This is a genomic window from Acidimicrobiia bacterium (genome assembly GCA_041394025.1).
Taxonomy (GTDB): Bacteria; Actinomycetota; Acidimicrobiia; order IMCC26256; family JAOSJL01; genus JAOSJL01.
In genome coordinates this window covers 1-453,624 of sequence record JAWKJA010000004.1, presented here as the reverse complement: position 1 = coordinate 453,624, position 453,624 = coordinate 1, and the positions used below count along the sequence as shown (strand labels likewise).

The window sequence follows — 453,624 nt, the reverse complement described above, 5'->3', positions numbered from 1 at the left end:
CACTGCGAGATTCGACGGAGCATCGGCGGGGGCGGGCTTCTCCACCGTGGCGTGGACACGCACGAGGCCGTCCTCGACCGGCTCGGGCGTCGCCGCGCCGTAGGCCGAGATCTCCTCGGGTGTGACCTCCAGGAGCGCGAGGCAGCTCCTCCCGAAGCGCTCGTACACCTCGATCATGGACCTCAGCAGCTCTCCCCCGTCGACCATGAAGTCGTCGCCGAGGAGAACGGCGAACGGCTCGTCGCCCACGTGGTCGCGCGCGACCGACACGGCGTGGCCGAGCCCCAGGGGCTCCTGCTGGCGCACGAAGTGCACACGTGCGAGATGTGCCAGATCCACGACCTCGGTGAGACGGTCGTCCTTGCCCGCGTCGGCGAGGTGAGCCTCCAGCTCGGGCAGGCGGTCGAAGTGGTCCTCGAGAGAGCTCTTGGCGCGGCCCGTGATGATGAGGATGTCGTCGAGGCCTGCGGCGACGGCCTCCTCCACGACGTACTGGATGCTCGGTCGGTCGACGACCGGGAGCATCTCCTTGGGGATCGCCTTCGTGGCGGGCAGGAAACGCGTGCCGAGCCCCGCCGCCGGGATGACGGCCTTGCGGACGGCGCTCACCGGACGGTCCTGGTCATGTCTTCTCCTCGGGGTCGGGTCGGAGGTCGCCTTCCTCGCCGCGGGCGAGGCGCCGGAGGTTGGAAGCGTGCCGCACGACGATCAGCACCGCCAGCACCCCGGTGACGGCGACCTCTGCCCACCCGTAGCCGCGCAGAGCGACGAGGACCGGGAAGGCAACGGTGATGAGAAGAGACGCCACCGACGCCTTCCGGAAGCCGTAGGCGACGATGAGCCACACCGCGGCGAGGCAGAGCGCGATGAGCGGGTAGACGACGAGCATCACGCCGGCGGCCGTCGCCACCCCACGCCCGCCCTTGAAACGGCGCGTGGCGGGGAAGACGTGCCCCACGACCGCCGCGATCCCCAGCGCGAAGGCGCCACCGCGCCCGTCGAGGAGGAGCCCCGCCAGCGCCGGGAGCAGCCCTTTGCCGAGGTCGAGCGCGAACACGAGCAGGCCCGCCCGCCAGCCCAGGATCCGAAAGACGTTGGAGGCTCCCGGGTTGCCCGACCCCTCCGCCGACACGTCGTGACCGGCGCGACGGGCCACGAGCTCGGCGCTGGGGAACGTGCCCAGAAGGTAGGCGGGGAGGGCCAGGGCGGCGATGACGACCGTCACGGGCCCCTATTGGCGCACGGCCACGGCCCGAGGTCAAACCGAAGCGACAGGGGACGGACAGTCACCGGCCCACACGGTCCGCGCGGAATATCCCGGTGATCCCGGGCGCTGGTAGACTTGGCACTCGACCAGGGTGAGTGCCAACCGCCACCCACCCGCCCCCAACCCGTCTGCTCCGGCGACCGGGAGTCCTCATGCCCACCTACGAATACGCCTGCGACAAGTGTGATGAGCACTTCGAGGTGTACCAGTCCTTCAGCGACGAGCCCCTCACGACGCACGACGGCTGCGGCGGCACGCTGTCGAAGGTGTTCGGATCGGTGGGGATCGTCCTGAAGGGCTCGGGCTTCTACAAGACCGACAACGGCTCCCGCTCCAAGGCCAAGAGCCGCTCCACCGGAACCGACGGTTCATCGGACTCCTCGTCCGACACGTCCACCGACGCGAAATCGGCCGGGAAGCCCGATGCCTCCCCCGGTAAGAAGTCGGGAACCGACAGCTCGAAGACCGCGTCCTCCTCCAAGACGGCCTCGAAGGCCGGCGCCGGGACGTGACCGAAGCCCAATCGGCACCGCGCGCCCAACTCGGGGTCTTCGGTGGTTCCGGCTTCTACTCGTTCCTCGACGACGTCTCGACGTTCGAGCTCTCCACGCCCTACGGCGCTCCGAGTGCACCGGTGGCTGTCGGCCGCATCGAGGACCGCTCCGTCGCCTTCATCCCGCGCCACGGCGTCGACCACCAGTTCGTGCCGCACCAGGTCCCCGCGCGCGCCAACCTGTGGGCGATGCACATGCTCGGCGTCGGCCGAATCGTCGGGCCGTGCGCGGCGGGCAGCCTCAAGCCCGAGTTCGCGCCGGGTGACTTCGTCGTGTGCGACCAGCTGGTGGACCGGACCCGGGGTCGCGACGACACGTTCTACGACCGCGGCGACGCTCACCACGTGTCGTTCGCCGACCCGTACTGCGACGACCTGTCGGCTGCTGCGGTCACGGCGGGGCGATCCATCGGCGTGACGGTGCACGACGGCGGAACAGTCGTCGTGGTACCGGGCCCGCGTTTTTCCACCCGGGCCGAGTCCCGCTGGTACCGCGACCAGGGGTGGGAGGTCATCAACATGACCCAGTACCCCGAGGCGTACCTCGCGCGGGAGCTGGGCATGTGCTACGCCAACATCTCGCTCATCACCGACTACGACACGGGCGTCGAGGGTGAGCCCCACGTCGAACCCGTCACCCAGGAACAGGTGTTCCAGTTCTTCGAGGACAACGTCGTGCGGGTGCGTGAGCTCCTTTTCGAACTCCTCCCGACGGTGTCCCTCGAGCGCGACTCGTGCTCGTGCGCCGACGCCCGCGGACCGCTGCCCGACTTCAGCGCCTGACGCTCGCGGCGCTCCTCTTTCCTGTTCCGACGGGCGCTGCTACCGTCGCATCCCGTCGGAGGCAGGCCGTCGGCCGCTCCGTGCACGTCGCCTCCAGCGGCGCTTCCCCCTCCTTCCCTGCCTGACCGCCCGCGCAACCGTGGGCCGGGAACCGGAAGGGAGCACCGTGCTTCGACGTTCACCGCGTTCGGCACTCGCGTGGGTGGGGGCTCTCGTCGTGCTGCTCGCCACCGCGCGCTTCGTGGGGGGAGACCTCGCCGCCATCCACCGCCAGGCCACGTCACTCGGCCCGCGCGTCGACGTCGTGGTCGCCCGGCACGACCTTCCCATGGGCACGACGATCGAGTCTGACGACATCGAGGTCGTCACACGTCACGAGTCCCAGGTGCCCACCGGCGCGCTGCACGACCCCGACGGAGTCGTGGGCCTTGTCATCGCCGTCCCGGTCGTGGCGGAGGCCACGGTCCTCGCCGACCACCTGGCCGATCCCGATCGGAGTGGGCTGGAGGCCGTCGTTCCGCCGGGTATGCGGGCGGTGCGTGTCCCCCTCGATGGCGCCGTCCGACCCGACCGCGGCGACGTCGTCGACGTTCTCGCGACCTTCGATCCCGCGCTCGTCGGCAACAGCGGTGATCCGACGTCGGTGGTCGCCGGCGCGGCGACCGTGGTGGATGTGGAGAGCGACGACTCCGAGATCGCAACCGGGCTCGGGACGACCGCTGTCACCGTGTTGGTGACGGCCGAGGAGGCGGAACAGGTCGCGTTCGCTCTGAGCAGCGGCGTCGTGACCATCGCCGTCGCCCCACCCGAGGAGGCAATCAACCGTCGAAGCGGAAGATCCCCGTGAGGTCCTCGGCAAACCGACGGCGGCCCTTCTCGGCCGCCAGTCGGCTCGCCTGGCGGTACACGGACTCCAGGTCACGCGGCGGCGGTTCCTCGGCGACGACCTGGCGGTAGCTCTCCAGTGACGACTCCTCGTCACCGAGAATGAGCTGGGCGTCGGCGCGGCTGGCCAGGAGCCAGTGGTCCGGCCGGGCACCTTCGGAATGCTCCAGCACCTCGCGGGCGATGTCCTCCGCCCCGATCCGGTCACGCTCGTGCGCCAGGAGGAGGAAGGCCAGGTTCACACCGTGGTACATCGCCTGGTCGGCGTCACCGGCCGCGCCGGCGTCCGCGTAGCCCCGGCGGTAGAGCTCGAGCGCCGCCAAACCGTCGTCGCGACGTCCCTCCGCCAGCCAGTTCCGTTTGTGGCGGCCGGCCAGCACACCGAGCACGTCGGTGCCCTGCGCGGAGTGCTCCGAGAGCACGCTGACGGCCCTGTCCCGCTCCCCGACGGCGTCGAGCGCCAGAGCGAGCTCGACGATGTGACGGTCGTCGAGCTCCGACGCGTGCGGCTCGAGCAGCGACACGGCGCGTCGGAAGTCACGGCTCTCCACAGCGACCCGCGCAGCGTTCCACGGCCCGGCGGGTGCCGCGTCGCCGCGCAGGGACCTGACGAGCGTGCGGACGGAGAGGTCGTCACCCGATGTCGCCTGAACGATCTCCAGGTGGTTGCCCGGGACGATGACGTGGGTGTCGGGAGGGAACGGCCCGAGCGACGATGATGCGGGAACGAACTCGTCGCGGTCGCCGGCCACGGCGTGGAAGGCGAACGGGCGGTCGTCGCCGTAGGAGCTCTCCCACCGTGCGCGCAGGTCGACGAGGAACTCCGAGCCTGCACCCATGTCGCGGATCTGCGACTTCAGGAACCGGGCCCAGGTCGCCTTCGTCAACCCTCCTGACGGCGTGCCGAAGCACACGACGTGTGACGTGCGGGCCGCCAGCTCGGGGTCGTCGACGAGTGCCCTCTGGATGACCAGGCCGCCCATCGAGTGGCCCACGAGGGCGAGTGAACGGTAGCGGTCGAGCGGTGGCACGGAGAGCCGCGACCGGAGGAACGTGGCGAGCCCGGCGATGTCGGGGTCGGCGGCCCACACGCCGCGCACGTCGGGAGCGATCCCGGTGTTGTAGCCGACCGACAGGACGTCCCAGCCCTCGAGCGACGGGTCGTCGGTGAGGACCTGGGGCAGCGCCCCCCAGGTCTTGGACGGGTACCACGAGAAGCCGTGCACGAGGACGACGGCCGCCTCGGCGTCGTCACGGACCCTGTGCGCCACGAGCTCCGCCTGCTCGGTGGCGCCGATCACGCGCAGCGCCCCGCCCCACCCCGGCAGATAGCGCCCGAGTGACGACGACAGGCCCCGGACGACGCCGGTGACGGTGTCGACCACATCCCGGAGCGGCCCGGCGACCGGCCCCAGATACGTCTCCCACACGGCGAACCTCCACGAACGGCCTCTCTTCCGTAGTCTGCCCGCGATGGACGACCCCACGGGACCCGAACCGGTTCCGGATCCTGCGGCGATCCGGGCGCTGCTGGCGGCGGGCGACAGCCTGGCGGCCTTCGACGCTGCCGAGGACGCTCTCGGCGCGGGCCCCGACGGCTCCACCCGCGACATGGAGGTCGGCTACCTGCTCGTCCTGGCTCTTGCGCGCTCGGGCTCCACGGAGCTGGCCGAGCAGCGGTACGCGGAGCTGGGTCTCGACTCCGCCGCCGAAGGGACACACCTTCCGCCCCCTCTGAACGAGGACGTCCCGGCTCTGCATGCCCGCCTGGCGAAGGACCGCGCCTGGGCGGCCACCGGCGAGTCGAGGAGCCGCCATGCGCGCACGGCCGCCGAGCGGTACGCCGCCGTGTTCGACGCCACCGGTGGGCACTTCTCCGCTGTCAACGCCGCCACGATGTTCAGGGTTGCCGGCGACACGGACCGGAGCGCCGCGTTCGCCCGCCGGGCACTCGACGCTGCCGCCCGGGCGGGCGCCGGCTCCTACTGGCGTCACGCCTCGGCCGCGGAGGCCCACCTCCTTCTCGAGGACATCCAAGAGGCGTCGCGTGCCCTGCACGCCGCCGCAACATCACCCGACGACGCTCCCGCCCGACGCGCCACGACACACCGCCAGCTCCGCCGGGTCTGTGAGATCACCGGGGCCGACCCGGAGGTGTTGGCGCCTGTCTCCAACCCTGCGGTGCTCCACGTGTGCGGCCATCGACTTCGCGCGGGGAGCGACGACGAGGAGTTCGTGCGACGTGGCATCGAAGAAGCGCTCGACGGCCTCGAACGCTCCCACGGAGGCGTGGGGTCGGCCTGGGGATCACTGGCGGCGGGAGGCGACATCCTGTGTGCCGAGGCACTGCTCGAGCGGGGCGTCGACTCCAACGTCGTCCTGGCGTGCTCGGTCGACGACTTCATCGCCGCCTCGGTGCGCCCGGCGGGCGACGCATGGGTCCCGCGTTTCGAGCGGTGCCTCGACCATGCGTCGTCGGTCGTCATGGCGACCGATGACGCCTTCCTCGGTCACGACACGCTCTTCGAGTACGCCGGACACCGGGCCATGGGCGAGGCCGTTCTGGAAGCCGACCGGCTCGACGCCCCGGTGGCACAACTCGCCGTGTGGGACGGCTCGGGGGCCGACCAGCGTGTCGGAACCGGCGCCGACGTCGCCACCTGGCGCTCCACCGGGCGAACCACCCACGTCGTCGACCCGGGCGACGCGCGGGTGCGCGGTCCGTCCACCTTCCCGGCGGTGGGTCCCGACCGTGTGGTGCGTGCCATGCTGTTCGGCGACATCAAGGGCTTCTCGCGGCTGTCCGAACCCGACCTCCCGGTGTTCTTCGAACGGGTGATGGGAGCCGTGGCCGGCGTGCTCGACGACTCCGCATCGGTTCTCTACCGCAACAGCTGGGGCGACGGCCTCTACGTCGTCCTCGACAGCGCCGTCGGGGCGGCGCGGGCCGCCCTGGCGATGCAGGACGCCGTCGACTCGATCGACGCGGACGCTCTCGGCCTTCCCGCCGACCTCGGGCTCCGGCTCGGCGGCCACGCCGGACCGGTCTTCGCGGGACACGACCCTGTGCGCGACGAGCCGACGTTCTTCGGTGCCCAGGTGACGCGTACGGCCCGCATCGAGCCGCGCACCCCCGAGGGGGAGGTGTTCGTCACCGACGCCTTCGCGGCGCTCGTGCGCCTCGAGGCACCCGACGACTTCACGTGCGAGTACGTGGGCCACATCGCGACGGCCAAGGACTACGGGGCGTTCCCGATGTACCGGCTTGTAGCCCGGTACTAGCTTCTCTTCCCATCATGCAACCTACGGGTACAGCCGTCGTGACGGGAGCGAGCCGCGGAATCGGGCGCGCTGTCTCCCTCGAGCTGGCCCGTGTCGGCTTCGAGGTCGTGGCCACGATGCGCAACCCCGCCGACGGCGACCCGCTCATGGCGGAAGCCTCCGGGGTTCTCAGCGTTCAGGAACTCGACGTCACGCGCCCGGACACCGTCGATCTCCCCGACGAGATGAGCGTCCTCGTCAACAACGCCGCCGTCGATGTCGCCTACGAGGCGGTCGAGGAGTCGTCCTCCGACCGTTGGCGCACGATGGTCGACACGAACATTCTCGGTACCGTCGAGGTCACACGCCGGGCCATACCCGCCCTTCGCGCGGCCGGCGGGGGCGTGATCTGCTCGATCACGTCGGCGTCGCTGCTGACGCCCGTTCCCTTCTACGGCGCCTACCGTGCCACGAAGGCGGCCGTGTCGGCGCTCGGCGAGACGCTGCGCTCCGAGCTGTCGCCGTTCGGGATCCGGGTCCTCGAGGTCCTCCCCGGGCCCGTCGACACCGACATGCTGGCCATTTCCGACCGGCCCCCCGACCTCGCGGGCGACTCCCCCTATGCAGAAGCGGCGAGCCACTACACGGCTCTGCGACGGGCGTCGGCAGGTGACCCGGTTTCGACTCGGGAGGCGGCACGACGCATCGTGGCGTCGATACTCGACGACGCCGCCCCGTTGCGCGTCGCCTGCGACCCGATGGGGGAGGCGATGCTCGAGGCGTGGCGCTCCCAACCCGACGAGGAGCCGATGCGCGCGATGGTGGAGGTCTTCACACCGGGCAGCGGCGCTGTCGACATCTGGCAGGAGAAGCGATGACGCCCGAGCGGATCGAACGGTGCGTCACGTCGGTGACCTGGATCCCCTCCGAGGCGATCGAGGGCCTTCCGAAGGCACCGTTCTCACTGGGAGCGACACACTACGACGACCCGCCTCCCGACACGATCGACGACGTCGCCTCCCTGGCGGCGACCGACAGGTGCCGCTTCGCGAACGAGCTCCGGGCCTGGATCGACGTCGACGACGGACGGATCATCGGAGCGGGTCACACCGGACGCGGGCACCTCGGCTCCACGACGGTCGCGTTCCTGGGCATGGAGGCCGAGTTCGAGGCCGTGGCCCTCCCCGACCTCCGCAACGAACCGGTCGGCATGGTTGGCTCATCCGGCGCCGTGCGCTTCCAGCAAACGGCCGGCGGGAAGACGGGGATACCTTCACCCCGTTTCGTCCGGCGGGCGCCGTTCGTGCAGCTGCGCGCACCCACAGCGTGGACGACCCTGTCGCTCACGATCCACGCCGACGGCTCGAGCGAGTTCGAGGTCGCGGGCGCCAGCCCGTTCCCCCGGCACTGGATCTACGACCACGACGGTCGCCTGGCCGCCAAGACCGGCGTCATCGACTTCACGACCTGGTACCGCGAGTCGCACGGTACGGCCACCCCCTGGGGCGACGAGGATTCACCGGCACTCGTGGCCGAGGTCGTGACCGCTCTGGAGCGCGAGCTGTCACGAACGATCATGCGCGACGGCGCACGCCCCACGATCGACGAGCTGGATGTGGGCGGTCTGCTCACCGTTCAGGGTGAGCCCGGGCGCGAGATGTTCGTGCTGCTCGACGGTCTGTGCGACGTCGAGGTGGACGGTGAGGTCGTCGCCGACGTCGGGCCCGGAGCCGTCCTGGGCGAGCGGGCGTTGCTCGAGGGTGGTGTGAGGACGTCGACGCTGCGGGCCACGACACCGGTGAAGGTGGCACGCGTCTCCGAGGTCGACATCGACCCCGACCGGCTCACCGAGCTGCGGGAGCACCACCGCCGCGAGGACGCCCCGCGGGGCTGACGACGACGGTCAGCAGACCGGGTCGCGTCCCTCCACATCGAAACGTTGTCGCTCCGTTTCCGTGAGGTTCCGCCCGACGAGCTCGCAGCCTTCCGCGAACCACGAGGCGGGATTCAGGTCCCAGAAGATCACGGAGCCGTCGGCCGAGCCCGACGCGGCCGAGTCACCCGACGGGGAGGGGGCGACGGCGAACACGAGATCGGTGTGGCCCGACAACGGGGTCCCGACCTCCTCGCGGCGGGTGAGCCCCCACAGTCGGACCGTCCCGTCCTCACCCGACGTGAGCAGGCGCGCCCCGTCACCGAGGAACGCCACGTCGTTGATTCCGTCGCGGTGCCCGACCAGGGGCTCCCCCGTCTCCTCGAACGTCTCGAGGTCCCAGAAGTGCACGAGTCCGTCGGCACCCGCGCTCGCCAGAAGCGGCTCTGTCGGGTGGAAGGCGACCTCCCACGTGTTGTCCAGCGTGCCGTCGTCGACCGCCAGGACCCGTGTGCGCTCGTCGGCGTCGGGATCGGCCTCGCGGTCGACGACCACGACGTCTCCGACCTGCCCGATCCCGTACGCCAGGTAACGGCCGTCGGGCGAGAACGCTCCCCCGCGTGAGAACGGTGCCTCGTCGAACGACTCGGCCTCGCTGAGAGTCCCGTCATCGACGTCCCACAGCGTCGCCTCGCTCGAAAGACCTGCCGTCGACAGCAGCTGTGCCCCGTCGGGGGACCACGCCACGTTGATCGTGTCGTCGTCGTGGGCGTCGAGGACCCGCGCATCCGTGGTCTCGGTGTCCCACATGAGGATCCCGCCGTCCTGCACGGCTCCCGCCAACCATCGCCCGGTCGGGTCGAACGCCAGGTCCTGGACGACGAGCCCGGCCTCGACGGACCTGTCCGTGGGCTCGTGCTCCTGAGCGTCCCAGAGTGTGACCCGACCGCTCGGCCCCGACGCGACCGCGAGCGTGGTGCCGTCGGGTGACATGTCGACCGTGGCGACGGGCTCGCCGGCGTCGACGCGCTCGCCCGAGGCGATCCGCGCTTCGTCGGTCTCGAAGTAGGCGGCGACGCGATCGGCACCTGCGGTGACGAAGCTCGAGTCGTCGGCGAAGAACACGTCGTTGACAGCGCCGTTGTGGACGCGGTTGGCGTCCGACAGCGGCGAGAACGTCGTCGGGTCCCAGAAGACCACCTGTCCGTCCTCGCCGGCGGTGGCGACGTACGGGCCGTCGAAGTCCGGGAAGGCGTTGCCGGTGAACGACACGTCCCAGAGCTCACCGACATTCGGCCCCACGGTCCCGCCGTCCGGTCCGAGCGGCGCGCCGGTGGCGACATCCCACAGTTGGAGGCTGCCGCTGGCGCCGACGCTGGCGAGCATGGAGGCGTTCTCGGAGAAGGCGACCGCGTGAACGGCAGGGTTGCTGCCGGGATGGGCGTCGGGTGCTTCCCAGAGGATGTCACCCGTGTCGGCGTCGTGGACCCGTACGACCCCTTCGGCGGTTCCCGTGGCGAGCAGCGAGCCGTCCTCGCTGAAAGCCGCCGCGTAGACGTCGAACTCGTCGAGTCGCAACGCGTAGGCCGCCCGTGACAGGTCGTCGGTGTCGAAGACCGTGAGGAGCCCGTCGATGGATCCGATCGCCAGGCGCTCGCCGGTCGGGTCCACGGTGGCGACCTGGAGGGTGACACCGTCCGTCGGCAGGACCGTCACCTCGGCGTCGATCTCGTCCGGATCGGTGCCAACCTCCGTCAGGTCGAACGAGATGATGCGCCCGGCCGAGTCGAGCGCCCACAGCGTGTCGGGATCCGGGGTCGCGAACCCGATGATCGGGGACCGGTCTTCCTCGCGGATCCCGTCTCCCGGCAGCACAGCCACCGTCTCACCGGTCGTGCGATCCGTCAGGTGCACGATCCCCGACGCCGTACCGGACGCGACCAGGTCGTGGTCGGGCACGGTGATCGCGGACCACACCTCGTCGTCGTGACCACGGATGAAGAGCCGGAGATCAGGGTCGATCTGGAGCGCCGTGAGCATCGCGCCCTCGGCCTGGAGAGTCGGGTCGATGTCGTAGGCCTCTGCCGCAAGGAGGAACGAGAGAGCGGGTCGGTCGGTGTTCTGCTCACTCTGGGCGGCGAGGCGTTGCGAGTCCGACTCCTTGCGGCGCTCCTCGGCCCGGTCGGCGTTCGACTTGGCGAAGATCCCGGCCACGACCGCCGCGATGAGAAGCACGAAGATCGTGATCCCGGTTGTCCACGCCAGACGTACAGCTCCGCGGTGGCGGCGGATGTCCTCACCTTCGAGGTCGTCCTTGGACTTCCCGTGCATTGGCGCGGCGAGTTGCGCCACGGCGTCGCGGAACTTTCCGTGGCGCGCGTTGAGCTGCGTCTCGTCGTGGGCCCAGCGGAGATCGAGGTGCCGTGGCTCGTCGGTGAAGACGTCGAGCAGCGCGTCGGGAACCGCTGTCGACGCCGCCCGGTCGAAGCCACCCGCCGCGGGGTCCCACACCCACTCGCCTCCCGTGACCACGGGGAGAATCCGGTCGACCGAGTGCGTCTCCTTCCAGTGGTCGATCTCCTTGTTCACCCACTCCGAGTCGGCGGCCTCGGGTGAGGTGAGGAGCACGAACCACTCGCTGTCGTCCATGGCCTCGGTGATCGCACCCCAGAGGTGGGGTGCCACGGAGAGGCCTGTGTTGTCGCGGAAGATGTTGAGCGAGCGACGGCGGTACCAGGGCTTGGCGAAGCTCTGGAGTGCCTTCTGGAGCGCCGGGGCCAGACGCCCGTCGGCGGAGTGGGAGTACGAGATGAAGCCGTCGTAGCTCAACGCGCGCTCACCCCGCCCTACGGTCGTTGCGAGGCGTCGTCGGTCAACCGGACGATGCGGTACCCGACGCCGGCGAGGAACTGTGGCATCTCGCGGACCGGGACCCGGTCGTACTCGCGGATCTCCTCGCTGAGATCCTCCCAGCCGACGAGGTGCGGAGTCGTCTTGCGCGCCACGTCGCGTTCGCCCGGAGCGAAGGTCCAGCCGTTGCGTCGGCGTTCGGCCACCCAGCGGTCGTGCTCGAGGATCGCCAGTCGCTCGACCTCGTCGTCGCTGAAGACGTCCTGGTCGTGGCCCTGCTCGCCGTCGTCGCTGATGGGCACGAGCACCCGCCCGACGGCACGGAGCTTGACCCCGATGTGCGCGGCCTGGTCACGGTTCGACTCCTTCAACGCATCGTCGAGCTCGTCCCAGGGGACCGTGGAGGGCTCCGAACCCGCGGCGACGCCCTCGTCCTCTCGCGTTCGGACGTACCGGGCGTGGATCGCGCGCGCCAGCATCTCGTAGGTCCCGCCCAGCACCACGTTCGGTCGGCACGTCTCGTCGAGAACCGCCACGGCGTGTATCTCGCTGCGCCCACGCTCCTCGACCATGTCGTCGCTGTGGTCGAGGAGGTCGGCGAGACCGCCGAAGCGACGCAGTGCCGTCATGACCGGGACGGGGTTCTGGCGCAGCGCCGAGCGGACGGTGAGGGTGTCGGCCACGGCGGTGGCCTCGTCGCGCGGGCACACGTACACGGCATCGACACCCGTGAAGGACGCATCGGCGACCGTCGGAGCGACCGTGATGCTGCCCGCACCGGCGAGGCGCCGACGGGCCTGGAGATCCACCTGACGCGCGAGGGGCCCGTCACCGATGACGAGGACGTCGGGGTCCCGGCCGAGATCCTCGGGAGGCAGGCGCTCGAGGAGCAGACGCGCCCCCGACTCGGGCACGTTGAAGAAGTCGAGCCGTGACGTGGCGTCGGAGCGCGACGACACCGCGTCGAGGCGGAGCAGCGCGCCGAGATCCGCGTCGACGACGTGGACGACACATTCGAGCGCCGCTCCCGTCCGGCTCTCCACCAGGGAGGGGATGCGCGTGGCGATCTCCGCATTGGCGGCGTCGTCGGCCGTGACGGCGATCACGTGGGCGGCCCGCTCCACACCGGCCGAGCGGAGAATCGTACCTTCGGTCCCGTCGCCGATCAGCACGTTCACGCCCATCTCGCGCAGCTCGGGTATGGCCTCGTCGTTGGCGTTCGCCTCGATGCCCACGACCTTCGCACCCTGGGCCACGAAGCCCTCGGCCAGGAGACGCCCCTTCTCGCCCAGGCCGACGATCACGGTGTGGTCTCGGAGAAACCGCCGGCGGACCGCCGCCACCCGGTCGCGGGCGAGCATCGCCACGCCCTTCACAGCGGCGAAGGCCGCCACACCGAAGGCCAGGAACCGGGCGATCTCCAACACCACGGGCATCGGGCCCGGTACGTAGCCGCTCTGGAGGAAGAACAGCTGGACGTCCTGGTACATGATGTCCCAGAAGGACTGCGTGATGTCGGGGCGGGCGTTGTAGTAGTCGCTCCAGCCGATGAATCCGAGCACCAGCGCCAGCACGGCGAAGAGGCCGACGACCGGCCACCGCGCGATCTGCTTCACGGTCGTGCGGAACATGCCGTGGGGCCGGCGGACACTCTCGGTCATCATCGCAGGCAGGCAGCGTAGTGGCGTCGTGTCCGCCTGCGCCCCGCAGGCGGTTCGCCGGATCCGGCCGGAGGGCCACGATGCTCGTTAGCGTGGGCGCTCGGCGGTCGCACCGGGAGGACGCGTGCTTCAGGACATCGTTCTCGGTGTTGTGCAGGGTCTCACCGAGTTCCTCCCCATCTCCTCGAGCGGCCACCTCGTCGTGGTCCCGGCCATGTTCGGCTGGGACCAGCCGTCGCTGACCTTCGACCTCGTCCTGCACCTCGGGACGCTGCTGGCAGTCGTGGTGGCGTTCCGGCGCGACCTCCGGGCGCTCGCCGCCGGGCTGTTCGGCGGTGGCCCCGACCCCCGCCGGGCCCGGATCACCATCGGGCTGCTCGCCCTCGGGAGCGTCCCGGCCGCCCTCGTCGGCATCACCCTGGAGGGCTTCTTCGAGGATCTCTTCGAGCGTCCCGGATGGGCCGTCGGCTTCTGGGTCGTGACGGCCCTGGTCATCCTGGGCGCCGAGCACATCGGCGACCGTCTCGTGGCTGCGGGCAACGCCGGAAGGCCCGTGGACGCACGGCGCTCGATCGGCATCGGGGCCGCACAGGCCGCCGCCATCACGCCGGGGCTCTCCCGGTCGGGACTGACCATATGCGCGGGCCTGGTGTCGGGCGTCACACGCGAGGAGGCGACCCGCTTCTCGTTCCTGCTTGCGATCCCGGCGATCCTGGGAGCGACGGTTCTTCAGATCCCCGACGTGACAGGGGGTGAGTTCGAGCTCACCGCCTCCGTACTCGCCGGCTTCGTGGCGGCGGCCGTCTCGGGATACGTCGCCGTCGTGTACCTGCTCCGGTACGTGCGCACGCACTCGCTGCGGCCGTTCGCCGTCTACCTGCTCGTGGCCGCGCCCGTGTGCGGCACGGTGCTCGCCGTGAACTAGATGTCTCGGGGGATGACGCGGGGCGACCAGGTCCGCGCCCGGTCGAAATGGTGGCCGGTGACGGTCGCCTCGCGCAGTGCGGTCAGGAACCCCTGCGGGCCGTCGAAGTCGGGCATCGTCACGAAGGCGGCGCCCAGCGAGGCGGGATCGTGGGCGTCGGAGCCCGCACCGGCCGCGAGGTCGTGCTCGGCGGCGTAGGACGCCGCACGGTCGTTGAGGCTCCGGAGGCCCACCTTGGCGTTGAAGACCTCGAAGGCGTCGACGAGACCGTCGGCGACGAGCTCGTCGATCGCCTCGGGGTGGAGTGGGCGGCGCATCGGGTCGAAGGGGTGGGGAACGTACACCAGCGCACCCTGATCGCGGATTCTCGTCGCGGCCTCGTGCGGTGTGAGGCCGATGGGAACGTGGTCGTTCAGGAAGAGCCCGATGATCTCACCTTGCGTCGTGCGCAGCTCCTCGCCGATGACGACCCGGCAGCCGACGTCGCGCTCCACCGCCGCGACGGCGCCCTTCACCGAGTTGTGGTCCGTGACGCAGAGGACGTCGATCCCCGCGCTCTCGACACGTTCGGCCACCTCGTCGAGTGTCGTGACCGCGTCGCCCGAGTACATCGTGTGCATGTGCATGTCGACGCGCACCCGGCCCGGGGGGACGGGATCGCCCAGGTGCGGATGGAGGACGACCGCCGGTTCGAGAGTGGCCCGGCCGGCGGGAGGCACCGGTCAGCCGGCGAACTGCTGCTCGGGATCGAAGCCGTGGAGCTCGCCGATTCCCCGGAACACCATGTGCGTTCCCTCGTAGTCGCCGAGCGATGCCAGACCCTGCATCCTGATCCCCCCCTCGACCTCGACCTCGACGCGGTGGTCTCCCGTCGGCTCATGGAGGAACTCGTCGGAGTCGACGCGCACCTCCCACTCGAGATGCTCGGGGCGGTCACCGTCGGGCTGTCGGACGGCGATGTAGAGGTCGGACTTGCCCGGCTTCACCGGGGATCCGTCGATCCAGAAGTGGACAATCTTGAGCTTCGCGGCGGCTGTCATGGCCCTGATCCTAGGAAACCCGATGTCATGGTCCCGAACCCCCGTCGTGACATGTGCCGAGTCCGCTCGCACTGCGTAGCCTGCACGTCGTGCCACCCGAACCCGGCCTCACGGCCACCGTGCGACACACGGTCACGCCCTCCGACACCGCCGAGGCGCTCGGGAGTGGCGACGTGCCGGTACTCGGCACGCCACGGGTGGTCCGCCTGTGCGAGGAGGCCACCGTCGAAGCGCTCCGGGGCCACACCGACGAGGGCACGACGACAGTCGGCCAGAGCGTCCAGATCAACCACCTGGCACCGTCGGCCGTGGGAGCGGCCGTGACGGCCGAAGCGGTCCTCGAGAGCCGCGACGGTCGTCGTCTCAAGTTCCGGGTGGCGGTCACCGACGGCGATCAACTCCTCGCCGCCGGACGCGTGCAGCGCGTGATCGTTCGCCGCGACGAGTTCCTCCGCCGCCTCGAGTCCTCCTAGTCTGTTCTCTACGCCAGGTTCGACGAGCGCGGGTAGGCGTCGGCGGGGTCGGTGAGGACGTTCACGAGCGCCGGGCCGTCGACCGCGAACGCCCGCTCGAGAGCCGGGCCGATCTCGGCGGGCTCCTCCACGAGGTCGCCGTGGGCGCCGAGCGCCTCGGCGACGAGGTCGTAGCGGGTGCCCGGCCGGAGCTCGGCCGCGACGTCGTAGCCGTACACGAGTTGCATCGGGTGCTTCTCGAGCCCCCAGATGCCGTTGTTGCCGACGACGGCCACGACCGGCAGACCGAACCGCACGAGCGTGTCGAAGTCCATGAGCGAGAAGCCCGCGGCCCCGTCGCCGAGGAGGAGGACGACCTGGCGGTCGGGGTGCGCCAGCGCCGCTGCGATGGAGTAGCCGAGCCCCGTCCCCAGGCACCCGTACGGGCCGGGATCGAGGAAGCACCCGGGCTGAAACGTGTCGACGTACTTCCCCGCATACGACACGAAGTCGCCTCCGTCACCGATCACGATCGCATCCCGGTCGAGGTGCTCTCTCAGCTCGCCGAACACACGGAGCGGGTGGATCGGGACGGCGTCGGACCACAGCGCCTCGTCGTCAGCCTCCCGACGCGCCGACTCCTCGGAGCGAAGCGTCGACACCCAGGCGGCATGGTCGATCGTAGGGCCCTCGACGACGGCGGCTGTCAGCCCCTCGAACGTGAGCACCAGGTCGCCCGCCACGGACGCTGCGAGTGTCGCGTGCCCCGCGATGCCGTCGGCCGAGTCGGCCAGGTGCACGACTCGTGCCTCGCCGAAGGAACCGAATCCCAGTCGGAAGTCGAGGGGTGTCCCCGCCACGATCACGAGATCGGCGTCGCCGAGAGCTGCGGATCGCGCACGTGAGAACGCCAGCGGGTCGTCGGCGGGGATGGTTCCACGGCCCAGCCCGTTGACGAGGACGGGGACCTGCGCGGTCTCGGCGAAGTGACGCATCGCCTCTTCGGCGTGCGCCCAGTAGACATCACCACCGACGAGCAGTACCGGCCGCTCCGCCTCGGCCACGAGGGAGGCCACGGTCTCGATCTGCGAGGGGTCGGGCTCACTTCCCGGAGTGATCGCGTGCGGCGGCTCGGGAGGCACGTCGACGTCGGCCTCCGCGAAGAACACGTCGAGCCCGATGTCGAGGAACGTGGGGCCGCGGTGTGGAGTCGTGGCGGCACGGAGCGCCGCGTCGAGGTCACCGGGGATGGACGCGGTCTCGCGGGACGTTCCCGCCCGCTTGGTGATGCTGGTGACCACGGGAACGTGATCCATCTCCTGGAGGGCGCCTGTGCCCCAGCGCGCCTCGGGAGCGCGCCCACCGATGACCGTGACGGGTGAACCGGTGTTGAAGGCGGACGTGATGGCACTCACCCCGTTGGTGACGCCGGGGCCCGCGGTGAGTGCTGCCACGCCGGGGCGCCGTGTGACCTTCGCCCACCCCTCCGCGGCGAACGCGGCGGTCTGCTCGTGGCGTGTGTCCACCAGGTCGATCCCCACCTGCACGCAACCGTCGTAGAGAGGGAACAGGTGACCTCCCGACAAGGTGAAGAGGCAGTCGACGCCCCACCGCTGGAGGACCTCGGCCGCCAGTCGCCCGCCACTGCCCTGCATCGTCGCCCCCGGAGCTCGCCGTCGGTGTGCGGGCCGTGTCTATCACCCGGCCGGCCCGGCGACCGGCGGCCGGAGCGCTGCCATGATCAGGACGGGTCGGGGACCCCGAGATCGGTGAGAAACGCGGACACGGCGTCGAACCACAGGTCCGGCGCCTCGAACTGCGGTGCGTGGCCTGCGCCCGGCAGCGCCACGAACCGGGCGCCACCGATCACGTCGGCCAGGCGGCGCGTGGGCTCGAGGAACTCCCGGTCGTGCTCACCGGCGATGGCGAGAACCGGCAAGCGCAGACCCCGCAGCGCATCGTGGTCGTCGGGTTGCACGGGGAGCTCGCGCAGCATCGCGGCGTACATGGCGGGGCTGAGCGACTCCCATCTCCAGCGGAGGAACTCCCGGTGGGCGGGGCTCTCGTCGTCGAGGAGGTCGAGCGACTGCACGCCCAGCGGGTCGGTGTCGTCCAGGACGGTCTTGAGCGCCGCCATCCCCTCGGTCTCGACGAGCCCGGCGCCGAGCTCGAAGAGGTCGACGTCCATCATCTGCGTGGGGCCGCCACTCGTGTTCATCAGCACGAGCGACTCGAGTCGGTCCGGAAACCGGAGCGCCAGACGTCGAGCCACCATCCCGCCCATCGAGTACCCGAGGAGGTGGAACCGGTCGAGGCCCACGTGGTCGGCAACGCAGAGGACGTCCGTCACGAGGCGGTCGAGGGAGTAGTCGACGCCCGCCGGGCCCTCGCTCCGTCCGTGGCCGCGGTGGTCGAAGGTCACGACCGTGTGGGCCCGGCCGAAGGAGTCCCGGTGGCCGGCAAAGTCCTCGGCGCAGCCACCGAAGCCGTGTACCAGGACGAGTCCCGGGCCGTCACCGCGCACGTCGACATCGAGACCGACGCCGTCGTCCGTGTCGACCCGCACGCCTACCCCCCTCGGCCCCCGGCCCGCGAGGGCCCGAAAGACTCGGAACCCGGCGGGTGCCGCGGCAACCGGTGCCGGGCGCCACGACCGTAACCTGGGGCGATGACGGCGACCGAGCACGCGGACCGACGGTCCGTCTGGGGCCTGTGGCTGCGGATCGGCATCAGCTTCGTCATCCTCGGGATCCTCCTGTCGCGGATCCACCTCGGCAGCGTGCTCCCCGAGGGACGATCCGCGGCCCTGTCCGTCCTCGCCATCATCGTCGGCGTCCTCGCCGCGATCGGGTCGATCGCTCTGGGCGCGTTCCGGTGGAAGCAGGTCTTCACGGCGTTCGGGCTCAGCGTGCGGTACCGGACGCTTCTGAACCACTACTTCGCCGGCCAGTTCCTCGGAAACGTCCTCCCGTCCACCATCGGTGGAGACGTTCTGCGGATCTCCCGCGCCACCGCCACGACGGGATCGAGCGAGATGGCCTTCTCGTCGGTGGTGCTCGAACGGCTCACCGGGTTCATGGCCCTTCCGGTCCTCTCCCTGGCCGGCCTGGTGCTCCGGCCGTCGCTTCTCGACGTCCGCAGCGGCAGGGTGGCTCTTCTCATCGATGTCGTGGTGATCGTGCTCCTGGGCCTGATCCTCTACGCGTCGGGGCACCCGCGCCTCGCCGGCCGCTTCGCCGCGCACGACAACTGGATGCGTTTCATCGGCGCCGTCCACATCGGCGTCGACCGTCTCCGCCGTCGGCCGCGCCACGCCGCCGGGGTGCTGGGCGCGTCACTGCTCTACCAGGCCTCGGCGATGGTCGTGCTGTACGCGGCGGTGCGGATGCTGGAGCTCCCCGTGCCGGCCACCGCCGTCCTCGCCGTCGGCCCCGCAGTGGCCATGCTCCAGGTGCTCCCGATCTCCCTGAGCGGCCTGGGGATCCGGGAAGCGGCGCTGGTCCTGTTCCTCCACCCCTTCGGCGTGACAACCTCCCAGGCCGTGGCACTCGGACTGATCTGGTACGGCCTGCTACTGCTCGCGAGCCTCCTCGGCGCGCCCTCGTTCGCCGTCGGCCACGGCACGAAGACACCCACGAGCTGACGACCCGACCATGACCGTGCGCACGAGACGGAACCTCTTCGCCGGACGCCACCTCCGGGACGGCTCCACGATCTACTGGTGGGTGGAGATCCTGGCGATTCTCGCCTTCTACCTCGTGTACTCCGCCATCCGGAACGCCAACGAGGGTGGGCAGACCGCGGCGCTCCACAACGCCGAGACGCTCATCGAGTTCCAGCGGTCGATGGGGATCTTCGTGGAGGAGACGCTCCAGGACTGGGCCCAGAGCTTCCGTCCGCTCATCATCGCCATGAACTACTTCTACGGCTCGCTGCACTTCGTGGCCACGGCGGGGGTCGGCATCTACCTGTTCCGGCGCTGGAGTGACGACTACCCCCTGTGGCGCAACACGCTCGCCATCACGACATCGATTGCGCTCCTCGGCTTCATCTTCTGGCCGCTCATGCCACCGAGACTGCTCGACACGCTCGGCGGCGCCGACTACGGCTTCGCCGACACCCTGGCCCAGTACCCGACGTTCTGGTCGTTCAACAGCGGCGCCGTCGCCGAGGTGTCCAACCAGTTCGCCGCCATGCCCAGCGTGCACGTGGCGTGGGCATTGTGGTGCGCGGCCGCGATGTTCCCGCGGGTGCAGCGGCGCTGGGTGAGGGCGTTGTTCGTGGCGTATCCCGTGATGACGATCATCGCCATCGTCCTCACGGGCAACCACTACATCCTCGACGCCGTGGGGGGTGCTGTCGTGCTGGCGATCGGCTACGGCGTCGCGCGCCTCATCACGCGTGCGGGACGGCGCCAGCCCGCCGGGGAATCCGATCCGGCCACGGTCGCGGCCCCGACACCCGACGCGTCGACCTGAAGGGGAGGCCTCGGGGCGCCGGGTCAGTCCCGGCCGCGGCGGGTGAGGGTGAAGATCCACCCGATGACGGCGCCAAGCACGGCCGAGCCGACGATCACCCAGATGAGGGGGATCTCGCTGGTGCCGAAGATCCACGACACCGACACCGACTCGGTGTTGATGAGCATGAACCACACGAGGAGAACGGCGAGTATCCCGAAGACCACGAGCTTCGGGCTGATGCCACTCCCGCCAGTACGATCGAGGTCGGCCACGATGTCCTCCTGGTGTCGCGTCCCGCACCCTACGCCGGAGAACCTACCGGCTCACGTGGACGGCGACGACTTCTCTTCCTGTCGGTGCCGATGGAACGACCCGCCGGCGACGCGGGCCACCAGGCGCCGCACCGAGTCACCCACCGCCTGGTCGGCCATGGAGAGGTAGGCGTCACGGGCGGCGACGAGCGCCAGCCGTCGCGGGGGCATGCCGGCGATCCTCACCGCCCGCAGGCCCTCGAGTCGCTCGGGGAGTGCCATCTCGGGCAGGACGGCGGCCCCGCGCTCGGAGCCCACGAGGTCCATGATCAGCCGGATCCCCTCCACCTCGAGGCGGACGTCGAGCGCCAGGCCCATCTCGGAGGCCGCCTTCTCCACTTCGGACCGGAGCGGGTTCTCGACCGGCGGCATGATGAACGGGAGGCCCGCCAGCGCGGCGAGATCGACGGGCTCACCCCCGACGTCGGCGTCGGCAGGGACCACGCCGATGAGGTCCTCGGTCAGGATCGTCTCCACGACGAGGCGCGAATCGTCGACGGGCTCTGTGACGACCGCCTGCGCCAGCTCACGCCCGGCGACGTGGGCCGCCAGCCGCTCCGAGGAGCCCTCGCTCACGCGGAGCCGGACGCCCGGTGCCTCCTCGGCCAGGTCGTCGACGAGGCTCGGCACGAGCCAGCTGCTGATCGTCCCCACGACACCCACGGTGGCGTACCCCGCCTCCAGGCCCTGGAGCATGGAGAGGTCCGCCCGGAGCGCCTCGATCTCCCGTCGCACACGGCGGGCCCGCTCCAGGACCACGACGCCGAACTCGGTGGGCTCGGCACCCCGCCGGTTGCGCACGAGCAGCGGCACGCCGAGCTCCGCCTCGAGTTGGCGGACCTGCTCCGAGACGTTCGACTGCACGGTTCGCAGGGCGTCCGCCGCTGCCGTGAAGGAGCCGTGCTCGTCGATCGCCAGCAGGGCCTCCAGGTGCCGAATTTCCATGAATATCCTTTCTGATCGTATATAGACTGTTATCAACGCCTTGGTATCTGTGTTGTAGATGGACTATATCGCTCAGGATCGTTGGACAGATTGTCATGAGAAATGATTCACTAGGTTCCGGGTCGGAAACCCCCACCACCGGGCCCGACACCGACGAAGACCGCTTCCCCAGAAGCACACAGGAGGACCGCCGTGGCGGCTGAAGCCGTTTCCGACATGATCTTCACCGGGCCGCTCGCCTGGACCGAGGACGCCGAGTGCATCGGGCAGACCGAGCTCTTCTTCGCTCCCCCCGGCGAGCGTCCCGAGGCGCGCGTCGTGCGTGAGGGACGCGCCCGTTCCATCTGCCAGGAGTGCGCGGTCGTCGAGTCGTGCCGCGACTGGGCCCGCGAGAACCGCGAGTACGGCTTCTGGGGTGGCGAGTCCGAAGAGGAGCGCGCAGCAGCGGGCTTTCGCGTCGACATGCCTGTCGGTCGCGTGGCCCGGTACCCACGGGGCAACGGCCGCCCGGTCAAGCCCCGCGAGGCACGCATCGCCTGACCTCCGCGACGCGCCTCGCCTACGCTGCACCGACACGGTGTCGCGTCGCTGACCGGAGGCCGTGGTGGGTCCCGAAGGTGTCGATCTCGAATCCCTGACCGCCTACTTCGGCGCGCACGTCGACGGCGCGTCGGGTAACCGGCCGCTCAGCGCGGAGCTCATCTCCGGCGGGCGCTCCAACCTCACCTACCGAATCACCGACGGGACGAACCGGTGGGTTCTCCGTCGGCCGCCTCTCGGCCACGTACTCCCCACGGCGCACGACATGGCACGTGAGTACCGGGTGATCTCGGCGCTGGCCGACACCGACGTTCCCGTACCCGTCGCCCTCGCCCTCTGCGAGGACGACACCGTGAACGACGCGCCGTTCTACGTCATGGAGGAAGTACGCGGTCGCATCCTCCGGGACCCCGACGACATCGGGCGCCTCAGCGTCGAGGATGCACGCCGCTGCTCCGAGCAGCTCGTCGACGTCCTCGCCCGCATCCACGCCGTCGACTACGACGCAGTGGGTCTCGGCGACTTCGGGAGGCCCGACGGGTACGTCGAGCGCCAACTGCGTCGCTTCGCCAAACAACGCGAAGCCTCCCAGACCCGGGAGCTGCCCGGCCTCGACGATCTCGAACGCCGCCTGAACGCCGCTCTTCCGGTGTCGGGGGCCCCGTCGATCGTCCACGGCGACTACCGCCTCGACAACACGATGCTCGATCCCGACGACGCCGGCACGATCGCAGCGGTTCTCGACTGGGAGATGGCGACCTTGGGCGACCCGCTCGCCGACCTCGGCATGTTCCTCCTCTACTGGGGTGTTCCCGACGCCCAGGTGGTCGCAACCGGCGCCATCCTGTCGTCCGAGGCCGGCTTCCTCACGAGCGACGAGGCCGTCGACCGCTATGCGGCGACCACCGGGCGCGCCGTCGATGATCTCGACTTCTACGTGGCGCTCGGCGCGTACAAGCTCGCTGTCATCGTGGAGGGGATCCACGCACGGTTTCTCCAGGGCAAGACGGTCGGTGAGGGGTTCGAGGCCATGGGTGACCTCGTTCCACAGTTGATCAACGCGGCGCTCGACATCGCGCGCAACTCGTCGATGCCGGCGCTCCGCAACTGACCCCGGGCGTGCAACGACGACAACTCGCTCTCGTCGCGCTCGGAGGGGCGGTCGGGGCGTTTCTCCGCTTCGAGCTGCTCGAGGCCTGGGTCGTCACCCGCGGCGACTTCCCTGCATCGACACTCGCCATCAACCTCACCGGCGCGCTGCTTCTCGGCGTCCTCGTGGAGGTCGTTGCCGGCGCCGCTGACAGAACCTGGCTTCGGCCACTGCTGGGCATCGGACTGCTGGGCGCGCTCACCACGTTCGGGGGCTTTGCCGTCGAGACGGTCCTCATGGTCGATGCCGGCAACGTTGGCGGAGCCGCGGCGTACGTCACACTGACACTCATCGGTGGAGCCCTCGCCGCCACGGCGGGCCTGTTCGTCGCCGGTTGGCGCGGTGGCGCGCCGGTTCCCGACGAGGGGGAGTCATGACGGCCGTCGCTGTGGCCCTGGGCGGCGCGCTCGGTGCTGCCGCCCGCTTCACGCTGGAGCGCGCCGTGACCACCCGGCTCGGGCACGGGTTCCCGTGGGGTACGGCGCTGGTCAACGTCACCGGATCACTGGCGGCGGGCGTCGTCGTGGGTCTCGCCACCGAGCACGGACTGGGCGAATCGGTGGAGTCGGTGGTCGCCGCCGGGTTCCTGGGCGGCTACACGACACTGTCGACCCACGCCGTCGAGACCGTCCGGCTCGTCGAGAACCGACGGGCCGTCCGTGCGGGGGCGTATGCACTCGGCAGCGCTGCTCTCGCCGTTGGTGCCGCTGCGCTGGGCCTGGCGGTCAGCGGTGGGATCTGAGCGCCCCGGTAGCGTCCGGTCCGTGACGACCACCCGGGACCGACCCTCCACGGCTCGCGGAGTCGCCGCCCGCAGTACCTGGGCGGTCGTCGACCAGGGGTTGTCGTCCCTCACGAACTTCGCACTCACCGTGCTCGTGGCGCGCAGCGTGAGCGAGTCGGCCTTCGGGGCCTTCGCCATCGCGATCCTCGTGTACCTCGCCGTCCTCGGCGTGGTTCGGGGAATCGTCGCCGAGCCCTTCGCGGTGCGCTTCAGTGCGGTCGACGAGAGCAGCCGGCGCTCGGCGGCGCGGTGTGCCGCGGGAGCGGGCCTCATTGCCGGAGCTGCGACCGGCCTCGTGCTTCTTCTCATCGGCGCCGCCGACGACGGGGACACGGCGCGCGTGTTCCTCGCTCTCGGGATCTGTATGCCGGGACTGGTGCTTCAGGACATGTGGCGCTTCATCTTCGTCGCCGAGGGACGACCCGAACGCGCCGCCGCCAACGACCTCGTGTGGGCCATCGTCCAACTCGGGGCCGTGTCCGTGCTCGTCGGTGTGGGCGATCCATCGGTCGGGATCCTGATTCTGGCCTGGGGACTGTCCGCCAACATCGCCGCTGTTCTCGGATGTATCCAGGCCGGTGCGGTACCCGAGCTACGGGCCGGTCTCCCGTGGGCACGCCGTCATCTCGACCTGGGCGGACCATTCGCTCTCGACTTCGGGGCGCAGGTGGGCTCCACCTACGTGGCGTTGTTCGTGATCACCGCCATCGTCGGGCTCGACGCCGTTGCCGGGATCCGCGGCGCGCAGGTCCTGCTCGGCCCCGTCAACGTCCTCTATCTCGGGTCGCGTCTCGTCGCAGTACCCGAAGGGGCACGCCTCGCGGCACGTGGAAGCAGAGGGGTCGTGCGGCTCTCCGTCGCGGTGGCGCTCGTCCTCGCCGCAGCTGCCGCCGTGGTCGGTGCGGTGCTCCTGATCATCCCGGATTCGTTCGGTACAGAGCTGCTCGGCGACACCTGGGACGACGCGCGGGGTGTCATGGTGCCCACCATCGCCCTCATGGCGGCCAACGGCGTCGCCATCGCGGCGGTCAACGGCCTCCGCTCCCTCGCCGCCGCGCGCCAGGGTCTGGTGGCACGGATCGCGCTGATTCCCGTGATCGTCGGAGGGAGCGCTGTCGGCGCCGTTCTCGGCGGTGAGGAGGGCGGGGCCGTCGGCCTGGCGGTCGCCTCGGGCCTCGCTGCCGCCGTGTGGTGGGTGAGCTTCCTGCGTGTCGCACGAGGCTTCGAGCCCGGGGATGTGCGGCCACTGGGCCAGGCGGCCCCCGACCCGGCGGTCGAGTGGGTGGAGGACGCCACCGCGACGGACCGCTGACGTTCCCCGCCCCGTAGTCTGGGGCCATGCCATCCGTCCGGTGGGAGAACCGCCCCGAACTGCGCGATCCCGTGCTCGTGGCGGCATTCGGCGGATGGAACGACGCCGCCGACGCCGCCACAGACGCTGTGTCCTGGCTGGCGCGCCGGTTCGACGCCGAGTCGTTCGCCGCGCTCGACCCTGCGTCGTACTACGACTTCCAGGCCGCTCGTCCCGAGGTCCGGCTGCGCGACGGGGTCATGGAGTCCCTGACGTGGCCGACCACGGGCTTCGCCGCAGCACACGTCGACGGCGCGTGCCACGACCTCGTCCTGGCCACCGGGCCGGAACCGAACCTGGTGTGGTCCGACTTCTGCGACGCGGTCCTCGCCGTCGCCCACGACACGGGATCGACGACCGTGATCACGCTCGGCGCTCTCCTCGCCGAGGCACCCCACACGCGGCCTGTGCGCCTCACCGGAGCAGCCCACGACGCCGGGCTGAGCGCCCGCCTTCGCCTCCACACGTCGCACTACGAGGGTCCCACAGGCGTCACCGGCGCGCTGCACCACGCTGCCACCGAAGCCGGCTTCGCCGCGGCGTCGGTGTGGGCCCCCGTTCCGCACTACGTGGCCTCACCGCCGAATCCGCCCTGCACGGTGGCCCTGCTGGATGCCGTCGATGCCGCCGTCGATCTCCACCTCGACACGGGCGACCTGGCCACCGAGGCGGACGGCTGGAGGCGACGGGTGGAGGTGGCCACGAGCTCCGACAGCGAGATCGAGAGCTACATCCGTACGCTCGAGGAGGGATACGACGCCGAGGCGTCGGTCACGGGCACCGCGGGCAGCGAAGCGTCCGATGTCGACATCCCGAGCGGCGACGCCCTGGCCGCCGAGTTCCAGCGCTACCTCCGCGGCGAACGCGACTGAGGCGTGCCGACGGTCCCAGGATCCGGACACACCGAATCAGTGCACGCCTCACCCCCGGAGGGACAGCTACTGAGGCGTGCCGACGGTCCCAGGATCCGGACACACCGAATCAGTGCACGCCTCACCCCCGGAGGGACAGCTACTGAGGCGTGCCGACGACCTCGCGGGCGACGCGCTGCCACAGGTCTGTCGCCAGGGCCAGCGACTCCTGGTCGACCCTCTCGTTGTGACCGTGGAACATCGTGGCGTAGTCGTCGTACTCGAGGCGCTCCGAGAACAGTGAGAAGCCGTAGGCGACACTTCCGGCCCGGCGGAAGAACCGGGCGTCGGTGGCGCCGATCATCAGCATCGGAACCAGCGCCGAGCCCTGCACCATCTCCGACGCGACCGTTTCGAGGTGGTGCCACAGCGGGGTGTCGACGGGTGATTCCGTGGCCGGGTCGTCGTGGTACTCGACCACCTCGACATCGCCGGCCAGCTCACCGAGGGCGTCGTCGAGCATCGCGCGCACCTCGGCCTCGTTGTCGCCCGGAAGAGTGCGGATGTCGAGGCGCAGGTCGACCCGGTCGGGGATCACGTTCGTCTTGGTCCCCCCGTGCATGATGGTGGGTGCGACCGTCGTGTGCGTGGAGGAGTGCGCCATCCGCGCCATCCCCAGAGGGAGAGTGTCGTCGTCGCCGAGCCGGTCGGGGTCCGCGAGGACCTTCGCCGCCTCGTCGGGGAGTTCGATGCCGCGCACGAACTCGCGCCAGATGTCGGTGACCCTCGCGGTGGGCTCGTAGTCGGCGAGCCGCTGGACGACCCGCGAGGCCTTCACGAGAGCGTTGTCGGTACGGAACGGCTGCGATCCGTGCCCGGGGGTCCCGCTGATCCGCAGCGTGCACCAGAACGTCCCCTTCTCGCCGACGAGCACCGGCAGGCGCGGGCCACTCGATGTGGGGAAGCGGAAGCCGCCCGTTTCTGTGATGACGTAGTCGGCTGCTACGGCATCGTGCTCGTGCCGGACGAGATGGTCAGCGCCGTACACACCGCGTGACTCCTCGTCGGCCACCGCGAGGTAGGCGAGTGTGCCCTCCGGGGTGAAGCCCGACGCCGCCAGGCGCTTCATGGCGACCGCCATCGACGCGGTCATGTTGAGCATGTCGACGGCGCCACGGCCCCAGACCATGCCGTCGACGACCTCTCCCCCGAAGGGATCGCGGTCCCACCCCTCGGGGCTCACGGGCACGACGTCGGTGTGGCCCATCAGAAGGAGCGTCGGCGCCTCGGGATTCCGGCCCTCGATGCGGCTCACCAGGCTGGTGCGACCCGGGACGGCCTTGTAGGTCTCCGACTCGAGACCCGCGGCACCCAGATAACCGGTGAGGGTGTCGACGCTGCGCTGCTCCTGCCCCGAGCCCTGCGTGCCGTCGTTGACACACTCGTTGCGGATCAGGGTCTGGAGCAGTTCGGTGACCTCGTCGGTCACGTCGGCTGCCGGATCGGGCCCCACTACTCCCCTTCCCCGTGCGCGCCGGTCATCCGGTACTCGAACCGGCCGTTCACCGTGCTGCGGGCCGCACCGCCGCTGTGAACCAGATGCTCAAGGTGGGCGAAGGTCTCCGACTCCGCCATCACACCCCAGTGCCGCTCGGGGAAGACCTCGCGCGAGAGTGCACGGACCGTGGACGGCCCCAGAGCCTCGCCTGCCTCGGCAAGGGCGGTCATCCGCTCGGCGTGGTGCTCCTTGATCGCCTCGACCCGCCCGGGAACGTCGTCGAACGGATGCCCGTGCGCCGGAAGCCCCACGCCCACACCGGGGAGCTGCGCGACGTGGTCGAGGGTGGCGAGGTAGGCGTCGAGCGTGTCGAAGCCCTCGGCCATACCCGCGATGTGGGGCGTGATCGTGGGGAGGACGTGGTCGCCGGCGAGGAGTGCGCCGCTGTCGGGGTCGAAGAGGCACAGGTGGTCAGGGGTGTGACCGGGCGTGTAGACCGCACGCCACTCGCGCCCTCCGAGAGTCAGGACATCGTCGTGGCGGACGCGGTGGGTGGGCTCGGGGGGCGTCACGAGCCGGCGGAACGCGCGGATGACCGCCCCGCGCAGGCGGGCGCGCAGCGAGGCGTCCTCACCCCACGGTGTGGGGTTCGACCAGGGCCCGGCTGCGGATCCGGCGGTGGGGAGCGAGTCGGCGGCGATCTCGCCGGGGTCGAGGGAGAGGAGGCGCGTGATCGAGGCGACCTCGGCCTCGGCCGCCTCGGCCTCCGACGGGCCGACGGGTGGGGCCGTCACGTCGAACGTCTCGAAGGCGCGGTGCGTGACCAGGCGCGCACCTGTCTTCCTGGCCAGGTAGCCGGCCGCGCCGAAGTGGTCGGGGTGCGAGTGCGTGACGATGATCGTGTGGACGTGGTCGAGCGAGAAACCCGCGGACCGCAACCGTTTTCTGAGGACGGAGACCGACCGTGGGCCGGGAAGCCCCGGATCGACGACGGCGATGCCCTGGTCGTCGATCAGCCCGTACATGTTCACGTGGCCGAGCCCGGGCATCCAGACAGGGAGCTGCATACGGATCACGTCGGCCGCGACCTCGGTGATCTCGTCGGAGGCCTCCTCCTGCTCCTGGCGGGGTGAGCGCGCGGCGATCGGGGAGCCCCCGCCGGTGCTCATGCCGGGTGTGGGGAGCGCTCGTCCGCGACCTTGCGCAGTTCGGCGAAGCCGTCCTCGATACCGGCACTCAGGACCTCGACGTCGGGTGCCGCGTCGCTGTCGGCCCACACACCGATGTCGAGAGCTCCGTCGTAGGAGAGGATGGCGATCCCGATCGTGAGATTCTTCGCGAGCGGGACGATCGGGAACGCCTCGAGCATCCGCGCGCCCAGCATGTAGAGCGGTTGCTGCGGACCGGGGACGTTCGTGACGACGAGGTTGAAGAACGGCTGGTGCTGCACCGCCCGGGCCGCGAGGTTCAGGAGCGTGGGAACGGCGTAGCGGGTGAGGCCCACGAGGAACTCGGCGCCCACCGCCTGGTGGCTCTCCTTGAGGTCGCTCGTCACCTCGCGGACGGCGTCGAGCCGCTCCGCCGGGCCCGGCGTGGATGTGGGTAGGTTCACGAACATCGCGGAGACGCGGTTGCCGAGTTGCAGGTTCTCCTCGTCGGAGCGAACCGACACGGGGATCATCGCCCGGACGTGGTCGGCGGTCTCGCCGCGGCTCTCGAGCAGCCTGTCGAGCCCGGCGCCGACCGCGGCCAGGACCACGTCGTTGACCGTCCCTCCCAGGGCCTCGCGAACGGACTTGGCGTCGGCCAGGGGTACACGAACGACGTCGAACGAGCGGTGGCGCCCGACCGCTTTGTTCAGCGACGTACGGGGCGCAACGGTATCGCGACCGATCATCGTGCCGATCGACCTGGCGAGGCCGAGACCCTGCTCCACCGCGCGGACCGGGGCACGCACGACCGCACCGACCCTTTCGACGAGCTCTTTGGGCTCGGTGATCTGCTCGCGCAGCGAGTCGACGAGAAGGCCCACCGGGGACGGCGCCGCTTCCGGTGCCCACTCGGGCGGGTCGAGATGTACGGGCTCGGGATCGAAGTCGAGTAGCACCGTGGCGACGTCGACACCCGACGCGCCGTCGACCATGGCGTGGTGTGTCTTCTGGATCAGCCCGATCCGGCCGTCCTCGAGGCCTTCGACGAACCAGATCTCCCAGAGCGGACGCGACCTGTCGAGGAGCTGGCTCTGCACCCGCGTCGTCAACGCCGCGAGCTGTTCCCACGTGCCGGGTCGGGGAAGCGCCGTGAGGCGGACGTGGAACGCCACGTCGAACCGGTCGTCATCGACCCAGATCGGGCGCCCGAGCCCGAGGGGGACCTCCATGAGGCGCTTGCGGAACCGTGGGACGAGATGCAGCCGGGACGCGACCGTTTCGCGGGCGTCGGCCAGGCGGAAACGACCGGAGTCGTCGATCAGCGACTCACCGTCGAACACCGACAGCGCACCGACGTGCATCGGCGTGTCGAGGCTCTCGAGCTGAAGGAAGCTGTCGTCGAGCGCCTCCAGCCTGTCGTACTCACCCACCGACCCACACCCTCCGTCGCGCCGGTTGTCCGCAACCGCCCTTCGGGCTGCGGATTCACGGCCAGCGTAGGCCGGACACGGCGTCGGTGCAGCGCCGGGACTACCGGCCCGTGTCGAGTTGCTCCCGCAGGAGCGCCATGATCGACACGTCGCCCCGTGCCTGCTCCCAGGCGTCGCCGACGGATTCGTGATCGACGAGGCCGGCGCCCTCGGGGGCGAGCCCGAGCCGCCGACCCGTCGCGGCGGCGAGCGTGGCGGGCTCGGGGGCGTCGTCGTAGGGGGCGAAGCACTCGAGCCCGTCCCAGAGGGTCGACAGGGCGCGTCGCTCGTCGCCCAGCGAGAGGGCGCCCGGGTCCGCACCGGAGGCCAGCTCCCCGACGACGGCGTCCCAGAGGTCGTGGTGCCCGCAGCCGGCCGGCTGACGGAATCCGGCCACGGGGTGGAGGCGCCATTCCAGCACCGGCTCCGCGTCGGCCTCGTCGGCGGGGGCCAGCCAGGTCTGGGACCCGTTGAGATAGCTGTCGACCGGGAACCCGAGGCGCTCGTCGAGGGCACGGACCAGCTCGGCGGAGATCGGCCACAACGCCACGGCGGCGAGAGCGGGCGGCGTCATCGATCGTCGGGCTCGCCGCGCCACGGCGGTGTGCGCGGTGGGTCGAAGACCGTCGCGCGGCTGTGACCTCCGATGGCGTCGAAGGCGACGTCCAGCCAGTGCTCACCGCCCGCCAGGGGCTGCGGGAGCGAGTCGCGGGCGAAGAAGCCGACGTCGCGGGTCTCCAACGGGTGGGCGGTGAGCTCTCCGCCGATGGCGTCGCAGTGGAACACGAGGGAGTAGAGCGGTATCCGACCGAACCCGAGACGAAGACTGTCGAACACGGCGATGAGCGCCTTCACCTCCACCTCGATCCCGGTCTCCTCGCGTACCTCCTTCACGGCGATCTCGGCGGGCGAGTAGCCGACGTCGGCCCACCCGACCGGGTAGAGCCAGACCGGGAAGTCGGCACGCTGGGTGAGAAGGATCTCGCCGTCGTCGTTCCCGACCACGGCGGCCACGGCGACCTTCGGCGTGACGTAGCCCGCGACACCCTCCCCCACGGTCGTGAGCCAGTCCTCGAAGAGGGCGTCGCCCTCCGCCTCCTCGAGTGCGGCGACTCGGATGTCGGCGGCGATCCGGAGGATCTCCTCGAAGCGCTCCTTCTCGTAGAGGCTCTCGGTGAAGCCGAGACCGGTCCGGGCGATGCCCGACAACGCCTCGGCCCACCGCAGCAGATCCGCACCCGAGACGGCATCGAAGGCGCCACCCGACGACCGCGGACCGGGCGAGGTGTCGTGCGTTCCGGTCATCGCCGGTGAGCGTAGGTCCCGCCGGCCGTGCGGTGCTCCAACACTTCGTGCACACGTTCGAGCATCGACGGATGCGTGAACTTCCCGATCTCGGGATCCACGACGTAGAACGTGTCGACGACCTCCTCGCCGAGCGTGGCCACCTTGGCCACAGTGACGTCGAGGCCGAGGTCGGCCAACGCCGACGTGAGCTCGTAGAGCATCCCGATCCGGTCGGGGACGCGCACCTCGACCACCGTCGCGAAGTCGGAGGCCTCGAGGTCGATGACGATCTGGGCCGGGCTGCCCGTGTCGTCGCCGCTGCCGTAGCGCGCCATGTGCTCGACGACGAGAGCGTCGAGATCGACATCGCCGGTGAGCGCATCGCGTAGCAGATCACGCGCCCTGTCGACACCATTTTCCTCCTCGAAGCGCCCGAAGCGGTCGGCCCCCCGAAACAGTTCCAGAGCCACGCCGTCGGACCGCGTGAAGGCCGACGCCTCCCTGATGTCGAGGCCCGACACGGTCAGAACGCCGGCCACGAGCGACAGCAGCCCCGCCCGGTCGGAGGCCACGACCGAGAACTCGAGAAGGCCGTCGGTGCCCCTCGCGACGTCGACGGCCACCGACTCGCCGGCCATGAGCGCCCGGTGCCGTTCCATGGCGGACGCGTCGAACGCCAGCGAGTAGCTCGACGGCATCGCATCGAGGAACGCTGTGGCGTCGGCCTCCCCGATCCTCTCCGCGAGGGCACGCCGTGCCTCTCCGGCGCGTCCGCTACCGGCCTCGTCGCGAACGATGAGGAGAGCCGACTTCACGAAGAGCTCGCGTACGAGCGACGCCTTGGTGGGCCCCCACGCGGAGGGCCCCGTGGCACGTGAGTCGCCGATCGTGAGGAGGTAGAGGAGTCGGAGCCTGTTCACGGTTCCGGCCAGGTTCGCGACGGTGGCGATCGTGGCCTCCTCGGTGAGGTCGCGTCGCGTCGCGACGTCGGCGAGGAGCAGGTGGTGGAGAACCAGCCAGACGACGGTACCGGTGCCCTCGATGTCGAGTCCGATCCGCCGGCACACCTCCGCGGCCATGTCCGCGCCTCGTTCCGAATGATCGCCCGAGCCGCCCTTGCCGATGTCGTGCAGCAGGGCCGCCAGGAGCAGCAGCTCGGGACGCTGCAGATTCTCGGCGACCCGACGGTCGACGTGGTGGGCGTCCGCACCCGGCTCGAGGAGCTCGGCACACTCCGAGACGGCTTCGAGAAGGTGCCGGTCGATCGTGAAGCGGTGGTACGCGTTGCGCTGGGGTCGCGAGCGCACACGGTTCCACTCGGGGAACAGGGTGACGAGAAGTCCGAAGTGGTCGAGTGCCTCGAACACGTTCAGGGCCGGACGACCCGCTCGTAGTATCCGGATGAAGGCCTCGCGGTCGTCGTCGGACCAGTCGGGCGGGGACGCCCCCTCCAGGTGTTGCAGGGCGTCACGGTCGATGGCCAGCCCACGTTCCGCGGCGACTTCAGCCACGCGCAGCACGAGTGATCCGTCCGCCACGGCATCGGCGCTCAGTGTGACCCGACCGTCACGCACGAGTACGCCCGGCGCCGCCGTCCGATCTCGGCGCCCGAACCGGCCGAGCGGCCCGCGCTGCGCGGATGCGAGCCGATCACGGGCGTCGCTCGTGATCCACACCACGGCACGCGCGGCCTCGGCGAGCTCGGCGATCAGATCGTCGGCGCTGTCGACTCCCACGAGCCCGGCGACGGCGTCCTGGTCCTGGAGCTCGAGGCGGTCACTCGACCCGCCGGTCACGCGGTGCAGCGCGACACGCACGTCGAGGAGCAGCTCGCGTGCTCCCGCCAGCTGTGCAGGGTGGTGCGCCTCGAGGTAGCCACCGGCCACGAGTGCCTCCGTGCCCCCGGGCGCCCCGAGGGTCCAGCCCGACCAGTGCTGCGCCTGGATGTCACGAAGACCACCGAACCCCGACTTCAGGTCGGGAGCGAGCATCTCGGCGACCGGCCCGGGGTCGAGAGCGCGCGCATCCGCACGGTCGGCGAGCTCGGCGAGTACCCGCCGCCGGCGCTTCGTGGCGAGCCCGCGGATGTCGGTGACGAGCCGCTCCGACACGACGGGATCGCCGGCGACGTGACGGCCGTCGAGCATCGCTGTGAGCGAGTCGAGATCCTCATCACCGGCCTGGACGGCCTCACTCACCGAGCGCGTGGAGTGCCCGAGGTCGTAGCCGGCGTCCCAGAACGGATACCAGAGCGCATCCGCAGAGGGCAGGTCGGGCCCGCGACGTTCGTGCAGGAGCATCACGTCGATGTCGGAGCCGGGGCACAGCTCGCGGCGGGCGTAGGACCCGAGCGCCACCACTGCGACACCTGCGCCACCCCCGTCGGCATCCGCTGCGGCCGTGAACAGCCGTGCGAAGCCGTCGTCGACGGCGTGTGAGTAGGCCCAGCCGAACGCGACACCGCGGAGAGAGCCGTCGTCGACGAGCCCTCTCCGCGTCGCCTTGAGTTCCGTAGCGTCGGGTGGAGTGGCCTCAGACTGCGTCGGAGCCCTCTTCGCCTGTCCGGATCCGGACGACGCCGTCGACGGGCACCGACCAGACCTTCCCGTCCCCGATCTTGCCCGTTCGGGCGGACTCCACGAGCGCCCGGGTGACCGACGCGGCGTCGGCGTCGTCGACGAGGACCTCCACACGCACCTTCGGCACGAAGTCGATCGTGTACTCGGCGCCCCGGTAGACCTCGGTGTGGCCACGCTGACGACCGAAACCCTGGACCTCCGAGACGGTCATGCCGTGCACGCCGAGCTCCTTGAGGCCCTCCTTGACGTCGTCGAGCTTGTGCGGCTTCACGATTCCGACCACGAGTTTCACAGCACCCTCCTGTCGACGGGCAGGCTACCTGCGCGGGCCATCACCCACGCTCGCTGAACGAATAGGCGTTCTCGGAGTGCTGGGTCACGTCGAGACCCTGCGACTCGTCGTCGGGACTCACGCGGATCCCTCCGGGCAGGACAGCACGGATCGCCAGGAGGATCACGGCGGTCACAGCGGCCGAGAAGGCCATCACCACCACCACGGCGAGGACCTGTTCGCCGAGGAGGCCCCAGCCCCCGCTCCCGAAGAACACACCGTCGGCACCCCTGGGGTTCACGGCCGCGTCGGCGAAGAAACCGAGCAGCACCGATCCCACGATCCCGCCGACGAGGTGGATCCCCACGACGTCGAGCGAGTCGTCGTAGCCGAACCTGAACTTGATGCTCACAGCGAAGTAGCACAGCGCCCCGGCCAGGAACCCGATGATGATCGGGGAGACCCCGCCGACGAACCCGGCGCACGGGGTGATGGCGACGAGTCCGGCGACGGCGCCCGACATGGCGCCCAGGGTCGTGGCGTGGCCGGTGCGGACCCGCTCGAAGAGCAGCCAGCCGAGCATGGCGGCGGCGGCGGCGAGATGGGTGTTGACGAGTGCCTGGGCGGCGACACCGTCGGCCGCAAGAGCGGACCCGGCGTTGAAGCCGAACCAGCCGAACCACAGGATCCCGGTGCCGATGAGGGTGAGTGGCAGCGAGTGGGGAAGCATCGGCTCCTTGGGCCATCCGTGACGCTTCCCGAGGATGATGACGGCCACGAGTGCCGCGGCTCCGGCGTTGATGTGCACGACGGTGCCACCGGCGAAGTCGAGAGCACCCCGCTCGGCGAGCCATCCGCCGCCGAAGATCCACTTGGCCACGGGGGTGTAGACGAGGACGACCCAGAGGCCCACGAACCACGCCCAGGCACCGAAGCGCATCCTGTCGGCCACGGCTCCCGAGACGAGAGCGGGCGTGATGATCGCGAACGTCATCTGGAAGGCCATGAACGCGAGGAGTGGGATGTCGTCGTACATCCCGCCCTGCATGTCCTTGAGACCCACGAAGTCGAAGTTGCCGATGACGCCCCCACCGGACCCGCCGAAGGCGAGCGAGTAGCAGAACAGCGCCCAGAGAATGCTCACGAGCCCCATGCACCAGACGTTCTGCATGAGCATGCCCAGCGTGTTCTTCGACCGGACCATGCCGCCGTAGAACAGGGCGAGCCCGGGTGTCATGAACACGACGAGTGCTGTGGAGACGAGTACCCAGGCCGTGTTGCCCGCGTCCAGGTCCATGGTCACCTCCCGTTCAGGTTGGGAGCGACTCTGGCGCGGCGCTGTTTCGGAGCTGCTGCCCGACTGTTACGGGCGTGTGAACAGACCCGGAGGCACCCCTGTGCGACTCAGGTGCCTCGCCAGGAGCCCGGGGCCGACCGACGGCGATGGCTGGCCAGGTGGTCGACCGACTCGATGAGAGACGATCCCGGGGGCCGCCACCGGCGACCACGGCCCACGAGGGTCTCGAGGTCTGCCGCCGGCTGCGGCGGGGCGAAGAAGAAGCCTTGCGCGAGGTCGCAGCCGAGGGACAGCAGCTCGGCGAGCTGCTCGCTCGTCTCGACTCCTTCCGCCACGACCTGCATGTCGAGGGCCTCGGCAAGGCTCACCACAGCCGTCACGATCGCGGAGTCCTCGCTGTCGCGGCCGAGCCCCGCCACGAAGGATCGGTCGATCTTCACCAGGCTGACGGGGAGGCGCTTCAGGTAGCCCAACGACGAGTAGCCGGTCCCGAAGTCGTCGACACCGAGAGCCACGCCGAGCGCTTCGAGCTCGGACAGCGTCTGCATCGCGGCGGCCGTGTCGTCCATGAGGACGTCCTCGGTGATCTCGAGAGCGATCCGCGACGGGTCGGCACCGCTGTTGGTCAGAGCCGAGGCGACCTGGTCGACGAGCGCGGCGTTCGAGAGTTGACGTGCCGAGAGGTTCGCCGTCACCACGAAGGGGTCGTCGGCGGGCGCCTGGGCCTGCCACACGGCGGCCTGGCGACACACCTCGTCGAGAACCCATGCACCGAGCCGGACGATGAGCCCGGTCTCCTCCGCCAGGTTGATGAAGTCGACCGGGGACACGAGGCCCCGCTCGGGATGGTGCCAGCGTACGAGCGCCTCGGCCCCTGCGCAGCGGGCGTCGCGAAGGGAGACGATGGGCTGGTAGAAGATCTCGAACTCCTCGCGCTCGATGGCCCGGTGGAGCGCCGTCTCCGTCTCGAGGCGCGCCACCGCGCTCGCCCTCATGGCGTCGTCGAACACGACGTGACGTGCCTTGCCCTCCTCCTTGGCGCGGTACATGGCAGCATCGGCATCCCGTAGAACGCTCCCCGGGCGGTCGTCGGCACGGGCGAGGGAAACCCCGATGCTCGCGGTGAGGTACGCCTCCTCGTTGCCGCTGAGCGGGAACGGCCGGACGATGGCGTCGAGCAGCCGCTCGGCGATCTCGAGTGCCTCACCGCGCTGGTCGACCAGCTCGTCGCACAGGATCGTGAACTCGTCACCGCCGAAGCGCGCCACCGTGTCACCGGGACGGAGGACGGCCTCCAGGCGACGGGCCACGGCGACGAGCAGCTGGTCGCCGGTCTCGTGCCCCAGGCTGTCGTTGATCGTCTTGAAACGGTCGAGGTCGAGGAACAGCACGGCACTCGAGGTACGTGCCCGGCGCGACCTCGCCAGCGACTGGTTGAGCCGGTCCATGAACAGCGCGCGGTTGGGAAGCCCGGTGAGCGGGTCGTGGAGAGCCTGGTGACTCAACTCGGCCTCCGCATGGGCCCGTTCCTCTGCGATGGCCACCAGGTTGGCCACGGTCAACGCGACACGTTCGTCGCTCTCACTCCGGTCGCGCTGCCGGGAGTCGAACACGGCGACTGTGCCCAGGAGCTCCCCATCCTGGGCTGAGCGCACCGGGACCGCCCAGGTGGAGAAGATGCCCGCTGCACGGGCCGAATCGATCGTGTCTGCGGTCGCCACCCGTGCGAAGTCACGCGAAGCGACGATCTCCATGACGCGGAAGAGCTCACGTACCTCATCAGTGATGAGGCGTTGGAAGTCGGCTCGTATGAATCGGATGTACTCCTCCGGCACGCTCGGCGCCACGAACTCCTGAACCTCCGACACGTCAGCGTCGAAGAGGAACACCGCCGCCCGCGCGTCTGGGATGCCCGCCTCGAGCATCCGGCACAGCTCCTCGAAGACCTCTGACTTGTCGTTTCCCCGGGCGATCATCTCCAGGATCCTCGACTGCTGCTCGGCCGAGTGCTCGGCCTTGCGGCGCTCGGTGACATCGAGACCGACCACCTGGTACTCGTGACCTTCGTCGTCGGTGGCGTGGCCACTGATGGCCCGCAACGTCCAGTGGGCCCACCGCCGCGACATGCCGGGTATGTCGAGCGGAGCCTCCTCGGTCCTCGTCTGACCCGGAACCGTGAGTTGTATCCCGCGCCGCAGCGCGAGCTTGGCGTCGCCCGGCGCCAGGTCGAAGATGTTGCGCCCGATGAGCCTCTCGGGAACCGTTCCGAGCGCCCGGGCGAAGGCCAAGTTGGCGAACGTGATCTCGCCCGCCTCGGTCCAGCGGCAGATGAGCTCGGCCTGGTCCTCGACGATCGCGCGGTACCGGGCCTCGCTGTCGCGCAGCGCCTGCTCGGACTCCTCCCGCTCGGTGATGTCGCGGGTCGTCGTGACGACACCACCGATGGCGGGATCGTCACTGTGGTCCTCCGCCATCATCTCGACAACACGCGTCGAGCCGGCGGGTGTCCGGAGCCGGAACTGCAGCGAGCGGAACTTTCCCTCCCTCCGAAGCGCCGTGAACTCAGCGACGACGCGGTCGACGTCATCGGGATGGAGCAGCGCCATGACCTCCGGGGCGCTGGTCGTGTCACCGACGAGCTCACGGGTACTCGGACTGGCGTAGAGAAGGTCGCCGTTGGATGCGATCACAGCGATGGCGTCGCTCGTGTTCTGAACCAGCGCCTTGAACCGCTCCTCACTCTGTCGGAGACTCTCCGCGGCCCGCTTGCGCTCGCTGATGTCGCGGGTCGTGAACACGACGCCACCGATGGACGGGTCGTCGAGGAGATTCAGCCCTATGGTCTCCACGTCGAGGTAGCTGCCGTCCTTCCGGCGGATGCGGTACTCGTTGGGTGGGCCGTGTCCCTCCGCTCCGATCTGCTGCACAAAGGCGGCTTCGGCTCGTTCCCGGTCGTCGGGATGCAAGAGGTCGAAGATGTTCATTCCGACTGACTCGTCGGGTTCGTAGCCAAGGTCCATGGCGTCGGTCTCCGACGTGAAGAGCACGTTGCCGACCCGGTCCACGACCGTGATCAGGTCGGACACGTTCGCCACGAGGGTCCTCAGGCGCTCTTCGCTCTGGCGTAGTCGCTCCTCGGCCCTCTTGCGATCGCTGACGTCGCGCGTCGTGAGAACGATTCCGCCGATTGCCGGATCGTCGAGCAGGTTGACCGCGACCGATTCGATGTCGACCCATTCACCGCTGGCACTCAGCAGACGGTGCTGAGTGCCGGGGCCGATACCACCCTCGCGGAGACGGTTCTCGAATGCCTGGCGAACCCAGGCTCGATCGTCGGGATGGACCAACTCGTGGATGTCCGACCCGATCATCTCATCGGGGTCGTACCCGAAGCTGTTGTCCTTCGAGGTCGTTGTGAACAGCACGCGAGCATCCGCGTCGACGATCGTGATGACGTCGGAGGCGTTCTGGACGAGTGAGCGGAACCGTTGATCCGCAACGCGCACAGCCTCCTCGGCCTTCTTGCGCTCCGTGATGTCGGCCATCAACGCGACCCATGCCGCGGACCGACCAGACTCGTCGACGATGGGTGCCGCGGAAAGCAGGACGTCGACGTCACGGCCGTCACGGCGCCGGCGCCTCGTCTCGAGATTGTCGACGCTCTCACCGTTGGCGAGCCTGAGACGAATCTCGTCGAACTCGGCTTCAAAGCCCTCAGGGAGGCTCGGATCGCGAGCTCCCTCCACCTCGTCGGCGGTCCAACCGAACAACGCCTCGGCAGCCGGGTTCCAGACCTCGACCACACCACTCGGAGCGACGACGGCGATCGGAAGGGGTGACCCGTTGACGATGGCGCTCAGGGTCTTGTTGGTTCTCTGAACGCGCTCGTTGGTGTCGCGCAGACTCTCCAGCGCTTCGACGCGCTCTGTGACATCGAAGGAGTTCGTGACAACCCCCCGCACAGCAGGGTTGTCGAGCTGGTTGGTGATGACGCTCTCGAGCCATCGGAACTCGCCGTCGGCCCTGCGGCTCCGGAACGCGCACCGGGTCGACGCTCCCGGCTCGTCGATGATCCGGGCCATGTCGCCCCAGACGCGTTCGCGGTCGTCGGGATGCACTTGGTCGTCCCCGAGAACCCGGCCGATGACGTCCTTCTCGCGCAGCCCCAGGAACTCGAGGGAACTGGGCGACACGTAGGACACGATCCCCTCTGCATCCACGACGAGGGTCAGATCGCCCGACGCCGCCACGAGAGCCCGGAAACGCTCCTCGCTCTCACGGAGTGCGTCTTCCGCGCGCTTGCGGTCCGTGATGTCGCTGGCGACGACGACGATTGCGGTGATCTCGCCGTCGGGATCGCGTATCGGCGATCCGTGGACGGCGACGTCGATCAAGGACCCGTCCTTGCACCGCCGACGAACATCCTCGACGACGACCTCACCCGTCAGGATCCTCTCGACGCTCCGGTTCCTGGCCGTGACACCGTCGGGAGGAACGTGGGGGCCGGGCGGCCCCACGCCCACGACCTCGTCGGCCGTCCAACCGAGCAGCTCTTCACTCGACTGACTCCAGAACCGGACGACGCCGTCGCGATCGAGCATGCTGATCGATACGGGTGAGCTGGAGACCAGTGAACGAAGCGTCCCGAGCGCGCGCTCCTGCTCGCGTTCTGCCATGCGGCGTTTCGTCACATCGCGACCGTTGTAGAGGATTCCGTGGATCGTGGGGTCATCCAGGAGGTTGGTCAACTCGATCTCGAGGTCGTGCTGTATCCCGGAAGTGTCGGGAAGACGAGCCTCGAACCGAACGACCTCACCCGGTTTTCTCAGGGCCTTCGCCACGGCGGCGTCGTATGCGGCGACACTCGCGGGTTCGGACACCTCCCGGACCCTGCGCTGCGCGATGTCGTCGGCGGTCCACCCGAGCGTGCCCGCCCACGAGGGACTGACGTAGGTCGGTACGCCGTCGGCTCCGATGACGAGGACCATGTCGGCCGCGTGGAGAGCCAGGATGCGGGCCCATTCCTCCCGACGGACGAGCTCCTCCTGCACCTCGCGGATGGCGCTGATGTCGCGGGCAATGACAGAGACGAACTCGGTGACGTCGTCGTCATCGCGGTGGATGACCCCTACGAGAGAGACAGGAAGTTCGCCGCCCTCGCGGTTCACCAGCGTGGTCTCGATCCGGAATCCGCCATGCCCACGGTCCCGGGCTCCCTCGGCATCGACCTCGAGATCGGAAAGAACCTCGGGGAGAACCATGTCACGGGCCGGGACGTCGTCGAGACTCTCGTCGGGTCCCAGCCCGAAGAAGTCACGACCCGCCCTGTTCAGGAACGTCAGGTGCCCGCGTGCGTCGGAGATCCCGGCGATGTCGGGTGTGGCCTCGAGGATCGCGACGAGGCGATCCGTCAAAGCCAGGGCCTCGGCGTGCTCGGTGATGTCCCGTGTCGTGCCGACCCACCCCTGGAACTCGTCGTCCTCGAAGATCGGCGTCGCGTCACTCGCCGTGATGCGCACCGAGCCGTCGGGCCGGAGCACCCGGTGTTGCAACGACATCAGGGTCCTGTTGGCGATGGATCGACGCGCGGCGCGGTGGACTCGTTCGCGGTCGTCGGGATGGACGCCGGCCCTCCATCCCTGACCCTTTCCGAAGGAGTCGGTACCGTTGATCTCGCACCAGTGCCGGTTTGCGTAGATCATGCGACCGGCGCGGTCGAGCCGGTAGACGCCCAGAGGCAACGCCTCGGCGAGAATGCGGAACTGCCTCTCGCTCTCCAGCAGGGAGGCGTCGGGGTCGCTGCTACCGGTCCGCTCGTCGGCCATGGTGTCCCGTGGTGCTGTGATCCTGTGGGCGTCGTGCGCTGCCGGTCCGGCCACCGCGCGGCGAGCGATCACCCAGGGTATTCACTCTCCGCGGCGCTTCGACCACTCTGCCCCATCGGAGCTCTTTCCACAAGGCCCAAACAGGGTTTCCGGAGCTTCTCCACCGGATATCCACAGGATGGAAAGCCCATACGGGCACGTTGAGCGGTTTCGTGACCCCGTCGATCCGGGCGATGCGGGTGCCCGGCCGGTGGGTCGTCAGGTGGCGGGCCGCGTCACCCCTCAACGACGTCGCCCACCACTCCCCCGGTCGGGACGACCTCTCAACCACCCCGCACAACCCGCGGGCGGTCACCCCTCAACGACGTCGCCCTCCATCCGGTTGACGGTGCAGCCGGCGTCGAGGAGCCAGGCGACGGCCGACTCGACGACCTCGACCTCGCCGCTCAGCTCGAGGATCATCCACCCGGAGTGCTCCTCCACGTTGGCGCGGCGGATGTTGGGGACGACGTCGAAGCGCCGGATCATGTCGTGGACCATCGGTCGACCCACGAGGTTCTCGGGGAACGACACGAAGAACCGCTCCGACAGCTCGTGCTCGCTCACGTGAGCCCGACTCTCCCGGCGGCCTCGGCAGGATCGAGCATCAGGCCGACGAAGAAGGGACCGAACTCCGAGTAGCGCGCCGAGACGGGATCGAAACGCATCTCGGACACGATGTCCTTGAGTGCGACGGGATCGTCGGCGACGAGCGTGACGCCCCACTCCCAGTCGTCGAGGCCCGTGCATCCCGTGATCAGCTGGAGCACGCGCCCGGCGTAGGTTCGTCCGACCCGGGCGTGGCCACCCATGAGCCGCTTCCGCTCCTCGAAGCCGAGCTCGTACCAGTTGGCGCCCTGCTCCCGGCGCTTGCTCATGGGGTAGAAGCAGAGGAGCTTCTTCTGCGGCAGGTCGGGGTGGAGGCGGTGTTCGTTGTAGTGCGCGATGCGCTCGCGCCACACGGCGAGCTTCTCCTCGAGGGCGTCGCCGCGAAGGCCCTCCTCGCCCGCCAGGCGTGCCCGTTCGTCGTGCTCGGTGCTCGTGTACTCCGACAGCTCGGTGAGAGACACGAACGACCAGGCCGGCTGGAGAGGCGCGGCGCGTAGCTCCTCCTGGAACGTCTGAAGTCGTGCCAGGTCGGGCCCGTAGGCCATGACACCGAGGTCCGCGCCGGTCCCGAGAATCGGAAAGGTGTGCACCCGGTGGCCGTCGTCGATCAGGCGCTCGACGGCTTCGACGAACCTCTTCGCGCCCCCGGGCTCGGCCGCGGCCAGATCGCGGTCGACGTCGTAGAAGAGGTGGAGGACCCCCCACCCCTCCGAGGGCTCGACAGGCTCGCGGACCTCGGCAGACGCCATGGGCACGAGCCTACGCGCCGAAGCGCGGCCCGCAGCCTGTCGGGCGTCAGTCCTGGATGCCCTCGGGGACCTGGACGATGTCGCCGCCCGAGCCGCCGAGGCCCGGGATGTCGAGACCGCCGAAGGCATCGTCGAAGGAGGTGACCTCGTCGGCCGGCGGTGCCTCGGGGGACACGTCGATGCCGAAGTCGAAGAACTCCATCGTGATGTCGCTCGCGACCGTCTGACCCGAGACGTCGATCGACGAGGTCGCGCTGTAGCGCACGGGGAAGCCGTCGTCGTTGATCCAGACGTCGACGTTCATGTCACCACCGCCCAGGTCCTCGAAGAGGCCCGCGAAGAACGCCATGTCCTCGGCGCCGAGTGTCTCGCCGAGGGCGTCGACACCCTCGTCGAGCAGTGCCTCGAAGTCGAGAACGGCGGTGTAGTGCGTCGTCTCCTGCCCGCGCACCTCCTCGGTGCCGACCTCGGTGACCTCTCCGGCGGCGCGGAGCTGGTCGAGCTGCTCGGTCGGGCTGGGCTGCGCACCGAGCGTGTTCCCGACACCGTCGGTTCCGAACGCCTCACTGACGTCGAGGCTGATCCAACCGCCCGAGAACCCCGGAACGGCACCCAGGCCGGGGATGTCGCCGATGTCCATGTAGACGACACCGTCGACGACCCGCTCCTCCAGAGTGACCTCACCGAAGCCCGGGACCTCGGTGGTGATGCTCATCTCACCGTCGCCGCCGGTGTAGTCGAAGGCACCCTCGGCGTTGATGTCGACAGACGTGCCGGCGACCGTCGACGAGCCCATGAGCTCGAAGGCCGACGATCCGGCGTCCTCTACCTTGGTGGCCGCCGCGGTGACGACCTCGATCGACTGCTTCGGCGGGCCCGGTTCGCCGGTCTCGGCTACGGGCTCCTCCATCTCCTCGTCCTCGTCGTCGCCGGCCGTCGAGTCGTTCTCACACGCTCCTGCGGCAAGGACCATCAGAGCGACGAGTGCCACCAACCAGAGGTACGTCCGTGTGTGTCGCATGCCGACCAACGTTAGCTCCCGGCGAAGATGCCACTGACCGGGGCACGCTCGGCGGCGTGGACCGTCGCCGGGTGCGGCTCTCCCCGTGTCCGTCGCTACGCTGCACGCCATGGCCACACTCGTCCTGCTGCGCCACGGCCAGAGCACGTGGAACGCCGAGAACCGCTTCACCGGGTGGGAGGACGTCCCCCTGTCGGAGAAGGGCAGGGAGGAGGCCCGCGAGGCCGGCCGGCTCCTCGCCGCCGAGGGCCCGTTGCCCGATGTCGTCCACACGTCGTTGCAGAAGCGTGCGATCAGCACCGCCAACCTGGCGTTGGAGGAGATGGACCGGCTCTGGCTACCGGTGCACCGGTCGTGGCGGCTCAACGAGCGTCACTACGGAGCGCTCCAGGGTCTCGACAAGAAGGAGACCGCCGAGGAGCTCGGCCCCGAGAGAATGCAGGAGTTCCGGCGCGGCTATGCCACACCGCCGCCCCCCGTGGAGCCCGACGACCCCCGCCACCCCCGCAACGACCCTCGCTACGCCGATGTGCCCCAGGAGCTCCTCCCGGCTTCGGAGTGCCTGAGGGACGTCCTCGAGCGGATGCTGCCCTACTGGGAGGGGCCGATCAGCGGCGACCTGCGTGCCGGCCGCACCCCCCTGGTCGCCGCGCACGGCAACAGCCTCCGGGCGCTGGTGAAGCACCTCGACGGAATCGGCGACGACGAGATCACCGGGCTCAACATCCCGACGGGCATTCCCCTGATCTACGAGCTCGACGACTCCCTCACGCCGGTGTCGTCGCGCTATCTCGGCGACCCCGAGGCCGCCGCCGCCGCGGCCGCCGCCGTCGCCGACCAGTCCCGCTAGAGGGCACCCAGGTAAGCGAGGAGGCGAGGATCAGCAGCGCAGGTATCCTGCGCTGCCCGAGCCGGGGCCCAGCGGCCCGGCGCCACCCGAGACGAGGACAAGCGGTGTAGGTATCCTGCACCGCCCGAGTCGAGGCGGCCGGAAAGGCGCCAAGAGCGACAGGGTGGAGACGAGCTACCTGGGTGCCTACAAGGCACCCAGGTAAGCGAGGAGGGCTTTCCTCTGGTCCTCGTCGAGAGAGCGGAAGGCGTCGGCCGCGGCCTGACCCTCCCCGCCGTGCCACAGGATCGCCTCGGCCAGGGTTCGGGCCCGGCCGTCGTGGAGGTACGCCTCGCCCCCCGAGGTCGTCGCCCGCAGCCCTATCCCCCACAGCGGCGCCGTCCGCCACTCGGCGCCCGAGGCGTCACCCTCGGGGCGCTCCTCGGCCAGCCCCTCCCCCAGGTCGTGGAGCAGCAGGTCGGTGAACGGGTGGATGGTCTGGTCGGCGAAGGCCGGTGAGTCGGCGTCGCCGGTGTTCTGCGTCGGTGAATGGCACGACGCGCAGCCGATCTCCTCGAAGGTCCTCGCCCCGTCGTCGATCTCGTCGCGGTCGACACCGTCGGCGTCGAAGCGGGCCTCGGGGACACCGAGGAGGCGCACGTAGAGAACGAGCTCGTCGAACAGGTTGTCGACGATCTCCACGTCGGGGCCCTCGCCGTTGTCATCCGAGCCGTCGGGAGTCTCGAGGCAGTCCACCTGCACGACGGGGCAGTTCTGATAGGGGTAGTGGCGCGAGGTGATGCCGTTGTCGAACCACAGGGCCGCGGCGACCTGGTCCTCGGCGTGCGGTTTGACCGCCTTCCATCCGAACCGACCGGGCAGGACCTCACCGTCGGGCATGGCGATCTCCGCGACACGCCCCGAGATGCCGTCGCCGTCCGTGTCGTCGGGATCGGCGGCAGCCTCGAGATCCTCAGCGGGGATGGCCTCGAGGAGCCCGGTGCCCGCCATGTGCGGAGCGATCCGCACGCCGTAGACGGTGTTGTCCTCGAGGTCTCCGAAGTTCGGCTCGATGTCGTAGACGGGACTGCGCAGCGTGTAGGGCGTGCCATCGTCGTAGGTGCCCTCGGTCTCCTCCCAGGTCACGCCGACACTGGCCTCGGGCGGCACGCCGTTGAGCGCGTGGGTCTGGATCTGCTGGTTGTAGCGGGGGTCGATCCCGAACGTGCCGTCGTCGTTCACGAGAGACGGGCGCAGCACGAGCCCGGGGTGGGCGTCTCCGTCGATCTCCGGTCCGGGGGCGGAGCCGTTCTTGATGTGACAGCTCACGCAGTCACGCGCGTTGGACGTGGGGCCGAGGCCGTCACGGACCTCGTTGAAACTCGCCGTCTCCGAGTCGACGTCCCCGCCGTCGAAGTCGGGGGTCCACACGTAGAGGAACACCGAGAGGCCCTCGGCCGCAACGTTCTTCTCCTCGGGTGTTGCTGCGGGTGCGATCGTGCGGAACGCATCGTCACCGGCCTCCTGCACCGTGGCGTCGCCACCGAGACGCGGGTCGGTGCCCTGGACAGACTCGTCGCCGACGATCACCGAGCAGGCGCCCACGACCGCGGCCAACACGGCCGTCCCGAGAACGAGAGCCCAGAAGAGGCGACGATGGTGCGCCGACATGACCAGAGGCTACCGAGGTCGATTCCTCGACTCCGACGCGAAAGGGGCGCCCGAAGGCGCCCCTTTCGAATCTCCAAGTCGTCGCTCGGGCGGGGCAGGATACCTGCCCCACTGATCCTCGACTCCGACGGACAACCCAGGCGAGGCTAGAAGCCCATGCCTCCGCCCATGTCGCCCATGCCGCCCATGTCGGGGGCCGCGGCGGCCTCCTCCTCGGGCTTGTCGGCGACGACGGCCTCGGTGGTGAGGAACAGCGCGGCGATCGAAGCGGCGTTCTGCACCGCCGAGCGGGTCACCTTGGCGGCGTCGATGACGCCGGCCTTGACGAGGTCCTCGTACTCGCCCGTACGGGCGTTGAGGCCGTTGGAGCCCTTGAGGTTGCGGACCTTCTCCACGATGACACCGCCCTCGAGGCCGGCGTTCGCGGCGATCTGCTTGAGGGGCTCCTCCAGCGCCTTGGCGACGATGGCCATGCCCGTCGCTTCGTCGCCCTCGGCGTCCTTCACGGCAGCCTCGGCCTTGGCCTGCGCCCGCAGGAGCGCCACGCCACCGCCGGGCACGACACCCTCCTCGACCGCGGCCTTGGTGGTCTGCACGGCGTCCTCGATGCGGTGCTTCTTCTCCTTGAGCTCCACCTCGGTGGCTGCGCCGACCTTGATGATCCCGACACCACCCGACAGCTTGGCGAGGCGCTCCTGGAGCTTCTCGCGGTCGTAGTCGGAGTCGGTGTCCTCGATCTCCTGGCGGATGCGGTTGATCCGGCCCTGGACGTCGGACTTCGTGCCGGCGCCCTCCACGATGGTGGTCTCGTCCTTGTTGACGATCACCTTGCGGGCGGTGCCGAGCATGTCGAGATCGATGGTCTCCAGCTTGAGGCCGACCTCCTCGGAGACGACCTGCCCACCCGTGAGGATGGCCATGTCCTCGAGCATCGCCTTGCGACGCTCGCCGAAGCCCGGGGCCTTGACGGCGACCGACTTGAAGGTGCCGCGGATCTTGTTGACCACGAGGGTGGCGAGTGCCTCGCCCTCGACGTCCTCGGCGATGATCACCAGCGGCTTGCCCGACTGCATGACCTTCTCGAGCACGGGGAGCACGTCCTTGACCGCCGAGATCTTGCTGGAGACCAGCAGCACGTAGGCGTCGTCGAGGACGGCCTCCATGCTCTCGGAGTCGGTGACGAAGTAGGGCGAGATGAAGCCCTTGTCGAAGCGCATACCCTCGACGAGGTCGAGCTCCATGCCGAAGGTCTGGCTCTCCTCGACGGTGATGACACCGTCGGTGCCGACCTTCTCGAGCGCCTCGGCGATCGACTCACCGATCTCCGAGTCGGCCGCCGAGATGGCCGCCACGTTGGCGATGGCGCCGGCGTCGGACTTCACGCTCTTGGAGCTGGACTTGATGGAGTCGACGGCCACGTCGACCGCTGCCTCGATGCCGCGCTTGAGCGACATCGGGTTGGCACCCGCGGCGACGTTGCGCAGCCCCTCGCGGATCATCGCCCAGGCGAGGACGGTGGCCGTGGTGGTTCCGTCACCGGCGACGTCGTCGGTCTTCTTGGCGACCTCCTTGACGAGCTCGGCGCCGATCTTCTCGTAGGGGTCCTCGAGCTCGATCTCCTTGGCGATGGAGACACCGTCGTTGGTGATCGTGGGGGCTCCCCACTTCTTCTCGAGGACGACGTTGCGGCCCTTGGGCCCGAGCGTGACGCGCACGGCGTCGGCGAGCTGGTTCATGCCGGATTCGAGAGCCCGGCGTCCGGACTCACTGAAGGCGATCTGCTTGGCCATGGGGTACCCCCTGGGCGTCGGTGCCCGGTCGTGGCTGTCTGGTGGATGTTCGGTGTCGCCCTGCTCTACGGGGCGACACCGGCGTTAGCACTCGTGGTCGATGAGTGCTAACGCCGATTTTGGACCCTGCCGGGGCCGCCACGCAAGTCGACATCTCCCGCTCGGGCCCCGGCTCGGGCGGCGCAGGATGCCTGCACCGCCCTGCCTCGCCTTCGGGCTCCTATTCGGTCACGGTGAAGGTCGTGGCCATGCCCTCGGCGAAGTGGGCCTCGACCGTCCCGTCGGGCCCGGTCTCCACGAGGTTGCAGAACAGCACGTAGTCACCCGGGTCCATCGTGAATGTGCCGTCGCAGGCGTCTCCGGACGGGTAGGCCTCCACCTCACCCACGAGTTCCTGATCGGGCGAGAGGGCCTCCTCGTCGACGGCGCCGTCGGCGTCGGTGGGAAGCGAGTCGATGCTGTCGGCCCTGACGACGACCAACTCGTGGGACTCGGCTCCGGTGTTCTCGGTGGCGAAACCGATCGCACCGGCCGCCGCGCTGTCGGTCTCGGGGGTGACCGCCCACTCGCGCAGGTCGGTGGGGATCACCACGTCGGCCGTGGCGATGTCGCCCACGGGAACGCAGAACTCGGTTCCCGTCACCGACTCGGGGCCGGCGTCATCGCCGACGGTGCGGACGTCTCCTCCGTCGTCGTCGCTGCTGCACGCTCCCAGGGCGAGAGCACCGGCGGCACCAACGGCCATGAGGGTCGTGAGTCGTCGTGTTCGGGACATTGCGGGTCTCCTTCGTGTGTCGAGTACCGGGTCTTGGCGTTGCGAGGGGTCGGGCGGGTCCGGCTGACGCTGCGCCATCCGACGACGGCCAGCGCGGCGAGGGCGATCAGGCCGAGGGCGGCGGCTCCGCCGTCGGCGCGGTAGTCGGGGAGCACGACGCCGAGTGCGCGCACGACCGGCTGTGTGGTGCTCTCGAGGTCGACGATGAGCGTGGACGGTCCGGCGATCACCTCGACGAAGACCCACAGCGTCGACACGGCGCCGACAACCAGACCGCCGACAAGAACGGCGCGCATCTCGGGAGACCGGGCGAGCTGTGCCGACCACCACGCCACGGCGAGAACGAGCAGCGGCAGCACCACGACGATCTGGCGGCCCGGCCACGACCAGCCGTGCATCGTGAGCGCCACGAACGTGGCGACGAGCCAGCCCACGACAAGCGGGGCCGCGACAGACGCCCACCCGCGCGGACGGCGGCGGATCAGCGCGGCGACGGCGGGAACGGCGAGGAGGTAGGCCGGCTGCCACGGCACCAGCCCGAAGGAGCGGTCGAGCAGAAGCCCTGACACACGGGCGCTGCGGCCGACGTAGTCGGGGTGACTGCCGACCACCGAAAGCTCACCGCTGCTGAAGTGGAGCCCGCTGGCGTAGGCGGTCCAGCCACCGTAGAGCGCCTGGTGGGCAGCGAGGAACGAAAAGGCTCCGAGGGCGAGCGCACCACCGAGCCACGCGGCGCGGCGTACGTCGCCGGGCTCGGCGCGGCGCACGAGCAACACCACGCCCACGACGGCCAGAGCGACAGCGACAGGCGCGTACTTGGCCGACAACCACGGCAGTCCCAGAACGGCCGTGCCGAGGACGGCAACGGCGCCTCGGCGCATCGGCCCGGTGAGCGCGGCGACCGCGACCGCGACGACGAGTGCCGCCGGGAGCTCCGGGTATATCTGGGTGGCGTAGACCGACAGCGGCGGTGCAAGGCAGAAGGCCGACACGACGAGCGCCGCGAGCGGCGCGGGAACGGCGAAGCGCCGGACGGCTGTCCACACGAGAAGAGCGGCCAGGAGCCCGGCGAGAACGGCCATGGCGACCTTGGCGCCGACCCAGCCGCCAACGAGGACCGGGACCGCGAGGAGCGCCGGGAGCAGCGGGTCGTGGGGGCTGACGCGCGTGCCGTCGTCGCGTACCGCCGACTGCGGGGGCAGGGCCTGCTCGTGGAAGTCGCGGTAGCGGCTCCCGGCGCGCTCGTCGGAGATGTCGAGGTCGGCGTCCTCGCCGATGCTGATCGCCGTCAGGAGGTAGTGCGGCTCATCGCCGGTGACCTGCCCGCCCTCGGACGCCCGTGCAGCGATTCCCGGCGCCGCCCACACCGCCACGAAGAACCCCACAACCCAACACCAGATCCAGAGGCGTCCCTGAGGTCCGGATAGCGAACCCTGTGGACGCATCAAACGAGCAAGTGTCATGAGAGCGTGTCCATGCGGCGGATGACCAGGAGCCAGGTGAGGACGCCCGAGAGGGCGATGAGCACGAGAGCGGCGAGACCGGCCTCGGCGTAGAACAGGCTCTCGGTGCGGTCGAAGATGCGAGTCGACAACGTCTGGAATCCGATGGGCGCCAGCAGCAACGTTGCGGGCAGCTCCTTCATCGTCGACAGGACCACGAGCCCCGTCCCCGCGGCGAGCCCGGACCGCATGAGAGGGAGGTCGATCGAAGCGACCCGACGGGCCCGCCCGGCGCCGAGCGAGCGCGCCGCGTCGTGCAGCCGTTCGGGGACACCCGACACGGCGACCTGACCCGCCCGCAGGGTCTGCGACCCGAAGTTGATGACGTAGGCGATGACCAGGAGGGGGAACGTGAGGTACAGGGAGTCGAGCAACGGGGCGTTCACCACCCAGAACACCATGGCCAGCGCGATGACGAGGCCCGGGAGTGCGAACCCGCTGACGACCATCACGTCGTAGGCGCCCGCAAGGCGCGACCGGTGGCGCGTCGTGAGGTAGGCGAGGGGCAGCACCACCGCCGTCGCCACGACCCCGGCCACGACCGAGATCCAGACGGTGTTCCAGGCCGGCTGGAGCACGTCGCCGACGACCAGGTCGCCGTCGGCGAGCGCGCGCACGACCCGTTGGCCGAGCACGGCGATGGGCGCCACGAGCGCCACGGAGAGAACGCCGACGACGAGGACCAGGGCGGGGTACCTCCACACACCCAGCGGGGCACGCGCCGCGCCCCGGCCGGCCGACACGGCTTCCGTGGCGATTCGGCGTTGCTGCACCCGGCGCTCCGCCGCCACCACGACGAGCGCCATCACCGCCAGAAGCAGGCTCATCGCCAGCGACGCGGGCTGGTCGGCGAGCCGGCTCGAGAAGATCCTCGTGGTGAGGGTGTCGTAGCGGAGCAACGACACCGCCCCGAAGTCGCTCAGGGTGTAGAGGAACACGAGCAGCGCCCCCGCGGCAATGGCGCCGCGGCTCTGCGGGAGCACGACGGTGCGGAACACCGACGCCGGTGACCGGCCGAGCGTGCGCGCGGCCTCTTCGAGGTCGGGGGGGAGGGACGCGAAGCGCGCCGCCGCGAGCAGGTAGACGTAGGGGTACGTGAACAGGGTGAGGACGACGAATGCGCCGGTGAAGCCGACGGGCCGGCCGATACCGAGGTCGAACAGGCCGCCGGGCGCGAAAGCGGACAGCAGCGCCAGGGCGCCGACGAAGCTCGGGACCACGAGGGGAAGCGCCGCCAGGACGCTCAACACCCGGCGGCCCGGGACATCGGAGCGCACGAGCAGCCAGGCGAGCAGTGTGCCGAGGAGTGCCGACGTGAACGCCACCGAGGTGGCGAGGAGCAGCGAGCGACGGGCCGGCGCCCACGCGCCCTCCTCGGACAGGACGTCGACGTAGTCGCCCGCGTTCCCGACGTTCTTCCAGACCAGGTACGCGAGCGGTGCCGCGAAGACCGCGGCGGTGACCGTTCCGGCGACCCACAGCACCAGAGGAGTGCCCGTGGACGGCGACTCCCCGATCGGTGGCGGAGCCGGCAGGCCCGGTTCCTCAGCCGGCGCCGAGACCGCTGTCACTGATCATCTCCCGCGTGGCGGCGAGGTCACCGCCGAGGACGCCCAGAGTGACGGGCGGGGCCTCGATGCCCGAGAGCGGAGGCAGGTCGACGGTGGGCTCGACACCCGCGGCCAACGGGTACTCGTAGGTCTCGGCGGCGAAGAACTGCTGGGCGCCCTCCCCGAGAAGGAACGCCACCAGGTCCTCCGCGTCGTCGGGATGCGGCGCCGTGTCGATGATTCCCGCCCCGGTGACGAGCACGAGCGTCCCGAGGTCGCCACCGGGGAAGAAGTGGTTCTCGGTCGGGGTGTCGGGGTTCTCGGCCCGGGCGCGCTCGTTGTAGTAGTGGTTGACGAGGCCCATGTCGACCTCACCGCGGGCCACGGCCTCCACGATGGCGGTGTTGTTGGCGTAGGTGGGTGACCCGTTGTCGGCCATGCCCTCGAGCCACGCAGCCGTCTCGTCGTCGCCGACGACCTCACGCATCGCAGACACGAAATCCTGGAACGACCCGTTCTCGGGGGCGACACCCACGCGGCCCGCGTACTCCTCGTCGACCAGATCGAACACGGACGCGGGTAGCTCGTCCTCGCCGACCGCGTCGGAGTTGTAGACGAGTACGCGGACGCGACCCGACAGGCCGACCCATTCGCCGTCGGGGTCGCGGTAGTCGGCGTCCACGAGGTCGAGTGTCTCAGCAGACAGTTCCCGGAGCCGGCCCTCGGCCTCCAGGAACCCGAGCGCCCCGGGGCTCTGGGAGATGAAGACGTCGGCGGGCGACTTGTCACCCTCCTGCTCGACGAGCAGCGCCAGGTCGGCCGATTGGCCGTAGCGGACGTCGATGTCGACGCCGGTGTCGTCGGCGTACTGCTCGAGCAGTGGCCCGATGAGGTTCTCCGTTCGGCCGGAGTAGACGGTCAGGGTGTCGCCCGACGAGCCGGTGCACCCTGCGGTGACCAGAGCCAGGGCGAGCACGAGGGCGGGGACGACGGCGAGCGGTCGGCGGCTTGTCATGCGGGGCAGTCTGCTGGCACCCGGCCTTCTTGTCAAGTGAGGCTCACCTAACTGACAGCGCTGGCCTCCGGTGTCGCGGGAACCGGCGACGCTCCCGGGTCGGTCGGGAAGGCCAGGACGTCGCCCGTGATGCTGACCGAGACGCGGTCACCGGGCTCGAACGCGCGCCCCGGGCCCATGCGGGAGCGGATCGACGTCCGGTCGCCGAGTTCGACGTCGACCAGCTGGTCGTGGCCGAAGTAGGTGGCCTGTCGGACGACGCCGCGCCCCGAACCGTCGAGGCGGAGCTTCACCGACTCGGGGCGCACGACGACGTCGACAGCACCCGCCGGGTGCACCGCGGATGGTCGCAGGCTCCCGATGACCGTCGCGACGCGCTCACCGTCGCTCATGCCCGGGAGGACGTCGGCCTCCCCCACGAACGTGGCCACGAACGGGTCGGAGGGGTGTGCGTAGAGATCGACCGGCTCGGCCACCTGGTGGAGCCGACCCGAGCGCATCACGGCCACGCGGTCGGCGACGCTCAATGCCTCCTCCTGGTCGTGCGTGACGATGATCGCCGTCGTACCCGCGTTTCCGAGGATCTCACGCACCTCGGTACGGACGGACACACGCATCGCAGCGTCGAGGTTGGAGAACGGCTCGTCGAGCAGCACGATGGCGGGTGAGGGAGCGAGGGCGCGCCCGAGTGCCACGCGCTGCTGCTGGCCACCCGACAGCTCGTGCGGATGCCGGGCGCCGTATCCTGCCAGCCCCACGAGATCCAGCACCTCGCCGACCCGTCGGCGGGAGGCGGCCCTGCCCTCCCGCCCCCGGGCTCTCAGCCCGTAGGCGATGTTCCGTTCCACGGTCAGGTGCGGGAACAGTGCGTAGTCCTGGAACACCAGGCCGATGCGCCTCTTCTCGGGGGGCACCCACGCCCCCTGCCCCGACACCGTCCGACCGGCGACCGTCACCGCACCGGCGTCGGGGCGTTCCAGCCCCGCGAGGAGTCGGAGCATGGTCGTCTTCCCGCACCCCGAGGGCCCGAGCAGAGCCAGCACCTCACCCGCCACCACGTCGAGATCCACGCCGTCGACGGCCGCCACGGCGCCGAAACGGCGGGTGAGACCGCGGGTCACGACCGCACGGGCGCAGGGCTCCGCACCAGGGGGCCCGACGGGGTCACTCTCCGACATGGAGGTCAGGCTAGCCTTACTTGCTCCCGGAACCTCGTCGACCCACCGACGACACCACCACGAGGACGCGCATGGCCGAGATCCACGATGCCACCGAGCACTACCTGGAGGCGATCCTCGAACTCGAGGAGGAGGGCGTCACTCCCCTGCGGGCGCGTCTGGTCGAGACGCTGGGCCTGTCCGCCGCCGCTGTGTCGGACGGCGTGCAACGGATGGAGGAGCACGACCTCGTCGAGCTCCGCGACGACCGGTCGCTGAGGCTCACGCCGAAGGGCCGCGAGCTCGCCACCTCGGTCGTGCGGCGGCACCGCCTCGCCGAGCGGCTGCTCGTCGACGTGATCGGCCTCGAATGGGAGAAGGTGCACCGTGAGGCCGACCGGTGGGAGCACGCCATCTCGGCCGACGTGGAGGAGAAGCTGGTGGAGCTCCTCGGCGATCCCGCCACCTGCCCGCACGGAAACCCCATCCCGGGGACGTCGCGGCCCGTCGACGACGTGCCGACCGTGCGCCTCGCAGACGCCGGGCCCGGCACCGTCACGGTCACGCGCATCAGCGAGAAGCTCGAGACCAACGACGAGGGCCTGCACCTCCTCGCGGGGGCGCGAATGATGCCGGGGTGTCGCGCCACGGTCGTCGCGACGTCACCCGACGGTGTCGAGGTCGAGACCACGGCGGGAACGACGACGATCCCCGACGACGTGGCGTCGTTGATGTTCGTGTCGGCCTGAGCGACTCAGCCTCCGGCAACGGCCGGGACGATGCTCACCACCTGGCCGTCGCTGACAGGTGTGTCGAGCGAATCGAGGAAGCGGATGTCCTCGTCGGCGACGAACACGTTGACGAAACGCCGGAGCGTCCCGTCGCTCTCGAACAGGCGCTCCCCGAACCCGGGGTGTGCCGTCTCGAGGCCCTTCAGCACCTCGTCGACGGTCGACCCGTCGATCTCGACCTCGGACGCGTCGCCCGAGAGATTGCGGAGCTGGGTCGGAATGCGGACCGTGACGGCCATCGTGTGTGCTCCTCGTTGCTCAGTGGTGCGTCTACTCGTCGGGGGCGAGCTCGGCGTCGAACGCCTCGATCGTCGGCTCGATCGTGGCGGTCGGCCCGACGTGCGGCGAGACGGCCTCGAGTGTCTTCAGTCCGTGACCCGTGACGTAGATCACGACACGCTCGTCGGGTCGGATCACGCCGCGTGTGGCCAGCTTCGAGAGGGTCCCGACCGTGACACCGGCGGCGGTCTCGCCGAATATCCCCTCGGTGCGCGCCAGGAGGCGGATCCCGTCGACGATCTCGTCGTCGCTCACTGCTTCGATCACGCCACCGGTCTGGTGAGCTGTGTCGAGCGCGAAGTAGCCGTCGGCGGGATTCCCGATCGCCAGCGACTTGGCGATCGTGTCGGGCTTCACGGGCTTGATGGTGTCGGAGTCCTCGCGAAACGCCTCGGCCACCGGTGAGCATCCGTCGGCCTGGGCCCCCGTCATCCGGACGTCCGGTGCCTCGTCGGTGAGGCCGACCCGGTGGAGCTCCTCGAAGCCCTTCCGGATCTTCGTGAACTGGGAGCCACTGGCGATCGGCACCACGACGTGGTCGGGGTACTCCCAGCCCAGCTGCTCGACGGTCTCGTACGCGAGGGTCTTCGAGCCCTCGGCGTAGTACGGACGGATGTTGACGTTGACGAACGCCCACTCGTAGGCGCTGGCCAGCTCGGCGCAGAGCCGGTTGACGTCGTCGTAGTTCCCCTTCACCGCCACGAGGTTGCCGCCGTAGACGGCCGTGGTGACGACCTTTCCGGCCTCGAGGTCGGCGGGGATGAACACGTAGCTGCGCAGCCCGGCGTGGGCCGCGTGCGCGGCCACCGAGTTGGCGAGGTTCCCCGTGGACGCGCACGACGCCGTCTTGAACCCGAACTCCAGCGCCTTCGACAGGGCGACGGCCACGACGCGGTCCTTGAACGAGTTGGTGGGGTTGAGCGTGTCGTTCTTGACCCACACCTCACGCAGCCCGAGCTCGGCGGCGAGCCGGTCGGCACGCACGAGCGGTGTGAAACCGGCCCCGAGATCGACAGACGCACCACGGTCGGCCGGGAGCAGGTCGGAGTAGCGCCAGATGCTCGCCGGGCCACATCCGATGCTCTCACGGGTCACCGCGTCGGCGATGGCGTCGTAGTCGTAGGAGACCTCGAGGGGCCCGAAGCACCACTCGCACGTGAAGATCGGTGCGACCTCGAACTCCCGCCCGCACTCACGACATCGCAGTCCGGTCACATGCGCCACGCTCCAGCCTCCCTCTTCCCGGCGGCGTGCCGCCGGTCCCGTGCCGGAGGCTCGTGCCCCCGGTCCTCGACGCGCTCGTGAGCGCCTCGAGCGGGAAGACCGCTCGTGGCGTGCTCATCGTGCAGGCATTGGCACCGGATGTCCCCGAACCGGTGGATCTCACCGGGTCAGGTCACTGGTTGCCGCGGCGTCGTCGGGCCTGTCCCTCAGCCGCTCTCGATGAGCGCGTTGACACAAGTCTGACAGGTGTCCCCCGACGGGGCAAAGTGGCTTCTCAGCCTCTTTCCAATACAGTATTCGGGTGCCGTTCCTGACGAGTGCTGCCGCCGATTTCGACGCGTCGACGCTCGCCGAACGCAGGCGCAACCAGGCTCTCGACGTGTCGGTGTGCCTGCCCGCCCGCAACGAGGACGCCACCGTCGGGACGATCGTGACCGCCCTTCGCCGCGACCTCGTCGACCGGGCCGGTCTGGTCGACGAGGTCGTCGTCGTCGACGACCGCTCCACCGACGACACGGCCGAGGTCGCCCGCAGGGCCGGGGCCGTCGTGGTGGCCGTCGACGACGTCCTCCCCGAGGCGGGGCCCGGCGCCGGGAAGGGCAACGCCCTCTGGGCATCTCTCTTCGCCAGCAGCGGCGACATCGTGTGCTGGGTCGACTCAGACATCCGGAACTTCGACACGCAGTTCGTCGTGGGCCTTCTCGGGCCGCTGCTCACCGACACCGCCACCGAGTTCACGAAGGGCTTCTACCACCGCCCCACCGACGACGGTGCCGGAGGTGGGCGGGTGACCGAGCTCATGGCGCGCCCGGTCATCTCGCGTTTCTTCCCGGCGCTGACCCGGATCGTCCAGCCGCTCGCCGGTGAGTACGCCGGGCGGCGGCGCCTGCTCGAGACGCTCCCGTTCGTGGAGGGATGGGGAGTCGAGTTGGGTCTGCTGATCGACGTGGTCGACCGGGTCGGCATCGGAGCCGTCGCGCAGGTCGACCTCGGGACCCGCGAGCACAAGCGCCGACCGCTGGCGGAGTTGGGACCGCAGGCCACGGCTATCCTCGCCACCGCGCTGCGCCGTGCCGGAATCGACGGCCCGGACCGTGTCACGGCCGAGCTCACCCGCTTCGACGCCGAACACTCCGTCGAGCACGTCGAGGTCAACATCACCGAGCGACCGCCGATCATCGAGATCCCGGCGTACCGGGCCGAGTTCGGCCGTGAACTCTCCGCGTAGACCGCGCTGTGACCACCCGCGTTCTCTACACCGACATCGACGGGACGCTGGTGGGCCCCGGCGGGGACCTCCTCGCCGATGACGACGGGCAGCCGACGACCGCTGCCGTCGACGCGCTGCTCGCGGCCCGGGAGGCGGGCCTGGAGATCGTGGGCCTGTCGGGTCGGGCCCAGCTGCGGATGTTCGAGCTCGGCCGGCTCCTCGGCCTGCGGACGTGGATCTGCGAGCTCGGCGGAGTCCGCGTGTACGACCGTGGAGAGGAGATCGTGCTGGACACCGGCACGCACGACGGAGCGTCTCCCATCGCCGATCAGCTGCGCGAGGCGCTCTCCGTGCTCACCGGGCGCTACGACACGCTGGAGGAGCACGACCCGTGGAACGAGGGACGTGAGGTGTCGGTCATGGCCCGCGGCGACTGCGATGTCACCGAGGCCGGGGCGCTGCTCGACGAAGCGGGCTTCGGAGCCTTCGGCCTCACCGACAACGGCGTGCTTCCCCGCGCTGTTCCGAGCCTGCCCCACGTGGAGACCGTGCGGATCTACCACATCGCTCCCCGGGGCCTCTCGAAGCGCAACGGGATCGTGGCCGACCAGGAGAAGCGGAGGCTCGACCCCGCCGACTGCGCCGTGATCGGCGACGCCAGATCAGACCTCGAGTGCGCGGACGTCGTCGGCCGCTCCTTCGTGGTGGCGAACGCACTGCGCAAGGAACCCGCGCTCGCCGAGATCGTGGACGCCACCGCCAACGCGTCGGTCACCACCCGCGGCCACGGAGCCGGCTTCGCCGAGGCGGTGTTCGACCTGATCGGTGGCGGCTGACCGGTCCCGATCCGTCGGCCACGGCCTCACCGGCCGGCCAGGACGGCCGTGCCGACCTCGAGGGCGGCCTCCTCCGCGAGCAACGCAGCCCGTGTGCGCGAGTCATCGGCGTCCCACGCCCGGTCGAGGAGGGCGAGCGGCGGCCTGCCGTGCGCGACCGCTATCTCCTCGCCCGTCCCGGGGTCGCAGGTGCCGCACACGACGGCACGCGCTCCGACGCCCAGGTCGGCCGCCAGGTCGAGTACCCCGCCCACGACCTTGCCCTGGAGACTGGGCGCGTCGACGGAGCCCTCACCGGTCACGACCATGTCGACGCCGTCCAGTGCATCGGCGAGGCCCACTGTCTCGGAGACGACCTCGAACCCCTCCTCGAGTGCGGCGCCGATCGCCGCCAGGCCGCCCGCCAGCCCTCCGGCCGCCCCGCTTCCGGTGAGCGGGCGGACGTCGACCCCCGTACGGTCGAGGTACTCGTCGGCCAACCTCTCGAGGCGACGGGTCAGGAGGGCCACCTGGGCGGGGGTCGCGCCCTTCTGCGGCGCGAAGACCGCCGCCGCGTCGACGAAGCCGATCGTCACGTCACAGGCGACCGTGACCTCGACGCCGCGCAGGCTCCAGCCGAGTGCCGTGAGCGCCCCGAGGCCCCCATCGGTGGTGGCCGAACCTCCCACGCCGACGACGACACGTCGTGACCCGCGCCCTATCGCCTCGGCGATCAACTCCCCGGTTCCACGCGTGGTCGCCCGCAGGGCGTCGTTGGGCCCGTCGAGGAGAGCGAGACCACTCGCCTGCGCCATCTCGATCACAGCGGTGCCGTCGGCGAGGACACCCCAGACGGCCTCGAGGGGCTCGCCAAGTGGCCCCGTGACCCGCGTGCGGCGCCGCGCGCCTCCACGCGCCAGCAGAGCGTCGAGCGTCCCTTCACCGCCGTCGGCGAGGGGGATCTCCCTCACGTCGTCGAAACCGGCCCGGGCGAGGCCCGCCGCCAGTGCCGATGCCGCTTCGGGGGCGCTCAACGACCCGCGGAACTTGTCAGGACAGACGACGGCGCTGGGCACACGGGTAGATTGACGCGACCGCAGCCCGGTGGCGAACCACAATCGGGGGACCGCCCCGGACGGAGGAGAGACCGACGGTGCTCGAACGTGTCCCCCTGCTCCACAAGGAGCTGGACAGCTACGCCGAGATCGCCGGCGACGACACCATCGACAGGATCCGGGAGCTCGCCGAGCCGCTGCGCGGCGCCCGCGTCCTCCACCTCAACGCCACGGCCTACGGCGGCGGCGTCGCAGAGCTGCTCTCCACGCACGTTCCCCTGCTCGCCGACCTCGGCCTCGACGCCGAGTGGCATGTCATGGAGGGCAGCGACGAGTTCTTCGCCGTCACCAAGGCCATGCACAACGCTCTCCAGGGTGCCGAGATCGAGTGGACCCACGACATGCAGCGCATCTACCTGGAGCGGGTCCTGGCGAACGCCACGGATCTCCCCGACGGCTGGGACTACGTGGTCATCCACGACCCGCAACCGGCTGGCATCCTGAGCTTTCTCGAGGGATCGCCGCTCGCCCGCGAGCTGGAGAGGGCACACTGGATCTGGCGGTGCCACATCGACCTGACGGCGGCGAACGCCGACGTGTGGGACTTTCTCGGGCCGTTCATCGACCACTACAACGCGTCGATCTGGACGATGGACGAGTTCATCCCCGATGACGTCGATCGTTCGAAGGTCACGGTTGCACCGCCCACGATCGACCCCCTGTCGGTGAAGAACCTCGAACTCCAGGACCCGTTCGTCGACGAGATCTGCCGGCAGTACGGGATAGATCCCAAGCGACCCATCGTGTGCCAGATCAGCCGCTACGACCCGTGGAAGGACCCGGTCGGCGTGATCCAGGCGTTCCGGCTGGTGCGCGACCAGATCCCGGAGGCACAGCTCATCCTCGCCGGCTCCATGGCCACCGACGATCCCGAGGGGTTCCACTACTGGCAGCTCACCGAGGAGGCCGCCGACAACGACAAGGACATCTTCCTGCTCTCCAACATCCAGCAGGTCGGTGCCGTGCAGATCAACGCCTTCCAGCGCGCCGCGGGCGTCGTCGTGCAGAAGTCCCTCCGGGAGGGCTTCGGTCTCACCGTGAGCGAGGGCCTCTGGAAGGGCCGGCCCGTCGTCGGCGGTCGCGCGGGGGGCATCAAACTCCAGATCGACGACGGGGAGACGGGATACCTCGTCGACAGCGTGGAGGAGTGCGCCGCCCGCACGATCGAGCTGCTCCAGAATCCCGACGCTGCCGACGGGATGGGTGCCAGCGGCCGCGAGAAGGTCCGCAGCGAGTTCCTCTCGACACGTGAGCTCGAGGACTACCTCACGATCTTCACGGAGCTCGGCTCCCGGCGATGATCATCGTCTCGCACCGCGGGCCTTTCGCCTTTCGCCGGACCGACGACGGGTTCGAGGCGCGACGCGGTGCCGGCGGTGTCGTCAGTGCTCTGGGCCCTCTTCTGCTCGGCGACGACGCACCCGGGCGCCGGTCGGATGAGCAGGTCCGGTGGGTGGCCGCCGCCATCGGCGACGACGACAGGGCAGCGGTGGCCGCCGGCGAGGCGGACGTCGACGAGGTCGATCTCCACCTGCTTGCCCTCGACCGCGCGGAGCACCGGGCGCACTACGACGTGATCTCGAACTCCGTGCTGTGGTTTCTCCTGCACGGGCTGTACGACCTCACGCGCCGACCGCGCTTCGACGAACGGTTCTTCGAGGCGTGGGACGCCTACGAGGCAGTCAACACGGCGTTCGCGCAGTCGGTCTCCGAGTTCGCATCGGAGGATGAGACGGTCCTCGTGCAGGACTACCAGCTGTTCCTGGTACCCGGTCTCCTGCGCGCCGCACGACCCGATCTGAAGGTCGCGTTCTTCTGCCACACACCGTTCTGCGGCCCCAACTCCATCCGTGTCCTTCCCGACGACGTCGCCGCGGCACTCTGCTCCTCGGTGGCGTCGGTTCCCACGGGGTTCCACACCGACCGGTGGGCCCGGGGGTTCACCGCCAGCGTCCGGGAGGTCCTGGGCGACGGCACGTCGCTCACGACGTTCGTCGCCCCCCTCGGGCCCGACCGCGCCGCGCTGGAGGCGGTTGTGTCGTCGGAGCGGTCCAGGGAAGCCCGGGAGGCACTCGACGATCTCGCCGGTGACTGCTCCCTGATCGTGCGCAGCGACCGCATCGAGCCGTCCAAGAACATCGTGCGCGGGTTCCAGACCTACGAGGCCCTCCTCGAGCGCCACCCGAGATGGCAGGGCCGCGTGGTCTTCGTGGCGATGCTGTACGGCTCCCGGGAGGGTCTGCCGGAGTACCTCGCCTACCGCTCCGAGGTGGAGCAGGCCGTCGCTGCCGTCAACCGGCGCTTCGCGACCGACGACTGGGAGCCCGTGCACCTGTTCACCGACGACGACTTCCCGCGCAGCCTCGCCGGCCTCGCCCGTGCCGACGTCCTGTTCGTCAACCCGATCCGCGATGGCCTCAACCTCGTGGCCAAGGAGGGGCCCGTCGTCAACACCCGCGACGCGGTGCTCTGTCTGTCACGCGAGGCGGGCTCGTGGTCGGAACTCGGCGACGCCGCCCTGGCCGTCCATCCGTACGACCTCGTCCACGGCGCCGACACCCTCGACCGCGCCCTTTCCATGAGCGAAGAGGAGCGGTCGGAGCGCGCCGCACGGCTTCGCGCGCTGGCGCAGGCTCGCACACCAGCGGACTGGCTCAGCGACCAGCTCGACGCCGCGCGTTAGACCGTCACCACGGATCAGGCGGCCTCGACGGCGTCGGCGAGCGCGCTCAGCACCGCGGCGAGGCCGTCCGGGCCGTCGACGAGCACGTCCACACGGTCGGCGAGCTCGTCGGGCATCTCGGGGGACCGGACACCCACAGCACACGTGGCACGGAGGGCACCCGATGCGCCGAGCTCGGCCAGCCGGTCGAACGCCGGGAGGTCGCCGGTGTCGTCGCCGGCGAAGCACGCGCTGTCGAACCCCTCCACGAGCGCCTCGACCGCGACGCCCTTGTCGATGGCGACGGGTGGCCGGATCTCCACCGACATGCGGCCGGGCCGGAGATCGTCGAGGCCGTGGCCGGCCGCCACCTCGGCTGCGCAGGCCTCCACCTCCGACCGGCGTGCGGGATCACGGCGCCAGTGGAGCGTCACGGTGAGACCCTTCCGCTCCACGAGCAGGCCCGGGAGCCGCCTGTCGGCCTCGTCGGCGGCGGCCGCTATGGCCCCGCGGAAACCCTCGGCGGCGGGGTCGACGGCATCGACCCCGCCCACCCGGCGCTCCAGGCCGTAGAGGCCCGCCAGCTCGACCGACGGCAGGTCGATCTCGGAAGCCAGGAAGGCCACGGGGCGACCGCTCACGACCCCCACCCGCCCGACACGCCCGACGAGGCGCTCGAGGGCCTGTCGCGCCGCCGGCAGGATGCGCGCGTCCGCCGGCTCGTCGACGATTCGCGCCAGGGAACCGTCGAAGTCGACCAGGACGACCGAACGCGAGGGGTCGGCGACCAGAGCGGAGAGCGGCTCCGGGAGACCGCCGGCCTCAGGCAGCGGGCGCCGCCGTCGTGGCCGTCGCGCCGTCGGTTGCCGCCGGTGGCCCGAGGATGACGATGCAGTTCGCCTCCTCGGCCGCCACGGGCAACGGGTCGAGTGCGTTGTCGACCACGGCGCCACCGCCGACCGCCACGGCGAGCGGCTCGGCGTCGTCGGCGAACTCGGGACTGCAGTACACGACGGTGTTGTCGCGCGGACCCGTGTCGGCGGCCGACAGCGTCTGGTACCCGGCCGAGCGGAGCTCGTCGGTCTTCGTGGCCGCGGCGCCGACGGGGGCCGACGCGTTGTAGACGCGCACCTGGATGGCGCTGGGCGGGTTCGTGGGCGCTGTCGTGGGGTCGGTGGAGTCGGTCGTGTCACCGCCCACCGTCGTGGTCGTGGCCGGTGCCGCGTCGGCGTCGGAGTCCCCGACCGGCCCGCTCGACCCGTCGTCGACCACGTTCAGGAGGATGATCCCGAGGATCACGGCGAGGCCGACGAGGACACCGCCACGCACCGCAGCGTTCGAGCCCGCGCCTCCGTTGCCCATCGGGCTGCGTCGCCCTCCGTCGTCAGGTTCGGTCATCTGATCCCCCGATCAGCGCGGCCTGTGCGTGACGACCCGGCGCGGGTCCATCGCACTCGCAGGGTCTTGGAGGGTGCAAGCATATGCGGTCGGTGACCCGCGGGCGGGGGCGGGGCCGACAGCCGATCGCTCCCGGAGCCGGGTGTCGGGCTCGAACCGACGACCTCCTCTTTACAAGAGAGGTGCTCTGCCAACTGAGCTAACCCGGCGTGGTGCCGTCACGCGGACGGTTCCGACGAGGCTAGTCGTGACGACGCGCACGGGCGACGGCGTAGCCCGCCAGCGCCGTCGCTGCGCTCACGTTCAGCGACTCCAGCGATCCGTACATCGGGATCGACGCCAGCACGTCGCACCGCTCACGTGCGAGCCGTGACAGACCGGAACCCTCCGCTCCGAGCACCAGGGCGACGGGCTCGTCCAGGACGTTGACGTCGGCGATGTCGGTCGCACCCCGCTCGTCGAGGCCCACGACCCAGCACCCGGCCCTGCGGATCCGCTCCAGCGCACCGGGAACACCGCCCACCCGCGCGATCGGGACGTGCTCCACAGCTCCGGCCGCCGCCTTCACGGCTGAAGGCGTGAGTCGTGCTCCGCGATGGCGGGCGATCACCACACCGGTTGCACCGGCGCCGTCCGCGTTGCGCAGCACCGCGCCCAGGTTCCGCGGGTCGGTGACGCCGTCGAGGACGATCAGGAAGGCGCCGTCGGCCCCGGTCAGGGAGGACAGGTCCGCTTCGGCAACCGGTGCAGCGCGCGCGACGACACCCTGAGGCGCGTCGGTACGCGCCTCGTCCGCCAGTTCCCCCGCGTCGACCCGGCGGACCGCGACGCCTGCCTCCTCGGCCGCGGTGACGATCTCCGCAACAAGGCGCGTGTCGTCACTCGGGCCGACGAGGATCGAATGGGTGGGGCGACGCTTGGCTCGCAGTAGCTCCAGGACCGCCCGGCGGCCTTCGACACGGTCACCACCGAGGCCGTCGCGGTCACCACTTCGTCGTGGGCTCTTCCGGCTCACCGGTGCCAGACGGTGCCGTGTGCGGTGTCCTCCAGAGTGACACCGCGCGACGCCAGTTCGTCGCGGATCCTGTCGGCCTCGGCGAAGTCGCGCGTGACGCGTGCCTCGTCGCGGGCGGCGACCAGGGCCTCGATCTCGTCGTCACCGTCCCCGGTCGTCGAACCGTCCTGTGGCCCGACGGTGAGGCCCAGCGCCCCCAGCAGATCGGCCACCGTGGCCAGGGTGACAGCTGCTGCGCCGGTGTCGCCACCGTCGATGGCCTGGTTGGTCGACCGGACGGCGTCGAACACGATGCCCATGGCCCGTGGCGTGTTGAGGTCGTCGTCCATGGCCTCCCGGAATTCACGTACGACCGCGTCGTCGCGGTCCGTCGAGGTGGCCTCGACAGCGGCCGCGGTGGCTCGTCGCCAGAGAGCGTCGAGCCGGTCGAGACCCGCCGCTGCGGCGTCGAGGTCGTCAGGTCCCATCTCCATGGGCTTGCGGTAGTGGGTCTGGAGCACGAGCAGGCGCAGCACCCGTGGGTCGTAGCTGTCGAGGACGTCGCCGAGGGTCGTGAAGTTGCCGAGCGACTTCGACATCTTCTCACCGCCGACCACGACCATTCCCGAGTGCATCCAGTGACGGGCGAAGGGTCGGCCGGCGGCCTCGGCCTGCGCGCGCTCGTTCTCGTGATGAGGAAACATCAGGTCGCCCCCACCGCCGTGAAGGTCGAATCCGTCGCCGAGAAGCCCCAGCGACATGGTCGTGCACTCGATGTGCCATCCGGGCCGACCCGGCCCCCACGGTGACTCCCAGGACGGCTCGCCGGGCTTCGCGGCCTTCCAGAGTGCGAAGTCGAGCGGTGAGCGCTTCTTCTCGTCGACCTCGACGCGGGACCCGGCACCCTCGAGGAGATCGTCGAGGCTGCGGTGCGACAGTTCGCCGTAGCCGCCGTAGGACGGAACGGAGAAGTAGACACCCTCACCGTCCACGAGATAGGCGGCGTCGGCTGCGAGGAGCCGCTCGACGAAGGCCACCATCTCGGGTACCGAATCAGTGGCGTGCGGAACCTCGTCCGGCCGATCGACCCCCAGCTGGGTGAGCTGGCGCCAGTAGACGTCCTCGAACCTGCCCGCAAGCTCGGATTCGCTCGTGCCCGTGGCGGTGGCGCGCTCGATGATCTTGTCGTCGATGTCGGTGACGTTGCTCACGAAGGTGACGTCGATACCGGACCATTCCAGGTAGCGGCGAAGAACGTCGAAGACCAGCGCCGTGCGGGCATGACCGAGGTGTGGGTCGTCGTAGACCGTCGGGCCGCACACGTAGACCGCCAGCCGGCCCGGATCGCGTGGCGCGAGCTCACGCGTCGTACGGGTCCGGGTGTCGTAGAGCTTCATCCTGGGAGGCTACGACCCGACGAGTGCCACGGCCCATGCGGCGATGCCCTCGGCCCGGCCGATCGCACCCAGGCCCTCCGCGTGCTTCGGGGAGATCCTGACCGGTACGGCTCCCTCGGTTGCGGCCGTTGCGACGGCGCCGGCGATGTTGCGTTGCATCGCGTCGACGTGGGGAGCCAGCATCGGCTCCTCCGCTGCGACCGACACGTCGATGTTCACGATCGACCAGCCGTCGGCGGCCACGCGTTCGGCCACCGTCGCGAGGAGGGCCACCGAGGAGGCGCCCGCCCACTCGTCGTCGGAGGCCGGGAACATGGTCCCGAGGTCACCGAGGCCCGCAGCGCCGAGGAGCGCGTCGGCGACGGCGTGGGTGATGACGTCGGCGTCGGAGTGGCCGACGAGCCCGTGGCCGTCGAGTCTCTCCCCACCCAGCACGAGAGGACCGTCGCCCCCGAAGGCGTGAACGTCGAAGCCCAACCCGATGCGGGTGCTCACGACTGCCTGACGAGTGCGTCGGCGACGGCGAGGTCGGATTCCGTCGTCAGCTTGATGTTCGCGGGGTCCCCCGTCACGACGGTCACCACTCCCCCGACAGCCTCGACGAGTGCGGCGTCGTCGGTGGCCCGGGGCTCACCCTCGTGGGCGGCGCGGAGGAGCGCCGCTCGGAACGCCTGGGGGGTCTGGGACAGCACCAGGTCGGAACGGTCGAGCGTCTCGGCCACGACACCGTCGCGAACCCGCTTCACCGTGTCGGCGGGCGTCACACCCGGTACCGCGGCGTCGGCGCCGTTGCGGACCGCGGCGACCACACGGTCGAACAGGACGGGTCGGGCAACCGCGCGGGCCGCGTCGTGAACGACGATCACGTCGGCGTCGGCAGGTACCGCCTCGAGCCCGCACCGGACGGAGTCGGACCGTGTAGCGCCCCCCGGGACCGTGACGGCCACATCGGGGCCGTCCCACGCGCGTCCGTCGGGCAGCACGACCACGACTCCGTCGGCGGCGGTGACGGCGTCGACGGCGCGGTCGACGACGCGGCGCCCCGCCAACTCCAGGAACTGTTTGGCGGAACCGAAGCGGTCACCCCGACCTGCCGCCACGACGATCGCCCAGATCCGCACACTCGTCAGTATGGCTGTCGGGCTCCGGCCGGGCGAAGACGATGTGCCCCATGGACGTCGGGACCACCGACGTGGCCTCGAGAGCGACGGTTCCCGCCCCGACGAGATCCGCCCCGTCGTTGACGACGACCATCGTGCCGTCGTCGAGGTACCCGACACCCTGCCCGGGCTCACGACCCGGGCGGGTGAGCTCGACGTCGAGGCGGTCTCCCGGCATGGCACGGGGTGAGAGGTCGGACGCCAGGCGGCGTAGGTTGCACGTGGGTACGCCCTGGATCTCGGCGTTCCGGGCGAGGGGAGCGTCATTCGTCAGGAGGCGGAGCTGGAGCCTGCCGGCCAGCGCGACCAGCTTGGCGTCGACCTCCTCGATCTCGGGAACCTCGTCGTCGAGCACGTAGACCCGTACGGGCCCTTCCTTGCGGAGGACGTCCAGGCCCTCCATGCCGCGGCGGGCGCGACGCGACTTCTGGGGGTCGGTGGAGTCGGCGAAGCCCTGTATCTCGTCGAGCACGAAACGGGGAACGAGGAGATCGTCACTGAACAGGCCGGTGCGGACGAGGGTGAGCAGCTGCCCGTCCATGACCGCGGACGTGTCGACGAGGTAGCCGTCGCTACTGGCATACGGCGTGGCCCGGATCAGCGGACGCGTCGACAGACCGAGCAGTTGGAAGAGCTCCTCGGACTTGTGGGCGGCCACCCGGAAGGCCGTGTAGCCGAACACCCAGATGAGCAGGCCAGCAATCGGTATCGACAGGCGCGGTTCCACGAGCACGAACACCGGGACCGACGCGACCAGGCCGGCCATGGCGCCCAGGACGCCGCCGGCGGCCCCTGCCAGGAGCCCTGCTGCGGGGAGCCGCTCGACCCGACGTTCGACGACACCGACGCCCTTCTCGAGCAGCCGACCGAGGACCCCACCCGTGACGTAGCCGGCCAGGCAACCCAGCATCCCGCCCAGACCGGCTGCCGTGAGGGACGCGCTCTCGGGGCCGACGTCACGGCCGATCCAGAATCCCGCGGCCGTGGCGAGCACGACGATGAGCAGGCGGACAATCTCGACGAAGACGGTCACGGAACGGGCCTCCCTCTCCCATCCCGTCCATCGGCAGGCCGACGCCGAGTCTTGAAGTGGTTAGGCGAGGGCCTCGTCGAGCTTCTCCTCGGCGGCCTCTTCGTCGACGTTGATCGCGAAGGTCAGCTCGCTCACGAGGATCTGGCGGGCCTTGCCGAGCATCCGCTTCTCGCCCGCCGACAGACCCTTGTCGCGCTCGCGGATCGAGAGGTTCCGTACGACCTCGGCCACCTGGTAGATGTCGCCGCTCTTGAGCTTCTCGACGTGGTTCTTGAAACGACGGGACCAGTTGGTGGGCATCCGGGCCTCCTTCTTGCGGAGAACCGCGAACACCTCCTCGACCTCTTCGTCGTTGATGACGTCGCGCAAGCCGATCTCCTCGGCGTTGTCGGCCGGGACCATGAGCGTGAGGTCGCCGTAGGCGAGGCGGAGGACGAGGTAGTCCTTGCGCTCCCCGAACACGTTCTTGCGCTCACGCTTCTCGATCACCGCCGCGCCGTGGTGCGGGTAGACGACCTTGTCGCCGACGTCGAAGGACATGCAGGGCATTGTCCCACACACCTGCGGTTCTCCCGGCATCCCGACGGCGAATCCGGGCATGGTCGGCGACGCGGCGCAGGGCAGCCACCTAGGCTTCGGGCCGACCGCAACAGGAAGCTCCGATGTCCCCCGTCCCCGGCGACGACCTGTCCACCTCCGAACTGTTCGACAGCGTGCCCGAGGCGACGCGCGCCGAGATCCGGGACCTGGCCGAGGACCGGACGTTCGAGCGCGGTGATCTCGTCTTCTCGCAGGGCGACGCGGCCGGTGAGGTGTTCTTCGTGCGGAGTGGGCTGATCGCCATCGCCGCCCGCGCTCCCGACGGTCGCGAGACCGTCGTGGCCGTGCTGGGCGAGCAGTCACTCTTCGGCGAGTTGGCCCTGTTCGACGGAGCACCACGTTCGGCCGACGCTCGGGCACTCGACGACACCGTCGTCGCAGCGATCCCCTACGACACCCTCCACGCGACGATCGACGACGATCCAGCACTCCTGCGGCTCATCCTCCGGATCCTCGCCCAACGACTGCGCCGCACCGACCAGGCACTCGCCGACAGCATTTTTCTCGACGTCACGGCGCGCACGGCCAAGCGTCTACTCGCCCTGTCGGACGGTCGCGACGAGTTCGACCTCCCCCTCACGCAGGAGGAGCTCGCCGGCCTCGTCGGCGCGTCGCGGGAACGGGTCAACAAGGCCATCGCCACATTCGTTCGCCTCGAGTGGCTCGTGATCGACGGGCGGAACCGCTACCGGATCCTCGACCGCGATGCCATGGACGAGCGCGCCAGTCTCTGAGCCCGCCCGGCGCCACGGCGCGTCGGGTGGCCCTGCACCCTCGGTATCCTCGCTCTGTGGACAACGAGCTCGACGCCGAGGTGGCAGCGCGTCTGCGGGCGGTGGACCAGAGGTTCACGGCCAACCGCCGCGCCGTCGTCGAGGTTCTCGACCGCGCGGAGCACCCCGTGAGCATGGCCCAGATCCTCGATTCCGACCGGACGCTCGCACAGAGCTCCGTGTACCGGAACCTCCTGGTGCTGGAGGAGGCGGGCGCTGTACGCCGGGTCGTCACCGACGGTACCCACGCCCGCTACGAACTGGCCGAGGACCTCACCGACCACCACCATCACCTCGTGTGCCTCGACTGTGGATCGGTGGAGGACGTCCCGGCCACCACCGCGCTCGAGAGCTCCGTGCACCGCGCCGTCGACGACATCGATCAGGCCACGGGCTTCCGTACACACCACCACCGGCTCGACCTCGTGGGTGTGTGCCGGCGCTGCCGCGGCTCCGACGGGCGCGGGTAGGACGGCAGCACCGTCCCGGTCGACGTCTACGACACACCGACGACGATCTCCGACTCGCCGTCGGGATGCAGGGTGCACAGACCCGAGTAGGTCCCGGGGGTGTCGAGGTCCAGTCGGAGAGTCTGGTGGGCGTCGACAGTGAACGGGCCGACGGTGTGGAGAACGGCGTCGTTGTTCTCGATCACGATCTCGTCGCCGACACTCGCCTCGAGACGGCGCGGAAAGAACGACAGGTCGGGGTCCTCCTCGAGTTGCGCCGACGCCCCCGGGGGGACGACGAACGAGTGCGTCGTCGGATTGTCGTCGTCCCGTGCCAACAGCCATGCGCCACCGCCCACGAGGACCAGTGCGAGAACCGTGACGACGGCGATCTGGATCTTCCAGGCGTTCGATGCGGGTTCCTGCGGCACGGTGTCCGCGTCTACGCGGTTCGAACAGTCACGGTGACCGTCTGCGGACCCGTTCGCTCGAAGTCGAGCGTGAGCTCGAACCTCTCACCGTCGGTGAGCGGCTTCGCGAGATCCATCAGCATGACGTGATAGCCGCCCGGCTCGAGCGATGTCGTTCCCGCCGAAACGGGAATGGCGTCTACCTGTTGCATCGCCATGGCTCCGTCGGCGTGGCCGTTCCCCATGCCCTCATCGTCCATGCCCTCGCCGTCCTCCATGGCCCCGGTGACGGTCTCGTGGAGCTCCGCCATGGCCGCGACGTCGCTCGGCACGGACACTCCGACGATCTCGTCGGCCTCGTCGGACTCGACCGTCAGGTACGCGGCCGTCCGCGCAGCATCGTCAGGCGTGCTCCGGGCCCAGGCATCGCTGATCGACGGCCCCTCGGAGGCCTCACCGGCTGTCGTCGTCGCGGCGGAATCCGACGACGTCGAGTCGTCATTGCCACACGCGGCCAACGCGAGGATCGCGACGCCCACGACAGCGATGATGCGTGTGAACTTCCTGGTTGCCATGTCCGTGTTTCTCCTTGTCGTCGTCAATTCGATCGTGCGCTCTCATCTGCGGCCGCCTCATCGGCGAGCAGCGTCTCGATGTCGCGGGCGATTGGTCCGGACTCGGTGCCGAAGGTCCACTCCACCACGACCTCACCGTCCGAGTTGATGGCGAACACCTGCGCCGAGTGGGCCATCTCGTACTCGTCGGGCCCGTCGCCGTACGGCTCCTTCGTGGCGACGACACCCAGCGAGTCGGTGACCTCCTCGAGTCGGGCCGGGTCGTCGGTACGAAGCGCCAGCCGGTTCGGGACACCGTCGAGGAAGTGGTCGACCTGGTCGGCGAGCACCTCGGGCGTGTCACGTTCGGGGTCGACAGAGACCATTGCCACCTCGACACGGTCGAGCTCGTCGTCGCTGACATCGTCGAGCGCGCGGGACAGTGTCGCGAGTGTCGTCGGACAGATGTCGGGGCAGTACGTGTACCCGAAGTAGACGAGCAGGATGTCGCCGGGCTCGGGGATGAGCGACGCCGGTGCGTTGTCGTTCAGAGCGTCGTCGAGTGTCGTGGCACTGACCACGGGCGCGGGCTCCCGGACGGCTCCGGAGAGCTTCCGACCCGCTGCCGAGCCGTCGCCACCGCAGGCCGTGAGGGCGAGCAGGCCCACCATGACCGGCACGATCCACAGTCTCGAACGACGGTCCATCTCCATCACGGTGGTCCTGTCCAGCGGTCGACGCGGGTCCGGGGACCGGGTTCACCCGCCCGGCAGAGGAGCCCCGTGCCGCACCACCGATGAGGCTAGGTGGAGGCCACCGCCGACCTCGCACCGGTGCGCTCGCGACGGCGGGCCCACGCCCGACGGGCACCGGTGCCGGTCAGGACACAGAAGAAGATTCCGACCGACACCAGCGCCATCGTGGCCCCCGTCGCCGTGTCGTGGTGGAAGCTCACGAGCACACCGACGAGGGCCGCGAACGATCCCAGCACGACCGCCGTGGCCATGATGGCCGGGACGCGCCGCACGAGCATCGCCGACGACGCAGGCGGCGCGATGAGGAACGCGAAGACGAGAAGGCTCCCCACAGTCCTGAAGGAGGCGACGATCGCGACGGTCACGAGGGCCAACAGAGCGAGGTGGGTGAGACGGGGTCGCAGGCCGAGCAACGTCGCCAACGTATCGTCGAAGGTCGTCACGACCAGGGCCCGGTGGAACACGACGACCCCGGCGAGGGTGATCAGCGCGGCCAGCGCGAGACCGCGGAGGTCGTCCACACCCACGCCGGCGATGGACCCGAAGAGGAACCGGTTCAGGTCGCCGGAGCTCCCCGCCGGACCCGAGCTCATCACGACCACGGCGAGGGCGAGCATCCCGACGAAGAGGACGCCGATGCTCGTATCGTCGGGAAGCGGCGAGTGGCTCCTGATGAGGCTCACACCGACCACCATGGCGGCTGCCGCCACGACCGCTCCGGCCGTCGTGCTGACGCCCAGGATGAAGGCGATGGCGATGCCCGGGAGCACACCGTGCGCCAGAGCGTCACCGAGGAACGCCATGCCCCGGAGCACGACCCACACACCCACCACCGAGGTGCAGACCGCAACCAGGACGCCGGCCAGCAGGGCACGCACCATGAAGGGGTTGTCGGTGAAGGGCTGGACCCACCACCCCCACGGGTCCGTCAGGATCTCCACGACCTATCCGCCCAGCCCGTCGGCGATGCGTTGCGCGTTCGACCGCATGAGCCCGACGTAGGTGTCGGCACCGGAGCCCTCGTCGCCGAGCGACCCCGCCAGCAGCGTGACGACCTCGACCCCACCGACCTCACCGGCCAGCGCGTCGATGTCGGCGCTCGACAGCTCCGCCTCGGTGAAGACGGCTCGTACTCCGGTGTCGTCGATCGTGTCGGCGAGGCGGGCCATGTCGGCCGGGTTGGTCTCCGCGAGTGACGACGTCGAGGGGATGACGGTGCCGACGATCTCGAAGCCGAAGTGGTCGGCGAGATAGCCGAATGCATCGTGGTTGGTGACGAGGAGCCGCTGGTCGGCCGGGACCGCCTCCAGGATGTCCGACATCTCGGCGTCGAGCGCGTCCAGCTCGGCCGTGTAGCTCTCGACGCACGCGTCGACGGCGTCGCTGTCGAGACCGACATCGTCGACGAGCGTGTCGCCCAGGGCCTCGGCGGCATCGGCGACCCTCGCGGGGTCGAGCCAGATGTGAGGATCTCCGGCAAGCCGGCCGTCGCCCGGATCGACGTGATCGGCTGCGCGGAACACGTGCACCCCATCGGCGCGGACGTCGTCGAACGACGATGCAAGGCCCTGTTCCAGGTCGAGCCCGTTCGCGACGACGAGGTCGGCCTCGCCCAGTCGGCCCCGGTCGGCGAGCGACGGCTCGAACTCGTGCGGGTCGGCGCCCGTCGGCATGAGCGCCGTGACCTCGGCCGGGCCGTCGCAGGCGACGTGGGAGGCGACGTCGGCCCAGATGTCGGTCGTGGCGACGACCGTGGGGCCCCCGCCACCGGTGTCGCCCTCCGGCGAGCAGGCGGTGGCGGGAAGGGTCACCGCGAGCAGTGCCGCGACGAGGATCCGATGTGGGTGCACGGGGGCTCCCGCCTGTCCGCTGTCCGCCCAACTTGAGAATTGTTCTCAATGATAGTAAGAATCATTCCCTGTGAACAGCCGGGGACGTGCTCCGGCGGTGGTGCTCCGGTCGGCGACGGTCGGCCACGACGGGCACCCTGCCCTACGGGACGTGACGCTGACGCTCGCCGGCGGCACCTCCACGGCCCTCGTCGGGGCCAACGGGTCGGGCAAGACGACCCTCCTCGACTCGGTGGCCGGGCTCGTCGAGCCGACGACGGGTGACGTCAGCGTCGACCCGGCGTGCAGGCCCGTGGCCTACGTGCTCCAGCGCCGCCACGAACACCGTTGGATCCCGCTGACGGTGTCGGAGGTCGTGCGCATGGGACGCTACCGGCGCGCCGGCCTGCTCGGGCGCCTCACACGGCACGACCGGCGCCTTGTCCGCGAGGCGTCGGAACGCCTGGGCGTCGGCCACCTGCTGCGACGCGACTACGGGACGCTGTCGGGCGGCGAGCGCCAACGCGTGCTCGTGGCACAGGCACTCGTCCAGGAGCCCTCGACGCTGCTCCTCGACGAGCCCGTCACCGGCCTCGACCCACCGAGCAGGCAGCGCATTCTCGACGTGGTCTCCGACGAGACGACGAGCGGCACGACCGTCGTGTTCTCGACGCACCACCTCGACGAGGCGCGACACGCCGACCGTGTCGCCCTCCTGGCCGGCCGGCTCGTCGCCGAGGGCACCCCCGACGAGGTGCTCACGACCGACAACCTGTCCGCCGCGTTCCACGGCGGGCTCGTGGCGGCCGACACGGCATCCGTCGCCGCGCCGGGAGCGCACGTCTTCGACGAGCACGGCCACGGCACGCACCACGACGACGACGGTCAGAGCGAGCATTCCCGCTAGGGACGAGCGCTGCTCAGGGGTGCAGCCAGGCCAGAGCGCGGCTCCACACGTCAGCGGCGTCGTCGGGACGGTGAGCGTCCCGGTCGGGATCGTGCACGAAGCCGTGCTCGGCACCCTGGTAGACCACGATCTCGTGCCCGCGTTCGGGGGTGAGGACCTCACGCAGGGCCTCGACGTCGTCGGGTGGCGTGTAGGGGTCGGCCGAGCCGATGATGGCCAGGGTCGGGCACGCGTCGGCGAGCATCCCGAGCGGCTCGGCGTGACCGGGTCCCTGCCAGTCGTCGGGCGTGCGGATCATGCCGTAGCAGGAGACCGCCGCGCCGAACCGTCCGGCGGTCGCTGCCTTGTAGGTGTAGTGGCCGCCCATGCAGAAGCCGATGACCCCCACCGGTAACGGGCCGTGCGCGTCGACGAGGAAGTCGGCGGCCCGCGCGAGGTCGCCCACCTGGTTGGAGTCGTCGAGGCCCGACACCCACGCCATGCGGGACTCCACCTCCGCTCCCTCACGTTCGGCGGCCGCGACCCGTGCGAAGGGCTCCGGGGCGCACACGGCGGCCCCGTGTGTGGCGAGGCGCCGGCAGATCTCGTCGAAGAGCGGGCGCACGCCCCCGATGTCGGGATGGACGACGACGCCGAAGGACGGCGGCACCTCCGCCGGCGCCGCGTGGATCGCGTCGACGACGACGTCGGGAGCCGTGAGACCCACCCGTTCCACCGTGGCCGCCGAGCCGCCCTCGGCGCAGAACCCCACTACGCGTACCGCTCCAGGATCGACGACTCGGCCAGGCGCGAGAGCCCGTCCTTGATGGCGCGGGCCCGCGTCTCGCCGACGGCATCGACCTCGACGAGATCCGACACGCTCGCCCGCATCAGCTTCTGGAGGTTGGAGAAGCGGTCGACGACCTTCTCCGCGACACCCTCGGGCAGGCGCGGGATCTTGCTGAGGAGCCGGTAGCCGTGGGGTTGGAGGCTGCTCTCGAGATCGACGTCGGCAGCGAGGTGCAGGACCTCGGCCACCGCGGCGGCGTCGAGGAGCTCCTCGGTGTCGAGGTCGGCGAGCACGGCCGTGACCTTCTCGAGGTCCCAGTCGGCGGACGCCACGAAGTAGTCCTGGGCGACGAGGCGGAGCTCGGCCTCGACGCCGTGGAAGAGCTCCTCGAGCTGGAGCTGGACGAGCCGGCCGTCGGCACCCAGCTCGACGATGTAGTCCTCGATCTCGGCGGCGATGCGCCGCACCATCTCCGCGCGCTGGAGCACGGCCACGACGTCGCGCACGGTGACGAGGTCTTCCACCTCGAGAGCCGACAGCGACTGGTTGACGGTGTCGAGACGCCGCTTGTAACGCTCGAGGATCTGCAGCGCCTGCTCGGCGCGGGCGACGACACGCGGGATGGGTGCGAGCGTGCGCTTTCCCCCGGCCCGGTGGATCGCCACCACCGACATGTCCTCCGACACCGTGAGCACCGGGACGTCGATCTGGCGTGCGACCCGTTCCGCGGTGCGATGGCGCGTTCCCGTCTCGCTGGTGGGGATGTCGGGATCGGGCACCAGGTGGACGTTGGCGCGCGCCACCCGGGACGAGTCGGCGGCGAGGATGATGGCGCCGTCCATCTTGGCCAGCTCACTCAGGCGCTGCGGCGTGAACTCGGCGTCGAGGAGAAAGCCCCCCGAGCAGATGCCGAGCACGTCGGGCCCGTCACCCACGACGATGAGAGCGCCCATGCGGGCCTGGAGGATACGGTCGATGCCGTCGCGCAGCGGCGTACCGGGCGCCACGAGGCGCAGAGCGTCGAGCATCCCCTCGGAGCCCGTGTCCACCACCTGGTCGCCTCCCTCGCGGCCTCTGATGTCGTTGTTCGTGTGCTGTCGGCGTTGCGGTCCGTGACTGTGAAGCTGCTGGGACCCTAGCAAGATGCGCCCGGCCGCGTGACGGGCCGGAGCGGGCCGCAGAGGGGTCAGACCGCTCGGAGATCGGTCGTGGTCAACACGCCCACGATCTCGGCGATCGAGGCGACACCGATGAGCTCGAAACCGTCGAGACGCGGATCCAGGGCCAGCTCCGGTGGAACGGGCGCAGGCACGACCGCCGCCTCGAACCCGTGCCGGACGGCTTCGCGGACGCGTTGCTCGATGCGCGGGACGGGGCGGATCTCGCCGGCGAGGCCCACCTCACCGACCATGACCGTGCGCGGGTCGAGGGGCTTCTCCATCACGGCGCTCGCCAGCGCCATGAGCAGCGCCAGGTCGAACGCCGGGTCGTTCACGCTGATGCCACCGGTGACGGTGGTGAAGACGTCGCTGCCGGCCGCGCTGACACCCTCGAGCTTCTCGAGCACGGCCGTGACGAGCGCCACCCGCGTGGTGTCGAGGCCCGACGAGCGCCGCGTGGGCGGCCCAATGGGGGCAGCCACGAGCGCCTGGGCCTCCACGAGCAGCGGTCGCGACCCGTCGAGCACGGCGGCCGCCACCGACCCGGGAACGCCGAGTGGCCGTCCCTCCAGCAGGCGTGTGGAGGGGTCGGCCAGCGCCACGAGACCACCGGAGCGCATCTCGAAGCATCCCAGCTCGTCGGTGCCGCCGAAGCGGTGCTTGCGGACGCGCAACATCCGCAGCGAGTGGCGACGGTCTCCCTCGAAGTGGAGCACCGTGTCGACGACGTGCTCGAGGGCGCGTGGCCCTGCGACGTCACCGTCCTTGGTGACGTGGCCGACGAGCACGACGGCCACGCCCGTCCGCTTGGCGTACTCGACGAGGACCTGGGCGCACGCGAGGACCTGCGCGGGCGTGCCCGGGGCTCCGGGACTGTCGGCGCAGCGCAGCGTCTGGATCGAGTCGACGGCCAGGAGCGCCACGTCGTGCGCCTCGGCGCGGGCGCACACCGAGTGCACGTCGGTGTCGGCCAGCACCATGAGATTCGTCGTGCACACGGCCAGGCGCTCGGCGCGCCCGCGGACCTGTGCCGGCGACTCCTCCCCGCACTGGAGCAGCGCCGGGTTCCCCGGGGTGCCGGCGTTCCCGAGAACCTCGAGAACGAGTGTGCTCTTGCCCACGCCCGGCTCGCCACCGAGCAGCGTGACCGAGCCCGGCACGAGCCCGCCTCCGAGAACCCGGTCGAGCTCACCGACTCCGGTGGAGAACGGGATCGATGCCGACACGTCGACGTCGTCGAGCATCACGGGCTCGGCGCCGTCAGTGCCCGGGGCCCGACCGCCGGGCGGGGTGTCGGGTGCCGGTGCCGGAACCGGCTCCAGCGTTCCCCACGCCTCGCACCGGGAGCACCGCCCCAGCCACCGGGGCGAGGTTGCCCCGCACTCCGCACACCTGTGGACGTCCCTGCTCTTCGCCATGCCGGGCAGGCTCCCAGCCCGGTGTGACACCCATGCCTGCGGTCCCGTGGGACCGTGGCCTGTGGACAAAGGCGGTTCCGCGGAACCGATCCGCCACGGACTGCGGGTGGATCGACACCCAGCGTGCGAGAACGGTCCCGCTGGACCGTCAGCGGCGGCTGCGGCGGTGGCGGTCGAGGCCGCGGCCCACCACCACGACGACGACGGCCAGGCCCACCAGGCCGGCCGCCACGATGAGCAGCGTGATGCGCTCGGAGTCGGGCACCGACGCCGAGCCCGACAGCTCGACGCGTTCGCCCGGCTCGGCGGCCACCACCTCGGTGGAGCCGTCGGGAAACTCCACCTCGAGCGCCACAGCCAGGTTCTGCTGTGCGGCCGCCGACAGGCTGAGGTCGACGGCCGCCGCATCGGCGCCCGCGGCCTCGAGGGCGGCGGTGAGCTCCTCGTCGGCCGTGACGCCGGCCGTCACCCCTGCCAGGTCGACCACGCCGTCAGCCGTGAACGTCGTCTCCAGCAGCGACTCCGAGCGCTCCAGCGTGAGCTCGGGCACCGGGCCAACGTCACCGTTCAGGCTCTCCACGAGTTCGCCGGCCTCCCCGGGTGTCCCGAAGGCGTGCGCGATCTCGATCCGTGCGGAACCGTCGTCGGAACGCTCCCATCCGCCCACGCTCCATCCGGCGTCGGTGAGATCGGCCAGCCGGAAGCGGTCCTCGAGCGTGCCACCACCCGATTCCGCTGCGGCCACGGCGTCGGCGTCGAGCGCCACGGCGACACGGACGGTGCCGCTGCCGTCGTCGCTCATCTCGACCGACACGACGGCGTCGACACGGCACGCGCCGAGCAGCAACGCGAGCGCGCCGAACGCACAGAGGAGTCGGGGGCGTGAGCGGAGCACGCCCGACAGTGTGGCGGACGGACGGTCAGCTCTCGGAGTCGGTGCCGGCCATCTCGACGGGCGGCGGGAGCTCGATGCCCTCGATGGCGTGGAAGACGATGTCGTCGTCCTCCACGTCGACCACGATGGTCTCGCCGGCGTTGAACTCCTTCCAGAGAATCTTCTCCGACAGCGGGTCCTCCACCATCCGTTGGATCGCACGGCGCAGCGGCCGCGCGCCGAGCTGCGGGTCGTAGCCCTTCTCGGCGAGCAGCTTCTTGGCGGCGTCGCTGAGCTCGAGGCCGAGACCCTGGCTCTGGATCTGCTCCTTGACACGCACGGTGAGGAGATCGACGATCTCCATGATCTCCTCCTGGCTGAGCTCGGAGAACACGATGATCTCGTCGAGGCGGTTGAGGAACTCGGGCCGGAAGTGCGCCTTGAGCTCCTCGGTGACCTTGTCCTTCATCTTCTGGTAGGTGACGGCCTCGTCGGCGGCAGCGAAGCCCACGTTGGCCTTGCGCAGGTCGGCGGTGCCGAGGTTGGACGTCATGATGATGACGGTGTTCTTGAAGTCGACGGTGCGGCCCTGCGCGTCAGTGAGACGGCCGTCCTCCAGGATCTGGAGCAGCGCGTTGAACACGTCGGGGTGGGCCTTCTCGATCTCGTCGAAGAGCACCACCGAGAAGGGCTTGCGGCGCACGGCCTCGGTGAGCTGGCCACCCTCGTCGTAGCCGACGTACCCGGGAGGCGAGCCGACGAGGCGCGACACGGTGTGCTTCTCCATGTACTCGCTCATGTCGAGCTGGATCAGCGATGCCTCGTCACCGAAGAGGAACTCCGCGAGCGTCTTGGCGAGCTCGGTCTTGCCGACACCGGACGGCCCCAGGAAGATGAACGATCCCGACGGTCGCTTGGGGTCCTTCAGGCCGGCCCGGGTGCGACGGATCGACTGGCTCACGGAGTGGACAGCGTCGGACTGGCCGACGATGCGCTTGTGCAGCTCGTCCTCCATCCGCAGCAGCTTGGCGGTCTCCTCCTCGGTGAGCTTGTAGACGGGGATGCCGGTCCACAGTGCCAGGACCTCGGCGATGGACTCCTCGTTGACCTCGTTGAAGAGGTCGACACCCTCGGCCTTCCACTCCTTCTCCTTCTCGGAGCGTGACTCGAGCAGTTCCTTCTCGCGGTCGCGCAGCGACGCGGCACGCTCGAACTGCTGGTCCTCGATGGCGCCCTCCTTGTCGGTGCGCACCTGGGCGATCTCGTCTTCGAGCTCGCGGTAGTCGGGCGGCGCCTCCATGCGGTGGATCCGCAGGCGTGAGCCGGCCTCGTCGATGAGGTCGATGGCCTTGTCGGGGAGGTGACGGTCGGAGATGTAGCGGTCGGCCAGGTTGGCCGACGCCACGATCGCCTGGTCGGTGATGGTGACCCGGTGGTGGCCCTCGTAGCGGTCGCGCAGGCCCTTGAGGATCTCGATGGTGTGCGTGACCGACGGCTCCTCGACCTTGATGGGCTGGAAGCGACGCTCGAGCGCTGCGTCCTTCTCGAGGTGCTTGCGGTACTCGTCGAGCGTGGTGGCACCGATGGTCTGGAGCTCGCCGCGGGCCAGCATCGGCTTGAGGATGCTCGCCGCGTCGATGGCACCTTCGGCCGCGCCGGCACCGACGAGCGTGTGCAGCTCGTCGATGAACAGGATGATGTCGCCGCGGGTCTTGATCTCCTTCAGGACCTTCTTGAGGCGCTCCTCGAAGTCGCCGCGGTAGCGGCTGCCCGCCACGAGCGCTCCGAGGTCGAGGGTGTAGAGCTGCTTGTTCTCGAGTGTCTCGGGGACCTTGCCCTCGACGATGTCGGCCGCGAGGCCCTCCACGATGGCGGTCTTGCCGACGCCGGGCTCGCCGATGAGCACCGGGTTGTTCTTCGTGCGCCGTGACAGCACCTGCATCACGCGCTCGATCTCGTCCTTGCGGCCGATGACGGGGTCGAGCTTGTTCTCGCGGGCGAGCTGGGTCATGTTGCGGCCGAACTGGTCGAGCACGAGCGAGCCCGACTGCTGCTGCTCACCGGAGCCGCCACCGGCCGGTGCGCCCTCCTTGCCGCCTGCGTAGCCCGACAGCAGCTGGATCACCTGCTGGCGCACGCGCGAGAGGTCGGCGCCGAGCTTCACGAGGACCTGCGCGGCGACTCCCTCACCCTCACGTATCAGCCCGAGGAGGATGTGCTCGGTACCGATGTAGTTGTGGCCCAGCTGGAGCGCCTCGCGCAGGGAGAGCTCGAGGACCTTCTTGGCCCGCGGCGTGAAGGGGATGTGGCCCGAGGGGGCGGAGCCGCCGTGGCCGATGATCTCCTCGACCTGGGCGCGCACGGCCTCGAGCGAGATGCCGAGCGACTCGAGCGACTTGGCGGCCACGCCCTCGCCCTCGTGGATGAGACCGAGCAGGATGTGCTCGGTGCCGATGTAGTTGTGGTTGAGCAGCCGCGCCTCTTCCTGCGCGAGTACCACGACCCGTCGGGCCCGATCGGTGAAGCGTTCGAACACCTCTCAACCGCCTCTCGTCGTCGTCTGGTGCTGGCTGTCCCGTGCTGCCGGCCCGCCCAGCCGGCTGTGATGCGCAAACGACCGGGCCGTCGGCTGCGACCCCTCGGGGCCGACCGCACGGACCGGGCGCTGTGCATCCAGTCTACCGGCGTGGCGGGACAGCGACGGGTCGCACTCTGCGACCCGTCGTCACTCATCGGCGGGCGACGACCCGAGTTGACGGCTATGCCGCCGCACAGCCGGAAGAACGTCAACAACCCCGGCTCGACCGTTGTTCCCCACCCTTGGGTATTCTCACGGGATGCAGCTCGCCGAGACGTTGGGTCTCGACCCGCTCGCGGGCGATCTGGTCCGGGTCGAAACGGTCCTTCAGCACAATGTGGCGGCCGACGGGCGCATCCTCGACGACGCCGCCGCTCACCTGGTCACTGCGGGTGGTAAACGGTTGCGGCCGACACTCACTCTCTGCACTGCCTACGCCGCCACGACAGGGCAGGCGGCGGTGTCCGACGACGCTGTGACGGGCGCCACCGCCGTGGAGCTCGTGCACCTCGGGTCGCTCTACCACGACGACGTCATCGACGAGGCGGGCACGCGCCGGGGCGTGGCGAGCGTCAACGCCCGGTGGAGCAATATCGTGGCGATCCTCGCCGGTGACTTCCTCCTCGCGCGGGCCTCCGAGCTGGCGGCGTCACTCGGCGCCGACGTTGCCGGCCTGCTGGCCTCCACCATCGGCGACCTGTGCCGGGGGCAGGTCCTCGAGCTCCAGCACCTCTTCGACGTCGACCGGGAGGAGGAGAGCTACCGGTCATCCATCGACGGGAAGACGGCGTCGCTGATGGCGACGGCGTGTCGGATCGGGGGAATGGTGACCGACCTGCCCGATGACGACCTCGACGCCGTCACCGCGTTCGGGCGTCACGTGGGGATGTGCTTCCAGATCGTCGACGACGTCCTCGACCTCACGGCCACCGACGAGACACTCGGCAAGGCCGCAGGTCAGGATCTCGTCGAGGGCATCTACACGCTTCCGGTGATCTACGCGCTCCGTGACTCGTCTCGACTACGTGACCTCCTCGGCAGGCCGCTCGACGCCGACGATGTTGCCGCTGCACGGGAGATCGTGGCCTCGAACGGCTCCGTCGAGGCGTCCTACGACGTGGCCCGCTCGCACGCCAAGAAGGCCGACGAGGCACTCGGTGAGGCGGGAGCGCTCGATCCCACGGTCAGCGCCGGGCTCCGGCGCCTGGTGGAGGACCTCGTCGATCGCGCGTCGTGACGGAAGCGGGAGCTCAGGACGCAGCGGCCCGGTGCCGCGACGCTGCGTCATCCTCCCCGGTGGCGCGCCGGAGGAAGTCGACGACCGCCCGGTTGTAGGCGGTGGCCGCCTCGGCCATGACGGCGTGACCGGCACCCGAGACCACGTCGAGCTCGGCCGCGGAGATGAGCTCGGCCATCTCCTCGGCGTCGCCCACGGGTGTGAGGGAGTCCTGCGAGCCTGTGATGACGAGCGTGGGCACCCGGATCTCGTGGAGCCGGTCGCGCAGGTCGTCGGACATCGCGAGGATGGCGTCGACCTGTGCCACGAAACCCCGGGGATCGGACTTGAGGATCAGACGTCCGATGAGGTTGAGCCAGAGCCCGAAGCGGCGGTGGACGCGAGGGCCGACGAGCCACCGCAGCCCGTCCCCCGCCAACGCCGACATCCCGCTCGTCGCGACGGCCTCCCGCCACTCACGGAGCAGCTCGATCCTCCACTCGTGGTGACGGCTGGCCGTGCAGGCGAGAACCAGCGAGCGCGTGCGCTCAGGGTGGAGGACCCCGATGATCTGTGAGATCACGCCGCCCATCGACGCCCCCATCACGTGGGCAGACTCGACGCCCTCGGCGTTGAGGACCGTCACGGCGTCGTCGGCCATCTGGAACAGGCTGTAGGGCGGCTCGGCGGCACTCGTCGCCCCGACACCGCGGTTGTGGACGGCGTAGCACCGGAAACGGCGACCCATCGCCAGGCGTTGCATGGTCCAGCCGCGCGCGTCGACGCCCAGGCCCTGGATGAGCAGGAGCGGCTCCCCGTCGCGCCGTCCCCAGACCTCGTATCCGATCGGCGTTCCGTCGGCGGCGCTGATGTGGTGCACGGGCCCGACCGCCTCAGCGACCGTCGATGAGCTCTTGGACGGCCTGGCGGGCGAGCTCCGCCAGCTCGGCGGCGCCCAGCGGGTCGCCGGCGCCGAACACGTCGTCGAGCTCGACGTGCTCGCCGACGATCACTCGCCACGACCGCGCCGGCAGACCCAGCGGCCCCTCCGGAATCACGGCGACCGGGATGACCCGGTAACCCACCACGGCCGTGAGCAGCTCGGTCGGCGGAAGGGCGCCCGCGCGGCACCGCAGGCCTGTGGGGCCGAGCGGCACGGCCGCGAGGTGGCCGGCGCGCAGCACGGCACGCAGGTCGCCGGCGTGTCCCTTGATCATCCCGAGCTTGGTGCCGAGGCGGAAGACACCCGGTAGCTCGGGCATACCGACGACACGCAGACGCCGGGACCGGTCTCGACGGACTCCCACGGAGAGAACCGCCGGCTCGGCCACGCCGAAGCCGCGGTTGGCGATCAGGACGGCGGGGCCCGACGAGGGGATGTTCTCGACGTTCTCGACATCGACCGACACGGCCAACTCCGCGACGGGTACGGCGAAATCCTGGACGAGAGGGTCGCCGCCGAACGGGTCGATGGGGAACTGACCTGTGTAGCGGCGGCGGAGCGCGTCGCGAAGCGGGACACGGTGCCCGACACGGTCGAGGTCGAGGCCGTGGGTGGCGAGACCGACCGGTTCGGACGCCACGGCGTGGACGGGGCTCACGCGACGGCCCTCGTCGGTCGCAGCGCCGTGACGGTCGCCCATTCGTAGAGCTCCGAGCAGATCTGCTGCACGGGCCGTGGGCGCGGGAGGTCGAGCTCGGCCAGGGCGCGGGTCCCGTCGGCGGCACGGCCACGACGGAGCAGGTCGATGACGTGGTTCGGAACGGGAGCGCCGGCCAACTCGGCGACGCGCGCCGCGACCCTCCACCCGGGGCCGGTGACCGGGAAAGGAACCCGGTTCCCGAGACGCGCGACCTGCCACGGGCTCGCGGCACCTGTTCCGACGACGTTGAGGGCACCGTCGTAGCCGGCGAGCAGCGCGGCGACGATCGCACGGGCGGCGTCCTCGGGGTGGACCATCGTGAAAGGCGGGTCGTCGGTGGCGGGCACCGGGACGACCGGTAGGCGGAAGAGGCGTCCGAGTGGGCTCGGCACGTGGGACCCGACCACGGGAGCCAGGCGAACCTGTGCGACCGGGACACCGTGGCGGCGCCCGAGGCCCGCGGCCTGGACCTCCACGGCGAGGCACTCGGCGCCGAAGTGCGTCTGCGGCTCCGGCGGGATCGTCTCGTCGGGCACATCGGCGTGGCCGCGCCCCCGGCCGTAGACGTCGATGCTGCTGCGCAGGGCGATGCGCTCGAGCTCGCCGGTCCGGGCGGCCGCACCCAGGGCGGCCAGCGCGCTCGCCTCGGTGAGCTCCGCCGACGCGCGGGGCCCGCTGCGGGCGTCGGGCTCGTAGACGCCGACGTGGGCGACCGCCTGGGGAGCGAGGTCGGTGACGAAGTCGACGAGGCGCTCGCGGTCGCGGGGGTCGATGCGGTTGAACGTGGACCGGTGGAGACGACGACGCGGGGGGACGAAGTCGACGCCCGCGATGCGGGTGAACTCCTCACGTTCCTCGAGGAGCTGGGCGACACGCGTCCCGAGCTCCCCGCCCATTCCTGTGACGAGGACCCTCATATGTCCCTCAACCTACCGGCTGGCGCCCTCGGTGCCGGACCGGCGGTTCCGCTCGGCCACGACCCGCAGGCCGAAGAGGGTGAGCCAGGGCTCCACGTGCTCGATCGTCGTGGACACGGGTGCGATCAGGTCGGCGAGCCCACCGGTGGCCACGACCGTGGCCTCCCCGAGCTCGCCGATGAAGCGGTTCACGAGCGCATCCACCTGCCCGGTGAAGCCGTAGACGGCTCCCGACTGGACGGCCTCGGTCGTGGACTTGCCGATCACGCTCTTCGGGGGAACGAGCTCGACCCTCCGCAGGAGCGCCGCCCGCCCGAAGAGCGCCTCCATGGAGATCTCGATGCCCGGGAAGATGGCGCCGCCGAGGTACTCACCCCGGGAGCTCACCGCATCAACGGTGTTGGCGGTCCCGAAGTCGACGACGACTGTGGGACCTCCGTAGAACTCGTAGGCCGCCACCGCGTTGGCGATCCGGTCAGCGCCGACCTCCTTGGGATTGTCGTAGAGAATCGGCATGCCCGTGCGGACGCCCGGCTCCAGCACGAGCGCACTGAAGCCGAAGTAGCGCTCGGTCATGTCACGAAGCGACGCCGTGAGCCGTGGGACACCCGACGAGATCGCCACCGAGTCGATCTGGGCGTCGAACGAGAACCCGTGGAACCCGAGGAACTGCTGGATCATGAGCGCCAACTCGTCGGAGGTCCGCTCGGCGGTCGTCGTGATCCGCCAGTGGTCGACGAGATCCGCGTCGTCGAAGAGCCCGACGACGGTCTGGGTGTTCCCGACGTCGATCGCCAGCAGCATCAGCCACCGACCTCCACGTCGAGGCCGATGTCGAGGGCGCGCGCCGAGTGAGTGATGGAACCGACCGCCACGAAGTCCGCCCCCGTGTTGAGGTACTCGCCGAGATTGTCGACATCGACACCCCCGGAGATCTCCACGTAGGCGCTGCCGTCGATCAAGGCCACACATCCAGCAACGTCGGTCGGCGACATGTTGTCGAGCAGGACGATCTCGGCGCCCGCCCGGCGGGCCTCGGCGACCTGCTCGATCGTGTCGCACTCCACCTCGACGGGTCGCCCCGGCCAGCGCGCCCGGACACGGTCGACGGCGGCCTCGAGGGCCATCTGCGTGAGGTGGTTGTCCTTGATCAACACGGCGTCGGAGAGCGACTCCCGGTGGTTGAAGCCACCGCCGGCACGGACCGCCGCCTTCTGGAGGGCACGGAGGCCGGGGAGCGTCTTGCGCGTGTCGCGGAGGCGCACCTTGCCCCGCGCCGTGCGCACGAATCGCCGTGTCGCCGTCGCCACCCCCGAGCAGTGGCACAGGAAGTTCAGGGACGTGCGCTCCCCACCGAGGATCGGGCGCAGCGGTCCCTTCACCGTGCCGAGCACGGTGCCGGGCTCGACCTCGTCGCCGTCGTGGGCCTGCCAGACGACGTCGACGTCGGAGCTGAGCTGGGCGAACACCTCGGCGGCGACGCGTGTTCCCGCGACGACTCCCGCGGAACGGGCGCGAAACGTCGCGCGACCTGCGGCGTGCTCCTCGACCGTGGCGATGGTCGTGATGTCGCCGAGAACGCCGAAGTCCTCGTCGAGGGCCCGCCGCACGACGTCGTGGACGATGCCGGCGGGTGGGTCGAAGTCGTTCATGGGCCACTCCGGGAGGGTCTGGGGGGAGGCGTCGGGGTCGGCGGAAGGGGAACGTACTCGGGATCGCGCCCGGCCGTGACGAACAGCCGCCCGGCCCAGGCGTCGCGGGTCTCGGGGTGGTCGGATCGCTGGTGCGTTCCCCGTGACTCCTCACGCCGCCGGGCCGACGTCACGAGGAGCGACGCGGTCGTCCGCACGTTGGCGAGCTCGGCGTCGTGGCGAACGTCGATCGGCCGGTCGGCTCGTTCCGATCGTGGGACCGTTGCCGCGACGCCCGTCGCGCCCAGGACCTCGGCCACGGCATCGAGGCTCTCCGCGCTGCGCACCACCCCCGCACCACGGGTCATCGCCGAACGGATCGCGTCGAGCTCGGGGCCGCCGGCTCCCGGGTCACCGTCCACGACCGGCCCCGGCATGTGGCGAGGGGCCCCCCGGAGCACGCCGGTCGGCTCCGCGGCGTCCCGACCGGACGCCACGGCCTCGATGCACCGTGCGGAGAAGACGAGCCCGTCGAGGAGCGAGTTCGACGCCAGGCGGTTGGCCCCGTGCACCCCGCTGGCGGCGGCCTCACCGCACGCCCAGAGGCCGGGCAGCGTCGACGCCCCGTCGACGTCGACCGCCACGCCACCACAGTGATAGTGCGCGGCGGGCGCCACGGGCAGCCAGTCGCTCGTCGGATCGAGACCCACCGAGCGGCACGATGCCACGAGCGTGGGGAACCGTCTCTCCACGTCGGGGACCCCGGTGGCGTCGAGCCACAGGTGGTCGACGCCGGCCTCGGCGATCCGGGCGGCGATGGCGGTCGCCACGACGTCGCGGGGGGCGAGGTCGCCGAGCGGGTGCACGTCGTCCATGAGGAACCCACCCGACTCGGTTCGCAGACGCGCGCCCTCACCACGGAGCGCCTCCGACAGGAGCGGCCGCGGCATGACCGGGTGGTGGAGGGCCGTGGGGTGGAACTGCACGAACTCGATGTCGCACAACGTTGCGCCGGCGCGCCACGCCATGGCCAGGCCGTCGCCGGTGGCGAGTGCGGGATTCGTCGTGACGGCGTAGAGCGCGCCGATCCCGCCGGTGGCGAGCAGCGTGTGCCGGGCCCGGATGCGATGTGCCGCACCGTCGGCATCGAGGGCCGCCACGCCGACACATCTGCCGCCGTCGACGAGCAGGTCGGTCGCGAACCACGACTCGCGCACGTCGGCGGAACGGGCCCGGGTGGCGGCCACGAGGGCGCGCTCCACCTCGGCGCCCGTGGCGTCACCGCCGGCGTGGAGAACACGCCGCACCGAGTGGCCGCCTTCACGGCCGCGGTCGAACCCGGTGTCTCCGGGGCTGAGGGGGTCGAACGAGGCTCCGAGGTCGATCAACTCCCGGATCCTCTGCGGCCCCTCGACAGCGAGGATCCTCGTGGCGTCGAGATCGCACAGCCCGGCCCCGGCGCCCACGGTGTCGGCGACGTGGAGCTCCGGCGAGTCGGGCTCCTCCATCGCAGCGCTGATGCCGCCCTGGGCGTAGCGGGTCGTCGACTCGCCCAGGTCCGCCTTGGTGACGAGGATCACCGACAGCCCCGCATCGGCGGCGCGCACGGCGGCGGAGAGCCCGGCGACCCCGCTGCCCAGCACGAGCAGGTCGACGGGCGCGCTCACGTCGTCCACGGTGCCTTCCGACGGCGTCGCGGCGTCAGCCGTGGGTCGTCCTCAACCGGTGAGGTCGTGGAGTTCGCGGTCGAGTGCCTGGAACTCGGGGTCCGTGGGCCGGTTGCGCGAGTCGACGTGCACGATACGGGGCTCGTAGTCCTCGAGCTCCTCGTCGTCGTAGTCGGCGTAGGTGATCACGATCACGCGATCGCCCGTGTGGACGAGTCGTGCGGCCGCGCCGTTGAGGACCACGTCGCCGGCGCCACCCGGGATCGCATAGGTCTCGAAACGCTCACCGTTGTCGATGTCGAGAACATGGACCTGCTCGTTCACCCGGATGTCGGCGAGCTCCATCAGGTGGGGGTCGAGCGTGATCGACCCGACGTAGTTCAGATCGGCACCCACGACGGTTGCCCGGTGGATCTTGGACTTCATCATCGTGCGCAACACAGGTCGCTCCCTGTCGGGTGGTCGGATGGTGTCGAACAACGCGGCGGTGTGTCCAATGGGGCCGCGTGGACGTTGCTTCCGGGCATGTCAAACACCCACCGTCAGCGTCCCGGCGTCGACGACGACGTCGGATCCCCGGAGGTCGACGGTCATGTTGTCGAGCAGGCGGGCACCGCCGAGCTGCGCGGCGCAGGCGATCAGCACGTTGCCCGCGATCCGGTCGATCGGCTCCAGCGTGTCGGTGTCGACGACGGCCGCGTAGTCGAGCTCGGCGCGTGGCTCGCCCGCGATGAGCCTGCCGAGCCGGTCGCGCACGACGGTGGCGTCACGCTCCCCGGCGACGATGTCGTCGGTGACCGAGAGCAGCGAGCGGTAGAGCACGGTGGCCCGCCACCGCTCGTCGGCTCTGAGGTAGGCGTTGCGGCTCGACAGCGCCAGACCGTCGACGTCGCGCACGAGGGGGCACCCCACAACGTCGACCGGCAGGTTCAGGTCGGCGGTGAGTCGCCGTACGACGGCGAGCTGCTGGAAGTCCTTCCGCCCGAAGTAGGCGCGACAGCGCCCGACGATCGCGAACAGCTTCGTGACCACGGTGGCCACACCGTCGAAGAACGTGGGCCGCGAGGCCCCGCACAGGCGGTCGGTGAGTGTGGACACGTGGACCGCGGTCACCGGCTCCACCGGGTACATCTCGGGCGGCGGGGGGACGAAGAGGATGTCGACGCCGTCGTCGGTCGCCATGGCCGTGTCGGCCTCGAGGCTGCGGGGGTAGGTCGAGAGGTCCTCACCCGGGGCGAACTGGAGTGGGTTCACGAAGATGCTGGCCACGACGACATCGGTGTCGCGTCGGGCCGCGCGGAGCAACGACCGGTGCCCGTCGTGGAACGAGCCCATCGTGGGGACGAAGCCCACGACCGAGCCCCCGGCGCGCTCCGCGTCGCAGAGCCCGCGCAGCTCCTCCACCCTCTCGACGACCCTCATGACCCCGTACCCGCCGGGACGCCGCCGGTGCCGCCCGCGGTGTCGGGCGAGGCGGCCACGGCGGCGGGGGTCGGCGCCGCCGCGGAGCCCAGCAGGGCGTCGAGCGCACCCGGCTCGTCGCCGTGTTCGGTGAGCCGCAGCGCCTCGCGCGCCAGCGACCGGTAGGCCGCCACCTCGTCGGCGGGCAGCGCATCGAGATGAGCCGACACCGTGGTGACATCGCCACGAGCGACAGGGCCGGTGAGCGCGTCGGCTGCTCCGACCTCGCCGACCGTGTCGACGGCGTCGCGTACGAGGGGGAGGAACTCGTCGACCGGGAGCCCGGCGGCGTCCGCCACCCGCTCGAGATGACCGAGGAGTGCGACCGCGTGGTTCGAGGCAACGACGGCTGTGGCGTGGTATATCGCACGATCGGCGTCGTCGACGGGGAACGCGGTGGCGCCGAGTGCGGCGACGACATCCACGACGTGATCGTCGCCGGCCACGGCGCACCGGCTTCCGACCAGGCGTCGGCGCCCGGTCGCAACGGTGGGGATCGATATGAGCGGGTGCAGCGCTCCGGCACGGAGGTCGGGGCGGATCGCGAGGGTGTCGTCGAGCACCGAGACGCCGAGTGACCCTGCGAGATGCACCAGGAGAACTCCGGGACCGGCCGAGGGGGCGAGGGCGGAGGCGGCCTCGGCGACGCAACCGTCGGGCGTGGCGATGACGACGACGTCGCAGCGCCGCGCCACGGATGTGACACCGACGGCACGCGCACCCAGGGTGCGTGCCGCGGCACGCACGGAGGGGGAATCGGGCCGGCGCCCGGCGACGTCGGTGCACCGCCAGCCCGCGTCGGTGAGCGCCATGGCGACCGCCATGCCGGCGCGGCCGGGCCCAACGAGGGCGAAGAGGCGCGCCGCGCCGCGGGACGGGGACGTCGACGTCGACCCGGAGGCGGCAGCACCATCCGGCACGTGCCGGGGCGCCGCGGCGTCGCTGCGATCCAACCGAAACCTCTCGTTCCGGCCCACGGTGGGTGCCGGACTCGGGTTCAGAGTGCCCAGTCTACCGCGACCCTCCGGACCCCGTGCCAGCCCGCCTCGGGGGTCTCCACCCGCTCCGGTGCCACGTCGGCGAGGGGTGCCAGCACGAAGTCGCGTTCGAAGATCCGGGGGTGGGGCACGACGAGATCGGGCTCGTCGGTGAGCACGTCGCCCACGAGCAGAACGTCGACGTCGAGTGTCCGGGGACCGAACCGCTCGGCCCGGACCCTCCCGGCGGCGTCCTCGAGCCGTGCGGCAAGGCGGAGGAGGGCCCGGGCGTCGAGGTCGGTGTCGAAGGCGACCACCGCGTTGAGGTAGTCGTCCTGCGGCGGGCCTCCCACCGGTGACGTCTCGTAGAGCGCCGACACGGCCACCTCCGCGGGAGCCACCTGCTCACGGATGGCCTGGACCGCTGCGCGGAGCTGCTCCCGGCGGTCGCCCAGGTTGGACCCCAACCCGAGGACGGCGCGCTCGGTCACCGGCGGACCCGGACCGCCACGTGGTCGGCCATCACCGGGACCGGGGGACGCAGCTTGCGTACCGTGACGGTAGCGGCACCGACCCGGGTGTCGGACCGGCAGACCTCGGCGATCCGCGTCGCGAGGCGCTCCAGGAGTGTGTACCTCTCCGAGCTGACGATCCGGGCCACCGCCTCGCACACGGCGCCGTAGTCGACCGTGTCGTCGAGGTCGTCGGTCTCACCGGCGGTGCTGACGTCGACCTCGAGGTCGACGTCGACCTCGAAGGGCTGCGGGCGGGACTGTTCCTCGGCCAGGACGCCGTGCACTCCCATCGCGCGGATCCCCGAGATCAGGATGTGATCCATCCACGAAGCCTAGATCCGTCGGAGTCGAGGATCAGCGGGGCAGGTACCCTGCCCCGCCCGAGCGACGACTGTCAGAACCGTCGGAGTCGAGGATCAGCGGGGCAGGTACCCTGCCCCGCCCGAGCGACGACTTGCTAGACGACGCGCTTCATCTCCTCGTCGAGGGTGACCGCCACGACCCGGCGTCCCGCGGCACCCAGTTCGCGACCGGTCAGCTTCTCGACGATCGCCACGGCGTGGGGCCCGGTGTCGACGGCTCCCGTGTAGAGGAGGTAGCCGGCGACGGCTCCGAGAACGCGGTCGCCGAGGTCCTCGTGGTGGACGAGGATCCTGGAGTCGGGGACGTCGAGCAGCCGGGCGATCGACTCGTAGACCGGGACGAGGCGCTCGGACTCGTCGTCGGGCTCCCCCAGCGGGACGCGGGCGTACTCGATCTCGGCCTCCTCGTAGGCCGAGAGGTTGTGCGGGGTGTCGAGCAGCGAGAGGACCCGCGTGAACCCCTCACGCTTGAGCCAGATCAGCTCCTCCTCACGCCGGACCTTGCGGTGACTCCGCCCGTAGCCGCCCGGGCGCTCCGAGATCGCCATGCGGTCCTGGACGACCCAGCAGAACATGCGGGGCTCCAGCCCCTGCGCCCAGCGCCCTCTCACGCTGCGCCCCGTTCGGTCCGTTCGGACGCCTCTGCCAGGGCGTCGAGGAGATCGGCGGCGCGACGGGCGGCGCGAGCGTCGTGGACGCGGACCATCGACGCACCCCGCTCCAGCGCCCAGACGACCGTGGCGAGCGTCGGGTCGTCGCGCTCGGCCACCGGGAGGTCGAGAGTGGCACCGATGAACGACTTGCGCGACGGGCCGACGAGGACAGGATGGTCGAGTCGCGCCACGAGCTCGTCGAGTCGCGCGAGCAGCGCCAGGTTGTGGGCGGGGGTCTTTCCGAACCCGATACCAGGGTCGAGGAGGATCCGCTCGCCACCGATCCCTGCCCGCCGGGCGGCATCGGCCCGGGCGCGCAGAGCATCGCCGACGTCGACCACGACGTCGTCGTAGCGCGGGTTCTGCTGCATCGTGGCGGGGCTGCCCTGCATGTGCATGAGGACGATGCCCGCGTCGGCACCGGCCACGACCTCCAGCATGCGCTCGTCGGCGGTTCCGGCCGAGACGTCGTTCACGACGACGGCACCCTCCTCGAGCGCGGCAGCGGCGACGTCGGCCTTCATGGTGTCGACGCTGACAGGAATCGCCTCGGCGACGAGTGCAGCGATCACGGGGAGGACCCTCGCCGACTCGACGTCGGCGGGAACGGGCTCGGCGCCGGGACGCGTCGACTCACCGCCCACATCGACGATGTCGGCACCGTCGGCGTGCAGGGAGCGCCCGTGCTCCACCGCGACCTCGACACGCGAGAACATCCCGCCGTCGGAGAAGGAGTCGGGTGTGACGTTGAGCACACCCATGACCCCCGACAGCGGCACAGCACCCATGCCGGGCATGCTAACGACTGTTGATCTCTCCCCTAATGGGAGGAGCCGGGGGCCCGGATGAGGCTCATGGCCTCGGCACGGGTGGCCGTGTTGGTCTTGAACAGGCCCCGGACCGCCGAGGTGACCGTGAGGGCGCCGGGCTTGCGCACCCCGCGCATCGACATGCACAGGTGCTCGGCCTCGATGAGCACGAAGACGCCCTGCGGGACGAGGACGCGCTGGAGGGCGTCGGCGATCTGGGTGGTGAGGCGCTCCTGCACCTGGGGACGGCGGGCGTAGCCGTCGACCAGGCGGGCGAGCTTGGACAGCCCGGTGATCCGCCCGTCGTCGCCGGGGATGTAGGCAACGTGCGCCCGACCGAGGAACGGGACGAGGTGGTGCTCACAGAGCGAGGCCAGCGGTATGTCGCGCACCATGATCATCTCGTCGTGGTCCGCCTCGAACGTGACCGAGAGGTGCCGTGACGGATCGTCGTGGAGCCCGCTGAAGATCTCCTCGTACATCTCGCTGATCCGCTCGGGTGTCGCCACGAGCCCGTCACGCGTCGGGTCCTCACCGATGGCGACGAGCAACTCCCGGACCGCGGCCTCGACGCGAGGCTTGTCGACGCCCGATGTCTCGTCGACGGCGTGGAGATCGGGGGTGGAACCTGGCTCGCTCATGTCGTCCTCTTCTCGGCTGCTGAGCTGCTGGCCGCGGCGCTGGGGCCCGACCGCGCCACCGACGACGTCCCCTCGGAGAACGGCTCCGCGTCGTCGAGGATCTCGAGGACGGCGTCGGTGTCGAGAGTCTCGTGCTCGATGAGCGCCGCAGCAAGGCGGTCGAGCGTCTCCCGGTTCTGCTCGAGAACCGAGCGCGCGACGTCGTGGGCACTCTCGACGAGCGTGCGGACCTCGCTGTCGATCCGGGCCGCCACCTCGTCGGAGTAGTCACGCGTCGTGTGGAGATCCTTGCCGAGGAACACTTCGTCGTTGTCCCCACCCAGTCGCACGGGGCCGAGAGAGTCGCTCATCCCGTACTCGGTGACCATCCGGCGGGCGACACGTGTCGCCTGCTGGATGTCGTTCTCGGCCCCCGTGGTCGGATCGGCGAAGATCAGCTCTTCAGCCGTTCGGCCACCGAGCAGCATGGCCAGCTCGTCGGTGAGCTCCCGCCGGGTGACGAGGAAGCGGTCCTCGGTGGGGAGGGTGAGCGTGTAACCGAGGGCGCGCCCGCGAGGGATGATCGAGACCTTGTGGACGGGATCCGTGTTCGGGAGCGCGTGGCTCACGAGCGCGTGACCACCCTCGTGGTAGGCGATCACGCGCTTCTCGTGGTCGGAGATGAGGCGGCTTCGTCGCTCGGGCCCGGCCATCACGCGGTCGATGGCCTCTTCGAGCTGGGGAAGCCCGATGCGCTCCAGCGAGGCACGGGCGGTGAGCAGCGCCGCCTCGTTCATGAGGTTGGCGAGGTCCGCACCGGTGAACCCCGGTGTCCGTCGGGCGATGACGTCGAGATCCACACCTTCGGCGAGAGGCTTCTCGCGGCCGTGGACGGACAGGATCGACTTCCTGCCCTCGAGGTCGGGTCGGTCGACGACGACCTGGCGGTCGAAGCGGCCGGGGCGCAGCAACGCGGGGTCGAGGATGTCGGGGCGGTTGGTGGAGGCCAGCAGGATCACGCCCTGCGTGTCGTCGAAGCCGTCCATCTCCACGAGGAGCTGGTTGAGGGTCTGCTCCCGCTCGTCGTGCCCACCCCCCAGCCCCGCGCCGCGGTGCCGGCCGACCGCGTCGATCTCGTCGACGAAGATGATGGCGGGCGCGCTCTCCTTGGCCTGGTCGAACAGGCCGCGGACCCGTGACGCCCCCACACCGACGAACATCTCGACGAACTCCGAGCCGCTGATCGAGAAGAAGGGCACGCCGGCCTCGCCGGCCACCGCGCGGGCCAGGAGGGTCTTGCCCGTACCCGGCGGGCCGTAGAGGAGGACGCCTTTGGGGATCTTGGCACCCATGTCGCGAAATCGGTCGGGCGCCTCCAGGTAGTCGCGGATCTCCCCGAGTTCCTCGACCGCCTCGTCGAGCCCGGCCACGTCGTCGAAGGTGACCTTGGGCTCGTCGGGGTCGATGGGCCGGGCCTTCGAGCGGCCGAAACCCAGGGCGCCGGCCCCGGGGAGCCGCATGAGGAAGAACCCCGCCACCCCCAGGAGGAGAAGCAGCGGGAGGAGGTTGAGTACGTAGTTGACCCACGGGTTCTCTCCCTGGGTGTCGACGTCGAACTCGTCGACATCGGCGTCCACGATGGCGTCGGTGACCGACTCGGTGGAGCGTTCGGGGAAGTCGACCGTGAACTCCTCACCGTCGGTGAAGGTCCCGTCGAGACGGTGGTCGGCGTCGTAGAGCGTGACCTCCTCCACGTCGCCGTCGGCGAGACGGTCCTGGAAGGTGGCGAGGTCGACGTCTTCACGACCGTCGCCGCCGACGACGACGCGCCACGCCACGAACCCGACGGCAGCAGCCGCGAGAAGGGCGATGAGTACGTATCGGCGTGGCTTGGGCACGCGGCCTCGTCGGTCGCGGATGGGACGGTGTCCAGGCTATCCGGGGCCGGTGTGGGCCCCGACGCGTCGAAGGGCTCAGCTGACGTTGACGGGCCCGGCGTAGCGCGCCAGGAACGGCAGGTTGCGGTAGCGCTCGGCCACGTCGAGGCCGTACCCGATCACGAAGTCGGGGGGGATCGTGAACCCCACGTACCTGAGGTCTGTCTCCTCCTTCTGGAGGCCCTCCTTGAGCAGCAGGGTGCACACCTCGATGGAAGCGGGGCCTCGAGCCTTCAGGTTCTTGCGCAGGAAGCTGAGCGTGAGGCCCGAGTCGACGATGTCCTCCACGAGGAGGACATGGCGGTCGGTCAGGTCGATGTCGAGGTCCTTCACGATCCGCACGACACCGCTCGTGCGCGTGGCCGAGCCATACGACGCCACCGCCATGAAGTCGAACTCCACCGGCAGGTCGATCGCACGGGCGAGATCGCTCATGAACATGAACGCGCCCTTCAACACGCCCACGAGGAGCGGTGGCTCGTCGCGGTAGTCGGCGGTGATCTGACGTCCGAGCTCGGCGATCCGGTCCTGGAGCTCCTTCTCGTTGACGACGACCTCGCCGACGTACGGATCATCCATCACGTGTGTGTTGCTCCCCCGGGAACGGTCGGCACGGGTGGGGCCCGGTCATCGGGGACCGGACGCCGTCACGGTAGTCGAGGTGGTCGAGCTGCTCCCCGGTACGTCGAGCAGGTGGAGCCGCCCGGAGCTGCGGCGCACCTCCCGGCCCCCTCCGACGTGCGCAGCGACCGCCGTGCCGCCGGCCACGGCGAGCGCATCGTCGATCCGCGCGGCGTCGGGCGCCGGTGGGCCGATCCAGCGGCGCAGGACCCGTCGGGCGACGGCCCGTGGAGCCGCGGCCACCGTGGCCGCGTCGAGCCAACCGCGCTCGGATCCGGCACCGCGCGCCTCCGGGTCGACGGCCGACTGGAGCACGTCGTCGGCCAGCGCGTCGAGCACGGCGAGCTCGTCACGCGCGATCGCCGCCTGGCGCGCGAGCACCGGCACGAGATCGCGGTCGAACCCCTCGTCGAGGAGGGGCAGCGCCCGCTTGCGCAGCCACACGCGCCGGAAGCCCTCGTCGTCGTTCATCGCGTCGCGCCGCGGCGTGGTTCGGAGGCGCCGGCAGATCTCGAGTGTCTCGGTGCGTCGAAACCCCAGGAGCGGCCGTGAGATCGGGCCGCTCCGAGCCGGCATTCCGGCGAGGCCGCTCAGCGCACCACCCCGCATCATGTTGAGCAGCACGGTCTCGGCCTGATCGTCCATCGTGTGCCCGAGCAGCACGGGGGAAGCGTCGACCCGCTCGGCGGCACCGAGAAGTGCGGCACGCCGCGCGTCGCGTGCGCGCTCTTCGACGTTGGGCCCCGCACCGACATCGGCCGGTACCACCGTCACCGCCACACCCAGGGACGATGCCACGTCGCACACGAAACGGCCGTCGGCGGCGCTCTCGGGCCGCAGACCGTGATCGACGTACACGGCCACGGGGTCGGCTGCGAGCGCCCCGAGCGCCAGGAGCGCCAGGGAGTCGGCTCCGCCACTGCACGCCACGAGTGGGCGCGCGCCACCCGGATCGAAGCGGTGTGCCCACGGCGTCAGGGCCCGTGCCAGGTCGCCGGCCCGGGGAAGGAGGGCAGCACGACCCGAGGTCAGCGCGGGCCACCCGAACGGGATTCGACGAGGCCGCCGCTGCGCAGGACCCCCAGGAGCTCGTCGGTCCCCGTGAAGCCCAGCTTGCGGCTGATCCTGCGCAGGCCGGCGTAGACGTTGCTGCGGCTCATCTCGAGGTGCCGCGCCACGGTCGTGACGGGGCTGCCGCCGGCGAGCGCCTCGAGAAGGAGCAACTGCTTGTCGGTGAGCTCCGACAGGCGTTCGCGGGCAAGCCGCAGCCGTGGCGAGGAGGCGGGCGCGGACGGTGTGTGCTCGAGACGGGTGAGGCGCACGCGCGGTGCTGCGCCGTCGGGTGTGGGCTCACCCTCCTCGGGTACGCCGCTCTCGTGCCGTGCCAGCTCCTCGAGAGCCTCCGTACGCGCCTGGCGCCGGAGCTCCGACTCGGCCGGCGCCCCGGGACCGAGGACGTCGCGGAGAGCGGCAACGAGGTCGGAAGGGTTGAACGGCTTCGTGATGTAGCGCAACGCGCCTTCGATACCGCCCTTGACCCTGTGCTCGACGCCGCGCATGGCCGACACCATGAAGACGGGGATGGCGGAGAAGTCGGCCGACGTCCCGCTCTTGAGCTCCTCGAGAACGGTCCAGCCGTCGACGCCGGGCATCATCACGTCGAGGAAGACCGCGTCGGGTGCCTCCTCCCTGACGGCTTCCAGGGCCTCACGGCCGTTCCCCGCGGTCGACACGCGAAAGCCCGCGCTCTCCAGGTTGATCTGGATCAGCTCGCGGATGTCGGCGTCGTCGTCGACCACGAGGACGAGAGCCATGGCCAAGAGGCTACCGAGATCAGGGAACGGCGACGGCGGGAACCTCGACCCGCCGCAACCAGGCGTCCGGGTCGGCCAACTCCTCCATCGTGGGGACCCATTCCGGGCCGCGCCACGCCACCTCGAGGACGTCGTCGCCCGCGGCCGCGGTGACGGCGTCGATGAAGCGCTCACCCGTCTCGTACTGGCGCATCTTCATCTCGAGACCCAGAAGTCGCTGGAACTGACGGTGCAGCCCACGAGCCTTGCGGCGGGAGTGCAGGACGCGGTCCATACGGGCCGATCCGGGGATCGAGGCGGCTCCCACCCTGTTCATCACCCAGTTCCCGTGGCCCTCGAGCAACGACATGAGCGCCTGCATCCTGCCGAGCAGACCCTGCTGTTCGGGTGTCGCGACGAGAGCGACGAGACCGCCGGAGTCGAGCGGGTTGCGTCCTGCGCGCAGCTCCTCGGAGGCCCGCCCCAGCGCGCGTACCACTCGTTGCGGATCGGGCTCCACGAGCTCGAGCGACCGCTCGATGAGCGAGAGGAAGTACGGACGCAACCACGCGACACCCGTGAACTGCGCTCTGTGCGTGACCTCGTGCACCGCGATCCACAGGCGGAAGTCGCGGGGGCGGAACACGAACCGCTTCTCGAGAGTGAGGATGTTGGGGCCGACGTAGTAGACGGCGTCGGGTGTCTCCGACGACTCCGGAACGAGGAGGTCGTACTGCCCGAGGACCCGCTGGCCCATGTACCCGAGGAGGACACCCATCTCGGCGCCTGCCAGCCGGCGGCCGACGGGGGCGAAGGGGCTGCGCGACATGCGCTCGGCGACCCGGTCGGTGAGGGGCGCCAGCATCCGCTGCATCGACCCGACGTTGGCGGCCACCCAGCCGTGCCGGTCGACGACTCCCGAGCGGACTCCACCGGGTGTGCGAAGTCCCGTGAACTCCGCCACGAGCGACTCGGCCTCCTCGGTGACCTCGGCGAAGTCACGCTCGAGCGACGAGGCCAGGTAGGAGCGCCCGAGCGGATCACGCCCCGCGACGACGCGTGCGACGCGCTCGGCGAGGTCCCAGTCGACAGCGGCCGGCACGGTGTCCGGGCTCATCGTGTCGACCTGTGGGTCATGCAGGTCAGCCCGCCTGCAGCCTCGGGCGGATCGTGAGCCAGTAGTAGCCGAACCCGATGGCGCCGAGGGCGAAGGGCACGCCGGAGGCGAGGAACAACGACACCCAGTAGTGCCACGGCCGTGCGCCCGGTCCCTCGGCCCCACCGGCACCGGGTTGGGAACCGAACGCGCCGAAGGCGTAGACCCACATGAGAACGACGATCACGACGGCCGCGAGGGCCAGGCAGCCCGCCACGGCGGCGGTGATCACGAGTGTGTCGCGGGGCCGGCGCTCGGCGTCGGGCGAAGTGTCCTCGACGGCACCGGGGGCGTCGGCGTCGGTGGTCTGGAGAGCGGTGTCGGCTGCCATCGCCGTCATCGTAGATGGCGACGCCGGGAGGTGTCGTACCGTCGGCGCCGGCACGGCGTGGATCGAGTCACGTGGCCGCGTTCCCCGACGGCCCGGTCGCCTCGCCGAGCGCCTCGGCCACGCGCCGGCGCAGCGACTCGGGGACCTCCTCGTGGCAGTGGGAGACGATGACCTGTCGCAGTTCCACCTCGAACGTGTAGCCGTCGGCACAGGGTGGGCACTCGTCGAGGTGCCGGGCGATGGCCCGGCGCTTCCACATGGTCAGCTCACCGTCGAGATACGAGTAGATCTCCCGCAGCGTCTCGTTGCAATCCATGTCGTCCCCGCTGCCTCCGGCCCGCCGACGCTCAGCTCCCCGACCCCGCGGCCGACCCGGCCACCGTGTCGGGGAGAAGCCCGCGTTCCTCCGCGAAATCCCACAACAACTTCTGGAGCTGCTTCCTTCCCCGGTGGATCCGGCTCATCACGGTTCCGACCGGGACGTCCATGATCTCGGCGATCTCCTTGTAGGAGAAGCCCTCCACATCGGCCAGCATCACGGCCAGCCGGAACTGGTCGGGCAGGGCCTCGAGCGCCTCCTTCACCTCGGCCTCGGGGAGAGCGTCGAGGAACTCGGCTTCGGGCGTACGCTCGGCGTCACTCGCCTCCAGCCCACCGAGTTTCCGGTAGAGCGAGAAGTCCTCGGCCTCGTCGAGGACCTGCTCGTCGGGACGCCTCTTCTTCGCCCGGTACTGGTTGATGTAGGTGTTGGTCAGGATCCGGTAGAGCCACGCCTTGAGGTTGGTGCCCTCGCGGAAGCCACCGAAGCCGCGGTAGGCCCGCAGGTAGGTCTCCTGGACCAGATCCTCGGCGTCCGCGGGGTTCCGGGTCATGCGGAGAGCGGCCGCGTAGAGAGGCGACATGTAGGGCATCGCGAGATCGGCGAACTGCTCCTGGTCGGCCACGGGGCCGAGACTAGCGTCGGGGCGTCCGGGGGCTCGACGACGACAGGAGCGCGGACACGCCACGGCGCTATACATAGGGGCCCTCCGGGCACGTCACGCCCGGTCGGCGCCGACTCCCATGCTGGTCCTCATAGCGCTGCACCTCGTCGCCGCCGTCGCCGCGCCCTTCGTCGCGGGTCGTGCCGGTCGCAGGGTCCTGCTCCTCGGCGCCGCCGTGTCGGCCGCCACCTTCGTGTGGATCCTCACACAGACGGCCTCGGTCGTGGACGGTGACGTCGTCACCGAGAACATCGTGTGGGTCGGTGACATCGGCCTGGAGCTGACGCTGCGTCTCGACGGCTTCGGCCTCATGATGGCGATGCTCGTGTCGGGCATCGGTGTCCTCGTGTTCGTCTACGCCAATGCCTACATGCCGCCGGGGCGGCGCAACGGGCGCTTCTGCGCCTACCTCATCGCCTTCGCGGGCTCGATGCTCGGCCTGGTGTGGTCCGACAACCTCCTCGGCCTCTACGTGTTCTGGGAGTGCACGACCGTCACGTCGTACCTGCTCATCGGCTGGGACGACACCGTCGAGAGCGCGAGGACCGCAGCGTGGCGGGCGCTCACGGTCACCGTCGCCGGCGGTCTGGCGATGCTCGCCGGGTTCATCCTCATCGGTCAGGCCGCGGGCACCTACGAGCTGTCGGCCATCACCGAAGCGCCCCCCGACGGTGTCCTCGTCGCCACAGGCGTCGGGCTCGTCCTTCTCGGCGCCTTCACGAAGTCGGCGCAGTTCCCGTTCCAGGGCTGGCTCCCCGACGCCATGGCGGCGCCGACGCCCGTCAGCGCCTATCTGCACTCCGCCACCATGGTGAAGGCCGGCATCGTGGTGCTGGCGCGCTTCGCCGCACCGTTCGGCGACATCGGCTTCTGGCAGCCCCTCGTGATCGGCATCGGCCTCACCACGATGGTGATCGGCGGCGTGCGGGCTCTCCAGCAGACCGACCTCAAGCGGTTGCTCGCCTGGGGAACCGTGAGCCAGCTGGGGTTCATGACGACGTTGTTCGGCGTGGGAACCCACGAGGCGATCGCAGCCGGCGTGGCCGTGATCTTCGCCCACGCCCTCTTCAAGGCCGCGCTCTTCATGGTCATCGGAGGCGTCGACCACGAAGCGGGGACACGTGATCTCCGCGACCTCACCGGGCTTCGCCACCGGATGCCGCGCACGTTCTGGGTGGCCGTGATCTCCGCCGCGTCGATGTCGGGGATCCCGCCGTTGCTCGGCTTCCTGTCCAAGGAGCTCGCCTACGACGAGCTTCTCCACTCGGGCGACGCAGGCATCGTCGCTCTGGTCGGGATCGTGGTCGGCTCGGCGCTCACGCTCGCCTACAGCGTGCGCTTCGTGTGGGGTGCGTTCTGGGACAAGGCATCCGGCGGCGCCCCCGCACACCCGCCCACGGCGGCACACGAGCCACCGGTCGGGCTCCTCGGCCCCCCACTCGTGCTCGCCGCCCTCACCGTTGTCTTCGGGCTCTGGCCCGCCCCCGCCGAGAACCTCGTCGCAGCGGCGGCCGGCTCGCTCGATCACCTCTCCGAGCTGCACCTCGTCCTGTGGAACGGCTTCACCGTTCCCCTGTTGCTGTCGCTCGTGACCATCGGGGTCGGTGTCGGCATCGTTGTCGCGGGAAGCGCGATCGCGCTCGGTCGACGTGCCTTCGAGCCCCGCCTCGCGCCCGACGCGGGCTACCGCGTCTTCGTGAACTCGCTCGTCTACACGGCACGCACTGTCTCGGGGGCCGTGCAGAACGGCTCCCTCCCCCGATACCTGGGCATCATCCTCATGACCGCCGTGGCGCTGCCCGCCACCTCGCTGCTCGCCACCAAGGGCCTCCACATCGACACGACGCGCGCAGGCTCGGGTATCCAGATCGTCGTGTGCGCCCTGGTCGTCGTGGCGGCCACAGCAGCCACTGTGTCGCGGACGCGTTTCGTGGCCGTGATGATGCTCGGAGCCGTGGGCTTCGGCATCGGCGCGCTCTTCATCATCCAGGGTGGGCCCGACCTCGCGCTCACACAGTTCGTCGTCGAGACGGTCGGGATCATCGGCTTCATGCTGGTGCTCCGACATCTGCCACGGACCTTCCACCGCGTGCGGCACCTGCCGAGCAGGGTGATCCCGGCGGTCATCGCTGCAATTGTCGGTGTGTTCGTGACGCTGTTCGCGCTGGTGGCGTTCACGGCACGCACCGAGGCTCCGATCTCCGACTACTTCATCGAGAACAGCAAGGAGTTCGCGGGCGGAAAGAACATCGTCAACGTCATCGTCGTCGACTTCCGCGGCCTCGACACCCTCGGTGAGATCTCCGTGGTGACGATCGCGGTCCTCGGTATCGCCAGCCTCGTCCTCGCGGTCCGGCGGGGGCGCCGCGACGACGGTGGCGACATCGCAGACGACACCGACGTCGCGGAGGTGTCGACGTGAAGCCGGCCCGTTCGGTCATCCTGGAGCAGGGCCTCCGGGCGACCTTCCACACGATCCTGCTGTTCGCGGTGTTCATCTTCTTCGCGGGGCACAACGCCCCCGGAGGCGGGTTCCCCGCCGGCCTGGTGGCCGGGTCGGCGTTGGTCCTTCGATACGTGACCTACGGGACCGACGGCCTGCCGAGACTCGCACCGGAGTTCCTGTGCGGCTTCGGTCTCGTCCTGTCGGCGGCGACCGGTTTCGGCTCGTGGTTCCTCGGGGGGCAGTTCCTGGAGTCCGACATCCTCGAGTTCCACCTCCCTGCAATCGGTGAGGTCCACATGTCGACGGTCGCGTTCTTCGACCTCGGCGTCTTCTTCATCGTCGTCGGCATCGTGATCGGCATCCTCACGTTTCTCGGCAGGGAACCAGAGGACGCCCGTGCAGAAGGTGAGCCGGGAGCGGCCCCGTGATCCTCGCTCTCTCGCTCACCATCGGGGCCCTCTTCTCGCTCGGCACCTACCTCGTTCTCCAGCGCAATCTCACGCGCATCATCATCGGGCTGGGGCTGATCAGCCACGGCGCCAACCTCCTCCTGCTCGGTGTGGGCGGCAAGGCCGGTGTCGCCCCCGTCGTCGGCAACGACCCCGCCGACATGTCGGATCCCCTCCCGCAGGCGATGGTGCTCACCGCCATCGTCATCTCGTTCTCGGTCACGATGTTCCTGCTGGCCCTCGCCTACCGCAGTTGGACCCTCACCCGCTCCGACGAGGTCGAGGACGACGTCGAGGACCGCCGCATCGCCAGGCTCCAGGTCGGCGACCACGACGAGGAGGAGGCGTGAAGGTCCTCCTCTTCCTCCCGATCGTCCTGCCGATCCTGGCAGCGGGCTTCTCGATGGCCGCCTTCCGCTGGGTGTGGGTGCAGCGCCTGATCGGCCTCGTCGTCCTCACGACGTGCCTCGGAGCGGCGATCGCGGTCCTGGTGACGGTGCACGCCGACGGGCCACGGGCGGTCCAGGCCGGCGATTGGCCGGCACCGTTCGGCATCACGATCGTCGCCGACCTCTTCGCCGCCATCATGCTCGTCGTGTCGGTGACGATGCTGCTGGCGGTGCTCGTCTACGCCATCGGCCAGAGGACGGACACGACGTCGCAGGTCTTCCACCCCGTGTACCTCCTGCTCGCGGCCGGCGTGTCACTCGCGTTCCTCACGGGCGACCTCTTCAACCTCTTCGTGTCGTTCGAGGTGTTGCTCATCGCCAGCTACGTACTCATCACGCTCGGCGGGAACCGCGACCAGGTGCGCTCGGGGATGACCTACATCGTCATCAACCTCGTGGCGTCCGCCCTGTTCGTCGCGGCCATCGCCCTCGTGTACGCGGCCACCGGGACGGTCAACATGGCCGATCTCGTCGCCAAACTCGACACCGTTCCCGGCGGCCTGGCCACGGCCATGGGCCTCCTGCTGCTCGTGGTGTTCGGCGTGAAGGCCGCCATCTTCCCGCTCTTCTTCTGGCTGCCCGACTCGTACCCCACCGCTCCCTCGCCGATCACGGCGGTGTTCGCGGGTCTCCTCACCAAGGTGGGGGTCTACGCCATCATCCGGAGCCAGACCCTGCTGTTCAGCCACGACGGGCCCGACGCGCTGCTCCTCACGCTCGCCGGGCTCACCATGGTCGTGGGAGTGCTCGGGGCGATCGCGCAGAACGACATCAAGCGGATCCTGAGCTTCCACATCGTGAGCCAGATCGGCTACATGATCCTCGGCCTCGGATTCTTCACCGTCGCGGGCCTGGCCGGGGCGATCCTCTACATCATCCACCACATCATCGTGAAGACCTCGCTGTTCCTCGTCGGAGGGATCGTCGAGGAGACCGAGAACACCGGAGCGCTCAGCAGCCTGGGCGGTCTGACACGTCGCACGCCGCTGCTGGCGGTCCTGTTCCTCATTCCCGCGCTGAGCCTCGCCGGCGTACCGCCGTTCTCGGGCTTCGTTGCCAAGCTCTCGATCGCACAGGCAGGCTTCGCCGTCGACCGCTACGTGGTGGTCGGTGTGAGCCTGCTCGTCGGGCTGCTCACGCTCTACTCCATGGCCAAGATCTGGAACGGCGTGTTCTGGGGAACGCCGCCCGACGACGCTCCCGAGAAGCCCGCGTCGACCCCCGTCCTCATGGGTGTCGCCACCGGCGCCGTCGTGGCTCTGAGCCTCGCCGTGGCGTTGTTCGCCGGGCCGCTCTACGACCTCACCGAACAGGCAGCGCGTGAGCTCGCCGACCCGGGCGTCTACGTCGGATCGGTGCTCCGGTGATCCGCCGCTTCCTGCTCCCGTTCGCGTGGCTCCTCCTCGTCTGGGTGCTGCTGTGGGGCGGCCTGAGCGTCGCCAACCTCGTGAGCGGCGTGGTGGTCGTGGCGGGGATCCTCCTCTTCTTCCCACTCGCCGCCGCGGCGCGCCAGGGCCGCCTCCGCCCGGTTCGCGCGATCAGCTTCGTGTTCTTCTTCGTGTGGGAGCTCCTCAAGGCCACGTGGGTGGTCGCCTGGGAGATCGTCACCCCCGGTCGGGGCTACACGCCCGGGATCATCTGCACCGAGGTCCGGGGCGTGTCCGACGCCCTCATCACACTCGTCGCCAACTTCATCACGCTCACGCCCGGAACGATGACCCTCGAGATCCGGCATCGGCCCACGAGGTTGTACATCCACGTGCTCCACCTGCGCGATCCCGAGCAGGCACGGCGCGACGTCCTCCGGCTCGAGGCACGGGCCATCCGCGCGTTCGGCACGCGCGAGGCGATCGCCCTGCTCACCGCCGATGCAACCGAGTCCTCCGCACCCCCACCCGACGAGGGGGGTGGGTCGTGAGCACGGTCGCAGCCGTCGCCACGGCCGGACTGGCGGTCGCCGCCGTCCTCGTGCTCATTCGCCTCCTGCTCGGGCCGACCCTCGCCGACCGCATGGTCGCCCTCGACTCCCTCCTGGTGCTGATCGCCAGCGGAATCGCCGTCAACGCCGCGTCGACCGGATCCGGTGAGTTCCTCGACGTCATGATCGTCGTGTCGCTCATCGGCTTCATCGGGTCCGTCACGGTGGCCCGCTTCATCGAGAAGCGGGGGCCGTGATGGTCCTCACCGTCATCGCGTCCGTGTTCATCCTCTCGGGTGTCGCCCTGGCGATCATCGCCGGTCTCGGGCTGCTGCGGTTCCCGAACGTGTTCGCCCGGATGCAGGCCGCCACGAAGCCGGCTGTTCTGGGACTGATCCTCGTGGCGGTGGGGGCCGCCCTCGAGGTCGGTGGCACCGCCAACGTGACCCGCCTGATCCTCGTGATCGGCTTCCAGATCCTGACGGCACCCATCGCCGCCCACATGGTCGGCCGGGCCGCCCACCGCCGGGGGGTTCCCGTCGGCGGTGACACCGACGAGCTCGCCCGCGATCGCGCGGTGGAGCCCGACCCCACCTGAGCCCGCGCGTCCCGCACTGCCACGTATGGGATGGATCGGGAGGGAGGTCAGACGGTCGTCAGCCGCCAGATCTGGCCGTCGCCGCCATCGTCATCGGTCGTGATGTAGAGGTCGCCGTTGGTGGGGTTGTGCACGACGCTGCGGATCCGTCGGCCGAGCTCCGTGAGCAGCGTGGTCTCTGCCGTCACGTCACCCGCACCGTTCAGGAACAGCACCCGGAGTTGACGTCCCTTCAGGACGGCGACCACGAGCGCGCCGCTCCAGCCCTTCCACTTCGCCCAGCGGAGGAAGTCGCCGCCCGAAGGCGCGATCGTGGGGCTCCGCGACGCCCACACGGGGCCCACGACGTTGCCGGGGAGCGTGACGTCCGTCATCGGGACCGACTCGTTGTAGCCCGGAACGGGATTCCACCCGGCGTTCATACCCTTGACGAGGCGGTTCACCTCGTCGTCGGTGCCGGGCCCGTGCTCCACGCTGTAGGCAACGTTCGTGTTCGGGCGGAAGGCAATGCCCTGGGGGTTGCGGTGCCCGTACGTGTAGATCTCGCCGCGCGCCGACGCGTCGAGCGCCGTGAGGTCGGGATTCCCGGCTGCCGGGGAACCGTTGCGGTCGACGCGCAGCACCTTCCCGCCGAGTGACGTGAGGTCCTGGGGCGTGGTGCCGATCGCCGCGTCGCCCGTGGTGATCCAGAGGTTCCCGTCGGGCCCGAAACGGGGGCGGCACCCCGAGTGACGACCGCTCGAGTAGGGCATGCCGGTGACGATGTCGGTGCGGTCGGTGAGCCCCGAGAACCCGAAGCGCCACCGGACGACACGCACGTCGGCGGCGGCGCCACCTCCCGCGCCGAGCGTCGACGCGAAGCAGGTGTAGAGGTAGGGCATCCCGCTGTGGAACTGCGGGTCGACGGCGAGACCGAGCATCCCGCCCTCGCTGTTGACGCGCACGTCGCCGGGGCGGTGCATGACGCGCTTCTCCCGGTCGACGAGCGCCGAGATGTCGCCGCCGCGCTCGGTGAAGAAGGCGACCCCCTGGCTCGTGAAGGCGATGTCCCACGGCTTGGTGAGGCCGGTCGTGACGATCTCGAGGGCGATGGTCGGCGCCGCGGGCCCCGCCGGCGGCACCGGGTCGTTCACCACGAAACAGCCGCTGAGACCCAGGCCGACTGTGAGAACCAGCGCGGAAAATCGACGCATCACCGGTTCATCGACAGCCGGGGGCGTGAAGCTGAAGCGAGAGCCATCCTCAGTCGGGGAGTGCGTCTTCGATGGCGCTCACCAGCGCCTCGTCGTCGGGTTCGGTCTGCGGGCGGAAACGGGCCACGGTCTCGCCCTCAGGCGACACGAGGAACTTCTCGAAGTTCCAGGTGATGTCGCCGGCCTCGCCGTCGGCGTCGGCCGTGGCGGTGAGCTCCTCGTAGATGGCGTGACGGCCGTCGCCGTTCACCTCGATCTTCTCGTAGAGGGGGAACGTCACGCCGTAGTTGACCGAACAGAACTCTTGGATCTCGTCGGCTGTGCCCGGCTCCTGTTCGAGGAACTGGTTGCACGGAAAGCCGACGACGGTGAAACCACGGTCGGCGTAGGTGTCGTGGAGCTTCTGGAGACCTTCGTACTGCGGCGTGAGCCCGCACTTCGAGGCGACGTTCACGACGAGGACAGCCTTGCCGCTGTGCTCCCCCAGACTCGAGGGGTCTCCCGAGAGGGTGTTGACGGGGATGTCGTGGAGCGTGGGCACGGCGGTGTCCTCCTGTAGATCAGTGGCGGATGCCGGCCCATCATCCCATCCCCCGGTCGGGCGTGCCCGGGCACCCCGTCGCCGAGCGGCGTACCGTGGCGCTGACCGGCGCCGTAGCCCGGAGGGAGAGTCCCCGTGACCGACAAGGGTGAGAAGCAGATCGCCACGTTCGTCGAGCAGGTCCAACCCCACTGCGACGAAACCGTACGGAGCGCCATGCTCGTGACGCCGGCCGGGTCGATGGGAGCCATGGGGCTCAGCGCCGTCAGCCCTCTCGGTGGGATGATCGCCGGCAAACAGGCCAAGAAGCGCTCGGGTGGCCTGTCGAAGATGATGCTGCTCGCCGTGACGGACTCCTCGATCATCGCCTTCGACGCGAAGCCCCGTGGAACGAAGTGGAAGGTCAAAGGGGAGCTCCGGCGATGGGACCGTTCGACGACGCAGATCGGTGCCGAGAAGAAGAAGACGACGCACCTCCTCGTCATGACCGACGAAGCCGGTGAGAGTTCCGAGCTCGAACTCCAGTCCGCCGGCGGCGGGCACGCCATCCCGGTCTTCTTCGAGTCGCTGGGGCTCTCGGCGTCCTGACCGGAGCTGTGCGGCGTCAGAAGTCGAAGACCTCGAAGGTGACGCCGTAGCGAACACCGAGACGCTCCCCCGCCGCCTCGGCTCCCCCGGTGAGCCAGTCCGCGGCGTCGTCAGGTGTCTGACCCAGGCCCTCGAGGTAGGCGCGGTGCTCCCGAAGCGATGCGATGCCGAGGTCGAAGTGGCCCGAGACGTCGACGCCGTGTGTCGGCTCCGGTGACCCGTTGTGGCACACCATACGCACGCCGCCCCACGCGGGCGGTGTGTCGTCGGTGAAGACCCACTCGTTGCCGGCGTCGCGCACACCGTCCTGTACCGCGAGGCCGACGTTGCGGTGGTCGGCCATGTTGAGCACCGACCCGCCCCAGGTGTCGCGGTGGTTGTTCGTGATCACGACCTCGGGGCGGTGACGCCGCACGGCGAGTGCGATGTCGCGTCGAAGCGGAAGCCCGTACTCGACGATCCCATCGGTGTGGTCGAGGAACTCGACCGTGTCGACACCGACCACCGCAGCGCTGCGCCGCTCCTCGTCCTCCCGGAGCGGACCGGCCTCGGCGGGTGACATGCCGGCGATCCCCGCCTCACCGCGGGTGGCGAGCAGGTAGGTGACGGTCTTCCCCTGAGACGTCCAGCGCGCGATGGCGGCGGCGGCCCCGTACTCGAGGTCGTCGGGGTGCGCCACGATCGCGAGAGCACGGTCCCAGTCCTCGGGGAGAGTCTCCAGGCGATCACTCATGCCGGCGTGACAGAGAGGGGAAGGCTCTCGATGTGAAGCGTGACGGTCGTCTCGATCTCGGCTCCGTTGTCGACCGTGAACGATGACCAGGCGTCACACACCGTGTCGAGGATCTCCTGCATCTCCATCCGCGCGAGAGCGGCGCCGAGGCAGTAGTGCCGTCCGACACCGAAGTTCAGCTGCGGACGGGCGTGCTCGCGTCCGATGTCGAAGACCTCGGGGTCGGGGTAGATCGACGGGTCGACGTTGCCGACCACGCTGTGGAAGTGGACCATCGTGTCGGGTGGGATCTCCACCCCGAGCAGTGTCGTGCCGTGCTCCGTGTAGTGCGGGTCGCTCACCACACGCGGGACGAGGCGGAGGCACTCCTCCACAGCCGACGGAATGAGGCTTCGATCCGCGCGCAACCGTTCGTACTCGTCGGGGTGCTCGGCGAGAATCGTCATGGCACCCGCCATGGAGTGGGCCGTGTTGTCGGTCGACGCGCTCAGCATCTCGAACGACAGCGACCTCACGTCGGCCTCGGTGATCTCACCCGCGTCGGATGCCGCGAGGAGCACCGACATCAGCTGCCCGTCCGGCTCGGCCTTCTTCTCCGCCGCGAGCGCCTCCACGAACTCCTGCATCTCGGCGGCCGCGCCGAGCAGCACCTCCGCGTCGTCGAAGTTGCCGTCGAACGCCTTCAGGAGAATCTCCGCCAGACTGAAGAGACGGTCCCCGGCGGCGGGGTCGGCACCCATCATCCAGCAGAAGACCGGTCCCGGGACACGAGCCGACACATCGCGCATGAAGTCGCCACCTCCCGTATCAGTGAGAGGCGCGAGGAGTTCCTCGGTGCGAGCCCTCACGAGCGGCCGCATTCTGTCGACCGCCCGCGGTGTGAACCAGCGCGACACGACACGCCGGAATCTTGCGTGGTCCGGGCCCTCGTTGGTCTGGAGATTCCCTCCGCCGCCGGTCATCATCGACGGGTCGATACCGAGATCTGCCAACTGTTTCGCCACGGCGGACACGAGATCCCGGTTCGAGTAGCCCGCCTCGATCCCGGTGTGGCTGAAGACCTCGTACCCGCGCGCACTACGGGCGACGGTGGCGCCGGACCCGAGTGACCTGTGGGCGGCGCGCGGGTCGGAGGCAACGAGAGCGGCGTCGATCTCCGGCGGCGAAGACGAGCTTGGCGGTGCGATCGGCCGACGTTAGCAACAGATCGTCCTCGTCGCCGGGAAGGCTGCCACGTATCGGAACGACGAAAATGGCAGACTTGGATACGTGACGACTCGATCCAGAATCGCCGCCGCCTGCCTGCCGGTTCTCCTCGCTGTCGTGGCATCGTGCGGCACCGACGACGGCGACAGCGGCGCGACGACCACGACGGCACAAGCGGACGACACGACGACATCTGCTGCAGACGCATCGACGACATCCACCACCGATCCGCCGACGATCACCTCGTCGGCACCCGACGGCACCGGTGAATCGGCAACGATCCGTGTCGAGTCGCCGGTTGCGGGCGAGACCGTGACGAGTCCCCTCACGGTCACCGGTTCGTCGGCGACGTTCGAGGGCAACGTCCTCATCTCGGTCACCGACAGCAGCGGCACCGTGGTCTACGACAGTTTCTTCACGTCGACGGGTGCCAACGACAACTGGGGTCCGTTCGAGGAGACGATCGAGTTCGACGCGGCCCCAGGGCCGGCAACGTTGACCCTCTGGGAGAGCGACGTCGCCTCCGACGATCCCGGAGCGCGACGCAACGTCGTCGAGATCCCGGTCGAGATCGGCTGACGAGGCTAGGGCGCCTGCCCGGGCTCCAGATCCATCACGGCGGACCCATCGAGTTGCTCGAAGGGCCCGGACGACACGTTCTGAGCCACGGGCTCGAGCACATGGGCCACGTGGTCGCCGCACGGGTGGCGGGCGAGGATCCGACCCACGAACCAGTTCTCGCAACCGTCGATCAGCGCGGAGCCCTCGGGGCCCTCGGACCACAGCGTCTCCAGGCGGGTCGACTTGCCGTTGTCGGCATCCCGCTCGCTGGCCGACCCCAGGAGTCGGGCAAGGTCCAGATCCCCCGTTTGCAGGAAGTGCACCGCCACGACAGGGCAGCGCTGCGCGAGCTGGAAGGTCCTGTTCCGCACGGAGAGCCCGACGAGGTAGCGCCACGGCTGGATGCTGATTTGGGTCGAGAACCCGACGAGGCACGCGTCGCGCTCGCCGTCGTCGGATGACGCCGACACCGCGACCATCGGGTACGACAGGTCACCGCAGAGGTCGTCGAGTGTGCGGCTCATCGGCCGTCGCCTTCCATGATGTTCGCGTACCACACCGTCCACCACTCCGCGAAGGTCGTGAGATCGGTCGGTGCCTACACGACCGACGGCTCCCGTCAGTCCGGTCAGCTGATGATGTCGTCGCCTGGCGGCGGTGGGGGCGGTGGTGCGTCACCTCGGGAGCCGCGCGTCATCTCGTCACGCCTGAGGCCCGGGCGAATGGCAGCGACGTAGATCCCCGCCACGATCCAACCCACACCGATGAGCCATCCGACGAGGATGCCGACCCACCAGCCCGTCTGGCCGCGTTGGATGGCGTCGACGAGACCCCAGATCGTCAGGCCGAGGAGGGCGAGGGAGGCGATCAGGAGGGCGGCGATGAGGCTCGCCGAGCCGCCGTCGAGGTAGCCGACCGGGGCTGTCATGTCGGTCCCTCCCGCAGACCGGGGCGGACCAGGATCAGGTAGATCCAGCCGATCAGCCATCCGAGCCCGAAGATCCAGCCGACGAGCACGGCGACCCACCAGCCCGTCTGGCCGCGTTGGATGGCATCGACGAGACCCCAGATGAACCCGACGAGTGCCAGAACGACGAGCGCGATGATCAAGAACTCGGGTGCTCCGAGCATGGCAACAGACAATGGCATGGTGGCGATCTCTCTGTCGTTCGACGGACCGGCTGATCGGAGTGAACGCTATCCGCGGGCACGGATGCCCGTGACGGACTCGGGTAGCGTCGACTGAGTTGACGAGCCGGGAAACGAGCAGGGAGCCGTGATGGGCGAGACCGTGCTGGCGTGTCTGGACGGTTCCGAGCGGTGTCTCGAGGCCGTGGCCGAGGGCATTGCCGTTCTCGCACCGGATACGACGTTCGTGGTCGCCACGGTGATCGGCACGCCCGACCCGTCCCTCGTCACGGGCACCGGCATGGCGGGGGGAACGATGTCGGCCGAGGAGTTCGACCGCACGGAGGCGGAACGCCTCGAGGTGGCGGAGAAGCTCGTCGCTGACGGCAGGGCCGCTCTGGGCCTCGACGCAGCCCGCACCGAGGTGCTGATCGGAGATCCCGGCCGCGCCATCTGCGACTTCGCCGCGAAGGAAGAGGTGGCAGCGGTCGTGATGGGATCGCGTGGTCACGGCGGCTTCAAGCGTGCGGTGCTCGGCTCGGTCTCCGACCACGTCGTGCGCCATGCCCCGTGCCCCGTCGTGGTGACAGGCCAGCACCACGAGTAGCCCTCCTGGCACTCCGACACGTGACGCGCCGGCTGTCGCCGAGCTGCTGCAGCCTTCCCGCGTTTTCCGTCGGGCCTCTACGATCTGCGCACGATGACCAACCCGGGTGGAGGTTGACGCAGCGGTGCGTACCGTGGCCCGCGTCACGCGCGACTACCACTGGCACCTGATCACGGCACTGGCGGTCGTCGCCCTGGTGTTGGGCTACGTCGGGTTCCGTGAGTACTCCGACGCCCAGGGTGCCGGCTGGACCGTCGGAGACGTCCTCTACCGCGACGTGCAGCTCCTGGCGCTCGAGTCGGGGAGTGTCGAGGGTGATGTCCCCTGGGCGCTCGATGTAGCACGGTTCCTCGCCCCCGTCGCCGCCGGGTTCGCCGTCGTGAGCGCGCTGCTGTTCATCTTCCGCGATCAGCTCGAGGCCGTTCGGATCGCGCGCCTTCGAGGACACGTTGTGGTGTGTGGTGCGGGCCGGAAGGGCTCGTTGGCGATCCGCTCGTTGCGCGACAGCGGGTTCCGCGTCGTCGCCGTCGAGCAGAACGCGTCGTGCGCACACATCGAAGCGGCACTCGAGCGTGGAGCCCACGTCGTTCGGGGCGATGCGCGGGATCCGGCCCTTCTCCGCAAGGCCGGTGTCCCGAGGGCCACACACCTGGTGGTCGTATGCGGATCAGACGCCGCGTCCGCCGAGGTCGCCGTCCAGGCACGCGAGCTCCTGACGACGACCTCGGGGGCCACGTTGAGCTGCATCGCCGACATCGCCGATCCACAACTGTGCGCGCTCCTCCGAAGGGAGGAGATCGCGTTGCGACGCGAGATCCCGTTTCGACTGGACTTCTTCAACGCGCAGGAAGCCGGCGCCCGGATTCTCCTTCGCGAGCATCCTCCCGACTCTCGTGGAAACAGCTCAGGAGAAGTGCACATGGTCGTGGTCGGCCTCGGGGATTTCGGTACGAGGCTGGTAGCGCAGGCCGCTCTGTCGATGCATGGAACCGAAAGGCCGATCGCCTCGAAGCTCCGGGTCACGGTCGTCGACCGTGAGGCAGGTCGTAGAGTCGCTCGGCTGCGCGGGCTCCACCCCCGAATCGAGGACGTCTGCGATGTGGTGGCACTCGACATGGACATCGGGTCGGCCGAGTTCCGAAGCGGCGACTTCCTCACCAACGCGGGTGGGCCGGTGACAGCCACGTCGGTCTATGTCTGTCTCGGTAGCGACGCCGACGGACTCTCGACCGCGTTCTCGCTCGCGCCTCAGCTCCGTGACTCCGCCGTCCCGATCGTGGTGCGCACTTCCGAGTCGACCGGCCTCGCGCGGCTCGCCTCCGACGTCGAGAAGCGGTCCGGTCGGTGTGAGCTCGCAGTCTTTCCACTTCTCGACCGGACGTGCAACGTCGAGGCACTGCTCGGCGGGACACGCGAGCAGATCGCGCGGGCGATCCACGACGACTACCTGGAGAATCTGACGGACGACGCCTCGACACGCTCATCGGATCCGGCGGCCGTTGCCTGGGACGAACTCCCTTCGGCCCTCCAGGAGTCCAACCGGGACCAGGCCGATCACCTGGGCGTGAAGATCCGTGCCGTGGGCTGCGATCTCGTGCCGCTGTTTGACGGGGACGCCGTGTCGTTCCGCTTCACCGATGCGGAGATCGAGCGTCTCGCCGAGATGGAGCACACACGCTGGGTCGATGAGCGCCGACGGCACGGATGGACCCACGACGCCCGGCCGAAGGACGCCAGCCGGAGGACGACTCCCCACCTGGTGCCGTGGGACGACCTCGAGGACGACATCCGCGAGCGCGACAGATCGGCGGTCCGCGCGATCCCAGAATTTCTCGCCCGCGCGGGGTATCAGATCGTGCGGCTGTGACGCGCGCCGCGAGGGACGAGCTCGGCTAGATCGACGCCCTCCATTCGACGCCCTCAGAGCCGAGTGCTGCCTGGTCGCCGATGTCGACGACCGGGTAGATGTGGAACTCGAAGTAGGGCCCGAACTTGGCCGAGGCCTCACCAAGACTCGGCGGGTTGTCGGTCTCGATGACGGCGAACCCGCCGGTGCCGTCGAGACGCCCCACGAACTCGTGGAACGTGACGTCATCGGGTGGCGACCACTTCCCGAAGAGCTCGAGCCCCCGTCGAACCGCCTCCGCCGAGGCGGCCCCGTGTTCGCGTGCGGTCCATGTCGTGACGAACTTTCGACGCGGCGGCACTGAGCGAAGACCCGCTCGAGATCTCAGCCGAAGCGGACCGGATCGGACTGGAGGACACCATCCTCTACATCGAATGGCGCGTGGCGCTAGATGATGGCGACGAGGCCGCGGCGGATGCCATCTTCGAGTTGTCCGACCGCCGTTACAGTCCTATCTCGCTGAGGCGCCCGTCGACAGCCGCGGCGTCCCGCTTGCGCCTCCGTTCGACGACCCGAAGTACGACGTTGTCATCACACGCGGCGAGGCGGAGGTCTTGAACGCCGAGTCGAGGGAGCGAAGCGACGGAGTCGTCGCGCGTCCAAGAACGGAGCGCTTTACGGAGGCCTCGGCGTTCTGTTCGCTGCTGTACTTGCTTCGGTGGGCGTCGCCACACGGTTCGAGAACCCTCGGCGTCGGCGCGTCCTGACCGTGACCGCGGCAACTCTCTTCGTCATGGGAATCGCGACTCTCGCGTTCAGCCCGCTGAGCTTCTCCTCCCCCTGAAGACGCCGAACTCGTTCGCCGACAGAAGACGGGAGCGGGGCCGCGCGCGACCGTAAGAGCCGGGAAGGGGACTCGAACCCCTGGCCTGCTCATTACGAGTGAGCTGCTCTACCACTGAGCTATCCCGGCGGGGTCGTCCACTCTACCCGTCGGCTGCCACAGCTCCCGTGGGGAGCGCGAACACGAGCCGCTCCAGCAGCAGTGCCTCGTTGGGGTTGTGCTCGACGAGCGCCTCGCGCGCAACCCGGCAGGCGTCGATCGCCTCGGCGGCGGCGCGGGCGTCGACACGCAGGCGCGGTCGGTCGGGGTTCCGCGGCTGGGCATCGGGAGCGAGGGCGTCGCGGTACACGCTCTCCAGTGTGGTGATGCCCTCGATGAGGGCGTCGACGCGGGAGCGGCGCAACCGACGCCTGTGGTCGTCGGCCAGGCGCTTGCGCATGGCGCCGGCGGTGCGGTCCGGGTAGCCGGAGCGTTCGATCTCGGCGTCCAGCTCGGTGGCCTCCACCTCCAGCTCCGCGGTCAACAACTCCTGGTCGTCGGCCACGGCGGCGGCCATCGACTCTGCTGCACGCAGCACGGCCGCACCGGAGGCGCCCAGATCCACGACGGCGTCGACGAACGCGTTTCGCAGCGGCAGTCTCGGTCCGGCGAACGCGCGTGCCCGGTCGAGCCTCCCACCCGCCAACCGCACCGCTGTCTCCACGACATCGTCGGGGACATCGGCGTCGCGGAGGGCACGGCGTAGCTGATCGTCACCCAGGGCGGAGAAGTCGATCCGCTGACACCGGGACCGAACGGTGATGAGAAGGTCGTTCGGCGCGTCCGTCACGAGGAGCAGGTGCGTGCGCTCCGGCGGCTCCTCGATGGTCTTCAGCAGCGCGTTCTGTGACTCGTCGCGCTGGCCTCTCAGTCTCTCCGCCTCCCAGAGGATCAGGACCCGGTGCTCGGCCTCCACCGGGCTCTGGAAGGCCGTGGGGATGATGCGCCGGCGGATGTCGTCGACCACCGAGTACGACGCTCCCGTCGGTTCGAACTCGACGACGTCGGGATGACGGCCACGACGGACGCGGTCGATTGCGCCCTCGTCGGCGTCGTCGCCGAGAACCAGCGCTCCCGCGAAGGCCCGGGCGGCCTCCTCCACGCCCGAGCCCCGTGGCCCCACGAGGAGGTAGCTGTGCACGGGGTGCCCGGCGGCGCGCTGGAGCAGCGCCACAGCACGGTCCTGGCCGAAGACGTCGTCCCACACGCCGGCGAGCCTAAACCAGTGCGTCACTGAGGTCCGCTCTGCGGACCTCAGTGACGCACTACGGGAGCGACGCAGTCCCAGACGGCGGCAGCCACTGCGTCGCGGTCTCCCGAGCCGTCGACGACCCGCCAGCCGTGCGATGCCGCCAGGTCCCGGTAGGCGGCCCGGACCCCTGCGTGGAAGTCCGACGACTCACGCTCCATCCGGTCGGTCGGATCTCCCAGCCGGGTGGCGGCGGTGGCGGCGTCGACGTCGAGAACGACGACGATGTCGGGGTCGAGCCCACCGGTGGCCCAGGCACTGAGCGCCCCGATCCGCTCGACCCCGAGGTCGCGACCGACACCCTGGTACGCGACCGACGACGGCACGAAGCGGTCCGAGATCACGATCTCACCGCGGCTGAGCGCCGGACGAACGACCTCGGCGACGTGCGCCGCACGGTCGGCGGCCATCAGCAGCGCCTCGGTGCGTGGGTCGATCTCCCCTCCCCCGAGAAGAAGTCTCCGGATCTGCGCGCCGAGCACGGTCGCGCCGGGCTCGAACGTCGTGACGACGTCACGACCGGCGTCACGTAGCCGGTCGGCGAGGAGCCCGACCTGCGTGCTCTTCCCACAGCCCTCGCCCCCCTCGAGCACGATGAACAGCCCGCCGGATCGCTCAACCACCCGACATCTCCTCCGTCTCGTCGTCGGATGCAGGGTCTCCGGATGCAGAGTCGTCGCTCGCCTGCCTGCGGAGCGCGTCCTGGATGTCGTGGCGCGACCAGAGCCCGGCGACCACACAGATCAGCCCGCCCAGCCACAGGGCCAACCGCACACCCGGGAGATGGATCACCTGGCCGCTCACCTCGAAGGCCGAGTCGGTGAAGGCCGCGTCGGAGATGGCGTCGAAGATCCCTGCGAACAGCGGCGAGACGGTGAGCGCGAAGAGCAGGCACACGCGAACGATCGTGTAGAGCGCGGCGAACGTCCGGCCGCGTACGTCGTCGTGTGTGTGCTCCTGGAGAAGTGTGAAGCCTGTGACGTAGCCCGAGCCCGCTCCGGCCCCGACGACCACCGTGATGAGCATGGTGGCGGGGAGTGCGGAGAACGATGCCGCCAGGAAGATGCCCACACCCACCGTGACGGTCGACACCCAGAAGACCTGCTCGCGGGGCAGGCGGCGCTGCACGGAGAGCAGCAGGACGACACCGATGGCCGCACCCAACCCGAGCGAGAACATGAGCAGACCGAAGCCCGACGTCCCCTCACCGAGGACCTCCTGGGAGAACACCGGCCCGAGCGGGATCATCATGCCGCCGCCGAGAAGACCGCCGGCCAGGCCGATCATCACTCCGCGCACGAGCTCGTGGGTCGCGATGTAGCGGATGCCGTCCTTCACGTCTCGCCACGTCTGAACCCAGTCGGCACGCTGGTCGCCCATCCGGCGTTTCCGTGGGATCGGCAGCGACAGCACGATGATCCCCGACGCCAGGTAGCTCAGGGCATCGAGGAAGAGCGCGAGCGCCTCCTGATCGGCAGAGAGCACGCTCAAGGCGTCGAAGTTCCCGAGCCACTCGGCGAGCCCGGCGAGGCTGGCGAAGACGAGCGCTCCGAGGGGGAACGTCCCGAAACTGGCGACCATCGACAACGAGTTGGCCTGGGCCAGGGCGTCGCGCGACACGAGATGCGGAACGGACGCGTCCTTCGCGGGCCCCCAGAACAGTGTGAGGATCTCGAGCGCGAACGACGCCACGACGAGCATGAAGATCGTGTCGACGAACGGGAGCAGGGCGATGATCCCGGCGCGCGACAGGTCGCAGACGAACATGACGCGCTTTCGGTCCCACCGGTCGACCAACGCTCCACAGATCGGGGCGAAGATGAACCCGGGGAGCATCCGGGCCACCATCACCAGGCTCAGTGCAGCGGCGTTCCCGCTCGAGACACGGTTTGCGATCGCGAGGATCGCCAGGAGCCCGATCCAGTCGCCGAGACTGGAGAAGACCTGGGCGATCCAGAGTCGGAAGAAGGCCTTGGAACCGAAGACGCGCCACGGCTCGGGTGGGACGGCGTCCTCGTCAGCGCTGTGCGGGATGAACGGGGCGTCGTCGGATCCGATGTGGCTGACGTGCTCATCGTCGGAGCCGGTCACGAGGGAAGCCTAGGTTCGGTGCGCGACGCGGGCGGCGTCGCTAGCTGTCACCGTCGGGCGCGGCCGGCTCGCCCGCCGCCTTCTTCGCCGGTGCCTTCCGCTTCGCCGTCGGCTTCTTCGCCGGTGCCTTCCGCTTCGCCGTCGGCTTCCTCTTCGCCGGCTTCTTCTTCGCCGCCTTCTTCTTCGCCGCCTTCTTCTTGGTGGCCTTCTTCGTCGTCTTCTTCGCCGGCTTCTTCTTCGCCTTCTTGACCGGGCCCTTGGCGAGGCGGTCGCGGAGCATCTCCACGGCCTCGTTGAGCGTGACCTCCTCGGGGGTGCGACCGCGGGGAATCGACGCGTTGGTGACGCCGTCGGTGGCGTAGGGGCCGTAGCGGCCCTCGAGGATCTTCACCTGCTTGCCGTTGTCGGGGTGCTCGCCCAGCTCGGCCAGCGCCGTCCTCTGACGACCGCGCCGCTTGGGTTGCGCGTAGAGGGCCTCCGCCTCGCCAACGGTGACCGAGAAGATGTGTTCCTCCTCCTCGAGGCTGCGGCTCTCACCGTCGGAGCGTTTCAGGTAGGGGCCGTAGCGGCCGTTCTGCGCGGTGATCTCACGTCCCTCGGAGTCCTCGCCGACGACGCGGGGAAGAGACAGGAGCTTCAGGGCCGTGTCGAGGTCGACGGTCTCGAGGCTCATGGTCTTGAACAGCGACGCCGTCCTGGGCTTCGGGCCGTCGTCGGTGAGCTCACCGACCTGGAGGAACGGGCCGAAGCGCCCGTCCTTGGCGAGGATCTCGTCACCGCTCACCGGATCGATACCGACGACGCGACCGCCGTCCTTGGCCTGCGTGAAGCGCTGCTCGATGTACTCGAGCGTGAGCTCGTCGGGGGGCAGGTCCTCGGGAAGCGATGCCGTCTCGCCGTCGCGGTCGAGGAACGGGCCGTAGCGGCCGCAGCGCACGACGGTCTCAGGGACGTCGTCGCCCGCGTCGAGGTTCAGGTGGATGCAGTTGACCTCGCGGGCGTCGATCCCGGCGATCTGCTCGTCGGTGGTGAGCTCCTTGAGCCCCGGCTGCCCGTTCCCGTTGTAGAACTGGTCGAGCCACTTCTCCGACTCACCCTCGCCACGGGCGATCACGTCGAGGTCCTCCTCCATGCGCGCCGTGAAGCCGTAGTCGATGAGGTGCGTGAAGTGGCGCTCCAGCAGCTGCACCACTGCGAACGCGATGAACGCCGGAACGAGCGCGGAGCCCTTCTTGAAGACGTAGCCGCGCTCGATGATCGTGCCGATCACGCTGGCGTAGGTGGACGGGCGACCGATGCCGCGCTCCTCCAACTCCTTGACGAGGCTGGCCTCGGTGTAGCGAGCGGGTGGCTTGGTCGCATGGCTCGTGGGTTCGAGCTCCTCACAGCCGACCGACTGCCCCTCGGTGAGGGGCGGGAGCGGGCTCTCCTGGTCGTCGAGGCGCGCGTCGGGGTCGTCGGACCCTTCCACGTAGGCGCGCAGGTAGCCGGGGAACTCGATGGTCTTGCCGCTCGCGGCGAACGTACACGTTTCCTGATTGCTGGAGTCGCCGACGATGCGGACCGCGAGATTGTGACCGCGCGACGCCGCCATCTGGCAGGCAACGGTGCGCTTCCACACGAGTTCGTAGACCTTGCGTTCGTCGGCGTCGAGCTCCCCCGACACCGAGTCGGGGACCCGGAACGACTCCCCGGCGGGGCGGATCGCCTCGTGCGCCTCCTGGGCGTTCTTGACCTTGCGCGAGTAGCTGCGCGGCTTCTCGGGAAGGTACTCGGCGCCGTACAGCTCACGGATCTGGGAGCGGGCGGCCGCCACGGCCTGCGAGGAGAGGTTGACCGAGTCGGTGCGCATGTAGGTGATGTAGCCACGCTCGTAGAGGCGCTGGGCGATTGCCATCGTGCGCGATGCCGAGAACCCGAGCTTGCGTCCCGCTTCCTGCTGGAGGGTCGACGTGATGAACGGCGGCTTGGGGTTCGACGTGTAGGGCTTCGACTCCACCGAGGTCACCGAGAAATCGGTGGAGCCGAGACGTTCCCGTAGTGCCTTCGCGTCGTCGCCACCGAGTTGGAGCACGGCCGAGTCGTCGGCGAGCCGGCCGGTGTCGGGATCGAAGTCGCGCCCTGTGGCGATCCGGCGACCGTCGATCTCGAGGAGCCGCGCGTCGACGGTCGCTCCATCGGCGGAGAAGACGGCCTCGAGGTCCCAGTACTCGCCGCTTCGGAACGCCATCCGTGCGCGTTCGCGCTCCACGACGAGTCGAGTGGCCACACTCTGGACGCGCCCGGCCGACAGTCCCTGGCCGACCTTGCGGCGAAGGACCGTGAAGAGGTCCCACCCCACGAGACGGTCGAGGACGCGGCGCCCCTCCTGGGCCTCCACCAGCTTCATGTCGAGCTCTCGGGGGTTGTTCATCGCCTCCTGGAGCGCCTCGGGCGTGATCTCGTGGAAGACCATGCGCTTCACCGGGGTGCTGGCGCTGATCTGCTTGTCGAGGACCTCCCGGACGTGCCAGGAGATGGCCTCACCCTCGCGGTCCTCGTCGGTGGCGAGGTAGAGCTCGTCGGCGTTGCTCATCGCCTTGCGGAGCTCGGCCACCACCTTCTTCTTTCCGGCGGGGATGATGTAGATGGGCCGGAAGTGGTTGTCGATCTCGACGCTGTAGCGACCGGCCTCTGTTCCCCTCCACTTCTCCGGAACCTGTGAAGCGTTGCTGGCCAGATCGCGAACATGCCCCACGCTCGACTTCACGGTGTACTCGCCACCGAGGTACTCCTCGATGGTGCGTGCTTTGGCGGGGGATTCAACGATCACGAGTGGCTTGGCCACGGTGTGTCTCCTGTCAGGACCCTCGGTGGGTCGGTGCGTTTTCCAGTAGTAGCCACGGGAGAACGTGGCGTGTCAAGTGGCGGTCTGCTCGGTGAGTGCCTCGCGACGCCGACCGATCATGCCGAGCACGACCACGGCAGCGGCCGACACGACGGCCAGGAGAACGGCGAGCGGCCATCCCGAGTCGGGCGCCGCGAGCGTTGCGTCCTCCGTGCCGTGCGGCCATGGCCAGAGGACGCGCAACGACCCGATCATGAGCCCGACGAGACCCGCCAGAACGAGGTCGTGGTACCGGCGCAGCATCCAGTCGAGAAAGGACGAGAAGAGGGCCAGTCCGAGAACCGCGCCGGCGGCGAACACGGCGAGAACTCCGATGTCGAGTTCCTTGACCGCGTCGATGACGTAGTCGTAGAGCCCGAGCATGAGAAGGATGAAGGAGCCGCTGATGCCGGGCAGGATCATGGCGCAGATGGCGACGGCGCCCGACAGGAACAGAAACCAGACCGACGGGTCCGAGGTGGCGCCGGACCGGAGACCGAGAAGGAAGAACGCCGCCACGGCGACCACGAGTGCCACGGCGCCGTGCACCGGAGCAGGCTGCCGTATGTAGCTCCAGGCGATGAACACCGATCCGGCCACGAGCCCGAAGAACACGGCGGACGTGCCGATCGGGTGCTCGTCGAGCAGATGGCTGATCACGCGCGCCAGCGTGAGGATGGCGATTCCGATCCCTGCGACGAGGGTGAGGAGGAAGCCCCACTCGATCGCGCGGAACCGCTCGCGGGCGCGCTCGGTGTCGAGGCGCACGGACGCGCCGAGCACGGAGGCGCCGAGGTGCACGTTGTGGACCAGGCGGGCGTAGAAGCCGAGGATCAGCGCGACCGTGCCGCCCGACACGCCCGGCACGATGTCGGCCGACCCCATGGCGAAGCCGCGGAGGGCGTCCCAGGGGTCGAACCGGCGTCGTGCGGGAGTCGGGTGCTCCGGCGGTGTCGCGTTCTCAGGCACCGGTCGATCAGACGAACGCCGACACGAAGACCAGCGACACGATGGTCATGACCTTGATGAGGATGTTCATGGACGGGCCCGACGTGTCCTTGAAGGGGTCGCCGACGGTGTCGCCGATCACGGCCGCCTTGTGGACGTCGGAGCCCTTGCCGCCGAAGTTGCCGGCCTCGACGTACTTCTTGGCGTTGTCCCAGGCACCACCCGAGTTGGCCATGAAGATGGCGAGGGCGAAGCCCGACACGAGAGCACCGGCGAGGAACCCACCGAGGGCGTCCACGCTGATGAAGCCGATCACGAGCGGGACGACGATCGCGAGGAGCCCCGGGATGACCATCTCTCTCAGGGCCGCCGCCGTCGAGATGTCGACACACTTGGCGTACTCGGGCGTGCCGTTCCCCTCGCGGATTCCGGGGATCTCCCGGAACTGGCGGCGCACCTCCTCGATCATCTTGTTGGCGGCGCGTCCGACGGCGTCGATCGTGAGCGCCGCGAACAGGAACGGGAGCATCGCGCCGAGGAAGAGCCCGATGAACACCGAGATCTCACCGACACTGAGGTGGAGGACGGTGTCGCCACCCGAGGAGTCGAACACCGCCTGCTCGAAGGTCTTGAAGAGCGCCAGGGCGGTGACGGCCGCCGAGCCGACGGCGAAGCCCTTGGCGACCGCCGCCGTCGTGTTGCCGAGCGAGTCGAGCGAGTCTGTGACCTCCCGCACCTCGGGTGGGAGCTCGGCCATCTCGGCGATACCGCCCGCGTTGTCGGCGATCGGGCCGTAGGCGTCGACGCTGACCACGACACCCGTCGTGGCCAGCATGCCGATGGCCGACAGTGCGATGCCGTAGATACCCGAGAGGTCGTTGTCGGGAAGGGCGAAGTCGCCCGACCAGTAGGAGATTCCGACGCCGGCGACGATCAGGACGACAGCCGCAGCCACCGACAGCATGCCGGCCGATACGCCACCGAGGATCGTCGTGGCAGGACCGGTCTGCGACTGCTGCGCGATCTTCTTGACAGGCCCGTAGTGGTCGGACGTGAAGTACTCCGACACGAGTCCGATGCCGATCCCGGTCAGGAGCCCGGCCGCCACGGCGATCGAGAAGCCGTACCAGCGCTCCACTCCGGCGACGTCGTCGAAGAAGACGTAACCGAACACGAAGGCCAGCACGATGGTGATCGCTGCGGCGACGTTGGTACCGCGGTGAAGCGACCGCGCCAGGTCGCGTGGCGTGGCGTTGGTGGCCGTCTTGACGAGGAAAGCACCGATCACAGAGGCGATCATCCCGAAGGCGCCGATGGCGAGCGGGAACAGGAGCGCACGCTCCTGGAACGCACCGGTGCCGGCGAAGGCGAACGCCGACAGGGCGATCGGGGCGATGATCGAGCCGCTGTAGCTCTCGAAGAGGTCGGCACCCATCCCGGCGACGTCGCCCACGTTGTCGCCGACGTTGTCGGCGATCGTGGCGGGGTTGCGGGGGTCGTCCTCGGGGATCCCCGCTTCGACCTTGCCGACGAGGTCGGCGCCGACATCGGCGGCCTTGGTGTAGATCCCACCACCGACACGGCTGAACAGAGCGATCGACGAGGCGCCCAGACCGAACGCGGTGACGACCTGGAACGCGTCGTCGACCTCGAGCCACTCCACGTACAGGAGATAGGAGAAGGCGAGGCCGAGCAGGCTGAGCCCCGCCACCGTGAAGCCCATCACGGCGCCGCCGCGAAACGCCAGGGGGAGCGCCTCCTGCGGTCCTGTGCGCGCCGCCTGCGTCGTGCGGGCGTTGGCCATCGTGGCCACCGTCATCCCGACGAATCCCGCCAGGCCCGACAGGACGGCCCCCGAGATGTAGGCGATGGCGCCCCACGGCCGCCCGTAGTCGAGGAAAGCGGCGATGAGCACCGTCATGAGGACGACGAACGCCGCGACCCAGGTGTACTCCCGGCGAAGGAAGGCCCGCGAGCCCTCCTGGATGGCAGCCATGAGCTGCTGCATGCGCTCGTTGCCCGGGTCGGCCTTCTTCACCACGTTGAAGAAGTACGCGGCGAGGACGAGGCCCACGAGGGCGGTGCCGGCTGCGATGTACGGGACGGAGTCCACGGTCAGTCTCCTGTTCTGTTCGTGTGCTTCTGTACGTAGACCTGATGGGCGACGGTGCGCCCGAGCGTGCGGTCGTTGCCGTCGACACGGACCACGAGCGGTCCGTCGAAGGGGTGCTTCTCGAGGACCTCGACGCGCACGCCGGGTCGGAGCCCGAGCTCGTCGAGGAATGCTGCCACCTCGGGGTCCGTCGACCCCGGAACGGCCACGACGGCGTCGTCACCGGGCTCGAGGCTGTAGAGCGGCGGCATGGCCGGGACGTCGCCGGTCTCGGCATCGGGGATGGGGAAGCCGTGGGGACACGTCTCGGGACGGTCGAGCGCCACGTAGATGCGGTCCTCCACCTCCTGGGGCAGGTGGTGCTCGAAGGCGGCCGCCAGGCGGTCGGCCTCGTTCCACGGGTAGCCGAGCATGTCGGCGAGGAAGCGCTCCACGATCCGGTGACGGCGGATGGTGGCCACCGCCGCCGCCCGACCCGTCGCGGTCAGCTCCACCCCCTTGTAGGGCTTGTGGTCGACGAAGCCGGTCTCGGCCATCTTCTTGACCGTCGCCGACACCGTGCCGGGACTGACCCCGAGTCGCTCCGCGAGATCTCCCGTGTGCGCCTCGGATCCGTCGATCGTGAGGCGGTATATGGACTTCAGGGTCTCGCGTTCGGGTCTTGTGAGTTCGTTATCCACAGGTTCAGAGTTTGCGATCCACAGGTTCGAGTTCGGAGAATCTAGGTTTCGACTGTCCGAAAAGTCAACCCGAAGCCATGGAAATCCCCCCCTTCCCGAGCGCGTCGTGCGATCCTGACCCGTCGATGCGCCACCGCCTCCTTCTCCGTCACGTGGCGACCCTCGCCATCGCCCTCCTCACGGTGGTCACGGCGTGCGGCGGCGGCTCCGACGAGGGCGCGGGTGACACCACCTCGACGGCGGCACCCCGGCCCGAGAGCGACGTCGAGGTGATTGTCAACGAGGTGGCCGTCGACAGCGCCGGCACCGCCACGGACATGGCACCCGGCGTCGTCGAGGCGATCCGATCCCGGCTCGACGCCTACGTGCAGCAGGCCATGGTGGCCCCACTCCTCGGCGAGGAGCCCACAGAGCTCGCCGGTCTCTTCACGCCGTTCGCCGCCACACGGCTCGACGGCCCCGACCGGGAGTCCCTGATCGACGCGGGGATCGGTCCGGCCACGGCTGACCTCATGTCGAACGGGGCGGCGGCCAACCTGACCGGCCTCGCCGACAAGGACGGGCGGATCGTCGTGGTCGCCGCCTCCCTGTTCGTCGACATCGAGACGCAGGTGGAGGACGGCCCCGTTCACATCACGCGCAGCGGCGAGGTGGTTCTCGTGCCCGAGGGCTTCGACTGGAAGATCGACTCCTTCGACCTCGCCGTGCAACGCGAGGTTCCCGGTGGCGAGCCCACCGACGCGGGCGGAGAGCCCGGCGGAAGTACAGAGGAGGCGTCATGAGCCGCCGCCCCGACACCACCCCGCGCCGGTGGCTCCGGCGGACCGTCTCCGCTCTCGTGGCGGTCCCCACCGCCGCCGTGATGGTCGCCGTCTTCGTCCTGACGCTGTGGACCCAGGGGGTCTCGGTACCGGGCGCGTCGGGTGCCACCTGGTTCAGCATCCAGAAGACCGGTGAGGCGCACTACACGCCGACACCCGAGAAGCCGACATTCCTCCTCGTCGTGGGCTCCGACGCCCGCCCCGGTGAGGACGGTGGCCGTGGCGACGCCATCCACCTCATCGGCGTCAACGGCGAGGCCGGCAAGGCCACGGTGCTCAACATCCCCCGCGACACCTATGTGCCCATTCCCGGCTACGGGACCGAGAAGATCAACAACGCCTACGCGTACGGCGGTGGGCGACTCATGGCCGACACCGTGAGCCAACTCGTGGGCGTCGACATCCCCTACGTCATCTCCACCGACTTCGCCGGGCTTACGGCGATGGTCGACGAGATGGGGGGCATCGACGTCGACGTGCCGGTACCCCACAACGACTCGGCATCGGGTGCCGTGTTCGACCAGGGCGTGAACCACCTCAGCGGTCCCGAGGCCCTGGCGTTCTCGCGGAACCGCAAGGGCTTCACCGACGGCGACTTCAGCCGCACCCAGAACCAGGGCCTGCTGATCATCTCGGCGCTGGCCCAGCTCCAGGCCGACGACGCCGGGGCCGTGGAGACGATCGAGCACCTGGCGATCCTGGGCCGCCACACGAAGCTGTCGGGTGTCGGGCTCGGCGAGCTCTACAACCTCGGGCGCCTCGGCCTCTCCATCCCCGCCGACCAGATTCGCAACGTCACGATGCCCGGTGTCGCCGGGACCGCCGGCGCAGCCTCGGTCGTGCGGCCGTCCGGAGCCGAGGGCCTCTTCGCCGACTTCGCGGACGACGCCGTCCTCCAGAACCACTAGCCCGGCGGCGTCCCGTCCAGCGACGAGAAGAAGTCCCAGATCGCGGCCGTGGCGTCGAGTTCGCTGCTCGGCGCATCGAGGAAGCGGGCGAGCCTCTCGCCACCGGGCCAGGAGTGCCCACCAGACTCGATCGTGACGAGTTCGACCCTGCTCCCGTCGGCACAGCCGCTCCACGTCTGCGTTGCGACCTCGCCCTCGGCGCTCTCCTCCGGTTGGCCGGCGCAGTCGTCGGCCTCCACGAACACAGCGAGGCCATCGCGCACGGGTGGGCGGTACTGACGCTGGAGCCCCTTCTCGTTCCGGCCCCCTTCGAACGGAACGTTCTCATCGGCGAGCCCGTGGATGTGGAGAACCGACACCGGTTCTGAAGGGGAGCAGTCGTCGATCATGAGCGTCGCCGCCACGGGCGCAATGGCCGAGACCTTCTCCGCGGCCTCACACGCGAGCCGGTAGGCCATCATCCCGCCGTTCGAGATCCCCGTGACGTACACGCGCTCGGGGTCGACGTCGTGATCGGCAACGAGGTCGTCGATCACGGCGACGAGGAAGGCGACATCATCGACCTCGTCCCTCTCGGCGCTGCCACAGCACCCTCCGGCGTTCCATGTGTACCCCGCAACGTCTCCGAGCCGCGACTCCGTGCCCTGCGGGTAGACCGCGAGAAACCCCTCCTCGTCGGCCACGTCGTCGAAACCGGTCTGCTCGACCGTTCCTTCGATCGAGCCCGCTCCCCCGTGCAGGACGATCACGGCGCTGCGATCACCCTCGCCACCGGCATCCGCCGGCGTGAGGACCTCGAACTCCCTGACGTCGCCGTCGACCGTCACCTCCTCCCGGGTCAGGTGGGAGCCGACCGGCTGCTCGGGGCGCTCCTCGTCGCGGAACCACCCGCAGCCCGCCAGGATCACCGTCGACACGACGAGGAGGAGAGGAACACCGCGGTACCGCACGAAACGAGCGTACGCCGGGCACGGTGGTTCTCCGTGAGTGGACGACCCGCGGGACGCCTCCTCGAGGAACGTGTCGGGGTCGTGTCCTACGCTCGGGACCGTGAGCGGCACGACGATCTCCTCGGGCGTCGGCGCGCTCGGACCCCTCACCTCGGATCCGGTTCTCGGTCACCGGATCACCCACGTGGAGCACCTCCCGGCGCGCGCGGCCCGCACGGCGACTCTGGAGCACCCGCTCCATCCCGACGTGGCGGGGCGGCTCGGAGCCCGTGGCGTGACGGAACTCTGGACACACCAGGTCGAGGCCGTCGACGGGCTCCGAGATGGACATCACGTCGTGGTCGCCACCGGCACGTCGTCGGGGAAGTCTCTGTGCTACCAGCTCCCGATCATCGAGTCGGTCGTGGCGGGAACGCGCGACACGGCGCTGCTGCTCTTCCCCACGAAGGCACTCGCCCAGGATCAGCTCCGTTCGCTGCGTTCCTGGCTCGTCCCGGGGCTCCGGGCCGTCACCTACGACGGTGACACCCCGCCCGAGGACCGGACGTGGGCACGCGGCAACGCCAACGTCGTTCTCACGAACCCCGACATGCTCCACGTCGGGATGCTGCCGTTCCACGAGAAGTGGGGAGACTTCTTCGCCCGGCTGCGGTGGGTCGTCGTCGACGAGTTGCACGCGCTGCGCGGGATCTTCGGCAGCCACGTGGCACATATCCTGCGCCGCCTCCGTCGCGTGTGCGCGCACTACGGGTCGAGCCCGTCGTTCTGCTTTTCCAGCGCCACGATCGGGAACCCCGCGGAGCTCGCGGCGTCGCTCAGCGGGCTCGACATCACCGCCGTCACCGCCGACGGGTCGCCGGCGGGCGACCGGTGGTTCGCCACCTGGCAGCGGCCACTCCTCGACGAGGATGAAGGCCCCGAGCGTGTCTCCGCGAACACCGAGACGGCCCTTCTCCTGGCCCGATTCGTGGCCGACGGGCGCCAGACCCTGGCTTTCACCCGCAGTCGCCGCGGCGCCGAGGTCGTGGCGCGCCTCGCCCGAAGCGAGCTCGAGACGCTCGACCCTCCGCGCGTCGACACGGTCGCCACCTACCGGGCGGGCTACCTGCCACGCGAGCGCCGCGAGCTCGAGCAGCAACTGTCCGACGGACGGCTCCTGGGTGTGGCGGCCACGAACGCCCTGGAGCTGGGCATCGACATCGGTGGCCTCGACGCCGTGGTCCTCAACGGGTTCCCGGGGACCCTGGCGTCGATGTGGCAGCAGGCCGGGCGGGCCGGGCGGTCGGGGCGTGACGCAGCGGCGGTGCTCGTGGCGGGCGACGACCAGCTCGACCAGTGGTACCTGCGCAACCCCGACGAGCTCTTCACGCGTCCGCTCGAGCGCGCCGTGGTGAACCCCGACAACCCGTACGTGCTCGGGCCCCAGGTGCGCTGCGCCGCCCACGAGATCCCGCTCACGCCTCACGACGAGGAGTACTTCGGCGACGGTCTCGATGAAGCCGTCCGCGCGCTGGTGCACGACGACCTGCTGAAACCCCGCGGGGGGAGGATGTTCTGGGCCGGCGGCCGGGCGCCAGCCCCTGACGTGGGGCTCCGGTCGGGTTCGGGCTCCGAGGTGCAGCTCGTCGACGCCGAGGGCGAGCTCGTCGGAACCGTCGACGCAGGGAGGGCGATGCGAAGCGCCCACGAGGGTGCCATCTACCTCCACCAGGGGCGTCAGTACCGCGTACGCGTCCTCGACCTCGACGGCGGCTCGGCGCATCTCGACAGCGCCGATGATGTCGACGAGTACACCCAGGTGCGCGTCGACACCGACATCGACGTGATCGAGGAACAGGCCCGCGCGCCGGCCGGGAGGGCCGAGGTCCACCGCGGACGCGTCGAGGTCACCAACACCGTCGTTGCCTACCAACGTCGTCGGTCGACCACCCGCGAGCTCATCGGAACGGTCCCGCTCGACCTCCCGCCCTTGACACTGCACACCACGGCCGTGTGGTACACGGTCGAGCTGCCCACGCTTCTCGACGCGGGTCTCGACCCGTCGCAGGTCCTCGGCAGCGTCCACGCCGCCGAGCACGCCATGATCGGCATGCTCCCGCGTTTCGCCATCTGCGACCGCTGGGACGTCGGTGGGGTCTCGATGGCCGAGCACCCAGCCACCGGAACACCCACGATCTTCATCTACGACGGCTACGACGGCGGTGCCGGGATCGCCGATCTGGCCTTCGCCGCATCCGAGCGCCACGTGGCCGACACGATCCGGCTGGTGAGCAACTGCGAGTGCACGGCCGGGTGCCCGTCGTGCGTCCAGTCGCCCAAGTGCGGGAACTGGAACGAGTACCTCGACAAGGACGGAGCGACGGTGCTCCTGACCGCCGCCGCCGGAGCCGACGGCTCCGCACCCGGCGACGCCACCACCCCCGGATAGGGTCGACGCCCATGGAGGTCACGACGTTTCTCATCGCCGACCACGCCGAAGCCGTCAAGGGCAAGCTCTACGTCACCGGCGGCGGCTGGGACGTGTTGACGTTCTCGAAGCTCCCCGCGCGACGTGCCCACGTGTCGCTCGCCGTCGTGCTGCGTGTCCCGTGGCACGAGACCGACATGAAACACGCACTGTCCATCGACCTGGTCGATGCCGACAACCACTCGCTCCTGAGCAAGGGGCCGGTGGGTGGGAGCTTCTCGGCGGGGCGCCCTCCCCACGCCCGCGTCGGCGACGACCAGCCCGGCCTGTTCGTCATGAACTTCGACAACGTGGGTTTCAAGGAGCCCGGCGACTACCGGTTCCTTCTCAGCGTGAACGACGAGCCCCTCGCCGACGCCCGGTTCAAGGTGGTCCTGAAGGAGCCGAGCGACGGCTGACGCCGAGGGAGTCGATCTCGGCGCTCGCCCGGGCCACGAGCACCCTCCCGGACGCACCGTCGAGCTCGACCTTCACCGTCACGGGCGAGGCGTCGCAGTCGCACGCCGTGAGGCGCGCTCCGTTGACCCGCGCGATGCGGTTCGCGGCCTGTAACGCGTCGATCGGGCCCTCGCCGAGAGCGAGGCTGTCGGCGGCGGCCAGCGCAGCGGCGTCGGCGGCGAGCTCGGCCCGGGCGTCGCCCACGACCGACGTCCCCATCCGGGCCACGGCGGCCACCAGGAGTCCGCCCAGCGCGACGATGAAGACAGTGACCACGAGGGCACCACCGTGCTCACCGTGTCGGCATCCTGCACGGGACGTCACCTCTCCACCCTCATCGTGGCCGACGCGTGCAGGACGGGGTCGGGGAAGAGCCGGCCCACGAGGGGCAGCGTCGTCGCCGACCGGTAGCGCACCTCGACCCGCAGAGGCTCGCCGACAGCGGGGCGGCGGCCCGTGTCGACCTGCGCGCCCGGGACCGTCCGGTGGACCGCCTCATGAGGGGCGCGGGGATCAGGGTCGACGCTCGCGGCCCGGGCACCTTCCCGGGCGGCGTGAACCACCGCCACCTGGTCGCGCACGACGAACGCCACCTGGAGGATCGCCATCACCGTGAACAGCACCAACGGGAGGACGAGCGCGAACTCGACGGTGGACTGACCGCGGCCGCCGCGCGTCCGACGGGACGCGCGGCGACCGACGATCCGGCGTTCGACCGGCACTACTTGGCGAGTTTGGTGACCTGGTCGAGGACGATGTCGAAGAGCTTGCCGATGGCGTCGCTCTTCGTCGCCCAGGTGAGCAGGAGCGCACCCAGGGCCGCGGCCCCCACGATCACCAGCGCGTACTCGGCGGTGGTCTGGCCCACCTCCCCGGTCGCCACCCGTCGGGCTGTGTCCCCCACCGTTGTGGTGACCCGGCCCGTGAAGCGCCGGACAGCACCCACGACACGTTCGAACATCTCGTCTCCTCCTGTTGCTGCGGTATCGGGGAGGTAGGGCCCGTCAGGTGCGGGCGAGCCCGGCAAGAAGCGCCGGGGCGACCGTGAGCAGCCCGAAGGCCGGCAGCACGAGGAACACCAGGGGGAAGAGGAGGCGAACGGGAAGGGCCCGGGCCCGTTGTTCGGCGCGGCGGCGCACATCGGCCCGGGCCTCGGCGCTGATGCGCCCGAGAGCGGGACCGACGGGCGAGCCCAGGCGGTCGGAGGCCACCATCGCGTCGGCGAAGGACCGCAGCGCCGGGATCCGGGTGGCCATGTCGTTGACGGCATCGGAGAACGTGGCTCCCATCTCCCACTGCCGGCCGACAGCCGCGAGTTCCGCCGCTATCCGGCTCGGGGACCACTCGGAGGCGACGCGGACCGCCTCGAACGGTGTGCATCCGGCGCCCACGGCCACCCCGACGAGATCGATCGCCACCGGGATCTCGGCCCGGAGCGTCGCCTCGTCGCGCTGTCGTCGGCGCCGACGGGCCACACCCGACGCCACCCGGCCCACGACCCCCAGCCGACCGCGCAACTCGCGCAGTACACGAAGACGTTGCTGCGGGCGGGCCCGGCGGCCGGTGCCAACCCCGCTCCGAGGCCTCGAAGAGAGGTCGCCGATCCGAACCGCGACCGGAGCGGATCGAGCGCGACAAGCGAGGGGGAGCGCGGCCAGCACACCGCATGCAACAGCGAGCACGCCGATAGCGACGGGCACGCTCACACCTCCACGCGCACGAGCCGGCGCATCCACAGCGCCGCCAGTGCCTCGAGAACGAGACCGCCGACGAGGCAGATCCGGCCGATCGCCGTACCGGTGAGGACGAGTACGGCCTGCGGGTCGACGAGCGCCGACATGACCAGGTAGCCCAGAGGTGCGACGCCGACGACGACCGCCGACAGCCGGGCCTGCGTCGCGAGCGATCGGGCCTCTGCCGTCACCGCGAGACGCTCACGGAGCGACGCGGCAAGGCCCTCCACGGCGTCGGCCGCCTGCCCGCCGAGCGTGGAGGCGACAGCGAGGGCTCCGGCGGTGGCCCGGACACCGTGGAGGTCGGACTCGTCGGTCCAGGCCGCCAGCGACTCGTGGAGAGCCTGACCGAGGTCGGTGCGGGCGCTCACCCGTGCCAGGTCGTCACCGAGCGGCCCGTCGGAGACAGCCAGCGCCACGACCGCGTCGACCACCGTTCCGCCGCCCCGGAGCTCCGCGGACACCTGCTCGAGGGCGTCGGGGAGTGCGGCCTCCGTGCGACGGTCCCGCCGGTGTCGTGCGATGTGGAGCGCGACGACCGCCGTGACGGGTACGGAGAGGGCCGCCGGCAGAGCGAGGGGCGGTGCCACGACCAACACGAGGATCGTGGCGGTGGCCGCCACGCCCGCGGTCAGCTCCACAGCGGCCTCGGGCTCGACGTCGACGGCGGCGGAACGGAGTGCTGCCGCGAGCCGGCGGCGCACCCTCTCGGGGACACGCCATCCACCTGTCGAGGTGAGCTCGTGGAGGCGGCGACGGCCCTGTTCCACGCGGGCGCGCCCAGCGAGCGCGAACGTGACCGTGAGGCCGACCGAGGCCGCCACCAGGGCCCTCACGCCGCAGACACCCCCGGCGCGGTCGTCGGGGCGGCGCGCCGCAGGGGCCGGGTGGGAGTGGCCACGGCACGAAGCTCCCCGCTGCGGGAGCGCTCGAAGAGGGGGGCGGTGACGACGCGCGCCCCTCTGCGACCGACCTCGGCGATCGACTCGATGCGCCGCCGCCCGTGGGTGCGCGACACCTGGACGACCGCGTCGAGCGACGATGCGAGCTGCGCCCGGAGAGCCGCGAGTGGGAGGCCGGCGTCGGCCATGAGTGCCAGGGTCTCCACGCGGGCCAGGGCATCGTCGGGTGACCCGGCGTGGACGGTCGACAGCGATCCGTCGTGACCGGTGTTGAGGGCCTGGAGCATGTCGAGGGCCTCACCGCCACGGACCTCGCCGACCACGATGCGGTCCGGTCTCATCCGCAGCGCCGCACGGACGAGGGTCCGGACCGATACACCACCGACACCTTCGGCGTTGCAGGGACGCGCTTCCAGCCGCACGACGTGGGGGTGCGCGAGCCTCAGCTCTGCAGTCTCCTCGATCGTGACGACGCGCTCCTCGGATCCGATGGAGGCCGCCAGCGCGTTGCACAGCGTGGTCTTGCCGGCACTGGTGCCGCCCGACACGAGGAGGTTCCACCCTCCGGCCACGCGCGAGGTGAGGAACACCTCGGCCGGGCCCGGGTCGAAGGCCGAGAGCGGAACGGGGCGGACCCGGAAGCGGCGGATGGTGACGCACGGCCCGTCGGGTGCGAGCGGCGGGATCACCGCGTGCAGGCGCGACCCGTCGGCCAGCCGGGCCTCGACGAGCGGCGACGAGCGGTCGAGGCGCAGGCCGAGCGGCGCCACGACCCTTTCGACGAGCCGCACGACCTCGGGCCCGTCGAGGTGGAGGTCGACGGGCTCGAGAGCACCATGCCGCTCGACGTAGGCCCCGCCACCCCCGAGGAGCATCACCTCGCTCACCTCGGGGTCGGCCAGCACGCCTTCCAGGGGACCGAGACCCACGATCTCGTCGAGGAGGTCGTCGAGGACACGTCGGGCACGCTCCGCGGGGAGCAGCGGCGCCACGTCGCGGAGGATGTCGCCGATCCGGTGTCGCAGCTCGTCGCCACGCGCCGGGCCCAGGGATTCGGCGTCCCGAAGCACCTGTGCGTGGACACGCCTCTTCACGTCGGCGTCGGTCGCCGTCACGCTGCCGGCGCCCGGTCTTCGTCGACACCCAGGACGCGGAGAACCTCGCGCACAGTGCGGCGGAGCACGTCGGGTGGCCGCGTGACGACCACGCCGGCGTCGACGGCACGGGCGATCGACGAGCGAACAGGGACCTTGACCGACGTACGGAGACCGAGAACGTCGAGAACCTGCGGTGCGGCGAGAGCGCGCCCCGGTTCGTCGACGAGCGCCACCACGTCGACACGTGCCACCGTCGGCATCGCGACGGCACGGCGAAGGGTGAGGTAGCAGGGACGCACGACGAGGACCGAGACGTCGGCCACCTCGAGAAGCGCGTCGGCCACGTCGGGATCGGTTCGGGCGAGGGTGCCGACGTCGGCGACGGTGGGCGACTCCCGGTCGCGCAGTGCCACCCCGAGCGCCGCGCCCGCCTCGGGAAGCGGTGGGCCGTCGGTGCCGAGGTCGCGTCCTCCGGTGGGGAGCAGCTCCAGCCCGGGTGCGACGTCGACCCCGAGCCGGGACAGCGCCTCCGACGGCGCCTCGGGGCCCGCCGCCAGCCAGTCGCGCAGCCCGATGTCGGGGTCGCGCGCCAGGCCGCAGATCGCGGGCTGGTCGCCCTGGAGGTCGGCGAGGGCGGCGCCCCCACGGCGTGACAGCACACCGGCGGTGGCTGCCGCGAGAACAGACGTTCCCGATCCACCCTTGGGTGACCAGAAAGCGATCAGCATCGTCCCTCCTCCTCGCTCGGCGGCACGGCCGCCGGTGTGCGGAACGCGGGCGCGACGCGGCCCGCGGGAGGAAGGACAGAGGGAAGTGTGAGGAACCTAGGAACCCGGCGCGCCGCCTGTCAAGGGGCGCGCCACCCGGGCTCCGGTCTTGCGGTGGATGTTCTAGGCGCTGCGGACCTTCTGCGCGATGGCCACGCCGAGGGCGACGACAACGATGAGCAGCAGGATCTTCTTCACGGTTCCTCCTCGATGGTTCGCCCCGGATGGTAGCCCCCGGGAGCGGCGGGGGGAAACGGCGAGCTCGATCGCCGAGCGGCCGATCTGTAGCCCTCCACGACTTGTTTGCCACGCACCCTCGGTGGGTATACAGGGGGAGGACACCGGACTGAGACTGAGAGGGAACCCATGGCAGAGTACGAACTTCCCGAGCTCCCCTACGACTACAGCGATCTCGAACCGCACTACTCCGCACGGATCCTGGAGCTGCACCACGGCAAGCACCACGCCGCCTATGTGAAGGGTGCGAACACGACCATGGCCGACCTGGCCTCCGCCCGTCAGCGCGACGACTACGGCTCCCTGAACCAGCTCGAGAAGAACCTGGCGTTCCACGTCTCGGGCCACGTCCTCCACACGCTGTTCTGGACGAACATGAGCCCCGACGGCGGCGGGAAGCCCGATGGCGACCTCGACGACGCCATCACCGAGTTCTTCGGGACCTACGAGGGATTCAGGACACAACTGACGGAGGCCGCCCTCGGCATCCAGGGCTCGGGGTGGGGTGCTCTCGCGTGGGAGCCCGTCGGGAAGCGTCTCGTCGTCGAGCAGATCCACGACCACCAGGGGAACATCGGGAACGGTACCCTCCCGCTGCTGGTGCTCGACATGTGGGAGCACGCCTACTACCTGCAGTACGAGAACGTGAAGGCCGACTGGGTCGAGTCGTTCTGGAAGATCGTCAACTGGCCCGACGTCGCCGAACGGTTCGAGCGCACACGGTCGCTCGACCTCATTTGAGGGGCCTGCTCAGGCCGCTCCGTCTTCGTTCAGGATCCAGACACCCGCGGCGATCCCGTCTCCGAGCTCCACCCGGCCGGCGTCGGGCGACCAGGCGACCAGTCTGCTCGTGTCGGTTGCCGCGTCGTACTCGACGAGGAGGAGGCGTCCACCCTCGGTGTTGAGGTCGACGAGGATCGACGCGGGCGGCGTTCCGGGGTCGAGCGAGCTGGTCGCCTCGGTCTCGGCGTCGGTGACCGACAGGAAGCCCGCCGAAATGTCGCAGTTCGAGTTCCTGGTCGTCACGACGTCGTCGCCCGCTGCGACCATGGGCCACTGCTCGCAGCCGTCATCGGCGGGGACGGCGGGAGTGGCATCGGCGAGTGATTCGGCTTCGAAGACGTCGAGGGCTGCCACGACGCGCTCCTGGCACCCCTCGCACGAGGGCTCCGCGACGAGGTCGATGAGAAGCGTCTGCCCGTTGGCGAGCCAGACCGGCTGGTAGACGGGCGTCCGGTCGGGATCGCGAAAGACGCGGTCGGGCTCGTCACCGAGGATGTCGCTGACGACGACCGCCGGTGCCTCGTCGCACGTGCCGTTGGTGATGTACACCAGGTAGCGACCGTCGGGCGACACGGCGGGGCCCAGGCCGTCGACGACGTCGCGTGGCGGGCTGCCGTCGAGCGGGACCCGGGTGATGCGCCCGTTCGTCGGCTCGTACGGTGAGCCTGCGGGGCACGGCTCGGCGCCCTCGTAGGGCCGCGCCACGTACACGGCACTGCCGCTGGGTGCCATCGCCAGCGTGGGCGGTGACCGGAAGCCGGCGAGGCCCTCCGCCCGACGGACCGGGACCGCGTCGGCAGGTGCCTCGAGGACCACCCGTCGGTTCGTGCCGTCCTCGCTCATCGTGACGACGTCACCGTTGTCGAGGAGCGCAACGATGCCATCGGTACTGCGCGTGATCGACTCGTTGAGGACTTCACGCGCCTCCTGGGCTGCGGTCGGCGGTGCGACCGTCTCGCCGCTGTCGCGGGTCACGAACAGGTAGGCGCCCACAGCGGCGGCCGCCGTGAGGACCACAACCGCGATGACGCGAACCGCGACCCGGGCCCGCCGCGCGCGGCGTGCCTGCCGCTCACGTTGCTCGATCTTCTTCTGCGCCTCGGCCTGCGCCTGGAGATTGGCCAGCTCCTCGGGCAGCCGGGGGATGTCGTCCGGCGACAGTGGCATTCGTGGAGTCCGCCCGTTGCTCGTGGGCCCCTGGGGTGGGGGCGACGCTCAGACCGCGAGCAGGTCGCGGGCGCCGGTGTCGGCCGACGGGTGGCGCAGCTTCGACATCGCCCGGGCCTCGATCTGGCGGATCCGCTCACGGGTGAGGTTGAAGTACTCCCCGACCTCCTCGAGAGTGCGCGGCTCCCCGCGGTCGAGCCCGAAGCGCAACGCCAGGATCTGACGCTCCCGCTCGTCGAGTGGGCCGAGCAGCTTGTCGATCTCCTCCGGGAGCAGGGCCGTGGCCGCCACCTCGAAGGGCGATTCCGCGGAGCGGTCCTCGACGATGTCGCCCAGCTCGGCGTCGCCGTCCTCACGCAGCGGCTCGCTGAGCGAGAGGGGCTCGGCCGCGAAGCGCAGCGCCTCGGTGACCTTGTCCTCGGGCATCTCGACCTCGGCGGCCAGCTCGGCCAGCTGCGCCGGGCGGCCCAGCTTCAGCTCGAGACGGCTGCGCGCCTTCTGGAGCCGGGCGAGCGTGTCGCCGGCGTGGACGGGCAGGCGGATCGTGCGGCCCGTGTTGGCGATACCGCGTGTGATGGCCTGACGGATCCACCACGTGGCGTAGGTCGAGAACTTGAAGCCCTTGCGCCAGTCGAACTTCTCGACCGCGTGCATGAGGCCCAGATTGCCCTCCTGGATGAGGTCGAGGAGCGGGAGGCCCGACGCCTGGTACTTCTTGGCGATCGAGACGACCAGGCGGAGGTTGGACTGCACGAAGGTCCGCTGGGCCGTCTCGCCCTGCCGGCCGGTGCGGCGGAGTTCCCGCTTCTTGGCCGGCGTGAGATTCTTCGGCGGGTCCTCCAGGATCTCGCGCGCCTCGTTGCCGGCCTCGATCTGCTGCGCGAGCCGGACCTCGTCGTCCTTGGTGAGCAGCGGGTACTGCCCGATGTCGGTGAGGTAGAGCCGAACGAGGTCTTCCTCGTCCCTCTCGACACGTTCCTTCGCCACAGATGCCTCTCGTTTCCTGTCGTTTTGTGCAGTTCTGCCCGGGGCGCTCTCGCGAGAGACGGGGACCCTCCGGGTGGGGTGCGAACACCGTTACAACGCTCGACCGGGTCCCAGTGTTCCCTGTGGCAGGCTCACCTGCTCCTGTGGGGATGGGTGTGGACGCTCAGGTCGTACGTACACAATACCGGTGGCGTCAAGACCCGACCGCGGGAGTTTGCGGCGATCCCCGGGTTAGCAGGGGTTTACGTCCTGGTCGACCCCGGCGAGGCCTGCCACCAGGACCCGGCGCACCGGGGCGTCGGCCACCGGGCCGGTGCCGGCCAGGATCGACTCGTAGGCGGCCCGGATCAGCGGCCGGAGAGCCCGGCGCGCCTCGGCGACGCGGGACTCCGCCCCGGTGCCGGCCACGGCCGACGCAACGGCGGCGGCGTCGTGCTCGTGGCAGCGGGTGCGGTCGTCGGCGGTCAGCCCCTCGATGAAGGGGATCACGACGGCGAGGGCCTCGGCCCTCTCGCCGGCGTGGCGCGACTCCACCGACGCCGCAAGCTTCGAGCGTGCGTCTGTCGTGGCCGTGACCGCCCCACCCAGGGCGCGGAAGAGCTCGAGTTCGAGCCAGCGGAGGTGGCCCAGCTGTGCGGCCACGTCGTGGATGGTCAACGACACGCCTGTCGATGGCACGGCGGCCTCGCCGATGCTCATCCCGGCCACCGGTTCGTGATCGGCGGTCGCCGGTCCTTGCCGAACGCCTTGCGTGAAACACGCACACCCGGCGGTGCCTGACGTCGCTTGTACTCGTTGCGGTCGACCAGACCGGCCACACGGCGGACCGTCGAGCTGTCGAAGCCCTCGGCCACGAGCTCACCCACCGAGCGGTCGAGCTCCACGTAGGCCTCGAGAATCGGGTCGAGCTCGCCGTAGTCGGGAAGCGAGTCGGAGTCGCGCTGGTCGGGCCGGAGCTCGGCACTCGGGGGCTTGTCGAGCACCTCCTCGGGAACGAGCGCGTGCCCCTCCCGCGTGTTGCGGTCGCGGCACAGCGCGTAGACGAGCGTCTTCGGGACATCCTTGATGACGGCGAAGCCACCCGCCATGTCGCCGTAGAGCGTGGAGTAGCCCGTCGCGAGCTCGCTCTTGTTGCCGGTCGTGAGGACCATGGCGCCGAACTTGTTCGACATCGTCATCAGGACCGTCCCCCGGATTCGGGCCTGGAGGTTCTCCTCAGCGAGGCCCGGCTCCGTTCCCGAGAAGACGTCGGCGAGCATCTCCTCGAAGGCGCCGTGCGCGGGCTCGATGCCGACGGTGTGTGAGCGGATCCCCAGATTCGCCACCAGGGCCTCCGCGTCAGCGACGCTGCCCTCGCTCGAGAAGCGCGACGGCATGAGGACGCCTGTGACGCACTCGGCCCCGAGAGCGTCGGCGGCGATGACCGCCACGAGCGACGAGTCGATCCCCCCCGACAGGCCGATGAGCACCTCGCGGAATCCGTTCTTGGACACGTAGTCACGCGTTCCGAGAACGAGCGCTTCATAGACCTCCCGTACGGGCGGATGGACGTTCTCGACACGCGGCGTCATCGTCCCGGGGAACAGCCGCGCCTCGGACACACGGATCTCCGACAGGCGAGACCCCGAGCCCGGTCGGGGACGTGGGGGGATCTCGATGTCGGTCACGAGGAGGTCCTCGTCGAACTGACGGGCGCGACCGACCACGTCGCCCGACTCGTGGACCACGAGTGATGCACCGTCGAAGACCAGCTCGTCCTGGCCGCCGACGAGGTTGACGTACACGATCGGGACACCGGCCTCGCGTGCACGCTCGGCCAGCATGAGCTCTCTCTCGGGGAGACGCCCGGCGTAGTACGGCGACGCATTGACGTTCACCAGGAGCCGCGCGCCGCCCTCCACCTGCCGTCGGGTCGGCCCGACCGGGTCCCAGATGTCCTCACAGACGCTGACGCCGACGGGAACGTCGCCGACGACGAACAGCGGCCCTGCATCTTCGGCTGGTGTGAAGTAGCGCTGCTCGTCGAACACGGCGTAGTTGGGCAGGCGGTTCTTCCGGTAGACGCCCTTCACCCGGCCCTCGGAGCACACGGCCACGGCGTTCGCCAGGCGACCGGGGTCACCCCCGGTATCCCGCTCGGGGAACCCGACGAGCGCTGCGGTGCGGCCCGTGCGCGCCGCCAGCTTGGTGAGGGCTTCGGCGGCCTGATCGACGAAGGCCGGCCGCAGGAGAAGATCCTCGGGCGGATAGCCGGTGAGGGCCAACTCCGGGAACGCCACGAGATCGGCGCCTTCGTCCTCGGCGGCCTCGTAGGCCGACAGGACCCGCGACGCGTTGCCCTCGAGGTCGCCCACGACCACGTCGATCTGGGCGGCAGCCACCCGCAGCGTCGTCATGGCTCCAGAATACGGCCAAGCCGGCCGGTCCCCCCCCGGCATGGCGGTGTGGACGACACGCTCGGTGTGGTGGTTGACACTCCACGACACGGCGTCGGACACTGCGGCTCCCATGGACACTGCTGCGATGATCACCAGCGAGGCGGTCACGCGTTCACTGGCCCGTGCAGCGGACCCGGCAACGTCACGCGACGTGCTCACCCGGCTCGCGGACGAGCACCCCGAGCTCGTCGACGAGCTCGTCGACGACTCGCTCGTACGCGACGCCGTCATCGCCCTGGCGTCGGCCTCACGCTCCCTGACCACAGCGTTTCTCCACGATCCGTCCCTCCTCGAGCCACTCAGAGACCACTCGGGCTTCGCCATCGAGATCGACGACGCCGTGTTCGGGCGGTCGTGGGACGTTGCACACCGGGAGTTCGACGGGACCGACAGCCTCGCCCTGCGGTGGTGGAAGTCCCGTGAGCTGCTCCGCGTCGCCGCACGCGATCTCCTGGGCGTGGCCGACATGGACTCGGTCGCACGTGAGCTCGCCCGCGTTGCCGCCACGTGCCTGGAGGCCGCGCACGCCATCGCACGCGACGAACTCGGCGACACGGTCGACGATGTACGCATGGCCGTGATCGGGATGGGGAAGCTCGGCGGGCGCGAGCTGAACTACGCCAGTGATGTCGACGTCCTGTTCGTGCACGACGGGCCCACCGAGACGGCGCAACGTCTCGCCCGGGGTGTGCTCGACGTCATGACCGAGCCCGACAACGGGTCGATCGTGTTCCGCACCGACGCCGACCTCCGGCCCGAGGGGCGGTCCGGCCCACTGTCGCGGAGCCTCGAGTCGTACGAGACGTGGTACGAGCGGTGGGCACAGGCCTGGGAGTTCCAGGCGCTGTTGAAGGCGAGACCGGTCGCCGGCGACACCGAGCTCGGACGGTCCTTCTTCGACACGACCCGTCGTTTCGTCTATCCCGACGTTCTCGACGCCGGGGCGATCCGCGAGATCCGGGCCATGAAGGCGCGCGCCGAGGAGGAGCTGCGCCGCAAGGGCCTCACCGACCGGGAGTTGAAGCGTGGCCGGGGAGGGATCCGCGACGTCGAGTTCTCGGTGCAACTACTCCAGCTCGTGCACGGGCGCCACGACCCGGAGGTCCGGTCGCCGACGACGCTCGTCGCGCTGGAGTCACTCGCGGAGGGCGGCTACATCGAGGAGGCGGACACGCGTCGCCTGTCGGGCGCCTACCGCCACCTCCGGACAGTCGAGCACCGCCTCCAGCTGCGCGACGAGCACCAGACACACACGCTTCCCGACGACGCCGGTGACATGGAGCGCCTCGCCCGGGTCCTCGGCTACCGCGACGACGCACGGGCCACAGCGGCGGAACAGTTCCGCCAGGCCCACACGAACCATCAGGCCACGGTGCGGGCCATCCACGAACGCCTCTACTTCGAGCCGCTGCTCGACGCGCTCGCCGGCCACGGCGCTCTCGGCAGTGAGGCCGCCGAGGAGCGCCTGGCGGCGATCGGGTTCACGGATGTCGCCCGCACCCGGGCCGCCCTGCGCGAGCTGACGGCGGGCCTCACCCGCAAGTCTCGTCTCATGAAACAACTCCTGCCGCTGCTCCTGGAATGGTGCTCGGTCACACCCGATCCCGACCTGGCGCTGCTCCAGCTCCGCCGGCTCGCCGAGGGGCCCACGCGCTCGATGGCGCTGGCCGAGACGTTCCGCGACACGCCGTTCGTGGCCGAGCGGGTGTGCCGTATCCTCGGATCGAGCCGGACGACGGGCGACGCACTCCTGCGCTCCCCCGACTTCCTCGACCTCCTCGCCGACGACGACCGGATCGCACTCGAACGTCCGCGCGACGACGTACTCGACGAGGCGCTCGAGATGCTCCAGTGGCGCGACGACGCGGACGCGCGCCGCGATGGCCTCCGGCGCTTCACGCGCCGCGAGCACCTCCGCATCGCCGCCCGCGACCTCCTCGACTACGGAGGCATCGAGAGCACGGGTGGTGAGCTCTCGAACGTGGCCGATGCCGCCGTGGAGGCGGCGCTGCGCTGCATCGACCCCCAGGTTCCGTTCGCGGTGATCGGCATGGGCCGCTACGGAGGGAGTGGTCTGTCGTACGCGTCGGACCTCGACGTGCTCTTCGTCTACGACGGGGACGGGCCTGCCGACTTCGACGAGGCCGAGCGGACGGCGACGTCGCTGATCCGTGAGCTCGCGACGATCACCACCGAGGGGCGCGCCTTCGAGATCGACGCCGACCTGCGACCCGAGGGGAAGCAGGGCCCGCTGACCCGGTCACTGTCGAGCTTCGAGCGCTACTACCGCGAGTTCGCGCTGACGTGGGAGTTCCAGGCCCTCACGCGTGCGCGGCCCGTCGCCGGCGACGCCGAACTCCGTGCGCGTTTCTCCGAACTGATCACGCCCTTCGTGTACCGCGAGGACTTCTCCGACGAGCAGGTCCGGGAGATCCGGCGGATGAAGGTCCGCGTCGAGCAGGAGCGGATTCCCCCGGGGGAGGACCCGGAGTTCCACCTCAAGCTCGGCAAGGGCTCACTGTCCGACGTGGAGTGGACGGTGCAGCTGCTCCAGCTCCTGCACGGTGCTGTCGACCCCTCGTTGCAGGTTCCGTCCACGGTGGGGGCATTGCTGGCGCTGCGCGACAGCGGCCTTCTGGAGGAGGGCGACGCTGAGGCACTCGAGGCCTCGTACCGCTTCTGTGAGCGTGCCCGCAACGCCCGCTTTCTCCTGACAGGAGCCCCCGGGGACTCGCTTGCCCACCGACGCCGCCGTGGCCGAGCGCCTGGGGGCGTCTCCTGGACTACGACCACCGTCCCCAGACGACCCTGCGCGAGGACTACCGCCGCCTCACCCGACGCGCCCGCGCCGTGACCGACCGCCTCTTCTACGGCCACACCGACGATGTGGATTGACGCCACGTCGAACGGGCACCCTGGCCTTCGACCGGAACGCGGAGCTTCACTGTCGGGAAGTAGGGGCTTCTGGAGGACCTCCAGAAGCGTCCGGCCACACCCCACGGAGTTCAGCTTCTCCTGGTCGCGCTCGAGGTTCCGCTCGGAGGGCGCAGCAAGCAGATAGCCGACGAGTGCGGGGACCGCACCCGCCAGGTAGAGCCACGGCTGCCCGGACACGAAAGCCGAAGAGAGGGATCGCGACGAAAAACGCGATCGTGACGGCGCGCAGGTCGCGAAGTGGATTGGATCCCGGACGGGACCGTGACTGCTTCCGGTACCACTCCCACGGCGCGAAGATCTGAGTCATCAGGCCTCCGACATCCCAGCCCGGGTCGTCACCGTTGAACTGTTCGGGCATCGCGAGTCGACGCTCGATCCGCACAGCCCCGGACGCGACGGTGCGCCGGCTCGAGGACCGGGGCATCAGCGCTTCGGCCCGTGACGGGCGTCTGAGACCCTAGATGTCGTAGTACATGTAGAACTCCCACGGGTGCGGGCGGAGGCGCAGGGCGTCCACCTCGTTCTCCCGCTTGTAGGAGATCCACGTGTCGATGACGTCGGGCGTGAACACCCCACCGGCGAGCAGGTACTCGTGGTCGGCCTCGAGCGCGTCGAGGGCGTCCTCCAGCGACGCCGGGACCTGCGGGACCTGCGCCAGCTCCTCGGGCGGCAGGTCGTAGAGGTCACGGTCGACGGGGGTAGGCGGCTCGATGCGGTTCTGGATCCCGTCGATACCGGCCATCAACATCGCCGAGAACGCCAGGTACGGGTTGCACGACGGGTCGGGCACCCGGAACTCGAGACGCTTCGCCTTCGGGCTCTTGGAGTAGAGCGGGATGCGTACGCACGCCGAGCGGTTCCGCTGCGAGTAGACGAGGTTCACCGGCGCCTCGTAGCCCGGCACGAGTCGCTTGAACGAGTTCGTGGTCGGGTTCGTGAACGCGATGAGCGACGACGCGTGCTTCAGCAGTCCGCCGATGTACCAGCGGGCGTTGTCGGAGAGGCCGGCGTAGCCCGACTCGTCGAAGAACGTGGGCTCGCCGCCCTTCCACAGCGACTGGTGCACGTGCATGCCCGAGCCGTTGTCCTGGAAGACGGGCTTGGGCATGAAGGTGACCGTGTAGCCGCGCTCGGCCGCCACGTTCTTGACCGTGTACTTGTAGAGCATGAGCTTGTCGGCCATGCGCAGCATCTCGTCGAAGCGCATGTCGATCTCGGCCTGGCCGGCGGTGCCCACCTCGTGGTGCTGCACCTCGATCTCGACGCCGAGCGCCTCGAGCTGCTTCACCATCTCGGCGCGCAGGTCCTGGAACTTGTCCATGGGAGGGACCGGGAAGTAGCCCTCCTTGTAGCGGGGCTTGTAGCCCTTGTTCGGAGAGCCGTCGAGCTCGCGCTCACGTCCCGAGTTCCACACGCCCTCCACGGAGTCGACCTCGTAGAAGCCCTCGTGCTGGTTCTGGTCGAAGCGCACGGCGTCGAAGATGTAGAACTCGGCCTCGGGACCGAAGTACGCGGTGTCGGCGATGCCCGTTCCCTTGAGGTAGTCCTCCGCCTTCTTGGCGACGTAGCGCGGGTCGCGCGAGTACGCCTCGCCGGTGACCGGATCGCGCACGAAGCAGTTGATGTTGAGCGTGGGGTGCTCGCGGAACGGATCGATGACCGCGGTGTTGGGGTCGGGCATGAGCAGCATGTCCGACTCCTGGATCTCCTGGAAGCCGCGAATGGACGATCCGTCGAATCCGAGTCCGTCCTCGAAGACGTCCTCGCTCATCTCGTGGGCCGGAACGGAGAAATGCTGCATGAGACCCGGGAGGTCGCAGAAGCGGTAGTCGATGACTTCGATGCCTTCGTCGGCGACGAGCTTGACGACGTCGCCGGGTGTGCGCTGCTCCACCGTTGTTCCTCCGTGGTGTGGTGCCTTCGATTCACGGCCTGCAAAGACGAGGCCGCCTGCATCCTCGCAGCGCAACGGACACAGGCCCGTATCCCGATGATGAACACAGTGTTAACACGGGCCCTGAGGCGGCCCTCTGGGCTGCCTCCGAGGGGTCCAACTGCCAGACTTGAGGGCCATGGACCGCCAGACCGAGTACGTGCTGCGCAGCGTCGAGGAGCGGGGAGTCCGGTTCATCCGGCTCTGGTTCAGCGACGTCCTGGGCTTCCTGAAGTCGTTCTCCATCACGCCCGCCGAGCTGGAGGTGGCCCTCGAGGAGGGGATGACCTTCGACGGGTCGGCCATCGAGGGATACAGCCGGGTCCAGGAAGCCGACATGCTCGCCCGGCCCGACCCCAACACGTTCGAGATCATCCCGTGGCGCGGCGACGACGCACCGGTCGCCCGGATGTTCTGCGACATCCACCATTTCTCCGGCGAGCCGTTCGACGGCGACCCGCGACACGTCCTGAAGCGCAACCTCGACAAGGCGCGGGAGAAGGGCTTCACGTTCTTCGCGGGGCCCGAGATGGAGTACTTCTATTTCGAGTCGGCAGAGGGTGAGCCGAAGCCGCTCGACAACTCGGGGTACTTCGACCTCACGCCATCGGAGCAGACGGCGGAGCTGCGCGGCGAGACGATCCTCACGCTCGAGGCGATGGGCATTCCCGTGGAGTACAGCCACCACGAGAACGGACCGTCGCAACAGGAGATCGACCTCCGCTACACCGACGCCCTGTCGATGGCCGACAACGTCCAGACGTTCCGCCTCGTCGTGAAACAGGTCGCCGAGCGGCTCGGTGCGCACGCCACGTTCATGCCCAAGCCCATCGGGGGGATCTGGGGCTCGGGAATGCACACGCACCTGTCGCTCTTCGAGGGCGACGTCAACGCCTTCCACGATCCCGGCGACCCGCACGGCCTCTCCACGGTCGCCAAGGGCTTCATCGCCGGTCTGCTGGCGCACGCCCGCGAGATCACCGCCGTCACGAACCAGTGGGTCAACTCCTACAAGCGGCTCGTGGAGGGCTACGAGGCGCCGGTTCACGTGGGGTGGGCACGCAACAACCGCTCGGCGCTCGTACGTGTCCCGGTCGCCAAGAAGGGAAAGGAGAGCTCCACTCGCATCGAGTTCCGCTCCCCCGACCCGGCCTGCAACCCGTACCTGGCGTTCAGCGTGATGCTGGCCGCCGGGCTCCGGGGGATCAACGAGGGCTACGAGCTTCCCCCCGAGGCCGCCAACAACATCTGGGAGATGACCCCCGAGGAGCGGCACGTCGAGGGGATCGGGTCGCTGCCCGAGTCGCTCGCCGAGGCCGTCGAGGTCATGGAGAGCTCGGAGCTCGTCGCCGAGGCTCTCGGTGAGCACGTGTTCGACTTCTTCATCCGCAACAAGCGCGAGGAGTGGGCCGACTTCAAGTCGTACGTGTCGCCCTACGAGCTCGACCGCTACCTGGGCACTCTCTGATGGCATCCGCAGGATCCGCCGAGCGCCCGTCGGCACCGCTGCTCGTGTTCCCCGACCCGGCACCGGCGCTGCTGGCCCAGACGCTGGATCTGTCGCGTTACAGCTGGAAGGCCGTCGGCAACGCGTCGATCGCCACACAGGACGAGCCCGACGGCGGCTGGGGTGGCGCGCTGGTGGTCGCCGACGAGGACCCCGAGGGTGCCTTCGGGATCTGCCGGGCGCTGCGCAAGCGCGACGTCGCCCTGGAGCCGATCCTGCTCCTCGTGTCGGGCACGCAGCTCGACGAGCTGGAGCTGCGCGAAGACCTCTTCGACGACTTCTGCCTCACGCCGTTCCATCCCCAGGAGCTCGAGGCCCGCCTCCGGCACCTCGTGTGGCATGCGGGGCACGGCACGAACCCGGCGCTCGTGGAGTACGGCGACCTCACGCTCAACATCGAGACCTACCAGGCGTCGGTCGCCGACCGGCCGCTCGACCTCACCTACATGGAGTACGAGCTTCTCAAGTTCTTCGTGACACACGCCAACAAGGTCTGCTCGCGGGAGCAGCTCCTGTCCCGGGTGTGGGGTTACGAGTACTACGGCGGCGCACGCACGGTCGACGTGCACGTGCGGCGGCTGCGGGCGAAGCTCGGCGAGTCACACGCCGGGCTGATCCACACCGTGCGCTCCGTGGGCTACCGCTTCGGAAGCGGCAACTAGCTGATCTCGGCCTTCTCCGTGTCTTCGACGAGGAACCAGCCGAGGAGCGCGCTCCAGATGGCACCGCCGATGAAGATGGCGATGGGCGCCACGATCACCATGCCGATCACGATGAGGATCCCTCCGGGCATGACGCCGATCCTACTTTGATGCGTCCGTGAGGTCCGCTATGCGGACCTCACGGACGCATCAAGGGGGGGCGGGGGCGTGGGCCCAGGCCTCGATCTCGACGCGGGCGCCGGCGGGGAGCGCGGCGACCTGCACGGTGGAACGCACCGGCGTGTGGCCGTCGAGCGCTTCGGCGTAGGCCTCGTTGACCGCGGCGAAGTCGGCGAGGTCCGTCACGAAGATCGTGGTCTTGGCGATGGCCGACATCGGAACACCGACGTCGGCGAGGATCGCCTTCACGTTTGCCATGGCCCGGATCGTCTCTGCCGCGGCCCCTCCTTCAACGAGGGACCCCGTGGATGGGTCGAGACCGAGTTGCCCGGCGAGCACGACCCAGTCGCCGGCTCGGACGGCCGGCACATACGGGCCCAGCACCGGCGGCGCACTCGGGGTGTCCAGGGGCTCGACACTCACGGCAGTCCCTTCGTCGGCTGACTATCGACGGATTGCACGCGCCAGCGCCGTGTCGCGGGCGGGGAACGCGTCGGGCCGGAAGCCTTCAGCCCGGGTGACAGCATTCCATGCGGCGCCGGCGACCGCGGCGAGGACGGCGTCCGACGCCGCCGGCAGTGGCTGTCCGGGATCGTCGAGGATCTCGACGTCGACCGGCGGCATGGAGCGCGCCCGGAGAACGCCAAACGAGCGGATCGTCAGGTTGTGGATCTCGCCTGTGTCGGGGTCGACAGCCAGGCCCTCGGAGAGGACCCACCCGAGCGCCATGTGCGCGGCTCCGATGCAGTAGGAGCGCAGAACCGTCTCGTCGAGTGGGTCGCCGGCGGCGACACGGATCCTCACGCGTTCGATGGACCGGCCGGCGTCGGCGATCTCGACGCTCGCTCCGGCCAGCGCCGCCTGGCCGTCCCCCTCGAGCGGTCCAGCCACGACGGTGTCGAGCAACGCCGATCCGACGCGATCGTCGGAGACGAGACTGCGCCGGTCGGCACCTGCGGCATCGAGAGCGCCTTCCACGAGCACTGCCGTCTCGGCGAGCCCGGTGGCCCGGATGGACGCCGACACCGGGGGGCCCGGCACGACCGACCGCGACCAGTCGGCGTTGACGGCGACGTCGTACGGAACCGACGCCGCCGCGCTGCGGAGGCTTTCGATGATCGTCTCCACGGTTGATGCCCCCGTCACGCACGCGGTCCCCAGGATCAGGATCTCGGAACCGTCGAAGCGGGCTGTGGCCGACACCGGCGGGCGCTTCGGACCGAGACGCACCGTGTCTTCACGCGTGTAGACGACACGAACGGTCGAACCGGTGGCGTCGGCCAGCTCGCGTGCCGCCATCGGCGCAAGACTCTCGACCTTCCCGCCGAACGCTCCGCCGTTGCCGAGGGAAGTCGCAGGTTCACCACCGGGGACACACCGCGATGCGTCGGGCTCCAGGTAGGCGGGCTCCACGAAGCACGTCGCCAGCGCGACACCGCCGTCGGGAGAAACAGGAGCAGCGAGCGGCGGCGTGGGCTCGAGCGTGGTCGCACGACCCTGGGTCTTGTCGGTGGCGCGGCGGGCGTCGGCCAGGGTCGGGCCCGTCACCCATTCGCGTCCCACCGCCTCGACCGTGTCGCCGGCGAAGTCCGGCGGTGCCGGAACGGCCACCAGGATGCCGGCGTCGCGAGGCGACGTGTCGTCGGCGAAGACGCCGGCGCCCAGTGGGATGTCGGCATCCACCCGTTGAGGGACACCGCCTTCCAACTCCGCTCGTCGGGCCGCCGCCTGCAGGTCACGCTCCGGCGGTTCTGCGGAACCGGGACGGTCGGCGGCGGCCGAACCGCCCTGCGCCGCCCGATCGACCGCCTCACCGATCGTCTGCCACCCGGTGCACCTGCACAAGTGTGCGGCGAGCGCCCGGTCGAGCTTCGCCCGGGGGACGGATCCGCCCGACGCTGCTGCGACGAGCGGGACCGAGCGCATGATGATCCCCGGCGTGCAGAACCCACACTGCGAGCCACCGGTGGCACAGAACGCGTCGGCCAGATCCCCGCGAACGGCCTCGTCGAGCCCCTCCACGGTGGTCACGGCCCGCCCGGCAACGCGTGCGACCGGCGTGACGCACGCCACGCGCGGCCTGCCGTCCACGAGGACGGTGCAGCAGCCGCACTGGCCCTGAGGGGCGCAGCCGTCCTTGACCGACGTGAGGCCGAGCTCTTCCCGCAGAGCCGACAGAAGTGACTGGCCGGAGGCGACCGTGACGACCACGGCGTTGCACTCGAACTCGACGCGATCGGACACGGGCACCTCCGGTTGGCAGGATACGGGGATGCCTCCGGCCGCTTCGCACGATCCCGCGCCGTCCCCGACACCCGCGACCTTCGGCTCGCAGCTCTCGCGTCGAGGCTTCTTCGGGCTGACGAGTGGCCTGCTCGTGGCTGCCGCGTGCGGCTCCGACGGTTCATCGGTGAGCAGCGCCTCCACGACAGTGCAGAAATCGAGCGGTGACACCAACCCCGGAGGCCTCGAACCCGGCATCGTGTCGAACGACATGTACGCCACCGAGCGCCCGCAGCGCTTCGCCTTCGCCCTGACCGACATCGACGGGTTCGCATCGGGCCCTCCGGCCACCATCGCCTTCGCGTCGGGCGCCACCGACACCTCGACGAGGGACGCTCCGCTGAACAGTGAGGGGCTCCCGGAGGGTCGCGGTCTCTACGTCGTGGAAGCTCAGTTCCCCGAGGCGGGGATCTTCGATGCTGTCATCACCGTCGATGGCGAAGTACTGGAACCGGTCCCGTACCAGATCCTCGAGGAGGCGACAGCGCTGACCCCCGGGGAAGCGGCTCCGTCGGTTCCGTCGGCGACCGTCGACGACAACCGCGGCGTCGACCCGATCTGCACGCTCGACCCGCCGTGCCCGTTCCACGAGCTCGATCTCGCCGACGTGACCGGCGCAGGAAAGCCCGTGGCGATCGCCTTCTCCACTCCGGCACGGTGCACGAGCCGCTACTGCGGTCCGACGCTGGAGCTGCTCGTCGAACTCGGTCCCGACTTCGCCGACACCCTCGACATCATCCACGTGGAGATCTTCCGCGACCCGACCACCAGCCAGGTGGCGGAGCCCGTCGATGCCTACCAGCTCATCTCGGAGCCGTGGATGTACGCCGTCGACGGCGCGGGGACCATCACGAACCGGATGGGCGGCGCCTGGGACAAGGGCGAACTCCGCAGCTTCCTGGAGTCAGCTGCGGCCTAGCTGCGCCATGGCATCTCTTCCGCTCTTGGCGCCTTTCCCATCGCCTCGACTCGGTCGGCGCAGGGTACCTGCGCCTCTTGTCCTCGTCTCGGGTGGCGCCGGGCCGCTCGGGCCCCGCCTCGGGCGGCGCAGGGTACCTGCGCCGCTGACCCTCGGCTCGGTCAGGAGAAGGACTGGCCGCAGCCGCAGGTGCGCTCGACGTTGGGGTTCGTGACGTGGAACCCGGCGCCCTGGAGCGTGTCCTTGTAGTCGAGGGATGCGCCGCGCACGTGCTCGTTGCTGGCAGGGTCGACGCAAACCTTGATGTCGCCGAACTCGGAAACGAGGTCGTCGTCGGCCTGATCGGCGTCGAAGAACATCTCGTAGCTGAAACCCGAGCACCCGCCGGGGCGGACGGCGACGCGGAGGAACAGCTCGGGGTTCCCCTCGGCCTCGATGAGCTCGGTGACCTTGGCCACGGCGGCGTCGGTGAGCTTGATGCTCTCGAGCTGTGCTGCGTCCTTCACGTCGAACATGTTTCCTGAACGTCCTTTTCTCGGGCTTTCTTCTCGGGGACCGGTTCGGCCCGACGGATTCAGTTTACCGCAGCCCTACCGCGACCCGACACGGCTCGGGGTCGTACAACGCCTGGAAGTCCTCGACGATTCCGCCCCCGGCCTCGTCGACGACGCCTTCGCAGATCCCCCGGTGGAGGCTGCACACCAGCTCGGGGTAGGCCTCGGCCAGATCACGGAACGGGCAGTGCAGGAACGCCACGGTAGCGGTGCCGTCGTCGGGCTCGTCGGCCGCCGGCTCGAAGCCCAGCCGGTCGAGCTCCCCGCCGAGGGCCTCCAGGCACGAGGCCGATTTCGTGCGGGCGGCGGCATCGGCACCCCACGACCGCCCGATCGCCACGGCCTCGTCGGCGTCGGCCCCCGACCGCTCGGCGAGTGCGGCGAGCAGGCCCGCCAGCAGCGCATGGGCGGGAGGGTCGAAACCCAGCCCCGGCGCGCCGGGCGCCAGGGAGTAGACGTGCTGGGGGCGCCCGACGGTGCCACGGTGTACGGCGTGGGCCTCGACGAGCCCTGCATCGCGCAGCCGGTCGAGGTGGAGTCGGACGGTGTTGGCGTGGAGGCCGAGGATGTTGGCCAGGTCGGCGGCCGACAGCGGGGACGGCGACGACGCCAGCTCCTCGTACATGGCGTAGCGCGTCTCGTCTCCGAGCGCCTTCAGCACACCCAGCAGCTCCATCCCCTCAACGCTACCGACCGGCACAGAAATTATCAACGTAGCCGCTGTGTAAAATGGGTCTTCCGGCGCCGGTCCCGCCACCCACCACCTCGACCGGACATTTTCCAACAGCTAGACTGTTTTTATTGTCTCCTATTGTCGTGAAACCGCCACCGGACCACGAGGCCCCTCGAGGAAGAACGATGCCGGACACCCGAGCGACACTTCCCACGCCCGACGACGTGCGCGGCGTACTGGCCGGAGTCATGGACCCCGAGCTCCACGTGAGCATCACGGAGCTGGGCATGGTGCGCGACGTCGTCGTCGACGGCGACGGGACCGTCACCGTGCAGGTCGCCCTGACGACGGCGGGCTGCCCGCTGCGAGCGCAGATCCGCAACGAGGTGGCTTCCAAGGTCCGAGGGCTTCCCGGCGTCACCGACGTGTCGGTCGACTACACGGAGATGACCCAGGAGCAGCGTTCGGCGGTGATGCAGCGGGCCCGCCTCGAGGCCAGCCGCCGCGCACCCGGAACGGAGATCCCGCCCAACGCCCGAATCCTGGCGATCGCCAGCGGCAAGGGCGGTGTCGGCAAGTCGTCGGTCACCGTCAACCTGGCGGCGGCCCTCGCCTCACACGGGTACACGGTGGGGGTCCTCGACGCCGACATCTGGGGGTTCAGCGTCCCGCGCATGCTCGGCGTGGAAGGTCGCCTCGCCGGTCACAAGGACGACGACGGGCGCGGCCTCATCAACCCCGAAATCCGCGAGGTGCCCGGCATCACGCCGCTCGTCGAGGGAGGTTGCGTCAAGGTCGTCTCCATGGGACTGCTCGTCGACGACGAGGACACGGCGCTGATGTGGCGGGGCCTGATCCTCACGAAGGCCTTCGAGCAGTTCCTCACCGACGTTCGGTGGGGTGATCTCGACTACCTCCTCATCGACATGCCACCGGGCACCGGCGACGTGCAGATGGCGCTCGGTCGGCTTCTTCCCTCGGCGGAGCTCCTCGTGGTCACCACGCCGGCGCTCGCTGCGCAGAAGGTGGCGTCACGCGTGGCCGACATGGCACGCCGCAGCTACCTCAAGGTGGCGGGCGTGGTGGAGAACATGAGTGCCTTCGTGGCGCCCGACGGCTCGACCCACGAGATCTTCGGCTCCGGCGGAGGGCAGGCCCTGGCCGACGAGATCGACGCACCCCTGGTCGCCCGGGTCCCGGTGGAGCCGTCGGTGGCGACGGGGGGTGACACCGGAACCCCCGTCGTGCTCGCCGAGCCCGACTCCCCCGCCGCCCGGGAACTCACGGGCCTCGCCACGAGGATCACCGACGACCTGCTCCCGCCCGTCGAGATGGCCGGCTGCACCGCGCGCATCCTCGACATCGCTGCCGAGAACCTGGCCCAGAACAGCTGAGTCGCCCCGCGTGCCGGTTCCTAGACCTCGCCTCGGGACTCACGGTCGAGGTCGGCGACGTGCACGGGATCGAGCGAGCCGTCGGGGGGGTCCTCGTGGTCGTCGTAACCGGGGTCACCCGGGAGCAGGAGCCGTATCCCCGTGGCGTCGGAGATGATCCGCGGCTGGACGGTGGGAACCGATACGACGGACTCGACGGCGGCGAAGAGCTCGTCGGTGGTCGCGAAGCGGCCGATGGCGTCGAGGTTGCGACGCGTGGGGAAGATGATCTCGCGTTCACCGCGCTTCGCACTCGCCACAGCGTCGGCAGGGGTGACCCAGAGCGAGTCGATCGTCTCCGTGTCGTCGTGCAGCGCCGACTGGCCGTCGGGTGCACGCGCGACGAAGAACCACGTGTCGTACCGGCGGGGCATCCCGGCGGGTGTGATCCAGTGGGCGAACATGCGCAGGTCGTCGGTGTCGAGCACGAGGCCTTCCGACTCGAGGAACTGCGGGAGCGTGATCTCCCCCTCGTCGAGTGCCCGGCGCTGCCGCTGAAGGCGCTCGGCCGCGGCACCCGACACGTCGACGGGAGCGCCGTCGCCGTCGCGGGCGAAGAGGATCCGCGCCTCCTCGAAGGTCTCGCGCACTGCCGCCGCCCAGAATCCGAGGCCTCCCGCGTCGCGTCCGAGGAGGGCGCTGGCCCGCGCGTCGTCGAGGCCCCGGGTGCGGCGCGCCAGGGCGTCGCTTCGGTCGGCCGCGTCGACGGCGCCGCCCGGGAACACGTAGGCACCGCCGACGAAGTCGGCGTTGAGGTGCCGGCGCAGCATGAGGACCTCGAGAGCCGGGTTGTCGCGTACGACCATCACGGTGGCCGCATCACGCATGGCCTTCGGGTCGGTCACGAGGTGCGCTCAGACGACCTCTTGGGCGAGGAGGCTCCGCCGCTCGACCTCGGTGAGGCCACCCCAGATGCCGTGAGGCTCCCGGATGCTGAGCGCGTACTCGAGGCACTCCGGTTGCACCGGACACGTGGCGCAGATCTCCTTGGCCTTCTGCTCCCGCCACTCCCGGTCGTCCTTGCGCTCACTCGTGGTCGGCGGGAAGAACAGCGCGGACTCGGGCCCGCGGCAGAGGGCACGCTCCTGCCAGGTGTCCTCCGCTGTCTTCAGATCGGACGCTCGAAGGCTCACGCAACCCCCCCGTGGACAGTGACCGCTCCTCGACGAGCGAACATATCGGGGCTGCGGCCACGAGACAAGGGCGTTTCGCGCCGTTTCGACGCCGCGGCCGGGGACGGGTCGGTTCAGTCGTCGGCCGTGCCCCGGGCGCGGTCCCGGTAGTCGCGGGCGCCACCCTCCTCGGGCTCCACCTCGAGCTCGACTCCCTCGACTGCGACCACACGGACGGGGTCGCCGGCGCCGATGGGCGTGGCCCGGTTGGTGCGCGCCCGCCAGAGGGCGTCGCGGACCCGCACGACCCCGTCGGGGTCTACGTCGACCTCGGCGGTGCCCATCTCACCGATCATGCCCTCACGCCCGACGGTCGGCGTGGAGAAACGTGACCGCACCACGGCGGTCATCGCCGAGAGCATGAACACGATCCCGCCCACCACGACGAAGAGCAGGACCCACCAGGGCGGGTCGAGCAGGGACGACCCGCCGAAGAGGAACCAGGAGCCGATGGCGAGGCACGCCGACCCGATGAAGGTCCACGAGCCCAGCCCGCCGGCCTGGACGTCGATCGAGAGGCCCAGGACACCCACGACGATGAGGGCGGCGGCCCACCACACGACGGGGAGGCTTCCGAACCCGATGATCGAGCCGACCAGGGCGAGGGCCCCGACCAGCCCGGCCAGCCCGATGCCCGCCGTGAAGAACTCGAAGACGATGAGGAGGAGCCCGACGACGAACAGGAGGTAGGCGATCGACGGGCTCGTGAACGTGTGGAGGATCTGGTCGCCGAGACCGAGTCGCTCGAAGCGCACCTCGGGGTCGGGAGTCCGTCGGGCCTGCTCCCCCTCGCCGACAACCCGGGCGGTGGAGAGCCGCACGAGATCACCGTCGACCTCCACGACCTGGCCGTCGAGATCCACGACGAGGCTTCCGACCGTCGGCTCGACACGGTCGACCACGCCGAGTCGTCGCGCCTCGCCGGCGTCGTAGCGCTCGTCCACGAGGGCTGCCACCTGTTCGGGCGGGCGGCCCTGCCGTTCGGCATACGCGCGCAGGAGCTCGTCGGTCTCGGCCGGATCGGGAGTGCCGGGTGTGTCGAGGGCCACAGGGCTCGCCGGCCCGATGTGTGACCCCGGCGCCATCGCCGCCACGTGTGCAGCCTCGGCCAGGAGGACCCCCGCTCCCCGGGCCGACGCTCCGCTCGGTCCGACCCACACCGCCACGGGGACCCGTGACGCGGCGATGTCGTCGGCGAGATCCTGTGCGTCGACGTCGATGCTGCCCGGCGAGGAGAGTTGGAGCACGACGAGCGGCGTTCTGTGGTCGGCCGCCCGGCTGAGGCTGTCGCGGATGAGCTCCGCGTTCGGCGGGTCGATGTAGCCGTCGACCTGGACCACGACGATCCGGCCCTCGTCGCTCTCCGCACCGGTGCCGGGATCCCCGTCGTCGCCACCCGCCCGGGCCGAGGACGCCCCCAGCGGGCCCGCGAGAAGGGCTCCGGCCAGCACGAGCGCGGCGATCAGCCACCGGACCGGCCGGGCCTGCCGGGGAGTGGCCGTCCTAGCATGGCGAAATGGAGCTGGCATCGTTCTGCGCCGCCTCGCGGGTCGTCGTGGTCGCGGGCAAGGGAGGGGTCGGCAAGACCACCGTGACCGCGACACTGGCCCGTGCCGCCACACGCGCCGGACAGAGCGTGCTCATCGTCGAGGTCGAGGGCAAATCCGGCCTCGCCGGCGCCTTCGACCAGCCGCCCCTGGGCTACGAGGAGACCGAGCTCGCCCCCGGGCTGCGGGCACGGACGCTCACCCCCGACGAGGCCCTCGTCGACTACCTCGAGAACGCCGGGCTGCGCCGCATCTCCCGGCGCCTGGCCTCCTCGGGCGCTCTCGACGTGGTGTCCGGCGCGGTGCCGGGCATGAAGGACATCCTCGTGCTCGGCAAGGTCAAACAGCTCGAGCAGGCCGGCGCCGCCGACCTCATCATCATCGACGCCCCCGCGGCGGGCCACGCCCTCACGTTCCTGCTGTCACCGCAGGGTCTGCTCGACGCCGTGCGGGTCGGGCCCATCCGCAAGCAGGCCGAGGACGTCACCGCCATGCTCTCCGACCCCGACCGCTGCCGGGTCCTCCTCGTCACGACACCGGAGGAGACTCCCGTGACCGAGGTGGCCGAGACCGCCTTCTACCTGGAGGACCGGATCGGCGTCGCGCTCGGCCCGGTCGTGGTGAACGGCGTGTACCCGCCGTCACGCGTGCCCGTCGGGATCGACGCTGCCGGAATCCAGAACGAGGCGGCGCTCCTCGACGTGTTCGTGTCGGACCGAGAGGCGGCCGACCTCGCGCGCGCCGCCGACTTCCGGGTCGAGCGGGCACGGGTCCAGGCGACCCAGGTGGAGCGTCTGGAACGGATGCTCCCGCTCCCGCAGATCCACCTGCCCTTCCTCTTCTCGGGCGGCGTCGGGACCGAGGAGCTCGATGAACTCACGTCCGCCTTCACCGAAGGTGTCGACACCCTGGCGGCCGCATGATCGACGACATCATCGAGAACCGCCGGATCGTGATCACGTGCGGCACCGGCGGTGTGGGCAAGACCACCTCCGCCGCCGCGCTCGCACTCGAGGCCGCCCGCCGCGGCCGCAACGTGGCGGTCGTCACGATCGACCCCGCCAAGCGCCTGGCCGGGACTCTCGGGCTCGACGAGCTCACGAACACGCCCCGCGAGATCGACCGGGCACGGTGGGACCCCGCACGGCGCGGCACGCAGCAGGGCCGGCTCTCCGCACTCATGCTCGACACGAAGACGACGTTCGACGAGCTCGTCACCGCCAACGCCGAGGACCCGGAGCAGGCGCAGCGCATTCTCGACAACCGCTTCTACCGCAACATCTCGGGAGCCCTCTCCGGCACCCAGGAGTACATGGCGACCGAGAAGCTCTACGAGCTGCACACCGACGGCGGCTACGACCTCGTCGTGGTCGACACGCCGCCCACCCGGCACGCACTCGACTTCCTCGACGCACCCGAGCGCCTCATGCAGCTCCTCGACAACCCGATCTTCCGTGTCCTCATGGCCCCCACCCGCGCCGGCCTGCGGATCGCCGGCTTCGCGGTCCAGGCCTTCCTCCGGACCGTCGCCCGGGTGGTGGGCCGGGAGGTCATCGAGGACGTCATCGCGTTCCTGCGTGCCTTCGAGGGGATGGAGGAGGGATTTCGAAGCCGCGCCGAGGGCGTGAGAGCGCTTCTCGCCGATCCGGCGACGGCGTTCGTTCTCGTGACCTCACCCCGTCGCGAAGCGGTGGCCGAGGCGGTCTTCTTCGCCGACGAGCTCGAGAAGCACGACCACTCCGTCGATGCCTTGATCGTCAACCGGGTCCACCCGCTCTTCGGGGAGGCGAACGCCGACGGGCTCCGGAAGCGCGCGATGTCGATCGCCGAGCAGGCCACCGGCGACGGGTCCCCACGGGACTCGGCCGCGGTGCGTCTGTCGGCGCTCTACGAGAACCTCTCCGACCTGTCGGGCCTGGCTGCCAAGGAGCGCCGCCAGGTGGCGGGAGCCGCCGAGCGTGTGCGCTCCGGGGAAGTGGCCTACGTGCCGCTGCTGCCCCACGACGTGTGCGACTTCGACAGCCTCCACGAGGTCTGCCGCCGCCTGTTCGACCACGATCACGGCGACGATGTCGCCGCCGACCACGACGATGCCACCGACGCGGGCTTCGAGGCCGGGGGTACGACCGGCGGGCGGTAGCCTGCGCGGACCATGGCGACTCTCCCCGACCAGCTCACCGTTCTCGTGGCGTCCGACGGAGCGTGGATCCGCGACCAGGTGCGCCTGGCCTTCGTCGGGCCCGGCCACGAGGTGATCGAGGCCACGTCCGGCCGGCAGGTGCGCGACATCGTGGCTGGACGGAGCCCCGACCTCGTGATCCTCGACATGCAGATCGGCACCATGGGAGGGGTCGCGGTGGCGCTCGACCTGAACCTGGAGGCCGCGGCGTGGCGACTCGACCCGGCGCCGATCGTGCTCCTTCTCGACCGTGAGGCCGACCGGTTCCTGGCGCGGCGCACGGAGGCGAGTGCGGCGCTCCTCAAGCCCGTCGACGCGATGACGCTGCGCCGAACCGCCGCCGAGGTGCTCGAGGAGTGGGAGCACCCCCACCCCGAGAGCGTGTCGGCCCGGGAGGGCACCGGGGGGTCGACTACGATTTCCTGACCATCGGGACGTGGCGCAGCTTGGCAGCGCGCATCGTTCGGGACGATGAGGTCGCGGGTTCAAATCCCGCCGTCCCGACCAGGAACCTCATCAATGACCGTTCGGCCGGCAGCGGTCGAACGTGTGACGGTGGGCCGGTCGTGACCGTCCGGCCTACGCGCCCACGAGCAGGCGTCGCCGTGGGATGAGCAGGCGGGCGCGCGTCGCGAGCGTCTCGAGGGCGAGTTCGTCATCTTCCAGGCCGGACAGGTCGAAGGGCGCCTCGAGGAGGAGTTCGGTGTTGCGGTCCTCCGCCTTGCCGAGCTTGGCCTGGGGGTCGTCGAACCACTGGTTGGCGGCGAGCTCTCGGGAGATGGAGGCCATTCGCGAGACGGTGTAGTCGGTGCCCTCCGTGGACGGCGGTGCGGCGTGATCGAGGACGATCGTGAAGATCGAGAGTGTGCCGTCCCGGTTGTCGACGACGTCGATCAGCCTCTGCTGCTGCGCGTAGTCGATGCAGCTCGCGGAGTTGATCTCCCAGAAGCCCGCGTTGTTCCCGTGCTTGCTCGTGTGCGGGAGGATCGTGTTGGCGTGGGTGTGGCCGTTCACCCAGGCGATCATGTTCGGGTAGCGGCCGAAGAGCTCCACGAGGTCGTCACCCGTGTAGAGCTTCTGCTCCGGCTTCGAGGGGTCCTGCACGGTGTTGTCCATCGTGAACGACGTGTGGTGGCTGATCACGACGATCAGCCGGTCGTCGGCGTCGGTTCCCTGCTCGGCACCCGACTCGTCGTAGTAGCGCGACGAGTTGGCCGTCAGCTCACCGACGAGCCACTCGTACTGGTCGGCCGGCAGGCTCCCGTTGGCGCCGAAGTAGTGGTTGTTGGTGTCGAGCCCGATGAAGTGGACCATGGGTCCCTGGTCGCGCGACCAGAAGGCCGTCTCGTTGTCGCTGTTCTCCCGGGTGAAGCCGTGCCCTGCGGGGCCGGGGTCGTCGGGCGAGTCGAGGTGGGCGTCGACGAACTCCTTCACGGTGTAGATCCTGCGGGAGTCGTCGGCGGTCACCGTGTGCACCCCGTCACCCTCCGTCAGGTCCCGAAGCTCCTTCTCGGCGATGGGGGAGAGGTCGCTGCCCTCGGGCAGCAGCGACGCCAGCAGCGAGCCGCCGAAGGCGTTGGACTGCGAGAGCTTGAGGTCACCCGTGGAGTAGTCGGCCGTGACGTCGGAGAAGCGGAAGTTGCCCTGCCAGTCGGCGTCGTGGTTGCCCGACACGGCGAGCCACGGCACCGAGAGCCCCGGCGAGTCGACCGCCGTGGACACCGCGGCGGTCAGGAGTCCCTCGTAGGCGGGATACCCGTGCACACCCCAGGCGTCCTCGGAGGGGTCGTCGGGGTGCCACGCGTACGTCGCCTCCTCCCAGGCCTGGACCCCTTCGTACTCCCCCACGGCGCCCGTATTGGGCGTGACCGACTTCCCGTCGAGGACGTCGATGTACCAGCGCAGCTCACTGCCGGCCTTGCCATCGGTGTTGTCGCCGGTGACCACGGCCACGGCCATCGGAGCGCTTGTGACGGGGCTCTCGGGCACGGCGTTCATGGCGCGCACCATCTGGTCGAGCACGGCCACGGTGAGCGTGTCCTGGGCGCGCGTCGCCCCCGTCGGGCTCCCCTTCTCCGGGTCGAAGGTCCACTCCACACGAGCGGGCGTCTGGGCGTCGATCAGGTGCGTGTCGGTGAACTGGCCGAAGAAGAGGATCGACCGGCGGCTGTCGGTCCGCTCGGCGCGGGCCGTGGTGCCCAGATCGTCGCGCACGAGGAACGGCTCACCCGGGCCGCTCACCAGCTTCCGGTAGCCGGTTCCCGCCGAGAGGGCGATCGTCGACAGGAGCGTCGTGGGCAACTCCGCCGGGTCGACCGTCGACTCGTCGTCGAGGCCGTCGTCGATCAGTCGGTAGGTGGGGTACGCCGCGGCGGCGGCCACGACGCCCACGACACCGAGGAACTGGCGACGAGTCAGAGCCATGCGGGGCAGTCTGGCACGCCGTCCCTCACCCGGCGACGCTGTCGCCGTCGAGCACTACGAGGTCTGGTGCGCGACGAGCTGCTCGGCGATCCTCACCGCGTTGAGTGCCGCACCGATGCGGAGGTTGTCGCCGGCCACCCACAGGTTGAGGGCCCCCGGCCGGGACGGGTCGCCGCGCAGACGGCCGACGAGAACGGGGTCGATGCCCGCCGAGTCGAGCGGTGTGGGGGCGGCCTCGCCCTCCTCGACGAAGACGACACCCGGAACGTCGCGGAGGAGCCCGGCCGCCTCGGTCACCTCGACCGGGCGCTCGAACTCCACGTTGGCGGTCATGGCGTGACCGACGAACACGGGGACCCGCACGCAGGTGGCGCTCACGGCGATCTCGTCGTCGCCGAGGATCTTGCGCGTCTCCCGCACGAGCTTCCACTCCTCGGACGTGAAGCCCTCGTTGCCCACCGAGCCCGCCACCGGGATCACGTTGCCCGCGATCGGGCGGTCCCACACGGAACCCGGGTCGAGGGATCCCTCCCGGCCGGCCCGGGCCAGGGCCCCGGTGCCGCCCGCGCCCTTCGACCACTGGTTGTCGAGCTCGTCGACACCGGGCTGCCCGGCGCCCGACACCGACTGGTAGGTGGAGACGATGAGGCGACGGATCCGCGCCGCCCGGTGCAACGGGGCCAGGGCCGCCACCAGCACGGCTGTCGTGCAGTTCGGGCACGACGCGATGCCCTTCGGCATCCTGGACAGGGCATCGTCGTTGACGCCGGCGATCACGAGAGGCACGTCGGGGTCCATCCGGAACGCCGCGGAGTTGTCGATGACACGGGCACCCGCTGCCGCTGCCACGGGGGCCCACTCCTCGGCCAACGGGTCGTCGACGTCGACCACGACCAGATCGAGCCCGTCGAAGCAGCCGTCGCCGAGCGCCACGACCTCGACCTCGCCGCCCCGGAAGGGGAGTCGTCGCCCAACCGAGCGCGGGGACGCGAAGGGACGGAGCTCCGAGACGGGAAACGCTCTGTCGTCGAGGATCCGGAGGATCTCTGTGCCGACGAGGCCCGTGGCGCCGATGACACCGACGCGGAATCCGGCCTCCGTGGGCCCACTGGTGTGGTCGGTCATCGTGCCACCCGGGTGTCAGCTGTCCTGCCGGTCGTCGTCGAGGCCGAACGCCGTGTGCAGTGCCCGCACAGACCGGTGGGCATCGTTTTCGGCCACCACACACGAGATCCGGATCGACGACGTCGAGATCATCTCGATGTTGACACCTTCGGCGGCCAGGGTCTCGAACATTTCGGCGGCGACCCCGGGATTGGTCTTCATGCCGGCACCGATGAGTGAGATGCGGGCAATGGCCTCGTCGTCGTCGACCGAAGACGCGCCCACCTCGGCCTTCACGTCGGCCATGACCTTCCGGGCACGGTCGAGATCGTCGCGGGGGACGGTGAACGAGATGTCGGTCACGCCCCCCGACGACACGTTCTGCTCGATCATGTCGACGTTGACCTCGCCGTCGGCGAGCGACCGGAACACGGTGGCGGCGACTCCCGGCCGGTCGGGAACTCCGGCGATCGTGACCTTGGCCTCGCTCAGGTCGTGGGTGACCCCCGAGATGATGGCCTGCTCCATGGTGGGATCCTCCTTGGCGACCCACGTGCCCGGTCTCCAGCTGAAGCTCGAGCGGACATGGATCGGGACGTCGTGGTTGCGGGCGACCTCGACCGAGCGCAGCGCCAGGACGCGGCTCCCGGTGGCGGCCATGTCGAGCATCTCCTCGTAGGACAGGCGCTCGAGCCGGCGCGCCGAGGGGACGACACGAGGGTCGGCGGTGAACACCCCTTCGACGTCGGTGTAGATCTCCGCGGCCTCCGCGCCGAGTGACGCAGCCAACGCCACAGCCGTCGTGTCGGAGCCCCCGCGACCGAGCGTCGTGATGTCGCGAGACGTCGACACGCCCTGGAAGCCGGCCACGACGACGACGTTTCCCTCGCCGAGTGCCTCCTGGATGCGGTCGTCGCGGATGTCGACGATGCGCGCACGACCGTGCGACGTGTCGGTGACGATGCCTGCCTGCGAGCCCGTGAACGACAACGACGGGGCCCCGCGATCGTGGATCGCCATGCAGAGCAGAGCCATCGAGATCCGCTCACCCGCGGTGAGGAGCATGTCGTACTCGCGGGCATGGGGAATCGGCGACACCTCGTGGGCGAGTGTGACGAGGTCGTCGGTCGTTCCGCCCATGGCCGAGACGACGACGACGACATCGCTGCCGGACTCGCGCGTCCGGACGATGTGATCGGCCACCTCGCGGATGCGGGAGGGGTCCGCGACCGAGGTGCCTCCGTACTTCTGCACCACGAGGCTCACGACGCCCGATTCTACAAGGGTCGCATCGGCGTGCTCCGAGCGTTCCGCGCACCGGGCGGCCGGCCGGCGTTGGTTACGCTCACGCACCATGAGCTCGACTGCCGACAAGCGCGCACGGCAGAAGCAGGGGCACGCAGCAGCCCGTGAGGAGCGCATCGCCATCTACCGGCGGGCGCGGCGACGGCGCATCCTCGTCTGGGCCCTGGTCGTCGCCCTGGTCGTGGGTGCAGGTGTCGTGGGGTTCATGGCGCTCACCGGCGACGACAGCGGCGACGCTGCACGGGCCACGGAGCCCACGTCACTCGACGACCTCCTCGAGAACGACCCCGAGTCGCTGGCGCGCCCCGAGAACTGCGACCTGTCGCGCACGCCCGACACCGAGAACACGGCGAAGACCTACGATGCCGAGCCGCCCATGACGATCGACCCGGCGAAGACCTACACGGCGGTTCTCGACACGACGTGCGGTGAGATCACCCTCGAGCTCGACGCCGCCAGTGCGCCGGTGGCCACGAACAACTTCGTGTTCCTGGCACGCGAGGGCTTCTACGACGGGACGACCTGGCACCGCGTCGTGGACAGCTTCGTGATCCAGGGAGGCGACCCCGAAGGAACCGGTGGTGGCGGTCCGGGCTACGAGGTGGCCGGTGAGGTCCCCACCGACGGCTACCCGGAGGGATCGGTCGCCGCCGCCAAGACGGAAACCACACCGAACGGGTCGTTCGGCTCCCAGTTCTTCATCGTGACTGCCGACGGAGAGGCGCCGCTGCCCAATGAGTACGCCCGCTTCGCGACGGTCACGGAGGGCCTCGACGTGGCACGCGACCTGGAGACGTTCAACAACCCGGCCGACCCGAGCGGAGCGGCGACGGAGCCCCTCTACATCTTCAGCGTGTCGATCACCGAAGCCTGAGCGAAGGTCTGCACGTCTCCCTCGGAGTAGAGGTGGACGGATCCCGCGCCGGCGACCCGCCACGTGCCGAGGGCGTCGCGCAGCAGCGCGGTGCGCCCGTCGACACCGGCGAGGACCGCATCGGGCGGCAGGAGGTCGACGGACCGTTCGACGAGGTGCTCCGGGGCCGTGTCGTGGAACGGCAGGAACGCCATCCCCTCGACCAGACCGAGCCCGACCGTGTAGGCACCCCCGCGCGGGTCGACCATCGGGTCGCACAGCACCCGGCCCCCGGCCCCCGACGCGGCGAGGACGGCACCGCCGTTGTGGGACGTGACGATCGCGTCGTAGAGCGGTGAGTGCATGAGAACCGAGCGGAGATGCATGGGAGAGCCGCTCGTGAGGTAGACGAAAGCCGCATCGCCGACGATCCGGGCGGCTTCGCCGTCGTCGGCGTCTCGACGGTGGAGTACGTCGATTGACCGCACCGATGCCCCCAGACTCTCGAAGTAGGCCGACGCGGCGGCGACCGTGGCGCCGGGGTCCTCGAAGGCGGCCGCGGTGGGGATGACGACCACCTCCCGGGCACCCGAGGTTTCGAGCAGCGCCGCGTCGAACTCGGAGCAGCCGTCCTCCCATTCGTGGCCACCCACGAGCGCGAGCGTTCCGCGGGGGCTCATGACGACACCTCAGTACTGGGCGGTGTCGCAACACCCAGTACGAACGGCTTGAGGAATGCGGGCAGCTTGGACGGACCGAACTCGCGTCGGACCTCGACGGTCCAGCCCTCGGACTCCAACATGCCGACCGTGTCGCGGGTGACGTGACAGCCCAGGGACAGCCACGACCAGAACGGATCGATCCGTTCCTTCCTGCGGATCACCGAGCCATCGTCGCCTCGAACGTGCTCGAGGAAGTACAGCCGGCCGCCGGGACGTAGAACACGCCGTGCCTCGGCGAACACCGCGGACGGGTCGGGAACAGTGCACAGCACGAGTGTCGACACGACGGCGTCGAAGGAGTCATCGGGTGCGTCGATGGCGTCGGCAGGGTTGGCCGACATCTCGACCGGGACGCGCGCGCGACCGAGCTTGTCGCTGAGCCGGGCGCGCATCTCGTCGTCGGGCTCACCGATCACGACCCGGTCGGCGCGGCGGTAGTGGGGGAGGTTGGCGCCCGTCCCACCTCCGATCTCGGCCACGGTCCCGCCGATGTCACCGAGCAGGTCGGCACGTGCGGCCCCGAGCCAGGTGCGCTCGCCCGCCGCCTGCACCGGGTCGTAGATGGCGGCGAAGAGCTTGTGGTGGAGGTTCCCGAACATCGCAGGCGCACTCTAAGCGAATCCGAAGCCGAGGGGCCCGTATGGAGCCGTGCTGTTACCGGCCGGTAGCCTCGGCCCGTTCGCGAGCGGAGGTAGGGGCATGACGGTCAAGCGAGTCGGTGTCGTGGGGTCCGGCATCATGGGATCCGGGATCGTCGAGGTGACCGCCAAGGCGGGCTACGAGGTCGTCCTGCGCAGCCGCGCGCAGGAGACCGCCGACGGCACCGTTGCCAAGCTCGAGAAGTCACTCACCCGCCAGGTCGACAAGGGCAAGCTCGACGACTCCGAGAAATCGGCCGTTCTCGACCGTGTCAGCGCCGTGAGCGACCTCGGCGAGCTCGCCGACTGCGACCTCGTCATCGAGTCGATCGTGGAGGACCTCCCCACGAAACGCCAGCTCTTCGACGACCTCGACCGCGTCTGTCGCGACGACGCCATCCTGGCGACCAACACCTCGACCCTTCCGGTGGTCGAGATGGCCATGCAGACAGGGAACCCCGAGCGCGTCTGTGGAATCCACTTCTTCAACCCGGCGCCGATGATGCCTCTCGTCGAGGTCGTCTCGGCCATCACGACGAGCGAGGAGACGGCGTCGACGGTCCACGAGTTCGCCGAGTCCTGCGGCAAGAGCCCCGTCGCCGTGAAGGACCAGGCGGGTTTCATCGTGAACGCTCTCCTGTTCCCGTACCTGAACAACGCCGTGCAGATGCTCGACAGCGGTCTGGCCAACCGGGACGACATCGACACGGCGATGAAGGGTGGCTGCAACTTCCCGATGGGCCCACTGGAGCTGCTCGACCTGGTCGGTCTCGACACGAGCCTGTCGATCATCGAGGCGCTCTACGACGAGTTCAAGGACCACAACTACGCCCCGGCTCCGCTGCTCAAGCGGATGGTCAGTGCGGAGCGCCTCGGCCGCAAGAGCGGCGAGGGCTTCTACAGCTACAAGAAGTAGCCGCGTCCGGCCGGGTGGGCCGGCCGGCACGCCATGCGGGACAATGGGAACATGACCGAGCGCAAACGCCCCTGGGTGATGCGGACGTACTCGGGCCACACCTCCGCCGAGGCGTCGAACGAGCTCTACCGCACGAACCTCTCGAAGGGCCAGACCGGCCTGTCGGTGGCCTTCGACCTCCCCACCCAGACCGGCTACGACCCCGACGACCCGATGGCACGCGGCGAGGTCGGCAAGGTGGGTGTGCCCGTCCCCGACCTCGGCGAGATGCGTGCTCTCTTCGAGGACCTCCCGCTCGACGAGATGAACACGTCGATGACGATCAACGCCACGGCGATGTGGCTGTTGAGCATGTACGCGGCTTTGGCCGACGAGCGCGGCACGCCCCGCACGGCGCTGGCGGGAACGACACAGAACGACATCATGAAGGAGTACCTGTCGCGGGGAACCCACATCTTCGGGCCCGAGCACTCCCGGCGCCTCACGGTCGACCTCATCACCTACGCGGTCCGCGAGATCCCGCGTTGGAACCCGATCAACGTCTGCTCGTACCACCTCCAGGAGGCCGGGGCCACGCCCGTCCAGGAGATCGCCTTCGCGCTCGCGAACGCCGTCGACGTCCTCGACGCCGTGCGAGACTCCGGGCAGGTGCCTGCCGACCAGTTCCCCACCGTCGTGTCACGCATCTCGTTCTTCGTGAACGCCGGGATCCGCTTCGTCGAGGAGGTCTGCAAGATGCGGGCCTTCACACAGATGTGGGACGACATCACCCGCGACCGCTACGGCGTGGACGACCCGAAGGCCCGGCGATTCCGCTACGGCGTTCAGGTGAACTCCCTCGGGCTCACCGAGGCGCAGCCGGAGAACAACATCCAGCGCATCGTGCTCGAGATGCTCGGCGTCACCCTGTCCAGGGACGCACGCGCACGGGCTATCCAGCTCCCGGCGTGGAACGAGGCCCTGGGTCTGCCCCGCCCGTGGGACCAGCAGTGGTCGCTGCGGATCCAGCAGGTCCTCGCCTACGAGACCGACCTCCTGGAGTACGACGACATCTTCGAGGGCTCCACGGTGATCGAGGACACCACCCGCGACCTCGTCACGAGTGCGCGCTCCGAGCTCGACCGCATCATCGAGGGTGGCGGCGCCTTCGCCATGATCGACCAGCTCAAGGCGGAGCTCGTGGCATCACACGCGCAGCGGGTGCGAAGCATCGAGGCGGGCGACATCGACGTGGTCGGTGTCAACCGGTTCACCGAGACGGCGCCGTCGCCGCTCACCCGGGGCTTCGAGGAGGACCCCGAGGCCGCCCACCTCGTGGTCGACCCGGCCGCCGAGCGTGAGCAGGTCGAGGCCATCGAGAAGTGGCGGGCCGAACGTGACGACTCCGCCGTGGTGAAGGCGATCGACCGTGTGCGAACCGTCGCCGAGACCGACGAGAACCTCTTTCCGGCCTCGATCGACCTGGCACGCGCCGGGGGAACCGTCGGCGAGTGGTCGGCGGCCCTGCGCGAGGTCTTCGGGGAGTACCGCGCCCCGACCGGCGTCGGTGCCGTGTCAGCGAGTGCCGTCGACTCGATCCTCCGGGTCCGCGAGCGCGTCCGTGCCGCCGCAGGCGACCGCGGCGCCCCGGTGCGGATCCTGGTGGGCAAGCCGGGCCTCGACGGCCACAGCAACGGTGCCGAGCAGATCGCCGTGGCGGCCCGCGACGCGGGCATGGAGGTCGTCTACCAGGGGATCCGTCTCTCCCCGGCCCAGATCGCGGCCGCCGCCCGCGACGAGGACGTCGACCTCGTCGGGCTCTCGATCCTGTCGGGATCGCACCTCGACCTCGTTCCCGAGACCCTGCGGCTTCTCCGCGAGGAGGGCGTCGACGCCCCGGTCGTGGTGGGCGGGATCATCCCCGAGGCCGACCAGGTGAAGCTCCGCGAGGCCGGCGTGGCAGCCGTCTACACCCCCAAGGACTTCCGCCTCGGCGACATCGTCGGCGAGATGGCCGAACTGGCGCTCGCCCGCTAGCGCGGGCTCCTGCTCTTTCCTCCCGCTCTCGGCGCCTTCGGCGCCAGGCCGCTCGGGCCCCGGCTCGGGCGACGCAGGACACCTGCGCCGCAATCCCTCGCCTTCGTCTGGTGTTGGCGGGATAGTTCAAGAACGCCTGAGTCGGGCCGAATATCTAGTGTGGATCGGCGTCTGGTCGTCTCTGTCGTGGGCGCGCTCGCGGCCCTCGGGGCCGGTGTCGCCGGGCTCGTCGTCGACGGGTCGCTCCTGGCGATCGCCGCCGGCGTCTGCGGCCTCTTCACCGGCGTGGCGGCCGCTGCCCTGGCCGTGAAGCTGCGGGACAGCGACGACCGCCTGCGGGCCGAGGAGTCGGAGGCGACGCGGCTCCGAGGGGAGGTCGATGCTCTCTCCACGCTCCTGTCGGAGCGCGCCGCCTCCGCCAACGAGCGCGCGAGGCGCGCCGAGCACCCTGGACGGACGGTGGTCGGAGGGTCTCCGGGCTCCCCGTCCCCCAACCATCCCAGCCTCTCGAAGCCCCCACACCCTGAGGTCGCCCCGGCGGCGACCGCCGAGCGGGCCCACGACGGCCCCGGCATCGTGGGCGAGGAGGCGTTCGGAACACTGTTGCATCAGGCGGTGGCATCGGCGCGCAGGACGCTCCACCCGTTGAGTGTCGTCGTGTTCGCATTCGACCGCGACGACACCAGCGACGCGTGGAACCACGCCCGCAGTGACGACGTGCGCAACGGCGACGAGCTCGACGCGCTCTCCGGGGTCGTGCTCGACACGGTTCGGGAGTGCGACACGGTGGCCCGTGTGAACGACCAGATGCTGGCCACGATCCTCAACGGTGCCACAGAGCACGGCGCCGTGTGGGCCGTGGAACGCGTTCGCGCCCGGCTACGTCAGGAGCCGACGGGCCTACCCGCCGACATCGCTGCCGGAGTGGCCTGCTATCCCACGCACGCGCTCGAGCCCGTCGAGCTGGTGTCGGCTGCCGGGCGCGCGCTCCAGTCGGCCAGGACGGCCGGGCACTCGAACACCCAGATCGCCGAGTCCTGACGCAGGCTAGGCAGCGCCTTCCTTCCCCGACCGCTTGGTCGCGGCCTCGATCGCCTCTCGCGCGAACTCGCGCTGGCTTTCGAGGACCTTCTCGGTGAAGTCGAAGGCGGAATCGACGAGCTTCGTCACCTCGGACGTCGCGTCGGGTGCGACCTTCTCGGCGGCATCGGACCCGGCCTTCGCGAGCTTGCGGCCCGCGTCGACGATCGCCTGCTGCGTCTTGCGCACGAGCTCGAGGATCTGCTCGTCGAAACCGCCGCTGGAATCCGTTTCCTGAGGCATGATCACTCCTTGTCCGTTTTCTCGAACGTGGCAGGGACGCTAGCCCCGGGAGCGGAGCGTCACGAATAGAGCGCCTCGATCTCCTCGGCGTACTTCTCGTGGATCCCACGGCGCTTCAGCTTCATCGTGGGCGTGAGCTCCACGGAGTCGGGCATCCACTCCTCGGGGAGGATCGTCCACTTCTTCACACGCTCGGCGTTGTTGAAGTCGGCCATCGCCTCCTGCACGCCGGCCTCCACGGCCGCGAGCACCTCGGGATGAGTGCGCAGCTCGGCAGGATCGGTCGTGTCGAGGCCGTGCTGTGCGGCCCACACCGGCAGGTACTCCTGGTCGAGCACGAGCAGAGCACTCACGAACTTCCGCTGGTCGCCGATGGCACACGCCTGGCCGATGAGGTCGACGGACTTGAGCGCCGCCTCGAGGTTGGCCGGTGAGATGTTCTTCCCGCCGGCGGTGATGATGAGCTCCTTCTTGCGGTCGACGATGCTGAGGTAGCCGTCGTCGTCGAACTCACCGATGTCGCCCGAGTGCAGCCACCCCTCGCTGTCGAGAGTCTCGGCCGTCTTCTCGGGGTCGTTCAGATAGCCGCGGAACACGTTGCCGCCACGGCAGATCACCTCACCGTCGTCGGCCAGCGCCACCTCGCAGCCCGGGATCGCCGGGCCGACCGTGCCGGGCTTCACGCGCCGCGACTCCCATGTCATCGGGCCCGTCGACTCCGACATGCCGTAGAGCTCGGAGATCGGGACGCCGAGGCCGAGGAAGAACTCCAGCGTGTCGACGGTGATCGGCGCTGCCGCGGTGATCCCGGCGACGACCTGGTCGAGACCGAGGAGCTCGCGCACGGGTCGGAGCGCCTGCTCCTCGGCCTGCTCGTAGGCACCGGCCAGATCGGCGGGTAGCTCCTCGCCGTTGGCCCGAGCGAGAGCGGCTTTCAGGCCCACGCCGCGGGACGCCTCGAACCCTGCGGCCTTCTCGGGATCGGCGCCGAGCACGGCGTTCACGCCTGCCTGGAACTTCTCCCAGACACGCGGCACGGCGAAGAAGATCTCGGGGCGAACGTGCGGCATGTACCCCGCGAGGTCGGACGCCACGGGACAGCTCGTGACCTCGTAGCCGAGTTGTACTCCCATGTAGTGGGACACCATCCGCTCAGCGATGTGGGCCATCGGCAGGTACGACACCAGGCGCCGGCCGTCGAAGCGCTCGAGGGGCATCGCCCGCTCCAGGCTCTCGACGGTCCACGCCACGTTGGCGTGGTCGATCATCACGCCCTTGGGCGGGCCGGTCGTGCCCGACGTGTAGATCACCGTCGCGAGGTCGTCGGGCCGCGCGATCCCGGACGACGCGTCGAGATCGACTGCCGACGCGTCGAGCATCGAGTCCCACCGGTGGACCTCGTCGGGAGCAAGGCCGTCGGGGTCGTCGACGACGCCGATGTGCCGGAGCGCCGGCAGGTCGTCGCGCACCTTCGCGAACCGCTCGAGGAACTCCACGTTTTCCACGAGGGCGACACCCGCCTCGCAGTGGGAAACCAGGTACTGGATCTGCTCGGGCGACGACGAGTTGTAGATGGAGACCGGTGTGGCGCCGCACAGGAGGACGGCCATGTCGGCAACGTGGAACTCGGGCCGGTTCGTCAGCATGATGGTGACCCGGTCACCCCGGCCCACGCCGAGCTCACCGAGGGCGGCGGCAACGGCGGTGGCCCTCCGGGCGTAGTCGGACCACGTCCACTCGGCCCATGCGTCGCCGTCCTTCCAGCGCAGTGCCGCACGGTCGCCATGGGAGTCGACCGTCTCGCGGAGCAGGCGTGGGACGGTGCGCCCCTCCACGATCCTGTCCAGGTCTTCACTCGTGACGGTCGGCATCGGGTCCCCTCCGGTCGCAGTTCCCTATGTGTAGCAAGGACGGCCGTGCCGTGCAGAGCGGCGCCGGCTCGCCCGGGGCAGCCGGCGGCCCCACGGGGCCGGGGTTCTCCACAACTTTGTCCACACCCCTGGTGGAAAACCGATGCTGGATCGTGGATAATGGCTGCCGTACGTCCCGAGGGGCCGTTGGGGCCCGGCCGTCAGGCCGGCTCTCTACCCACGCCTGTCGGGACGTGCCGCGTCCGGAGACTGCTCCGGCGGGTCCTCCAGTTCGGCGAGCACCTCCGACGTGTCGGCTCCGAGGGGCCGGCCGGCGTGGCGTATCTCGCCGGGAGTGTCGGACAGCCGGGCCACGGGCGCGGTCATCGGGACCCCGTCGACCTCGACGAGCGCGCGGCGCTCCCGTACGTGAGGGTCCTCCACGAGCTGCGTCATCGTCAGGACGGGAGCGATCGCCGCATGCGCCGCGGTGAACGCCTCCAGGACGGCATCGAGATCACGCTCGCCGATCCACGAGCCCAGCAACTCGTCGAGCTCCTCGCGGTGCTCGACCCTCGAGGCGAAGTCGGCGAAGCGCGGGTCGTCGCCGACGCCGATGAGCGACAATACGCGTCGGGCCACCGACTCGGCCGACGTCGAGACCGCGACCCAACGGCCGTCGGCACAGCGGTACGTGCCCCGCGGGACGGTGTAGAGGATGCCGGACCCGAGACGCTCCTGCTCCAGGCCACGATCGGCGGCTCCCGACGGGAGCGGTCCCATGCACTGGAGGAGGCTCTCGAGCAGGCTCACGTCGATGACCTGTCCGCGACCGGTGTGGTCGCGCGCCCGTAGCGCCGTGAGGACGGAGAACGCGCCCACGAGAGCCGCCACCTCGTCGGCCAGGGCGATGGGCGGGAGAAGCGGCGCGCCGTCGGCCTCACCGCTGATGGCGGCCAGGCCGCTCATCCCTTCGGCCAGCGTGGCGAAGCCCGGGCGCGAGGCGTAGGGGCCGGTCTGGCCGAACCCCGTCACGCGAAGGATCACGAGGCCGGGGTTGGTCTCGTGGAGGAGGTCCGGACCGAGGCCGATGCGATCGAGTGTGCCGGGGCGCATGTTCTCGACGAGGACGTCCGCCGTGTCGACGAGCGCGCGCATCGCGGCGAGGCCGTCGTCGGTCTTCAGGTCGAGGACGACAGCACGCTTGTTGCGGCCGAAGGACTTCCAGAGGTAGCTGTCGGGATCGTCCTCTGGCGCCCACCCGAGCTTGCGCGTGCTGTCGCCCGCGGGCGGCTCCACCTTGATGACATCGGCGCCGTAGTCAGCGAGGTACTTCGCCGCACCCGGCGCCGCCAGCAGCGTCGCCATCTCGACGACCCGGATCCCCTCTAACGCCTGCATCTCTGCGGGACCCTATGAGGGGCCGCTGCTGCCGAGATCGCCGGTCGGACCGAGCTCCGGTGGGTGGTTCACCGGAGGGAGCTTCCGCCAGGCGACAGCAGCGCCGAATGCGACGACGGCGGCGGCGATGAGGAAGCTCACCCCCATGGCATCGGTGAAGGAGTGCCGCGCGGCATCGGCCAGTGGGGCGGCGGCGTCACCGACCCGGGCGGCGACGCCGAGTGCACTCCCCACCGACTCGCGGGCGACGTCGACGGCCTCGGGAGGTGCGCCGGCCGGAACGGTGGCGTCGAAATTCGACGTGTACGCGGCGCTCAGGGCGGAGCCGAGCACCGCGACACCGATCGCACCGCCCACCTCGCGCGAGGTGTCGTTGACGGCGGATCCGACACCAGCCTTGGAGAGAGGCATGGCGGCCATGATCGAGCCCGTGGCCGGAGCCTGCGAAGCACCCATCCCGAGCCCCAGGAAGAAGAGGAGGAGCCCGAGCTCCCAGTACGGCGTCGAGGTCCCGAAGAACGAGAGTGCGACGAGCCCGAGAGCCACCACCACGAGGCCGCCGCCGACGACGCGGTTGGCCCCGAAACTCCGTGCCAGACGATCGCTGTTGGGCGCCGCGATCATGAGCCCCGCCGCGGTCGGGAGAGTACGCACACCCGCTTCGAGCGGTGTGTAGCCGAGGACGAACTGGAGGTACTGCGTCAGGAGGAACATCAACCCGAACATGGCGAAGAACGCCAGCGTCACCGACGAACTGCCGACGCTGAAGCTGCGTTCACGGAAGAGGCGCATCGGGAGCATCGGGTTCTCGACGCGCAGCTCCCACCACACGAACACCACGCCGACGACGAGGGCAACACCGAAGGCGACGAGCGTGCCCGGGTCGGTCCAGCCTCGGACGGGCCCCTCGATGATTCCGTAGAGGAGCCCTCCGAGCGCCACGATCGACAGGACCGCGCCGGTGGGGTCCAGGCGGGTCTGGTGCGGGTCGCGCGAGGTCGGGAGCAGAACGGCACCGACGGCGAGCGCGCCGACGACGACGAGGACGTTCATGAAGAACAGCGATCCCCACCAGAAGTGCTCGAGGAGCCAGCCGCCGACGACGGGGCCCGTCGCACCACCGACGCCCGCGAACGCCGCCCAGATCCCGATGGCCTTCCCGCGCTCGTTCGCGGGGAACACGTTCGTGAGGATCGACAATGTGGCGGGCATCACGAACGCGGCGCCGACACCCATCACCGCGCGCGCGGCGATCAGGTGAGCAGGCTGGTCGGCGACGGTGCCCATGACCGACGCCAGGCCGAAGATGACGAGCCCGATCTGCAGGGCGCCCTTGCGCCCGAAGCGGTCGCCGATCGCCCCTGCCGTCAGCAGCAGGCCACCGAAGACGAGGCCGTACGCGTCGACGATCCACTGGAGCTCGGAGTTGGTGGCGTCGAGGTCGCGCACGAGCGTGGGGAGCGCGACATTCAGGGTCGTGTTCCCGAGCACGACGAGGACCAGGCTCAAACACAGCACGCCGAGGATCACCCACCGGCGATGGTGGACCGTCGGGTCGATCGTGCTCTCCAGGGTCATGGGCCTCTCCGGGTCGGCACCGAGGTTCGCGCGTCGGAGCCCGCCACCCCGAAGAGCCGGCGTCAACGACAGAGGGTCGCCGAACCCTTCGCCGGCGGAGTCTCCGTCAGAACCGTTGCATGAAGCAGCGGTCGTCGAGGGTGCCGAGGGCGTATTCGGGGTAGAGGCCCATGAACATGCCACGCGTCTTCTCCGCCCAGGCGCGGGCGTCGGCGGCCCGGACACGGCGGACGACCTGGGTGTAGCCCCCCTCGTGGATCCGGTACTCGGCCCACGCGCCCGGGTAGTCCTTCACGCACGCCACCTCGACGATCGGGATCTCCCGTGCCTCGGGGAACCGGCGGACGCGGTTGCGGTGGGTGTGGCCGGCGAAGTAGCCGGCGACGGCGCGCCGGCGGCCGAAGAGCGCGACGAGCGCCTCGCTGTCGTCGGGGTTGATGCCGAAGTAGCGGTCCGAGCGCTCGTCGGACGACGGGTCCCACGGGTGGTGGTGACCGAAGACGAGGACCGGCACCGTGCTGTCCGCCACCAGCGCATCCAGCCAGTCGAGCTGTGACGCGTCGAGACGCCCGACGTCGTCGCCGGGCGTCACCGTGTCGAGCACGGCGAGCGTGACCCCCGGGACCTCGACGGCGAACGGGGCGTCGCCTGCGCCCAGGTCGGGGTCGGTCATGGCGTCGTGGTTGCCGCGCACGTGGTGCATCCGCTCACCGAGCACGCCGTACGCGTCGAGAAACGCCCGGTACTCCTCGGGGGTGCCGGCGTTGGTGAGATCGCCCTTGACGACGACCGCGTCGGGGTCGAGCTCGGCGATCTCCGCGATGGCCGCACGGTTCATGACGTCGGGATAGGGCTCCTCACCGGGCTCGCTTCGGAACACCGGGCCCAGCTCGTTCGGGTCCTGGCCGAGGAGGCCCGCCTCGGTCTCGCCGAAGTGGACGTCGTTGGCGGTGGCCACGGTGGAGAGCAGCGCCCCGGGAGGAGTTTCGAGGGTGCGGACGGTCGGGGGGAGGTAGAGGTGGGGCTCGGCGCCCTCGACGCTGAGGCCGTACTCGGCCCCCGGCGTCAGGCCACCGAGCACGGCCGTGTGGAACGGCCCGGTGGTGACGACCTCGTCGTCGCCCACGCGCGTGCGCAGCTCGACGCCGGGGTCCGTCGTGGCCGTGACCGTGACGGTGTCGACGTCGGCGCTCCAGAGCTCGGCGTCGCGGACGCCGCCGTGGGTGACGTTCTCAGGCACGGGAGCGACGGTCGATGCGCCCCGACAACCTCCAGGGGCCCCGCGTCATACCCGCGCCCCGCCCACTGGTCCGCGGGGCCCTCACCCACATGCTCTGCATCTCGGCCTCGCGACTCCTCCTCTCGCGCGACCGCTCCTCGAGAACCAGCGTGAGGGCCGCGGTGATCGCCGCGACCTCGTCGGGCGTGGCGTCGGGCGACACGACCCGCAGCGTCGGCTCGCTCATCGCTACAGCGGGACGTTTCCGTGCTTGCGGGAGGGCAGCTGCTCCTTCTTCGTCCGCAGCATCTCCAGGGAGTGGATGAGGACACGGCGCGTCTCGCGTGGGTCGATCACGTCGTCGACGTACCCGCGCTCCGCCGCGTTGTAGGGGTTGGCGAAACGCTCGCTGTACTCCTCGACGAGCTCCGCCCGCCGCTCCGCCGGGTCCTCGGCGTCGGCCAGTTCGCGGCGGTGGATGATGTTCACCGCCCCGTCGGGCCCCATCACTGCGATCTCCGCCGAGGGCCACGCGAAGGCGAGGTCGGCGCCGATCGACTTGGAGTTCATCACGACGTAGGCACCGCCGTAGGCCTTGCGCGTGATGATCTGCACACGCGGGACCGTCGACTCGCAGTAGGCGTAGAGGAGCTTGGCGCCGTGTCGGATGATGCCGCCGTACTCCTGGTCGGTGCCCGGGAGGAATCCCGGAACGTCGACGAAGGTGACGAGCGGGACGTTGAAAGCGTCGCACGTACGCACGAAGCGGGCGGCCTTCTCCGACGCCTCGATGTCGAGCGTTCCGGCTGCGACCTGGGGCTGGTTGCCGACGATGCCGACCACATGCCCGTCGAGACGGGCGAACCCGCACACGATGTTCATCGCCCAGAACGGTGACACCTCGAAGAAGTCGCCGTCGTCGACGATGTCGGCGATGACCGCTTTCATGTCGTAGGGCTTGTTGGGGGCATCGGGGATGAGGCCCACGACGTTCTCGCAGTCGCGGTCGGGATCGTCGTCGGGAGCGAAGACCGGCGGATCCTCCAGGTTGTTGGACGGCAGGAACGACACGAGGTAGCGCACGTTCTCGAGGCACGACGTCTCGTCGTCGAACACGTTCGTGGCCACGCCCGACTTGGAGGCGTGCGTCATGGCACCACCGAGCTCCTCCTGGGTGACGTCCTCACCGGTGACGGTCTTCACGACGTCGGGTCCGGTGATGAACATGTGGGACGTTCCCTTGACCATGAAGATGAAGTCGGTCATCGCCGGCGAGTAGACAGCACCGCCGGCACACGGGCCGAGAATCACGCTGATCTGCGGCACGACGCCCGACGCCTGCACGTTGCGGTGGAAGATGCCGCCGTAGGACGCGAGCGAGACGACACCTTCCTGGATGCGCGCCCCGGCTCCGTCGTTGAGTCCGATCATCGGAGCACCCACCGACGCGGCGAGGTCCATCACCTTGTGGATCTTCTCGGCGAAGACCTCACCCAGCGCGCCACCGAAGACCGTGAAGTCCTGCGAGAACACGAAGACCTTGCGGCCGTCGATGGTGCCCCAGCCGGTGACGACCCCGTCGGTGAGCGGGCGCGTGTTCTCGATTCCGAACCCGTGTGCCCGGTGGCGGGCGAGCATGTCGAGCTCCACGAACGAGCCGGGGTCGAGCAGGATGTCGAGACGCTCGCGGGCAGTCAGCTTGCCCCGCTCGTGCTGCCGGGCGACGGCGCGATCGCTCCCGGCGTGGAGTGCCTGCTCCCGCATCTCCTCGAGGGCATCGAGGCGCTCCTCGATGGGGTGCAGGACCGGCTCGGCGGGCGCACCCGCCTCGGCGGCCGAGCCCTCCCCGTGAACCTCGTTGTTCTCCTCGTTGTCTTCTGCTGCTGGTTCCTCGACCGCCATGCGGGTGAGGCTAGCCCGATGCCGGTTCACCGGACCCTCCGGACACCCGGGCGTGTGCGCGACACGGCCCCGCATCGTGCGGGGCCGTGTGACTCGCCGGGTGGGGGGACTCGACGGGTCAGGCGTCGATGGCCTGCTTCTCGCTGGAGCCGACGCTGATCTCCACCTTGCGGGCCTTCGCCTGCTCGGCCACGGGGATCTTGACGGTCAGGACCCCGCTGTCGTAGCTGGCCTCGACACCGTCGGCGTCGAGAGCGTCACCGAGCAGCACCTGGCGGGAGAACGAACCTTCCGGACGCTCTCTCGCGAGGACCTCGTCGGTGTCGCGGGCGATGAAGTGACGCTCGGCGCTCACCGTCAGGACGTTGCGCTCGACGGTGAGGTCGATGGAATCGCGGTCGACTCCCGGCATGTCGAGGCTCACTTCGACGTGACCTTCGCGGCGTACGGCGTCCATGGGCATCCACGACGCTCCGCGGCTCCGGTCACCGAAGAAGCGGTCGGTCAGCCTGTCGAAGTCTCCGAAGGGCTCGTAGCGGGTCAGCATGGTGCGACCTCCTCTCCTGTTGGCCATGTCTCTCCTTTGTCGCCCGACCCGAGGCCGGGCTCGTTCTTGGTAGCACAGCCAGTATAAAACATGAGTGTATTGTACGCAAGTCTGAATGTAGGCCATGCACCGTAAGGCTTCTGGAACAGGGCGCGACTGCAAGAGACGCAGCAGGAGGGCGCGTCGAAGCCGGCCGCAGGGGCCGGGGGACTGTGGGGCCGGAGGGCCCCGGTGCTACTCCTCGACGAGCTCGATGAGGGTGCCGAAGGCGGTCTTGGGGTGCACGAAGGCCACCGTGGTGCCGCGGCTGCCCGGCCGGGGCGCCTCGTCGATCACCTCGTGGCCCTGAGCCTTCACGCTCTCCAGAGCAGCGGCGCAGTCGTCGACGCGGTAGCCGATGTGGTGCAGTCCCTCACCCTTGCGCTCGAGGTACTTCGCCACCGGCGAGTCGTCACGCGTCGGAGTGAGGAGCTGCACGTAGCTGTCGGCGACCTTGAGCAGCGCCTCCTCGACGCCGTCGGACTCCACGACCTCGCGGTGGTCCACCTCGGCTCCGAACGTGTCGGCGTACCACGCCACCGCCGCGTCGAGGTCCGACACCGCAATGGCCACGTGGTCTATCTCGGTAAGGAGCATGGTGTCAGGCCTCGTGTCGCTGGAAGAGGGTGATGCCATCGATGTGCTTCTCCCGCATCCCTGTGTCGGTCACGCCGAGCCCCTCGTCGGGTGCCAGCGCGAGCACAGCGAGCTTGCCCTCGTGGAGGTTGTGGTGCACCTGGTACGCGGCCTCACCGGTCTCCTCGAGGGGGTAGGTGGCCGACAGGATCGGGTGCACCTTCCCCTCGCAGATGAGCTTGTTGGCGGCCCACGCCTCGCGGTAGTTGGCGAAGTGTGAGGACTTGATCGACTTGAGGTTCATCCACAGGTACCGGTTGTCGTACTCGATCATGTAGCCCGACGTGGCGGCGCACGTCATGATGAGCCCACCGCGCTTGGCCACGAACACCGACGCGCCCATCGTCTGGCGACCGGGGTGCTCGAACACGATGTCGGGGTCCTCGCCGACGAGCTCACGGATCTTCTTGCCGAACCGGAGCCACTCCTTGGGGTCCTGGCCGCCCTCCTCGTTCCAGAAGGCGTAGCCCTCGGCGCGGCGGTCGATCACGGCCTCGACGCCGAGGTCGTTCAGCAGCTCGGCCTTCTCGGACGACGACACGACGCCGACCGGGGTCCCCCCGCCGTTGAGCACGTACTGGCACGCGTAGCCGCCCAGCCCGCCCGACGCGCCCCAGATGAGAACCGTCTGGCCCTGCGCCATGTCGGCGCCGTTGGGGCTGACGAGCATGCGGTAGCTCGTGGAGTTGCACAGCGCGTTGACCGCCGCCTCCTCCCACGTGAGGTGCGCCGGCTTCGGCATGAGCTGGTTGGCCTTCACAACCGCGATCTCGGCCAGACCGCCGAAGTTCGACTCGAAGCCCCAGATGCGCTGGTTGGCGGCCAGCATCGAGTCGTCGTGGGCGCTGGGGTCCTGGTCGTCGACGTAGTTGCAGTGGATGGTGACGGCGTCGCCGGGATTCCAGTTGCGAACAGCCGATCCGGTCCGCAGGACGACACCTGACCCGTCGCTGCCCATCACGTGGTAGGGCAGGTCGTGGCGGGCACCCCAGTCCGACTCGCGGCCGAGGCGCTTCAGGAATCCGAAGGTCGGGAGCGGCTCGAAGATCGACGTCCAGACCGTGTTGAAATTGATCGAGCTGGCCATGACGGCCACGTAGGCCTCGTCGGGGGCGAGCTCGGGCAGCGGGATCTCGTCGACGTGGACCGACATGCGCGGGTCCTTGTCGGCCGACGCCATGTCGGAGAACATCTCCTGCTCGTCCTCACGCACGACGGCGGCGCGGAAGCTCTCGGGGAGCTCGAGTGACGCGAACGTGTCGGCGTCGGCCCCTTCGAGGACGGCGTTCCTGATGGCGTCGATGGCAGAACTCATGGCGCCGAACGCTACCGGTGCACGGAGCCGACTGACGACTCGCCGCCGCAGTCGACGGTTCCGGTGACCCGCCGGTAACCTCGTGGACGCTTCGCAGACCCGCACCGGAGGATCCTCATGCCCGGCTCCGTCATCGTCTCGACCGCCCGCACCCCCATCGGGAAGCTCTCGGGGGCGTTCGCAACCCTGTCCGCCATGGATCTCGGCGGCCACGCCATCGGGGCCGCCCTCGAGCGCGGGGGCGTGTCGCCCGACGACGTCGACTACGTGCTGATGGGCCACGTCCTCCAGGCCGGCCAGGGCCAGATCACCGCCCGCCAGGCGGCCGACAAGGCCGGCATTCCCATGTCGACACCCGCGATGACGGTCAACAAGGTCTGTCTCTCGGGCCTCAACTCCGTCTACCTCGCCGACCAGATGATCCGAAGCGGCGACGCCGAGGTGGTCGTGGCAGGCGGTATGGAGTCGATGACCCAGGCCCCCTACCTGCTCGACAAGGCGCGTGCGGGCTACCGCATGGGCAACGGCGAGCTGATCGACTCGATGATCCACGACGGTCTGTGGTGCGCGTTCGACGCCGTCCACATGGGTACCGGCACGGAGCGCTACGCCGGCGAGATGGGCGTGAGCCGTGAGGCCCAGGACGAGCTCGCGGCGCAGAGCCACGAGCGCGCCGCGGAGGCCCTCAAGGAGGGTCACTTCGCCGACGAGATCGTGTCGGTCGAGATCCCGCAGCGCAAGGGTGACCCGGTCGTCGTGTCCGAGGACGAGGGTGTGCGCCCGGGAACGACCCCCGACTCGCTCGGCAAGCTCCGCCCTGCGTTCTCCGACGACGGCACGATCACCGCGGGCAACGCCTCGCAGATCAGCGACGGTGCGGGTGCGCTGGTCCTGATGAGCGCCGACAAGGCGAAGGACCTGGGTGTCACGCCGATCGCCGAGCTCGTGTCGTACGGCATGGTGGCGGGGCCCGACCCGTCGCTGCTCACGCAGCCGGCGCGCGCCATCAAGGATGCGCTGGCCAAGGTCGACATGACCGTCGGTGACATCGACCTCTTCGAGCTCAACGAGGCGTTCGCTGCCGTGGGGCTGGCGTCGATGGACGACCTCGGTGTGTCCGACGACATCGTGAACGTCAACGGCGGCGCCATCGCCCTCGGTCACCCCGTCGGCATGTCGGGTGCACGCCTCGCGATGACGATCATCAACGAGCTCCGTCGCCGGGGCGGCGGTGTGGGCGCCGCGGCGCTGTGCGGCGGCGGCGGCCAGGGCGACGCCGCCATCCTGCGCACCCTCTAGCCGCTCTCGGCGCCTCTTCCCCTTCCTCGACTCGGGCGGCGCAGGGTACCTGCGCCGCTTGTCCTCGGCTTGGGTCACCCCACGGTGGAATAGCGTCGGCGTATGACTGGTCCGGATCTTCGTCCGTTGCGGATGGGCGAGATGCTCGACGTCGCCATCAAGGTGACGACGCGCAATCTCTGGACGCTCGTCCGTACGGTCGCTATCGTCGTGGTTCCGCTCCAGATCGTGAGCGTCCTCGTCACGATCTCGGCGACACCGGAGCAGGCAGAGCTCGGAACGTTCGGGGCGACCGGGGCCGAGCCGACGACCGACGAGCTCACGACCTTCCTCGTGGCCCAGATCGTCGTCCTCGTCCTCACCCTGGTGGCGGGGATGCTGGCATCCGGAGCGGCGCTGAAGGCCATCGGCGACGCCTACGTCGGCGAGGAGCCCGAGTGGCGGTCATCGCTGCGCTTCGGCCTGCGACGCCTGCACTCCCTCGTGTGGGTCGGGTTCCTCCGCCTCTTCATACCGTCGCTCCTGTTCGGGCTGGCAGCAGGGATCGCGCTCGGGCTCATCGCCCTCTCCGACGCCGTGATCGTGCTCGCCGTTCCGGCGGGCTTCGGTCTCATGGCCGCGGTGGTCTTCGTCGGGGCCGTCTACTTCCTCCTCGGCCTCACGATCCCCATCCTGCTCATCGACGATGTGAAGGGCGTCAAGGCTGTTCGACGGGCGTTCCGCCTGAGCCGCCGGCGCTTCTGGAGGACGACGACTCCCCTGTTCGTGATGTTCCTGCTCGTGAGCGTGATCCAGCTGATCATCACGGGAATCCCGAGCGTCGCCATCGTGGCGATCGACAACGAGGTGGCGGCGGCGGTTGTGACCACCATCACCGGCATCGCCGGCGCCCTGATCGCCACACCCCTGGAGGCGGCGATCCTCGCCGTCGTGTTCTTCGACCTCCGGGTCCGTCGGGAGGGCCTCGACGTCGCGATGCTCGCCGACACGATCGGCGTCGACCCGACCGGTGCGGGCGTGCCGCTGCTCCCCCCGGCACGCCCGTCGACGAGCCTTCCACCGCCCCCGGTAGCGCCCGGACCACCACCCCCACCCCCGCCGCCGGGAGTGCCCCGACCGCCTGTCGTTCCCCCTGCCCCAGGTCCGGACACGTCGCCACCGGCACCCCGGCCACCTGACGCGGACCCGGCGCCGTGATCACCCCGTGGGCGGGTGGATCGGGCGGGCTCCCGTCACCCGAGGAGGCACGCAGCGAGGCCGAGTCGATCCTCGGGGGGCGCCGCTTCCAGCCGCTCGAGACACCCCGCCCTCTGCGCGGCCTCCTCGAGTGGCTCGGGGACCGCCTGGCGCCGGTCGGCGACTTCCTGTCGGGCATCGCCGACTGGATCGCCGACCGGGGAGGCTCGCCCGTCGGCCTGGTGGTCATCGCCGCGGCCCTGGCGGCCCTCGCGGCGCTGGTCGCCGTGCGCGCCGTCCGCCAACGCAGCACCGCCGTGGAGACGACGCGGACCGACAGCACCGGAGAACCGCTGAGCCCCGGTGCGCTCGAGGACGCTGCCGACGAGGCCGAGCGTGACGGCGACTACGACCGCGCCCTTCGCCTCCGCTTCCGCGCGGGGCTCCTACGCCTCGACACGGTCGGTGCCATCCGGTTCCGCCCGTCGATCACGAGTGGCGAGGTGGCCCGCGCCGTGTCCCAGGACGACTTCCGGGTGCTCGCCGGCGACTTCGACGAGGTGGTCTACGGGGGTCGGCCCGCCGGGCACGACGACGTCGACGCGGCACGGAGGCGCTGGCCGCGCGTCTGGACCACAGCCGGGAAGCGGCACCGCGTCGAGCACGCCGACACACCGGGGCGCGACCGCGACACCGGGGCCGCCGAGGTGCCGCGGTGAGCACGTCGCGGGACGCGCACCGGGGTTTCCGCTCCTGGCCGCTCGGCGGGAGGGTCGCCGTCGTCCTCGTGGCGGCACTGGTCGTCCTCAACGTCCTCGGCTGGGGCCTCGACCGTGCAACGGGGGGAGGCCGGCCCGGGGGCGAACGGTCGTCGACGTACGCCACGGGAGACGACGGCGCGGCGGCGTACGCCGATCTCCTCGAGCGGTTCGGGACGTCGGTGAGCCGCCAGACCGGAGCCCTGGCGGACACCTCCCTCGACACCGGCACCGCCCTGGTTCTGCTCGATCCGGGATTCCTCGTCCCCGACGACACGGCAGCCGTGGCGCGCTTCGTCGACGACGGTGGGCTCCTCGTCGTCGCCGGCGCCGGGGCCGACGAGCTCACCGCCGATCTGCTCGACGATCCACCGGTGCGCGAGGTCACCGGCCCGGACGTGTTCGCGACGCTCGGCACCGACCCGGACTTCGACGAGGTCGACGAGGTCGTGGGAACAGGGAGCGGCTCGTGGTCATCGGCGGGCTCCGCCGTCGCCGTCGTGGGAGCACCCGACGGGGACCTGCTGGTGGAAGCCAAGAAGGGCGACGGCGTGATCCGTGCGCTCGCCGACGCCTCACCGCTCCGGAACGAGCGCCTGGCCGACGCCGACAACGCGCTGTTCGGCCTGGCTCTCACAGCCGGCACCCCGGAGGTCGTGTTCGCCGAAGGCGTGCACGGCGCATCCGACGCGAGTGGGCTCCGTGCGATTCCCACGGCGTGGAAGGTTGCGCTCGGCGCGCTGCTCCTCGCCGTCGCACTCGCCGTGTGGTCACGCGCACGGCGGTTCGGCCCACCGGAGCTCGCCGACCGCCCCCTTCCGCCGCCACGCGCCGCCTACGTCGACGCGCTCGCGGCCGCCCTCGAGCGTTCCGACCGGGATCGGAGAGAGTTGCTGTCGACTCCCGGACGCGCACGGGGCGCCGATCGTGATAGCCAGACCTGACCACCGGGAGCCCCCGGCGGGCCCGGAAACCTGTGAGAAAGGACGAGCGTGAGGGACCTGCGTGACGCCGTGGCCTCCGAGGTGCGCAAGGTCGTCGTCGGACAGGACGACGTCGTCGACCTCCTGCTCGTCGCTGCGTCGGTCGGCGGCCACGCCCTTCTCGAGGGTGTGCCCGGGACCGCCAAGACGCTCACGGCCAACGCCGTCGCCCGTGCCCTCGGGGTCGACTTCCACCGCGTGCAGTTCACACCCGACATGCTGCCGAGCGACCTCACCGGAACCACGGCGCTCGTCGGCGGGATCGGTGGCGAGATGCGGTTCCGCCCGGGCCCCGTGTTCACCAACGTTCTCCTCGCCGACGAGGTGAACCGCACACCCCCCAAGACACAGGCCGCGCTCCTGGAGGCCATGCAGGAACAGCAGGTGTCCGCCGACGGCGTGACGCATCCGCTGCCCGACCCGTTCCTCGTGGTCGCCACCCAGAACCCCATCGAGTACGAAGGCACCTACCCCCTCCCCGAGGCGCAACTCGACCGCTTCCTCGTGAAGATCGACGTGGGCTACCCCGCACCCGCCGACGAGGAGGCGATGCTGCGGCTCGCCCACCGCGGAGTTGCGCCTGCCACGCTCGACGACGTCGTCGCCGTCGGGTCCACCGACGCGCTGCGCGACGCGAGGGCAACGGTCGACGCGACGACCGTCGCCGACGAGATCGTGGGCTATGTCGTGCAGATCGTCGGCGCGACCCGCGCCGTTCCCAGCGTCGAGCTCGGCGCCAGCCCGCGCGCCGCGGTCCACCTGCTCGCCGCCTCGAAGGCGACCGCCCGCCTCGCCGGACGCGAGTTCGTCACCCCCGACGACGTCGCCGCCGTCGCCCCCGCCGTTCTCCGCCACCGGCTTCTCCTCCGGGCGGAGGCCGAGCTCGAGCGGTACCGACCCGACGACGCCGTGGCCGCCGCCCTGGCGGCCGTGCCGGTCCCCCGCTGAACAGCGCCGCACCGTGAGCCCCACCCTTCGTGCCGCCGGCGCCATCGCCGTCGTGGGGGCGGCCGCGCTCCTCGTGTCGCCGGCGCTCGTGGTCGTGGCACTGGCGGTGCTCCTCACGCTCACGGTGCTCGACATGTGGCTCTCGCGACCCCGGCCCACCGGCGAGCGGTCGGTCCCGACCGTCATGGCCCGCGGTGTCGCCGCCGACGTCACGGTCCGCGCCGAGGGCCCGAACGGGGCCACCGTCCGGGTCCGCCAGCCGGCCGTACCCGACCTGGCCGTGGAGACCCCCGAGGGCGACGGCGGGATCGACGGGCGGATCCTCCCCCGCCGACGCGGCCGCCACTCCCTGCCGGCCGTCGCCGTGCGGTCGGTCGGGCCCCTCGGGCTCGGGGCGTGGACCCACACGCTCGGCCGTCCCGTCGACATCGACGTCTATCCCGACCTGCCGGCTGCCCGACGCCTGGCGCTCTCCGTGCGCCGAGGAAGGTTCCGCGCGCCGGGCAAGCGAACCCGGGGACCACTCGGCCTCGGAACGGACTTCGAATCCGTGCGCGACTACGAGCCCGACGACGACATCCGGCAGGTGAACTGGCGTGCCTCGGCACGCGTCGGCCGGCCGATGAGCAACCAGTTCCGTGTCGAGTCGGAACGCGACGTGATCACACTGGTCGACGGCGGCCGTCTCATGGCGGCGCCCCTCGGCGACGCCACCCGCCTCGACGTGGCGCTCGACGCCCTCGCGGCTGTCGCCATGGTCGCCGACGCTGTCGGAGACCGGTGTGGGGTCGTGGCTTTCGACCGTGAGGTGGTGCGGTCCGTGGCGCCGGGTCGCAACACGGGCAACGACGTCATCCACGCCACGCACGATCTCGAACCCCGCCCCGTCGAGGCCGACTACGACCGTGCGTTCCGACGCGTCGCATCCCACAAGCGGGCGTTCGTGCTCGTCCTCACGGACCTCGTCGACGAAGCTGCCGCCCGGTCACTGCTCCGGGCCGTCCCGGTCCTGGTCCGCCGCCACGTCGTCGTGGTGGCCGGAGCGACCGACCCTGACCTCGCCGCCGCCGTCGACCGCACTCCCGCGACTGACCGTGACGTCTACCGGTCCATCGTCGCCCGCGACGTCCTCGATCACCGTGCGCGAGCGGTATCGCTGCTCCGGAGCGCAGGAGCCGAGGTTCTCGAGGCTCCTCCCGGCAGGCTGCCGGCGGCGTGTGTCGCCGCCTACCTCCGGGCGAAGTCACGTCTGCGGCTCTGAGTCGCGACAGATCCACCGCCGGCGTCCGCCGGACCCTCGGCGGGTCGTCCTCGCCAGATCACGAGCACCCAGAACGCCCCCCCGAGCCCGAACCCGACAGCCAGCGCCTGTCCCAGGCTGAGCCCGGTCCCCGTCACGAACCCCTCTACCAGCCCCGCGATCACCAGAAGCGCCGCCGTGCCGAGGACCAGCTCCACGGCGGGACGGGCCTCCTCCCGGAGCGCGTCGGCGCGACGGCGCAGGCCCGGGTCGATGAGCGCCCAGCCGAGGCGCATTCCCGCCACGGCGCTGACCACCATGCACGAGAGCTCCAGGACGCCGTGGGGCGCCACCAACTCGGTGGCGACACGGCCGTTCCCGGCCCAGATCGCCATCCCGAAGACGGTACCGATCAGCACGGCGTTGTAGAGGAGAATCAGAGCGGCCGGAACGGCGAAGAGGATCCCGCCGGCGAACGCGAGAATGGTGACCCTGATGTTGTTCGTGAGGATCTCCCCCGAGAAGCGGGCCTGCTGGTCGGCGGGCAGGCCCACGTCCTGTCCCGCCTCGCGGGGCGCCGTCACCGCCTGGTACTCCGCGGGGACGAGCCCACTCGCCGCCGCGGGATCGCGTGTCGCCCACACGAGCGACAGGCCCGCGGGCACCACGAGCAGCAGGACCGCGACAACGAGCATCAGGGGACGTTCCCGGACGCGCCGCCAGTACCCGGTGCTCACGAACTCGCCGACGCTGAGGCGCCGCGGCTCCGACGAGTACACGAGCGTTCGTGCGCGCCCCACGAGATCCTCCAGGCGCACCACGAACGGCTCCGCCCCGAAGCGTTGGCGGGCGAGCGCCAGATCGGCGGCTGCCTCGCGGTACAGCGAGCCGAGCCGCAGGACGTCCGACGGCGGGAGGCGGGCGGCGCGGCGTCCGGCGGTACCCACGAGGGCCTCGAGGTCGGCCCACGTCGACCGGCGCTCCGCGATGAACTCGTCGGCGGTCACGTGACGTTCGAGGAGCGTCTCAGCATCTCGACCCCCGAGGGGGTCGATGTCGACCTCCCGCTGGCCGGCCTCGGTTCTCGATTCGTGGCAACGACCATCGACGTCCTCATCTGGGTTGTTCCCATCATCGCACTCCTCCTGGCGCTCGGGAGCGTCGACAGCGGCTATGCCGGGGCGGTGGCGGTCGTCGTCGTGTTCCTCACGGTCTTCGGCTACGACCTCGCCTTCGAGACGCTCAACCGGGGTCGGACCCCCGGCAAGGCAGCTCTGGGCCTGCGGGTGACGCGGGTCGACGGCGGGCCGGTGCGCTTCCTCGACAGCGCCGTGCGGAATCTCCTGCGGGTCGTCGACTTCCTGCCGTTCCTCTACGGTGTGGGAGCCACCTCGATCGTGGTGACGGAACGGAACCAGCGCCTCGGCGACCTGGCCGGCGGCACCGTCGTGCGTCGCGACCACGCGCCGGCCACCGTCGCGCCCCTCTCGACGCTCACACCACCGGTCCACGCGTACGCGGCCTCGTGGGACGTGAGCGCCGTGTCCGACGAGGAGATCACGACCGTGCGCCGGTTCCTCGACCGGCGCACCGAGCTGGAAGCCTCGTCACGTGCCCGTCTCGCCACCGAGCTCGCCACGCGCCTCGGCCCGCGCGTCGTCGGCCCGCGTGGCGACGAGTCGCCTGATTTCCTGCTGGAGCAGATCGTGGCGGTGAAGACCGCCCGGCACACGGACGGCCGTACCTCGTGAACGCGACCCCCGAGCCACCCCGACCGCCGTCCGGCCCGGGCAGGCCGATCGACTCCGAGCCACCCACGAACGGCATGGCCATCGCGTCGCTGGCCTGTGGGATCTTCGGCTGGGTGTTCTTCGTCGGGGGCATCCTGGCGATCGTCATGGGCGTCGTCGCCCGGCGGCAGATCCGCGAGAGCCCGGAGCCCCAGGGCGGCGCCGGCCTCGCCCTGGCCGGGATCATCCTCGGAGTCGTCACCGCTGCGATCTCTGCGACGACGATCTACTTCGTGTACATGGCCTGATGCCGCTGCGTACCCTGAGGCGATGACGAACGCACCGCCTCCGGATCCCGCACAGGGATCGACGGTTCCGCCGGTGACCATCGGCTACTCATATCAACCCCGGTGGCGGAACATGGCGGGCCTCACCACCGCGCTCACGATCCTGTTCTGGTGCGCGTTCGGAGTGTCGGTCCTGCTCGTCGGAGCGACGGTCAACCAGCGGGTCCTCCTCGAAGACCTCGTCAGCGGCCGCCGGACAGTGTCGTTCGACGACGCGCAGGCGGCCGACAACTTCGTGGCCGGCACGAGCATCCTCCTCCTGACGCTCATGACCGCCCTTGCCGTTCTCGTGATCGTGTTCCTCTGGCGGGGATCCAAGAACCTCGAGGCGAAAGGCCGCAACGGCGCTCGACTCGGACCGGGATGGTCGATCGGCGCCTGGTTCATCCCGCTCGCCAACCTGGTGATGCCCGTACTCATCGTCCAGGACCAGTGGCGCGGCACGGACCCGGCCGCCGGGGCCGACAACTGGCGTGGGCGCATCAGGGGTTCCGCTCTCGTCGGGTGGTGGTGGGCTTTGTGGGTGGTCGCCTCGGTCTCCAGCGGACTCGGAGGAGGCCTGGGAAGCAACGACACCCTCCAGGAAGCCGTGTCGGATGCCCGCGTCCAGAGCACGGGGAACATCGCCTTCGCCGTGACGATCACCGCCGCCGCCGTGCTCGCCGTCTTCGTGTTTCGGAGGCTCGGGCAGCGCTTCGAGGCGCTGCGCGACCGGCCCGTCGAGCAGCCCCCGCCTCGGGCCCCTGCACCGCCACCACCAGCGACCCCGTAGACCACAACAGCGCCGCAGGTCACGTGCAGCCCTACGCCGGCCGCCCTTCGAGATCCATGACTCGTTCATCGACCCTCCGCCCGCACCGACCAGATGATCCCGCCGATGAGCGAAAGCTCCCAGCGGAGATCTTCGTCGTGACGGCTCCGATTGGTCTACGGTTCGGGCCCATGACACAGGAGCAACCACCCGTTCCGCCGGAACCCCTCCCGCCTCCCCCCGCGCAATCAGGGCAACAGGGACCCAAGAACGGTCTGGCCGTCGCCTCGATGGTGCTCGGCATCATCGGCGTCGTCATGTGGGTCTTCGTGATTCCACAGATCCTGGCGATCATCTTCGGCGGTGTTGCCCTGCGGCAGCTGAATCGTCCCGAGAACATCCGGACGGGCCGCGGCATGGCCATCGCAGGACTCGTACTCGGTATCGTCAGCCTTGTTCTCCTGGTCATTTTCATCATCGCGGCCGACAACACGAACTTCTACTTCGAAGTCAACTAATGAACCTGACCGTCCACCGAACACTGCCGCTGACCGCGCGGTCGCCGCGCACGTAGGGATCGGCGGGGATCCTTTCGGTCAGGCGTCGGTGTCGTCGAGGGAGCGACGGCCCTCCAGCGCGCGGCCGAGAGTGATCTCGTCGGCGTACTCCAGGTCGCCGCCGACGGGCAGGCCACTGGCGATCCGTGTGACCTCGATGCCCAGCGGACGGAGCACCTTCGCCAGGTAGAGCGCCGTGGCCTCACCCTCCACATTCGGGTTCGTGGCCAGGATCACCTCCCGCACGTCGTCGCCGTCGACGCGGCGCAGCAGTTCCTTGACGCGCAGCTGGTCGGGACCGATGCCCTCGATCGGCGAGATCGAGCCCTGGAGGACGTGGTAGCGACCGCGGAACTCGCGTGTCTTCTCGACGGCGACGATGTCGCGGGGCTCCTCGACCACGCAGATGATCGTGGGGTCGCGGCGGTCGTCGGCGCAGTAGGCGCACAGCTCGCCCTCGGCGATGTTGAAGCACCGCCCGCAGAACGACACGCGTTCCTTCGCATCGACGATGACCGTCGCCAGGCGGCGGGCGTCCTCCTCGGGGAGCTTCAGGAGGTGAAAGGCGATGCGCTGTGCCGACTTCGGCCCGACCCCGGGCAGCCGCCCCAACTCGTCGATGAGCGCCTGGACAGGCCCTTCGTAGAGCGACGCCACGCCGGATTGCCTCAGCCCAGGAGGCCGCCGAGGCCACCGAGGTCGACACCGCCGGCGATCGGGCCCATCCGCTCGGCCTGGAGCTCCTGGGCCTTGCGGAGACCGTCGCTGACGGCCGCCACCACGAGATCCTCGAGCATCTCGACGTCGTCGGGGTCGACGACGCCGGCGTCGATGCCGACCTTCCGGAGCTCACCACTGCCCGACACCGTGGCGGTGACGACGCCGCCGCCCGCCGAACCCTCGACGGTCTCCTCCTCGAGAGACTGCTGCGCCGCGGCCATGTCCTCCTGCATCTTCTGCATCTGGCGCATCATCTGGTTCATCTGCTTCTGGTTCGCCATGTGTGTCTCCGTGTCGGGCCGCCCGGTCGGTCCGGGTGACGATCAGGTTGTGCGTGAGCGCTCCTCGACCACCTCGCCACCGAACTCCTGGACGAACTCGTCGACCGCGCCGGCCGGCGCCTCGTCAGTTGGGGCGTCGGTGGTCTCGTCGAGATCGATGACCTCCTCGGCGTCGTCGGCGGCAGACTCCGCGCTCTTCCCGGGCGTCGTGTCGCCGGACGCGTCGTCGGAGGAGGAACCGCGGGTCTCGGGCGGGCTGCCGGTGAACCCCTCATGGGGTACCAGTTTGAACTTGGGCGTGCGCGGCAGACGCTTGCCGAGCTCCTCACGGATGCGGGCGGCTCCCTCGCGGAACCGCTGGTTGATCACGTCGAAGCGCCCCGGTGGGACGCCGAAGACGGCCACGCCCTCGTCGACGTCGATCGGCTGCGCATCCTGCACCGAGCGCCGCAGTCGGGACTCCAGCGAACCGAGAGCGTCCGACCAGGCCATGACCACGTCGTCGAGCGAGAGAGGGATCATCGACGTGGAGCCGGTGGAACCTTCGTCGGAGGTGTTCGCGACGTTGTCGGTGTCGGTCGTCGCTACATCGTCTGCGGACGGCTGCTCGGGTGCCGACGGGGTGTCGCCTGCGCTGTCGGACGGCGGCGCCACTCCACCGAGGGCCATCTTGGAGCGCCCGGCGCTTCCCGTCGGCGCGCTCTCCTCAGAGGGCCGGGTCGCTGCTACGTGCCCGGTGGCGAGGTCGCGCTCTGTCGAAGGTGACACCACCGGGTCGCCGGTGCCCGCGAGCCGCTTCTCGACGCGGTCGAGGCGGTCCGCCAGTGCCTGGAGGGGTGGACCGGTGTCGGTGCGTGCGAGGCGCACCACGGCGATCTCGAGGACGAGCCGGGGATCGGGAGCGGCCGCCGAGCGCATGTCGACGACGGCCTCGCCGAGCGTCTCGAGGCAGCGCACCAGGGCGCTCTTGCCGAGTGCCTCGCCGAGCCGGCCCATCTCCGCTCTCTCGTCGGTCGGGAGGTCGACGGGCGCGTCGTCTCCCGCAACCGTGACAAGGAAGCAGTCGCGCAGCGCCCGGACGAGATCCTCGGCGATCTGGCGTGGCTCGGTGCCGCCCTCGAGCAGCGCCGACACCGCCATCAGCGCACCGGCAGGATCCTCCGCGGCCACGGCGTCGAGCACGGCGACCCGCCCCTCGAGGGGAGTGGAGCCGAAGAGCGACATCACGGTCGCCGTGTCGAGGGAGCCGGCCCCGTGGGCAAGCGCCTGGTCGAGGAACGAGATGGCGTCGCGCACCGATCCCGCACCGCGTCGGGCGATCACCTCGAGCGCCTCGCGGTCGGCCGTGACACCTTCCTTGTCGCACAGGTCCGCGAGGTGGTCGGTGATCTCCTCGGTGGTGAGCAGCCGGAAGGCGTAGTGCTGCGTGCGTGACCGGATCGTGGGAAGCACCTTCTCGGGCTCGGTCGTGGCGAGCACGAACACGACGTGGTCGGGCGGCTCCTCGAGGGTCTTCAGGAGCGCGTTCGTGGCCTGCGGTGTGAGCATGTGGGCCTCGTCGAGGACGTAGACCTTGCGCCCTCCGCCGGCGCTCCGTAGCGCGACTCCGGCGAGGAGATCTCGCATCTCGTCGATCTTGCGGCTCGACGCGGCGTCCTGCTCGATGACGTCGAGCTCCCCGCACCCGAGCTCGGCGGCGAGGATGCGCGCCGTCGTGGTCTTGCCCGTGCCCCGGGGGCCGGAGAACAGGTAGGCGTGCCCGACGGTGTCGTCGTTCAGGGCGTTGCGCAGCGCCGTGACGACGTGCTCCTGGCCGACGAGCTCGTCGAACGTTCGGGGGCGGTACGTGCGGTACAGGGAGGCCACCCGGCGACTGTACCGGGTTCCCCGGGCCGGACAGGCGTGGAAGAGACGAGCCGTGCACCCACCGTCGGCACGTTGCCGGGGCACGCGCTGTTCCGTCCGGGGCTCAGACCAGGCGACCCTGCGGCACACGGGCTGAGCCGCTGAGAGCTGCTTCCTTCCGGACCTGACTCGGTTCACGGTGTCCCGTTGCGCAGGACCCGGCCCTCGACACCTCGGTCGGGACGCGAAATCCCCGGCGATCCGAACCTCGGGTGGGAGTTCAGCCCCCGTGACGTGGATTCGGGGTACAGGGAACCACGAGCTCCCCGCCTAGCACGGCTCGCCTGCTCAGAATAGCCTCCGGAATCCCCGGGAGGGATACGAAAGCGGCCGAATCGGCACGCTTGGAGTGCGTGTGTGGGGCAACCCACCGTGGGTTCGAATCCCACTCCCTCCGCTGGACACCTGGACCGACCTCATGCGCGTCGCGCTCGACGAGGCCGCCGCGGCCGCCGAGCACGACGACGTTCCCGTGGGCGCCGTCGTGGCGCGCGCCGGAACGGGCGAGATCCTGGCCCGCCGCCACAACGAGCGGGAGCTCACCGGCGACCCGACGGCACACGCGGAGATCCTGGCGCTGCGCGACGCCGCGGCGGCCACGGGAACCTGGCGTCTCGACGACTGTGCCCTCGTTGTCACGCTGGAGCCCTGTCCGATGTGTGCCGGCGCCGCCTGGGCGTCCCGGATCACCACCATCGTCTACGGTGCCACCGACCCGAAGGCCGGATCGACCGGGAGCCTCTACAACCTCGCCGCCGACCCCCGCCTGAACCACGAATCCGAGGTGGTGGAAGGGATCGAGGCCGGTGAAGCGTCGGCGCTGCTGCGCGACTTCTTCTCGGCCAGGCGACCGGGCGGGTGAGAAGGGAATTCCGCGGCTCCCTGTCGGCAAGACGACCGATTCGGACGTCTGGAAGATATGAGAAGACTGATATCCTATATCTTCCTTATGTCACGTTTAGCAGGAACCATCGCAGTTGCCGTCACGGTCGTCATTGGAATCGCCCCCGCTCCCGCGACCGCCGGGACGGCCCGGCCCTCGGCCGACTCCACGGCGACGATCGGCCCCGGGGGAGCCGGCTTCTACGAGCCCCCCGACCCCCTTCCGCCCGGGGAGCCCGGTGAGCTGATCTGGTACCGGGAGACCGACGATCCTGTCGCCGGCGCAGGACGGAGCTTCCGGGTGCTCTACCACTCCCGGCGTGAGGACGGTTCCGACACGGCCGTGTCGGGCATCGTCAGCGTGCCCGAGGGCCCGGCCCCACCGGGCGGGTGGCCGGTCGAGAGCTACGGGCACCCGACGACGGGTATCACCGACTGCGACGCGCCGTCGCTCTGGGGTGGGGCCGAACCGTCGATACCCGGCACGATCGACGCCCGGACCGACTACGAGGGGTTGGGAACCCCCGGCGAGCACACCTACCTCGTCGGCGGGGCCCTCGGGCGGAACATGCTCGACATCGCGCGGGCCGCAGGCCAGATCCCCGAGGTCGACGCGTCGAGCCAGGTCGTTCTGCGCGGGTACTCCGAGGGAGGACACGCCGCTCTCTTCGCAGGCGAACAGGCCCGGAGCTACGCACCCGAGCTGGATGTCGTCGGCGTCGTCGCTGCTGCACCCGCCGTGGAACTGCTGGAGCTCCTCCGGACGTCGGCGCGTACCCCGAGCGCGATCGGCTACGCCGGTTATGCCGCGTGGGGGTACTCGCACGCTTACGACCTCCCGCTCGCCGACGTGCTGACCCCGGAGGCGATCGACGCTCTCACGAAGACGGCCGACTGCCTGGGTGACCCACCGGAGCGGAGCATCTGGGACTTCACGGCCGACGAGGCCCTGATCCGCGATCCCTGGGGACTACCGGAGTGGATGCAGCGGATCGACCAGAACACACCTGGACGGCGACCCTCGATACCCGTGTGGATCTTCGCAGGCGGCAAGGACCTCGTCATCCCGCTGAAGGCGGTCAACGGCTTCGTCGAGCGGGCGTGCGAGCAGGGAACGCACGTGACGCTGTTCGTGAATCCCTCCGGAGGCCACGCGGGAATCACGAGCGGTGAGCTCATCGACGGATGGGTCGACGCGCGACGCGCCCACGAGCCACCCGGTGAGTCGACGTGTGATGCCGACGGAGCCCCACCTCCCCCGACGCGATCGTCGGTCGACCACGATGGGGAACAACCTGTCGTGGCGGCCGCGCAGCCGGCGACACCGACCCGGGCGACACCCACGTTCACCGGGTGAACGGATCCCTCCGGCACGCCGGGTAGATTCCGGCGATGCTCACATCGAGATGGCACGTCGCGGGCGCAGCGGTGATCGCCGTCGCCCTGGCCGGTTGCTCGTCGGGTGACGGTTCGTCGGGCGACACCGGGACGACCACGTCCACCACCGCTGGCTCTGCTCCCGCAGAAGATGTCGTCGAGGTCCCGCAGGTGTCTTCCGACACGGCCGGTGACTACGTCGCGGGAACTGATGTGGCCATCGGCCGGACCGCCGACGCCGGTGGCCTGCTGATCACGGTGGAGTCGATCGCCGCCGGAGACGTGGCACCCGAACCCGACGACGGCGCCGGCACGACGATCGACGTCGTCGCCACCCTCGAGAACACGACGGACCTCGACCTGGCCGGGCCCGACGTCTACACGGTGTGCACCGACGACGGCAGGACCGCCACAACACCCGAGACGAGCGACACCTCTCCCCTCGAGACGGTTCCCGCCGGGGAGTCCCGAAACGCCGACTACGTCGTCGGGGTGCCCGACGACTGCACCGAGGTGCTGCTCCAGGCGCGGGTGCTGCCGACCGACGCCGGTGGGGACCACATCGCCCAGTGGACGATTCCATCCGACGCACTGCTCTGACCAATGGCTGGAGAGGACCGAGGCGAGGATTAGCGGCGCAGGTACCCTGCGCCGCCCGAGCCGTGGCCTCGCGGCCCGGCGCCGAAGGCGCAAGAGCGATAGAGAAGCGGAGGGTGTGGGATTCGAACCCACGGTGACCCGAAGAGCCACAGCGATTTTCGAGACCGCCCCATTCGTCCGCTCTGGCAACCCTCCACCTCTCAGGGTAGCGAGGGCTGTCGGCGAGCCCGGAAGTGCAGGCGGAGTCAGGTTCCGACGGGAAGCCCGAGGTTCTCGTAGATCTCCCGGGTCGCCGTGGAGCGGTTGAGCGTGTAGAAGTGCAGCCCCGGCACGCCACCCTCCAGCAGGTCGGCACACAGTGCGGTGGCGTGCTCGACTCCCACAACCCGGAGGGCTTCCTTGTCGTCGCCGGCCCGCTCGAGGCGCTCAGCCACGTCCTCGGGGAACACGACGCCGTTCATCTCCGACATGCGCGGGATGGCGGTGAGGTTCGTGGGCGGCATGATCCCGGGGATCACCGGCGTGGTGACGCCACGGTCATGCATCTCGTCGCGAAAGCGGAAGTAGTCGTCGGCAAAGAACCCGAACTGCGTGATGCCGAAGTCGGCCACCTGGAGCTTGGCGGCCTGATGGGCGCGGTCGTCGTCTCGGTCGGTCGACAGGGGATGGCCCTCCGGGTGCACCGCAACACCCACGGAGAAGTCACCCACCTCGTGGACGAGCTCGACGAGCTGGACGGCGTAGTCGAGATCACCGGCAGGCAGGTTCAGGTCGGCGGGCGGATCACCGTGGAGCGCCAGGATGTTGTCGACGCCGGCCTCGGCGTAGCCACCGAGGATCGTGCGGAGCTCGTCGACGGTGTGCGCCGCGCACGTGAGGTGCGCCATCGGCGTGAGCGACGTGTCGCGCAGTATACCCGTGACGATCTCCTGCGTGCGCTCGCGGGTGGACCCTCCCGCTCCGTAGGTGACCGACACGAAAGTAGGGTCCAGCGCCTCGAGCTCCGTGATGGCGCGCTCGAGCGCCTCCTGGGCCTTGTCGGTCTTGGGGGGGAAGAACTCGAACGAGTAGCTCGTGCCCTGCCCCAGCAGATCGCGGATCTTCGCCACGGGATACCTCGTCGGGGACCGGGGAAGCCTACCGACGCGCGGGCTGTCGGACGCCACCGGGTTCGACCGGACGCGGTGCGCTCGCGGCCGCGGTGTCGTCACGGATTCCCCGGAACCGGCGGAGCCGCAGCGAGTTCGTGACGACGAAGACGCTGGAGAAGGCCATGGCGGCCGCCGCGATGATCGGGCTGAGCAGCCCGAGAGCAGCCAGCGGGACGGCCGCCACGTTGTAGGCGAACGCCCAGAACAGGTTGCCCTTGATGGTGGCCAGGGTGCGCCGACTGAGGGCCACCGCGTCGGCCGCGGCCCGCAGGTCTCCCGACACGAGTGTGAGGTCGCTCGCCTCGATGGCCACGTCGGTACCCGTCCCGATGGCGATCCCGAGGTCGGCCTGGGCGAGCGCCGGGGCGTCGTTCACACCGTCACCGACCACGGCCACCCGGGCGCCGCCTGCCTGGTACTCGCGCACGACATCGACCTTGCCGCCGGGCAGGACGCCGGCCACGACGCGGTCGATCCCCACGTCGTCGGCCACGGCCCGGGCGGCGGCCTCCTGGTCGCCGGTGACCATCACGGTCTCGATGCTCAGGTCGGCGAGCGCCGAGAGCCCCGCACGGGACGTCGGCTTGATCGTGTCGGCGACGACGAACGCCCCGGTGACGGCGCCGTCCCAGGCGGCGAACACGACCGTCCTGCCGAGCCCTTCGGCGGCGACAGCGTCCGACTCGACGTCGTCGGGCACCTCACCCACGAGGTCGCGCCGGCCGACCACGACCGAGTGCCCGTCGACCTCGGCGCGCACGCCCATCCCGGGCTCGTTGGCGAACGAATCCGGAACCAGAAGCACCGTTCCCCGGTCGCGCGCGCCGGCCGCGATCGCCTCGGCCACGGGATGCTCCGAGGCGTCCTCGGCACTCCCCGCCAGGCGGAGCAGGTCGTCCTCGTCGACGCCCTCGGCCGTGATGACACCGACGAGGCGCATCGCCCCCTCGGTGATCGTGCCGGTCTTGTCGAGGACCGCGACCGAGACCCGCCGGGTCTGCTCGAGGACCTCACCCCCCTTGATGACGATCCCCAGCTGCGCGGCACGGCCCGTTCCGACCATGATGGCCGTGGGTGTGGCGAGGCCGAGGGCGCAGGGGCAGGCGATGATGAGCACCGCCACGGCGGCGGTGAAGGCGTCCTGTGCCGGGTAGCCGAGCAGGAGCCACGTGACCAGCGTGCCGAGTGCGATGACGACGACCGTGGGCACGAAGATCCCCGACACGCGGTCGGCGAGGCGCTGGACAGGTGCCTTCGAGCCCTGGGCCTCCTCGACCAGGCGCACGATCTGCGCCAGGGCCGTCTCGCTGCCCACCTGCGTGGCCTCCACGACGAGGCGGCCCGAGGCGTTGACGGTGGCGCCGAACACGTCGTCTCCGACGCCCACCTCCTCGGGAACGGGCTCACCGGTGAGCATCGAGACGTCGACGGCGGACGAACCCTCCACGACACGCCCGTCGGTGGCGATCTTCTCGCCGGGCCGCACGACGAACCGCATGCCGACCGCCAACTCGTCGACGGGGATGTCGGTGCCGTCCTCGAGACGCGCGGTCTTCGCCCCCATCTCGAGCAGCTTCCGCAGCGCCGCACCGGACCGGGCCTTGGCCCGTTCCTCGAACCACCGCCCCAGGAGGATCAGCGTGACGATGACGCCGGCCGTCTCGAAGTAGATCCCCACGTCGCTGTCGTGGGCGGCGTCGAGCGCGACGAGCGCCACGACCGACCAGGTGTAGGCGGCGAAGGTGCCGAGCGACACGAGCGTGTCCATCATCAGGACGCCGTGGGTGAGGTTCCGCCAGGCGCTCACGTGGATCGGCCACGCCGCGTAGAACATGATCGGTGTGGCGAGGGCGAAGGCGACCCACTCGGCGCCGTCGAACATGAGCGGTGGCACCATCGTGATGAGCGCCAGCGGCACAGCCAGCACGACCGACATGACGAGACGCCGTGTGAGCGCCGGGTCGGCCTCGTGGCTCATGTGGTCGTGGCCGGTGGGGTCGTGACCGGCGTGGTCGTGGCCCGCGTCCTGCCCGTCGGTGCCGGTCGGGTCGAGGGCGTCGTAGCCGAGGCCGCGCACGGTGGCGATGAAGTCGTCGACGCCGGTGGACGTGGGGTCGAAGTGAACCGTGGCCTTCCCGGTGGCGAAGTTCACGTTGGCCCCTCCGACCCCGTCGAGGCCCCCGAGGGCACCTTCGATCGAGGCCGCGCAGGACGCGCAACTCATGCCACGGACCGGGAGATCGACGCGCGCGTGCATGCTGTCCCGGGATGTGTCGTTGTCGGTCGTGGGAGTGCCCGGCACCGGAGTCTCCTTCCTGTGTGCCAACACTACGCACCGACCGGCCATTCCGGCGGTGCGATGCGGTCGATCCCGGACCGTCGACGGCCCCGAAAGGCTCCCCGGCAGGCCGAGATGGCAGACTCGACACCGTTCTCACGCGTCGACGAGGAGCCCGATGGCCCCCTGGAAGCTCTCCTGGAAGCACCTCTACGAGGAGGTCGTCACGTCCGGTCTGTGCACGGGATGCGCCGGCTGCGTCATCGCCTGCCCCCACGACGTGCTCGGCTACACCGACACCGACGGTGTGTACAAGCCCTTCCAGACCGAGGACGACTACGGGGGACCGGGCGACTGCTCCCACGGCGACAAGGCCTGCACCATGTGCACGCGGGCCTGCCCGCGCTTTCGGGACTGGGAGCCCGCCATCGACGAGTCGATGTTCGGCCGGCAGCGCAGTCCCGAGGAGGTGGCGGGCATCTCGAAGGACATCGTGCTGGCCCGGGCCACCGACCCCGGCCTTCACGAGGCGGGCCAGGACGGCGGGCTCGTGTCGGCCATCCTCGTGTACGCGCTCGAGAACGACGTCATCGACGCCGCGCTGGTCAGCTACCTGGAGGGCGACGGCTCCACGTGGAAGGCCGTTCCCGGGATCGCCCGCACCCGCGACGACGTCGTGGCCTCCGCCGGGAGCCGCTACACGTACTCGGCCAACACGCTGGCCTACATGGACCTCGACAAGGAGGACCAGCGCATCGCCCTCGTGGGTATGAGCTGCCAGTCGTCGGTGCCGCCGGCGATGCGCGAGCGCAAGGCCGGCAAGGCCGGTCGGCGCCTGTCCCTGAACATCGGGCTGCTCTGCTCCAAGACGTTCGACGACTCGATCTTCGAGGAGCTGCTGGAGGCGAAGTACGACCTGCCACGCACGGTCATCAAGAAGATGAACATCAAGGGGCGCCTCCAGATCTGGACTCACGACGACCGTTACGTCGAGGTGCCCCTCAAAGAGTGCCACGCCTTCACGCGCGAGGGCTGCACGATGTGCCCCGACTTCGCTGCCGAGCACGCCGACATCTCCACCGGCGGCATCGGGGCCTTCGACGACTGGACGCTCACGATCGTGCGCACCGACACCGGCCGGGAGCTGATGGGAAAGCTCGAGGCCGACGGGTGGGTCGAGACCCGCCCCGGTGACGACGACCCCGGCGCCATCGAGCTGATGCACAAGCTGGCGACGAAGCAGCGCAAACGCTGGCCCGACTTCGGAATCCCCGAGCCGTCCGCCGTGGAGAGCGCTCCCACCGGGGCGTAACCCGGGCGGTCTGCCGGCGGTCGAAGCCAGCGTGGACCACCTCATACCTGCCTTCGAGGACGCCGCGGGCCGGAGTGGTGCGGTCACCTTCGTGGGGAGCGCCACGACCGATCCCTCGGGTTCGGAGCGTGTGCCGTGGGCCGAGATGCTCGACGACGCCCGCGCGTACGCGGCCGCGCTGGGAGCACACGGCATCGGGCCCGGGTCGCACGTCTCGCTGCTCGGTCCCACGACGCGGGAGCTGGTGACGGCGATCGAGGCCGTCTGGGTGGCCGGCGCCACCGCTGTCGTGCTGCCGCTCCCGATGCGCCTCGGCTCCGTCGAGGAGTTCGTCGACCAGACCCGCACGCGGATCCGCAACGCCGACAGCTCGTGTGTGATCGCCGACCCGACGCTGGCGGAGTTCCTCGACCCGCGCCCCGGCGACGCTCCCGTTCTCATGCTCGACGCACTGCGTCGCGAGGCGGCCGCTCTCGGCCCGTCTGCGTACGAGCGCCCGCCCCTCGACCCCGAGGCCCTCGCGATCCTCCAGTTCACGAGCGGGTCGACCGCCGACCCCAAGGGCGTGATGCTCCCGCACCGGTGCGTGGTGGCGAACCAGAACGCCATCGCACAGGCGGTTGAGGTCGACCACGACACCGACTGCACTGTGTCGTGGCTTCCCCTCTACCACGACATGGGCCTCATCGGGGCCCTGGGCATCCCGATGGCCACGGGGATCGACCTCGTCCTGGCAGCCCCACAGGACTTCCTCGCCGCACCCGCCGACTGGATGCGGTGGGTGTCCGACTACCGGGAACGTTCACCGCCGGACCCAACTTCGCGTACGCCCTCGCGGCGCGGGCACTCCGCCGCCTCGACGGGCTCGACCTCTCCTCGTGGCGCCTGGCGCTGAACGGTGCCGAGCCGATCGACCCCGACGCCGTCGAGCGGTTCGTCGCCGCCGGCGCGCCCCACAAGCTGTCACCCGACTCGGTCTTCTGCGTGTTCGGAATGGCGGAGGCGACTCTCGCTGTGACGTTCCCGGACCTCTCGAGCGGGATGTCGGTCGACGCCGTGGACCGCCGCGTCCTCGAGACCGACCGCTACGCCGCGCCGGCCGACGATGCCACCGCGGATGTCCGACGTCTGCCGCTGCTCGGCAGGCCCGTGGAGGGCCTCGAGATGCGCATCGTCGACACCGAGACGGGCGAGGCCATGGGCGACAGGGAGGTCGGTGAACTCGAACTGCGCGGCACCTCGGTCACCACCGGGTACTACAAGCGTCCCGACGTGACCGCCGAGACGTTCCACGGTGAATGGCTGCGCACCGGCGACCTCGCCTACACCGTCGACGGCGAGCTCGTGGCCTGCGGCCGCATCAAGGACGTCATCATCGTGGGTGGGCGCAACGTCTTCCCGGAAGACGTGGAGCGTGCCATCGCCGACATCGACGGAGTGCGGGCCGGCAACGTGATCGCCTTCGGCACCGAGGGACGCCGCGGGAGGGAGGCGCTCGTGGTCGTCGCCGAGACGAAGGCCGACGAGCCCCGCGCGGTTGCCGAGACGGTGTCGGCGCGGGTCACCGACGCCGTCGGCATCCCTCCCGAGGAAGTCGTGATGGTCGAGCCCGGGTCGCTCCCCAAGACGTCGTCCGGGAAGCTCCAGCGGTCCCTGTGCCGTGACCGCTACCACCGGGCGGAGCTCCAACCGGCGTGACACGCGAGCTACCGGAGCCCCGGCAGGGCCTCAGCTCCAGCCGTTGATCCAGCCGCCGCCCACGTCGACGAGGCGGCCGTCGCGGCGTTCGAGCATGAGACAGTCGACGTTCGTGAGCTGTGGGTGGTCGTCGGGCGCGTTGGAGCGTGCCATCGACGACGCCATGTAGACCTCCTGCCCGTCGACGTCGGTGAGGTACGCGAGCACGTCGACCGGATCGGGCCCCGTCGCTTCGATGATGTCGGCGATGGTGACGACGCTGCCGAAGCTCCCCTGTGCCCAGCTCGTGGGCGGGAAGTCGCTGTAGCGGGCGAGCGCCTCGTGGAACTCCCGCACCTCGGGGTGGGACGGGTCGTCGTACGGGAGGAACTCGGCGCAGTGGAGCGTTCCATCGGCGGCGTCACCGGCCGGGGTGAACACGGCGTCGTCCTCCATGGCCGTCCCGATGAACGCCAGCGGAACCTCGGAACCGGCGGTCGACGAGGCCTCCATCACGCTCACGGCCTGTGCGCCACCGAGGAACGGCACCACGACGTCGGGTGAGGGCTCGAGAGCGCGCGACAGGGCGGCACCCATGTCGACAGCGTCGAGGGCGACCGGGACCCGACCGACGATCTCGGCGTCGCGGCGGGCGAGCATCGAGGCGAACAGATCCACGGCGTCGTCGGCGGGTGGCAGATCGGGCGACACGACGGAGAAACGTCGCGCCCCGCTGCTCCCCGCGAAGTGACGTGCGAGTGCAGCGAACTCCGCCGGCACACCCCCGATGAGCGGGAAGCTCACCGGGCTCGTGAACTCACGAGGGTTGACGGCGGCACCCATCCAGGGAAGCGACGCATCCTCGAGAATCGGAAGGCCTGCGTCGGCCCACACGACACCCAGGCCGAACACCGCCGACACACCCGCCTCGACGAACGCGCGCGCTGCTTCGGCTGCCCGCCCCGCGTCGGCCCGCTCCTCTTCCACCAGAAGCTCGAACGGGCGGCCCTGCACACCGCCGCGCTCGTTGTTCACGAACTGCACGGCGGCTTCGGCGACCGCGACCTCCTGCGGTCCGGCCGTGCCGGGGAATCCGCCACCGACGGTCAGCAGCCCCAGGGCGACCGGCTCGGTCATGCCGAGTCGATCTCGGACTTCTCCGACGTCGGGGATGCGCCCACCGATGCGAGCAGGAGTCGCATCTCCTCCTCGATACCGTCGGCAATCGACCAGACATTCGGAGTGAGCTCCCGGGTCGCGGTCACTCCGAACTGGAGCCGACCGGCGTAGCTCATCAGCGCGACGACGATCCCGATCGTGTCGAAGAGCATCATCTGGATGTAGAAGCGGTCGAGGCGCGCCCCATTGAAGTACAGAGGGATCGGCGGACCGATCAGGTTCGTGATGCAGAGGTTGTACGGAGCGGGGAGGAGCCCGGCGACACCGCTGGTCGTATAGGCGTGCATGATCACATCGACCACACCCGGGTTCACGACGCCGAACAGGTCCTCGAGCAGGTTCGTGCGTGCGGCCGCACTGGCGGCCTTGGTGTCGCCCGTCGACGCGACGATCTCCTTCAGCCTCTCGACGGGGTCGGCGATCTGGACCGGCAGCTTGGGCGCCATCATGGCGACCTTGTTCTCGTAGGCGCCCGACTCGTCGGCCTCCCGGAGATTGATGGGATTCGCAACGATGAGCGGCTCGTCGGGGAGTTCGTGGCCGTCGTCGAGGTAGCGGTGCAGCGAGCCGCCCACGAGGGCGAGGGCAACGTCGTTCACCGTGGCGCCGTAATCGTTCCGGATCGTCTTCACGTCGTCCATCGAGACCGACATCCACGCCAGGTTCTTGTGGGGCTTGTCGTGCACGATCCTGTTGAACGACACCTTCGGGCCCGAAAAGGCCTTTCCGGCGTGCGAGTCGGCTCTCTGGCGGGCACGGCGCCCCCGAGCCAGCCCACTCGCCAGATTCGTCGAGCTCTTCGCAGCGCGAAGCGGCCACGTGACCACGTTCGGAGCCGCCCGGAGCAGCATCGCCGCGGGCGACGGCACCTCTTCGGGCTCCCATGTGTCGACCGGATCGTCGCGCTCGGGGTCCGGCTCGAGGTCGAACAGGTGCTGCACCATCTCGATGCCGCCCATCCCGTCGATACAGGCGTGGTGCATCTTCAACAGGACGGCGACGCGGCCTCGGGCCAGGCCCTCGATGAACCAGTACTGCCAGAGCGGACGGTTGTCGTCGAGCGGGATGTGGCCGATCTCCGACACGAGCTCCGCCAAGGCCTCGCGGTCGCCCGGCGGGGGCACCGCCACGTGGTGGAAGTGCTCGTCGAGGTCGAAGTTCGGGTCCTCCACCCACACGGGACGGTCGAGGCCGAGCGGCACGCGGACCAGGCGGCGTCGCATGGGTGGAAGATCGGGCAGGCGCCGCCGGAAGTGCTCCTTCATGCTGTCGTAGGTGACAGGCGACGGTGCGGTCGACGGATCGAGGACCATCATCCCGAGCCCGTGCATCGGGTATCGCACGCTGTCGGTTCCGAGGAAGAGCGTGTCGAGCGCCGAGAGTTCCTTCATGGTGTCCTCCGCGTCAGTGCGGACGAATCCACCGTGGCAGCACGCGGCCTCGGAGGCAAGGGGCCTTGGGCCCGCTCACGCGCTGCTTCCCGCATGGTCGAGCATCCCCGTCGATTTCAGGGCCCCGGTCACGAACGCCTCGACCTCGCGGGATCGGGCGAATCCGACGTGGCCCCCGTCGTACCACTGCAATGACGGCTGCCCCCAGTGCTCCCAGAGGGCGTAGGCCTGCTCGACGGGGTCCACGAGCCGGTCGCTCAGTGCGCCGTACACGAACCGGCGGTCGACGGGGACACGCGGCGTGATCTCGAGAGGGGCGACCACACGGTGCAGCGCCCGGCCGCGCTCCAGGAGCGTGGGATGGTCACGGATGAGATCCTTGTCGATGTTCTGCTCGAACATCTTCAGGAACTCGGCCGCCGGAATGCCGGCGATCACGGCCGCCAGGTCGTCCTCGTACGCGGCGTGCAGCGCCACGACGTAGCCGCCGAGCGACACACCGTAGGTGGCGACACGCTCGCCTCCGGTGCTCCGGATCCAGCTGATGAGCCGGCGCAGGTCCCACACCGACTGGGCCAGGGCGTGCACGTTGTCCAGGTGATCGTTGGTGGGGAACCAGATCTGGAAACGCCCTTCGGGGCGCCTCGGGCCCGACAGCGGGAGCACCGGGATGGCGACGTTGAGGCCGAGGTCGCGGTGGAGCCGATCGACACCGAAGGCGGCGAAGTCGGTGCCGCTCCATCCCATGCCGGTTCCATGGACGCACACGACCCACGGGCGGCCCGGGTCGTCGTGCCGGAAGAGCCGCGTGTACGCCAGTACGTTGCGGCGGTACGACGCACCGAACCAGCGGTCGCGACCGGGCTCCTCGAGGTGGATGTCGAAGGCGCTGGGGAAGATCGCCTCCTCGAAGACGCGACCCCGCCGGCGGTGCGTCTCGATCGCCGGATCGTGGAGCACCGGCGGCTCGTCGTGGTACGCGGCGGGGTCCGCCAGCCAACCCTGCCGGTCGAAGAGCTCCAGGGCGCGGTCGGTCTCCGCGCTCACGCGGTCGAGATCCATGCGGTTCATCGGGTGGAGCCAGGTGCCCAGCCGGTGTGCCACCTCGTCGACGGCGGCGTGCGCCCGCAGCCGTAGCAACCGGGCGGTCCGCGCTCGTGAGCGCCCTGCCATTCCGTCGTCGCCGGTTGTGGCTGCTGCGGTGGCCAGGCGCATCCGCAGCTCGTCGCTCGTGACCACTCCACTTCCTTCCCGATGACCGGGGACCAATCATACAAATGATCTGCCCATTTCTGCAGCCGCCAGTGTGAGCTACACGAGAGGCCAGGGAACGCTGTGGTGGCCGGCGTCGGGCACGGGGAAGTGGCCGGCAGCGGCGAGGGCCTCACAGCGCTTCCGCACCGCCCCGATCTCCTCGGCGGTCAGCAGCGGGACCAGCACCGGCTGGACGACCCGGTCGAAGTCGGCGAGCAGGCGGCACACGTCGTCGACCAGGGCCGAGGGTACCTCCTCGGCGGCAAAGTCCCAGATGACCGTTCGGAGCTTGTCGTCGGTGTGGAAGGTCAGCCCGTGGTCGATGCCCCAGATGTGGCCGTCGGGCCCCCGGAGGCAGTGACCGCCCTTGCGGTCGGCGTTGTTGACGATCATGTCGAAGGCGGCGAAGGCCCGGAACCGCTGCGGGCGTGCCTCGAGCAGCGTGAAGTAGTTCTCGTCGGGGTCGTGGTCGACGAAGTCCTGGACCATCCCCGGCCCGTGCGGGCCGTCCCGGATGACCGTGGCGGGCACGATCCCCCATCCCAGCGCCTCCGACACCACGAAGGCGGCCAGCTCGCGACAGTGCAGCGTGCCCGGGGGGAAGTCCCACAGCGGGCGCTCGCCGCGCACGGGCTTGTAGACGACCGTGCGCGGCGGCGATCCCTCGACGGCGATCTCGCCGATGAACGTGGCGTTGGACGACCACGGCACGCGACCGCGTAGCTCGAGGTCGCCGGCCGTGAGATCGGGTCCGGCCACACTGGCTCAGTTCATGCGGGGGCAGACGTGCCCGTCGGGGTCGATCGGCTGGTCGCACAGGTCACACAGTGGCCGCCCCGCGGCCACTGCTGCCGTACCGACCGCCGCCATCGCTCGGACCTGCGGGCGGGTGGCGAAGATCCGGGCCACGAAGCCCTCGTCGTCGACGCCCTGGATCGACGGGTGCCCGGAGCCGGGATCGGGAGGCGGCTCCTCCGCTGCGAACAGGGCGGTGTCGCCGGCTCCGTCGTCCTCGTCGTCGGGGACGTTCTCCCGCAACTCGAGGAGAACGAGGTCGCGCGACGGGTCGAAGCCGAGCCCGATCAGCCGGGCACGGAACAGTGGGGCCGCCTCGACGAGATCGGACCGCGCAGGAGCGGCCGTGTCGGGGTCGGGATCGTCCAGCTCTCGGAAGCGGGGGCTCGTGGCCGGAGGGCTGTCGGGCTCCGGGTACTCGCCGGCGACCCGGTTGAGGAACGACACGACCTCGCGGGCGAGCAACGCCACCTGCTGCTTTTCCACGACGACGGTGATCTCCGCATCGTTCTTGCGGGCCTGGATCAGGAACGTTCGCTCCCCCGGCTGCCCGACCGCGCCGGCTGTGAGTGTGTCGACGGCGTCGAACTCGATGATTCCGCTCACGGCTCGTCCTCCCTACTCGGGCTGCTGCTCTCGCTGTCGGTACCGCGTCCGGACTCGGCGGCGGGATCCAGATCGGTGAGGTCGCCGGTGTCGTTGATGCGCACGATGCACGCACCCCAGGGGGCGAGTGCAACGACACTGATCGATGCCGGCTCCACGATGACGCGCTGGAAGAGGTCCAGAGGCGTACCGGCGAAGTGTGCCAACGCAACCCGGATGGGGTCCGCGTGCGACACGACGACCACGACCTCCCCGGGGTGCCGGGCAGCGACGGTGTCGAGGCCGCTGACGGTGCGCGCCTGCATCTCGAGAATGGACTCCCCGTCCGGGAACCGGAACCGCGAGGGCGCCTTCTGGACGACCGCCCACTCGTCGCGCTCGGCCAACCCTGACAACGTCTCACCCGTCCACGATCCGAAGTCGGCCTCGACGACGTCGTCGAGCGGCACGACCGGCAGACCGTGACGCTCGGCGACGAGCTCGGCCGTCTCCGTGGTCCGTTCGATGGGGCTCGCGTACACGGCCGCCACGCCTGTTCCGGCCAGACGGTCGGCGGTCGCCTTGGCCTGCTCACGACCCCGGTCCGACAGGTGCACGCCCGGGGTCCGGCCCGTCAGGACCTTGCCGGTCTCGGGTGTGACGGCGTGGCGGACGAGAACGAGGCGCGTCGGCGGTGTCGGAGCAACGTCGGGCTCCGCCTGCTTCGTGTCGGTGTCCGGTGACATCGCCACCGATGGTACCGGCGCCCTCCGGCGCACAGTCCGGAGAGGCCGCTCGTCCCGAGCCGACCGGATCCCGTGCTCCGGCGTAGATTGCACCGAACCTCCACGACCCGGTCGGCCGGGCCACGACGGGAGCCGGAATGAAGCGAGCACTGATCACGGGAATCACCGGCCAGGACGGCCGGTACCTGGCCGAGTTCCTGGCGGCGAAGGACTATCAGGTGTTCGGCGTCGTACGGGGCCAGAACAACCCCAAGGCCCAGATGATCCAGGAGGAGAACCCGGCGCTCGAGCTGGTCGAGGGCGACCTCACCGACCTCTCCTCTCTCATCGCGGTCGTGGAGCAGGTCCAGCCCGACGAGGTCTACAACCTCGGTGCCATCAGCTTCGTGCAGCTGTCCTTCCGCCAGCCGGAGCTCACCGCCGACATCACCGGGCTGGGTGTGCTTCGGATGCTCGAGGCGGTGCGCATCGTCGGTGGCGCCGAGAACAACCCCATCCGCTTCTACCAGGCGTCGTCGTCGGAGATGTTCGGCAAGGTGCGTGAGACGCCCCAGACCGAGACGACCGCCTTCCACCCACGCTCGCCGTACGGTGTCGCCAAGGTCTTCGGCCACAACGTCACGGTCAACTACCGCGAGGCCTACGGCCTCCATGCGTCGTCGGGGATCCTGTTCAACCACGAGAGCCCGCGGCGTGGCCTCGAGTTCGTGACCCGCAAGATCACGAACGCGCTGGCCCGCATCAAGCTCGGCCTCCAGGACTCCATCTCTCTCGGCAATCTGGAGTCGGCGCGCGACTGGGGCTTCGCCGGCGACTACGTCGACGCCATGTGGCGGATGCTCCAGCAGGACGCACCCGACGACTACGTCGTCGCCACCGGCGTGACGCACACGATCCGCGACTTCCTCGACGTGGCCTTTCGGATCGCCGGCTACGACGACTGGGAGCCGTACGTGAGCCACGACACGCGCTTCGACCGCCCCGCGGAGGTCGACCTGCTCATGGGCGACGCCTCGAAGGCGGCGGAGAAGCTCGACTGGAAGCCGAAGGTCGGCTTCGAGGAGCTCGTGGCGCGCATGTACGAGCACGACCTCGAATGGGAGAAGGCCAAGGCCGGCGCCGGCTGATCCAGTCTCCCGCTCTCGGCGCCTACGGCCCCAGGCCGCTCGGGCCCCGGCTCGGGCGACGCAGGATACCTGCGCCGCTGATCCTCGCCTTCAGCTCCCCGCCGAGATGGTGCGATTTCCGGGTCATGGAACGGGTTTGCGCACCAACCTGGTGGGGAGATGAAGCGTATGGACACGGCGATCGTCCTGTTCACCTCCGACCTGCGTGTTCACGACCATCCCGCGCTGCGCGAGGCGCTCCGTCGGGCTCGAGACCTCGTACCGCTCTTCGTTCTCGACCAGGCGATCCTGCGGTCATGGTTCGCGACACCGAACCGGGTCGGTTTCCTCGTCGAGGCCCTGCGCGACCTGCGCGACAACCTGAGGTCTCGAGGCGCCGATCTCGTCGTTCGCCGAGGCGACACGGCGCGCGAAGTCGGGAAGCTGGTGCAGGGAGTCGGTGCCGAGGCCGTGTTCGTCTCCGGAGGTGTGACCCGCACCGCGCGCGATCGGGAGGAACGACTGGCCGCCACCCTCGGGCGGCGGTCGCTCGTCGTGTGTGACGGCACGACCATCGTCGCCCCCGACGCTCTCAAGACCTACAAGGTCTTCACGCCCTACTGGAACGCGTGGCGCGAAGCACCTCGCCGACCGGTCGAGCGCGCCCCGGCGACGGTTCGACATGCAACCGGTGTCGACCCCGGAGAGATCCCCGACGCCGCGGTACTCGTCGATGGGCGACCTGCGCCCGAAGTCATTCCCGGCGGAGAGACCGAAGCGCGACGACGCTTCAACTCGTGGGGGCGCGGAATGCTCGGCCGGTACGACGAGATCCACGACGATCTCGCAGCCGACGACACGTCGAAGCTCGGCGCGGCGCTGCACTTCGGGTGTCTGTCGGCCCGGGAGGTCGAGGAGCGCTTCATCGACCGGCCCGGCGGAGAGGCGTTCGTGCGTCAGCTGTGCTGGAGGGACTTCCACCACCAGACTGTCCGGGCCTTCCCGTCCATCACCACCCAGGACTACCGACCACGCGGTCGTCGGCGCTGGAGAGACGACCCCGAGGCGCTCGAGGCGTGGAAGGCGGGCCGTACGGGCCTACCGATCGTCGATGCGGGAATGCGTCAGCTGCTGGCGACCGGGTGGATGCACAACCGGGCGAGGATGATCACCGCGTCGTTCCTCTGCAGGCACCTCGGCGTCGACTGGCGGTGCGGCGGCCGTCACTTCATGGACCACCTCGTCGACGGCGACATCGCCAACAACTACGCCAACTGGCAGTGGATCGCGGGAACGGGCAACGACACACGCCCCAACCGCACGTTCAATCCCGTACGCCAGGCGAAGCGCTTCGACCCCTCCGGAGAGTACGTCCGCCGGTACCTCCCCGAGCTCACGTGACGATGAAGGACGCCGAGCGTCGGAGGGTTTCCTCGGCGTCGGCGACCATCCGGCGCACGATGTCGCCCGCCGGGACGACCTCGTCGATCGCCCCGAGCCCCTGACCGGCGGGGTAGCAGGCCACGTCGGGGTCGATGGGCTGGTCGGCCGGGCCGAGCAGGGGGAACGCCCCCTTCGACGTCGAGTACTCGAGTTGCTCGGGGAAACGCCTGATCTCCTCGGGGTGCTTGTCGTGGTGGTCGGTCCAGGCGTTGCGGACCGCCCGCAGGGTCTTGCCCGTGAACGCCCGGGAGATCACCGTGGCGTCCTCGGCCGAGTCGACGAGTGCCTCCTCGTAGCCGGCCCATGTGCGCGACTCGGGCGTGGCGATGAAACGGGTACCGACCCACACGCCGTCGGCTCCGAGCGTGAGTGCCGCGGCGAGACCACGCCCGTCGACGATGCCACCCGCCGCGACCACCGGAACGCGCTCACCGACCGCGTCGACGACCTGCGGAACGAGCGGCAGGGTCGCGATCCTGCCCGTGTGCCCACCGGCCTCGGTGCCCTGGGCGATGACGATGTCGCACCCCGCGTCGACGGCATTGACGGCGTGTCGGACCTTCCCGCACATGCTCGCCACGAGCACGTTGCTGTCGTGGCACAACCGAACGACCTCGGTGGGCACACCGAGCCCGGCGACGAAGAGCGACATGCCACCGGCGATCGCGCGTTCGGTCTGCGCCTCGAGCTGCCCGGGAATCGCCGTGAGGAGATCGACACCGAAGGGCCTGTCCGTGAGCTCGCGCACGCCGTCGATCTCCGCCACGAGCTCCTCGGTCGACATCGTCGACGCCCCGAGGCAGCCGAAGCCGCCCGCCTCGGAGACGGCAGCGGTGAGCAGGTGGTAGGAGACACCGCCCATGCCGGCCAGCATCACGGGGTGCTCGATGTTCAGGACGTCAGTCAGTCGCGTCGTCAGCATGAGAGCCACGCTAGCGTTGACCGCATGGCGAGCGAATCCCCACTGGTCGGGGTCATCATGGGCAGCGACTCCGACCTGGAGGTCATGCAGGCGGCAATCGACGCTCTCGCCGAGTTCGACGTCGCCCATGAGGTCCGCGTGGTCTCCGCCCACCGGACGCCCGATGTCATGACCGACTACGCCACCACGGCGTCCGAACGCGGCCTGAAGGTGATCATCGCCGGCGCGGGCGGCGCTGCTCACCTCCCCGGCATGACGGCGTCGATGACGACGCTCCCCGTGATCGGCGTCCCCGTGCCGCTCCGCCAACTCGACGGGCTCGACTCCCTGCTCTCGATCGTGCAGATGCCCGCCGGCGTTCCCGTGGCGACGGTCGCCGTCGGCAACGCCCGCAACGCCGGCCTGCTCGCGGTGCAGATCCTCGCCACATCCGACGTGGCTCTTTGCGAACGACTCGAGCGGTTCCGCGCGGACCTGGCCGAGAGCGTCGCCGCCAAGGACCAACGGGTCCGCACCGACACGGCCTGAGCGGCGCCCGGCGAGCAACCGTGGCGGTGTCCTACTCGGTCGTCGTGATCGACTCCATCACGTCGAGCTTCGACGCACGTCGGGCCGGAAAGATCGCTGCGACCACACCGGCCACTGCCGCGACGAGCACGATGAAGGCCAACTGGAGAACGGGAACGGAGAAGACCTCGAATCCTGTGTCTCTGATCGCCTGGAAGATGGCAAAACCGAAGAAGAGGCTCACGACGAGGCCGATCAGCGTTCCCATGATGCTGATGATCACCGACTCCCACCGGATCGTCGTGCGGACCTGTGAACGCGTCATCCCGACGGCCCGGAGAAGCCCGATCTCACGTGTGCGCTCGAAGATCGACAAGGCCAGCGAGTTGGCGATCCCCAGCAGTGCGATGATCACGGCGAGAGCGAGGAGGGCGAAGATCACAATGAGGATCTGGTTGATCTGATCCGTGATCGACTTCTTGAGCTCGGTCTGGTCCTGCACCTCACCGTTGGGAGCGACCTCGAACACGGTCGCCTCGAGTTGCTCCCGCGCCTCCTCCAGATCGACGTCGTCCGCGTAGTTCACATACACCTGGATGTCGACCTGTTGGGACGGATCGAAGTTTTCCTCGAATCCCGAGATGGGAATCGTCCAGGTACCGGCGGGCTCCGGCTCGTCGTAGATCGCGACGATGGTGAGGTCCTGCTCGCCGGTGCGTGCGAAGTTGACCGTCACCGTGTCGCCGAGGTCCCAGCCCTTCTCCTCGGCCTTGTCGCGCAGCACGAAGATGTCGCCGGGCCCGGCCCCCTCGATGGCGCCCTCGGAGACGCCGACATCGAACAGCGAGTTGATGGTGGCAGGATCCACGGCGGTGACCTGAACCGGCGAGTCGTCGATCTCCGCGGCACCCACGCGGATTCCCGAAACGGCCTTCACCTCGTTTCCTGCTCCGTCGTCGACGGTCTCGACCCCGGGAAGTTGCCGGATCTCATCGGCGAGCTCGGGCGGCAGGCCCCCGAACCCGAAGGACCCACTGTCGACGCCGAAGTCGGCGAGAAACGCCTTGTCGATTACAGCTCCGATCGACGCGGTCGCCGAACTGGCGAAGATCGTGATGAACCCGACCAGTCCGACACCGATGATGAGGGCCGCGGCCGTGGCGGAGGTTCGCTTGGGATTCCGCATGGCGTTGGCGCGTGCCAGGGTCCCGGGTGTGCCGCGGAATCGACGTACCGGTGCACCCAGCGCGCTGGAGAGTGGACGCGCCATCAGAGGGCCGAGCACGATGACGCCGAGGAAGACGACCACGGCCCCGACGCCCACGAGTGCGATGGAGTTTCCGGCGTCGGTGAACAGACCGATCGCCAGCGTGAGGGCTCCGAGCACCACGACACCGACACCCCAGGCAACACGTGCGACCGATCGCCCCGACGTGTCGACCGAGACGTCGCGCAACGCAGCGATCGGGGGAACCGCGGCGGCCTTGCGGGCGGGCACGAAGGCCGAGACCAGCGTGATCAACGTGCCGACCACCAACGAAGCGACGATGGTGCGGACGCCGATCACCGTGTTCGTCGATGACAGGTCGAATCCCAACGCCGCCAGAGCACTCTGGAGCACGTCGGCGAGAACGATTCCGGCACCGAGGCCGAGCGCCGACGCGAGGAGCCCGACGATCAGCGCCTCCCCCATGACCGAGAGGAGAACCTGGCGGCGGTCGGCTCCCACGGCCCGCAGCAGCGCCATCTCGCGCGTTCGCTGCGCCACGATGATCGAGAAGGTGTTGTAGATGATGAAGACACCGACGAAGAGCGCCACTCCCGCAAAGACCAGGAGAAAGGTGTTGAAGAACCCGAGCTGATCGGCGATGTCGTTCTGATCCTCCTCGGTGAGCTGCTCGCCGGTGAGGACCTCGAGATCGAGCTTCAGCTCGGCGACACCTTCTGACACCTCCTGACTTCCGAGTTTCCCAGCGACCTTCGATATCCCCGCGACAACACCCGCCCTGACCTCCAAGGAGCGCGAGATGTTGTCGACGAGCTCCTCCTGCGACACACCGTCGTCGGCAACGACTCGCACGTCGAAGTAGCTGTCGCCGTAGCCCATGACCTGCTGTGCCACGTCGGTCGCCCAGGCCGTCATGGAGGAACCGGCCGGGGAGTCGACAGAGCCGAACGTCACGATTCCGACGAGTTCGTAGGTGCCGGTGCCGACGGCTGTGGTGACGATGACGTCGTCACCCACCTTCAGGTCCTCGGCGTCGGCGCTGGCCTTGTCGACGACGATCTCACACCTGTCGCAGTAGGTGTCGACGGGTGTGAGTGGCGCCGAATCGCCGGTTTCGGCGGCAGGGGCTGACGCCGCTTCCGTGGCGGCCGCGGTGTCGGCGTCGAAGCCCTCGCTCGTCGGTGCCTCGCCCTCGACGAGGCGGAGCGGGTTGAGCGCCTCCACCGTCGGCCAGTTGAAGCCGAGTGCGGGTGGTCCATTGCCGCCGCGGCGCCGCCCGAGCCCCCCTTCACCCTCCTCGATCTGCTTCTCGACCTCTTCGGGCGTGCCGATGATCGTGGCGATCCCCGCCACGTTCCCCTCGGCGGTCTTCACGCCGTCGATCGCGGCCATCTCATCGGCAACGGTCGCGGGGATCGGGCTCCGGACCGCCTGACCGAACTGGTCTTCGAACTCCGACTTCTCACGCACGACGGCATCGGTTCCGGCGTTGGCGCTGGCAAAGAGGTCGTCGAAGGCCTGGCCCACGGTGTCGGTCAGAACGAGCGTGCCGGCCATGAACGCAACGCCGAGGAACACGGCGAGCGCCGTGAGCACGAAACGCAGCTTGTGGGCCAGGAGGCCGTTGAGGGTCGTCTTCCACATGGCGGTTGGTCGCGTCGCTCGGAGGCCGGTCGCGTCGGCTGCGGGCTCTCTACTCGCCGAAGCGCTTCATGCGCTCGATGACCCTGTCGGCCGTCGGATCGCTCATCTCGTCGACGATCCGACCGTCCTCGAGGTAGAGGACACGGTCGGCGTGCGCGGCTGCGTTGGGGTCGTGCGTGACCATCACGACGGTCTGATCGAAGTCGTCGACGGCCTGACGCATGAAGCCGAGAACCTGCGCACCCGACTTGGAGTCGAGGTTCCCCGTCGGTTCGTCGGCGAAGACCAGATCGGGGCGGCTGGCCAGCGCGCGGGCGACGGCCACGCGTTGCTGTTGTCCACCGGACAGCTCGGACGGACGGTGTGTGAGACGGTCGGTGAGTCCGACGGTGTCGACGACCGTGTCGACCCACTCCTGGTCGGGCTTTCTGCCCGCCAGCGACATCGGCAGCGTGATGTTCTCGATGGCGTTGAGCGTGGGAACGAGGTTGTAAGCCTGGAACACGAAGCCCAGGCGGTCACGCCGCAGTTTCGTGAGGTCTTTCTCCGACAGGTCGGTGATCTCGACGTCGCCGAGATAGATCGTGCCGCTCGTGAGGTCGTCGAGACCCGCCATGCAGTGCATGAGCGTGGACTTGCCCGAGCCCGACGGCCCCATGATCGCCGTGAATCGTTGTGGCTCGAACTCGACGTCGACACCGTCGAGGGCACGCACCTCGGCCTCTCCGGAACCGTAGACCTTGTGCAGGCCGATCCCGCGAGCGGCGGGAGCGCCGGTCGGTGCGGGCGCGGGTGGAGGAACGGTCGTGGTCATGGGATCTCCCGGCTGAGAGGGTCCCCCGCAGGCTAGCGATCGGGGCCGGGTGCCTGTTGATCCGAGGTGACGTCGTCGATGTCATCTGACCCCTCAGGGCTCGTCGCCTCCTCGAGGTCCTGCTGGTCGCGTGAGCGTCGGCTCAGCGGTGCCGGGTCGTCGAAGTCTCGTGCCGGCGGAAGCCCCTGCTCCAGAGGCGGCGGCTCGACGTCGCGACGCCCGAGCCAGACGAACCACGCGAGAGCGAACACGAACGCACCCATCGACACCAACGCGCTGAGGCGGAGCCCGAAGAACTCGTTGGCCGGGTCGATGCGCAGGTTCTCCCACACGAAGCGCCCGGCGGTGTAGAGGGCGAGCAGTGCTGCCGCCGACTGTCCCCGACGGAACCGGAAGCGTCGCTCTGCCCAGATGACAAAGCCGACGATGATCAGATTCCACAATGCCTCGTAGAGGAACGTCGGGTGGAACGTGGCGTGATCCTGGAAGCCCGCGGGGCGGTGGAACTCGTCGATCTCGAGGCCCCACGGCAGATCGGTCGGGCGGCCGAACAGCTCCTGGTTGAACCAGTTGCCCCACCGGCCGATGGCCTGAGCCACGAAGACGCCGGGAGCGACAGCATCCATCATTCGGAGCGCGTCGAGGCCACGCCGATGAGCCAGCACGATGATCGTGATCGCGCCGGCCAACAGCCAGCCCCAACTCCCCAGACCTCCGTCCCAGATCTTGAAGGCGTCGATGACGCCGTCGAAACCGCGGCCGTTGTAGAGCTGGATGTCGCTGACGACGTGGTAGATGCGAGAGCCAATGACGCCCCACACGACGATCCACACGGCCATGTCGCCGAAGGTCTCGTCGCGCCCTCCCATGCGCCGCCAGCGCCGGTCGGCGATGAAGTAGGCGACGACGACGCCGAGGGCGATCATCAGCCCGTAGGCGTGGAACGGCCCGATGCGGTTCGACGACGGGCTGGGGATAGATGCGATCAGGTCCACTGCCGTACCTCGACGGTTCGGTGTGCGCCCACGACGGCCCCTTGCACGGGCCTGACCCTATCGGTGAGGCCACGGGAACCCTGCGTCGCGCCCTCCACTTCCGTTCAAATTCCGGGGCCCCCGCTGCCGATGGACAGGTCATGGCGGGCGTCAGGGCGGTGCTGATCGTCGTGGGGGTCGGGGCTCTGCTCGGCGTCGGCTGTCTCCCGGAGCCGCCCACCGATCCGCCGCCACCCGCCACCTCGACGACCACCGCGGCGCCGGGGCCCGGGGGGTGGTCACAGAACGGCCCGCTCGGCGACTGCCCCGTGTTCCCTGCCGACAACGCCTGGAACACCCGCGTCGACGACGCACCCGTCCATCCCGACAGTGCCGCGATCCTGGCTTTCATCCGCGGCCACGGCGGCGACCACCTCCACCCCGACTTCGGGGGAGACGGCGCCTACGGGATCCCCTACGTCACGGTGCCCGGAACGCAACCACCCGTTCCCATCACCTTCACGGCCTACGGCGACGAGAGCGACCCGGGCCCGTATCCGGTCCCGCTCGGAGCCCCCGTCGAAGGGGGAAGTGACCGCCACGTCCTCGCCGTCGACCGTGACGGCTGCCGGCTCTACGAGCTCTACCGCTCCTTCCCGACGGCAACGGGCTGGGAGGCCGACTCCGGCGCGACCTGGGATCTCCGCTCGAACGACCTGCGTCCTGCGGGGTGGACATCCGCCGACGCGGCCGGCCTCCCGATCTTCCCCGGACTCGTCCGTTTCGACGAGGTCGCCTCCGGAGAGATCGACCACGCGCTGCGCGTCACGTTCTCGACGACGCGTCGTGCCTACATCGACCCGGCGCGGCACTGGGCGTCGTCGGTGACGGACCCTGCGGCGCCCCCGATGGGGCTTCGGCTGCGCCTTCGTGCCGACTTCGACCGCTCCGGCTACAGCGGCCAGGCCCGCGTGGTTCTCGACGCGCTGGCGACGTACGGGATGCTCGTCGCCGACAACGGCTCGAACTGGTTCGTGACCGGGGCCGCCGACCCACGGTGGGACGACGACGACCTCGCTCAGCTCAAGGCTGTTCCGGGCTCGGCGTTCGAAGTCGTCGATACGGGAGCACCGGTCACCTTCTGACGCCGTGGTGATGCGTCTACTTCACCAGACGGGACATCCGCCGGTCGGCCAGAACCTTCCCGCCGGTCTGGCACGCCGGGCAGTAGGTGACCTCGTGGCTCTCGTAGGAGACGCGCCGGAGCCCCTCGCCGCACGTGGGGCACGGCGTGCCGTAGCGGCCGTGGACGGTGAAGTTCTCGGAGAGCTTCGGTGGCAGGCCGCCCGACCTCGTCCGTTCCGCCTCGAGAGCGGCGTCGATCGTGGCGAGCGTGGCATCGAGGAGGCGTTTCCTCTCGTCGTCGCCGAGCTTGGGGAGTGCCGTGTACGGCGAGAGGCGCGCGCGGTGCAGGATGTCGTCGGACAGACCGCGCCCGATGCCAGCCACCGTTCGCTGGTCGCGCAGCCACGTGTGCACGCGTCGTGTGTCGCCACCACCGAGCACGAACGCCGCGAACTCGTCGGAGCGCGGGTCGGGCCCGAGCTTCTCGAGCGGGCCCGGGTCTCCCTCGGCCAGTACCCACCACCCCGCCTTGCGCTCGGTGCCGTACTCGCGCAACAGGATTCCCGTCGTTGCGCCGAAGACGAGTCGGACGACCGCCGCCTTCGGGCGGGTCCTCTTCGGCGGCTCCTCGAGAACGATCCGACCACCTTGGGAGAGGTGCACGAGGATCCGCCCGCCGTCGAAATCGAAGACGAGGTACTTCCCGGTGCTGCCGACGCTGCGGAGCCCCTTCCCGATGAAGGTGTGGGGGGGTGGCTCGACCGTCTTGAGGCCGCTGAATCCGACCGGGTCGACCGCCGTGAGCTCCTGGCCGCCCAACAGGGTGTCGAGGCGCTCCGAGAGGGCCTGGACCACCGGCAGCTCGGGCATGGCTTGCGACGTTAACCCGTGGAAGCAGCAGTGGCGCCCGGTGGCCGGCGGTGCCGGAAATCCCCCGAATGGGTCAACCCGTGGCCGCATCGTGCCGAAGAAGGTACGGACCCCACACGAGGAGGACCCGTGTTCTCGAGGAAGAAGACTGACAAGCCGGACTCCCCGGACGGCGGAAGGACGGAAGCGACGACGACGAGGTCGTCTCCGTCGAGGAGGTCTTCGCCGAGCACACACCGCAGTCACCCGACGAGTTGTCGGACCGCGTGCCTCGGGGCCGCGCTGCGATTCTCCATCCCGAAGAGGACGCCTGGTCCGCTACCTGAACCACGCCGCGTGCGCGCCAGACTGCACCGGTGGTCGCAACCTCACGTGATTGCCCCGACGCCCTCGTCGTCGGGGCCGGGCCCAACGGGCTCGCGGCTGCGATCGAGCTCGCACGCTCCGGACGGTCTGTTCGCGTTTTCGACAGCGCGTCCGAGCCGGGTGGTGGGACGCGCTCGGCGGAACTGACCCTCCCCGGGTACGTCCACGACGTCTGCTCGGCCGTTCACCCCTTCGGGATCGCGTCACGGTTCTTTCGCAAGCTCCCACTGCATGAGCACGGCCTCGAGTGGGTGCATCCAGACCTGCCCACGGCCCATCCACTCGACGGTGGGCGTGCCGCGGCGGTCGGGCGCTCGCTCCACGACACCGCCGAGGGTTTCGGGGAGGGAGCCGCGTCGTGGCGGAGTGTCGTCGGCCCGACCGTCCGGAACTGGGCGAAGGTCCTGCCTGCGATCACCGCTCCGGTGCTGCGGATCCCGCACAACCCTGTGGCTCTGGCGCGTTTCGGCCTTCCTGCACTACTCCCGGCGTCACGACTCGTCGCGCGCCTCCGCGGTGATGAGGCCCGCGCCGCCTTCGCCGGAATGGCGGCACACGCCGCGGTGCCGCTGGAGAGGCCGCTGACGGCGTCGTTCGGCCTCGCTCTCGCCGCGTCGGCACACACCGAGGGGTGGCCGGTCGTCCGCGGCGGGTCCGGTGCCCTGGCATCTGCGCTCGTGTCGTACCTGGAGTCCCTCGGTGGTGTGGTCGAGACCGACCGGCATGTCGCGAGCCTCGACGACCTGCCCCGGGCACGCGCCGTTCTGCTCGATGTGTCGCCCGCCGGGCTGCTGTCGCTCGCGTCGGACCGGCTTCCGCGCCGGTATGTGAAGAAGCTCGAGAGCGCGCCGTACGGTCCCGGCGTCTGCAAGGTCGACTACGCGCTCACCGGGCCTGTTCCGTGGGATGCAGTCCCCGCCCGCCGGGCCGGCACCGTGCACGTGGGCGGGACCTTCGAGGAGGTCGCTACCGCCGAGGCGGAGGTGGCACTCGGCCGGCACCCGGAACGGCCCTTCGTGCTCGTCGCGCAGCCCAGCGTTTTCGACGACACCCGTGCGCCCACGGGACGGCACACGTTGTGGGCCTACTGCCACGTGCCGAACGGGTCGACGGTCGACATGACGGGCGCCATCGAAGCGCAGATCGAGCGCTTCGCCCCGGGCTTCGGTGACCTCGTGGCGGCCCGGCACACGCGCACCGCCGCCGAGTACGCGCGCTACAACCCGAACTTCGTGGGCGGCGACATCGCCACCGGTTCGAACAGCGGGCTCCGGGCGGTGTTTCGCCCGACCGTGGGTACCGACCCGTACCGCACACCTGCTGAGGGAATCTACCTGTGCTCCGCTGCCACGCCGCCCGGCGGCGGCGCGCACGGCATGTGCGGCTACTGGGCGGCGCGCTCTGCCTTACGGCATTCGCTGTGACTCAGCACCTACCGCCCCAGGGGCCCTTGCCCTGCCACTGGTAGAGGGTCCAGGCCATGTCGTCCTGGTCGTAGGCGGAGGCGTTCGAGGGCAGCACACCGACGAGATCCGGGCGTCCGGCGTGGTTCGCCGCGGCGTTCCACGTGGACGGCAGGAACTGATAGGCGCCGTAGAAGCCGTTGCCGGTGTTGATGGCGTAGTTGCCGCCCGATTCGCGCTGGCGCGTGCACACGAGGAACGGGTGGTTGTGTTGCGGGTGCGTCCCGCCGCCGCCTCCACCACCGCCTCCGCCGCCGACGGCCGGCGGCGTGGGTGCGGGCGCCGGGGTGCTGGCGGGAGCAGGGGCGGAGGTGGTGGGCGGTGCGGCCTCGGCGCGCGAGGTTCGCTCCCGCTCGGCTTCGGCCGCGGCGAGGCGGGCCTGCTCGGCGGCGCGCTCCGACTCGAGGGTGGCGTAGTCGCTCTGGGCCTCGTCGAGCGCGCGCTGGAGGTCGGCTTCCTCGGCTTCGAGGCTCTCCAGGTTCTCGGCGGCCTCGGCCCGTGCGTCCTCGAGATCCTCGCGTCGTCTCTCGAGGTCCTCGGTGACCTCTCGGAGGTCATCGAAGGCGTCCTGGTTGACGTCGTGTGCCGACTCGAGCAGCTCGGCCCGGCGGGCAGCCGTCAGGACACCGTCGCTGTCGACGTCGAAGACCGCATCGGTGCCGGCGCCGCGGTTCGTGTAGGCGGTGGCGGCCCGCTCACGGGCGATGTCGCGGACCTCCTCGGCCTCGGCCTCGGCCGAGGCGATCTCCTCTTCGATCGTGGCGATCTCGGCGTCGAGCTCCTCGCCCCGGTTGAGGGCGTCGAAGTAGCGCTCGGCGACGTCGTCGGCCCGGGCCTGCGCGTCGGCCAGGCGCTGCTCGGCGGCGACGAGGGGATCCTCCTGCGACGACGCCGGTGCGGCGGCCACCAACCCGGCGGCGAGGGCCGCCGAGAGCAGGACGCCGACCAGGCGGCGGTGCCCGCGCGTCTGCGTCCGGAGTGGTGGTGTGTTCGGTCGGCCGTGACGGTCCACCGTGGGGGCTTCCTCCGCGTTCGTCGTTGAACGTGTCGTCGTGTCGATCAGGTTGTCCCGCGCGTCGAACCGAACCTCAATCCCAGGGAAGGTGAGCGGATGTACCGACGTGCGGTGTGCTCAAGTCACGAAGCTAGGAGGGTCGCCTCACGCCGGGCAAACAGTTCGGGCCCCGTGCACCCCGCGACCCTGTGGAAAGAACCGGTTATCCGCCCGTGACCAGCGGTTCCGTGAATCCGAAATTCTTTCCCGAGATTCGACGGTTTGTCCGGTTTCCGGGCCCGACGGGACCCGATCACACGACCACGCCCGAGAGGGCCGCGGCGAACCGTTCCAGTTCCCCGACCATGTCGGGGCCACCCGGCGCGAACAGCACCTCCGTGACGCCACTCGCCCCGGCCGCTTCGGCGCGTGCCGCGACGGCGTCAGATGTTCCCGTCCATGTGAGGTCGGTGATCGCGTCGGCGTCGATGAGTGGCCGGTCGCGTTCGGTCACGGTCACGAGATGGTCCGCATGGAGGTCGAGATGTCGCGTCTCGGCGGGGAGCGCGTCGATCGAGGCCGACCACTCCTCTCCGTTCGGGAACAGAGCCGCCGAGTCGGCTTCGTAGGCGCCGTGGTACAGCGCGACGAAACCCGGACCGACCGCCTCGACGGCACGTTCGGAGTCGGCGGGCTCCTTGTCGGCCAGAACCGTCCCGAACGTGAGCGCGGCGCACCAGTCGAACCCGGGTTGGCCGGCACCGATCGTCATGACGCCGTCGCCGAGCTCCTTCGCGACCTCCAGGCCCTTCGGGCCGTTGGCCGCCACGAGCACGGGAACGTCGGCGGCCGGGGCGGTGAAGCCGTCGGGGTGCATGAGCCGCACCCGGGCGCCGTCGACCTCGGCGGCCCCGCCCGCCAGGAGCGCCCGGAGGGCCCGGACGTACTCCTCGACCTCCCGCCACGGAAGGGCACGCTGCCCGAGCGCCATGCGCCCGGTGAAGCCCGTTCCGACCGCAACGACGGCACGCCCGGGCGCCAGCGTCTCGAGGGTCGCCACCGCGGCGGCCTGCGTGACGACGTGGCGCAGCGACGGCACGAGCACCGCGGGGCCGACGCCGACACGGTGGGTGCTCTCCGCGACCCGGGCCGCCGCGACCCAGACATCGTGGTAGAAGACCGGCGAGTCCGACAGCCAGACGCGCGAGTAGCCCGCCGCCTCGGCCGCCCGGGCCTGTTCCACGATTCCGGGCCCGGGAAGAAGCATGCAGGAGAGGTCCATGGCGCAGCACGCTACCGGCGCACGCTTCGCCGAGGCAGATGCGAGACTGCCCTGTCGATGCTGCTCTTCGTCACCGGCGCAGTGGCCGGGCTCGTGATGGGTTTCGTGCTCGAGCGAGGGCAACTCTGCTTCCACGCCACCTGGTCGGGACTGCTCGCGCACCACTACGGGCTCGCCCGCGCCTGGTTGCTCGGCGTGATGATCGGAGTGGTCGGGCTCGCGACGATCTACTCGCTCGATGCGTGGCCTCAGCTCAACGACGGGCTGGCCTTTCGTCCGGCCCGCAACATCGCGGGCGGCCTCATCATCGGTGTGGGAATGGTCATCGCCGTCACGTGCGCGTCGGGTCTCTTCTTCAAGCTGGGCGCCGGGATGCTCGGCGCGCTGGTCGGTGTGGCCGGGTGGACGCTCGGCGACGGGTGGGTCGGTGCACCCGTGCGCGACACGATCTCCGACACCACGGTGCTCGAGGGAGGATCCGCGGCCACGATCCCGGGGTGGCTCGGCGTGAACCGCTGGTTCGTCGTCGTTCCGGTCGTGGCCGTCGTGATCGGGCTGCTCTTCGGATGGCGCGGGGCGTCGCGCGACCGGCCCGGGCGTGCATCGCAGTTGGCGTGGCCGCCGACGGGCGTGGGTCTGGGCGTCGCACTCGTGGCGGGGTGGGCACTGGCCGGCATCGGCGACGGGGGTTTCGGGCCGAGCACGGTCGGGACCGTCTCGCGCTGGGTCGACGGCAACCCGAGCTGGTGGATCATCGGCTTCGTCGGATTCATCGTGGTCGGGTCGGCCATCGCGGCGGGAACGTCGGGCGCCACCTGGGTGCGCGGCGAGACCCTGCCCCGCTACGCCGGACTCGGGCTGGGGGGACTGCTCCTGGGTGTCGGCGGCCAGGTGGGTGGCGGGTGCAATCTCGGCCACGGGCTGTCGGGTGTGGCACAGCTCAACGTGTCGTCGTGGGTGGTCGTGGCGTCGGTGATCGTGGGGATCGCCGTCACCCGGGCGGTGTGGAAGACCGTCGCCCGCTCCGTGCCGCGACCCGTGGAGTGGGGTCCCGCAGCGTCCTGACGCTTCGCTCCCCGCTCTCGGCGCCTCCGGCGCCAGGCCGCTCGGGCCCCGGCTCGGGCACCGCAGGATACCTGCGGCGCTCATCCTCGCCTTCGCTGACGCTTCGCTCCCCGCTCTCGGCGCCTCCGGCGCCAGGCCGCTCGGGCCCCGGCTCGGGCACCGCAGGATACCTGCGGCGCTCATCCTCGCCTTCGCTGACGCTTCGCTCCCGCTCCGGCGCCTCCGGCGCCAGGCCGCTCGGGCCCCGGCTCGGGCACCGCAGGATACCTGCGGCGCTCATCCTCGCCTTCGGTAGGGTCACGGGCATGACGATCCTGAATCCCGGCACCGAGGACTTCGGGTCCTTCGATGACACGACGCGCCGGTTCCTCAGCGAGACGGTTCGCTTCTTCGAGGACAAGGGCAAGGCCCGGCTCAAGGAGGACGACCGAGAGCGGACCTGGTACGCCGACTTCCTCGACTTCCAGAAGAAGCGCGGCGCTTTCGCCGCCACGCTGACCCCGACCGGCTACGGCGCCGACGACGCACGGTGGGACACGCGTCGCAACAACGCGTTCGCCGAGATCCTCGGCTTCTACGGGCTCGCCTACTGGTACACGTGGCAGGTGTCGGTGCTCGGCCTCGGCCCGATCTGGATGAGTGGGAGCGAGGCGGCGAAGAGCCGGGCGGCGGAACTGCTCGAGGACGGCGCCATCTTCGCGTTCGGGCTGTCGGAGCGCGAGCACGGCGCCGACGTCTACTCCACCGACATGGTTCTCACATCCACCGGCGACGGCACCTACAGCGCGTCGGGCGGCAAGTACTACATCGGCAACGCGAACCAGGCCGCGATGGTGTCGGTGTTCGGGCGCATCGAAGGCACCGATGACTACGTCTTCTTCATCGCCGACTCCCAGCACGAGCGCTTCCGGCTTATCCGCAATGTCTGCAACAGCCAGTCGTACGTCGGCCAGTTCGAGCTCGACGACTACCCCGTGACTGACCACGACATCATCCACCGGGGCGACGACGCGTGGAACGCGGCTCTCAACACCGTCAACATCGGGAAGTTCAACCTCGGGTGGGCGTCGATCGGCATCTGCACGCACGCCTTCTACGAGTCGATCACCCATGCGGCGAACCGGCACCTCTACGGGATGACGGTCACCGACTTCCCACACGTGCAGAGCCTCTTGGTCGACGCCTATGCGCGGCTCGCCGCCATGCGCATGGTGGCGTCGCGTGCCACCGACTACCTGCGGACGGCCTCCGACGACGACCGCCGCTACCTCCTCTACAACCCCATCGTGAAGATGAAGGTCACGACCGAGGGGGAGCGGGTCATCGACGCGTTGTGGGACGTCATCGCCGCCAAGGGGTTCGAGGCCGACATGTACTTCGAGATGGCGGCACGCGACATCCGTGCACTCCCCAAGCTCGAGGGGACCGTGCACGTGAACGTTGCGCTCATCGCCAAGTTCATGAAGAACTACTTCGGCGAGCCCGACGAGTCGCTCCCCGAGATCAGCCCTCAGCACGGCCCCGACAACGACGGCTACCTGTTCCGTCAGGCGCCGACCCGCGGCCTGGGGAAGATCCGGTTCCCCGAGTGGCGGTCGGTGTTCGCCGACTCCAGCCTCCCGACCATGCAGTGCTTCGCCGGCCAAGCGGATGAGCTCGCGTCGCTCCTGGCGACGTGCCCACCCGACGATGCACAGAAGGCCGATCCCGACTTCCTGCTCAGCGTGGGCGAGATCTTCACGCTCGTCGTCTACGGCCGGCTCGTCCTCGAGCAGGCGTCGCTCACGGAGGCGAGCGATGACCTCGTGGGCCAGATCGTCGACGTCCTCGTGCGCGATGTCGCGGCCGCCGCTCTCACGCTCCATCAGAAGCCCGCTGCCACCGAGGCGCAGCAGGACCGCTGCCGGGCGATGATGGTGCGCCCGCCCGTCGACCCGGAGCGCTTCGACCGCGTGTGGGCCGACGTTCTCGCCCTCGACGGCGCCTACGTGATGCCCGACTGATCTGTGGTTTGGTGGTTGGCTTCGGAGAGCGTGACGACGAGACCGTCGCGGTAGGTGACGCTGTTGGTGCGCAGCGACGGGACCCGTGGCCCGGGAGTGAGGATGCCGACCAGGTTGAGCGGATCCGCGCCCGACACGGTGACCTCGGTGCCGTCGCGCTCGCTGCGTCGTACACGGCGGAGGGAGTCGAGCGCCTCGGGGAGCGCGTACTGCTCGCCCACGAAACCGGTGACGAAGCGGCCGCCGCGGATGAGCCCGCGCGCCTCGAGGCGCCGAAAGGCCCACACGATCTCACGCCACGGCACGGCCAGGTGCTCCCGCGCGACGAGGTCGCGGAACACGACACCCCACCGGGCGAGGAGTTGCTCGGCGACGGCCTCGGCCAGGTCGTCGGGATCGTCGACGACACCTGCCGGGGGAAGGAGCGACCAGCGACCCTCGGCACCCGCGTCGCGGGATGCTCCCCGGCGCAGCCCGCGACGCCCGCGGCCGGAGCGCCCACCCCCGCGCTGACGGCGGTTCCACCGCTCCCGGGCCGACAGCAGCGACCGCACGGCGTGGAAACCGTCGGCCGTGATCAGGCCGCGCGCGACTCCGTCCCAGAGCGCCTCCTCGATCTCCACCGGAAGGCGCCCCGTGTGGGCGACGAGCTCGCTGTGGAAGAGAGCGCCGTACTCCCTCAGAGCATCCAGGACCTCGCGGGTCCGTCCCTCCTCGGGGACAAGGGGCTCCGTGTCACCGCGGGCAGCCCGGAGAAGCCACGGGAGGTCGCCACGCAGCACGAAGCTCACCGGCGTGGCACGCGACGGCGTGGCACCGGCACGTCGCGGTTCGTCGGGATCCTCGATACGTGGTGCGAGCCTGCCCCAGGTGAGCTCGCCCGACAGGCAGAGCTCGTCGGTCCAGGCAGGCCGATAGTCGGCGACACGGGTGGACAGGACCGACTCCTCCCAGGCACCGGCGGCCAGCTCGCAACCCTGGAGCTGCTCCATCACCGCGAGCAGGCCACGCCGGCCCTCGCGCTTCGTGTCGGGAGTGGCGTGCTGCCACCGGAACAGGAAACGGAGGAAGTCCTGCGCGGTGACCGGTTCGATCTCGCTGCGTAGGCGCTTGCGCGTGTAGGCGTGGATCCGCGCCAGGAGTCGCCGGGCGCACCACTGCTCCGGAACATCAGCGTCCGGACCAGATGCAGCGGGGGGAGTGAGCGCAGGGTCGAACGAGCCGCGCAACGCGAAACCTTCGTCCTCGAGGACGAGCAGCGCCGCGTCGATCTCTGCCGTACTCAGGCCGGTGGCCTCCGCGAGCCCGCCGACGGTGACCGGCCCGGCGGTGTCGAGCGCGCCGCGCACGATCGCTGCATGCACCTCTCCGGCATCAGGTGCCTCCGACGGGCGCAGCGCACCGGGAACCGGAGCATCAGGATCGAAGACGGGGTCGCTGTAGGCGGCCTCCACCGCCGGGCGTCGTTCGGTGGCGACCCAGAGCGTGCCGGATCCTGCCTCGAGTCGCGTCGCCCGACCGCGCTCGACCAACGCGGTGAAGTGCTCCTCCCACTCGGAGTCGGGACGAAGTGCCACGGCGCCGAGCAGGACGTCGTGGAGCTCGTCGGGATCACGCGGCACGGGTCGAGCCTCGTGGCGCACACGCTCGATGGCGTCGGGGTCCAGCTTGCCGAGCTCCGACGCGTCGACCGGGAGGCCGCGACGCAGCTGCACCGCGCGGGTGCGGCGTTCCTCCAACGGCGCGTCGTCGAGGAAGGTGTAGGGGCGGCCGTTGAGGATCTCGTGGCTGAGCGGCGACGGTTCGGTGACGTCGAGGCAGTGGACGTCGATGTCACCCGAGCGCAGCGCCGCCACGACGTCGCGGAGGCCGTCGACATCCATGGCCTCGTGGAGCGCGTCGTGGACGGTCTGGCGGACGATGGCGTGGTCGGGGATCTCGACGGGGCCGGTGACGTTCTCCTGGCATGCGGCGAGGCGGGGGAAGATCGCCGCCATCAGGTCGTCGGACTCCATGCGTTGGATCGGCGGCGGGTTCCTCCTCCCGCCCTTGAAACGCAGAACCGCCAGCGACCGGTTCAGGTTCCAGCGCCACCGCGCCGTGAACATCGGCGACACCAGGACCGCCTGGGCGAGAACATCCTCCACGGTGTTGGGGTGCAGGAAGTGCGCGACGTCCTCCAGGGGGAAGCTGTGCTGCGGCCCGAGCGACAGCACGACGGCGTCGTCGTTCGCAGCGGCCTGGAGCTCGAAGTCGAACGACGTACAGAAGCGCTTCCGCAGAGCGAGGCCGAGGCCCCGGTTGATGCGCCCTCCGAAGGGCGCGTGCACGACGAGCTGCATGCCTCCGCTGTCGTCGAAGAAACGCTCGAAGACAACCGCGTTCTCGGTGGGGAGCCTTCCGAGCACCGCGCGACTCGTGGCGAGGTACGTGACGATGAGCCTCGCAGCGTCGTCGCCGAGGCCGGCGACATCACACAGCCATGTGCGTGCGCCATCGGAGTCGCCGGCCACGAGCCGCTCCTCCACCCCGGCGCGCAGCGCCGAGACCTCCGACGAGAGCTCCTCGGTGCGGGCGGGTGCCTCACCAAGCCAGAAGGGAACGGTGGGTGGGGCGCCGTGGGCGTCGACGACCCGTACCGTTCCCGGCTCGATGCGCCGGATCCGCCACGACGTGCTGCCCAGGAGGAACACGTCGCCCGCCATGCTCTCTGTCGCCCAGTCCTCGTTGACCGTGCCGACGAAGGTGTCGTCGGGATCGGCGACGACCCGGTAGTCGGCGAGCTCGGGAATCGCCCCTCCCGACGTGAGGGCCGCCAGCCGCGCGCCCCGACGGCCGCGCAGCTCGCCGTTCACCCGGTCGCGATGGACGTAGTGCGCGCGCAGTCCCCGGCCCGTGGGGATGCCCTCGGAGAGGATCTCGAGGATCTCGTCGAAGTCGTCGCGGGTCAGCTCGCCGAACGGAGCCGCCCCCCGGAACAGGTCGAAGAGGTCGTCCTCCCGCCATTCCTCGGCGGCCACCTCGGCCACGATCTGCTGGGCGAGGATGTCGAGGGGCGCCACCGGGGGGTGCAGGGCGTCGAGCCGACCGGCGCGCACCCCCGCGAGCAGTGCTGCGCACTCGACGAGCTCGTCACGCGTCAAGGGATAGAGGCGTCCCTTGGGTGTTCCGCCGCGGCTGTGGCCGGAGCGCCCGACACGTTGGAGGAACGTGGCGAGCGAGCGGGGCGACCCGATCTGGCAGACAAGCTCCACCGGGCCGATGTCGATCCCGAGCTCGAGCGATGCCGTGGCAACGAGTGCCCGGAGGTCGCCCGCCCGGAGGCGGCCCTCCACCCGGGTCCGCCGGTCCTTGGAGAGGCTGCCGTGGTGGGACGCGACCTGCTCCTCTCCGAGGCGTTCGGCAAGGAGGTGCGCGATTCGCTCGGCCATCCGTCGGGTGTTCACGAACACGAGAGTCGTGCGGTGGGCGAGGACGTGCTCGGCGATCGTGTCGAGGATCTCCCCGAGCTGCTCGGCGGCGGCCACCGCCTCGAGCTCCCCCTGGGGGAGCTCGATGGCGAGGTCGAGCGATCGCTGGTGTCCCTCGTCGACCACGGTGCAGCGCGGCGAGCCGTCGGGGTTCGTGCGTTCGGGCCCCGCACCCACGAGGAACCGGGACACGACGCTGAGGGGGCGTTGCGTGGCCGACAGCCCGATCCGCTGAGGCCGATGGCCGCTCACGTGCTCCAGCCGCTCGAGCGTGAGCGCCAGGTGCGACCCGCGCTTGTCGCGTACTACGGCATGGATCTCGTCGACGACGACCGTGTCGACAGAGCGGAGGTTCTCCCGACTGCGCTCGGCCGTGACCATGAGATACAGCGATTCGGGTGTCGTGACGAGAATGGTGGGCGGATTCTTGACCATCGCCGCCCGCTGCGACGGTGTGGTGTCGCCGGTGCGGACGCCCACGGTGATGGGCGCAGGATCGAGACCGAGCTCGCGCGCGACGTCGGCGATCTCGGCGAGGGGCTCTTCGAGGTTCTGATGGATGTCGACCGCCAGCGCCTTGAGCGGGGAGGCGTAGACGACCCGTGTGAGATCGACCGACTCGCCCGAGTCGTGCGCTCGGTAGAGGGCGTCGATGCACACGAGGAAGGCCGCGAGTGTCTTGCCGGATCCCGTGGGTGCCGCGATGAGCGTGTCGCCGCCCCCGGCGATCGCCGGCCACCCGCGCTCCTGCGCACCCGTGGGTCCCTCCGGGAAACGCCGCTCGAACCACGTGCGCACGGCAGGGTGACGGACACCGAGACGTTCGAGATCCTGACGCGGCGCGGCCGCGGTGGTCACCGGCACACGATCTTCTGCATCGGAGGTCCTCGTCGGTACTCGAACGCACGTTCGGTTCGAGGCTACCGTACGATTCCGCGGGTCGACCAGCGCCGGGGGGAGCCCAACCGTGCACCACGACCTCGAGGGGCTCAGCGCGATCGTCACCGGTGCCAGCCAGGGGCTCGGCCGCGAGATCGCAGGCGCCCTGGCCGAGCGGGGTGCACAGGTTGTCCTGGCAGCGCGGCGGCGGGAGCTGCTCGAGACGGCCGTCGACGAGATCGAAAGCAACGGGGGTCGGGCGATCGCCGTACCGGCCGACCTCGCCGACACGGCGGGGATCCGGCTTCTCATCGACGCAGCGACGAGCGCCTACGGCACGGTCGACATCCTGGTCAACAACGCTGCCGACGAAGGCCCGGTGCGGCGTTGAGCGCGCTGACCGAGGACGATCTCCGTTGTTCCCTCGACGTCAACCTGCTGGCCCCCTGGCGTCTGGCCCAAGGGGTCCTGCCGGGCATGACCGAGCGGGAGTACGGCCGGATCATCAACATGATGGGGCCCATTCCCGAGAACCCCGCACCACTCCACTGTGTCGTGGGTGCCACCAAGGGAGCGCTTCTCGGATTCACGCGATCACTCGCTGCCGAGGTCGCCCCGCTCGGAATCACGGTGAACGCACTGTGCGCCGGTGCCATCCACGGAACCGAGATGAGCGACCGGATGCTCGGGAGCTTCGCCGACGTCACTGGTGGCACGACGGATCAGCTCCTCGACGAGATGCGCGCCCGGTCACCACAGCTCCGTCTCCAGGAACTCGACGAGGTGGCGGCGGTCGCAGCGTTTCTCGCCTCGCCGGCGGCAGGTTCGATCACGGCTCAGAGCGTCAAGGCCTGTGGCGGGATGTTCGTCTGACGCCCGGCCGGGCGCTGACGTCACTCGCTCGACTCTTCGCCTGTCAACGCGTCGAGCATTGCCGTACAGCGGCGGACGAAGGCCGCCGGTCGTTCCGCGAAGAGGAAGTGCCCGGCGGCGTCCAGCAGTTCGACGTGGCGGCCGTGGTCCTCCGCGAAAGCCGTCCGCTCGCGCTGGAAGCGACGGAAATGCCCTCCCGCGCCCAGGAGGTAGGCGGCGGGCATCGCCGCGCACTCGGCCGGGGCACCGGCTTCACCGTCGAACCGACGGATGTGGAGCAGCCCGCCGACGCGGTTGTGCCCCTTGCGCAGAGGGGCCGTGTAGCGGTCGAGGATCTCGTCGTCCACCCAGCTCGGATCATCGGCGAGCGTCCGCAGCAGGTAGCGCGCCCCGCGCCGAAGTCCGCGCCGGCCGCCCGCGGCGAGCATCGCCCTCCCGATGCCCGGAAGGCGGGCGACCTTGTGCATCGCAAGACCGGTCCCCATTGCCCGGTACCGGTCGGCCGGAAAGGTCTCTGCCAGGACGGCGGCGCGGAACCGTCCGGGCTCGACCGTCGAGATCGCCTGTAGCTGCGTACCCGCCACGCAGTGGCCCACGGCCAACGCGTCGGAGACGTCGAGATGCTCAACGGTCGCACGCAGCGCGCCGAGGTGAGCGTTCCACCGGTAGTCGAAACCGGGTCCGGCATCCGAGTACCCGAACCCGGGCTGCTCCACGATGACGACCTCGTGCTCCTGCGCGAAGCCTTCGAACGCCTCGGTCCAGAGCTCCAAAGGATCGCCGCAGTCGACGACGACGACGAGCGGCGGCCCGTCACCCGCGCGCCACACACGTACCCGCGCTCCCTGCGCGTCGATGAACTCCTCCGTGGCCTCGGCCGGCGCTCTCGTCGGCATCGTTCTCCTCCCCGCCGGAATCGGAGGAGGCGTCAGCCCCCTCGATCCGTGTGTCGTCCAGCCCGGGTCGTCTCACCAGCCGACCGGTGGAGCCGCTCCACGTCCTCCAGCGTCGGCAACGAGGAGCTCGCTCCCTCCACGGTCACCGCAAGGGCACCCGCCGCAGCGGCGTATTCCAGCGCCGCTCGACGTGTGTCGCCGCGGGCGATACCTGCGGCGAACGCCCCGCAGAATGCGTCTCCGGCCGCCGTGGCGTCGACGGCATCCACGTCGTACGGACGCACCAACTCGGATCGACCGCCGACGTGATAGATCGCGCCCCGGTCCCCGAGAGTGATCACGACCTCCCCGATGCCCCGTCGGGCCAGCGCCAGCGCGGCCTCCTCCGCGTCCGCGACCTCTCGCACACTCGTCGACGTGAGGATCTCTGCCTCCGTCTCGTTGGGCATCACGACGTCGACGTCGAGAAGAAGCTCGTCGGACAGTTGTCGCGCCGGCGCGGGGTTCAGGATGGTCATGGTGCCCGCGCTCGTCGCGATACGCAGTGCGTGAGCCACCGACTCGATCGGGATCTCGAGTTGCACGAGAAGGACGTCGGCGGCGGCGATCACGTCGGCGCACGCGTCGATGTGCGCGGGCGTGAGCTCCGTGTTGGCGAGCGGCACCGCGATGATCGCGTTGTCGCCTGCTCCGTCCACCACGATGTGGGCGACACCTGTTTGTGTCTGCTCGGACCGGAGGATGTGCCCGGTGTCGACCTGATCGGCCCGGAGCGTGTCGAGAACCTGATCGCCGAGCAGGTCGCGTCCGACGCATCCGATCATCGACGTGCGCGCTCCCTGGCGAGCTGCGGCGATCGCCTGGTTCCCACCCTTGCCTCCGGGAACCATCGTGAAGGCGTCACCGACCAGCGTCTCGCCCACACGCGGGAACCGTCCTGCGAACGCCGTGAAGTCCATCGCGAGACTTCCGACGACGGCGACGGCGCCAGCCGGGTCACGTCCCATCGGTGACCCTGCTCTACACGAACGACGTTCCGGCATCCAAACCCATGGCGGGATGGGGGCCGGTCACGATGCTCTGCACGGTCCCCCACCCGTGGCCGCCGCCCACCGGGTCGTCGACCGTCACGACGCAGTCACGGAGCTGGTGGACACGACGCGCCACCTCGGGCAACGAGCAGTCGGCGATGTGCTCGCCGTCGACGTGGAGCAGTCCGCGCTCCTCGCCGTGGTGGTGGCCGTCGAAGCCGAAGTAGAGGCCCGTCCCGAGGTGGAAGCCGGTGTCCGAGGCCGCCTCGATGTGGATGGGGCGCGCACTCCCGTCTGACGTCGTGAACCCGAGCGTGCCACCGAGCAGCCGACGGTTGACCGGGTCGAAGCGCAGGTCGGGCTCCACGCCGGCGAAACCGGTCCGGCTCCCGTCGGCGTGCTCGACCGCTCCCTGGAAGTGCACGCGCTCGAAGCCCGGCATCGAGTACGACCGGAGGTAGTGGTGGATCCCGTAGCGGGCCCCACCGGGCCGCTCCAGGAGCATCGGCGACCACAGGACGAGGACCGACAGGTCGGGAGGAACGTCACCGTCGCCACGGGCCGGCACGCCGATCCCCTGTCGGACACCCCAGGAGTGGTCACGACTCGAGAACCACGAGTGGGCACCGATGTCGTGGCGCTCGCCGTCGAGCTCCACCCATCCATCGGCGACGCCGACCTGGTGGTACCGGACGAGGTCCTCGTCGGGCTGGGACGGAGTGTGGGCCCGGCGGCGCTCGCGTTCCTCCAGGTGAGCCGGAACCTCGGCGCGGAACCTCCAGTCGAAGGCCACGGGCTGGACGCCCGACGGCTCCAGCCGGAACCGCACCTCGCGGAGCGGCTCGACGACGTCGTAGCGGACCGGGCCGACGGCGGTGCGGTGCGGCTCCTCGCCCAGCCGGCGGCTCGCACGCACCGTCCACTGCTGCACGCCGAGCGACACCCCGGCGAAGGCGTCCTGGACCCTCCGGTTCGGGTAACGACCCATTCCGAACTCGAGCTGGAGCGAGCCGTCACGCGCCGCGGCGGTGGCGACGACCTTCTCGGTCCACGACGGCGACAGCCGTGCGTCGGGCACGGAGGGAGGCTCCCCGACGCCGAACGTGTCGACCTGTGGATGGTCGAACGACTCGTCGGCTTCGACGAGCGGGCCGATCGGGTCCTCCATGGTGAGGGTGACACTATCTTTGGCCCGGCGCGAGCGGTGGAGCTCATGGCACGGACCACGAACACGAAAGACCTCGAGGGCCGAATCGCCGACTGGCTGCGCGGCACCCTCGGTCGCGACGACGTCACCGACGTGGACCTCGAAGTCTCGCTCCACGTCCCCGAGCACGGCGGGATGTCGAACGACACGCTCCTCGTCGACGCCACCTGGGCGGAGGGCGGTACACGACGGGAACGGAGCATCGTCCTCAAGATGGAGCCCGGGGAACCGGCGCTGTTCCCGGGCTACGACCTCGAACGTGAGGCGAGCGTCCTGCAGGCCGTCGCCGACCACTCCGACGTGGCGGTCCCGGACGTGCTCGCTGTCGAGCCGGACCCCGGTCCACTGGGGCGCCCGTTCTTCGCCATGGGCACGGCGACCGGCAGGATCCCCGCCGACGATCCTCCCTACTTCCTGTCGGGTTGGCTGCACGACGCCACGCCCGAGCAGCAGGAAACGGCACTCGACAGCGCCCTCGACACGATGGCGGCGATCCACGCACTCGACGCGGAGATCCTGCCGGCTCCCGGGGCCGTCGCCACGCCGGGCGCCGCCGGGATCGACGCCGATGTCCACTACTGGCGTCGGTACCTCGAGTGGCTCGCCACCGACGGCCCGGTCCCCGTCCTCCCGGCCGCACTCGAGTGGTGCGCATCGAACAGGCCGCAACCCTCCGGTCGCGACGTCCTGTGTTGGGGGGACGCCCGCATGGGCAATCTCGTGTTCGGTGACGACTTCGGGGTGTCGTGTGTCCTCGACTGGGAGATGGCGGGGCCAGCGCCCGCCGGGACCGACCTCGGGTGGTTCCTCTTCGCCCACGACACGGCTCTCATGTGGATGGACGACCTACCGGGTTTTCGCGACCGCGAGGGCATGCTCGAGCGCTACACCCGGTCGTCGGGCCGGCAGCCGGACGACCTGCACTGGTACGAGGTGTGGGCGGGGGTGCGCGCCGGGGCCGTCCATCTCCGCCGCTCCCGGATCTCCGGAGACGACCCGCGCGGGGAAACCCCTCTGATGCTCAGCCTCCGTCGGCTCGTCGAGCTCCCCTGAGCCGGGCCCCGACGCGATGGGCGGGCCCTGCTCAGCAGCTGCCACCCCAGTGGGAGGCACCGGCACCACCTGCGTACAGGTGGTTGAAGGCGGCGTCCTGGTCGGCGGGGCTGGCGTTCGAGGCCGGCTGTCCGGCGAGGTCGCCACGGCCCATCGACCGGACCGTGTTGTCCCAGGTGCCCTGGTTGAACTGGTAGGCGCCGTAGTACCCGTTGCCCGTGTTGATGGAGTAGTCCCCTCCACTCTCACGCTGACGGATGCAGGCGGCCGCGCCACCCGCTCCACCACCACCGGTGGCAGGAGCACTACGCGACACGGTCGCGGCCTGCTGCTCGGCGATGCGGGCGGCGTCGGCCTCGGCCCGGCGCTGGGCCTCCTCCTCGAGTGCCCGGATGTAGGCGGCCTCTCGGAAGGCCTGGACGCTCTCGGCGTGCCGGCGGAAGCCCTCGATCTCCCGGGTGCGCTCCCAGGCGGCCAGCACGGCGTCGTGGTCTTCGACGTATGCGGCCGCCGGCCGCGCGGTATGGCTCTCGGGGTCGATGGGTTCCTCGGACATGGCCAGTCCGGCACCGGCTGTCGCCAGCACCACGGCCACGGCTGTGGCGATGAGCAGTGTCTTGCGCATGTGTGGTTCTCCTGGTTGCTTGCCCCGCGTCGGCAGAGACGCCGGAGCGGACCAAAGGGAAAAGCCACCCGAACGGGCGGCTCGAGATGAGACGCTAACATCTGCAAGCACTCCGGAGTCAACACTCACATCCAGATACTGGAAAACGGGATCTGTTCCACGGAACGGCGGGATCTCGGGGATCTCGGGGATCTCGGGGCTCTCGGGCCCCTACGGAGCCGTGGAGCATGTGACAAGGTTCACAAGATTTCGGGGGGTTTTGGGCGGTTTTTCTGTGCCGTCGCACACCCCCGCGAGCCCAAGGGCCGCCTCTAGGATCACCCCGATGAGCGCCGACCCACCCGTCCCGCACCCCCGGTCGGCGCCCCGCCGCCGACGTTGGTTCCGCACACGTGCTCTGGCCGGGGCGCTCGGCCCGGCCGCCTTCGCGACGGCCTGGGTCTTCGGAACCGCACGCCAGCACGGTCGCGACGGCTACACGGTGCAGGTCGAGCAGATCAGCGGGTTGGCCGCGCCCGACGCCCGCCACCCGACGGCGATGACCGCCGGGTTCCTCGTCCACGGGGCGTGCACGTGGGTCTTCGCCTCAGCCCTCGAGGACGCCCTCGGCGGGCCGGGAGCTGCCGGTTGGGCACCGCGCCTCACACGACTCGGCGCCGTGGGCATCGTCGGCGCCGGCCTCCTTCGTCGCGACCGGATGCTCCTCGTCGACCTCGACGGCGGCGAGAACCAGTCACGCCAGAACGACTTCCACGACGCTGCCAGTGCGGTGGCCTTCACCTCTCTCTTCGCGGCGCCCTTCGCCCTGGCGCGCCGCCTCCGGCGCGATCCCGACCTACGAACCTTTGCGACGGCCGAGATCGCTGCCACGATCGTCGCCGCAGGCGTCCTCGTCGTGTTCCAGTCGAAGAGGTACCCGCAGTACAACGGGATCCTCCAACGCCTCGCGGTCACACTCCCGATGCTGCCGTCGGCCGCGCTCGCCCTGCGCCTCGCCCGGCGCCGTTCCCCCTCCTGACAACTCCAGGTTGGTGCAATACAGGGCGCAGGACACCCTCCAACACCTGGCGGGATCAGCGATACGCCGGAATCACCGCGCCTGAGTGTCGACGAGCGCGACGAGCGCGCGGCGCTGCTCCCGGAGGGGGCCGAGGAGGGCCCGGCGCTCGCGCACGCTCTGCCAGGCGCGCCACGACCGCCACACCTGCGCCACGAACTCGAGCATGAAGACCGCCACGAGCCCGAGAATCGGGGCGAGGACGAAGGAGATCACCAGCTCCGCCCACGACGGCCACTCGGCCCACAGGCTCCAGGCGATCCATGACAACGGGAAGACGACGATCGCCGTCAGCAACCGGACCGTCCCCTTCGTCACCGGGACCTCGACCCTCCGGCCGACGAAGGCGACGATCCAGTAGGGGATGATGTTGGCGGCGAGTCCCGCCAGAGCGATCGGTGCGAGGACGACCGCGAGGATCGTGGCGGCGACGGCGTGTCCGAGCAGCGACCGGACGCGCTGGTGCCCGACCACGTCGGGGTCGGTGAGGCCGGCCAGGTCGAGGTCGAGCTGGTAGTGGGCCGTGGCGTCGGCGACGGCATCGCGCTCGGGCCCCGGGCGACCGGCGAGGCGCTGACCGAGCTCCTCACGCTCCACGAGCGGGACCCTCGCGCCACGGCGCATCTCCGGGGTACGGAGGGCGATGTCGGCGGCGCGTCCGAACACGGCCCGCTCGCGCACCGAGTCGTACTCAGGTGCCACGTCGCGCAACCTCTGGTCGATGTCGGCCGTCAGCCTCCGTACCGCGTCGCGGTTCTCCTCGCCCACCTCCCCGCCGGGTCTGACGTAGGTGTCGATGTCGCCGTCGAGGTCGATGGGCGCGCCGACGCGCACGGCCGCCCGCGACCGGAGGGCGAGCTTGTCGTCGAACACCAACCCGACGGGAACGACCATCAGGCCCTCGACACCCGCCGCCGTCGCACCGAGGGCTATGCGGGCCGCACCGGTACGGACCCTGTCGAGGGCCGGTCGGTCGTGCGTGGTCCCCTCCGGGAAGAGGGCCACGACGGCACCCTTTGCGAGCACCTCGTGACAGGTCCGGAACGTGGAGGTGTTCCCCGTCGCGTCGTCGTGGTCCTCGGGGCGGTGTACGGGGATGATCCCCGCCAGCGCCAGGAAGGGCCGGGCCACCACGACCTTCCACAGCGTCGCCTTGGCCAGGAAGCGCGGCAGGCGGTGCAGGCCCCGCACCAGGAGCACCGGGTCGACGAAGCCGTTGAAGTGGTTGGCGACGACCACCATCGGGCGGTGGCGGGGCAGGTTCTCGAGGCCCTCGATCTCGATACTCCGAAACAGGAGGCGCAGCGCCACGCTGGCGACCCCCGCCAGGACCCGGTCCACCGCTCGCCGCAGCACGACGTGGAGGCTACGCACCCCCGACCGGGGCGGTGACGATCCCCACCACGCCGTGAAGGCCTGGGCGCCCGGCGGATCCCCGGGATCGGGCATTCGGTTCTACCTACCGGTCAGTAGGGCGGTACCCTGCCGTCCGACGAGCGCACGCCACCCCAAGCCACCCGGAGACGAGACCCGTGAACGCCACCACCGCCTCCCGTCCGGGCACCGGCGACCCCGGTCCGGACACGACGTCCCCGCCCCCCGAGGGGCCTCCCGAGACACTGCACGGGGCGCGCAGTGTGATCCCCGCGCACTGCTACTCGCGACCGGCGGGTCGCGCCGCGTGGACGATCGTGCGCGCGGTGGCCGTCTACGCCGCCGCCGTCGCCCTCCTCGTGGTCACCGACGCGGTCTGGCTGCTCGTGCCGCTGTGGGCACTCTCCGGGCTCGCCCTGAGCAGCCTCTTCATCCTCGCCCACGACGCCGCCCACGGTGCCCTCTTCGGCAACGACCGGCTGAACGCCACCCTCGGCCGGATCCTGATGCTGCCGCACCTGCACGTGTACTCGGGCTGGGTCGTCGGCCACAACCGGCTCCACCACGGCCACACGGTCCGTGAGACCGCCGACTTCGTCTGGCACCCCGCAACGGTCGACGAGTACCGCGACCTCTCACCGCTCGGAAGGCTCCGTCACCGCATCGAGTGGGGCCCGCTCGGCGCCGGCCTCTACTACACCCGGGTCGTGTGGTGGCAGAAGATGATGACGACCAACGCCCCCGCCAAGCACCGGGCGAAGGTGCGCGCCGACCTGGCGCTCGTGGTCGCCTACGCGCTGGCGACGACGGCGCTGGCCGTCACGCTCGGCGCCCTCGCGGGCGGCTCGCTCACCGCGGGGCTCTGGATGGCGCTGAAGGTCCTCGTGATCCCGTGGGCCGTGTTCATGTTCATCATCGGCTGGACCGTCTACGTGCACCACATCGCCGCCGACATCAAGTGGTGGCCCCGTCCCACCTGGAACGGCTTTCACGGCCAGGTGGAGGGCACCACGATCCTGCACGTCGTCCCTCCCCTGAACGTCTTCTTCCTCAACATCTTCATCCACGTGCCCCACCACGTGGACGCCCGCATCCCCTTCCACGCACTTCCCGACGCGGCCGACGCGATCGTCGACGCGTACGGCGACGCCGTCACCGAGAAGCCGCTGCGGATCCGCGACTACGTCCACAACGTGCGCCGCTGCAAGCTCTACGACTTCGACGACCAGACCTGGCTCCCCTACTCCGCGGCTCGATAGGTCGCTACTCTCCCTCCTGAAGGGAGAAACCATGAACGAAGTGCGGGGGGTCGTGGCGCGTGCCGAGGGTGCGCCGGTCACGATCGAGACGATCCACGTTCCCGACCCGGGCCCCGGTGAGGCACTGGTCCGCCCGCAGGCGTGCGGGGTGTGCCACACCGACCTCCACTACCGCGAGGGCGGGATCAACGACGACTTCCCGTTCCTGCTCGGCCACGAGGCCGCGGGCATCGTGGAGGCGGTGGGTGACGACGTCACCTCGGTGCGCCCGGGTGACTTCGTCATCCTCAACTGGCGCGCCGTGTGCGGCGAGTGCCGGGCCTGCCGCCGCGGGGAGCCGCAGTACTGCTTCGACACCCACAACGCGCATCAGGCCATGACGCTGGCCGGCGGCACCGTCCTCACCCCGGCGCTCGGCATCGGCGCCTTCGCCGACCTCACGCTCGTGGCCGCCGGCCAGTGCACGAAGGTCGACGGGAGAGCCCGACCCGAGGCTGCGGGTCTTCTCGGGTGCGGCGTCATGGCGGGCTTCGGCGCCGCCGTCAACACCGGAGGGGTCGGCCGCGGTGACACCGTCGCCGTGTTCGGGTGCGGGGGCGTGGGCGACGCCGCCATCGCCGGGGCGGCGCTCGCAGGCGCCTCGAAGGTCATCGCTGTCGACCTCGACGAGAAGAAGCTGGAGTGGGCCCGTGGCTTCGGCGCCACCGACACGGTCGACGCCTCGAAGGAGGATCCCGTCGAGGCGGTTCGTGCCATCACCGACGGTGTGGGCGCCGACGTGTGCATCGAGGCGGTCGGGAATCCGGCGGCGCTCGAACAGGCCTTCTACGCGCGTGACCTCGCCGGCACGGTCGTCCAGGTGGGTGTGCCCGACCCCTCGATGACGATCGAGCTCCCGATGATCGACTTCTTCGGCCGTGGCGGGGCGCTCAAACCCTCGTGGTACGGCGACTGCCTCCCGTCGCGCGACTTCCCGATGCTCATCGACCTCTATCTCCAGGGCCGCTTCGACCTCGACGCCTTCGTGTCGGAGACGATCGGTCTCGACGGTGTGGAGGAGGCCTTCGGGCGCATGGAACGCGGCGAGGTGCTCCGGTCCGTCGTCCGGCTCGGGGGCGACGGCCAATGACGGCCGTCGTCCAGCGCGTCCGCACCGACGGCATCTTCACCCTCGACGGCGAGGATTTCGATGTCGAGAACAACATCTGGCTGATCGGTGACGACCGTGAGGTCCTGGTGGTCGACGCCGCCCACGACGCCGAGGCGATCGCCTCCGCCTGTGGCGACAGAGAGGTCGTGGCCATCGCCTGCACGCACGGGCACAACGACCACATCAACGCCGCCGTGGCGCTCTCGCGCCTCACCGGTGACGCACCGGTTCTTCTCCACGACGCCGACCGGATGCTCTGGGACATCGTCTACCCCGATCGTGCACCCGACGGCACGATGGAGCACGGCGACACGTTGCGCGTCGCGGGTGTCGAGCTCACGGTGCTCCACACACCCGGCCACAGCCCCGGTGGTGTGTGCCTGCACGACGCCGTACACGACCGCGTGTTCGGCGGCGACACACTCTTCAAGGGCGGGCCCGGTGCGACGGGCCGCTCGTTCTCCGACTTCGACACCATCATCGGGTCGATCCGCGACCGTCTCCTGGTGCTTCCGCCCGCCACGGTCGTGCACACGGGCCACGGTGACGACACGACCATCGGCGACGAGGCGCCGCACCTCGACGAATGGCTCGCCCGGGGCCACTGAGCACGAGACCGGTCCCTGGGCGCGAGCAGCACCGGCCCGACGTCGGTCAGGGTGTGGCGGCGAGCCGGTCGTCGATCCAGGTGGTGAGCTGAGCGTTGGCGCTGTCCTGCACGAACGCCAGGTGCTCCAGGAGGTCGGAGATCGCCGAGAGCCCCCCGGGGAACTGCGGGATGCCGCTCGTGTCGATCTGCCAGGTCCCCGTGCCGTCGGCCGGCAGCGTCGGGCCGGCGTGCGGAACACCCGGGATCGACCTGAAGACCCTGTCGTACTGCGGGAGCTGTGCGAGGCGGGCGAACGCCTCACTGGCGTAGTTGGGCAGCAGCCCGTCGCCCATGGCGTAGAGATTCAACAAAGGCGTGCCGTTGCCGGGGATCCGCTCGACGAGGTTGACGGCGTCGGCGTCGTCGAGCTCGTGCTGCACCGCCGCGGTCAGCACGGCCGCCTCGCCGGCGGTGGCGCTCGCCGGGAGGAGACCACGGAAGCCGGTGCCCGAGGCGTTGAAGCCGATGTCCCAGAAGACCGACCCGGTGATGATGGACATGACCCCGACGCCCGCGACCTGGAGGGCGGCACCTTCCAGCTCGGGGGCGATCGCCACGAAGGCCGAGCCGACTGCTCCGCCCATGGATGTGCCCTCGTAGAACACGCGCCCGGTGTCGAGGTCGGGCACACCGTCGGCAGCGAGGGGATCCCACAGGTTGAACGGTGCGACGTCGAGATCCGCCAGCTCGGGGATGGCCAGCAGCAGCGACAGATGGTCGAGCGGCGACTGCTCGACCACGCCCGAGACCCGGTCGACCTCGGACGGCTTCGTGAGCTCGAAGATGTAGCCGCCGTCGAGGCCCTGGCGGGATCCGTGGTTCGGCTGGTCGATTCCGATCGTGGCGACGCCGCGCCGCGCGTTCTTGTCGGCCACGACGATCATGGACTCCTTGAAGACGGCGAGGCCGTGACCGTAGATCGCCACGGGTGAGCCGTCCGCGAGGCGCTTCGACGGCACCGTCATCGTGAAGTCGAGCCAGTTGGCCTTCCCGGTGTCGCCCGGCTCGTAGCGCACCTGACCCTCGCCGTTGCGGAAATCGGTGCTCCGCACCTGGCCGGTGACGATGGTCGAGACACCCGGGATCCCGAGGAAGTTGGGTAGCGCCTTGACGTTTCGCACCGGGTGGTCCTGCGCGCGGACCTCGGCGGCCATGGCGTCGATGGCCCCCGTGGCGTCGGCCTCCGAGCGAACGGTGAACGTGGTGAGCGACACGACATCGTCGTCACCGAAACCCTTGCCCGCGAGGAAGCTGCGGCCCGCGGGGTCGCCGCTTCCGGCCGGTGCCGGTGCGTAGGTGCCGCCCGCCTGCTTGCCCAGCTGCGTCGTGACCGCCGCCACGTAGGTGTGGCCCCATTCCCAGTGGGTGCGCGACCAGGCCTGCACGATCGTTCCGTGGCGGCCGCGGTCGTCGGCGTCGGGGGACTCGTTCACGCGGACCTCGGCGCGCTCTCCCGTTGTGAGGTCGTAGACCACCACGGCGTTCCCACCGTCGTCGGGCAACGTCGCCTTCTTCAACGACGTGGGGAGTTCGAAGACGACAGGCCCGGCGGCCGAGAACCCGTCGTCGCCGTTGAACAGCTCGGCGGGCGTGAAGCTCTCGGGGAGCTCGGCCAAGACCTCGTCGGGGATGATCCCGTCGGGAACCGCCAGGCGCACCCCGGTCGACGACGTGGCGTCGGGAACCGTCCACTCGTCGCTCGGGAACGGCAGCGCGCAGGTGCCGATCGACATCGAGTGGCAGGACTCGCCGTCGGGAGGTGGCGGCGGGTCGACGGGCGGTGGGGGCTGCGGGATGCAGGCGGCGGCGACCAGCGCGATGAGTGCGCCGGCGGCGCCGAGACGGCTCCATCGGGTCCGATGGTGTCGGCGTCGGTTTCCCACGAAACGACTCCCTACTCGATTGCTTCTCAGACGGTAATCAAAGCCCCGTAAACCCGCAGAAGGTCCGGGTCTGGATCGGAGCGCCGGGGCGCCGCGACTCGAGCGCCTGCTCAGGGTGTGGCGGCGAGGCGGTCGTCGATCCAGGTGGTGAGCTGCGCGTTGGCCCGGTTCTGCACGAACGACACGTGCTCGAGCAGGTCGGAGATCACCGACAGCCCACCAGGGAACTGCGGGACGTTGCCGGTGTCGATCTGCCAGATCCCCGTGCCGTCGGCGGGCAGCGTCGGGCCGGCGTGGGGAACACCCGGGATCGGCTTCAGAACCCTGTCGTACTGTGGGAGCTGTGCGAGGCGGGCGAACGCCTCGCTCGAGTAGTTGGGCACGAGACCGTCGCCCATGGCGTAGAGGTCGAGCATCGGCGTGCCGTTCTCGGGGATGCGCTCCACGAGGTTGATGGCGTCGGCGTCGTCGAGCTCGTGCTGCACGGATGCCGTCAGCACGGCCGCCTCGCCGGCCGTGGCGCTCCGTGGCACGACGCCCTTGAAGCCGACGCCTGCGGAGTTGATGCCGATCTCCCAGAAGATCGACCCGCTGAGGATCGACGTGATCCCGACACCCGCCACCTGAACGGCAGCACCCTCCAGCTCCGGCGCAATCGACACGAACGCGGTTCCGAGGACTCCTCCCAGTGAGGTCCCCTCGTAGAGAACACGACCGGTTTCGAGGTCGGCGACACCGTCGGCGGCGAGGGGGTCGAACAGGTTGAACGGAGCGACATCGAGGTCGGCCAGCTCAGGAAGGGCCAGCATGAGCGACAGGTGGTCGAGGGGTGACTGCTCGATGATGCCCGTGAGCCGGTCGACCTCGGACGGCCTCGTGAGCTCGAAGATGTAGCCGCCGTCGGGGCCCTGGCGGGATCCGTGGTTCGGCTGGTCGATGGAGATCGTGGCGACACCGCGATGGGCGTTCTGTCCGGCGACCACGATCAGGGACTCCTTGAAGATGCCGAGTCCGTGCCCGTAGATGGCCACGGGCGATCCACCGTCGAGGCGCTTCGACGGCACCGTCATCGTGAAGTCGACCCAGTTGGTCTTCCCGGTGTCTCCCGGCTCGAAGCGAACCTGACCCTCGCTGTTGCGGAAGTCGGTGGTCCGCACCTGTCCGGTGACGACGGTCGAGACGCCCGGGAGCCCGAGGAAGTTGGGCAGCGCCTTGACGCTTCGCACCGGGTGTTCCTGAGCGCGGACCTCGGCCGCCATGGCGTCGATGTCGTCCGTGGCGTCGGCCTCCGAGCGGACGGTGAACGTGGTGAGCGACACGAGATCGTCGGCGTCGAAGCCCTTGCCTGCCAGGAAGCTGCGCCCGGCGGCGTCACCCGACCCGGCCGGAGCGGGATCGAAGGTGCCACCCGCCTGCTTGCCGAGCTGCGTCGTGACCGCCGCCACGTAGGTGTGGCCCCATTCCCAGTGGGTGCGCGACCAGGCCTGCACGATCGTTCCGTGCCTGCCGCGGTTGGCGGCGTCCTGGTACTCGTGCACGCGCACATCGGCGCGCTCACCGGTCGTGAGGTCGTAGACGACGACGGCGTTCCCGCCGTCGTCGGGGAGCGTCGCCCTCTTCAACGAGGTGGGCAGCTCGAACACCACCGGTCCCGCGGCCGAGAAGCCGTCGTCGCTGTTGAAGAGCTCGGTGGGTGTGAAGCTGGCGGGCAGCTCGGCCATCACGGCGTCGGGGACGATCCCGTCGGGAACGGCCAGTCGGATCCTCGTGGGGGACGACGCGTCGGGAACGGTCCACTCGTTGCTCGGAAACGGGAGTGCGCACGTGCCGATGGACATCGAGTGGCAGATGTCGCCCTCGGGTGGCTCCGGCGGCTCGACGGGCGGCGGGGGCTGCGGGATGCAGGCAGCGGCGACCAGCGCGACGAGCGCGCTGCCGACGGCGAGGCGGATCCACCGGGTCTGATGCTTCGGCGTTAGTCGCACGAACGGTCCCCCTTGCCTGATCGGTCCCGAGACCGTACACAACCACTCGCAGCGGCGCAAAAGGTACAGAGGGTGACGGCTACGTCGTGCGCCCGCGCCCACCCCGGCCGAGATGGTGCGTTCATGGTGCGTATGCGAACGGGATCGCACCATCTCGGCGGGGTGGCGGGCCATCTCGGCATGGGGGTGGGTGCTGGTTCGGCGGTCCCGGCGCGGCCGGTAGGCTGGGTCCTTCTGTCACGGTCTGCACCCCGACGCCTCCCGGAGCCACGATGTCGCCACTCGCACCTCCCCGCTGTCACCGCTGTTCCGAGGAGCTCGTCCTCGGCGCCTCGGGAGAGCTGAACCCCTGGTCGTGTCCGAGCGGCCACGGGCTGGGCTTCACCCTGAGCGAGGCCTACGAGCGCCTCCAGGAGGACGAGATCGACGAGCTGTGGCAGGCCGCCCGCACCGCGAAGGCCCACGGCGCGCCATGCCCGTTCTGCTCGCAGCCGATGACTCTCATCACCGTCGACGCCGACGCCGACGAGGCCGGCGAGAACGAGGAGGGCGACACGGAGACGATCTACCGGGCTGAGCTCGACGTCTGCGAGCGCGACCAGTTCATCTGGTTCGACGCCGGCGAGCTCGACGGCATGCCCGAGGACCTGCCCGACCCCGAGCCCACCGCGCAGCAGCAGGCCGACCTCCAGAAGATCCGGCGGAACTTCCGTGACGGCATGAAGGCGGCATGGGAGGAACGTGGCGACGAGCACCTCACCGAGCGCATGTACGACCGTGTCGCCCGGCATCCCCGGCTCCACGGTGTCATGGACAGGGTCGGCGACGTCATCGCCTGACGTCATCGCCTGACATCATCACCTGACGTCATCGCCCGTGGCTGTCGCCCGACGCCGCCCACGTTGTCGGCGGTGCTCGTCGCGGTCCGGAGCGCCTGCTACACAGTGACGGATCGACCAACGACGGGAGAGGTCATGAACACTCGGACGGGATCGACGATCCGGGCGCTCGCGCTCGTGCTGGTTCTCGCGCTCGTGACCGCCTCCTGCGGCAGCGGCGGCTCCGACGACACCGGTGGTGACGACCCCGCGCAGACCGACACGGGCGGGGAGGGCAGCGCACAGATCAACGCGTTGTTCTTCTCCGACGACGGCAGCGGGGAGTTCAGCGGCGGCGCCAACGGCGTCCGGGTGCGCGTGAACGACATCGACGGCGACGAGTTCCGCGTCGGCTTCAGCGAGGACGAGGTGGCAGGCACCGGCGACCAGTGGCGGGCGTCGGGCTGGGAGGCCGCCACCGTCGCCACGATCATCTCGGGTGGGCCCTTGACCGGGCGCGAGGTCACGTACGACATCCAGGGCAAGATCGACGGCCCCAGTGCCGGCGGAGCGCTCACCGTCGCAACCCTCTCGGCGTTCCGGGGCGACGAGCTCGACCCGAACGTCGTGATGACCGGCACCATCAACCCCGACGGCACGATCGGGCCCGTCGGCGGGATCCCCCAGAAGATCTCCGGCGCCGTCGCCGTGGCGAACGGTGACGTGGAACCCATCGGCGGGAACGACTCAGGGTCCGACGGCTCCGGCGACGAGGAGTCGCTCGGTGTCGTGGACGCCGCGCTCAGGCCTGCGGGCGACGACCTCGATACGGGCGACTCCGGCTCCTCGAGCGAGGTCACGATGCTGATCCCCGCCGGCCAGGAGATGTCGGTCGACCTCGCCACCGGTGAGGAGGTGAACGTGATCGACGTCGCCGAGGCCGAGGGTGTGCAGGTGAAGGAGGTCGCCGACATCTACGAGGCCTACGAGGAGTTCACCGGCGTCGAGCTCCCCCGCTTCCGGTTCACCGAGGATTCCGACACGTCCCTCGACGAGGAGGTCAGCAGGCGTGTCCAGGCGGCCACCGAAGGATGGCTCGGGCGCTACGACGAGGCACTCGCGGGCATCGGGGCACTCGGAGCGCAGGGTCAGGAGTTCGCGCTGAGCACCGGGCTCGTGGACGAGGCCGACAGCAAGGCTGCGGACTCGGCCGACCTCACCGACCGGGGCCTCCACGCGGCCGCCTACACGTCGGCGGCCCAGGCGGCCGTGTTCGCCACCGCCGCCCGTTCGGCCGGGGAGAGCTACGAGCTGGGCCTCGACGAGTGGCAGGCGGTGCTCGAGCAGCAGGCCACCGTGTGCACCGAGGTCGACGCCCTCGTCGACACGCTCGGAGGCGTCACACCCGAGACGGTCACCGACGCATCGGGCCTCATCGCCGCCTACACCAACGCCATCGACGGCGTCAGCATCTGCGGAATCGCCGAGAACCTCCGGACACGCCCGGCCGACAGTGAGGATCAGGCGATCAACGACCTGCTCCTGGCCGGCCTCTACTACGAGGTCTCGAGTTACTACATCGTGGCGGCCGAGGACCAGCTCGAGTTCGCCCGCGACCTCGGCGGTGAGAAGCTGGCCGACGTGGAGGTCGCGTCGGTCGCCGACTTCTTCCGGCGGGCCGCCGAGGCCAATCTCAACGCCTTCGACACGGTGGTTCTGGCCGAGGAGGCCAAGTCGGCCGGGGCCAGTGTCGACGTCGTGCGCGAGCAGTTCGCCGAGAACTTCTTCGAGTACGGCCTCGCGACCGCCGAGCTCAACGTGCTGTCGAGCCTGGAGGACTACTTCGGTGACCCCGAGACCGCCGCCTACGCGGAGCTCGGCGGGGCGCTCACCCTCTACACGCTGAGCAGCTCGCTGCTCTCCCAGTTCTACTCGTTCGGTGTCGTGCTCGACGACAACAACAACGTCGTCGACGTCGACAACGACCTGGCGCTGCTCTCGGCGCTGGATCTCGGCGAGGATCAGCTCGGCGGGGCGATCAACACTCTCCGGTCCGAGGGGATCGAGCCGGTGGCGCCCACCGGTGCCTTCGAGACCGCCGAGAACGACCGCGGAGGCAGCGTCGACGACCAGATCTCCGCCCTCGAGACGTTCTGGGCCGGATACGTGAACGGGCGGATCCTCGGCTACCTCGGGGGCTCCGAGACCGCCGGTCTCGAGTGACCTGCACCCGCCGCGTGGTCGTGCCCGTGGCGGTGGCACGGCCCTCGTGAGCCGGCGCGCTCTCCCAGGGCCCACCGAGGCGTCCCGCGTCCTCGACCACATCGAGCCGGGGACCTCGGTGATCGTGCCGCTGGCCGCCGGGGAGCCCGTCAGCATCGTCGACGAGATCGAAACGGCCGCCGGGGATCTCGACCGTGTGACCATCCACCAGATGCACGCGCTCCACGACCGCCCGTCGATGGACGGTGAGTTCGCCGGGCACCTCGACCACGTGTCCTACTTCCTCTCGGCCGTCACGCGCCCCCACTTCCACGCCGGCACCCTCGACCTGGTGCCGTGCCATTTCTCCGAGGTCCCCCGTCTTCTCGAACGGCTCCCTGACCCGAAGCTCGTCGTGGCATGCGTGTCGCCACCCGACCAGCACGGGTACGTCTCGCTCGGGACGAACGCCGACTACACCGCCTCGTTCATCGGGAAGGTCCCGTTCTTCGTCGAGTCCAACCCCCGGATGCCGAGAACCTTCGGGCGCAACCAGCTCCACCTGTCACAGCTGGCGGGATGGTGCGAGACCGACCGGGCGCTTCCCGTCGTGCCACCGCCCGAGCCCGACGACGTCGCCCGTTCGATCGGGGTGCTCGTCGCCGAGCGGGTCCCCGACGGCGCGACCGTCCAGGCCGGGATCGGTCAGGTGCCGAACGCCGCTCTCGAGGCCCTCTCGGACCACCGTGACCTCGGCGTCCACACCGAGCTCCTCGCCGACGGGCTCGTGGACCTGATCGAGGCCGGTGTCGTCACCGGCGTCCACAAGCAACGCCGCCCGGGCAAGGTCGTGACGACGTTCTGCCTCGGGACGCAGCGTGTCTACGACTTCATCGACGAGAACGCCATCGTCGAGCTCCTCCCCGTCGACGTCGTCGCAGACCCCCGCTTCATCGGCGACGACCGCCGGTTCGTCTCCATCAACACGACCACCGAGATCGACCTGCTCGGCCAGTGCGCCTCCGAGACGGTCGCCGGCCGGATGTGGTCGGGATCAGGGGGCCAGGCCGACTTCGCGCGTGGCGCCATGTACTCCGAGAACGGCCAGGGATTCGTCGCCATGCCCTCCACGGCCCGGGACGGCTCGGTGAGCCGGATCACCGCTCAGCTCACCCGTGGGTCGGTCGTGACGACGATCAAGAACACGATCGACCACGTCGTCACGGAGTGGGGCGTGGCCGAGCTACGCGGTCGGTCGATCCGCCAACGTGCCCGGGCTCTGATCGACATCGCGCACCCCGACTTCCGCGACGGCCTCGAGCGCGACGCCCGCGAGCTCGGGCTCCTCTGAACGGGAGCCCGCAACGTTCACGGGTTGCCGTCGGGTCGACAGCTTGCGGCCGCCTGCGAGCACCCTGACGACCGTCAGGAAGACGACAGCCCCGATCGAGGCGACCGAGACCCACCGGTACGCGGGGCTCGTGGCATCGGTACCCGCGAAGGCTCCGTGGAGGCTCGCGAGAAGGAACACGAGGAACGCGCTCTCGTGCACACGCCTCCACCACCGGCGCGGCATACGGCGCATCATGAGTGAGGTCACCTCGACCGCGACGAGCAGGTAGAACGCCAGCACACCGGCGGTGACCGCCAGTGGGCGCCACCCCGAAGCGAAGGGAACGAGTGTCTCGGCCCACCCGAAGTGCACGTAGTTGTCGGCGACGAGGCCGGCGACGTGGACACCGGTGAAGACGACTGCGAGGCCTCCGAGGAAGCGGTGGAGGTCTGTCAGCCAGGCCGGTGTGGGGCGGCCACCGAGCAACCGCGTCGAGAGCAGCAGTCCCCAGACCACCGACAGGGTGAGCAGGACCCACGCCACGATTCCGCCGGCACGCGCGACGTACCACCACCCGTGCGTGCTCATGCCGCCATCTCCTCGAAGGGTGGGTCGACGACCAGGATCCCGTCGCCGGTGATGAAGGAGGCGAACGCTCCGAAGGGCTCGAGCAGGCGACGGCCGTCGTCGACGCCCAGCACGAAGACCGCCTTGGCCAGCATCTCGGCCCACGCGGCGTCCGAGGCCGCCACCGTCACCGACAGCACACTCGACTCGACCGGACGCGCGGTCGCAGGATCGATGAGGTGGTGGACTCTCCGGCCTCCCATCGTCCACGTGTGGTAGGCGGTTGTGCTCGTCGCCACACCTCCGTCGAGCAGGCGAATCCGCGCGACCCCGGGCCCGGGCGCCGAAGGGTGCTCGATACCCACGTCCCAGCCGTCGTTCGTGGGCGAGTCGCCGAGCACCCGGAGGTCGCCGCCGACGTCGACCATCACGCCGTCGGCACCCGACGCCACGAGCTCAGTGGCCACGAGGTCTGCGGCGAGCCCCTTCCCGACACCTCCGGGATCGATCCGCACCCCCACCGGCAGTGTGACCGACGACACGAGCGGGTCCAGCTCGATGTCGTGACATCCCGGGACGGTGGCGACCGACGTGGTCGCCGGTCGGTCCGGCGCCAGAAGGTCGAACGAGACGTCGTAGCCGATGGCTTCGACAGCGTCGAGAACGGTGGGGTCGAAGGCTCCCCCGGTCGAGTCCCAGCCTTCACAGGCGCGCTCGACGAGCCGGTACGTGTCGGCCGAGACGAGAACGGGAACGCCCTGTTCGCTGTTGAGCCGCGAGACCTCACTCCCGGCGACGAACCGGCTCCACCGTCGCTCGAGCTGACGGAGACGGCGGTGGCCGCGGGCTGCGAGCCCGTCGTCACCCCCGACGACGAGGATGCGGGACCGGGAGCCCATCACGCGGAAGTCGAGCTCAGTTGCTGCCACGGCTCTGTGCCACCGGCGCTGTGGTGGATCTGTCACGCGAAGGGGACGGCGCCGGTGCCACGCTCGGTGCGGCGGTTCCGGTTGCCGATTCGGGCGACGTCGAGACCTCGGGCGAGCCCGACCCCGCGGGGACCTGCCGACGGACGACGATCTGCACACGGCGCGGGGACGGCAGCGTGTCGCGCTCGGTCGACGGCTGCGTCCCGCCGGCAGGATTCGTGGGCACCGGCGGTGCCGCAGACGGGCTCCCCGCTCCCGGGGACAGCCCGAGGAACGTGACCAGCCCGACGAGTGTGGCCGCGCTCGCCCCGGCGACCGCGACCCGGGAGCGTCGGGCGGCGTGTCGCCGCCTGCGCGCCGACCCGGCACCGGAGTGCTCGCGGCTCTGCCGTGCGGACGGCTCAGTCGTCATCGTCACGGCCGTCGTGATCGTCGTCGTGATCGTCGTCGTGGTCGTCGTCGTGATCGTCGTCGTCGTGGTGGTCGTCGTCGTCGTGATCGTCGTCGCTGTCGTGGTCGCGCCCGTCGAACCCATCGTCACCCTGGACGGACGTCTCCGGCGCCGGCGGGGTGACCGCCGAATCGGAAGGTTGCGCTGCCGCCGGAGACGTCTCGTCGACGAAGACGGTCTCGGTCTCGACGGGAACCGTCGCACCGGGATCGGTGGTCACGACGGGGCTCAGCTCCCCGACCTCGCTCGAGCCGGCCGAGTCCAGAAGACCGACATTGGCGGCAACGGCCGCCGTACCGGCGAGGATCGTCGCCGTGATCGCTCCGGCCGTCACCAGGATCTTCTTGCGCTCCATCTCCCTCTCCTCGCTCTCGACCGGTGCTCAAAGCACTTCTCGGGCCGTTCTCGAATGGTCGTTGCACACGGTAGAGAGTTCCGGCCCAGGGCCCGGACAGTGCCGGGCAAAGATTCGGACAAGACTGCGACGCCGGCCTCTCCGGTGGGCCACAGTGGGCAGATGCGCCTGTTGCTCGTGGAGGACGACGACACGATCGCCGAGCCTCTGGTCGCCGGCCTGGTCCGCGACGGCTTCGACGTCCGGCGCGTCGCAACGGGATCCGCCGCACTCGCCGTGAGCGACTACGACTTCGTGCTGCTCGATCTCGGCCTGCCGGACCTGGACGGAACCGACGTCTGCCGCAGGATCCGGGAGGAGTCCGACGTCCCGATCATCGTGATCACCGCCCGCGGCGAGGAGTTCGACCGCGTGCTGCTCCTCGAGCTCGGCGCCGACGACTACCTCGTCAAGCCGTTCGGGTTTCGTGAGCTGGCGGCCCGTATCCGCGCCGTGTCGCGCAGAACCGGCTCCCGCACGGGTGGTCCCGTCACGACACGGGTCGGAACGCTCGAGATCGACCGCCGGACCCGACAGGTCACACTCGACGGCGAGGAGCTCTCGCTCACGCCGAAGGAGTTCGACGTCCTCGCACTTCTCGCCGACGACCCGGGCGCCGTGTTCGACCGTGGCCGGATCATGGACGAGGTCTGGGACAGGCACTGGTACGGACCGACCAAGACACTCGACGTCCACGTGGCGTCGCTGCGCAAGAAGCTCGGCGATCCGGCGTGGATCGAGACGCTGCGTGGCGTCGGCTTTCGTCTCACCGAGCCACGATGACCCGTCGGCTGCTCCTCACATACCTGACGATCACGGCCTTCGTGCTGCTCGTCCTCGGCATTCCCCTGGGGATCAACTTCGCCAGCACCGAACGCGAACAGCTCACCACCGATCTCGAGAGGGATGCGACCGTGATCGCCACGCTCGCCGAGGACCGTCTCGAACAGGGTTCGGGTCCCGATCCCGTCCGCGTCGTGACCGAGTACGAGGAGCGCACGAACGGGCGGGTGGTGATCGTCGACGAATCGGGTGTTGCCATCGCCGATTCATCCGACCCCGAGGGTGCGGCACGTGACTTCTCGACCCGGCCCGAGTTCGAGAAGGCCCTGGGAGGTGAACGGAACTCCGGAACACGCTATTCGGAGACGCTCGGCCAACGCCTCACCTTCGTCGCCGTTCCGGTCGCCTCGAGTGGAACCGTCCACGGCGCCGTTCGCATCAGCCACGACACGGCGGAGCTGGATACGAGGATCCGCCGCAACTGGTGGACGCTCGCGCTCATCGGTCTTGTCGTGATGGGGGCGGTCACGATCGTGGGTTTCATCCTCGCCCGGTCCGTGACGCGGCCCGTCCGTGCACTCGCCGTCGCCACCGACAGGCTCGCCGCAGGAGACCTCGGCGCCCGTGCGGAGGTGGACCGTGGCCCACCGGAGGTCCGTTCCCTCGCCGAGCGCTTCAACGACATGGCCGAACGTCTGGAGGAGCTCGTCGGGTCCCAGCGGGCGTTCGTGGCCGACGCCTCCCACCAGCTCAGGACTCCTCTCACCGCTCTGCGCCTGCGCCTGGAGAACCTGGAGTCCGCCGCGCCCGAGGACCTTCAGCCCGATCTTGAGGCCGGCTCGCGGGAAGTCGCCCGGCTCGCTCGTCTCGTGGAGGGGCTCCTCGTCATCGCCCGCACGGAGGGCTCCCGCCCGGAACGGACCGTGATCGACGTCGCAGAGGTCGCCCGGCAGCGCATCGACGCGTGGACGCCCCTGGCCGAGGAGCGGGACATCCGTCTCGTCCTCGACGCGCAGGAGCCTGTGTCGGCCACGGCGGTCGACGGGGCTGTCGATCAGATCCTCGACAACCTCCTCGACAACGCCATGGATGCCGCTCCGACGGACAGCGCGATCACGGTCACGGCCTCGAGCGACGATGGAACCGTCGAGATGCACGTCGTCGACAGCGGCCCGGGAATGACCCCGGCACAGCGGAAGAATGCGTTCAACCGTTTCTGGCGCGGACCTGATGCCGACAGTGCCGGTTCGGGGCTCGGACTGGCCATCGTCCAGCAGCTCGCCACCACGTGCGGTGGCAACGTGGAGCTCGGCGACGCGACCCCGACCGGGCTCGACGTCACGGTCCGGCTACGAGCGGCACAAGACAGCGGCCACGACCCACCCAGCGATCCGAGCTGATGAGCCGACGCCAAACACCTCGGCGTGATCGGCGGTGCGGCTACGGTTCGACCAGCGCCGCGCTCTCGAAGACATCGAGTGCGCCGAGGAACTCCTCGAGCAGGGAGGGATCTCCTGATTCCACGGTGATCGAGCCGTCCTCCACGAGGGACCCGTAGCGGGCGGGCATAGCGGCGACGTCGAGGAGCGTCTGCCTCTCGAGCGCAACGGTGACGTCGGCGTCGGCGGTGGCGCCGTCGGGCACGACCTCGTGGTGGAGGGCGTGGTTCGACACGGCCGCCACGTGAACGTCGCCGGTGGCGCCCGAGTCGGTGAAGCGCCACGCCAGCCGTGCCTCGGGGCGAAACCGCCGGGGGTCGAAGCGGACGCCCAGCATGTCGACGACCTGCTCTCCGGTCATGGCGTGGCCCAGGTGCCACGGCTGCGCCGGGCCGAGATTCACGGAGCCGTTCCGGAGCTCGAAGGCGCCGGTGAGGTAGGCGTTGCGCCAGGTCCCCGACTCGGCCTGGTACCCGAGCTGCTCCATGGCGTCGGCCGAGAGCCGGCGCGCGGCCTCGTTGCCGGGATCCGCGAAGACGAGGTGCTTCAGGAGCTGCACCACCCAGCGGTAGTCGCCTGTGTCGAATGCGGCGCGGGCCCCGTCGAGCACCGCGTCGGCACCACCCATCATCTCGACGTAGCGCCTCCCGGTCTCGACCGGAGGGAGTGGGTGGAGGTTGGCCGGGTTCCCGTCGTACCAGCCGAGGTAGAGGTTGTAGACGGAGCGGACGTTGTGCGACACCGTGCCGTAGTACCCGTGCGTGTGTGAATGCGCCGCGAAACACCCGGGGAGTTCGAGCTCGTCTGCGATCTCGTCGGGCGTGTAGCCCTGGTTGGCGAGCCGTAGCGTCTGGTCGTGCATCCAGCGGTAGACGTCGCGCTGGAGCGCGAGGAACTCCTTCACGTCGGTACGGCCGAAGCGCGGCCAGTGGTGGCTCGCGAACATCGTGTCGGTGTCGTCGCCCCACATCTCCAGTGCCTCGTGGATGTACTTGCTCCACGCGAGCGCGTCGCGCGTCCGGGCACCGCGGATCGGGTACAGGTTGTGGATGTTGTGGGTGCAGTTCTCCGCCATGCACAGCAGCCGGAGGTCGGGGAAGAAGAAGTTCATCTCCGCGGGCGCTTCGGCGCCGGGTGTGTTCTGGAACACGACGCGAATCCCGTCGAGCACCATCTCCGTACCGGTCTCGGTGATGATGTCGGTCGGTGCGATGAGCCCCGATGTGCCGATCGGGATCGCCTGGCCGAGCCCGTTGTCGACGTGCCCGCGCGGGCCGGGCGGGAGCAGCGCCCCGAACTGGTACATGCCCCGCCGCACCATGATCGGACCGGCCAGTCCGTTCTCGCCGACCACCTCGTGCATGAAGCCCTCGGGGGCGACGACCGGGACGTCGCCCGACTCCACGGCCTCGGCCGACGTCACACCGCCGACACCCCCGAAGTGGTCGACGTGGCTGTGCGTGTAGATCACCGCCGTGACCGGGCGTTCCCCGAGCGTGTCGTTGGCCAGCGCCAGGCACGCCGCCGCCGTCTCCTCGGTGGTCAGGGGGTCGACGACGAGCCAGCCGCTCTCGGCGGCCATGAACGTGACGTTCGAGATGTCGTAGCCACGCGCCTGCCACACGCCGTCGGTCACCTCGAAGAGCCCGTGGGTGGCGTTGAGGCGGCCCTGTCGCCACAACCCCGGGTGGACCGTGGCGGGTGCCGGCTCGTCGGTACGGAGGAACTCGTGCGTCGACGTGTCCGAGACCCAGTTCCCCTCCGACCCGATCCGCCCGGTCGGGTGCGCAGCGATGAACCCGCGGCCCGCACGCTCGAAGTCAGCATCGTCGTCGAAGTCGACCACGGCAGCCGACAGAGCCGCCCGTGTCGCGTCGGTGGCGTCACCTGGCGCGAGGTTCCCGGAGTCGTCGCTGTCCGTCGGCATGGGCGCTCCCTCTGTCGATGACCGAGGAAGCGAGTCTCTCAGGAGACCCCGACGTGGTCCACGGCTCTGACGGAACTGCGCCTCGGCTGCACATTGGCGAGCGTCAGGTCCCCGTCGTAGTGCGCGGCGACCCTGTGGTCCATGACACGGCGCCACAGCGGCGGTACGCAGGCCAGGGTGATCATCCACGCGTAGCCCGAGGGAAGCTGCGGCGCGTCGTCGAAGTTTCGCAACGACTGGTAGCGCCGGGTCGGGTTGGCGTGGTGGTCGGAGTGGCGCTCGAGGTGGTACAGAGCGAGGTTCGACGCGAGGTGGTTGCTGTTCCAGCTGTGCTCGGGTTTGCAGCGCTCGTAGCGACCGCTGTCGAGCTTCTGCCGCGCGAGCCCGTAGTGCTCGACGTAGTTCACGACCTCGAGGAGCGAGAAGCCGAAGACGGCCTGGACGACGAGAAACGGAATGACCGACGTGCCGAAGGCGGCGACGAGGCCGACGAAGAGTACGACCGACAGCGCCCAGGCGTTGAGGATGTTGTTGCGCGGTGACCAGACGTGTCGACCCTTGCGGTGAAGCGCCGCCGACTCGATCCCCCAGGCGGAGCACAGGCCGCCCACGACCGTGCGCGGGAGGAACGCCCAGAACGACTGGCCCAGGCGGGCACTCGCCGGGTCCTCGGGCGTCGACACCCGGGCGTGGTGCCCGCGGTTGTGCTCCACGTAGAAGTGCCCGTAGGCGGACTGTGCCAGCGCCACCTTGGAGAGTCGGCGCTCGAACCTGTCGCGCTTGTGCCCGAGCTCGTGTGCGGTGTTGATCGCGACCCCGGCGACGGTTCCGACCGTGAGGGCCAGACCGAGCTGGCTGAACCAGCCGATGTCGGTGGTCGCGACGAACCACGTTGCCCACACGAGCGACGCGTACTGGAGAGGGACGTAGAGGTACGTCGCGACGCGGTAGTAGCGGTCGGACTCGAGCTGCGGAACAGCCCACTCCGGCGGGTTCGAGCCGTCGGTACCGAGGACCGTGTCGAGCGCCGGCATCAGCGCCAGGATCCAGAACGGGCCCATCCACCAGAACACGGCGAGGCCGGTGAGCTCGACGAGCCCGAACGCGGCGAAGGGAAGCAGCGGCACGACCAGCCCGAGGAGCCACAGGTGGCGCTTGGGGTCGTGCCAGGTCTCGGGGCCGGTATCTGTTCGGTCCTCGGCGGCACTCTCGTCGTCGTGGGTGCGGGTCAGGGTCTTCACGGTTCCTCCCCGGGGTGGGTTGCGTGGTGGGGTACTTCGTCGGCGTCAGCGAACCGGCTCGCCAGCAGCCCGGCGACGGAGGAGGCCACGACCTCGGGTGGGTCGTCGGGCGGGGTGAGCGCGTAGCTGACCAGCAGGCGTATGAGGACGTCGGCGAGACGACGGACGTCGAGCTCTGACAGACGCGGGGCACGGCGGGCGATGATCGACTGCGCCGCCTCACGTCCGACGACCATCACGGGTGACGGGTCGGCGACGATCATCGGCACGAGCGTCTCGGGCTCGGTGCGGATCACCCGGTCGAGCAGCGGGTGCTCCCGAACCTCCCGCAGTGCGACGAGGACCGCTGCGTCGAGCGCCTCGGTGGGATCGTCGGTCCCGGTGGCGGCCTCGAGAATGGCGGCTGTGATCCGCGACGTCTCGCGCGCCACGACGGCCCGGACGAGCTCGTCCTTCGAGGAGAACCGCTTGTAGAGCGTCGGGCGTGACATGCCCGCGCGCCGGGCGACATCGCTCATCGAGGTGCGACGCACGCCGTGGACCGTCGCCGCCTCCAACGTGGCGTCGAGGATCCGCTCCACGACCTCGTCGATCGCGCCGGAGTCACCGGGATCGTCGGGCCGGCGCCGCAGCGCGTCGACACCCGCAGGTGCCTGTGGTCCGGTTGCATCTCGCGATGGCATACTGACATCTTAACGACTATCGTAAGTTTGTAAAGATCTTCTGGCTCCCTTCCGGTACATGGCGGTGGGCATCACAGCATCACAGAGCCTCTCTCGGCCGACGGGGCCATGGACCGGGTCGATGCCTGGCTCGCAGCCCCGTCTGCGGTGGTCGTCGAGGCGACCCACGTGTCACCTGACAGCGGAGATGGCCGACCTGCGAGACGGCATCGGCGTGTTCGGCGGGGCCGTCGGAGTCGTGACGGGGCGGCGGGATTGACGTCGGGATTGACACGGTGGCAGACGCGTGCCAGAGATGAGACATGGATGTGTCGCCGGCGCAGGCCTCCACACGGTCGCCCTGGGAGGACCGGGCGCTGGAACGCTCCCTGTCGGCGGCGCGTGACCGGTTCTCGGCCCGTGCCCACCGTCTCGTCGGCGCCGCCCGCGACCTGGCCGCCGAGAGAGGCTCGTCGGAGTTCACCGTTGCCGAGGTGGCGGAACGGGCCGATGTCGCCCTCCGGACGTTCTACCGGAGCTTCGCAGGCCGCGATGAGCTGCTGTTGGCCCTCTTCGAGGAGGAGGCACGCTTCGGAGCCGAGCATCTGCGTGCTGTCGTCGACTCGGCGTCGGAGCCACTGGAGCGGCTGCGCTGCTACGTGACGGAGCTGTGCCACCTGCTGGTCACGGGCTCCGGCTACGCGTCGTTGCTGGTACGCGAGTTCCTACGCCTCGGGGAGACGCACCCCGACGAGCTACGGATGGCCCTGGCACCGATGGTCGACCTGCTCGAGGTCGAGTTGCGCTCGGCCGCAGCGGCTCGTGAGATCCGTCCGGTCGACCACGACGATGCCGTCGTCGTGTTCACCCTGGTTCTGGCGCACGTTCACGCCGCGGTGCTCGTGGCCTCGGACACCGGGAAGGTCGGCGACGGCGCAGTGGACAGTGCAGTGTCGGCCGAGCGGCTGTGGGACTTCTGCCGGTCGGGTCTGTCGACGGGGGGAGAAGCCCTGTGAGGGCAGCCGTGCTCCGGGAGGTCGGTACGCCGCTCTCGGTCGAGGACGTCGAGCTCTCACCACCCGGTCCCGGGATGGTGGCGGTACGAATGGCAGCCACAGGTGTGTGCCACACCGACCTGTCGGTACGTGACGGCTCGATCCCCCAGGAGGTCCCTGCGGTCCTGGGCCACGAAGGCGCCGGAACCGTCACCGAGGTCGGCCCGGATGTGACGACCCTGGGCGTCGGCGATCATGTCGTGCTGTCGTGGGTGGCGCCGTGTCGACGGTGCTTTTTCTGTCTCGCCCGGCGGCCGGAACTGTGCGAGCACGGGATGGACCACGCCTTCGCAGGCCCCTACGGAACAGCGAACGGTGATCCGCTCTGGTGTGGGCTCGGCACCGGAACGCTCGCCGAGACGACGGTGGTCCCGGAGATGGCGGCCGTCCGCATCGAGCCCGACTTCCCCCTCGAACTGGCGGCGCTTCTGGGGTGTGCCGTCGTCACCGGTGTGGGCGCCGTCGTGAACACCGCCGGCGTGTCACCGGGTGAGACGGTCGCTGTCATCGGATGCGGCGGTGTGGGCCTGGCCGCCGTGCAGGGAGCACGGCTCGCCGGGGCCACGGTGATCCTCGCCGTCGACCGCGTCGCCGCCACGCTGGACCTCGCCGTCGCCAACGGCGCCACCCACGCCGTCGACGGATCCGTGTCCGACCCGGTCGCCGCGGCCCAGGAGCTCACGGCCGGGAGGGGCGTCGACCACGCCCTCGAGGTCGTGGGCCTCTCGAGCACGATCGAGCAGGCCTACGCCCTGACCCGCCGCGGAGGCACCGTCACCGTCGTCGGGGCGGGCGCAGCCGACGATCCCGTGTCGATCCCGGCCATGAGCCTGCTGGCCGACGCCAAGCGGGTACAGGGCTCGGTCTACGGCGGCACCGATCCGGCCCGCGACATCCCGCGGGCGGTCACGCTCGCCCGAACCGGGGCACTCGACCTCGAGCGAATCGTGACCCGGCGCGGAACCCTCGACGAGGTCAACGACGCCTTCGACACAATGGCCGCCGGTGTGGGCGCCCGGACCCTGATCGAGTTCCCCTCCTCATCGAACACACCGCCGGAGGCGAGCAGCGTATGAGCGACCTTCCCGACACCGACGCCTCCGGGAGCGACGCAGCCGCTGCCCTGTTCTCACAGGACACCGCCGACGCGCCGCACGCGACCTACCGACGCGCCCACGCCATGTGTCCGGTCGCGCGCTCCGACCTCGGCGACGGGTCCTTCGTCGCCGTCACCCGCTACGACGACGTGTGGTGGGCGCTGCGCCATCCCGACGTCTTCACGTCCGCCGCCAACACCCTGGACCTGGGTGAACAGCCTCTTCTCCCGCTCGAGGTCGACCCACCGGAGCACACCCGGTACCGCCGACTGCTCAACCCCCGGTTCGTACCCCGGGAGATCGAGCGCCTCGAGGCCGAGGTCCGGGCCCGTGTTCGCCGACTCATCGATCGGGTCGGGCCTCGGGGCCGCTGCGAGTTCCACGACGAGATCGCCACCCCGCTGCCATCGGGCGTGTTCCTCGCGCTCATGGGGCTGCCGCGCAGCGACCTCCCGCAGTTTCTCCGGTGGCGCGACGACACGATCCGTCCCGACGTCGCACCCGACGACTTCGAGGGCGCCCAGCGCGTCCGCGCCCGGACCGCCCACGCCATCAGCGACTACTTCCGCTCTGCGATCGAGCGTCTTCGGAGCGAGCCCGACGAGGGTCTGCTGTCGAGTCTGGTCAACGCGCGCATCGACGGGCAGCCACTGAGCGAAGCGGAGCTGCTCGGGATCAGCCACCTGCTCCTCCTCGGTGGCCTCGACACGGTCACCGCGTCGCTCGACTGCATGGTGCACTTCCTCGCCACACACCCTCGGCACCGCCGGGAGCTGATCGACGACCCCGCCCTGATCCCCTCAGCGGTGGAGGAGCTCCTGCGGTGGCTCAGCCCCGTGATGGTCGTGCCGCGCGTCGTCGCCACGGACGTCGAGATGAGCGGGGTACGGCTCCGAAGGGGCGAGGGCGTGATGCTCGCCGTGGGCGCGGCCAACGCCGATGACACGGAGTTCGGCGACAACTCGGTCGACTTCCATCGCGACCCCAACCGCCATGTGGCGTTCGGTGGCGGCCACCACCTCTGTCTCGGAGCACACCTCGCCCGTCTCGAGCTCCGGGTCGTCCTCGAGGAACTGCACGCCCGCATTCCCGACTACAGGATCGTCGACGGGGCCGACGTCCACTTCTCACCCGGCATCCGCCAGGCCGATCACCTTCCCCTGGAGTTCACACCGACATGAACGGCGCGCCGCCCGCTCCGTACCGCATCGTGTCGGTCGACGACCACCTGATCGAGCCGCCCGACCTCTTCGAGGGCCGCGTCCCGTCGGCGTTCGCCGAGATCGCCCCGAGGATCGACACCCTCCCCAACGGCCGCCAGGTGTGGGTCTACGAGGACGGCATCTATCCCAACATCGGGCTCAACGCCGTGATCGGTCGCCCCCGGGACGAGTGGTCGATGGATCCCGCCAACTTCGACGAGATGCGGCGGGGCTGTTGGGACATCGACGCCCGCATCGCCGACATGGACCTCGCCGGCATCGTGGCGTCGGTGTGCTTCCCGTCACTCATCGCGGGCTTCTCCGGCGCGGTCTTCGCCAACTCGGCCGATGCCGCGCTCGGTGAGGCGTGCGTACGGGCGTGGAACGACTGGCACCTCGATGTGTGGGCAGGCACCCACCCCGGGCGCATCATCCCGCTCCAGATCACCTGGCTGCCCGAGCCCGCGATCGCTGCGGCCATGGTGCGGGAGAACGCCGATCGGGGATTCCGGGCACTGAGCTTCCCCGAGTTCCCCTCCAAGCTCGGCCTCCCGTCGCTGCACTCCGACCACTGGGATCCGGTGTTCGACGCATGCCAGGAGACCGGGACCGTTCTGTGCCTCCACACGGGGTCGGGCTCGTGGGCGCCTGTCCCCTGCGACGACCCGCCCTTCGAGCTGTTGCCCACGCTGTTTCCCGGCAACGCCTTCCTCGCCTGCGCCGACTGGCTGTGGTCGGGGGCCTGCACGCGGTTTCCCGACCTGAAGGTGGCGATGTCGGAGGGTGGCATCGGCTGGGTGAACATGCTCGCCGACCGCGTCGACTACGTGGTCGACCACTCGGCGTCGGGCACCGAGAGCCGGGGCTGGGAGGACGACCTCCGGCCCAGCGAGGTCCTGGCGCGCAACTTCTGGTTCTGCATGATCGACGACCCGAGCACCCTGGATGGTGTGCTCGAGCGGTTCGGCCCCGACCACGTCATGGTCGAGGTCGACTACCCCCATGCCGACTCGACCTGGCCCGACACCCAGGAGCTGCTCCACGAACGGTTCGCCGACCTGCCCGAGGACACCGCGGCCAAGCTGACCCACCAGAACGCGGAAAGGTTGTTCCGATGGCCGACACCCTGATCACCGGCGGCCTCGTGGTCGACGGCACGGGCACACCCGGCGTGCGTACCGACGTGGCCGTTTGCGACGGACGCTTCGTCGAGCCCGACGACCTGGGCCCCGATCCGAAGGTGATCGACGCCACCGACACGGTCGTCGCACCCGGCTTCGTCGACATCCACACACACTACGACGCCCAGCTCTCGTGGGACCCGACCGCCAGCCCCTCCCCGCTCCACGGGGTCACCACCGCCATCGGGGGCAACTGCGGGTTCAGCCTCGCACCCGCCGGTGACGACCACGCGCAGTACCTGATGCGGATGATGGCGCGTGTGGAGGGCATGCCGCTGGAAGCCCTCGAGGCGGGCCTGTCCTGGGACTGGACGAGCTTCGAGGACTGGGAGTCGCGCCTGGATCGGAACCTCGGTGTCAACGCGGGTTTCCTTGTCGGGCACTCCGCGGTACGGCGAACCGTGATGGGCGACAACTGCCACGAAGCCGCGAACGAGCAGCAGATCGACGCGATGGCACGTGTCGTCGCCGAGGCCTGCACCGCGGGCGCGCTGGGATTCTCGACCTCCAACGCGGCGACACACAACGACGGAGACGGTGACCCCGTCCCGTCACGCGGCGCCACCGACGAGGAGTTCGTCGCACTGGCGGGTGCCGTACGCGACGTGCCGGGCACGACCCTCGAGTGCATTCTCGCCGGGTCCATCAACGGCTTCACCACCGACGAGAAGGACCTGATGGCCCGTATGTCGGTCGCCGGCCACCGGCCCCTCAACTGGAACGTCCTCGGCGTGTCGGCCCTCAACCCCGACGGGCACGTCCATCAGCTCACCGCCTCCGACCACGCCGCCGCGCAGGGCGGCCGGGTCGTCGCGCTCACGTTGCCACACACGATGAAGATCCGCCTGTCGTTCCTGTCGGGCTTCGTCCTCGACGGGCTACCCGGCTGGAGGCCGGTGCTGTCGCTGCCCGTCGCCGAGCGCATGACGGCGCTGGCCGATCCCGACGTGCGTCGGCGTCTCGCGGCGGGTGCGGCCTCCGACGAGGCCGGGATGCTCCGCGCCCTGGCCGACTGGCGGCGTCTCGAGATCATCGAGACCTTCGCCGAGGTGAACAGCGCCCACGAGGGCCGCACCGTCGGCGACATCGTCGACGAGGTGGGAGGCGAACCCTTCGACGTGCTTCTCGACATCGTTCTCGCCGACGACCTGCGCACCGGCCTGCGCCCGACGGGGATGACCGAGAGTGAGGCCGACTGGAAGATGCGCGCGGAGGTGTGGCGTGACCCCCGTACCGTGGTCGGTGGCTCCGACGCCGGGGCCCACCTCGACATGATGTGCGGGGCCATCTACTCGACGGCGATGCTCGCCCACGGCGTGCGCGAGTTCGATGTGGTCTCCCTGGAGGAGGCGATCCACCAGTTGACCGAGGTCCCCGCCACCCTCTACGGGCTCAGGGGCCGCGGCCGGATCGCCCCGGGCTACGCCGCCGACCTGGTTGTGTTCGACCCCGACCGTGTCGGCTACGAGCAGGAGCGCATGAGGGCCGACCTGCCCGGTGGGGCGTGGCGGCTCTACGCCGGGGCGATGGGCATCCACCACGTGCTCGTGAACGGGGTACCCGTCGTCGACGACGACCGCCTGACGGGCGACACTCCGGGAACGCTGCTGCACTCCGGTCGGGACACCGAGACCGTCACACCGTGAACAGTGCGACGCAGCTCCACGCGGAATTGGCCCGGTCCCGGGTCGTTGTCGTCGGCGCGTCGAGTGGGCTCGGTCGGTGCATCGGTACCGGGCTCGTTCATCGGGGTTACGCGGTCGCGTTCCTCGGGCGGCGCACCGACCGCCTCGACGACGCGGTGGGCGAGGCCGGTGGCGGTGCCGTGGCGCTCACCTGCGACGTACGCGACAGCGCGTCGTGCACCGCCGCCATCGAGGAGGCGTGCGACGTGCTCGGCGGCGTCGACGGTCTCGTCTACAGCGCCGGCGTCGGACCCCTGGTGCCGCTCGTCGACACCGGCCCGGAGCTGTGGCGGGAGGTGTTCGACACCAACGTGATCGGTGCGACCGTCGCGACCGCAGCGGCACTCCCGCATCTTGCAGCGGAGGGAGGGCGCGCGGTCTACCTCTCGTCGGTGTCGGCGTCGATGACCCCACCATGGCCGGGCCTCGGTGCCTACGCTGTGAGCAAGGCCGCTCTCGACAAGCTGGTCGAGGCCTGGCGCGTGGAGCACCCCGAGGTCGGTTTCACACGGCTGGTTCTCGGAAACAGCGCCGGCGGCACAGGCCACGGCGCCACGGAGTTCACCTCGTCGTGGGACGCCGGCCTCGCCTCCGAGTACATCGCGACCTGGATGGAGCACGGTCACATGTCGGGAGCAGTCCTCGACGTCGACGAGATCATCAGCACGGTCGTCGGCCTGTTCGAGTCAGGCGCCGACATTCCGTCGATGACGCTGATGCCGCCGCCACCTTGAGACCATCCATCCCCTCGTAGCCGGCCGTTGTACTCGCGCCGACGTCCGGTCCCGGTCGCGGAGCCCGGACACCCCGGCATGGGCAAGACTGTCGCCATGACACAGATCAACGAGACGCAGCTGCCCGGTGTCGGGGTCCGCCACGACTTCGAGACGATCAGCGGCGACAAGGTCGGGATCATCTCCCACCACTCGGGGCGTCGGGAGATGGTGATCTACGACGACGACGATCCCGACTCCGTCGCCGAGACCGCCTACCTGACACCCGAGGAGGCCCGCACGTTTGCCGACCTCCTCGGCAGCACGAGCATCGTCGAGCACTTCGAGGACCTGCGCCAGCAGATCCAGGGGCTCGCCCTCGACTGGCTGCCGATCGACGCCACGAGCCGCTACGCAGGACGCAAGCTGGGTGACACGGAGCTTCGCGCGAAGACCGGCGTCTCGATCGTCGCCCTCGTTCGCGGCGACAGCGCCATCGCATCACCGGGACCGGAGGAGACGCTCGAAACCGATGATGTCGCAGTCGTCGTGGGGACCTCGGAGGGGATCGACGCGGCGGCGAAGCTCCTCGCGGCGGGCAGTGCATGACCCTCGCTGCCTCCTCGGGCGCGGGGTCGCTCCTCGTCGAACTGGGCGCGGTCCTCCTCGCCCTGGCCGTACTCGGGCGCCTGGCCAACTGGGCCGGGATCCCGTCGATCCCCCTCTACCTGCTGGCCGGCCTCGCCGTGGGCGAGGGCGGGGTCGTGGAGCTCGTCACGGCTCGCGACTTCATCGAGATCGGCGCGCAGATCGGCGTGATCCTGCTCCTGTTGCTCCTCGGCCTGGAGTACAGCGGCTCGGAGTTGACCGATGCGCTGCGGAACCACGCGCCGGCGGGGGCCGTTGACCTGGTCCTCAACTTCACGCCCGGCCTCGTCGTCGGCGTGATCCTGGGATGGGACGTCCGCGCGGCGCTACTCCTCGGCGGCATCACGTACATCTCGTCGTCGGGCATCATCGCCCGGCTCCTCGACGACCTCGGTCACACGGGAAACCGTGAGACGCCCGTCGTGCTGGCGGTCCTCGTGACCGAGGACCTGGTGATGACCGTGTACCTCCCCCTCATGGCGGGCCTGCTCATCGGCGGTGGGGTCATCGACATCGCCGTGGAGATCGTGGTCGCGCTCGTCGCGGTCGCTCTCGCCCTGTTCGCTGCGATCCGTCTGGGTGTGCGATTCAGCCGGCTGGCGTTCCACCTGTCGGAGGAGAACCTCCTGTTGAGCATCCTCGGCGTCGCTCTCCTCGTGGCGGGGATCGCCGAGGAGCTGCAGGCCTCGGCCGCGGTCGGCGCGTTCCTCGTGGGCATCGCCCTGAGCGGCCCGGCCGAGAGCGGCGCGCGCCGGGTACTCAGCCCGCTGCGCGACCTGTTCGCAGCCCTGTTCTTCGTGTTCTTCGGTCTCCAGATCGACCCGGCTGACCTGCCCGGCGCACTCGGGCTCGCCGCCGCTCTGGCACTCGTGACCGCACTCACCAAGGTCGCGACCGGTTGGTGGAGCGCTCGGGCGTCGGGGATCAGCTGGCAGGGCCGGCTCCGTGCCGGAGTCACCCTCGTAGCGCGCGGCGAGTTCTCGATCGTCATCGCGGGAATCGCCGTCGCCGCGGAGATCGAGGGTGACCTCGGCCCGCTGGCGGCGACCTACGTGCTGATCCTCGCCGTGGCCGGGCCGCTCCTGGCCCGGGCAGCCGACCCCACAGCCCGCGCGATCACCAGACGCCGGGCGGAACGTCGGCTGCTCTGACCGGGAGCATCGACAGGCAGCCGGACGCCGACCCCGTCGACCCGATCGGTCCGCCTCTGCCCTCAGGGGGCCGGGGTCGTGAGGCCGGGCGGGACGGTGCGCGGCCGGTCGCTCAGGTCGAGAGCGATCACGGTCGCGACGTCGTCGATGTCGGAGTGAGGAACGTCGACGACGACCTCTCCGTCGGGGTCGTCGAGGAGTTGCTCGATGACCCCCGTACGCACGGTCACATCGAGCTCACGCCCGGTGCCGAGCACCATGGCCCGCGCGACGCGACGCACGGGTACACCGCGAACGGTCACCGACTCGTAGGGCCGCGACAGGCAGAACAGGTACAGCCGGTCGCCCCGACGCGTCGACGGGCCGTAGAACTGCCAGGGCTCCAGCCCCGGCGAGGAGCCGTGCACCGCCTCGGAGTGCCTATCCATCCACGACGTGACGACGTCGAGGCGCTCGACCTGTTCGGGGGGCAGATTGCCGTCGCCCGTGGGGCTCACGTTCAGGAGGAGGTTCCCGCCGCGACCGGCGGTCTCGCAGAGGGCGTGGACGATCGCCCGGCCGCTCTTGTAGTCGGTGTCGGCGGTGTTCCAGCCCCAGCTGCCGTTCATCGTGTAGCAGCTCTCCCAGCGACCCGCGGGCGCCTCGGCCGGAATGAACTGTTCCGGCGTGTCGAAGTCGCCCTGACCCGGAAGCCGGTCGTTGATCAGGATCCCCGGCTGGAGGTCACGCGCCAGGCCCGCGATGTCGTCGGCCCCCCACCACTCGGCCGGGCGTTCCCACTGCCCGTCGAACCACAGAACGTCGATTCGGCCGTACCCGGTCAACAGCTCGCGCAGCTGCCCGAGGAGATAGGCGCGGTAGCGGTCGGCCTCCCTGGCGGGCGGGAGGGGCGGCGAGGTTCCGAGTTCGTAGGGTCGTTCGGCCTCGGTGAAAGCCGGGTAGTCGGGGTGGTGCCAGTCGGAGAGCGAGTAGTAGAGCCCGATCCGGAGCCCTTCGGCGCGGAACGCCTCGACCACCTCGGCGACGATGTCGCGCCCGTAGGGGCTGTTGGTCACCTTGTGCTCGCTGAGAGCCGTGTCCCACATGCAGAAGCCGCTGTGGTGGCGGGTCGTGAAGACGACGTAGCGCATCCCGGCGACACGGGCGCAGCGCGCCAGGTCGCGGGGGTCCCACTGCCGCGGGTCGAAGGTCGCAGCCAGCTCGTGGTACTCGGCCGCTGTCACGTCCTGGCAGTACGGCAGGGTGAAGGTGCCACCGACCATCGGCCACGACACCTCCCAGCCGCGTTGGCTGGCGTGGTCCCAGTGCACGAAGAGTCCGAACCGGGCCTCGTCGAACCAGGCTCCATTCGTCGTGGACTCGGGACCCTCCGTCACGGCCGGGCTACCCGAAGAGTGCCGCGTTCATCTCGGCCTCGGTCAGGAGCTCGTCGGCGTCGGGCCGCAGGAGAAATCCGTCGTTCACGGCCTTCTCGGCTGACGCGGCGAACTCGTCGAGGTACACATCGGCTGATCCGTACAGATCGAGAAGCGTCGCCTGATCGAGCTCGTCCGTCGACCCGAACAGGCGGCACACGCCGGCGTCGGCAGGCTCCGGCGGGTCACCCGTCGTGACGACGACCGGTACGTCGACCAGGGGATTGCGCACACCCCCGAGAGCGATGCCGTTGTCGTCCCGGACGATGGTGGCCTCGTCACCGTCCTCGTCCACCTCGAGGCGTGCCCCCTCCGGTGGTGGCGGCCCACCGGACGCCCACGTCACGAGATGGTTCAGGGCCGCCTGGAAAGTCTCGTGGTGCGGGCCGGTGTTGATCGGGTCGTCGCACTCGATGAGTGACCCCAGGCCGGCGTCGCGGGGACCGCCCACGAACACGCGGAACACGTGGGCGTCGGTGTGTGCCGTTCCCGCGACCTCCCAGGTGTGGATCAGGTCGGCGTCGGGCTGCCGGGCGGTCGCGTAGCCGAGGAGCGTCAGGTCCGATTCGGTCTCGAAGATGAAGACGGGAACATCGAGATCGGTGCGCACGAGTACGCCATCCACCGGAACGGCGGCCTCGTCACCGTCGTCGAGGTCGCTCGCGAACGCTCCGTCGATCGGAGCGACGGATTCACCCCGGCTGTGGATCATGAAGGCGTCGTAGACGTCCACGAGAGGATGCACCGCGTTGACGTAGGTCGTGAGAAACGCCGCTGACTGCGACTGACCGCTGGCGATGACGAGGTCCGGTTCGAGTCCACCCAGCAGCACATCCGAGTCGTCGACGAGCACCCGGCCGACCTGGCTGAAGATGTCGTAGGCGTAGGCGTCACCCGGATGGGTCAGCGTTCCGTAGCGTTCGGGATCGGCGTTCACGAGGCCGTCACGCTCCAGAGCACTGTCTTCTCCGACGTCGGCCGCCGCCTCCTCATTGACCGACACGTCCAGGCGCGCGTCGCCGCCGACGACACCCTGGGCCTGGGCGCTGACCGCCACGTAGGCGTGACCCTCCCGGCCGATCTCCTGAGCGGCGTAGCCCCAGTCGGGGGAAGCCTCGATCGCCGTCACGTTCAACCACTCGACGATCACGGTCCCGCTGAAGTCGTCGGGGCGCTCGGGACGTCGCACGATGACGCGGGTTTCGTAGTCGGCCTCGCCGTCGGGATCGGCGGCCCAGAACCCGTCCTCGGGCGTGTCGCTCGTGTAGCGCGTGGCCGTACCACCGATGAAGAACTCCTCCTCGACGTAGCCGTCGGGAAGCGGCGCTGCGGGTTGCGGCGACACGACGCCGTCGCCACTGGTCACCGGCCCCGAGACCTGCCGGGCCGATAGAGCGTCGTAGCCGGTGCTCATGTCCTCACCGTTCCCATCGGACGACGACGAGTCCCCGCCGGACGACGTACATGCCCCGATCATCAGAGCTGACACAGCGGCAACGAGGACAACGTGCATCGGTCGTGGTCTCACCTGTCGATCCCTTCCACGATCCAGGACGCCGAGAGTACCGTCGGTCCGATGGCACCGTGTACTGCTCACGACTGGGAGGCCGTGATCACGCCGGTCATCGACTTCCTCGTCGCGCGCGACGACGTCGACCCACAACGGGTCGCGCTGCACGGCATCAGCCAGGCCGGTTACTGGGTGCCGCGTGCGGCCGCCTTCGAGCACCGCCTCGCTGCGGTCGTCGCCGACCCCGGCGTCGTCGATGTTGCGGAATCGTGGGAGAAGCACCTGCCCCCCGAGATGGCGCAGCTCCTCGACGACGGCGACAAGGAGAGCTTCGACGCCTTCATGGAGGTGGGGCTCGAGAAGGACCCCGAGGCCCGTGCGGAGCTTCGATGGCGCATGGCCCCCCTACGGAACGGACTCCTACTTCGACGCCTACCAGGCGGCTCGACAGCAGAGGCTCGACGACGAGACGATCGCCGCGATCACGAGCCCGACGCTCGTGACCGATCCCGACGGTGAGCAGTTCTGGCCGGGGCAGTCCCAGGCCCTGTTCGACCGACTTGCCTGCGACAAGGAGATCGTCAGGTTCACAGCGGACGAGGGAGCCGACTGGCATTGCGAGGTCGCCGGCCAGGCAGTCCGCGACGAACGCGTCTTCAACTGGCTCGAAACGGTGCTCTCCTGAGGCCTCTCGCCGACCGTCGTCGCCGCGGGCATCGCGTGCGTGTCCGCACGTGCACCAAGTGGGTCAACTCCACGGCCGCTCTGCCAACAACCGGTCGATTGGGCCTGCAAGCCGGTCAGCGGTCTCGCGAACCGGATCAACACACGGAACTGCGAGTGCATTCTCGAGCCGGGTCCGTTCGCTTCGGTACTCGGCCTCGGTAGACCGACTTGAATCAAGTGAGACCCCGGTGAGGGACATTGGCGCGTCGAGCAGCCCGCCGATCATCTCGTAGGTCTCGGCGACATGCTCCACCGAGGGCATCTGCTGTTCGAATCCGCCGAACCGCTCTTGCCCGAGGCGGTGGCAGATGACCATCATTTCCGGTTTCACCGTATGCAAAAGGGCGAACGCCGTCGGCGAATAACTCGGATGAAACAGCGACCCCTGGCCCTCGACGAGGACTATGTCGTAGCCAGCGCCCACATCCGCGAGCATCGCCTCGAGGTGGCCGGGTACGAAGTCAATCGGTATCGAATCGATCACGCGTCCTGTTCCACGAATGAGAACGCCCGTCTGGCCTGTCGCCAACCAGTCACAGCGAACCCCGCGCCGGCGCAGCGCGGAGTGGACGCAGACGGTCGCAGTCATCTTCCCGATGCTGTGCGACGTCCCCACCGTGAGCAGCGTCGGCGTGGCAAAGGTACGTCCTTGCGCGATGAGATTCTCTTCCGAGTGCAACGAGCGCAGATCGACGATCCGAGGCCCAGGACCGAGAAAGTCGTGAAGGCCGTTTATCACCGATGCGCCAGCGGCGTGAGCGACCATGAGTTCTGAACGCTGGTGCGAAGACAGTCGCCCCCCTACTGGCGCAAAGCCGACGACTACGTCGTCGCCCTTTGCTACACCGGCGTCCGCCATCGCGGCAACGATTGGAACGGCAGGAAAGTCGGGATGGATCTCACGAGCGAGTGCGCATTGGCACTTGGTATCGACGATCGCTCGGACATCCGGTCCACGAAATCGCAAGAGACCGTGCGCTGTCTTCGCCGTCTCAGGGTTCTCGATGCTCTCATCGGTATACAGGACGAACACGCTGTCACTTCTTTCCGGCCGACCCTTGAACTCTGGCGGTCCCTGCAGAGGCGTCAAGCTCGAGGTAGCTGCTCTCCGAAACGACTCGGGTGGCGTTGTGGGTGCGAAGTGCGGTCGAGTTCTTCAGGTCGGCCACGACAGCGACGAGATTTTGGATTCGGACCCAGCGTCTGGCTTCAATCGATATCGTCGAGAGAGCTAGGTCGTCAGTTCCTTCGATGACATCCGGCATGCTCCCGACCTCTTTTCGCGCTCTTTCGCTTCCATGCTGGCGAGATGCTCAGCGAGGTCGAAGTCAGGGACACGTTCCGTAATTTCTGGGTCCACTCTGAATCTGGTGCAGCTCTGATCAACTCAAGCAACGTCGGCCGGCATCTCGCGCCAGCTGCGCACACCCCATCTCTCGCTGGTCGAACTGTACCGCGCGGCCCGGGACCATCCGCCGGAAGACCCCGGCCGCGTACGCGTGCCCACCAGGTCCGGAGGCGGCACGCGCAGCTGGTTGGACGCGCCGCTACCTGCATCTTCTTCAGCGCGCTCGGAGGGAATCGAACACCAACCTTCTGATCCGTCGTGAGAGTCGACGCTTCCGCAGCGGGAGGTGAGCGGGTGGACGTCGCAGTCTCTGACCTCCGAGACTCCTCAGAACGTGCCCCCACCAGCTGTACGCCGACAGGTAGCGGAGCGGCTGAAGGATCGCGCCGCGGAGGACCAGCATCACGGGCGACGTGCCGCCGAGGTGCCTGGCCGCATCGATCGCGAGCAGGAGGGGGGGCATGCCCCGGAGGGACTTTTCCGACAACAGGGACACGGGCTCCCCAGGACGTGTTGAGTTCGTATGAGGTTCCCGACCAGGCTCAACAAACGTGCGAAAGCGCCGATGAGTCACTGAGCCTGGAAGCGACCAGGAATGCTCACGCAAGAGAGTGTCATGCGAGCTCCGTCGAGCGGAGTGTCCGCGCCGCGCAGGAGTGCCACCGCATGGATCGTCGCGCTCCTCGTCGGGCTCTCGGTAGGAGCGTCTCCCATTGCCGAGTCACCGGCCGCGGCGGCCGGTGTTGCGGGATCCCCGACCGCCAGCAACAACGTGACCAAGTGGGCGAACATCGCCAACGCGTACTCCGCGTCTGACGGCGCGGCCGCGGCGAGCTGGAACGCCGCGAGCTCGTGCTGGAACGGCTTCTTCTGGTACACGTGCCCGAGCACGTCGACGGCGAACTTCACGACGTTCGGCTTCGACTCGAGTGTGCCGCCAGGGCTCACGAACCTCTCGGCGACACTCGAGCTCCGCACGGCGCTCACCTACCTCAACCTCTTTGCCTCCGGCTCCATCTCGATGCAAGCCCAGGTGTGGAACGGCAGCAGCTGGGTCAACACGGGCCCGAGCACGTACCGGAGCGGGTACGGAGCCTTCAACACCTACTACACCGACAGTGTCACGGTGACCGGATTGACGAGCTCACAGCTCTCCGACTCGAACTTCCGCGTCGCCGTGAGTGGCTCGTCGAACGGCGTCGGGTTCGGCATGCTCATGGACTACGTACGTGTCACGGTCCAGGACACCACGGCACCCACGGCCGGAGCCGTCAGCGACGGCGCGAGCTCCGACGTGGATTGGCAGACATCGACATCGAGTATCCAGGCGAACTGGTCGGGCTTCAGCGATTCGTGGCCGGGCATCGCCAGCTACGACTACGCGATCGGCACCACCGCCGGCGGCACCCAGGTGAAGAACTGGACCTCCGTCGGCACAGCCACCAGCGTGACAGCGAACTCACTCGCGCTGTCCGACGGGACCACCTACTACGTGTCGGTGCGCGCCACCGACAGCGATGGAAACGTCAGCTCCGTCGCCACGTCCAACGGAGTCACCGTCGACACCACCGCACCCACCCCCGGCACCGTCAACGACGGCATGGCCACCGACACCGACTGGCAGAACTCGACATCGAGCATCCGAGCCAACTGGTCCGGATTCCTCGACGCTGGCAGCGGCATCGCCAGCTACGACTACGCGATCGGCACCACCGCCGGCGGCACCGACGTTCAACCGTGGACATCTGTTGGGGCGACCACCAGCGTGACAGCGAGCTCCCTCGCGCTGTCCGACGGGACCACCTACTACCTGTCGGTTCGCGCCACCGACACCGTCGGAAACGTCGGCTCTGTCGCCACGTCCAACGGAGTCACCGTCGACACCACCGCGCCATCTCCCGGCACCGTGAACGACGGAATGGGCACCGACATCGACTGGCAGACCGCGGCGGAATTCAACGCGAATTGGTCCGGGTTCTCCGACACTGACAGCGGCATCGCCGAGTATCAATACGCGATCGGCACGACCGCCGGCGGCACCGACGTTCAACCGTGGACCTCCGTTGGGGTGGCCACCAGTGCCTCGACCACGTCGGCAACGTTCGTCGTCGGGACCGCGTACTACTTTTCCGTCCGCGCCGTCGACGAGGCAGGGAACGTCAGTGCGCCCTCGACAAGCGACGGCGTGGAAGTGCGGCTCATCGTCACCGATGGAGCGGTCTCGGGCGTGGACATTCGATACCAGGCGTCTACGGAGAGCTTCGCAGCGGACTGGACCGCTCTCGCCGCGGGGCTCGGACCCGACGTTGTCGGTTTCGAGTGGAGGATCGAGACTTCCGGCTACACACCCGTCACCAACTGGCAGGCGGTCGGACTCGTGACTTCCGCGAGTGCCACCGGATTGTCCCTGACTCCCGGACAGACCTACGTCGCACGAGTACGTGCCGTGAACCAAGACACCTCGGTCAGCCCGATCGCGGTTTCCGATGGCGTGACGATCGACCCGTACGCACCCGAGCCCGGCAGCATCACGATCGAGCAACCATCGCTCGATGCGGCCGGTGTGATTCAGTCGCTCGCCGCGTCTTCCGATGCGGAGATCACCGCAACGTGGAGTGGCTTCGTCGATGACATCAGCGGCATTGCCGGATACTCATGGGCGATCGGGACGTCGGCCGGCGCGCATGACATCTCGGACTGGACCGATGTCGGAACGCTGACCCATGCGAGTTTCACTCCTCCGAGCACTCACACATACTTTGTCTCGGTGCGCGCCACCGACAGGGCCGGCAACTCGAGCGTTGCATCGAGTGACCCGATCTCGCAGGGCGCCACAAGAAACCCGAATGACGCAGCCCCGACCGACAGGAATCCGAATGACGCAGGGCCGGCCGACAGCACTTTGCCCTTCACCGGCCTCGACTTCCTCGGTGCGCTGGGCATCGCAGCACTCTTCATCGTCGCCGGCGCGGCGCTGGTGCGTACTCAGCGCGCTCGGAGGGATTCGAACCCCCAACCTTCTGATCCGTAGTCAGATGCTCTATCCGTTGAGCTACGAGCGCCGAACCTCAGAGTCTACGCGGGCACCGCAACGCCGGTCGTAGAGTGATCGCATGGACATCGAGTTCGTGGCCGGCTTCTCCGCCATCGTGAGCGACCGTGACGAGGCGAAGCGCTTCTACGTGGACACACTCGGCCTGCCGCTCGAGGGCGAGCAGTACCTCATGTCAGGTGACGTGGGCGGCGCCAAGCATCTCGGGGCCTGGCGGCTGGAGGACGCCGCGAACGCCTGCTTCGGAACCCCGGACTGGCCCGACGGGTGCCCGGTCCCCCAGGCCACCATCGAGTTCGAGGTCACCGACGTCGCCGCCGCTACCGATGAGCTGACCGACGCCGGCTACGACCTGGTCCACGGCGCCCGCGAGGAGCCCTGGGGCCAGACGGTGGCGCGGCTCCAGACCCCCGACGGGTTGCTCGTCGGCCTGTCACGCACCCCGTGGCTCCACGAGTGAGCCTCCTGCACCGGCTGAGCCGGTGTCGGTCCCGACACCGGTAGAGAGGGCCGATGGAGATCAACCGGCGCCAGTTCGTGATCGGAGCAGGGCTCACGCCGCTGCTGCGCTACGTTCCCGCGTCGATGACCGGTGCTGCGTCCGCTCAGGAACCCCAGGAGAGCTTCCGGTTCTTCGACGAGCACCAGGCTGCGGTCGTGCGGGAGGCGACGGCCCGCCTGATCCCGGGTCCGTCCGACGACCCGGCCGAGGCCGGCCACCCCGGTGCACGAGAGGCGGGCGTCGTGGTGTTCATCGACCTCTTCCTGTCGGCGTTCGACGACGACCCGCCGCGGATCTTCGCCGGGGGGCCGTGGAGCAACCGTCACGGCGGAGCCGAGAACGAGATGCAGGACTTCGTGCCGCTGAGCGCGTACGAGGAGGAGAAGTGGCGCGCGCACATCGACGAGCTCCGGCAGCGCTACGTCACGGGGATCGCGGCCCTCGACGAAGCAGCGGGCGGAGACTTCACAGCCGTCCCGCCCGAGAAGCAGGACGCCGTTCTCGTCGACGACACGCCCGACGGCTTCCGGGGGCTGCTGTTCCAGCACGCCATCGAGGGCACCTACTCCGTCCCCGAGTACGGCGGGAACCGGGCCCTCGTCGGGTGGAGCGAGACCGCCTCCGCCGGTGACGTGGCCCCGATCGGATGGAGCGCCGAGGAGACGTCCGAGTCCGACGGGCCGGACCCCGCGCCACCCGGCGTCGCGTTGCCGTTCCCCGCCGAGGCCGCCGACGCGGCGTCGAAGGGAGAGCAGGTTCTCCCCGAAGGCGGAGAACCCGCCGTCGCGCAGCGGTCGTCGCTCGGTCCGGACGCCGACGAGGTGATCGGGGACCCCGAGACGTTCCTGTCGGCTGCGTTGCCCGGCCTCGGGCGGAGCCGGAACCGCCGGAGGACCCGTGGCTGAGCGTGCGGTCGTGGTCGGCAGCGGGCTCGGAGCGTCGACGGCGGCGATGGTCCTCGCCGGCGCCGGGTGGGACGTCGTCATCCTCGAGAAGGGCCGCAACCTCTTCGCCGGCGAGCTCACCGAGGCGGCTCCCCGGACCCTGTTCTCGAACGACGAGCTCAAGATGCGGCGCGGCTTCGGGGGACCGGACACCGACGGCGAGCCCCGTACGTTCCGGTCGTCGCCCGATGACGTGGACCCGCTGTCGGTGGAGACCTGAACACGCTCCCCACGACGGTCGCCGGTGGCACCGTCCACTGGGACGCCAAGACCCCACGTTTCTGGGACATCGACTTCGAGAAGTTGGCGATGCTGGGGCCGATCGACGGAGCCGACGTCGTCGACTGGCCGTTCGACTACAAGGAGATCGCTCCGTACTACGACGTCGTCGAGCAGCTGATCGGCGTGCAGGGCGACGCCGATGTCCTGGCGGAGGGCCCGGCGGGAGCGCACGCACCCCGGTCGGGACCGTTTCCGATGCCTCCCGGCGCTCCGATGTACGGATCGACGTTGCTCGCCGAGGGGGCACGTGCCCGGGGCCTGCACCCGTACCCGTTCACCCAGGCCATCAACTCGCAGGCCTACGACGGACGCCCGGCGTGCATCGACTGCGGGTTCTGCTCGGGCTTCGGATGCCCGATCCACGACCGGGGCAGTGCCCTCGTCCCCCTGCGCCACGCGCTCCTCACCGGCAATGCCGAGTTGCGCGACGAGGCGATGGTCACCCGCATCGAGCACGACGGGACGCGGGCCACCGGTGTGCGCTGGGTCGACGCCGCCGGCAAGGAGCACAGCGAACCGGCCGACTTCGTGGTGCTCGGGGCGGGAGCGATCGAGAGCCCGCGCCTCGTGCTCCTGTCCGACATCGACGATCCCGACGGCCACATCGGGGCCGGCACGATGTTCCACTGGTTCACCGACGGCTTCGGCATCTGGCTCTCGGAGCGTATCCACGCCGGACGCGGGCGTGACTCGTCGCACGCGATCGACGACTTCTGCGACCCCGACTTTCCCGGTGCACGCGAGGCGGCAGCAGCGGCGGGGCTCCCCTACCTCCGGGGAGGCATCGTCGAGATGGGTGGCACGACCCACCTCATCGACGAGGCCGCCCAGTACGTGGAGCTCATGGAGATCTTCGACGCCGACAAGCCCTTCGGCCGACGCTTCAAGGACCTGATGCGCCTCAGCGCGCTCCGGGACCGCCTCACGGGTGCCGTCATGATCTCGGAGGACCTCCGGCAGCGCTCGAACCGCGTCGGTCTCGATCCAGACGTTCGCGACCGGTACGGCCTCCCGGTCGCCGCCGTCACGTACGCGCCCCACGACCACGAGCTGGTCGCCCAGGAGTTCTACACCCCGCACCTCGTCGGGCTGATCGAGGCGGCCGGCGCCGACGTGGCCGGTGCGACGGCACAGACCGGCACGCCCGCCAGGCCCGCCCCCACCGGGAGCGTCGTACCCGGCGGTGCCCACCTCATGGGAGGCCTCTGCATGAGTACCGACGCCGGCGGCGGCGCCACCGACGGATTCGGGCGCCTCTGGTCGCTCGACAACGTGGGTGTGGCCGACGCGTCGGTGTTCCCGACCAGCGGCGCGCACAATCCGACTCTCACCATCTTCACGACAGCACTGAGGAACGCGCGTGCGTGGGCCGGCCTCGAGGGTCCGCCCTCACTCCCCGCCACCTTCGAGGGCTCCGAGGGCACCGGTGCGGGTGGCTCGACGGGCAGCGGTGACGCTACGGGAGCGGTGATCGCCGCGACGGCAGGGGCGGCGGCACTGGGGGGCGCAGCCGTCGTGTCGGCGCGCCGGGCGAAGCACAGGCGTCAGGCACCTCCCGGGGAGGCGTCGACGTGATCGAGCGGAGGGGGAGGGATTTGAACCCTCGGAGGTTGCCCTCACTCCCTTAGCAGGGGAGCACCTTCGGCCACTCGGTCACCCCTCCGGAACGGCCGAGTATACGGGCGCCATCGGTCGGCTCGGCCTTCTACGCCCCGATGAGCGCGGGTCCCGTGTGGTGGTCATTGCCCCGGTCTGTCAGTATCTCCGCCTTGAAACGCCTCGCTGCCGCTCTTTGTCTGCTTCTCGTGCTCGGGGGATGTGGAATCGGCTACGCAGTTCCCCAGCACCACAATGCGCAGGGTGCACCCACCAAGCGGGTCCTCTTCTTCGGTGACTCGATCATGAAGTCGACAGCGCCGGTGATCGCCGCCCGCATGCAGGCCAAGGGCATGCGGGCCGTCGTGAAGTATGGCGCCGCCAACGCGGGGACGCCTGTCCAGGCGACGTGGGTCGGCACGTCACACTCGCCGCTCCGGGAGCTCCAGTCGCTGCTCGACAGCTTCGACCCCGACATCGTGATCGCCAACTTCGCCGGCCACGAGTTCAGGAGCTGGAAAGCGTGGGACGCCTCCATCGACGCCATGTCGCAGGCGATCCGCGCGTCGGGCGCGACCGTCTACTGGACGATCCCGCCGTTCATCGGCAACACCTACATCGACGGCGACGCGTGGAAGCCCGCCGTCTACTACTTCGCCGGACTCCCGAGCTCCGACCCGCAGGCGGCCGGTCACATGATCGACTGGAACAGGGCGATGCGTCCCGCCAACGACCAGGTGTGGCTCAACGGCAGGCCTCTGCAAGCGAAGTTCGCGTACGATCTCTGGGCTCCCGAGGACCGCACAGGGCACCGGGTGTGGCTACGCGACGAGATCCACCCGAGCCCCGAGGGCAAGGACCGCATCGCCCGGTGGACCACCTACGCCATCCGCAGCGAGTGGGGAATGCCCTAGCCGCCGCCACCCAGCCCGAGATGGTGCGATCCCGTTGCAATAGGCAACACGAACGCACCATCTCGGTGGGAAGGTGGAGGGCGACGGACCAGATAGTTCAGGTGGTGCCCTCGACGTGGTCGGCGAGACGCTCGAGCGTGGCCTCCATCGCCTTCGGGTGCTTGCGCGGGTAGCCCATCTTCTCGATGACCCACGGGGATCGGGCGGTGGAGTAGTCGAACGTCTCGGTGACCCGGGTCCTCGACCCGTCGCCGAGCGGCTCGAGCTCGTAACGCCAGCGGTGCTTCCCGAAGTGCGCCCAGGCGATCCGCTCATTCTCGTCGAACTCCACGACCGTCGAGCTGATCCGGTAGGGGAGCCCGATCTTCATCTTCATCCCGAACTTGGAGCCGAGCTCCAGTCGGTCGGGCCCCGACACAACACCCCGGACACTCCCCGACCCGTCGATCACCGAATGCTGACGCGGATCGGCGAGCACGTCGAAGATCGCCTCCGGCGGTGCGTCGATCTCACGGGACACGGACACCTGCTGCTCGTTCGTCGTCATGAAAAGGACGGTACCGTGCCGGGCATGGAGCCGCTCGACGCACTGGAGCGCATCGCCGGGCTTCTCTCGAGGAGTGGCGCTCCCCGCTACAAGTCGGAGGCCTTCAAGAAGGCGGCAGCGACCGTCGCGCAGCTGTCGGACGGGGATCTCCGCAAGGTCGCCGCGGCGGGGCGCCTGAAGGACCTGCCCGGCATCGGTGCCCGCACGGAACAGGTGGTCATGCAGGCACTCGCCGACCAGGTGCCCGCCTACCTCTACGACCTCGAGGCCGGCGTCGCCGATCCCGACACCTCGCGTGCCGACGAGGTGATGACGAAGCTGCGAGGCGATCTCCACCTGCACTCCGACTGGTCGGACGGTGGAGCGCCGGTGGAGCGCATGGCCGAGCGGGCACGGGACATCGGTCACGAGTACCTCGCACTGACCGACCACTCACCCCGCCTGCGTGTGGCCCGCGGGTTGTCGCCCGAGAGGCTCCGGGAGCAGCTCGACCTGGTGGGGCGGCTGAACGAGGAGTTCGTGCCGCTGCGCATCCTCACGGGCATCGAGGTGGACATCCTCGAGGACGGCTCACTCGACCAGAGTGACGAGTTGCTCGCAGAGCTCGACGTGGTCGTGGCGAGCGTGCACTCGAAGCTGCGGATGGACGAACGCTCCATGACCGCGCGCATGGTGCGCGCCATGGAGAGCCCCCACACCGACATCCTCGGTCACTGCACAGGTCGGATGCTCGTCGGCAAGGGGCGCCCGCCGTCGGACTTCGATGCCGGCGCCGTGTTCGCCACCTGCGCCGAACACGACAAGGCCGTGGAGATCAACTCCCGACCCGAACGGCTCGATCCTCCCACCGATCTGCTCCGGCAGGCAGTTGCCGCCGGTACGAAGATGTCCATCGACTCCGACGCGCACTCGCCGCACCAACTCGAATGGCAGCCCTACGGCGCGCACCGCGCGGCGGTGAACGACGTGCCGGTGGGGCGCATCGTCAACACCTGGCCTGTCGACGAGCTACTCGCCTGGACCGCCTCGCACGCGGCGTAGAACCAACGCGACCCGGCTCGCTTATCCTCGGCTCATCTTCTCCCGCTCCTGGTGCCTCCGGCACCGGGCCGCTCGGGCCACGCCTCGGGCGAACCGGGATACCCGGCTCGCTTATCCTCGGCTCATCTTCTCCCGCTCCTGGTGCCTCCGGCACCGGGCCGCTCGGGCCACGCCTCGGGCGAACCGGGATACCCGGCTCGCTTATCCTCGGCTCTTGGAGGGATGCCGGAGCGGCCGAACGGGGCGGTCTTGAAAACCGCTGAGCGAGAGCTCCGTGGGTTCGAATCCCACTCCCTCCGCTCTCAGGGAACGGAACGCGCGCTCTTCTTCCGGCGCGCCTTCTCCCCCATCGATCGGATGAACCGTGCCAGCAACACGATGAGGGACGACACCAACGTCATCCAGATGCCCCACTGGACGGGGCCCTCGGCAATGATCAAGGCGTCGACCGCGTGGAGCGGCGCCAACGCCGCCGCCCACCCCGCCACCTCGCCCGCACCCTCCTGGCCGCAGATCCGCATGGCGAAGAAGCATCCCAGTGGCCCGAGCCCGAAAACGGCGATGAAATACGTCAGCACGAGGCCAGCGAAGAGCATCCACCCGATCTGACATTCCCGCGACGTGCCGTCCCAGCAGTTGACGTCGCTCGCCACGGGGTTCGCTGCGCTCACCACCATCGCAACAGCCAGCGCGTTGACGATGGGAACGACGATGCCGATCAGGTAGCCGGCCAACGCTGCGAGATATCCGACAGGGGTACCGGCGTGACGACCTCGGCCGGGTCCGGCTTGCACCGGTTGTAGCGGTTGTTCCGCCATGTGGGAATAGTACGAGGCTGCACCTCACCGCGCCCGGGTGCCGACCGCTCCGTCGTGGAGCACCCCGGGCCGACGGGTGTTCAGCGACCGGTGCCCGGGGCGGCGACGGTGTCGAAGCCGGTGAAGGGGCGCAGGACCTCGGGGACGACGAAGGAGCCGTCGGGCTGCTGGCAGTGCTCGAAGAGGAACACCAGGGTCCTCCCGATGGCGCAGGCCGTGCCGTTGAGCGTGTGTACCGGCTCCGTGCCGTCGTCACCGCGCACGCGCGTGGAGAGCCGACGCGCCGAGAAGTCGAGGTAGTTCGAACACGAGGTGAGCTCGCGGTAGCGGCCCTCCGACGGGAGCCACACCTCGATGTCGTACTTCTTGGCCGCGGCCGCTCCGAGATCGCCCGCCGCGATGTTGACGACGCGGTAGGGCAGTCCCAACGCGGCGACGATCTCCTCCTCGATGGTGAGGATGTGCTCGAGCTCGTCCCACGAGTGCTCCGGAGAGGCGAACGAGAACATCTCCACCTTGTCGAACTGGTGCACACGGAAGATCCCCCGCGTGTCCTTCCCGTAGGTTCCCGCCTCACGGCGGAAACACGAGGAGATCCCGGCGTAGCGAAGAGGGAGCGCATCGACATCCAGGATCTCGTCGCGGTGCAGTGCCGAGAGGGGCACCTCGCTCGTTCCCACGAGGAAGAGATCGTCGTCGCCGAGCTCGTAGACCTGGTGGCGGTCGGTCGGGAAGAACCCGGCCTCCTCCATGGTCTGCTCCCGGACGAGGACGGGCGGCACCACCGGGGAGAACCCACGCTCGCCCACGAGACGGGTGACCCACTGCACGAGCGCCAACTCGAACAGCACGGCCTCGCTGCGGAGGTAGGCAAAACGCGCGCCGCTGGCCCCGGCGGCGTGCCCCGTGTCGACCCACCCCATCGCCTCGCCGAACTCGGCGTGGTCGAGCGGGGGCGCATCACGCGTGTCGCCGACCGTGCGGACCACCTCGCCGTCGTCCTCACCCCCGTCGGGAACCGTTCGGTCGGCGGGGTTCGGGACCTGCAACGCCAGGTCCTGGTGGCGCTGCTCGACGTCGGTGAGCTCGGCCTCGGCCGCCTTGAGCTCGTCCTTCAGGGACGCCACCGCCGCGATCTTTGCCTCGCGCTCGTCGGGCTCGGCCCGCCCGATCTCCTTCGACGCGGCGTTCTGTCGCGCCCGGAGCCCATCGACCCGACCACGCACCTCGCGTTCGGCCGCATCGGCGGCGAGGACCTCGTCGAGGAGCCCGTCGCCGACACGCTTGCGCTCGATCCCGGCGCGGTAGTCGGGGTCGTCGCGCAGGCGCTTCCGGTCGATCACCTGCCGTCGCCTCCGTTGACTTCCACGGTGTCGTCGTCGATCGCCGCGCGCAGGTCGCTGACCCAGCGGTCGGCCTGGCGCCACGCCTTTCCCGCCGCGGAGCGGCGGACGACCGCCTCGCCTTCCCCACCGACCGGGTACGAACCGAGGAACTTCACCTCGGCGATCTTGGCGCTCAGGTTGCGAAGTGTGTCGGCCACGACCTCGTCGGCGATGTGACCCTCGAGATCGATGAAGAAGCAGTAGTCGCCGAGACCGGCCTTGGTGGGGCGCGACTCCAGCTTCGTGAGGTTGATGGCCCGGGCCGCGAACTCCTGGAGGATCGACAGCAGAGATCCCGGCCGGTCGCGGCGCTGGAAGCAGACAACCGACGTGCGGTCGTGGCCGGTGGGGGTGGGGATTCCCCTTCCCACGAGGACGAAGCGCGTGGCGTTGTGGGGATGGTCCTCGATGGCAGTGGCGGCCTGCCGGAGCCCGTAGATGTCGGCGGCGAGCGGGTTGGCGATGGCGGCCTGACCGGGCTTTCGCGACCGGGCCACCGTGCGGGCGGCGTCGGCGGTGGAGGTGGCGGGCAGGATCTCGGCCCTCCCGACCTTGGCGTGGAGCCACTCACGGCACTGGGCCGCTGCGATGGGGATCGAGCGGACGATCGTGATGTCGCGCATCGTCGTACCGGGCTTGACGCACAGGCTGAACGAGACGGGCAGGTCGACCTCGCGCCTGATCAGGAGCTCACTGTCGAAGGCCAGCGTGTCGAGCGTGACCGACACCGACCCCTCGAGAGAGTTCTCGATCGGCACGAACGCCGCATCGGCCTCCCCCGACTCGACGGCTGCGACGGCGTCGGGTACCGCCCGGACGGCGTGGAGCTCTCCCGTCGCGAGGTCGTCCTGGGTGTGCAGCGCCTCCTCGGTGAAGGTGCCGGCGGGCCCCAGGTAGCTGATCCTCACGGGGGCCGAGCGTAGCGGGGGGTGCCGTGCAACCCCGCAGCATTGCGGATGGCGCGTCGGCGCATGGCCGGTTCGGCGCGCCGCTCAGCGGAGGAACTCGAGAAGCGACGGCTGCACCGCGCGGGTGGCACCGGGCGCTGCGTCACGGGCGACCCGTTGCAGCTGGAGTTGGAAAACGTTGTCGGGAACACCGGCGAGCGGGGCCTGCTCCGCTCCCTCGAAGCCGGCGTCGGCGTCTCGGGTCCCGGCTCCCCCGGCCTCGGCGACGGCCTCCTGGGTGTCCAGGAGCTCGTGGTTCGCCTCGGCCACGGCGTCGATCTCCTCGGCGAGTGCCACGAGGGCGTCGCGGTGGCGGAGGAGCAGGCGGTTCCACGGCACCGGTGCGGCCTCGGCCATCTCGCGGAGGGTCGCGTCGGGTCCGAGGCCCAGCCAGCGGGCCGCGGGGTTGACCGTGACGGCCCGTTCGAGCTCGACGACGTTGATCTCCTCGAAGACCGTCTCGAGCTCCCGGGTGGCGTGGGCCAGCCACCGGTTCCGCCCGGCCGCCAGGACGAGTTGCTCCTCCTCGAGCTTGAACAACAGCAGCTCGAGCAGTCGACGCTCCCGCCAGAGCATCTCCGAGAGGGCATCGATGGACACAGCGGGCGTCTCCTGGGACCGGGAGTCTCCCCATCGGCCGCGTCCCGCTCCACACAAGGGGTTCCGAGCGGATTTCGCAGGGAACGCCCCCGCCGGGGCACCTCGCCGGCCGTCAATTCCAGAGCTTGTGCACCTTTTGTCATCATCCGCAAGAATGACGAGGGCGCCTGACGAATCATCCCCCCGGCCTATCCAGCACGGAAAGTGAAACCGTCGATGCCCCTTGTGAACAGCACGACCGGGGGAGAAGACCATGTCGGCCACCACCACACGTTCGACCACGCTGACGCACGAGGAACGGGTCGCCGAGGAACGCCTCGTCCGCGAGCACCTTCCGCTCGTCCAGTACGCCGTGAACGAGGTGGCCCACCGGGTCCCCCGCCAGGTGCACCGTGACGACCTCGTGTCGGCCGGGATGCTGGGACTCACCCAGGCGGCACGCTCCTTCGAGGAGGAGAGGGGCATTCCCTTCGACCGCTACGCCTCCCGCCGCATCCACGGTGCCCTCCTCGACGAGTTGCGCAGCCGCGACTGGGCCAGCCGGTCGGTGCGGGCCCGCGCCCGTGAGGTGCGCGAGGTCAGCGAGCAGATGACGACGAGGCTGGGACGCACGCCGACGAGCGAGGAGCTCGGTGAGAGGCTCGACGTCGAGCCGGCGTCGGTCCAGGAGCTCCAGAACGACGTCCACCGCGCGACCGTGCTCAACTACGAGTCGCTCAGCTTCGAGGGGCCGGCCGAGGCGTTCCTCGCCTCGGGCGACGACACGCCCGAGCAGACGATGATCGCCCGGGAGCGTCAGGCCTTCCTCACCGACGCCGTCGCCGCCCTCCCCGCCCGCCTCCGCAAGGTGGTGGTCGAGTACTTCTTCGAGGAACGTCCCATGCAGGACATCGCCGACGAGCTCGGCGTGAGCGAGTCCCGCGTCAGCCAGCTGCGCGCCGAGGCCCTCACCCTCCTGAAGGACGGGATGAACGCCAGCCTCGATCCCGACCAGGTCACGCCCGAGCGCCGTCCGAAGGGCAAGGTCGCCCAGCGCAGGCGCGACTACTACGACAGGGTGGCCGCGAGCTCCGATCCGCTGGACCGTGTGTCGGCGGAGCACCGCGACGTCCACGAGAAGGTCGCCCTCGCCGGCTGACCACGGCGTCGCCACGCCGACGACTCCCCCCACGGGCAGGCCGAGACGCCACACCCGACCGGACGCCGGCGGGCGTCGTCTGGGACAATACGGCCATGCCGTCGGCGACTCGCCCTCCTGACTCGCCGCGTTCGGAGAAGCCGGTGGCCGCATCGGACGGTCCGACACGGCGCGAACGACGCGTTGAACAGCGCTCAGGGTCCGCATCCCCCGCGTCGTCCGTCCCGTTCTGGGTGCGCGCCCTCCAGGTCTTCGGGCTGAGTGCCTTCGCCTTCGCGCAGCCCGTCTTCGACCTCCTCGGCAACAAGGCGACGTTCTTCGTCGCGCACGACTCGGGGCCCGCCCAGATCGTGCAGTTCACGGTGCTGCTGCTGGTCGTTCCCCCGGCGCTGCTGATCGCCGTGGAGGGTGTCGTGTTCCTGGTCTCACGCCCGGCCGCGTGGTTCGTCCACCTCGGGATCGTCGGGCTCCTCGTCGGCATCACGGTGGTTCCGCCCCTGGCCGACGGCATCGGCTTCGGGCTCGTGGTCGCCATTGTCGTACTGCTGCTTCTCGCCGCCGGTGCCGCCTACGGCTACCAACGTTTCGCCGGTGCGCGCACCTTCGCCACGTGGCTGGCGGGAGCACCGATCATCTTCGGCGCTCTCTTCCTGTTCGCGTCCCCGGTGAACCAACTCGTCTTCCCCGACGACGCCCTGGCCTACGCCGCAGAAACCGAGCAGACGCCACCGGTCGTGTGGATGTCGTTCGACGAGCTGCCGCTGGCGAGCCTCCTCGACGCCGACGGGAACATCGATGCCGCCCGCTACCCCAACTTCGCGCGGCTCGCTGCGACGTCGACCTGGTATCCCAACGCCACGACCGTCGCCGGTTTCACACCCGACGCCATCCCCGCGATGGTGAGCGGCCGCCTCCCCGAGGGCGAGTACGTCACCCCGCCCACCACGAGCTTCCACCCCGACACGATCTTCAGCCTCCTGGCCGGCTCCTACGACCTGACGTCGTACGAGGTGATCACCGACCTGTGCTCCACCGAGTACTGCGACCAGCCCGTCGAGGCCCGACCGTCGTACAGCTTCGGCACGCTGCTGAGCGACACGGCCACGGTGTTCCTGCACGGGGCGCTGCCCGACGACGCCGCCGACCGCTGGCTGCCGAGCCTGGAGGGTCGCTGGGCCGGTTTCGGACAGGACGACGGCGGCCTCGGCGACGCTCCCGGGTCGGCACCCGAGGAGACGTCACCGACGCAGACGACGCAGCCGGCGTCGGAGCGGCCGCGCGCGGCGATCAACCTGAACGACGTCGTCGAAGGCGTCCACAACGCCGAGGGGCGCCTCGACACGTTCCTCGAGGACCTCCAGCCCTCCGACGACCCGTCGCTGTGGTTCTTCCACGCCAACCTCCCCCACGAGCCCTGGACGTACCTGCCCGACGGTCGGCGCTACGGAGACATCGGCCTGCTGGCCAACCAGGGTGACTCCGGCATCTGGGACGACAACGAACTGCTCATGCACCTCGTGCGACAACGCCACACCGCCCAGCTGGAGTACGCCGACACCCAGCTCGGCCGGGTGCTCGACCGCCTCGAGGAACAGGGGATGCTCGACGAGACGCTGATCGTCGTCACCGCCGACCACGGCGTCGAGCTGCGCGGAGGGACCTGGCGCCGCCACATCTCCCCCTACTACGACAACCAGGCCGGCGTCCTACCCGTCCCGATGTTCATCAAGGCGCCCGGCCAGACGACGGCGGAGGTCGACGACCGCAACGCCCAGACGATCGACCTGTTGCCGACCGTCGCCGACATGCTCGGCGCCGACCTCCCCTTCGAGGTCGACGGCACATCACTGCTCGGACCTGCCGAGGACGCCCCGACCTCGAAGACATTCGTCGCCGGAGAAGATCCGATCGAGTTCCCGGACACCATCGTCGACATCGGCGACCTGGCCGACGTCATCCTCGCCACCTACGGAACCGCCGAGAACCCCGCCGACATCTACGCCGTCGGCGACCACCGCTCTCTCGTCCATCAACCGGTGTCGGACCTCGACGTCGGCGCCCCGTCGGGGATCAACGGCGCCCTGCACGACCCCGAGACCTACTCCGACGTCGACACGCAGGGCCCGTTCGTCCCGGCGCTGGTGTGGGGCTCGCTCGACCCGGCCACGGCACAGTCGGGGCGGGAGTTCGCCATCGCCCTCAACGGCGTCGTCGCCGGGATCGGCGTGAGCTTCGACGGCGACGGCGGCCTCTACGTCGCCGGCCTCGCCGATCCCGCACACCTCGTCGACGGCGACAACGAGGTGGAGATCTCCCTCATCGAGGCCGACAACACCCTGCACCCCGTCGACCTGGACACCGGCTGAGCCCACCGGGGACCGGGCACACGACCGTGCGTCGCGGCCCCATACTGGTGGTGATGACGACGACGGCACCGTTTTCCGCGACTCCGGTTCCCGACAGGATGAGGGCGATGGTCCTCGACGCTCCCGGCGGACCGCTCGTGGAACGCGAGCTCCCCGTCCCGTCGCCGGGACCGTCCGAGGTCCTCATCCGGGTGAGGGCGTGCGGGGTGTGCCGGACGGATCTCCACATCCTCGACGGGGAGCTCACCGAGGCGAAGCTCCCACTCGTGCCCGGCCACGAGGTCGTGGGTGAGGTCGCCCGACCGGGTACCGGGGTCACCCGCTTCGAGGCCGGCGAGCGGGTCGGGGTCCCGTGGCTCGGCGGCACCGACGGCACCTGCCGTTTCTGCCGCCGGGGCCGCGAGAACCTCTGCGAGAACCCGATCTTCACCGGCTACACCCACGACGGTGGCTACGCCGAGTACTGCACCGCCGACGAGCGCTTCACGTTCCCACTGCCCGACGCCCTCGACGACGACCCCCACGCGGCACCCCTGTTGTGCGCGGGGCTCATCGGGCACCGCACCTACCGCATGGCCGGTGAGGGCCTCGAGCGACTCGGCATCTACGGGTTCGGGGCCGCCGCCCACATCGTGGCGCAGATCGCGTGCCACGAAGGCGTCGCCGTCTACGCCTTCACGTCGCCCGGCGACACCGACGCCCAGGACTTCGCACGCTCCCTCGGCGCCGCGTGGGCGGCCGGCTCCGACGAGACCCCACCGGAACTCCTCGACAGCGCCGTCATCTTCGCCCCCGTCGGCTCGCTCATCCCGACGGCGCTGCGGGCGGTCGACCGGGGTGGCGTCGTCGTCTCGGGCGGGATCCACATGAGCGACATCCCGTCGTTCCCCTACTCCGACCTGTGGGAGGAGCGCGTGATCCGCTCGGTGGCGAACCTCACGCGCTCCGACGGCGAGCAGCTGCTGGATCTCGCTCCCCGCGTCCCCATACGCACCGAGGTCGAGACGTTCGACCTCGGTCAGGCCAACGAGGCCCTCGAACGGCTCCGCTCCGGGATGCTACGAGGCGCCGCCGTCCTGCAGCCCCGAGCGCGAGAGCAGTGACGCCGGCTCAGCGCGGCGCCACCGGGGTGAACTCGGCGGGGAGGTGCTTGATGCCGTGGATGAACGACGACGCCAGGCAGTCGGGCTCGCCGGCGGCGTGGATGTCGGGGAGGCGGGTGAACAGCACGCGGAACATCTCGGTGATCTCGCGCCGCGCCAGGTGCGCCCCCAGGCAGAAGTGCGGACCGGGTCCTCCGAAGCCGACGTGGCGGTTCGGGTCGCGGCGCACGTCGAAGGAGTAGGGGTTGTCGAAGACGTCCTCGTCGCGGTTGGCCGCCAGGTAGAACATCAGGACCTTGTCACCCTCGTCGATCTCCTGACCACCGAGCTCGGTGGGTCTGGTCGTGGTGCGGCGCATGTAGGTGACGGGGCTCGCGACCCGCACGATCTCCTCCACGGCGTTGCGTGCCACTCCGTCGAAGTCGTCCGTCCAGATCCTGCGCTGGTCGGGGTTCTCGGTGAGCAGGTGGAGCCCCCAGCTGATGGCGTTGCGTGTCGTCTCGTTGCCGGCCACCGCCAGGAGGATGAAGAAGCTGGCGATCTCGGCGTGGGTCAGACGCTCGCCGTCGAGCTCGGCGTTGACGAGGATCGACGTGAGGTCGTCGCCGTCAGAACCCGTCTTGGAGCTCGCGACCTCGTCCATGATGTCGGCGAGGCTCTGGCCCGCCACGAGTGCGCCCGTGACGATGTCGACCCCTTCCGGGCGGTACTCGGGATCGGTGATCCCGAGAATGGTGTTGGTGTTGTCGAAGATGTCGCCGTGGTACTCCTCGGGGATCCCCATGAGGTCGCACACGATGCGCAGCGGAAGGCGGGCGGCGACGTCGACGACGAAGTCGCACTCCCCTCGTTCGCACACGGCGTCGATGATGAGGTCGGCCTGCTCGTGGACGCTCCCCATGAGCGACTCGGTCATCTTCGGCGTGAAGCCGGCCGAGACGAGGCGGCGCAGCCTCGTGTGGCGCGGATCGTCCATGGCGATCATGGAGCTGAAGAACTCGTTGTACTCGGGTGGTGTGTCGACGACGACGATCCCCTGGGCCGACGAGTAGATCCCGGGGTTCTTCGACACCTCGTGGATCTGCTCCCAGCGCGTGACGGCCCACGCGCCACGTCCGGCGCCCACCGGGAGGTCGATGAGCGACTCCACCTCGGGCTCGGGATGGAAGGTCGGGGACTTCTGCGCCCGCAGCAGCGCCAGGTCGTCCTCGATCGGCTCCGAGGGACGCACCCAGAACTCGGGGTCGAGGGGGTTGGGCAGGTTGGTCGCTGTCACCTCCTCGACGCTACCGGACGGCCTCGGCCACGTTCCCTGTTGCCGAGCCTCGCACCGTCGGGCTGCCGGAGGTACCGTTCCGGACGCCGAGGCGCCCGGCGGACGCACCCGGTTGCTTTTCGTCCACACACCGATTCGTCGAGACACGGAGGTTCGTAGATGGCTGACGAGTTCCCGGGACCCGTCGATTTCGTCCTGATCGAGTTCCCTGACGACACATCGACCGACGCGACGGGCCGTGCGCTTTCCGATCTGATCGACGGCGGCATCGTGCGGCTGTACGACATCGCCCTGATCTCCAAGAAGTCCGACGGTGCCGTCGACCGCCTCGACGTCGCCGACTCCACGACCGGAGCCGCGTCGGGTTTCTCGGCCTTCGCCGGCGCGCAGTCGGGTCTCTGCTCGAGCGACGACATCGCCGACGCGGGCGACGCCATCGACGCGGGCACGACGGCCGTGATGCTGGCCTACGAGAACGCCTGGGCCTCGCCGTTCGTGACCTCCGCGCACGGTGCCGGCGGCCAGATGATCGCGAGCGAACGGATCCCCGCCCAGGCTCTCGTCGACGCCCTCGAAGCCGCCGAAGCGGCCGACTGACCGACACTCTCCAGGAAGGAAACGCACCATGCCGGGACTACTCAGAGGAGTCGCACGCACGGCCGTCATCGCAGGAACCGCCTCGGCTGTCAACGGTCGGGTGCAGCGTCGCCAGGCCGAGCGCTTCGCCGACCGTGACGCGGCGATCTACGCCGAGCGCCAGCAGGCCTACGCCCAGCAGCAGCCCGTTGCGCAAGCGGCACCCCCACCGCCCGCTGCTCCCAGCGAGTCCGACACGATCCAGCAGCTCAAGGAGCTCGGGGAGCTGAAGTCACAGGGGATCCTCACCGACGACGAGTTCAACGCCCAGAAGGCGAAGATCCTCGGGAGCTGACACAGAGCGCCCGTCTCCGCAATGACCCGAGAGGTATCGGTCTCTCGCGCCGAGACACTTCTACCGGAGTCGGAGCGCCGCCAGGGTTGGCGCGTGCTCCGCGCGTCGGGCCCGGCGTTCTTCGTCACCCACGCGCAACTCCGGCGACCCGACGGCAAGGAGTTCGAGTGGACGTCACGTCGGCACCGCAAGGGCCTCGGGCTCATACCCTCCGGCGCGCGGCGCCGTGCCCACATCTTCCGCCGTTTCCCCCGCGGCGCCAGCATGATGAGCTGGTGGATCGGGGCGCTGTTCATGGTGGGCTCGCTCTGCTTCGCCCTCGGCTCCCTTCCGCTGTACTTCGGCCATGTAGACCCCGACGTCGTCGGCTGGACGTTCTTCGTCGGGTCGATCTTCTTCACCACCGCCGCCTACCTCCAGTTCAAGGAGGTCGTGAGCGCGCCGGAGGGCGTGTCCGCCGACGCTCCGAAGCGGCGGCGGCTGCGGGCTTACGTCGGCTGGACGCCACACCGCATCGACTGGTGGGCCACCGCCGTCCAGCTCCTCGGCACGGTCTTCTTCAACGTCACGACGTTCGCCGCCACGCGCAGCGACCTCAGCCTGGAGCAGGAGCAGCTCCTCATCTGGTCACCGGACATGTTGGGATCCGCGTGTTTCCTGATCGCCAGCTGGCTCGCGTATTCGGAGGTCAACGACCGCGTCCTCCCCCGGTCAGACGGCTCGGTCGGCTGGAAGATCAGCGCGCTCAACATGGGTGGCTCGCTCGCCTTCGGCGCTGCAGCGGTCGGGTCGCGGTACCTGACGACAACCGGTGAGCCCGCCAACATCACCCTCGTGAACCTCGGTACCTTCATCGGTGCCGTCGGCTTCTTCATCGGTGCGGCGCTGCTCCCCGTCGAGTCGGCAGCGGAGTCGACACAGGCATCGCTCTGACTCGCCGGATCAGGCCCTAGGATCGGCTTCACCAACGCACGCCAGGAGGGATTATGAGCAACGAACCGAGTGGAGCTGCGGTCGGTTGGACGTTCTTCGCCGCCATCATGCTGATGGTCGTCGGGGTCTTCCAGGTGATCGCCGGCATCGCCGCCATCGCCGAGGACGACCTCTACGTCAAGGGACCCGACTGGGTGGCGCAGTTCGACGTCACGACCTGGGGGTGGATCCACCTGATCGTCGGCATCGTCCTCGTCGTGTCCGGCTTCGGGATCCTGTCCGGCAATCTCGCCGCCCGCATCGTCGGTGTGATCGTCGCCGCGTTGAGCGCGATCGCCAACTTCGCGTTCCTGCCGTGGTACCCGGTCTGGTCGATCGTGATCATCGCCGTCGACGTGGCGGTCATCTGGGCGCTGACCGCGCACGGCCGAGACATCCAGATGACCGAGTAGCGGAGGAGAGCGCGACTCGGCCTGCGTCCACGGCAGGCCGAGTCGGCTCGCAGGCGGCCCGGCTTCGAGGTTCACGCCCGCCACCGACTCGACAGGAGTCACCCGCCGCCCGCGCCGTGCACTCCGGTGCCATGCGACCCACAGGAGAGACCTGATGGCCGGAACTGCCGACGATCCCTACGCCCCGCTCCACCGGAAGGAGTTCTTCGGCAGGACGATCGACGTCGACGTCTTTCCCGACAACGGCATGCCCGCCGACGCCGCCTACGAGCTCCTCCACACGGGGCTCATGCTGGACGGCCGAGAGACGCTGAACGTCGCGTCGTTCGTCACGACGTGGATGGAGCCCCAGGCCGAGAAGCTCATCCACGAGACGCTGCGCACGAACCACATCGACCACGAGGAGTACCCGGCGGCACAACTCATCGAGGAGATGTGCGTCCGGTGGCTCGGCGATCTCTTCCACGCCCCGGAGGTCGACAACACGGTGGGTGTGGGGACCATCGGGTCCTCCGAGGCGATCATGCTCGGGCTCCTCGCCCACAAGTGGTCGTGGAAGAAGCGCCAGGAGGACGCAGGGAGGCCAACCGACAGGCCCAACATCGTCTTCGGCGCCGAGACCCACATCGTGTGGGACAAGTTCGCCCGCTACTTCGACGTGGAGCTGCGCAAGATCCCGATGCGCGCGGACCGTTTCGTGATGTCGGTCGACGACGTGGAGGAGCGGATCGACGAGAACACGATCGCCGTCGGCGCCGTGCTGGGAACGACGTTCATCGGTGAGTCGAGCCCGATCCGCGAGGTCAACGACCTCCTCGTGTCCGTGAAGAAGGACACGGGCTGGGACATCCCGATGCACGTCGACGGTGCGAGCGGCGGCTTCATCGCCCCCTTCGCGCGCCCCGACGAGGAGTGGGACTTCCGCCTCGAACAGGTGGCCTCCATCAACGTGTCGGGGCACAAGTACGGGCTCGTCTACCCAGGTGTCGGCTGGCTGGTGTTCCGCGACCGCTCCAAGCTGCCCGAAGACCTGATCTTCAGCGTGAACTACCTGGGCGGCGCGCAGCCGACCTACACCTTTAACTTCTCGCGCGGCACGGCGATGATCCAGGCGCAGGCCTACAACTTCGTACGCCTCGGACGGAAGGGATACGCAGAGCTCGTCGAGAACATGCTCGGCAACGCGCAGTACCTGAACGAGCAGCTCGAGGCCATGGGCCGGTTCGTGATCATGAATCCCGGCCTCGCCGAGCCTGTGGTCACGTTCCGGTTGAAGGACGACGCCAACTTCGACGTGTACCACCTGTCGGAGATGCTGCGACAGAAGGGTTGGATCGTCCCGGCCTACTCCCTTCCCCCCGACGCCGACGACATCGATCTCCTGCGCGTCGTCGTGCGCGTCGAGATGAGCCGCCAACTCCTCGAGATCCTCGTTCTCGACATCGACAACGCCTGCAAGGAGCTCGACAAGATCGATCCGAGTCGGCCGGGCAGGAAGAAGGGCGACCTCTGGACCTCAGCGCATCTGGCCGCCGACACCGCCAAGCAGCGCTTCGAGAAGGACTGAGCTCCACCGAACGGGCCGCGTCGGCCTGACCTGAGGCCGGAAGGCCTTCCTCCGCCTCGTTTCGGCGCTCCGGATACCGATCGAGCGGCTGCCGGTGTCAACCGGGTCCCCCCGGGGAGCGTCGGTGGAGGTGATGCTCGGAACCATGACTGTGGAGCCCGTTGCCCGCGCGGCGACGCGTGATCCGGACCAGCTCCTCTCGGAGCTGTACCGGGAGCACTACCACTCGCTGGTGCGCCTCGCCCGGATCCTCCTCGACCGGACCGAACCGGCCGAGGAGGTCGTGCAGGAGGCGTTCATCAAGCTGCACGGGAAGATCCACCGGGTCAGGGACCGGGAACGGATCGACGCGTACCTGCGCTCCATCGTGATGAATCTCGCCCGCTCGCGCATGCGGCGGCGGCAGGTGGCGAAGAGGCATCGGCCCGCACCGCTGCCCGACGAGCCCGGTGCCGACGAGACGGCGTCCCTCAACGAGGGTCAGCAGGAGGTCATCGACGCGTTGAGGACGCTGTCGGACCGTCAACGCGACTGCCTGGTCCTTCGCTACTACGAGCACCTCGATGAGGCGGAGATCGCCGAGACGCTCGGGATCTCCCGCGGATCGGTGAAGACGCACACGAGTCGCGGCATGACCGCGCTCACGAAGATCCTGGAGGCCTCCTCATGAGTGACCGCGAGCACGGCACCGAAGACCGCCTGCGCGACGCACTCCAGGCGAAAGCACAGGCCGACGACATCTCGACCGATGCGTGGGCGAAGATCCGGGGCGGCGTGAACGAGAAGGCCCGCCGGCGCCGCACCGCTGTCTGGACCTCCCTCGGCCTCGCCGGGGCGGCGGCCGCCGTCATCGCGATCGTCAGCTTCGCTGCGCTGAGCGGCGGTGACAACAATCCGACCGTCGCCGAGCGACAGAACGAACTGGAACCGGGCTTCGTGGCGCTGACCGTCGACGGCAAGTTGCGTCGGTTCAGTCCGGCGGGCGACGACCTCGGCCTGATCACCGACACGAGCTGGACGCCCGAAGCCAGTTTCAGCAGGCCGGAGTTCTCCGTAGCGCCCGACGGCACGGTGTTCCTCAGCCGGGCTGTCACCGACGACGAGTGCTCACGCTCCGAACAGTTGGGCGCCGAGATCGTGTCGGTGTCGCTCGAGGGCGGTGAACCCGAGGTGGTCGTGCCCGTGGGAACTGCTCCGTCGGTGAGCCCCGACGGCTCACAGCTCGCGTTCATCACGACTCGAAGTGGCGAACAGTGCGACTCCGGTGTGGGCGCACAAGACGAAAAGCAACCGGCGCCCCGCACGGTCGCACTCCTCGATCTCGAGAGTGGCGAACAGGCTCTCCTGGACATCGCGTACCCGGATCCGATGGCAACGTTCTCGCCGGACCGGGACCCCTCTGGCGGATTCAACCCCGAAGGACCAGTAGCGTGGTCTCCCGACGGCACCGAGCTCGCCACCAACATCCGTTGCACGATCCCGGATTCCGACTGCGACAACCAGGCAGTCCGGATCTCGATGCCGGCCTCGGGAGGAGCAGCAAACCTCCTGGGAATCTGGGGAGAGGGCCAAGGTGGCCCGTCCGTTGCGTTCTCCGACGACACGTCGGTACTCATCGACTACGGAGAGACCATCAACGGCGACTGGATCGGCCTCGTGTCCAGCGCCGGCTGGGATCCGGTCCGCTCGTCGAACTCGAACACGATGATCCCGGAGTTCATCGGCCTCCCGCACAATGCACAGCTGCTGTCGCTTTCGACGCTTCCCGGAGAGAATGCGCCCGGAGTACTGGTGACGACCGCACCCGATCGCGGCGCCCCGACCGGCACGACGGCCATCTACAGCGCGGGCCAGGAGAGCACCCCACGGGTCGTCGCCGAGAACGTCATGGCCGCTGTCTGGGTCCCGGGCACGACGTTCGAGGACCTCGACGCGGAAACATCCACACCTGACGCCGTCGCCGACGAACCGACCGCGGTGGCAGTCGAGGAGATCCCCCTCGACGGGTCCTATCTTCCGGGAATCGGTCGCACCGATCTGATGGCCGCCGACGAGTCGGGGGTGTGGGTCGCTATCGCCGACGACGCTGCCGCTGCCGCAACACGGGTCGTGCACGTCTCTGCAGCCACCGAGACGGTCGACGACGAGGCGGAGACTCCCGACGATGTGCAGGGGCTTCTCCTCGCCGACGGCGATCTCTGGTGGACGAGCCCGACGACGATGGGCCGCTCGGGCTCCACGGGCTTCGAGGCGGCCTCGTCGCAGGGGACGACCTCGTCGCAGGGATTCTCGGGCATCCTCGAAGCCACCGACTCCGCCGTGTGGACCACGACCGCCGACCGGAGGGCGCTCGTGTCCGTAGCGCGGCAGGGGTCGTCGCGCACACCGTCCTCCGACAACGACCTCTCGGTGCATCCGCTCTCTGCTCCGGTTCAACAGATCGTGGCGCTCGGCGACGACCTGTGGGTGGAGACCGACGCCGACCCGAAAGCGCTGTATCGCTTCGACACGGACTCCGGTGAGCTCGTCGACGGCGTCGACCTTCCGGATCGCAACGCCGTGACGTACGCGGTCGCCGACGGCACTATCTGGACGATCGACACCCGCGGAAACCTGGTTCCGCTGGTCGGCAAGCATGCGGGCGAGGATCCACTCGCAACAGGCATCCCGACCGGTCGCTTCGTTCCCACCGACGGGGGCCTCGCGATCAGCGGAGCCGACGATCGCCAACTCCGCCGCTACGACGAGGGCCTGAGCCCGATCGGCAGCATCCTCGAGCTCCCGACCCCCGATCGAGGTGATCTCGACGGCCCGTGGGGCGGCATGGTGATCGCCGGGCCCGACGCCTGGTGGCAGAACGCCGTGGGCCCCTCGATCCTGCGGGTGCACCTCGACGGGTGAGGTGCCCACCACTCCGGAGACGGCTTCGACTCCGGAGACCGTGTTCGTGGGCGAGGGGGGACTCGAACCCCCACGTCCTTGCGGACACAGACACCTGAAGCCTGCGCGTCTACCGGTTCCGCCACTCGCCCGTGGGGTGCCGCAGCGTACCAGCGCCCCCCGCCGACCCCTCCACCCCCAACCCTGCCAGGATGGTGCGATTTCCGGGTCATGGAATGGGTTATCGCACCAACCCGGCGGCGCGGGCGGTGGCCTTCAAACCAAGAATTTCGGGATCGCGTCGGCAGAGTGGCGCCGGTGTGCGTCAGTGAAGCGTGATGATGGGCACCATGGCTCTCGATCCCCCCCGGGAGAAGCCGGGCGGCACGGCCGTGGCTGCCGATCCCGACCGGCTGGTCTCGGAGCTCTTCCAGCGCGAGTACCACGCCCTGGTGCGCCTGGCCGCCCTCGTGCTCGACAGCCGGGAGGCCGCCGAGGAGGTCGTCCAGGACTCCTTCGTGAAGCTGTACCGGAAGTCCGGCCGCATCAAGGAGGTGGGTCGCGCGGATGCCTACCTCCGCTCCATCGTGATGAACGGGGCGCGCTCCCGGCTCCGTCGGCGCAGGACGGCGCGCCGGCACCGGCCCGACCCACTCCCCGACGTCGAGGGCGCCGACCGTCGGGTCGTCATGCACGCCGAGAGCCGTCGCTTCCTCGACGCGATCCGGGCTCTCCCGGCGCGCCAGGCCGACTGCATCATCCTCCGCTTCTACGAGGAGCTCACCGAGGCCGACGTCGCCGAGACGCTCGGTGTCTCCCGTTCGACCGTCAGTACCCACATCGAGCGCGGCCTCGCCGCGTTGGCACCTCTGGTGGAGGACGACGATGCCTGACCACGACCGCACCGCGGAGCGCGCGGCCTCCGTCATGGGTGAGTTCGCCGACCAGATCGACGTGTCCGATGACGCATGGGCGAAGGTGCGCGGCCGGATCGACGACGCCCGCCCGGCACGGTCCCGCCGGTTCTGGGTCGGTCTCGGACTGGCCGGTGCGGCCGCTGCCGCCCTGCTGGTCGTCGTGCTCGCCGTGGTCAACCGGGACGACGAGCCCACGATCGCCGACTCGCAGGACACCGTCACCGACGTCGAGCCCGGCTTCGTGGCGCTGACCGTCGACGGTGAGCTCCGGCGCTTCAGCCCCGAGGGGTACGACGAGGGGCTCATCCTCGACACGGAGTGGGGCTTCGTCGAGGGCGACGACTACCCCGCACCGCCGACGTTCAGCGTGACCCCCGACGGCACCGTGTACGTGAGCCGCCCGACGCAGCCGCCCGACTGTGACACCCAGAGCCTCGACGGCGAGATCCTGGCCGTGCCTCTCGAGGGCGGCGAGCCGGAGGTCGTCGTGACCCACGCCTCCTCACCGACCGTCAGCCCCGACGGCAACAGCCTTGCCTACCTGGCGCTCGACGGGGGCCTGCCGTGCGAGGAGCCCGCGGCTGCCGGCGAGCCCGTCGACGTGAACCTGGAGATCCTCGACCTCACGACGCTGGGCTCCGACTCTCCCCGGGTGACCGATCTCGGCACCGTCCTTGCCAACGGATCGCCTGCGTGGTCTCCGGACGGAACATCCCTGGCGCTCACCGAGACGTGCCTCGAATGCCCTGAAGGCCAGATGAGCGGAGTCACGATCCACCCTGTGGACGGTGGCACGCCCCACCGGGCCGTCGTGGCCACCGACATCAGCGCCGGACCCGACGTCGCCTTCGCCGACCCCACGTCGCTCTATGTCGAACGGCCCTCGGAGAACTGCCCCAACCCCATCCTCGACGTGCTGCCACCCGACACCGACGAGTCCTCGTCGGCCGACGCCGCGCTCCCATCCGAGACCCTCCCGTGTGTGAGGATCGCTCGCGTTCCGACGGACGTCACGACGCCGACGGAGCTCTCCGACGCACCCGTGGTCTTCGATGTCTCCCTGATCGACCAGGTGCAATCGCTGTCCACCCTGGTCGGGCCTGACGCCCCTGGGCTCCTCGCCGTCGTCGAGGGCATCGGCTCGGTGGACGGGACCGGCCACGCGCTGGTCTTCGTGGAGGGAGAATCAGCCCCCGGCGTCCTGACCACCGACGTGGTGGCTGCCGCCTGGATCCCCGGAACACGGAGCGGTGACCTGCCGGACGTCTCGGAGATCCGGGTGTTCATGTCGGTCGAGGCCGGCGCCGAACAGATCGACGAGGTGCGTTCGTCGCTGGAGAACGACCCCGACGTCGCGGAGTTCACCTTCGTCGACAAGGAGGACGCTTTCGAGGAGTTCCGGCGGACGTTCGAGGACGACCCCAGCATCTCCGAGAACATCTCCGCTGATGACCTGCCGGTCGAGTTCCGGATCGTGCCCGTCAGTGCCGATTCCGAAGCGGAGCTGGTCGAGCGCTACGGGGCACTTCCCGGGGTCGACACCACCCAGGTCAGCCGGTGGAGCCGCCCGCCTGCTGACGAGGTCGCTGAGTAGCGAACCGGGAAGCCCGCGCCCACGCCGAGATGGTGCGTTTTCCGGGTCATGGGCCGGGTTTACGCACCATCTCGGCCTGGGTTGCGGGAGGTCAGCGGCGGGAGGCCTCCGCGGGAGGGGCTCGGGGCGCTCACCGGGCTCGAACGAGCCGAGGCGCGGGTTGCGGTCGGCCCACATGAGCAGCGGTGGCAGCACCACGAGCGCGCTGATCAGGGCGACGAGGACGTTCAGCGCCACGAGGACACCGAACTGCCACACGAGCGGGAACGGTGACACCGCGAGCACGATGAAGCCGCCGACCGTCGTGAGGCCCGACGCCACGAAGGCGCGTCCGATCCTGACGCCACCGATGTCGATCGCCTCCTCGGGCGTGCGACCGCGTTCTCGCTCCTCGATGTAGCGGGCGAGGATGAGCACCACGAACTCCGTACAGGTGGCGATCACCAACGGTGCCGACACGGCGGTCATCGGGCTGAGCGTGATGCCGGTCACGAACGTGACGACCGACGAGAGACCGACGGCGATCAGCACCGGGATGAGGACCAGGACCACCTTCCAGAGCCGCCGGTAGAAGATGAGGAGCCAGAGCGCCACGGCGCCGAGGCCGGCGAACGTGATGAGCTGGCGGTTGGCCTCGAGCTTCTTGACGAGCTCCACCCCCACGGCGGCGATGCCGGCCTGCGATATCTTCGTTTCATCCGGTGGGCCGCCGACCTCGGGGAACCCGAAGATGTTCGCCTCGATGTCGATAGTTCCGACGGACTGCTCCACGTCGGCCTGCATGTCGTCGATGAGTTCCTCGCGCTCACCCAGCGAGATGGGAGCGATCGGGAACTGGAGCGCCGCCGACTTCCTGTCGGGTGACACGGTCGACTTCAGGACGTCCTCAGGGGCCACGGTGTAGGCAGGGTCCGCGTCGAAGCCCTTGCCGATGAGCAGGTTCATCGACTCCTGGTTCGGCGGCGTCTTGGTGATGTCGAACGACACCCCGTAGAGACTGTTGACGTCCTTGATCGTGTTGTCACCGTCGGGGCCGTGCTTCTCGAGCTGCTGGTTCGTGAACTGCTGCGCCCACGACGACACCTCGTCGGAGGTCACGTCGTCGGCCTCGATGAGCAGCGCCAGCACCGACGAGAATCCCGCCCGCTCCTGGAGGACCTCGAGGTCGTGGATCGTGTCGGTGCAGGCGCTGCCGCCGAGACCCTCCTGGATCTTGCACTGCACGCTGTTCTTGTCCTGCGGGAGCCACTTCTCGGCGTCGGTCTCGATGACGAAGCGCCCCTCGAAGGCGAGGCCCAGCACGATGATGACCACGCCGACGACTGTCATCGGCAGGACGAACCTCTGCATCGAGAACATCATCCCCCGCACGACTCGCTCGAGGAACCCGTGCGGGATCCTGGCCTCGCCCGCCTTCGTGGGCTTCACCTTCTCGCGCCACGCCAGGATCGACGTGGGGACCAGGAGGCCCGCGATGAACAGGGCGATGATCCCCAGCGCCAGCATCACGCCGAAGTTCCCGATCATCGGCACCGGCGAGAAGTTGAGGGCGAGGAAGCCCACGACCGCGGCGATCGCCGCCACGGCGAGCGGGGGCGCCAGCCAGCGCATGAGCCGGCGCATGCCCTCGGGCGCATTGCCGTCCTCGTTGACCTCCTCCTCCATGCGCGAGTGGCTCTGGATGGAGAAGTCGACACCCACGCCGATGAGGATCGGGAGAGCGGCGATCGTGATCAGCGTGAGCGAGATCCCGAGATACCCCATGATGCCGAAGCCCCAGATGGCGCCGATCACGACGATCACGAGCGACAGGAGTCGCCAGCGGACCCGGAACACGAAGTAGAGGACGAGCACCATCACGGCGAACGACAGCCCCCCCAGCAGGGCGAGCCCGGTCTGGAGGTAGTCGTTGATGTCCTGGAGGAGCTGCGGGGGGCCGCCGATCGTGAGTTCGAAGCCCTCGAACGAGTCCTTGTACTTGTCGGCGATCTCGACGACCTTGTCGGCGGCGTCGCCCATGTCGGCGATGTCGATGTTGCCCTGGGTCGTGACGATCATCAGGGCCTGGTCGATCTTGGGGAAGTTGGCGCGCAGGATCGGCCGGATGACGGGGTTGCCCTCGTCGTCGGTGGCGACAACGGCCGGGTCCTCGGCGTCGCTCTCGTAGAGGAGTGCCTCCGAGAGCGTGGGGTTCGACAGGACGTCGATGGCGAGCTGCTCGTGCTCCTGCTGATCGGTGACCTCCGGGAGCCCCAGCGCGACTGTCGCCTCCTCGCCTCCGGCGAGAACCCTGGTTGTCGTCCCCCCTTCGAGGGTCTCGACGGCTGACTTGACCTCCTCGGCCCTGGTCGCGGCCTGATCCTCGGAGCCACCGCCGTCGGTGATCTGCTCCGAGACGAGCGCGGGTGCGTACTCCTCGGCGGTGCCGTAGATCTCGAGGCCCGGGCCGATCTGGCTCGCGGCGAAGTTCATGGCGGTGAGCGGGGTCACGACCGCGTGGAAGAGCGGGTCGCCGTTGGCGTCGGTCGCCGCGCGCAACTCGTCGCCGAACTCGGCGAGCGTCTCGGCGTTCTCCTTGTCGGCGACCAGGTCGATGGACTGCTTCCCGCTGTCCTCTGTGGCCGAGAAGAGCACGAGCATCGGCTCGCCGCCGAATTCCTTCTGGAACCGCTCGTTGTCCTGGGCCACGGGGTTGTCGGCGCCGATGAGGGCGTCCTGGCTGGTCTCGAACTCCAGCCTGGTGATGCCGAACGCCATGATGATCGTGACCACGCCCGCCAGGGCGAGGACCATCTTGTACCGCTTGGTCACGACGTTCGCGAGGCCGTACCAGAACTTGAGCATCGTTCCCCCTGTGTGTCCCCCGTCACATACGAGGGCCGCCACAGGGTACGCAATTCGCCCGACTCGTGCGGCCTTGGCTGACGCAGCCGCTGGGTACACTCCGGCGCGTGGGTCTCCAACGATTCGAGCAGCGTCTGGAGCGCCTCGTCGAGGGCACGTTCTCGAAGGCGTTCCGCAGCGGCCTCCAGCCCGTGGAGATCGCCCGCAAGCTCGTCCGGGCCATGGAGGACGGCCGAACCCTCGGGGTGCGGGGGAAGGTCGTGCCCAACGACTTCACCGTCGAGCTCTCCGGCGCCGACTACGACCGCTTCGAGCACTTCGACGACGTCCTCGCCCGTGAGCTCGCCGACCAGGCCCGCGAGACCGCCCGCGACGAGCACTACAGCTTCGTCGGGCCCGTGGAGGTCCGCCTCGTGGAGAGCGATCGGGTCCGCAAGGGCACCTGTCGCGTGGGGGCCGACATCGTGGAGGGGGCGATGGGGCTCGTCGGTAGCCTCGTTCTGCCCGACGGGCGCCGCATCCCGCTCGGCGACGAGCCCGTCACGATCGGGCGGATGCCCGACTGCACCATCCCCGTCGACGACGCACGCGTCTCGCGCCACCACGCCGAGGTGAAGCCCGAGCCCGAGGGCTACGTCGTCCACGACGCCGGCTCCATGAACGGAACGCTCGTGAACGGTGTCGGCGTGAAGGACCACCTCCTCGTCGACGGCGACGTCATCGGTGTGGGGTCGGCCACGATGCGCTTCGAAGCGTCCTGAGGCGGTTGCGTGTCGGAAAGCCTTCTCACCGTCCTCAAGTTCTGCTTCCTGGCGCTTCTCTTCCTGTTCCTGGTCAGGGTGGTGCGGGTCGTGGCGCTCGAGCTGCGGGCCGCCCCCCTCACGCCCGTCGACGCCGCACCTGCGGCCGGTCGGCGTTCCTCGAAACGGCAGAAGTCCGCCCAGCGGGGGATCCGGATCCTGGAGCCCGCCCAGCTCGCCGGCCAGGTCTACGGCGTCGACGGTGAGATCACGGTGGGCAGGGCGGCCGGGTGCGGGATCGTCCTCGCCGCCGACACGTACGCGTCACAGATCCACGCCCGGGTGTTCCGTCGCGACGACGACCTCTACGTGGAGGACCTCGGCTCCACCAACGGCACCTTCGTGAACGGAACCCGCGTCACCACACCCGTGCGCATCCGCAGGGGCGACCGCGTGCAGTTCGGCCAGACGGTCGCCGAGGCCACCAAGTGAGGTTCGTCGCCGGCGCCGCCACCGACGTGGGCCGGGTCCGAGAGGGCAACGAGGACGCGTTCGTGGTCGACGACCGGCTGCGGCTCTTCGCCGTGGCCGACGGGATGGGCGGCCACCGCGCCGGCGAGGTGGCCTCGGCCACCGCCGTGGAGGCGTTGCGCGCGTCGGTGGCGGCCGGGTCCCCGGTCGATGACGCGATCCGCGCGGCCAACGCGGCGGTGCTCGAGAAGTCCGACGCCGACACCGACCTCGCGGGTATGGGCACCACGATGACGGCGGTCGTCTCACCGGGCGACGGTGATGCCGTGATCGGCCACGTCGGCGACTCGCGGGCCTATCTCCTCCACGAAGGTGAGCTCAGCCAGCTCACCGACGACCACAGCCTCGTGGAGGAACTCGTGCGCGAGGGCCGCCTCACGTCCGAGCAGGCCGAGGTCCACCCGCAGCGTTCGATCATCACGCGGGCCCTGGGGATCGAGAGCGACGTCGACGTCGACCGCTACACCGTGCCCGCCGTGGTCGGCGACCGCGTCCTCCTCTGCTCCGACGGGCTCACCACCATGGTGCGCGCCGACGACATCGCCTCGATCCTCCGGCGCGAGCCGCACCCGGGCCACGCCGCCGAGCAGCTGGTCGACGCTGCCAACGAGGCGGGCGGCGAGGACAACATCACCGTCGTCGTACTCGACGCGGTCGAGGGTGAGGCGGGCGGTGACTCCGACGCGATCGCTGCTGCGGGCGCCGCCGCTGCTGCGTCCGGCGACGCGGAAGCGCCAGACGGCACCGACGAGCCCGACGCCTCGGACGCCGAGTCGAGCGACCACAAGCCCGAGAAGCGCCGGGGCAGGACGCGGCGGTGGTGGCGAACACTCCTCGTGGCCGTTCCCGTCGTCGTCATCATCGTGGTCGCCGTGCTCATCGTGGGCTGGTACGCGCGCCGCACGTACTTCGTGGCGTTCGCGGGCGACAACGAGCAGGTTGTGCTGTACCAGGGTCGTCCCGGTGGCGTTCTCGGGTGGGACCCCACACTGGAGATCACGACCGACCTCACCGCTGACGACCTCACACCGGCGCAACGCATCGCCTTCGAGGACGAGCTGGAGTTCTCGTCGCGCTCGGCGGCCGAGGAGTACCTCGAGGGCGTGGCCGACGACGTCGCCGCCGCCGAGGAGGACGCCACGAGCACCACGACGTCGCCGCCCACCACGCGCTCGCTCACCACGTCCCCGCCCACGACAGCGTGAGCCCCCTCGCCAAGCGCCGCCGGGCCACGGAGCTGGGGCTCGGGATCATCGCCGTCGTCATCGTGACGGGTGGCTACATCCTCGTGGGCCTGGCCGAGCACGCCGACCTGCCCCCCGACCTCGTCGCGATCCTCGTCGGGCTCGTCGCCCTGTTCTTTCTCGCCCACCTGGCGATCCGTCGTTTCGCCCCCCGGGCCGATCCCACGCTCCTGCCGCTCGTCGTCGCACTCAACGGGATCGGTTTCGTCATCATCGCCCGCCTCGACCGCGACCTCGCCCGCGTCCAGTCGATCTGGGCCGCCGTCGGCGTGGCGGCGTTCATCGGCACCCTCGTGCTGGTCCGCCGGGTCCGCATCCTCGAGCGCTACCGCTACACGTTCCTCATGGCCGGCATCGTCGCCCTGCTCCTCCCCCTGCTGCCCGGCATCGGCTTCAGCCTCAACGGTGCGCGCCTCTGGGCCAAGGTCGGGCCCGTCACCTTCCAGCCCGGCGAGGCCGCCAAGGTGCTCCTCGTCGTCTTCTTCGCGGCCTACCTCGTGGAGAAGCGCGAGCTGCTCTCGTCGGGAACCCTGCGCGTCGGGCGCCTGGCGCTCCCCGACCCGAAACACCTGGGGCCGTTGCTCCTCATCTGGGGCTTCTCCCTCGTCGTTCTCGTGTTCGAAACAGACCTGGGCTCGTCGCTGCTCTTCTTCGCCGTGTTCGTCGGCATGCTCTACGTCGCGACCCAGCGCGCCGCGTACGTCGCCGTCGGTTTCGGGATGTTCGCCGTCGGCGCGGTGATCGCCTACCAACTCTTCTCCCACGTGCAGGACCGCGTCACGAACTGGCAGGACCCGTGGCCCGCCGCCGGGGAGGGCAACAGCCAGCTCGTGGAGGCACTCTTCGGTTTCGGTACCGGTGGTTTCGCCGGCCGCGGCTTCGGGCTGGGCAACCCCGACCGCATCCCGGTGGTCGAGACCGACTTCATCTACGCCGCCATCGGTGAGGAACTGGGCCTTCTCGGGACGGTGGCGCTGCTCATCGCGTTCCTGCTTCTCGTCGGCACGGGCTTCCGGATCGCGGTGCAGGCACAGCGGCCCTTCTCCAAGATCTTTGCGACCGGCCTCACGACGATCATTGGTGTCCAGACGTTCGTGATCCTCGGTGGGGTCACGCGCCTCATCCCGCTCACGGGTATCACGTTGCCGTTCGTGTCGTACGGCGGATCGTCTCTCGTCGCCAACTTCGTGATCGTGGCGCTGCTGCTGCGGATCTCCGACGAGACCGCCGCCTCGGCCGAGGAGAAGCTGGAGCGCCAGGTGCGCGAGAAGCGCTCCGCGGGGGTAACCGCGTGAACCGCGCCATCAAGCACCTCGGGTGGGCGATCGTCGTGCTCTTCCTGGCGCTGGCCGGCAACCTCGTGTACCTCCAGGTCATCGAGGCCGACGAGCTCGCCGACGACCCGCGCAACATCCGCACCCTCATCCGGGACTTCTCGGGACCCCGTGGCGACATCCTCACCTCCGACGGTGAGGTCGTGGCGCGCTCGGTGGAGGTCGACGACGAGTTCGAGTACCAGCGCGAGTACCCCCTGGGCGACCTCATGTCCCAGGTGAGCGGCTACTTCTCGTTCAGCCGGGGGAGCACGGGTGTCGAGGCCGCCTACAACGACGAGCTCACCGGGCGCGACTTCGACCTCCAGGTCCGCAACCTCGAAGATCTCGTGCTGGGCAAGGAGAACACCGGCAACGTCGTCCTCAGCGTCTCGGCAGGGGCCCAGCGCGCGGCGGCCGACGCGCTGGGCGGCCGGAAGGGCTCGGTGGTCGTCCTCGACCCGAACAACGGCGAGATCGTCGCCCTGTACTCGAACCCCACCTTCAATCCCCAGTTCCTGGCCAGCCACGACATCGCGGCCGCCGACGAGGTGTTCCGGTCGCTCGAGGCCGACCCTGCCAAGCCCGACCTCGCCCGGGCGTTCCGCGAGATCTACCCGCCCGGATCCGGCTTCAAGATCGTCACGACCGCTGCGGCTCTCGACGACGGCCTGGCGACGCCCACCGAGCCGGTCTTCCCGTCACTCAGCTCGTTGACGCTCCCGCTCACCAACACGACCCTCCAGAACTTCGGGGCGGGCGTCTGCGGCGGCAACCTCACGGAGAGCTTCGTGCGGTCGTGCAACACCACGTTCGGCCAGCTCGGCCTCGACCTCGGCGAGCGCTTCCCGCCGGCCATGGAGAGGTTCGGGATCTACAGCGCTCCCCCGATCGACCTCCGGCCCGGCGCCGTCGACAGTGCGGGCCCCGAGCCGGGCACCTTCGAGCAGAACAAGCCGCTGTTCGCCTTCGCGGGTATCGGCCAGGGCGAGGTGGCCACGACTCCGCTCCAGATGGCGCTCGTGGCGGCCGCCGTCGCCAACGGTGGCGTGGTCCCCGAGCCGCACGTGGGCCGCGAGATCCGTGACGACGAGGGCACGGTGATCTCGCGGATCCGCCCAGGCGACTGGAGGACCGCCATGCCCGCCCAGACCGCGGCGGAGATCTCGTCGATGATGGTCGAGGTCGTCCAGCGGGGCACCGGTACCGCCGCGGCTCTGCCCGACGTCACCGTGGCCGGAAAGACAGGTACGGCGGAGAACTCGCAGGGCCCCACCGACCACGCCTGGTTCGTGGGCTTCGCCCCGGCCGAGAGCCCCCGGTTCGCGATCGCGGTCCTCGTGGAGAACGCCGGCAGCGGCGGGACCGTCGCCGCGCCCGTGGCCGGCCAGGTGCTGGGAGCTCTCCTGTGAGCCCGATGTACCCGAACCCACCGTCGACGCGCCGCGGAACGCACGCGGCCGGGCAGTAGATTCGACAGGTCATGGCCGCGCCCGTCGCCGTCTTCGCCAACCGGTACCAGCTCCAGCGCGAGATAGCCCGGGGAGGCATGGCCGAGGTCTACCTCGCGCGCGACGACCTCCTCGACCGCCCGGTGGCGGTGAAGGTCCTGTCGGCGGAGTACGCACGCGACCCGTCGTTCGTGGAGCGCTTCCGACGGGAGGCTCAGTCGGCCGCCGGCCTCAACCACCCCGACATCGTCGCCATCTACGACTGGGGCCAGGAGCAGGGCACCTACTTCATCGTGATGGAGTACGTGGCGGGCCACACGCTGCGCGACGTCCTCAAGACCGAGGGGGTCCTCTCCCCCGAACGGTCGGCGGGTCTCGCCGCCGAGATCGCCGCCGCGCTCGACTACGCCCACCGCGCCGGTGTCGTGCACCGCGACATCAAGCCGGGCAACGTGCTCGTCGACTCCGACGGCAGCGCCAAGGTCACCGACTTCGGCATCGCCCGCGCCGACACCGGCGAGGCGCTCACCCAGACCGGCTCGGTCATGGGGACCGCCACCTACTTCTCGCCCGAACAGGCCCAGGGGCTCGCCGTCGACGGGCGCTCCGACGTCTACTCGCTCGGCGTCGTGCTCTACGAGATGGTGTGCGGTGTCACGCCGTTCCAGGGCGAGAACCCCGTGAGCGTCGCCTACCAGCACGTGCGGGAGACCCCTCCACCGCCCTCGGAGCACCGGCTCGACATCCCGCCCGATCTCGAGGCGATCATCATGGCGTGCCTGTCGAAGGAGCCCGACCAGCGCTACCAGTCGGCACACGACCTCCGTGAGGACCTCCTGCGTTTCCTGCGGGGGCGACCGCCTCTGGCCGCCCCCCTGGCGCTCGCCGCCGCGGCTGCCGGTGCGGGCGCCGCCACGACGGTCGCCAACCCTGCCGTGGCCGAGGCGTTGCCGGCCGCCGACGAGGAGAAGGACTGGAAGAAGTCGCGCCGGTGGTGGGTGTTCACCGTCCTGCTCCTGCTCCTGGGGGGAGGTATCTGGCTCATCTGGTCGCTCAGCTCCTCGGGAGGAGAGGCGACGCCGCTCGTCGAGGTTCCGGATGTGACGGACATGACAGAAGAGGAGGCGGTGGCCGCACTGAGCGCCGCCGGCTTCGAGGTCGAGGTCGAGCGCGAGATCGCATTCCTGGAGAAGGGCCTGGTGGCCAAGCAGAACCCGCCGGGGGGTGAGGAGGCCCGCGACGGAAGCGTCGTCACCATCACGGTGAGCGAGGGCCTCGGGGAGGTCGAGATCCCACCGCTGGCCGGGCGCACCGCCGAGGACGCACGCGACGTCCTCGAGGACCTCAACCTCACCGTCGAAGAACAGGAGGAGGAGACCACCGACGTCGAGCCGGGCGTCGTGATCCGCACCGAGCCCGCCTCCGGCACTCTCGTCGAGCGGGGCTCGAAGGTCGTGATGATCGTGTCGGCCGGGCCCGGGAGCGTCGAGGTCCCACAGGTCGACGGGTTGTCGGTCAACGCCGCCGTCGAGGCGTTGACCGCCGCCGGTTTCACCGTGCAGCAGGTCCCCGAGCCCAGCGACACCGTCCCGGCCGATCAGGTGATCCGAACCGATCCGGCCGGTGGCTCACAGGCACCCCAGGGCTCCACGGTGCAGCTGTTCGTGTCGAGTGGCCGCCCCAGCGGCGCGGTGCCCGGCGTGGTCGGCAAGGACCAGAGCGCAGCGGAGGCCGAGCTCAGCGCGGCCGGTTTCGTGCCGCGCGTCGTCATCGTGGAGTCGTCGCCGGGCAACGACGGCAAGGTGATCAACCAGAACCCGACCGGTGGCACCAATGCACCCACGGGCACCGAGGTCGTGATCCAGGTCGGCCAGGCACCCACGACGTCGTCCACCACGACCACGGCGTCACCCTGAGGGCGGTCCACCGCCGTGGCACGGTCTCTGCTCCTCGGCTGGTGGGAGACACACGGGCGCCACGACCTCGCGTGGCGTGCGACCCGCGACCGCTGGGCCGTGCTCGTGTCGGAGGTCATGCTCCAGCAGACGCCGGTGGGACGCGTCGAGAAGGTGTGGCCGGCGTTCCTGCGCCTGTTCCCGACACCCGCCGCGGCGGCGGAGGCCGGCCCGGGTGCGCTCATCGAGGCGTGGGGCAGTCTCGGCTACCCGCGTCGTGCGCGCCGGCTGTGGGAGAGCGCCGTCCTGATCGAGAGCGACGGCTGGCCCCGGGATCTGGAGGATCTCCCCGGTGTGGGGCGCTACACGGCCGGGGCGTTGCGGGCGCAGGTCGACGACGTCGACGTCCCGGCCATCGAGGTGAACATCCGACGGGTGTGTGAGCGCGTCGAGGGACGACGTCTCACCACGACGGAGGCAGAACACGCCTCCACCAGACTGGGGCGGCCGCTGCACGGTCGTGACCGGCTCCTCGCTCTCATGGACCTGGGCGCTCTCGTGTGCACCGCCACCGGCCCGGCGTGCGGGGAGTGCCCGCTGCGTCGCCGGTGTGCCACACGTGGGCCGCTCGACGGCGAGACGCGTTCCCGGCAGCCGTCGTACGAGGGCTCGTTCCGACAGAGGCGCGGCGACGTTCTCCGGGCGTTGCGTGAGGAGGACGAGCCCGTACCCGTCGGCGGCCTCGACCGCGATGCCCTCGATTCGTTGGTGCACGACGGCCTCGCCGCGGTCGACAGACGTGGCGCCCGTCTCCCCTGACGCCGGTTCGTGAGGTGGCGGTCCGTGCGAGCCCGGGCCGCTCAGTGCCCGACGAAGTTGGACAGGATCCTGTGACCGTGCTCGGTGAGGATCGACTCGGGATGGAACTGGACACCCTCCACGGGGAGGTCGCGATGGCGCAGGCCCATCACGAGCCCGTCGGCCTCCGCCGTGATCTCGAGCACGTCGGGAACGGTCGAGCGGTCCACGATGAGCGAGTGGTAGCGGGTGGCCGTGACCGGTGAGGGCAGCCCGGAGAAGACGCCTTTCCCGTCGTGGTCGATCTCGGAGGTCTTGCCGTGCATCACCGCAGGCGCCCGGACGACCGACGCGCCGTAGACCTCGCCGATGCACTGGTGGCCGAGACACACACCGAGGACCGGGACACCGGCGTCGGCGAACGCCGCGATCGCCTCGTTGGAGCGACCGGCGTCGGCGGGCCGGCCCGGACCGGGCGAGATCAGGATCCGCTCGGGCTCGAGCGCCCGCATCTCGTCGAGTGCGACCTCGTCGTGTCGGTGCACCGTCGGCTCGGCTCCGAGCTCACCGAGGTACTGCACGAGGTTGTAGACGAACGAGTCGTAGTTGTCGAGGACGAGAACCCGGGTGCCCACGATCCGTCACCGTATCCGAGCACTAGTAGTGCGTCACTGAGGTCCGACTGTCGGAGGTGGCCTCGGTGACGCACTACCGCTGGGTGGCGTGCTCGACGGTGAGGGCACCCTCGAACGGCGGGGCCTCGAGGTCGGTCGCCTTCTCGACGTCGAAGCCGAGCTGGAAGGCCTCGGCATCGCGACGGAGGCGCTGCACCAGGTCGTCGTCCTCGAAGCGCTCCTCCAGCAGATCGGGAGGGCCGATCGCCGTGAACTCGTAGGGTGGTGAGTGGACCGTCCCGTTGATCAGCAACGTGTTGCCGACACACAGCAGCGCGCTCGTCGCCACGACACGCTCGCCGTTGACCGACACCGCCTCGGCGCCCGCTGACCACAACCCGTTGACGACGGCGTGGACGTCACCCGAGTGGATCAGCAGGTCGTTGCGGTTCCCGCTGGGCGCCCTCTCGAGGGACGAGTCGCGGAGGGTCACGACGATGCCGTCGCCCGTCACGGGAGCGAGGCCGGCGCGGGCTCGGGCTGCCTCGATCTGGTCGTGGACGTCGGAGACGTCCGTTGCGCCGCTCTGCACGTCGTCGACCGCCTTGCGAAGGACCGACGTCTCGGCCCGGAGCCTCTCGGTGCGCGACGACTCGCGCTCGATCAGGTCCGCCAGGCGAACACGTTCGGGAACGTCGGTCGTCGGGTCGGCCGGCGGTTGGTCACGCAGGATCACGACCGCCAGGAACCCGAGGACGACGAACCCGACGGCGAGCCACGCCCTGTCGCGCACTAGCCTCGACCTGTGCCCCGCTCACGCGAGACCTCGCGGTACACGCCGCCGAGCCCCAAGAAGGCGCCGCCGTCCCCGCTGTGGTGGGCGGTCACGATGTTCACGCTCATGGTGGTCGGGCTCCTCGTCGTGGTGGCCAACTACCTCAACGCCCTCCCCGGCGACTTCGAGACGCGCTACCTGTTCCTCGGCCTCGGGCTCCTCACCGCCGGCTTCGTGATGACGACCAGATACCGGTAGAAGTATCCCGCACCCACATTGTCCACAGGGTGTGGACAACTCTGTGGGTAATTACAACCTTGGGATTACCACTTACCCTCCTCCACCACGAGCGACATGTCCTCGCGGCAGTGGCGGGGGGCCTCGGGCTCGTCGTCGCCGGGCGCTGCCGTCATCGTGACCTCGGCACCGCACACGATGCACCGGTAGCGGTAGTCGACGGGGCGCAGGCTCCCGGGGTCGATGTCCTCGGGGGGGACGAACGAGCGGAACATGCGCACGAACCAGGCCACCATCAGGTAGAAGCCCACGGCCGCCGCGAGTGCGATCAGCACCCGCACCACGTTCCACACCACGGGGTCAGCCCCTCTCCGTGCGACCGACGGGGCCCCCTCCTCAGAGCCTCTCGATGACGGTGGCGTTCGCCATGCCGCCGCCCTCGCACATCGTCTGGAGGCCCCAGCGCTTCCCGGAACGCTCCAACTCGTTGACGAGCGTGGTCATGAGCCGCGCTCCCGAGGCACCCAGGGGGTGACCCAGGGCGATGGCGCCACCGTTGACGTTGACGCGCTCCATGTCGGGGTTGTGCTCCGCGGCCCAGGCCAGCACGACAGGAGCGAACGCCTCGTTGATCTCGACGAGGTCGATGTCGTCGAGCGACTTGCCGGAACGCTCCAGAGCTGCCGTCGTGGCCGGAATCGGGGCCGTCAGCATCAACACGGGGTCGTCGCCGGCCAGGGCGAACGCGTCAAAGCGCGCCCGGGGCGTCACGTCCAACTCGGTGGCCTTCTCCTCGCTCATGACGAGCACGGCCGAGGCGCCGTCACTGATCTGGGAGGAGTTCCCCGCCGTGATCTTGCCGTCCTCCTGGAAGGAGGGCTTGAGCGCCGCGAGGGCCTCGAGCGTGGTGTCGCGCCGGAACGTCTCGTCGGTGTCGAAGACCGAGGCGCCGTCGTCCGTGGTGATCGGAACTCCGATGATCTCCTTGTCGAAACGACCCTCGTCGGTCGCCTGGGCCGCCAGCGTCTGCGAGCGGACAGAGAACTCGTCGAGCTGCTCGCGGCTCAGCCCCCACTTCTCGGCGATCATCTCGGCGGAGATCCCCTGCGGGACCCCACCGGGCACCATCTCGGCCATCTTGTCGGAGAACGGCAGCCCCCAGTCGGTCATGATCGACGCGCCCATGGGTACCCGCGTCATCGACTCGACCCCGGCCGCCACGACGACGTCGTAGGCCCCGGCCATCACACCCTGCGCGGCGAAGTGCAGGGACTGCTGCGACGAGCCGCACTGGCGGTCGATCGTGGTGCCCGGAACAGAGTGGGGGAAACCGGCCGTGAGCGCCGCGTTGCGGGCGATGTTGACTCCCTGCTCACCGACCTGCATGACGCAGCCCATGATCACGTCGTCGACGAGTGCAGGGTCGAGGTCGCTTCGCTTCACGAGCTCCTCGAGGGTGAGCGCAGCCAGATCGACGGGGTGGACGTCCTTGAGGCTCCCGTTGCGCTTCCCCATCGGGGTGCGGACTGCGTCGACGATCACGGCGGTGGGCATGGGGTCCTCCTGGTGGGTGGTGCACCTCGGGTCCGTGCGGCTCGGACGGCGCAGCGACCATTGTCGTCGGCTCTCTTCACCACGGGCAACACGGAAGCGAACGCCGATCTTCCGGGCGTCGACACCGGGGCCGATGGGCCGAGGGCTATCGTCGGCTCCGTGCCCCGCAACATGGACGATCAGCTCGGCAGCGCCGGAATGCCGCTCCTCGACACGCTCGGGGTGAGCTTCGACGCCTACGGCGAGGGATGGTCGTCAGCCGTGTGGACCCCCACGGACGTCTGCGCCAATCCCATTGGCGTGGTCCAGGCCGGCGTGCACGCGGTCGTGCTCGACGCAGCGTGCAACTTCGCGCTGCTGGCGGGACTCGAGCGGGGGGAGCACGGCGTCACGGTCGAGATGAAGGTCGCCAACCTGCGCGCGGCGCTCGTCGACGACGAACTCGTCGTACGGGGCGACGCTCTTCGCATCGGAACGAGCGTTGCCCATCTCGAGGCGACGGTCAGCACGTCACCGGACGGCGACAAAGGCTCCCGGGTCGTCTCGAAGGCGTCCGCGACATTCGCCGTGCAACGACGCGACGACTGACGCCGCCCGCTTCCGCGGTGCCTCGACTCAGACCGCTGCCGCTGCGGGCGGTTCCTGCTCGTCGCCGCCCGCCGTGACGGCGGCCGGAAGTGTGAACGTGAAGGAGGACCCGACGCCCAGGATGCTGTCGACCCACACCTCACCGCCGTGGAGCTCCACGAACCGGCGGACGATCGACAGGCCGATGCCGGTTCCCCGGCGGGCCCGGTCGGTGGTGCCGACCTGGTAGAAGCGCTCGAACACGCGGTCGATCTCATCGGGCGGGATCCCGTCGCCCTCGTCGGTGACCGACACGTAGACGTCGGGTCCGGTCCTCTCGGCTCTGACCACCACCGTCGTGGACGGCTCGGAGTACTTCACGGCGTTGGTGAGGAGGTTGGTGAGGATCTGACCGACGGCGTCCGGATCGGCGACGACCGACAGGTGACGGGGCACGTCGACGGTCAGAGTGTGCTCCTCCAGAACCGGAGCGAGGTCGCGGGTGACGTCGTCCACCACGACGGCGAGGGAGCAGAGTCGGGGGACCACCTCGGCACGGTTCGCCTCGACGCGCGTGAAGTCGAGGAGCTGGTCGATGAGGCGGGCGAGCTCGTCGGCGTTGCCCGACGCCCGGCTGAGCAGCTCTCGCCGCTGGCTGTCGTCGAGCTTGTCCCAGTGGAGCAGCACCGTGTCGACGAACCCCTTCACGGCGGTGAGCGGCGTCCGGAGCTCGTGGCTCACCATCCCGAGGAACTCGCTCTTCACGCGGTCGGCCTCCTCGAAGCGCTCCGTCGCCTCCTTCTCCCGCTGGTAGGCCTGCGCCCGGGCAATGACCATCGCCGCCTGCTCCGCGTACGCCTCGAGCAGGTGGCGCTCCTGCTCGGACCCGGCACCGGTGCGGGCGAAGAGCACGTTCATCACCCCGATCGGTTCACCCCCGAGATGGAGCGGCACGACGACCTGGGACTCCACACCGGTGCCCGCCATGACACGGCGCCACTCGGCCGCCCACTCCGGGAACTCCTCGTCGAGGGCGATGTCCTCGATCACGACCGACCGGCCCGTGGTCAGTGCTCGGGCGAGAGGCGAGGTGCCGGCAGCCAGTTCCCGACGGGTGTAGTCGGCGATCTCCTTGTCGGTGAAACCCACCCGTTCGGCGATGCTCCCGGTCAGAACGAGGTGGTCGTCTTCCCTGAGCATGACGGCTGTCCCGTAGGCTCCGACGGCCGACGACACCGCCGCGGTGACCGATTCGAGCGTCGTCGACAGGTCGGGCAGCGACGACACGCTGCGCATCGCCTCGTAGAGGCGGCCGAAGTGCTCGATCTGGCTCCGCCTCTCCACGGAGATCCGATCCGACACGAGAGCGACACCGAAGAAGGCGATCGTGACCGAGACGAGAACGACCGGCTCCATCCGGTCCGCCGGGGGAGCGAGCGCCTGGGCGATCCACACGAGGACGCTCGCTCCTGTCGCTGTGGCCATACCCGCACGGAACCCCCAGACGATCGCGCAGAAGAGGACGGCGATCCCGTAGGGGAGTAGTGCCACACCGAACGCGCCGGGGACGACGAGCGTGACGGTGAAGATGACCACGAGCCCGAGCAGCGCGTTGATGACGCTCGCGGTGTTGTTCCGGGCCGAGGTGGCGACGAGGTCGACGGCAGTGGCGACGAGCCCGTATCCGACGACGAAGCCTACGAGCGTGAGGCGGTCGGCCGTGTCGAGCCCCGGCACGACCGAGAAACACACGGCGATGACGGCGCACAGCCCGAGGCGCACCTGGATGCCCCGGCGGTGCACCCGCTCGACGTAAGGCCGCGGCAGGGTCGTGCGGGCGCCCGCTGCGTGCTGTGTGTCGGCCACACGTGACGATCGTCCGAAACGGGCGAGGAGCACAATGGCCCGTTCGGGCTAGTTACCGCCTCACGGCGACGTCGTGGGCGACCGGAGAGCCCCGACGCCCGCGTCGTAGCCTCGCGGGAGAGGACTCGTGCATCCGGAGGGTTGCGGAGATCGTGGAGATCACTGAGGTCAACGCGCTCGCGTACCTCGCCGCGTTCGGAGGCGGGATCATCTCGTTTCTCTCCCCCTGCGTCCTCCCTCTCGTGCCGGGCTACCTCTCCATCGTCACCGGCCTCGACGTCGCCGAGATCCAGGACGGCGGCCGCGACACGATGATGCGCATCACCCGCGACACCGGCCTGTTCGTGCTGGGCTTCACCGTCGTGTTCGTCCTCCTCGGCGTGTCGGCGTCCACCGCCGGGAGCTTCTTTCTCGACAACCAGGCCCTCCTCACCCGGATCTCGGGCGTCATCATCCTGGCGATGTCCCTGTTCATGCTCGGCTCGCTCTTCCTCCAGGCGCCCTGGCTCTACCAGGAGAAGCGGTTCCAGCCCGACACCGGCCGGCTCGGGGCCTTCGCCCCACCCGTCACCGGTGCAGCCTTCGGGTTCGGGTGGACGCCGTGCATCGGGCCCGTGCTCGGCTCGATCCTCGCCATCGCCGCCACCCAGGGCCGCGCCTGGGCGGGAGGGTCGCTTCTCTTCGTCTACTCGCTCGGCCTCGGCATCCCGTTCCTCGTCACAGGCCTGGCCTTCGGGCGCATGGCCGGGACGCTCGCCTGGGTGAAGCAGCACTTCACGACCATCGTCGCCGTGTCGGCCACGCTGCTCGCGGTGTTCGGGATCCTGCTCATCTTCGACAGCTTGAGCTGGGTGTCGTCGCAGCTCATCGAGATCATGGACTCGCTCGGGTTGGAGCGCGTCACGCGCATCGGATGACGGCCGTCACACGCCACCGCCTTCTCTCCTCGAAACGGACACGTCATGGCCAACGGACCTGACAGAGTCACGACGCCACCGACGGGGCGTTCGACGCGGGGCCGGGCCGCGGCACGCGCCGACGCCGAGGCGGTGGCACGGCGCCGTCGCCGGGCTGTCACGGGTGTCGTCGTTGCGGGGGTCACGATCCTCGTCGGTGTCGTCGTTCTGGCGGTCGTGGTCTCCGACGATGCGCCGTCCGGCGACGTGACGGCATCGTCCTTCGACCTCCCCGCCCTCGGCGCCGACGAGGGGGAACGGGTGAAGCTCGCCGACTACGAGGGGACCCCCGTCATCGTGAACTTCTTTGCGTCCTGGTGCACGAACTGCGACGCCGAGCTTCCCGACTTCGACCAGGCCGCCGACGAGTACGCCGGTGAGGTGGAGTTCGTGTTCGTGAACGCCAACGAGAGTGCCGACTGGCGACCCATGGCCGAGCGAAACGACATCCTCGACAACACGCTGGCCAAGGACGTCGGTGCCGACAACAACGACCTCTACCGTGAGGTCGGTGGCACCATCGGCATGCCGATCACGGCCTTCTACGACGCCGACGGGAACCTCGTGCACACCGAACTCCAGGCCATGACGCTCGAGCGGCTCCAGGAGCAGATCCGCGGGTCGTTCGGCATCGAGCCCGCGCAGGAAGCAGCGTAGGAGCTAGGAGCGGCGACGTCCCGCTCGCCACACGGCGAAGACCCCGGCGAGGACCGTCACACCGATCTTCGTGAAGTCGAGCACCGGCTGGACACGCACACCGTTCGGGCCGACGTCGATCACCGCGACCGGTCGCGCCTCGCCGTGGCCCCCGCCACCACCTCCCCCGCCGTCGCCACCCGACTCCCCACGGTCGTCGTCCCCGCTGTCGTCGCCACCGCCGGCGCCGAAGCCGTAGCCGCCCGACCGCTGGATGGCGGCGGCCGTGATCACGACGTGGTCACCGACGTGCTCGGGCTCGCCGAACACCTGGCGGGCGGTGAGACCGTCGACGAAGCTCTCGAGGAGCGCCTGCGAGCGCTCGGCCGTCGTCCGGAGCAGGGCGACGGTGTCGCGGGTGCCTTCAGCCGGGTCGTCGCTTCGAGGTGTCACGTTCGTCGCCTCCATGCCTGCAAGCCGACGAGAAGGGCGAACGCCGCCACGATCAGCCGCTGAACCGTCCGATGGGTGTCGTGGACCCGGATCGTCTGCGCCCCGCCGCCGGGGCCGACCACCTGCACCCGGAGCGGTCGGAGATGCTGGCGCACGAACCCGAACCGACGGGTGGCGTGGGCGCGGGTGGAGACACGCGCCACGGGCGTGACCGACCACCCGGCCTCGACCACGGTCGCGTCGGAGAGATCCAGGGTCCGTCGGCGCACGACCGCACACGGTAGCGAGCGGGGTGTCGTCCGTCGAGCGTCGCGATTCGCCGCCGCCTCCGTGCTGCCTTCCGGGTCCCGCGCACCTCCGGGTACGATGGCCCCTGACCGGAGGCCACTTCCCGACATGACACCCGCCCGCCCGCCCTCGGACGCGGACATCCTCAGCATCTCCGAGGCAGCCAAGGAGTGCTCGCTGTCTCGCTCGACGATCCGGCGTTTCGCCGCCCGCGACCGCTTCCCGAACGCCTACCGGGCGAACGGCAACGGCAGTGGGCCGTGGCGGATCCCCCGGGCCGACCTGGTGGCGGCGGGCCTCATCGAGGGCGAGGGTGCCGGGATCCCGGGCGGAAGCGGCCCCACGTCACCCGGGCCGGAGAAGCGGGCTCCGCTCCCGCTCGGGCCGGCCTCCGATGTCGAGGTCGTCGAGGTTCTGCACCAGCTCCACGCGCGCCTGCACGACATCGAGGTCAGGGTCGCCCGACTCGATCAGCGCGCCGACGTGAACGACACGCTCACCGCCGGACAGGCGCGCGCCATCGAGGAGCTCACCGTCGACATGGAGTCGCTCGGCCGCACGCGCTCCCGGTCGCCGCGTCGCCCCCGGGGATCGGCCCGGTCGCGCTGGTCACTCAACATCACGTTCCTGGTGATCATCGCCATCGTCATCGGCGGCCTCTACGTCTTCACGCGGCTCGGCGACGACACGCCGCCGCAGGCCACGGTGCCCGACCTCGTCGACGGGAATCCCCCCGTCGGGGACGTGCTCGACCTGCCCGACGAGGTCGGCCTCGACGCCGTCGTGCAGTTCACCGAGAGCCCCGACACGACCGTCGGAAGCGTGCTGGCCCAGGACCCCGAGGCCGGGGCGCGCGTCGACGAGGGCTCCGACGTCACGATCGTGGTGAGTGCCGGCCAGGGCGAGGTCGACGTGCCCGACGTGATCGGGGAGTCGTTCGACGACGCCCGGGAACAGCTGTGGTTCAACGGGTTGAACGTCGAGAGGAACGAGGACCGGATACCCAGCGACGAGGACGTCAACACCGTGGCGCGCCTCGATCCCGAGCCGGGCACCACGCTGGACCGCGCCGGCACCGTGACGGTCTTCCTGTCCAACGGCGAGGCGCCGGAGCTCTAACCGGGCGGCCCCGACACACGTCATATGACCACTACACTGAGCATATGACTCGTCAGATGACCGCAACTCAGGTGAAGGCCGGGATTCTTGCCCTGCTCGACGAGGTCGCCGCGGGCGACGAGATCGAGATCACGAAGCACGGACGCACCGTCGCCCGTCTCGTCCCGGCCACCGGCGCCGGTGCGCTGCGCGGCGCCGCCGAGGGCATGGCCATGACCTGCGCCGACGACGAGGAGCTCTTCGCCACCGGCGCAGACTGGGAGCTCGGTTGACGACCGTACTGCTCGATTCTCACGTCGTGCACTGGTGGTCGGCTGAGCCCGACCGCCTCAGTGCGGCTGCGCTCGACGCGGTGGAGAGTGTGGACGAGCTCGCCGTCGCTTCGATCTCCTGGTTCGAGCTCGCGTGGCTCGCCCGGCACGAGCGCATCACCCTGGCGGTCCCGCTTCGGGCGTGGCTGCGCGTCCTCGCCGACCGGCTCCGCACCATCCCCGTCACTCCCGAGATCGCCGCCACCGCCGTGTCGTTACCCAGCTCCTTCCCCGGCGATCCGGCCGACCGTCTCATCTACGCGACGGCCGTCGAGCACGGCTGTCAGCTGGTCACCAAGGACCGACGACTCCGCGAGCACCCGCACCCCGGCGACACCACCATCTGGTGATGTCGCCGGCGACGAGATCGGGCTCGGCACGGACGTCGCCGGTCCGACCCTCGCCGTCCGGCCACTCACACGAATCCAAGTACCACCTCCACCGGTCCGGACGGGATCGAGATGTCTAGGCGCCGGCGTGCGGTGCGGAAGCGGGGAGACGAACGACGAATGTCGCTCCCCGTGAGCCGTCGGCTCCCTGCCGGCCGTCGACGCTCACGGTCCCGCCGTGCTCGGCCACGATGTCGGCGGTGATCGCCAGGCCGAGACCCGTACCGCCGTGCTCACGGTCGCGCGCCGAGTCGAGACGGGTGAAGCGTTCGAAGATCCGTTCGGTGTCCTCGTCGGCGATACCGGGGCCGTCGTCGGACACGGTCAGCACGACACTGTCGCCGTCCTCCACGAGCCCGACCGTCACGCGCTCGGTGGCGTGCCGGCGTGCGTTGTCGAGGAGATTCCGCACCACCCGCGTGAGCTGGTCGGCGTCGCCGACGAGTTGCGCTCCCGACACGCCGGCGGCGTCCACGACCGGCCTCTCCTCCTGGGCGACGCGCGCGATCTCGCGCATGACCACGTCGTCGAGATCGACCGTGGTGACCCGGCGGTCACCGGCCGCGGCGTCGCGTCGCGCGAGGTAGAGGAGATCGTCGACGAGACGCTGGAGCCGGTCGGTCTCCTCGAGAACGCTGCGATGGGTTGCGCGCGGATCGGACGACTCCGGATGGGCGAGGTCGACCTCCAACTCGGATCGGATGCTCGTGAGCGGGCTGCGGAGTTCGTGTGAGGCGTCGGCCACGAACGCTCGTTGACGGTCTCCGGCAGCCTCGATCCGGCTCAGCATCTCGTTCATCGTCCGCGCGAGACGCCCGATCTCGTCGTGCGTCGCGGGCTCTGGTACCCGCCGTCCCAGGTCGTCGCCACCGATGCGAACCACCTCCTGCCGAATCGATTCCACGGGCCGCAGGGCGCGGGCGACGACGAGCCAGATCAGCGCCGCGAGGAGGACGAGAAGGGCCGGAAGCGCCACAGCCAGCGTGGTCGTGAGTACGCCGACGCTCTCGTTGACCTCGTCGAGAGCGCCGGCCACCACGAGCACGTGTTGCTGTCCGTCGACGTCGACCAGGCGCGTCAGGACCCGGAACTCGTCCTCGGCGTCCTCGCCGACGAGAAGACCGTCGACCGTGGAGATGTGCCCGTCCGCCGGTCCGCCACAGCCGCCACCGCCATCGCAGTCGATGGGCACAGGAGGAATGCCATCGACCGTGGCGCTGGCTGCGACGACCTCGTTGTCGAGGAGGAGCTGGGCGAAGGTCTCGTCGCCACCGCCGACGAGCAATTCGGCGGGTGCGGATCCGGTTTCCAGCCCCCGGGCGATGTCGTCCGCCGTCTGGGCGACCCGGTCGTCGAGGCTCTCGGTCAGCGCCCGCCGCTGCGCGCCGATCATGGCGACGGCGGTCACGCCGAGAACGACCGCCACGACCGCGGTCGCTACGGCGGTGACCCGGAAGCGGACACTGCCGACGACGCGACGGGGCCCACGATCGGGTGTCGGTGCGTCAGCCACCGTCGGTGTCCAGGCGGTAGCCGGCACCCCGGATGGTCTCGATCGAGGCCCGGCCGAACGGCTCGTCGATCTTTCGCCGGAGGTGGCGGATGTAGACCTCAACGATGTTGGGGTCACCCTCGAAGTCGTAGTCCCACACACCCTCGAGGATCTCCGACTTCGGCACGACCTCACCGGCCCGCCTCACGAGGAACTCGAGAACCGAGAACTCACGCGCGGTCAACGTGATGTCTGTGTCGCCGCGACAGCAGCGGTGGCGCACGGGGTCGACGACGAGGTCGCCGGCTTGCACCGGCGAGGGGACGCTGCGCGTCGACCGGCGGAGCAGGGCACGCACGCGGGCGACCAGGACGACGAACGAGAAGGGCTTCGTGAGGTAGTCGTCGGCTCCCGTGTCGAGCGCCTCGGCCTCGTCGAGCTCTCCGTCCTTGGCGGTGAGCATGAGCACCGGGGTCCAGTTGCCGGCCTCGCGCAGCGCGGCACAGACCTCGTAGCCGTTCTTACCGGGGAGCATGATGTCGAGCACGATGGCGTCGTAGTCGTGCTCGGTGGCCATCCAGAGCCCGTCGACGCCGTCGAGCACCACGTCGACGGCGAAGCCCTCCGCCTCGAGCCCGCGTCGGACGGCTGCGGCCACCTTCTTCTCGTCCTCCACGACGAGCAGCCTCATCGCACGTCCTCCACCGGCGCTCCACGGGGCGTGCCCATGCTGGCCCAGCCGGCTGAACGCCCGCTGAAAGCTCGCCCCTGTCCGTTGTTTCAGGTCGATTCAGGGTGGGTTCAGGGGCTCTCCGCCATCCTCGGACCGTTCGACGTACCACCCCAACCCACCGGAGGAAGACCATGAAGCGTCGCTCGAAGTTCACGATCGTCGGGGCCGCCGTGGCGGTCGCCGTCGTGGGCGTCGGCACCGGGATCGGGATCGCCGCCTCGGGCGACGACGACCAGCCGCTCACCGGCGTCGACCTCGACCGGGCCACTGCCGCCGCCCTCGACCACACCGGCGGCGGCACCGTGACCGAGACCGAGATCGGCGACGACGGCGCCGCCTACGGCGTGGAGATCCAGCTCGACGACGGGTCCCAGGTCGAGGTCAACCTCGACAGCGAGTTCAACGTCATCGGCGCCGCACCCGACGACGACGGCCCCGGAAACCGGGACGACAGCGACGGCGGATCGGACGACTGAGGGTCGACCGCGCCCGCGCCCGCACCCCGCCCCGGGTGATCCGTCACCCGGGGTCGTGGCGCGCTCGCACCCGGCCACGGGCGGTTCCCCCACAGGGTGCCCGGCTACTGTACGGGTTCCCCTGTGCCGCTGTGTTGCCCGCCGGCACCGCATCCCGAGGACCTGCCGATGGACGACGCCACCCGAGCCCGGATCGAGGGGCTCGAGAGTGAGCTCGGGCGCCTGCGCTCGGAGGTTGCCGAGAGGCGCGACCTCGACGAGATCCTCCTCACGATGGAGTGGCTCGCCACGACCCGTCTCACCGACGAGCCCCTGATCTCGGTCGTGGTCCCCACCCGCAACCGGCGCGACCATCTCGAGCGGGCCGTCGGGTCGGTGCTCGACCAGGACTACGACCACTGGGAGCTGCTCATCGTCGACGACGGGAGCACCGACGGCACCTCTGAGTACCTCGACACTCTCGACGACCCTCGGATCCGGTGCCTGCGGGACACGGGCCGCGGTTGTGCGGCGGCACGCAACGTCGCCCTGGCCGATGCCGGCGGGTCGCTCGTCACCTACCTCGACGACGACAACACGATGCACCGCCTGTGGCTGAAAGGCCTCGCCTGGGCGTCGGCCAACTGGCCCGACACCGACGTGTTCTACGGCGCCAGGATCTTCGACAACTTCGAGCGCGCCCACGGTCTCGGCGAGAGCGGCCTCCCCTGGCTCCAGTACAAGCCGTGGGACCGCGACGAGCTCGAGGAGTTCAACATCGCCGACGTCAACGTGCTCGCGCACCGCGCCGGTCTGCCCGAGGCCCACTACGACGAGCCGCTCGCGCTCTACGCCGACTGGGACATCTTGCTGCGGCTCACCGCCCTCGAGCCACCCGTTCGGATCCCGGTGATCGCGTGTGCCTACTCCACCGAGGGCGACGACCGGCTGAGCGTGATCGACGACGGTGTCGTCGACTTCGAGCGGGTCTACAGCGCCGTCCACGGCATGGACGGGTACACGGCCCCGCCCGGTGAGCAGCGCACGAAGGTCCTCCTCGTGGCGATCGACGCGTTCGACCTCGGCGTCGCCCGGGGTTTCACCGACGAGGGCGATCTCCCGCACCTGTCGGCGGTGTTCGAGCGATCGAGCCGGGCCACGGTGCGGAGCCCGTTCGGGATCCACTCCAGTGCGGGGTGGCCGAGCGTCTCCACCGGTCGTTCCTTCTCGGAGCACCAGCGCCAGTGCTGGATCGAGACGGGCCTCGACTACGAGGACCGCTGGACCGACACTCGCGACATCGACGGCACGCCCTTCTGGGAGTACCTGAGCCGGGCCGGGAAGCGCTCGGCGATCCTCGACGTGCCGCACCTCGTCCCCGACGACGAGCACAACGGCGTCCAGCTCATCGAGTACGGCTGTCACGACCGCCACCTCGGAACGCAGTCGGTCCCTGACAAGCTCATCGACGAGATCGTCGACGAGTTCGGGGAGCACCCGGTCGGGATGATCGACCCCTCCTCCGACCGGACCTTCTCGCCGTGCGACTACCACCGGCGGGCGGGAGTGCAGCGGACGCCCGAGGAATCGAAGGCGGTGCTCGACGATCTGCTGCTCGGCCAGGCGCGCAAGGAGGCCGCGTCGCTCTCGCTGCTGACCCAGGGTGGCTGGGACCTCTTCATGACCGTGTTCGGCGAGAGCCACTGCACCGGCCACCAGCTGTGGTCGTCGCACGATCCGGACCACCCCTGGTACGACCCTGCCGTCGTGGCCGAGGTCGGTGACCCTCTGCGGACCATGTACCGCAGGCTCGACCGTGCCCTGGGCCGTCACATCGCCGCGGCGGGCGACGAGGCCACGGTTCTGGTGATGGCCCCCCACGGCATGGGCTCTCACTTCGGCGGCACACCGCTGCTCGACGAGATCCTCCACCGGATCGAGCTGGCCGACGCCGGGGGGCCACAGGGAAACGCCGCGACCCGCGCGGCGAAGGCGGCCTGGGCCCGGATCCCCGGCCGGTTCGACGCGCAGGCCCGGCGCCTGCTGGCGGCACGCCTGCAACCTCGCGTGGCCGACGGCGACACGCCGCCGCTCGACCTGCCGCCACGTCGGGAACGGCGGTGGTTCTCGCCTCCGTGCGACGAGCCCTTCGGCCCGATCCGCCTCAACGTCGTGGGTCGTGAGACCCACGGCATCATCCGGCGTGGCGCCGAGTTCGACGCAGCCTGTGAGCACCTGCGCGACGTGCTGCTCGACCTCGTGAACGTCGAAACCGGCGAGCGCGCCGTTCTCGACGTCGTCCGTAGCGACGTCCACTACACCCGGCGCCCCGACGACCTGCTGCCCGACCTGTTCGTCGTGTGGAACAACGCCCGGCCCGTGGAGGCCCTCTACTCCCCACGCACCGGGCTCGTGGTGCGACGCCAGACGCACTGGCGCTCGGGCGACCACCCCGCCGACGGCTTCCTCCTGGCGGCAGGGCCGGGCATCGAGCCCGACCGGGACATCGGCACGATCGACGCCCGCGATGTGGGCCCGACCGTGGCGGCGCTCTTCGGCGTCTCCATGCCCGACGCCACCGGCACCCCGGTTCCGCTGACCCGGGCGGTCAGGTCCACCGGCTGAGAAGGCGCGCCTCGCCGACCGCGTACTCCTCGAGGCCCGACACGATCGCCTGCTCGATCTTCCCGCCCACGAAACGGGCGTTCACGGTCATGGTGCCGGACGTGACACGGCGGGTGCCGGCCGTGCTCGGCGCCAGACGCGTTCGGTACTCGGCGTGAACACGGTCGGCGTAGTTGTCCGGCACGATCGTGTGACGCCCCCGGTGACGGGCCGTGTCGTAGTCGATCTGCTCGACCCAGGTGAGCTTTGCCGGGTCGATGACCCGGCGCACGGCGGCGTTGAGCGGTGCGTCGAAGCGGCGGTACACCTCGGCGCGGATCCGGTCGCCGGAACGCTGGACGTTGCGGAGTTCGCAGTCGGCCACGCGCGGGAGCGCCGAGCTCGCTGCGACGAACTCCTCGTCGAACAGTGCCTCCTCGACGTCGGCGAGCGGGCCGCTGATCGACTGGTCGATGGTGAACTCCACGCGGTTCCCTTCGGGGCGAGGCGGGCGCCGACAGGCTAGGTCAAGGCGGTATCGACACCCGGGGGCCGGCGTTCCGGCCGCCGTCCTCGGGGTCACCCCTTGACACGACGGCCGCCCACACGCATACTACGAACAATGTTCGGTTTTACGATCGCTGTCAGGTTTTCGGACCTGTGTCAGGGAGATCGACCGTGACGACCGCCTCCGAGGCGGCCGCGGAACCCCTGCCTGACCGCCGTCGTGCCCGGAGACAGGACACGAAGGACGAGATCGTTGCCGCCGCGTGGGCGCTCGTTCGCGAGAAGGGCCTCGCCGGACTGGCAATGCGCGACCTGGGCGCGCGTGTCGGCATGAAGGCGCAGTCCATCTACTCGTACTTCGAGTCAAAGAACGACATCTACGACGCAATGTTCCGGGAGGCGTACCTCGACTTCGCCGGCACCGTCGTCGATGGCACCCACACCGAGCCCGGTGACGTCGCCGCGGCGCACCGGGCGGCGCACGCCTTCTTCGACTTCTGCACGTCGGACCCGGTCCGGTACCAGCTCCTCTTCCAGCGCACCATCCCCGACTTCGTGCCCTCCGAGGAGAGCTACGCCGTGGCGTTGAGTGTTCTCGACTCATTGCGGGAGCATTTCGGCGCGCTCGGCATCACCGACCCCGAGGCGGCCGACCTGTGGACGGCCGTGCTCACCGGGCTCACCGACCAGCAGATCTCCAACGACCCGGGCGGCGACCGCTGGAAGCGGATCGTCGACCGGGCCGTCGACATGGTCATACGCGAGATCGCACCGCACCTCGTGGACGAAACCTCGTGAGGAGATGACGAGTATGCCCACATCCACCGTCGACGTCGCCGACAGCGCGCCCCTGAGCCATCCCGACGCCATGGCACTCCTCGAGGCCGAGCTCGGGAGGACGCTCGAGCTCCTCCGCTCACTGGACAACGACGACTGGACGGCCCGAACAGTGTGCCCCGACTGGGACGTGCACCACATGTACCTGCACGTGCTCGGAGCGTGTGAGGCGAGCGCGTCGATCCGGGAGAACCTCCACCAGATGCGACGGGCCCGACGCCACCGGTCCCGGCACGGCGGACCGTTGGAGGCCGCCCTGTCGAACGTCCAGGTGCGGGAACGTTCGGAGGCCTCACCCGCCGAGCTCGTCGAGCGGCTCGCAGCGGTGGCACCGAAGACGCTCCGGAAGCGCACGACCATGCCCGCCGCCCTGCGGCGCCTGAAGATCTCGGTCGACGGCCCGGTCGCCGAGAAGTGGACGCTCGGCTACCTCGTCGACACGATCTACCTGCGCGACCTCTGGATGCACCGCGTCGACGCCGCGGCCGCCACACAGCGGGAGCTCTCCCTGACATCCGACCACGACGGGATCATCGTGCGCGATGTCGTCGCCGAGTGGGCACGGCGGCACGGGCGACCCTTCACGCTCACTCTCGCCGGTCCCGCCGGCGGCACCTACGCCTCGCCGGGCTCCACCGGAGATGCCGGGGCGCCGGAGGCTCTCGAGCTGGATGCGGTCGCGTTCTGTCGTGCCCTCGCCGGTCGCTCCGACGCTCCGGGCCTGCTGGCGACAGTCGTGCCGTTCTGATCGAGAGTGCCCGGCAGTCGCAGGCCGCTACGGCACGTAGGCTCTCCCATGATGAACGGGTCGGTCACGGTTCACATGGCGGCGAGTCCATCCGACGTGTGGGAACTCGTAAGCGACGTCACGCGGATCGGCGAGTTCAGCCCCGAGACCTTCGAGGCCGAGTGGATCGACGGTGCGACCGGGCCGGAGCTCGGCGCGAAGTTCCGCGGTCATGTGCGCCGTAACGGATGGTGGCCGCCCTACTGGACGACCTGCATTGTCGTGGCCTGCGAGCCGAACCGCGAGTTCGCGTTCGGCGTGGGAGGCTCCGACCGGATCCTGAACCGCTGGGGCTACGTGCTCGAGGCGTCCGACGGTGGAACCGACGTGACCGAGTCGTTCGCGCTGACGCCGACGCTCCCCCTCCGTCTGTACTGGGCGATCGCGGGCTGGATGCGCTCCCGCACGAACCATGACGGCATGACCGAGACCCTGAAGCGCATCAAGGCGGTCGTGGAGTAGCAGCGGTCGCGACGCCGGTCGACACGCCCGGGTCAGACGTGGTTGCGCAACATCAGCTCGCGCGGCGACGGTTCGAGGTACGCCTGGTTCCGGGCCCAGGCGTGACCGGTGCCCCGTCCGAAGTGGTGGCGCAGCAGTGTGACCGGGACGATCAGGGGTACGAGGCCCGAGCCGTAGTCGTCGATCTGCGCCACGAGTTCCGCGCGGTCGTGGTCGTCGATCTCGTCGCTGACGAACCCGAGCAGGTGCTGGAGGACGTTGACGTGTCGCCCACGCGTGGCGGGCTCCGCTAGCGCGGTGGCGAGCCCGCGGCCGTAGACGTCGAGCAGTTCCGGCAGAGGCTCACGACCGGCGTCGGCGACCAGCCGTCCGAGCCCGGAGTAGGCCTCCGGGGAATGAGCGAGGAGCACGTACTTGTGGCGGGCGTGGAACTCGACGAGAGCGCGCGGTGACGGGTCGTCGAGGACCTCGCGGCGGAAGCGGTGCAGGGCGAAGACTCTTTCGAAGAACGTCTCCCGTAGCGTCGGATCGTTGAGCCGGCCCTCCTCCTCGACCGGAAGGAGCGGAAGCGCCTCGACGAGAACCGCGGCGAACCTCCCGACATCGGGGTCGGCGGGATTCCCCTCCTCGGTGTACGTCTTGACGCGTAAGAGGCCGCAGCTCGGTGACGACTTCTTCAGGATGTACCCGTCGAGATCCTCTCGGGCGAGCTCGGTCACCCTCTCCCGGGCGAACTCCTCCATCCCCTCGGTGTGATCGGTGTCCGAGCGGACGCCGACGAGCCGGACACCCTCGTCCCACCGAACCAGTCGGATCGGCTCCCGGGGAGTCCCGAGACCCATCTCGACTTCGGGGCAGATGGGTACCCACTCGACCAGCGGCCCGACCGTCTCCACGAGGAACCCGTCACGCTTGTGCCCGCCGTCGAAGCGGACCTCGCCGCCGAGGAGGCACGACGAGATCCCGAGACGGATTGTCGGAGAGTCCGCCGCCACACTCCGGACCGTATCGCCACTCTGCGATCCAGTGCCGACCCGTCGTCTGCGGGTGAACGGTGCTCCTAGGATGAAGAAGCGCATTGCAATGAACGTCCCGGCGTGGAGGAGCACATGAGCAAGCAGGCTGATCCGGCAACGGTCGACGGGAGTCTCCGCCTCGGTGGAGGGGTCCACGAGGAGGAGCGTGCCCGGATCGTGAAACACTGGGGACGCCTCGATCAGCGCCTTCGCTCCTTCCGCTCCGACGAGGTCGACATGGAGATCTCCGTCAAGGACCGCGACACCCCGAGTCAGCACACCACCCTCGAGACGTGGATCGCCCGGCGCCCCCGTCTCGTGGCGACCTCGACGAAGACCGACTTCGGATCCGCGCTCACCGAGGTGCGCGACGACATGATCCGCCAACTCACGGACGCCAAGAACCGCACCGAACCGCGCAACAACCGCCACCGCCGCCGACGCTGACCGGTCGCTCGATCCCACCGGGATCGCAGCCGGTCACAGCTGGCCTCCCCCCACGAGTTCGCCGACGCCGACTAGACCTGTGGAGCGCTGAACCGCTCCGCTCCTCGACGCGTGAGAAACGACCGGATCTCGGACCGGACGCGCTCGGCCTGGCCGAGCTGGAGGTGCCCACCCGAATCGAGACCGACCAGCACGGCGTCAGGGATGCGTTGCGACGCCTCGACCGCGGCGTCGTACGCTGCCAGCGGGTCGTCCCGGGCATGGACAAGCAACACCGGTACTCGGAGCTCCTCCAGGGGACATCCGGTCATCTCGGGATTCGAGACGTAGGCGTCGAAGATCGCACCCTCGGCCCTGAAACCGACCGGGAAGATGCTCGCGAGCAGCTCGTCGACCACACGCGCTTCGGATGCGTTGCGGGGCAGACCCTCGGGCACCCCCATGAGCTTCGCGAAGACCGGTCGCGCAAAGGTCATCAGTGCCCACATCGCGGGGTCGGAGTAGAAGAGTTTCGCCCATTCCGGCGGTACCTCAGCCGTTCTACTGCCCGGAAGGTTGCCCGAGCTGACGACGAGGCGGTCGACCCGCTCGGGATGACGGAGTACGAGCTGGGTCGCTGCTGTCGTTCCGGCAGAGATCGCGACGACGTCGACTGTGTCGAGGCCGAGGTGGTCGAGGAGTGCGACGAAGGCGTCGGCCTGCATCGCACCCGTGGCGTCGGGCGGAAGTGTGGACCCGAGGTACCCGAATCGCGACGGGACGACGGTGCGACGCTCGTCGACGATGTCACGCACCGACAGCAATCCACCGTCGCAGCCGTGGAAGATCCCATGGCTCACGAGCAAGGGGTGGCCGGCCCCCCGCTCGGCGTACTCCAGCCTCCCGAACTCGGTCTGGATCACCTCGCTGGCGAGGTTGTGCAACCGATCGCGCGCGGCGGCGAGGTCTCGTCGGTACCGACGGCGGAGACCGAACACAGCTGTGGTGACACCGACCAGCGCCCCACCTGCAACCACTGCTCTCCGCACCGCAGCGAGACTACCGATCACGCAGGAGAAAGCTGCAGGTGTCGTCGACATGCGATAGTTCAGTACATCGTGTACTATTTGCTGCATGCTGCGAACGGAGTCGACCTGGAAGCGCTGGGCCGGATCGGCACCGCTCTCGCCGATGCGACCCGGCGACGGCTGCTCATCGAGCTCCTGGAGGGCCCGCGGTATCCGAGCGACCTCGTCGCCGCCCTCGGGCTCACGAAGGCCAACGTCTCCAATCACCTGAACTGCCTCAGGGGCTGCGGGCTGGTCGTTGCCGAGCGGGAGGGTCGACGGGTCCGCTACGAGTTGGCGGACCGGCGCCTCGCCCGTGCGCTGGGCCAGCTCACCGAACTCGCCCTGCCGCCGCCCGCCGGCTGCGAGCACGATCCGACGACGAAGCGGTGAGGCACTCCTTGGCCATGATCGAGTCCCGTCGCAGCTCGTCGTCAGACGACGAGCGGATCCGGCATCGCCGGTACGCGCTCGTCCTGGCCTGGGCGACGATCGGGTGGAACAGCATCGAGGCGATCGTGGCGATCGCCGGCGGTCGTGCCGCCGGATCGATCGCGCTCGTCGGCTTCGGGTTGAACTCGGTCGTCGAGGTGGGCTCCGCTGTTGTGGTGATCTGGCAGTTCACCGGCGGGGACCGCGAGCGCGAGGAGCGGGCGCTCCGGCTGATCGCGCTCAGCTTCTTCGTGTTCGCGACCTACGTCATCGGGCGCGCGCTGTGGGATCTCACCTCGAACACCGAGCCTGCCGAGTCAGCGGTCGGAATCGTTCTTGCCGCCGCCTCCCTCGTCGTCATGCCGCTCCTCGCGATGACCAAACGGCGACTTGGCCGACGGATGGGCTCGCGTACCGTCGTGGCCGACAGCTCGCAGACCCTTCTCTGCGCGTACCTCTCCGCCGTGCTGCTCGTCGGACTGCTCGCCAACGCAACGCTCGGCTGGTGGTGGGCCGACCCTCTCGCGGCCCTCGTCATCGCCGGCCTCGCCATCCGCGAAGGCCGCGAGGCCTGGCGTGGTGAGACCTGCTGCGAGGTCTGAGCCGGGCGAATTCCGGTCGACACGCTTCGCGAGAACCTCAACCCCGTTGTGGTGAGAAGCAGTTCTCCAGGAACGCCATGAGCGGGGGCGTCAACACGTCGTCGTCGGCCGCGCCGATGCTCGTTCTGATCTCTTCGTGTGTGAGGCCGGCCGCGTCGATGATCGTGACGACGACGGACGCCTCCGAGAGAGCCGTGGCGAAGTCGTCCACCATCGACCGACGGTCGGGAGAACCCCGCCGCGCGAGGAGAAACGGCGGGATGTCGCTGTCGCCTGCGACGTGGGCGATCGGCGATGCCTCGACCCATACGTCGGGGTCTGAGCCGAACACGTTCGTGTAGGTCCTCACGACTCTCGGGCCACCCCGCATCACCCTCGGGACGTCGAAGGCCTCGGTGTCGAGGGGGGCAACGCAGTCCAATGCGTCGAGGCCGAGCTCATGGGCGTTCAGATACCGGGCGTCCGTGGCGAGTGCGGCGATGATGCCCGCTCCCGCCGAATGGCCCAGCACGGCCATCCGGCCAGGATCACCCCCGTACTCGCCGATGTTCTCCACGACCCAGGCCAACGCCTCCGCCACGTCCTCGTTGTGTGTGGGGTACCGGAGCGGCTCGTCGGCCTCGACGTCGGTCAGTCGGTAGTTGATGCTCACGAAGACGTAGTCGGTGTCGTTGAAGAGAGCAGCCTTGTCGGCAATGCCGTTGGCCTTGTCTCCCGTGACCCAGCTGCCGCCGTGGACCCACACGACCACGGGAAGGGGCTCGCAGGAGTCGCGCTCCGGCGAGTAGACGTCGAGGCTCGTCAGGACAGGCTCGCTGTCGTCGTGCACAGCGTACGGAACGTCCAGCGTCGTCGATGCGTCGGTGTTGCACGGCGCGGTCGTGCCCGGTGCCTCCGACGAGGACGGGCTGAGCCTGGTCGTCGAAGCCGACGACTGCTCGCTCTCTGCGCTCCTCTCACCGCCACCGCTACACGCTGCGACGAGCACCGACATCGCCACGACGACGGACCCTCGGGTCATTCGGCTCGGTGGCACGCCTACCGGTACTTGCCCACCTCGAGGCGGGCGACCATCGCCCGGTGGACCTCGTCGGGACCGTCGGCAAGTCGTAGAGCGCGGGCCATCCCCATCAGGTGGCTGAGCTCGGGATCGGCCACGCCTTCTCCCCCGTGGATCTGGATCGCCGCGTCGACGACGCTCTGCAACACGTTGGGAGCGACGACCTTGATGGCCGAGATGCTCACGAGGGCGCCCATGGTTCCGGCCTTGTCGAGCTCCCAGGCCGCTCGCCACGTGAGCAGGCGTGCCTGGTCGATGTCCATGCGGCAGTCGGCGATGATGTCGCGATTCCCACCGAGGTTGACCAGCGGCTTTCCGAACGCGACCCGGTCGACCGCCCGCTCGCACAGCCGTTCGAGGGCCCGCTCCGCCGCCCCGATGGCGCGCATGCAGTGGTGGATCCGACCGGGGCCGAGCCGGCCCTGCGCGATCTCGAAACCCCGCCCCGGACCCGCGATGATGTTGTCGGCGGGTAGCCGAACGTTGTCGAACAGGATCTCGGCGTGGCCGTGCGGCTCTCCGAGGTGACCGAACACGGGCACCATCCGCAGGATCGTCACGCCCGGACTGTCGATGGGGACGACGACCATGGAGTGGCGTCGGTGCCGATCGGCGTCGGGGTCGGTGACACCCATGAAGATCAGGAACCGGCACCTCGGGTCGCCGGCACCGCTCGTCCACCATTTCTGCCCGTTGAGCACGACCTCGTGGCCGTCGAGCTCCGCGGTGGCCTTCATGTTGGTGGCGTCGCTGGAGGCGACGGCGGGCTCGGTCATGGAGAAACCCGACCGGATCTCACCCTCCAGGAGGGGTACGAGCCACTGCTCCTTCTGGAGGTCCGATCCGTACTGGACCAGTACCTCCGCGTTGCCGGTGTCGGGAGCGGAGCAGTTGAACACCTCGGGGGCGAGGAAGCTGCGGCCCGTGAGCTCGGCGACCGGTGCGTAGTCGCGGTTGTCCAGTCCGGCGCCGTACTCCTCGTCGGGCAGGAAGAGGTTCCAGAGCCCGAGGCCCTTGGCCTCGGCCTTCAGTTCCTCGACGATCGGCGGGATCCGCCACTCCCGCCAGTCGTCGGCGTGGGCCAGCTGTTCCTCATACGTCTGTTCGTTGGGAAGCACACGCTCGCGGATGAACCGCTCGACCTGCTCCTGGATGATGCGGGACCGTTCGGAGTGCTCGAAGTCCATCGGCGAACCCTACGCCCCGGCCTCGGCGACACACCACGGAAGAGGTCGGGCTTCGCGGCCGTCGTCAAGGGAGAAGCACGGCCTCTACGATGACCGCCATGCCGAACTCCGAGGTCGATCGCTACATCGAGCAATCCGAGATGTGGCCACGCGAGATCACCGATCTGCGGCCGATCCTGCTCGGATGCGGATTGGCCGAGGAGATCAAGTGGGGCAAGCCCTGTTACAGCCACGGCGGCAGGAACATCGCCATCGTCCAGGAGATGAAGGACTTCCTGGCCCTCATGTTCTTCAAGGGTGCCCTGATGAAGGACCCCGACGGCGTCCTCGAGGATCAGGGACCCAACTCGCGGTCGGCTCGGCGCATCTGCATCACCACATCCGACGACGTCACCCGCCTCGCCGACACGATCGCGGCGTACGTCCACGAGTCCATTGCCATCGAGGAGGCCGGCCTCGACGTCGGGCCGCCACCCGAGCTCACCCCTCCTGACGAGCTCCAGCACCGACTCGACGAGGACCCGGCGTTCAGAGATGCGTTCGAGAGCCTGACTCCCGGGCGGCGACGGGAGTACACCATGTACATCTCGTCGGCCAAACAGTCGAAGACGCGAAAGGCGCGCGTCGACAAGTACGCCCCCAGGATCCTGCGCGGCGAAGGCATGCGGGACCGACCCGGTTAGCCGCCGAACCGGGCGGTGTGAATCCGGTCTGGTTGTTCAGCTCCGGCTGCGGTAGCCGAGGTGCACGACGCCGCCGGCGAACCGGTGCTCCTCCAACAGCTCCAACTCGATGTGAGCACCCCCGGAGAATGCGGGCTTTGCTCCACCGAGAAGCAGCGGAGAAACGAAGAGGTGGCATTCGTCGATCAGCCCCGCGTTGAACGCGTGCGCCGCGATCGCCGGCCCGCCGATTGTCATGTCGCTACCGGACGACGCCTTCATCGCCCGGATCGCATCGGGATCGAAACGACGCTCGAGCCGCGTCTTGGCGGTCGAGGCGACATCCAGCGTCGTGGAGTAGACGACCTTGTCGGCCGCCTGCCAGACGCTCGCGAAGTCGGCCATGAGCTCCGACTGGCCGGCCAGGGCCGGGTCGGTCTCCCAGACCGCCATGGTCTCGTACATCCGCCGTCCGTAGAGGTAGGTGCCGGCAGGGCGCACGAGCTCCGTGATGAAGGCGAACACCTCGTCACTGGGCTCGGTCCAGTCGAACCCGCCGTGCGCGTCCTCGGTGTAGCCGTCCACGGACACGTTCGCGATGTAGATCAGCTTCGCCATGCCGCTCTCCGAGTGCCGGCCTGAGGCGCGCAGGACGTTCCGGTTGGAGACCGAGGCGGTTCCTGCGGCGGTGGAGACGATGGGACTCGAACCCACGACTTCCTGCTTGCAAAGCAGGTGCTCTACCAGACTGAGCTACGTCCCCGAGGCCTCCATGCTACTGATCCACGGTGGCGGGGAGGACCCGGCAACGCCCGGTAACGCGGGTCGAGCGGGACGCGTGTCGTCGCGTCGGGGTCAGTCGACCTGGGTTCTCCTCGACCACGGCCGGATCGAGGTCCTCAATGTCGAAGAGCACCGCGTGCTGGAACTGATCGGGACCGTCGTTGGTGAACGTGTACTGCGACCCCGCCGAAGCATCCACGCTGAAGGTGTAGTCAGCGGCGACGAGCTCGCCGTTGGTTTCGGGAAGTTCGGCACCGTCGCCGTCGGTGACGGTCGCGGGCGCCACGAGAACGGTCGGTGGAGCGTCGGGCGCGCTCTCGTCGAAGATGCTCGTCCACACGAAGTAGTCACCGGGCTCGAGAACGATCGAGTCGGACGGGTCCCCGGGGGAGGCTCCGGAGTTCGCCTCGACAAAGTCCGGAATGGGGCCACCGTCGTTCGTGACGGTGATGGCCTCGGTGAACTGCTCCTGCGTGGTTCCCTCGGCGACCTTGGAGAAGTCGACCTCCGTCTCACCGGGAGTCGCGGCGGAGCCTCCGATGTTGACCGTGACGGCACCGCTCGGGATCCGAGCCGACGGCACAGGGCCCGGGCAGGCACGGGAGTGCCGACCCGGGCCCGGGTGCTGTCGGATGAGGCCGTCGGATCAGGCTTCGGAGGCGACCGGACGAGCCCGCTTTCGGGCGGACATCACCGCCGTGACGACGATGCCGACGGAGATCAGCCACACGGGCGGCAGCCAGAACCAGGCCACCGACGGGGCAAGCGCGCCGACGATGAGCAGCGTTGTCGAAACGCGGGGTCGGCTGTCGCGGACGACGAGACCCACGACCAAGGCCGCTCCGAGGGCGCACGCACCGAAGAACCACAGCAGGTCGAGCGCGCCGGCGTCTCCGATCTGCCCCGCGCTTCCCAGAAGCGGCAGAAGCGTCGCAGCAATGGAGGCGCCGACAGCGGCGAGAACGATCACGGCGCGGTCGGCAAAGGTGGGAACCCGGGGGGACATGGCGGTACCTCCTGTCGCAGCTGCTCGCTGCGACCTCAGGGCCTCCCGCCGCCAGGACAGGTCGGCGGGGATGCCCGACAGCACCCGCCCGACTATCGACACGTTCGTGTGAAGAGATCCCTCGTTGTTCTCGGATGCGTCGCGCACCTGCTCCCACACGTCGGAAGCGATCTCCGCTCGCCGATCCTCTCTGACCTCGGGAGAAAGGCGGCGCGTGTAGCAGCGCGTCCACACCGAGCACAGCCGCGGGCCGACTCCCGACGACGCGGGAACGGACGGTGTCGACGCCATCTCGGCACTCATGCCGGTGCCACTCCGGGCGTGACGCGCCCCGTTCCGACGTTCTCTTCCGCCGTGGCGCGGGCGAGCGCGGCCTCGCCCTCGGCCGTGACCCGGTAGAGGCGCCGACGCGGTCGGCCCTCGGCGAGAGCGGCCTCGGGGTCCTCCCACCGGTCCTCGAGAAGACCGCCCGAGTCGAGCCGGCCCAGCGCCTTGTAGAGGGTCCCGTGGGCCGTCAGCCGTTTGGAGGCGCCGGCCTCCTGCATCTGCTTGGCCAGGGCGAAGCCGTGGATCCAACCGTCACCCGAGCGCCGCTCCTCGACGGCCAAGCGCAGGATGTCGATCTCGAGGGGGAGCAGTGTTCCCGGTCGCCGTCGTGCCATGAACCCCTTTATAGGAAGATATGATCCGTTAGTCAAGCGGTCGTCGAAACTCAGCCTCTGAGCTGCGCATTCGCGTCGCTGCACCCCGTCGGCACCCGGGAGAGCTCCGCTGGCCTAGGGTGCCGCTCAGTCCGAGAGGGGGCGTGCGATGTCGTGGGAGATGGTCGACGAGGGTTGGGGGCGACGGGCCGTCGAGTTCGCCACGCTGACCGAACCGTCCAACTGCCGGGAGTACGTCCGGGTCCACCAGAGGCTCTGCGTCGGTGACGGTGACCGCCTTCTCGACATGGCCTGCGGGTCCGGGCTCGCTCTCGAACTGGCGCACGCACGGGGCGCTCGGTGCTCGGGAATCGACGCCTCCGCTCGGCTCGTGTCCGTCGCCCGCGACCGCAACCCCGACAGCGACCTCCGTGTGGGCGACATGGAAGCCCTCCCGTGGGACGACGAGAGCTTCGACCTCGTCACGAGCTTCCGTGGGATCTGGAGCACCACCCCGGGGGCGCTCGACGAGGCCCATCGTGTGCTGGATTCGGGGGGACGTATCGCCATCACCGTGTGGGGCGACGTCGTGTCATCAACAGGGGGATGGATGATGGCTCCGTTCCTGTGGGCGACCGACGACAAGGTCCAACATCAAATCGACATGATCTCGCTCGGGGAGCCGGGGGTCGGCGAATCGGTCCTGGGTGATCACGGTTTCGTCGACGTCGAGCGCTTCGAGGTCCCGTTCGTCTTCGAGTACGCGGACCCGGAGACCTACGAGCGGGGCCTCGCGGCAACGGGTCCCGCCTATGAGGCGATCCAGAGCATCGGTGAGGCGGAGTTCATCGCCCGCGCCACGGCTCTGGCCACCGAGCACGCGCGCGTTGGCGTTCCGTTGCGCGGCGAGATCCAGCTGTTCGGCCTCATCGGTACCAAACGGGCGGCAGCACCGTGAACCCTCCCCAGTTGACGTTGATGCTCCGGACGTTCTCGCCGGAAGCGCCAGAGAGCTGGGATCCTGTGCTGGAACTCGCTCGCGCCGCGGACAGCGCGGGCATCGACCGTGTCGTGATCTCGGACCACGTCGTGTTCGGCGAGAACCTCGACGCCTACTCGCGACCGGAGACGGGCGGCGTGGCAGGCGGGAAGCAACCCACGGGCCCCGACGGTCACTGGCTCGAGCCCCTCACGACGCTGTCGGTGCTGTGCGGCATGACCTCCCGTGTCCGCCTCGGCACGAACATCCTCCAGGCCGCCCTCCGGCGACCCGTGGTGCTCGCCAAGGCCGCCGCGACGCTCGACGTGCTCTCGAACGGCCGCCTCGACCTGGGTGTCGGTGTCGGCTGGCAGCGCGAGGAGTACGAGGCGGCGGGTCTCGACTTCGGGTCCCGCGGGCGTCAGCTCGACCTCACGTTGGAGGTGTGTCAGATGCTCTGGCGAGAGGACCGCACGTCCGTCGATCTCCCCGGGCTGAGCTTCGACGGCATCCACATGATGCCGAAACCCGTGCAGGACGGCGGTGTGCCGATCTGGGTGAGCGGTCGTCTCAACGACCGGGTCGTGAAGCGCCTGGCACGATTCGGCTCGTCGTGGATCCCGTGGGGCGAGGACGCCCAGCACCTCGCATCGAGCATCCCGCGCATGCGTGATGCCGTCACGGAGCTCGGTGGTCACGGAGACGCCATCGGTGTCGCCGGGGCACTCCCGACCGTTCTCCGCCACGACCGCAGCATCGACCTCGACGCCACCATGGCCGGCGTGGGCGCGCTCGTCGACGCGGGCGTCACCGACTTCCGGGCCGGGCTCCCCGTGCCGGACGACCGCGACGACGCGGCCGAGTTCCTCCGTGCGGTGGCCGGCCGGTTCCGCGACGCCACGCGCTGAGTACGGTCCCTACAGTGCCCTCCCGTCACCCACGACCGAGCAGCATGTCGGTCATGGGTGTGGCAGCGGGAAAGGCACCTGTCACACCGGCGCTCACGTAGCCCGCGTCGGAGATCAGCGTGACCCCGGCGATCGCCGCTGCAGCGTCGCTGCACAGGAACACCAACGGGTAGGCCTGCTCCAGGGCCGATGAGGCCTCGATCCCCACCTCGGCCCGGTAGTCGGCGCCGAAGCCGAGCCACATCTCCTTGTTGGCCTGGGCGAGCGGTGTGTCGGTCGGGCCCGGGCAGATGGCGTTCAGCCGGATGCCCCGCTTCATGAAGCCGAATGCCTCGCGGGCGACGTAGGCGCACACGGCCTGTTTCGTCGACATGTAGTCGGCCTTGCCGTTGTCGTGGAACCAGCGCGTGGCCTCGTCGAAGCCGGTGGTGTCGAGCAGCTCGTCGAGCTCGCTCAGGTTCGCCTCCCACCCCAGGCCCGCCGCCGACGAGATGAACCCGATGGCGGAGCCGGCGGGGAGCATGTCGTCGGCGAGCAGTCGGTCGATCAGGTGGCGGTGGCCGACGAAGTTGATCCGCTCGATCCCCGCCGTGCCGTCGGCCACGCCGGCGCACGCGAAGAGGGCGTCCACCCTACCGCCGCACTCCCCGACTGCCGCGTCGATCGACGCGGCATCGGACAGATCGACGTGGAGAGCCGTGACCCCCGGGAGCGTGACCTCGGCGTGGTCCAGCGCAATGACCTCGGCACCGGCGTCGCGGGCGAGTTCCGCCGTGGCGGCACCCATGCCGCTCGCACCGCCCACGACGAGTGCCCGCTTGCCGTCGTAGCGGAACGCATCGAAGAGGCTCACGTCCGAGAACCTAATACAGTGGCGCCCGTGGACGTCCCGAAGATCATCAGCGTCGACGACCACGTCGTGGAGCCGGCGCACGTCTGGCAGACCTACCTCCCCGAGAAGTACCGGGAGCGTGGCCCGCGGGTGGAGCGGAAGCGCTGGGCGCCCTTTGTGCACCACCCAGGTGCGAAGTACACCAACACCGAGGACCCCGACGGTGAGTGGGGCGACGCATGGTTCTACGAGGACCGCCTCATCTACGTCCACAAGAAGTTCGTCGCCATCCCGCTCGAGGCGACACCCGACGGCGACGTCTCGACCTTCGACCGTACGAAGATGACCATGACCGCGGTCACCTACGACGGGATGCGTCCCGGCTGCTACGAGCGCGACGCTCGGATCGCCGACTTCGAGCTCAACGGGGTCGACGGATCTTTGCCGTTCCCCACGTTTCCCCGCTTCTGCGGCCAGACGTTCTACGAGGGCGACGACAAGGACCTCGGCCTGGCCTGCGTGCGTGCCTACAACGACTGGATGGTCGAGGAGTGGTGCGAGCCCTCCCACGGCATGAATCTGCCGCTGATCCTGATGCCGCTCTGGGACGTCGAGTTGGCCGCCGCCGAGGTCCGACGCAATGCCGAGCGCGGTGTGCGCGCCGTGTGCTTCTCGGAGCTGCCGACCCACCTCGACCTGCCGAGCATCCACACCGGCCACTGGGACCCGGTGTTCGAGGTCTGCAACGACTCGGGTGTCACGCTGTGCATGCACATCGGCTCGTCGTCGACCGACCCCAAGGCCTCACCCGACGCACCCGAGGGTGTCGGCGGCACACTCGCCTTCAACAACTCGATGGCCTCGCTCGCCGACTGGCTCTTCTCAGGCAAGCTCATCGAGTTCCCCGAGCTCAAGCTGGCGTACTCCGAGGGCCAGATCGGCTGGATCCCCTACGCCCTGGAGCGTGCCGACACCGTGTGGGACCAGCACGACTCGTGGCAGCACTCCAAGGAACGCATCCCCGAGCCCCCGTCCTCCTACTACTACGGGCGCGTCTTCGGGTGCTTCACCGCGGATCGCGTCGGCCTCTTCAACCTCGAGACGGCCGGAGTCGACAACATCTGCTTCGAGGTCGACTACCCCCACACCGACACGACCTGGCCGAACTCGAAGGAGTACGTCGAGAAGATGATCACCGACAGCGGCCTCGACGACGAGGCGGCCTACAAGGTGCTGCGCGGCAACGCCATCCGGATGCTCGACCTCGACCGCGTGTGAGCACCGCGGCCTGATCCTGCGGCCCTGTCCGGGCGCGCAACGCGGGCGCCGCGGAAGAGATCCCGTCGACGCCCGCGTGCGCGGGGGCTCGCTGTGTGTCAGGCGGCCAGAAAGGCGTCTCCGATGCTGGTCCCCTCGGCCGGGGCGTCATCGTCGGTCCCACCCGGTGCCTCGTCTCCGGGGAGGGGGTGCCGGCACCCGGGCCCTCGGGGACCGCGCTCGGGGAGCTCGATCCCGCAGGCCTCGGCCGCCGCACGGAACGCCTCGTGGCGCTCGCGCATCTCGGTCCGCTTCTGCTCGAACTCCTCACTGCCCGGCTCGGGGCGTTCCGAGGGGTCCGGGCGCTCGGGCCGGATCGGGTTCCCGTCCTCGTCGAGTTCGGGGAGCTGCGCCCCGTTCTCCTCGAGGCAGGCGCGCTCCTCGTCGCTCAGCGGCTGCCGGGAGGGACCGTCGTCGGGCTGCGTCGCGTCGGGGCTGTCGTCGCCGGAGCCCTCGTCGCTCTCCTGGGCGCTTCCCGCCGGAGCGAAGGTCAGCGCCAGGGCGAGTGCCGCCACCAGAACGAGGCCGATCCCGATCCCTACGCCCGCTCCTTTTCGGAATGCTGTGCTCATGTTCATCCTTTTCGTTGTGAACGTCTACGGCAACCGTGGACGGGTACCTCCCGTCCGACGTCACCCCAGCATCGACGACGAACCTGAGAGCGCCGTGAGATCCCTCTAAGAACTCGCGGGGAATCGGAGGAGGAAGCGGGCCCCACCACCGGGTGCGTCCTCCACCGCCACCGATCCGCCGTGCGACGCTGCCGCCTGGGCCACGATCGCCAGGCCCAGGCCCGACCCGGGCTTGTCGCGGGCCTCCGGCGAGCGCCAGAACCTCTCGAACACGTGCTCACGGTCGGGAGCCGGCACACCGGGGCCGTGGTCGCTCACCGCTACCTCCGCTGTGCCGTCGGCATGACGGACCACGACGTCCACGGCACCCCCGTCGGGGCTCCACTTGCCGGCGTTGTCGAGGAGGTTCGTGACCGCCCGTGTCACGGTGCCGGTGTCACCGACGACCGTGGCGGGCTCACCGACGAAGTGGTAGTCCACATCCGGCCAGTGGAAAGCTGCCTGGTCGACCGCCTCCTCCACGAGCTCGTCGAGCCTGATCGGCTCGGAGCGCTGCGTCGGCTCGGCCCCGCGCGCCAACTCGATGACGTTGCCCACCAGATCGGAGAGCTCTGCTATCTGGGTGTCGATGTCACTGCGCAGGCGCTGTGCGTCGTGCTCGTCGAGCTCACTCTCGTGGCTGAGGACGGCGACGTTCGTACGCAGGCTCGTGAGAGGTGTCCGCAACTCGTGCGACGCGTCCGCCACGAGGCGCCGCTGAGCGCCGACCGAGTCGCCGAGTGCGCTCAACATGGCGTTGAAGCTGGATGCCAGCCTCCCCAGCTCGTCGTTGGTGTCGACCTCGATGCGGCGACTGAGGTCGCGCGTCTCGGTGATCTCCGCCGCCACGGCGGTGAGGCGGTCGACGGGGCGCAGCCCCGTCTTCGCCACCGCGAAGCCGATCCCTGCCGCCACGACGACACCTCCGACGGAAACCAGGACGAGGACCCACCCCAGGTCCCCGAGGACGCTGTCGACCTCGTCGAGCGGGCGGGCGACCTGAAGGGCAGCACCCTCGGTCAGGGGCGTCGTGTACACGCGGAGCTTGTCGCCGTCGACCGACGTCGTCGAGAAGTATGCGCCCGTCCCACTGGCCGCGACGTCGACAGCACGCTCGTCGACGGGCAACTCGCCCACCTGGTCACTCGCCGGGAACACCTCGCCGTCGGATGTGACGACCTGTGTGAAGCCGCCCGCCCCTCCGAACCGCGGCAGCGGGACAACGAACTCGCCCGGCGGGAGGAATCCGGGACGCCGGGGGGCCCGCTGCTCGAGTCGCTCGACGGCGTCGTTGACATCGTCGGTTCGGGCCCGCAGTGAGTCGTCGACCTCGTCCACCAGGACGTTGCGCGTCGTGCCGTAGGCGACCGCCGCCACGACCATCACCGACACGGCCACAGCCACCGCCGCCGCGAGCGTGAGGCGCGTACGGAGGGTCATCGCTCCCGTAGGACGTATCCGACGCCGCGCACCGTCTGGATCACGCGTGGCTCGCCACCGGCCTCGGTCTTGCGCCGGAGGTACCCGACGTAGACCTCGAGGGAGTTGGATCGCGGCCCGAAGTCGTAGCCCCACACGGCCTCGAAGATCGTCGTTCGGGTCAGGACCTGGCGCGGGTGGCGCAGGAACAGCTCGAGCAGCGCGTACTCGGTCTTCGTCAGTTCCAGGAGCCGGTCACCCGAGTGCACCTCCATCGACAGGGGGTCCATGCGCACGTGCTCGAACCGGAGGACGGCGTCATCAGCAGCGTCGTCGTCGGCCCGGCGCAGCAACGCACGCACTCGTGCCAGCAGTTCGTCGAGTGCGTACGGCTTGACGAGGTAATCGTCGGCACCGGCGTCGAGGCCCTCGACTCGCTCGTTCACGGCGTCGCGCGCCGTCACCATCAGCACAGGTGTGGAGTCGCCGGCGGCGCGGAGTCGCCGGCACACCTCGAGTCCGTCGAGATCGGGAAGGTGGAGATCCAGGAGTATCAGGTCGGCCGGCACCGCGCCGTGCTCGTCGAGAGCACGGAACCCGCCGTCGGACGACATCACCTCGTAGTCCTCGAGCGCCAGGGCGCGCTCAAGTGACTCGCGGGCGGCCGGATCGTCCTCCACGACGAGCACCTTCACGGCCGCATTCTGCCAGTGCAGGCTGAACGAACGGTGAGAATGGAGGCTTCGGCTCAGCGCGCCAGGTCCATGAGCTCCGTCAGCTCGCTACGCGTCCGGTCGAGCTGGAGAAGCGCTGCCTCGTGGCGCTGCGCGTTGTGGATGGCCGTGGCGGCCGATGTCGCCACGTCGGCGAGCAGTTCCCGGTCCTGCGGCGCAAAGGGCTCGCCGTCGGTCGGCGCCACAGCCACACAGCCGAGGAAGTTCCCCCGGTGGACGAGCTGGACGAAGACCGCCTCGCCGACCATCGCCGACTCCTCGAAGCCCACACGCCATCCTGTGCCGTCGACATCCTCCGACGGGGTCGACGCTGTCGGTACCGACGCTACGACGACTTCTCCGGAGTCGATGTCACGGGCCACGACGGGCTCCCCGAGCTTCACACGCGTCGGCCAGGCGATCAGGTGCGACCGGACCGAGGCCGAGCGCAGTTCGCGGTCGGGCGACCGGAGCATGAGGACGCCGTCGTGGGCGTCGACGGCGTCGAGCATCCGCTCGAGCGCCAGGTCCACGACCTCACCCAGGTCGAGAACCGACGTGAGCTCCCGTTCCGTCTCGGTGAGCACAGTGCTGTGCAGGAGGCTCTCGGCGAGCGCCACGTTCATGGCGTGCTCCTCGGCACGGAGTTGCTCGACTCGCTTGAGGTGCCGTTCCTTGTCGAGCACGTAGGCGCACATCACCGCCGACAGCAGGATCAACAGGATCCGCAGCACCGTCACGTCACTGAGGACGTCGTTGCCGACATCGGAGACGTCGACCACGAGCAGCGTCGTCAGACCCACCACGAGCGCCGCCGCCACGAGGACGATCTGGGCCCTGCGTCGCCGCAGTGCCGCATCGGTGTAGTCACCGTCGCCGTGAAGGCCGGCGACGCGACCCTCCTCGCGGATACGCGTCCGCAGCTCCTGGATCTCCGTGCCCATGTGCTCCCTCCCGCTCGCGCTATCGACAGGAGCACGCGGAGAACTTGAGCGCCACCGGACGCCGGCACCCCCGAGGGCGAATTGTCCGCTCAGGAGGCGGCAGCGGTCCCCTCGAAGACGGCGATCCGTACTCCCCGGTCGGCGAGGTCGGTCAGGAACGCGGTCGGGGTGACGAGTTCGGCCAGGCCGTGAACGCCGGGGCGGCGGATCGACGCGCCGTCACCGGCGAGGCGCGCCGCCGTCAGCGCGAGAACGACACCTGCTGCGACAGCGGTCCGCTCGATGACGCCGTAGACCGTGGTGCGCAGGGCCTGACCGCGGCGTCCCCACACCTCGACGCGGGCGGAGCCCCACTCGGCCTCCGCGGCGGCGCGGCGGCGTTCGAGACGTGACGTCAGCCGTGCGGGAGGCTCGGCGATCCGGTAGGAGACCCTCGATGCCTCGGGGAACGCCCGGGCGAGGAGCACTGCTCCCCCGTCGACGCCGCGGCACTCCGCCACGCCGACCGGCTCGGGGAACCAGACCGCTTCGTCACGGGCGCCCCGCGAGAGTTCGGCCCAGTCCTGGTCCTTCCATTCCCGGGGTGTTCCGCGCCGCGCCCTGTGCGCCGCCTTCGTGCACGTCGGGCCCGCGACACCCGACCGGGCGATACGGATCTCGTCGACGGCATCGAACTCGTCTGCCGCGTGACGCACCATCACGTCGGCGAGGCCGGGGGCCAGCCCACACCCGATGGCGACCGTGACACCGGCGGCGGCGGCCGTACCGTCGAGCTGGAGGAGCTGCAGGAGCGCGTCGGCGTCGTCGGTGACGGTCGCCGCAGGAGTCCCCGTGGCGATGGCGGCCTCGACGAAGGAGAGCTCGCGGGTGTCACCCGAGGCCAGGGCGACAGCGTCGACGTCGTCGGCCAGCGCCGCCTCCGGGTCGGCGTCGAGGGCGACGCACCCGTCGATCGCCGACGCCAACGAGCGGGAGCGGTCGTGATCCGCGTCGACGACGAGGACCTCCGACACATGGCGGGTCTCGACGAGTTGTCGGGCGGCACGCGTGCCGGCGGCGCCGGCGCCGACGAGGAGAACCCGGCTCACCGGAAGTCGGGAGCCTCGAGCTCCCGCCACCCTCCACTGGTCGGTGGTACACCGCCACGCCCGCGCAGGCGGACGAAACCGGCCGCCAAGACGGCGACGACGACGACGATCAGGCCTCGACGGAAAGCTTTCATGGCACCCGGGAGTCTACGGTGGTCCCGACGGGACGGCCGCCCCGGTCGGTCCGGTGGGGCTAGGAGGAATCGAACCTCCGACCTCACCCTTATCAGGGGTGCGCTCTAACCGTCTGAGCTATAGCCCCGCAGAAGCGGGAAATCGTACCAGTCGCACGTGCCCGGGCCCGCCGTCGGCGCTCGCCGGGGCCCGTGGACCGCCGGGTCGAAGCGATGGTCCCGACGGCTCAACGCCGGTCCCGGCTCTCCTCGCGCACGGTGACCTCGAGCCCGCCGATCAACTCGGCGAAGAGGTTGTAGAGACCGACGGCGACGAGCGTGAGGATCTCGGCGATGGCGACGAGAGCGAGGCCGACGAGAACGCCGCCGCGGATGATCTGTCCCGACAGGAACCGGAAGTCCTCGAAGCCGGCGTCCTGCATGAACTCCTCGATGTTCCCGATGGCACCGGCCGCCGAGGCGATCGACCACAGGACGACGCCCGCGACGAGCATCACGATCAGGGCGCTCAGGTAGAAGCACGTCGTGACCTTCGCCGCCGACCACATGTCGATGTGGGTGATGCGCTGGCGGTAGCGGCGGTCGCCCTGCACGCGGGCGGGCGCCGCCCTCTGCCGCGTGGGCTTCTGCTTGCGCTTCTGCGGCTGGGCCCGCCGTTTCGTGGCGGAGGGCTGCCCGCCTGTGGCCTGGGCGATGCCGCCGGTGGCCGCCGCCCGGGTGCCCGACGTGGAACGTTGAGCCTGCTCGGCCGTGCGCCCCCGGGCCCTCTGAGCAGGTTGGGCGCCCGACGTCTGGGCCCGGCGGGAGGAGCCGGGCGTCTGAGCGGGCTGATCGCCACTCTGGCGCTGTGGTTGCTGCGCGGTGCCTGACGTCCGCTGCTGTGGCTGCTGCGCCCGCCGTGTGCTGGGCGCTGTCGGCCCGGGCTCCTGGCGCTGCTGTGGCGAACGGCGTTGATCCTGCGGCTGCGCCGACGGGGGCGGGGCGGGGGCGGCCTCCCTCTCGGGCTGTGCCGGGCGGCGTGGCCGGTCAGGACTCATCGGATTCCTCCAGTACCGGTGCCACCGCCACCACCACGTCGTCCGGACCGAGCTTGGTGACGCGAACGCCGGTGGCGGACCTGCCCTGGGAGGAGATCTCCTTGGCGCCCATCCTCACGATGTTCCCCGCCGAGGAGAACACGAGGATCTCGTCGTCGAGGTGGACGGTGAAGGCGGCGACCACCCCGCCCCGGTTGTCGGCCTTCATGCCGATCATGCCCTGGCCACCACGCCCCTTGCGGTTGAACTGGTCGAGCCTGGTGCGCTTGCCGTGGCCGCTGGCCGTGACGAACAGCATCGCGACGTCCTCGCTCGCGACGGCGCACGAGACGACCTCGTCGTCGTCCTTGAGCTTCATGCCGCGTACACCGGCCGCCGACCGGCCCATGGAGCGTACTTCGCTCTCGGCGAAACGGATCGTCTTGCCTCCGCGTGCGACGAGAAAGATGTCGCGCTCCCCGTCGGTCTGCACGACCCGCACCAGCTCGTCGTCGTCCTTCAACTTGATGGCGATGAGCCCGGCGCGCAGCGAGGAGTCGTACTCGCTCATCTTGGTCTTCTTCACCTGGCCGTTCTTCGTAGCGAAGAAGAGGTAGGCGCCGTCCTCGTAGGTGCGGGTGTCGATCACCGCCTGGATGTGCTCCTCGGGCTCGAGGGGCAGGAGGTTCACGAGCGCGGTGCCGCGCGCCGTGCGCTCCTTGCGCGGGATCTGGTGGGCCCGCAGCCGGTAGACCTTCCCGCGGTTCGAGAAGAACAGGAGGTAGGAGTGCGCCGTGGTCGTGAGTAGGTGCGAGACGTAGTCCTCGTCCTTGAGCTTGGCGCCGGCCACTCCGCGGCCGCCACGGCCCTGCTTGCGGAACGCGTCGGCCGAGACCGTCTTGATGTAACCCTTGGCCGACAGGACGGCCACGACCTCCTCGTCCTCGATGAGGTCGAGGACGTCGAGATCGCCATCGTCGAACGTGACACGCGTGCGGCGCTCGTCGCCGTACTCCTCACGCACGTCGGCCAGCTCGTCCTTGATGATCTGGCGGAGCAACTTGTCGCTCTTCAGGATCGCCTGGAGCTCCTTGATCGTCGCCGCCAGCTCCTCGAACTCGTCCTTGAGCTTCTGGTGCTCGAGCCCGGTGAGGCGACGCAGCGGCATGTCGAGGATGTGGTTCGCCTGGATCTCGCTGAACTCGAACGGCTTGGCGATGAGCCCGGCGCGGGCCGTGTCGACGTCTTCGCTGCCGCGGATGAGCGCGATGACCTCGTCGAGCATGTCGAGGGCCTTGAGGAGCCCCTCGACGATGTGTGAGCGTTCCTTTGCGCGAGCGAGGCGGAACTCGCTGCGGCGCCTCACGACGTCGCGCTGGTGCTCGACGTAGTGACCGAGCACCTCGGCGAGGTTGAGGACGCGTGGGGCCCCGTCGACGAGCGCCAGCATGATCACACCGAAGCTCGTCTGCATCGGCGTCTGCTTGTAGAGCTGGTTGAGCACGACCTGGGCGTTCGCGTCGCGTTTGAGCTCGATGACCAGGCGGTATTCACCTCGCGACGTCTCGTTGCGTACGTCGCGGATACCTTCGATCTTGCGGTCCTGGACGAGCTCGGCGGTCTTGGCGCCGATCACCTCGACGGAGGTCTGGTAGGGAACCTCGGTGACGACGATGCGCTGCTCACCCTTGCGGCCCTCCTCGATCTCGGCGACGGCCCGCATCTTCACCGAGCCGCGCCCGGTGCGGTAGGCGTCGCGCAGGCCTTCCTGTCCGAGGATGTAGGCACCGGTCGGGAAGTCGGGACCCTTGACGAACTCCATGAGGTCGTCGGGTGTGGCGTCGGGGTTGTCGATGAGGTGGTGGGTGGCGTCGACGACCTCCGCGAGGTTGTGCGGCGGGATGTTGGTGGCCATCCCGACGGCGATGCCGCCCCCGCCGTTGACGAGGAGGTTCGGGAACCGCGACGGGAGGACCGTCGGTTCCTGGGTCTTGCCGTCGTAGGTGTCGGTGAAGTCGACGGTCTCCTCGTCGATCCCCTCCAGCATCGACATCGCTATTCGTTCGAGCCGACACTCTGTGTAGCGCATCGCGCCGGGTCGGTCGTTGGGGTCGGGGGAGCCGAAGTTGCCGTGTCCGTCGACGAGGGGGTGTCGCAGAGAGAAGTCCTGGGCCATCCGTGCCAACGCGTCGTAGATGGCGCTGTCGCCGTGGGGGTGGAAGTTCCCCATCACGTGACCGACGACCTGCGCCGACTTGGAGTGCTGCCGGTCGGGCCGTAGACCGCGGTCGTACATGCCGTAGAGGATCCGGCGGTGCACGGGCTTCATGCCGTCGCGGGCGTCGGGCAGAGCGCGCGACACGATGACCGACATCGCGTAGTCGAGGAAGGAGCGCTCGACCTCCTCGTTGATCTCGATGGGCTCGGGGCTCGAGCCGAGCGTCTGCTGTTCGTCGGGCATCGGCGCTCGGTCCTAGACGTCGAGGAACCGCACGTCGGCGGCGTTCTGCTGGATGAAGTCGCGCCGTGAGTCGACGTCGTCACCCATGAGGCGGGAGAACATGTCGTCAGCGAGTGCGTCGACCTCCTCGATGCTCACGCGCAGCAGCGATCGCGTGGCCGGGTCCATGGTGGTCTCCCACAACTCCTCGTAGTCCATCTCGCCGAGGCCCTTGAAGCGGCTGATCTCGAGCTTGCGGCCCTCGTGCTCGGCGCGGAAGGCCTCGAGGGCGTCGTCGTCCTGGAGATAGGTCTTGTCCTTGCCGAGCACCACCGAGTAGAGCGGCGGTTGCGCCACGTACACGTAGCCACGCTCGAGCATCGGGTGCATCTGGCGGTAGAGGAACGTGAGCAGCAGCGTGCGGATGTGGGCGCCGTCGACGTCCGCGTCCGTGTTCTTCGCGACAAGGCCACCGCCGAAACCGGCGACGAAGTTCTCGTCGTCGGCCACCGAGAGGTCGTAGACATCACCGTCGTACGGACCGACGATGTTCGACCGGACCGGCAACGCCATGAGATCGTCGGAGAGCTCGATCCACAACGGCCTCTTGCGATGGTCCGTGGATGTCGCGTGAGTGTGGAGCGCTGGAGCGTTCGGCGCGCGGCGCCAGACCGGCATCAAGGTGAGCAGTTGATCCTTGCCGGCGATGGTGATCTGGTGTGACGGCCGATCAGAGAGTGGGTTTCCCTCTGCGCCAACGACGGAGTGCGACGCGACGACTCCGAGCTGGCCGAGGAGATAGAGAAGTCCGTTGGCCAGGTCGGCAGACACCGTCGACCAGACGAGCCGGTCACGGAGCTTTCCCTTCGTCCCGTCGCCGAGGTGATAGCCCTCCAGGTACGCGAGCCGGCACTCGTCGTCGACGTTGAGCAACAGATCGGGAACGCGCTTCTCGTGCGCCCTGCCACCGAGACCCAGCGCGACCAGGAGTCGCGCGGCGATCGTCGACCCGACATAGAGCTTGCGCGATTTAGCGAACCGCCGGTCCTGGTGAACACGAGGCGTTTCGCCGAAGGACTGCTCGACTGCGGCGATGATCGACGGCAGGTAAGGCTCGTCGTCCTCACCCAACGACAACGAAACCTGCGAACCACTCGACAGACTGCCCTCGGCGGCGAACCAGCCGAGGAAGTAGCAGAGCGCGGGCGTGACCGGGAGCATGCGGGGGAAACCGCGATCCGAGTGCGCTTGCGGTACGAGCTCGACGTGCCGATCGAGGAGGAACAAGTCGTCGAGGCCCAGGTCGTCCGCCCGCGTGGGTCGTCGAACAGCCTCCCCGTCGATTCGAAGGCCGTTCGTGAGGCCGTTCACCACGAACTGCTCGAGCAGGTCGATCTCGGTTCGGACGTGTGACGGGCGGGGCAGGCGTCGGGGAGCGACGACGAGGTCGCCCGCGACGATGTCGTCGGCAGGTCGGGTGGTTATCCGCCCGCCGTCCCACACGTAGACCGAGTGGCCGGGTGTGACCGTCAGACCTCGCCCGTACGCCGTCGTGATCCGGTGGAGATCCCCCGTGTGCCGGTGGCGGATGACCTTCTTCAGTGGCGAGATCCGCGTGGCCCGGTCGAGGCGATCGACACTGACCGTCGACGAGTCGGGGATGTCCAACCCTTCGTCGAGCCAACGGTCAACGGCGGCGCCGACCGGAACGAGCTCGAGAGCCCCTTCGGCGTCGGTCACCAGGACAGGTTCGTCCCCCGCGACCGACAGCAGAATCACCTTGTGGTAGCGGGCCTTGTCGATGTCGAAGTCGTCGCCGACGCCGGCGCCCACAGCGGTGATCAGCGCCTGGATCTCCTCGTTCTTGAGCATCCGGTCGATCCGCGCGCGTTCGACGTTGAGGATCTTGCCGCGGATCGGCAGGATTGCCTGGGTGTCACGGTCGCGGGCCTGCTTGGCGGGGCCGCCGGCGCTGTCGCCCTCGACGATGAAGATCTCGGCGCGTTCGGGGTCGCGTGTGACGCAGTCGGCGAGCTTGCCGGGCATCGCCGCCGAGTCGAGCAGTGACTTGCGTCGCGTGAGGTCGCGTGCTTCCCGCGCGGCCCGCCGGGCGTTGGCCGCCTGGGAGCCCTTGGCGATGATCTTGCGGCCCTCCGCCGGGTTCTCCTCGAGCCACTCGCTGAACTTCTCGTTCATGGTCTTCTCGACGAGCGAGCGCATCTCGGTGTTGCCGAGCTTCGTCTTGGTCTGCCCCTCGAACTGGGGCTCGCGCAGCTTGACCGACACGATGGCGGTCATCCCCTCACGGATGTCCTCCCCGATGAGCTTGGCGTCCTTCTCCTTGAGGAGGTTGCGGGCCCGCCCGTACTTGTTGACGACGTTGGTGAGCGCCTTCTTGAAGCCCTCCTCGTGCATCCCGCCCTCGGTGGTGGCGATGTTGTTGGCGAAGGAGTGCAGGCCCTCGTGGTAGCCGGTGTTCCACTGGATCGCGACGTCGACCTCGGCGTCGTCGGTGGACTCGGTGACCGACACGACACGCTTGAAGAGGGGGTCCTTCGAGGAGTTGAGGTGCTTCACGAAGTCGATGATCCCGCCCGAGTAGCGGAACTCCTGCTTGGTGGCCGGGTCGGTGCGCTCGTCGGTGAAGCGGATCTCGAGGCCCTTGTTGAGGAAGGCCATCTCGCGGAGTCGCTCGACGAGGGTCTGCGCCCGGAACTCGGTGTCGTCGAACACGTCGGGGTCGGGCCAGAACGTGATGGTCGTGCCCGTCTTCTTGGAGGCGCTTCCCTTCGCGAGCTTGCCCTGGGGTCGACCTCCCTTGGCGAAGCTCATCTCCCAGTTGAATCCGTCGCGCTGCACACGCAGGTCGAGCTTCTCCGACAGGGCGTTGACGACCGACACGCCGACGCCGTGTAGCCCACCCGAGATCTTGTAGCCGTCGCCGCCGAACTTTCCTCCCGCGTGCAGGGTGGTGAGCACGACCTCCGCCGCCGACTTGGTGCGGTGGTCGGGGTGCTTGTCGACAGGGATCCCGCGTCCGTTGTCGACGACACGACAGCCCCCGTCGGCCAGGATCGTGACGTCGATCCGGGTGGCGTGGCCGGCCATGGCCTCGTCGACGGAGTTGTCGACCACCTCGTAGACGAGATGGTGAAGACCCGACGGCCCGGTGGACCCGATGTACATGCCGGGGCGCTCGCGGACGGGTTCGAGACCCTTGAGAACGGTGATGTCCTTGGCGGCGTAGGCCACGCGCGCGGTTCCTTGCTACTGGTCGGACGAGAAGCGGACGTGGTGGGGGAGGGGGCGGCCGTCGGTGCCCCGCTCCGAGGACCCGACGGAGTCCTGCCCCGGCCTCGCGGAACACGCGAAACCGCAGGTCAGGGCCGTCAATTTCACTACCCCCACACTACCAGACGGCACCCCCGAACCGGGGGTTTCAGGACCCGGGTTTCACGACGAAGCGCAGCCTCTCGACGGCATTCGAGGCGGTGGCCTCGCGCACGGCGTCGCGGAGGTCGTCGTGGCGGTAGCGCAGCTCCGTGACCCATCCCGGCTGGTCGACCCCGATGGTGAGGCACCCGTCACGCAGGCCGAGCGGGCGCGCGTGCGCTGCGATGTGCTCCCCCACGATCCGGGGCCAGTCGCCCACCACCGTGGCCAGCACCTGCGGGTCCGACAGCCCCAGCTCGCGACTCACGGCGGCGAGGCCGTCCACGACGGGCCGCGGGTCGTCGTCGGGACGGTTCCGTCGCGGGCCTCGGGCGGTCACGCAACGTCCTCCAGGTGCCCCTCCCCCGCCACGACGTGCCGGTCGACGGCGATGCCCTCGGGCAGGCGACCCGCCGTTGTCACGATGGTCTGTCCGGCCGGGAGGTGCTCGACGAGTGCCGCGGCGCGCCGGTCGTCGAGCTCGCTGAACACGTCGTCGAGCAGCAGCACCGGGTCGTCGTCGGTGTCGGCGGCCACGAGGCGGTGGCCACCGAGGCGCAACGCCAGCGCCAACGTCCGCTGCTCGCCCTGGGAGGCGTGGGTGCGCGAGGCGAGACCGCCGATGCTGCAGTCGAGGTCGTCGCGCTGGGGACCGACGAGCGTGACGCCGCGGTCACGTTCGCGCCCACGCGCCGCTGCCAACGCGTCGGCGAGGGAGCCTGCGGGATCCGCCGGCTCGGAGAGCCACTCACTGGCGTAGGTGGCCCGCACGGGTGTGTCGGCCTCGGCGAGTGCCCGGTAGGCCTCGACCAGGTGGGGCTCGAGGCGTCGTACGAGATCCAGACGCGCAGCCACGACGGCTCCCCCCACCTCGGTGAGTTGCCGGTCGAACACGTCGAGAGTGTGGATCGCCTCCGAGTCGCGCGCCCGCGACTTGAGCAGGGCGTTGCGCTGCCTGAGCACCCGCTCGAGATCCCGACGTGTCGCAGCGAAACGCGGCGTGAGCTCCGTGAGGATCCCGTCGAGGAGATCACGTCGCAACGACGGGCCGCCCTTCACGACCATCAGGTCGTCGGGGGAGAACACGGTCGTGCGCAGGACACCGACGCGGTCGGCAACGCGCGTGATGCGGTTCCCGTCGACGAGGACCCGGCTGCGTCCCGACGAGGGGATCTCCGCCTCGATGCGGCGGCGGCGCTCATCGGCGTTCACCCCGACACGGACGATCGCCGCATCGGCACCGTGTGCGACGAGGACCGCGTCGGGAACGCCCCGGAGCGAGCGCCCGGTGGCGGCCCACGTGATGCCCTCCAGGAGGCTGGTCTTGCCCTGCCCGTTGGCTCCCGTGACGACGGTGCACCCGGAAGGAAACTCGACGTCCACCTCGTGGTAACACCGAAAGTCGCTGAGATAGAGGGAACTCACGCGCACGGCGTACTCCCCCGGCGTGGTGCGACCGCCGGTGCTCTCAGGAGATCCGCACCGGCATGAGCAGGTAGAGGAAGTCGTCGCCTCCGTCACTCGGCCGCAGCGTCGCCGGCTTCAGGGGGTCGAGGCACTCGATCACGACCTCGCTCACGTCACCGGCCGCCTGGATGCCGTCGAGGAGGAACTCGGGGTTGAAGGCGACCGTGAGCTCGGCGTCGGTGCCCTCGAACTTGGCGTCGATGGTCTCGCGCGCCTCGCCGACCTCCTGGGCGACAGCTGACAGCTCCGTTCCCTCGGGGGTCATGCGCATCCGCACCGGTGAGTTGTCGCGGCCCTGTCCGACCAGTCGGACGCGTTTGCACGCCTCCGACAGGATCTCACGGTCGACGGTGAGCCTGTTGGGGTAGTCGCTCGGGATGAGCTGCTCGTAGTTGGGGAACTCGCCTTCGATGAGGCGCGTCGTGACCTGCGCGCCGTCGACGCGAAAGACCGCTTCCCGCTCGGAAAAGACGACCTCGAGCTCGCCGTCGCCGAGCAATCGCTGGACCTCACCGAGGCCCTTCGCCGGCACGAGGACGCTCTGACCCTCCTCGAGCATCGTGACGCCGGGGAGGTCACGCACCGCGAGGCGGTAAGAGTCGGTGGCGACGAGCCGAAGACCGTCGCCGGTGGCGGTGAGCAGGACACCGGTGAGGATCGGCCGGGCGTCGTCGCGTGACGCCGCCGAGATCACCTGCTGGAGCGCTGTCGCGAGGACCGCGGCGTCGGTCGTGACGGCGTTGCCGGTGACGTCGGGGAGTCGCGGGAAGTCCTCGGTGGGAAGCACCCGGAGAGCGAACTTCGAGGGCCCGGCCGAGATCCGGGCCTCGTCGTCGGCGATCTCGACGGCCACCGACCCCGGGTCGAGCGAGCGCACGACCTCCGCGAGGAGTTTGGCGGGGATCACCGCCATGCCACCGTCGGCCACGTCGGCGGGCGCGGTGACCCGCACGGTGAGCTCGAGGTCGGAGCCGACCAGTTCCACCGAACTGTCGGACGCGGTGATCCGCAGCCCGGAGAGCACGGGCAGGACTCCCGTTCGGGACGCCACCGCGCGTTGAGCGGTGGTGATGGCGTCGGCCAGTGCGTCACGTTCACAGCGGAACTTCACGTTCCCCCTCCCTCGGGTTTCAAAGAACAAGAAATATGTAGAGGTAGTAGTAGCACCTGTGGATTGTGGATGACCGTGCATCCGTGCAGGTCAGGGGCGAGATCAGTCCTCACATGGAGTCCACAGGTGTCCACAGTGCGTGAACCCGGAAGCGTGGAACCACAAGACTTTCCCACGGACAGCACCTGATGTCCCCAGGTGTCCACAGGGTTATCCACCGGGAGGTTACTCACCGGTACCGAGCCGGATACGGCGGATCAGCTCGTTGACCTGGTTGAAGATCGTGCGACGCTCCGCCATCTGACCACGGATCTTCTCGACCGCGTGCATGACCGTGGTGTGGTCGCGCCCGCCGAACTCCTCGGCGATCTTGGGGTAGCTGTAGTCGGTGAGCTCGCGGAACACGTACATCCCGATCTGGCGCGCCGTCACGAGCGGTCGCCGCCTGCTCTTGCCGATGAGCTCCTCGATGGGCCAGCCGAACATCTCGGCGGTCTCCTCGAGGATCAGCTGCGGTGTGATGACCCGTGGCTGTGACGTCGGCACGAGGTCGGAGAGAACCTCACGGGCGACCGTCTCGGTGAGGGGTGCCTGGTTGAGGCTGGAGTAGGCCGTGACCCGGATGAGGGCCCCCTCCAGCTCCCGGACGTTGTTGGTGACCTGGTTGGCGATGAACTCCAGAACGGGTGCGGGGATCTCGCCGAAGTGCTCGGACTCGGCCTTGGTGCGGAGAATGGCGAGACGGGTCTCGAACTCGGGGGGTTGGATGTCGGTGGTGAGGCCCCACTCGAACCGGGACCGGAGTCGGTCCTCGAGCGTGGCAATCGACTTGGGCGAGCGGTCCGAGCAGATCACGATCTGGCTGTCGCCACCGTGCAGCGAGTTGAAGGTGTGGAAGAACTCCTCTTGGAGCTGCTGGGATCGCTCGAGGAACTGGATGTCGTCGATCAACAGGACGTCGACGTCGCGGTAGCGACGCTTGAAACCCGGGGTGGTGTTGGTCCGGATGGCGTCGACGAACTCGTTCATGAACGTCTCCGTCGAGACGTAGCGGACACGCTTGTCGGGGAACACCTCGTGGACGTGGTGGCCGATGGCGTGGAGGAGGTGCGTCTTGCCCAGGCCGGCGCCACCGTAGATGAAGAGGGGGTTGTAAGACCGTGCGGGAGCCTCGGCCACCGACAGGGCCGCCGCGTGCGCGAAGCGGTTCGACGTGCCGATCACGAAGTGGTCGAAGCGGTAGCGGGGGTTCAGTGACCCGGCCGGCCAGGTGGGCGTCGTGTCGTCGGTGACGCCGGTCGTTGCCGACGCGACGTCGCTCGGCTCGGGCGAGACGTCCTCGGGGCGAAGCGCCGCGGCGCCGTCGCCGGGCGCGGTACGCACGACGAGCTCGACGTCGAGATCGTGGCCGCACGAGCGGACCGCCTCGCGCAGCTCCTCCATGTAGCCGGAGTTGACCCTGTCACGCACCACCGAGCTCGGGACGCCGAGCACCAGGGTGCCGTCCTCGAAGTCGACGGCCTCGACTCCCTGGAACCACGTGTTCCAGGCTGCGGCGGGAACCGTGCCCTCGAGGGCCGAGGCCGCCTCCCGCCAGAGGGTGTCGGCGGTTGCGTCGCCGTTGTGTTGGTTGTCCACAGGGCCGTCCACAGGTGTGGAGAAGAAAGACGGAGGCGGGGTTCCGCCTCCGTTCAGGGCAGGTGGGTCGGGGTGTCGGTGGGACGTGTCGAGGTCGTCGGGGCGCGACCAGCGGAACCTAACACCGCCACCCCCGGCCGACAAGGGCCGGAGTCAACGGGTGACGCACCCGCGCTGCGTTGCGGGAAACCGCCCGGTGCCCGTAGACTCTGGCGCTCACACCGGGTGTGCGTCACCATCCGCGACGCCACCACCAGAGCTCCCGGCGGGCCTGCCGTCACGACGGTCCGCCGGCCACCACAGATCGAAGGCCCTCGTTGAAGCGCACGTACCAACCCAACAACCGGCGGCGCAAGCGTCGCCACGGATTCCGAACGCGCTCCCGCACCCGTGGTGGGCGTGCCGTCCTCCGGGCACGCCGACGCCGCGGCCGACGCCGTCTCTCGGCCTGATCGAATCCGTCCGCGACCGTGCGACCTTCCAGGCGCTCGCCCGGGCCCGACGGCACAGACGCGGCCCCATCACCGTGAGTGCCGTCGCTGCTACTCAACGCGGTCCGGCCGTGGCGTACGCCGTGAGGCGGGACATCGGCTCGGCGCCGGTGCGCAACCGGGTCCGACGGCGGTTGCGTGCCCTGATGAGGGAGCACGAGGGCGATCTCGACGTCGGCCACGCCTACCTCGTCAGCGCCGGGCAGGGTGCCCAGGATCTGACATTCCGCCAGCTCGATCGCTCGCTGAGCGAGATCCTACGAGGCGTCGCCTCCGAACAGGGGTCGAAGCGATGAACGACGTTCGAGGCCCTGGCGTGTCGTGCCCCGATCCGGGCGACCCTGATCGCGACCGCCGCCGCTCGCCGCTCGCCGCCGCCGTTCTCCGGTTCGTCAAGCTCTACCGGACGGTGAGTTCCGGTACACAGCCCCACTGCCGGTATCTCCCCACCTGCTCGGCCTACGCCGAGGAGGCCGTCCGGACCCACGGCGCCCTCAGGGGCGGATGGATGGCGACGAAGCGGATCTCGCGTTGCCACCCCCTCGGAGGGACGGGCTACGACCCCGTGCCGGGAACGGACCCCGACTACGAGGCCCGCAACCCCCGGCGACGCCCGCGACGGCGCCGGCCCGGCGCGGCCCCCCTGACGACGAAGGCTGTTGACGCATGATCCTCGGTGACATCTGGAACGGAATCCTCAATGGCCTCGGGGCGATCCTCGCGTTCTTCTATGCGATCGTCCCGAGCTACGGCCTGGCGATCATCGGGCTCACCGTCCTGTTGCGCCTCGTGCTGTTCCCGCTCACGGCCAAGCAGGCCCGCTCGATGCTCGCGATGCAGCGCATCCAGCCCGAGATCAAGAAGCTCCAGGCCAAGTACAAGAACGACCGGCAGCGTCTCAACGAAGAGACGATGGCGTTCTACAAGGAGAACAAGATCAACCCGCTGGCCGGGTGCCTGCCGCTACTCGCCCAGCTCCCGATCTTCATCGCCCTGTTCCGGATCCTGCGCAACCCGTTCGAGTACATCCCCGCCGGCTCGTCGCTCTACCAGGCGTTCTGCGGCGGCGTGTCGCCCGACAGCTGCAACCCCGTCGGCCTCGACTTCCTCGGTGTCGACCTGTCGCTGTCGGCCCAGGACCCCCACGGCTCGTTCCTGGCGGCGCTCCCCTACCTGGCCCTCGTGGCGCTCGTCGGCCTGAGCGGGTACCTCCAGTCGAAGCAGTCGATGCGCTACCAGGCGCAGGCGAACCCCCAGACCCAGATGATCGGCAAGCTCATGCCGATCATCTTCATGTTCATCTCCCTGTCGATGCCTGCGGGTGTTGTCCTCTACTTCTTCGTGAGCAACGTCTGGCAGATCGGCCAGCAGGAGATCATCTTCCGCCGTGAGGGCCAGGCGCCCCTCGTCCCGTCTGCACGGGAGCGCAAGGACTCGGGCCGCACCACCCCCTCGAAGAAGCCGGCCCCGGCCCTGTCGGCCTCCGACGCCGGCGGGTCGAAGGGATCCGGCGCCTCGGCGGCAGCGGCGGGCACGGGAACGAAGAGGGCCGGATCGAACAGGACAGGATCGAAGAAGCGGTCGGGATCGACGAAGAGGTCGGGATCGGGGTCGTCACGTTCGACCACCGGGGGCGACGGGAAGCGACGCGGGCCGGTCACCGGCAAGCAGGCCCCCTCCGACGGCTCACCGGACTCCCGGCCCCCCAGGAAGAAACGGACGTAGACCGATGGAATGGATCGAGATCACGGCGTCGACCGAGCACGAGGCGCTCGACCGGGCGCTCGACGAGTTGGGTGTGCATCGCGACGAGGCCGAGTGGGAGGTCGTCGAGGTGCAAAAGGCGCGCCTGGGAGGCCTCCTGGGTCGCAACGAGGCACGCGTGCGTGCCCGGGTCAAACCGGTGTCGCGGGACAAGCCCCAGACCCGGCGCGACCGGGGCGGCCGCTCGGGCGGCCGCGGCCGGCGTGGCGGCGAGAACCGTTCCTCGAAACAGGGCGACGCCGCGAAGGGCGGGCGCCGGGGTGGCGGAGGAAACGGCGGGACCAGCCGCCCGAAAGCCGAGCGCGGCAGCGGCCAGGGCCGCACGCGCGGCCCCGACGCCGGAGCGGAGTCTCCGGGCGACGGGGCCCCGACCGGTGCCGGCAGGCGGCGACGCGGCCGCTCCGGTGGCGGCGGTCGGGGGGCCCGTGCGGACAGCCCGGCCACGGGCGGCTCCCGCAAGGACGACGCCCGCACCGGGAAGGGTCGAGGCGGCAACAACCCCGACGGGAAGGCCGGTCGGGGTCGACGAGGAGGAGAAGCGGTGAGCGACGGCGACGAGCGCGACGAGGAGACGGTTCCGATCGACGAGCAGGCGGAGATCGCCGAGGACTTCGTCGAGGGGCTGGTCGACGCCTTCGAGGTGGATGCCGACATCGACGTCGACACCGACGACGATGACCGGGTCGTCTACGTCAGCGTCGAGGGAGGGGAGCTTGGCCTGCTGGTCGGGCCCGGCGGGGCCACGATCTCGGCGATCGAGGAGCTGACCCGCACGGTGCTCCAGCGCCGCACGGGTGGCCATGCCGCACGCGTGCGCGTGGACGTGGGCGGCTACAAGGCCCGTCGCCGTGAGGCCCTCGAGAAGTTCACCCACGAGCTCATCGACACGGTCAAGGAGTCGGGTCGGTCCCACGAGTTGGAGCCCATGAACGCCGCCGACCGTAAGACCGTCCATGGGGTGGCGGCCGGCGACGACAGCGTGACCACCTCCTCGGAGGGCGAGGAGCCGCGCCGCCGGGTGGTCATCCACCCCGCCTGACGTGACGCTCGACGAGGCGGCCCGCCGCCTCCTCGTCGCCGAGCTCGACGCGGCCCGTTCGCGAGGTGCGCTCGGCCCCGGGCCCGCCGAGGGGCACATCGATCATGCGCTCGCCTTCGCCCGAAGCGTCGAGCGCCCGCCCCCGTCACTCCTGGATCTGGGCAGCGGCGGTGGGCCCCCCGGGGTCGTCCTGGCGACGCTGTGGGCCGACACCTCGACCGTTCTGCTCGAGGCCTCCTCCCGTCGCTGCGCAGGGCTGCGCCTCGCCGTGAGCCGCCTCGGTATCTCGGGGCGGGTGACCGTGGCCGAGGGCAGGGCCGAGGAACTCGCCCACCGGCCCGAGTTCCGGGAGCGCTTCGCGATGGTGACCGCCCGGTCGTTCGGCCCGCCCTCTGTCACCGCGGAGTGCGGCTCGCCGTTCCTGGGAGCCGAGGGCCTCCTCGTGGTGAGTGAGCCACCCGATCCTGATCCCGCCCGGTGGCCGGTGGCCGGTCTCGAGCGAGTGGGTCTCAGGGATCTCGGGACCCTCGACCAGAGGGACGCCCACCTCCGAGTCCTGGGCCGAGTGGGGGTGCTGCCCGACGAGGTTCCCCGTGCCCGGGGCATCCCCGCGCGACGACCCCTCTGGGGTTAGCATGCGTCGACCGGACGTTCCACGTGGAACGTCTGAGTGTCGACCCGGACTTCAGGTTCCACGTGGAACATCCGCCGAGGCCTCGGCGGGGGCCAGCGAGGGAGAGCGAATGGCAAAGGATGGCCAGGAGGTCAAGAAGCGCGGGCGCAAGATCTTCGCGTCGCTGCGCCGGCACAGCGTCGATGCCCCACCCGTCGACGACGGCGACGACCAGGCCACGGAGGGCGGCCCGGCCGATGAGTTCGAGCCCACCGCCTCGGCCACCGAGGACGGCACCGGGGCCGACGGAGCGGACCGTGATCCCGCAGTCAGCGACGACGCGCCCGTGAGCGAGCCCGGAGCCGAGACGCCACCACCGGGACAGACCGCCACGACGGGTGCCGACGCCGGGCGGCCCGACAGCGGCGCGGAGGCGGCTTTCCCCGGATCCGAAGGCCTGGGGGAGGCCGGCGTCGCCGGAGACCTCGGTCCGATGGAGCTCCCCCGGGTCGTGGCCATCGCCAACCAGAAGGGCGGCGTCGGCAAGACCACCACCACCGTCAACCTGGGCGCGGCCCTGGCCGAACTGGGCTACCGGGTGCTCGTGGTGGACCTCGACCCGCAGGGGAACGCCACCACCGGCCTGGGTATCAACGCCCGGGACCTCCAGAGCTCGGTCTACGACGTCATCATGTCGGACGCCCCGGTCGAGGACTGTATCGAGGCCACGAGCCTGAAGGACCTGTATCTGGTCCCGGCCACGATCGACCTCTCGGGAGCCGAGATCGAGCTGGTCCCCGCCTTCTCCCGGGAGCTCAAGCTGCGCCGGGCCCTCGAGACGGTCAAGGACGAGTACGACTTCACCCTCATCGACTGCCCGCCGTCGCTGGGGCTGCTGACGATCAACGGGCTCGCCGCCGCCGACGACGTGATCGTCCCCATCCAGTGCGAGTACTACGCCCTGGAGGGTCTGGGACAGCTCCTGCGCAACGTGACCCTGGTACGGGGGAGCCTCAACCCGACCCTCGACGTCCGGGGCATCGTCTTGACCATGTACGACGGCAGGACCCGCCTGGCCGAGCAGGTCGAGTCGGAGGTCCGCTCCCACTTCGGACCCAAGGTCTACGAGACCGTGATTCCCCGGACCGTGCGCCTCGGCGAGGCGCCGTCGTTCGGGCAGCCGATCATCGTGTTCGATCCGACGTCCCGGGGGGCGACCACCTACCGGGACCTGGCCAAGGAAGTGAGCGATGGCACGACAGGGCGGGCTGGGTAAGGGCCTGGGGGCCCTCATCCCGGCCGAGGGCGGGCCGGCGACGGGCGGGCTCCAGGAGATCCCACTCTCGGCGATCCAGACCAACAAGTTCCAGCCCCGGCGGCACTTCGACGAGGAGCGCCTCTCCGAGCTGGCCGAGTCGATCCGCGAGGTGGGCGTCCTCCAGCCGGTGCTCGTGCGGCCGCGCCCCGACGACGGCTTCGAGCTCATCGCGGGCGAGCGTCGCTGCCGCGCCGCCAAGCGTGTGGGGCTCCAGACGATCCCCGCCGTGGTGCGCGAGTCCGACGACGCCGCCGCTCTCGAGCAGGCGCTCGTCGAGAACGTCCAGCGGACCGACCTCAACCCCATGGAGGAGGCCGCCGCCTACCAGACGCTCATCGAGGACTTCGGCCTCACCCACGAGGAGCTCGCCAAGAGGGTCGGGCGCAAGCGGGCCACGGTCACGAACACCCTGCGACTCCTCCAGTTGCCGCCCTCCATCCAGAAGCTCGTGCAGGAGCGCCGGATCGGTGCCGGCCACGCCCGGGCGCTGCTCGGGACGCCCGACCGTGCTTTCCAGGAACAGCTCGCACGACGCGCCGCTGCGGACGACCTGTCGGTACGCGACCTCGAGGAGTCGGTGCGTGCCCGTAACGGGGACAGCGCCGGCGCGGCGCCGGCGGCGTCACCTGCCACCAAGCGGCTCCGCCCGCCCGGGCTCCTGGAGCTCGAGGAGCTGCTGGGTGACCACCTCGACACCCGCGTCACCGTGACAATGACCGCCAAGCGCGGGAAGGTGGCGATCGAGTTCTCCGATCTGGCGGACCTGGAGCGGATCTACCGCAGGATGACCGACGACGAGTAGTGCGCCGGTCGCCCCGGTCTACTCCTCGATGGGCTCCTCCACGCCCCGCTGGATCCCCCGCGCCACGGCGCGGCTCAGCACGCCGGCGTGGCCGACGAGGCGACCCATGGCGTCCACGTCGCCCGACTCCACGAGCTCGAGTACCACGGCGGGCATGCGAGTCTCGCGCAGCAATGCGTAGGTCCGGCCGGTGGCGTCACCTTTCCCCCAACCACAACTGGCAAGTTCTTCCAGAATCCGTACCGCCAGGTGCACGCCGGGCTCGGAGCGGTACCGGCCCGACTCGAAGTAGGAGCACCGGAACCCGGCACGATCGCCCGAGCGCAGCGACACGCACACGCCCGCCTCGAAACGGTTCGCCGCCGCGGCCGCCTCCGACTCGTCGACCGCCGAGCCTTCCACCACCGTGTCGGCACCCAGCCGGGCGAGGTCGCGCGCCACCGACTCACCGAATGCGACGAGCCCCGGCTCGTACACCACGTAGACACGCGTCCCGGGCAGGTTGCGGGATCGGCGCAGCGCCTCACGCTCCTTGAGGGCCGCCACGGAGCCGGCGGCCAGCGATCCCACCCGCCGGAGCTCGTCGAGGGTGGTGGGCCCGCAGATTGCGTCGGGCGTCAGCGCGGCGTTGTGCTGGAAGTCGACGAGTGCCCGCGCGGTGTCGTCGCCGAAGATGGCGTCCTCGCGTCCGGCGTCGAAGCCCAGGGCGTTGAGCTGGCGCTGGAGCTCGCCGACGTCGTCACCGCGCAGCATCGGGAGCCGCTGGTAGAGAAGTCGGTCGCCGAGTGAGTAGCCGCTCTCCACGAGCGCCGACCACGACTGCCGGCCACAGACCCCGTCGACGCGAAGTCCCCGCTGCGCCTGGAAGGCGCGCAGCGCCTCTTCGGTGGATGCTCCGAACACCCCGCGTTCCTCACCGACGTCGAACCCGGCACCCGTGAGGCGCACCTGGAGGTCGCGAACAGCCTCGCCCGTGTCGCCCGGCGAGATGGGATCGGTCAAGTGATGTGACCCGCGAGGTCTTCGAGCAGGGCCCCCTTGGGCTTGGCGCCCACGATCTGCTTCGCCGGTGTGTCGGACCGCCCGGCCTCGAACAGGAGAAGTGTCGGGATGCTCATCACGTTGAACCGGCGGGCGGTCTCGGGGTTGTCGTCGATGTTGAGCTTCGCGACGCGGAGCTTGCCGGCCTGGTCGGCTGCGATCTCGTCGAGGACGGGCGCCACCTGCTTGCACGGCCCGCACCACTCGGCCCAGAAGTCGACGAGGACCGGCGTGTCACTGGAGCCGACGATCTCGTCGAAGCTGCCGTCGGTCAGGGTCACGATGCCGTCAGACACAGGGTTTCCTCTCGCAAGGGGTGGTGGGTGGGTCTGGGGGGAAGGTTCGCGCACCGGCCGCGGGATTTCCCGACCGGCGCCGGACTCCGGCTCAGCCGAGGTCGCCCTGTGCCTCGAGCCACCGTTCGGCCTCGATCGCGGCCATGCAACCACTGCCGGCGGCGGTGACCGCCTGGCGGAACACGTGGTCCTGGACGTCACCGGCGGCGAAGACGCCGTCGACGGACGTGGCCGTGCTGTCGGGCGCGGTGACGATGTAGCCGAAGACGTCGAGGTCGAGTTGGCCGACGAAGAGGCCGGTGGTCGGATCGTGGCCGATCGCGACGAACAGACCGTCGACCTCGAGCGTCGACGTCTCCCCGGTCACCGTGCCGGTGAGCTCGAGGCTCTCGACGCGACCGTCACCGTTGACGGCGGTGACCGTGGCGTCCCAGATGAAGTCGATCTTGTCATTGGCGAAGGCACGCTCGGCGAGAATCTTCGACGCCCGCAACTCGTCGCGCCGGTGGATGACCGTCACGCGGGACGCGAACTTCGTGAGGAAGAGCGCCTCCTCGATGGCACTGTCGCCGCCGCCCACCACAGCGATCGGCTTGTCGCGGAAGAAGAAGCCGTCGCACGTCGCGCACGTCGACACGCCGTGGCCGAGCAGCTCCTTTTCGGAGTCGAGGCCCAGCATGCGGGCAGTGGCTCCCGTACTGATGATCACGGCGTCCGACGTGTGGTCCTCGCCGTCGACGGTGACCCGGAACGGGCGTTGGCAGAAGTCGACCGACTCGACGTCGGCTCCCACGATGCGGGTCCCGAAACGAAGCGCCTGCTCGCGGAAGTTCTTCATGAGGTCGGGGCCCATGATGCCGTCGGGGAACCCCGGGTAGTTCTCGACGTCGGTGGTGAGCATGAGCTGCCCACCCGCCTCGATGCCCTCGAACATCAGCGGCTCGAGGTTGGCCCGCGACGCGTAGACCGCCGCGGTGAGACCGGCGGGCCCGGACCCGATGATGATGACCTTGCTGTGTGTGGGCATGTGGGCTCAGGACTCCTCGGAGGACCGCGCGGGGGGTGTTCCACGCTTCGTCCAGGCCAACACACCTCCGATCACGAGGATTCCGCCGATGATGAGGTACGAGGCCCACACACCGGCGGGGATCCAGATGTCGAGGAAGCGAAAGGCACCGACGGCGAGCAGGATCAGGGCGACCGACACGAAGAAGCCCACGAGGAGGCCGTAGACCACGGCCTTGGCGGCTGCGCGCGCCGGCACCACGGTGCGGTCGCGCACCGTCGCCACGACCTGCTCGACGGTGTCGGCTGCGTCGGCCGTCCAGTCGCTCATCGACGTGGAGGCTAGTCGGCGACTGTGAAGGCCTGCAGCGTGGGGAGGTCGCAGCGGTCGAGAGGGGCGGTCGCCACCGTCACGATCGGGCCGGAGCGGGTGGCCACCACCACCTGGGGGGCGCCCTCGAGCGTGCCGGTGGCGCGCAGGACGGCCTCCCCGTCCGGGGGGAGAGTGCGCTCGACCCGGTCGGCGCACTCCTCGGGGGTCGCGGTGGCCGAGCGGGCCTCGGAGTCGGCGTCGGAGGACGTGATGTCGCTTTCGGGCTCGGGTGCCTGCTGTGCGAAGGCCGATGTCCCGTCGGAGACGGCGCCTTCCTCGGCATCGAGGGGCACGAGCGCCGCGCCGACGTTGTCGCTCACGACCGCGGCCACGTCACCGAGATCACCGAGATCGGTGAGTGCATCCGAGGTCTCGGTCGGCGCGCTTTCGGCTGCCATGTCGTCGGCATTCCCGGCGACAGTGTCGTCGCCGGAGTCGCCTGACTGCTGGGACAGCACCAGAGCACCGGCGATTCCGAGAAGGAAGATGGCCACCGCCGCAGCGCTCAGCGTGGCCACGCGGGCTGCGGGGCGCCTGTGGCCCGCCGTCGCGGCAGCGGGGGTGGAGTCCGTCTCGCGCAGCGCACCCGACACGAGCCGGCGACGCGTGACGTCGTCGAGCGGAACAGGAGCAGCCCCGGCCAGCGCCGAGCGCGCCGACACGAGCGACTCGCGGCGCTCGTCGTGGTCGGGAGCGCCCCTCACGGCGGCACGGAGGGCGAAGGGCCCGGCGCCCCACTCGTCGGCGACGTCGTCGAGGGCGCCGTCGAGCTCGGCGGAGATCGCCTCGTCGAGGAGCGCGTCGACGCCGGGTGCGGTGTAGTCGCCGTCGAGGAGGGCCTGGATGGCCGCGGTGTCAGTCATGGTGCGTCCCCTGTTGGACGTCGCCATCCCTGGAATAGTTCCCGAGAAGCGTCGCCAGGGCACGTCGCCCCCGTGCGATCCGGGAGCGGACAGTCCCGATCGGGACATCCAGGACAGCGGCGATCTCGGAGTAGTCGAGCTCCTCCATGTCGCGAAGCACCAGAGCCGCCCGGAAGTCGTCGGGCACCCGCTCGAGGGCGTGTTCGACGTCGATCCTGCTGGTGGCCGCCGACTCCGGGCCGGGGGACGGGGCCGGGACGTCGAGGGGCTCCTCGGTCGGCACGGGCCGACGCCCGCGACGACGCGTCTCCTCGATGGCGGCGTTCGTGGCCACGCGGTAGAGCCAGGTCGTGAACGCACTGCGGCCGTCGAAGCGGTCGATGCCGCGGGCAACGGCGATCATCGTCTCCTGAGCGGCGTCGAGGGTGTCGCTGGGATCGCGCACGATGCGGGCGCACAGCCGGTGGATACGGTCGGCGTGTCGCTCCAGCAGCAGCTCCAGCGCGCGGCGATCGCCACCGGATGCGGCTGTCGCCAGCACCGCGTCGGTGTCGGCGCTCGAGACCTCATCCGGTCGGCCCATCTGACTCAGGGAGCTTCGAGCCCGACCGTGGTCGTCGTCGGGGAGTCGCTCGTCGACGATTCCTGGACCGCCCATGCGATCGCCACGGCCGCACCGGCGACGGCGATGACGACGAGCAACCACGCCAGTGGGTTGGTGCGTCGCTTGCGCGGCGGCCGGTGGGGAGTGGGCCGGGGGGCGGGGCGCGGCGCCGGTGTGGGGGCGCGCCGTCGGGGTGCCGACTCGGGGGAGCGCCCTGCCGCGGCGTCGCGCAGCGCCGCCGCGAACTGGCCGGCGCTCTGGTAGCGCGCCGACGGCTCCCGGGCCAGCGCACGGAGGACCACCGCAGCGAGGGGAGCCGGCACCTCGGGGCGGAGCTCCTGCACCGGGCGTGGGTAGTTCGTGAGGCGCGCGGCAGCTGTGGCCATGTCGGTGTCGCGGGTGAACGGGACCTGGCCCGTGAGCATCTCGTAGAGGACGAGCCCGAGGGCATACACGTCGGTGCGCGCGTCGGTGCCGTGGCCCTGTGCCTGCTCGGGAGCGAGGTAGCGGGCCGTACCGATCACCATGCCGGTTCGGGTGAGGTCGGCGGACCCGGTGGCCTTGGCGATCCCGAAGTCGACCACCTGCACCCTGCCGTCGGCGCGCACGAGGATGTTGCCGGGCTTCACGTCCCGGTGGATCACGCCGTGTCGGTGGGCGTCCTCGAGGGCGTCGGCGACCTGGGCGGCGACGTCGGCGGCCACCCCCGGCGGCATCATTCCGCGGGCGTCGATCGCCCCGCGCAGGGTCTGGCCGTCGGCCAGCTCCATCACGATATAGGCCACACCGTCGTCGTCTCCCGTGTCGTAGGTGGCGACGATCCCGGGGTGCGAGAGGCGCGCGGCGGCCAGCGCCTCGTGGTGGAACCGCTCCCGGATCCCGGGGTCACGTGCGAGGTCGGCATGCAGGACCTTCACCGCCACGGGTCGCGACAGCAGTGTGTCCTCGGCGGTGAAGACGGTACCCATGCCACCCCCGGCCAGTTCCCGCGTGAGCCGGTAGCGGTTGTTCAGGACCGTGCCGACGGAGACCTTCTCAGCCACGGGTCCTGACGGTAGTGGTCCCCGCGGGGCAACGCCGGGACGGCGGGCTCACTCCTCGCCGGTCGTGAAGGTGATGCCGATCGCACCACGCCCGGAGTGGGTTCCGATCACCGGACCGATGGTGCTGACGAGGATGTCCTGGCCCGGGAGGACGGGACGCAACATCTCCAGGAAGTCGTCGAGATCATCGGCGTCGGCGTGCAGGACGCCGACGTGGTCGATCCGCTCCTCGGCGGCCTTGTCGACCAGCCACGCCAGGGACTTGCCGCGGGTGCGGACCTTGGCGAGCGGCGTGACCTCACCGTCCTCGAACGTGACGATCGGCTTGATCGACAGCATCGAACCGAGTAGTGCCTGTGCTCCACCGACGCGTCCCCCCTTGCGCAGGTTCTCGAGTGTGTCGAGCGTGGCGTACAGGCGCCCACGTTCCCGCTGGCTCTCGACGGCGGCAATGACAGCCTCGAGGTCGTCGCCGGCTGCGGCCCGCTCCGAAGCGACGATCGCCATGTTCCCGAGGACGAGCGACACGTTGAGCGAGTCGATGACCTCGACGTGCCCGCGTTCCGACACCGACGCAGCAGCGACTTCGGCGGCCTGCATCGTGGCGGAGAGACGAGATGCAAGGTTGATGCACACGATGGCGTCGGCGCCGTCGTCGAAGAGCTCGGTGAACACCTTCTCGAATGCGCCCGCAGAGGGCGCGGATGTTTCGGGCAGGGTGTCGCTGTTGGCGCAGCGCTCCCAGAAGGCCTCGTGGCTGAGCTCGAAACGGTCGACGAACTCGAGATCGCCGAAGCGGATCGTGAGTGGAACGATCCGGATGTTGTGCTTCTCGACCAGGTCGTCGGGAAGGTCGCACGCGCTGTCGGTCACGACTCGTATGTCCACGCTCAGTCCTCCTCGGGCGGGGTCGGCGTCGGGATCTCGGCACCCGCCACGGTATTGGCACGCGACGCCCCCGTACAGCGCTTCGACCATCGAGGGGCCGGCGGAGTTACCCGTCGGTAGGGATTTCCCGCGGCCGTGCGGAGCGACGGGCCACCAGGGAGCGGAGCCCGCCCGTCTCCTCGGCCCGCAGCGCCGCCATGACGGCGAAGTAGGCGGCCGCTCCCGCCACGATCCCGAGCCCGACGACCGCCACGGCGCGGGCCTGCCCGTCGGTGCCCAGACCGGCGAGCACCGCCCAGACGACCACCGCCAGGACCGCGCAGCCGATCAGCATCCGACCGAGGCTGCGCAGGACGCGCCCGCCGTCGAGGCGCCCGAGACGCCGGCGGAGGACGACGAGCGTCGCAGCCGTGGCGATCCAGTAGGACACCGACCACGCCAGGGCCAGGCCGCGGACGCCCATCGAGGGGAACAGGGCCAGCGCCAGAGCGATGTTGAGCAGGTTCTCCCCGCCGTTCAGGAAGAACGGCGTGCGGGTGTCCTGCATCGCGTAGAAGACGCGAAGGGAGTAGAGGTAGGCCGAGAAGGCGAACATGCCGATCGCGAAGTACGACAGCGTCTGGGCGGTGAGCGCGGCCGACGATCCGGAGAGCTCACCGAACGCCAACGCACCTGCGTCGACGGTGCGGGTGATGACGAGGAAGCCCACGGAGGTCGGGAGGACGAGGAACCCCATCAAGCGCATGCCGTACGAGAAGCGGTCGCGGAGATCCGACCAGTCGCGTCGTGTCGCGGAGCGGGCGAACTCGGGAGTGATCGCCGTCATGATCGACACCGAGAACAGGCCGTGGGGGAGCTGGAAGAAGATGAAGGCGTACTGGTAGGCCGAGACCTCGCCCTCGCGGGAGAAGGCCAGGATCAGCACGACGAGGAACGCAGCCTGGTTGGCGAGCACGTAGCCGAACGTCCATCCCGACAGCCGTGCGACCTTTCGGACCGCGGGGTTCCGCAACGTGAACAGGATCCGCAGACGGACCCCCGCGGAGCGAAGGGCGGGGTAGAGGGCGCCGGCCATGGCGGCGATGCCGGCGGTCGTGCCGATCCCCATCAGGAGGATCAGGCCCGTGTCGTTGCGGACCCTGTCGAGGCCCACGTCGTCGCCGGCGAGTGAGGCGACGGTCAGGAACGCCGCTATCACCACGATGTTGTTGAGGACCGGGACGAAGGCGGGCGCGGCAAAACGGCGTCGCGCGTTCAGGATCGCCGAGGCAAGTGCCACGAAGCCGAAGAAGACGACCTGCGGGATGAGGAGCCGGAGCAGGCTCGTGCCGAGGGCCAACTGATCGGACCGCAGTTCGTCATCGGCGAGGAGCCCGAGCAGCCGCATGATGAGCGGCGCGGCCAGAACGCCCACCACGGCGAGGATCGCGAGACCGGCCATTGCGACGGTCGTGACAGCGGACGCTGCGTCGTCGTTGCCGTCGTCGAGGTGCTCGACGAACACCGGTACGAGCGTGGCCGACAGGACGCCACCGAGGATCAGCTCGTACACGATGGCCGGGGCCATGTTGGCGATGTTGAACGTGTCGGCCGTGGCCGTCGCACCGAGAGCGAAGGCGATGGCCCCGACCCGCAGCATCCCCGTTACACGCGACAGGGCGGTGCCCGCACCGACCACGGCGCTCGAGCGCAGGAGGCGCCGCCCGCCCGCCTCGGTGGTGAACGCCTCGGCCTCAGCGACGTCGAGGTCGGTCTCGGTCGGGTCGCTGGGAACCTGCGGCTGCTCGGTCGTCACGCCGCCCCCGCACGCTTTCGGCGCCGTGAGCGGATCCAGTGGGTTCCCCACCACAGCGCGAGGAAAGACGCGGCAGCGATGGTGATGACGAGCCCCACACCGGTGAACGCCGTGGAGCGGACCGTGAGTCGGCTGCTCTGGAACTCCAGGCGACCGTCGGGCGACGTGACCGTCATGACCAGGGGGAACGTTCCCGACGTGCGGGCCTCCACCTCGAAGCGTTTCGTGCTACTGCGCGGCGGGAGCTCCACGAGGAAGTCGTCCCCCTCGGGGAACAGGAGCTTCTCGCTCTCGAAGTGGACGAGGACCTCGATCGGCTCGTCGGCGTTGTTCCGGAACGTCACAGGGATATCGGCGCGCCGGGCCGTGATCGTGACGGTCTGGTCGCTGGCCGCGGTGACGAGCGACGTGACCTCGGCGGCGGTGGCGTGGATGACGTCGAGTTCCTCACGGGCGCGGGCGCGTCCCTCCCCACCCGACCACAACGACGTGAGTGAGACGAGGATGTTCCGGCCACCGGCGCTGATCCGCGGGTCGTCATCATCCACGAGCGAGCTGAGGCCCCGGAGATCACTCGTGGCCGCCCCGAGCTCGCTCGTGGTCACGTTGGGAGGAGGGGGGTCGTAGCCTTCGAGGTGGCGGACGACCGGCTCGTCCTCCTCGTCCCAGGTGTCCACCGGCAGGGCATCGAAGTAGCCGTCGATCGACGTCGTCTCGAGGAGAGGGTGGGCGGTCAGTCCGGCCAGGGCGGCCTCGAGCGTCGCCGCGTCGGGATTCCAGCGTTGTGGCGACAGGAGGACGATGCCGCGGGCGACGCCGGGCTGCTCGAAGGCGACCGATGACAGGGCCGCGAGGAACCGCTGCGCCTTCAGCGCCGGGGGGCTGTCGCCCTCCAGGAGGTCGCGGATCGCGTTGTTCGCCATCGCTGCCGACGCGACCGTCCCGTCGGCGTCGAGGAGGAACGGGGCCGCGGGCGTGAGGGGCTCCTCGACCGGCGTGAGGTCATCGGACTCGACGACCAGTCGCTCGATGGCGGTCCCGGTGAGAGCGGAGACCGCGGCGTCGTCGACAGGAACAGCGACCGCGGTTTCCGGGTCAACGCCCACCGAGAAGGTCGAGCCGAGACTGAACGCACCGGCGATGAGCTCTTGGTCGAGTTGGGGAGCCATCCCTGCAGACACCAGGGACGGGGCATCCACCGGGACGAACGGTCCGCTGAGCAGTTGCTGGCCGCCGCGAACCGCCTCGAGCATCGCATCGAGGCCGGGCGTGATGGCCGCCGGCGTGGTGGTCGTCGTCGACGACCCGTTCCCACCGGAGGGAGCACCGGCGAGCGTGGCCCCGGAGCCGTCGGAGTCCTCGTCGGCGGTCGCCAGGGTCGCCCATGACTCGACGGTCTCCGGGCTCGGGGCCAGGGTCACCGCTACGTCGGTGCGGTCCGGAACGCGAGTGGCGATCCGGCCCAGCCGCCCGTCGGAGCGGAACTCCGACACGACGCGTTCGTCGGGTGCTCCGTCGGCGTTGAAGGTGGGATCGGCGACCAGCTGCCAGATCCACGCGACGCGGAGCTGCTCGGCCACAGCCCCGGCGGCCGTGGTGTCGGCAACCACGAGATAGGTGATGAAGCCGTCCCCGACGAGCCCGGTCGTGGGGTCGCGGAGTTCCACGACGACGGGGTAGACGCCGGGAAGGCTGACGGCCGGGAACGAGATCGTGCTCGGTAGCGCTGGGTCGAGGAGAACGGGGATCCGGAGGCCGCCCCCTTCGGCCTCGAGGTCGGCGGGCGGGATGCTGATCTGGCCGAGAGTGGACCCGAGATTGTCGCCGAAGAGGGTCTCGGCGAACCCTGTCCCCGACGTGGTGGCCTGGTGCACTGTGACGGCGATCTCGGTGTCGGGTGTCGCTCCGTTGACGGCGACCACGAGCTCGGTGGCACCCCCGAGCTCGACCCATGGAGGCTGGTCGACGAGAGCGATCGTGCCGACGACGCCGTCGACCGCCTCACCGGTGTCGTCGCCGGCGGTGGCGGGGGAGGGCTGGAGGAGGCCCGACGCGAGAGCGGCTCCGGCGGCGACAGCGACGGCCAGCCGGACGCCGGCCTTCCCGGCTCTCCGCCCGGACGCGGTCACAGGTCGCGCCCGAGCACGCTGAGGCCGACCGGGAGCTTCTCGAATCCGCACGCCTCGTAGAGCAGGAAGGCGCCGGTGTTCCTCTCCTGCGTGTTCACGACGGTGCGGCGGGCACCGCGGCCGTTCAGCCAGACCAGGGCGTCGGCGATGAGCGCTCGTCCACGACCGCTGCGACGGTGGGACGGGTCGACGGCGATGCGCTGGATGTAGCCCTGGCGCCCGGCGCGCCCCGCGATCCCGTAGGCCGTGATCCCCTCGTCCTCACGGATGGTACGGAACCGGGAGCTCGGTGTGGCGGCAAGTGCGTCGGTGAGGCCCTGCGCGTCGAGCCGCCAGAACGGCTCGAAGGCCTCCGCGTCGAGAGTGAGGACGCCGGGGCGGTCGCGTCGGCGTGCTCTGCGGGTGGCGATGTGCGGCTCAGGGATGTCGGCCATGTCGTGGGCCAGGAGGTGAAGGCGCTCACGTACTCGGAAGCCGGCGTCGACGAAGGGGAGCGAGTCGGCGGCGGTCAGGGCGTTGGTGACCACCGACGTGTAGCCGCACTCGCGCAGTCGCTCGATGCACTCACCCACGAACTCGGGGCTCGGCGGTGACTCCGCGCCCAAGGTGAGGGACGCGAGGCCGTCGCTGCCGCGCCACGTCCCGAGACGTACCCAGCCGCCTCGCCAGCGCAGTGTCTGTGTCGTCACGATGGGGGTGCCACGATGTGTCTTCACAGGGGTGCCGTCAGCGAGCGTACCTGTGCTGCGGCGGTACGCTCCGAGCGTGTTGCTCGTCTCCTCCGACCCGTGGTTCGCCGCCCACGACACGGGTCACGGGCATCCCGAGCGTGCGGCGCGGCTGGACGCCGCGGCGCGTGGGCTCGACGCAGCCGGCCTCCGCGACGCACGGGTCGAGTTGGAGCCCCGTGCCGCGACACCTCGGGAGCTCGCACGCGTCCACGATCCCACGTATCTGGCGTCGATGGAACGATTCTGCGCTGAGGGTGGCGGCATGGTGGATCCCGACACGCGGGCGGGCGTCGACTCGTGGACCGCCGCCACGCACGCTGCGGGATCGGGCCTCCAGGCCATCGACTTCCTGCGGGGCGGCCGTGGCGACGCCGCCTTCCTCGCGGTGAGACCACCCGGTCACCACGCCGGCCGCTCGCGGGCGATGGGCTTCTGCCTCCTCAACAGCGTGGCGGTCGCCGCGGCGTCGCTCACGGCGGTGGGAGAGCGCGTGGCGATCCTCGACTGGGACGCCCACCACGGCAACGGCACCCAGGACCTGTTCTGGAACGACCCCGACGTCCTCTACTGCTCGGTGCACGAGTTCCCGCTTTTTCCCCACACCGGCCGACTCGATGAGACCGGCGGAGAGGACGCCGCCGGAACGGTCTGCAACGTTCCGGTCCCCGCCGGCGCCACCGGCGACGTCTACCTCGAGGCCTTCGACACGGTCCTGGAACCCCTGATCGAGCACTTCGACCCCGACTGGGTCCTGGTGTCGGCGGGCTTCGACGCCCACCGCGCCGATCCGCTCACCGGCCTGATGCTGTCGTCGGGCGACTTCGCCGCTCTCGCTGCACGCGTCGCCGCCCTCGCCCCCGGGCGGACCGTCGCCTACCTCGAGGGCGGCTACGACGAGGAGGCCCTCGTCGACTCGGTGGCCGTCACGACCGCAGCCCTCGTGCCCGGGGCGACGGAGCCGCCCCACGATCCGGCCACCGGAGGGGGCCCGGGCCGGGACGTGGTGGCAGCCGCACGGGAGGTCCACGGCGAGGCACTCGATTCCCACGGATAGCGGTCGTTTTCGGCTGTTCGCCCACTGATCGTGACAGTTGGCCGGATCGGTTCAGGTCGGGGCCCGAAACGTCGATAGCTCCTGTGAACGCTCACGTCGCGGGGGAACCGTGCTCGACCTCGAGAATCTGCTTCGCCACTCCGTCGAACAGGACGCGTCCGACGTCCACCTGAAGGTCGGCTCGCCGCCCTACATGCGCATCGACGGCCACCTGGTACCCACCGAGTTCGAGCCGATGGAGCCCGCCGACACCGAGCGTGTCGCCTTCGCCATCATGCCGCCGTCGCGCGCCGAGGAGTTCCACGCCACCAACGAGGCCGACTTCGCGCACGCCATCGCAGGTGTCGGCCGGTTCCGGGTGAACGTGTTCCGCCAGCGCGGCTCGGTCGGGGTGGTCATGCGGCGTGTGCTGTCGGGGATCCCCAGCCTCGCCGAGCTCGGCATGCCACCCGTGCTCGAACGGCTCGCCGGTGAGCCGCGAGGGCTCGTACTCGTGACCGGCCCGACCGGGTCGGGGAAGACCACGACGCTCGGGGCGATGATCGACCACATCAACGAGACCCAGCGCCGCCACATCGTGACCATCGAGGACCCCATCGAAGTGCTGCACCCCGACAAGACCTCGATCGTCAACCAGCGTGAGATCGGCACCGACACCGAGGACTTCCACACCGCACTCAAGAGGGTGCTGCGCCAGGACCCCGACGTGATCCTCATCGGTGAGATGCGCGACCCCGAGACGGTGCATGCTGCCCTGTCGGCCGCCGAGACGGGCCACCTCGTCTTCTCGACGCTGCACACCATCGGAGCCAAGGAGTCGATCGACCGCGTGATCGAGTTCTTCCCCCCGCACCAGCAGCAGCAGGTGCGCCACACCCTGGCAGGCTCCCTGCGCGGGCTCGTCAGCCAGCGGCTCATCGAGCGACGTGACGGCGAGGGACGCGTGCCCGCCGTCGAGGTCTGCGTCAACACCGGCCGCGTGTTCGACAAGATCGTGAACGCCGGCCAGACCCACGAGATCGAGAACATCATCGCCGACGGCGAGTACTACGGCATGCAGACCTTCGACCAGAGCATCCTCCAGCTCTTCAAGGACGAGCTCGTGTCGCTGCGCGACGCCCTCGGCATGGCGTCGCACCCCCACGACCTGCGCCTCGCCATCGAGCAGGCCGGCCTCATCGCCTCCTCCATGGACCGCGAGCGCACGACCGCCTGAGCTTCCGCGAATCGGGCGGGTCCCCGGGGCAGGGCCATCTACTGTGGCGCTCCATGGCCGGGATGATCCACGCCGAGGGGCTCGTCAAGAGGTACGGAGACGTCGTCGCGCTCGACGGTCTCGACCTCGACGTTCCCGAGGGCACGATCCTCGGCCTTCTCGGTCCGAACGGCGCGGGCAAGACGACGGCGGTGTCGATCCTCACGACGCTGCTCGAGCCCGACGAGGGGACGGCCACGGTCGCCGGCGTCGACGTGCGTACACAGCCCAAGGAAGTGCGGCGCCGCATCGGGCTCTCGGGTCAGTTCGCCGCCGTCGACGAGGTTCTCACCGGGTTCGAGAACCTCGACATGATCGGGCGCCTCTACCACCTCGGGCGGAAACAGGCGCGGGAGCGTGCACGCCGGCTCCTCGAGGAGTTCGACCTCGCCGACGCCGCTGACCGCCCGGTGAAGGGGTACTCGGGCGGGATGCGCCGGCGCCTCGACGTGGCCGGGGCACTCGTGGCCCACCCGCCCGTGCTCTTTCTCGACGAGCCTTCCACAGGGCTCGACCCGCGCAGTCGCGCCGATCTGTGGCGGCTCATCGAGGGTCTCGTCGCCGACGGCGCCACGCTCCTCCTGACAACGCAGTACCTCGAGGAGGCCGACGAGCTCGCCGACGAGATCCTCGTGATCGACCACGGCCACGCCATCGCCCGGGGTACGTCCGGCGAGCTCAAGGCCCAGGTGGGAGGGGAGCGGATCCAGGTGACCGTGGTGGACACGGCGCAGCTCGAGACGGCCCGACGCGTCGTGGAGCGTGTCGCCACCGGTGACGTCGAGGTCGACACGAGGACTGCGACGGTCGTGGCGCCCGTGGGCCGTGGGGCCTCCGATCTGATGGAGTCTCTCCGGGGCCTCGATGCCGACGGTGTGGAGCTCGCCGACGTCGGTCTGCGCCGACCCACGCTCGACGATGTGTTCCTGACCCTGACGGGCCATGTCGCCGAGCACGAGGCCAACGACCCCGCCGGAGACGAGCAGCATCGCGGCGACCGGGGCGCGGAGAGGGTTGTCACGTGAGCACCCGGGCTCAGATCGTGTCGGACGTTGCCACGGTCGCCAAGCGCAACGTCATCAAGATCAAGCGCGTCCCCGAGGTCCTCGTGTTCGTGCTGCTCTCGCCCATCATGTTCGTGCTGCTGTTCTCGTACGTGTTCGGCAACTCCATCGTCGTCCCCGGCGGCAACTACCGCGAGTTCCTCATGGCGGGGATCTTCACGCAGACCGTCGTGTTCGGTGCCACCTTCACCGGCGCAGGTATCGCCGAGGACATGCAGAAGGGCATCATCGACCGGTTCCGCTCCCTGCCGATGGCCCGCTCGGCGGTTCTGGCCGGGCGCACGGCGAGCGACGTGATCTACAACATGCTCACGGTCACGATCATGACGATCACCGGGCTGATTGTCGGCTGGCGTATCCGCGGGTCCGTCCTCGACGCGGCACTGGCGTTCGCCCTGCTCCTACTGTTCGCCTACTCGGTGTCGTGGATCATGGCCTACGTGGCGCTACTGGTCCCGAGCGTCGAGGTGGTCAACAACGCGACATTCCTCGTGATCTTCCCGCTCACGTTCATCGCCAACACGTTCGTGCCGGCCGGGTCGCTACCCGAGCCGATCCAGACGTTCGCCGACTGGAACCCGGTGTCGGCGGTCACCCAGGCGGTGCGTGAGCTCTTCGGAAACCTGCCGCCCGACGCGCCCGTCCCCGACGTGTGGTCACTCCAGAACCCCGAGCTCTACAGCCTCATCTGGATCGGGATCATCGTGGCGGTGTTCGCTCCGGTGGCGGTACGTCGCTACAAGCGCGCCAACCGGTCCTGATCCGACCCGATCAACCGAACCTGCCGGGGTGGAGATTGTCGGCGGCGTCCGTTGTCTCGTCAATCCGGGATCAGGTGCAACCACCGATCTGGCAACCCTGCCAGGCGTGTCGCAACTCACCTCTGGTCCGGTCGTAGTAGAGGACGTGTGGGTCCTGCGTGCCTCCGCCGGGTCGCTCGATGAGCGTGCCGGAGCTGGTGGAGCCCACGTCGTTCGTCGTGGCGCCGATGTTCCCAGTCCGACCGTCGACGCGCTCGCGATCAGCCGAACCAGGTGTGATGGAGAGTGTCGGGGACGTCGTCGAAGTAGACCACGTGCGGGCGACTGTTGTAGACGACCGCGGTCGTGTGCTCGCCGACATCCGCGATGACGCGCCCGTTGGGCCCGCCGTTGCCGTCGAGTGTCTCGAAGTGCCACTCACAGCCCGTCGCGATCAAGGCTGCCACGGCAACGGTCGTGGACAACACCCTCACGCGGTTCACGAGCGCCTCCCCGTCGACGCCACACGACGCTACGCCCGAGGTGAACTCAGGCCAACGGCGAGCGTCGTGACGTCGGGGCTCAACCGAACCAGGCGTGGCGCAGGGTTCCCGCGGTCGGGTCGTAGGAGAACACGTGCGGCGTGCCGCCCGAGCGAAGAGCTGCGTTGTCCCACCCGGTGAGGTGGTTCACCTGCCCGTCGGGTCCACCGATCCCGTCGAAGGTCTGGAACCGCCACTCGTTGCCGGTCCACCACCCACGACGCTGGGTGCTCTCCCCGGCACTGTTGTAGAAGACGTTCGGTTTTCCGCCGACGAGGGTCGCCGACGAGTAGTCGCCCACCGACGAGCTCGTCTGCCCGTTCGGCCCGTTGCGGTGACCGTCGAGTGTCTCGAAGAACCACGCGCCGTCGGCGTAGTAGCCGTGGCGAAGGTCGCTGAAGTGCGTGTCCTGGTAGAAGACGTGGGGCCGCCCGTTGTACATCACGACGCTCGGGAACTGGCCGGCGTCCCAGGGCACCCGTCCGTTCCCGGCGCCGTTCCCGTCGATGGTTTCCCGCTGCCAGTTGGCACCGTCCCAGTAGCCGTGACGCAGGTAGCCGTCGGTCCGGTCCCAGTAGAAGACGTGGGGGACCCAGTCGTAAACGGCCGTTGCGTTGGTCACGTCGCCCACGTCGGCGCTGATTCGACCCCGGGCCCCGTTGAAGTCACCGTCGAAGTTCTCGAAGATCCACGTGTGCCCGGTCCACTCCCCCCGCCGGAGCAGGCCGTTCGTGAAGTCGTAGTAGAAGACCTGGGGCCTCCCCCGGTAGTCGAGCGCCGCGCCGAAGCGCCCCACGTCGGCGATGGTGCGGCCGTTCGGACCGCCGTTGCCGTCGAGGGTCTCGAACCCCCACCCGCCGCCGGGGACGTAGTAGGCGTGCCGGAGCGCCTTGGCGTCGATGTCGTAGTAGAAGACGCGCAGCCGGTTTCCCGACACCGTGGCCGTGGGGTTGAAGCCCACGGCAGAGTTCACGCGCCCCGCCCCGCCCCCGTTTCCGTCGAGGGTCTCGAACGCCCAGAACGAGCCGTTGTGGTAGGCGTGGCGGAGCGTCTCGTCGACGTAGTCGTAGTAGAAGACGTGGGGTCGGCCGTTGTAGACGACTCCGGTGCTGTAGCCACCGGTCGTGTTGTTCAACCTGCCGTGAGCGCCACCGTGACCGTCGAGGACCTCGAAGTTCCACCGGCACCCGGTCGCGACGAGCGCTACGAGCGCGATCCCGACGATCAGGGAGCGAGGGCGCGTCCAACGAGAATGCACGACCTCTCTATCGGTGCGCGACGGTGCGGTGTTGAGGGAGAGCCGCAACGGGATGTCAGCCGAACCAGGCGTGGCGCAGGTTTCCGCCGGTCCGGTCGTAGTAGAAGACCTCGGGCCGGCCCCAGTTGGAAACGGCGGCGTTGGTCAACCCGGTGTCGGCCACGATGCGTCCGTTGGGCCCGCCGGCGCCGTCGAGCGTCTCGAAACCCCACGCGGTGCCGGTGAAGTAGGCGTGACGAAGATTGCGGTTTGTGGCGTCCTGGTAGAAGACGTGCGGGCGGCCGCCGTAGAGAACGACCGCGTTGAACGCCCCCACATTGGCGTTGGTGCGCCCGTGGGGCCCACCTTCGCCGTCGAGCGTCTCGAAGGCCCAGAACAGGCCGTTGTAGTAGGCGTGCCGGGGGGTTTGCAGACCTCTGTAGAAGACGTGGGGCCGTCCGTCGATGAGGACGACGGCGCTGTGGTCGCCCACGAAGCTGTTGATGCGGCCGTTGGGTCCGCCCGCCCCGTCGAGTGTCTCGAAGACCCAGGTGTGTCCGTTGTAGTAGGCGTGGCGCAGATTCGCGCCGCCGCCGTCGTGGTAGAAGACGTGGGGTTGGCCGTTGTAGAGGATCGCAGCGTTGTCTCCGCCTACGTTGCCGTTGATGCGCCCGTTGGGTCCGCCCCGTCCATCGAGGGTCTCGAACCCCCACGCCGTTCCGGTGAAGTAGGCGTGCCTGAGGTCGCCGTTCGTCCGGTCCTCGTAGAAGACGTGCGGCCGGCCGTTGTAGATGACCGGGGCGCTCGACCATCCGACGTCGGCGAGGATGCGACCGTGGGGCCCGCCCGAGCCGTCGAGGGTCTCGAAGGCCCAGAACAGGCCGTTCCAGTACGCGTGGCGGAGGTCACCGAACGTGTTGTCGCGGGTGAAGACGTGGGGTCGGCCGTTGTAGCGAACGGCGGAATTGGCTCGGCCGACGTCGGCGGGGGGTCAGCCGAACCAGACGTGGCGGAGGGCGCCGGTCGTGAAGTCCCTGTTGAAGACGTGGATCTTCCCGGAGATAGCCACAACGGAGTTCTCGTATCCGACACTGTCGTTCGTGTGACCGGGAAGCGAGCTGTCGGGGCCGTCGATGTTCGTGAACTCCCACGCCGAGCCGTCGTAGTACGCGCGGCGCAGCGAGTCGTCGGTGCCGTAGTAGACGTCGGGGCGACCGCCGTAGAGCGTGGCGGCCGTGTCGTAGCCGAGCTTGGCGTTGCTGTGCCCGGGCACGACGCTGCCCGTGCCGTCGAGGGTCTCGAAGGCCCAGGTGACACCGTTGTAGTAGGCGTGACGGAGGGAGTCGTCGTCGTTGTCGTTGTAGAAGACGTGGGGGCGGCTCCCGTAGACGACGGCGGAGCCGAACTTGCCGACGGCGTTCACCGTGCTGCCGGGCCGCCCGCCCGGGCCGTCGAGGGTTTCGAAGGCCCAGAATGATCCGTTCCAGTAGGCGTGGCGCAGGGCAGCGACCGTGCCGTCGTAGTAGAAGACGTGGGGCCGGCCGTTGTAGAGAAGCGGTGCTGGGTAGCTCCCGACGATGTTCGTCGTACGGCCGTGCGGGCCGCCCAGACCGTCGAGGACCTCGAACGCCCAGGCCACTCCGTTGTAGTAGCCGTGACGCAACGAGTTGTCGTCACCATCGGGATAGAAGAGGTGGGGCCGGCCGTTGTAGAGCATCACGGAGGGCTGCGCCCCGACGTCGTTCGTGGTGCGGCCTCCTCCACCGCCGTTGCCGTCGAGGGTCTCGAAGGCCCAGGCGACGCCGTTCCAGTAGGCGTGTCGGAGCGCGTGGTCGGTCTCGTCGTCGTAGAAGACGTGCGGTCGACCGTTGTAGAGGACCGCCGACGTTCCCCTCCCGACGTGGTTATTGGTGTGCCCGGGCCTCCCGCCGAGGCCGTCGAGCGTCTCGAAGGCCCAGAAGGAGCCGTTCCAGTAGGCATGGCGCAGCACCCAGTTGGTCCCAGCGGCGCGGCCGGCGTAGAAGACGTGGGGCGCCCCGTTGTAGACGACGGCCGAGCTGAAGAAACCCTGGACCTCTGTGGACGATCCGGGCTTGCCGCCCGGGCCGTCGAGGGTCTCGTAGTTCCACACGCAGCCCGTCGAGAGCAGTGCCACGACAGCCAGTCCGACACCGAGTGTTCTGATACGGCGCATTCCCGAGCTCCCCTCGCAGCGTACGACCCACGATGTCACGCGCGCTCTGCCGGAACGCGGATCAGCCGAACCAGGCGTGGCGCAGCGAGTGGGCATCCTCGTCGTAGTGGAACACGTGCGGTGTCGCACCGACCACCAGCGCGGCGTTGTGGGAGCCGACGCGGTTCGTCGTGCTTCCCGGGAGGCCGCCGAGGCCGTCGAGGGTCTCGAAGACCCACGCTGTTCCGTTGTAGGCCGCGCGACGGAGCGTTCCGTCGTCGGCGTCCCGGTAGTACACGTTGGGCTTCGTGCCGTAGAGGTTCGCGGCCGTGGACTCCCCGACGTCGTTGACGGTGTGGCCGGGCCTCACGCTCCCCGCACCGTCGAGCGTCTCGAAGTTCCACGCGCACCCCGTGGCCATGAGCGTCGTCACCGCCGCGGCGACGACCAGGCGACGGAGCCGTCCCCGGTGCATCAGATCTCCAGAGGCGCGGGTTCCTCGGCGATGTGAACGACGGCGTCGCCGCGCCCCACCAGGGGATGGTTGGTGGCGCCGATGACGAGTCCGGGCACCGGTGAGCGCATCACCGACTCCTCGACGCCGAGGGCGTCGGTGACGACGCCGATCGTCTGGCGGTGCTCGACGGTGTCGCCGAGGTGGACACCCAACCGGAGGATTCCCCCGCGAGGTGAGCGGAGCCAGCGGCTCCGGCGCGCCTCGAGCACGTCACGGCCGTGCTCGCCGAGACCCGTCGTCATCCCGAGCATGTCGAGCACCGAGAGCACACCCCGCGTACCCACGGTGATGGCGTCGTCGTCGAAGCGTTCCGCCTCCCCCGCCTCGTAGAGGAGAACGCGCACGCCGCGCTTGGTCGCGGCCGCCCGGAGTGATCCGTCGCGAGTCTGCGCGTGGAGGACGAACGGTGCACCGAAGTAGGCGGCCAGCTCGCGGGTCCGGGCGTCGTCGAGGTTCGCCCTGATCTGGGGCAGGTTGGAGCGGTGGTTCGAACCGGTGTGGAGGTCGATGCCGAGCTCGCAGCGGTCGACGACCTCGGTGAGGAGAAGGTGCGCGAGCTGCGACGCCAGCGATCCACGGCGCGACCCGGGGAACGAGCGGTTGAGGTCGCGCCGGTCGGGGAGGTAGCGGTTTCCTTCCACAAATCCGAACACGTTGACCACCGGGACCGCGATGAGGGTTCCGGTGAGCGATCCGGGGTCGACCGTGTCGAGGACGCGACGGCAGATCTCGACCCCGTTGATCTCGTCGCCGTGGATCGCCGCGCTGATCCAGACGGTCGGCCCCGGGGCGGAACCGGCGACGACGGCGATGGGGAGCGACATCCACGTGCCGGTCGGGAGCCGGGCCACCGGGAGCTCGACGTCGGTGCGACGACCTCGGGGAGCGTGTGTCCCCCCGAAGGTCAGCGCCGTGTCGGTCGCCGCATCGGGAGGGGTCATTCCGGCGGCTTCCTCGCGGCGGTCCGTGGCCTCGCCTGGCGCTCGGCGAACTCGATGATCTTCTCCGCCACGTCGACACCGGTCGCCTTCTCGACGCCCTCGAGGCCGGGTGACGAGTTCACCTCGAGGACGACCGGCCCGTGGTTCGACCGCATGAGGTCCACACCCGCCACGTTGAGCCCCATCGTGCGGGCGGAGCGGACGGCGGTGCTGCGCTCCTCGGGCGTGAGCTTCACCTTCTCGACCGTGCCTCCCCGGTGCACGTTGGACCGGAACTCGCCTTCGGCGGCCGTGCGCTGCATGGCGGCGACGACCTTGCGACCGACAACGAAGGCACGGATGTCGTTCCCACCCGCTTCCGCGATGTACTCCTGGACGAGGATGTTGGCGTCGAGCTGCCGGAACGCCTCGATCACGGCCTTGGCCGACTTGCGGGTCTCGGCGAGCACGACGCCCATCCCCTGGGTGCCCTCGAGGAGCTTGATGACGACGGGCGTTCCCCCCACGGCGTCGATCAGGCCGTCGATGTCGCCGGTGAAGTTGGCGAAGCCTGTCACGGGGAGCCCGATCCCGGCACGGGCGAGGAGCTGTAGCGAGCGCAGCTTGTCGCGGCTGCGGGTGATGGCCTGCGATTCGTTCACCGGTCGGGTCCCCGTCATCTCGAACTGGCGGACGACGGCCGCTCCGTAGAAGGTGTGCGACGCGCCGATGCGCGGGACGACGGCGTCGTAGACCTCCAGGTGCTCCCCCCGGAAGATGACGGCGGGCTTCAGTGAGGTGATGTTCATGTAGAGGCGCAGGTAGTCGACGACGCGGATCTCGTGGCCCCGTTGCTCACCGGCCTCCACGAGACGCTTCGTGGAGTAGAGCTTCTGGTTGCGGGACAGAACGAGGATCTTCACGATCGGCTCCGGGTGGTCGGTGTCGTGCTGTTCGTGAGGAAGGACCGACCGGGATCGATGAGGAAGCGCCTGCGGACCGCGCTGCGGCCGAGCAACATCCGGAACCCCATCTCATCGCGACGCGTGAGGGTGAGTTCGATGGGGAAGGTCACTTCGCCGAGCCGAACGACGGTCTCGATCACGGGCCGGTGCTCCACAATGCCGCCGGAGTTGCGCACGGAACGCCGGTCGACGATCGCTGCCTCGACGGGAACGCTCGGTGTGGCCCGCTTCTGCACCGGGTGGATCTCGAAGCGAACCCGCCGGATACCGTCGACCTCGACCTCCTCCATGCCGAAGGCGTGCAGCGCCGAGGTTCGTGCGCCGGTGTCGATCTTGGCCTTGACGGCGACGTCACCGAAGTCGACGAAGTGGACCCACTCCCGCCAGCCGATGCTCGACTTGGTCGTCGTCACAGCGACCGCGAACCGTGACAGGGTGCGGGTGACCGGAGATCGAGTGGGTGGTCCATAGAATGCATGAAGACTACGCGAGCGCCGAGCAACCGAGGCTCGCCACCGGAGCGTGACAGCTGTGAGTTCGGAGTCGGCCAACCGGGGTGCGACATCGGAGTCGACGGCGCGTCCCGGCGGGTCTGCGATGGATGCCGCAGCGAAGCTCGTCGACGAGCAGGGCCTCGACGAGCTCACCTTCGTCGGCCTGGCCGAGGAGATGGGCGTCGAGCCGGCCGCCCTCTACAACAGGGTGTCGTCGATGGACGCCCTCCGGGCGGCTCTCACCTACCGGGCCTTCCGTGAGCTCGCCCAGGCATTGAGGGCGGCCACCCAGGGGTATTCGGGCGACACTGCTGTGGTCAAGCTCGCTCTGGCCTACCGTCTCTACGCCCAGCAGCACCCTGGTCTGTACGAGACGCTGCTGCGCGCGCTCCGGAACCCAGACGCGGGCACGGAGAGCGCCGCAGGGGCGATCATCGAGCTCATCGCCGACGTGCTGCGCGACTACGGGCTCGACGGCGATGTCGCTGTCCACGCCGCGCGCTCACTACGCAGCGCGTTGCACGGCTTCGTGGCGCTCGAGGTGGGCGACGGCTTCACCCTTCCCCAGGGAGTCGACGAGAGCTTCGAGAGTCTCGTCGACCTCCTGCTCGGAGGAATCCACGCCATCGCCTCCGAGACCGGCTGACGATCGCTCCGGTCACCGGGCGCCGCGGAGCAGTGCCCGGAGCCGAGCGACGCGGGGATACATCGTCGGTCCGGCTTCGGCGTAGCGCTCGTCGAGCGAGGGAAAGACGTCGAGGGGGAACGGCTCGGCTTCGTGCTCGAGTGCGATGAGCATGCGGGCCCGCTCCGACACCGGTGTGTTCCGGTCAGCGGTCGGCGGTTCGCTCGGTGGGTCGCCCTCGGAGTCGATAACGGCTACTCCCCGGGTGGGCCACCGGGCATGCCGGGGGGCGGGGGCGGCACCGCCGCTCTCGGGCCTGCGGGGGCGCGGGGCTCGTCGTCGTCCCCGTCGCCGTCGTTGCCGGTGAGCAACTCCGCCAGGCCACCAACCGTTCCGAAGAGTCCCTGCATCTCGGCGGGGAGGAAGATCTTCGTGGCGCGTCCGTCGGCTACGGCCTGGAGGGCCTCGAGGTACTTGATCGCCACGAGGTCGGGGGTCGGGTCACCTTCGTGGATGGCGCCGTAGACGTTGCGCACGGCGTCGGCCTCACCCTGGGCCACGGTCTGGCGCCGGTAGCGCTCGGCGTCGGCGACGCGCTCGATGGCCTCCGCCTCACCCTGGGCCTCGAGGATCTGGCGCTGCTTGCGTCCTTCCGCCTCGAGGATCTCCGACTGCTTCTCACCCTCGGCCCGCGTGATGGCGGCTTCGCGGGTCCCCTGGGCCTCGGTGACGACGGCGCGGCGCTGCCGCTCGGCCTTCATCTGGTCGTGCATCGCCGCCACGACGTCGGGTGGCGGCTCGATCCGCTGGATCTCGACGCGGACCACGCGCACGCCCCACTTGTCGGTGGCGTCGTCGAGGATCTCGCGCAGACGCGTGTTGATCGTGTCGCGGCTCGTGAGCGCCTCGTCGAGCTGCATGTCGCCGACCACGTTGCGCAGGTTCGTCTGGGCGAGCTTCGTGACGGCGAGGCGGAAGTTGGCGACGTTGTAGACGAGACGCCGCGGGTCGGTGGCCTCGTAGTAGATGACGGCGTCGACGGTGACCACGACGTTGTCCTCGGTGATCACCTCCTGGGGAGGGACGTCGACGACCTGCTCGCGCATGTCGACCTTCACGAGCTTGTCGATGAAGGGAATGATCAGCCGCAGCCCCGGCTCCATCGTGGAGTGGTAGCGACCGAGGCGTTCCTTGAGGCCGCGCTGGTAGGGCCGGATGATCCGGACGCCCGACGCCGCCACGATGAACAGCAGTGCGGCGAGGACGAGCAGAACGATGACGGCGGCCATGGTGTCCTTTCGGGGGTCAGGTGGTCGCTACGCCGGTGGCGCCGACCCGGTGGGGTTCTCCTCGGCAGGGGTGTCGTCGGCTCGCTCGACGATCACCCGTGTGCCGTCGACTTTCACGACGCGGACGGTCGCACCGGCGGGAATGGGCCGGTCGTCGGCCGATGCCGCGCGCCACTCCTCGCGGTCGACGCGGGCCATGCCGGAGGTGCTCGGCCCGGCCGGGATGTCCTCGAGGACCACTGCCAGGCGTCCGACCCACCGGCCGGCGCCGATGGGGTCGCCGTCGCCGGGGGTGGAGCGGTCGAGGCGTCGGCCCAGCGGGACGAGCGCGGCGAGAAACACGACCGACGTGACCGTGAACACGATCCAGGTCGTGAGAACGCTGTTGCCGGCGAAGGCGCTGACACACGCGGCGACGCCGCCGATACCGAACGGAAGGAAGAAGAAGGTTCCCGCCGCGAGGATCTCGCCGGCGGTGAAGAAGAAGGCGACACCCAGCCAGATCCAGCGCCACGTGTCGGGGGAGTCGAAGTCCATGCCACCTCCTGACGGGACAGTACCACCGGCTTTGTCCCGGTTTTCTGAGAATCCACCGGTGCCGGGGTGCGACCGCGACAATGATGCGACCATGACCGCACCCGAGGTCCCGCCGCGCCTTGCGCCACTGCTCGAGGAGACCGCTCCGGCACAGCAGGCCGCGCGCCGGCTCACCGACGCGGGCCACCAGTGCTACGTGGTCGGCGGCTCGGTGCGCGATGCCCTGCTCGATCGCGACAGCGGCGACGTCGACCTCGCCACCGACGCCCGACCCGACGCCGTCGCCGAGCTGCTCGGCGACTGGGCCGACGCCATGTGGCTCCAGGGTCAGCGCTTCGGAACGGTCGGGTGCGAGAAGGACGGTCACCGCCTCGAGGTCACGACCTTCCGTGCCGAGGTCTACAGGCCCGACAGCCGCAAGCCCGAGGTGGCCTACGCGGACGACATCGAAACCGATCTCAGCCGACGCGACTTCACCGTGAACGCCATGGCGGTGCGGCTCCCCGACCCCCTGCTCGTCGACCCCTTCGAGGGCGCGGTCGACCTCGCGACCAGGCGTCTCCGCACGCCGATGGAGCCCGACATCTCCTTCGGCGACGACCCGTTGCGCATGATGAGAGCGGCGCGCTTCATCGCCGGCTACGGCCTCATTCCCGACGACGCGCTCGTCGACGCCGTCGAGCGGATGCACGAACGCCTCGAGATCGTGAGCGCGGAACGGATCCGTGACGAGCTTTCAAAGCTCCTCGTGGTCGACGACCCGTCCCCCGGGCTCTGGTTCCTGGTGGAGACAGGCCTGGCCGACGAGTTCCTCCCCGAGCTCGACGAGATGCGTCTCGAGCAGGACCCCATCCACCGACACAAGGACGTGCTGGCCCACACCATTGCCGTGGTCGCCAACACTGACCCAGAGCTACGCGTGCGGCTCGCAGCGCTCCTCCACGACATCGGCAAACCCACGACCCGCGACTTCGGGCCGCAGGGTGTCACCTTCCATCACCACGAGGTGGTCGGCGCGCGCATGGCCGAAGCGCGCATGAGGGCGCTCAAGTACCCCAAGGAACTCACGCAGGAGGTCGTCGACCTCATCTACCTCCACCTTCGGTTCCACACCTACCGGATGGGGTGGAGCGACCGAGCGGTGCGTCGCTACGTGCGCGACGCAGGTCCCCTGCTCGACGACCTCAACCACCTCGTGCGCTGCGACTGCACGACGCGCAACAAGCGCAAGGCGCGCACGCTCGCGGCCCGGATGGACGAGCTCGAGGAGCGCATCGACGAGCTCCGGGCCCAGGAGGAGATCGACGCCATCAGGCCACCGCTCGACGGTCAGCAGGTGATGCGGCACCTCGGCCTCGAGCCGGGCCCCGACGTCGGCCGCGCGCTGAAGCACCTACTCGAGATCCGCCTCGACGAGGGCCCGATCGACGACGACCGCGCGTACGAGTTGCTCGACACGTGGGCGACCGAGCACGGGATCCCGGCGTCGTCACCCGGCGAGCCCGTGGGCGACGACTGAGTGGGCTACATGCCTTCCTTGCGGGCCCGCCAGATGATCGTGGTGGGTGCCGTCGCGGTGCTGGTTCCGCTCGGTTCCTCGAGCAGGACCTCGACGCGGAATCCGGCACGTGTGAACGCGGCGAACATGTCGGCGGTCGTTCGGGGATGGAGGACGAAGCTGGCGCCGAAGCGCTCCACCACGATCGGCAGGTCGCTACCGTAGGGTCGGCGCAGAACCGGCGAGCCACCGACCGGCGTGTTGCCGTCCTCGAGCCCGAGTGCCACGGCGAACGGGTGGAGGTAGGCGCACACGAACGCACCGTTCGGGCGCAGGACGCGGTGGACCTGACGGAGAACACGGTCGATGTCCTCGATCTCGGGGAGGAGACCGACGCTGAGCGCCGTGTCGATGGAATCCGCACGGAGGAACGCCAGATCGGCGGCGTCGCCGTGGTGCCACTCGACCCGGACCTCGTTCTCGGTCGCCAGGGCGTGGGCGTGGTTGAGCAGCGTGGAGGAGCCGTCGACGCCCGTCACGTGCGCCCCGGCGCGGGCGAGCGCGACCGCCGACTCACCGCCTCCACAGCCCAGGTCGAGCACACGCTTCCCCGCCACGTCACCGATCAGGCGGAGTTCCGACTCGTCGGGCACCGAGCGGCCGTAGTGCACGACGTCGGAGGGCCACTTCCGGTCGGCGCGGTAGGCGGCGGCGATGCGGTCCCAGCTCTGTGTGTTGTCGGCCATGCGCACATTGTGCCGGAAACGCGGCGCAGCTGCCGTCCATCCGGCGCTGCGGCGTCTCGGTTCAGGCGCCCAGCATCGCTGTGGCGGACAGCGGCACGGCGATGGAGCCGTAGTCGAGGAGCTCGCGGTGGAAGGCCCCGAGGTCGAATCCTGCCGGGTCGCGACGCTGCCTCTCGTCGCGGATCTTCAGGATCTCGGCCTTCCCGATGGCGTAGCAGATCTGGTAGGTGGGGGTGCTCGTGTAGCGGCGGACCTCCGCCTCGGCGTTGGGACGCTCGAGATCGGCCACGTCGACGAGGTAGTCGATCGCGTCGTCGTAGGAGATGTCGCCGGTGTGCAGGCGCATGTCGAGCACGACACGTGCGGCGCGCCAGAGCTGGTCCCTGAGCTGGTAGAGACGCAGGGGCAGGTCGTCGCCGTAGTAGCCGACCTCGGCGAGCATCTGCTCGCAGTAGAAGGCCCAGCCCTCGATGGTGAGCGTGGAGTCGGCGATCGTCCGTGTGAGTGAGGCGTGCGCGTTGGCGTGCGTGAGTTGGAGGTGGTGCCCGGGGTAGCCCTCGTGGACGGCCGTCACCGTCATGCCGGGGCGGGGGTGGCCCCGGAGGCGCTCGGGGGCAGCGTCGCCGTCGGGCACCGTGACCCAGAAGATCCCGCTCTGGTCCGACTCGAACGGCCCGGGCGGGTCGTAGGCCGCGTAGGGAAGCACGGGTACCCAGAACGACGGGGTCGGTCGCACCTCGAGCGGAGCGTCGGTCAGCGGAGCGAGCCCGGTCTCGCGCACGTACTCGTGAGCTCGCTCCATCTCGGTGCGGTAGCCGTTCACCAGTTCCCCGGCCGCCGGGTGGTCGTTCTTCGTCGCCGCCAGCGTGGCGCGCCAGTCGGGGTCGAGGTCTTTCAGCGCGGCAACGGTCTCGTCGACGAGCGCGAGGCCGCGGGCCTCCATCTCCGATGGGCTGTCGTCGAGGTGGTGTTCGACGCGCAGGTGCCGGGCGACGAGTTCCTCACCGATCGACCATCCACCGTCGATCGTCGGCATCGCGTCAACGGCTGTCGCCGTGTCGTCGAGTGCCTTCGCTGCGGGCTCGGCGGCTGCCAGGACGGCGCCGGCCGACGGCGAGTCGCCGAGTGCCGCGCGCAGTTCCTCTCGGAGAAACGACGCGCCGGCGCGCGCCGACTCCGCCGCGGTGTCGGCCCAGAGCGCGGGAACGTCCGACCACGTGGCACGGGCGTCGTGGAGGAACCCCGGCATGGCGGCCAGGCGTGAGCGCAGCGATTCGTGTCGCTCCGCTGCCGGCGCGTAGTCGCGCAGCATGAGGGAGAAACATCCCATGAGAGCGGTGTCGACGGCCTCCGCCGGGTTGCGGCGCCACTGCTGCTCCTCCTCGATCTCGAGCAGCCGGGTCTTCACCACGCCGTGAAGCGCGTGGGCCTCGGCGTCGTGGCCAGGGTCGGCGTCACCGCCCATCGTCGGGTCGACGTACGCGGCGAGCTCGGCGAGGAGCCCGGCGAGATCACCCGCGAACTCGTCGAACACGGTGGGGTCGTAGCCACCGAGCTCACCGTCCCTCTCGTGTCGGCCCAGAGCGGTTGCCGTCACGGGGAACGCGTCGCAGAGACGGTCCAGGTACTCCCCGGTCAGCTCGTCGACACTGCGCACCCCCGCACGGTATCGCCCCGCCACCGGTACACTGCCCACGTGCCGTCGACCGACTACGCACTCGCCAAGCGGATGGTGCTTCGCGACTTCCGCCAGGGGGAGCTGAGTCGCGACGAGGTGTGCGACGCCCACCCCGAGCTCCTGCGTGCCGCCCGCCACATCGGGGCCCACACCGACGCCGTCTGCCCCGTGTGCGGTGGCCGGGGGCTCCGGCACGTCTCCTACGTGTACGGCGACGGGCTGAAGCGCGCCAACGGCACTTGCATCAGTCACGCCCGCGAGCTCGAGCGCCTCGGCTCGTCCGTCGACGAGTTCGCCCGCTACGTCGTTGAAGTCTGCATCGACTGTTCGTGGAACCACCTCGTGCAGCGCCACCTCATGGGACGCCGCCACGCCGGTTGAGATCACTGGATCCCCGGTCGAAGTGGGTGCCGGCGTCCTGTGGGAACTAGCCTGAGGAGTGCTGCCGGGAGCCGTATGTGCCCCGGACGGTGGAGGTAGTGCCATGGCTTCAGCGGGAGCACCGGCCATCAGCGCGCGCAAGGGCGACGACACCCCCCTGGTGATGGTGACGGCGTACGACGCGCCCACGGCACGGATCGCCGACGCCGCGGGTGTCGACATGATCCTCGTCGGCGACTCGGTGGCGATGGTCGTGCTCGGCTACGACGACACCCTCCAGGTCACGATCGACGACATGGCACACCACACGGCGGCGGTCGCGCGCGCCAACCCTTCCCCGATGGTCGTCGGCGACCTGCCCTGGCTCAGCTACCACGTGTCACGTGAGGAGACGGTGCGCAACGCAGCGACTCTGGTGCGTGCGGGTGCCGAAGCCGTGAAGCTCGAGGGGGGTGCCAAGAGGCTCGAGTCGGTGGAGGCGATCCTCGACCTCGAGATCCCCGTGATGGGCCACCTCGGCCTCACACCCCAGTCGGTGCACGCCCTGGGCGGCTTCACGGTGCAGGGCAAGCAGCTCGACGACGCCCGGCGGATCGTCGACGACGCTGTCGCCCTCGCCGAGGCCGGATGTTTCGCCGTCGTGCTCGAGTGCGTCCCCGACGGCGTGGCGCGGGTCGTCACCGATGCGGTCGACGTTCCCACGATCGGGATCGGCGCGGGGCGCCACGTCGACGGTCAGGTCCTCGTCATGCACGACCTGCTCGGCCTCGAAGACCGGATGACGCCGAAGTTCGTGCGTCGCTACGCCGAGCTCGGCGCGGCGGGCACCGAGGCGGTGGCGGCGTTCGCCGACGACGTGCGGGCGGGACGGTTCCCGTCGGCCGACGAGACCTACCACCTCGCCGACGACATGGCCGAGGCCCTCGGTCTGTACGACCCCACGACGTCCGATCTCGGGGTCGACGCCTGAGAGCCCGCCGCCCCGCTGGTCTCGTCGCACTGCTCGTTGCTCTCGCTGTCCTGCTCGGGGCGTCGGCGTGTGCGAACGGCACCGACGACGCGGGGGCGGTCGCTGTCTCCGGGGAGGCCGCCGCCCCCTTCGAGGAGTTCGGCGAGGCGGGCGTGACGATCGGCGGTGAGTCGCTGAGGCTGCTCGTGGCGACCACACCCGAGCAGCGGTCGCAGGGTCTGCGTGGCGTCGATGATCTGGGCGACTACGACGGGATGGCCTTCGTGTACGCCGAGCCGACGGAGGCGACCTTCACGATGGCCGACACGACCATCCCTCTCGACATCGGTTTCTACGACGGCACCGGCGACGTCGTGAACCGCCTCGAGATGGTGCCCTGCCCCGGCACCGACGCCACCTGTCCCGGCTACCCGTCGGACGCCGAGTTCCTCGTCGCCGTGGAGACCCCGGCCGGCCACCTCCCCTCCGGCCCCCTCGGCGTTTGATGCGTCCGTGGAGCGCGCTATCCGGACCTGAGGGACGCATCAAAGTGGGTGTTGGATCGGTACGGGAGTGCTGCTAGCCTCACGGCCTCGGTACCCGAAGGGGTGCCCGACAGACGTTTCTGCTCCCGGCGCCGGCGCCGAGGCCCTCGGGCCACAGACACCGCGACGACCGGGAGCCCGCATCCCCACCCACGGGCGGGGACGGTCCAGAGGAGGTGCGGCGTGAGGCCGTACGAAGTCATGGTCATCTTCGACGCGGACCTGGATGAGGAGCAGATCCGGTCCGACGTCGAGTCCCGTCGACAGAAGCTCGAGACCGGTGGCGCTGATCTCGGCTACGTCGACTACTGGGGCAAACGGCGCTTCGCCTACGAGATCGACCACCGCAAGGAGGGTTACTACGTCGTCCTCCAGGCGATGGCTGAGCCCGAGGCGATGGACGAACTGCACCGATCACTTTCCCTCGCAGACGAGGTCGTCCGGCACAAGGTGCTGCGCATCCCGAAGGAGGCCTACGGGCCCCCCGCGGCGATGCAGACGGCGGCCGAGGAGTAGCCCTGAGTCAGGCGCGCACGGCGCGTCGGAGAGGACCGATCATGGCAGCAGGAAACACCATCACCGTCGTGGGCAACATCACCCGCGATCCCGAGCTCCGTTTCACCCCGAGCGGCGCGGCGAAGGCCAACTTCGGCATCGCCGTCAACCGGCGCTGGCAGAACCGCCAGACCCAGGAGTGGGAGGAGCAGACCAGCTTCTTCAACGTCGTGTGCTGGCGTGACATGGCCGAGAACGTCGCCGAGTCACTGCCCAAGGGTGCGCGCGTCATCGTCACGGGGCGCCTCGAGCAGCGTTCGTGGGAGACCGACGAGGGCGAGAAGCGCAGCATCGTGGAGATCAGCGCCGACGAGATCGGCCCGAGCCTGCGATGGGCCACCGCCGAGGTCACCAAGAACGACCGCAAGGGCGGAGGCGACTTCGGGGGCGGAGGTGGCGGCACCGGCGGAGGCGGCGGGGGCGGTGGGGGCGGTGCCCCCAAGCCCGCCGACGACTTCGGCGAGGAGCCCTTCTAGAGCGGCCGGCCACCCGGTCACGGCGACACGAGGAACACGATGGGACGCAAGAAGAACAAGAGACAGCCTCCGAAGAAGGATCTGAAGCCCCGCAAGGTCAAGGTCTCGATCCTCACGACGGAGAACATCACCTACGTCGACTACAAGGACGTCAACCTGCTCCGGCGCTTCATGTCGGAGCGGGCGAAGATCCGGGGCCGACGTGTGACGGGCAACAACGCCCAGCAGCAGCGACAGGTGGCCCGTGCCATCCGGGTGGCGCGCGAGATGGCGCTCCTGCCCTACCAGGTCCGCCAGGTCACCAAGCGGGGGGGCAAGGGCCGCCGCGACCGCGACGCGCGTGACGACTCGGCACCACCCACCCCGTCGTCACCGCCGCCGCCACCCGGAGCGGGTGACGACGCAAACGGGGCCACCACCGATCCGGATGCGGTCGACACGGGCGCCGTCGAGAACGTGGAGGGCGTCACGGTCGGCGCCGCCGACGAGGTCGCACCCGAGGCTCCGGAGACACCGGCCGACGACACACCCGAGGCCCCGGAGACACCGGCTGCACCGTCGGGGAACGACGACGGGGAGGAGTCGTGAAGGTCCTCCTGCGCGACGACGTCGAGAACCTGGGCCGCAAGGGCGACCTCGTCGACGTGGCCGACGGCTACGCCCGCAACTATCTGCTTCCTCGGGGCTTCGCGATGCGTGCCACGAAGGGGACGGTCCGTCAGGCCGAGGCCATGAAGCGCAACCGGGAGATCCGCGAGGCCAAGGAACGCGCCGCCGCGGAGGAGCTGAGCGCCACGCTCTCGGCCGCTCCGGTCACCGTCGCGGCCCGCGCCGGCGAAGAAGGCAAGCTCTTCGGCTCGGTCACCAGTACCGAGATTGCCGCGGTGCTCTCGGAACGCAGTGGTGTCGACGTCGACCGCCGGAAGCTGGAGCTCGACGAGCCGATCAAGGATCTCGGTACGAGCGAGGTGAAGCTGCGCCTTCACCCCGACGTCGAGACCGTCATCACCGTCGAGGTCGTGGCGGAGTAGTCCCGTGGGCTCCGTGGTGAGTTCGGCCCTGGTCACCCTCGAACACCCGCGGCCACATGTGGCCGTCGTCCTCCTCAACAGCCCCGCCAACCTCAACGCCATGAGCTTCGATCTGGTCGGGGAGCTCTACGAGCGTCTTCACGAGGTCCGGGAGCACAACGACACGTGGGTCGTCGTTCTCACCGGCAGCGGCCGCAGCTTCTGTTCGGGCCTCGAGCTCGAGGACTTCGGTGACATCCCCAACGCCGACGGCCTCGGCCTCGCGCGTCTGGGGATGAGAGCCATGGCCTACATGTCGGGCATCGTGCCCGCATTGCGGTCACTGCCCCAACCCGTGATCGCCGCCGTCAACGGACCGGCCTACGGCGGGGGGATGTGCATGACCCTCGGCGCCGACATCCGCTACGCCGACGAGTCGGCCGTGTTCTGCGGAGCCGGTGTCGTCAACGGCCTCACGTCCGCTGAGCTCGGTGCCACGTGGATGCTTCCGCGACTGATCGGAGCGTCGCGTTCTTCGGAGATGCTCCTCACCGGCCGGAAGGTGGACGCCACCGAGGCCGAGCGCATCGGTCTCGTCTCGCGGGTGATGCCCGACGGCGGTGCGTTCGAAGCTGCGCTCGACACCGCCGAGCAGATGACGCACCTCAGCCCGTTCGGGATCATGATGACCAAGGAGGTGCTGTGGGCGAACCTGGAGGTGGGAAGCCTCACGGCTGCGGTCGATCTCGAGAACCGCACCCAGCTCCTCGCCGGTCGCACACCCAACCTCGACGAGGCCCGTGCAGCTTTCCGAGAGGGTCGCCGACCGTTCTACCCGGAGTAGCTCGCGCACCGACGAGCCGCTGACCTGCACGAAACGGGGTGGTCGGCTGAGAGCACGGGCGACCCTCCCCGTAGCTGTCACACCCGTCACGCATGATCGTGTCCATGTGTCGTCCACGGGCCTGTGGAGAAACCGGGCAGTTGTCCACAGGAGAATCCCCGAAAAAATCGGGGTTTCACCACTTACTCCCCACAGGGCACCTCTGTCACGATCGACGCCCGGCCCGGGGATTCCAGAAGGGGGGAGCACGGTGGTCCAGGCACTAGATGACGCGCGCCGGCGCCGCGACGACGGGTTGCGCACTCCGCCCCACAACATCGAGGTGGAGGAGTCGCTCATCGGAGCGATGCTCCTCTCACGTGATGCCATCACCGCCGCCGGTGAGCGACGCCTGAGCACCTCCGACTTCTACAAGCCCGCGCACGGCCACGTGTTCGAGGCGGTCATGGCCCTCTACGGCCAGGGCGAGCCGGTCGATCCCGTCACGATCTCCGAGGAGCTCCGTCGCGTCGGGCTCCTCGACGCCGTCGGCGGCAAGTCGGCGCTCGTGGCGCTCCAGGCGAACACGCCGGCGTCGGCCAACGCCGGCCACTACGCGGCGATCGTCAGTGAGCTCGCGCTCATGCGGCGTCTCATCGCCGTCGGCGGCGAGATAGCCGAGATGGGCTACGTCTCCACCGAGAGCGTGAGCGACACGCTCGACCGGGCCGAGTCGCTCGTCTACGACGTCGCCGGTGGCCGTGTCACCGACCCCGTCGACCTGCACACGTCGCTCGAGGACACCCTCGACCAGCTCGAGTACCTCTACGGCCACGAGGGCGACATCACGGGTGTGCCCACCGGCTACGACGACCTCGACTCGGTGCTGCTCGGCCTCCAGCCCTCGGCGCTCGTGATCCTCGCCGCACGCCCCGGGATGGGGAAGTCGGCACTCGCACTCGGCGCGGCACGCAACGTCGCGCTCACCCAGCGGCGTCCCGTTCTCTTCTTCTCACTCGAGATGGGGCACCTCGAGCTCACGAAGCGCCTCCTCGCCAGCGAGGCGCGTGTCGACTCCAAGAAGCTCGCCACCGGCAACATCCCCGAAGCCGACTGGACACGTCTCTCCCACGCCGTCGGTCGACTGGCCGAGGCGCCCCTGCTCATCGACGACAACCCGCACTGCACGGTCATGGAGATGCGGGCGAAGGCCCGGCGCATCAAGGCCCGACACGGCGACCTCGGCCTCGTGGTGGTCGACTACATCCAGCTGATGAGCGGCAGCGCGACGGCCGAGAACCGCCAGATCGAGGTGTCGGAGATGAGCCGGAGCCTCAAGATCCTCGCCCGCGAGCTGGAGACACCCGTCCTCGCGCTCTCGCAGCTCAACCGCCAGCTCGAGTACCGCACCGACAAGCGCCCCGTCCTCGCCGACCTGCGTGAGTCGGGGTCACTCGAGCAGGACGCCGACGTCGTCTGCTTCATCTACCGCGACGAGATCTACAACCCCGAGTCGGAGGACCGCGGTATCGCCGAGGTGATCGTGGGCAAGCACCGTAACGGTCCCACCGACTCGGTGCGCCTCGCCTTCATCCCGCAGTTCACCCAGTTCGCCAACATGGCCCGCGACTAACCCCCTATTCTTTCTGTCTTCCGAACGAGGAGTCCCCGATGCCACCCCTGAGACGCAGCATGCGCCGGACATCACGTCGAACGTCGCGGCGCACCAGCCGCCGGATGAACCGCCGCATGGACCGCCGTGAGCAGGCCGCCGAGGACCAGGCGGCCCAGCAGCAGGCCGCAGCGCAGCCAGCGCCCTCGTCAGGAGGTGGCGACGACGTCGCCAAGCTCCAGGAGCTCGCCACGCTGCACGCCTCGGGTGCTCTCACCGACGAGGAGTTCGCCGCCGCCAAGGCCAAGATCCTCGGCTGAGGACCTGAGCTGAGGATCAGAAGAGACGCAGGGATCCGTCGTCGGTGCCGCGGAGGAGATCGAGGTCGACCTCCACCCAGTCGACGTCGCGGCTGTCGGCCAGGACCTTCGCCTGTGGCTTGATCTCGGGCGCCACGAACATGGCGCGGATCGGGGCGAGTGCCGGGTCGAGGTCGAGACGCTCCCGGTAGCGCACGAGCTGCTCCACGCCCGCGATCTCTCCCACACGCTTGATCTCCACGGCCACGGTGCGCCCGTCGCCGTCACGGCACAGCAGGTCGACGGGGCCGATGTCGGTCGGGTACTCACGGCGTACCAGCTCGAAGCCGTCGCATAGCAGCTGCACGCGATCCGCGATGAGCGCCTGGAGCTCCTTTTCGACACCCTCCTTCTCGAGGCCCGGGTCCTCCCCGAGGTCGGTGCTGTGGTCGAAGAGCACCTCGTGGATCGTGATGCGCAGTTCCTCGCCCTTGGCGTTGCGCACGACCATGCCGTCGTCGGTGTCGGTCACGGTGCACGGCGGGGTCATCCAGTTGAGAGGCTTGTAGGCCCTGGCATCGGAGTGCACGGCCACCGAGCCGTCCGCCTTGCACATGATGAGGCGCGGCGCCCGTGCGAGGCGCGCTCCCAGCCGGCCGTCGTACTCCACCTCGCAGTCCGCCACCAGCAGCCGCACAGATCTGCGAAACTACCCGAATGCCCGAGCTCAGGCGGCCGGTGATCAGGATTCCGCGGGTACCGACCCGCGCCGTCGCTGTCGGCGTTCCGGCCGCGGCGATGGCGGCGCTCGGATTCCAGGCGTGGTACGTCAATCACCGAAACCTGCCCTCCTTCGACGAGCTCGACCCGTCGGGCACGATCGGCGATCCGTCTCATCCCCGTGTCCGGTTCACGCTCCTGGGCGACAGCAGTATCACGGCGCCCGGCCTCGACCATCCCGACGACATCTGGGTCCGGCAGGTCGCACGCCGCCTGTCGAGCACCTACTGCATCGACATCGTGAACCACGCTGTCAGCGGATCGCGCGTGCGCGACGTCGTGGAGCGGCAACTCGTGGACGCCACGTCGGAGCGTGGCGACGTGGCCATCGTTTCCGTCGGCGCCAACGACGCCCTGCGCGGAACTTCCATGAGTCGACTCGAGACACTGCTCACGCGAATCGTCACAGAACTGCGAACGTGTCATTCCGTCGTCGTTCTCGCCGGGGTCGGCGACCTGGGCGACTGCCCGCGACTGCCCTTCCCCCTGGGTGCCATCGCCGGGGAGCGGTGTCGCGCCGCCAATGCGGTCCATGGACGCGTGGCCTCCGGCGTCGACGGCGTGATCCGGGCTCCTGTGCGCGAGGTGTCCGGCGACGCCTTCCGGGACCCGTCGCTGTTCTCCCCCGACCTCTTCCACCCCAATGCGGAGGGCCATGCGGTGTGGGCCCGAGCAGCGTTTCCGGCGGTCGCCACCGCCGTGTCCCAGGCGCTTCGCGAGCGCGCCGCCGTCTCCTGATCCGGTTCCCGCGAAGACCCGCGGTGGCGGTCGCCGTGGCCGGCCTGGCTCTTGTCGCGGCGTGCACGTCATCGGGCGGCACCGACAGTGACGACGGTGCCGACAGCCTCGACTCACCGCTGTCGGGTGAGCAGGTCACGGTGGAGCCCGGCACACGCGAGGAGTTCCTGGCCCTGCACGCGGGCAGCCTGGAGCCGGGCACTGCCACGACGTTCGCGTACGAGCGTTTCCAGGACGGCGAGGTGGTGCTCGCCGAGGAGCAGTCCGAGGTCACGCTCGCCGACGAGCAGATCGTCGCCACGTCGAGCGGCCTCACCTACTGGCGCGGGACCGAGGAGTTCTCGTGCACGAACTTCGAAGGTGTCCGGGAGTGCCGTCCGCCCGAGACGGTGGGGCCGTACGACGAACGTGCCGCCCAGGACGTCGACAGCCTCACCGGGCGGACCGACCCCGAAACCGGGGATCTCACCGTCGGGATCGCCGAGGGCCCGACGCTCCTCGGTCGCCCCACCCGGTGCTTCCAGGTCGTGCCATCCGACAGCGCGACCGACGGGACCGGGGAGGAGGGTGCCGACCTGATGCAGGTCGGCACCCTCACCGAGACGTGTTTCGACGACGACGGCACGGTTCTCGCGCGGGTGTCGATCCGCCCCGACGTGACCGAGACCTGGACGGCCGTCGCCGTTGATCCGGCGACGCCCGAACAGATCGCGGCTCTACTCGAGGGATACCCGCTGGACGGGTAACGCGGCGCGACTCCGGAAGCATCGGCGCGGTGGCGTAGCGTTCCAGCGTGGACTTCTACGACGACCTCCTCGTCCAGCTGCTCGCCGCCCTCGGCGCCGCGCTGTTCGTCGGCAACGGGTTGGCGTTGATCCGTCGGCGCTCCGACCGGTCCGCTGCCGCTGCCGGCCGGCGACGAGGGGGTGCCCGGCCGTCGGCCCACCAGAGCGACGACGACCTCGCCCAGGCGCCCGTCGCGCGCACCGTCCTCTACATGGTGATCGGCTTTGTCGTGATGGCCGCTGCGGTGGGGTCGCTCGTCGCCTAGAACGGCGACGTCAGAGGGTGTGCACGTCGCGTGTGAAGCGCAGAACGCCTGAGCCGTTGCTCGAGTCGGCGCGTACGAACCCGTTCCGCTCCAGGACTCTCACGGAGGCGGTCATGTGCGGGAGCGTCTCCGCGTCGACGCGCCGCACGCGTCCGGTGCCGAACGCCCAGGCGACGAGGGCGCCGACGGCTTCGGTGGCGTAGCCACGGCGCTGCCCGCCGGGGAGCAGCGAGTACGCCAGGTCGACGATCCCGTCTGTGGGTGGCCCGCCGAAGCCCCCGAAGCCGACGAGGACGACGGTCGGGGTGTCGTGGGCGATCCAGTACCACGGGTACCAGCCGACGGCGGTCGGGTCGCCGTCGAGCAGCGTCACGAGCGTCTCGCGGTCCGCGGCCATGAGCTCGGGTGGCCACTCCCCGGGCACGTCCGTGCCCAACTCGTGGCTCAGGGCGTCGGTTCCCGCGAGGTCGGCGCGCAGGTGACGGGCCGACGAGGGGACCAGGCGCATCCGGGCGGTGCAGAGTGCGTTCCGCCCGAGGCCCGATGACCCGGCGGGCGATGGCGGTGCGCTGATCCCGATCACCCGGTCTGATCGGCTCCGGGTCCCGTTCCTTGAGGGCTCCGGTGAAACGCCCCACCCCGCGCGATCCGGCCGCCCCATACTGGGAGGCCATGCCCACGGTCCCTCCCGTCCCCGAACTCGGCGACTCCCCCCTCCCCCCGTCGATCGGCATGGTGGCGAGGGTCCGGGAGGCTGCCCGCCGGCGCCCGCTCGTCCTGATCGCCATCGGTGTGTTCTGCTACAGCATGGGGCCGGTCATGGTGTCGGCCTCCAACGTGGCGGGCCCGGTCCTGTCCTTCTACCGGCTCTGGTTCGGGGTCCTGGCGTTCGGGTTCCTGAGCGCCGTCCACATCCGACGCACGGGCAGGCGCCCCGAACGGGCGGGGCTCATGTGGGCGCTCAAGGCCGGCGTGGCCTTCGGTGTCCACCAGCTGATGTTCATGACGGCCATCAAGGCGACCTCGGTCGTCGACGTCACGCTCATGTCGAGTCTCTCCCCGGTGATCGTCGGGGTCCTGGCCGTCCCGATGTTCAACGAGCGCACGGGTGTGCCGTTCCGTCTCTGGTCGGCCGTCGCCATCGCCGGCTCGGCCCTCGTCGTCGTGGCGGGCTCGTCGGGGCCCGACGGGGATCTCGGTGGGATGATGCTCGCGGCGACCAACGTCTTCTTCTTCGCGTTGTTCTTCATGTTCTCGAAGCAGGGACGCGAGCACATCGACGTCGTGCCCTTCCTCTTCGGCGTCATGACCGTCGCGGCATTCACCGTGTCAGCCTTCGTGGTGGTGACCGGGGAGGCTGTCGGCTCGGTCGACGGTGAGTCGCTGCTCCTGGCCGCCGGCATCGCCTTCGTGCCGGGCCTCGTGGGCCACTTCGTGATGACATGGCCGTTGCGGTGGGTTCCGGCCAACATCCCGCCCGTGATGCGCCTGGCGACCCCGTTCATCGCCGGGCTCACCGCGTGGGCACTGCTGGGTCAGACCATCGGCGGGGCGGAGGTGCTGGCCGGGCTTCTCACCCTCGCGGGGGTGTTCGGTGCGGTGCTGTCCCCGGCCGGGCGCCGCCTCGCCGAGGAGGCCGCCGTGGAGATGGAGGACTGAACCCGGCGGGCCTCGGTCAGTCGAGCTCGACCAGGATGTCGTTCATCTCAGCGCGGAACCGCCGGAGCTCCCGGCGGTGCAGCACCGAGAGGGAGCGCAGCTTGTCGCTCCCGGTCCGGGTGAGCCGTATCTCGTGCCGACGTTGGTCGTCCGGCGGGACCGTGCGGGTGACGAGGCCCGCCTCCTCGGCACGGGTCACCAGCTCGAGCGCCGAGTTCGGCCGGAGCTGGAGGCGCTCGGCGATCTCCGACACGGACGGGTCACCCTCGCCGGCCCATCCGCGCACCGCGAGGAGCAACTGGTGCTGCGAGGGGGTGAGCCCTGCGTCGCGGGCGGCCTCCTCGGAGAAGCGGGTGAAGACGCGTAGCGCGTGGCGGAAGCGGGCCAGGCTGCGGTAATCGCGATCGGACAGGTCGTACCGTGTCCCGGGTCCGCTCATGATGAGGCTCCCTCGTCGGTGGTGCCACTGTCGGCACGGTGTCGCTGTGCCTCGAGGTGACCGATGTCGCGTGTGAGCAGGAACGACACCAGCGCCGCGACGAGCAGCATGGGTGTGAGCGTGAGGCCGGCCATCTCGGCGACGACGAGCGTCGAGCCGAGCGGCGTCTTGGTGACGCCGACGCATGCCGCCACCATGCCCGCGCTCACGAGGACCGTGGTGTGGGCCCCGGGAGCCACGTGGTGGGCGAGGGTGCCCGCCGCCGCCCCGATGAAGAAGAGAGGGATGATGAAGCCGCCCTTCCATCCCGTCGCAAGGCAGGTCGTGCTGGCCAGGAGCTTGGCCGTGCCGGCCGCGACGAGGGTCCCGACCCCGACCCCGGGAACGAGGAGGTCCTCCAGCTGCCCCTCGCCGAAGGTCAACGCGTAGGCGTTCCACAGGGCCAGGAGCCCGAGCACCACCCCGCCGATGGCGGGCAGCGCCCAGACGGGAACGCCACGGGCGAGGAAGCGGCCGATCCGCGACAGGGCGATGAAGGCCACCGCGATGAGTGCCCCCACGACACCCATGACCGCGGCCGGCACCAGGTCGATCGCCTCGGTCGGGGCGGCGGCGGGAAACGACCAGACAGGAGCGAGGCCGGCCGTCGACACGCCGATGTACACGACGTAGCCGGTCAGTGCCCCGACCATCGCGGGAATCAGTGCCTCGTAGTACTCGAGCCCCCGTCGGTGGAGGATCTCCAGAGCGAAGACGCCCGAGCCGATCGGTGCACCGAACAGGACGGCGAAACCCGCCGCCATCCCCGTGATGGTGAGAACTCGCGTGTCGCGCGGTGACTTCCGCTGTGACTGGGCCAACCATGTCCCCGCGGATCCCGTCGACTGCACCAGGGGTGCCTCGGGTCCGAGTGCTCCGCCGGAGGCGATGCAGACCAGCGAGGTCGGGATCAGTGAGCGGAGCCCGCGGATGTCAGCAGCCCCACCGAGGACGTGGATGTTGTCCACGAGGAGGTCGACGTTGCCGGACGACCCGAGGAGACGTGTCAGGACGGCGACGAGAACGCCCGCTCCGAACAGCACGGCGCACTGGGCGGCGCCACCGGCGATGTTGTCGGGCCCGACGACGGAGCCGAGCAGCGAGAGAAGCCCGACGAAGGCGGCACCTCCCAGGCCGCCGACGGCCCCGACGAGGAAGTACAGCGGGATCGAGCGTGACCGGAACGCCAGGAGCGCCCGGGACGACCAGGGTGAACGAAACATCGTAATACGATGTATTATCCCTCGTCAGGAATGCAAGGCGAGGCCCGTGTCGCCGCCCCGGCGGCGTGTACCGGGCGCCGCCGCCCTCACAGCCGCTGCCGCGCTCCCCGTGCTGACGGCTCGTCAGACGAGTGCTTCCAGGAGCGACGCAGTTCCCTCGACGTCGGAGGGACCGGTCGCAACCTGAACGACGAGGTCGTACACGGCGTCGTTGTCGGCACCCGAGATCGTGACTCCGTTGATTTCGAGGAACACGGCAGTCGCGAGCCAGCCAAGTCGCTTGTTGCCGTCGACCAACGGATGGTTGTTGACGATCGAGTCGAGAAGCGCCGCGGCCTTCCTCCACAGATCGGGGTAGGCGTCGTCGCCGAAGACAGTTGTCTGCGGCCGCGCGACGGCTGATCCCAGTAGCCCTATGTCCCGTACGGAGGGCGGGTCGCCGAGAAGGCGCGCCGCGAGCCCGAGGACATCCTCGAGGTCGAGATACTCGAGATCGCGACTCACCGACCGAGCCGGTCGAGCGCGTCGGAGTGCGCCTCGATGACCCGCTCGGCGGCGCTCGACACCCGCGAGCGGTGTTCGCTGCGCACGACGAAGTCGCGAACGGCGCGCCGGGCGGCCTCCTGCATGGAGATCCCTTCGGCAGCCGCCAGTTCCTGCAGGGCGTGGTGCTCGTCGTCGGTGAGGCGCAACGTCATGGCCATGCACCCATGATACCAAAGTGATACCGTCGATTCATGACAACAGAGCGCGTGGAAGTGCAGCGGGCCATCGCGGCCGAGCCCCCGGAGATCTTCGAGATCCTGCGCAGTCCCGAGGGCCACGTGGCGATCGACGCGTCGGGGATGTTGATGTGGGCCGACGGGGAGCCGGCCACGGCCGTGGGCGACCGCTTCGTGATGCACATGGACCGCGACGCGCTGCGCGACTTCGACCTCGGCGAGTACGAGGTCACGGTCGTCATCACCGCGTTCGAACAGGACGCCGAGATCGCCTGGACCATCGACGGACAGATCCAGCCGCCGATGGAACACGTCTACGGCTACCGCCTCGAGCCCGTCGACGGCGGAACGCTCGTGACGTCGTACTACGACTGGTCGAACGCACCCTCCGACTACAAGGACCTCGGGATCTTTCCGGTCATCAAGGAGACCGGACTCCTGGCGACGCTCGGCATCCTCGCCCGCACCGTCGCTCCCGGAAGGTCCCGCCCCGGCGCCGACGCGTAGCTGCCCCGGTCGGAAAGGGCCGTGGAGCGGGTGACGCGCGACTGTGATGAAACCCACACCGCACCCACGCTCGACACCAGTTGCCTCGAGGAGCATGCTGGAGCCCATCTGGTGAGGACGTCTGGAGGGTGAGGTGGACGCTGACGATGTTGTCCGCGACTACTACGGTGGCGATGATCTCGAGGGTGTCGTGTTCGATGCCCTCCGCACGGCCGGGGTCGACATCGACGCCCTGCGGGTCGAGAACCTGGCCGGTCTCGACCAGCTGCACGCCGGCTTCGGTCCCGCAACCGAGTACCTGCTGGATCATCTCGACCTCACGCCCGGAACTGCACTACTCGACGTCGGTTGTGGGGTCGGTGGCCCGGCGCGCATGGCTGCGGCCAAACACGGTTGTCGAGTCACCGGGATCGACCTCAGCCCCGACTTCGTAGCGCTCGCCAGGCTTCTCACCCAACGGCTCGGCCTGTCAGACCAGGTGACGTTCGATGTCGGTTCCGCGACCGACATGCCCTACACCGAAGGGTCGTTCGCTCGAGCCATGTTGAACCACGCAGGCATGAACATCGCCGACAAGGCCCAGGTGTTCGCCGAGGTCCGGCGGGTCCTCGAGCCCGGTGGGTTGTTCGCTGTCTACGAGCAGATGCGCGTGGGAGACGGGGAGATCGTCTACCCGTTGCCATGGGCCGACGACGAGACGTCGTCGTTCGTCGAGACCCGGCAGCGATACGCCGAGTTGCTGACCGATGCCGGGTTCACCATCGAGCACGACGAGGACCGGACCTCGGCCAACGCCGCAGGTGGGCCACCGGCGCCGGGCGCACTGACTCCGAGCGACCTGTTCGGACCCGGGTTCGAGGAGCGACTGGGGAACAACATCGCCGCTGCTCTGGCTGGGGCGTTGGGCGCAGTGCTGATGGTGGCGCGTGCTGCCTGACGCACGCCGAAATGGAGACAGCGCTCCCTGCGAGCTCACGCGCCGACCCGAACAAGGCCTTCCGGGCGGCGACGGTAGAGAGCGGGTGACGAGAATCGAACTCGCGTTCTCAGCTTGGGAAGCTGATGTTCTACCCCTGAACTACACCCGCGTGTGAGGCCGCAGGGTACCAAGACCCCGCTCGGCGGCCGACGCCGGGCCCGGTAGGTGATGTCGGCGAATCCCCCACAGAACCGGGCCTCGTACGGATGTCGGCAGGCCGCCACCGGGGCCAGGCAAACAGATATTCGACAGAATTGACTCCAGTATCCATTTATGCCAGCGTACGGCGATGCAACGAACGCAGCACTCCTCGGGCCCCCGACCCATCCGCCGGAACTGGAAGCGCGTGGTCCAGTGCTCGCCGGCGCTCGTGGCGCCGTCGCGCTACGTGTCCGAGCTCATGGAGTTCTCCCTCGCTCTCGGTGCGCCGGCGTTCGAGAAGCACTACCGGCGTTTTCTCGACGACCCCCGGGGGCAGCGTCTCCTGCGTGAGCGCCCCGATCTTCCCGCCGTCCTGGGCGACCGCGATGCCCTGGCTGCGTGTGCCGGCGACTCGTTCGCCCGCGCATACGTGGACTTCACGTCGCGCTACCGCTTCGACGCTTCAGCGTTCGAGGCCGCACACGACATCGACGGCATGGCACAGCGTCTGGGCTGGGACGACGATTTCGCCTACCTCATCACACGTGGGCTCCAGACCCACGACCTGTGGCACACGCTCGCCGGCTACGGGCCCGACTGGGCCGGTGAGGCAGGCGTCATGGCGTTCACGTACGGCCAGATCCCCAATGCGGGCGTCGGAATTGTTGCCGGGATCCTCGCGGCCATCAGTGGCGACGTTCCGCGGAAGCGCTGGAACCGGTTCGTGAAGCAGGCATGGCGCCGGGGTCGATCGGCCGACTACCTCCTGGTGGCGCCCTACGAGGATCTCCTGCCCCATCCGATCGACGACGTCCGCCGCGAGCTGGGTATCGCGCCGCTCACTGTCGCGCATCCGGAGGGCCTGCCGTACACCTCGTTCCGCTACGGCTTCGCCAAGGCGATGTCGACCGGTTACGACGTTCCCTCGCCGGCGGATCAGCGCGTGAGAAGCGCCGCATGATGACGGCCCGGCGTCGTGGGCGCCCCGTCGGCGGGGGCATGACGGGCGAGGAAGCGCGCTCCCGAATCCTCGACGCGGCGGAGCGCTGCTTCTTTCGAGCGAGTATCGGAAAGGTCACCGTCGACGAGATCGCCGGGGAGGCAGACCTGTCGCGCTCGACGATCTACCAGCACTTCTCGGGGCGTGACGAGATCCTCGAAGGTGTGATCACGCGTATGACGGACGCGTGGACCGCGCTGATGGCCGAGCAGCTCGACGACTACGGAACACTCGAGGAATGGATCGTCGACGTGATGGTCATGCTGGTCACGACGATCCGGAGCGATCCCGCGCTCGTGAGCGCCTTCTCCGACGACGGACGCTCGATCGCCGGCCGTGTCGTCGGCAACAGCCGTGAGATCACGTCGCGTGCCCGCACGTTCGCCCACGAGATCGTCGAACGTGCCGGGTCGGAGCGCTCTTCGGAGATCCGCGGCGACATCTCGATCGACGAGGCGTCCGACCACCTCGTGCGCATCGGGATGGCTCTCGTCGCGGGCGGCGACCCCATTGCCGACGATTCCGAGAGTCTCCGCCGCTACGTGAGCGAGTTCGTGGTCGCGCCGCTCATCGCATCGCGTGTGGGCGAACGCCACGCGGCCCGACCGTGAAGCGCCGGACCCGAAAGACACTGCTGTGGGTCGGGATCCCGATCGGCACGATCGTGGTGCTGCTCGCCGCCGTGAAGATCGTCATCGAGATCCGCGACCGGGCTGATCCCGTCGATGTCGAGGAGATCGGCGCCCGGTTCGACGCAGGGTCGCAGGCAGGGGGAGGCGATTCGTCGGAGTGGTCCCTGGAGACCGGTGTCTGGGCGATGAGGGCCGAAGGCTCGGAGTTCGTCAGCATCTTCGGAGGTCCCGTGCACGACTTCCCCGACGAGGTCGCACAGTCCGTCAGCAACACCGAGTGCGGTCAGACGCTGACCCTCGACATCTTCGAGCAACGCAGCGACGTCCTCGAGCTGTGCCGTGACGGCGACGCACTCGTTCTCGACCGCTTCATCACCCGCCACGAGTTCGTCGGGGTGAAGGACGAGACGGTCACCGACGACTGTCGGTCTCTGCGTGTCTTCTGGGCCGACATGGCTGACGACGTCGGTGAGGAGCCCACATCGGTCGACTGTACGGCCGACGGCGACCAGTCCGGCGTCGTACCGGCGAAAGTCACCGTCGGGGTGGAGGAGGTGGGGCCCGTCGACGTGGCCGGAGAACCGGTCGACGCGGTCAGGATCAACATCACCTCCGAGGTCGCCACCCCGGAGGACCCGACGCACGGTACGTACAGTGTCGACCTCTGGCTCGGTGTCGACACGCCCGTCATTCTCCGGCGTGGCCTCGATGCGGACGTCACCGCCGACACCCCGATCGGCGATCTCGGATTCGAGGAGAACCTCGACGCTGTTGTCGACTCGATCGACCCCATCAGCGACTGAGGCACGGAACGCCGGCACCCGGCGGGTGCCGGTGTGCCGGCAAGAGGCCGGTGGCGGCACGGCGCCGGTAAGGTTCCCGCCGTGATTCTCTCCGACAGGACCTTGCGCGAGGAGCTCGAGAGCGGGCGCATCATCATCGAACCACTCGACCTCGACATGGTGCAGCCGTCCTCGGTCGACCTCCACGTCGACGGCTACTTCCGCGTGTTCCGTAACGACACGACGCCCTACATCGATCCCAAGCAGCCCCAGGAAGACCTCACCGAACTGGTCGAGGTCCCCGACGACGGCGCCTTCATCCTCCACCCCGGGGAGTTCGTCCTCGGCTCGACACGCGAGCGGGTCGCCCTACCCGGCGACCTCGTCGCCAGGCTCGAGGGCAAGTCGAGCCTCGGCCGCCTGGGTCTCTTGATTCACAGCACCGCGGGCTTCGTCGATGCGGGTTTCGACGGGCACCTCACGCTGGAGCTCTCCAACGTGGCCAACCTGCCCATCGCCATCTACCCGGGCATGAAGATCGGTCAGATCAGCTTCATCAGGATGACGACCGAGGCCGACCATCCCTACGGCTCGACGTCGATGGGCTCCAAGTACCAGGGCCAGCGCGGCCCCACGCCGAGCCGCTACTACCTGAACTTCGACGACGGGTAGGAACCGGGCTCAGAGCCCGATCTCACCCTCGATCGTGGGGGTGGGCTCGCGCTCGGAAGCCGGGGCGTCGAGGGCCTCGAGCATCACCTGCGAGATGTCCTGGACGATCACCTCTTCGTCGCGGCCCTTCTCGCGCACGCCGTCGTCCATCATGACGTAGCAGAACGGGCATGCGACGGCGATGCGGTTCGCGCCCGTGGCGAGCGCCTCCTCGGTCCGTTCGATGTTGACCTTCTTGCCGGTGCTCTCCTCCATCCACATGCGCGCACCGCCGGCGCCACAGCACATGCCGCGGGTCCCGTTGCGGGGCATCTCCACCACGTCGATCCCTCCGATGGAGGCCACGACCTCGCGGGGCGCCATGTAGACGTCGTTGTGGCGGCCCAGGTAGCACGAGTCGTGGTACGTGACGCGCTCGGCGAGGTTGGTCCCGCTCATGTCGAGCGCGCCACTCTCGACGAGCTCACTCAGGAACTGGGAGTGGTGGACGACCTCGTAGTTGCCGCCCCAGTCGGGGTACTCGTTGCGCATCGTGTTGAAGCAGTGCGGGCACTGCGTGATGATCTTCTTCACGCCGAGCCCGTTGAGCGTCTCCACGTTCTGCATGGCGAGCATCTGGAAGAGGTACTCGTTGCCCGAGCGCCGCGCCGGGTCCCCCGTGCAGAGCTCGCTCGGGCCGAGGATGGCGAAGTCGACACCCGCACGGTGGAGCAGCGTTGCGATGGCCTCGGTCGTCTTCTTGTTGCGGTCGTCGAACGAGCCCGAGCACCCCACCCAGTAGAGGTACTCGTGTTCGAGGTCGGCCGCCGACGGGTCGACGATGGGCACCTCGTCGTCGATGTTCTCGGCCCAGTCGGCGCGCTCGGACTGGTTCATCCCCCACACGTTCTGCTGGTTCTCCAGAGCCCGGTAGGCGGTGCCGAGCTCGGTGGGGAAGTCGCTCTCCATGAGCGACAGGTAGCGGCGCATATCGAGGATCTTGTCGAGGATCTCGATCTCGACGGGACAGATCTCGTCGCACGCCTTGCACGACGTGCACGCCCAGATCTCCTCGGTGCTCACGCGCTCGAAGACCGAGTCGGCCGTGATGGTGATCTCGGGGACCGTGCCGATCGGCGGGGAGACCTGCGGGTCGCCCGTGGCGTCCATCACCTCGCCGACCTTCAGAACGATCTCACGCGGGTCGAGGGGCTTGCCCGTGGCGTGTGCCGGGCACACCGACGTGCAGCGACCGCACATCGTGCAGGCGTCGGTGTCGAAGAGCTGCTTCCAGGTGAAGTCCTCCACGGTGGAGGCCCCGAACGTCTCGAGGTCGGTCTCCATGAGGTTCGGGAGGGGCTTCATGGCGCCCTTGGGCCGTTCCCGGTCCTTGAGGTAGGCGTTGACCGGTGACGTGATCATGTGGCGCAGCATCGTGGTGGGCAGGATCACGAGGAATGCCACGAAGGCGAGGAAGTGCGCCGCCCACGACCAGCGGTGCAGGTCGGAGAGCGTTCCGGTCGACCAGCCGTCGAAGATTCCCGACACGCCGTAGCCGATGAACGACCACTTCTCGAACGCCGGGCGCCCCTGCGCGGCGATGCGCAGCCCCTCCACGATGAAACCGCTGAGGCCGATCACGAGGAACACCATCAGGATCACGAGGTGCTCCGGTTTCGTCTTGATGCGGATCCGGTAGGGGCGCTGGACGTAGCGGCGGGCGAGCGCCCACACGATCCCGATGAGGAAGACCACGCCGACGGCGTCGGCGGTGGCCGAGTAGCCCTGGTACACCGTCCCGTGCAGGAACTTCAGTGACTCGGGGAGCTGGTGGTCGATCTCGAGGACCACCGTGGCCACGAACAGGACGAGGAAGCCGAAGTAGATGAACGAGTGCATGATGCCCGCGGCGGGGTCGCGCAGCAGGGTTTGCATCCACACGGCGGAGCGAATGTCTTCGGCGCGGCGTTTGACGTTCTTCTTCGTGGTCTTCCGGTTGTCGGGCCGGCCGCGTTCGTAGTTGCGGACCCGCAGCGACACGAGCCACGCCGTGTACAGGAGCATGGCCGAGACCGAGGCGTAGAACGCGGCCTGCATCGGGGTGGGCACGTTGCCGAAGACGGCCCGGTGGATGGGCGAGTGCTCCTCCCACCCCGTGATGTGAGGAAGGATGCCCGACGCAACGGTGCCCAGCGCGGCGAGCACCCCGACACCGAGAACCAGCTCACTCGCCTTGGGACGTCGCACGTCTCGCCTCCGTGGGGTTGCGGGCGAAATCTACCGCGGTGTGCCGACGCGGCTCCGCACCGGCTCCGGTGGGCGAAGCGTCGGTGCTACTGGACGCTCTGGGAGTCGGCCTCGCGCAGACGGGCCGCCATCCCGGCCAGCAGCTTGCGGGCGAAACCGGGGACGCTGTCGATCAGGCCACCGAACTGACGCTGCCCGACGACCACGAGTTCCATCGGCGTCTCGCTGATCACCGACGCGTTCCGGGGAGCCTTGTCGAGCAGCGCGAGGTCGCCGAAGAACGAGCCGGGCTTGAGCGTGGCGACCTTCCGTCCGTTGCGGGTGACCTTGGCGGCGCCCGACACGATCACGAAGAACTCCGCTCCCGCGGCGCCCTGCTCGACGAGCACGTGCCCGGCCGGGACCTCGAGGTCCTCTCCGCTCTTGGACACGAGCTTCAGGTCCTTCTTGGACAGCGCCGTGAACAGGGGCACCTTCTGGAGCTGCTTCAGGAACGGGTCACCGCGTCGAATCGCCATGAGGCGGGATCGTAGCCCCGGTACGGGCGCCGTGCTCGCTGTCAGGTTCCCGTCAGGCGGGCGACGCGTTCTCGTAACGGTCGTGTCGCCGACCGGAAAACGATGTCCTTCACGATGTCGCAGTCCGCGGAACGCGGTGTGCGCCGCCGCATTCCCGACCCGAGCACTCGAAAAGGGAGACAGTGATGGAGGAGCTCAGCGCCGACGCCGTCAAGGTGATCGTCGACAACGTCTTCGTCCTCGTGGCGGCCGTCCTGGTCATCTTCATGCAGGCCGGTTTCGCGATGGTGGAGACCGGACTCACACGTGGCCGCGACGCGGCCAACATCGTGATGAAGAACATGATGGACTTCTGCATCGGGGCGTTGATCTACTTCGCCTTCGGGTACGCCCTCATGTTCGGAGTGGGGAACGGCTGGATCGGCTACCACAACTTCTTCCTGGGGGATGCCGCCGAGGTCGGGACACTGAGCCCCGCCACGTTCTTCCTCTTCCAGACGGCGTTCGCCGCCACGGCAGCGACGATCGTGTCGGGAGCGATGGCCGGACGGACGAAGTTCAAGGCCTACATCGGCTACACGGTGTTCATCTCGGGCCTCATCTACCCGATCTTCGGACACTGGATGTGGGGCGGCGGATGGCTCGCCGAGCGGCAGTTCCTCGACTTCGCCGGGTCGACGGTGGTGCACGCCACCGGTGCGTGGGCGGCACTCGTCGGGGCGGTCCTCGTCGGGCCCCGGCTCGGTAAGTTCGGCCCGGACGGCAGGCCCCGGGCCATCCCCGGCCACTCCGTGCCGTTCGCGATCCTCGGAACGTTCATCCTGCTCGTCGGTTGGTACGGCTTCAACCCCGGCTCCCAGCTGGCGGCCGACTTCCCGATCGTCGCCGACGTGGCGGTGACCACGACGCTCGCGGCGGCTGCCGGTGGTGTCATGGCGATGATCGCGACCTGGGTGCTCCAGAAGAAGCCCGACGTGTCGATGTCCGCCAACGGCGTCCTCGCCGGCCTGGTCGCCATCACCGCGGGATGCGTGTTCGTCCACCCGTGGGCGGCCGTCGTCATCGGCGGTCTCGCCGGGCTGGTGGTCGTCGCCTCGGTCCGGTTCTTCGACCGGGTGCGTGTCGACGACCCCGTCGGTGCCATCTCGGTGCACGGGACCTGCGGGGTTCTCGGCACCCTGGCCGTGGGGATCTTCGCCGCCCCCGACCTCATCCAGGCCGCCGGGCTCGGCGGGAGCGAAGGCCTCCTCTACGGAGGCGGTCTCACCCAACTCGGGCGCCAGGCGCTCGGGTCGGCGAGCAACTTCGTGTGGGTGATCGCCACCTCCGCCGTCGTCTTCGGGGTGCTGAAGGCCACGATCGGCCTGCGCGTGTCCGAGGAGGAGGAGATAAGCGGCCTCGACGTCGCCGAGCACGGTGTGGCGGGCTACGGCGAGCACGTCATCGTCGGCTCCGGTGGGCAGCTCACGGGTGTGGGGTCCGCCCCCGCCGCGACGGTGGAGCGGCCCACCGCTCCGGTCGGCTGACCGCAGACGCGAGAGACGGAGAGAGGACACACACATGCAGAAGCTCGTCACGGCGATCGTGAAGCCGCACAAGCTCGAGGACGTCAAGGCGGCGCTCCAGAGCCTGGACCTGTCTGGCATGACCGTGAGCGAGGTGCAGGGTCACGGCCGCCAGCGGGGACACACCGAGGTCTACCGGGGAGCCGAGTACACCGTGGACTTCGTGCCCAAGGTGCGCGTCGAAGTGCTCGTGGCCGCCGGTCAGGAGATCGGTGTCGTCGACGCCGTCGTCACGTCGGCCCAGACCGGCAGGATCGGCGACGGCAAGATCTGGGTCACCTCGGTCGACGAGGTGGTGCGGATCCGCACCGGCGAGTCGGGCACCGACGCCCTGTGATCCCCAGTGACGCACTCCTACCGGGGCTCGGCCCTGGACGTGAGCCACGCACCGGCCACGACCAGGGCCGCTCCCGCGACCGAAACCGGCTCGAGGTGCTCGCCGAGCACGACGACGCCGAGGAAGAGCGCCACGGGTGGCACGAAGTAGATCGACACCGAGCCGCGCGAGGCGCCCACCCGGCCCACGAGCGTCGTGACCGCCACGAGTGCGAGGCCGGTTCCGAGCACCCCGAGCGGGACCATGGCGGCCAGGGAGAGCCCACCGGCGTGGGAGCCGGGGATGCTCGCCAGCCCGAGCGGGGTCACGACGATCAGCGCCACGATCTGCGCCCGGAGCAGCACGGGAATCGAGCCGTAGCGTTGCTGGAGGGGTACGGCGAGGTTGGTGGCCAGGCCGTAGAGCGCCACGGCGACGACGATGAGGAGGACGCCGAGGGTTCCGGAGTCGGCTCCGCGAAGCGACGGCCAGGTGACGGCCACCACGCCGACGAACCCGATGAGCAGGCCCCACCGCTGGACGGGCCCGGGAAGACGCCGGAGGAGAAGTGACGCCACCACAGCGCTGAACAGGGGAGTCGCCCCCGTGATCATCCCGGCCACCGACGAGTCGACCCACTGCTGGGCCACGGGGAAGATCACGAAGGGGATCGCCATCCACACCATCCCGAGCAACGCGATGCGGGGAAGGTCGTGACGATCGACGGCGACGTGCCGGGCGGACGGGAACAGGGCGAGCGTGGCGGTGCCGAGGAGCAGCCGCAGGAAGGTGATGAGCCCCGGCTCGAGAGCCTGGAGGCCCTCCGACATGAACAGGAACGACGATCCGAACATGCCGGCCGTGGCGGCGAGAAGCCCCCACTCGACGGTTCCGAACGCCCCGGCGTGCGTACCCTCGGCCGTACTGACGAGTCGAGAGGACCGTCCACTCCCGGGCGTGCTCACAGGTCGCACTCGAGGGGCACGGTGCAGACCGGGTGGTCGACCACGGCGGCACCGTCCCGGAAGCCCATCGAGCGGTAGAGGGCGATGGCGCCCGTGCGGTAGGGAACGACGTCGAGGATCATGCGCCGGTAGCCGTGGGAGCGTGCCCACTCGCGTGACGAGTCGATGAGGGCGCGGGCGACACCGCCTCCCCGGTGGGACGGCGCGACGTAGAGCCGGTTCATCTCGCAGGTGACGGCGAGATCCGCGCTCCCGGTGGCCGACGGGTGCGTGTGTGCCTCGTCGACCGGCGTGATCCCGACACAGCCGACGACGCCCGGGGGCCCGCTCGTCGACTCGGCGATCAGCAGCACGCAGTCGTCGGGCGCGTACGCCGACACCGGATCGAGGACGTCGGGCATGATCCCGCGCAGGAAGTCGTCGACCTCGGCCCGCGTGGACCCGGCGGCCTCGTCACGTGCTTCGAGCATCTCGACAGCCGTGGTGTCGAGGTAGTCGCCGAGGACCCGCCGTGCGGCGGCGAGATCGAGGGCGTCGCCCGGGTCGAGCGGGCGGACGGTGACCGGCGGGCGCATCGGCCGATCCTGCCAGAGCGCGTCCATGCGCACCCGATGCATTTCGGGGGCCGTCGGCTTCGTTTCCCCGGTCAAATGGCGCGAACCGGGCACGGACGGGTGGGATCGGCCCGGTCGCGCCCGCGCACGGGCCTACCGGTGAGTAGTGTTCCGGACCGCATACGAACAGCCGCGGCCACGGGGGCGACCTCTGGGGGGAGCGCGGTGGGACAGCAACCATCCACTGCCTGGGGGGCAGCATCAATGAGAAAGCATCTTTGGGTACGACTGTTCGCAGTCGTCGCCGTGATCGGCCTGGTGGCCGCGGCGTGCGACAGCGACTCCGACGACGACTCCGGTGACGACTCGTCGACCACCGAGGCACCCGACGACACCGGCGGCGGTGAGACGGGCGCTCTCACCTACGGCAAGCTGTTGCCCGAGACGGGCGACCTCTCGGCGATCATCGGCGCGCTGAGCACGCCGGTCGACATCGCCACCGAGGAGATCAACGCCGCGGGTGGTGTGAACGGCGAGGACGTCGAGGTCATCTCCCAGGACTCCGGCACCGACCCCGACATCGCATCGGCAGCCGCCGACCAGCTCCTGGCCGACGACGTCGACGTGATCATCGGTGCGGCCGCCTCCGGCGTGAGCCTCGCCATCGTCGACAAGGTCACGAGCGAGGGCGTCGTGATGTGCTCCGGGTCGAACACCTCGGCCGAGCTCACCGACGTCGACGACAACGGTGGCTTCTACTTCCGCACCGCTCCGCCCGACAAGCTCCAAGGCCCGGCCATGTCGGAGCTCCTGGCATCGGACGGCATCACGAACATCGTGATCATCGCCCGCAACGACTCCTACGGTGTCGGCTTCTCCGACGCCATCACGGACTCCTTCGAGGCAGCGGGCGGTACGGTCACCGACCAGATCGCCTACGACCCCGAGGGCACGAACTTCGACGCCGAGGCGACGCAGGTGACCGAAGCCATCTCGAACGGGGCCGAGGCCGTCGTGCTGATCGGCTTCAACGACGACGGTGGTCTGGTCGAACAGGCGCTGATCCAGGCGGGAGCCGGCCCGGCCGACATCCCGACCTACATGGCCGACGGGTCGAAGGGCAGTTCGTTCTTCGAGGCTGTCGACCCGAACAACCCCGCGGTGCTCGTGGGCGTGCGTGGAACCGCACCGGCCGCGGCTCCTGCCGGCGCCGACCACCCGTTCGAGGCGGTCTACGCCGAGACGGGTGAGGACACGATCTTCTCGTCGTACTTCTACGACTGCGTGATCCTCACGGCACTCGCAGCCCAGTCGGCCGGGTCCAACGACCCGTCCGCCATCAAGGACGCCATTCCCGACGTCCTCACGGGCGACAACGCCTGCAAGGAGTTCGCCGAGTGCAAGCAGTTCCTCGAGGACGGGGAGACGATCAACTACGACGGCGCCTCCGGGCCGCTCGACTTCTCCGACGTGGGTGAGCCACAGCGTGGCGCCTACGACGTGTGGATGTACGACGACACCGGTGCCGACGTGAACGTCGAGGGCGTCGACCAGATCGTCATCGACGAGTCGGGCGGCGACGAGTAGTCGACTCCTGACGATCAGAAGTACCGAGTGCGAGCGGGGCCCGGGCGACCGGGCCCCGTCTCGGCACGCCTCAGTTCTGGGTTCAGTCGGTGGTGGCGAGGGTGCCGAGGTAGAGCTCGATGACCTTGGGGTCGTTGAGCAGGTCTCTGCCGGTGCCGGTGTGGGCGTTGGTGCCCTGGTCGAGCACGTAGCCGCGATCGGCGATCGTGAGGCACCGCCGGGCGTTCTGTTCCACCATCACCACCGTCGTCCCGGTGGCGTTGATGGAGGCGATGCGGTCGAACACGTCGTTTTGCATCGCGGGTGACAGGCCGGCCGAGGGCTCGTCGAGGAGCAGCACCGACGGCTCGGTCATGAGAGCGCGGGCCATGGCGAGGCGCTGGCGCTCCCCTCCCGAGAGCGACCCCGCCCGCTGACCACGCCGCTCCGCCAGGATCGGGAAGTGTTCCGTGAGCTCCTCGACGCGCCGCTTGAAGGCGTGGGGAGCGAGGAAGCACCCCATGCGGAGGTTGTCCTCGACGGTGAGCGTCGCAAAGACGTTGGCGCTCTGGGGTACGTAGCCCACACCGTGGTTCACCAGCTCGTGGGGTGCCAGGCTCGTGATGTCCTCGTCGCGCAGCGTCACGGTGCCGGAGCGGACGGCGACGAGCCCGAAGAGGGCCTTGAGCAGCGTCGACTTCCCCGCGCCGTTGGGCCCGATGATGCCGACGAGCTCGCCGTCGGCGGCCTCGAGCGAGCACTTCCGGAGGATGTCGACCCCGGGGAGGTACCCCGCGACGAGGTCGTGTGCTGCGATCACGGGCGGGGTCATGGACCGTCTTCCTTCCCGGGCTCCTCGACGAGGCTCGGCTCACCGTGGTCGCGGCCCAGGTAGGCGTCGATGACCGCGGGGTCGGCGGCGACATCGCGTGGTTCACCCTCGGCGATGACCCGGCCCTCGGCCATGCACACGACCCAGTCGCTGATCGACATCACGACGTCCATGTCGTGCTCGACGAACAGCACCGTGCGACCGGCGTCACGGATGTCCGTGATTCGGTGGAGAAGCGTCTGGGTGAGCGCCGGGTTCACGCCGGCGGTCGGCTCGTCGAGCATGACGAGCGACGGCTCGGCCATGATCGTGCGCGCCAGCTCCAGGAGTTTTCGCTGACCGCCCGAGAGCGTGCCGGCCAGGTCGTCGGCCTTGTCGGTCATGCCGATGGCGTCGAGCAGTTCCCGCGCGCGTTCCTCGATCTCGGCTTCCCGACCGTGCCAGAGCGGAGCCACGAGCGCGGTGAAGAACCTCTCGCCGTTCTGGTGGCCGGCGGCGATCTTGAGGTTGTCGAGCACCGACATGAGAGGAAGCGCCTTGGTGAGCTGGAACGTCCGCACCATGCCCTCGCGTGCCACCTGGTACGCGAACTTCTTGTCGATGCGCTTCCCGTTGAACGACCACCGCCCGGCGTCGGCTCTGTCGAAGCCCGTCAGCAGGTTGAACAGCGTGGTCTTGCCTGCTCCGTTGGGGCCGATGAGCGCCGTGATGGCGCCACGCTGGATCTCGAGATGCTCGACGTCGACAGCGTGGAGGCCACCGAAGGTGCGGCGTACTCCGTCGACGACGAGGATCGGGTCGGGCTTCGGGGCTCCCGGTGTCGGGCTCATCGCTGGTCACCCAGCAGGGTTTCCTCGCGGCTTCCCAGGATCCCCTGCGGACGGTAGATCATCAGCAGCATCAGGCCGAGGCCCACGAGGGCGAAGCGCACCGCGCCGATGTCAGTGGGATCCAGCAGGCTGATCACCGGCCAGTCGGCTTTGATGGCCTCACGCAGGAACTTGTCGGTGAACTCGAGGAGGAACCAGAAGATCATGCTGCCCAGGATCGGGCCGAAGATCCTCCCGGGACCTCCGAGGATGATGATGGTGTAGGCGAAGAAGGTGACGACGGCGTCCCAGAACTCGGGGGCGGTGAACTGCGCGTCGACGGCGATCAGCGTTCCGGCGAGAGCCCCCATCACGCCACCGACCACGAGGCTCTGGAGCTTGTAGGAGAAGACGTTCTTGCCCATGGCCCGGGCGGTGTCCTCGTCGGATCGGATGGCGTTGAGGACACGGCCCCACGGGCTGCGGATCAGGAGCCACACCAGCAGTGACGCCAGCGCCACCGCGCCCCACCCGACCAGCATGACCCAGAGCGTGCGACTCGAGAAGGTGATCTCCCAGAACCCGTAGCGACCGCTCGGTATCGGGTTGAGGTCGTAGAAGGCGTCGGCGAAGCCCTTGATGCCGAACGCCCCGCCGCTGAACCACTCCAGCTGGCGGGACCGTGCGACCAGTCGCAGGATCTCGGCCATGGAGATCGTCACGATGGCGAGGTACTCGGCACGCAGGCGCAGGGTGGGAAGGCCCATGATGAGGCCGAGCACGACCGCTGCGGCGACACCCACGAGCACGGCGAGCCCGAGCGGCAGCCCGGCGTCGGCGGTGATGGCCGTGCCGTAGGCACCCACGAGCATGAACCCGACCTGCCCGTAGTTGAGCAGGCCGGTGTAGCCGTAGTGGAGGTTCAGTCCGACCGATGTGAGGGCGTACGCCGCGGCCTGGACGCCGATGGCGGTGCGCACGGCGTCGGCGAAGATCCCCCCGAAGTCCATCAGAGCCCCACCGGCCGGCTCATCCGATTCTCTCCCGGACTCCCAGGATCCCCTGCGGGCGGACGATGAGCACGAGGATCAGCGCCGCCAGCGCGAAGACGACCTTGAAATCGGTGGGGAACCAGTAGGTCGAGACCTCCGAGACGACACCGACGAGGATCCCCCCGAGCATGGCGCCATAGGCGGAGCCCAGGCCGCCGAGGATCACCGCGGCGAACATCACGAGGAGGAGCCGGAAGCCCATGTCCCACTGCACCGATTCCGTGAGACCCAGCAGGACACCTCCGAGCGCGGCGAGGGCGCCGCACGCGATCCACACCACGAGGATGACGCGTTCCACGTCGATTCCCGACGCCTCCGACAGGTCGCGGTTGTCGGACACGGCACGGATGGCGGTTCCCGTGCGCGTCTTCTGGAGGAGCACCCCCACCGCCAGGAGCGCGACCGTCCCGATCACGATGATGGCGAGATCCTTGGGGGTCACCTCGACGATCCCGAGATCCCACGCGCGCTGGACCGTGTAGTCGAGATACGGGCGTGGCTGCCCCGTGAAGATCACGAGGTAGATGTGGCGCAGGAACAGCGACAGCCCGATCGACACCACCATCGCCGCGACGGGGCCGGTGTGGCGCCGCCGCAGCGGCCGCCAGAGCCCGAGGTCGGTGACCCCGCTGAAGAGTGCTCCCGCCACGACCGCCACGGCACCGGCGATGATGATCTGGAGGCCCGGCCCCCCGCTCGCCGCGTTGAGCCACCAGGCGACGAGTGCGCCGAAGGTGACGAGGGCGCCCTGCGCGAAGTTCACGAGGCCCGTCGTGCCGAACACGAGCGTGAGGCCCACGCCCGCCACCGCGATGATGAGGCCGAGGCGGAGCCCGGCGACGAACCGGTTGAGGAAGCGCTCGAGAATCGACGGGGAGCCCGTCGCCGTCCCCTCGCCGATGGCGAAGAGCACGGCTCTCTCCTGGCCCGGCCGGATGAGGACGCCCGTGAGGGTGGCGCGCTCGGGATCGCGCAGGCCCACGCCCTCGGGCAGCGACTCCTCGTCGAGGGTCACCTGGTAGGTGGCGGCGCCGGGTACCTCGACACGGAAGGTGCCGTCGTCGGCGGTCTCGGTCTCCTCGATCAGGTCGCCGTCGAGCTCGACGACGATGACGACGCCCTCGAGGGGATCGCCGTTCTCGTCCTTGATCGTGCCGAAGATGGCCTCGCCGGGCTCGGCCCCCTCGGAGGGGGGCGCCGACTCGGCACCGGGGGGTTCGGTCGTCTCCTGCGCGCCGGCGGGTGCGGTGCCGCCGGGGATCAGGCCGGGGAGGGTCCCGGAGAGCGCGGCCGCCACGAGGAGCACCCCCACGGCGATGCGAATCCTTCCCCCCACGCGTGCTCCCGCCCCGCTGCCCGACCCCGCTGGAACGTGGGGAGTGTAGGTGGATCGCCGAGGCGGCGCCGCACGGCGCCCTCGGGCGGGGCGGGCCCCGACGCCTGAGAATCAGCGGATTTCGGGCGATGCCGGGAATGATCCCCACCCCCTAGAAGTTGATACGATGACACTCAAGGTTTTTCACTACGCTGACGAAACCCGTTTTCGACCCGTTTCGACGACACAAGGAGCACCAGGCACATGGCCAAAGCAGTCGGTATCGACCTCGGAACCACCAACTCCGTCGTGTCCGCCATGGAGGGCGGGGAGCCCACCGTCATCCCCAACGCCGAGGGCGCCCGCACCACCCCGTCGGTGGTGGCGTTCTCCAAGACCGGCGAGGTCCTCGTCGGCGAGGTGGCCAAGCGCCAGGCGATCACCAACCCGGAGCGGACCGTCCGGTCGGTCAAGCGCCACATCGGGCGCGACTGGAGCATCGACATCGACGGCAAGGACTACAACGCGCAGGAGATCTCCGCGCGCATCCTCCAGAAGCTCAAGCGCGACGCCGAGTCCTACCTGGGCGACACCGTGACCGAAGCGGTCATCACCGTGCCGGCGTACTTCGACGACGCGCAGCGCCAGGCCACGAAGGAGGCCGGCCAGATCGCGGGCCTCGAGGTGCTGCGGATCATCAACGAGCCCACGGCGGCCTCTCTCGCGTACGGCCTCGACAAGAGCGAGGGCAGCGACGAGACGATCCTCGTGTTCGACCTCGGAGGCGGGACGTTCGACGTGTCACTGCTCGAGCTCGGCGACGGTGTCTTCGAGGTGAAGGCCACGGCCGGGAACTCCAGCCTCGGCGGTGACGACTGGGACGAGCGCGTCATCGAGTGGATGGTCACGGAGTTCAAGAACACCGAGGGCGTCGACCTGTCGAACGACAAGATGGCCGGCCAGCGACTCAAGGAGGCGGCCGAGAAGGCCAAGATCGAGCTGTCGACCCTCCAGGAGACGTCGATCAACCTGCCGTTCATCACGGCCACCGCCGACGGCCCCAAGCACCTGGAGCTCACGCTGTCGCGCTCCAAGTTCCAGGACCTCACCGCCGACCTGCTCGACGCCTGCAAGGGACCGTTCGAGCAGGCCATCAAGGACGCCGGTATCGACACGTCCGCCATCGACGACGTGATCCTCGTGGGTGGCTCCACGCGCATGCCCGCCGTGGCCGAGCTCGTGCAGAGCCTCACGGGCAAGGAGGCGCACAAGGGTGTCAACCCCGACGAGGTCGTCGCCATCGGCGCCTCGGTCCAGGCAGGCGTGCTCAAGGGCGACGTGAAGGACGTGCTCCTCCTCGACGTCACGCCGCTGTCGCTGGGCATCGAGACCCAGGGCGGCGTCATGACGCGCCAGATCGAGCGCAACACGACGATCCCCACCAAGAGCACCGAGGTGTTCACCACCGCGGCCGACAACCAGCCGAGTGTCGAGATCAAGGTGCTCCAGGGCGAGAGCGAGATGGCGGACCGTAACAAGACGCTGGGGACCTTCCAGCTCGTCGGTCTGCCGCCCGCCCCTCGCGGGGTGCCCCAGATCGAGGTCACCTTCGACATCGACGCCAACGGCATCGTGCACGTGTCGGCCAAGGACCTCGGCACCGGCAAGGAGCAGGCGATGACCATCACGGGCGGCACGGCGCTCGCCGACGAGGACATCGACGAGATGATCAAGAAGGCCGAGGAGCACGCCGAGGAGGACGCCAAGCGACGCGAGGCGGCCGAGACGCGCAACAACGCCGACCAGCTCGTCTACCAGACCGAGAAGCTGCTCACCGAGAACGCCGACAAGGTGTCCGACGAGGACCGCTCGTCCATCGAGGGGCCGCTGTCCACGCTCAAGGAGGCGCTGGCGGGCGACGACGTCGACGCCATCAAGGAGGCGCACCAGGCCCTGGTGGGGGCGCAGCAGGAGTTCTCGCAGCGCCTCTACGCCGCCACGTCCGCCCAGCAGCAGGCAGGTGCAGCCCAGGACGGAGCGTCCGCGGGCGGTGAGGCGCCGCCCGACGACGACGAGGTGGCCGACGCCGAGATCGTCGACGACGGCGGGGACGACGCCTGATGCCGCAGCGGCAGGAGCCGACGCCCGTCGACGACCCGCCCGCATCCGACGAGGAGGGCGACAGCGTCGTCGACGGTGGGGTCGTCGAGGGTGGGGTCGCCGAGGACCGTGTCGGCAACGACGCCGTCGCGAGGCAGCCCTCCGCGGACGACGACGTCACGGACGCCGTCGAGCGCGAGCGCGACGAGCTTCTCGAGCAGGTGCGGCGCGTCCAGGCCGACTTCGAGAACTACCGCAAGCGCACCCGACGCGAGCAGGCCGAGCGCGCCGCCCGTGCCACGGAGGGTCTCGTGGAGGAGCTGCTGCCCGTCCTCGACAACTTCGAGCTCGCGCTCGTGGGTATGGAGGACACCTCCGAGGTGGAGAACGTCCGCAAGGGCGTCGAGCTCGTGTTCGCGGAGTTCCTCGGCGCCCTCGAGAAGGCAGGCCTCGAGCGGATCGTCGCCGAGGGCGCGGAGTTCGACCCCACCGAGCACGAGGCCGTCATGACGGTGGAGGTCGATGATCCGGGCGAGCCGGGCGCCACGAAGGTCGTCGAGACCGTCCGCACCGGCTACAAGCTCAAGGGCCGCGTCGTACGCCCGGCGATGGTCAAGGTGGCCCGCTGACGAAGCGTTCTCACACCCCGACCCCGGAGAGCCGACCTGACGAGAGGAGGACAGCGTGACACCCAAGCGTGAGTGGTTCGAGAAGGACTACTACGCCGACCTCGGCGTGTCGTCGAGCGCGTCCTCCGACGAGATCTCCAAGGCCTACCGCAAGCTCGCCAAGGAGAACCACCCCGACGCCAACCAGGGCGACGCCGCGGCCGAGGAGAGGTTCAAGGACATCTCGGCCGCCTACGAGGTCCTCGGTGACGCCGAGAAGAAGAAGGAGTACGACGAGGTCCGCGAGATGGTGGCGTCGGGCATCGGTCCCGACGGCATGGGCGGCTTCGGTCAGCCCGGCGGCGGGGGATTCGGGGGTTTCGGGGGTGCCCAGGGCGCCGACCTCGGCGACATCCTCGGCCAGATGTTCGGTGGCGGCGGTCGCTCGCGTCGTGGCGGCGGCACCGCCGGGCCGCGCCGGGGCCAGGATCTGGAGACGGAGCTCACGCTCGACTTCGCCGATGCCGTGCGCGGCGTGGAGACGTCCGTGTCGTTCACGGCCGACGCCACGTGCTCGGTGTGCCACGGAACCGGTGCCGCGCCCGGAACCGTTCCCGAGGCGTGCTCTCAGTGCGGGGGCACCGGGCACATCGCTGTCGACCAGGGACCGTTCTCGTTCTCCGAGATGTGCCCCGCGTGCGGAGGCGCCGGCCGGATCGTCCGCGACCCGTGCACCCACTGTCGCGGCCACGGTGTCGAGCGCCGCCCGCGCACCGTCAAGGTGCGGATTCCCGCCGGCGTCACGAACGGCCAGCGCATCCGCGTGAAGGGTCGTGGGGGTGCCGGTGCCAACGGGGGCCCCGCCGGCGACCTCTACGTCGTCGTCCACGTGAAGCCGCACGCGTTCCTGGGTCGCTCCGGGAAGAAGGACCTCAGCGTCGCTGTTCCGGTCACCTACGCCGAGGCGGCCCTGGGCGCCACCGTGAAGGTCCCCACCCTCGACGAGCCCGTGTCGGTGAAGATCAAGCCCGGCACGGCGAGCGGAGCGGTGCAGCGGATCCGCGGCAGGGGCGTGAAGCCGAAGAAGGGCAAGGCGGGCGATCTGCTGGTGACGTTCACGGTCGACGTTCCGAAGAAGATGGGCAAGCAGGAGCGGCAGGCCGTGGAGGCCCTGGCCGAGACGATGGACGAGAATCCGCGCGCGGATCTGGGTGTGTGAGGAGGCGATCGTGTCGTCCACAGAAGAGAACGACCGGGCTCTCTACGTGATCTCCGTGGCAGCCGACCTGGCGGGGCTGCACCCGCAGACGCTGCGGCTCTACGAGCGCAAGGGCCTCATCGAGCCCGAGCGCACCGGAGGCCGCAGCCGTCGTTACTCCGACGCCGACGTCGCGCTCCTGGCGAGGATCCAGGAGCTCACGTCCGAGGGCCTCAACCTGGCCGGCGTGCAGCGTGTCCTCCAGCTCGAGGAGGAGCTCGCGGCCGTGAAGCAACGCGTCGCCGAACTCAGACGCCGGCTGAGAGACGTGCAGCGTGAGGCCGCCGAGGAGATCGAGAGTGTTCACCGCAGCTACCGACGGGACCTCGTGCCCGTGAACCGCACCCGGCTCCCGATCCGTCGCGGCGCGGGGAGGAGGATGGTCTGATGCCCCTGGATCCCAACAGGTTCACCCGCAAGACACAGGAGGCACTCGGCGCCGCCCAGGCGCTCGCGCGCGAGCGCAACAACTCGCAGGTCACGCCGATGCACCTCCTCGTCGCGCTCCTCGGGCAGCCCGAGGGCATCGTCCTGCCGGTCCTGGAGCGCATCGGTGTGTCGCCCAAGTCGGCGATCGACGCCGCCGACGAGGCACTCGGGAAGCTCCCGTCCGTGTACGGCGCCACGCAGGACCCGGCGCTGGAACGCCCGACCTACGAGGTCCTCGAAGCGGCCGACGACGAGCGTGGTGAGCTGGGCGACGACTATCTCTCCACCGAGCACCTCCTCCTCGCGATGACCGAGGTCGCCGGCGGCGTGGGAGACCTCCTGCGCGGGCTCGGCATCACGCACGACGCGGTTCTGGAGGCCCTGAAGGACGTGCGCGGGAGCCACCGCGTCACGTCGGAGAACCCCGAGGAGTCGTTCCAGGCCCTCGAGAAGTACAGCACCGACCTCACCGAGCTGGCGCGCCAGAACAAGATCGACCCGGTCATCGGCCGTGACGACGAGATCCGACGCGTGATCCAGGTGCTCTCGCGCCGCACCAAGAACAACCCGGTCCTCATCGGTGAGCCCGGCGTCGGCAAGACGGCGATTGTGGAGGGTCTCGCCCGCCGGATCGTGGAGGGTGACGTTCCCGAGGGGCTTCGCAACAAGCGCCTCGTGAGCCTCGACGTGGGCTCGATGGTGGCGGGAGCCAAGTACCGCGGTGAGTTCGAGGAGCGCTTCAAGGCCGTCCTCAAGGAGATCGCCGACGCCGAGGGCGAGATCGTCAGCTTCATCGACGAGCTCCACACCATCGTCGGCGCGGGCGGTGCCGAGGGTGCGGTCGACGCGGGCAACATGATCAAGCCGATGCTGGCGCGCGGTGAGCTGCGGATGATCGGGGCCACCACGCTCGACGAGTACCGCCAGCACATCGAGAAGGACGCCGCTCTCGAGCGCCGGTTCCAGCAGGTCTACGTCGGTGAGCCGTCGGTGGAGGACACGATCGCGATCCTCCGAGGCCTCAAGGAGCGCTACGAGGTCCACCACGGTGTGCGCATCCAGGACGCCGCCGTCGTGGCGGCGGCGATGCTGTCGGACCGCTACGTGAGCGGCCGCCAGCTGCCCGACAAGGCGATCGACCTCGTCGACGAGGCGGCGTCGCGCCTTCGGATCGAGATCGACTCCATGCCCATCGAGATCGACGTCGTGGAGCGCAGGATCCGCCAGCTCGAGATCGAGAAGACAGCGCTCCAGAAGGAGACCGACGACGCCTCGAAGGAGCGTCTCGCCACCCTCGAGTCGGAGCTGGCGGAGCTCGCCGAGGAGCGCACCGCGATGGTCGCCCACTGGGAGAACGAGCGCGCCGCGATCAACGAGATCCGCGAGCTCAAGGAGCGCCTCGAGCAGACCCGCGGCGACGCCGAGAAGGCGGAGCGGGAGGGGAACCTCGAGCAGGCCGCCGAGCTGCGCTACAGCGTCATGCGCGAGCTGGAGGCCGAGGTCGAGAAGAAGACGGCCGCGCTGGCGGAGCTCCAGTCCGACCGCACGATGCTCAAGGAGGAGGTCGACGACCAGGACGTCGCCGAGATCGTGGCGCGCTGGACCGGGGTTCCCGTCTCGCGCCTCATGGAGGGCGAGGTGGAGAAGCTCGTGCGTATGGAGGACGTGCTGCACGAGCGTGTCATCGGCCAGGATGTCGCCGCGTCCGCCGTGTCGAACGCCATCCGGCGCAGCCGGGCGGGCCTGTCGGATCCCAACCGCCCCATCGGGTCGTTCATGTTCCTCGGGCCCACGGGTGTCGGCAAGACCGAGTTGGCACGCACGCTGGCCGACTTCCTCTTCGACGACGAGCACGCCATGGTGCGCGTCGACATGAGCGAGTACATGGAGAAGCACTCCGTCTCGCGTCTCGTCGGCGCGCCTCCCGGGTACGTCGGCTACGACGAGGGCGGCCAGCTCACCGAGGCGGTCCGGCGCCGCCCCTACTCGGTCGTCCTCCTCGACGAGATCGAGAAGGCCAGCCAGGATGTGCTCAACGTTCTGCTCCAGCTCATGGACGACGGGCGCCTCACCGACGGCCAGGGCCGCACGGTCGATTTCACCAACACGGTCCTGATCATGACGAGCAACCTCGGCGCCGGCGGCACCGAGGAGCAGGTGATGGGGGCGGTGCGGAGCCACTTCAAGCCGGAGTTCATCAACCGGGTCGACGAGATCGTCGTGTTCACGTCGCTGAGCGAGGACGACATTGCCCGAATCGTCGACATCCAGGTCGACCAGCTCCGGGGCCGCCTCGGTGAGCGGGGGATCTCGCTCGAGCTGTCCGACGCCGCACGGGCACACATCGCCCGTGTGGGCTACGACCCCGACTTCGGCGCACGGCCCTTGAAACGAGTCATCCAGAAGGAGCTGGCCGACCCCGTCGCCCTGGCACTTCTCCAAGGCGACTACCGGGAGGGCGACACGGTCGTCGTCGACGCCGGCAGCGACGGCGAGCTCGTTTTCGAGGGAAGCGCCGCCACCGCCTCCTGAGGTGCAAGGATGCGGGGGTGAGCGACGCCCAGGAGACCCTCGAGAAGGCGCGCGACAAGGGCCCCCGGTGGCGGCGCATCGTGACGGTCGTGCTCGTCGTCGTGGGCACACTGTCGCTGCTCGGCGCAAACCTCATGATCTACGTGCGGCGCACCGTCCTCGAGACGAACTCATTCGTCGACACGCTCGCACCGCTGAGCTCGGACACCGACGTCACGACCGCCCTCGCCGAGCGCCTCACGGTCACGATCTCGGAGGCCATCGGCGCCCGGGAGCTCGTGCAGGACGGCCTGCCCGACAACCTGGCCTTCCTGGCCGGTCCGATCACGACGAGTGTGGAGGACTTCGTGGCCGAGCAGGTGCAGAGCGTCCTCAGCTCCGACGAGTTCGCGAGGATCTGGCGTAGAGCGCTCATCATCGTCCACGAGCAGGCCACGGCGGTCCTGAACGACGACAAGGAGTTCCTGAAGACGAGCGACGGGAAGGTCGTGCTCGACCTCACGTCGGTGGTCGACACGGTCGCCCAGAAGCTGAATGACGCCGGACTCGAGCTCCCCGACTCGGCCAAGGGGACGATCGAGGACAAGCTCGGCCCGGACGTGGGCATGATCACGCTCTACAGCAGCGACCAGTTGCGTGAGCTCCAGGACGCCGTCGACCTCCTCAACAAGGTGGCACAGGTCCTCTACGTCCTGACGATCGTCGCCTTCGCCGGGGCGGTGGTCGCCGCGGTTCGCCGCCGCCGCACGATCATGGCCATCGGCGCGGCGTCGCTCGGCGTCATGGTCGTGACGCTGATCGCACTCTCGGTCGCCCGGGGCTTCATCGTGGACTCGGTGGATGCCGACCTCCAGCGCCGCGCCGCCGGAGAGGTCTTCAACACGATCGCTCGTGGTCTTCTCAACCAGACCTACGTCCTCATCATCGTGGCGCTGGCGTTGTTCGTCGGTGGCCTGGTGATGGGGCCGTACCGGTGGGCGACGTGGCTCCGGCGGGTCGTCGACGGGTGGATCGACGCGATCCCGCTCGGGCGTAGCCCCTCGAGCGGTGCCGTCGGGACCGTGCGCACGAGTCTCAGCAGTCACCGTTCCGTGTGGATGGGCTCAGGGGTCGTGGCATCACTCGTGTTCCTGATCCTGTGGCCACGTCCGACCCCACTGGTGCTGGGCCTCGTCGCTCTCCCGCTGGTCGTGTACCTCGTTGTCGTCTCCGTCTTCGCCCAGGACGAAGCCGTTCCGTCCGAGGACGTCGGTTCCGCGGGGTGAAGGAGCAGCTCGAGGCCGTCGAGCGGTGGTTCGTCAGCAGAGGCCTTCCCCACTTCATCGCCGACTACAGCGCGTCGCGTGATGTGTTCACCCGCGCCCTGCCGGTGCTCGTGTTCCTCTTCTTCGCCCAGATCGTCAACGGCATCAACCTCGAGGGCGACTGGCCGATCTGGCTGAACGTCGTCGCCGTCGTCGGCACGACAGCGTTGTTCATCGCCGCGTGGGCGGTGCTCAACCGTCTCCAGGGTCGTCCGGCGTTCCGCCGCCCCGACCGCGTCGGCATACCCGAGCTGAGCGTGTTCGTCGTCGTACCGGCGATCCCACCCCTGCTCTTCGGGGTCCACGAGGGCGAGGCACTGACCGTCCTGATCGGGAACCTGCTGCTGCTCGGCGTTGTGTACCTGTTCGCGAGCTACGCCGTGGGTCGGCTCGTCGGGTGGGGCTTCCGGCAGCTGTGGCGCCAGCTCGGAGACGTGCTCGCCCTGGTCGTGCGGGCGCTGCCGCTGCTGCTGCTCGTGGTGACCTTCATGTTCCTCAACGCCGAGATCTGGGCCGTCGCCGCGGACCTCGACGGTTTGTTCTACTGGCTCGTGATCCTTCTCTTCCTCGGGCTGGCGACGCTCTTCGCCGTGCTGCGGCTTCCCCGCGACGTCGGGGAGCTGGCGACCTTCGACACGTGGGAGGTGGTGGCGGACCGGGTCAACGGCACTCCCGCGGAGCCGCTCGTCGGGCTCCACCAGGGTCCCCACGTCGCGGCACCGCCGCTCCGTCGTCGCGAGTGGGGCAATGTGGGCCTGTCGGTGCTGTTCACCGAGGCGATCCAGGTCGGCCTGGTGGCGCTCGGGATGTTCCTCTTCCTCATGGTCTTCGGCGTGCTCACCGTCACCCCGTCGATCCAGACGCTCTGGACGGGGCTCAACGGCGACGACCTGAAGGTCATCGGCGACGTGGAGCTCGCCGGGCGCGACGTCGTGCTCACGTGGGAGCTCCTCAAGGTCTCGTCGTTCCTCGCTGCGTTCTCGTGCCTCTACTTCACCGTCTACCTCCTGACCGACCCCACCTACCGCCGGGAGTTCCTCGCCGAGCTCCTCGACGAGTTCCGGGCGGCGTTCGCCGTGCGGGCCGTGTACCGGGAGGCCGTGTCCGACGCCGACTCTGGTAACCTCTGATCAACGTGAGCGCCGACGCGTCCGCGTACCCCGCGAAGTCCCCCCTCCCGGCCCGACCGGGCCCCGCACATCTCCCACATCTGGTGGCGCGCGCCCCCGGCGCGCCGGAAAGGTCGTCGTGCCCGGCACCGTGATCGTCGGAACCCAGTGGGGTGACGAGGGCAAGGGTCGCTTCGTCGACTACCTCGCCCGCGAGAGCTCGCTCGTGGTGCGCTACCAGGGCGGCCACAACGCAGGGCACACGATCGTGGTCGACGGCGAGACGTTCGGGCTCCAACTCGTGCCGAGCGGCGTGCTCTACGACAGCACCACACCCGTGATCGGCAACGGTGTCGTCGTCGACCCCGAGGTGCTCATCGAGGAGATGGACATGCTCGAGTCGCGCGGTGTCGACACCAGCCGTGTGCGACTCTCGGGGAACGCGCACCTCATCATGCCGTACCACCAGGAGCTCGACATGATGACCGAGCGCTACCTGGGCAATGCCAAGCTCGGCACGACCAAGCGCGGTATCGGCCCCACCTACGCCGACAAGGCGGCCCGGGTCGGGATCCGCGTGCAGGACCTCCTCGACCCCAAGATCTTTCGCCAGAAGCTCGACCTCGTGCTGCGCGAGAAGAACGGCGTCCTCGCCAAGGTCTACAACCGCCTGCCCATCGACGGCGACGAGCTGGCCGAGCGATACCTCTCCTACGTGCCACGCCTCGAGCCGCTCATCGACGACACGGTCCACCTCGTCCACGAGGCGCTCGACAACGGTGAGGAGGTCCTCTTCGAGGGTGCCCAGGCCACCTTCCTCGACCTCGACCAGGGCACCTACCCGTTCGTCACCAGCAGCAACCCCGTGGCCGGCGGTGCGTGCACCGGTGCGGGCGTCGGGCCGCAGGCACTCACGCGGATCATCGGCGTCACGAAGGCGTACACCACGCGAGTCGGCAGCGGCCCGTTCCCCACCGAGCTCGACGACGACGTCGGGGCGTTGCTCGCCGAGCGGGGCCACGAGTTCGGCACCAACACGGGCCGTCCCCGCCGGTGTGGCTGGCTCGACGCCGTCATGTTGCGCCACGCGGCGCGGCTCAACACCCTCACCGAGCTGGCGCTCACCAAGCTCGACGTCCTGGCACCGTTCGATGAGCTGAAGATCTGTGTCGCCTACGAAGCCGACGACGGCACGCGCTACGACCACGTCCCCTACCACCAGTCGGTCGTTCACAAGGTCCGACCCGTCTACGAGACGCTGCCGGGCTGGGGCTGCGAGATCGGGGAGTCGTCCGGCTACGACGACCTGCCGCCCGCGGCGCGCGACTACGTGCGACGCATCGAGGAGCTCGTCGGCGTGCCGATCCCGCTCGTGTCGGTCGGCCCGGCCCGAGACCAGACCGTCGTCCTACCCCGGGCCGCCTGAGGTGGCCGGCCTGACGGTCCTCGTCCTCGGAGGGGGTGGGCGCGAGCACGCCTTGGCGTGGGGCCTCTCGCGCTCGCCGGAGGTGGGTGAGGTGGTGGCGGCCCCGGGCAACCCGGGCATCGCAGCCCTCGGGCGCTGCGTGCCCGTCGACGCCTCCGACCCCGCGGCGGTCGTGGCGCTGGCGGCCGAGGTCGACGCCGACCTCGTGGTCGTGGGGCCCGAGGCGCCGCTCGTGGCCGGCGTGGTCGACGCCCTCGAGGCCGACGGGCGCCGGGCATTCGGGCCGTGCCGTGCGGGAGCCGAGCTCGAGGGCTCCAAGGCGTGGATGAAGGAGGTGCTCGCCGACGCCGGCGTCCCCACGGCTCGACACGGCGCGTTCACGCACGACCGGGAGGCCGATGCACTCACCTTTCTCGACACGCTGAGCGACCTCTGGGTCATCAAGACCGACGGTCTCGCCGGCGGCAAGGGTGTGGTCGTCACCGAGTCGCACTCCGAGGCCCGCGACGCCGTGCGCTCCTACCTCTCGGGTGACGCCTTCGGCGACGCCGGCCGCACCGTCGTGATCGAGGAGGGGCTCACCGGCGCCGAGCTCTCGGTCCTCGTCCTCTGCGACGGGGAGAACGCCGTGCCGCTGCCGCCCGCGCAGGACTTCAAGCGCATCGGCGACGGCGACGCCGGCCCCAACACCGGCGGTATGGGCGCCTACTCACCGGTTCCGGCGGCAGGCGCCGGTGTGATCGACACGGTCATGAACGAGGCCGTCGGTCCCACCCTCGACGCGCTCCGCCACCGCGGCATCACCTACCGCGGCGTGCTCTACGCCGGTCTCATGCTCACACCCGACGGCCCGAAGGTGCTGGAGTACAACGTGCGCTTCGGCGACCCGGAGTGCCAGGCCGTGGTGCCACGTCTATCGAGCGACCTGGCCGTCCACTGCCTGGAGGCGGCGTCGGGATCCCTCTCGACGCCGGTCGAGGTGAGCGACGACGCCTGCGTCACGGTGGTGCTCGCCGCCGACGGTTACCCCGCGTCACCACGGAAAGGTGACGTCATCCGAGGGATCGACGCCGCGGAAGCCCTCGACGGCGTGGCGGTGTTCCACGCCGGAACGACGTTCGGGGCCGACGACGGCGAGGGCACTGTCCTCACCGCGGGTGGCCGTGTCCTGGCCGTCAGTGCGCTGGGACCCGACATCGCCGCCGCCCGCGAGCGCGCCTATGCGGCGGCGGGCCTCATCGACTTCGACGGCGTGCAGTACCGCCGCGACATCGCCGCATCCGCCGCCATCTCTCCCCGAGATGGTGCGATTCCCGTCCCAGGAGACCAGTAAGTGCACCAACCCGGCCCGAGTTCCTCCCGAGATGGTGCACTCCCGTTGCCTATGGAAACGGGAGCGCACCAACCCGGCGGGGGTTCGGAAGGGAGGACGGCGTGATTTCCCGCTACTCGCTACCCGAGATGGCCGGCCTCTTCTCCGACGAGGCGCGCCTGGCGATGTGGGCCGAGGTCGAGGTGCTGGCCGTCGAGGGACGGGCGGCGATCGGCGCTGTCCCGGAGGCCGACGCGGCGGAGGTGCGCGAGAGGGTCGCCGTCGATGTCGAGGCCGTTCACGCCCGAGAGCAGGTCACTCAACACGATGTCGCGGCCTTCGTGGATGTCGTGCAGGAGCGCATCGGCACGCCCGCCGCGCGGTGGTTCCACTACGGGCTCACGTCGTCCGACGTCGTCGACACCGCCCTGTCGGCCACACTGCGAACGGCGACCACGCTGCTGATCGACGTGGTCGACCGCCTCGACGAGGTCCTCACACGGCGTGCCCACGAGGACGCCGCCACGCCCATGGTCGGGCGCACCCACGGGATCCACGCCGAGCCGACGACCTTCGGCCGCAAGGTCGCCCTCTGGGTCCTCCAGCTGCGCCGCGACCGGCAGCGCCTCGTGCGCGCCCGCGACGCCGTGTCGGTGGGCAAGCTCTCGGGCGCCGTCGGCACCTACTCCAACGTGGAGCCCGAGGTGGAGGCCTACGTGTGCGAGCGGCTCGGCCTCGCACCGGCGCCGGCCACGCAGGTGATCGCCCGTGACCGCCACGCCGAGTTCCTCTACGCCTGCGCGGCTCTCGGCGCCACGATCGAGCAGTGCGCCCTCGAGATCCGCCACCTCCAGCGCACCGAGGTGGCCGAGGTCTCCGAGCCCTTCGGCACCGGCGCCCAGAAGGGCTCGAGCGCCATGCCCCACAAGCGCAACCCGGTCAAGGCCGAACAGCTCTGCGGCCTCGCCCGCGTGCTGCGGGGCAACCTCCAGGCCGGTATGGAGAACGTCGCGCTGTGGCACGAGCGCGACATCTCGCACTCGTCGGTCGAGCGGATCGTGCTCGCCGACTCGGCCGTGCTCGCCCACTACATGACGGTGCGCATGACCACGATCGCCGACGGGTTGGTCGTCCACGCCGAGCGGATGCGCGAGAACCTCGACGCCTCGTTCGGTCTCGTGTTCTCACAGCCGGTGCTGCTGGCCCTCGTGGCGTCGGGCCTCACCCGCGACGACGCCTACCGCCTCGTGCAGGCCGCCGCCACCCGCGCGTGGGACGAGCGACGCCCGTTCCGCGACGTGCTCGGTGACGACGACGAGGTCACTGCCGCGCTCGACAGCGAGGCCCTCGACGCCTGCTTCGACCTCGACAGGGCCCTGGCGGGCGCCGGGCGTGTCTTCGACGAGCTCGACGAACCTCGCGACACCACGGTGGCCGGCGGCGGGTCGTGAACGACCCGGTCCACGTCGCCTCCGGCAAGGTCCGTGAGCTCTACGACGTCGGCGACGACCGGCTCGTGATCGTGTCGACCGACCGCATCTCCGCGTTCGACGTCGTGATGAGCGAGCCCATTCCCGACAAGGGCTGGGCGCTCACCCAGCTGTCGGCCTGGTGGTTCGAACAGACCTCGGGCATCTGCCCCAGCCACTTCCTCAGCGCCGATCCCGCCGATCTGCCCGGAGGCCTGCCCGACGACGCCCCCGGCCGGTCGATGCTCGTGAAGAAGGCCGAGCCGATCCGCCTCGAGTGCATCGTGAGGGGCTACCTGTTCGGCAGCGCCTGGGGGGAGTACCAGGAGAGCACCACGATGAACGGTGCTCCGATGCCTCCGGGGCTGCGCCAGGCCGATCCCCTGCCCGAGCCGGTCTTCACGCCCACCACCAAGGCCGAGACGGGCCACGACGAGGCGCTCACGGTCGACGAGGCCGTCGATCTCGTGGGCCGCAGCACCTACGACACGATCGAGGCCTACTCGCTCGCCCTCTACGGGTACGGCGCCACGCACGCCGCGACGTGCGACCTCGTGCTCGCCGACACCAAGTTCGAGTTCGGCGTGATCGACGGGGAGATCGCCGTGATCGACGAGATCCTCACGAGCGACTCGTCGCGCTACTGGGAGGCCGACACCTGGGCGCCGGGCACGTCGCCCCCGTCGTTCGACAAGCAGTTCGTGCGCGACTATCTCTCGGAACAGGACTGGGACCGCACCCCCCCACCCCCGCCGCTGCCCGACGACGTGATCTCCGGCACCCGCGCCCGCTACATCGAGGCCTACGAGCGCCTCACCAACCCCTCGTAGCGCGTCGTTGAGGCCGCCTCCGCCCTGCGGACCTCAGCGACGCACTACCCGTAGACGTAGGATCGGGGCGTGGAGTTCGCTGCGCAGGTCGACATCACGCTGAAGGAGGGGATCCTCGATCCCCAGGGCGCAGAGATCGAGCGCGCCCTACCGGCGCTCGGCTACACCAACGTCACCGACGTGCGCGTCGGAAAGACCATCCGGCTCGTTCTCGACGCCTCCGACGAAGCCGCCGCTCACACGCAGCTCGTGGAGATGTGCGACCGGCTCCTCGCGAACCCGGTGATCGAGTCGTACACCGTCGAGCTGACGCCCGCGGAGGCTGCCGTCTCGCCATGAGTACCCGCGTCGGTGTGGTGGTCTTCCCCGGCACCAACTGCGAGCTCGACATGACGCGCTCGCTGGGTGCCCTGGGTGGTGACGCCCGCATCGTGTGGCACGGCGACACCGACCTCACCGGCATCGATGCGGTCGTGATCCCGGGCGGTTTCGCCCACGGCGACTACCTCCGCACGGGTGCCATCGCCCGCTTCTCGCCCGTCATGGAGGCCGTGAACGCCTTCGCCGCCGACGGCGGACCCGTCGTGGGCATCTGCAACGGCTTCCAGGTCCTCACCGAGGCGGGGCTCCTCCCCGGCGCCCTCGGGAAGAACGAGCACCTCCGGTTCCTCTGCCAGGAGGTGGAGCTACGGGTCGAGACCACGTCGACGCCGCTCACGCACCGCGCCGGCGTCGGTGACGTGCTCAGAATCCCGGTCAACCACTTCGAGGGCAACTACGTCTGCGACGACGCCACGCTCGACATGCTGAGAGCCGATGACCGCGTGGTGTTCCGCTACGTGACCAATCCCAACGGCAGCCGCGACGACATCGCCGGCATCTGCAACGAGGGGCGCAACGTCGTGGGCCTCATGCCGCACCCGGAGCGGGCGTCCGACGAGATCCTCGGCTCGGCCGACGGCGTGGTCCTGCTCGAGTCGCTCCTGTCGACGACGCCGGCAACGGCCTGATCCCGACGGCGGGAAAACCGATCACGACCCGCGGGTGATGCCCGCCTTCTTGAGGACATCCGGCGGAACGCCGAGCTCTCTCCATGCGGCGTACGAGATCCCCTTGTCCTTCGAATATCCGGCCGCCAGTTTCACGAACGCCGCCTCCCTGGCGGCGTGATCGCCCGTCGATTCGAGGGCGGCGAGCTCGCCGCGGAGCTGCACGACCTTCTCCGCCCAGGCGGGTCGGCGCCCCGGCGTGGCGGCGTCGAGCTTCGCCTGCGCCTCGGCAAGCGCCTTCTCGACCGACGCCTTCGTGCGCTTCCGCCCGCGCTTGGGGCGGTTCTGCTCGAGCGACTCGAGGTACTCGCCGACGGCCTTGCTACCGGCGGCGTTGCCGCCACGCGTCTTCTTCGCCTTCTTCGCCATGGACAACTCCTGAAATCGTGTCGGAGAACGCTGGGAAAGGACACGCTAAACGACGCGAAGAACGGGGTCAAAATGCGAGACGACAAATCCAATCATTACGACATCGGGCCGGGCCCGTCGTGAGCACGGGACGCCGGGGACGCGCCCGTTAGGCTCGCCGCGATGTCGTCGAAAGAAACGCCCCCGGGGCCTCCGCTGTCCGGCCCGCCGCTGCACCGTCAGCTCGGCATGACCGACGACGAGTTCCACGCCGTCGTGTCGCTCCTCGGCCGTGAGCCCAGCCACGAGGAACTGGCGATGCTCTCGGTGATGTGGAGCGAGCACTGCTCCTACAAGTCGTCGAGCGTCCACCTGCGGCGCCTTCCCACGGAGGCGCCGTGGGTCCTCGTCGGCCCCGGGGAGGGCGCCGGCGTGATCGACGTGGGCGACGGGCTGGCCGTGGCCATCCGCATCGAGAGTCACAACCACCCCTCGGCCGTGGAGCCCTACCAGGGGGCGGCCACCGGTGTGGGCGGCATCATCCGCGACATCTTCTCGATGGGCGCCCGCCCGATCGCCCTCATGGACCCGCTACGTTTCGGGCCCCTCGACGACCCGCACGTCCGTTACCTCTTCGAGGGCGTCGTGTCGGGCATCAGCGGCTACGGAAACGCCGTCGGCGTACCCACCGTCGGCGGGGAGCTCGTCTTCGACGAGACCTACCGCGACAACCCGCTCGTCAACGTCCTGTGCCTCGGTGTGCTCCCTCAGGAGCGCATGGTGCTCGCGCGTGCCGAGGGTGAGGGCAATCTCGCCGTGCTGCTGGGAGCATCGACCGGACGCGACGGCATCGGCGGCGCCAGCGTCCTCGCGTCCGCCGGCTTCGCCGAGGGCGACGAGGAGAAGCGCCCGTCGGTGCAGGTGGGCGACCCGTTCGAGGAGAAGAAGCTCATCGAGGCGTGCCTGGAAATGCTCGAGCGCCGTCTCGCCGTCGGTGTTCAGGATCTCGGCGCCGCGGGCATCTCGTGCGCGGCGTCGGAGACCGCGGCGAACGCAGGTGCCGGGATGGACCTCGACGTCGCACGCGTGCCACGCCGGGAGCCGGGGATGACCGCCGTCGAGGTTCTCACCTCTGAGAGCCAGGAGCGGATGCTCGCCATCGTGACGCCCGACGACCTCGACGAGGTCACCGAGCTGTGCGACCGCTGGGAGATCCGTGCCTCGGTGGTCGGGCGTGTCACCGGCACCGGCCGCTTCCGTGTGTTCGACGGCACCTTCGACGCCCTCGGGGTTCCCGGCGCCAACCCCCCGCCACCTGCGGGAGACGCGCCCGCTCGCACCAGCTCCGACTCACCGCCCGTGGCCGACGTCCCGGCCGGCAGCCTCGGCGACGGGCCGTGCTACGAGCGTCCGATGGCCCCACCCGCCGGGCGCGACGGGATCGCCGCCGCCGACCCGTCCGCCGAGCTCGCCCGCCGCTTCGGTGCCGGCGCCGACTTCTCCGACGAGCTCCTCGCCCTGCTCGCCGTGCCCGACATCGCCGACACGTCGTGGGTGTGGCGCCAGTACGACCACCAGCTCTTCCTCAACACCGTCGTCGGCCCCGGCCACGACGCCGCCGTGCTGCGCCTCGACGGGACGAAACGTGGCCTCGCCCTCAGCACCGACGGGAACGCCCGCATGTGCCGCCTCGATCCGCGCGCAAGCGCGCGCCTCACGGTGCTGGAGGCCGCCCGAAACGTCGCGTGCGTCGGCGCCGTGCCCAAGGCGCTCGTCAACTGCCTCAACTTCGGGAACCCGGAGCACCCCGAGGTGATGTGGCAGTTCAGCGAGGTGATCGACGGCATGCGCGAGGCCTGCAAGGCGCTCGACCTCCCCGTCGTCGGTGGCAACGTGTCGTTCTACAACGAGTCGGGCGGCGCCGACATCGACCCCACTCCGGTGCTCGGCGTCGTCGGCGTGATCGAGAGCCTCGCTGCGCCACCTCCCACCACGGCGCTTCCCGACGGAGCGTCCGTCGTGGTGCTCGGTGAGACCGCCGACGAGACGGGAGGGTCGCAGTGGGCACGCCGCCACGGCCTCCACGGCGGTCGGCCGCCGGTCTCCGACCTGGAGCGGGCGGCCGCGCTGAACACCCTCCTGGCCGACATCGTCGGAGGACCCGGCGTCGTGGCCGTCCACGACTGCTCCGACGGCGGGCTGGCCGTGGCACTCGCCGAGATGGCGATTGCCGGGGACGTCGGCGTCGCCGTCGACCTCGACGACGTCCCGACACCCGCCGATGCCGACGTACCCCCGGGCGCGCTGTGCTTCGGGGAGTCGACGTCGCGTGTCGTGCTCGGTGTCGAGCCCGAGAGCGTCGATGACGTCGTGCGCGCCGCCGAGGACGCGGGCGTGCCGGCCGCCGTCATCGGACAGGCCGGCGGCGACAGGCTGTCCGCCCGCGACGGCAGCGGTGGCGGCTTCGACGTCCCGCTCGCCGCAGCGGCGTCAGCGTGGCGCGACACCATCCCGACCGCCGTCGAGGCCCCCGTCGACCAGACCTGACCCGATCCGACCCGTCCTGCCCCGACCCGACCTGGCCCGCCGCTTCTCCCCGAGATGGTGCGATTTCCCGGGCATGGAACGGGTTGTCGCACCATCCTGGCCGGTGCGTGCTCCGAGATGGTGCGATTTCCCGGCCATGGAACGGGTCGTCGCACCAACCTGGCGGGGGTGGAGGGAGTCAGGCGGCCGGGCGGCGGGCCTCGAGCTCGGTGAGCACCTCGTCGGGGACGACGAGATCGCCGCGGCCCGTGCCGATGCTCAGCCCGGGCTTGTAGGTGCCGTGGTAGTCGGAGCCGCCGGTGCGAGCGAGGCCGTGGCGCGCAGCCAGGGCCGACACCGCCTCGGTCTCCTCGGCCGAGTAGGTGCTGTAGAGGCACTCCAGGGCATCGAGCCCCGCGGCCGCCATCTCGGCCACGAACGCGTCGAGCGCGTCGTCGTCGAGACCCAGCGTGAACGGGTGCGCGAGCGAGGTGACCGCCCCCTCGGCGTGGGCCAGCTCGATCGCCTCCTCGGGGCCGAGCCGGAGACGCTCCACGTAGGCGGGCTTCCCCTTGGCGAGCCAGTGGTCGAACGCCTCCTGGTTCGATTCGACGTAGCCGTGGCGCACCATCACGTCCGCGATGTGCGGCCGTCCGACGGTACCCCCGCCCGCCACCTCCAGGATCTCCTCCACGGTCACCTCGCCCATCCCGTGGCGGTGCAACGCGTCGACGATGTGGGTGTTGCGGTTGACCCGGGAGTCCTGGATCGCGGCGAGCTTCGAGCCGAGAGGCCCCTCGGGGTCCTCGATGAAGTACACGAGGAGGTGCATCGTGCCGGGCGCGCGTCCGTCGAGCTCACACGAGATCTCGCAGGCGGGGACGAGGCGTACCCCGAAGCGCTCGGCGGCGGCGCGCGCCTCGTCGAGGTGCAGGAGGGTGTCGTGGTCGCTCAGCGCCAGGGCGGAGAGCCCGGCGCCGGCGGCCATCCGCAGGATCTCGGTGGGCGTGTCGGTGCCGTCGGACACGGTGGAGTGGGAGTGCAGGTCGATCACGGGACGATCATACGGGGGTGATGAGACTTTCTCCTTCGAGGTAGCTGACCACCTGCGACGCCGACCCGGCGACGTCGCGGTCGTGGGTGAGCACGCGTACCTCGGGGTTCAGCGGTTCCTCGTAGGGGTCCGACACGCCCGTGAACTCGGGGACCTCCCCGGACCGTGCCCTGGCGTAGAGGCCCTTCACGTCACGCTCCTCGCACACCTCCAGCGGCGTGGCGACGTAGACCTCCACGAAGTTGGTGATCGTCGAGCGGATCTCGTCGCGCACGGCACGGTACGGCGAGATGGCGGCCGTCACGGAGATCACGCCGTTGCGGGCGAGCAGACCCGCCACCCACCCGATGCGGCGGATGTTGATGTCGCGGTCCTCCTTCGAGAAGCCGAGACCCTTCGACAGGTTCTCACGCACCTCGTCGCCGTCGAGGAGCTCCACGAGCCGCCCGCGGCGCCGGAGCTCGTCGACGACCGCTGTCGCGATGGTGCTCTTGCCCGAGCCCGACAGACCGGTGAACCAGAGACAGAATCCGGGTTCCGATGTGGGCACAGCGCGACTCCTGCAGGCTCCGGCGCACTCGAAGATGCTGACGGGGCCCGACGCTACCGGAGCCCCGGCGTTTCCCCGCATCCGAACGACCCGGAGGGCCGGTCCGCGAACCGGCGCGTGGGATACTGGGTGCGTGGAGCGCGGTGTGGGTGAGTCCTGTGGGGTCTTCGGCGTCTACGCGCCGGGTCAGCCGGTCGCCGGCCTGTCGTACTACGGCCTCTACGCCCTCCAGCACCGCGGCCAGGAGTCGGCGGGCATCGCCACGAGCGACGGCGAGACCATCACCGTCGTCAAGGACATGGGGCTCGTCACGCAGGTCTTCGACGAGCAGAACCTCGCCGCCCTCGACGGTCACCTCTCGATCGGCCACGTGCGCTACTCCACCACCGGTACGAGCGACTGGCGCAACGCACAACCCGTCTACCGCTCCGTGGGAGAGGCCGGTTTCGCCCTGGCGCACAACGGGAACCTCACCAACACCGCGGCGCTCGCCGCCGACCTCGGCCAGCTCCCGGGGATGGTTCCCGACATGTCGGTGGCCGACTCCACGAGCGACTCCGACCTGATCGCCGCCATGATGGCGCAGTCGTGGGGCACTCGCGACCGCGCCGACGGCCGCGACCTCGAGGAGTCGCTGCTCGCCACGTTGCCGCACCTCGAAGGCGCCTTCTCGCTCGTGCTCATGGACGATGCCCACCTCGTGGGTGTGCGCGACCGCCACGGGTTCCGCCCGCTCGTGATCGGCAAGATGGAGGGCGGCTGGGTGCTCGCCAGCGAGTCGGCGGCCCTCGACATCGTGGGAGCCCACTTCGTGCGCGACGTCCAGCCCGGCGAGATGGTCGTGATCGACGCCTCCGGGCTGCGCGAGCTCCGGTGGGCCGATCCCGAGCCGCGGCTGTGCCTGTTCGAGTTCGTCTACTTCTCACGGCCCGACACCGACCTCTACGGCCAGAGCGTGCACGCCGCCCGCCAGAGGATGGGCGAGTCGCTGGCCGACCAGGCGCCGGCCAAGGCCGACATGGTGATGCCGGTCCCCGAGTCGGGGATCCCGGCCGCGCAGGGATTCGCGCGGGCGAGCGGCATCCCCTACGGCGACGGGCTCGTGAAGAACCGCTACGTCGGGCGCACCTTCATCGCCCCCAACCAGCAGATGCGCGGCATGGGCGTGCGGCTCAAACTCAACCCGCTCGTGGAGAACATCCGGGGCAAGTCGGTCGTCGTCGTCGACGACTCCATCGTGCGCGGCACCACCACCCGCCAGATCGTGAAGATGCTGCGCGAGTCCGGGGCAAAGGAGGTCCACCTGCGGATCTCGTCGCCGCCCTACCGCTGGCCGTGCTTCTACGGCATGGACACCGGTCGTCGCTCCGAGCTGCTGGCCGCCGACATGTCGGTCGGGGAGATCTCCGACTACATCGGTGCCGACTCCCTCGCCTATCTCGACCTCGAGCGCCTCGTCGAGGCCACGGGTGCCTCGCCGGGTTCCTTCTGCTCGGCGTGCCTGTCGGGCGAGTACCCCGTCGAGATCCCCGAGGCGTTGTCGAAGGACGTGCTGGAGCTTCCCCTCGACGACGGCCCGCCGGCGTCCACCGCTCCCACCGCTCTCACCTCCGGCGGCGGGCCCGTTCCGTCCCCCGCCGACGACGTTCGCGCGTGAGCGACCGACAGCGGGGTGGGCGCCGCCTCACCTACCGGGAGTCCGGTGTCGACATCGCCGCCGGCGAGAACGCGGTGGAGCGCATCAAGGAGCACGTCCGCTCCACGTTCCGTCCCGAGGTCGTCGGCGACATCGGGGGCTTCGGTGGCCTGTTCGCCTTCGACCCCACGCGGTACCGCGACCCGTTGCTCGTGTCGGCCACTGACGGTGTCGGTACCAAGTCGCTCATCGCACGCGCCGTCGGCGACTTCTCGAGCATCGGCATCGATCTCGTGGCCATGTCGGTCGACGACATCGCGGTGCAGGGCGCCGAGCCGTTGTTCTTCCTCGACTACATCTCGGTCGGCAAGCTCGATCCCGACATGATCGACGACATCGTGGCCGGCGTCGCCGCGGGCTGCCGCCACGCCGGAGCGGCGCTCCTCGGTGGTGAGATGTCGGAGCACCCCGGGATCATGGAGCCCGGTGAGTTCGACCTGGTCGGCTTCGCCGTGGGTGTCGTCGACCGGGAGAAGGTGCTCCCCTCCGGCGTGCGACCGGGCGACCGGGTGGTCGGCCTGGGTAGCGGGGGGCTTCGGTGCAACGGCTACTCGCTGGCGCGTGCCGCACTGCTCGACACCGCCGGTCGGGATCTCACCGGCCCGGCCTGGGCCGGCGCCCACCACTCCCTCGGTGAGGAGTTGCTGCGCCCGAGTGTGATCTACGCGCCCGCCATGTCCGAGCTGCGCGGCCACGTCGACGTCCACGCCTTCGCCCACGTCACCGGAGGGGGGATCCCCAACAACCTCAACCGGGTCCTGCCCGACCGCTGCGATGCCGTGATCGACCGCGGCCGCTGGGAGGAGCGACGGATCTTCGGTGAGATCCGCGAGGCCGGGAACGTCCCCGAGGACGAGATGGAGAGTGTGTTCAACCTCGGGATCGGGATGCTCGCCGTCGTGGCGGCCGCCGACGCCCTGCGCGCCGTCGACATCGCCCGCACCGCCGGGCACGACGCGTGGCTCGTCGGCGAGATCGTCGAAGGCTCCGGTCACACTCGCATCGCGCGTCAGACCTAGCTACAGCAGCCAGCGGGCGCCGACCCACGTGCGCTCCTCGCACGCCGGGCAGCTCATGAGACGTGAGTGGCGCCTGCCGGGGACCCACAGGAAGTACGGCAGGTGCCGCCGGGCGAACTCGACGTAGGGCACGCGGGTGCGCCCACCGCACGACGAGCACTCGACCACGACCGTTCCCACCTGCCGCTGCGCCGTCGAGTAGAGAGCCTCCTTGCCGGCCGAACGCCGACGTGTGCCGTCGCCTGCGTCGTCGGTGTCGGCGACCGGGCGAGAGTAGAGGGCGTGCCTACCGGCGGCCCGCCGGCCCTCCGATCCGGCGCCCTCGGGTGTGTCGAGGGTCACGGCGTGTGCGGTGCGTCGTCGCGTGTGGAGCGGATCGCCGCTGCGAGCTCGCGGTAGGCGGCCGCCCCCTTGACCTTCGGGGCGTGGTCGAGGACGGTGAGGCCACGCGCCGGTGCCTCGGCGAAGCGGATCGACTTGGGGATCGGCGGCTCGAGCACGGTCAGCCCGTAGCGGTCGCCGACGTCCTCGATCACCTCCCGGGCATGGCGTGTGCGCCCGTCGTACATTGTGGGAATCACGCCCCGCACGGTGAGGCGTGGGTTCGTGAAGGCACGGACGTCGTCGATTGTCTCGAGGAGTTGGCCGACGCCGCGGTGGCTGAGCGTCTCGCACTGGAGAGGGATGAGGATCTCCTGTGCGGCCGTGAGCCCGTTGATCGTGAGAATGCCGAGCGACGGCGGGCAGTCGATCAGAACGACGTCGTAGTCGTCGAGGACCGGCATCAGCGCGCGTGCGAGCGTGTGTTCCCGGCCGGTCTTCGTGAGCAGGTGCATCTCCGTGCCCGCGAGGTCGATGGTGGCGGGGAGCAGCTGCACCTTGCCGGTGGTCGTGATGACCTCGGCCGCCTCGGCGTGCCCGGTGAGGACGTCGTGCAGGGAGCTCCGCAGTGCCTCGGGATCGAGCCCCAGGGCCCACGTGAGACACGCCTGCGCGTCGAGATCGACGAGCAGCACCCGGTCGCCGAGCTCGGCGAGGGCCACCCCGAGGGTGTGGGTGGTCGTGGTCTTGGCCACGCCGCCCTTCTGGTTCGCCACGGCGAGAACCTGTGTCACGGCCCGTGAGTGTAGGGGGGTGACCCTGCGATTCGACCGCCGGGGCGAGCGACGTGGGTCACACGTCTGCGGTCACACACCTCCGGGAGCGGCCTGCACCCGCCGGGCCCCGGAGCCCTTGGGTGGCAAGCCTTTCACGGTTCGTGAAGCGGCGGCTTCCGCGCGTGACCGGCCACGCGCGCCGGTGTCGCGCACCATCAACGCGACGTCTCCCGAGGGCGTGAGCCGCCGGTACATGACTAGCTCGAATGAGCTAGAGAAGAATGACACCATGTAGCTATCGCCTATCGAGGACCAAAACAATACAGTGGTACCTGAAAGGGACACCGTTTCGGATATCCGGTCGAACGCGGAATGGAGCGCAGCTCCGCTGCGTTGCGACATCACGACAACAGCCGAGACAACCCAGACCCAGCCGACAACGAGAAGAGGCGGAGACATGGCAGCCGACAAGGACCCGATGACGAACCCGATCGAGCACGAGGAGCTGCTCACGCCCTCCGAGGTGGCCGCGATGTTCCGCGTCAACCCGAAGACCGTGACCCGCTGGGCCCGTGCCGGCAAGATCTCCGCGATCCGGACCCTGGGCGGCCACCGCCGCTTCAAGGCCTCCGAGATCCGGCGCTTCCTCGACCAGGTCGACGAGGACGTCGAGCTCTAGGCCCACCCACGGCCGGTGCGCCCGGCCCGTGACGACGACCAGACATGCGAAACGCCGGGCCCTCGGGCCCGGCGTCGTCGCGGGTGGCCGGGGACGGCGTCGATCCGTCGACCCCACGCTTTTCAGGCGTGTGCTCTGCCAACTGAGCTACCCGGCCGTGTTGTCCCCGGGTCGCCCCGGGCGTCGGCGTGCGGGTGAGCCCGCCCACCGAGCGGTCCTGACGGGATTTGAACCCGCGACCTCCGCCTTGACAGGGCGGCGTGCACTCCAAACTGCACCACAGGACCGTGACCGCCGGCGTCGCCGCCGGCACCAGCACCCCCAGGGGAATTCGAATCCCCGTTACCGCCTTGAAAGGGCGGCGTCCTAGGCCGCTGGACGATGGGGGCCCGTCTCCACTCGGGAGACTGAGAATCGTAGCAGCGGGATCCGGGCCTTCTCGCAGGGACTTCCCGTACCGGGGCGGCCCTGTCGGGGGCGGGTCCTTCCACTGCGTAGCCTTCTTCGCGGGCCGCTAGCTCAACTGGAGAGAGCATCGGGCTTTTAACCCGCAGGTTCGGGGTTCGAGTCCCCGGCGGCCCACTCCGGTACGCGCAACCCACGGGTGTTGCAGGCGCCCGCTACCGTTCGTTCGGCTTCGGAGCCTGGCCGGCCTGGCTCTTCCCGACATCCGACCCTGGGGAGAGCAATGGCCATCGATGAGCACACGCGACACCACGTGCACGAATGGGCGCGCCGGACGTGGGACGAGGAGGCGGCCGATACGCTGATGGAGATGCTTCCACCGGTGGGTTGGGCCGACGTCGCCACCAAACGGGACCTCGACGCACTCGAGGAGCGCATGGGCCTCCGCTTCGACGCCGTGAAGCACGAGTTCCGGGGCGAACTGCACGCCATGGAGAACCGGATTCTCCGCTCGACCCTGCGCTGGATGGTCCCCACGGTCCTCGCAGGCGTCAGCGCCTCCGCTGCGCTGGCGCGCCTGCTCTGACGACGCCGCGTTTCCCGCCGACGGTCGTCAGCTCCGACCGGAGGTGTGGCGTGCGTCGGTGATCCGGTAGCGGAAGAACTCCCCGTCATCCCGGCGGTCCGAACCCCGGTGCCAGGCGACCCGCCCGGCCGAGGCGATCGTCACTCCGTCGAAGGTCGCGACGTCCTCCACGATGCTCCCGAACCGGTGCTCGGCGAACGAGCCGTCGGGATCTCCCCACCGCAGCATCGACAACTCGCGTAGGTGTCCCTCGGCGTCGACGCTGACCGTGACGTCGAACGAGTCGTCGTCGACGGGCACCGTCACGACGGCACGTTCGTCGTCGACCGGCGTCCAGCGTGCACCCGCCGCCGGTGTGAGTGCCTGGGGGAGCCACGCCACCGTCTCGGCGGCCAGACGTCCCCGCGCGCTGCGGTCCACGTCGGGCCCGGAGGCCCGGGCGACAGGAACGAGACCCCAGAGCCGGAAGTCCAACGCGCCCCGACCGTCGTGGTAGCTGTCGGAGCCGACGAAGCGCAGAGGCCCACGCCCGACCGTGGCGTCCCACACGAACCCCGTCCCGGCACGGACCACCTGGCGGGCACGGAACGGCATCCACTTCTTGAGCTTGATCTCGCCCTCCATGGTGAGGACAACGCCCGAAGCGAGTTCGGTGCCCTCGGTCAGGGAGCTCGCGAGGAGCCGACGAGCCGGAGCCGGGAGGTCGAGCGTTTCGTCGGAGCTGAACGTCCCGATCGGCGGCATCGGGCTCGCGAGGTCGTCGAACGCCACTGCCGCATCAGATCGTGCACCCATGCGCCGACCATCCTGTCACCGGGCGTGCCACCGTGAGCGCCCGGCACCCCTCAGGCACCCCTCGACCGATGGTCCCCACGATGAGCGGCAACAGAGGCCGATCCGGAATCAGGCGGGTGTGTGCTCGTCGATCCAGATGTTGCTGCAGCGCTCGCACACGTCGTCGGCGATCACACCCCAGCGCATGAGTAGAGCGAAGAGGCGACAGCCGAGGCAGAGCGCGAACACGGCCTCGAGGCCGGCGGCCACGACGATCATGGCCACGAACACGTACGCCGCTCCCGTGAGCCCGAACGCGAAGTGCAACACGAGTGCCGTCACCGACAGGGTGGCGCCGATGCCCTGGGCGAAGCGCTTCGGCGGCCCCGCCACGTAGGTGGCGAGCACCGACAGGTTCGGCACGATCACCCGTGTCACGAGCTGGCCGAGCGGGCTCAGCGTCGGGCCCGTGAGCACGCGGGCGACGAAGCCGTAGGCGAGCGGCACCAGGATCCACGGCTGCTGGAAGACCAACGTGGCGACGGCCATCACGACCACGCCCGCCGCGACGAGTCGCGCCGAGAGCTCGTTGACCGGGTTGGGGAAGCTGAACAGGTCGCTCGCCCACGTGGCGGGCCGGGTGCGCGTCATGTCGATCTCGGATGTGGTCATGGCGTGAACGTCCCTTCGAGGTGCCAGATTCCGGTGAAGTCGTTGAACGGCCCTCCGACGATCTGGCTGGACCACTCGAGCACGTACGCGCCGGTGGCCTCGTCGTAGGTCCCGCTCACCGGGGCGGTGAGCCCGGGCGCCGAGCCGTCGGGCTTGGGGGAGCCCTGGTTGAAGAACTCGTTGTTCCACGACGCCACGACAGCGGAGACCTGGCCGCTGAGCTCCCCGTCGGACACCGAGATCGCCGGAGCGTCGACCCCCTCGTCGAGCTGGGGGTCGACCTCGTTGGTCGAGATGCTGAACGCGATGGCCGTGAACGGTGTCGGTTCGATGACGGCGTCGGCGAGCGAGTTGCCGTCGGCGTCGAAGGCCGGGTCGGGTGCGGGCTGGTAGGAGCCGGTCACGAGACCGCCGTCGGCGCCCGGCGACACGGTCGTGAAGGTCTTGTCGTCGCAGCCGCTGTCGGGGTTCTCGAAGAACGGGCCGTCCGACACGGTGCCGTCGGGCAGGACCAGCTTCAGGTAGGAGCCGGAGCTGAAGCCGCTGGCGTCGCACACACCGGCGTCGACGGCGAAGGTGCCGACGAGCTCGCCGTTCCCGCTGTCGTCGGTCGTCGTGGCGCCGGAGTCGGTGCCGGACTCCGTGCCGGTGTCGTCGCCCGAGCTGCTGTCGTCGCTGTCGCACGCTGCGAGCAGCAGCGCCAGGACGGCGACGACGGAGAAGACGGTGCGGATCGGGTTCCTGGTCATGCGGGGGTCCTCACGGGTTCGCGGGCGGGTGGTACATCGAGTGCTGCATCGTCGGAGGCCGTGTCGACGGCGGGGGTTCGTCGCGGTCGAGGGTCGCGGGCGGCCAGGGCGGCGAGCAGCGCCACGGCGAGTCCGGGCACGACGAAGAACCACGGGAACAACGTGAACGACGGCAGCGCGGCGACGGCGTCGTAGTTGTCGACGTTGTCGCTCATGGCCCCGATCATCGGGGTCATGTCGTTGATGATCCCCGTCCAGTCGTCGCCGAGCTGCGCCACGGCCGGGAACGTCGCCGCCAACTCGTCGCCGCCGAGGCCGGTCTCCTCGAGCGCGGGAACCAGCTCCAGGCGGATGGCGCCCTCCCCCGCGCTCATCGTGCCGAAGTAGCCCTGCGTGGTCCGGACCCGCTCGCGGGTCATCATCGTCGTGAAGTCGTCGATCATCTCGGCGCCGGCGGGAGCGCGCGTGAACATCTGGAACACCGCGGGTGTGATCACGAGGGCGACACCGGCACCGACGAGCACCTTCACGAGAATGCGGCGCCGTGGAGCGACGAGCGCGGCCACGCCGAGACCCGCGACCAACAGCCCCGGCCCGACGAAGAACCACGGGAAGAGCGTGAAGGAGGGCAGCGCGTCGACGTCGCCGAAGTTGTCGACGTTGGCCCCGACCGTGTCGAGCAGGTCCGACATGTCGGCGTCGATGTCGGGCCAGGCGTCGGCGAAGGCCACGAAACCCGCGAACCGCTCGTCGAAGGCGTCGCCGTCGATGTCTGCCTCGGCGGCGAGGTGGGGACGCACCTGCTCGTCCACCTCGGTGACCGCCGCGTCGATCTCGGCCATGTAGGCCTGGTAGGTGTCGATGCGCTCCTCGGTCATGTAGGGGCGGAACTCGTCGATCATCGTGGCGCCCTCGGGGGCGCGGCTGAACATCGAGAAGGCGACCGGGGCGAGGGCCAGACCGGCGCCGACGCACACGATCGCCACGAGGGGGCCGGTGCGCAGCTTCGTGGGTGATGCGGAGTTCACGGAGCGGGATCCTCGGTTCCGGTCGGGGGTCGGCCCCCGACCGGGTGGGGGACGGCAGGCGGCGTTACGATCACGGCCCGGAACGGTAGGCGCCAAAACCCGACCTGTCTAGTCGGGAATTGGGATTTCCGCCGCACGCCCCGGCGCCGGCGCACGGGTGCAGGACGAGTACGGACGAGCACAGGACACGAGGCGGGGAGAAGAGACCAGTGGTGGCCGAACCCACGAAGTACCTGTTGGACGAGTCGGACCTTCCGACCAGGTGGTACAACCTGGTCCCCGACCTGCCCGAGCCGCCACCGCCGCCGCTGCATCCCGGTACCCGCAGCCCGCTCGGGCCCGACGACCTGGCGCCCCTGTTCCCGATGGGGCTCATCGAACAGGAGGTGTCGGCCGAGTCGTTCATCGAGATCCCCGAGGAGGTGCGCGACGTCTACCGGCTGTGGCGGCCGTCACCGCTGTACAGGGCGCACCGGCTCGAGAAGGCGCTCGGGACCCCGGCGCACATCTACTACAAGTACGAGGGTGTGAGCCCCGTCGGCTCGCACAAGCCCAACACCTCGGTTCCGCAGGCCTACTACAACGCGCTCGAGGGGGTCCGTCGGCTCACGACAGAGACCGGCGCCGGCCAGTGGGGCGCCGCGCTCGCCTTCGCGTGCTCCCTGTTCGACATCGACTGCGAGGTGTGGCAGGTCCGTGCCTCCTACGACCAGAAGCCGTACCGCAAGTCGATGATGGAGGTCTTCGGCGCCACGGTGCACCCGAGCCCGTCGGAGGTCACCGAGGTCGGGCGCAAGATCCTCGCCGACGACCCCGACACTCCCGGCAGCCTCGGCATCGCGATCAGTGAGGCCGTCGAGGTCGCCGCCTCCGAAGAGGCGACGCGCTACGCCCTCGGGTCGGTGCTCAACCACGTCCTCCTGCACCAGACGGTCATCGGCGAGGAGGCGCTCCGGCAGATGGCCATGGCGGGGGAGACCCCCGACCTCGTCGTCGGCTGCGTCGGAGGCGGCTCGAACTTCGGCGGTCTCACCTTCCCGATGATCCGCGAGAAGCTCGCCGGGAACCTCGACTGCGAGATCCGTGCCGTCGAGCCGGCGGCGTGCCCCACGCTCACCCGGGGCACCTACACCTACGACTTCGGCGACACGGCCGGCATGACGCCGCTGCTCAAGATGCACACGCTCGGCCACGACTTCGTGCCCGACCCGATCCACGCCGGAGGACTGCGCTACCACGGCATGTCGCCGCTCATCTCCCACGTCTACGAGCTGGGCCTCCTGACAGCGGAGAACCGGCACCAGTCCGAGTGCTTCGCGGCCGGGGTCGAGTTCGCACGCACCGAGGGCATCGTGCCCGCGCCCGAGCCCACCCACGCCCTCGCCGCGGCCATCGACGAGGCGAGGACGTGCATCGAGACCGGGGAGGAGAAGGTCATCCTCACCGCGCTCTGCGGCCACGGACAGCTCGACCTCGCCGCCTACGACCGGTACCTGAGCGGGGACGTCGAGGACTACGAGTACCCCCAGGAGAGAATCGACGACGCCCTCACCCGGCTCCCCGACCCGCAGGTGTGAGACACCCGGCCGGGCGCCGACGGTCGACGCGGTGTCCGGGCACCTGATACGACGGGCGTCCGTCGACGATGCCGCAGAGGCGGGTGACGCGCTCGCCGCCGCGTTCGCCGCCGATCCCAACATGCTGTGGATGGCGCACCACCCGCGCGACCCGACCGCGAGGTTCCGCCCCTTCTTCACCGCGGACGTCCGGCTCGCGACGCGAAAGGGCGGCCACGAGGTGTTCGTTCTCGAGGCCGACGGCCGCATCGAGGGTGTCGCCGTCTGGACGGGCATCGACGAGTGGAAGACGTCGCTGTCGGACAACATCCGCCTGACACCCGCGGCGCTGCGGACCTTCCGGTTCCCGCTACGCGCGATGCGGATCCAGGCGGCCGTGGAGCGGGCCCACCCGAGCGCCCCCCACTTCTTCCTCGCCGTGTTCGGGGTCCACACCCGCGCCCGGGGGCGGGGATACGGGTCGGCGATGCTCCGCGACATGACCGGGCGTCTCGACGAGCAGGGCATCGACGCCTACCTGGAGAGCTCGAACCCGCGCAACGAGTCGATCTACCGCCGCCACGGTTTCGAGGTGAGCGGCGAGATCACCGTGCCGCAGGGCGCGCCCCCGCTCGTACCCATGTGGCGGCCGGCGAGGAACCCCTGACGACGCCGCCGGGCAGAGGAGTCCTTCGGGGAGTACCGGTCAGGGCATCGACTCCGCGATCCGGTCGCCGGTCTCCTTGTCGATGGCGCGCCAGTACTCGAACGCCCGTTGCAGGACCGGTTCCGACACACCGTCGGCGAGGTGCCCCGAGACGTTGGCGACCAGGCGGTCACGCTGGTCGTCGTCCATCACGTCCCGCACCAGCGTGCCGGCCTGGCCCCAGTCGTCGTCGTCGGCCCGCAGCGTGTACGCCGCGTGGACGAAGTCGCCGTCGGCGGCCCACTGCGCTGCGTCGGGATACGTCCCGGGATCGGCCTGCGGGCCACCCTTCGAGTTGGGGGCGTAGACCGGGTCGGTGACGTTCTCCACGCGCATGGCGCCGTCCTTGCTGTAGCTGTGGACGGGTGCCTGCGGCCTGTTGACCGGGATCTGCTTGTAGTTGGCCCCTATGCGGGCCCGGTGTGCGTCCGCGTAGGCGAAGACGCGCCCGAGCAGCATCTTGTCGGGGCTCACGCCGATGCCGGGCACGAGATTGTTCGGCTCGAACGCGGCCTGCTCGATCTCGGTGTGGAAGTCGGTGGGGTTCCGGTCGAGGGTCAGCCGTCCGACCTCGTGGAGCGGGTAGTCGCCGTGGGACCACACCTTGGTCAGGTCGAACGGGTTGAACCGGTACGTGGCCGCCTCGTCGAAGGGCATGATCTGGACCTTCAGGGTCCAGCTCGGGTGGTCGCCGCCGGCGATGGCGTCGAACAGGTCGCGTCGGTGGTAGTCGGCGTCCTCACCGGCGAGCCGGTCGGCCTCCTCCTGGGTGAGGAAGTCGATGCCCTGGTCGGTCTTGAAGTGGTACTTCACCCAGAACCGCTCACCGCCGGAGTTCACCCACATGTAGGTGTGGCTCGAGTAGCCGTTCATGTTCCGCCACGTCCGGGGAATGCCGCGGTCGCCCATCAACCACGTGACCTGGTGGGCCGACTCGGGCGACAACGTCCAGAAGTCCCACTGCATGTCGTGGTCGCGCAGCCCGTTGTCGGCCCGGCGCTTCTGCGAACGGATGAAGTGCTGGAACTTCATCGGGTCGCGTAGGAAGAAGATGGGCGTGTTGTTGCCCACCATGTCGTAGTTGCCCTCGGACGTGTAGAACTTCAGGGCGAAGCC

449 protein-coding genes, 16 tRNA genes, 1 other RNA gene, 4 pseudogenes and 1 riboswitch (1 of these 471 only partly in view) are annotated in these 453,624 nt (G+C 69.7%); of the genes and pseudogenes, 204 read left to right on the top strand and 266 right to left on the bottom strand.

The window, feature by feature from the left end; translation table 11 throughout:
* On the bottom strand, positions 1 to 609 hold the 5' portion of the coding sequence (galU, locus tag R3A49_13785) for a UTP--glucose-1-phosphate uridylyltransferase GalU (protein ID MEZ5171795.1). 273 nt of this gene lie to the left of the window's left edge; the window shows 609 of its 882 coding nt (coding positions 1-609); it begins with the start codon at positions 607 to 609; the stop codon falls past the left edge of the window.
* Between the two features lie 13 nt (positions 610 to 622).
* Positions 623 to 1,225: a glycerol-3-phosphate 1-O-acyltransferase PlsY gene (gene plsY / locus R3A49_13780; protein ID MEZ5171794.1), complete on the bottom strand. Its 603-nt coding sequence runs from the start codon at positions 1,223 to 1,225 to the stop codon at positions 623 to 625.
* Between the two features lie 194 nt (positions 1,226 to 1,419).
* Between plsY and R3A49_13775 the strand changes: the two genes are divergently transcribed.
* The 3 genes from R3A49_13775 (at position 1,420) to cpaB (ending at position 3,450) form a co-directional block, all read left to right on the top strand.
* Positions 1,420 to 1,779 (top strand): FmdB family zinc ribbon protein, encoded by a 360-nt coding sequence (locus R3A49_13775; GenBank protein ID MEZ5171793.1) that lies wholly within the window; start codon positions 1,420 to 1,422, stop codon positions 1,777 to 1,779.
* Positions 1,776 to 2,603 carry an S-methyl-5'-thioadenosine phosphorylase gene (locus tag R3A49_13770; protein ID MEZ5171792.1) on the top strand — a complete coding sequence of 276 codons (828 nt, stop codon included), beginning with the start codon at positions 1,776 to 1,778 and terminating at the stop codon, positions 2,601 to 2,603. The genes R3A49_13775 and R3A49_13770 overlap by 4 nt, the downstream gene beginning before the upstream one ends.
* Positions 2,604 to 2,769: 166 nt before the next feature.
* Complete coding sequence (cpaB, locus tag R3A49_13765) at positions 2,770 to 3,450, top strand: Flp pilus assembly protein CpaB (GenBank protein MEZ5171791.1); 681 nt, start codon at positions 2,770 to 2,772, stop codon at positions 3,448 to 3,450.
* Here cpaB and R3A49_13760 read toward each other — a convergent pair.
* Positions 3,422 to 4,918, bottom strand: coding sequence for a tetratricopeptide repeat-containing protein (locus tag R3A49_13760; GenBank protein ID MEZ5171790.1), 1,497 nt, complete (start codon positions 4,916 to 4,918; stop codon positions 3,422 to 3,424). The genes cpaB and R3A49_13760 overlap by 29 nt on opposite strands.
* A 43-nt stretch (positions 4,919 to 4,961) precedes the next feature.
* Between R3A49_13760 and R3A49_13755 the strand changes: the two genes are divergently transcribed.
* From R3A49_13755 to R3A49_13745, 3 genes are read left to right on the top strand one after another with little or no spacing between them, the layout of a single operon-like run.
* The gene (locus tag R3A49_13755) at positions 4,962 to 6,770 is read left to right on the top strand and encodes an adenylate/guanylate cyclase domain-containing protein (protein MEZ5171789.1); all 1,809 of its coding nucleotides are present in this window, start codon (positions 4,962 to 4,964) and stop codon (positions 6,768 to 6,770) included.
* A gap of 38 nt (positions 6,771 to 6,808) precedes the next feature.
* The gene (locus R3A49_13750; GenBank protein ID MEZ5171788.1) at positions 6,809 to 7,627 is read left to right on the top strand and encodes an SDR family NAD(P)-dependent oxidoreductase; all 819 of its coding nucleotides are present in this window, start codon (positions 6,809 to 6,811) and stop codon (positions 7,625 to 7,627) included.
* Positions 7,624 to 8,643: a cyclic nucleotide-binding domain-containing protein gene (locus R3A49_13745; protein MEZ5171787.1), complete on the top strand. Its 1,020-nt coding sequence runs from the start codon at positions 7,624 to 7,626 to the stop codon at positions 8,641 to 8,643. The genes R3A49_13750 and R3A49_13745 overlap by 4 nt, the downstream gene beginning before the upstream one ends.
* Before the next feature lie 9 nt (positions 8,644 to 8,652).
* On the opposite strand, the gene R3A49_13740 is transcribed toward R3A49_13745, so the two are convergent.
* Complete coding sequence (locus R3A49_13740; GenBank protein MEZ5171786.1) at positions 8,653 to 11,451, bottom strand: TIR domain-containing protein; 2,799 nt, start codon at positions 11,449 to 11,451, stop codon at positions 8,653 to 8,655.
* A 17-nt stretch (positions 11,452 to 11,468) separates the two neighbouring features.
* The gene (locus tag R3A49_13735) at positions 11,469 to 13,133 is read right to left on the bottom strand and encodes an NAD-binding protein (protein MEZ5171785.1); all 1,665 of its coding nucleotides are present in this window, start codon (positions 13,131 to 13,133) and stop codon (positions 11,469 to 11,471) included.
* A 124-nt stretch (positions 13,134 to 13,257) separates the two neighbouring features.
* On the opposite strand from R3A49_13735, the gene R3A49_13730 reads away from it, so the two are divergent.
* Positions 13,258 to 14,058: an undecaprenyl-diphosphate phosphatase gene (locus tag R3A49_13730; protein ID MEZ5171784.1), complete on the top strand. Its 801-nt coding sequence runs from the start codon at positions 13,258 to 13,260 to the stop codon at positions 14,056 to 14,058.
* On the opposite strand, the gene R3A49_13725 is transcribed toward R3A49_13730, so the two are convergent.
* Together R3A49_13725 and R3A49_13720 are read right to left on the bottom strand one after the other, a co-directional pair.
* A complete protein-coding gene (locus R3A49_13725; GenBank protein ID MEZ5171783.1) occupies positions 14,055 to 14,777 on the bottom strand; it encodes a PHP-associated domain-containing protein in 723 nt (240 codons plus the stop codon). The genes R3A49_13730 and R3A49_13725 overlap by 4 nt on opposite strands.
* A gap of 3 nt (positions 14,778 to 14,780) precedes the next feature.
* Entirely contained in the window at positions 14,781 to 15,098 is a 318-nt protein-coding gene (locus R3A49_13720) for a hypothetical protein (GenBank protein ID MEZ5171782.1), read from the bottom strand.
* A gap of 89 nt (positions 15,099 to 15,187) precedes the next feature.
* On the opposite strand from R3A49_13720, the gene R3A49_13715 reads away from it, so the two are divergent.
* Entirely contained in the window at positions 15,188 to 15,571 is a 384-nt protein-coding gene (locus tag R3A49_13715; GenBank protein ID MEZ5171781.1) for a thioesterase family protein, read from the top strand.
* Positions 15,572 to 15,579: 8 nt separating this feature from the next.
* Here the strand turns inward: R3A49_13715 and R3A49_13710 are convergent, their stop codons facing one another.
* Positions 15,580 to 17,205 (bottom strand): acetolactate synthase, encoded by a 1,626-nt coding sequence (locus R3A49_13710; protein ID MEZ5171780.1) that lies wholly within the window; start codon positions 17,203 to 17,205, stop codon positions 15,580 to 15,582.
* 86 nt (positions 17,206 to 17,291) lie between these two features.
* Entirely contained in the window at positions 17,292 to 18,116 is an 825-nt protein-coding gene (locus R3A49_13705) for an alpha/beta fold hydrolase (GenBank protein MEZ5171779.1), read from the bottom strand.
* Positions 18,117 to 18,218: 102 nt separating this feature from the next.
* On the opposite strand from R3A49_13705, the gene R3A49_13700 reads away from it, so the two are divergent.
* Together R3A49_13700 and R3A49_13695 are read left to right on the top strand one after the other, a co-directional pair.
* Positions 18,219 to 19,193 (top strand): lysylphosphatidylglycerol synthase transmembrane domain-containing protein, encoded by a 975-nt coding sequence (locus R3A49_13700; protein ID MEZ5171778.1) that lies wholly within the window; start codon positions 18,219 to 18,221, stop codon positions 19,191 to 19,193.
* A 10-nt stretch (positions 19,194 to 19,203) separates the two neighbouring features.
* Positions 19,204 to 20,028: a phosphatase PAP2 family protein gene (locus R3A49_13695; GenBank protein MEZ5171777.1), complete on the top strand. Its 825-nt coding sequence runs from the start codon at positions 19,204 to 19,206 to the stop codon at positions 20,026 to 20,028.
* Positions 20,029 to 20,051: 23 nt separating this feature from the next.
* On the opposite strand, the gene R3A49_13690 is transcribed toward R3A49_13695, so the two are convergent.
* Together R3A49_13690 and R3A49_13685 are read right to left on the bottom strand one after the other, a co-directional pair.
* A complete protein-coding gene (locus R3A49_13690) occupies positions 20,052 to 20,282 on the bottom strand; it encodes a LapA family protein (protein ID MEZ5171776.1) in 231 nt (76 codons plus the stop codon).
* Positions 20,283 to 20,333: 51 nt separating this feature from the next.
* Complete coding sequence (locus R3A49_13685; protein MEZ5171775.1) at positions 20,334 to 21,266, bottom strand: LysR substrate-binding domain-containing protein; 933 nt, start codon at positions 21,264 to 21,266, stop codon at positions 20,334 to 20,336.
* A 192-nt stretch (positions 21,267 to 21,458) separates the two neighbouring features.
* Here R3A49_13685 and R3A49_13680 point away from each other — a divergent pair, with 192 nt between their 5' ends.
* From R3A49_13680 to R3A49_13655, 6 genes are all read left to right on the top strand, one after another.
* Positions 21,459 to 21,806, top strand: coding sequence for a WhiB family transcriptional regulator (locus R3A49_13680; protein MEZ5171774.1), 348 nt, complete (start codon positions 21,459 to 21,461; stop codon positions 21,804 to 21,806).
* A 64-nt stretch (positions 21,807 to 21,870) separates the two neighbouring features.
* Positions 21,871 to 22,917, top strand: coding sequence for a phosphotransferase family protein (locus tag R3A49_13675; GenBank protein ID MEZ5171773.1), 1,047 nt, complete (start codon positions 21,871 to 21,873; stop codon positions 22,915 to 22,917).
* Between the two features lie 8 nt (positions 22,918 to 22,925).
* Complete coding sequence (locus R3A49_13670) at positions 22,926 to 23,333, top strand: CrcB family protein (GenBank protein MEZ5171772.1); 408 nt, start codon at positions 22,926 to 22,928, stop codon at positions 23,331 to 23,333.
* Positions 23,330 to 23,698 carry a CrcB family protein gene (locus R3A49_13665; GenBank protein ID MEZ5171771.1) on the top strand — a complete coding sequence of 123 codons (369 nt, stop codon included), beginning with the start codon at positions 23,330 to 23,332 and terminating at the stop codon, positions 23,696 to 23,698. The genes R3A49_13670 and R3A49_13665 overlap by 4 nt, the downstream gene beginning before the upstream one ends.
* Positions 23,699 to 23,720: 22 nt before the next feature.
* A complete protein-coding gene (locus R3A49_13660) occupies positions 23,721 to 25,052 on the top strand; it encodes a hypothetical protein (GenBank protein MEZ5171770.1) in 1,332 nt (443 codons plus the stop codon).
* 26 nt (positions 25,053 to 25,078) lie between these two features.
* A complete protein-coding gene (locus R3A49_13655; GenBank protein MEZ5171769.1) occupies positions 25,079 to 25,963 on the top strand; it encodes a PAC2 family protein in 885 nt (294 codons plus the stop codon).
* Positions 25,964 to 26,102: 139 nt separating this feature from the next.
* On the opposite strand, the gene R3A49_13650 is transcribed toward R3A49_13655, so the two are convergent.
* From R3A49_13650 to R3A49_13595, 12 genes and pseudogenes are all read right to left on the bottom strand, one after another.
* Positions 26,103 to 27,431: a M20/M25/M40 family metallo-hydrolase gene (locus tag R3A49_13650; protein MEZ5171768.1), complete on the bottom strand. Its 1,329-nt coding sequence runs from the start codon at positions 27,429 to 27,431 to the stop codon at positions 26,103 to 26,105.
* A gap of 23 nt (positions 27,432 to 27,454) precedes the next feature.
* Positions 27,455 to 28,609 carry an MBL fold metallo-hydrolase gene (locus R3A49_13645; protein ID MEZ5171767.1) on the bottom strand — a complete coding sequence of 385 codons (1,155 nt, stop codon included), beginning with the start codon at positions 28,607 to 28,609 and terminating at the stop codon, positions 27,455 to 27,457.
* Positions 28,606 to 30,021, bottom strand: a complete 1,416-nt coding sequence (locus R3A49_13640) for a wax ester/triacylglycerol synthase family O-acyltransferase (GenBank protein ID MEZ5171766.1) — start codon at positions 30,019 to 30,021, stop codon at positions 28,606 to 28,608. The genes R3A49_13645 and R3A49_13640 overlap by 4 nt, the downstream gene beginning before the upstream one ends.
* A 100-nt stretch (positions 30,022 to 30,121) precedes the next feature.
* Complete coding sequence (locus tag R3A49_13635) at positions 30,122 to 30,634, bottom strand: hypothetical protein (GenBank protein MEZ5171765.1); 513 nt, start codon at positions 30,632 to 30,634, stop codon at positions 30,122 to 30,124.
* Positions 30,631 to 31,365 (bottom strand): NUDIX hydrolase N-terminal domain-containing protein, encoded by a 735-nt coding sequence (locus tag R3A49_13630; GenBank protein MEZ5171764.1) that lies wholly within the window; start codon positions 31,363 to 31,365, stop codon positions 30,631 to 30,633. Before R3A49_13630 ends, R3A49_13635 begins: the two co-directional genes overlap by 4 nt.
* A pseudogene (gene glnD, locus R3A49_13625) lies at positions 31,362 to 33,761 on the bottom strand ([protein-PII] uridylyltransferase). The gene R3A49_13630 and the pseudogene glnD overlap by 4 nt, the downstream one beginning before the upstream one ends.
* A gap of 118 nt (positions 33,762 to 33,879) precedes the next feature.
* A complete protein-coding gene (locus R3A49_13620) occupies positions 33,880 to 34,218 on the bottom strand; it encodes a P-II family nitrogen regulator (GenBank protein MEZ5171763.1) in 339 nt (112 codons plus the stop codon).
* Positions 34,219 to 34,258: 40 nt separating this feature from the next.
* On the bottom strand, positions 34,259 to 35,494 hold the full coding sequence (locus R3A49_13615; protein ID MEZ5171762.1) for an ammonium transporter: 1,236 nt from the start codon (positions 35,492 to 35,494) through the stop codon (positions 34,259 to 34,261).
* A gap of 107 nt (positions 35,495 to 35,601) precedes the next feature.
* Complete coding sequence (locus R3A49_13610) at positions 35,602 to 41,319, bottom strand: PAS domain S-box protein (GenBank protein MEZ5171761.1); 5,718 nt, start codon at positions 41,317 to 41,319, stop codon at positions 35,602 to 35,604.
* Positions 41,320 to 41,670: 351 nt separating this feature from the next.
* On the bottom strand, positions 41,671 to 41,925 hold the full coding sequence (locus tag R3A49_13605; GenBank protein MEZ5171760.1) for an NIL domain-containing protein: 255 nt from the start codon (positions 41,923 to 41,925) through the stop codon (positions 41,671 to 41,673).
* On the bottom strand, positions 41,922 to 42,716 hold the full coding sequence (locus R3A49_13600) for a chlorite dismutase family protein (GenBank protein MEZ5171759.1): 795 nt from the start codon (positions 42,714 to 42,716) through the stop codon (positions 41,922 to 41,924). Before R3A49_13600 ends, R3A49_13605 begins: the two co-directional genes overlap by 4 nt.
* A gap of 46 nt (positions 42,717 to 42,762) precedes the next feature.
* Entirely contained in the window at positions 42,763 to 43,737 is a 975-nt protein-coding gene (locus R3A49_13595; GenBank protein MEZ5171758.1) for a hypothetical protein, read from the bottom strand.
* A 100-nt stretch (positions 43,738 to 43,837) separates the two neighbouring features.
* Between R3A49_13595 and R3A49_13590 the strand changes: the two genes are divergently transcribed.
* Positions 43,838 to 44,587: a phosphoglyceromutase gene (locus R3A49_13590; protein ID MEZ5171757.1), complete on the top strand. Its 750-nt coding sequence runs from the start codon at positions 43,838 to 43,840 to the stop codon at positions 44,585 to 44,587.
* A gap of 186 nt (positions 44,588 to 44,773) precedes the next feature.
* Here the strand turns inward: R3A49_13590 and R3A49_13585 are convergent, their stop codons facing one another.
* The 7 genes from R3A49_13585 to R3A49_13555 form a co-directional block, all read right to left on the bottom strand.
* Positions 44,774 to 46,237, bottom strand: coding sequence for a di-heme oxidoredictase family protein (locus R3A49_13585; protein ID MEZ5171756.1), 1,464 nt, complete (start codon positions 46,235 to 46,237; stop codon positions 44,774 to 44,776).
* Between the two features lie 146 nt (positions 46,238 to 46,383).
* Positions 46,384 to 48,027, bottom strand: a complete 1,644-nt coding sequence (groL, locus tag R3A49_13580; GenBank protein ID MEZ5171755.1) for a chaperonin GroEL — start codon at positions 48,025 to 48,027, stop codon at positions 46,384 to 46,386.
* Positions 48,028 to 48,247: 220 nt separating this feature from the next.
* Positions 48,248 to 48,670: a hypothetical protein gene (locus tag R3A49_13575; protein MEZ5171754.1), complete on the bottom strand. Its 423-nt coding sequence runs from the start codon at positions 48,668 to 48,670 to the stop codon at positions 48,248 to 48,250.
* On the bottom strand, positions 48,667 to 50,175 hold the full coding sequence (locus tag R3A49_13570; protein ID MEZ5171753.1) for a hypothetical protein: 1,509 nt from the start codon (positions 50,173 to 50,175) through the stop codon (positions 48,667 to 48,669). Before R3A49_13570 ends, R3A49_13575 begins: the two co-directional genes overlap by 4 nt.
* 86 nt (positions 50,176 to 50,261) lie before the next feature.
* Positions 50,262 to 51,875 (bottom strand): iron ABC transporter permease, encoded by a 1,614-nt coding sequence (locus R3A49_13565; GenBank protein ID MEZ5171752.1) that lies wholly within the window; start codon positions 51,873 to 51,875, stop codon positions 50,262 to 50,264.
* Positions 51,850 to 52,869, bottom strand: coding sequence for an iron ABC transporter substrate-binding protein (locus R3A49_13560; GenBank protein ID MEZ5171751.1), 1,020 nt, complete (start codon positions 52,867 to 52,869; stop codon positions 51,850 to 51,852). Before R3A49_13560 ends, R3A49_13565 begins: the two co-directional genes overlap by 26 nt.
* A gap of 47 nt (positions 52,870 to 52,916) precedes the next feature.
* Entirely contained in the window at positions 52,917 to 54,047 is a 1,131-nt protein-coding gene (locus R3A49_13555; GenBank protein ID MEZ5171750.1) for an ABC transporter ATP-binding protein, read from the bottom strand.
* A 71-nt stretch (positions 54,048 to 54,118) separates the two neighbouring features.
* Here R3A49_13555 and R3A49_13550 point away from each other — a divergent pair, with 71 nt between their 5' ends.
* Positions 54,119 to 54,775 (top strand): metal-dependent transcriptional regulator, encoded by a 657-nt coding sequence (locus tag R3A49_13550; GenBank protein ID MEZ5171749.1) that lies wholly within the window; start codon positions 54,119 to 54,121, stop codon positions 54,773 to 54,775.
* Positions 54,776 to 54,780: 5 nt separating this feature from the next.
* Here R3A49_13550 and R3A49_13545 read toward each other — a convergent pair whose 3' ends face one another.
* Both R3A49_13545 and thrC read right to left on the bottom strand, forming a co-directional pair.
* Entirely contained in the window at positions 54,781 to 55,056 is a 276-nt protein-coding gene (locus R3A49_13545) for a MoaD/ThiS family protein (GenBank protein MEZ5171748.1), read from the bottom strand.
* Between the two features lie 31 nt (positions 55,057 to 55,087).
* The gene (gene thrC / locus R3A49_13540) at positions 55,088 to 56,320 is read right to left on the bottom strand and encodes a threonine synthase (protein ID MEZ5171747.1); all 1,233 of its coding nucleotides are present in this window, start codon (positions 56,318 to 56,320) and stop codon (positions 55,088 to 55,090) included.
* 111 nt (positions 56,321 to 56,431) lie between these two features.
* Positions 56,432 to 56,546, bottom strand: a riboswitch (SAM riboswitch).
* Positions 56,547 to 56,621: 75 nt separating this feature from the next.
* Between thrC and R3A49_13535 the strand changes: the two genes are divergently transcribed.
* Positions 56,622 to 57,548: a glucosyl-3-phosphoglycerate synthase gene (locus R3A49_13535; protein MEZ5171746.1), complete on the top strand. Its 927-nt coding sequence runs from the start codon at positions 56,622 to 56,624 to the stop codon at positions 57,546 to 57,548.
* A gap of 8 nt (positions 57,549 to 57,556) precedes the next feature.
* Positions 57,557 to 58,366, top strand: a complete 810-nt coding sequence (locus tag R3A49_13530; protein ID MEZ5171745.1) for an HAD hydrolase family protein — start codon at positions 57,557 to 57,559, stop codon at positions 58,364 to 58,366.
* A 26-nt stretch (positions 58,367 to 58,392) separates the two neighbouring features.
* On the opposite strand, the gene R3A49_13525 is transcribed toward R3A49_13530, so the two are convergent.
* Complete coding sequence (locus tag R3A49_13525) at positions 58,393 to 59,379, bottom strand: glycerate kinase (GenBank protein ID MEZ5171744.1); 987 nt, start codon at positions 59,377 to 59,379, stop codon at positions 58,393 to 58,395.
* 119 nt (positions 59,380 to 59,498) lie between these two features.
* On the opposite strand from R3A49_13525, the gene R3A49_13520 reads away from it, so the two are divergent.
* Complete coding sequence (locus R3A49_13520; GenBank protein MEZ5171743.1) at positions 59,499 to 60,761, top strand: glycosyltransferase; 1,263 nt, start codon at positions 59,499 to 59,501, stop codon at positions 60,759 to 60,761.
* A complete protein-coding gene (locus tag R3A49_13515) occupies positions 60,758 to 62,143 on the top strand; it encodes a trehalose-6-phosphate synthase (GenBank protein ID MEZ5171742.1) in 1,386 nt (461 codons plus the stop codon). Before R3A49_13520 ends, R3A49_13515 begins: the two co-directional genes overlap by 4 nt.
* 14 nt (positions 62,144 to 62,157) lie before the next feature.
* Here R3A49_13515 and otsB read toward each other — a convergent pair whose 3' ends face one another.
* From otsB to R3A49_13470, 9 genes are all read right to left on the bottom strand, one after another.
* Positions 62,158 to 62,883, bottom strand: a complete 726-nt coding sequence (gene otsB, locus R3A49_13510; protein MEZ5171741.1) for a trehalose-phosphatase — start codon at positions 62,881 to 62,883, stop codon at positions 62,158 to 62,160.
* 61 nt (positions 62,884 to 62,944) lie between these two features.
* A complete protein-coding gene (locus tag R3A49_13505) occupies positions 62,945 to 63,520 on the bottom strand; it encodes a LytR C-terminal domain-containing protein (protein ID MEZ5171740.1) in 576 nt (191 codons plus the stop codon).
* A gap of 136 nt (positions 63,521 to 63,656) precedes the next feature.
* A tRNA-Thr gene (locus tag R3A49_13500) sits at positions 63,657 to 63,729 on the bottom strand.
* 32 nt (positions 63,730 to 63,761) lie between these two features.
* Positions 63,762 to 64,535, bottom strand: coding sequence for a 23S rRNA (guanosine(2251)-2'-O)-methyltransferase RlmB (gene rlmB, locus R3A49_13495; GenBank protein MEZ5171739.1), 774 nt, complete (start codon positions 64,533 to 64,535; stop codon positions 63,762 to 63,764).
* On the bottom strand, positions 64,532 to 65,911 hold the full coding sequence (cysS, locus tag R3A49_13490; protein ID MEZ5171738.1) for a cysteine--tRNA ligase: 1,380 nt from the start codon (positions 65,909 to 65,911) through the stop codon (positions 64,532 to 64,534). Before cysS ends, rlmB begins: the two co-directional genes overlap by 4 nt.
* Positions 65,912 to 65,920: 9 nt before the next feature.
* Positions 65,921 to 66,406, bottom strand: coding sequence for a 2-C-methyl-D-erythritol 2,4-cyclodiphosphate synthase (gene ispF, locus R3A49_13485; protein MEZ5171737.1), 486 nt, complete (start codon positions 66,404 to 66,406; stop codon positions 65,921 to 65,923).
* Complete coding sequence (gene ispD, locus R3A49_13480; protein MEZ5171736.1) at positions 66,403 to 67,032, bottom strand: 2-C-methyl-D-erythritol 4-phosphate cytidylyltransferase; 630 nt, start codon at positions 67,030 to 67,032, stop codon at positions 66,403 to 66,405. The genes ispF and ispD overlap by 4 nt, the downstream gene beginning before the upstream one ends.
* The gene (locus R3A49_13475; protein MEZ5171735.1) at positions 66,992 to 68,104 is read right to left on the bottom strand and encodes a hypothetical protein; all 1,113 of its coding nucleotides are present in this window, start codon (positions 68,102 to 68,104) and stop codon (positions 66,992 to 66,994) included. The genes ispD and R3A49_13475 overlap by 41 nt, the downstream gene beginning before the upstream one ends.
* 60 nt (positions 68,105 to 68,164) lie before the next feature.
* Positions 68,165 to 68,644 carry a CarD family transcriptional regulator gene (locus R3A49_13470; GenBank protein ID MEZ5171734.1) on the bottom strand — a complete coding sequence of 160 codons (480 nt, stop codon included), beginning with the start codon at positions 68,642 to 68,644 and terminating at the stop codon, positions 68,165 to 68,167.
* A gap of 122 nt (positions 68,645 to 68,766) precedes the next feature.
* Between R3A49_13470 and R3A49_13465 the strand changes: the two genes are divergently transcribed.
* Positions 68,767 to 69,438: a Crp/Fnr family transcriptional regulator gene (locus R3A49_13465; GenBank protein MEZ5171733.1), complete on the top strand. Its 672-nt coding sequence runs from the start codon at positions 68,767 to 68,769 to the stop codon at positions 69,436 to 69,438.
* A 56-nt stretch (positions 69,439 to 69,494) separates the two neighbouring features.
* On the top strand, positions 69,495 to 69,947 hold the full coding sequence (locus R3A49_13460) for a Fur family transcriptional regulator (GenBank protein ID MEZ5171732.1): 453 nt from the start codon (positions 69,495 to 69,497) through the stop codon (positions 69,945 to 69,947).
* 26 nt (positions 69,948 to 69,973) lie between these two features.
* Here the strand turns inward: R3A49_13460 and R3A49_13455 are convergent, their stop codons facing one another.
* From R3A49_13455 to R3A49_13435, 5 genes are all read right to left on the bottom strand, one after another.
* Positions 69,974 to 70,357, bottom strand: coding sequence for a hypothetical protein (locus R3A49_13455; GenBank protein ID MEZ5171731.1), 384 nt, complete (start codon positions 70,355 to 70,357; stop codon positions 69,974 to 69,976).
* 11 nt (positions 70,358 to 70,368) lie between these two features.
* The gene (locus R3A49_13450) at positions 70,369 to 70,911 is read right to left on the bottom strand and encodes a copper chaperone PCu(A)C (protein MEZ5171730.1); all 543 of its coding nucleotides are present in this window, start codon (positions 70,909 to 70,911) and stop codon (positions 70,369 to 70,371) included.
* A gap of 23 nt (positions 70,912 to 70,934) precedes the next feature.
* Positions 70,935 to 71,597 carry an SCO family protein gene (locus R3A49_13445; protein MEZ5171729.1) on the bottom strand — a complete coding sequence of 221 codons (663 nt, stop codon included), beginning with the start codon at positions 71,595 to 71,597 and terminating at the stop codon, positions 70,935 to 70,937.
* 95 nt (positions 71,598 to 71,692) lie between these two features.
* Complete coding sequence (locus R3A49_13440) at positions 71,693 to 72,586, bottom strand: metal ABC transporter permease (protein MEZ5171728.1); 894 nt, start codon at positions 72,584 to 72,586, stop codon at positions 71,693 to 71,695.
* A 3-nt stretch (positions 72,587 to 72,589) separates the two neighbouring features.
* Complete coding sequence (locus tag R3A49_13435; GenBank protein ID MEZ5171727.1) at positions 72,590 to 73,495, bottom strand: metal ABC transporter substrate-binding protein; 906 nt, start codon at positions 73,493 to 73,495, stop codon at positions 72,590 to 72,592.
* Between the two features lie 70 nt (positions 73,496 to 73,565).
* On the opposite strand from R3A49_13435, the gene R3A49_13430 reads away from it, so the two are divergent.
* The gene (locus R3A49_13430) at positions 73,566 to 74,381 is read left to right on the top strand and encodes a metal ABC transporter ATP-binding protein (GenBank protein MEZ5171726.1); all 816 of its coding nucleotides are present in this window, start codon (positions 73,566 to 73,568) and stop codon (positions 74,379 to 74,381) included.
* A gap of 13 nt (positions 74,382 to 74,394) precedes the next feature.
* Here R3A49_13430 and R3A49_13425 read toward each other — a convergent pair whose 3' ends face one another.
* From R3A49_13425 to R3A49_13405, 5 genes are all read right to left on the bottom strand, one after another.
* Complete coding sequence (locus R3A49_13425) at positions 74,395 to 75,087, bottom strand: dienelactone hydrolase family protein (GenBank protein ID MEZ5171725.1); 693 nt, start codon at positions 75,085 to 75,087, stop codon at positions 74,395 to 74,397.
* 44 nt (positions 75,088 to 75,131) lie between these two features.
* On the bottom strand, positions 75,132 to 76,178 hold the full coding sequence (disA, locus tag R3A49_13420) for a DNA integrity scanning diadenylate cyclase DisA (protein MEZ5171724.1): 1,047 nt from the start codon (positions 76,176 to 76,178) through the stop codon (positions 75,132 to 75,134).
* A gap of 158 nt (positions 76,179 to 76,336) precedes the next feature.
* The gene (gene radA, locus R3A49_13415; GenBank protein ID MEZ5171723.1) at positions 76,337 to 77,728 is read right to left on the bottom strand and encodes a DNA repair protein RadA; all 1,392 of its coding nucleotides are present in this window, start codon (positions 77,726 to 77,728) and stop codon (positions 76,337 to 76,339) included.
* A gap of 148 nt (positions 77,729 to 77,876) precedes the next feature.
* Entirely contained in the window at positions 77,877 to 78,623 is a 747-nt protein-coding gene (locus tag R3A49_13410) for a hypothetical protein (protein MEZ5171722.1), read from the bottom strand.
* Positions 78,624 to 78,648: 25 nt separating this feature from the next.
* Entirely contained in the window at positions 78,649 to 81,138 is a 2,490-nt protein-coding gene (locus R3A49_13405) for an ATP-dependent Clp protease ATP-binding subunit (GenBank protein MEZ5171721.1), read from the bottom strand.
* A 301-nt stretch (positions 81,139 to 81,439) separates the two neighbouring features.
* Here R3A49_13405 and R3A49_13400 point away from each other — a divergent pair, with 301 nt between their 5' ends.
* Entirely contained in the window at positions 81,440 to 82,417 is a 978-nt protein-coding gene (locus R3A49_13400; protein ID MEZ5171720.1) for a polyprenyl synthetase family protein, read from the top strand.
* Between the two features lie 13 nt (positions 82,418 to 82,430).
* Here the strand turns inward: R3A49_13400 and R3A49_13395 are convergent, their stop codons facing one another.
* The 22 genes from R3A49_13395 to R3A49_13290 all read right to left on the bottom strand — a co-directional run bounded on the left by R3A49_13395 (position 82,431) and on the right by R3A49_13290 (position 100,508).
* Entirely contained in the window at positions 82,431 to 83,276 is an 846-nt protein-coding gene (locus R3A49_13395; protein ID MEZ5171719.1) for an alpha/beta fold hydrolase, read from the bottom strand.
* 13 nt (positions 83,277 to 83,289) lie between these two features.
* Positions 83,290 to 83,997 carry a hypothetical protein gene (locus tag R3A49_13390; protein MEZ5171718.1) on the bottom strand — a complete coding sequence of 236 codons (708 nt, stop codon included), beginning with the start codon at positions 83,995 to 83,997 and terminating at the stop codon, positions 83,290 to 83,292.
* The gene (locus tag R3A49_13385; protein MEZ5171717.1) at positions 83,994 to 84,956 is read right to left on the bottom strand and encodes an NAD-dependent epimerase/dehydratase family protein; all 963 of its coding nucleotides are present in this window, start codon (positions 84,954 to 84,956) and stop codon (positions 83,994 to 83,996) included. The genes R3A49_13390 and R3A49_13385 overlap by 4 nt, the downstream gene beginning before the upstream one ends.
* A gap of 12 nt (positions 84,957 to 84,968) precedes the next feature.
* A complete protein-coding gene (locus R3A49_13380; GenBank protein MEZ5171716.1) occupies positions 84,969 to 85,760 on the bottom strand; it encodes a type III pantothenate kinase in 792 nt (263 codons plus the stop codon).
* On the bottom strand, positions 85,760 to 86,608 hold the full coding sequence (gene nadC, locus R3A49_13375; protein MEZ5171715.1) for a carboxylating nicotinate-nucleotide diphosphorylase: 849 nt from the start codon (positions 86,606 to 86,608) through the stop codon (positions 85,760 to 85,762). The genes R3A49_13380 and nadC overlap by 1 nt, the downstream gene beginning before the upstream one ends.
* The gene (gene nadB / locus R3A49_13370) at positions 86,605 to 88,263 is read right to left on the bottom strand and encodes an L-aspartate oxidase (GenBank protein ID MEZ5171714.1); all 1,659 of its coding nucleotides are present in this window, start codon (positions 88,261 to 88,263) and stop codon (positions 86,605 to 86,607) included. Before nadB ends, nadC begins: the two co-directional genes overlap by 4 nt.
* A gap of 42 nt (positions 88,264 to 88,305) precedes the next feature.
* On the bottom strand, positions 88,306 to 88,695 hold the full coding sequence (locus R3A49_13365) for an aspartate 1-decarboxylase (protein ID MEZ5171713.1): 390 nt from the start codon (positions 88,693 to 88,695) through the stop codon (positions 88,306 to 88,308).
* Between the two features lie 87 nt (positions 88,696 to 88,782).
* Positions 88,783 to 89,676 carry a pantoate--beta-alanine ligase gene (gene panC / locus R3A49_13360; protein MEZ5171712.1) on the bottom strand — a complete coding sequence of 298 codons (894 nt, stop codon included), beginning with the start codon at positions 89,674 to 89,676 and terminating at the stop codon, positions 88,783 to 88,785.
* Positions 89,673 to 90,668: a DUF2520 domain-containing protein gene (locus R3A49_13355; GenBank protein MEZ5171711.1), complete on the bottom strand. Its 996-nt coding sequence runs from the start codon at positions 90,666 to 90,668 to the stop codon at positions 89,673 to 89,675. The genes panC and R3A49_13355 overlap by 4 nt, the downstream gene beginning before the upstream one ends.
* 44 nt (positions 90,669 to 90,712) lie before the next feature.
* A complete protein-coding gene (folK, locus tag R3A49_13350) occupies positions 90,713 to 91,183 on the bottom strand; it encodes a 2-amino-4-hydroxy-6-hydroxymethyldihydropteridine diphosphokinase (GenBank protein MEZ5171710.1) in 471 nt (156 codons plus the stop codon).
* Positions 91,180 to 91,530 (bottom strand): dihydroneopterin aldolase, encoded by a 351-nt coding sequence (folB, locus tag R3A49_13345; GenBank protein MEZ5171709.1) that lies wholly within the window; start codon positions 91,528 to 91,530, stop codon positions 91,180 to 91,182. The genes folK and folB overlap by 4 nt, the downstream gene beginning before the upstream one ends.
* 134 nt (positions 91,531 to 91,664) lie before the next feature.
* A complete protein-coding gene (locus R3A49_13340; protein ID MEZ5171708.1) occupies positions 91,665 to 92,180 on the bottom strand; it encodes a hypothetical protein in 516 nt (171 codons plus the stop codon).
* Positions 92,177 to 93,010: a dihydropteroate synthase gene (gene folP / locus R3A49_13335; GenBank protein MEZ5171707.1), complete on the bottom strand. Its 834-nt coding sequence runs from the start codon at positions 93,008 to 93,010 to the stop codon at positions 92,177 to 92,179. Before folP ends, R3A49_13340 begins: the two co-directional genes overlap by 4 nt.
* 32 nt (positions 93,011 to 93,042) lie before the next feature.
* Positions 93,043 to 93,672, bottom strand: a complete 630-nt coding sequence (gene folE / locus R3A49_13330) for a GTP cyclohydrolase I FolE (GenBank protein MEZ5171706.1) — start codon at positions 93,670 to 93,672, stop codon at positions 93,043 to 93,045.
* On the bottom strand, positions 93,669 to 95,549 hold the full coding sequence (gene ftsH / locus R3A49_13325; GenBank protein ID MEZ5171705.1) for an ATP-dependent zinc metalloprotease FtsH: 1,881 nt from the start codon (positions 95,547 to 95,549) through the stop codon (positions 93,669 to 93,671). The genes folE and ftsH overlap by 4 nt, the downstream gene beginning before the upstream one ends.
* 75 nt (positions 95,550 to 95,624) lie before the next feature.
* Entirely contained in the window at positions 95,625 to 96,167 is a 543-nt protein-coding gene (gene hpt / locus R3A49_13320; protein ID MEZ5171704.1) for a hypoxanthine phosphoribosyltransferase, read from the bottom strand.
* Positions 96,168 to 96,215: 48 nt separating this feature from the next.
* Positions 96,216 to 97,139, bottom strand: a complete 924-nt coding sequence (tilS, locus tag R3A49_13315) for a tRNA lysidine(34) synthetase TilS (GenBank protein MEZ5171703.1) — start codon at positions 97,137 to 97,139, stop codon at positions 96,216 to 96,218.
* Between the two features lie 98 nt (positions 97,140 to 97,237).
* On the bottom strand, positions 97,238 to 98,023 hold the full coding sequence (locus R3A49_13310; GenBank protein MEZ5171702.1) for a response regulator: 786 nt from the start codon (positions 98,021 to 98,023) through the stop codon (positions 97,238 to 97,240).
* 19 nt (positions 98,024 to 98,042) lie between these two features.
* Positions 98,043 to 99,119, bottom strand: coding sequence for a zinc-dependent metalloprotease (locus tag R3A49_13305; GenBank protein MEZ5171701.1), 1,077 nt, complete (start codon positions 99,117 to 99,119; stop codon positions 98,043 to 98,045).
* 25 nt (positions 99,120 to 99,144) lie between these two features.
* Entirely contained in the window at positions 99,145 to 99,489 is a 345-nt protein-coding gene (locus R3A49_13300; GenBank protein MEZ5171700.1) for a hypothetical protein, read from the bottom strand.
* A gap of 67 nt (positions 99,490 to 99,556) precedes the next feature.
* Complete coding sequence (rsrA, locus tag R3A49_13295; protein ID MEZ5171699.1) at positions 99,557 to 99,805, bottom strand: mycothiol system anti-sigma-R factor; 249 nt, start codon at positions 99,803 to 99,805, stop codon at positions 99,557 to 99,559.
* A 31-nt stretch (positions 99,806 to 99,836) separates the two neighbouring features.
* Positions 99,837 to 100,508, bottom strand: coding sequence for a sigma-70 family RNA polymerase sigma factor (locus R3A49_13290; protein MEZ5171698.1), 672 nt, complete (start codon positions 100,506 to 100,508; stop codon positions 99,837 to 99,839).
* Between the two features lie 43 nt (positions 100,509 to 100,551).
* Here R3A49_13290 and mbhE point away from each other — a divergent pair, with 43 nt between their 5' ends.
* Genes mbhE through mnhG form a run of 7 tightly spaced genes read left to right on the top strand, consistent with a single transcriptional unit; the run spans position 100,552 to position 106,332 of the window.
* Complete coding sequence (mbhE, locus tag R3A49_13285) at positions 100,552 to 102,894, top strand: hydrogen gas-evolving membrane-bound hydrogenase subunit E (GenBank protein ID MEZ5171697.1); 2,343 nt, start codon at positions 100,552 to 100,554, stop codon at positions 102,892 to 102,894.
* Positions 102,891 to 103,346 (top strand): MnhB domain-containing protein, encoded by a 456-nt coding sequence (locus tag R3A49_13280; GenBank protein ID MEZ5171696.1) that lies wholly within the window; start codon positions 102,891 to 102,893, stop codon positions 103,344 to 103,346. The genes mbhE and R3A49_13280 overlap by 4 nt, the downstream gene beginning before the upstream one ends.
* Positions 103,343 to 103,717, top strand: coding sequence for a Na(+)/H(+) antiporter subunit C (locus R3A49_13275; GenBank protein ID MEZ5171695.1), 375 nt, complete (start codon positions 103,343 to 103,345; stop codon positions 103,715 to 103,717). Before R3A49_13280 ends, R3A49_13275 begins: the two co-directional genes overlap by 4 nt.
* Complete coding sequence (locus tag R3A49_13270; protein ID MEZ5171694.1) at positions 103,714 to 105,183, top strand: proton-conducting transporter membrane subunit; 1,470 nt, start codon at positions 103,714 to 103,716, stop codon at positions 105,181 to 105,183. The genes R3A49_13275 and R3A49_13270 overlap by 4 nt, the downstream gene beginning before the upstream one ends.
* Positions 105,180 to 105,734, top strand: a complete 555-nt coding sequence (locus tag R3A49_13265; protein MEZ5171693.1) for a Na+/H+ antiporter subunit E — start codon at positions 105,180 to 105,182, stop codon at positions 105,732 to 105,734. The genes R3A49_13270 and R3A49_13265 overlap by 4 nt, the downstream gene beginning before the upstream one ends.
* Positions 105,731 to 105,991 carry a monovalent cation/H+ antiporter complex subunit F gene (locus R3A49_13260; GenBank protein ID MEZ5171692.1) on the top strand — a complete coding sequence of 87 codons (261 nt, stop codon included), beginning with the start codon at positions 105,731 to 105,733 and terminating at the stop codon, positions 105,989 to 105,991. Before R3A49_13265 ends, R3A49_13260 begins: the two co-directional genes overlap by 4 nt.
* Positions 105,991 to 106,332 carry a monovalent cation/H(+) antiporter subunit G gene (mnhG, locus tag R3A49_13255; GenBank protein MEZ5171691.1) on the top strand — a complete coding sequence of 114 codons (342 nt, stop codon included), beginning with the start codon at positions 105,991 to 105,993 and terminating at the stop codon, positions 106,330 to 106,332. The genes R3A49_13260 and mnhG overlap by 1 nt, the downstream gene beginning before the upstream one ends.
* 47 nt (positions 106,333 to 106,379) lie before the next feature.
* Here the strand turns inward: mnhG and R3A49_13250 are convergent, their stop codons facing one another.
* A complete protein-coding gene (locus R3A49_13250; protein MEZ5171690.1) occupies positions 106,380 to 107,525 on the bottom strand; it encodes a PQQ-dependent sugar dehydrogenase in 1,146 nt (381 codons plus the stop codon).
* A gap of 49 nt (positions 107,526 to 107,574) precedes the next feature.
* A complete protein-coding gene (locus tag R3A49_13245; GenBank protein MEZ5171689.1) occupies positions 107,575 to 108,066 on the bottom strand; it encodes a glutathione peroxidase in 492 nt (163 codons plus the stop codon).
* Positions 108,067 to 108,201: 135 nt separating this feature from the next.
* On the opposite strand from R3A49_13245, the gene R3A49_13240 reads away from it, so the two are divergent.
* A complete protein-coding gene (locus tag R3A49_13240) occupies positions 108,202 to 108,654 on the top strand; it encodes a hypothetical protein (GenBank protein MEZ5171688.1) in 453 nt (150 codons plus the stop codon).
* Positions 108,655 to 108,670: 16 nt separating this feature from the next.
* Here the strand turns inward: R3A49_13240 and R3A49_13235 are convergent, their stop codons facing one another.
* Both R3A49_13235 and R3A49_13230 read right to left on the bottom strand, forming a co-directional pair.
* A complete protein-coding gene (locus R3A49_13235; protein ID MEZ5171687.1) occupies positions 108,671 to 109,387 on the bottom strand; it encodes a PIG-L deacetylase family protein in 717 nt (238 codons plus the stop codon).
* On the bottom strand, positions 109,384 to 110,391 hold the full coding sequence (locus tag R3A49_13230) for a cytochrome P450 (protein ID MEZ5171686.1): 1,008 nt from the start codon (positions 110,389 to 110,391) through the stop codon (positions 109,384 to 109,386). The genes R3A49_13235 and R3A49_13230 overlap by 4 nt, the downstream gene beginning before the upstream one ends.
* Positions 110,392 to 110,656: 265 nt before the next feature.
* Here R3A49_13230 and R3A49_13225 point away from each other — a divergent pair, with 265 nt between their 5' ends.
* A complete protein-coding gene (locus R3A49_13225; protein ID MEZ5171685.1) occupies positions 110,657 to 111,172 on the top strand; it encodes a Gmad2 immunoglobulin-like domain-containing protein in 516 nt (171 codons plus the stop codon).
* Positions 111,173 to 111,177: 5 nt separating this feature from the next.
* On the opposite strand, the gene R3A49_13220 is transcribed toward R3A49_13225, so the two are convergent.
* The 3 genes from R3A49_13220 to R3A49_13210 all read right to left on the bottom strand — a co-directional run bounded on the left by R3A49_13220 (position 111,178) and on the right by R3A49_13210 (position 112,303).
* Entirely contained in the window at positions 111,178 to 111,678 is a 501-nt protein-coding gene (locus R3A49_13220; GenBank protein MEZ5171684.1) for a flavin reductase family protein, read from the bottom strand.
* Between the two features lie 104 nt (positions 111,679 to 111,782).
* Positions 111,783 to 112,082 (bottom strand): hypothetical protein, encoded by a 300-nt coding sequence (locus tag R3A49_13215; GenBank protein MEZ5171683.1) that lies wholly within the window; start codon positions 112,080 to 112,082, stop codon positions 111,783 to 111,785.
* Complete coding sequence (locus tag R3A49_13210) at positions 112,079 to 112,303, bottom strand: hypothetical protein (protein ID MEZ5171682.1); 225 nt, start codon at positions 112,301 to 112,303, stop codon at positions 112,079 to 112,081. The genes R3A49_13215 and R3A49_13210 overlap by 4 nt, the downstream gene beginning before the upstream one ends.
* Before the next feature lie 130 nt (positions 112,304 to 112,433).
* Between R3A49_13210 and R3A49_13205 the strand changes: the two genes are divergently transcribed.
* Both R3A49_13205 and R3A49_13200 read left to right on the top strand, forming a co-directional pair.
* Positions 112,434 to 112,889: a universal stress protein gene (locus R3A49_13205; protein ID MEZ5171681.1), complete on the top strand. Its 456-nt coding sequence runs from the start codon at positions 112,434 to 112,436 to the stop codon at positions 112,887 to 112,889.
* A gap of 106 nt (positions 112,890 to 112,995) precedes the next feature.
* A complete protein-coding gene (locus tag R3A49_13200) occupies positions 112,996 to 114,756 on the top strand; it encodes an NAD-binding protein (protein ID MEZ5171680.1) in 1,761 nt (586 codons plus the stop codon).
* 25 nt (positions 114,757 to 114,781) lie between these two features.
* Here the strand turns inward: R3A49_13200 and R3A49_13195 are convergent, their stop codons facing one another.
* The 9 genes and pseudogenes from R3A49_13195 to R3A49_13155 all read right to left on the bottom strand — a co-directional run bounded on the left by R3A49_13195 (position 114,782) and on the right by R3A49_13155 (position 125,565).
* Positions 114,782 to 115,096 (bottom strand): DUF3303 family protein, encoded by a 315-nt coding sequence (locus R3A49_13195; GenBank protein ID MEZ5171679.1) that lies wholly within the window; start codon positions 115,094 to 115,096, stop codon positions 114,782 to 114,784.
* A 540-nt stretch (positions 115,097 to 115,636) separates the two neighbouring features.
* Positions 115,637 to 115,708, bottom strand: a tRNA-Thr gene (locus tag R3A49_13190).
* 13 nt (positions 115,709 to 115,721) lie between these two features.
* Positions 115,722 to 116,852, bottom strand: coding sequence for a hypothetical protein (locus R3A49_13185; protein ID MEZ5171678.1), 1,131 nt, complete (start codon positions 116,850 to 116,852; stop codon positions 115,722 to 115,724).
* A gap of 20 nt (positions 116,853 to 116,872) precedes the next feature.
* A pseudogene (gene tmk / locus R3A49_13180) lies at positions 116,873 to 117,478 on the bottom strand (dTMP kinase).
* A 4-nt stretch (positions 117,479 to 117,482) separates the two neighbouring features.
* Positions 117,483 to 118,958, bottom strand: coding sequence for an MFS transporter (locus tag R3A49_13175; protein MEZ5171677.1), 1,476 nt, complete (start codon positions 118,956 to 118,958; stop codon positions 117,483 to 117,485).
* Positions 118,959 to 118,998: 40 nt separating this feature from the next.
* Entirely contained in the window at positions 118,999 to 121,785 is a 2,787-nt protein-coding gene (gene topA, locus R3A49_13170; protein ID MEZ5171676.1) for a type I DNA topoisomerase, read from the bottom strand.
* A gap of 72 nt (positions 121,786 to 121,857) precedes the next feature.
* Entirely contained in the window at positions 121,858 to 122,793 is a 936-nt protein-coding gene (locus R3A49_13165) for a DUF368 domain-containing protein (protein MEZ5171675.1), read from the bottom strand.
* Positions 122,794 to 122,800: 7 nt separating this feature from the next.
* A complete protein-coding gene (locus tag R3A49_13160; protein ID MEZ5171674.1) occupies positions 122,801 to 124,885 on the bottom strand; it encodes a sodium-translocating pyrophosphatase in 2,085 nt (694 codons plus the stop codon).
* Positions 124,886 to 124,887: 2 nt separating this feature from the next.
* Entirely contained in the window at positions 124,888 to 125,565 is a 678-nt protein-coding gene (locus R3A49_13155) for a metal-dependent transcriptional regulator (GenBank protein MEZ5171673.1), read from the bottom strand.
* 77 nt (positions 125,566 to 125,642) lie between these two features.
* Here R3A49_13155 and R3A49_13150 point away from each other — a divergent pair, with 77 nt between their 5' ends.
* Both R3A49_13150 and R3A49_13145 read left to right on the top strand, forming a co-directional pair.
* Entirely contained in the window at positions 125,643 to 126,347 is a 705-nt protein-coding gene (locus R3A49_13150) for a hypothetical protein (protein MEZ5171672.1), read from the top strand.
* Positions 126,344 to 127,294 (top strand): LCP family protein, encoded by a 951-nt coding sequence (locus tag R3A49_13145; protein ID MEZ5171671.1) that lies wholly within the window; start codon positions 126,344 to 126,346, stop codon positions 127,292 to 127,294. Before R3A49_13150 ends, R3A49_13145 begins: the two co-directional genes overlap by 4 nt.
* On the opposite strand, the gene R3A49_13140 is transcribed toward R3A49_13145, so the two are convergent.
* On the bottom strand, positions 127,291 to 128,244 hold the full coding sequence (locus tag R3A49_13140; GenBank protein MEZ5171670.1) for a PHB depolymerase family esterase: 954 nt from the start codon (positions 128,242 to 128,244) through the stop codon (positions 127,291 to 127,293). The genes R3A49_13145 and R3A49_13140 overlap by 4 nt on opposite strands.
* Positions 128,245 to 128,344: 100 nt before the next feature.
* On the opposite strand from R3A49_13140, the gene R3A49_13135 reads away from it, so the two are divergent.
* Entirely contained in the window at positions 128,345 to 130,672 is a 2,328-nt protein-coding gene (locus tag R3A49_13135) for a DEAD/DEAH box helicase (protein ID MEZ5171669.1), read from the top strand.
* An 11-nt stretch (positions 130,673 to 130,683) separates the two neighbouring features.
* The gene (locus R3A49_13130; GenBank protein ID MEZ5171668.1) at positions 130,684 to 131,109 is read left to right on the top strand and encodes a hypothetical protein; all 426 of its coding nucleotides are present in this window, start codon (positions 130,684 to 130,686) and stop codon (positions 131,107 to 131,109) included.
* On the opposite strand, the gene R3A49_13125 is transcribed toward R3A49_13130, so the two are convergent.
* The 7 genes from R3A49_13125 to R3A49_13095 all read right to left on the bottom strand — a co-directional run bounded on the left by R3A49_13125 (position 131,075) and on the right by R3A49_13095 (position 135,609).
* Positions 131,075 to 131,473 carry a TadE-like protein gene (locus R3A49_13125; GenBank protein ID MEZ5171667.1) on the bottom strand — a complete coding sequence of 133 codons (399 nt, stop codon included), beginning with the start codon at positions 131,471 to 131,473 and terminating at the stop codon, positions 131,075 to 131,077. The two genes, R3A49_13130 and R3A49_13125, sit on opposite strands and share 35 nt — an antisense overlap.
* Positions 131,470 to 131,871, bottom strand: a complete 402-nt coding sequence (locus tag R3A49_13120) for a pilus assembly protein (protein ID MEZ5171666.1) — start codon at positions 131,869 to 131,871, stop codon at positions 131,470 to 131,472. Before R3A49_13120 ends, R3A49_13125 begins: the two co-directional genes overlap by 4 nt.
* Entirely contained in the window at positions 131,871 to 132,110 is a 240-nt protein-coding gene (locus R3A49_13115; protein ID MEZ5171665.1) for a DUF4244 domain-containing protein, read from the bottom strand. Before R3A49_13115 ends, R3A49_13120 begins: the two co-directional genes overlap by 1 nt.
* Before the next feature lie 43 nt (positions 132,111 to 132,153).
* The gene (locus R3A49_13110; GenBank protein ID MEZ5171664.1) at positions 132,154 to 132,666 is read right to left on the bottom strand and encodes a type II secretion system F family protein; all 513 of its coding nucleotides are present in this window, start codon (positions 132,664 to 132,666) and stop codon (positions 132,154 to 132,156) included.
* A 185-nt stretch (positions 132,667 to 132,851) separates the two neighbouring features.
* Complete coding sequence (locus R3A49_13105; GenBank protein MEZ5171663.1) at positions 132,852 to 133,718, bottom strand: type II secretion system F family protein; 867 nt, start codon at positions 133,716 to 133,718, stop codon at positions 132,852 to 132,854.
* The gene (locus tag R3A49_13100) at positions 133,715 to 134,899 is read right to left on the bottom strand and encodes an ATPase, T2SS/T4P/T4SS family (GenBank protein MEZ5171662.1); all 1,185 of its coding nucleotides are present in this window, start codon (positions 134,897 to 134,899) and stop codon (positions 133,715 to 133,717) included. Before R3A49_13100 ends, R3A49_13105 begins: the two co-directional genes overlap by 4 nt.
* Positions 134,896 to 135,609: a hypothetical protein gene (locus R3A49_13095; GenBank protein MEZ5171661.1), complete on the bottom strand. Its 714-nt coding sequence runs from the start codon at positions 135,607 to 135,609 to the stop codon at positions 134,896 to 134,898. The genes R3A49_13100 and R3A49_13095 overlap by 4 nt, the downstream gene beginning before the upstream one ends.
* 405 nt (positions 135,610 to 136,014) lie before the next feature.
* Between R3A49_13095 and R3A49_13090 the strand changes: the two genes are divergently transcribed.
* Complete coding sequence (locus tag R3A49_13090) at positions 136,015 to 136,626, top strand: superoxide dismutase (GenBank protein ID MEZ5171660.1); 612 nt, start codon at positions 136,015 to 136,017, stop codon at positions 136,624 to 136,626.
* Positions 136,627 to 136,635: 9 nt separating this feature from the next.
* On the opposite strand, the gene R3A49_13085 is transcribed toward R3A49_13090, so the two are convergent.
* From R3A49_13085 to R3A49_13070, 4 genes are all read right to left on the bottom strand, one after another.
* Positions 136,636 to 137,835, bottom strand: a complete 1,200-nt coding sequence (locus R3A49_13085; GenBank protein ID MEZ5171659.1) for a hypothetical protein — start codon at positions 137,833 to 137,835, stop codon at positions 136,636 to 136,638.
* Between the two features lie 48 nt (positions 137,836 to 137,883).
* Positions 137,884 to 138,822, bottom strand: coding sequence for a sigma-70 family RNA polymerase sigma factor (locus R3A49_13080; protein MEZ5171658.1), 939 nt, complete (start codon positions 138,820 to 138,822; stop codon positions 137,884 to 137,886).
* A 231-nt stretch (positions 138,823 to 139,053) separates the two neighbouring features.
* Positions 139,054 to 139,521: a hypothetical protein gene (locus R3A49_13075; protein ID MEZ5171657.1), complete on the bottom strand. Its 468-nt coding sequence runs from the start codon at positions 139,519 to 139,521 to the stop codon at positions 139,054 to 139,056.
* Entirely contained in the window at positions 139,518 to 141,218 is a 1,701-nt protein-coding gene (locus tag R3A49_13070) for an NAD+ synthase (GenBank protein MEZ5171656.1), read from the bottom strand. Before R3A49_13070 ends, R3A49_13075 begins: the two co-directional genes overlap by 4 nt.
* 112 nt (positions 141,219 to 141,330) lie before the next feature.
* Between R3A49_13070 and R3A49_13065 the strand changes: the two genes are divergently transcribed.
* The gene (locus tag R3A49_13065; protein ID MEZ5171655.1) at positions 141,331 to 144,114 is read left to right on the top strand and encodes a bifunctional [glutamine synthetase] adenylyltransferase/[glutamine synthetase]-adenylyl-L-tyrosine phosphorylase; all 2,784 of its coding nucleotides are present in this window, start codon (positions 141,331 to 141,333) and stop codon (positions 144,112 to 144,114) included.
* 540 nt (positions 144,115 to 144,654) lie between these two features.
* Here R3A49_13065 and glnA read toward each other — a convergent pair.
* Positions 144,655 to 146,091, bottom strand: coding sequence for a type I glutamate--ammonia ligase (gene glnA / locus R3A49_13060; protein MEZ5171654.1), 1,437 nt, complete (start codon positions 146,089 to 146,091; stop codon positions 144,655 to 144,657).
* Positions 146,092 to 146,269: 178 nt separating this feature from the next.
* Between glnA and R3A49_13055 the strand changes: the two genes are divergently transcribed.
* Both R3A49_13055 and R3A49_13050 read left to right on the top strand, forming a co-directional pair.
* On the top strand, positions 146,270 to 147,598 hold the full coding sequence (locus R3A49_13055) for a glutamine synthetase family protein (protein MEZ5171653.1): 1,329 nt from the start codon (positions 146,270 to 146,272) through the stop codon (positions 147,596 to 147,598).
* Positions 147,598 to 148,299, top strand: coding sequence for a response regulator transcription factor (locus tag R3A49_13050; GenBank protein ID MEZ5171652.1), 702 nt, complete (start codon positions 147,598 to 147,600; stop codon positions 148,297 to 148,299). Before R3A49_13055 ends, R3A49_13050 begins: the two co-directional genes overlap by 1 nt.
* On the opposite strand, the gene R3A49_13045 is transcribed toward R3A49_13050, so the two are convergent.
* Genes R3A49_13045 through R3A49_13035 form a run of 3 tightly spaced genes read right to left on the bottom strand, consistent with a single transcriptional unit; the run spans position 148,296 to position 150,702 of the window.
* A complete protein-coding gene (locus R3A49_13045; protein ID MEZ5171651.1) occupies positions 148,296 to 148,430 on the bottom strand; it encodes a hypothetical protein in 135 nt (44 codons plus the stop codon). The genes R3A49_13050 and R3A49_13045 overlap by 4 nt on opposite strands.
* 58 nt (positions 148,431 to 148,488) lie before the next feature.
* Positions 148,489 to 148,881, bottom strand: a complete 393-nt coding sequence (locus R3A49_13040; GenBank protein MEZ5171650.1) for a Rid family detoxifying hydrolase — start codon at positions 148,879 to 148,881, stop codon at positions 148,489 to 148,491.
* Between the two features lie 21 nt (positions 148,882 to 148,902).
* Positions 148,903 to 150,702: a 2Fe-2S iron-sulfur cluster-binding protein gene (locus tag R3A49_13035; protein MEZ5171649.1), complete on the bottom strand. Its 1,800-nt coding sequence runs from the start codon at positions 150,700 to 150,702 to the stop codon at positions 148,903 to 148,905.
* Between the two features lie 28 nt (positions 150,703 to 150,730).
* Here R3A49_13035 and R3A49_13030 point away from each other — a divergent pair, with 28 nt between their 5' ends.
* Entirely contained in the window at positions 150,731 to 151,660 is a 930-nt protein-coding gene (locus tag R3A49_13030) for a hypothetical protein (GenBank protein MEZ5171648.1), read from the top strand.
* A 161-nt stretch (positions 151,661 to 151,821) separates the two neighbouring features.
* Here R3A49_13030 and erpA read toward each other — a convergent pair whose 3' ends face one another.
* Together erpA and R3A49_13020 are read right to left on the bottom strand one after the other, a co-directional pair.
* A complete protein-coding gene (erpA, locus tag R3A49_13025) occupies positions 151,822 to 152,175 on the bottom strand; it encodes an iron-sulfur cluster insertion protein ErpA (GenBank protein ID MEZ5171647.1) in 354 nt (117 codons plus the stop codon).
* A 64-nt stretch (positions 152,176 to 152,239) separates the two neighbouring features.
* Positions 152,240 to 152,890: a helix-turn-helix domain-containing protein gene (locus tag R3A49_13020; protein MEZ5171646.1), complete on the bottom strand. Its 651-nt coding sequence runs from the start codon at positions 152,888 to 152,890 to the stop codon at positions 152,240 to 152,242.
* A gap of 182 nt (positions 152,891 to 153,072) precedes the next feature.
* Between R3A49_13020 and R3A49_13015 the strand changes: the two genes are divergently transcribed.
* On the top strand, positions 153,073 to 154,281 hold the full coding sequence (locus R3A49_13015) for an Mrp/NBP35 family ATP-binding protein (GenBank protein MEZ5171645.1): 1,209 nt from the start codon (positions 153,073 to 153,075) through the stop codon (positions 154,279 to 154,281).
* A 20-nt stretch (positions 154,282 to 154,301) separates the two neighbouring features.
* Here the strand turns inward: R3A49_13015 and R3A49_13010 are convergent, their stop codons facing one another.
* From R3A49_13010 to R3A49_13000, 3 genes are all read right to left on the bottom strand, one after another.
* Positions 154,302 to 155,165 carry an NUDIX hydrolase gene (locus tag R3A49_13010; GenBank protein MEZ5171644.1) on the bottom strand — a complete coding sequence of 288 codons (864 nt, stop codon included), beginning with the start codon at positions 155,163 to 155,165 and terminating at the stop codon, positions 154,302 to 154,304.
* 9 nt (positions 155,166 to 155,174) lie between these two features.
* Positions 155,175 to 155,453: a WhiB family transcriptional regulator gene (locus R3A49_13005; protein ID MEZ5171643.1), complete on the bottom strand. Its 279-nt coding sequence runs from the start codon at positions 155,451 to 155,453 to the stop codon at positions 155,175 to 155,177.
* Between the two features lie 113 nt (positions 155,454 to 155,566).
* A complete protein-coding gene (locus tag R3A49_13000) occupies positions 155,567 to 157,021 on the bottom strand; it encodes an NfeD family protein (GenBank protein MEZ5171642.1) in 1,455 nt (484 codons plus the stop codon).
* Here R3A49_13000 and R3A49_12995 point away from each other — a divergent pair.
* The 4 genes from R3A49_12995 (at position 157,009) to R3A49_12980 (ending at position 159,725) form a co-directional block, all read left to right on the top strand.
* Positions 157,009 to 157,962, top strand: a complete 954-nt coding sequence (locus R3A49_12995) for an ArsA-related P-loop ATPase (GenBank protein MEZ5171641.1) — start codon at positions 157,009 to 157,011, stop codon at positions 157,960 to 157,962. The two genes, R3A49_13000 and R3A49_12995, sit on opposite strands and share 13 nt — an antisense overlap.
* Complete coding sequence (locus R3A49_12990) at positions 157,959 to 159,179, top strand: ArsA-related P-loop ATPase (protein ID MEZ5171640.1); 1,221 nt, start codon at positions 157,959 to 157,961, stop codon at positions 159,177 to 159,179. The genes R3A49_12995 and R3A49_12990 overlap by 4 nt, the downstream gene beginning before the upstream one ends.
* Positions 159,180 to 159,191: 12 nt before the next feature.
* Complete coding sequence (locus tag R3A49_12985; GenBank protein ID MEZ5171639.1) at positions 159,192 to 159,644, top strand: response regulator; 453 nt, start codon at positions 159,192 to 159,194, stop codon at positions 159,642 to 159,644.
* A gap of 4 nt (positions 159,645 to 159,648) precedes the next feature.
* Positions 159,649 to 159,725, top strand: a tRNA-Pro gene (locus R3A49_12980).
* Positions 159,726 to 159,797: 72 nt separating this feature from the next.
* Here R3A49_12980 and R3A49_12975 read toward each other — a convergent pair.
* Genes R3A49_12975 through R3A49_12965 form a run of 3 tightly spaced genes read right to left on the bottom strand, consistent with a single transcriptional unit; the run spans position 159,798 to position 164,012 of the window.
* Positions 159,798 to 161,642 carry a TIGR03767 family metallophosphoesterase gene (locus R3A49_12975; GenBank protein MEZ5171638.1) on the bottom strand — a complete coding sequence of 615 codons (1,845 nt, stop codon included), beginning with the start codon at positions 161,640 to 161,642 and terminating at the stop codon, positions 159,798 to 159,800.
* Between the two features lie 54 nt (positions 161,643 to 161,696).
* Positions 161,697 to 162,767, bottom strand: a complete 1,071-nt coding sequence (locus R3A49_12970) for an aspartate-semialdehyde dehydrogenase (protein ID MEZ5171637.1) — start codon at positions 162,765 to 162,767, stop codon at positions 161,697 to 161,699.
* A 15-nt stretch (positions 162,768 to 162,782) separates the two neighbouring features.
* The gene (locus tag R3A49_12965; protein ID MEZ5171636.1) at positions 162,783 to 164,012 is read right to left on the bottom strand and encodes an aspartate kinase; all 1,230 of its coding nucleotides are present in this window, start codon (positions 164,010 to 164,012) and stop codon (positions 162,783 to 162,785) included.
* A gap of 88 nt (positions 164,013 to 164,100) precedes the next feature.
* Here R3A49_12965 and R3A49_12960 point away from each other — a divergent pair, with 88 nt between their 5' ends.
* Complete coding sequence (locus tag R3A49_12960; protein ID MEZ5171635.1) at positions 164,101 to 164,925, top strand: peptidylprolyl isomerase; 825 nt, start codon at positions 164,101 to 164,103, stop codon at positions 164,923 to 164,925.
* Here the strand turns inward: R3A49_12960 and R3A49_12955 are convergent.
* Positions 164,892 to 165,584, bottom strand: a complete 693-nt coding sequence (locus tag R3A49_12955) for a Type 1 glutamine amidotransferase-like domain-containing protein (GenBank protein ID MEZ5171634.1) — start codon at positions 165,582 to 165,584, stop codon at positions 164,892 to 164,894. The genes R3A49_12960 and R3A49_12955 overlap by 34 nt on opposite strands.
* A complete protein-coding gene (locus R3A49_12950; GenBank protein ID MEZ5171633.1) occupies positions 165,581 to 166,225 on the bottom strand; it encodes a class I SAM-dependent methyltransferase in 645 nt (214 codons plus the stop codon). Before R3A49_12950 ends, R3A49_12955 begins: the two co-directional genes overlap by 4 nt.
* 100 nt (positions 166,226 to 166,325) lie before the next feature.
* On the opposite strand from R3A49_12950, the gene R3A49_12945 reads away from it, so the two are divergent.
* From R3A49_12945 to R3A49_12935, 3 genes are all read left to right on the top strand, one after another.
* The gene (locus R3A49_12945) at positions 166,326 to 167,180 is read left to right on the top strand and encodes a 3-hydroxybutyryl-CoA dehydrogenase (GenBank protein MEZ5171632.1); all 855 of its coding nucleotides are present in this window, start codon (positions 166,326 to 166,328) and stop codon (positions 167,178 to 167,180) included.
* A gap of 51 nt (positions 167,181 to 167,231) precedes the next feature.
* Entirely contained in the window at positions 167,232 to 169,196 is a 1,965-nt protein-coding gene (locus tag R3A49_12940) for a protein meaA (protein ID MEZ5171631.1), read from the top strand.
* Between the two features lie 159 nt (positions 169,197 to 169,355).
* Positions 169,356 to 170,237: a diguanylate cyclase gene (locus R3A49_12935; GenBank protein MEZ5171630.1), complete on the top strand. Its 882-nt coding sequence runs from the start codon at positions 169,356 to 169,358 to the stop codon at positions 170,235 to 170,237.
* Between the two features lie 6 nt (positions 170,238 to 170,243).
* Here the strand turns inward: R3A49_12935 and R3A49_12930 are convergent, their stop codons facing one another.
* From R3A49_12930 to ccrA, 10 genes are all read right to left on the bottom strand, one after another.
* The gene (locus tag R3A49_12930; protein MEZ5171629.1) at positions 170,244 to 170,519 is read right to left on the bottom strand and encodes a hypothetical protein; all 276 of its coding nucleotides are present in this window, start codon (positions 170,517 to 170,519) and stop codon (positions 170,244 to 170,246) included.
* Positions 170,520 to 170,578: 59 nt separating this feature from the next.
* A complete protein-coding gene (locus R3A49_12925; GenBank protein MEZ5171628.1) occupies positions 170,579 to 172,390 on the bottom strand; it encodes an AMP-dependent synthetase/ligase in 1,812 nt (603 codons plus the stop codon).
* A 213-nt stretch (positions 172,391 to 172,603) separates the two neighbouring features.
* Complete coding sequence (locus tag R3A49_12920) at positions 172,604 to 173,770, bottom strand: CoA transferase (protein ID MEZ5171627.1); 1,167 nt, start codon at positions 173,768 to 173,770, stop codon at positions 172,604 to 172,606.
* A 12-nt stretch (positions 173,771 to 173,782) separates the two neighbouring features.
* The gene (locus R3A49_12915) at positions 173,783 to 175,348 is read right to left on the bottom strand and encodes an MFS transporter (GenBank protein MEZ5171626.1); all 1,566 of its coding nucleotides are present in this window, start codon (positions 175,346 to 175,348) and stop codon (positions 173,783 to 173,785) included.
* 106 nt (positions 175,349 to 175,454) lie between these two features.
* A complete protein-coding gene (locus R3A49_12910) occupies positions 175,455 to 176,588 on the bottom strand; it encodes a metallophosphoesterase (protein MEZ5171625.1) in 1,134 nt (377 codons plus the stop codon).
* Positions 176,581 to 176,814 carry an acyl-CoA carboxylase epsilon subunit gene (locus tag R3A49_12905; protein ID MEZ5171624.1) on the bottom strand — a complete coding sequence of 78 codons (234 nt, stop codon included), beginning with the start codon at positions 176,812 to 176,814 and terminating at the stop codon, positions 176,581 to 176,583. Before R3A49_12905 ends, R3A49_12910 begins: the two co-directional genes overlap by 8 nt.
* A 2-nt stretch (positions 176,815 to 176,816) precedes the next feature.
* Entirely contained in the window at positions 176,817 to 178,331 is a 1,515-nt protein-coding gene (locus R3A49_12900) for an acyl-CoA carboxylase subunit beta (GenBank protein MEZ5171623.1), read from the bottom strand.
* A 256-nt stretch (positions 178,332 to 178,587) separates the two neighbouring features.
* Positions 178,588 to 179,043, bottom strand: coding sequence for an Hsp20/alpha crystallin family protein (locus tag R3A49_12895; protein MEZ5171622.1), 456 nt, complete (start codon positions 179,041 to 179,043; stop codon positions 178,588 to 178,590).
* Positions 179,044 to 179,250: 207 nt separating this feature from the next.
* Complete coding sequence (gene mce, locus R3A49_12890; GenBank protein ID MEZ5171621.1) at positions 179,251 to 179,652, bottom strand: methylmalonyl-CoA epimerase; 402 nt, start codon at positions 179,650 to 179,652, stop codon at positions 179,251 to 179,253.
* A gap of 4 nt (positions 179,653 to 179,656) precedes the next feature.
* Positions 179,657 to 181,006: a crotonyl-CoA carboxylase/reductase gene (gene ccrA, locus R3A49_12885; protein MEZ5171620.1), complete on the bottom strand. Its 1,350-nt coding sequence runs from the start codon at positions 181,004 to 181,006 to the stop codon at positions 179,657 to 179,659.
* Between the two features lie 117 nt (positions 181,007 to 181,123).
* On the opposite strand from ccrA, the gene R3A49_12880 reads away from it, so the two are divergent.
* The 6 genes from R3A49_12880 to R3A49_12855 all read left to right on the top strand — a co-directional run bounded on the left by R3A49_12880 (position 181,124) and on the right by R3A49_12855 (position 187,431).
* The gene (locus R3A49_12880; GenBank protein ID MEZ5171619.1) at positions 181,124 to 182,305 is read left to right on the top strand and encodes an acetyl-CoA C-acetyltransferase; all 1,182 of its coding nucleotides are present in this window, start codon (positions 181,124 to 181,126) and stop codon (positions 182,303 to 182,305) included.
* 102 nt (positions 182,306 to 182,407) lie between these two features.
* Positions 182,408 to 183,502 (top strand): hypothetical protein, encoded by a 1,095-nt coding sequence (locus tag R3A49_12875; protein MEZ5171618.1) that lies wholly within the window; start codon positions 182,408 to 182,410, stop codon positions 183,500 to 183,502.
* Positions 183,499 to 184,200 (top strand): DUF4129 domain-containing protein, encoded by a 702-nt coding sequence (locus tag R3A49_12870; protein ID MEZ5171617.1) that lies wholly within the window; start codon positions 183,499 to 183,501, stop codon positions 184,198 to 184,200. The genes R3A49_12875 and R3A49_12870 overlap by 4 nt, the downstream gene beginning before the upstream one ends.
* The gene (locus tag R3A49_12865) at positions 184,197 to 185,183 is read left to right on the top strand and encodes a DUF4350 domain-containing protein (protein ID MEZ5171616.1); all 987 of its coding nucleotides are present in this window, start codon (positions 184,197 to 184,199) and stop codon (positions 185,181 to 185,183) included. Before R3A49_12870 ends, R3A49_12865 begins: the two co-directional genes overlap by 4 nt.
* Positions 185,184 to 185,231: 48 nt before the next feature.
* Complete coding sequence (locus tag R3A49_12860) at positions 185,232 to 186,170, top strand: MoxR family ATPase (protein MEZ5171615.1); 939 nt, start codon at positions 185,232 to 185,234, stop codon at positions 186,168 to 186,170.
* Positions 186,171 to 186,183: 13 nt separating this feature from the next.
* Positions 186,184 to 187,431 (top strand): DUF58 domain-containing protein, encoded by a 1,248-nt coding sequence (locus tag R3A49_12855; protein MEZ5171614.1) that lies wholly within the window; start codon positions 186,184 to 186,186, stop codon positions 187,429 to 187,431.
* On the opposite strand, the gene R3A49_12850 is transcribed toward R3A49_12855, so the two are convergent.
* A complete protein-coding gene (locus tag R3A49_12850; protein ID MEZ5171613.1) occupies positions 187,398 to 188,417 on the bottom strand; it encodes a stage II sporulation protein M in 1,020 nt (339 codons plus the stop codon). The two genes, R3A49_12855 and R3A49_12850, sit on opposite strands and share 34 nt — an antisense overlap.
* On the opposite strand from R3A49_12850, the gene R3A49_12845 reads away from it, so the two are divergent.
* The 4 genes from R3A49_12845 (at position 188,418) to R3A49_12830 (ending at position 190,756) form a co-directional block, all read left to right on the top strand.
* Positions 188,418 to 189,161: an RDD family protein gene (locus R3A49_12845; GenBank protein MEZ5171612.1), complete on the top strand. Its 744-nt coding sequence runs from the start codon at positions 188,418 to 188,420 to the stop codon at positions 189,159 to 189,161.
* The gene (locus R3A49_12840) at positions 189,158 to 189,448 is read left to right on the top strand and encodes a DUF4190 domain-containing protein (protein MEZ5171611.1); all 291 of its coding nucleotides are present in this window, start codon (positions 189,158 to 189,160) and stop codon (positions 189,446 to 189,448) included. Before R3A49_12845 ends, R3A49_12840 begins: the two co-directional genes overlap by 4 nt.
* A gap of 22 nt (positions 189,449 to 189,470) precedes the next feature.
* The gene (locus R3A49_12835; GenBank protein MEZ5171610.1) at positions 189,471 to 190,259 is read left to right on the top strand and encodes a DUF4328 domain-containing protein; all 789 of its coding nucleotides are present in this window, start codon (positions 189,471 to 189,473) and stop codon (positions 190,257 to 190,259) included.
* Between the two features lie 170 nt (positions 190,260 to 190,429).
* Entirely contained in the window at positions 190,430 to 190,756 is a 327-nt protein-coding gene (locus R3A49_12830) for a DUF4190 domain-containing protein (protein ID MEZ5171609.1), read from the top strand.
* A gap of 78 nt (positions 190,757 to 190,834) precedes the next feature.
* Here the strand turns inward: R3A49_12830 and recR are convergent, their stop codons facing one another.
* The 4 genes from recR to ffs form a co-directional block, all read right to left on the bottom strand.
* Positions 190,835 to 191,452 carry a recombination mediator RecR gene (gene recR / locus R3A49_12825; GenBank protein MEZ5171608.1) on the bottom strand — a complete coding sequence of 206 codons (618 nt, stop codon included), beginning with the start codon at positions 191,450 to 191,452 and terminating at the stop codon, positions 190,835 to 190,837.
* A gap of 11 nt (positions 191,453 to 191,463) precedes the next feature.
* Positions 191,464 to 191,778, bottom strand: a complete 315-nt coding sequence (locus R3A49_12820) for a YbaB/EbfC family nucleoid-associated protein (protein MEZ5171607.1) — start codon at positions 191,776 to 191,778, stop codon at positions 191,464 to 191,466.
* A 60-nt stretch (positions 191,779 to 191,838) separates the two neighbouring features.
* Positions 191,839 to 193,662 carry a DNA polymerase III subunit gamma/tau gene (dnaX, locus tag R3A49_12815; protein MEZ5171606.1) on the bottom strand — a complete coding sequence of 608 codons (1,824 nt, stop codon included), beginning with the start codon at positions 193,660 to 193,662 and terminating at the stop codon, positions 191,839 to 191,841.
* A gap of 50 nt (positions 193,663 to 193,712) precedes the next feature.
* Positions 193,713 to 193,980, bottom strand: an RNA gene (gene ffs, locus R3A49_12810) — signal recognition particle sRNA large type.
* A gap of 33 nt (positions 193,981 to 194,013) precedes the next feature.
* Here ffs and R3A49_12805 point away from each other — a divergent pair.
* The 4 genes from R3A49_12805 (at position 194,014) to R3A49_12790 (ending at position 196,560) form a co-directional block, all read left to right on the top strand.
* Positions 194,014 to 194,098: transfer RNA gene (locus tag R3A49_12805), tRNA-Ser, on the top strand.
* Positions 194,099 to 194,119: 21 nt separating this feature from the next.
* Positions 194,120 to 194,563: a nucleoside deaminase gene (locus tag R3A49_12800; GenBank protein ID MEZ5171605.1), complete on the top strand. Its 444-nt coding sequence runs from the start codon at positions 194,120 to 194,122 to the stop codon at positions 194,561 to 194,563.
* An 87-nt stretch (positions 194,564 to 194,650) separates the two neighbouring features.
* A complete protein-coding gene (locus tag R3A49_12795; protein MEZ5171604.1) occupies positions 194,651 to 195,940 on the top strand; it encodes a lipase family protein in 1,290 nt (429 codons plus the stop codon).
* A gap of 35 nt (positions 195,941 to 195,975) precedes the next feature.
* Positions 195,976 to 196,560, top strand: coding sequence for a hypothetical protein (locus tag R3A49_12790; protein MEZ5171603.1), 585 nt, complete (start codon positions 195,976 to 195,978; stop codon positions 196,558 to 196,560).
* Positions 196,561 to 196,667: 107 nt separating this feature from the next.
* Here R3A49_12790 and R3A49_12785 read toward each other — a convergent pair.
* The 3 genes from R3A49_12785 to R3A49_12775 all read right to left on the bottom strand — a co-directional run bounded on the left by R3A49_12785 (position 196,668) and on the right by R3A49_12775 (position 199,968).
* Positions 196,668 to 196,755, bottom strand: a tRNA-Ser gene (locus R3A49_12785).
* A 50-nt stretch (positions 196,756 to 196,805) separates the two neighbouring features.
* Positions 196,806 to 197,660, bottom strand: coding sequence for a methylenetetrahydrofolate reductase (locus tag R3A49_12780; GenBank protein ID MEZ5171602.1), 855 nt, complete (start codon positions 197,658 to 197,660; stop codon positions 196,806 to 196,808).
* Between the two features lie 37 nt (positions 197,661 to 197,697).
* Positions 197,698 to 199,968: a heavy metal translocating P-type ATPase gene (locus R3A49_12775; protein MEZ5171601.1), complete on the bottom strand. Its 2,271-nt coding sequence runs from the start codon at positions 199,966 to 199,968 to the stop codon at positions 197,698 to 197,700.
* Positions 199,969 to 200,167: 199 nt separating this feature from the next.
* Here R3A49_12775 and R3A49_12770 point away from each other — a divergent pair, with 199 nt between their 5' ends.
* Genes R3A49_12770 through R3A49_12760 form a run of 3 tightly spaced genes read left to right on the top strand, consistent with a single transcriptional unit; the run spans position 200,168 to position 202,999 of the window.
* A complete protein-coding gene (locus tag R3A49_12770; GenBank protein ID MEZ5171600.1) occupies positions 200,168 to 201,301 on the top strand; it encodes a Coenzyme F420 hydrogenase/dehydrogenase, beta subunit C-terminal domain in 1,134 nt (377 codons plus the stop codon).
* Positions 201,302 to 201,332: 31 nt separating this feature from the next.
* Positions 201,333 to 202,196: an AMP-binding protein gene (locus R3A49_12765; protein ID MEZ5171599.1), complete on the top strand. Its 864-nt coding sequence runs from the start codon at positions 201,333 to 201,335 to the stop codon at positions 202,194 to 202,196.
* The gene (locus R3A49_12760) at positions 202,079 to 202,999 is read left to right on the top strand and encodes an AMP-binding protein (GenBank protein MEZ5171598.1); all 921 of its coding nucleotides are present in this window, start codon (positions 202,079 to 202,081) and stop codon (positions 202,997 to 202,999) included. The genes R3A49_12765 and R3A49_12760 overlap by 118 nt, the downstream gene beginning before the upstream one ends.
* Before the next feature lie 30 nt (positions 203,000 to 203,029).
* Here the strand turns inward: R3A49_12760 and R3A49_12755 are convergent, their stop codons facing one another.
* The 6 genes from R3A49_12755 to R3A49_12730 form a co-directional block, all read right to left on the bottom strand.
* Positions 203,030 to 204,115, bottom strand: coding sequence for an ABC transporter substrate-binding protein (locus R3A49_12755; GenBank protein MEZ5171597.1), 1,086 nt, complete (start codon positions 204,113 to 204,115; stop codon positions 203,030 to 203,032).
* On the bottom strand, positions 204,112 to 205,548 hold the full coding sequence (locus tag R3A49_12750) for a wax ester/triacylglycerol synthase family O-acyltransferase (protein ID MEZ5171596.1): 1,437 nt from the start codon (positions 205,546 to 205,548) through the stop codon (positions 204,112 to 204,114). Before R3A49_12750 ends, R3A49_12755 begins: the two co-directional genes overlap by 4 nt.
* A 75-nt stretch (positions 205,549 to 205,623) precedes the next feature.
* A complete protein-coding gene (locus tag R3A49_12745) occupies positions 205,624 to 206,787 on the bottom strand; it encodes a hypothetical protein (protein MEZ5171595.1) in 1,164 nt (387 codons plus the stop codon).
* A 72-nt stretch (positions 206,788 to 206,859) separates the two neighbouring features.
* The gene (locus R3A49_12740; protein MEZ5171594.1) at positions 206,860 to 207,561 is read right to left on the bottom strand and encodes an SCO1664 family protein; all 702 of its coding nucleotides are present in this window, start codon (positions 207,559 to 207,561) and stop codon (positions 206,860 to 206,862) included.
* A gap of 6 nt (positions 207,562 to 207,567) precedes the next feature.
* A complete protein-coding gene (locus tag R3A49_12735; GenBank protein ID MEZ5171593.1) occupies positions 207,568 to 208,203 on the bottom strand; it encodes a DUF3090 family protein in 636 nt (211 codons plus the stop codon).
* The gene (locus R3A49_12730; GenBank protein ID MEZ5171592.1) at positions 208,200 to 208,928 is read right to left on the bottom strand and encodes a histidine phosphatase family protein; all 729 of its coding nucleotides are present in this window, start codon (positions 208,926 to 208,928) and stop codon (positions 208,200 to 208,202) included. The genes R3A49_12735 and R3A49_12730 overlap by 4 nt, the downstream gene beginning before the upstream one ends.
* Positions 208,929 to 209,065: 137 nt before the next feature.
* Between R3A49_12730 and gmd the strand changes: the two genes are divergently transcribed.
* Complete coding sequence (gmd, locus tag R3A49_12725) at positions 209,066 to 210,055, top strand: GDP-mannose 4,6-dehydratase (GenBank protein MEZ5171591.1); 990 nt, start codon at positions 209,066 to 209,068, stop codon at positions 210,053 to 210,055.
* A gap of 159 nt (positions 210,056 to 210,214) precedes the next feature.
* On the top strand, positions 210,215 to 211,435 hold the full coding sequence (locus R3A49_12720) for a deoxyribodipyrimidine photo-lyase (GenBank protein ID MEZ5171590.1): 1,221 nt from the start codon (positions 210,215 to 210,217) through the stop codon (positions 211,433 to 211,435).
* Here R3A49_12720 and R3A49_12715 read toward each other — a convergent pair.
* Positions 211,428 to 212,399 (bottom strand): nitronate monooxygenase, encoded by a 972-nt coding sequence (locus R3A49_12715; protein MEZ5171589.1) that lies wholly within the window; start codon positions 212,397 to 212,399, stop codon positions 211,428 to 211,430. The two genes, R3A49_12720 and R3A49_12715, sit on opposite strands and share 8 nt — an antisense overlap.
* 24 nt (positions 212,400 to 212,423) lie before the next feature.
* Here R3A49_12715 and purE point away from each other — a divergent pair, with 24 nt between their 5' ends.
* Positions 212,424 to 212,927: a 5-(carboxyamino)imidazole ribonucleotide mutase gene (purE, locus tag R3A49_12710; protein ID MEZ5171588.1), complete on the top strand. Its 504-nt coding sequence runs from the start codon at positions 212,424 to 212,426 to the stop codon at positions 212,925 to 212,927.
* Between the two features lie 31 nt (positions 212,928 to 212,958).
* Here purE and R3A49_12705 read toward each other — a convergent pair whose 3' ends face one another.
* Genes R3A49_12705 through lgt form a run of 3 tightly spaced genes read right to left on the bottom strand, consistent with a single transcriptional unit; the run spans position 212,959 to position 217,587 of the window.
* On the bottom strand, positions 212,959 to 215,778 hold the full coding sequence (locus tag R3A49_12705) for an FtsX-like permease family protein (GenBank protein MEZ5171587.1): 2,820 nt from the start codon (positions 215,776 to 215,778) through the stop codon (positions 212,959 to 212,961).
* A gap of 49 nt (positions 215,779 to 215,827) precedes the next feature.
* Complete coding sequence (locus tag R3A49_12700; protein ID MEZ5171586.1) at positions 215,828 to 216,592, bottom strand: ABC transporter ATP-binding protein; 765 nt, start codon at positions 216,590 to 216,592, stop codon at positions 215,828 to 215,830.
* 32 nt (positions 216,593 to 216,624) lie between these two features.
* The gene (gene lgt, locus R3A49_12695) at positions 216,625 to 217,587 is read right to left on the bottom strand and encodes a prolipoprotein diacylglyceryl transferase (GenBank protein MEZ5171585.1); all 963 of its coding nucleotides are present in this window, start codon (positions 217,585 to 217,587) and stop codon (positions 216,625 to 216,627) included.
* Positions 217,588 to 217,727: 140 nt separating this feature from the next.
* On the opposite strand from lgt, the gene R3A49_12690 reads away from it, so the two are divergent.
* A complete protein-coding gene (locus R3A49_12690) occupies positions 217,728 to 218,711 on the top strand; it encodes a hypothetical protein (GenBank protein MEZ5171584.1) in 984 nt (327 codons plus the stop codon).
* Between the two features lie 16 nt (positions 218,712 to 218,727).
* Here the strand turns inward: R3A49_12690 and R3A49_12685 are convergent, their stop codons facing one another.
* Positions 218,728 to 219,561, bottom strand: coding sequence for a DNA-formamidopyrimidine glycosylase family protein (locus R3A49_12685; protein ID MEZ5171583.1), 834 nt, complete (start codon positions 219,559 to 219,561; stop codon positions 218,728 to 218,730).
* A 356-nt stretch (positions 219,562 to 219,917) separates the two neighbouring features.
* Here R3A49_12685 and R3A49_12680 point away from each other — a divergent pair, with 356 nt between their 5' ends.
* Positions 219,918 to 221,351, top strand: coding sequence for an NAD(P)/FAD-dependent oxidoreductase (locus R3A49_12680; GenBank protein ID MEZ5171582.1), 1,434 nt, complete (start codon positions 219,918 to 219,920; stop codon positions 221,349 to 221,351).
* A gap of 1 nt (position 221,352) precedes the next feature.
* On the opposite strand, the gene R3A49_12675 is transcribed toward R3A49_12680, so the two are convergent.
* Positions 221,353 to 222,402 (bottom strand): transglycosylase family protein, encoded by a 1,050-nt coding sequence (locus R3A49_12675; GenBank protein ID MEZ5171581.1) that lies wholly within the window; start codon positions 222,400 to 222,402, stop codon positions 221,353 to 221,355.
* Between the two features lie 295 nt (positions 222,403 to 222,697).
* Positions 222,698 to 223,666, bottom strand: a complete 969-nt coding sequence (locus R3A49_12670) for an LLM class flavin-dependent oxidoreductase (GenBank protein MEZ5171580.1) — start codon at positions 223,664 to 223,666, stop codon at positions 222,698 to 222,700.
* A gap of 57 nt (positions 223,667 to 223,723) precedes the next feature.
* Between R3A49_12670 and R3A49_12665 the strand changes: the two genes are divergently transcribed.
* Both R3A49_12665 and R3A49_12660 read left to right on the top strand, forming a co-directional pair.
* A complete protein-coding gene (locus R3A49_12665; protein MEZ5171579.1) occupies positions 223,724 to 224,731 on the top strand; it encodes a YeeE/YedE thiosulfate transporter family protein in 1,008 nt (335 codons plus the stop codon).
* A gap of 305 nt (positions 224,732 to 225,036) precedes the next feature.
* Positions 225,037 to 226,734 carry an acyl-CoA dehydrogenase gene (locus R3A49_12660; protein ID MEZ5171578.1) on the top strand — a complete coding sequence of 566 codons (1,698 nt, stop codon included), beginning with the start codon at positions 225,037 to 225,039 and terminating at the stop codon, positions 226,732 to 226,734.
* Here R3A49_12660 and R3A49_12655 read toward each other — a convergent pair.
* Positions 226,716 to 231,062, bottom strand: coding sequence for a DEAD/DEAH box helicase (locus R3A49_12655; protein ID MEZ5171577.1), 4,347 nt, complete (start codon positions 231,060 to 231,062; stop codon positions 226,716 to 226,718). The genes R3A49_12660 and R3A49_12655 overlap by 19 nt on opposite strands.
* A 109-nt stretch (positions 231,063 to 231,171) precedes the next feature.
* Between R3A49_12655 and R3A49_12650 the strand changes: the two genes are divergently transcribed.
* Positions 231,172 to 231,474, top strand: coding sequence for an SDR family NAD(P)-dependent oxidoreductase (locus tag R3A49_12650; GenBank protein ID MEZ5171576.1), 303 nt, complete (start codon positions 231,172 to 231,174; stop codon positions 231,472 to 231,474).
* Positions 231,471 to 231,956 (top strand): SDR family oxidoreductase, encoded by a 486-nt coding sequence (locus R3A49_12645; GenBank protein MEZ5171575.1) that lies wholly within the window; start codon positions 231,471 to 231,473, stop codon positions 231,954 to 231,956. The genes R3A49_12650 and R3A49_12645 overlap by 4 nt, the downstream gene beginning before the upstream one ends.
* Before the next feature lie 20 nt (positions 231,957 to 231,976).
* On the opposite strand, the gene R3A49_12640 is transcribed toward R3A49_12645, so the two are convergent.
* The 3 genes from R3A49_12640 to R3A49_12630 are packed head-to-tail and all read right to left on the bottom strand — an operon-like array spanning position 231,977 to position 235,051.
* Positions 231,977 to 232,852, bottom strand: coding sequence for an alpha/beta hydrolase (locus tag R3A49_12640; GenBank protein MEZ5171574.1), 876 nt, complete (start codon positions 232,850 to 232,852; stop codon positions 231,977 to 231,979).
* 32 nt (positions 232,853 to 232,884) lie between these two features.
* Positions 232,885 to 233,859 (bottom strand): ribokinase, encoded by a 975-nt coding sequence (rbsK, locus tag R3A49_12635; GenBank protein ID MEZ5171573.1) that lies wholly within the window; start codon positions 233,857 to 233,859, stop codon positions 232,885 to 232,887.
* 13 nt (positions 233,860 to 233,872) lie between these two features.
* Positions 233,873 to 235,051 (bottom strand): hypothetical protein, encoded by a 1,179-nt coding sequence (locus tag R3A49_12630; GenBank protein ID MEZ5171572.1) that lies wholly within the window; start codon positions 235,049 to 235,051, stop codon positions 233,873 to 233,875.
* A 45-nt stretch (positions 235,052 to 235,096) separates the two neighbouring features.
* Between R3A49_12630 and R3A49_12625 the strand changes: the two genes are divergently transcribed.
* On the top strand, positions 235,097 to 236,143 hold the full coding sequence (locus R3A49_12625) for a phosphotransferase family protein (protein MEZ5171571.1): 1,047 nt from the start codon (positions 235,097 to 235,099) through the stop codon (positions 236,141 to 236,143).
* A 31-nt stretch (positions 236,144 to 236,174) separates the two neighbouring features.
* Here R3A49_12625 and R3A49_12620 read toward each other — a convergent pair whose 3' ends face one another.
* A complete protein-coding gene (locus R3A49_12620; protein ID MEZ5171570.1) occupies positions 236,175 to 236,768 on the bottom strand; it encodes a transglycosylase family protein in 594 nt (197 codons plus the stop codon).
* Positions 236,769 to 237,093: 325 nt separating this feature from the next.
* On the opposite strand from R3A49_12620, the gene R3A49_12615 reads away from it, so the two are divergent.
* Positions 237,094 to 237,786 carry a DUF998 domain-containing protein gene (locus R3A49_12615; GenBank protein MEZ5171569.1) on the top strand — a complete coding sequence of 231 codons (693 nt, stop codon included), beginning with the start codon at positions 237,094 to 237,096 and terminating at the stop codon, positions 237,784 to 237,786.
* 72 nt (positions 237,787 to 237,858) lie between these two features.
* On the opposite strand, the gene R3A49_12610 is transcribed toward R3A49_12615, so the two are convergent.
* Positions 237,859 to 239,274 carry a 1-acyl-sn-glycerol-3-phosphate acyltransferase gene (locus R3A49_12610; GenBank protein ID MEZ5171568.1) on the bottom strand — a complete coding sequence of 472 codons (1,416 nt, stop codon included), beginning with the start codon at positions 239,272 to 239,274 and terminating at the stop codon, positions 237,859 to 237,861.
* Between the two features lie 83 nt (positions 239,275 to 239,357).
* On the opposite strand from R3A49_12610, the gene R3A49_12605 reads away from it, so the two are divergent.
* From R3A49_12605 to R3A49_12595, 3 genes are read left to right on the top strand one after another with little or no spacing between them, the layout of a single operon-like run.
* Entirely contained in the window at positions 239,358 to 240,458 is a 1,101-nt protein-coding gene (locus tag R3A49_12605; protein MEZ5171567.1) for a fatty acid desaturase, read from the top strand.
* Positions 240,459 to 240,489: 31 nt separating this feature from the next.
* Positions 240,490 to 241,587 (top strand): S-(hydroxymethyl)mycothiol dehydrogenase, encoded by a 1,098-nt coding sequence (locus R3A49_12600; protein ID MEZ5171566.1) that lies wholly within the window; start codon positions 240,490 to 240,492, stop codon positions 241,585 to 241,587.
* Positions 241,584 to 242,216, top strand: coding sequence for an MBL fold metallo-hydrolase (locus tag R3A49_12595; GenBank protein MEZ5171565.1), 633 nt, complete (start codon positions 241,584 to 241,586; stop codon positions 242,214 to 242,216). The genes R3A49_12600 and R3A49_12595 overlap by 4 nt, the downstream gene beginning before the upstream one ends.
* A gap of 46 nt (positions 242,217 to 242,262) precedes the next feature.
* Here R3A49_12595 and R3A49_12590 read toward each other — a convergent pair whose 3' ends face one another.
* Together R3A49_12590 and R3A49_12585 are read right to left on the bottom strand one after the other, a co-directional pair.
* Positions 242,263 to 244,140 (bottom strand): hypothetical protein, encoded by a 1,878-nt coding sequence (locus R3A49_12590; GenBank protein MEZ5171564.1) that lies wholly within the window; start codon positions 244,138 to 244,140, stop codon positions 242,263 to 242,265.
* Positions 244,141 to 244,250: 110 nt separating this feature from the next.
* Entirely contained in the window at positions 244,251 to 246,125 is a 1,875-nt protein-coding gene (locus R3A49_12585; protein MEZ5171563.1) for a hypothetical protein, read from the bottom strand.
* A 272-nt stretch (positions 246,126 to 246,397) separates the two neighbouring features.
* Between R3A49_12585 and R3A49_12580 the strand changes: the two genes are divergently transcribed.
* The 3 genes from R3A49_12580 (at position 246,398) to R3A49_12570 (ending at position 250,496) form a co-directional block, all read left to right on the top strand.
* Complete coding sequence (locus R3A49_12580; GenBank protein MEZ5171562.1) at positions 246,398 to 246,964, top strand: hypothetical protein; 567 nt, start codon at positions 246,398 to 246,400, stop codon at positions 246,962 to 246,964.
* 135 nt (positions 246,965 to 247,099) lie between these two features.
* Positions 247,100 to 249,166: a S16 family serine protease gene (locus R3A49_12575; protein ID MEZ5171561.1), complete on the top strand. Its 2,067-nt coding sequence runs from the start codon at positions 247,100 to 247,102 to the stop codon at positions 249,164 to 249,166.
* A gap of 46 nt (positions 249,167 to 249,212) precedes the next feature.
* Positions 249,213 to 250,496 carry an acetyl-CoA hydrolase/transferase C-terminal domain-containing protein gene (locus tag R3A49_12570; protein ID MEZ5171560.1) on the top strand — a complete coding sequence of 428 codons (1,284 nt, stop codon included), beginning with the start codon at positions 249,213 to 249,215 and terminating at the stop codon, positions 250,494 to 250,496.
* Here R3A49_12570 and R3A49_12565 read toward each other — a convergent pair.
* From R3A49_12565 to R3A49_12550, 4 genes are read right to left on the bottom strand one after another with little or no spacing between them, the layout of a single operon-like run.
* Complete coding sequence (locus R3A49_12565) at positions 250,389 to 251,066, bottom strand: ferric reductase-like transmembrane domain-containing protein (protein MEZ5171559.1); 678 nt, start codon at positions 251,064 to 251,066, stop codon at positions 250,389 to 250,391. The two genes, R3A49_12570 and R3A49_12565, sit on opposite strands and share 108 nt — an antisense overlap.
* Complete coding sequence (locus R3A49_12560) at positions 251,063 to 251,974, bottom strand: FAD:protein FMN transferase (GenBank protein MEZ5171558.1); 912 nt, start codon at positions 251,972 to 251,974, stop codon at positions 251,063 to 251,065. Before R3A49_12560 ends, R3A49_12565 begins: the two co-directional genes overlap by 4 nt.
* A complete protein-coding gene (locus R3A49_12555; GenBank protein ID MEZ5171557.1) occupies positions 251,961 to 252,392 on the bottom strand; it encodes a hypothetical protein in 432 nt (143 codons plus the stop codon). The genes R3A49_12560 and R3A49_12555 overlap by 14 nt, the downstream gene beginning before the upstream one ends.
* The gene (locus tag R3A49_12550; protein MEZ5171556.1) at positions 252,376 to 252,780 is read right to left on the bottom strand and encodes a hypothetical protein; all 405 of its coding nucleotides are present in this window, start codon (positions 252,778 to 252,780) and stop codon (positions 252,376 to 252,378) included. The genes R3A49_12555 and R3A49_12550 overlap by 17 nt, the downstream gene beginning before the upstream one ends.
* Before the next feature lie 162 nt (positions 252,781 to 252,942).
* Here R3A49_12550 and R3A49_12545 point away from each other — a divergent pair, with 162 nt between their 5' ends.
* Both R3A49_12545 and R3A49_12540 read left to right on the top strand, forming a co-directional pair.
* The gene (locus R3A49_12545; protein ID MEZ5171555.1) at positions 252,943 to 253,602 is read left to right on the top strand and encodes a response regulator transcription factor; all 660 of its coding nucleotides are present in this window, start codon (positions 252,943 to 252,945) and stop codon (positions 253,600 to 253,602) included.
* Positions 253,599 to 255,002: an ATP-binding protein gene (locus R3A49_12540; GenBank protein ID MEZ5171554.1), complete on the top strand. Its 1,404-nt coding sequence runs from the start codon at positions 253,599 to 253,601 to the stop codon at positions 255,000 to 255,002. Before R3A49_12545 ends, R3A49_12540 begins: the two co-directional genes overlap by 4 nt.
* Before the next feature lie 40 nt (positions 255,003 to 255,042).
* On the opposite strand, the gene R3A49_12535 is transcribed toward R3A49_12540, so the two are convergent.
* From R3A49_12535 to R3A49_12525, 3 genes are read right to left on the bottom strand one after another with little or no spacing between them, the layout of a single operon-like run.
* The gene (locus R3A49_12535) at positions 255,043 to 256,968 is read right to left on the bottom strand and encodes an alkyl sulfatase dimerization domain-containing protein (protein ID MEZ5171553.1); all 1,926 of its coding nucleotides are present in this window, start codon (positions 256,966 to 256,968) and stop codon (positions 255,043 to 255,045) included.
* 38 nt (positions 256,969 to 257,006) lie between these two features.
* Positions 257,007 to 258,200, bottom strand: coding sequence for an alkane 1-monooxygenase (locus R3A49_12530; protein MEZ5171552.1), 1,194 nt, complete (start codon positions 258,198 to 258,200; stop codon positions 257,007 to 257,009).
* Positions 258,201 to 258,205: 5 nt separating this feature from the next.
* Positions 258,206 to 258,892: a TetR family transcriptional regulator gene (locus R3A49_12525; protein ID MEZ5171551.1), complete on the bottom strand. Its 687-nt coding sequence runs from the start codon at positions 258,890 to 258,892 to the stop codon at positions 258,206 to 258,208.
* 302 nt (positions 258,893 to 259,194) lie between these two features.
* On the opposite strand from R3A49_12525, the gene R3A49_12520 reads away from it, so the two are divergent.
* From R3A49_12520 to R3A49_12485, 8 genes are all read left to right on the top strand, one after another.
* Positions 259,195 to 259,887: a helix-turn-helix domain-containing protein gene (locus R3A49_12520; GenBank protein ID MEZ5171550.1), complete on the top strand. Its 693-nt coding sequence runs from the start codon at positions 259,195 to 259,197 to the stop codon at positions 259,885 to 259,887.
* Positions 259,884 to 261,002: a Zn-dependent alcohol dehydrogenase gene (locus R3A49_12515; GenBank protein MEZ5171549.1), complete on the top strand. Its 1,119-nt coding sequence runs from the start codon at positions 259,884 to 259,886 to the stop codon at positions 261,000 to 261,002. The genes R3A49_12520 and R3A49_12515 overlap by 4 nt, the downstream gene beginning before the upstream one ends.
* Positions 260,999 to 262,204 carry a cytochrome P450 gene (locus R3A49_12510; GenBank protein MEZ5171548.1) on the top strand — a complete coding sequence of 402 codons (1,206 nt, stop codon included), beginning with the start codon at positions 260,999 to 261,001 and terminating at the stop codon, positions 262,202 to 262,204. Before R3A49_12515 ends, R3A49_12510 begins: the two co-directional genes overlap by 4 nt.
* A complete protein-coding gene (locus tag R3A49_12505; GenBank protein ID MEZ5171547.1) occupies positions 262,201 to 263,355 on the top strand; it encodes an amidohydrolase family protein in 1,155 nt (384 codons plus the stop codon). Before R3A49_12510 ends, R3A49_12505 begins: the two co-directional genes overlap by 4 nt.
* Positions 263,340 to 265,052 carry an amidohydrolase family protein gene (locus R3A49_12500; protein MEZ5171546.1) on the top strand — a complete coding sequence of 571 codons (1,713 nt, stop codon included), beginning with the start codon at positions 263,340 to 263,342 and terminating at the stop codon, positions 265,050 to 265,052. The genes R3A49_12505 and R3A49_12500 overlap by 16 nt, the downstream gene beginning before the upstream one ends.
* A complete protein-coding gene (locus R3A49_12495) occupies positions 265,049 to 265,825 on the top strand; it encodes an SDR family oxidoreductase (GenBank protein MEZ5171545.1) in 777 nt (258 codons plus the stop codon). The genes R3A49_12500 and R3A49_12495 overlap by 4 nt, the downstream gene beginning before the upstream one ends.
* A 78-nt stretch (positions 265,826 to 265,903) precedes the next feature.
* Positions 265,904 to 266,413: a cation:proton antiporter regulatory subunit gene (locus tag R3A49_12490; protein ID MEZ5171544.1), complete on the top strand. Its 510-nt coding sequence runs from the start codon at positions 265,904 to 265,906 to the stop codon at positions 266,411 to 266,413.
* Positions 266,410 to 267,603, top strand: a complete 1,194-nt coding sequence (locus R3A49_12485; GenBank protein MEZ5171543.1) for a cation:proton antiporter — start codon at positions 266,410 to 266,412, stop codon at positions 267,601 to 267,603. The genes R3A49_12490 and R3A49_12485 overlap by 4 nt, the downstream gene beginning before the upstream one ends.
* Positions 267,604 to 267,665: 62 nt before the next feature.
* Here R3A49_12485 and R3A49_12480 read toward each other — a convergent pair whose 3' ends face one another.
* The gene (locus R3A49_12480) at positions 267,666 to 268,979 is read right to left on the bottom strand and encodes an alpha-L-fucosidase (GenBank protein ID MEZ5171542.1); all 1,314 of its coding nucleotides are present in this window, start codon (positions 268,977 to 268,979) and stop codon (positions 267,666 to 267,668) included.
* 7 nt (positions 268,980 to 268,986) lie between these two features.
* The gene (locus R3A49_12475; protein ID MEZ5171541.1) at positions 268,987 to 270,432 is read right to left on the bottom strand and encodes an alpha/beta hydrolase domain-containing protein; all 1,446 of its coding nucleotides are present in this window, start codon (positions 270,430 to 270,432) and stop codon (positions 268,987 to 268,989) included.
* A gap of 162 nt (positions 270,433 to 270,594) precedes the next feature.
* Between R3A49_12475 and R3A49_12470 the strand changes: the two genes are divergently transcribed.
* Entirely contained in the window at positions 270,595 to 271,047 is a 453-nt protein-coding gene (locus R3A49_12470) for a hypothetical protein (GenBank protein ID MEZ5171540.1), read from the top strand.
* Positions 271,028 to 271,213, top strand: a complete 186-nt coding sequence (locus R3A49_12465; GenBank protein ID MEZ5171539.1) for a hypothetical protein — start codon at positions 271,028 to 271,030, stop codon at positions 271,211 to 271,213. Before R3A49_12470 ends, R3A49_12465 begins: the two co-directional genes overlap by 20 nt.
* 63 nt (positions 271,214 to 271,276) lie before the next feature.
* Here R3A49_12465 and R3A49_12460 read toward each other — a convergent pair whose 3' ends face one another.
* From R3A49_12460 to R3A49_12435, 6 genes are all read right to left on the bottom strand, one after another.
* Entirely contained in the window at positions 271,277 to 272,287 is a 1,011-nt protein-coding gene (locus tag R3A49_12460; GenBank protein ID MEZ5171538.1) for a DUF1611 domain-containing protein, read from the bottom strand.
* A 4-nt stretch (positions 272,288 to 272,291) separates the two neighbouring features.
* A complete protein-coding gene (locus R3A49_12455; GenBank protein MEZ5171537.1) occupies positions 272,292 to 272,519 on the bottom strand; it encodes a hypothetical protein in 228 nt (75 codons plus the stop codon).
* A gap of 653 nt (positions 272,520 to 273,172) precedes the next feature.
* A complete protein-coding gene (locus tag R3A49_12450) occupies positions 273,173 to 273,580 on the bottom strand; it encodes a hypothetical protein (GenBank protein ID MEZ5171536.1) in 408 nt (135 codons plus the stop codon).
* 243 nt (positions 273,581 to 273,823) lie between these two features.
* The gene (locus tag R3A49_12445; protein MEZ5171535.1) at positions 273,824 to 273,967 is read right to left on the bottom strand and encodes a hypothetical protein; all 144 of its coding nucleotides are present in this window, start codon (positions 273,965 to 273,967) and stop codon (positions 273,824 to 273,826) included.
* 123 nt (positions 273,968 to 274,090) lie between these two features.
* Positions 274,091 to 274,243, bottom strand: a complete 153-nt coding sequence (locus R3A49_12440; GenBank protein ID MEZ5171534.1) for a hypothetical protein — start codon at positions 274,241 to 274,243, stop codon at positions 274,091 to 274,093.
* Between the two features lie 1,348 nt (positions 274,244 to 275,591).
* Positions 275,592 to 275,664, bottom strand: a tRNA-Arg gene (locus R3A49_12435).
* 51 nt (positions 275,665 to 275,715) lie between these two features.
* Here R3A49_12435 and R3A49_12430 point away from each other — a divergent pair.
* The 4 genes from R3A49_12430 (at position 275,716) to R3A49_12415 (ending at position 278,957) form a co-directional block, all read left to right on the top strand.
* Positions 275,716 to 276,114, top strand: a complete 399-nt coding sequence (locus R3A49_12430) for a glyoxalase (protein MEZ5171533.1) — start codon at positions 275,716 to 275,718, stop codon at positions 276,112 to 276,114.
* A 53-nt stretch (positions 276,115 to 276,167) separates the two neighbouring features.
* Positions 276,168 to 277,061, top strand: a complete 894-nt coding sequence (locus tag R3A49_12425; protein ID MEZ5171532.1) for a gluconate 2-dehydrogenase subunit 3 family protein — start codon at positions 276,168 to 276,170, stop codon at positions 277,059 to 277,061.
* Entirely contained in the window at positions 277,054 to 277,320 is a 267-nt protein-coding gene (locus tag R3A49_12420; GenBank protein ID MEZ5171531.1) for an NAD(P)-binding protein, read from the top strand. The genes R3A49_12425 and R3A49_12420 overlap by 8 nt, the downstream gene beginning before the upstream one ends.
* Positions 277,321 to 277,409: 89 nt before the next feature.
* Positions 277,410 to 278,957, top strand: a complete 1,548-nt coding sequence (locus R3A49_12415; GenBank protein MEZ5171530.1) for a GMC family oxidoreductase — start codon at positions 277,410 to 277,412, stop codon at positions 278,955 to 278,957.
* 5 nt (positions 278,958 to 278,962) lie between these two features.
* Here R3A49_12415 and R3A49_12410 read toward each other — a convergent pair.
* Positions 278,963 to 279,045: transfer RNA gene (locus R3A49_12410), tRNA-Ser, on the bottom strand.
* A 106-nt stretch (positions 279,046 to 279,151) separates the two neighbouring features.
* Here R3A49_12410 and R3A49_12405 point away from each other — a divergent pair.
* A complete protein-coding gene (locus R3A49_12405) occupies positions 279,152 to 279,892 on the top strand; it encodes an SGNH/GDSL hydrolase family protein (protein MEZ5171529.1) in 741 nt (246 codons plus the stop codon).
* 97 nt (positions 279,893 to 279,989) lie between these two features.
* Here R3A49_12405 and R3A49_12400 read toward each other — a convergent pair whose 3' ends face one another.
* Positions 279,990 to 280,439 carry an SRPBCC family protein gene (locus tag R3A49_12400; protein MEZ5171528.1) on the bottom strand — a complete coding sequence of 150 codons (450 nt, stop codon included), beginning with the start codon at positions 280,437 to 280,439 and terminating at the stop codon, positions 279,990 to 279,992.
* A gap of 24 nt (positions 280,440 to 280,463) precedes the next feature.
* Between R3A49_12400 and R3A49_12395 the strand changes: the two genes are divergently transcribed.
* Both R3A49_12395 and R3A49_12390 read left to right on the top strand, forming a co-directional pair.
* The gene (locus tag R3A49_12395) at positions 280,464 to 281,480 is read left to right on the top strand and encodes a PHP domain-containing protein (GenBank protein ID MEZ5171527.1); all 1,017 of its coding nucleotides are present in this window, start codon (positions 280,464 to 280,466) and stop codon (positions 281,478 to 281,480) included.
* A gap of 216 nt (positions 281,481 to 281,696) precedes the next feature.
* Positions 281,697 to 281,779, top strand: a tRNA-Ser gene (locus R3A49_12390).
* Between the two features lie 3 nt (positions 281,780 to 281,782).
* Here R3A49_12390 and R3A49_12385 read toward each other — a convergent pair.
* The 4 genes from R3A49_12385 to flgN form a co-directional block, all read right to left on the bottom strand.
* Complete coding sequence (locus R3A49_12385; GenBank protein MEZ5171526.1) at positions 281,783 to 282,274, bottom strand: hypothetical protein; 492 nt, start codon at positions 282,272 to 282,274, stop codon at positions 281,783 to 281,785.
* 104 nt (positions 282,275 to 282,378) lie between these two features.
* Positions 282,379 to 283,641, bottom strand: coding sequence for a serine--tRNA ligase (gene serS, locus R3A49_12380; GenBank protein MEZ5171525.1), 1,263 nt, complete (start codon positions 283,639 to 283,641; stop codon positions 282,379 to 282,381).
* Positions 283,638 to 284,591, bottom strand: a complete 954-nt coding sequence (gene pheA / locus R3A49_12375) for a prephenate dehydratase (GenBank protein ID MEZ5171524.1) — start codon at positions 284,589 to 284,591, stop codon at positions 283,638 to 283,640. Before pheA ends, serS begins: the two co-directional genes overlap by 4 nt.
* Before the next feature lie 84 nt (positions 284,592 to 284,675).
* A complete protein-coding gene (gene flgN / locus R3A49_12370) occupies positions 284,676 to 285,230 on the bottom strand; it encodes a flagellar export chaperone FlgN (protein MEZ5171523.1) in 555 nt (184 codons plus the stop codon).
* 253 nt (positions 285,231 to 285,483) lie between these two features.
* Between flgN and R3A49_12365 the strand changes: the two genes are divergently transcribed.
* From R3A49_12365 to R3A49_12355, 3 genes are all read left to right on the top strand, one after another.
* Positions 285,484 to 286,368 carry a sigma-70 family RNA polymerase sigma factor gene (locus R3A49_12365; GenBank protein ID MEZ5171522.1) on the top strand — a complete coding sequence of 295 codons (885 nt, stop codon included), beginning with the start codon at positions 285,484 to 285,486 and terminating at the stop codon, positions 286,366 to 286,368.
* Positions 286,369 to 286,601: 233 nt separating this feature from the next.
* Positions 286,602 to 288,734, top strand: a complete 2,133-nt coding sequence (locus R3A49_12360) for a sulfatase-like hydrolase/transferase (protein MEZ5171521.1) — start codon at positions 286,602 to 286,604, stop codon at positions 288,732 to 288,734.
* A 98-nt stretch (positions 288,735 to 288,832) separates the two neighbouring features.
* Entirely contained in the window at positions 288,833 to 289,837 is a 1,005-nt protein-coding gene (locus R3A49_12355) for a zinc-dependent alcohol dehydrogenase family protein (GenBank protein ID MEZ5171520.1), read from the top strand.
* 7 nt (positions 289,838 to 289,844) lie between these two features.
* On the opposite strand, the gene R3A49_12350 is transcribed toward R3A49_12355, so the two are convergent.
* The gene (locus R3A49_12350; GenBank protein ID MEZ5171519.1) at positions 289,845 to 291,113 is read right to left on the bottom strand and encodes a cytochrome P450; all 1,269 of its coding nucleotides are present in this window, start codon (positions 291,111 to 291,113) and stop codon (positions 289,845 to 289,847) included.
* A 159-nt stretch (positions 291,114 to 291,272) separates the two neighbouring features.
* Here R3A49_12350 and R3A49_12345 point away from each other — a divergent pair, with 159 nt between their 5' ends.
* From R3A49_12345 to R3A49_12315, 7 genes are all read left to right on the top strand, one after another.
* Entirely contained in the window at positions 291,273 to 291,710 is a 438-nt protein-coding gene (locus R3A49_12345) for a DUF6325 family protein (protein MEZ5171518.1), read from the top strand.
* Positions 291,711 to 291,738: 28 nt separating this feature from the next.
* Positions 291,739 to 292,044, top strand: a complete 306-nt coding sequence (locus R3A49_12340) for an SHOCT domain-containing protein (GenBank protein MEZ5171517.1) — start codon at positions 291,739 to 291,741, stop codon at positions 292,042 to 292,044.
* 93 nt (positions 292,045 to 292,137) lie between these two features.
* Positions 292,138 to 292,977 (top strand): hypothetical protein, encoded by an 840-nt coding sequence (locus R3A49_12335; GenBank protein ID MEZ5171516.1) that lies wholly within the window; start codon positions 292,138 to 292,140, stop codon positions 292,975 to 292,977.
* A 53-nt stretch (positions 292,978 to 293,030) separates the two neighbouring features.
* Entirely contained in the window at positions 293,031 to 293,429 is a 399-nt protein-coding gene (locus tag R3A49_12330; protein ID MEZ5171515.1) for a hypothetical protein, read from the top strand.
* 154 nt (positions 293,430 to 293,583) lie between these two features.
* Positions 293,584 to 294,996, top strand: coding sequence for a glutamate decarboxylase (locus R3A49_12325; protein ID MEZ5171514.1), 1,413 nt, complete (start codon positions 293,584 to 293,586; stop codon positions 294,994 to 294,996).
* Between the two features lie 145 nt (positions 294,997 to 295,141).
* Complete coding sequence (locus R3A49_12320; protein ID MEZ5171513.1) at positions 295,142 to 295,666, top strand: SigE family RNA polymerase sigma factor; 525 nt, start codon at positions 295,142 to 295,144, stop codon at positions 295,664 to 295,666.
* Positions 295,663 to 297,897: a hypothetical protein gene (locus R3A49_12315; protein MEZ5171512.1), complete on the top strand. Its 2,235-nt coding sequence runs from the start codon at positions 295,663 to 295,665 to the stop codon at positions 297,895 to 297,897. The genes R3A49_12320 and R3A49_12315 overlap by 4 nt, the downstream gene beginning before the upstream one ends.
* A 47-nt stretch (positions 297,898 to 297,944) precedes the next feature.
* Here R3A49_12315 and R3A49_12310 read toward each other — a convergent pair.
* Positions 297,945 to 298,028: transfer RNA gene (locus R3A49_12310), tRNA-Leu, on the bottom strand.
* A gap of 198 nt (positions 298,029 to 298,226) precedes the next feature.
* Here R3A49_12310 and R3A49_12305 point away from each other — a divergent pair.
* Positions 298,227 to 298,769, top strand: coding sequence for a sigma-70 family RNA polymerase sigma factor (locus tag R3A49_12305; GenBank protein ID MEZ5171511.1), 543 nt, complete (start codon positions 298,227 to 298,229; stop codon positions 298,767 to 298,769).
* Complete coding sequence (locus tag R3A49_12300) at positions 298,762 to 300,387, top strand: permease-like cell division protein FtsX (protein ID MEZ5171510.1); 1,626 nt, start codon at positions 298,762 to 298,764, stop codon at positions 300,385 to 300,387. Before R3A49_12305 ends, R3A49_12300 begins: the two co-directional genes overlap by 8 nt.
* Positions 300,388 to 300,567: 180 nt before the next feature.
* Here the strand turns inward: R3A49_12300 and R3A49_12295 are convergent.
* Positions 300,568 to 302,445 (bottom strand): annotated as a pseudogene (locus tag R3A49_12295) (MMPL family transporter).
* 893 nt (positions 302,446 to 303,338) lie between these two features.
* On the opposite strand from R3A49_12295, the gene R3A49_12290 reads away from it, so the two are divergent.
* The 7 genes from R3A49_12290 (at position 303,339) to R3A49_12260 (ending at position 311,224) form a co-directional block, all read left to right on the top strand.
* Entirely contained in the window at positions 303,339 to 303,992 is a 654-nt protein-coding gene (locus R3A49_12290) for a DUF3662 and FHA domain-containing protein (protein ID MEZ5171509.1), read from the top strand.
* A 9-nt stretch (positions 303,993 to 304,001) separates the two neighbouring features.
* Positions 304,002 to 304,463, top strand: coding sequence for an FHA domain-containing protein (locus R3A49_12285; GenBank protein MEZ5171508.1), 462 nt, complete (start codon positions 304,002 to 304,004; stop codon positions 304,461 to 304,463).
* A complete protein-coding gene (locus R3A49_12280; protein ID MEZ5171507.1) occupies positions 304,460 to 305,707 on the top strand; it encodes a Stp1/IreP family PP2C-type Ser/Thr phosphatase in 1,248 nt (415 codons plus the stop codon). Before R3A49_12285 ends, R3A49_12280 begins: the two co-directional genes overlap by 4 nt.
* On the top strand, positions 305,704 to 307,041 hold the full coding sequence (locus R3A49_12275; protein MEZ5171506.1) for an FtsW/RodA/SpoVE family cell cycle protein: 1,338 nt from the start codon (positions 305,704 to 305,706) through the stop codon (positions 307,039 to 307,041). Before R3A49_12280 ends, R3A49_12275 begins: the two co-directional genes overlap by 4 nt.
* On the top strand, positions 307,038 to 308,471 hold the full coding sequence (locus R3A49_12270) for a penicillin-binding transpeptidase domain-containing protein (GenBank protein ID MEZ5171505.1): 1,434 nt from the start codon (positions 307,038 to 307,040) through the stop codon (positions 308,469 to 308,471). The genes R3A49_12275 and R3A49_12270 overlap by 4 nt, the downstream gene beginning before the upstream one ends.
* 71 nt (positions 308,472 to 308,542) lie before the next feature.
* The gene (pknB, locus tag R3A49_12265) at positions 308,543 to 310,426 is read left to right on the top strand and encodes a Stk1 family PASTA domain-containing Ser/Thr kinase (GenBank protein ID MEZ5171504.1); all 1,884 of its coding nucleotides are present in this window, start codon (positions 308,543 to 308,545) and stop codon (positions 310,424 to 310,426) included.
* A gap of 15 nt (positions 310,427 to 310,441) precedes the next feature.
* Entirely contained in the window at positions 310,442 to 311,224 is a 783-nt protein-coding gene (locus R3A49_12260) for an A/G-specific adenine glycosylase (GenBank protein MEZ5171503.1), read from the top strand.
* A 41-nt stretch (positions 311,225 to 311,265) separates the two neighbouring features.
* On the opposite strand, the gene R3A49_12255 is transcribed toward R3A49_12260, so the two are convergent.
* Positions 311,266 to 311,838, bottom strand: a complete 573-nt coding sequence (locus R3A49_12255; GenBank protein ID MEZ5171502.1) for an aminodeoxychorismate/anthranilate synthase component II — start codon at positions 311,836 to 311,838, stop codon at positions 311,266 to 311,268.
* Positions 311,839 to 311,911: 73 nt separating this feature from the next.
* The gene (locus tag R3A49_12250; protein MEZ5171501.1) at positions 311,912 to 312,610 is read right to left on the bottom strand and encodes a DUF881 domain-containing protein; all 699 of its coding nucleotides are present in this window, start codon (positions 312,608 to 312,610) and stop codon (positions 311,912 to 311,914) included.
* Between the two features lie 12 nt (positions 312,611 to 312,622).
* On the opposite strand from R3A49_12250, the gene R3A49_12245 reads away from it, so the two are divergent.
* Positions 312,623 to 312,850: a cell division protein CrgA gene (locus tag R3A49_12245; protein MEZ5171500.1), complete on the top strand. Its 228-nt coding sequence runs from the start codon at positions 312,623 to 312,625 to the stop codon at positions 312,848 to 312,850.
* Between the two features lie 65 nt (positions 312,851 to 312,915).
* Here the strand turns inward: R3A49_12245 and R3A49_12240 are convergent, their stop codons facing one another.
* Both R3A49_12240 and R3A49_12235 read right to left on the bottom strand, forming a co-directional pair.
* A complete protein-coding gene (locus R3A49_12240) occupies positions 312,916 to 313,185 on the bottom strand; it encodes a hypothetical protein (GenBank protein ID MEZ5171499.1) in 270 nt (89 codons plus the stop codon).
* Positions 313,186 to 313,225: 40 nt separating this feature from the next.
* A complete protein-coding gene (locus R3A49_12235; protein MEZ5171498.1) occupies positions 313,226 to 314,383 on the bottom strand; it encodes a thiolase family protein in 1,158 nt (385 codons plus the stop codon).
* 159 nt (positions 314,384 to 314,542) lie between these two features.
* Between R3A49_12235 and R3A49_12230 the strand changes: the two genes are divergently transcribed.
* Positions 314,543 to 314,971 carry a PaaI family thioesterase gene (locus R3A49_12230; GenBank protein MEZ5171497.1) on the top strand — a complete coding sequence of 143 codons (429 nt, stop codon included), beginning with the start codon at positions 314,543 to 314,545 and terminating at the stop codon, positions 314,969 to 314,971.
* 27 nt (positions 314,972 to 314,998) lie between these two features.
* On the opposite strand, the gene R3A49_12225 is transcribed toward R3A49_12230, so the two are convergent.
* A complete protein-coding gene (locus R3A49_12225) occupies positions 314,999 to 316,816 on the bottom strand; it encodes a GAF domain-containing sensor histidine kinase (GenBank protein ID MEZ5171496.1) in 1,818 nt (605 codons plus the stop codon).
* Positions 316,817 to 316,968: 152 nt separating this feature from the next.
* Here R3A49_12225 and R3A49_12220 point away from each other — a divergent pair, with 152 nt between their 5' ends.
* A complete protein-coding gene (locus tag R3A49_12220) occupies positions 316,969 to 317,733 on the top strand; it encodes a cytochrome c biogenesis protein CcdA (GenBank protein ID MEZ5171495.1) in 765 nt (254 codons plus the stop codon).
* Between the two features lie 45 nt (positions 317,734 to 317,778).
* Entirely contained in the window at positions 317,779 to 318,429 is a 651-nt protein-coding gene (locus R3A49_12215) for a TlpA disulfide reductase family protein (GenBank protein ID MEZ5171494.1), read from the top strand.
* A gap of 3 nt (positions 318,430 to 318,432) precedes the next feature.
* On the opposite strand, the gene R3A49_12210 is transcribed toward R3A49_12215, so the two are convergent.
* A complete protein-coding gene (locus tag R3A49_12210; protein ID MEZ5171493.1) occupies positions 318,433 to 318,861 on the bottom strand; it encodes a hypothetical protein in 429 nt (142 codons plus the stop codon).
* Positions 318,858 to 319,130, bottom strand: coding sequence for a hypothetical protein (locus tag R3A49_12205; GenBank protein MEZ5171492.1), 273 nt, complete (start codon positions 319,128 to 319,130; stop codon positions 318,858 to 318,860). The genes R3A49_12210 and R3A49_12205 overlap by 4 nt, the downstream gene beginning before the upstream one ends.
* A 127-nt stretch (positions 319,131 to 319,257) precedes the next feature.
* Here R3A49_12205 and R3A49_12200 point away from each other — a divergent pair, with 127 nt between their 5' ends.
* From R3A49_12200 to R3A49_12190, 3 genes are read left to right on the top strand one after another with little or no spacing between them, the layout of a single operon-like run.
* On the top strand, positions 319,258 to 320,268 hold the full coding sequence (locus R3A49_12200) for a PASTA domain-containing protein (protein ID MEZ5171491.1): 1,011 nt from the start codon (positions 319,258 to 319,260) through the stop codon (positions 320,266 to 320,268).
* Between the two features lie 56 nt (positions 320,269 to 320,324).
* Positions 320,325 to 320,540, top strand: coding sequence for a type II toxin-antitoxin system prevent-host-death family antitoxin (locus R3A49_12195; GenBank protein MEZ5171490.1), 216 nt, complete (start codon positions 320,325 to 320,327; stop codon positions 320,538 to 320,540).
* On the top strand, positions 320,537 to 320,929 hold the full coding sequence (locus R3A49_12190; protein ID MEZ5171489.1) for a PIN domain-containing protein: 393 nt from the start codon (positions 320,537 to 320,539) through the stop codon (positions 320,927 to 320,929). Before R3A49_12195 ends, R3A49_12190 begins: the two co-directional genes overlap by 4 nt.
* Before the next feature lie 115 nt (positions 320,930 to 321,044).
* Here R3A49_12190 and R3A49_12185 read toward each other — a convergent pair whose 3' ends face one another.
* Together R3A49_12185 and R3A49_12180 are read right to left on the bottom strand one after the other, a co-directional pair.
* Positions 321,045 to 322,481 carry a HAMP domain-containing sensor histidine kinase gene (locus R3A49_12185; protein ID MEZ5171488.1) on the bottom strand — a complete coding sequence of 479 codons (1,437 nt, stop codon included), beginning with the start codon at positions 322,479 to 322,481 and terminating at the stop codon, positions 321,045 to 321,047.
* Entirely contained in the window at positions 322,474 to 323,151 is a 678-nt protein-coding gene (locus tag R3A49_12180; protein ID MEZ5171487.1) for a response regulator transcription factor, read from the bottom strand. The genes R3A49_12185 and R3A49_12180 overlap by 8 nt, the downstream gene beginning before the upstream one ends.
* 173 nt (positions 323,152 to 323,324) lie before the next feature.
* On the opposite strand from R3A49_12180, the gene R3A49_12175 reads away from it, so the two are divergent.
* Together R3A49_12175 and R3A49_12170 are read left to right on the top strand one after the other, a co-directional pair.
* Complete coding sequence (locus R3A49_12175; protein MEZ5171486.1) at positions 323,325 to 323,669, top strand: hypothetical protein; 345 nt, start codon at positions 323,325 to 323,327, stop codon at positions 323,667 to 323,669.
* Between the two features lie 168 nt (positions 323,670 to 323,837).
* Positions 323,838 to 326,273: a glycosyltransferase gene (locus R3A49_12170; protein MEZ5171485.1), complete on the top strand. Its 2,436-nt coding sequence runs from the start codon at positions 323,838 to 323,840 to the stop codon at positions 326,271 to 326,273.
* Here R3A49_12170 and R3A49_12165 read toward each other — a convergent pair.
* Entirely contained in the window at positions 326,257 to 326,739 is a 483-nt protein-coding gene (locus tag R3A49_12165) for a DUF2505 family protein (protein MEZ5171484.1), read from the bottom strand. The two genes, R3A49_12170 and R3A49_12165, sit on opposite strands and share 17 nt — an antisense overlap.
* A gap of 191 nt (positions 326,740 to 326,930) precedes the next feature.
* Between R3A49_12165 and R3A49_12160 the strand changes: the two genes are divergently transcribed.
* Genes R3A49_12160 through R3A49_12150 form a run of 3 tightly spaced genes read left to right on the top strand, consistent with a single transcriptional unit; the run spans position 326,931 to position 328,845 of the window.
* Positions 326,931 to 327,557, top strand: a complete 627-nt coding sequence (locus R3A49_12160) for a TetR/AcrR family transcriptional regulator (protein ID MEZ5171483.1) — start codon at positions 326,931 to 326,933, stop codon at positions 327,555 to 327,557.
* 13 nt (positions 327,558 to 327,570) lie between these two features.
* Entirely contained in the window at positions 327,571 to 328,344 is a 774-nt protein-coding gene (locus R3A49_12155) for a maleylpyruvate isomerase family mycothiol-dependent enzyme (protein ID MEZ5171482.1), read from the top strand.
* A gap of 51 nt (positions 328,345 to 328,395) precedes the next feature.
* Positions 328,396 to 328,845 (top strand): SRPBCC family protein, encoded by a 450-nt coding sequence (locus R3A49_12150; GenBank protein ID MEZ5171481.1) that lies wholly within the window; start codon positions 328,396 to 328,398, stop codon positions 328,843 to 328,845.
* Positions 328,846 to 328,877: 32 nt separating this feature from the next.
* On the opposite strand, the gene R3A49_12145 is transcribed toward R3A49_12150, so the two are convergent.
* Positions 328,878 to 329,840, bottom strand: coding sequence for a DUF523 and DUF1722 domain-containing protein (locus R3A49_12145; GenBank protein ID MEZ5171480.1), 963 nt, complete (start codon positions 329,838 to 329,840; stop codon positions 328,878 to 328,880).
* A 114-nt stretch (positions 329,841 to 329,954) separates the two neighbouring features.
* Here R3A49_12145 and R3A49_12140 point away from each other — a divergent pair, with 114 nt between their 5' ends.
* A complete protein-coding gene (locus R3A49_12140) occupies positions 329,955 to 330,308 on the top strand; it encodes an HPF/RaiA family ribosome-associated protein (protein MEZ5171479.1) in 354 nt (117 codons plus the stop codon).
* A 71-nt stretch (positions 330,309 to 330,379) separates the two neighbouring features.
* Here the strand turns inward: R3A49_12140 and R3A49_12135 are convergent, their stop codons facing one another.
* Positions 330,380 to 331,336 (bottom strand): alpha/beta fold hydrolase, encoded by a 957-nt coding sequence (locus R3A49_12135; protein ID MEZ5171478.1) that lies wholly within the window; start codon positions 331,334 to 331,336, stop codon positions 330,380 to 330,382.
* 69 nt (positions 331,337 to 331,405) lie between these two features.
* On the opposite strand from R3A49_12135, the gene R3A49_12130 reads away from it, so the two are divergent.
* On the top strand, positions 331,406 to 331,747 hold the full coding sequence (locus R3A49_12130; protein MEZ5171477.1) for a metalloregulator ArsR/SmtB family transcription factor: 342 nt from the start codon (positions 331,406 to 331,408) through the stop codon (positions 331,745 to 331,747).
* A gap of 14 nt (positions 331,748 to 331,761) precedes the next feature.
* Complete coding sequence (locus R3A49_12125) at positions 331,762 to 332,388, top strand: cation transporter (GenBank protein MEZ5171476.1); 627 nt, start codon at positions 331,762 to 331,764, stop codon at positions 332,386 to 332,388.
* 37 nt (positions 332,389 to 332,425) lie between these two features.
* Here R3A49_12125 and R3A49_12120 read toward each other — a convergent pair whose 3' ends face one another.
* Both R3A49_12120 and R3A49_12115 read right to left on the bottom strand, forming a co-directional pair.
* Positions 332,426 to 333,409 carry an alpha/beta hydrolase gene (locus R3A49_12120; GenBank protein ID MEZ5171475.1) on the bottom strand — a complete coding sequence of 328 codons (984 nt, stop codon included), beginning with the start codon at positions 333,407 to 333,409 and terminating at the stop codon, positions 332,426 to 332,428.
* A 17-nt stretch (positions 333,410 to 333,426) separates the two neighbouring features.
* A complete protein-coding gene (locus R3A49_12115; protein MEZ5171474.1) occupies positions 333,427 to 334,635 on the bottom strand; it encodes an acyl-CoA dehydrogenase family protein in 1,209 nt (402 codons plus the stop codon).
* A gap of 98 nt (positions 334,636 to 334,733) precedes the next feature.
* On the opposite strand from R3A49_12115, the gene R3A49_12110 reads away from it, so the two are divergent.
* Positions 334,734 to 335,318: a YdeI/OmpD-associated family protein gene (locus tag R3A49_12110; GenBank protein ID MEZ5171473.1), complete on the top strand. Its 585-nt coding sequence runs from the start codon at positions 334,734 to 334,736 to the stop codon at positions 335,316 to 335,318.
* Between the two features lie 36 nt (positions 335,319 to 335,354).
* Here the strand turns inward: R3A49_12110 and R3A49_12105 are convergent, their stop codons facing one another.
* From R3A49_12105 to R3A49_12085, 5 genes are all read right to left on the bottom strand, one after another.
* Entirely contained in the window at positions 335,355 to 336,011 is a 657-nt protein-coding gene (locus R3A49_12105) for a dihydrofolate reductase family protein (GenBank protein ID MEZ5171472.1), read from the bottom strand.
* Positions 335,987 to 336,060 (bottom strand) — tRNA-Ala (locus tag R3A49_12100). The genes R3A49_12105 and R3A49_12100 overlap by 25 nt, the downstream gene beginning before the upstream one ends.
* A gap of 12 nt (positions 336,061 to 336,072) precedes the next feature.
* Entirely contained in the window at positions 336,073 to 336,663 is a 591-nt protein-coding gene (locus R3A49_12095) for a hypothetical protein (GenBank protein ID MEZ5171471.1), read from the bottom strand.
* A gap of 63 nt (positions 336,664 to 336,726) precedes the next feature.
* Positions 336,727 to 337,389 (bottom strand): hypothetical protein, encoded by a 663-nt coding sequence (locus R3A49_12090; GenBank protein ID MEZ5171470.1) that lies wholly within the window; start codon positions 337,387 to 337,389, stop codon positions 336,727 to 336,729.
* The gene (locus R3A49_12085; protein MEZ5171469.1) at positions 337,386 to 337,748 is read right to left on the bottom strand and encodes a helix-turn-helix transcriptional regulator; all 363 of its coding nucleotides are present in this window, start codon (positions 337,746 to 337,748) and stop codon (positions 337,386 to 337,388) included. Before R3A49_12085 ends, R3A49_12090 begins: the two co-directional genes overlap by 4 nt.
* 148 nt (positions 337,749 to 337,896) lie before the next feature.
* On the opposite strand from R3A49_12085, the gene R3A49_12080 reads away from it, so the two are divergent.
* Both R3A49_12080 and R3A49_12075 read left to right on the top strand, forming a co-directional pair.
* Entirely contained in the window at positions 337,897 to 338,685 is a 789-nt protein-coding gene (locus R3A49_12080) for a class I SAM-dependent methyltransferase (GenBank protein ID MEZ5171468.1), read from the top strand.
* On the top strand, positions 338,682 to 339,614 hold the full coding sequence (locus R3A49_12075; GenBank protein MEZ5171467.1) for a TIGR03619 family F420-dependent LLM class oxidoreductase: 933 nt from the start codon (positions 338,682 to 338,684) through the stop codon (positions 339,612 to 339,614). Before R3A49_12080 ends, R3A49_12075 begins: the two co-directional genes overlap by 4 nt.
* Before the next feature lie 25 nt (positions 339,615 to 339,639).
* Here R3A49_12075 and R3A49_12070 read toward each other — a convergent pair whose 3' ends face one another.
* Positions 339,640 to 340,467, bottom strand: a complete 828-nt coding sequence (locus R3A49_12070) for an SDR family oxidoreductase (protein MEZ5171466.1) — start codon at positions 340,465 to 340,467, stop codon at positions 339,640 to 339,642.
* A 27-nt stretch (positions 340,468 to 340,494) separates the two neighbouring features.
* On the opposite strand from R3A49_12070, the gene R3A49_12065 reads away from it, so the two are divergent.
* Positions 340,495 to 341,724: an amidohydrolase family protein gene (locus R3A49_12065; GenBank protein MEZ5171465.1), complete on the top strand. Its 1,230-nt coding sequence runs from the start codon at positions 340,495 to 340,497 to the stop codon at positions 341,722 to 341,724.
* A gap of 98 nt (positions 341,725 to 341,822) precedes the next feature.
* Here R3A49_12065 and R3A49_12060 read toward each other — a convergent pair whose 3' ends face one another.
* From R3A49_12060 to dnaA, 14 genes are all read right to left on the bottom strand, one after another.
* Positions 341,823 to 342,335: a hypothetical protein gene (locus R3A49_12060; GenBank protein MEZ5171464.1), complete on the bottom strand. Its 513-nt coding sequence runs from the start codon at positions 342,333 to 342,335 to the stop codon at positions 341,823 to 341,825.
* Positions 342,336 to 342,440: 105 nt separating this feature from the next.
* Positions 342,441 to 343,814, bottom strand: a complete 1,374-nt coding sequence (locus tag R3A49_12055; GenBank protein MEZ5171463.1) for a HAMP domain-containing sensor histidine kinase — start codon at positions 343,812 to 343,814, stop codon at positions 342,441 to 342,443.
* Positions 343,811 to 344,488, bottom strand: coding sequence for a response regulator transcription factor (locus tag R3A49_12050; GenBank protein MEZ5171462.1), 678 nt, complete (start codon positions 344,486 to 344,488; stop codon positions 343,811 to 343,813). Before R3A49_12050 ends, R3A49_12055 begins: the two co-directional genes overlap by 4 nt.
* A gap of 53 nt (positions 344,489 to 344,541) precedes the next feature.
* Positions 344,542 to 345,450: a GAF domain-containing protein gene (locus R3A49_12045; GenBank protein MEZ5171461.1), complete on the bottom strand. Its 909-nt coding sequence runs from the start codon at positions 345,448 to 345,450 to the stop codon at positions 344,542 to 344,544.
* Positions 345,451 to 345,539: 89 nt separating this feature from the next.
* Positions 345,540 to 346,538 (bottom strand): hypothetical protein, encoded by a 999-nt coding sequence (locus tag R3A49_12040; GenBank protein ID MEZ5171460.1) that lies wholly within the window; start codon positions 346,536 to 346,538, stop codon positions 345,540 to 345,542.
* On the bottom strand, positions 346,535 to 346,672 hold the full coding sequence (locus R3A49_12035) for a hypothetical protein (protein MEZ5171459.1): 138 nt from the start codon (positions 346,670 to 346,672) through the stop codon (positions 346,535 to 346,537). Before R3A49_12035 ends, R3A49_12040 begins: the two co-directional genes overlap by 4 nt.
* Before the next feature lie 54 nt (positions 346,673 to 346,726).
* Positions 346,727 to 346,800: transfer RNA gene (locus tag R3A49_12030), tRNA-Ile, on the bottom strand.
* Positions 346,801 to 346,899: 99 nt separating this feature from the next.
* Positions 346,900 to 347,709: a DUF3566 domain-containing protein gene (locus R3A49_12025; GenBank protein ID MEZ5171458.1), complete on the bottom strand. Its 810-nt coding sequence runs from the start codon at positions 347,707 to 347,709 to the stop codon at positions 346,900 to 346,902.
* Positions 347,699 to 350,149 (bottom strand): DNA gyrase subunit A, encoded by a 2,451-nt coding sequence (gene gyrA / locus R3A49_12020; GenBank protein MEZ5171457.1) that lies wholly within the window; start codon positions 350,147 to 350,149, stop codon positions 347,699 to 347,701. The genes R3A49_12025 and gyrA overlap by 11 nt, the downstream gene beginning before the upstream one ends.
* 12 nt (positions 350,150 to 350,161) lie before the next feature.
* Complete coding sequence (locus tag R3A49_12015; GenBank protein ID MEZ5171456.1) at positions 350,162 to 353,380, bottom strand: DNA gyrase subunit B; 3,219 nt, start codon at positions 353,378 to 353,380, stop codon at positions 350,162 to 350,164.
* 187 nt (positions 353,381 to 353,567) lie between these two features.
* Positions 353,568 to 353,900, bottom strand: a complete 333-nt coding sequence (locus R3A49_12010; protein ID MEZ5171455.1) for a DUF721 domain-containing protein — start codon at positions 353,898 to 353,900, stop codon at positions 353,568 to 353,570.
* Positions 353,897 to 354,991 carry a DNA replication and repair protein RecF gene (gene recF, locus R3A49_12005; protein ID MEZ5171454.1) on the bottom strand — a complete coding sequence of 365 codons (1,095 nt, stop codon included), beginning with the start codon at positions 354,989 to 354,991 and terminating at the stop codon, positions 353,897 to 353,899. The genes R3A49_12010 and recF overlap by 4 nt, the downstream gene beginning before the upstream one ends.
* A gap of 37 nt (positions 354,992 to 355,028) precedes the next feature.
* A complete protein-coding gene (gene dnaN / locus R3A49_12000; GenBank protein ID MEZ5171453.1) occupies positions 355,029 to 356,138 on the bottom strand; it encodes a DNA polymerase III subunit beta in 1,110 nt (369 codons plus the stop codon).
* A 225-nt stretch (positions 356,139 to 356,363) separates the two neighbouring features.
* Positions 356,364 to 357,776: a chromosomal replication initiator protein DnaA gene (gene dnaA, locus R3A49_11995; protein MEZ5171452.1), complete on the bottom strand. Its 1,413-nt coding sequence runs from the start codon at positions 357,774 to 357,776 to the stop codon at positions 356,364 to 356,366.
* A 317-nt stretch (positions 357,777 to 358,093) separates the two neighbouring features.
* Here dnaA and rpmH point away from each other — a divergent pair, with 317 nt between their 5' ends.
* The 8 genes from rpmH (at position 358,094) to R3A49_11955 (ending at position 363,803) form a co-directional block, all read left to right on the top strand.
* Positions 358,094 to 358,228 carry a 50S ribosomal protein L34 gene (gene rpmH / locus R3A49_11990; protein MEZ5171451.1) on the top strand — a complete coding sequence of 45 codons (135 nt, stop codon included), beginning with the start codon at positions 358,094 to 358,096 and terminating at the stop codon, positions 358,226 to 358,228.
* Positions 358,225 to 358,563 (top strand): ribonuclease P protein component, encoded by a 339-nt coding sequence (gene rnpA / locus R3A49_11985; protein ID MEZ5171450.1) that lies wholly within the window; start codon positions 358,225 to 358,227, stop codon positions 358,561 to 358,563. The genes rpmH and rnpA overlap by 4 nt, the downstream gene beginning before the upstream one ends.
* 20 nt (positions 358,564 to 358,583) lie before the next feature.
* A complete protein-coding gene (yidD, locus tag R3A49_11980) occupies positions 358,584 to 358,937 on the top strand; it encodes a membrane protein insertion efficiency factor YidD (GenBank protein ID MEZ5171449.1) in 354 nt (117 codons plus the stop codon).
* A complete protein-coding gene (locus R3A49_11975; GenBank protein MEZ5171448.1) occupies positions 358,934 to 359,992 on the top strand; it encodes a YidC/Oxa1 family membrane protein insertase in 1,059 nt (352 codons plus the stop codon). Before yidD ends, R3A49_11975 begins: the two co-directional genes overlap by 4 nt.
* Positions 359,993 to 359,996: 4 nt before the next feature.
* Complete coding sequence (gene jag / locus R3A49_11970; GenBank protein MEZ5171447.1) at positions 359,997 to 361,070, top strand: RNA-binding cell elongation regulator Jag/EloR; 1,074 nt, start codon at positions 359,997 to 359,999, stop codon at positions 361,068 to 361,070.
* 1 nt (position 361,071) lies between these two features.
* Positions 361,072 to 361,704: an RsmG family class I SAM-dependent methyltransferase gene (locus R3A49_11965; GenBank protein ID MEZ5171446.1), complete on the top strand. Its 633-nt coding sequence runs from the start codon at positions 361,072 to 361,074 to the stop codon at positions 361,702 to 361,704.
* 472 nt (positions 361,705 to 362,176) lie between these two features.
* On the top strand, positions 362,177 to 362,959 hold the full coding sequence (locus R3A49_11960) for an AAA family ATPase (GenBank protein MEZ5171445.1): 783 nt from the start codon (positions 362,177 to 362,179) through the stop codon (positions 362,957 to 362,959).
* Positions 362,934 to 363,803, top strand: coding sequence for a ParB/RepB/Spo0J family partition protein (locus R3A49_11955; GenBank protein MEZ5171444.1), 870 nt, complete (start codon positions 362,934 to 362,936; stop codon positions 363,801 to 363,803). The genes R3A49_11960 and R3A49_11955 overlap by 26 nt, the downstream gene beginning before the upstream one ends.
* 18 nt (positions 363,804 to 363,821) lie before the next feature.
* Here R3A49_11955 and R3A49_11950 read toward each other — a convergent pair whose 3' ends face one another.
* The 11 genes from R3A49_11950 to R3A49_11900 all read right to left on the bottom strand — a co-directional run bounded on the left by R3A49_11950 (position 363,822) and on the right by R3A49_11900 (position 374,529).
* Complete coding sequence (locus tag R3A49_11950; GenBank protein MEZ5171443.1) at positions 363,822 to 364,805, bottom strand: peptidoglycan-binding protein; 984 nt, start codon at positions 364,803 to 364,805, stop codon at positions 363,822 to 363,824.
* Positions 364,802 to 365,140: a thioredoxin gene (trxA, locus tag R3A49_11945; GenBank protein MEZ5171442.1), complete on the bottom strand. Its 339-nt coding sequence runs from the start codon at positions 365,138 to 365,140 to the stop codon at positions 364,802 to 364,804. Before trxA ends, R3A49_11950 begins: the two co-directional genes overlap by 4 nt.
* A gap of 91 nt (positions 365,141 to 365,231) precedes the next feature.
* Positions 365,232 to 366,167 carry a thioredoxin-disulfide reductase gene (gene trxB / locus R3A49_11940; GenBank protein ID MEZ5171441.1) on the bottom strand — a complete coding sequence of 312 codons (936 nt, stop codon included), beginning with the start codon at positions 366,165 to 366,167 and terminating at the stop codon, positions 365,232 to 365,234.
* Positions 366,168 to 366,173: 6 nt separating this feature from the next.
* Positions 366,174 to 366,476: a phage holin family protein gene (locus R3A49_11935; protein MEZ5171440.1), complete on the bottom strand. Its 303-nt coding sequence runs from the start codon at positions 366,474 to 366,476 to the stop codon at positions 366,174 to 366,176.
* 11 nt (positions 366,477 to 366,487) lie between these two features.
* Positions 366,488 to 367,381 (bottom strand): hypothetical protein, encoded by an 894-nt coding sequence (locus R3A49_11930; protein MEZ5171439.1) that lies wholly within the window; start codon positions 367,379 to 367,381, stop codon positions 366,488 to 366,490.
* Positions 367,374 to 367,964, bottom strand: coding sequence for a sigma-70 family RNA polymerase sigma factor (locus tag R3A49_11925; GenBank protein ID MEZ5171438.1), 591 nt, complete (start codon positions 367,962 to 367,964; stop codon positions 367,374 to 367,376). Before R3A49_11925 ends, R3A49_11930 begins: the two co-directional genes overlap by 8 nt.
* Positions 367,965 to 367,969: 5 nt before the next feature.
* Entirely contained in the window at positions 367,970 to 369,028 is a 1,059-nt protein-coding gene (locus R3A49_11920; protein MEZ5171437.1) for a protein kinase, read from the bottom strand.
* 48 nt (positions 369,029 to 369,076) lie between these two features.
* On the bottom strand, positions 369,077 to 369,916 hold the full coding sequence (locus tag R3A49_11915) for a DegV family protein (protein MEZ5171436.1): 840 nt from the start codon (positions 369,914 to 369,916) through the stop codon (positions 369,077 to 369,079).
* Positions 369,917 to 370,022: 106 nt separating this feature from the next.
* Positions 370,023 to 371,711, bottom strand: coding sequence for a murein biosynthesis integral membrane protein MurJ (gene murJ / locus R3A49_11910; GenBank protein MEZ5171435.1), 1,689 nt, complete (start codon positions 371,709 to 371,711; stop codon positions 370,023 to 370,025).
* Complete coding sequence (locus R3A49_11905) at positions 371,708 to 373,840, bottom strand: DUF6049 family protein (GenBank protein MEZ5171434.1); 2,133 nt, start codon at positions 373,838 to 373,840, stop codon at positions 371,708 to 371,710. The genes murJ and R3A49_11905 overlap by 4 nt, the downstream gene beginning before the upstream one ends.
* On the bottom strand, positions 373,837 to 374,529 hold the full coding sequence (locus R3A49_11900) for a GNAT family N-acetyltransferase (GenBank protein MEZ5171433.1): 693 nt from the start codon (positions 374,527 to 374,529) through the stop codon (positions 373,837 to 373,839). The genes R3A49_11905 and R3A49_11900 overlap by 4 nt, the downstream gene beginning before the upstream one ends.
* Positions 374,530 to 374,605: 76 nt before the next feature.
* On the opposite strand from R3A49_11900, the gene R3A49_11895 reads away from it, so the two are divergent.
* The 4 genes from R3A49_11895 to R3A49_11880 all read left to right on the top strand — a co-directional run bounded on the left by R3A49_11895 (position 374,606) and on the right by R3A49_11880 (position 378,705).
* On the top strand, positions 374,606 to 375,625 hold the full coding sequence (locus tag R3A49_11895) for a histone deacetylase (GenBank protein ID MEZ5171432.1): 1,020 nt from the start codon (positions 374,606 to 374,608) through the stop codon (positions 375,623 to 375,625).
* A gap of 109 nt (positions 375,626 to 375,734) precedes the next feature.
* Entirely contained in the window at positions 375,735 to 376,841 is a 1,107-nt protein-coding gene (locus R3A49_11890) for a PilT/PilU family type 4a pilus ATPase (GenBank protein MEZ5171431.1), read from the top strand.
* Between the two features lie 53 nt (positions 376,842 to 376,894).
* The gene (locus R3A49_11885) at positions 376,895 to 377,905 is read left to right on the top strand and encodes an ATP-binding cassette domain-containing protein (protein ID MEZ5171430.1); all 1,011 of its coding nucleotides are present in this window, start codon (positions 376,895 to 376,897) and stop codon (positions 377,903 to 377,905) included.
* Positions 377,902 to 378,705: an ABC transporter permease gene (locus R3A49_11880; GenBank protein ID MEZ5171429.1), complete on the top strand. Its 804-nt coding sequence runs from the start codon at positions 377,902 to 377,904 to the stop codon at positions 378,703 to 378,705. Before R3A49_11885 ends, R3A49_11880 begins: the two co-directional genes overlap by 4 nt.
* A gap of 70 nt (positions 378,706 to 378,775) precedes the next feature.
* Here the strand turns inward: R3A49_11880 and R3A49_11875 are convergent, their stop codons facing one another.
* From R3A49_11875 to R3A49_11835, 9 genes are all read right to left on the bottom strand, one after another.
* Positions 378,776 to 378,913 carry a hypothetical protein gene (locus R3A49_11875; GenBank protein MEZ5171428.1) on the bottom strand — a complete coding sequence of 46 codons (138 nt, stop codon included), beginning with the start codon at positions 378,911 to 378,913 and terminating at the stop codon, positions 378,776 to 378,778.
* A gap of 52 nt (positions 378,914 to 378,965) precedes the next feature.
* Positions 378,966 to 379,187, bottom strand: a complete 222-nt coding sequence (locus R3A49_11870) for a hypothetical protein (protein ID MEZ5171427.1) — start codon at positions 379,185 to 379,187, stop codon at positions 378,966 to 378,968.
* Between the two features lie 79 nt (positions 379,188 to 379,266).
* Positions 379,267 to 380,484 carry a hypothetical protein gene (locus tag R3A49_11865; protein ID MEZ5171426.1) on the bottom strand — a complete coding sequence of 406 codons (1,218 nt, stop codon included), beginning with the start codon at positions 380,482 to 380,484 and terminating at the stop codon, positions 379,267 to 379,269.
* Positions 380,485 to 380,539: 55 nt separating this feature from the next.
* A complete protein-coding gene (locus R3A49_11860; protein MEZ5171425.1) occupies positions 380,540 to 380,956 on the bottom strand; it encodes a hypothetical protein in 417 nt (138 codons plus the stop codon).
* Between the two features lie 498 nt (positions 380,957 to 381,454).
* Positions 381,455 to 382,657, bottom strand: a complete 1,203-nt coding sequence (locus R3A49_11855; GenBank protein MEZ5171424.1) for a hypothetical protein — start codon at positions 382,655 to 382,657, stop codon at positions 381,455 to 381,457.
* A gap of 61 nt (positions 382,658 to 382,718) precedes the next feature.
* The gene (locus R3A49_11850) at positions 382,719 to 383,111 is read right to left on the bottom strand and encodes a hypothetical protein (GenBank protein MEZ5171423.1); all 393 of its coding nucleotides are present in this window, start codon (positions 383,109 to 383,111) and stop codon (positions 382,719 to 382,721) included.
* Positions 383,111 to 384,094 carry a succinylglutamate desuccinylase/aspartoacylase family protein gene (locus R3A49_11845; protein ID MEZ5171422.1) on the bottom strand — a complete coding sequence of 328 codons (984 nt, stop codon included), beginning with the start codon at positions 384,092 to 384,094 and terminating at the stop codon, positions 383,111 to 383,113. The genes R3A49_11850 and R3A49_11845 overlap by 1 nt, the downstream gene beginning before the upstream one ends.
* Positions 384,091 to 384,996 carry a 30S ribosomal protein S6--L-glutamate ligase gene (rimK, locus tag R3A49_11840; protein ID MEZ5171421.1) on the bottom strand — a complete coding sequence of 302 codons (906 nt, stop codon included), beginning with the start codon at positions 384,994 to 384,996 and terminating at the stop codon, positions 384,091 to 384,093. Before rimK ends, R3A49_11845 begins: the two co-directional genes overlap by 4 nt.
* Complete coding sequence (locus R3A49_11835; GenBank protein MEZ5171420.1) at positions 384,993 to 385,451, bottom strand: RimK/LysX family protein; 459 nt, start codon at positions 385,449 to 385,451, stop codon at positions 384,993 to 384,995. Before R3A49_11835 ends, rimK begins: the two co-directional genes overlap by 4 nt.
* 109 nt (positions 385,452 to 385,560) lie before the next feature.
* On the opposite strand from R3A49_11835, the gene R3A49_11830 reads away from it, so the two are divergent.
* Positions 385,561 to 386,178: a WHG domain-containing protein gene (locus R3A49_11830; GenBank protein ID MEZ5171419.1), complete on the top strand. Its 618-nt coding sequence runs from the start codon at positions 385,561 to 385,563 to the stop codon at positions 386,176 to 386,178.
* A gap of 12 nt (positions 386,179 to 386,190) precedes the next feature.
* On the opposite strand, the gene R3A49_11825 is transcribed toward R3A49_11830, so the two are convergent.
* The 3 genes from R3A49_11825 to R3A49_11815 all read right to left on the bottom strand — a co-directional run bounded on the left by R3A49_11825 (position 386,191) and on the right by R3A49_11815 (position 387,983).
* Complete coding sequence (locus R3A49_11825) at positions 386,191 to 386,331, bottom strand: hypothetical protein (GenBank protein ID MEZ5171418.1); 141 nt, start codon at positions 386,329 to 386,331, stop codon at positions 386,191 to 386,193.
* An 80-nt stretch (positions 386,332 to 386,411) separates the two neighbouring features.
* On the bottom strand, positions 386,412 to 387,446 hold the full coding sequence (locus R3A49_11820) for an SPFH domain-containing protein (GenBank protein MEZ5171417.1): 1,035 nt from the start codon (positions 387,444 to 387,446) through the stop codon (positions 386,412 to 386,414).
* A gap of 27 nt (positions 387,447 to 387,473) precedes the next feature.
* Entirely contained in the window at positions 387,474 to 387,983 is a 510-nt protein-coding gene (locus R3A49_11815; GenBank protein MEZ5171416.1) for an NfeD family protein, read from the bottom strand.
* A gap of 91 nt (positions 387,984 to 388,074) precedes the next feature.
* Here R3A49_11815 and R3A49_11810 point away from each other — a divergent pair, with 91 nt between their 5' ends.
* A complete protein-coding gene (locus R3A49_11810) occupies positions 388,075 to 389,502 on the top strand; it encodes a CCA tRNA nucleotidyltransferase (protein ID MEZ5171415.1) in 1,428 nt (475 codons plus the stop codon).
* A 5-nt stretch (positions 389,503 to 389,507) separates the two neighbouring features.
* Here R3A49_11810 and R3A49_11805 read toward each other — a convergent pair whose 3' ends face one another.
* Both R3A49_11805 and R3A49_11800 read right to left on the bottom strand, forming a co-directional pair.
* On the bottom strand, positions 389,508 to 390,227 hold the full coding sequence (locus R3A49_11805) for a class I SAM-dependent methyltransferase (GenBank protein MEZ5171414.1): 720 nt from the start codon (positions 390,225 to 390,227) through the stop codon (positions 389,508 to 389,510).
* 61 nt (positions 390,228 to 390,288) lie between these two features.
* Complete coding sequence (locus R3A49_11800) at positions 390,289 to 391,884, bottom strand: DUF885 domain-containing protein (protein ID MEZ5171413.1); 1,596 nt, start codon at positions 391,882 to 391,884, stop codon at positions 390,289 to 390,291.
* A 39-nt stretch (positions 391,885 to 391,923) separates the two neighbouring features.
* On the opposite strand from R3A49_11800, the gene R3A49_11795 reads away from it, so the two are divergent.
* The 10 genes and pseudogenes from R3A49_11795 (at position 391,924) to R3A49_11750 (ending at position 398,576) form a co-directional block, all read left to right on the top strand.
* On the top strand, positions 391,924 to 392,286 hold the full coding sequence (locus R3A49_11795; GenBank protein ID MEZ5171412.1) for a DUF5318 family protein: 363 nt from the start codon (positions 391,924 to 391,926) through the stop codon (positions 392,284 to 392,286).
* Positions 392,287 to 392,389: 103 nt separating this feature from the next.
* A complete protein-coding gene (gene panB / locus R3A49_11790) occupies positions 392,390 to 393,256 on the top strand; it encodes a 3-methyl-2-oxobutanoate hydroxymethyltransferase (protein ID MEZ5171411.1) in 867 nt (288 codons plus the stop codon).
* Positions 393,257 to 393,408: 152 nt separating this feature from the next.
* Positions 393,409 to 393,741: a DUF192 domain-containing protein gene (locus R3A49_11785; protein ID MEZ5171410.1), complete on the top strand. Its 333-nt coding sequence runs from the start codon at positions 393,409 to 393,411 to the stop codon at positions 393,739 to 393,741.
* Between the two features lie 222 nt (positions 393,742 to 393,963).
* Positions 393,964 to 394,296 (top strand): 30S ribosomal protein S6, encoded by a 333-nt coding sequence (gene rpsF / locus R3A49_11780; protein MEZ5171409.1) that lies wholly within the window; start codon positions 393,964 to 393,966, stop codon positions 394,294 to 394,296.
* A 41-nt stretch (positions 394,297 to 394,337) separates the two neighbouring features.
* Positions 394,338 to 394,811, top strand: coding sequence for a single-stranded DNA-binding protein (gene ssb / locus R3A49_11775; GenBank protein ID MEZ5171408.1), 474 nt, complete (start codon positions 394,338 to 394,340; stop codon positions 394,809 to 394,811).
* 39 nt (positions 394,812 to 394,850) lie between these two features.
* Positions 394,851 to 395,096: pseudogene (gene rpsR / locus R3A49_11770) on the top strand (30S ribosomal protein S18).
* Between the two features lie 299 nt (positions 395,097 to 395,395).
* Positions 395,396 to 395,842: a 50S ribosomal protein L9 gene (rplI, locus tag R3A49_11765; protein ID MEZ5171407.1), complete on the top strand. Its 447-nt coding sequence runs from the start codon at positions 395,396 to 395,398 to the stop codon at positions 395,840 to 395,842.
* Positions 395,843 to 395,858: 16 nt separating this feature from the next.
* Complete coding sequence (locus tag R3A49_11760; protein ID MEZ5171406.1) at positions 395,859 to 396,665, top strand: enoyl-CoA hydratase-related protein; 807 nt, start codon at positions 395,859 to 395,861, stop codon at positions 396,663 to 396,665.
* 250 nt (positions 396,666 to 396,915) lie between these two features.
* Entirely contained in the window at positions 396,916 to 398,277 is a 1,362-nt protein-coding gene (gene dnaB / locus R3A49_11755) for a replicative DNA helicase (protein MEZ5171405.1), read from the top strand.
* 116 nt (positions 398,278 to 398,393) lie between these two features.
* Positions 398,394 to 398,576: an SHOCT domain-containing protein gene (locus tag R3A49_11750; protein MEZ5171404.1), complete on the top strand. Its 183-nt coding sequence runs from the start codon at positions 398,394 to 398,396 to the stop codon at positions 398,574 to 398,576.
* 16 nt (positions 398,577 to 398,592) lie between these two features.
* Here R3A49_11750 and nucS read toward each other — a convergent pair whose 3' ends face one another.
* Positions 398,593 to 399,252: an endonuclease NucS gene (gene nucS, locus R3A49_11745; protein ID MEZ5171403.1), complete on the bottom strand. Its 660-nt coding sequence runs from the start codon at positions 399,250 to 399,252 to the stop codon at positions 398,593 to 398,595.
* 20 nt (positions 399,253 to 399,272) lie between these two features.
* Here nucS and R3A49_11740 point away from each other — a divergent pair, with 20 nt between their 5' ends.
* From R3A49_11740 to R3A49_11730, 3 genes are read left to right on the top strand one after another with little or no spacing between them, the layout of a single operon-like run.
* Entirely contained in the window at positions 399,273 to 400,073 is an 801-nt protein-coding gene (locus R3A49_11740) for an SGNH/GDSL hydrolase family protein (GenBank protein MEZ5171402.1), read from the top strand.
* 23 nt (positions 400,074 to 400,096) lie between these two features.
* Positions 400,097 to 400,819 carry a hypothetical protein gene (locus R3A49_11735; protein ID MEZ5171401.1) on the top strand — a complete coding sequence of 241 codons (723 nt, stop codon included), beginning with the start codon at positions 400,097 to 400,099 and terminating at the stop codon, positions 400,817 to 400,819.
* Between the two features lie 47 nt (positions 400,820 to 400,866).
* Complete coding sequence (locus tag R3A49_11730) at positions 400,867 to 401,124, top strand: hypothetical protein (protein ID MEZ5171400.1); 258 nt, start codon at positions 400,867 to 400,869, stop codon at positions 401,122 to 401,124.
* A 10-nt stretch (positions 401,125 to 401,134) separates the two neighbouring features.
* Here the strand turns inward: R3A49_11730 and R3A49_11725 are convergent, their stop codons facing one another.
* Positions 401,135 to 401,632, bottom strand: coding sequence for a GNAT family N-acetyltransferase (locus R3A49_11725; GenBank protein ID MEZ5171399.1), 498 nt, complete (start codon positions 401,630 to 401,632; stop codon positions 401,135 to 401,137).
* 164 nt (positions 401,633 to 401,796) lie between these two features.
* Here R3A49_11725 and R3A49_11720 point away from each other — a divergent pair, with 164 nt between their 5' ends.
* Positions 401,797 to 402,783 carry a DMT family transporter gene (locus tag R3A49_11720; GenBank protein ID MEZ5171398.1) on the top strand — a complete coding sequence of 329 codons (987 nt, stop codon included), beginning with the start codon at positions 401,797 to 401,799 and terminating at the stop codon, positions 402,781 to 402,783.
* 16 nt (positions 402,784 to 402,799) lie between these two features.
* Here R3A49_11720 and R3A49_11715 read toward each other — a convergent pair whose 3' ends face one another.
* From R3A49_11715 to R3A49_11700, 4 genes are all read right to left on the bottom strand, one after another.
* Positions 402,800 to 403,222: a MarR family winged helix-turn-helix transcriptional regulator gene (locus R3A49_11715; GenBank protein MEZ5171397.1), complete on the bottom strand. Its 423-nt coding sequence runs from the start codon at positions 403,220 to 403,222 to the stop codon at positions 402,800 to 402,802.
* Positions 403,219 to 404,484 (bottom strand): chloride channel protein, encoded by a 1,266-nt coding sequence (locus tag R3A49_11710; protein MEZ5171396.1) that lies wholly within the window; start codon positions 404,482 to 404,484, stop codon positions 403,219 to 403,221. Before R3A49_11710 ends, R3A49_11715 begins: the two co-directional genes overlap by 4 nt.
* Positions 404,485 to 404,607: 123 nt before the next feature.
* On the bottom strand, positions 404,608 to 404,988 hold the full coding sequence (locus R3A49_11705) for a type II toxin-antitoxin system death-on-curing family toxin (GenBank protein MEZ5171395.1): 381 nt from the start codon (positions 404,986 to 404,988) through the stop codon (positions 404,608 to 404,610).
* On the bottom strand, positions 404,985 to 405,188 hold the full coding sequence (locus R3A49_11700; protein MEZ5171394.1) for a ribbon-helix-helix protein, CopG family: 204 nt from the start codon (positions 405,186 to 405,188) through the stop codon (positions 404,985 to 404,987). Before R3A49_11700 ends, R3A49_11705 begins: the two co-directional genes overlap by 4 nt.
* A 33-nt stretch (positions 405,189 to 405,221) precedes the next feature.
* On the opposite strand from R3A49_11700, the gene R3A49_11695 reads away from it, so the two are divergent.
* Both R3A49_11695 and R3A49_11690 read left to right on the top strand, forming a co-directional pair.
* Positions 405,222 to 405,713 carry a polyketide cyclase gene (locus tag R3A49_11695; GenBank protein ID MEZ5171393.1) on the top strand — a complete coding sequence of 164 codons (492 nt, stop codon included), beginning with the start codon at positions 405,222 to 405,224 and terminating at the stop codon, positions 405,711 to 405,713.
* Positions 405,714 to 405,846: 133 nt separating this feature from the next.
* Positions 405,847 to 406,650: a class I SAM-dependent methyltransferase gene (locus R3A49_11690; protein MEZ5171392.1), complete on the top strand. Its 804-nt coding sequence runs from the start codon at positions 405,847 to 405,849 to the stop codon at positions 406,648 to 406,650.
* 80 nt (positions 406,651 to 406,730) lie between these two features.
* On the opposite strand, the gene R3A49_11685 is transcribed toward R3A49_11690, so the two are convergent.
* A tRNA-Gly gene (locus R3A49_11685) sits at positions 406,731 to 406,801 on the bottom strand.
* Positions 406,802 to 406,981: 180 nt separating this feature from the next.
* On the opposite strand from R3A49_11685, the gene R3A49_11680 reads away from it, so the two are divergent.
* The 4 genes from R3A49_11680 (at position 406,982) to dcd (ending at position 409,919) form a co-directional block, all read left to right on the top strand.
* Positions 406,982 to 407,794 carry a Coq4 family protein gene (locus R3A49_11680; GenBank protein ID MEZ5171391.1) on the top strand — a complete coding sequence of 271 codons (813 nt, stop codon included), beginning with the start codon at positions 406,982 to 406,984 and terminating at the stop codon, positions 407,792 to 407,794.
* Positions 407,791 to 408,444, top strand: a complete 654-nt coding sequence (locus R3A49_11675) for a TetR/AcrR family transcriptional regulator (protein ID MEZ5171390.1) — start codon at positions 407,791 to 407,793, stop codon at positions 408,442 to 408,444. Before R3A49_11680 ends, R3A49_11675 begins: the two co-directional genes overlap by 4 nt.
* Positions 408,441 to 409,268 (top strand): hypothetical protein, encoded by an 828-nt coding sequence (locus R3A49_11670; protein ID MEZ5171389.1) that lies wholly within the window; start codon positions 408,441 to 408,443, stop codon positions 409,266 to 409,268. Before R3A49_11675 ends, R3A49_11670 begins: the two co-directional genes overlap by 4 nt.
* An 81-nt stretch (positions 409,269 to 409,349) precedes the next feature.
* Positions 409,350 to 409,919 carry a dCTP deaminase gene (gene dcd / locus R3A49_11665; GenBank protein MEZ5171388.1) on the top strand — a complete coding sequence of 190 codons (570 nt, stop codon included), beginning with the start codon at positions 409,350 to 409,352 and terminating at the stop codon, positions 409,917 to 409,919.
* Positions 409,920 to 409,928: 9 nt separating this feature from the next.
* On the opposite strand, the gene R3A49_11660 is transcribed toward dcd, so the two are convergent.
* Positions 409,929 to 412,145 carry a 4Fe-4S dicluster domain-containing protein gene (locus R3A49_11660; GenBank protein ID MEZ5171387.1) on the bottom strand — a complete coding sequence of 739 codons (2,217 nt, stop codon included), beginning with the start codon at positions 412,143 to 412,145 and terminating at the stop codon, positions 409,929 to 409,931.
* Positions 412,146 to 412,231: 86 nt separating this feature from the next.
* Positions 412,232 to 412,663 carry a cyclic nucleotide-binding domain-containing protein gene (locus R3A49_11655; GenBank protein MEZ5171386.1) on the bottom strand — a complete coding sequence of 144 codons (432 nt, stop codon included), beginning with the start codon at positions 412,661 to 412,663 and terminating at the stop codon, positions 412,232 to 412,234.
* A 185-nt stretch (positions 412,664 to 412,848) separates the two neighbouring features.
* Between R3A49_11655 and amt the strand changes: the two genes are divergently transcribed.
* Together amt and R3A49_11645 are read left to right on the top strand one after the other, a co-directional pair.
* Entirely contained in the window at positions 412,849 to 414,189 is a 1,341-nt protein-coding gene (gene amt / locus R3A49_11650) for an ammonium transporter (protein MEZ5171385.1), read from the top strand.
* 34 nt (positions 414,190 to 414,223) lie between these two features.
* Positions 414,224 to 414,565 (top strand): P-II family nitrogen regulator, encoded by a 342-nt coding sequence (locus R3A49_11645; protein ID MEZ5171384.1) that lies wholly within the window; start codon positions 414,224 to 414,226, stop codon positions 414,563 to 414,565.
* Positions 414,566 to 414,582: 17 nt separating this feature from the next.
* Here R3A49_11645 and R3A49_11640 read toward each other — a convergent pair whose 3' ends face one another.
* Both R3A49_11640 and R3A49_11635 read right to left on the bottom strand, forming a co-directional pair.
* Entirely contained in the window at positions 414,583 to 415,509 is a 927-nt protein-coding gene (locus R3A49_11640; GenBank protein ID MEZ5171383.1) for a DMT family transporter, read from the bottom strand.
* Complete coding sequence (locus R3A49_11635) at positions 415,506 to 416,084, bottom strand: GNAT family N-acetyltransferase (protein MEZ5171382.1); 579 nt, start codon at positions 416,082 to 416,084, stop codon at positions 415,506 to 415,508. Before R3A49_11635 ends, R3A49_11640 begins: the two co-directional genes overlap by 4 nt.
* A 243-nt stretch (positions 416,085 to 416,327) precedes the next feature.
* Between R3A49_11635 and R3A49_11630 the strand changes: the two genes are divergently transcribed.
* Positions 416,328 to 417,650, top strand: a complete 1,323-nt coding sequence (locus R3A49_11630; GenBank protein ID MEZ5171381.1) for an ABC transporter substrate-binding protein — start codon at positions 416,328 to 416,330, stop codon at positions 417,648 to 417,650.
* Positions 417,651 to 417,732: 82 nt separating this feature from the next.
* Here R3A49_11630 and R3A49_11625 read toward each other — a convergent pair whose 3' ends face one another.
* Genes R3A49_11625 through R3A49_11610 form a run of 4 tightly spaced genes read right to left on the bottom strand, consistent with a single transcriptional unit; the run spans position 417,733 to position 421,658 of the window.
* Positions 417,733 to 418,461, bottom strand: coding sequence for an ABC transporter ATP-binding protein (locus R3A49_11625; GenBank protein ID MEZ5171380.1), 729 nt, complete (start codon positions 418,459 to 418,461; stop codon positions 417,733 to 417,735).
* The gene (locus R3A49_11620) at positions 418,458 to 419,291 is read right to left on the bottom strand and encodes an ABC transporter ATP-binding protein (GenBank protein ID MEZ5171379.1); all 834 of its coding nucleotides are present in this window, start codon (positions 419,289 to 419,291) and stop codon (positions 418,458 to 418,460) included. Before R3A49_11620 ends, R3A49_11625 begins: the two co-directional genes overlap by 4 nt.
* A complete protein-coding gene (locus R3A49_11615) occupies positions 419,288 to 420,280 on the bottom strand; it encodes a branched-chain amino acid ABC transporter permease (GenBank protein ID MEZ5171378.1) in 993 nt (330 codons plus the stop codon). Before R3A49_11615 ends, R3A49_11620 begins: the two co-directional genes overlap by 4 nt.
* 19 nt (positions 420,281 to 420,299) lie before the next feature.
* The gene (locus tag R3A49_11610; GenBank protein ID MEZ5171377.1) at positions 420,300 to 421,658 is read right to left on the bottom strand and encodes a branched-chain amino acid ABC transporter permease; all 1,359 of its coding nucleotides are present in this window, start codon (positions 421,656 to 421,658) and stop codon (positions 420,300 to 420,302) included.
* Positions 421,659 to 421,901: 243 nt separating this feature from the next.
* On the opposite strand from R3A49_11610, the gene dnaK reads away from it, so the two are divergent.
* From dnaK to purQ, 13 genes are all read left to right on the top strand, one after another.
* The gene (gene dnaK / locus R3A49_11605; protein ID MEZ5171376.1) at positions 421,902 to 423,758 is read left to right on the top strand and encodes a molecular chaperone DnaK; all 1,857 of its coding nucleotides are present in this window, start codon (positions 421,902 to 421,904) and stop codon (positions 423,756 to 423,758) included.
* The gene (gene grpE / locus R3A49_11600) at positions 423,758 to 424,366 is read left to right on the top strand and encodes a nucleotide exchange factor GrpE (protein ID MEZ5171375.1); all 609 of its coding nucleotides are present in this window, start codon (positions 423,758 to 423,760) and stop codon (positions 424,364 to 424,366) included. Before dnaK ends, grpE begins: the two co-directional genes overlap by 1 nt.
* Positions 424,367 to 424,421: 55 nt before the next feature.
* The gene (dnaJ, locus tag R3A49_11595; GenBank protein ID MEZ5171374.1) at positions 424,422 to 425,564 is read left to right on the top strand and encodes a molecular chaperone DnaJ; all 1,143 of its coding nucleotides are present in this window, start codon (positions 424,422 to 424,424) and stop codon (positions 425,562 to 425,564) included.
* A gap of 10 nt (positions 425,565 to 425,574) precedes the next feature.
* Entirely contained in the window at positions 425,575 to 425,991 is a 417-nt protein-coding gene (locus R3A49_11590) for a MerR family transcriptional regulator (GenBank protein MEZ5171373.1), read from the top strand.
* Positions 425,991 to 428,564, top strand: a complete 2,574-nt coding sequence (gene clpB, locus R3A49_11585) for an ATP-dependent chaperone ClpB (protein ID MEZ5171372.1) — start codon at positions 425,991 to 425,993, stop codon at positions 428,562 to 428,564. The genes R3A49_11590 and clpB overlap by 1 nt, the downstream gene beginning before the upstream one ends.
* Before the next feature lie 17 nt (positions 428,565 to 428,581).
* Entirely contained in the window at positions 428,582 to 429,829 is a 1,248-nt protein-coding gene (locus R3A49_11580; GenBank protein MEZ5171371.1) for a hypothetical protein, read from the top strand.
* On the top strand, positions 429,826 to 430,998 hold the full coding sequence (locus R3A49_11575; GenBank protein ID MEZ5171370.1) for a hypothetical protein: 1,173 nt from the start codon (positions 429,826 to 429,828) through the stop codon (positions 430,996 to 430,998). The genes R3A49_11580 and R3A49_11575 overlap by 4 nt, the downstream gene beginning before the upstream one ends.
* Before the next feature lie 118 nt (positions 430,999 to 431,116).
* Entirely contained in the window at positions 431,117 to 432,403 is a 1,287-nt protein-coding gene (locus tag R3A49_11570; GenBank protein MEZ5171369.1) for an adenylosuccinate synthase, read from the top strand.
* Between the two features lies 1 nt (position 432,404).
* Positions 432,405 to 433,736: a phosphoribosylamine--glycine ligase gene (gene purD, locus R3A49_11565; protein ID MEZ5171368.1), complete on the top strand. Its 1,332-nt coding sequence runs from the start codon at positions 432,405 to 432,407 to the stop codon at positions 433,734 to 433,736.
* Between the two features lie 101 nt (positions 433,737 to 433,837).
* Entirely contained in the window at positions 433,838 to 435,166 is a 1,329-nt protein-coding gene (gene purB / locus R3A49_11560) for an adenylosuccinate lyase (protein MEZ5171367.1), read from the top strand.
* Positions 435,163 to 436,014, top strand: coding sequence for a phosphoribosylaminoimidazolesuccinocarboxamide synthase (locus R3A49_11555; GenBank protein ID MEZ5171366.1), 852 nt, complete (start codon positions 435,163 to 435,165; stop codon positions 436,012 to 436,014). Before purB ends, R3A49_11555 begins: the two co-directional genes overlap by 4 nt.
* 69 nt (positions 436,015 to 436,083) lie before the next feature.
* The gene (gene purS / locus R3A49_11550) at positions 436,084 to 436,353 is read left to right on the top strand and encodes a phosphoribosylformylglycinamidine synthase subunit PurS (protein MEZ5171365.1); all 270 of its coding nucleotides are present in this window, start codon (positions 436,084 to 436,086) and stop codon (positions 436,351 to 436,353) included.
* On the top strand, positions 436,350 to 437,024 hold the full coding sequence (gene purQ, locus R3A49_11545; GenBank protein ID MEZ5171364.1) for a phosphoribosylformylglycinamidine synthase subunit PurQ: 675 nt from the start codon (positions 436,350 to 436,352) through the stop codon (positions 437,022 to 437,024). The genes purS and purQ overlap by 4 nt, the downstream gene beginning before the upstream one ends.
* A 21-nt stretch (positions 437,025 to 437,045) precedes the next feature.
* On the opposite strand, the gene R3A49_11540 is transcribed toward purQ, so the two are convergent.
* Positions 437,046 to 437,432, bottom strand: a complete 387-nt coding sequence (locus R3A49_11540; GenBank protein MEZ5171363.1) for a hypothetical protein — start codon at positions 437,430 to 437,432, stop codon at positions 437,046 to 437,048.
* A 162-nt stretch (positions 437,433 to 437,594) separates the two neighbouring features.
* On the opposite strand from R3A49_11540, the gene purL reads away from it, so the two are divergent.
* Positions 437,595 to 439,958: a phosphoribosylformylglycinamidine synthase subunit PurL gene (purL, locus tag R3A49_11535; GenBank protein MEZ5171362.1), complete on the top strand. Its 2,364-nt coding sequence runs from the start codon at positions 437,595 to 437,597 to the stop codon at positions 439,956 to 439,958.
* A gap of 178 nt (positions 439,959 to 440,136) precedes the next feature.
* Here purL and R3A49_11530 read toward each other — a convergent pair whose 3' ends face one another.
* On the bottom strand, positions 440,137 to 440,991 hold the full coding sequence (locus R3A49_11530) for a PHP domain-containing protein (protein ID MEZ5171361.1): 855 nt from the start codon (positions 440,989 to 440,991) through the stop codon (positions 440,137 to 440,139).
* Positions 440,992 to 440,998: 7 nt separating this feature from the next.
* On the bottom strand, positions 440,999 to 441,541 hold the full coding sequence (gene cysC, locus R3A49_11525) for an adenylyl-sulfate kinase (GenBank protein ID MEZ5171360.1): 543 nt from the start codon (positions 441,539 to 441,541) through the stop codon (positions 440,999 to 441,001).
* A 133-nt stretch (positions 441,542 to 441,674) separates the two neighbouring features.
* Here cysC and purF point away from each other — a divergent pair, with 133 nt between their 5' ends.
* Complete coding sequence (gene purF / locus R3A49_11520; protein MEZ5171359.1) at positions 441,675 to 443,198, top strand: amidophosphoribosyltransferase; 1,524 nt, start codon at positions 441,675 to 441,677, stop codon at positions 443,196 to 443,198.
* On the top strand, positions 443,195 to 444,256 hold the full coding sequence (gene purM, locus R3A49_11515; GenBank protein ID MEZ5171358.1) for a phosphoribosylformylglycinamidine cyclo-ligase: 1,062 nt from the start codon (positions 443,195 to 443,197) through the stop codon (positions 444,254 to 444,256). The genes purF and purM overlap by 4 nt, the downstream gene beginning before the upstream one ends.
* Here purM and R3A49_11510 read toward each other — a convergent pair whose 3' ends face one another.
* Both R3A49_11510 and R3A49_11505 read right to left on the bottom strand, forming a co-directional pair.
* Positions 444,257 to 444,598, bottom strand: a complete 342-nt coding sequence (locus R3A49_11510) for a hypothetical protein (protein ID MEZ5171357.1) — start codon at positions 444,596 to 444,598, stop codon at positions 444,257 to 444,259. It lies immediately after the preceding gene.
* Positions 444,595 to 445,371 (bottom strand): ParA family protein, encoded by a 777-nt coding sequence (locus tag R3A49_11505; protein MEZ5171356.1) that lies wholly within the window; start codon positions 445,369 to 445,371, stop codon positions 444,595 to 444,597. The genes R3A49_11510 and R3A49_11505 overlap by 4 nt, the downstream gene beginning before the upstream one ends.
* A gap of 460 nt (positions 445,372 to 445,831) precedes the next feature.
* Here R3A49_11505 and R3A49_11500 point away from each other — a divergent pair, with 460 nt between their 5' ends.
* Positions 445,832 to 446,032: a BldC family transcriptional regulator gene (locus R3A49_11500; protein MEZ5171355.1), complete on the top strand. Its 201-nt coding sequence runs from the start codon at positions 445,832 to 445,834 to the stop codon at positions 446,030 to 446,032.
* An 84-nt stretch (positions 446,033 to 446,116) separates the two neighbouring features.
* On the opposite strand, the gene R3A49_11495 is transcribed toward R3A49_11500, so the two are convergent.
* From R3A49_11495 to R3A49_11485, 3 genes are all read right to left on the bottom strand, one after another.
* Positions 446,117 to 446,189 (bottom strand) — tRNA-Phe (locus R3A49_11495).
* 55 nt (positions 446,190 to 446,244) lie between these two features.
* Positions 446,245 to 446,319: transfer RNA gene (locus R3A49_11490), tRNA-Asp, on the bottom strand.
* 29 nt (positions 446,320 to 446,348) lie between these two features.
* Positions 446,349 to 446,421, bottom strand: a tRNA-Glu gene (locus R3A49_11485).
* Between the two features lie 119 nt (positions 446,422 to 446,540).
* Here R3A49_11485 and R3A49_11480 point away from each other — a divergent pair.
* Both R3A49_11480 and R3A49_11475 read left to right on the top strand, forming a co-directional pair.
* Positions 446,541 to 446,614, top strand: a tRNA-Lys gene (locus R3A49_11480).
* A 106-nt stretch (positions 446,615 to 446,720) separates the two neighbouring features.
* The gene (locus R3A49_11475; GenBank protein ID MEZ5171354.1) at positions 446,721 to 447,023 is read left to right on the top strand and encodes a hypothetical protein; all 303 of its coding nucleotides are present in this window, start codon (positions 446,721 to 446,723) and stop codon (positions 447,021 to 447,023) included.
* 27 nt (positions 447,024 to 447,050) lie between these two features.
* On the opposite strand, the gene R3A49_11470 is transcribed toward R3A49_11475, so the two are convergent.
* From R3A49_11470 to R3A49_11455, 4 genes are all read right to left on the bottom strand, one after another.
* On the bottom strand, positions 447,051 to 447,818 hold the full coding sequence (locus R3A49_11470; protein MEZ5171353.1) for a DUF6544 family protein: 768 nt from the start codon (positions 447,816 to 447,818) through the stop codon (positions 447,051 to 447,053).
* Between the two features lie 108 nt (positions 447,819 to 447,926).
* The gene (locus R3A49_11465) at positions 447,927 to 448,469 is read right to left on the bottom strand and encodes a DUF4395 domain-containing protein (GenBank protein ID MEZ5171352.1); all 543 of its coding nucleotides are present in this window, start codon (positions 448,467 to 448,469) and stop codon (positions 447,927 to 447,929) included.
* Positions 448,466 to 449,218 (bottom strand): hypothetical protein, encoded by a 753-nt coding sequence (locus R3A49_11460; protein MEZ5171351.1) that lies wholly within the window; start codon positions 449,216 to 449,218, stop codon positions 448,466 to 448,468. The genes R3A49_11465 and R3A49_11460 overlap by 4 nt, the downstream gene beginning before the upstream one ends.
* Complete coding sequence (locus tag R3A49_11455) at positions 449,215 to 450,246, bottom strand: hypothetical protein (GenBank protein MEZ5171350.1); 1,032 nt, start codon at positions 450,244 to 450,246, stop codon at positions 449,215 to 449,217. Before R3A49_11455 ends, R3A49_11460 begins: the two co-directional genes overlap by 4 nt.
* A gap of 212 nt (positions 450,247 to 450,458) precedes the next feature.
* Between R3A49_11455 and R3A49_11450 the strand changes: the two genes are divergently transcribed.
* Both R3A49_11450 and R3A49_11445 read left to right on the top strand, forming a co-directional pair.
* Positions 450,459 to 451,823, top strand: a complete 1,365-nt coding sequence (locus tag R3A49_11450; GenBank protein ID MEZ5171349.1) for a TrpB-like pyridoxal phosphate-dependent enzyme — start codon at positions 450,459 to 450,461, stop codon at positions 451,821 to 451,823.
* Between the two features lie 31 nt (positions 451,824 to 451,854).
* Entirely contained in the window at positions 451,855 to 452,469 is a 615-nt protein-coding gene (locus R3A49_11445; protein MEZ5171348.1) for a GNAT family N-acetyltransferase, read from the top strand.
* A gap of 39 nt (positions 452,470 to 452,508) precedes the next feature.
* Here R3A49_11445 and R3A49_11440 read toward each other — a convergent pair.
* The coding region (locus R3A49_11440; GenBank protein ID MEZ5171347.1) for a catalase at positions 452,509 to 453,624 on the bottom strand (1,116 nt) is incomplete at its 5' end.

What these genes read in the sequence shown, in the direction of transcription:
- R3A49_13775 (MEZ5171793.1), top strand. Translation starts at nt 1,420, where the DNA reads ATGCCCACCTACGAATACGCCTGCGACAAGTGTGATGAGCACTTCGAG.
- R3A49_13755 (MEZ5171789.1), top strand. Translation starts at nt 4,962, where the DNA reads ATGGACGACCCCACGGGACCCGAACCGGTTCCGGATCCTGCGGCGATC.
- R3A49_13745 (MEZ5171787.1), top strand. Translation starts at nt 7,624, where the DNA reads ATGACGCCCGAGCGGATCGAACGGTGCGTCACGTCGGTGACCTGGATC.
- R3A49_13735 (MEZ5171785.1), bottom strand. Translation starts at nt 13,133, where the DNA reads ATGACCGAGAGTGTCCGCCGGCCCCACGGCATGTTCCGCACGACCGTG.
- R3A49_13720 (MEZ5171782.1), bottom strand. Translation starts at nt 15,098, where the DNA reads ATGACAGCCGCCGCGAAGCTCAAGATTGTCCACTTCTGGATCGACGGA.
- R3A49_13710 (MEZ5171780.1), bottom strand. Translation starts at nt 17,205, where the DNA reads ATGCAGGGCAGTGGCGGGCGACTGGCGGCCGAGGTCCTCCAGCGGTGG.
- R3A49_13700 (MEZ5171778.1), top strand. Translation starts at nt 18,219, where the DNA reads ATGACGGCGACCGAGCACGCGGACCGACGGTCCGTCTGGGGCCTGTGG.
- R3A49_13695 (MEZ5171777.1), top strand. Translation starts at nt 19,204, where the DNA reads ATGACCGTGCGCACGAGACGGAACCTCTTCGCCGGACGCCACCTCCGG.
- R3A49_13685 (MEZ5171775.1), bottom strand. Translation starts at nt 21,266, where the DNA reads ATGGAAATTCGGCACCTGGAGGCCCTGCTGGCGATCGACGAGCACGGC.
- R3A49_13665 (MEZ5171771.1), top strand. Translation starts at nt 23,330, where the DNA reads ATGACGGCCGTCGCTGTGGCCCTGGGCGGCGCGCTCGGTGCTGCCGCC.
- R3A49_13655 (MEZ5171769.1), top strand. Translation starts at nt 25,079, where the DNA reads ATGCCATCCGTCCGGTGGGAGAACCGCCCCGAACTGCGCGATCCCGTG.
- R3A49_13645 (MEZ5171767.1), bottom strand. Translation starts at nt 28,609, where the DNA reads ATGAGCACCGGCGGGGGCTCCCCGATCGCCGCGCGCTCACCCCGCCAG.
- R3A49_13635 (MEZ5171765.1), bottom strand. Translation starts at nt 30,634, where the DNA reads ATGACGCCGCCCGCTCTCGCCGCCGTGGCGTTGTGGCCGATCTCCGCC.
- R3A49_13630 (MEZ5171764.1), bottom strand. Translation starts at nt 31,365, where the DNA reads ATGACCGGAACGCACGACACCTCGCCCGGTCCGCGGTCGTCGGGTGGC.
- R3A49_13615 (MEZ5171762.1), bottom strand. Translation starts at nt 35,494, where the DNA reads ATGGACCTGGACGCGGGCAACACGGCCTGGGTACTCGTCTCCACAGCA.
- R3A49_13610 (MEZ5171761.1), bottom strand. Translation starts at nt 41,319, where the DNA reads ATGGCCGACGAGCGGACCGGTAGCAGCGACCCCGACGCCTCCCTGCTG.
- R3A49_13600 (MEZ5171759.1), bottom strand. Translation starts at nt 42,716, where the DNA reads ATGGCGTCTGCCGAGGTCCGCGAGCCTGTCGAGCCCTCGGAGGGGTGG.
- R3A49_13595 (MEZ5171758.1), bottom strand. Translation starts at nt 43,737, where the DNA reads ATGCGACACACACGGACGTACCTCTGGTTGGTGGCACTCGTCGCTCTG.
- R3A49_13585 (MEZ5171756.1), bottom strand. Translation starts at nt 46,237, where the DNA reads ATGTCGGCGCACCATCGTCGCCTCTTCTGGGCTCTCGTTCTCGGGACG.
- groL (MEZ5171755.1), bottom strand. Translation starts at nt 48,027, where the DNA reads ATGGCCAAGCAGATCGCCTTCAGTGAGTCCGGACGCCGGGCTCTCGAA.
- R3A49_13560 (MEZ5171751.1), bottom strand. Translation starts at nt 52,869, where the DNA reads ATGACAAGCCGCCGACCGCTCGCCGTCGTCCCCGCCCTCGTGCTCGCC.
- R3A49_13555 (MEZ5171750.1), bottom strand. Translation starts at nt 54,047, where the DNA reads ATGTCGGAGAGTGACCCCGTCGGGCCCCCTGGTGCGGAGCCCTGCGCC.
- R3A49_13550 (MEZ5171749.1), top strand. Translation starts at nt 54,119, where the DNA reads ATGGCCGAGATCCACGATGCCACCGAGCACTACCTGGAGGCGATCCTC.
- R3A49_13545 (MEZ5171748.1), bottom strand. Translation starts at nt 55,056, where the DNA reads ATGGCCGTCACGGTCCGCATTCCGACCCAGCTCCGCAATCTCTCGGGC.
- R3A49_13515 (MEZ5171742.1), top strand. Translation starts at nt 60,758, where the DNA reads ATGATCATCGTCTCGCACCGCGGGCCTTTCGCCTTTCGCCGGACCGAC.
- R3A49_13505 (MEZ5171740.1), bottom strand. Translation starts at nt 63,520, where the DNA reads ATGACCGAACCTGACGACGGAGGGCGACGCAGCCCGATGGGCAACGGA.
- cysS (MEZ5171738.1), bottom strand. Translation starts at nt 65,911, where the DNA reads ATGAAGCTCTACGACACCCGGACCCGTACGACGCGTGAGCTCGCGCCA.
- R3A49_13470 (MEZ5171734.1), bottom strand. Translation starts at nt 68,644, where the DNA reads ATGTCCTTCGACGTCGGCGACAAGGTCGTCTACCCGCACCACGGCGCG.
- R3A49_13465 (MEZ5171733.1), top strand. Translation starts at nt 68,767, where the DNA reads ATGTCCCCCGTCCCCGGCGACGACCTGTCCACCTCCGAACTGTTCGAC.
- R3A49_13450 (MEZ5171730.1), bottom strand. Translation starts at nt 70,911, where the DNA reads ATGGCAACCAGGAAGTTCACACGCATCATCGCTGTCGTGGGCGTCGCG.
- R3A49_13445 (MEZ5171729.1), bottom strand. Translation starts at nt 71,597, where the DNA reads ATGGACCGTCGTTCGAGACTGTGGATCGTGCCGGTCATGGTGGGCCTG.
- disA (MEZ5171724.1), bottom strand. Translation starts at nt 76,178, where the DNA reads ATGCTCGACGCTCTGCGCCTCGTGGCGCCCGGTACGCCGCTGCGCGAC.
- radA (MEZ5171723.1), bottom strand. Translation starts at nt 77,728, where the DNA reads ATGGCGAAGAGCAGGGACGTCCACAGGTGTGCGGAGTGCGGGGCAACC.
- R3A49_13400 (MEZ5171720.1), top strand. Translation starts at nt 81,440, where the DNA reads ATGCAGCTCGCCGAGACGTTGGGTCTCGACCCGCTCGCGGGCGATCTG.
- R3A49_13385 (MEZ5171717.1), bottom strand. Translation starts at nt 84,956, where the DNA reads ATGAGGGTCCTCGTCACAGGAATGGGCGGGGAGCTCGGGACGCGTGTC.
- R3A49_13380 (MEZ5171716.1), bottom strand. Translation starts at nt 85,760, where the DNA reads ATGCTGCTGGCGATCGACGTCGGGAACACCCAGACCGTCGTCGGGCTC.
- nadC (MEZ5171715.1), bottom strand. Translation starts at nt 86,608, where the DNA reads ATGAACGACTTCGACCCACCCGCCGGCATCGTCCACGACGTCGTGCGG.
- panC (MEZ5171712.1), bottom strand. Translation starts at nt 89,676, where the DNA reads ATGAGGGTCGTCGAGAGGGTGGAGGAGCTGCGCGGGCTCTGCGACGCG.
- folB (MEZ5171709.1), bottom strand. Translation starts at nt 91,530, where the DNA reads ATGGATCACATCCTGATCTCGGGGATCCGCGCGATGGGAGTGCACGGC.
- folP (MEZ5171707.1), bottom strand. Translation starts at nt 93,010, where the DNA reads ATGGGTGCTGTGCCGCTGTCGGGGGTCATGGGTGTGCTCAACGTCACA.
- folE (MEZ5171706.1), bottom strand. Translation starts at nt 93,672, where the DNA reads ATGAGCGAGCCAGGTTCCACCCCCGATCTCCACGCCGTCGACGAGACA.
- hpt (MEZ5171704.1), bottom strand. Translation starts at nt 96,167, where the DNA reads ATGGATGATCCGTACGTCGGCGAGGTCGTCGTCAACGAGAAGGAGCTC.
- R3A49_13310 (MEZ5171702.1), bottom strand. Translation starts at nt 98,023, where the DNA reads ATGGCTCTCGTCCTCGTGGTCGACGACGACGCCGACATCCGCGAGCTG.
- R3A49_13305 (MEZ5171701.1), bottom strand. Translation starts at nt 99,119, where the DNA reads ATGAGCCCGGACACCGTGCCGGCCGCTGTCGACTGGGACCTCGCCGAG.
- R3A49_13300 (MEZ5171700.1), bottom strand. Translation starts at nt 99,489, where the DNA reads ATGGCAGCCGACACCGCTCTCCAGACCACCGACGCCGACGCCCCCGGT.
- rsrA (MEZ5171699.1), bottom strand. Translation starts at nt 99,805, where the DNA reads ATGGATTGCAACGAGACGCTGCGGGAGATCTACTCGTATCTCGACGGT.
- R3A49_13290 (MEZ5171698.1), bottom strand. Translation starts at nt 100,508, where the DNA reads ATGTATAGCGCCGTGGCGTGTCCGCGCTCCTGTCGTCGTCGAGCCCCC.
- mbhE (MEZ5171697.1), top strand. Translation starts at nt 100,552, where the DNA reads ATGCTGGTCCTCATAGCGCTGCACCTCGTCGCCGCCGTCGCCGCGCCC.
- mnhG (MEZ5171691.1), top strand. Translation starts at nt 105,991, where the DNA reads ATGGTCCTCACCGTCATCGCGTCCGTGTTCATCCTCTCGGGTGTCGCC.
- R3A49_13250 (MEZ5171690.1), bottom strand. Translation starts at nt 107,525, where the DNA reads ATGCGTCGATTTTCCGCGCTGGTTCTCACAGTCGGCCTGGGTCTCAGC.
- R3A49_13235 (MEZ5171687.1), bottom strand. Translation starts at nt 109,387, where the DNA reads ATGAGTGATCGCCTGGAGACTCTCCCCGAGGACTGGGACCGTGCTCTC.
- R3A49_13220 (MEZ5171684.1), bottom strand. Translation starts at nt 111,678, where the DNA reads ATGAGCCGCACACTCGACGACCTCTGCGGTGACCTGTCGTACCCGATG.
- R3A49_13215 (MEZ5171683.1), bottom strand. Translation starts at nt 112,082, where the DNA reads ATGACAGCCCCGGTCGGCTACCTCGACGGCGGCTCGGCGAGCCTCATC.
- R3A49_13210 (MEZ5171682.1), bottom strand. Translation starts at nt 112,303, where the DNA reads ATGCCATTGTCTGTTGCCATGCTCGGAGCACCCGAGTTCTTGATCATC.
- R3A49_13205 (MEZ5171681.1), top strand. Translation starts at nt 112,434, where the DNA reads ATGGGCGAGACCGTGCTGGCGTGTCTGGACGGTTCCGAGCGGTGTCTC.
- R3A49_13150 (MEZ5171672.1), top strand. Translation starts at nt 125,643, where the DNA reads ATGGAAATCCCCCCCTTCCCGAGCGCGTCGTGCGATCCTGACCCGTCG.
- R3A49_13145 (MEZ5171671.1), top strand. Translation starts at nt 126,344, where the DNA reads ATGAGCCGCCGCCCCGACACCACCCCGCGCCGGTGGCTCCGGCGGACC.
- R3A49_13130 (MEZ5171668.1), top strand. Translation starts at nt 130,684, where the DNA reads ATGGAGGTCACGACGTTTCTCATCGCCGACCACGCCGAAGCCGTCAAG.
- R3A49_13115 (MEZ5171665.1), bottom strand. Translation starts at nt 132,110, where the DNA reads ATGTTCGAACGTGTCGTGGGTGCTGTCCGGCGCTTCACGGGCCGGGTC.
- R3A49_13095 (MEZ5171661.1), bottom strand. Translation starts at nt 135,609, where the DNA reads ATGCTGATCGCTTTCTGGTCACCCAAGGGTGGATCGGGAACGTCTGTT.
- R3A49_13090 (MEZ5171660.1), top strand. Translation starts at nt 136,015, where the DNA reads ATGGCAGAGTACGAACTTCCCGAGCTCCCCTACGACTACAGCGATCTC.
- R3A49_13085 (MEZ5171659.1), bottom strand. Translation starts at nt 137,835, where the DNA reads ATGCCACTGTCGCCGGACGACATCCCCCGGCTGCCCGAGGAGCTGGCC.
- R3A49_13075 (MEZ5171657.1), bottom strand. Translation starts at nt 139,521, where the DNA reads ATGAGCATCGGCGAGGCCGCCGTGCCATCGACAGGCGTGTCGTTGACC.
- R3A49_13070 (MEZ5171656.1), bottom strand. Translation starts at nt 141,218, where the DNA reads ATGACGACGCTGCGGGTGGCTGCCGCCCAGATCGACGTGGTCGTGGGC.
- R3A49_13065 (MEZ5171655.1), top strand. Translation starts at nt 141,331, where the DNA reads ATGGACACTGCTGCGATGATCACCAGCGAGGCGGTCACGCGTTCACTG.
- R3A49_13055 (MEZ5171653.1), top strand. Translation starts at nt 146,270, where the DNA reads ATGGACCGCCAGACCGAGTACGTGCTGCGCAGCGTCGAGGAGCGGGGA.
- R3A49_13050 (MEZ5171652.1), top strand. Translation starts at nt 147,598, where the DNA reads ATGGCATCCGCAGGATCCGCCGAGCGCCCGTCGGCACCGCTGCTCGTG.
- R3A49_13045 (MEZ5171651.1), bottom strand. Translation starts at nt 148,430, where the DNA reads ATGCCCGGAGGGATCCTCATCGTGATCGGCATGGTGATCGTGGCGCCC.
- R3A49_13030 (MEZ5171648.1), top strand. Translation starts at nt 150,731, where the DNA reads ATGCCTCCGGCCGCTTCGCACGATCCCGCGCCGTCCCCGACACCCGCG.
- erpA (MEZ5171647.1), bottom strand. Translation starts at nt 152,175, where the DNA reads ATGTTCGACGTGAAGGACGCAGCACAGCTCGAGAGCATCAAGCTCACC.
- R3A49_13020 (MEZ5171646.1), bottom strand. Translation starts at nt 152,890, where the DNA reads ATGGAGCTGCTGGGTGTGCTGAAGGCGCTCGGAGACGAGACGCGCTAC.
- R3A49_13015 (MEZ5171645.1), top strand. Translation starts at nt 153,073, where the DNA reads ATGCCGGACACCCGAGCGACACTTCCCACGCCCGACGACGTGCGCGGC.
- R3A49_12995 (MEZ5171641.1), top strand. Translation starts at nt 157,009, where the DNA reads ATGGAGCTGGCATCGTTCTGCGCCGCCTCGCGGGTCGTCGTGGTCGCG.
- R3A49_13000 (MEZ5171642.1), bottom strand. Translation starts at nt 157,021, where the DNA reads ATGCCAGCTCCATTTCGCCATGCTAGGACGGCCACTCCCCGGCAGGCC.
- R3A49_12990 (MEZ5171640.1), top strand. Translation starts at nt 157,959, where the DNA reads ATGATCGACGACATCATCGAGAACCGCCGGATCGTGATCACGTGCGGC.
- R3A49_12985 (MEZ5171639.1), top strand. Translation starts at nt 159,192, where the DNA reads ATGGCGACTCTCCCCGACCAGCTCACCGTTCTCGTGGCGTCCGACGGA.
- R3A49_12975 (MEZ5171638.1), bottom strand. Translation starts at nt 161,642, where the DNA reads ATGGCTCTGACTCGTCGCCAGTTCCTCGGTGTCGTGGGCGTCGTGGCC.
- R3A49_12970 (MEZ5171637.1), bottom strand. Translation starts at nt 162,767, where the DNA reads ATGACCGACCACACCAGTGGGCCCACGGAGGCCGGATTCCGCGTCGGT.
- R3A49_12960 (MEZ5171635.1), top strand. Translation starts at nt 164,101, where the DNA reads ATGAGCTCGACTGCCGACAAGCGCGCACGGCAGAAGCAGGGGCACGCA.
- R3A49_12955 (MEZ5171634.1), bottom strand. Translation starts at nt 165,584, where the DNA reads ATGAGCCCCCGCGGAACGCTCGCGCTCGTGGGTGGCCACGAATGGGAG.
- R3A49_12950 (MEZ5171633.1), bottom strand. Translation starts at nt 166,225, where the DNA reads ATGTTCGGGAACCTCCACCACAAGCTCTTCGCCGCCATCTACGACCCG.
- R3A49_12945 (MEZ5171632.1), top strand. Translation starts at nt 166,326, where the DNA reads ATGACGGTCAAGCGAGTCGGTGTCGTGGGGTCCGGCATCATGGGATCC.
- R3A49_12940 (MEZ5171631.1), top strand. Translation starts at nt 167,232, where the DNA reads ATGACCGAGCGCAAACGCCCCTGGGTGATGCGGACGTACTCGGGCCAC.
- R3A49_12930 (MEZ5171629.1), bottom strand. Translation starts at nt 170,519, where the DNA reads ATGCCTCAGGAAACGGATTCCAGCGGCGGTTTCGACGAGCAGATCCTC.
- R3A49_12925 (MEZ5171628.1), bottom strand. Translation starts at nt 172,390, where the DNA reads ATGCCGACCGTCACGAGTGAAGACCTGGACAGGATCGTGGAGGGGCGC.
- R3A49_12920 (MEZ5171627.1), bottom strand. Translation starts at nt 173,770, where the DNA reads ATGCAGGCGTTAGAGGGGATCCGGGTCGTCGAGATGGCGACGCTGCTG.
- R3A49_12915 (MEZ5171626.1), bottom strand. Translation starts at nt 175,348, where the DNA reads ATGACCCTGGAGAGCACGATCGACCCGACGGTCCACCATCGCCGGTGG.
- R3A49_12905 (MEZ5171624.1), bottom strand. Translation starts at nt 176,814, where the DNA reads ATGAGCGAGCCGACGCTGCGGGTCGTGTCGCCCGACGCCACGCCCGAC.
- R3A49_12900 (MEZ5171623.1), bottom strand. Translation starts at nt 178,331, where the DNA reads ATGCGGGAGCAGGCACTCCACGCCGGGAGCGATCGCGCCGTCGCCCGG.
- R3A49_12895 (MEZ5171622.1), bottom strand. Translation starts at nt 179,043, where the DNA reads ATGGCCAACAGGAGAGGAGGTCGCACCATGCTGACCCGCTACGAGCCC.
- mce (MEZ5171621.1), bottom strand. Translation starts at nt 179,652, where the DNA reads ATGCTCCTTACCGAGATAGACCACGTGGCCATTGCGGTGTCGGACCTC.
- ccrA (MEZ5171620.1), bottom strand. Translation starts at nt 181,006, where the DNA reads ATGAGTTCTGCCATCGACGCCATCAGGAACGCCGTCCTCGAAGGGGCC.
- R3A49_12880 (MEZ5171619.1), top strand. Translation starts at nt 181,124, where the DNA reads ATGCCCGGCTCCGTCATCGTCTCGACCGCCCGCACCCCCATCGGGAAG.
- R3A49_12875 (MEZ5171618.1), top strand. Translation starts at nt 182,408, where the DNA reads ATGACTGGTCCGGATCTTCGTCCGTTGCGGATGGGCGAGATGCTCGAC.
- R3A49_12835 (MEZ5171610.1), top strand. Translation starts at nt 189,471, where the DNA reads ATGACGAACGCACCGCCTCCGGATCCCGCACAGGGATCGACGGTTCCG.
- R3A49_12830 (MEZ5171609.1), top strand. Translation starts at nt 190,430, where the DNA reads ATGACACAGGAGCAACCACCCGTTCCGCCGGAACCCCTCCCGCCTCCC.
- R3A49_12820 (MEZ5171607.1), bottom strand. Translation starts at nt 191,778, where the DNA reads ATGAACCAGATGATGCGCCAGATGCAGAAGATGCAGGAGGACATGGCC.
- R3A49_12800 (MEZ5171605.1), top strand. Translation starts at nt 194,120, where the DNA reads ATGCGCGTCGCGCTCGACGAGGCCGCCGCGGCCGCCGAGCACGACGAC.
- R3A49_12795 (MEZ5171604.1), top strand. Translation starts at nt 194,651, where the DNA reads ATGTCACGTTTAGCAGGAACCATCGCAGTTGCCGTCACGGTCGTCATT.
- R3A49_12790 (MEZ5171603.1), top strand. Translation starts at nt 195,976, where the DNA reads ATGCTCACATCGAGATGGCACGTCGCGGGCGCAGCGGTGATCGCCGTC.
- R3A49_12775 (MEZ5171601.1), bottom strand. Translation starts at nt 199,968, where the DNA reads ATGCACGCGCGCGTCGATCTCCCGGTCCGTGGCATGAGTTGCGCGTCC.
- R3A49_12770 (MEZ5171600.1), top strand. Translation starts at nt 200,168, where the DNA reads ATGGCCCCCTGGAAGCTCTCCTGGAAGCACCTCTACGAGGAGGTCGTC.
- R3A49_12755 (MEZ5171597.1), bottom strand. Translation starts at nt 204,115, where the DNA reads ATGACCGAGCCGGTCGCCCTGGGGCTGCTGACCGTCGGTGGCGGATTC.
- R3A49_12750 (MEZ5171596.1), bottom strand. Translation starts at nt 205,548, where the DNA reads ATGAAGGAACTCTCGGCGCTCGACACGCTCTTCCTCGGAACCGACAGC.
- R3A49_12730 (MEZ5171592.1), bottom strand. Translation starts at nt 208,928, where the DNA reads ATGTCACCGGACACCGACACGAAGCAGGCGGAGCCCGACGTTGCTCCG.
- gmd (MEZ5171591.1), top strand. Translation starts at nt 209,066, where the DNA reads ATGAAGCGAGCACTGATCACGGGAATCACCGGCCAGGACGGCCGGTAC.
- R3A49_12720 (MEZ5171590.1), top strand. Translation starts at nt 210,215, where the DNA reads ATGAAGCGTATGGACACGGCGATCGTCCTGTTCACCTCCGACCTGCGT.
- R3A49_12715 (MEZ5171589.1), bottom strand. Translation starts at nt 212,399, where the DNA reads ATGCTGACGACGCGACTGACTGACGTCCTGAACATCGAGCACCCCGTG.
- purE (MEZ5171588.1), top strand. Translation starts at nt 212,424, where the DNA reads ATGGCGAGCGAATCCCCACTGGTCGGGGTCATCATGGGCAGCGACTCC.
- R3A49_12705 (MEZ5171587.1), bottom strand. Translation starts at nt 215,778, where the DNA reads ATGTGGAAGACGACCCTCAACGGCCTCCTGGCCCACAAGCTGCGTTTC.
- R3A49_12700 (MEZ5171586.1), bottom strand. Translation starts at nt 216,592, where the DNA reads ATGACCACGACCGTTCCTCCACCCGCGCCCGCACCGACCGGCGCTCCC.
- R3A49_12690 (MEZ5171584.1), top strand. Translation starts at nt 217,728, where the DNA reads ATGGCGGGCGTCAGGGCGGTGCTGATCGTCGTGGGGGTCGGGGCTCTG.
- R3A49_12685 (MEZ5171583.1), bottom strand. Translation starts at nt 219,561, where the DNA reads ATGCCCGAGCTGCCGGTGGTCCAGGCCCTCTCGGAGCGCCTCGACACC.
- R3A49_12670 (MEZ5171580.1), bottom strand. Translation starts at nt 223,666, where the DNA reads ATGGACCTCTCCTGCATGCTTCTTCCCGGGCCCGGAATCGTGGAACAG.
- R3A49_12665 (MEZ5171579.1), top strand. Translation starts at nt 223,724, where the DNA reads ATGCTGCTCTTCGTCACCGGCGCAGTGGCCGGGCTCGTGATGGGTTTC.
- R3A49_12660 (MEZ5171578.1), top strand. Translation starts at nt 225,037, where the DNA reads ATGACGATCCTGAATCCCGGCACCGAGGACTTCGGGTCCTTCGATGAC.
- R3A49_12640 (MEZ5171574.1), bottom strand. Translation starts at nt 232,852, where the DNA reads ATGCCGACGAGAGCGCCGGCCGAGGCCACGGAGGAGTTCATCGACGCG.
- rbsK (MEZ5171573.1), bottom strand. Translation starts at nt 233,859, where the DNA reads ATGGGACGTGACCCGGCTGGCGCCGTCGCCGTCGTCGGAAGTCTCGCG.
- R3A49_12630 (MEZ5171572.1), bottom strand. Translation starts at nt 235,051, where the DNA reads ATGGAGGACCCGATCGGCCCGCTCGTCGAAGCCGACGAGTCGTTCGAC.
- R3A49_12625 (MEZ5171571.1), top strand. Translation starts at nt 235,097, where the DNA reads ATGGCACGGACCACGAACACGAAAGACCTCGAGGGCCGAATCGCCGAC.
- R3A49_12620 (MEZ5171570.1), bottom strand. Translation starts at nt 236,768, where the DNA reads ATGCGCAAGACACTGCTCATCGCCACAGCCGTGGCCGTGGTGCTGGCG.
- R3A49_12615 (MEZ5171569.1), top strand. Translation starts at nt 237,094, where the DNA reads ATGAGCGCCGACCCACCCGTCCCGCACCCCCGGTCGGCGCCCCGCCGC.
- R3A49_12610 (MEZ5171568.1), bottom strand. Translation starts at nt 239,274, where the DNA reads ATGCCCGATCCCGGGGATCCGCCGGGCGCCCAGGCCTTCACGGCGTGG.
- R3A49_12600 (MEZ5171566.1), top strand. Translation starts at nt 240,490, where the DNA reads ATGAACGAAGTGCGGGGGGTCGTGGCGCGTGCCGAGGGTGCGCCGGTC.
- R3A49_12595 (MEZ5171565.1), top strand. Translation starts at nt 241,584, where the DNA reads ATGACGGCCGTCGTCCAGCGCGTCCGCACCGACGGCATCTTCACCCTC.
- R3A49_12580 (MEZ5171562.1), top strand. Translation starts at nt 246,398, where the DNA reads ATGTCGCCACTCGCACCTCCCCGCTGTCACCGCTGTTCCGAGGAGCTC.
- R3A49_12575 (MEZ5171561.1), top strand. Translation starts at nt 247,100, where the DNA reads ATGAACACTCGGACGGGATCGACGATCCGGGCGCTCGCGCTCGTGCTG.
- R3A49_12565 (MEZ5171559.1), bottom strand. Translation starts at nt 251,066, where the DNA reads ATGAGCACGCACGGGTGGTGGTACGTCGCGCGTGCCGGCGGAATCGTG.
- R3A49_12550 (MEZ5171556.1), bottom strand. Translation starts at nt 252,780, where the DNA reads ATGGAGCGCAAGAAGATCCTGGTGACGGCCGGAGCGATCACGGCGACG.
- R3A49_12545 (MEZ5171555.1), top strand. Translation starts at nt 252,943, where the DNA reads ATGCGCCTGTTGCTCGTGGAGGACGACGACACGATCGCCGAGCCTCTG.
- R3A49_12540 (MEZ5171554.1), top strand. Translation starts at nt 253,599, where the DNA reads ATGACCCGTCGGCTGCTCCTCACATACCTGACGATCACGGCCTTCGTG.
- R3A49_12535 (MEZ5171553.1), bottom strand. Translation starts at nt 256,968, where the DNA reads ATGCCGACGGACAGCGACGACTCCGGGAACCTCGCGCCAGGTGACGCC.
- R3A49_12525 (MEZ5171551.1), bottom strand. Translation starts at nt 258,892, where the DNA reads ATGCCATCGCGAGATGCAACCGGACCACAGGCACCTGCGGGTGTCGAC.
- R3A49_12520 (MEZ5171550.1), top strand. Translation starts at nt 259,195, where the DNA reads ATGGATGTGTCGCCGGCGCAGGCCTCCACACGGTCGCCCTGGGAGGAC.
- R3A49_12510 (MEZ5171548.1), top strand. Translation starts at nt 260,999, where the DNA reads ATGAGCGACCTTCCCGACACCGACGCCTCCGGGAGCGACGCAGCCGCT.
- R3A49_12505 (MEZ5171547.1), top strand. Translation starts at nt 262,201, where the DNA reads ATGAACGGCGCGCCGCCCGCTCCGTACCGCATCGTGTCGGTCGACGAC.
- R3A49_12500 (MEZ5171546.1), top strand. Translation starts at nt 263,340, where the DNA reads ATGGCCGACACCCTGATCACCGGCGGCCTCGTGGTCGACGGCACGGGC.
- R3A49_12490 (MEZ5171544.1), top strand. Translation starts at nt 265,904, where the DNA reads ATGGGCAAGACTGTCGCCATGACACAGATCAACGAGACGCAGCTGCCC.
- R3A49_12485 (MEZ5171543.1), top strand. Translation starts at nt 266,410, where the DNA reads ATGACCCTCGCTGCCTCCTCGGGCGCGGGGTCGCTCCTCGTCGAACTG.
- R3A49_12475 (MEZ5171541.1), bottom strand. Translation starts at nt 270,432, where the DNA reads ATGAGCACCGGCTACGACGCTCTATCGGCCCGGCAGGTCTCGGGGCCG.
- R3A49_12470 (MEZ5171540.1), top strand. Translation starts at nt 270,595, where the DNA reads ATGGCACCGTGTACTGCTCACGACTGGGAGGCCGTGATCACGCCGGTC.
- R3A49_12455 (MEZ5171537.1), bottom strand. Translation starts at nt 272,519, where the DNA reads ATGCCGGATGTCATCGAAGGAACTGACGACCTAGCTCTCTCGACGATA.
- R3A49_12445 (MEZ5171535.1), bottom strand. Translation starts at nt 273,967, where the DNA reads ATGCCCGGCCACGAATCGCTGAAGCCCGACCAGTTCGCCTGGATACTC.
- R3A49_12440 (MEZ5171534.1), bottom strand. Translation starts at nt 274,243, where the DNA reads ATGCTCGATGTCGAGTTCTGCCAGTCGGTGTCGGTGGCCATGCCGTCG.
- R3A49_12430 (MEZ5171533.1), top strand. Translation starts at nt 275,716, where the DNA reads ATGGACATCGAGTTCGTGGCCGGCTTCTCCGCCATCGTGAGCGACCGT.
- R3A49_12425 (MEZ5171532.1), top strand. Translation starts at nt 276,168, where the DNA reads ATGGAGATCAACCGGCGCCAGTTCGTGATCGGAGCAGGGCTCACGCCG.
- R3A49_12415 (MEZ5171530.1), top strand. Translation starts at nt 277,410, where the DNA reads ATGCTGGGGCCGATCGACGGAGCCGACGTCGTCGACTGGCCGTTCGAC.
- R3A49_12400 (MEZ5171528.1), bottom strand. Translation starts at nt 280,439, where the DNA reads ATGACGACGAACGAGCAGCAGGTGTCCGTGTCCCGTGAGATCGACGCA.
- R3A49_12395 (MEZ5171527.1), top strand. Translation starts at nt 280,464, where the DNA reads ATGGAGCCGCTCGACGCACTGGAGCGCATCGCCGGGCTTCTCTCGAGG.
- R3A49_12365 (MEZ5171522.1), top strand. Translation starts at nt 285,484, where the DNA reads ATGTCGGCCACCACCACACGTTCGACCACGCTGACGCACGAGGAACGG.
- R3A49_12355 (MEZ5171520.1), top strand. Translation starts at nt 288,833, where the DNA reads ATGAGGGCGATGGTCCTCGACGCTCCCGGCGGACCGCTCGTGGAACGC.
- R3A49_12345 (MEZ5171518.1), top strand. Translation starts at nt 291,273, where the DNA reads ATGGCTGACGAGTTCCCGGGACCCGTCGATTTCGTCCTGATCGAGTTC.
- R3A49_12340 (MEZ5171517.1), top strand. Translation starts at nt 291,739, where the DNA reads ATGCCGGGACTACTCAGAGGAGTCGCACGCACGGCCGTCATCGCAGGA.
- R3A49_12330 (MEZ5171515.1), top strand. Translation starts at nt 293,031, where the DNA reads ATGAGCAACGAACCGAGTGGAGCTGCGGTCGGTTGGACGTTCTTCGCC.
- R3A49_12325 (MEZ5171514.1), top strand. Translation starts at nt 293,584, where the DNA reads ATGGCCGGAACTGCCGACGATCCCTACGCCCCGCTCCACCGGAAGGAG.
- R3A49_12320 (MEZ5171513.1), top strand. Translation starts at nt 295,142, where the DNA reads ATGACTGTGGAGCCCGTTGCCCGCGCGGCGACGCGTGATCCGGACCAG.
- R3A49_12315 (MEZ5171512.1), top strand. Translation starts at nt 295,663, where the DNA reads ATGAGTGACCGCGAGCACGGCACCGAAGACCGCCTGCGCGACGCACTC.
- R3A49_12305 (MEZ5171511.1), top strand. Translation starts at nt 298,227, where the DNA reads ATGGCTCTCGATCCCCCCCGGGAGAAGCCGGGCGGCACGGCCGTGGCT.
- R3A49_12300 (MEZ5171510.1), top strand. Translation starts at nt 298,762, where the DNA reads ATGCCTGACCACGACCGCACCGCGGAGCGCGCGGCCTCCGTCATGGGT.
- pknB (MEZ5171504.1), top strand. Translation starts at nt 308,543, where the DNA reads ATGGCCGCGCCCGTCGCCGTCTTCGCCAACCGGTACCAGCTCCAGCGC.
- R3A49_12235 (MEZ5171498.1), bottom strand. Translation starts at nt 314,383, where the DNA reads ATGCCCACCGCCGTGATCGTCGACGCAGTCCGCACCCCGATGGGGAAG.
- R3A49_12215 (MEZ5171494.1), top strand. Translation starts at nt 317,779, where the DNA reads ATGGCCAACGGACCTGACAGAGTCACGACGCCACCGACGGGGCGTTCG.
- R3A49_12200 (MEZ5171491.1), top strand. Translation starts at nt 319,258, where the DNA reads ATGACACCCGCCCGCCCGCCCTCGGACGCGGACATCCTCAGCATCTCC.
- R3A49_12195 (MEZ5171490.1), top strand. Translation starts at nt 320,325, where the DNA reads ATGACCGCAACTCAGGTGAAGGCCGGGATTCTTGCCCTGCTCGACGAG.
- R3A49_12180 (MEZ5171487.1), bottom strand. Translation starts at nt 323,151, where the DNA reads ATGAGGCTGCTCGTCGTGGAGGACGAGAAGAAGGTGGCCGCAGCCGTC.
- R3A49_12175 (MEZ5171486.1), top strand. Translation starts at nt 323,325, where the DNA reads ATGAAGCGTCGCTCGAAGTTCACGATCGTCGGGGCCGCCGTGGCGGTC.
- R3A49_12170 (MEZ5171485.1), top strand. Translation starts at nt 323,838, where the DNA reads ATGGACGACGCCACCCGAGCCCGGATCGAGGGGCTCGAGAGTGAGCTC.
- R3A49_12155 (MEZ5171482.1), top strand. Translation starts at nt 327,571, where the DNA reads ATGCCCACATCCACCGTCGACGTCGCCGACAGCGCGCCCCTGAGCCAT.
- R3A49_12150 (MEZ5171481.1), top strand. Translation starts at nt 328,396, where the DNA reads ATGAACGGGTCGGTCACGGTTCACATGGCGGCGAGTCCATCCGACGTG.
- R3A49_12140 (MEZ5171479.1), top strand. Translation starts at nt 329,955, where the DNA reads ATGAGCAAGCAGGCTGATCCGGCAACGGTCGACGGGAGTCTCCGCCTC.
- R3A49_12125 (MEZ5171476.1), top strand. Translation starts at nt 331,762, where the DNA reads ATGATCGAGTCCCGTCGCAGCTCGTCGTCAGACGACGAGCGGATCCGG.
- R3A49_12120 (MEZ5171475.1), bottom strand. Translation starts at nt 333,409, where the DNA reads ATGACCCGAGGGTCCGTCGTCGTGGCGATGTCGGTGCTCGTCGCAGCG.
- R3A49_12115 (MEZ5171474.1), bottom strand. Translation starts at nt 334,635, where the DNA reads ATGGACTTCGAGCACTCCGAACGGTCCCGCATCATCCAGGAGCAGGTC.
- R3A49_12110 (MEZ5171473.1), top strand. Translation starts at nt 334,734, where the DNA reads ATGCCGAACTCCGAGGTCGATCGCTACATCGAGCAATCCGAGATGTGG.
- R3A49_12090 (MEZ5171470.1), bottom strand. Translation starts at nt 337,389, where the DNA reads ATGAGTGCCGAGATGGCGTCGACACCGTCCGTTCCCGCGTCGTCGGGA.
- R3A49_12085 (MEZ5171469.1), bottom strand. Translation starts at nt 337,748, where the DNA reads ATGGCACGACGGCGACCGGGAACACTGCTCCCCCTCGAGATCGACATC.
- R3A49_12080 (MEZ5171468.1), top strand. Translation starts at nt 337,897, where the DNA reads ATGTCGTGGGAGATGGTCGACGAGGGTTGGGGGCGACGGGCCGTCGAG.
- R3A49_12060 (MEZ5171464.1), bottom strand. Translation starts at nt 342,335, where the DNA reads ATGAGCACAGCATTCCGAAAAGGAGCGGGCGTAGGGATCGGGATCGGC.
- R3A49_12055 (MEZ5171463.1), bottom strand. Translation starts at nt 343,814, where the DNA reads ATGACCCTCCGTACGCGCCTCACGCTCGCGGCGGCGGTGGCTGTGGCC.
- R3A49_12045 (MEZ5171461.1), bottom strand. Translation starts at nt 345,450, where the DNA reads ATGGGCACGGAGATCCAGGAGCTGCGGACGCGTATCCGCGAGGAGGGT.
- R3A49_12035 (MEZ5171459.1), bottom strand. Translation starts at nt 346,672, where the DNA reads ATGAAAGCTTTCCGTCGAGGCCTGATCGTCGTCGTCGTCGCCGTCTTG.
- R3A49_12025 (MEZ5171458.1), bottom strand. Translation starts at nt 347,709, where the DNA reads ATGAGTCCTGACCGGCCACGCCGCCCGGCACAGCCCGAGAGGGAGGCC.
- gyrA (MEZ5171457.1), bottom strand. Translation starts at nt 350,149, where the DNA reads ATGCCCGACGAACAGCAGACGCTCGGCTCGAGCCCCGAGCCCATCGAG.
- R3A49_11975 (MEZ5171448.1), top strand. Translation starts at nt 358,934, where the DNA reads ATGATCCTCGGTGACATCTGGAACGGAATCCTCAATGGCCTCGGGGCG.
- jag (MEZ5171447.1), top strand. Translation starts at nt 359,997, where the DNA reads ATGGAATGGATCGAGATCACGGCGTCGACCGAGCACGAGGCGCTCGAC.
- R3A49_11960 (MEZ5171445.1), top strand. Translation starts at nt 362,177, where the DNA reads ATGGAGCTCCCCCGGGTCGTGGCCATCGCCAACCAGAAGGGCGGCGTC.
- R3A49_11955 (MEZ5171444.1), top strand. Translation starts at nt 362,934, where the DNA reads ATGGCACGACAGGGCGGGCTGGGTAAGGGCCTGGGGGCCCTCATCCCG.
- trxB (MEZ5171441.1), bottom strand. Translation starts at nt 366,167, where the DNA reads ATGCCCACACACAGCAAGGTCATCATCATCGGGTCCGGGCCCGCCGGT.
- R3A49_11935 (MEZ5171440.1), bottom strand. Translation starts at nt 366,476, where the DNA reads ATGAGCGACTGGACGGCCGACGCAGCCGACACCGTCGAGCAGGTCGTG.
- R3A49_11930 (MEZ5171439.1), bottom strand. Translation starts at nt 367,381, where the DNA reads ATGACTGACACCGCGGCCATCCAGGCCCTCCTCGACGGCGACTACACC.
- R3A49_11925 (MEZ5171438.1), bottom strand. Translation starts at nt 367,964, where the DNA reads ATGGGCCGACCGGATGAGGTCTCGAGCGCCGACACCGACGCGGTGCTG.
- R3A49_11885 (MEZ5171430.1), top strand. Translation starts at nt 376,895, where the DNA reads ATGGCCGGGATGATCCACGCCGAGGGGCTCGTCAAGAGGTACGGAGAC.
- R3A49_11855 (MEZ5171424.1), bottom strand. Translation starts at nt 382,657, where the DNA reads ATGCGCCGTATCAGAACACTCGGTGTCGGACTGGCTGTCGTGGCACTG.
- R3A49_11850 (MEZ5171423.1), bottom strand. Translation starts at nt 383,111, where the DNA reads ATGCACCGGGGACGGCTCCGTCGCCTGGTCGTCGCCGCGGCGGTGACG.
- R3A49_11845 (MEZ5171422.1), bottom strand. Translation starts at nt 384,094, where the DNA reads ATGACCCCTCCCGATGCGGCGACCGACACGGCGCTGACCTTCGGGGGG.
- R3A49_11825 (MEZ5171418.1), bottom strand. Translation starts at nt 386,331, where the DNA reads ATGCTCATCGCACTCGAGCACGAAGCCGAGCCGTTCCCCCTCGACGTC.
- R3A49_11820 (MEZ5171417.1), bottom strand. Translation starts at nt 387,446, where the DNA reads ATGGCCGCCGTCATCGTTCTGCTCGTCCTCGCCGCACTGCTGTTCATC.
- R3A49_11815 (MEZ5171416.1), bottom strand. Translation starts at nt 387,983, where the DNA reads ATGGACTTCGACTCCCCCGACACGTGGCGCTGGATCTGGCTGGGTGTC.
- R3A49_11810 (MEZ5171415.1), top strand. Translation starts at nt 388,075, where the DNA reads ATGACCGCACCCGAGGTCCCGCCGCGCCTTGCGCCACTGCTCGAGGAG.
- R3A49_11805 (MEZ5171414.1), bottom strand. Translation starts at nt 390,227, where the DNA reads ATGGCCGACAACACACAGAGCTGGGACCGCATCGCCGCCGCCTACCGC.
- panB (MEZ5171411.1), top strand. Translation starts at nt 392,390, where the DNA reads ATGGCTTCAGCGGGAGCACCGGCCATCAGCGCGCGCAAGGGCGACGAC.
- ssb (MEZ5171408.1), top strand. Translation starts at nt 394,338, where the DNA reads ATGGCAGCAGGAAACACCATCACCGTCGTGGGCAACATCACCCGCGAT.
- R3A49_11750 (MEZ5171404.1), top strand. Translation starts at nt 398,394, where the DNA reads ATGGACCGCCGTGAGCAGGCCGCCGAGGACCAGGCGGCCCAGCAGCAG.
- R3A49_11740 (MEZ5171402.1), top strand. Translation starts at nt 399,273, where the DNA reads ATGCCCGAGCTCAGGCGGCCGGTGATCAGGATTCCGCGGGTACCGACC.
- R3A49_11725 (MEZ5171399.1), bottom strand. Translation starts at nt 401,632, where the DNA reads ATGCGCCTGGTCCCCTCGTCGGCCCGTCACCTGCGCGCCGACCTCGCG.
- R3A49_11720 (MEZ5171398.1), top strand. Translation starts at nt 401,797, where the DNA reads ATGCCCACGGTCCCTCCCGTCCCCGAACTCGGCGACTCCCCCCTCCCC.
- R3A49_11715 (MEZ5171397.1), bottom strand. Translation starts at nt 403,222, where the DNA reads ATGAGCGGACCCGGGACACGGTACGACCTGTCCGATCGCGATTACCGC.
- R3A49_11710 (MEZ5171396.1), bottom strand. Translation starts at nt 404,484, where the DNA reads ATGTTTCGTTCACCCTGGTCGTCCCGGGCGCTCCTGGCGTTCCGGTCA.
- R3A49_11700 (MEZ5171394.1), bottom strand. Translation starts at nt 405,188, where the DNA reads ATGGCCATGACGTTGCGCCTCACCGACGACGAGCACCACGCCCTGCAG.
- R3A49_11695 (MEZ5171393.1), top strand. Translation starts at nt 405,222, where the DNA reads ATGACAACAGAGCGCGTGGAAGTGCAGCGGGCCATCGCGGCCGAGCCC.
- R3A49_11680 (MEZ5171391.1), top strand. Translation starts at nt 406,982, where the DNA reads ATGCAACGAACGCAGCACTCCTCGGGCCCCCGACCCATCCGCCGGAAC.
- R3A49_11675 (MEZ5171390.1), top strand. Translation starts at nt 407,791, where the DNA reads ATGATGACGGCCCGGCGTCGTGGGCGCCCCGTCGGCGGGGGCATGACG.
- R3A49_11655 (MEZ5171386.1), bottom strand. Translation starts at nt 412,663, where the DNA reads ATGGCGATTCGACGCGGTGACCCGTTCCTGAAGCAGCTCCAGAAGGTG.
- amt (MEZ5171385.1), top strand. Translation starts at nt 412,849, where the DNA reads ATGGAGGAGCTCAGCGCCGACGCCGTCAAGGTGATCGTCGACAACGTC.
- R3A49_11645 (MEZ5171384.1), top strand. Translation starts at nt 414,224, where the DNA reads ATGCAGAAGCTCGTCACGGCGATCGTGAAGCCGCACAAGCTCGAGGAC.
- R3A49_11635 (MEZ5171382.1), bottom strand. Translation starts at nt 416,084, where the DNA reads ATGCGCCCGCCGGTCACCGTCCGCCCGCTCGACCCGGGCGACGCCCTC.
- R3A49_11630 (MEZ5171381.1), top strand. Translation starts at nt 416,328, where the DNA reads ATGAGAAAGCATCTTTGGGTACGACTGTTCGCAGTCGTCGCCGTGATC.
- R3A49_11625 (MEZ5171380.1), bottom strand. Translation starts at nt 418,461, where the DNA reads ATGACCCCGCCCGTGATCGCAGCACACGACCTCGTCGCGGGGTACCTC.
- R3A49_11620 (MEZ5171379.1), bottom strand. Translation starts at nt 419,291, where the DNA reads ATGAGCCCGACACCGGGAGCCCCGAAGCCCGACCCGATCCTCGTCGTC.
- R3A49_11615 (MEZ5171378.1), bottom strand. Translation starts at nt 420,280, where the DNA reads ATGGACTTCGGGGGGATCTTCGCCGACGCCGTGCGCACCGCCATCGGC.
- dnaK (MEZ5171376.1), top strand. Translation starts at nt 421,902, where the DNA reads ATGGCCAAAGCAGTCGGTATCGACCTCGGAACCACCAACTCCGTCGTG.
- grpE (MEZ5171375.1), top strand. Translation starts at nt 423,758, where the DNA reads ATGCCGCAGCGGCAGGAGCCGACGCCCGTCGACGACCCGCCCGCATCC.
- clpB (MEZ5171372.1), top strand. Translation starts at nt 425,991, where the DNA reads ATGCCCCTGGATCCCAACAGGTTCACCCGCAAGACACAGGAGGCACTC.
- purQ (MEZ5171364.1), top strand. Translation starts at nt 436,350, where the DNA reads ATGAGTACCCGCGTCGGTGTGGTGGTCTTCCCCGGCACCAACTGCGAG.
- R3A49_11540 (MEZ5171363.1), bottom strand. Translation starts at nt 437,432, where the DNA reads ATGGCGAAGAAGGCGAAGAAGACGCGTGGCGGCAACGCCGCCGGTAGC.
- purL (MEZ5171362.1), top strand. Translation starts at nt 437,595, where the DNA reads ATGTCGTCGAAAGAAACGCCCCCGGGGCCTCCGCTGTCCGGCCCGCCG.
- R3A49_11500 (MEZ5171355.1), top strand. Translation starts at nt 445,832, where the DNA reads ATGACGAACCCGATCGAGCACGAGGAGCTGCTCACGCCCTCCGAGGTG.
- R3A49_11475 (MEZ5171354.1), top strand. Translation starts at nt 446,721, where the DNA reads ATGGCCATCGATGAGCACACGCGACACCACGTGCACGAATGGGCGCGC.
- R3A49_11470 (MEZ5171353.1), bottom strand. Translation starts at nt 447,818, where the DNA reads ATGGGTGCACGATCTGATGCGGCAGTGGCGTTCGACGACCTCGCGAGC.
- R3A49_11465 (MEZ5171352.1), bottom strand. Translation starts at nt 448,469, where the DNA reads ATGACCACATCCGAGATCGACATGACGCGCACCCGGCCCGCCACGTGG.
- R3A49_11460 (MEZ5171351.1), bottom strand. Translation starts at nt 449,218, where the DNA reads ATGACCAGGAACCCGATCCGCACCGTCTTCTCCGTCGTCGCCGTCCTG.